Annotated in this window: 531 protein-coding genes, 15 tRNA genes and 12 pseudogenes (2 of these 558 running past the window's edge); 263 read left to right on the top strand and 295 right to left on the bottom strand. The window is 31.4% G+C overall.

Annotation, left to right across the window (positions count from 1 at the left end; genetic code table 11):
* The 14 genes in view from glgP to purH are tightly spaced (at most 31 nt apart) and all read left to right on the top strand, a layout consistent with a single transcriptional unit that may run on beyond the window.
* Window positions 1–294, top strand: the final stretch of a protein-coding gene (gene glgP / locus DZ64_RS0107955; RefSeq protein WP_024790134.1) for an alpha-glucan family phosphorylase. The gene continues 1,827 nt to the left of window position 1, outside the view; 294 of the gene's 2,121 nt are visible here — the last part of the coding sequence; its start codon lies beyond the left edge, outside the window; it ends in the stop codon at window positions 292–294.
* The gene (locus DZ64_RS0107950; protein ID WP_024788013.1) at window positions 266–538 is read left to right on the top strand and encodes an isoamylase early set domain-containing protein; all 273 of its coding nucleotides are present in this window, start codon (window positions 266–268) and stop codon (window positions 536–538) included. Before glgP ends, DZ64_RS0107950 begins: the two co-directional genes overlap by 29 nt.
* Window positions 539–554: 16 nt before the next feature.
* The gene (locus tag DZ64_RS0107945) at window positions 555–3,077 is read left to right on the top strand and encodes a sugar phosphate nucleotidyltransferase (RefSeq protein WP_024790133.1); all 2,523 of its coding nucleotides are present in this window, start codon (window positions 555–557) and stop codon (window positions 3,075–3,077) included.
* Window positions 3,065–4,831 (top strand): glycoside hydrolase family 57 protein, encoded by a 1,767-nt coding sequence (locus DZ64_RS0107940; RefSeq protein ID WP_024790132.1) that lies wholly within the window; start codon window positions 3,065–3,067, stop codon window positions 4,829–4,831. The genes DZ64_RS0107945 and DZ64_RS0107940 overlap by 13 nt, the downstream gene beginning before the upstream one ends.
* Window positions 4,831–5,451 carry a hypothetical protein gene (locus tag DZ64_RS11535; protein ID WP_051430018.1) on the top strand — a complete coding sequence of 207 codons (621 nt, stop codon included), beginning with the start codon at window positions 4,831–4,833 and terminating at the stop codon, window positions 5,449–5,451. The genes DZ64_RS0107940 and DZ64_RS11535 overlap by 1 nt, the downstream gene beginning before the upstream one ends.
* On the top strand, window positions 5,417–6,292 hold the full coding sequence (locus DZ64_RS13790; RefSeq protein ID WP_162147539.1) for an alpha-amylase/4-alpha-glucanotransferase domain-containing protein: 876 nt from the start codon (window positions 5,417–5,419) through the stop codon (window positions 6,290–6,292). The genes DZ64_RS11535 and DZ64_RS13790 overlap by 35 nt, the downstream gene beginning before the upstream one ends.
* A 31-nt stretch (window positions 6,293–6,323) precedes the next feature.
* Window positions 6,324–6,566, top strand: a complete 243-nt coding sequence (locus tag DZ64_RS13785; RefSeq protein WP_024790131.1) for a DUF1926 domain-containing protein — start codon at window positions 6,324–6,326, stop codon at window positions 6,564–6,566.
* A complete protein-coding gene (locus DZ64_RS0107925) occupies window positions 6,559–7,272 on the top strand; it encodes a hypothetical protein (RefSeq protein WP_162147538.1) in 714 nt (237 codons plus the stop codon). The genes DZ64_RS13785 and DZ64_RS0107925 overlap by 8 nt, the downstream gene beginning before the upstream one ends.
* Complete coding sequence (locus DZ64_RS0107920) at window positions 7,227–7,478, top strand: hypothetical protein (protein WP_024790129.1); 252 nt, start codon at window positions 7,227–7,229, stop codon at window positions 7,476–7,478. The genes DZ64_RS0107925 and DZ64_RS0107920 overlap by 46 nt, the downstream gene beginning before the upstream one ends.
* Window positions 7,462–8,178, top strand: coding sequence for an ROK family protein (locus DZ64_RS0107915; RefSeq protein WP_024790128.1), 717 nt, complete (start codon window positions 7,462–7,464; stop codon window positions 8,176–8,178). The genes DZ64_RS0107920 and DZ64_RS0107915 overlap by 17 nt, the downstream gene beginning before the upstream one ends.
* Window positions 8,175–9,608, top strand: a complete 1,434-nt coding sequence (locus tag DZ64_RS0107910) for a glycogen synthase (RefSeq protein ID WP_024790127.1) — start codon at window positions 8,175–8,177, stop codon at window positions 9,606–9,608. Before DZ64_RS0107915 ends, DZ64_RS0107910 begins: the two co-directional genes overlap by 4 nt.
* A complete protein-coding gene (gene glgB, locus DZ64_RS0107905) occupies window positions 9,605–11,413 on the top strand; it encodes a 1,4-alpha-glucan branching protein GlgB (RefSeq protein ID WP_024790126.1) in 1,809 nt (602 codons plus the stop codon). Before DZ64_RS0107910 ends, glgB begins: the two co-directional genes overlap by 4 nt.
* Window positions 11,414–11,444: 31 nt before the next feature.
* Window positions 11,445–12,812, top strand: coding sequence for a phosphomannomutase/phosphoglucomutase (locus DZ64_RS0107900; RefSeq protein ID WP_024790125.1), 1,368 nt, complete (start codon window positions 11,445–11,447; stop codon window positions 12,810–12,812).
* 30 nt (window positions 12,813–12,842) lie between these two features.
* Window positions 12,843–14,357, top strand: coding sequence for a bifunctional phosphoribosylaminoimidazolecarboxamide formyltransferase/IMP cyclohydrolase (gene purH, locus DZ64_RS0107895; RefSeq protein WP_024790124.1), 1,515 nt, complete (start codon window positions 12,843–12,845; stop codon window positions 14,355–14,357).
* Window positions 14,358–14,388: 31 nt separating this feature from the next.
* Here purH and DZ64_RS10955 read toward each other — a convergent pair whose 3' ends face one another.
* Window positions 14,389–15,348, bottom strand: a complete 960-nt coding sequence (locus tag DZ64_RS10955; RefSeq protein ID WP_051430016.1) for a YeiH family protein — start codon at window positions 15,346–15,348, stop codon at window positions 14,389–14,391.
* A 131-nt stretch (window positions 15,349–15,479) separates the two neighbouring features.
* On the opposite strand from DZ64_RS10955, the gene DZ64_RS13780 reads away from it, so the two are divergent.
* Both DZ64_RS13780 and DZ64_RS14180 read left to right on the top strand, forming a co-directional pair.
* Window positions 15,480–15,914: a transposase gene (locus tag DZ64_RS13780; RefSeq protein ID WP_084029367.1), complete on the top strand. Its 435-nt coding sequence runs from the start codon at window positions 15,480–15,482 to the stop codon at window positions 15,912–15,914.
* A pseudogene (locus DZ64_RS14180) lies at window positions 15,914–16,305 on the top strand (transposase). Before DZ64_RS13780 ends, DZ64_RS14180 begins: the two are co-directional and overlap by 1 nt.
* A 124-nt stretch (window positions 16,306–16,429) precedes the next feature.
* On the opposite strand, the gene DZ64_RS0107875 reads toward DZ64_RS14180, so the two are convergent.
* From DZ64_RS0107875 to DZ64_RS0107845, 5 genes are all read right to left on the bottom strand, one after another.
* On the bottom strand, window positions 16,430–17,026 hold the full coding sequence (locus DZ64_RS0107875; RefSeq protein ID WP_024788001.1) for a Fic family protein: 597 nt from the start codon (window positions 17,024–17,026) through the stop codon (window positions 16,430–16,432).
* A gap of 274 nt (window positions 17,027–17,300) precedes the next feature.
* Complete coding sequence (locus DZ64_RS0107865; protein ID WP_024790122.1) at window positions 17,301–17,801, bottom strand: prepilin-type N-terminal cleavage/methylation domain-containing protein; 501 nt, start codon at window positions 17,799–17,801, stop codon at window positions 17,301–17,303.
* A 60-nt stretch (window positions 17,802–17,861) separates the two neighbouring features.
* Entirely contained in the window at window positions 17,862–19,472 is a 1,611-nt protein-coding gene (locus tag DZ64_RS11940; RefSeq protein WP_084029365.1) for a sensor domain-containing diguanylate cyclase, read from the bottom strand.
* 97 nt (window positions 19,473–19,569) lie between these two features.
* Entirely contained in the window at window positions 19,570–20,091 is a 522-nt protein-coding gene (locus DZ64_RS0107850) for a YbhB/YbcL family Raf kinase inhibitor-like protein (RefSeq protein WP_051430015.1), read from the bottom strand.
* 2 nt (window positions 20,092–20,093) lie between these two features.
* The gene (locus DZ64_RS0107845) at window positions 20,094–20,498 is read right to left on the bottom strand and encodes a thioesterase family protein (RefSeq protein WP_024790120.1); all 405 of its coding nucleotides are present in this window, start codon (window positions 20,496–20,498) and stop codon (window positions 20,094–20,096) included.
* Between the two features lie 61 nt (window positions 20,499–20,559).
* Between DZ64_RS0107845 and glyS the strand changes: the two genes are divergently transcribed.
* Both glyS and thiS read left to right on the top strand, forming a co-directional pair.
* The gene (gene glyS / locus DZ64_RS0107840; protein WP_024790119.1) at window positions 20,560–22,533 is read left to right on the top strand and encodes a glycine--tRNA ligase subunit beta; all 1,974 of its coding nucleotides are present in this window, start codon (window positions 20,560–20,562) and stop codon (window positions 22,531–22,533) included.
* 6 nt (window positions 22,534–22,539) lie between these two features.
* Window positions 22,540–22,848 carry a sulfur carrier protein ThiS gene (thiS, locus tag DZ64_RS0107835; RefSeq protein WP_236618693.1) on the top strand — a complete coding sequence of 103 codons (309 nt, stop codon included), beginning with the start codon at window positions 22,540–22,542 and terminating at the stop codon, window positions 22,846–22,848.
* A 94-nt stretch (window positions 22,849–22,942) separates the two neighbouring features.
* Here thiS and DZ64_RS0107830 read toward each other — a convergent pair whose 3' ends face one another.
* The 9 genes from DZ64_RS0107830 to DZ64_RS10935 all read right to left on the bottom strand — a co-directional run bounded on the left by DZ64_RS0107830 (window position 22,943) and on the right by DZ64_RS10935 (window position 30,533).
* Window positions 22,943–23,449: a DUF302 domain-containing protein gene (locus DZ64_RS0107830; RefSeq protein WP_024790117.1), complete on the bottom strand. Its 507-nt coding sequence runs from the start codon at window positions 23,447–23,449 to the stop codon at window positions 22,943–22,945.
* The gene (locus tag DZ64_RS0107825) at window positions 23,450–24,403 is read right to left on the bottom strand and encodes an SLAC1 anion channel family protein (RefSeq protein WP_024790116.1); all 954 of its coding nucleotides are present in this window, start codon (window positions 24,401–24,403) and stop codon (window positions 23,450–23,452) included.
* Window positions 24,404–24,509: 106 nt separating this feature from the next.
* Window positions 24,510–25,406: a cation diffusion facilitator family transporter gene (locus tag DZ64_RS0107820; protein WP_024790115.1), complete on the bottom strand. Its 897-nt coding sequence runs from the start codon at window positions 25,404–25,406 to the stop codon at window positions 24,510–24,512.
* On the bottom strand, window positions 25,393–26,448 hold the full coding sequence (gene truD / locus DZ64_RS0107815; RefSeq protein ID WP_024790114.1) for a tRNA pseudouridine(13) synthase TruD: 1,056 nt from the start codon (window positions 26,446–26,448) through the stop codon (window positions 25,393–25,395). Before truD ends, DZ64_RS0107820 begins: the two co-directional genes overlap by 14 nt.
* 285 nt (window positions 26,449–26,733) lie before the next feature.
* Window positions 26,734–27,570, bottom strand: coding sequence for a thiamine-phosphate kinase (locus DZ64_RS0107805; RefSeq protein WP_024790112.1), 837 nt, complete (start codon window positions 27,568–27,570; stop codon window positions 26,734–26,736).
* Window positions 27,567–28,115, bottom strand: coding sequence for a PAS domain-containing protein (locus DZ64_RS0107800; protein ID WP_024790111.1), 549 nt, complete (start codon window positions 28,113–28,115; stop codon window positions 27,567–27,569). The genes DZ64_RS0107805 and DZ64_RS0107800 overlap by 4 nt, the downstream gene beginning before the upstream one ends.
* 76 nt (window positions 28,116–28,191) lie before the next feature.
* Window positions 28,192–28,740, bottom strand: coding sequence for an RIO1 family regulatory kinase/ATPase (locus DZ64_RS0107795; protein WP_024787988.1), 549 nt, complete (start codon window positions 28,738–28,740; stop codon window positions 28,192–28,194).
* A gap of 9 nt (window positions 28,741–28,749) precedes the next feature.
* Window positions 28,750–29,577 carry a CoB--CoM heterodisulfide reductase iron-sulfur subunit B family protein gene (locus tag DZ64_RS0107790; protein ID WP_024790110.1) on the bottom strand — a complete coding sequence of 276 codons (828 nt, stop codon included), beginning with the start codon at window positions 29,575–29,577 and terminating at the stop codon, window positions 28,750–28,752.
* Window positions 29,574–30,533 carry a succinate dehydrogenase/fumarate reductase iron-sulfur subunit gene (locus tag DZ64_RS10935; RefSeq protein WP_051430014.1) on the bottom strand — a complete coding sequence of 320 codons (960 nt, stop codon included), beginning with the start codon at window positions 30,531–30,533 and terminating at the stop codon, window positions 29,574–29,576. The genes DZ64_RS0107790 and DZ64_RS10935 overlap by 4 nt, the downstream gene beginning before the upstream one ends.
* A gap of 32 nt (window positions 30,534–30,565) precedes the next feature.
* Here DZ64_RS10935 and DZ64_RS0107780 point away from each other — a divergent pair.
* Window positions 30,566–30,642 (top strand) — tRNA-Arg (locus DZ64_RS0107780).
* A gap of 72 nt (window positions 30,643–30,714) precedes the next feature.
* Here DZ64_RS0107780 and DZ64_RS0107775 read toward each other — a convergent pair.
* The 11 genes from DZ64_RS0107775 to DZ64_RS0107730 form a co-directional block, all read right to left on the bottom strand.
* Window positions 30,715–32,421, bottom strand: a complete 1,707-nt coding sequence (locus tag DZ64_RS0107775) for an FAD-dependent oxidoreductase (protein WP_173391330.1) — start codon at window positions 32,419–32,421, stop codon at window positions 30,715–30,717.
* Window positions 32,422–32,461: 40 nt separating this feature from the next.
* Window positions 32,462–33,706: a TolC family protein gene (locus DZ64_RS0107770; protein WP_024790107.1), complete on the bottom strand. Its 1,245-nt coding sequence runs from the start codon at window positions 33,704–33,706 to the stop codon at window positions 32,462–32,464.
* Window positions 33,700–34,854, bottom strand: a complete 1,155-nt coding sequence (locus DZ64_RS10930; protein WP_035003202.1) for an aspartate aminotransferase family protein — start codon at window positions 34,852–34,854, stop codon at window positions 33,700–33,702. The genes DZ64_RS0107770 and DZ64_RS10930 overlap by 7 nt, the downstream gene beginning before the upstream one ends.
* A gap of 211 nt (window positions 34,855–35,065) precedes the next feature.
* Window positions 35,066–35,554: a hypothetical protein gene (locus DZ64_RS0107760; RefSeq protein WP_024790106.1), complete on the bottom strand. Its 489-nt coding sequence runs from the start codon at window positions 35,552–35,554 to the stop codon at window positions 35,066–35,068.
* A 265-nt stretch (window positions 35,555–35,819) separates the two neighbouring features.
* Window positions 35,820–37,298 carry a primosomal protein N' gene (gene priA, locus DZ64_RS10925; protein WP_236618742.1) on the bottom strand — a complete coding sequence of 493 codons (1,479 nt, stop codon included), beginning with the start codon at window positions 37,296–37,298 and terminating at the stop codon, window positions 35,820–35,822.
* A gap of 30 nt (window positions 37,299–37,328) precedes the next feature.
* Complete coding sequence (locus tag DZ64_RS13465) at window positions 37,329–37,592, bottom strand: hypothetical protein (protein WP_236618692.1); 264 nt, start codon at window positions 37,590–37,592, stop codon at window positions 37,329–37,331.
* Entirely contained in the window at window positions 37,582–37,710 is a 129-nt protein-coding gene (locus tag DZ64_RS13775) for a hypothetical protein (RefSeq protein ID WP_255327522.1), read from the bottom strand. The genes DZ64_RS13465 and DZ64_RS13775 overlap by 11 nt, the downstream gene beginning before the upstream one ends.
* Before the next feature lie 124 nt (window positions 37,711–37,834).
* Complete coding sequence (locus DZ64_RS12815) at window positions 37,835–38,005, bottom strand: type II secretion system protein (protein ID WP_084029363.1); 171 nt, start codon at window positions 38,003–38,005, stop codon at window positions 37,835–37,837.
* Between the two features lie 124 nt (window positions 38,006–38,129).
* Window positions 38,130–38,444: a type II secretion system protein gene (locus DZ64_RS12810; RefSeq protein ID WP_024790105.1), complete on the bottom strand. Its 315-nt coding sequence runs from the start codon at window positions 38,442–38,444 to the stop codon at window positions 38,130–38,132.
* 13 nt (window positions 38,445–38,457) lie between these two features.
* Entirely contained in the window at window positions 38,458–38,658 is a 201-nt protein-coding gene (locus DZ64_RS0107735; protein WP_024790104.1) for a hypothetical protein, read from the bottom strand.
* Window positions 38,655–38,876 (bottom strand): hypothetical protein, encoded by a 222-nt coding sequence (locus DZ64_RS0107730; RefSeq protein ID WP_024790103.1) that lies wholly within the window; start codon window positions 38,874–38,876, stop codon window positions 38,655–38,657. The genes DZ64_RS0107735 and DZ64_RS0107730 overlap by 4 nt, the downstream gene beginning before the upstream one ends.
* Before the next feature lie 49 nt (window positions 38,877–38,925).
* On the opposite strand from DZ64_RS0107730, the gene uvrB reads away from it, so the two are divergent.
* Genes uvrB through DZ64_RS0107715 form a run of 3 tightly spaced genes read left to right on the top strand, consistent with a single transcriptional unit; the run spans window position 38,926 to window position 43,751 of the window.
* On the top strand, window positions 38,926–40,953 hold the full coding sequence (gene uvrB, locus DZ64_RS0107725) for an excinuclease ABC subunit UvrB (RefSeq protein ID WP_024790102.1): 2,028 nt from the start codon (window positions 38,926–38,928) through the stop codon (window positions 40,951–40,953).
* Window positions 40,954–40,997: 44 nt separating this feature from the next.
* Window positions 40,998–41,543 (top strand): gamma carbonic anhydrase family protein, encoded by a 546-nt coding sequence (locus DZ64_RS0107720; protein WP_024790101.1) that lies wholly within the window; start codon window positions 40,998–41,000, stop codon window positions 41,541–41,543.
* A 39-nt stretch (window positions 41,544–41,582) separates the two neighbouring features.
* On the top strand, window positions 41,583–43,751 hold the full coding sequence (locus tag DZ64_RS0107715) for an endonuclease MutS2 (RefSeq protein ID WP_024790100.1): 2,169 nt from the start codon (window positions 41,583–41,585) through the stop codon (window positions 43,749–43,751).
* A gap of 21 nt (window positions 43,752–43,772) precedes the next feature.
* Here the strand turns inward: DZ64_RS0107715 and queA are convergent, their stop codons facing one another.
* The 3 genes from queA to gatC are packed head-to-tail and all read right to left on the bottom strand — an operon-like array spanning window position 43,773 to window position 46,149.
* The gene (queA, locus tag DZ64_RS0107710) at window positions 43,773–44,792 is read right to left on the bottom strand and encodes a tRNA preQ1(34) S-adenosylmethionine ribosyltransferase-isomerase QueA (RefSeq protein ID WP_024790099.1); all 1,020 of its coding nucleotides are present in this window, start codon (window positions 44,790–44,792) and stop codon (window positions 43,773–43,775) included.
* Window positions 44,792–45,859 carry a type IV pilus twitching motility protein PilT gene (locus DZ64_RS0107705; protein ID WP_024790098.1) on the bottom strand — a complete coding sequence of 356 codons (1,068 nt, stop codon included), beginning with the start codon at window positions 45,857–45,859 and terminating at the stop codon, window positions 44,792–44,794. Before DZ64_RS0107705 ends, queA begins: the two co-directional genes overlap by 1 nt.
* A gap of 8 nt (window positions 45,860–45,867) precedes the next feature.
* On the bottom strand, window positions 45,868–46,149 hold the full coding sequence (gene gatC / locus DZ64_RS0107700) for an Asp-tRNA(Asn)/Glu-tRNA(Gln) amidotransferase subunit GatC (protein ID WP_024790097.1): 282 nt from the start codon (window positions 46,147–46,149) through the stop codon (window positions 45,868–45,870).
* A gap of 45 nt (window positions 46,150–46,194) precedes the next feature.
* Here gatC and hemL point away from each other — a divergent pair, with 45 nt between their 5' ends.
* On the top strand, window positions 46,195–47,457 hold the full coding sequence (gene hemL / locus DZ64_RS0107695) for a glutamate-1-semialdehyde 2,1-aminomutase (protein ID WP_024790096.1): 1,263 nt from the start codon (window positions 46,195–46,197) through the stop codon (window positions 47,455–47,457).
* Window positions 47,457–47,768, top strand: a complete 312-nt coding sequence (locus tag DZ64_RS0107690) for an AtpZ/AtpI family protein (protein ID WP_024790095.1) — start codon at window positions 47,457–47,459, stop codon at window positions 47,766–47,768. Before hemL ends, DZ64_RS0107690 begins: the two co-directional genes overlap by 1 nt.
* Here DZ64_RS0107690 and DZ64_RS13460 read toward each other — a convergent pair whose 3' ends face one another.
* The 4 genes from DZ64_RS13460 to DZ64_RS0107675 all read right to left on the bottom strand — a co-directional run bounded on the left by DZ64_RS13460 (window position 47,769) and on the right by DZ64_RS0107675 (window position 50,989).
* Window positions 47,769–48,317 (bottom strand): type II secretion system F family protein, encoded by a 549-nt coding sequence (locus DZ64_RS13460; RefSeq protein WP_236618691.1) that lies wholly within the window; start codon window positions 48,315–48,317, stop codon window positions 47,769–47,771.
* A complete protein-coding gene (locus DZ64_RS13455; protein ID WP_236618690.1) occupies window positions 48,296–48,820 on the bottom strand; it encodes a type II secretion system F family protein in 525 nt (174 codons plus the stop codon). The genes DZ64_RS13460 and DZ64_RS13455 overlap by 22 nt, the downstream gene beginning before the upstream one ends.
* Window positions 48,821–48,914: 94 nt before the next feature.
* A complete protein-coding gene (locus tag DZ64_RS0107680) occupies window positions 48,915–50,567 on the bottom strand; it encodes a GspE/PulE family protein (protein WP_024790094.1) in 1,653 nt (550 codons plus the stop codon).
* Complete coding sequence (locus DZ64_RS0107675; protein ID WP_024790093.1) at window positions 50,561–50,989, bottom strand: hypothetical protein; 429 nt, start codon at window positions 50,987–50,989, stop codon at window positions 50,561–50,563. Before DZ64_RS0107675 ends, DZ64_RS0107680 begins: the two co-directional genes overlap by 7 nt.
* Before the next feature lie 163 nt (window positions 50,990–51,152).
* On the opposite strand from DZ64_RS0107675, the gene ilvC reads away from it, so the two are divergent.
* The 7 genes from ilvC to ruvX are packed head-to-tail and all read left to right on the top strand — an operon-like array spanning window position 51,153 to window position 55,900.
* A complete protein-coding gene (gene ilvC / locus DZ64_RS0107670) occupies window positions 51,153–52,172 on the top strand; it encodes a ketol-acid reductoisomerase (protein ID WP_024790092.1) in 1,020 nt (339 codons plus the stop codon).
* 24 nt (window positions 52,173–52,196) lie between these two features.
* Window positions 52,197–53,006 carry a septum site-determining protein MinD gene (minD, locus tag DZ64_RS0107665; protein WP_024790091.1) on the top strand — a complete coding sequence of 270 codons (810 nt, stop codon included), beginning with the start codon at window positions 52,197–52,199 and terminating at the stop codon, window positions 53,004–53,006.
* The gene (gene minE / locus DZ64_RS0107660) at window positions 53,003–53,236 is read left to right on the top strand and encodes a cell division topological specificity factor MinE (protein WP_024790090.1); all 234 of its coding nucleotides are present in this window, start codon (window positions 53,003–53,005) and stop codon (window positions 53,234–53,236) included. The genes minD and minE overlap by 4 nt, the downstream gene beginning before the upstream one ends.
* Entirely contained in the window at window positions 53,233–54,216 is a 984-nt protein-coding gene (locus DZ64_RS0107655) for a divergent polysaccharide deacetylase family protein (protein ID WP_024790089.1), read from the top strand. The genes minE and DZ64_RS0107655 overlap by 4 nt, the downstream gene beginning before the upstream one ends.
* 17 nt (window positions 54,217–54,233) lie before the next feature.
* Window positions 54,234–55,007 carry a DNA-processing protein DprA gene (locus DZ64_RS0107650; RefSeq protein ID WP_236618689.1) on the top strand — a complete coding sequence of 258 codons (774 nt, stop codon included), beginning with the start codon at window positions 54,234–54,236 and terminating at the stop codon, window positions 55,005–55,007.
* Window positions 55,008–55,013: 6 nt separating this feature from the next.
* Complete coding sequence (locus DZ64_RS0107645; RefSeq protein ID WP_024790087.1) at window positions 55,014–55,520, top strand: DNA-deoxyinosine glycosylase; 507 nt, start codon at window positions 55,014–55,016, stop codon at window positions 55,518–55,520.
* On the top strand, window positions 55,499–55,900 hold the full coding sequence (gene ruvX, locus DZ64_RS0107640) for a Holliday junction resolvase RuvX (RefSeq protein WP_024790086.1): 402 nt from the start codon (window positions 55,499–55,501) through the stop codon (window positions 55,898–55,900). The genes DZ64_RS0107645 and ruvX overlap by 22 nt, the downstream gene beginning before the upstream one ends.
* A gap of 4 nt (window positions 55,901–55,904) precedes the next feature.
* Here ruvX and DZ64_RS13450 read toward each other — a convergent pair whose 3' ends face one another.
* From DZ64_RS13450 to DZ64_RS0107605, 6 genes are all read right to left on the bottom strand, one after another.
* Entirely contained in the window at window positions 55,905–56,210 is a 306-nt protein-coding gene (locus DZ64_RS13450; protein WP_236618741.1) for a ketopantoate reductase family protein, read from the bottom strand.
* A 196-nt stretch (window positions 56,211–56,406) separates the two neighbouring features.
* Window positions 56,407–56,706 (bottom strand): ketopantoate reductase family protein, encoded by a 300-nt coding sequence (locus tag DZ64_RS13445; RefSeq protein WP_024790084.1) that lies wholly within the window; start codon window positions 56,704–56,706, stop codon window positions 56,407–56,409.
* Between the two features lie 125 nt (window positions 56,707–56,831).
* Entirely contained in the window at window positions 56,832–57,929 is a 1,098-nt protein-coding gene (trmA, locus tag DZ64_RS0107620; RefSeq protein WP_051430012.1) for a tRNA (uridine(54)-C5)-methyltransferase TrmA, read from the bottom strand.
* A gap of 104 nt (window positions 57,930–58,033) precedes the next feature.
* Window positions 58,034–58,762, bottom strand: a complete 729-nt coding sequence (fliP, locus tag DZ64_RS0107615) for a flagellar type III secretion system pore protein FliP (protein WP_024790082.1) — start codon at window positions 58,760–58,762, stop codon at window positions 58,034–58,036.
* Entirely contained in the window at window positions 58,759–59,535 is a 777-nt protein-coding gene (locus DZ64_RS0107610; RefSeq protein WP_024790081.1) for an OmpA family protein, read from the bottom strand. The genes fliP and DZ64_RS0107610 overlap by 4 nt, the downstream gene beginning before the upstream one ends.
* 9 nt (window positions 59,536–59,544) lie before the next feature.
* Window positions 59,545–60,312, bottom strand: coding sequence for a motility protein A (locus DZ64_RS0107605; protein WP_024790080.1), 768 nt, complete (start codon window positions 60,310–60,312; stop codon window positions 59,545–59,547).
* A 47-nt stretch (window positions 60,313–60,359) separates the two neighbouring features.
* On the opposite strand from DZ64_RS0107605, the gene glmU reads away from it, so the two are divergent.
* The 7 genes from glmU to truA are packed head-to-tail and all read left to right on the top strand — an operon-like array spanning window position 60,360 to window position 66,602.
* Window positions 60,360–61,661: a bifunctional UDP-N-acetylglucosamine diphosphorylase/glucosamine-1-phosphate N-acetyltransferase GlmU gene (glmU, locus tag DZ64_RS0107600; protein WP_024790079.1), complete on the top strand. Its 1,302-nt coding sequence runs from the start codon at window positions 60,360–60,362 to the stop codon at window positions 61,659–61,661.
* The gene (gene coaBC, locus DZ64_RS0107595) at window positions 61,658–62,800 is read left to right on the top strand and encodes a bifunctional phosphopantothenoylcysteine decarboxylase/phosphopantothenate--cysteine ligase CoaBC (RefSeq protein ID WP_024790078.1); all 1,143 of its coding nucleotides are present in this window, start codon (window positions 61,658–61,660) and stop codon (window positions 62,798–62,800) included. Before glmU ends, coaBC begins: the two co-directional genes overlap by 4 nt.
* Entirely contained in the window at window positions 62,781–63,458 is a 678-nt protein-coding gene (locus tag DZ64_RS0107590; protein WP_024790077.1) for a hypothetical protein, read from the top strand. The genes coaBC and DZ64_RS0107590 overlap by 20 nt, the downstream gene beginning before the upstream one ends.
* A gap of 3 nt (window positions 63,459–63,461) precedes the next feature.
* Entirely contained in the window at window positions 63,462–64,124 is a 663-nt protein-coding gene (locus tag DZ64_RS0107585; protein WP_024790076.1) for a di-trans,poly-cis-decaprenylcistransferase, read from the top strand.
* Window positions 64,125–64,175: 51 nt separating this feature from the next.
* On the top strand, window positions 64,176–64,925 hold the full coding sequence (locus DZ64_RS0107580) for an A24 family peptidase (RefSeq protein ID WP_035003198.1): 750 nt from the start codon (window positions 64,176–64,178) through the stop codon (window positions 64,923–64,925).
* The gene (locus DZ64_RS0107575) at window positions 64,918–65,889 is read left to right on the top strand and encodes an LptF/LptG family permease (RefSeq protein ID WP_024790074.1); all 972 of its coding nucleotides are present in this window, start codon (window positions 64,918–64,920) and stop codon (window positions 65,887–65,889) included. Before DZ64_RS0107580 ends, DZ64_RS0107575 begins: the two co-directional genes overlap by 8 nt.
* Window positions 65,883–66,602, top strand: coding sequence for a tRNA pseudouridine(38-40) synthase TruA (gene truA / locus DZ64_RS0107570; protein WP_024790073.1), 720 nt, complete (start codon window positions 65,883–65,885; stop codon window positions 66,600–66,602). Before DZ64_RS0107575 ends, truA begins: the two co-directional genes overlap by 7 nt.
* A 105-nt stretch (window positions 66,603–66,707) precedes the next feature.
* Here truA and DZ64_RS0107565 read toward each other — a convergent pair.
* The 9 genes from DZ64_RS0107565 to DZ64_RS0107530 all read right to left on the bottom strand — a co-directional run bounded on the left by DZ64_RS0107565 (window position 66,708) and on the right by DZ64_RS0107530 (window position 71,559).
* Window positions 66,708–66,784: transfer RNA gene (locus DZ64_RS0107565), tRNA-Met, on the bottom strand.
* 4 nt (window positions 66,785–66,788) lie between these two features.
* Window positions 66,789–66,863 (bottom strand) — tRNA-Gln (locus DZ64_RS0107560).
* Between the two features lie 70 nt (window positions 66,864–66,933).
* Window positions 66,934–67,446, bottom strand: coding sequence for a ThiF family adenylyltransferase (locus DZ64_RS10915; RefSeq protein ID WP_051430011.1), 513 nt, complete (start codon window positions 67,444–67,446; stop codon window positions 66,934–66,936).
* Window positions 67,425–67,559 (bottom strand): ThiF family adenylyltransferase, encoded by a 135-nt coding sequence (locus DZ64_RS13440; protein ID WP_236618688.1) that lies wholly within the window; start codon window positions 67,557–67,559, stop codon window positions 67,425–67,427. The genes DZ64_RS10915 and DZ64_RS13440 overlap by 22 nt, the downstream gene beginning before the upstream one ends.
* Window positions 67,552–68,712, bottom strand: coding sequence for a dihydropteroate synthase (gene folP / locus DZ64_RS0107550; RefSeq protein ID WP_024790072.1), 1,161 nt, complete (start codon window positions 68,710–68,712; stop codon window positions 67,552–67,554). Before folP ends, DZ64_RS13440 begins: the two co-directional genes overlap by 8 nt.
* Window positions 68,712–69,257: a DNA polymerase III subunit delta' gene (locus DZ64_RS0107545; protein ID WP_024790071.1), complete on the bottom strand. Its 546-nt coding sequence runs from the start codon at window positions 69,255–69,257 to the stop codon at window positions 68,712–68,714. Before DZ64_RS0107545 ends, folP begins: the two co-directional genes overlap by 1 nt.
* Window positions 69,254–69,787: a HobA family DNA replication regulator gene (locus DZ64_RS0107540; RefSeq protein ID WP_051430010.1), complete on the bottom strand. Its 534-nt coding sequence runs from the start codon at window positions 69,785–69,787 to the stop codon at window positions 69,254–69,256. Before DZ64_RS0107540 ends, DZ64_RS0107545 begins: the two co-directional genes overlap by 4 nt.
* A complete protein-coding gene (locus DZ64_RS0107535) occupies window positions 69,787–70,995 on the bottom strand; it encodes an aspartate kinase (protein WP_024790069.1) in 1,209 nt (402 codons plus the stop codon). Before DZ64_RS0107535 ends, DZ64_RS0107540 begins: the two co-directional genes overlap by 1 nt.
* Window positions 70,996–71,100: 105 nt before the next feature.
* Window positions 71,101–71,559 carry an RNA pyrophosphohydrolase gene (locus DZ64_RS0107530; RefSeq protein WP_024790068.1) on the bottom strand — a complete coding sequence of 153 codons (459 nt, stop codon included), beginning with the start codon at window positions 71,557–71,559 and terminating at the stop codon, window positions 71,101–71,103.
* Between the two features lie 230 nt (window positions 71,560–71,789).
* On the opposite strand from DZ64_RS0107530, the gene DZ64_RS13435 reads away from it, so the two are divergent.
* Both DZ64_RS13435 and DZ64_RS13430 read left to right on the top strand, forming a co-directional pair.
* Window positions 71,790–72,245 (top strand): radical SAM protein, encoded by a 456-nt coding sequence (locus DZ64_RS13435; RefSeq protein ID WP_236618687.1) that lies wholly within the window; start codon window positions 71,790–71,792, stop codon window positions 72,243–72,245.
* A 66-nt stretch (window positions 72,246–72,311) separates the two neighbouring features.
* Complete coding sequence (locus DZ64_RS13430) at window positions 72,312–72,527, top strand: hypothetical protein (protein WP_236618686.1); 216 nt, start codon at window positions 72,312–72,314, stop codon at window positions 72,525–72,527.
* 176 nt (window positions 72,528–72,703) lie between these two features.
* Here the strand turns inward: DZ64_RS13430 and DZ64_RS0107520 are convergent, their stop codons facing one another.
* The 6 genes from DZ64_RS0107520 to DZ64_RS0107495 are packed head-to-tail and all read right to left on the bottom strand — an operon-like array spanning window position 72,704 to window position 76,711.
* Window positions 72,704–73,414, bottom strand: coding sequence for a flagellar basal body L-ring protein FlgH (locus DZ64_RS0107520; protein WP_024787941.1), 711 nt, complete (start codon window positions 73,412–73,414; stop codon window positions 72,704–72,706).
* A gap of 20 nt (window positions 73,415–73,434) precedes the next feature.
* Complete coding sequence (gene trpC, locus DZ64_RS0107515) at window positions 73,435–74,208, bottom strand: indole-3-glycerol phosphate synthase TrpC (RefSeq protein WP_024790067.1); 774 nt, start codon at window positions 74,206–74,208, stop codon at window positions 73,435–73,437.
* Window positions 74,147–75,445: a lipopolysaccharide assembly protein LapB gene (locus DZ64_RS0107510; protein WP_024790066.1), complete on the bottom strand. Its 1,299-nt coding sequence runs from the start codon at window positions 75,443–75,445 to the stop codon at window positions 74,147–74,149. The genes trpC and DZ64_RS0107510 overlap by 62 nt, the downstream gene beginning before the upstream one ends.
* On the bottom strand, window positions 75,435–75,809 hold the full coding sequence (locus tag DZ64_RS0107505) for a YkgJ family cysteine cluster protein (RefSeq protein WP_236618685.1): 375 nt from the start codon (window positions 75,807–75,809) through the stop codon (window positions 75,435–75,437). Before DZ64_RS0107505 ends, DZ64_RS0107510 begins: the two co-directional genes overlap by 11 nt.
* 30 nt (window positions 75,810–75,839) lie before the next feature.
* Window positions 75,840–76,469: a tRNA1(Val) (adenine(37)-N6)-methyltransferase gene (locus tag DZ64_RS0107500; RefSeq protein WP_236618684.1), complete on the bottom strand. Its 630-nt coding sequence runs from the start codon at window positions 76,467–76,469 to the stop codon at window positions 75,840–75,842.
* Between the two features lie 50 nt (window positions 76,470–76,519).
* Entirely contained in the window at window positions 76,520–76,711 is a 192-nt protein-coding gene (locus DZ64_RS0107495; RefSeq protein ID WP_024790063.1) for a hypothetical protein, read from the bottom strand.
* Between the two features lie 43 nt (window positions 76,712–76,754).
* Here DZ64_RS0107495 and kdsB point away from each other — a divergent pair, with 43 nt between their 5' ends.
* From kdsB to DZ64_RS0107480, 3 genes are read left to right on the top strand one after another with little or no spacing between them, the layout of a single operon-like run.
* A complete protein-coding gene (gene kdsB / locus DZ64_RS10905) occupies window positions 76,755–77,501 on the top strand; it encodes a 3-deoxy-manno-octulosonate cytidylyltransferase (protein WP_035003195.1) in 747 nt (248 codons plus the stop codon).
* Window positions 77,455–78,354 carry a 4-hydroxythreonine-4-phosphate dehydrogenase gene (gene pdxA / locus DZ64_RS0107485; RefSeq protein ID WP_024790062.1) on the top strand — a complete coding sequence of 300 codons (900 nt, stop codon included), beginning with the start codon at window positions 77,455–77,457 and terminating at the stop codon, window positions 78,352–78,354. Before kdsB ends, pdxA begins: the two co-directional genes overlap by 47 nt.
* Window positions 78,355–78,411: 57 nt before the next feature.
* Window positions 78,412–79,245, top strand: coding sequence for a hypothetical protein (locus DZ64_RS0107480; protein ID WP_024790061.1), 834 nt, complete (start codon window positions 78,412–78,414; stop codon window positions 79,243–79,245).
* Between the two features lie 25 nt (window positions 79,246–79,270).
* On the opposite strand, the gene DZ64_RS0107475 is transcribed toward DZ64_RS0107480, so the two are convergent.
* From DZ64_RS0107475 to DZ64_RS0107460, 4 genes are read right to left on the bottom strand one after another with little or no spacing between them, the layout of a single operon-like run.
* Window positions 79,271–79,831 carry a 2-oxoacid:acceptor oxidoreductase family protein gene (locus DZ64_RS0107475; RefSeq protein ID WP_024787932.1) on the bottom strand — a complete coding sequence of 187 codons (561 nt, stop codon included), beginning with the start codon at window positions 79,829–79,831 and terminating at the stop codon, window positions 79,271–79,273.
* Window positions 79,831–80,661, bottom strand: a complete 831-nt coding sequence (locus DZ64_RS0107470; protein WP_024787931.1) for a 2-oxoglutarate ferredoxin oxidoreductase subunit beta — start codon at window positions 80,659–80,661, stop codon at window positions 79,831–79,833. The genes DZ64_RS0107475 and DZ64_RS0107470 overlap by 1 nt, the downstream gene beginning before the upstream one ends.
* Window positions 80,662–80,670: 9 nt before the next feature.
* On the bottom strand, window positions 80,671–81,807 hold the full coding sequence (locus DZ64_RS0107465; RefSeq protein ID WP_024790060.1) for a 2-oxoglutarate synthase subunit alpha: 1,137 nt from the start codon (window positions 81,805–81,807) through the stop codon (window positions 80,671–80,673).
* Complete coding sequence (locus tag DZ64_RS0107460; protein WP_024787929.1) at window positions 81,807–82,106, bottom strand: 4Fe-4S binding protein; 300 nt, start codon at window positions 82,104–82,106, stop codon at window positions 81,807–81,809. Before DZ64_RS0107460 ends, DZ64_RS0107465 begins: the two co-directional genes overlap by 1 nt.
* Before the next feature lie 210 nt (window positions 82,107–82,316).
* Between DZ64_RS0107460 and DZ64_RS0107455 the strand changes: the two genes are divergently transcribed.
* From DZ64_RS0107455 to DZ64_RS0107430, 6 genes are read left to right on the top strand one after another with little or no spacing between them, the layout of a single operon-like run.
* Entirely contained in the window at window positions 82,317–84,182 is a 1,866-nt protein-coding gene (locus DZ64_RS0107455; RefSeq protein ID WP_024790059.1) for a proton-conducting transporter membrane subunit, read from the top strand.
* Window positions 84,179–85,099: a respiratory chain complex I subunit 1 family protein gene (locus DZ64_RS0107450; protein WP_024790058.1), complete on the top strand. Its 921-nt coding sequence runs from the start codon at window positions 84,179–84,181 to the stop codon at window positions 85,097–85,099. The genes DZ64_RS0107455 and DZ64_RS0107450 overlap by 4 nt, the downstream gene beginning before the upstream one ends.
* 1 nt (window position 85,100) lies before the next feature.
* Entirely contained in the window at window positions 85,101–85,688 is a 588-nt protein-coding gene (locus DZ64_RS0107445) for a hydrogenase (RefSeq protein WP_024790057.1), read from the top strand.
* Window positions 85,689–87,062 (top strand): proton-conducting transporter membrane subunit, encoded by a 1,374-nt coding sequence (locus DZ64_RS0107440; protein ID WP_024790056.1) that lies wholly within the window; start codon window positions 85,689–85,691, stop codon window positions 87,060–87,062.
* The gene (locus tag DZ64_RS0107435) at window positions 87,059–88,426 is read left to right on the top strand and encodes an NADH-quinone oxidoreductase subunit C (RefSeq protein ID WP_024790055.1); all 1,368 of its coding nucleotides are present in this window, start codon (window positions 87,059–87,061) and stop codon (window positions 88,424–88,426) included. The genes DZ64_RS0107440 and DZ64_RS0107435 overlap by 4 nt, the downstream gene beginning before the upstream one ends.
* Before the next feature lie 22 nt (window positions 88,427–88,448).
* Window positions 88,449–88,964, top strand: a complete 516-nt coding sequence (locus DZ64_RS0107430; protein WP_024790054.1) for an NADH-quinone oxidoreductase subunit B family protein — start codon at window positions 88,449–88,451, stop codon at window positions 88,962–88,964.
* Between the two features lie 87 nt (window positions 88,965–89,051).
* Here DZ64_RS0107430 and sucD read toward each other — a convergent pair whose 3' ends face one another.
* The 7 genes from sucD to mltG form a co-directional block, all read right to left on the bottom strand.
* On the bottom strand, window positions 89,052–89,927 hold the full coding sequence (sucD, locus tag DZ64_RS0107425) for a succinate--CoA ligase subunit alpha (protein ID WP_024790053.1): 876 nt from the start codon (window positions 89,925–89,927) through the stop codon (window positions 89,052–89,054).
* Complete coding sequence (gene sucC / locus DZ64_RS0107420) at window positions 89,927–91,099, bottom strand: ADP-forming succinate--CoA ligase subunit beta (protein WP_024790052.1); 1,173 nt, start codon at window positions 91,097–91,099, stop codon at window positions 89,927–89,929. Before sucC ends, sucD begins: the two co-directional genes overlap by 1 nt.
* A gap of 31 nt (window positions 91,100–91,130) precedes the next feature.
* On the bottom strand, window positions 91,131–91,685 hold the full coding sequence (locus tag DZ64_RS0107415; protein ID WP_024790051.1) for a Fe-S-containing hydro-lyase: 555 nt from the start codon (window positions 91,683–91,685) through the stop codon (window positions 91,131–91,133).
* A 9-nt stretch (window positions 91,686–91,694) separates the two neighbouring features.
* Window positions 91,695–92,555 (bottom strand): fumarate hydratase, encoded by an 861-nt coding sequence (locus DZ64_RS0107410; protein WP_024790050.1) that lies wholly within the window; start codon window positions 92,553–92,555, stop codon window positions 91,695–91,697.
* The gene (locus DZ64_RS0107405) at window positions 92,552–93,502 is read right to left on the bottom strand and encodes a malate dehydrogenase (protein ID WP_024790049.1); all 951 of its coding nucleotides are present in this window, start codon (window positions 93,500–93,502) and stop codon (window positions 92,552–92,554) included. Before DZ64_RS0107405 ends, DZ64_RS0107410 begins: the two co-directional genes overlap by 4 nt.
* A 29-nt stretch (window positions 93,503–93,531) precedes the next feature.
* A complete protein-coding gene (locus DZ64_RS0107400) occupies window positions 93,532–95,748 on the bottom strand; it encodes an NADP-dependent isocitrate dehydrogenase (RefSeq protein WP_024790048.1) in 2,217 nt (738 codons plus the stop codon).
* A gap of 171 nt (window positions 95,749–95,919) precedes the next feature.
* Complete coding sequence (gene mltG, locus DZ64_RS0107395; protein WP_051430009.1) at window positions 95,920–96,843, bottom strand: endolytic transglycosylase MltG; 924 nt, start codon at window positions 96,841–96,843, stop codon at window positions 95,920–95,922.
* Window positions 96,844–96,898: 55 nt separating this feature from the next.
* On the opposite strand from mltG, the gene DZ64_RS0107390 reads away from it, so the two are divergent.
* Complete coding sequence (locus tag DZ64_RS0107390) at window positions 96,899–99,643, top strand: AsmA-like C-terminal domain-containing protein (RefSeq protein WP_162147537.1); 2,745 nt, start codon at window positions 96,899–96,901, stop codon at window positions 99,641–99,643.
* Here DZ64_RS0107390 and DZ64_RS0107385 read toward each other — a convergent pair.
* From DZ64_RS0107385 to mobB, 7 genes are all read right to left on the bottom strand, one after another.
* Window positions 99,640–100,005, bottom strand: coding sequence for a heat shock protein transcriptional repressor HspR (locus DZ64_RS0107385; protein ID WP_024787913.1), 366 nt, complete (start codon window positions 100,003–100,005; stop codon window positions 99,640–99,642). The two genes, DZ64_RS0107390 and DZ64_RS0107385, sit on opposite strands and share 4 nt — an antisense overlap.
* A gap of 13 nt (window positions 100,006–100,018) precedes the next feature.
* Window positions 100,019–100,861, bottom strand: a complete 843-nt coding sequence (locus tag DZ64_RS13905; protein WP_024790045.1) for a DnaJ family protein — start codon at window positions 100,859–100,861, stop codon at window positions 100,019–100,021.
* Window positions 100,862–101,042: 181 nt separating this feature from the next.
* Window positions 101,043–101,603 carry an NUDIX hydrolase gene (locus tag DZ64_RS0107375; protein ID WP_024790044.1) on the bottom strand — a complete coding sequence of 187 codons (561 nt, stop codon included), beginning with the start codon at window positions 101,601–101,603 and terminating at the stop codon, window positions 101,043–101,045.
* Complete coding sequence (locus DZ64_RS0107370) at window positions 101,596–102,477, bottom strand: hypothetical protein (protein WP_024790043.1); 882 nt, start codon at window positions 102,475–102,477, stop codon at window positions 101,596–101,598. The genes DZ64_RS0107375 and DZ64_RS0107370 overlap by 8 nt, the downstream gene beginning before the upstream one ends.
* Window positions 102,478–102,517: 40 nt before the next feature.
* Window positions 102,518–104,419: a methionine--tRNA ligase gene (metG, locus tag DZ64_RS0107365; RefSeq protein WP_024790042.1), complete on the bottom strand. Its 1,902-nt coding sequence runs from the start codon at window positions 104,417–104,419 to the stop codon at window positions 102,518–102,520.
* Entirely contained in the window at window positions 104,416–105,264 is an 849-nt protein-coding gene (locus DZ64_RS0107360; protein WP_024790041.1) for a class 1 fructose-bisphosphatase, read from the bottom strand. The genes metG and DZ64_RS0107360 overlap by 4 nt, the downstream gene beginning before the upstream one ends.
* Before the next feature lie 58 nt (window positions 105,265–105,322).
* The gene (gene mobB, locus DZ64_RS0107355) at window positions 105,323–105,808 is read right to left on the bottom strand and encodes a molybdopterin-guanine dinucleotide biosynthesis protein B (protein ID WP_024790040.1); all 486 of its coding nucleotides are present in this window, start codon (window positions 105,806–105,808) and stop codon (window positions 105,323–105,325) included.
* Window positions 105,809–105,870: 62 nt separating this feature from the next.
* Between mobB and DZ64_RS0107350 the strand changes: the two genes are divergently transcribed.
* The 9 genes from DZ64_RS0107350 (at window position 105,871) to DZ64_RS0107310 (ending at window position 112,237) form a co-directional block, all read left to right on the top strand.
* Window positions 105,871–107,112: an MgtC/SapB family protein gene (locus DZ64_RS0107350; RefSeq protein WP_024790039.1), complete on the top strand. Its 1,242-nt coding sequence runs from the start codon at window positions 105,871–105,873 to the stop codon at window positions 107,110–107,112.
* A gap of 38 nt (window positions 107,113–107,150) precedes the next feature.
* Window positions 107,151–107,657, top strand: a complete 507-nt coding sequence (locus DZ64_RS0107345) for a 3-isopropylmalate dehydratase small subunit (protein ID WP_024790038.1) — start codon at window positions 107,151–107,153, stop codon at window positions 107,655–107,657.
* Entirely contained in the window at window positions 107,644–108,708 is a 1,065-nt protein-coding gene (gene leuB, locus DZ64_RS0107340; RefSeq protein WP_024790037.1) for a 3-isopropylmalate dehydrogenase, read from the top strand. The genes DZ64_RS0107345 and leuB overlap by 14 nt, the downstream gene beginning before the upstream one ends.
* Entirely contained in the window at window positions 108,686–108,928 is a 243-nt protein-coding gene (locus DZ64_RS0107335; RefSeq protein WP_024787903.1) for a hypothetical protein, read from the top strand. Before leuB ends, DZ64_RS0107335 begins: the two co-directional genes overlap by 23 nt.
* 46 nt (window positions 108,929–108,974) lie before the next feature.
* Window positions 108,975–109,220 carry a hypothetical protein gene (locus DZ64_RS0107330; RefSeq protein ID WP_024787902.1) on the top strand — a complete coding sequence of 82 codons (246 nt, stop codon included), beginning with the start codon at window positions 108,975–108,977 and terminating at the stop codon, window positions 109,218–109,220.
* A gap of 22 nt (window positions 109,221–109,242) precedes the next feature.
* Window positions 109,243–110,307 carry a CCA tRNA nucleotidyltransferase gene (locus DZ64_RS0107325; protein WP_024790036.1) on the top strand — a complete coding sequence of 355 codons (1,065 nt, stop codon included), beginning with the start codon at window positions 109,243–109,245 and terminating at the stop codon, window positions 110,305–110,307.
* Window positions 110,308–110,309: 2 nt separating this feature from the next.
* Window positions 110,310–111,137 carry a formyltetrahydrofolate deformylase gene (gene purU, locus DZ64_RS0107320; protein WP_024790035.1) on the top strand — a complete coding sequence of 276 codons (828 nt, stop codon included), beginning with the start codon at window positions 110,310–110,312 and terminating at the stop codon, window positions 111,135–111,137.
* 201 nt (window positions 111,138–111,338) lie between these two features.
* Window positions 111,339–111,836 (top strand): tRNA (cytidine(34)-2'-O)-methyltransferase, encoded by a 498-nt coding sequence (locus tag DZ64_RS0107315; RefSeq protein ID WP_024790034.1) that lies wholly within the window; start codon window positions 111,339–111,341, stop codon window positions 111,834–111,836.
* A 38-nt stretch (window positions 111,837–111,874) separates the two neighbouring features.
* Window positions 111,875–112,237, top strand: a complete 363-nt coding sequence (locus tag DZ64_RS0107310) for a nitrous oxide-stimulated promoter family protein (RefSeq protein WP_024790033.1) — start codon at window positions 111,875–111,877, stop codon at window positions 112,235–112,237.
* On the opposite strand, the gene DZ64_RS0107305 is transcribed toward DZ64_RS0107310, so the two are convergent.
* Window positions 112,215–113,132, bottom strand: a complete 918-nt coding sequence (locus tag DZ64_RS0107305) for a DNA polymerase III subunit delta (RefSeq protein ID WP_024790032.1) — start codon at window positions 113,130–113,132, stop codon at window positions 112,215–112,217. The genes DZ64_RS0107310 and DZ64_RS0107305 overlap by 23 nt on opposite strands.
* 46 nt (window positions 113,133–113,178) lie before the next feature.
* On the opposite strand from DZ64_RS0107305, the gene DZ64_RS10900 reads away from it, so the two are divergent.
* The gene (locus DZ64_RS10900) at window positions 113,179–114,354 is read left to right on the top strand and encodes an OmpP1/FadL family transporter (RefSeq protein WP_236618683.1); all 1,176 of its coding nucleotides are present in this window, start codon (window positions 113,179–113,181) and stop codon (window positions 114,352–114,354) included.
* Window positions 114,355–114,412: 58 nt separating this feature from the next.
* On the opposite strand, the gene DZ64_RS13415 is transcribed toward DZ64_RS10900, so the two are convergent.
* The 14 genes from DZ64_RS13415 to rplI all read right to left on the bottom strand — a co-directional run bounded on the left by DZ64_RS13415 (window position 114,413) and on the right by rplI (window position 125,743).
* On the bottom strand, window positions 114,413–114,904 hold the full coding sequence (locus DZ64_RS13415; protein ID WP_024790031.1) for an RNB domain-containing ribonuclease: 492 nt from the start codon (window positions 114,902–114,904) through the stop codon (window positions 114,413–114,415).
* A 257-nt stretch (window positions 114,905–115,161) separates the two neighbouring features.
* Entirely contained in the window at window positions 115,162–115,842 is a 681-nt protein-coding gene (locus DZ64_RS13410; protein ID WP_024790030.1) for an RNB domain-containing ribonuclease, read from the bottom strand.
* Window positions 115,843–115,844: 2 nt separating this feature from the next.
* On the bottom strand, window positions 115,845–116,348 hold the full coding sequence (locus DZ64_RS13405; protein WP_024790029.1) for a hypothetical protein: 504 nt from the start codon (window positions 116,346–116,348) through the stop codon (window positions 115,845–115,847).
* On the bottom strand, window positions 116,345–117,142 hold the full coding sequence (locus DZ64_RS0107275) for an HDOD domain-containing protein (protein ID WP_024790028.1): 798 nt from the start codon (window positions 117,140–117,142) through the stop codon (window positions 116,345–116,347). Before DZ64_RS0107275 ends, DZ64_RS13405 begins: the two co-directional genes overlap by 4 nt.
* The gene (locus DZ64_RS0107270; protein ID WP_024790027.1) at window positions 117,135–117,902 is read right to left on the bottom strand and encodes a hypothetical protein; all 768 of its coding nucleotides are present in this window, start codon (window positions 117,900–117,902) and stop codon (window positions 117,135–117,137) included. Before DZ64_RS0107270 ends, DZ64_RS0107275 begins: the two co-directional genes overlap by 8 nt.
* Window positions 117,902–118,627, bottom strand: coding sequence for an ATPase, T2SS/T4P/T4SS family (locus DZ64_RS0107265; RefSeq protein WP_024790026.1), 726 nt, complete (start codon window positions 118,625–118,627; stop codon window positions 117,902–117,904). The genes DZ64_RS0107270 and DZ64_RS0107265 overlap by 1 nt, the downstream gene beginning before the upstream one ends.
* The gene (locus DZ64_RS0107260; protein WP_024790025.1) at window positions 118,611–119,963 is read right to left on the bottom strand and encodes a type II secretion system protein GspD; all 1,353 of its coding nucleotides are present in this window, start codon (window positions 119,961–119,963) and stop codon (window positions 118,611–118,613) included. Before DZ64_RS0107260 ends, DZ64_RS0107265 begins: the two co-directional genes overlap by 17 nt.
* Window positions 119,960–120,382, bottom strand: coding sequence for a hypothetical protein (locus DZ64_RS0107255; RefSeq protein ID WP_024790024.1), 423 nt, complete (start codon window positions 120,380–120,382; stop codon window positions 119,960–119,962). The genes DZ64_RS0107260 and DZ64_RS0107255 overlap by 4 nt, the downstream gene beginning before the upstream one ends.
* Window positions 120,379–120,993 carry a hypothetical protein gene (locus DZ64_RS0107250; protein ID WP_024790023.1) on the bottom strand — a complete coding sequence of 205 codons (615 nt, stop codon included), beginning with the start codon at window positions 120,991–120,993 and terminating at the stop codon, window positions 120,379–120,381. The genes DZ64_RS0107255 and DZ64_RS0107250 overlap by 4 nt, the downstream gene beginning before the upstream one ends.
* A complete protein-coding gene (locus DZ64_RS0107245) occupies window positions 120,990–122,555 on the bottom strand; it encodes a hypothetical protein (RefSeq protein ID WP_024790022.1) in 1,566 nt (521 codons plus the stop codon). Before DZ64_RS0107245 ends, DZ64_RS0107250 begins: the two co-directional genes overlap by 4 nt.
* Entirely contained in the window at window positions 122,552–123,433 is an 882-nt protein-coding gene (gene era / locus DZ64_RS0107240; RefSeq protein WP_024790021.1) for a GTPase Era, read from the bottom strand. Before era ends, DZ64_RS0107245 begins: the two co-directional genes overlap by 4 nt.
* Before the next feature lie 8 nt (window positions 123,434–123,441).
* On the bottom strand, window positions 123,442–124,755 hold the full coding sequence (gene hslU, locus DZ64_RS0107235) for an HslU--HslV peptidase ATPase subunit (protein ID WP_024790020.1): 1,314 nt from the start codon (window positions 124,753–124,755) through the stop codon (window positions 123,442–123,444).
* Window positions 124,752–125,303, bottom strand: coding sequence for an ATP-dependent protease subunit HslV (gene hslV / locus DZ64_RS0107230; RefSeq protein WP_024790019.1), 552 nt, complete (start codon window positions 125,301–125,303; stop codon window positions 124,752–124,754). The genes hslU and hslV overlap by 4 nt, the downstream gene beginning before the upstream one ends.
* Window positions 125,303–125,743 (bottom strand): 50S ribosomal protein L9, encoded by a 441-nt coding sequence (rplI, locus tag DZ64_RS0107225; RefSeq protein ID WP_024790018.1) that lies wholly within the window; start codon window positions 125,741–125,743, stop codon window positions 125,303–125,305. Before rplI ends, hslV begins: the two co-directional genes overlap by 1 nt.
* A gap of 76 nt (window positions 125,744–125,819) precedes the next feature.
* Between rplI and DZ64_RS0107220 the strand changes: the two genes are divergently transcribed.
* The 9 genes from DZ64_RS0107220 to DZ64_RS0107180 all read left to right on the top strand — a co-directional run bounded on the left by DZ64_RS0107220 (window position 125,820) and on the right by DZ64_RS0107180 (window position 130,935).
* Window positions 125,820–126,245: a PAS domain-containing protein gene (locus DZ64_RS0107220; RefSeq protein WP_035003191.1), complete on the top strand. Its 426-nt coding sequence runs from the start codon at window positions 125,820–125,822 to the stop codon at window positions 126,243–126,245.
* On the top strand, window positions 126,245–126,568 hold the full coding sequence (locus DZ64_RS0107215) for a hypothetical protein (protein WP_024790016.1): 324 nt from the start codon (window positions 126,245–126,247) through the stop codon (window positions 126,566–126,568). Before DZ64_RS0107220 ends, DZ64_RS0107215 begins: the two co-directional genes overlap by 1 nt.
* Before the next feature lie 94 nt (window positions 126,569–126,662).
* Window positions 126,663–127,166 carry an Hpt domain-containing protein gene (locus tag DZ64_RS0107210; RefSeq protein ID WP_024790015.1) on the top strand — a complete coding sequence of 168 codons (504 nt, stop codon included), beginning with the start codon at window positions 126,663–126,665 and terminating at the stop codon, window positions 127,164–127,166.
* Window positions 127,163–127,546 carry an SEL1-like repeat protein gene (locus tag DZ64_RS0107205; RefSeq protein ID WP_024790014.1) on the top strand — a complete coding sequence of 128 codons (384 nt, stop codon included), beginning with the start codon at window positions 127,163–127,165 and terminating at the stop codon, window positions 127,544–127,546. The genes DZ64_RS0107210 and DZ64_RS0107205 overlap by 4 nt, the downstream gene beginning before the upstream one ends.
* Window positions 127,543–128,298, top strand: a complete 756-nt coding sequence (locus tag DZ64_RS13400; protein ID WP_024790013.1) for a nitrate- and nitrite sensing domain-containing protein — start codon at window positions 127,543–127,545, stop codon at window positions 128,296–128,298. Before DZ64_RS0107205 ends, DZ64_RS13400 begins: the two co-directional genes overlap by 4 nt.
* A gap of 10 nt (window positions 128,299–128,308) precedes the next feature.
* The gene (locus DZ64_RS13395) at window positions 128,309–129,919 is read left to right on the top strand and encodes an ATP-binding protein (RefSeq protein ID WP_024790012.1); all 1,611 of its coding nucleotides are present in this window, start codon (window positions 128,309–128,311) and stop codon (window positions 129,917–129,919) included.
* Between the two features lie 22 nt (window positions 129,920–129,941).
* Window positions 129,942–130,253 (top strand): response regulator, encoded by a 312-nt coding sequence (locus DZ64_RS13390; protein ID WP_024790011.1) that lies wholly within the window; start codon window positions 129,942–129,944, stop codon window positions 130,251–130,253.
* A gap of 10 nt (window positions 130,254–130,263) precedes the next feature.
* The gene (locus DZ64_RS0107185) at window positions 130,264–130,458 is read left to right on the top strand and encodes a hypothetical protein (RefSeq protein WP_024790010.1); all 195 of its coding nucleotides are present in this window, start codon (window positions 130,264–130,266) and stop codon (window positions 130,456–130,458) included.
* A 120-nt stretch (window positions 130,459–130,578) separates the two neighbouring features.
* Entirely contained in the window at window positions 130,579–130,935 is a 357-nt protein-coding gene (locus DZ64_RS0107180; protein ID WP_024790009.1) for a response regulator, read from the top strand.
* On the opposite strand, the gene mqnE is transcribed toward DZ64_RS0107180, so the two are convergent.
* Window positions 130,926–131,990, bottom strand: coding sequence for an aminofutalosine synthase MqnE (gene mqnE, locus DZ64_RS0107175; RefSeq protein ID WP_024790008.1), 1,065 nt, complete (start codon window positions 131,988–131,990; stop codon window positions 130,926–130,928). The two genes, DZ64_RS0107180 and mqnE, sit on opposite strands and share 10 nt — an antisense overlap.
* A 45-nt stretch (window positions 131,991–132,035) precedes the next feature.
* On the opposite strand from mqnE, the gene DZ64_RS0107170 reads away from it, so the two are divergent.
* The 3 genes from DZ64_RS0107170 to DZ64_RS0107160 all read left to right on the top strand — a co-directional run bounded on the left by DZ64_RS0107170 (window position 132,036) and on the right by DZ64_RS0107160 (window position 135,984).
* Complete coding sequence (locus DZ64_RS0107170; protein WP_024790007.1) at window positions 132,036–134,468, top strand: HD domain-containing protein; 2,433 nt, start codon at window positions 132,036–132,038, stop codon at window positions 134,466–134,468.
* Complete coding sequence (locus DZ64_RS13385; protein ID WP_236618682.1) at window positions 134,465–134,638, top strand: hypothetical protein; 174 nt, start codon at window positions 134,465–134,467, stop codon at window positions 134,636–134,638. Before DZ64_RS0107170 ends, DZ64_RS13385 begins: the two co-directional genes overlap by 4 nt.
* A gap of 353 nt (window positions 134,639–134,991) precedes the next feature.
* The gene (locus tag DZ64_RS0107160) at window positions 134,992–135,984 is read left to right on the top strand and encodes a GGDEF domain-containing protein (protein ID WP_024790006.1); all 993 of its coding nucleotides are present in this window, start codon (window positions 134,992–134,994) and stop codon (window positions 135,982–135,984) included.
* Here DZ64_RS0107160 and DZ64_RS0107155 read toward each other — a convergent pair.
* On the bottom strand, window positions 135,974–136,726 hold the full coding sequence (locus DZ64_RS0107155; protein ID WP_035003190.1) for a 3'-5' exonuclease: 753 nt from the start codon (window positions 136,724–136,726) through the stop codon (window positions 135,974–135,976). The two genes, DZ64_RS0107160 and DZ64_RS0107155, sit on opposite strands and share 11 nt — an antisense overlap.
* A 143-nt stretch (window positions 136,727–136,869) precedes the next feature.
* Here DZ64_RS0107155 and aroF point away from each other — a divergent pair, with 143 nt between their 5' ends.
* Window positions 136,870–137,928 carry a 3-deoxy-7-phosphoheptulonate synthase gene (aroF, locus tag DZ64_RS0107150; protein ID WP_024790004.1) on the top strand — a complete coding sequence of 353 codons (1,059 nt, stop codon included), beginning with the start codon at window positions 136,870–136,872 and terminating at the stop codon, window positions 137,926–137,928.
* A gap of 209 nt (window positions 137,929–138,137) precedes the next feature.
* Window positions 138,138–139,520 (top strand): pyruvate kinase, encoded by a 1,383-nt coding sequence (pyk, locus tag DZ64_RS0107140; protein WP_024790003.1) that lies wholly within the window; start codon window positions 138,138–138,140, stop codon window positions 139,518–139,520.
* A 123-nt stretch (window positions 139,521–139,643) separates the two neighbouring features.
* Here pyk and DZ64_RS0107135 read toward each other — a convergent pair whose 3' ends face one another.
* The 4 genes from DZ64_RS0107135 to argF all read right to left on the bottom strand — a co-directional run bounded on the left by DZ64_RS0107135 (window position 139,644) and on the right by argF (window position 142,259).
* A complete protein-coding gene (locus DZ64_RS0107135; RefSeq protein WP_024787875.1) occupies window positions 139,644–140,051 on the bottom strand; it encodes a Fur family transcriptional regulator in 408 nt (135 codons plus the stop codon).
* A gap of 70 nt (window positions 140,052–140,121) precedes the next feature.
* Window positions 140,122–140,877 (bottom strand): peroxiredoxin, encoded by a 756-nt coding sequence (locus tag DZ64_RS0107130; protein WP_024790002.1) that lies wholly within the window; start codon window positions 140,875–140,877, stop codon window positions 140,122–140,124.
* A gap of 96 nt (window positions 140,878–140,973) precedes the next feature.
* Window positions 140,974–141,345: a DUF2603 domain-containing protein gene (locus DZ64_RS0107125; RefSeq protein WP_024787873.1), complete on the bottom strand. Its 372-nt coding sequence runs from the start codon at window positions 141,343–141,345 to the stop codon at window positions 140,974–140,976.
* A complete protein-coding gene (argF, locus tag DZ64_RS0107120) occupies window positions 141,330–142,259 on the bottom strand; it encodes an ornithine carbamoyltransferase (RefSeq protein WP_024790001.1) in 930 nt (309 codons plus the stop codon). The genes DZ64_RS0107125 and argF overlap by 16 nt, the downstream gene beginning before the upstream one ends.
* Before the next feature lie 52 nt (window positions 142,260–142,311).
* Between argF and ribA the strand changes: the two genes are divergently transcribed.
* Genes ribA through DZ64_RS0107085 form a run of 7 tightly spaced genes read left to right on the top strand, consistent with a single transcriptional unit; the run spans window position 142,312 to window position 147,019 of the window.
* The gene (gene ribA / locus DZ64_RS0107115; RefSeq protein WP_024790000.1) at window positions 142,312–142,869 is read left to right on the top strand and encodes a GTP cyclohydrolase II; all 558 of its coding nucleotides are present in this window, start codon (window positions 142,312–142,314) and stop codon (window positions 142,867–142,869) included.
* 53 nt (window positions 142,870–142,922) lie between these two features.
* On the top strand, window positions 142,923–143,459 hold the full coding sequence (rsmG, locus tag DZ64_RS0107110; protein ID WP_024789999.1) for a 16S rRNA (guanine(527)-N(7))-methyltransferase RsmG: 537 nt from the start codon (window positions 142,923–142,925) through the stop codon (window positions 143,457–143,459).
* On the top strand, window positions 143,447–143,644 hold the full coding sequence (locus tag DZ64_RS0107105) for a PP0621 family protein (protein WP_024789998.1): 198 nt from the start codon (window positions 143,447–143,449) through the stop codon (window positions 143,642–143,644). The genes rsmG and DZ64_RS0107105 overlap by 13 nt, the downstream gene beginning before the upstream one ends.
* Entirely contained in the window at window positions 143,631–144,008 is a 378-nt protein-coding gene (locus tag DZ64_RS0107100) for a hypothetical protein (RefSeq protein ID WP_024789997.1), read from the top strand. Before DZ64_RS0107105 ends, DZ64_RS0107100 begins: the two co-directional genes overlap by 14 nt.
* Window positions 144,005–144,538, top strand: a complete 534-nt coding sequence (locus tag DZ64_RS0107095; protein ID WP_024789996.1) for a PAS domain-containing protein — start codon at window positions 144,005–144,007, stop codon at window positions 144,536–144,538. Before DZ64_RS0107100 ends, DZ64_RS0107095 begins: the two co-directional genes overlap by 4 nt.
* Window positions 144,528–145,952: a methyl-accepting chemotaxis protein gene (locus DZ64_RS13900; protein WP_024789995.1), complete on the top strand. Its 1,425-nt coding sequence runs from the start codon at window positions 144,528–144,530 to the stop codon at window positions 145,950–145,952. The genes DZ64_RS0107095 and DZ64_RS13900 overlap by 11 nt, the downstream gene beginning before the upstream one ends.
* Window positions 145,940–147,019 carry an FtsW/RodA/SpoVE family cell cycle protein gene (locus DZ64_RS0107085; RefSeq protein WP_035003187.1) on the top strand — a complete coding sequence of 360 codons (1,080 nt, stop codon included), beginning with the start codon at window positions 145,940–145,942 and terminating at the stop codon, window positions 147,017–147,019. The genes DZ64_RS13900 and DZ64_RS0107085 overlap by 13 nt, the downstream gene beginning before the upstream one ends.
* A 175-nt stretch (window positions 147,020–147,194) precedes the next feature.
* On the opposite strand, the gene DZ64_RS0107080 is transcribed toward DZ64_RS0107085, so the two are convergent.
* Window positions 147,195–147,270 (bottom strand) — tRNA-Phe (locus DZ64_RS0107080).
* 3 nt (window positions 147,271–147,273) lie between these two features.
* Window positions 147,274–147,350 (bottom strand) — tRNA-Ile (locus DZ64_RS0107075).
* 77 nt (window positions 147,351–147,427) lie between these two features.
* Here DZ64_RS0107075 and DZ64_RS0107070 point away from each other — a divergent pair.
* Window positions 147,428–147,850, top strand: a complete 423-nt coding sequence (locus DZ64_RS0107070; RefSeq protein WP_024789993.1) for a phosphoribosyltransferase — start codon at window positions 147,428–147,430, stop codon at window positions 147,848–147,850.
* On the opposite strand, the gene DZ64_RS0107065 is transcribed toward DZ64_RS0107070, so the two are convergent.
* A complete protein-coding gene (locus tag DZ64_RS0107065; protein ID WP_024789992.1) occupies window positions 147,847–148,128 on the bottom strand; it encodes a DUF309 domain-containing protein in 282 nt (93 codons plus the stop codon). The two genes, DZ64_RS0107070 and DZ64_RS0107065, sit on opposite strands and share 4 nt — an antisense overlap.
* A gap of 25 nt (window positions 148,129–148,153) precedes the next feature.
* Here DZ64_RS0107065 and DZ64_RS0107060 point away from each other — a divergent pair, with 25 nt between their 5' ends.
* Entirely contained in the window at window positions 148,154–148,873 is a 720-nt protein-coding gene (locus tag DZ64_RS0107060) for a hypothetical protein (RefSeq protein WP_024789991.1), read from the top strand.
* On the opposite strand, the gene DZ64_RS0107055 is transcribed toward DZ64_RS0107060, so the two are convergent.
* Complete coding sequence (locus DZ64_RS0107055) at window positions 148,854–150,254, bottom strand: hypothetical protein (protein WP_024789990.1); 1,401 nt, start codon at window positions 150,252–150,254, stop codon at window positions 148,854–148,856. The genes DZ64_RS0107060 and DZ64_RS0107055 overlap by 20 nt on opposite strands.
* 552 nt (window positions 150,255–150,806) lie before the next feature.
* Here DZ64_RS0107055 and DZ64_RS0107050 point away from each other — a divergent pair.
* Window positions 150,807–151,730, top strand: coding sequence for a radical SAM protein (locus tag DZ64_RS0107050; protein ID WP_024789989.1), 924 nt, complete (start codon window positions 150,807–150,809; stop codon window positions 151,728–151,730).
* Window positions 151,731–151,734: 4 nt separating this feature from the next.
* Here DZ64_RS0107050 and murI read toward each other — a convergent pair whose 3' ends face one another.
* Complete coding sequence (gene murI / locus DZ64_RS0107045) at window positions 151,735–152,481, bottom strand: glutamate racemase (RefSeq protein ID WP_024789988.1); 747 nt, start codon at window positions 152,479–152,481, stop codon at window positions 151,735–151,737.
* Window positions 152,478–153,794, bottom strand: coding sequence for a transcription termination factor Rho (gene rho / locus DZ64_RS0107040; RefSeq protein WP_024789987.1), 1,317 nt, complete (start codon window positions 153,792–153,794; stop codon window positions 152,478–152,480). The genes murI and rho overlap by 4 nt, the downstream gene beginning before the upstream one ends.
* A gap of 97 nt (window positions 153,795–153,891) precedes the next feature.
* On the opposite strand from rho, the gene DZ64_RS0107035 reads away from it, so the two are divergent.
* The 12 genes from DZ64_RS0107035 (at window position 153,892) to DZ64_RS0106980 (ending at window position 166,413) form a co-directional block, all read left to right on the top strand.
* On the top strand, window positions 153,892–154,848 hold the full coding sequence (locus DZ64_RS0107035) for an RluA family pseudouridine synthase (protein ID WP_024789986.1): 957 nt from the start codon (window positions 153,892–153,894) through the stop codon (window positions 154,846–154,848).
* A complete protein-coding gene (locus tag DZ64_RS0107030) occupies window positions 154,787–155,974 on the top strand; it encodes a fibronectin type III domain-containing protein (RefSeq protein WP_024789985.1) in 1,188 nt (395 codons plus the stop codon). The genes DZ64_RS0107035 and DZ64_RS0107030 overlap by 62 nt, the downstream gene beginning before the upstream one ends.
* Entirely contained in the window at window positions 155,974–157,077 is a 1,104-nt protein-coding gene (trmB, locus tag DZ64_RS0107025) for a tRNA (guanosine(46)-N7)-methyltransferase TrmB (protein WP_024789984.1), read from the top strand. The genes DZ64_RS0107030 and trmB overlap by 1 nt, the downstream gene beginning before the upstream one ends.
* Window positions 157,070–157,735, top strand: a complete 666-nt coding sequence (locus tag DZ64_RS0107020) for a cell division ATP-binding protein FtsE (protein WP_024789983.1) — start codon at window positions 157,070–157,072, stop codon at window positions 157,733–157,735. The genes trmB and DZ64_RS0107020 overlap by 8 nt, the downstream gene beginning before the upstream one ends.
* On the top strand, window positions 157,722–158,507 hold the full coding sequence (locus DZ64_RS0107015; protein ID WP_024789982.1) for an FtsX-like permease family protein: 786 nt from the start codon (window positions 157,722–157,724) through the stop codon (window positions 158,505–158,507). The genes DZ64_RS0107020 and DZ64_RS0107015 overlap by 14 nt, the downstream gene beginning before the upstream one ends.
* Complete coding sequence (locus DZ64_RS0107010) at window positions 158,504–159,664, top strand: murein hydrolase activator EnvC (RefSeq protein ID WP_024789981.1); 1,161 nt, start codon at window positions 158,504–158,506, stop codon at window positions 159,662–159,664. The genes DZ64_RS0107015 and DZ64_RS0107010 overlap by 4 nt, the downstream gene beginning before the upstream one ends.
* Window positions 159,665–159,709: 45 nt before the next feature.
* Complete coding sequence (gene pyrH / locus DZ64_RS0107005; RefSeq protein ID WP_024789980.1) at window positions 159,710–160,432, top strand: UMP kinase; 723 nt, start codon at window positions 159,710–159,712, stop codon at window positions 160,430–160,432.
* 12 nt (window positions 160,433–160,444) lie between these two features.
* On the top strand, window positions 160,445–160,648 hold the full coding sequence (locus DZ64_RS0107000) for a DNA-directed RNA polymerase subunit omega (protein ID WP_024789979.1): 204 nt from the start codon (window positions 160,445–160,447) through the stop codon (window positions 160,646–160,648).
* Window positions 160,645–162,765, top strand: a complete 2,121-nt coding sequence (locus tag DZ64_RS0106995) for a bifunctional (p)ppGpp synthetase/guanosine-3',5'-bis(diphosphate) 3'-pyrophosphohydrolase (RefSeq protein ID WP_024789978.1) — start codon at window positions 160,645–160,647, stop codon at window positions 162,763–162,765. Before DZ64_RS0107000 ends, DZ64_RS0106995 begins: the two co-directional genes overlap by 4 nt.
* Before the next feature lie 89 nt (window positions 162,766–162,854).
* Window positions 162,855–164,060: a tyrosine--tRNA ligase gene (gene tyrS / locus DZ64_RS0106990; protein WP_035003184.1), complete on the top strand. Its 1,206-nt coding sequence runs from the start codon at window positions 162,855–162,857 to the stop codon at window positions 164,058–164,060.
* Window positions 164,057–165,148, top strand: a complete 1,092-nt coding sequence (locus DZ64_RS0106985; RefSeq protein ID WP_024789976.1) for a nitronate monooxygenase — start codon at window positions 164,057–164,059, stop codon at window positions 165,146–165,148. Before tyrS ends, DZ64_RS0106985 begins: the two co-directional genes overlap by 4 nt.
* Window positions 165,145–166,413, top strand: coding sequence for an N-acetylmuramoyl-L-alanine amidase (locus DZ64_RS0106980; protein WP_024789975.1), 1,269 nt, complete (start codon window positions 165,145–165,147; stop codon window positions 166,411–166,413). Before DZ64_RS0106985 ends, DZ64_RS0106980 begins: the two co-directional genes overlap by 4 nt.
* Here DZ64_RS0106980 and DZ64_RS0106975 read toward each other — a convergent pair.
* The 4 genes from DZ64_RS0106975 to DZ64_RS0106960 all read right to left on the bottom strand — a co-directional run bounded on the left by DZ64_RS0106975 (window position 166,410) and on the right by DZ64_RS0106960 (window position 170,326).
* Complete coding sequence (locus tag DZ64_RS0106975; protein WP_024789974.1) at window positions 166,410–167,033, bottom strand: carbonic anhydrase; 624 nt, start codon at window positions 167,031–167,033, stop codon at window positions 166,410–166,412. The genes DZ64_RS0106980 and DZ64_RS0106975 overlap by 4 nt on opposite strands.
* Before the next feature lie 20 nt (window positions 167,034–167,053).
* Window positions 167,054–168,685 (bottom strand): TrkA family potassium uptake protein, encoded by a 1,632-nt coding sequence (locus tag DZ64_RS0106970; protein ID WP_024789973.1) that lies wholly within the window; start codon window positions 168,683–168,685, stop codon window positions 167,054–167,056.
* 2 nt (window positions 168,686–168,687) lie between these two features.
* Window positions 168,688–169,068, bottom strand: coding sequence for a DUF6394 family protein (locus DZ64_RS0106965; protein ID WP_024789972.1), 381 nt, complete (start codon window positions 169,066–169,068; stop codon window positions 168,688–168,690).
* 73 nt (window positions 169,069–169,141) lie between these two features.
* The gene (locus DZ64_RS0106960; RefSeq protein ID WP_035003182.1) at window positions 169,142–170,326 is read right to left on the bottom strand and encodes a M20/M25/M40 family metallo-hydrolase; all 1,185 of its coding nucleotides are present in this window, start codon (window positions 170,324–170,326) and stop codon (window positions 169,142–169,144) included.
* 239 nt (window positions 170,327–170,565) lie between these two features.
* On the opposite strand from DZ64_RS0106960, the gene cmoB reads away from it, so the two are divergent.
* From cmoB to DZ64_RS11910, 4 genes are all read left to right on the top strand, one after another.
* The gene (gene cmoB / locus DZ64_RS0106955) at window positions 170,566–171,456 is read left to right on the top strand and encodes a tRNA 5-methoxyuridine(34)/uridine 5-oxyacetic acid(34) synthase CmoB (RefSeq protein WP_024789970.1); all 891 of its coding nucleotides are present in this window, start codon (window positions 170,566–170,568) and stop codon (window positions 171,454–171,456) included.
* A gap of 146 nt (window positions 171,457–171,602) precedes the next feature.
* Entirely contained in the window at window positions 171,603–172,475 is an 873-nt protein-coding gene (locus tag DZ64_RS0106945) for an aspartate carbamoyltransferase catalytic subunit (protein ID WP_024789969.1), read from the top strand.
* A gap of 7 nt (window positions 172,476–172,482) precedes the next feature.
* The gene (locus tag DZ64_RS13370; protein WP_051430008.1) at window positions 172,483–172,665 is read left to right on the top strand and encodes a hypothetical protein; all 183 of its coding nucleotides are present in this window, start codon (window positions 172,483–172,485) and stop codon (window positions 172,663–172,665) included.
* Entirely contained in the window at window positions 172,605–173,438 is an 834-nt protein-coding gene (locus DZ64_RS11910) for an aminodeoxychorismate synthase component I (RefSeq protein ID WP_369792120.1), read from the top strand. Before DZ64_RS13370 ends, DZ64_RS11910 begins: the two co-directional genes overlap by 61 nt.
* A 20-nt stretch (window positions 173,439–173,458) precedes the next feature.
* Here DZ64_RS11910 and glnA read toward each other — a convergent pair whose 3' ends face one another.
* Window positions 173,459–174,925 carry a type I glutamate--ammonia ligase gene (gene glnA, locus DZ64_RS0106935; RefSeq protein ID WP_024789968.1) on the bottom strand — a complete coding sequence of 489 codons (1,467 nt, stop codon included), beginning with the start codon at window positions 174,923–174,925 and terminating at the stop codon, window positions 173,459–173,461.
* Between the two features lie 89 nt (window positions 174,926–175,014).
* On the opposite strand from glnA, the gene DZ64_RS0106930 reads away from it, so the two are divergent.
* From DZ64_RS0106930 to DZ64_RS0106920, 3 genes are read left to right on the top strand one after another with little or no spacing between them, the layout of a single operon-like run.
* The gene (locus tag DZ64_RS0106930) at window positions 175,015–175,596 is read left to right on the top strand and encodes an aminotransferase class IV (protein ID WP_024789967.1); all 582 of its coding nucleotides are present in this window, start codon (window positions 175,015–175,017) and stop codon (window positions 175,594–175,596) included.
* A 12-nt stretch (window positions 175,597–175,608) separates the two neighbouring features.
* Window positions 175,609–177,330, top strand: coding sequence for a M3 family oligoendopeptidase (locus tag DZ64_RS0106925; RefSeq protein ID WP_024789966.1), 1,722 nt, complete (start codon window positions 175,609–175,611; stop codon window positions 177,328–177,330).
* The gene (locus DZ64_RS0106920) at window positions 177,320–177,736 is read left to right on the top strand and encodes a hypothetical protein (RefSeq protein ID WP_024789965.1); all 417 of its coding nucleotides are present in this window, start codon (window positions 177,320–177,322) and stop codon (window positions 177,734–177,736) included. Before DZ64_RS0106925 ends, DZ64_RS0106920 begins: the two co-directional genes overlap by 11 nt.
* Here DZ64_RS0106920 and DZ64_RS0106915 read toward each other — a convergent pair.
* Window positions 177,723–178,592 carry a LysR family transcriptional regulator gene (locus DZ64_RS0106915; RefSeq protein ID WP_024789964.1) on the bottom strand — a complete coding sequence of 290 codons (870 nt, stop codon included), beginning with the start codon at window positions 178,590–178,592 and terminating at the stop codon, window positions 177,723–177,725. The two genes, DZ64_RS0106920 and DZ64_RS0106915, sit on opposite strands and share 14 nt — an antisense overlap.
* Before the next feature lie 107 nt (window positions 178,593–178,699).
* Between DZ64_RS0106915 and DZ64_RS0106910 the strand changes: the two genes are divergently transcribed.
* The 4 genes and pseudogenes from DZ64_RS0106910 (at window position 178,700) to DZ64_RS0106895 (ending at window position 182,530) form a co-directional block, all read left to right on the top strand.
* The gene (locus DZ64_RS0106910) at window positions 178,700–180,691 is read left to right on the top strand and encodes a UvrD-helicase domain-containing protein (protein ID WP_035003181.1); all 1,992 of its coding nucleotides are present in this window, start codon (window positions 178,700–178,702) and stop codon (window positions 180,689–180,691) included.
* Between the two features lie 20 nt (window positions 180,692–180,711).
* Window positions 180,712–181,567, top strand: a pseudogene (gene truB / locus DZ64_RS14175) (tRNA pseudouridine(55) synthase TruB).
* Window positions 181,561–181,791: a carbon storage regulator CsrA gene (gene csrA, locus DZ64_RS0106900; RefSeq protein WP_024789962.1), complete on the top strand. Its 231-nt coding sequence runs from the start codon at window positions 181,561–181,563 to the stop codon at window positions 181,789–181,791. The pseudogene truB and the gene csrA overlap by 7 nt, the downstream one beginning before the upstream one ends.
* Window positions 181,781–182,530, top strand: a complete 750-nt coding sequence (locus tag DZ64_RS0106895; RefSeq protein WP_024789961.1) for a 4-(cytidine 5'-diphospho)-2-C-methyl-D-erythritol kinase — start codon at window positions 181,781–181,783, stop codon at window positions 182,528–182,530. Before csrA ends, DZ64_RS0106895 begins: the two co-directional genes overlap by 11 nt.
* On the opposite strand, the gene DZ64_RS0106890 is transcribed toward DZ64_RS0106895, so the two are convergent.
* Window positions 182,531–183,085, bottom strand: a complete 555-nt coding sequence (locus DZ64_RS0106890) for a rhodanese-like domain-containing protein (RefSeq protein WP_024789960.1) — start codon at window positions 183,083–183,085, stop codon at window positions 182,531–182,533.
* 79 nt (window positions 183,086–183,164) lie between these two features.
* Here DZ64_RS0106890 and DZ64_RS0106885 point away from each other — a divergent pair, with 79 nt between their 5' ends.
* Window positions 183,165–183,803 carry a Crp/Fnr family transcriptional regulator gene (locus DZ64_RS0106885; RefSeq protein ID WP_024789959.1) on the top strand — a complete coding sequence of 213 codons (639 nt, stop codon included), beginning with the start codon at window positions 183,165–183,167 and terminating at the stop codon, window positions 183,801–183,803.
* On the opposite strand, the gene DZ64_RS0106880 is transcribed toward DZ64_RS0106885, so the two are convergent.
* From DZ64_RS0106880 to DZ64_RS0106865, 4 genes are read right to left on the bottom strand one after another with little or no spacing between them, the layout of a single operon-like run.
* Window positions 183,793–184,044: a hypothetical protein gene (locus DZ64_RS0106880; protein WP_024789958.1), complete on the bottom strand. Its 252-nt coding sequence runs from the start codon at window positions 184,042–184,044 to the stop codon at window positions 183,793–183,795. The genes DZ64_RS0106885 and DZ64_RS0106880 overlap by 11 nt on opposite strands.
* A 39-nt stretch (window positions 184,045–184,083) precedes the next feature.
* Window positions 184,084–184,458 carry a flagellar export chaperone FliS gene (fliS, locus tag DZ64_RS0106875; RefSeq protein ID WP_024787827.1) on the bottom strand — a complete coding sequence of 125 codons (375 nt, stop codon included), beginning with the start codon at window positions 184,456–184,458 and terminating at the stop codon, window positions 184,084–184,086.
* A 10-nt stretch (window positions 184,459–184,468) separates the two neighbouring features.
* Complete coding sequence (gene fliD, locus DZ64_RS0106870) at window positions 184,469–186,172, bottom strand: flagellar filament capping protein FliD (protein ID WP_024789957.1); 1,704 nt, start codon at window positions 186,170–186,172, stop codon at window positions 184,469–184,471.
* A gap of 3 nt (window positions 186,173–186,175) precedes the next feature.
* Window positions 186,176–186,583, bottom strand: coding sequence for a flagellar protein FlaG (locus DZ64_RS0106865; RefSeq protein ID WP_024789956.1), 408 nt, complete (start codon window positions 186,581–186,583; stop codon window positions 186,176–186,178).
* 81 nt (window positions 186,584–186,664) lie between these two features.
* On the opposite strand from DZ64_RS0106865, the gene DZ64_RS0106860 reads away from it, so the two are divergent.
* The 3 genes from DZ64_RS0106860 to DZ64_RS0106850 are packed head-to-tail and all read left to right on the top strand — an operon-like array spanning window position 186,665 to window position 188,400.
* Window positions 186,665–186,961 (top strand): hypothetical protein, encoded by a 297-nt coding sequence (locus tag DZ64_RS0106860; RefSeq protein WP_024787824.1) that lies wholly within the window; start codon window positions 186,665–186,667, stop codon window positions 186,959–186,961.
* Window positions 186,948–187,535 (top strand): 16S rRNA (guanine(966)-N(2))-methyltransferase RsmD, encoded by a 588-nt coding sequence (gene rsmD, locus DZ64_RS0106855; protein ID WP_024789955.1) that lies wholly within the window; start codon window positions 186,948–186,950, stop codon window positions 187,533–187,535. Before DZ64_RS0106860 ends, rsmD begins: the two co-directional genes overlap by 14 nt.
* A 22-nt stretch (window positions 187,536–187,557) precedes the next feature.
* Complete coding sequence (locus tag DZ64_RS0106850) at window positions 187,558–188,400, top strand: hypothetical protein (protein WP_024789954.1); 843 nt, start codon at window positions 187,558–187,560, stop codon at window positions 188,398–188,400.
* Here DZ64_RS0106850 and tgt read toward each other — a convergent pair.
* Window positions 188,344–189,513, bottom strand: coding sequence for a tRNA guanosine(34) transglycosylase Tgt (gene tgt / locus DZ64_RS0106845; RefSeq protein ID WP_024789953.1), 1,170 nt, complete (start codon window positions 189,511–189,513; stop codon window positions 188,344–188,346). The two genes, DZ64_RS0106850 and tgt, sit on opposite strands and share 57 nt — an antisense overlap.
* An 82-nt stretch (window positions 189,514–189,595) precedes the next feature.
* On the opposite strand from tgt, the gene DZ64_RS0106840 reads away from it, so the two are divergent.
* The 10 genes from DZ64_RS0106840 to DZ64_RS0106795 all read left to right on the top strand — a co-directional run bounded on the left by DZ64_RS0106840 (window position 189,596) and on the right by DZ64_RS0106795 (window position 201,469).
* Window positions 189,596–190,981: a potassium transporter TrkA gene (locus DZ64_RS0106840; protein ID WP_024789952.1), complete on the top strand. Its 1,386-nt coding sequence runs from the start codon at window positions 189,596–189,598 to the stop codon at window positions 190,979–190,981.
* Window positions 190,982–190,989: 8 nt separating this feature from the next.
* Window positions 190,990–192,012 (top strand): 3-dehydroquinate synthase, encoded by a 1,023-nt coding sequence (aroB, locus tag DZ64_RS0106835; protein ID WP_024789951.1) that lies wholly within the window; start codon window positions 190,990–190,992, stop codon window positions 192,010–192,012.
* Window positions 192,009–193,502: a mechanosensitive ion channel family protein gene (locus DZ64_RS0106830; RefSeq protein WP_024789950.1), complete on the top strand. Its 1,494-nt coding sequence runs from the start codon at window positions 192,009–192,011 to the stop codon at window positions 193,500–193,502. Before aroB ends, DZ64_RS0106830 begins: the two co-directional genes overlap by 4 nt.
* Window positions 193,486–194,130, top strand: coding sequence for a uracil-DNA glycosylase family protein (locus DZ64_RS0106825; RefSeq protein WP_035003174.1), 645 nt, complete (start codon window positions 193,486–193,488; stop codon window positions 194,128–194,130). Before DZ64_RS0106830 ends, DZ64_RS0106825 begins: the two co-directional genes overlap by 17 nt.
* On the top strand, window positions 194,127–195,158 hold the full coding sequence (locus DZ64_RS0106820) for a hypothetical protein (protein ID WP_024789948.1): 1,032 nt from the start codon (window positions 194,127–194,129) through the stop codon (window positions 195,156–195,158). Before DZ64_RS0106825 ends, DZ64_RS0106820 begins: the two co-directional genes overlap by 4 nt.
* An 84-nt stretch (window positions 195,159–195,242) precedes the next feature.
* Window positions 195,243–197,483 (top strand): 5-methyltetrahydropteroyltriglutamate--homocysteine S-methyltransferase, encoded by a 2,241-nt coding sequence (gene metE / locus DZ64_RS0106815; RefSeq protein WP_024789947.1) that lies wholly within the window; start codon window positions 195,243–195,245, stop codon window positions 197,481–197,483.
* The gene (locus tag DZ64_RS0106810; protein WP_024789946.1) at window positions 197,483–197,728 is read left to right on the top strand and encodes a hypothetical protein; all 246 of its coding nucleotides are present in this window, start codon (window positions 197,483–197,485) and stop codon (window positions 197,726–197,728) included. Before metE ends, DZ64_RS0106810 begins: the two co-directional genes overlap by 1 nt.
* Before the next feature lie 163 nt (window positions 197,729–197,891).
* Window positions 197,892–199,040, top strand: a complete 1,149-nt coding sequence (metK, locus tag DZ64_RS0106805; protein ID WP_024789945.1) for a methionine adenosyltransferase — start codon at window positions 197,892–197,894, stop codon at window positions 199,038–199,040.
* Window positions 199,041–199,071: 31 nt separating this feature from the next.
* Window positions 199,072–200,283, top strand: coding sequence for a tryptophan synthase subunit beta (gene trpB, locus DZ64_RS0106800; protein WP_024789944.1), 1,212 nt, complete (start codon window positions 199,072–199,074; stop codon window positions 200,281–200,283).
* Between the two features lie 34 nt (window positions 200,284–200,317).
* Window positions 200,318–201,469, top strand: coding sequence for an MFS transporter (locus DZ64_RS0106795; protein ID WP_024789943.1), 1,152 nt, complete (start codon window positions 200,318–200,320; stop codon window positions 201,467–201,469).
* A gap of 200 nt (window positions 201,470–201,669) precedes the next feature.
* Here DZ64_RS0106795 and lepA read toward each other — a convergent pair whose 3' ends face one another.
* The 15 genes from lepA to DZ64_RS0106720 all read right to left on the bottom strand — a co-directional run bounded on the left by lepA (window position 201,670) and on the right by DZ64_RS0106720 (window position 216,401).
* Entirely contained in the window at window positions 201,670–203,451 is a 1,782-nt protein-coding gene (gene lepA / locus DZ64_RS0106790) for a translation elongation factor 4 (protein WP_024789942.1), read from the bottom strand.
* 13 nt (window positions 203,452–203,464) lie between these two features.
* Entirely contained in the window at window positions 203,465–204,238 is a 774-nt protein-coding gene (locus DZ64_RS0106785) for an ABC transporter permease (protein WP_024789941.1), read from the bottom strand.
* A gap of 8 nt (window positions 204,239–204,246) precedes the next feature.
* On the bottom strand, window positions 204,247–204,399 hold the full coding sequence (locus DZ64_RS12805) for a hypothetical protein (RefSeq protein WP_201768479.1): 153 nt from the start codon (window positions 204,397–204,399) through the stop codon (window positions 204,247–204,249).
* Between the two features lie 58 nt (window positions 204,400–204,457).
* The gene (locus DZ64_RS10880; RefSeq protein ID WP_201768478.1) at window positions 204,458–205,219 is read right to left on the bottom strand and encodes an ATP-binding cassette domain-containing protein; all 762 of its coding nucleotides are present in this window, start codon (window positions 205,217–205,219) and stop codon (window positions 204,458–204,460) included.
* A gap of 2 nt (window positions 205,220–205,221) precedes the next feature.
* On the bottom strand, window positions 205,222–205,407 hold the full coding sequence (locus DZ64_RS0106775; protein WP_024787808.1) for a hypothetical protein: 186 nt from the start codon (window positions 205,405–205,407) through the stop codon (window positions 205,222–205,224).
* Window positions 205,408–205,581: 174 nt separating this feature from the next.
* A complete protein-coding gene (locus DZ64_RS0106770) occupies window positions 205,582–206,640 on the bottom strand; it encodes an ABC transporter ATP-binding protein (protein WP_024789940.1) in 1,059 nt (352 codons plus the stop codon).
* Entirely contained in the window at window positions 206,624–207,418 is a 795-nt protein-coding gene (locus DZ64_RS0106765) for an ABC transporter permease (RefSeq protein ID WP_024789939.1), read from the bottom strand. Before DZ64_RS0106765 ends, DZ64_RS0106770 begins: the two co-directional genes overlap by 17 nt.
* Window positions 207,415–208,161: a molybdate ABC transporter substrate-binding protein gene (modA, locus tag DZ64_RS0106760; protein WP_024789938.1), complete on the bottom strand. Its 747-nt coding sequence runs from the start codon at window positions 208,159–208,161 to the stop codon at window positions 207,415–207,417. Before modA ends, DZ64_RS0106765 begins: the two co-directional genes overlap by 4 nt.
* Before the next feature lie 78 nt (window positions 208,162–208,239).
* Window positions 208,240–209,193, bottom strand: coding sequence for a tungstate ABC transporter substrate-binding protein WtpA (gene wtpA / locus DZ64_RS0106755; protein WP_024789937.1), 954 nt, complete (start codon window positions 209,191–209,193; stop codon window positions 208,240–208,242).
* 168 nt (window positions 209,194–209,361) lie between these two features.
* Window positions 209,362–210,303, bottom strand: a complete 942-nt coding sequence (locus DZ64_RS0106750) for a formate dehydrogenase subunit gamma (RefSeq protein ID WP_024789936.1) — start codon at window positions 210,301–210,303, stop codon at window positions 209,362–209,364.
* A 9-nt stretch (window positions 210,304–210,312) separates the two neighbouring features.
* Window positions 210,313–210,909, bottom strand: coding sequence for a formate dehydrogenase FDH3 subunit beta (fdh3B, locus tag DZ64_RS0106745; RefSeq protein WP_024789935.1), 597 nt, complete (start codon window positions 210,907–210,909; stop codon window positions 210,313–210,315).
* Between the two features lie 10 nt (window positions 210,910–210,919).
* Window positions 210,920–213,745 (bottom strand): formate dehydrogenase subunit alpha, encoded by a 2,826-nt coding sequence (locus DZ64_RS13765; RefSeq protein ID WP_255327520.1) that lies wholly within the window; start codon window positions 213,743–213,745, stop codon window positions 210,920–210,922.
* Window positions 213,746–213,754: 9 nt separating this feature from the next.
* Entirely contained in the window at window positions 213,755–213,952 is a 198-nt protein-coding gene (locus DZ64_RS0106730) for a twin-arginine translocation signal domain-containing protein (RefSeq protein WP_024787800.1), read from the bottom strand.
* A gap of 63 nt (window positions 213,953–214,015) precedes the next feature.
* Complete coding sequence (locus DZ64_RS0106725; RefSeq protein WP_024789933.1) at window positions 214,016–214,750, bottom strand: molecular chaperone; 735 nt, start codon at window positions 214,748–214,750, stop codon at window positions 214,016–214,018.
* Window positions 214,740–216,401, bottom strand: a complete 1,662-nt coding sequence (locus DZ64_RS0106720; RefSeq protein ID WP_024789932.1) for a 4Fe-4S binding protein — start codon at window positions 216,399–216,401, stop codon at window positions 214,740–214,742. Before DZ64_RS0106720 ends, DZ64_RS0106725 begins: the two co-directional genes overlap by 11 nt.
* An 89-nt stretch (window positions 216,402–216,490) precedes the next feature.
* Between DZ64_RS0106720 and DZ64_RS0106715 the strand changes: the two genes are divergently transcribed.
* From DZ64_RS0106715 to DZ64_RS0106705, 4 genes are read left to right on the top strand one after another with little or no spacing between them, the layout of a single operon-like run.
* Window positions 216,491–217,585: an ABC transporter substrate-binding protein gene (locus DZ64_RS0106715; protein WP_024789931.1), complete on the top strand. Its 1,095-nt coding sequence runs from the start codon at window positions 216,491–216,493 to the stop codon at window positions 217,583–217,585.
* Window positions 217,582–218,625 carry a hypothetical protein gene (locus DZ64_RS11505; protein WP_084029361.1) on the top strand — a complete coding sequence of 348 codons (1,044 nt, stop codon included), beginning with the start codon at window positions 217,582–217,584 and terminating at the stop codon, window positions 218,623–218,625. The genes DZ64_RS0106715 and DZ64_RS11505 overlap by 4 nt, the downstream gene beginning before the upstream one ends.
* Complete coding sequence (locus DZ64_RS11905) at window positions 218,621–219,004, top strand: HAMP domain-containing sensor histidine kinase (RefSeq protein ID WP_084029359.1); 384 nt, start codon at window positions 218,621–218,623, stop codon at window positions 219,002–219,004. The genes DZ64_RS11505 and DZ64_RS11905 overlap by 5 nt, the downstream gene beginning before the upstream one ends.
* A gap of 23 nt (window positions 219,005–219,027) precedes the next feature.
* Window positions 219,028–219,699 (top strand): response regulator, encoded by a 672-nt coding sequence (locus DZ64_RS0106705; protein ID WP_024789930.1) that lies wholly within the window; start codon window positions 219,028–219,030, stop codon window positions 219,697–219,699.
* Here DZ64_RS0106705 and DZ64_RS0106700 read toward each other — a convergent pair.
* The 14 genes from DZ64_RS0106700 to fdhF form a co-directional block, all read right to left on the bottom strand.
* Window positions 219,683–220,411, bottom strand: coding sequence for a winged helix-turn-helix domain-containing protein (locus DZ64_RS0106700; RefSeq protein WP_051430006.1), 729 nt, complete (start codon window positions 220,409–220,411; stop codon window positions 219,683–219,685). The two genes, DZ64_RS0106705 and DZ64_RS0106700, sit on opposite strands and share 17 nt — an antisense overlap.
* A 9-nt stretch (window positions 220,412–220,420) precedes the next feature.
* Window positions 220,421–221,209 (bottom strand): formate dehydrogenase accessory sulfurtransferase FdhD, encoded by a 789-nt coding sequence (fdhD, locus tag DZ64_RS0106695; protein ID WP_024789928.1) that lies wholly within the window; start codon window positions 221,207–221,209, stop codon window positions 220,421–220,423.
* 167 nt (window positions 221,210–221,376) lie between these two features.
* Window positions 221,377–222,255 (bottom strand): formate/nitrite transporter family protein, encoded by an 879-nt coding sequence (locus DZ64_RS0106690; RefSeq protein WP_024787792.1) that lies wholly within the window; start codon window positions 222,253–222,255, stop codon window positions 221,377–221,379.
* An 86-nt stretch (window positions 222,256–222,341) separates the two neighbouring features.
* Window positions 222,342–222,782, bottom strand: a complete 441-nt coding sequence (locus DZ64_RS0106685) for a hydrogenase maturation protease (RefSeq protein ID WP_024787791.1) — start codon at window positions 222,780–222,782, stop codon at window positions 222,342–222,344.
* Window positions 222,782–223,123, bottom strand: coding sequence for a formate hydrogenlyase maturation HycH family protein (locus DZ64_RS0106680; RefSeq protein ID WP_024787790.1), 342 nt, complete (start codon window positions 223,121–223,123; stop codon window positions 222,782–222,784). The genes DZ64_RS0106685 and DZ64_RS0106680 overlap by 1 nt, the downstream gene beginning before the upstream one ends.
* Window positions 223,120–223,950 (bottom strand): NADH-quinone oxidoreductase subunit B family protein, encoded by an 831-nt coding sequence (locus tag DZ64_RS0106675; protein ID WP_024789927.1) that lies wholly within the window; start codon window positions 223,948–223,950, stop codon window positions 223,120–223,122. Before DZ64_RS0106675 ends, DZ64_RS0106680 begins: the two co-directional genes overlap by 4 nt.
* Entirely contained in the window at window positions 223,947–224,480 is a 534-nt protein-coding gene (locus tag DZ64_RS0106670; protein ID WP_024789926.1) for a formate hydrogenlyase complex iron-sulfur subunit, read from the bottom strand. The genes DZ64_RS0106675 and DZ64_RS0106670 overlap by 4 nt, the downstream gene beginning before the upstream one ends.
* Before the next feature lie 9 nt (window positions 224,481–224,489).
* On the bottom strand, window positions 224,490–226,226 hold the full coding sequence (locus DZ64_RS0106665; RefSeq protein WP_024789925.1) for a hydrogenase large subunit: 1,737 nt from the start codon (window positions 226,224–226,226) through the stop codon (window positions 224,490–224,492).
* Between the two features lie 9 nt (window positions 226,227–226,235).
* The gene (locus DZ64_RS0106660; protein WP_084029357.1) at window positions 226,236–227,717 is read right to left on the bottom strand and encodes a hydrogenase 4 subunit F; all 1,482 of its coding nucleotides are present in this window, start codon (window positions 227,715–227,717) and stop codon (window positions 226,236–226,238) included.
* A 3-nt stretch (window positions 227,718–227,720) separates the two neighbouring features.
* A complete protein-coding gene (gene hyfE / locus DZ64_RS0106655) occupies window positions 227,721–228,365 on the bottom strand; it encodes a hydrogenase 4 membrane subunit (protein ID WP_024789923.1) in 645 nt (214 codons plus the stop codon).
* Between the two features lies 1 nt (window position 228,366).
* Window positions 228,367–229,293, bottom strand: a complete 927-nt coding sequence (locus DZ64_RS0106650; RefSeq protein ID WP_024789922.1) for a respiratory chain complex I subunit 1 family protein — start codon at window positions 229,291–229,293, stop codon at window positions 228,367–228,369.
* Between the two features lie 12 nt (window positions 229,294–229,305).
* Entirely contained in the window at window positions 229,306–231,276 is a 1,971-nt protein-coding gene (locus DZ64_RS0106645) for a proton-conducting transporter membrane subunit (protein ID WP_024789921.1), read from the bottom strand.
* Window positions 231,277–231,279: 3 nt separating this feature from the next.
* Entirely contained in the window at window positions 231,280–231,852 is a 573-nt protein-coding gene (locus DZ64_RS0106640; protein ID WP_024789920.1) for a 4Fe-4S dicluster domain-containing protein, read from the bottom strand.
* 1 nt (window position 231,853) lies between these two features.
* Window positions 231,854–234,085 (bottom strand): formate dehydrogenase subunit alpha, encoded by a 2,232-nt coding sequence (fdhF, locus tag DZ64_RS14170; RefSeq protein ID WP_084029355.1) that lies wholly within the window; start codon window positions 234,083–234,085, stop codon window positions 231,854–231,856.
* Between the two features lie 136 nt (window positions 234,086–234,221).
* Here fdhF and DZ64_RS0106625 point away from each other — a divergent pair, with 136 nt between their 5' ends.
* The 13 genes from DZ64_RS0106625 to selD all read left to right on the top strand — a co-directional run bounded on the left by DZ64_RS0106625 (window position 234,222) and on the right by selD (window position 243,897).
* On the top strand, window positions 234,222–234,863 hold the full coding sequence (locus tag DZ64_RS0106625) for a Crp/Fnr family transcriptional regulator (protein ID WP_024789917.1): 642 nt from the start codon (window positions 234,222–234,224) through the stop codon (window positions 234,861–234,863).
* Window positions 234,864–235,057: 194 nt separating this feature from the next.
* Entirely contained in the window at window positions 235,058–236,371 is a 1,314-nt protein-coding gene (locus tag DZ64_RS0106620) for a double-cubane-cluster-containing anaerobic reductase (RefSeq protein WP_024789916.1), read from the top strand.
* Complete coding sequence (locus DZ64_RS0106615) at window positions 236,371–237,138, top strand: acyl-CoA dehydratase activase (protein ID WP_024789915.1); 768 nt, start codon at window positions 236,371–236,373, stop codon at window positions 237,136–237,138. Before DZ64_RS0106620 ends, DZ64_RS0106615 begins: the two co-directional genes overlap by 1 nt.
* Window positions 237,131–237,721, top strand: a complete 591-nt coding sequence (gene yedF, locus DZ64_RS0106610; protein ID WP_024789914.1) for a sulfurtransferase-like selenium metabolism protein YedF — start codon at window positions 237,131–237,133, stop codon at window positions 237,719–237,721. Before DZ64_RS0106615 ends, yedF begins: the two co-directional genes overlap by 8 nt.
* Window positions 237,722–237,729: 8 nt before the next feature.
* Window positions 237,730–237,954 carry a hypothetical protein gene (locus DZ64_RS12795; protein ID WP_024789913.1) on the top strand — a complete coding sequence of 75 codons (225 nt, stop codon included), beginning with the start codon at window positions 237,730–237,732 and terminating at the stop codon, window positions 237,952–237,954.
* The gene (locus DZ64_RS12790; RefSeq protein ID WP_024789912.1) at window positions 237,938–238,612 is read left to right on the top strand and encodes a 4Fe-4S dicluster domain-containing protein; all 675 of its coding nucleotides are present in this window, start codon (window positions 237,938–237,940) and stop codon (window positions 238,610–238,612) included. The genes DZ64_RS12795 and DZ64_RS12790 overlap by 17 nt, the downstream gene beginning before the upstream one ends.
* A gap of 677 nt (window positions 238,613–239,289) precedes the next feature.
* Window positions 239,290–239,505 (top strand): hypothetical protein, encoded by a 216-nt coding sequence (locus tag DZ64_RS12785; protein ID WP_024789911.1) that lies wholly within the window; start codon window positions 239,290–239,292, stop codon window positions 239,503–239,505.
* 118 nt (window positions 239,506–239,623) lie between these two features.
* Complete coding sequence (locus DZ64_RS12780) at window positions 239,624–240,331, top strand: hypothetical protein (protein ID WP_201768477.1); 708 nt, start codon at window positions 239,624–239,626, stop codon at window positions 240,329–240,331.
* Between the two features lie 169 nt (window positions 240,332–240,500).
* Window positions 240,501–241,625 carry a transglutaminase domain-containing protein gene (locus tag DZ64_RS0106580; RefSeq protein ID WP_024789908.1) on the top strand — a complete coding sequence of 375 codons (1,125 nt, stop codon included), beginning with the start codon at window positions 240,501–240,503 and terminating at the stop codon, window positions 241,623–241,625.
* On the top strand, window positions 241,625–242,209 hold the full coding sequence (locus tag DZ64_RS0106575; RefSeq protein ID WP_024789907.1) for a mercuric transporter MerT family protein: 585 nt from the start codon (window positions 241,625–241,627) through the stop codon (window positions 242,207–242,209). The genes DZ64_RS0106580 and DZ64_RS0106575 overlap by 1 nt, the downstream gene beginning before the upstream one ends.
* On the top strand, window positions 242,210–242,491 hold the full coding sequence (locus DZ64_RS0106570; RefSeq protein ID WP_024789906.1) for a heavy-metal-associated domain-containing protein: 282 nt from the start codon (window positions 242,210–242,212) through the stop codon (window positions 242,489–242,491).
* Window positions 242,488–242,844 (top strand): DsrE/DsrF/TusD sulfur relay family protein, encoded by a 357-nt coding sequence (locus tag DZ64_RS0106565; protein WP_024789905.1) that lies wholly within the window; start codon window positions 242,488–242,490, stop codon window positions 242,842–242,844. Before DZ64_RS0106570 ends, DZ64_RS0106565 begins: the two co-directional genes overlap by 4 nt.
* Window positions 242,845–242,853: 9 nt before the next feature.
* Window positions 242,854–243,897 (top strand): selenide, water dikinase SelD, encoded by a 1,044-nt coding sequence (selD, locus tag DZ64_RS0106560; RefSeq protein ID WP_084029354.1) that lies wholly within the window; start codon window positions 242,854–242,856, stop codon window positions 243,895–243,897.
* A gap of 10 nt (window positions 243,898–243,907) precedes the next feature.
* Here selD and selB read toward each other — a convergent pair whose 3' ends face one another.
* Together selB and selA are read right to left on the bottom strand one after the other, a co-directional pair.
* Window positions 243,908–245,737, bottom strand: a complete 1,830-nt coding sequence (gene selB, locus DZ64_RS0106555; protein WP_024789903.1) for a selenocysteine-specific translation elongation factor — start codon at window positions 245,735–245,737, stop codon at window positions 243,908–243,910.
* Complete coding sequence (gene selA, locus DZ64_RS0106550; RefSeq protein ID WP_024789902.1) at window positions 245,734–247,083, bottom strand: L-seryl-tRNA(Sec) selenium transferase; 1,350 nt, start codon at window positions 247,081–247,083, stop codon at window positions 245,734–245,736. Before selA ends, selB begins: the two co-directional genes overlap by 4 nt.
* Window positions 247,084–247,145: 62 nt before the next feature.
* Between selA and DZ64_RS0106545 the strand changes: the two genes are divergently transcribed.
* The gene (locus DZ64_RS0106545) at window positions 247,146–247,454 is read left to right on the top strand and encodes a NifB/NifX family molybdenum-iron cluster-binding protein (protein ID WP_024787768.1); all 309 of its coding nucleotides are present in this window, start codon (window positions 247,146–247,148) and stop codon (window positions 247,452–247,454) included.
* Window positions 247,455–247,517: 63 nt separating this feature from the next.
* Entirely contained in the window at window positions 247,518–248,384 is an 867-nt protein-coding gene (locus DZ64_RS0106540) for a YfdX family protein (protein WP_024789901.1), read from the top strand.
* A 71-nt stretch (window positions 248,385–248,455) separates the two neighbouring features.
* Here DZ64_RS0106540 and DZ64_RS0106535 read toward each other — a convergent pair.
* Window positions 248,456–248,554: transfer RNA gene (locus DZ64_RS0106535), tRNA-Sec, on the bottom strand.
* 69 nt (window positions 248,555–248,623) lie between these two features.
* Window positions 248,624–248,968: a hypothetical protein gene (locus tag DZ64_RS0106530; RefSeq protein WP_024789900.1), complete on the bottom strand. Its 345-nt coding sequence runs from the start codon at window positions 248,966–248,968 to the stop codon at window positions 248,624–248,626.
* A 297-nt stretch (window positions 248,969–249,265) separates the two neighbouring features.
* Between DZ64_RS0106530 and DZ64_RS0106525 the strand changes: the two genes are divergently transcribed.
* The 4 genes from DZ64_RS0106525 to DZ64_RS0106510 all read left to right on the top strand — a co-directional run bounded on the left by DZ64_RS0106525 (window position 249,266) and on the right by DZ64_RS0106510 (window position 253,589).
* Window positions 249,266–249,568, top strand: coding sequence for a F0F1 ATP synthase subunit C (locus DZ64_RS0106525; protein ID WP_024789899.1), 303 nt, complete (start codon window positions 249,266–249,268; stop codon window positions 249,566–249,568).
* Between the two features lie 435 nt (window positions 249,569–250,003).
* On the top strand, window positions 250,004–251,839 hold the full coding sequence (gene thrS, locus DZ64_RS0106520) for a threonine--tRNA ligase (RefSeq protein ID WP_024789898.1): 1,836 nt from the start codon (window positions 250,004–250,006) through the stop codon (window positions 251,837–251,839).
* Window positions 251,836–252,366, top strand: a complete 531-nt coding sequence (gene infC / locus DZ64_RS0106515; RefSeq protein ID WP_024789897.1) for a translation initiation factor IF-3 — start codon at window positions 251,836–251,838, stop codon at window positions 252,364–252,366. Before thrS ends, infC begins: the two co-directional genes overlap by 4 nt.
* Window positions 252,366–253,589, top strand: a complete 1,224-nt coding sequence (locus DZ64_RS0106510; protein ID WP_024789896.1) for a molybdopterin molybdotransferase MoeA — start codon at window positions 252,366–252,368, stop codon at window positions 253,587–253,589. The genes infC and DZ64_RS0106510 overlap by 1 nt, the downstream gene beginning before the upstream one ends.
* Here DZ64_RS0106510 and DZ64_RS0106505 read toward each other — a convergent pair.
* The 7 genes from DZ64_RS0106505 to DZ64_RS0106485 all read right to left on the bottom strand — a co-directional run bounded on the left by DZ64_RS0106505 (window position 253,582) and on the right by DZ64_RS0106485 (window position 257,933).
* Window positions 253,582–253,899, bottom strand: a complete 318-nt coding sequence (locus tag DZ64_RS0106505; protein WP_024789895.1) for a hypothetical protein — start codon at window positions 253,897–253,899, stop codon at window positions 253,582–253,584. The genes DZ64_RS0106510 and DZ64_RS0106505 overlap by 8 nt on opposite strands.
* Before the next feature lie 11 nt (window positions 253,900–253,910).
* Window positions 253,911–254,321, bottom strand: a complete 411-nt coding sequence (locus DZ64_RS11500) for a hypothetical protein (protein ID WP_051430004.1) — start codon at window positions 254,319–254,321, stop codon at window positions 253,911–253,913.
* A complete protein-coding gene (locus DZ64_RS11495) occupies window positions 254,314–254,865 on the bottom strand; it encodes a rhodanese-like domain-containing protein (protein ID WP_051430003.1) in 552 nt (183 codons plus the stop codon). The genes DZ64_RS11500 and DZ64_RS11495 overlap by 8 nt, the downstream gene beginning before the upstream one ends.
* Window positions 254,855–255,211, bottom strand: coding sequence for a molybdopterin dinucleotide binding domain-containing protein (locus tag DZ64_RS13335; RefSeq protein ID WP_236618733.1), 357 nt, complete (start codon window positions 255,209–255,211; stop codon window positions 254,855–254,857). The genes DZ64_RS11495 and DZ64_RS13335 overlap by 11 nt, the downstream gene beginning before the upstream one ends.
* A gap of 163 nt (window positions 255,212–255,374) precedes the next feature.
* Window positions 255,375–256,895, bottom strand: coding sequence for a molybdopterin oxidoreductase family protein (locus tag DZ64_RS10865; protein ID WP_236618679.1), 1,521 nt, complete (start codon window positions 256,893–256,895; stop codon window positions 255,375–255,377).
* Window positions 256,896–257,097: 202 nt separating this feature from the next.
* Window positions 257,098–257,173 (bottom strand) — tRNA-Asn (locus DZ64_RS0106490).
* Between the two features lie 46 nt (window positions 257,174–257,219).
* Window positions 257,220–257,933, bottom strand: coding sequence for an SDR family oxidoreductase (locus DZ64_RS0106485; RefSeq protein WP_024789894.1), 714 nt, complete (start codon window positions 257,931–257,933; stop codon window positions 257,220–257,222).
* A gap of 13 nt (window positions 257,934–257,946) precedes the next feature.
* On the opposite strand from DZ64_RS0106485, the gene DZ64_RS0106480 reads away from it, so the two are divergent.
* Complete coding sequence (locus DZ64_RS0106480) at window positions 257,947–258,672, top strand: YdcF family protein (protein ID WP_024789893.1); 726 nt, start codon at window positions 257,947–257,949, stop codon at window positions 258,670–258,672.
* Here the strand turns inward: DZ64_RS0106480 and DZ64_RS0106475 are convergent.
* The 3 genes from DZ64_RS0106475 to fabG form a co-directional block, all read right to left on the bottom strand.
* Window positions 258,665–259,534: an AEC family transporter gene (locus tag DZ64_RS0106475; protein ID WP_024789892.1), complete on the bottom strand. Its 870-nt coding sequence runs from the start codon at window positions 259,532–259,534 to the stop codon at window positions 258,665–258,667. The two genes, DZ64_RS0106480 and DZ64_RS0106475, sit on opposite strands and share 8 nt — an antisense overlap.
* A complete protein-coding gene (gene thrC / locus DZ64_RS0106470) occupies window positions 259,531–261,045 on the bottom strand; it encodes a threonine synthase (RefSeq protein ID WP_024789891.1) in 1,515 nt (504 codons plus the stop codon). Before thrC ends, DZ64_RS0106475 begins: the two co-directional genes overlap by 4 nt.
* Window positions 261,046–261,193: 148 nt before the next feature.
* Window positions 261,194–261,937, bottom strand: a complete 744-nt coding sequence (fabG, locus tag DZ64_RS0106465) for a 3-oxoacyl-ACP reductase FabG (protein WP_024789890.1) — start codon at window positions 261,935–261,937, stop codon at window positions 261,194–261,196.
* Window positions 261,938–261,981: 44 nt separating this feature from the next.
* Here fabG and mraY point away from each other — a divergent pair, with 44 nt between their 5' ends.
* The 7 genes from mraY (at window position 261,982) to DZ64_RS13325 (ending at window position 266,315) form a co-directional block, all read left to right on the top strand.
* The gene (gene mraY, locus DZ64_RS0106460; protein WP_024789889.1) at window positions 261,982–263,037 is read left to right on the top strand and encodes a phospho-N-acetylmuramoyl-pentapeptide-transferase; all 1,056 of its coding nucleotides are present in this window, start codon (window positions 261,982–261,984) and stop codon (window positions 263,035–263,037) included.
* 50 nt (window positions 263,038–263,087) lie between these two features.
* The gene (gene sppA, locus DZ64_RS0106455) at window positions 263,088–263,852 is read left to right on the top strand and encodes a signal peptide peptidase SppA (RefSeq protein WP_024789888.1); all 765 of its coding nucleotides are present in this window, start codon (window positions 263,088–263,090) and stop codon (window positions 263,850–263,852) included.
* A gap of 39 nt (window positions 263,853–263,891) precedes the next feature.
* Window positions 263,892–265,064, top strand: a complete 1,173-nt coding sequence (gene murD / locus DZ64_RS0106450) for a UDP-N-acetylmuramoyl-L-alanine--D-glutamate ligase (RefSeq protein WP_024789887.1) — start codon at window positions 263,892–263,894, stop codon at window positions 265,062–265,064.
* A gap of 84 nt (window positions 265,065–265,148) precedes the next feature.
* Window positions 265,149–265,224 (top strand) — tRNA-Phe (locus DZ64_RS0106445).
* A 97-nt stretch (window positions 265,225–265,321) separates the two neighbouring features.
* Window positions 265,322–265,810, top strand: coding sequence for a thioredoxin family protein (locus DZ64_RS0106440; protein WP_024789886.1), 489 nt, complete (start codon window positions 265,322–265,324; stop codon window positions 265,808–265,810).
* Window positions 265,807–265,947, top strand: a complete 141-nt coding sequence (locus DZ64_RS13330) for a hypothetical protein (protein ID WP_236618678.1) — start codon at window positions 265,807–265,809, stop codon at window positions 265,945–265,947. The genes DZ64_RS0106440 and DZ64_RS13330 overlap by 4 nt, the downstream gene beginning before the upstream one ends.
* A gap of 74 nt (window positions 265,948–266,021) precedes the next feature.
* Entirely contained in the window at window positions 266,022–266,315 is a 294-nt protein-coding gene (locus tag DZ64_RS13325; RefSeq protein WP_236618677.1) for a formyltransferase family protein, read from the top strand.
* On the opposite strand, the gene DZ64_RS0106430 is transcribed toward DZ64_RS13325, so the two are convergent.
* The 8 genes from DZ64_RS0106430 to DZ64_RS0106395 all read right to left on the bottom strand — a co-directional run bounded on the left by DZ64_RS0106430 (window position 266,305) and on the right by DZ64_RS0106395 (window position 271,262).
* Window positions 266,305–266,595 (bottom strand): hypothetical protein, encoded by a 291-nt coding sequence (locus DZ64_RS0106430; RefSeq protein WP_024787750.1) that lies wholly within the window; start codon window positions 266,593–266,595, stop codon window positions 266,305–266,307. The two genes, DZ64_RS13325 and DZ64_RS0106430, sit on opposite strands and share 11 nt — an antisense overlap.
* Window positions 266,596–266,851: 256 nt before the next feature.
* A complete protein-coding gene (gene rplS, locus DZ64_RS0106425; RefSeq protein WP_024789885.1) occupies window positions 266,852–267,208 on the bottom strand; it encodes a 50S ribosomal protein L19 in 357 nt (118 codons plus the stop codon).
* A gap of 106 nt (window positions 267,209–267,314) precedes the next feature.
* A complete protein-coding gene (trmD, locus tag DZ64_RS0106420) occupies window positions 267,315–267,998 on the bottom strand; it encodes a tRNA (guanosine(37)-N1)-methyltransferase TrmD (RefSeq protein ID WP_024789884.1) in 684 nt (227 codons plus the stop codon).
* Window positions 267,995–268,546 carry a ribosome maturation factor RimM gene (rimM, locus tag DZ64_RS0106415; protein ID WP_024789883.1) on the bottom strand — a complete coding sequence of 184 codons (552 nt, stop codon included), beginning with the start codon at window positions 268,544–268,546 and terminating at the stop codon, window positions 267,995–267,997. Before rimM ends, trmD begins: the two co-directional genes overlap by 4 nt.
* Window positions 268,539–268,778, bottom strand: a complete 240-nt coding sequence (locus DZ64_RS0106410) for a KH domain-containing protein (RefSeq protein WP_024787746.1) — start codon at window positions 268,776–268,778, stop codon at window positions 268,539–268,541. Before DZ64_RS0106410 ends, rimM begins: the two co-directional genes overlap by 8 nt.
* Window positions 268,778–269,020, bottom strand: coding sequence for a 30S ribosomal protein S16 (rpsP, locus tag DZ64_RS0106405; RefSeq protein WP_024789882.1), 243 nt, complete (start codon window positions 269,018–269,020; stop codon window positions 268,778–268,780). Before rpsP ends, DZ64_RS0106410 begins: the two co-directional genes overlap by 1 nt.
* A gap of 79 nt (window positions 269,021–269,099) precedes the next feature.
* Complete coding sequence (ffh, locus tag DZ64_RS0106400; RefSeq protein WP_024789881.1) at window positions 269,100–270,449, bottom strand: signal recognition particle protein; 1,350 nt, start codon at window positions 270,447–270,449, stop codon at window positions 269,100–269,102.
* A 78-nt stretch (window positions 270,450–270,527) separates the two neighbouring features.
* On the bottom strand, window positions 270,528–271,262 hold the full coding sequence (locus tag DZ64_RS0106395; protein WP_024789880.1) for an RluA family pseudouridine synthase: 735 nt from the start codon (window positions 271,260–271,262) through the stop codon (window positions 270,528–270,530).
* A gap of 200 nt (window positions 271,263–271,462) precedes the next feature.
* On the opposite strand from DZ64_RS0106395, the gene DZ64_RS0106390 reads away from it, so the two are divergent.
* The 12 genes from DZ64_RS0106390 to purF all read left to right on the top strand — a co-directional run bounded on the left by DZ64_RS0106390 (window position 271,463) and on the right by purF (window position 284,011).
* Complete coding sequence (locus DZ64_RS0106390; protein WP_024787742.1) at window positions 271,463–271,801, top strand: hypothetical protein; 339 nt, start codon at window positions 271,463–271,465, stop codon at window positions 271,799–271,801.
* Between the two features lie 108 nt (window positions 271,802–271,909).
* The gene (locus DZ64_RS0106385; protein WP_024787741.1) at window positions 271,910–273,415 is read left to right on the top strand and encodes a DUF3373 family protein; all 1,506 of its coding nucleotides are present in this window, start codon (window positions 271,910–271,912) and stop codon (window positions 273,413–273,415) included.
* A gap of 98 nt (window positions 273,416–273,513) precedes the next feature.
* Entirely contained in the window at window positions 273,514–276,186 is a 2,673-nt protein-coding gene (locus tag DZ64_RS0106380) for a molybdopterin-dependent oxidoreductase (protein ID WP_024789879.1), read from the top strand.
* A gap of 3 nt (window positions 276,187–276,189) precedes the next feature.
* Window positions 276,190–276,858, top strand: a complete 669-nt coding sequence (locus DZ64_RS0106375; protein ID WP_024789878.1) for a 4Fe-4S dicluster domain-containing protein — start codon at window positions 276,190–276,192, stop codon at window positions 276,856–276,858.
* Window positions 276,859–276,867: 9 nt separating this feature from the next.
* Entirely contained in the window at window positions 276,868–278,172 is a 1,305-nt protein-coding gene (locus DZ64_RS0106370; protein ID WP_024789877.1) for a sulfide reductase, read from the top strand.
* A 248-nt stretch (window positions 278,173–278,420) separates the two neighbouring features.
* On the top strand, window positions 278,421–279,887 hold the full coding sequence (locus tag DZ64_RS0106365) for an NAD(P)/FAD-dependent oxidoreductase (RefSeq protein WP_024789876.1): 1,467 nt from the start codon (window positions 278,421–278,423) through the stop codon (window positions 279,885–279,887).
* 15 nt (window positions 279,888–279,902) lie between these two features.
* Window positions 279,903–280,091: a hypothetical protein gene (locus DZ64_RS0106360; RefSeq protein WP_024787736.1), complete on the top strand. Its 189-nt coding sequence runs from the start codon at window positions 279,903–279,905 to the stop codon at window positions 280,089–280,091.
* A 42-nt stretch (window positions 280,092–280,133) separates the two neighbouring features.
* Window positions 280,134–280,451, top strand: a complete 318-nt coding sequence (gene trxA / locus DZ64_RS0106355) for a thioredoxin (RefSeq protein ID WP_024789875.1) — start codon at window positions 280,134–280,136, stop codon at window positions 280,449–280,451.
* 48 nt (window positions 280,452–280,499) lie between these two features.
* Window positions 280,500–280,886, top strand: a complete 387-nt coding sequence (locus DZ64_RS0106350) for a hypothetical protein (RefSeq protein WP_024789874.1) — start codon at window positions 280,500–280,502, stop codon at window positions 280,884–280,886.
* A gap of 67 nt (window positions 280,887–280,953) precedes the next feature.
* Window positions 280,954–281,868, top strand: coding sequence for a thioredoxin-disulfide reductase (gene trxB, locus DZ64_RS0106345; protein WP_236618676.1), 915 nt, complete (start codon window positions 280,954–280,956; stop codon window positions 281,866–281,868).
* Complete coding sequence (gene dapB / locus DZ64_RS0106340; RefSeq protein WP_024789872.1) at window positions 281,865–282,632, top strand: 4-hydroxy-tetrahydrodipicolinate reductase; 768 nt, start codon at window positions 281,865–281,867, stop codon at window positions 282,630–282,632. The genes trxB and dapB overlap by 4 nt, the downstream gene beginning before the upstream one ends.
* Before the next feature lie 2 nt (window positions 282,633–282,634).
* The gene (purF, locus tag DZ64_RS0106335; RefSeq protein WP_051430001.1) at window positions 282,635–284,011 is read left to right on the top strand and encodes an amidophosphoribosyltransferase; all 1,377 of its coding nucleotides are present in this window, start codon (window positions 282,635–282,637) and stop codon (window positions 284,009–284,011) included.
* Window positions 284,012–284,081: 70 nt separating this feature from the next.
* Here purF and DZ64_RS13760 read toward each other — a convergent pair whose 3' ends face one another.
* The 5 genes from DZ64_RS13760 to DZ64_RS0106310 form a co-directional block, all read right to left on the bottom strand.
* Window positions 284,082–284,210, bottom strand: a complete 129-nt coding sequence (locus DZ64_RS13760; RefSeq protein ID WP_255327519.1) for a hypothetical protein — start codon at window positions 284,208–284,210, stop codon at window positions 284,082–284,084.
* Between the two features lie 51 nt (window positions 284,211–284,261).
* Window positions 284,262–284,390, bottom strand: a complete 129-nt coding sequence (locus DZ64_RS13755; protein WP_255327425.1) for a hypothetical protein — start codon at window positions 284,388–284,390, stop codon at window positions 284,262–284,264.
* Between the two features lie 17 nt (window positions 284,391–284,407).
* Window positions 284,408–284,620: a hypothetical protein gene (locus DZ64_RS0106320; RefSeq protein ID WP_024789870.1), complete on the bottom strand. Its 213-nt coding sequence runs from the start codon at window positions 284,618–284,620 to the stop codon at window positions 284,408–284,410.
* A 26-nt stretch (window positions 284,621–284,646) separates the two neighbouring features.
* A complete protein-coding gene (locus DZ64_RS0106315; RefSeq protein ID WP_024789869.1) occupies window positions 284,647–284,880 on the bottom strand; it encodes a hypothetical protein in 234 nt (77 codons plus the stop codon).
* Window positions 284,881–285,181: 301 nt separating this feature from the next.
* Window positions 285,182–285,502 (bottom strand): transcriptional repressor, encoded by a 321-nt coding sequence (locus DZ64_RS0106310; protein WP_024789868.1) that lies wholly within the window; start codon window positions 285,500–285,502, stop codon window positions 285,182–285,184.
* Between the two features lie 264 nt (window positions 285,503–285,766).
* On the opposite strand from DZ64_RS0106310, the gene DZ64_RS13750 reads away from it, so the two are divergent.
* The 6 genes from DZ64_RS13750 (at window position 285,767) to DZ64_RS0106280 (ending at window position 288,481) form a co-directional block, all read left to right on the top strand.
* Window positions 285,767–285,892, top strand: a complete 126-nt coding sequence (locus DZ64_RS13750) for a hypothetical protein (RefSeq protein WP_255327518.1) — start codon at window positions 285,767–285,769, stop codon at window positions 285,890–285,892.
* Between the two features lie 56 nt (window positions 285,893–285,948).
* On the top strand, window positions 285,949–286,143 hold the full coding sequence (locus DZ64_RS10855) for a FeoA family protein (protein WP_035003162.1): 195 nt from the start codon (window positions 285,949–285,951) through the stop codon (window positions 286,141–286,143).
* Window positions 286,124–286,570, top strand: coding sequence for a FeoB small GTPase domain-containing protein (locus DZ64_RS0106295; protein WP_035003160.1), 447 nt, complete (start codon window positions 286,124–286,126; stop codon window positions 286,568–286,570). Before DZ64_RS10855 ends, DZ64_RS0106295 begins: the two co-directional genes overlap by 20 nt.
* Window positions 286,571–286,588: 18 nt before the next feature.
* The gene (locus DZ64_RS12770; RefSeq protein WP_024789866.1) at window positions 286,589–287,095 is read left to right on the top strand and encodes a hypothetical protein; all 507 of its coding nucleotides are present in this window, start codon (window positions 286,589–286,591) and stop codon (window positions 287,093–287,095) included.
* Between the two features lie 255 nt (window positions 287,096–287,350).
* A complete protein-coding gene (locus DZ64_RS13745) occupies window positions 287,351–287,473 on the top strand; it encodes a hypothetical protein (protein ID WP_255327517.1) in 123 nt (40 codons plus the stop codon).
* Window positions 287,474–287,539: 66 nt separating this feature from the next.
* Window positions 287,540–288,481, top strand: coding sequence for a TIGR01212 family radical SAM protein (locus tag DZ64_RS0106280; RefSeq protein WP_024789865.1), 942 nt, complete (start codon window positions 287,540–287,542; stop codon window positions 288,479–288,481).
* Here the strand turns inward: DZ64_RS0106280 and DZ64_RS0106275 are convergent.
* From DZ64_RS0106275 to DZ64_RS0106265, 3 genes are all read right to left on the bottom strand, one after another.
* On the bottom strand, window positions 288,478–289,059 hold the full coding sequence (locus DZ64_RS0106275; protein ID WP_024789864.1) for an MBL fold metallo-hydrolase: 582 nt from the start codon (window positions 289,057–289,059) through the stop codon (window positions 288,478–288,480). The two genes, DZ64_RS0106280 and DZ64_RS0106275, sit on opposite strands and share 4 nt — an antisense overlap.
* A gap of 207 nt (window positions 289,060–289,266) precedes the next feature.
* Complete coding sequence (rny, locus tag DZ64_RS0106270; RefSeq protein WP_024789863.1) at window positions 289,267–290,826, bottom strand: ribonuclease Y; 1,560 nt, start codon at window positions 290,824–290,826, stop codon at window positions 289,267–289,269.
* On the bottom strand, window positions 290,753–291,346 hold the full coding sequence (locus DZ64_RS0106265) for a 5-formyltetrahydrofolate cyclo-ligase (protein WP_024789862.1): 594 nt from the start codon (window positions 291,344–291,346) through the stop codon (window positions 290,753–290,755). Before DZ64_RS0106265 ends, rny begins: the two co-directional genes overlap by 74 nt.
* A gap of 40 nt (window positions 291,347–291,386) precedes the next feature.
* Between DZ64_RS0106265 and DZ64_RS0106260 the strand changes: the two genes are divergently transcribed.
* From DZ64_RS0106260 to radA, 4 genes are read left to right on the top strand one after another with little or no spacing between them, the layout of a single operon-like run.
* Complete coding sequence (locus DZ64_RS0106260) at window positions 291,387–291,788, top strand: hypothetical protein (RefSeq protein ID WP_024789861.1); 402 nt, start codon at window positions 291,387–291,389, stop codon at window positions 291,786–291,788.
* On the top strand, window positions 291,789–292,661 hold the full coding sequence (gene ftsY, locus DZ64_RS0106255; protein WP_024789860.1) for a signal recognition particle-docking protein FtsY: 873 nt from the start codon (window positions 291,789–291,791) through the stop codon (window positions 292,659–292,661).
* Window positions 292,654–292,902 carry a hypothetical protein gene (locus DZ64_RS0106250; protein ID WP_024789859.1) on the top strand — a complete coding sequence of 83 codons (249 nt, stop codon included), beginning with the start codon at window positions 292,654–292,656 and terminating at the stop codon, window positions 292,900–292,902. The genes ftsY and DZ64_RS0106250 overlap by 8 nt, the downstream gene beginning before the upstream one ends.
* Window positions 292,889–294,187 (top strand): DNA repair protein RadA, encoded by a 1,299-nt coding sequence (gene radA / locus DZ64_RS0106245; protein WP_024789858.1) that lies wholly within the window; start codon window positions 292,889–292,891, stop codon window positions 294,185–294,187. Before DZ64_RS0106250 ends, radA begins: the two co-directional genes overlap by 14 nt.
* A gap of 18 nt (window positions 294,188–294,205) precedes the next feature.
* Here the strand turns inward: radA and DZ64_RS0106240 are convergent, their stop codons facing one another.
* The 27 genes and pseudogenes from DZ64_RS0106240 to DZ64_RS0106095 form a co-directional block, all read right to left on the bottom strand.
* Window positions 294,206–294,784 (bottom strand): V-type ATP synthase subunit D, encoded by a 579-nt coding sequence (locus DZ64_RS0106240; RefSeq protein WP_024787714.1) that lies wholly within the window; start codon window positions 294,782–294,784, stop codon window positions 294,206–294,208.
* The gene (locus DZ64_RS0106235; RefSeq protein WP_024789857.1) at window positions 294,777–296,102 is read right to left on the bottom strand and encodes a V-type ATP synthase subunit B; all 1,326 of its coding nucleotides are present in this window, start codon (window positions 296,100–296,102) and stop codon (window positions 294,777–294,779) included. The genes DZ64_RS0106240 and DZ64_RS0106235 overlap by 8 nt, the downstream gene beginning before the upstream one ends.
* 1 nt (window position 296,103) lies before the next feature.
* Window positions 296,104–297,753, bottom strand: a complete 1,650-nt coding sequence (locus DZ64_RS10850) for a V-type ATP synthase subunit A (protein WP_035003157.1) — start codon at window positions 297,751–297,753, stop codon at window positions 296,104–296,106.
* A gap of 16 nt (window positions 297,754–297,769) precedes the next feature.
* Window positions 297,770–298,189, bottom strand: a complete 420-nt coding sequence (locus tag DZ64_RS0106225; RefSeq protein ID WP_024789856.1) for a hypothetical protein — start codon at window positions 298,187–298,189, stop codon at window positions 297,770–297,772.
* Between the two features lie 317 nt (window positions 298,190–298,506).
* Complete coding sequence (locus tag DZ64_RS14165) at window positions 298,507–298,569, bottom strand: hypothetical protein (protein ID WP_369792119.1); 63 nt, start codon at window positions 298,567–298,569, stop codon at window positions 298,507–298,509.
* Between the two features lie 356 nt (window positions 298,570–298,925).
* The gene (locus tag DZ64_RS0106205; RefSeq protein WP_156922630.1) at window positions 298,926–299,162 is read right to left on the bottom strand and encodes a V-type ATPase 116kDa subunit family protein; all 237 of its coding nucleotides are present in this window, start codon (window positions 299,160–299,162) and stop codon (window positions 298,926–298,928) included.
* Window positions 299,163–299,672: 510 nt separating this feature from the next.
* Window positions 299,673–300,389 carry a V-type ATPase subunit gene (locus DZ64_RS0106190; protein ID WP_024789852.1) on the bottom strand — a complete coding sequence of 239 codons (717 nt, stop codon included), beginning with the start codon at window positions 300,387–300,389 and terminating at the stop codon, window positions 299,673–299,675.
* Window positions 300,390–300,437: 48 nt separating this feature from the next.
* Window positions 300,438–300,683 carry a hypothetical protein gene (locus tag DZ64_RS0106185; protein ID WP_024789851.1) on the bottom strand — a complete coding sequence of 82 codons (246 nt, stop codon included), beginning with the start codon at window positions 300,681–300,683 and terminating at the stop codon, window positions 300,438–300,440.
* Window positions 300,684–300,713: 30 nt separating this feature from the next.
* Complete coding sequence (locus tag DZ64_RS0106180; protein ID WP_024789850.1) at window positions 300,714–301,532, bottom strand: DnaJ domain-containing protein; 819 nt, start codon at window positions 301,530–301,532, stop codon at window positions 300,714–300,716.
* Entirely contained in the window at window positions 301,513–302,244 is a 732-nt protein-coding gene (locus DZ64_RS0106175; protein WP_024789849.1) for a class I SAM-dependent methyltransferase, read from the bottom strand. Before DZ64_RS0106175 ends, DZ64_RS0106180 begins: the two co-directional genes overlap by 20 nt.
* Window positions 302,245–302,364 (bottom strand): annotated as a pseudogene (locus tag DZ64_RS14160) (modification methylase); the annotation flags it as partial. It abuts the gene before it with no gap.
* A 17-nt stretch (window positions 302,365–302,381) separates the two neighbouring features.
* Window positions 302,382–303,218: a site-specific DNA-methyltransferase gene (locus DZ64_RS0106165; RefSeq protein WP_024789848.1), complete on the bottom strand. Its 837-nt coding sequence runs from the start codon at window positions 303,216–303,218 to the stop codon at window positions 302,382–302,384.
* Window positions 303,219–303,628: 410 nt separating this feature from the next.
* Entirely contained in the window at window positions 303,629–303,775 is a 147-nt protein-coding gene (locus DZ64_RS12345; RefSeq protein ID WP_156922628.1) for a hypothetical protein, read from the bottom strand.
* 102 nt (window positions 303,776–303,877) lie between these two features.
* Complete coding sequence (locus tag DZ64_RS0106150) at window positions 303,878–304,933, bottom strand: DNA adenine methylase (RefSeq protein ID WP_024789847.1); 1,056 nt, start codon at window positions 304,931–304,933, stop codon at window positions 303,878–303,880.
* On the bottom strand, window positions 304,930–305,097 hold the full coding sequence (locus DZ64_RS13320; RefSeq protein ID WP_236618675.1) for a hypothetical protein: 168 nt from the start codon (window positions 305,095–305,097) through the stop codon (window positions 304,930–304,932). Before DZ64_RS13320 ends, DZ64_RS0106150 begins: the two co-directional genes overlap by 4 nt.
* 13 nt (window positions 305,098–305,110) lie before the next feature.
* Window positions 305,111–305,872, bottom strand: a complete 762-nt coding sequence (gene ribD / locus DZ64_RS10840; RefSeq protein ID WP_236618731.1) for a bifunctional diaminohydroxyphosphoribosylaminopyrimidine deaminase/5-amino-6-(5-phosphoribosylamino)uracil reductase RibD — start codon at window positions 305,870–305,872, stop codon at window positions 305,111–305,113.
* A gap of 17 nt (window positions 305,873–305,889) precedes the next feature.
* The gene (gene rimP, locus DZ64_RS0106140) at window positions 305,890–306,330 is read right to left on the bottom strand and encodes a ribosome maturation factor RimP (RefSeq protein WP_024789846.1); all 441 of its coding nucleotides are present in this window, start codon (window positions 306,328–306,330) and stop codon (window positions 305,890–305,892) included.
* Window positions 306,323–306,676 (bottom strand): 30S ribosome-binding factor RbfA, encoded by a 354-nt coding sequence (rbfA, locus tag DZ64_RS0106135; RefSeq protein WP_024789845.1) that lies wholly within the window; start codon window positions 306,674–306,676, stop codon window positions 306,323–306,325. The genes rimP and rbfA overlap by 8 nt, the downstream gene beginning before the upstream one ends.
* A gap of 2 nt (window positions 306,677–306,678) precedes the next feature.
* Window positions 306,679–309,093, bottom strand: coding sequence for a translation initiation factor IF-2 (gene infB, locus DZ64_RS0106130; protein WP_369792118.1), 2,415 nt, complete (start codon window positions 309,091–309,093; stop codon window positions 306,679–306,681).
* A 48-nt stretch (window positions 309,094–309,141) separates the two neighbouring features.
* The gene (locus DZ64_RS0106125; protein WP_236618674.1) at window positions 309,142–309,414 is read right to left on the bottom strand and encodes a DUF448 domain-containing protein; all 273 of its coding nucleotides are present in this window, start codon (window positions 309,412–309,414) and stop codon (window positions 309,142–309,144) included.
* A gap of 25 nt (window positions 309,415–309,439) precedes the next feature.
* Window positions 309,440–310,321 (bottom strand): homoserine kinase, encoded by an 882-nt coding sequence (gene thrB, locus DZ64_RS0106120; RefSeq protein ID WP_024789842.1) that lies wholly within the window; start codon window positions 310,319–310,321, stop codon window positions 309,440–309,442.
* Window positions 310,322–310,330: 9 nt separating this feature from the next.
* Complete coding sequence (locus DZ64_RS0106115; protein WP_024789841.1) at window positions 310,331–310,786, bottom strand: hypothetical protein; 456 nt, start codon at window positions 310,784–310,786, stop codon at window positions 310,331–310,333.
* Window positions 310,767–311,642 carry a UDP-3-O-acyl-N-acetylglucosamine deacetylase gene (lpxC, locus tag DZ64_RS0106110; protein WP_024789840.1) on the bottom strand — a complete coding sequence of 292 codons (876 nt, stop codon included), beginning with the start codon at window positions 311,640–311,642 and terminating at the stop codon, window positions 310,767–310,769. Before lpxC ends, DZ64_RS0106115 begins: the two co-directional genes overlap by 20 nt.
* On the bottom strand, window positions 311,639–312,163 hold the full coding sequence (locus tag DZ64_RS0106105) for a septum site-determining protein MinC (RefSeq protein WP_024789839.1): 525 nt from the start codon (window positions 312,161–312,163) through the stop codon (window positions 311,639–311,641). Before DZ64_RS0106105 ends, lpxC begins: the two co-directional genes overlap by 4 nt.
* Complete coding sequence (locus DZ64_RS13315) at window positions 312,160–312,585, bottom strand: M23 family metallopeptidase (protein ID WP_236618673.1); 426 nt, start codon at window positions 312,583–312,585, stop codon at window positions 312,160–312,162. The genes DZ64_RS0106105 and DZ64_RS13315 overlap by 4 nt, the downstream gene beginning before the upstream one ends.
* On the bottom strand, window positions 312,512–313,450 hold the full coding sequence (locus tag DZ64_RS10835) for a hypothetical protein (RefSeq protein ID WP_051429999.1): 939 nt from the start codon (window positions 313,448–313,450) through the stop codon (window positions 312,512–312,514). The genes DZ64_RS13315 and DZ64_RS10835 overlap by 74 nt, the downstream gene beginning before the upstream one ends.
* Complete coding sequence (locus DZ64_RS0106095; protein ID WP_024789838.1) at window positions 313,447–314,391, bottom strand: bifunctional oligoribonuclease/PAP phosphatase NrnA; 945 nt, start codon at window positions 314,389–314,391, stop codon at window positions 313,447–313,449. The genes DZ64_RS10835 and DZ64_RS0106095 overlap by 4 nt, the downstream gene beginning before the upstream one ends.
* A 225-nt stretch (window positions 314,392–314,616) precedes the next feature.
* Here DZ64_RS0106095 and DZ64_RS0106090 point away from each other — a divergent pair, with 225 nt between their 5' ends.
* The 6 genes from DZ64_RS0106090 to DZ64_RS0106065 all read left to right on the top strand — a co-directional run bounded on the left by DZ64_RS0106090 (window position 314,617) and on the right by DZ64_RS0106065 (window position 317,805).
* Entirely contained in the window at window positions 314,617–314,889 is a 273-nt protein-coding gene (locus DZ64_RS0106090) for a 4Fe-4S dicluster domain-containing protein (protein ID WP_024789837.1), read from the top strand.
* 63 nt (window positions 314,890–314,952) lie between these two features.
* The gene (ndk, locus tag DZ64_RS0106085) at window positions 314,953–315,366 is read left to right on the top strand and encodes a nucleoside-diphosphate kinase (RefSeq protein WP_024789836.1); all 414 of its coding nucleotides are present in this window, start codon (window positions 314,953–314,955) and stop codon (window positions 315,364–315,366) included.
* A complete protein-coding gene (locus tag DZ64_RS0106080) occupies window positions 315,367–315,693 on the top strand; it encodes a DUF177 domain-containing protein (RefSeq protein ID WP_024789835.1) in 327 nt (108 codons plus the stop codon).
* Between the two features lie 9 nt (window positions 315,694–315,702).
* Window positions 315,703–315,852, top strand: coding sequence for a 50S ribosomal protein L32 (gene rpmF, locus DZ64_RS0106075; protein ID WP_024789834.1), 150 nt, complete (start codon window positions 315,703–315,705; stop codon window positions 315,850–315,852).
* Complete coding sequence (gene plsX / locus DZ64_RS0106070) at window positions 315,852–316,853, top strand: phosphate acyltransferase PlsX (protein ID WP_084029351.1); 1,002 nt, start codon at window positions 315,852–315,854, stop codon at window positions 316,851–316,853. Before rpmF ends, plsX begins: the two co-directional genes overlap by 1 nt.
* A complete protein-coding gene (locus DZ64_RS0106065) occupies window positions 316,837–317,805 on the top strand; it encodes a beta-ketoacyl-ACP synthase III (protein WP_024789832.1) in 969 nt (322 codons plus the stop codon). The genes plsX and DZ64_RS0106065 overlap by 17 nt, the downstream gene beginning before the upstream one ends.
* Here DZ64_RS0106065 and DZ64_RS0106060 read toward each other — a convergent pair.
* On the bottom strand, window positions 317,795–318,598 hold the full coding sequence (locus tag DZ64_RS0106060; RefSeq protein ID WP_024789831.1) for a diguanylate cyclase: 804 nt from the start codon (window positions 318,596–318,598) through the stop codon (window positions 317,795–317,797). The two genes, DZ64_RS0106065 and DZ64_RS0106060, sit on opposite strands and share 11 nt — an antisense overlap.
* 89 nt (window positions 318,599–318,687) lie before the next feature.
* Here DZ64_RS0106060 and rpmI point away from each other — a divergent pair, with 89 nt between their 5' ends.
* The 6 genes from rpmI (at window position 318,688) to DZ64_RS0106030 (ending at window position 322,945) form a co-directional block, all read left to right on the top strand.
* Complete coding sequence (gene rpmI / locus DZ64_RS0106055; protein WP_024789830.1) at window positions 318,688–318,882, top strand: 50S ribosomal protein L35; 195 nt, start codon at window positions 318,688–318,690, stop codon at window positions 318,880–318,882.
* Window positions 318,883–318,962: 80 nt separating this feature from the next.
* Window positions 318,963–319,316 carry a 50S ribosomal protein L20 gene (gene rplT, locus DZ64_RS0106050; RefSeq protein WP_024789829.1) on the top strand — a complete coding sequence of 118 codons (354 nt, stop codon included), beginning with the start codon at window positions 318,963–318,965 and terminating at the stop codon, window positions 319,314–319,316.
* A gap of 10 nt (window positions 319,317–319,326) precedes the next feature.
* Entirely contained in the window at window positions 319,327–319,527 is a 201-nt protein-coding gene (rpmE, locus tag DZ64_RS0106045; RefSeq protein ID WP_024789828.1) for a 50S ribosomal protein L31, read from the top strand.
* On the top strand, window positions 319,528–320,319 hold the full coding sequence (rsmI, locus tag DZ64_RS0106040; protein WP_024789827.1) for a 16S rRNA (cytidine(1402)-2'-O)-methyltransferase: 792 nt from the start codon (window positions 319,528–319,530) through the stop codon (window positions 320,317–320,319).
* 59 nt (window positions 320,320–320,378) lie between these two features.
* Window positions 320,379–321,923 carry a long-chain-fatty-acid--CoA ligase gene (locus DZ64_RS0106035; protein WP_024789826.1) on the top strand — a complete coding sequence of 515 codons (1,545 nt, stop codon included), beginning with the start codon at window positions 320,379–320,381 and terminating at the stop codon, window positions 321,921–321,923.
* A complete protein-coding gene (locus tag DZ64_RS0106030) occupies window positions 321,920–322,945 on the top strand; it encodes a PAS domain-containing sensor histidine kinase (RefSeq protein WP_024789825.1) in 1,026 nt (341 codons plus the stop codon). The genes DZ64_RS0106035 and DZ64_RS0106030 overlap by 4 nt, the downstream gene beginning before the upstream one ends.
* Here the strand turns inward: DZ64_RS0106030 and DZ64_RS0106025 are convergent.
* The 17 genes from DZ64_RS0106025 to prfB all read right to left on the bottom strand — a co-directional run bounded on the left by DZ64_RS0106025 (window position 322,861) and on the right by prfB (window position 335,767).
* The gene (locus DZ64_RS0106025) at window positions 322,861–323,169 is read right to left on the bottom strand and encodes a hypothetical protein (RefSeq protein ID WP_024789824.1); all 309 of its coding nucleotides are present in this window, start codon (window positions 323,167–323,169) and stop codon (window positions 322,861–322,863) included. The genes DZ64_RS0106030 and DZ64_RS0106025 overlap by 85 nt on opposite strands.
* Entirely contained in the window at window positions 323,123–323,350 is a 228-nt protein-coding gene (locus DZ64_RS14155) for a prepilin-type N-terminal cleavage/methylation domain-containing protein (RefSeq protein ID WP_084029347.1), read from the bottom strand. The genes DZ64_RS0106025 and DZ64_RS14155 overlap by 47 nt, the downstream gene beginning before the upstream one ends.
* A 3-nt stretch (window positions 323,351–323,353) precedes the next feature.
* Complete coding sequence (locus DZ64_RS13895) at window positions 323,354–323,821, bottom strand: type II secretion system protein (RefSeq protein WP_024789822.1); 468 nt, start codon at window positions 323,819–323,821, stop codon at window positions 323,354–323,356.
* Between the two features lie 185 nt (window positions 323,822–324,006).
* Window positions 324,007–325,227 (bottom strand): type II secretion system F family protein, encoded by a 1,221-nt coding sequence (locus tag DZ64_RS0106010; RefSeq protein WP_024789821.1) that lies wholly within the window; start codon window positions 325,225–325,227, stop codon window positions 324,007–324,009.
* On the bottom strand, window positions 325,217–326,890 hold the full coding sequence (locus DZ64_RS0106005) for a GspE/PulE family protein (RefSeq protein ID WP_024789820.1): 1,674 nt from the start codon (window positions 326,888–326,890) through the stop codon (window positions 325,217–325,219). Before DZ64_RS0106005 ends, DZ64_RS0106010 begins: the two co-directional genes overlap by 11 nt.
* Window positions 326,887–327,393, bottom strand: a complete 507-nt coding sequence (locus DZ64_RS0106000) for a hypothetical protein (protein WP_024789819.1) — start codon at window positions 327,391–327,393, stop codon at window positions 326,887–326,889. Before DZ64_RS0106000 ends, DZ64_RS0106005 begins: the two co-directional genes overlap by 4 nt.
* The gene (locus DZ64_RS11870; protein ID WP_236618730.1) at window positions 327,377–327,616 is read right to left on the bottom strand and encodes a CDC27 family protein; all 240 of its coding nucleotides are present in this window, start codon (window positions 327,614–327,616) and stop codon (window positions 327,377–327,379) included. The genes DZ64_RS0106000 and DZ64_RS11870 overlap by 17 nt, the downstream gene beginning before the upstream one ends.
* 238 nt (window positions 327,617–327,854) lie before the next feature.
* Window positions 327,855–328,532, bottom strand: coding sequence for an ATP-binding protein (locus tag DZ64_RS0105980; protein WP_024789818.1), 678 nt, complete (start codon window positions 328,530–328,532; stop codon window positions 327,855–327,857).
* Window positions 328,522–329,871: a type II secretion system protein GspD gene (locus DZ64_RS0105975; RefSeq protein WP_024789817.1), complete on the bottom strand. Its 1,350-nt coding sequence runs from the start codon at window positions 329,869–329,871 to the stop codon at window positions 328,522–328,524. Before DZ64_RS0105975 ends, DZ64_RS0105980 begins: the two co-directional genes overlap by 11 nt.
* Window positions 329,868–330,224, bottom strand: a complete 357-nt coding sequence (locus DZ64_RS0105970) for a hypothetical protein (RefSeq protein WP_024787670.1) — start codon at window positions 330,222–330,224, stop codon at window positions 329,868–329,870. Before DZ64_RS0105970 ends, DZ64_RS0105975 begins: the two co-directional genes overlap by 4 nt.
* A complete protein-coding gene (locus tag DZ64_RS0105965; protein ID WP_024787669.1) occupies window positions 330,221–330,805 on the bottom strand; it encodes a hypothetical protein in 585 nt (194 codons plus the stop codon). Before DZ64_RS0105965 ends, DZ64_RS0105970 begins: the two co-directional genes overlap by 4 nt.
* Window positions 330,798–332,234, bottom strand: coding sequence for a hypothetical protein (locus tag DZ64_RS0105960; protein ID WP_024789816.1), 1,437 nt, complete (start codon window positions 332,232–332,234; stop codon window positions 330,798–330,800). Before DZ64_RS0105960 ends, DZ64_RS0105965 begins: the two co-directional genes overlap by 8 nt.
* 3 nt (window positions 332,235–332,237) lie before the next feature.
* The gene (locus DZ64_RS0105955; protein ID WP_024789815.1) at window positions 332,238–332,678 is read right to left on the bottom strand and encodes a type II secretion system protein; all 441 of its coding nucleotides are present in this window, start codon (window positions 332,676–332,678) and stop codon (window positions 332,238–332,240) included.
* On the bottom strand, window positions 332,679–333,116 hold the full coding sequence (locus DZ64_RS0105950) for a hypothetical protein (RefSeq protein WP_024789814.1): 438 nt from the start codon (window positions 333,114–333,116) through the stop codon (window positions 332,679–332,681).
* Window positions 333,113–334,060 carry a type II secretion system protein gene (locus DZ64_RS0105945; protein WP_024789813.1) on the bottom strand — a complete coding sequence of 316 codons (948 nt, stop codon included), beginning with the start codon at window positions 334,058–334,060 and terminating at the stop codon, window positions 333,113–333,115. The genes DZ64_RS0105950 and DZ64_RS0105945 overlap by 4 nt, the downstream gene beginning before the upstream one ends.
* 142 nt (window positions 334,061–334,202) lie before the next feature.
* Complete coding sequence (locus DZ64_RS0105935) at window positions 334,203–334,631, bottom strand: hypothetical protein (protein ID WP_024789811.1); 429 nt, start codon at window positions 334,629–334,631, stop codon at window positions 334,203–334,205.
* Between the two features lie 35 nt (window positions 334,632–334,666).
* On the bottom strand, window positions 334,667–335,767 hold the full coding sequence (gene prfB, locus DZ64_RS0105930) for a peptide chain release factor 2 (RefSeq protein WP_024789810.1): 1,101 nt from the start codon (window positions 335,765–335,767) through the stop codon (window positions 334,667–334,669).
* Window positions 335,768–335,813: 46 nt separating this feature from the next.
* Here prfB and panC point away from each other — a divergent pair, with 46 nt between their 5' ends.
* Window positions 335,814–336,632 (top strand): pantoate--beta-alanine ligase, encoded by an 819-nt coding sequence (panC, locus tag DZ64_RS0105925; protein WP_024789809.1) that lies wholly within the window; start codon window positions 335,814–335,816, stop codon window positions 336,630–336,632.
* Here panC and DZ64_RS0105920 read toward each other — a convergent pair.
* On the bottom strand, window positions 336,625–338,604 hold the full coding sequence (locus DZ64_RS0105920) for a DUF6701 domain-containing protein (protein ID WP_024789808.1): 1,980 nt from the start codon (window positions 338,602–338,604) through the stop codon (window positions 336,625–336,627). The genes panC and DZ64_RS0105920 overlap by 8 nt on opposite strands.
* The gene (locus DZ64_RS0105915) at window positions 338,589–339,119 is read right to left on the bottom strand and encodes a hypothetical protein (RefSeq protein ID WP_024789807.1); all 531 of its coding nucleotides are present in this window, start codon (window positions 339,117–339,119) and stop codon (window positions 338,589–338,591) included. Before DZ64_RS0105915 ends, DZ64_RS0105920 begins: the two co-directional genes overlap by 16 nt.
* A 316-nt stretch (window positions 339,120–339,435) precedes the next feature.
* Here DZ64_RS0105915 and rimO point away from each other — a divergent pair, with 316 nt between their 5' ends.
* On the top strand, window positions 339,436–340,737 hold the full coding sequence (rimO, locus tag DZ64_RS0105905) for a 30S ribosomal protein S12 methylthiotransferase RimO (RefSeq protein WP_024789805.1): 1,302 nt from the start codon (window positions 339,436–339,438) through the stop codon (window positions 340,735–340,737).
* A complete protein-coding gene (gene tilS, locus DZ64_RS0105900; protein WP_024789804.1) occupies window positions 340,712–341,647 on the top strand; it encodes a tRNA lysidine(34) synthetase TilS in 936 nt (311 codons plus the stop codon). Before rimO ends, tilS begins: the two co-directional genes overlap by 26 nt.
* On the opposite strand, the gene DZ64_RS0105895 is transcribed toward tilS, so the two are convergent.
* From DZ64_RS0105895 to glmM, 4 genes are all read right to left on the bottom strand, one after another.
* A complete protein-coding gene (locus DZ64_RS0105895) occupies window positions 341,631–342,092 on the bottom strand; it encodes an HAD family hydrolase (RefSeq protein WP_024789803.1) in 462 nt (153 codons plus the stop codon). The genes tilS and DZ64_RS0105895 overlap by 17 nt on opposite strands.
* A gap of 78 nt (window positions 342,093–342,170) precedes the next feature.
* A tRNA-Val gene (locus tag DZ64_RS0105890) sits at window positions 342,171–342,246 on the bottom strand.
* Window positions 342,237–342,749, bottom strand: a complete 513-nt coding sequence (gene lspA / locus DZ64_RS11475) for a signal peptidase II (protein ID WP_024789802.1) — start codon at window positions 342,747–342,749, stop codon at window positions 342,237–342,239. The genes DZ64_RS0105890 and lspA overlap by 10 nt, the downstream gene beginning before the upstream one ends.
* A 21-nt stretch (window positions 342,750–342,770) precedes the next feature.
* Window positions 342,771–344,093 (bottom strand): phosphoglucosamine mutase, encoded by a 1,323-nt coding sequence (gene glmM / locus DZ64_RS0105880; RefSeq protein ID WP_024789801.1) that lies wholly within the window; start codon window positions 344,091–344,093, stop codon window positions 342,771–342,773.
* Window positions 344,094–344,172: 79 nt separating this feature from the next.
* On the opposite strand from glmM, the gene rpsT reads away from it, so the two are divergent.
* From rpsT to gap, 5 genes are all read left to right on the top strand, one after another.
* On the top strand, window positions 344,173–344,445 hold the full coding sequence (gene rpsT, locus DZ64_RS0105875; RefSeq protein ID WP_024789800.1) for a 30S ribosomal protein S20: 273 nt from the start codon (window positions 344,173–344,175) through the stop codon (window positions 344,443–344,445).
* A 105-nt stretch (window positions 344,446–344,550) separates the two neighbouring features.
* Window positions 344,551–345,618, top strand: a complete 1,068-nt coding sequence (gene prfA, locus DZ64_RS0105870; protein ID WP_024789799.1) for a peptide chain release factor 1 — start codon at window positions 344,551–344,553, stop codon at window positions 345,616–345,618.
* A 74-nt stretch (window positions 345,619–345,692) separates the two neighbouring features.
* The gene (locus DZ64_RS13740; protein WP_255327516.1) at window positions 345,693–345,824 is read left to right on the top strand and encodes a hypothetical protein; all 132 of its coding nucleotides are present in this window, start codon (window positions 345,693–345,695) and stop codon (window positions 345,822–345,824) included.
* Window positions 345,811–346,260: an NUDIX domain-containing protein gene (locus DZ64_RS0105860; protein ID WP_024789798.1), complete on the top strand. Its 450-nt coding sequence runs from the start codon at window positions 345,811–345,813 to the stop codon at window positions 346,258–346,260. Before DZ64_RS13740 ends, DZ64_RS0105860 begins: the two co-directional genes overlap by 14 nt.
* A 22-nt stretch (window positions 346,261–346,282) precedes the next feature.
* Window positions 346,283–347,299, top strand: a complete 1,017-nt coding sequence (gap, locus tag DZ64_RS0105855; RefSeq protein ID WP_024789797.1) for a type I glyceraldehyde-3-phosphate dehydrogenase — start codon at window positions 346,283–346,285, stop codon at window positions 347,297–347,299.
* Window positions 347,300–347,304: 5 nt separating this feature from the next.
* Here the strand turns inward: gap and DZ64_RS0105850 are convergent, their stop codons facing one another.
* Window positions 347,305–348,057, bottom strand: coding sequence for a transposase (locus tag DZ64_RS0105850; protein ID WP_024789796.1), 753 nt, complete (start codon window positions 348,055–348,057; stop codon window positions 347,305–347,307).
* 193 nt (window positions 348,058–348,250) lie between these two features.
* Between DZ64_RS0105850 and DZ64_RS0105845 the strand changes: the two genes are divergently transcribed.
* Genes DZ64_RS0105845 through DZ64_RS0105835 form a run of 3 tightly spaced genes read left to right on the top strand, consistent with a single transcriptional unit; the run spans window position 348,251 to window position 350,845 of the window.
* On the top strand, window positions 348,251–349,393 hold the full coding sequence (locus tag DZ64_RS0105845) for a SpoIIE family protein phosphatase (protein WP_024789795.1): 1,143 nt from the start codon (window positions 348,251–348,253) through the stop codon (window positions 349,391–349,393).
* On the top strand, window positions 349,390–349,671 hold the full coding sequence (locus DZ64_RS0105840) for a hypothetical protein (RefSeq protein WP_024789794.1): 282 nt from the start codon (window positions 349,390–349,392) through the stop codon (window positions 349,669–349,671). Before DZ64_RS0105845 ends, DZ64_RS0105840 begins: the two co-directional genes overlap by 4 nt.
* 1 nt (window position 349,672) lies before the next feature.
* Window positions 349,673–350,845 carry a methyl-accepting chemotaxis protein gene (locus DZ64_RS0105835; RefSeq protein ID WP_024789793.1) on the top strand — a complete coding sequence of 391 codons (1,173 nt, stop codon included), beginning with the start codon at window positions 349,673–349,675 and terminating at the stop codon, window positions 350,843–350,845.
* Window positions 350,846–350,849: 4 nt separating this feature from the next.
* On the opposite strand, the gene DZ64_RS0105830 is transcribed toward DZ64_RS0105835, so the two are convergent.
* Window positions 350,850–351,284 (bottom strand): glycine zipper 2TM domain-containing protein, encoded by a 435-nt coding sequence (locus tag DZ64_RS0105830; protein ID WP_024789792.1) that lies wholly within the window; start codon window positions 351,282–351,284, stop codon window positions 350,850–350,852.
* A gap of 61 nt (window positions 351,285–351,345) precedes the next feature.
* Here DZ64_RS0105830 and DZ64_RS0105825 point away from each other — a divergent pair, with 61 nt between their 5' ends.
* The 11 genes from DZ64_RS0105825 to DZ64_RS0105775 all read left to right on the top strand — a co-directional run bounded on the left by DZ64_RS0105825 (window position 351,346) and on the right by DZ64_RS0105775 (window position 357,814).
* Window positions 351,346–352,281: a MoxR family ATPase gene (locus tag DZ64_RS0105825; RefSeq protein ID WP_024789791.1), complete on the top strand. Its 936-nt coding sequence runs from the start codon at window positions 351,346–351,348 to the stop codon at window positions 352,279–352,281.
* The gene (locus tag DZ64_RS0105820) at window positions 352,278–353,063 is read left to right on the top strand and encodes a DUF58 domain-containing protein (RefSeq protein WP_024789790.1); all 786 of its coding nucleotides are present in this window, start codon (window positions 352,278–352,280) and stop codon (window positions 353,061–353,063) included. Before DZ64_RS0105825 ends, DZ64_RS0105820 begins: the two co-directional genes overlap by 4 nt.
* Complete coding sequence (locus DZ64_RS0105815) at window positions 353,060–353,422, top strand: hypothetical protein (protein WP_024789789.1); 363 nt, start codon at window positions 353,060–353,062, stop codon at window positions 353,420–353,422. Before DZ64_RS0105820 ends, DZ64_RS0105815 begins: the two co-directional genes overlap by 4 nt.
* Window positions 353,415–354,275: a VWA domain-containing protein gene (locus DZ64_RS0105810; RefSeq protein ID WP_024789788.1), complete on the top strand. Its 861-nt coding sequence runs from the start codon at window positions 353,415–353,417 to the stop codon at window positions 354,273–354,275. Before DZ64_RS0105815 ends, DZ64_RS0105810 begins: the two co-directional genes overlap by 8 nt.
* Window positions 354,263–355,066, top strand: a complete 804-nt coding sequence (locus tag DZ64_RS0105805) for a VWA domain-containing protein (RefSeq protein ID WP_024789787.1) — start codon at window positions 354,263–354,265, stop codon at window positions 355,064–355,066. Before DZ64_RS0105810 ends, DZ64_RS0105805 begins: the two co-directional genes overlap by 13 nt.
* On the top strand, window positions 355,063–355,782 hold the full coding sequence (locus DZ64_RS0105800; RefSeq protein WP_024789786.1) for a tol-pal system YbgF family protein: 720 nt from the start codon (window positions 355,063–355,065) through the stop codon (window positions 355,780–355,782). The genes DZ64_RS0105805 and DZ64_RS0105800 overlap by 4 nt, the downstream gene beginning before the upstream one ends.
* A 1-nt stretch (window position 355,783) precedes the next feature.
* Complete coding sequence (locus tag DZ64_RS0105795; protein ID WP_024789785.1) at window positions 355,784–357,199, top strand: BatD family protein; 1,416 nt, start codon at window positions 355,784–355,786, stop codon at window positions 357,197–357,199.
* Window positions 357,200–357,472: 273 nt separating this feature from the next.
* Window positions 357,473–357,548, top strand: a tRNA-Lys gene (locus DZ64_RS0105790).
* Window positions 357,549–357,552: 4 nt separating this feature from the next.
* A tRNA-Glu gene (locus DZ64_RS0105785) sits at window positions 357,553–357,628 on the top strand.
* A gap of 18 nt (window positions 357,629–357,646) precedes the next feature.
* Window positions 357,647–357,722: transfer RNA gene (locus tag DZ64_RS0105780), tRNA-Val, on the top strand.
* A gap of 15 nt (window positions 357,723–357,737) precedes the next feature.
* A tRNA-Asp gene (locus DZ64_RS0105775) sits at window positions 357,738–357,814 on the top strand.
* 180 nt (window positions 357,815–357,994) lie between these two features.
* Here the strand turns inward: DZ64_RS0105775 and DZ64_RS0105770 are convergent.
* Both DZ64_RS0105770 and DZ64_RS0105760 read right to left on the bottom strand, forming a co-directional pair.
* The gene (locus tag DZ64_RS0105770; RefSeq protein WP_024789784.1) at window positions 357,995–358,612 is read right to left on the bottom strand and encodes a hypothetical protein; all 618 of its coding nucleotides are present in this window, start codon (window positions 358,610–358,612) and stop codon (window positions 357,995–357,997) included.
* 101 nt (window positions 358,613–358,713) lie between these two features.
* Window positions 358,714–359,190 carry a hypothetical protein gene (locus tag DZ64_RS0105760; protein WP_236618672.1) on the bottom strand — a complete coding sequence of 159 codons (477 nt, stop codon included), beginning with the start codon at window positions 359,188–359,190 and terminating at the stop codon, window positions 358,714–358,716.
* Between the two features lie 44 nt (window positions 359,191–359,234).
* Between DZ64_RS0105760 and yajC the strand changes: the two genes are divergently transcribed.
* The 10 genes and pseudogenes from yajC to DZ64_RS14145 all read left to right on the top strand — a co-directional run.
* Window positions 359,235–359,540, top strand: coding sequence for a preprotein translocase subunit YajC (gene yajC / locus DZ64_RS10820; protein WP_024789782.1), 306 nt, complete (start codon window positions 359,235–359,237; stop codon window positions 359,538–359,540).
* Window positions 359,537–361,093, top strand: a complete 1,557-nt coding sequence (secD, locus tag DZ64_RS0105750) for a protein translocase subunit SecD (RefSeq protein WP_024789781.1) — start codon at window positions 359,537–359,539, stop codon at window positions 361,091–361,093. Before yajC ends, secD begins: the two co-directional genes overlap by 4 nt.
* 1 nt (window position 361,094) lies before the next feature.
* The gene (gene secF / locus DZ64_RS0105745) at window positions 361,095–362,066 is read left to right on the top strand and encodes a protein translocase subunit SecF (protein ID WP_024789780.1); all 972 of its coding nucleotides are present in this window, start codon (window positions 361,095–361,097) and stop codon (window positions 362,064–362,066) included.
* A gap of 111 nt (window positions 362,067–362,177) precedes the next feature.
* Window positions 362,178–362,522 carry a DUF6394 family protein gene (locus DZ64_RS0105740; protein ID WP_024787634.1) on the top strand — a complete coding sequence of 115 codons (345 nt, stop codon included), beginning with the start codon at window positions 362,178–362,180 and terminating at the stop codon, window positions 362,520–362,522.
* A 99-nt stretch (window positions 362,523–362,621) separates the two neighbouring features.
* A pseudogene (gene leuS / locus DZ64_RS10815) lies at window positions 362,622–365,077 on the top strand (leucine--tRNA ligase).
* A 130-nt stretch (window positions 365,078–365,207) separates the two neighbouring features.
* Entirely contained in the window at window positions 365,208–365,594 is a 387-nt protein-coding gene (lptE, locus tag DZ64_RS14150) for an LPS assembly lipoprotein LptE (RefSeq protein ID WP_369792117.1), read from the top strand.
* Window positions 365,584–367,122, top strand: a complete 1,539-nt coding sequence (locus tag DZ64_RS0105730) for a GGDEF domain-containing protein (protein WP_024789779.1) — start codon at window positions 365,584–365,586, stop codon at window positions 367,120–367,122. Before lptE ends, DZ64_RS0105730 begins: the two co-directional genes overlap by 11 nt.
* A 16-nt stretch (window positions 367,123–367,138) precedes the next feature.
* On the top strand, window positions 367,139–367,738 hold the full coding sequence (locus DZ64_RS12760) for a Mur ligase family protein (RefSeq protein ID WP_201768475.1): 600 nt from the start codon (window positions 367,139–367,141) through the stop codon (window positions 367,736–367,738).
* Entirely contained in the window at window positions 367,731–368,309 is a 579-nt protein-coding gene (locus DZ64_RS12755; RefSeq protein WP_201768474.1) for a hypothetical protein, read from the top strand. Before DZ64_RS12760 ends, DZ64_RS12755 begins: the two co-directional genes overlap by 8 nt.
* Window positions 368,290–368,823: pseudogene (locus DZ64_RS14145) on the top strand (transcription-repair coupling factor); the annotation flags it as partial. The gene DZ64_RS12755 and the pseudogene DZ64_RS14145, both read left to right, overlap by 20 nt.
* Before the next feature lie 191 nt (window positions 368,824–369,014).
* Here DZ64_RS14145 and DZ64_RS13295 read toward each other — a convergent pair.
* On the bottom strand, window positions 369,015–369,338 hold the full coding sequence (locus tag DZ64_RS13295; protein ID WP_236618670.1) for a hypothetical protein: 324 nt from the start codon (window positions 369,336–369,338) through the stop codon (window positions 369,015–369,017).
* 46 nt (window positions 369,339–369,384) lie between these two features.
* Between DZ64_RS13295 and DZ64_RS14140 the strand changes: the two are divergent.
* Window positions 369,385–369,444, top strand: a pseudogene (locus tag DZ64_RS14140) (hypothetical protein); the annotation flags it as partial.
* A 224-nt stretch (window positions 369,445–369,668) separates the two neighbouring features.
* Here the strand turns inward: DZ64_RS14140 and DZ64_RS13285 are convergent.
* The gene (locus DZ64_RS13285; protein ID WP_236618669.1) at window positions 369,669–369,842 is read right to left on the bottom strand and encodes a hypothetical protein; all 174 of its coding nucleotides are present in this window, start codon (window positions 369,840–369,842) and stop codon (window positions 369,669–369,671) included.
* On the opposite strand from DZ64_RS13285, the pseudogene DZ64_RS13280 reads away from it, so the two are divergent.
* The 3 genes and pseudogenes from DZ64_RS13280 to DZ64_RS0105700 all read left to right on the top strand — a co-directional run.
* Window positions 369,760–371,100, top strand: a pseudogene (locus tag DZ64_RS13280) (DEAD/DEAH box helicase); the annotation flags it as partial. The gene DZ64_RS13285 and the pseudogene DZ64_RS13280 sit on opposite strands and share 83 nt — an antisense overlap.
* A 159-nt stretch (window positions 371,101–371,259) precedes the next feature.
* Window positions 371,260–371,349, top strand: a tRNA-Ser gene (locus DZ64_RS0105705).
* A 115-nt stretch (window positions 371,350–371,464) separates the two neighbouring features.
* Entirely contained in the window at window positions 371,465–372,403 is a 939-nt protein-coding gene (locus DZ64_RS0105700; protein ID WP_024789776.1) for a ribonuclease Z, read from the top strand.
* Here DZ64_RS0105700 and DZ64_RS0105695 read toward each other — a convergent pair.
* From DZ64_RS0105695 to DZ64_RS0105685, 3 genes are all read right to left on the bottom strand, one after another.
* On the bottom strand, window positions 372,390–373,853 hold the full coding sequence (locus DZ64_RS0105695) for a DNA polymerase III subunit gamma/tau (RefSeq protein WP_024789775.1): 1,464 nt from the start codon (window positions 373,851–373,853) through the stop codon (window positions 372,390–372,392). The genes DZ64_RS0105700 and DZ64_RS0105695 overlap by 14 nt on opposite strands.
* Window positions 373,854–373,877: 24 nt before the next feature.
* Window positions 373,878–374,204, bottom strand: coding sequence for a hypothetical protein (locus tag DZ64_RS0105690; protein WP_156921107.1), 327 nt, complete (start codon window positions 374,202–374,204; stop codon window positions 373,878–373,880).
* A gap of 49 nt (window positions 374,205–374,253) precedes the next feature.
* A tRNA-Met gene (locus DZ64_RS0105685) sits at window positions 374,254–374,330 on the bottom strand.
* A gap of 150 nt (window positions 374,331–374,480) precedes the next feature.
* On the opposite strand from DZ64_RS0105685, the pseudogene DZ64_RS10805 reads away from it, so the two are divergent.
* From DZ64_RS10805 to DZ64_RS14135, 7 genes and pseudogenes are all read left to right on the top strand, one after another.
* Window positions 374,481–375,471 (top strand): annotated as a pseudogene (locus tag DZ64_RS10805) (TRAP transporter substrate-binding protein).
* Entirely contained in the window at window positions 375,468–376,034 is a 567-nt protein-coding gene (locus DZ64_RS0105675; protein ID WP_024789774.1) for a TRAP transporter small permease, read from the top strand. Before DZ64_RS10805 ends, DZ64_RS0105675 begins: the two are co-directional and overlap by 4 nt.
* Window positions 376,031–377,320, top strand: coding sequence for a TRAP transporter large permease (locus DZ64_RS0105670; protein ID WP_024789773.1), 1,290 nt, complete (start codon window positions 376,031–376,033; stop codon window positions 377,318–377,320). Before DZ64_RS0105675 ends, DZ64_RS0105670 begins: the two co-directional genes overlap by 4 nt.
* A 120-nt stretch (window positions 377,321–377,440) precedes the next feature.
* The gene (gene groES, locus DZ64_RS0105665) at window positions 377,441–377,713 is read left to right on the top strand and encodes a co-chaperone GroES (RefSeq protein ID WP_024789772.1); all 273 of its coding nucleotides are present in this window, start codon (window positions 377,441–377,443) and stop codon (window positions 377,711–377,713) included.
* 10 nt (window positions 377,714–377,723) lie between these two features.
* Window positions 377,724–379,355: a chaperonin GroEL gene (groL, locus tag DZ64_RS0105660; protein ID WP_024789771.1), complete on the top strand. Its 1,632-nt coding sequence runs from the start codon at window positions 377,724–377,726 to the stop codon at window positions 379,353–379,355.
* A gap of 259 nt (window positions 379,356–379,614) precedes the next feature.
* Window positions 379,615–379,857, top strand: a complete 243-nt coding sequence (locus DZ64_RS12750) for a hypothetical protein (RefSeq protein ID WP_024789770.1) — start codon at window positions 379,615–379,617, stop codon at window positions 379,855–379,857.
* Window positions 379,823–380,026: a DUF1731 domain-containing protein gene (locus DZ64_RS14135; protein ID WP_024789769.1), complete on the top strand. Its 204-nt coding sequence runs from the start codon at window positions 379,823–379,825 to the stop codon at window positions 380,024–380,026. The genes DZ64_RS12750 and DZ64_RS14135 overlap by 35 nt, the downstream gene beginning before the upstream one ends.
* On the opposite strand, the gene DZ64_RS0105645 is transcribed toward DZ64_RS14135, so the two are convergent.
* The 8 genes from DZ64_RS0105645 to recA are packed head-to-tail and all read right to left on the bottom strand — an operon-like array spanning window position 380,021 to window position 384,452.
* On the bottom strand, window positions 380,021–380,608 hold the full coding sequence (locus DZ64_RS0105645; protein WP_024789768.1) for a uracil-DNA glycosylase: 588 nt from the start codon (window positions 380,606–380,608) through the stop codon (window positions 380,021–380,023). The two genes, DZ64_RS14135 and DZ64_RS0105645, sit on opposite strands and share 6 nt — an antisense overlap.
* A gap of 18 nt (window positions 380,609–380,626) precedes the next feature.
* Entirely contained in the window at window positions 380,627–380,806 is a 180-nt protein-coding gene (locus DZ64_RS0105640; protein WP_024789767.1) for a hypothetical protein, read from the bottom strand.
* A complete protein-coding gene (locus DZ64_RS0105635; protein WP_024789766.1) occupies window positions 380,781–381,293 on the bottom strand; it encodes a shikimate kinase in 513 nt (170 codons plus the stop codon). The genes DZ64_RS0105640 and DZ64_RS0105635 overlap by 26 nt, the downstream gene beginning before the upstream one ends.
* On the bottom strand, window positions 381,280–381,489 hold the full coding sequence (locus tag DZ64_RS13270) for an AMIN domain-containing protein (RefSeq protein WP_236618666.1): 210 nt from the start codon (window positions 381,487–381,489) through the stop codon (window positions 381,280–381,282). The genes DZ64_RS0105635 and DZ64_RS13270 overlap by 14 nt, the downstream gene beginning before the upstream one ends.
* Before the next feature lie 26 nt (window positions 381,490–381,515).
* Complete coding sequence (locus DZ64_RS13265; RefSeq protein WP_035003151.1) at window positions 381,516–381,857, bottom strand: hypothetical protein; 342 nt, start codon at window positions 381,855–381,857, stop codon at window positions 381,516–381,518.
* A 36-nt stretch (window positions 381,858–381,893) separates the two neighbouring features.
* The gene (locus tag DZ64_RS0105625; protein WP_024789765.1) at window positions 381,894–382,139 is read right to left on the bottom strand and encodes a phosphopyruvate hydratase; all 246 of its coding nucleotides are present in this window, start codon (window positions 382,137–382,139) and stop codon (window positions 381,894–381,896) included.
* Window positions 382,136–383,407 carry a phosphopyruvate hydratase gene (eno, locus tag DZ64_RS0105620; RefSeq protein ID WP_024789764.1) on the bottom strand — a complete coding sequence of 424 codons (1,272 nt, stop codon included), beginning with the start codon at window positions 383,405–383,407 and terminating at the stop codon, window positions 382,136–382,138. The genes DZ64_RS0105625 and eno overlap by 4 nt, the downstream gene beginning before the upstream one ends.
* A gap of 1 nt (window position 383,408) precedes the next feature.
* Window positions 383,409–384,452, bottom strand: a complete 1,044-nt coding sequence (recA, locus tag DZ64_RS0105615) for a recombinase RecA (RefSeq protein ID WP_024789763.1) — start codon at window positions 384,450–384,452, stop codon at window positions 383,409–383,411.
* Window positions 384,453–384,568: 116 nt separating this feature from the next.
* On the opposite strand from recA, the pseudogene DZ64_RS14130 reads away from it, so the two are divergent.
* The 4 genes and pseudogenes from DZ64_RS14130 to DZ64_RS0105600 all read left to right on the top strand — a co-directional run.
* Window positions 384,569–385,404, top strand: a pseudogene (locus DZ64_RS14130) (menaquinone biosynthesis family protein); the annotation flags it as partial.
* Between the two features lie 45 nt (window positions 385,405–385,449).
* On the top strand, window positions 385,450–385,935 hold the full coding sequence (locus DZ64_RS14125) for a type II toxin-antitoxin system PemK/MazF family toxin (RefSeq protein WP_369792116.1): 486 nt from the start codon (window positions 385,450–385,452) through the stop codon (window positions 385,933–385,935).
* Window positions 385,922–386,191, top strand: coding sequence for a flagellar biosynthesis protein FliQ (gene fliQ, locus DZ64_RS0105605; RefSeq protein ID WP_024789762.1), 270 nt, complete (start codon window positions 385,922–385,924; stop codon window positions 386,189–386,191). The genes DZ64_RS14125 and fliQ overlap by 14 nt, the downstream gene beginning before the upstream one ends.
* Before the next feature lie 15 nt (window positions 386,192–386,206).
* A complete protein-coding gene (locus tag DZ64_RS0105600) occupies window positions 386,207–386,986 on the top strand; it encodes a UDP-N-acetylmuramate dehydrogenase (protein ID WP_051429998.1) in 780 nt (259 codons plus the stop codon).
* Here the strand turns inward: DZ64_RS0105600 and DZ64_RS0105595 are convergent.
* Both DZ64_RS0105595 and nusA read right to left on the bottom strand, forming a co-directional pair.
* Window positions 386,979–387,950 carry a DUF475 domain-containing protein gene (locus DZ64_RS0105595; RefSeq protein WP_024789760.1) on the bottom strand — a complete coding sequence of 324 codons (972 nt, stop codon included), beginning with the start codon at window positions 387,948–387,950 and terminating at the stop codon, window positions 386,979–386,981. The two genes, DZ64_RS0105600 and DZ64_RS0105595, sit on opposite strands and share 8 nt — an antisense overlap.
* A 69-nt stretch (window positions 387,951–388,019) precedes the next feature.
* A complete protein-coding gene (gene nusA / locus DZ64_RS0105590) occupies window positions 388,020–389,090 on the bottom strand; it encodes a transcription termination factor NusA (protein WP_024787610.1) in 1,071 nt (356 codons plus the stop codon).
* 107 nt (window positions 389,091–389,197) lie between these two features.
* Between nusA and DZ64_RS0105585 the strand changes: the two genes are divergently transcribed.
* The 9 genes from DZ64_RS0105585 (at window position 389,198) to DZ64_RS0105545 (ending at window position 394,552) form a co-directional block, all read left to right on the top strand.
* Window positions 389,198–389,428 (top strand): HP0268 family nuclease, encoded by a 231-nt coding sequence (locus tag DZ64_RS0105585; protein WP_024789759.1) that lies wholly within the window; start codon window positions 389,198–389,200, stop codon window positions 389,426–389,428.
* A gap of 34 nt (window positions 389,429–389,462) precedes the next feature.
* Window positions 389,463–390,731, top strand: a complete 1,269-nt coding sequence (gene miaB / locus DZ64_RS0105580) for a tRNA (N6-isopentenyl adenosine(37)-C2)-methylthiotransferase MiaB (RefSeq protein WP_024789758.1) — start codon at window positions 389,463–389,465, stop codon at window positions 390,729–390,731.
* A 131-nt stretch (window positions 390,732–390,862) separates the two neighbouring features.
* Window positions 390,863–391,204, top strand: coding sequence for a hypothetical protein (locus tag DZ64_RS10780; RefSeq protein WP_024789757.1), 342 nt, complete (start codon window positions 390,863–390,865; stop codon window positions 391,202–391,204).
* Window positions 391,155–391,964 carry a tyrosine-type recombinase/integrase gene (locus DZ64_RS10775; protein WP_035003150.1) on the top strand — a complete coding sequence of 270 codons (810 nt, stop codon included), beginning with the start codon at window positions 391,155–391,157 and terminating at the stop codon, window positions 391,962–391,964. The genes DZ64_RS10780 and DZ64_RS10775 overlap by 50 nt, the downstream gene beginning before the upstream one ends.
* Before the next feature lie 53 nt (window positions 391,965–392,017).
* Complete coding sequence (locus DZ64_RS0105565; RefSeq protein WP_236618664.1) at window positions 392,018–392,809, top strand: hypothetical protein; 792 nt, start codon at window positions 392,018–392,020, stop codon at window positions 392,807–392,809.
* Window positions 392,802–393,308: a hypothetical protein gene (locus DZ64_RS0105560; protein ID WP_024789755.1), complete on the top strand. Its 507-nt coding sequence runs from the start codon at window positions 392,802–392,804 to the stop codon at window positions 393,306–393,308. The genes DZ64_RS0105565 and DZ64_RS0105560 overlap by 8 nt, the downstream gene beginning before the upstream one ends.
* Entirely contained in the window at window positions 393,305–393,868 is a 564-nt protein-coding gene (locus tag DZ64_RS0105555) for a hypothetical protein (RefSeq protein ID WP_024789754.1), read from the top strand. The genes DZ64_RS0105560 and DZ64_RS0105555 overlap by 4 nt, the downstream gene beginning before the upstream one ends.
* Complete coding sequence (locus DZ64_RS0105550; protein WP_024789753.1) at window positions 393,865–394,242, top strand: thioesterase family protein; 378 nt, start codon at window positions 393,865–393,867, stop codon at window positions 394,240–394,242. Before DZ64_RS0105555 ends, DZ64_RS0105550 begins: the two co-directional genes overlap by 4 nt.
* On the top strand, window positions 394,226–394,552 hold the full coding sequence (locus DZ64_RS0105545; protein ID WP_035003149.1) for a YraN family protein: 327 nt from the start codon (window positions 394,226–394,228) through the stop codon (window positions 394,550–394,552). The genes DZ64_RS0105550 and DZ64_RS0105545 overlap by 17 nt, the downstream gene beginning before the upstream one ends.
* Before the next feature lie 136 nt (window positions 394,553–394,688).
* On the opposite strand, the gene DZ64_RS11450 is transcribed toward DZ64_RS0105545, so the two are convergent.
* The 7 genes from DZ64_RS11450 to DZ64_RS0105510 all read right to left on the bottom strand — a co-directional run bounded on the left by DZ64_RS11450 (window position 394,689) and on the right by DZ64_RS0105510 (window position 403,338).
* Window positions 394,689–396,716 carry an EAL domain-containing protein gene (locus DZ64_RS11450; RefSeq protein ID WP_024789752.1) on the bottom strand — a complete coding sequence of 676 codons (2,028 nt, stop codon included), beginning with the start codon at window positions 396,714–396,716 and terminating at the stop codon, window positions 394,689–394,691.
* Entirely contained in the window at window positions 396,713–397,633 is a 921-nt protein-coding gene (locus DZ64_RS0105535) for a cytochrome-c peroxidase (RefSeq protein WP_024789751.1), read from the bottom strand. Before DZ64_RS0105535 ends, DZ64_RS11450 begins: the two co-directional genes overlap by 4 nt.
* 62 nt (window positions 397,634–397,695) lie before the next feature.
* Window positions 397,696–398,400, bottom strand: a complete 705-nt coding sequence (locus DZ64_RS0105530) for a tRNA (5-methylaminomethyl-2-thiouridine)(34)-methyltransferase MnmD (RefSeq protein WP_236618663.1) — start codon at window positions 398,398–398,400, stop codon at window positions 397,696–397,698.
* Window positions 398,378–399,685 (bottom strand): APC family permease, encoded by a 1,308-nt coding sequence (locus tag DZ64_RS0105525; protein ID WP_024789749.1) that lies wholly within the window; start codon window positions 399,683–399,685, stop codon window positions 398,378–398,380. The genes DZ64_RS0105530 and DZ64_RS0105525 overlap by 23 nt, the downstream gene beginning before the upstream one ends.
* Complete coding sequence (locus tag DZ64_RS0105520; protein WP_024789748.1) at window positions 399,678–400,142, bottom strand: Crp/Fnr family transcriptional regulator; 465 nt, start codon at window positions 400,140–400,142, stop codon at window positions 399,678–399,680. Before DZ64_RS0105520 ends, DZ64_RS0105525 begins: the two co-directional genes overlap by 8 nt.
* Entirely contained in the window at window positions 400,139–401,641 is a 1,503-nt protein-coding gene (gene recJ / locus DZ64_RS0105515; RefSeq protein WP_236618729.1) for a single-stranded-DNA-specific exonuclease RecJ, read from the bottom strand. Before recJ ends, DZ64_RS0105520 begins: the two co-directional genes overlap by 4 nt.
* Window positions 401,642–401,697: 56 nt before the next feature.
* The gene (locus DZ64_RS0105510; RefSeq protein WP_024789746.1) at window positions 401,698–403,338 is read right to left on the bottom strand and encodes a CTP synthase; all 1,641 of its coding nucleotides are present in this window, start codon (window positions 403,336–403,338) and stop codon (window positions 401,698–401,700) included.
* A 280-nt stretch (window positions 403,339–403,618) separates the two neighbouring features.
* On the opposite strand from DZ64_RS0105510, the gene DZ64_RS0105505 reads away from it, so the two are divergent.
* Together DZ64_RS0105505 and rpsU are read left to right on the top strand one after the other, a co-directional pair.
* Window positions 403,619–404,491, top strand: coding sequence for an AEC family transporter (locus DZ64_RS0105505; protein WP_024789745.1), 873 nt, complete (start codon window positions 403,619–403,621; stop codon window positions 404,489–404,491).
* 41 nt (window positions 404,492–404,532) lie between these two features.
* The gene (gene rpsU / locus DZ64_RS0105500; RefSeq protein ID WP_024787592.1) at window positions 404,533–404,745 is read left to right on the top strand and encodes a 30S ribosomal protein S21; all 213 of its coding nucleotides are present in this window, start codon (window positions 404,533–404,535) and stop codon (window positions 404,743–404,745) included.
* A gap of 36 nt (window positions 404,746–404,781) precedes the next feature.
* Here the strand turns inward: rpsU and tsaD are convergent, their stop codons facing one another.
* A complete protein-coding gene (tsaD, locus tag DZ64_RS0105495) occupies window positions 404,782–405,762 on the bottom strand; it encodes a tRNA (adenosine(37)-N6)-threonylcarbamoyltransferase complex transferase subunit TsaD (RefSeq protein WP_024789744.1) in 981 nt (326 codons plus the stop codon).
* An 86-nt stretch (window positions 405,763–405,848) separates the two neighbouring features.
* Between tsaD and DZ64_RS0105490 the strand changes: the two genes are divergently transcribed.
* The 3 genes from DZ64_RS0105490 to DZ64_RS0105475 all read left to right on the top strand — a co-directional run bounded on the left by DZ64_RS0105490 (window position 405,849) and on the right by DZ64_RS0105475 (window position 408,735).
* On the top strand, window positions 405,849–406,517 hold the full coding sequence (locus tag DZ64_RS0105490; protein WP_024789743.1) for a response regulator transcription factor: 669 nt from the start codon (window positions 405,849–405,851) through the stop codon (window positions 406,515–406,517).
* The gene (locus DZ64_RS0105485) at window positions 406,510–407,658 is read left to right on the top strand and encodes a cell wall metabolism sensor histidine kinase WalK (RefSeq protein WP_024789742.1); all 1,149 of its coding nucleotides are present in this window, start codon (window positions 406,510–406,512) and stop codon (window positions 407,656–407,658) included. The genes DZ64_RS0105490 and DZ64_RS0105485 overlap by 8 nt, the downstream gene beginning before the upstream one ends.
* A gap of 144 nt (window positions 407,659–407,802) precedes the next feature.
* The gene (locus tag DZ64_RS0105475) at window positions 407,803–408,735 is read left to right on the top strand and encodes a magnesium transporter CorA family protein (RefSeq protein WP_024789741.1); all 933 of its coding nucleotides are present in this window, start codon (window positions 407,803–407,805) and stop codon (window positions 408,733–408,735) included.
* A 104-nt stretch (window positions 408,736–408,839) separates the two neighbouring features.
* Here the strand turns inward: DZ64_RS0105475 and DZ64_RS14120 are convergent.
* The 4 genes and pseudogenes from DZ64_RS14120 to DZ64_RS0105455 form a co-directional block, all read right to left on the bottom strand.
* Window positions 408,840–409,759, bottom strand: a pseudogene (locus DZ64_RS14120) (thiamine pyrophosphate-dependent enzyme).
* Window positions 409,760–409,768: 9 nt separating this feature from the next.
* Window positions 409,769–410,986 carry a 2-oxoacid:ferredoxin oxidoreductase subunit alpha gene (locus tag DZ64_RS0105465; protein WP_024789740.1) on the bottom strand — a complete coding sequence of 406 codons (1,218 nt, stop codon included), beginning with the start codon at window positions 410,984–410,986 and terminating at the stop codon, window positions 409,769–409,771.
* A 10-nt stretch (window positions 410,987–410,996) separates the two neighbouring features.
* Window positions 410,997–411,395 (bottom strand): 4Fe-4S dicluster-binding protein, encoded by a 399-nt coding sequence (locus DZ64_RS0105460; RefSeq protein WP_024789739.1) that lies wholly within the window; start codon window positions 411,393–411,395, stop codon window positions 410,997–410,999.
* A gap of 9 nt (window positions 411,396–411,404) precedes the next feature.
* Entirely contained in the window at window positions 411,405–411,962 is a 558-nt protein-coding gene (locus tag DZ64_RS0105455) for a pyruvate flavodoxin oxidoreductase subunit gamma (protein WP_024789738.1), read from the bottom strand.
* Window positions 411,963–412,139: 177 nt separating this feature from the next.
* Between DZ64_RS0105455 and DZ64_RS0105450 the strand changes: the two genes are divergently transcribed.
* Together DZ64_RS0105450 and DZ64_RS0105445 are read left to right on the top strand one after the other, a co-directional pair.
* A complete protein-coding gene (locus DZ64_RS0105450; protein ID WP_024789737.1) occupies window positions 412,140–413,426 on the top strand; it encodes an NAD-binding protein in 1,287 nt (428 codons plus the stop codon).
* Window positions 413,408–414,862, top strand: coding sequence for a TrkH family potassium uptake protein (locus DZ64_RS0105445; RefSeq protein WP_024789736.1), 1,455 nt, complete (start codon window positions 413,408–413,410; stop codon window positions 414,860–414,862). Before DZ64_RS0105450 ends, DZ64_RS0105445 begins: the two co-directional genes overlap by 19 nt.
* Here the strand turns inward: DZ64_RS0105445 and DZ64_RS0105440 are convergent.
* From DZ64_RS0105440 to DZ64_RS0105405, 8 genes and pseudogenes are all read right to left on the bottom strand, one after another.
* Window positions 414,859–415,485 (bottom strand): HAD family hydrolase, encoded by a 627-nt coding sequence (locus DZ64_RS0105440; protein ID WP_024789735.1) that lies wholly within the window; start codon window positions 415,483–415,485, stop codon window positions 414,859–414,861. The genes DZ64_RS0105445 and DZ64_RS0105440 overlap by 4 nt on opposite strands.
* Window positions 415,466–416,553, bottom strand: a pseudogene (gene dxr / locus DZ64_RS14115) (1-deoxy-D-xylulose-5-phosphate reductoisomerase). The gene DZ64_RS0105440 and the pseudogene dxr overlap by 20 nt, the downstream one beginning before the upstream one ends.
* Window positions 416,553–417,290 (bottom strand): phosphatidate cytidylyltransferase, encoded by a 738-nt coding sequence (locus DZ64_RS0105430; protein WP_024789734.1) that lies wholly within the window; start codon window positions 417,288–417,290, stop codon window positions 416,553–416,555. The pseudogene dxr and the gene DZ64_RS0105430 overlap by 1 nt, the downstream one beginning before the upstream one ends.
* 71 nt (window positions 417,291–417,361) lie before the next feature.
* Window positions 417,362–417,604, bottom strand: coding sequence for a hypothetical protein (locus DZ64_RS0105425; protein ID WP_024789733.1), 243 nt, complete (start codon window positions 417,602–417,604; stop codon window positions 417,362–417,364).
* A complete protein-coding gene (locus DZ64_RS0105420; protein WP_024789732.1) occupies window positions 417,601–418,896 on the bottom strand; it encodes an NFACT RNA binding domain-containing protein in 1,296 nt (431 codons plus the stop codon). Before DZ64_RS0105420 ends, DZ64_RS0105425 begins: the two co-directional genes overlap by 4 nt.
* Before the next feature lie 77 nt (window positions 418,897–418,973).
* Window positions 418,974–419,561, bottom strand: a complete 588-nt coding sequence (locus DZ64_RS0105415; protein ID WP_024789731.1) for a phosphoribosylanthranilate isomerase — start codon at window positions 419,559–419,561, stop codon at window positions 418,974–418,976.
* Window positions 419,562–420,203 carry a ribulose-phosphate 3-epimerase gene (gene rpe, locus DZ64_RS0105410; protein WP_024789730.1) on the bottom strand — a complete coding sequence of 214 codons (642 nt, stop codon included), beginning with the start codon at window positions 420,201–420,203 and terminating at the stop codon, window positions 419,562–419,564.
* Window positions 420,204–421,091, bottom strand: coding sequence for a carbon-nitrogen hydrolase (locus DZ64_RS0105405; protein WP_024789729.1), 888 nt, complete (start codon window positions 421,089–421,091; stop codon window positions 420,204–420,206).
* A 64-nt stretch (window positions 421,092–421,155) separates the two neighbouring features.
* Here DZ64_RS0105405 and DZ64_RS0105400 point away from each other — a divergent pair, with 64 nt between their 5' ends.
* The 5 genes and pseudogenes from DZ64_RS0105400 to DZ64_RS0105380 all read left to right on the top strand — a co-directional run bounded on the left by DZ64_RS0105400 (window position 421,156) and on the right by DZ64_RS0105380 (window position 425,701).
* A complete protein-coding gene (locus tag DZ64_RS0105400; protein ID WP_024789728.1) occupies window positions 421,156–422,391 on the top strand; it encodes a saccharopine dehydrogenase family protein in 1,236 nt (411 codons plus the stop codon).
* Window positions 422,392–422,442: 51 nt separating this feature from the next.
* Window positions 422,443–423,664: pseudogene (locus DZ64_RS10755) on the top strand (saccharopine dehydrogenase family protein).
* The gene (locus tag DZ64_RS0105390; RefSeq protein WP_024789727.1) at window positions 423,651–424,856 is read left to right on the top strand and encodes a glycosyltransferase family 39 protein; all 1,206 of its coding nucleotides are present in this window, start codon (window positions 423,651–423,653) and stop codon (window positions 424,854–424,856) included. Before DZ64_RS10755 ends, DZ64_RS0105390 begins: the two are co-directional and overlap by 14 nt.
* A 46-nt stretch (window positions 424,857–424,902) precedes the next feature.
* Entirely contained in the window at window positions 424,903–425,073 is a 171-nt protein-coding gene (locus tag DZ64_RS0105385; RefSeq protein WP_156922625.1) for a hypothetical protein, read from the top strand.
* Window positions 425,074–425,146: 73 nt separating this feature from the next.
* Window positions 425,147–425,701 carry an HdeD family acid-resistance protein gene (locus DZ64_RS0105380; RefSeq protein WP_024789725.1) on the top strand — a complete coding sequence of 185 codons (555 nt, stop codon included), beginning with the start codon at window positions 425,147–425,149 and terminating at the stop codon, window positions 425,699–425,701.
* 18 nt (window positions 425,702–425,719) lie between these two features.
* On the opposite strand, the gene ciaB is transcribed toward DZ64_RS0105380, so the two are convergent.
* The 3 genes from ciaB to DZ64_RS10745 are packed head-to-tail and all read right to left on the bottom strand — an operon-like array spanning window position 425,720 to window position 428,176.
* Entirely contained in the window at window positions 425,720–427,468 is a 1,749-nt protein-coding gene (gene ciaB, locus DZ64_RS0105375) for an invasion protein CiaB (RefSeq protein WP_024789724.1), read from the bottom strand.
* Window positions 427,469–427,482: 14 nt separating this feature from the next.
* Window positions 427,483–427,842: a rhodanese-like domain-containing protein gene (locus tag DZ64_RS10750; RefSeq protein ID WP_035003142.1), complete on the bottom strand. Its 360-nt coding sequence runs from the start codon at window positions 427,840–427,842 to the stop codon at window positions 427,483–427,485.
* Window positions 427,832–428,176 carry a ferredoxin-thioredoxin reductase catalytic domain-containing protein gene (locus DZ64_RS10745; protein WP_035003140.1) on the bottom strand — a complete coding sequence of 115 codons (345 nt, stop codon included), beginning with the start codon at window positions 428,174–428,176 and terminating at the stop codon, window positions 427,832–427,834. Before DZ64_RS10745 ends, DZ64_RS10750 begins: the two co-directional genes overlap by 11 nt.
* 172 nt (window positions 428,177–428,348) lie before the next feature.
* Here DZ64_RS10745 and DZ64_RS0105365 point away from each other — a divergent pair, with 172 nt between their 5' ends.
* The 6 genes from DZ64_RS0105365 (at window position 428,349) to DZ64_RS0105340 (ending at window position 433,063) form a co-directional block, all read left to right on the top strand.
* The gene (locus tag DZ64_RS0105365) at window positions 428,349–428,687 is read left to right on the top strand and encodes a P-II family nitrogen regulator (RefSeq protein ID WP_024789723.1); all 339 of its coding nucleotides are present in this window, start codon (window positions 428,349–428,351) and stop codon (window positions 428,685–428,687) included.
* Window positions 428,677–429,963, top strand: coding sequence for an ammonium transporter (locus DZ64_RS0105360; RefSeq protein ID WP_024789722.1), 1,287 nt, complete (start codon window positions 428,677–428,679; stop codon window positions 429,961–429,963). Before DZ64_RS0105365 ends, DZ64_RS0105360 begins: the two co-directional genes overlap by 11 nt.
* A 75-nt stretch (window positions 429,964–430,038) precedes the next feature.
* Window positions 430,039–430,875 carry a PDC sensor domain-containing protein gene (locus DZ64_RS0105355; RefSeq protein ID WP_024789721.1) on the top strand — a complete coding sequence of 279 codons (837 nt, stop codon included), beginning with the start codon at window positions 430,039–430,041 and terminating at the stop codon, window positions 430,873–430,875.
* A 20-nt stretch (window positions 430,876–430,895) separates the two neighbouring features.
* On the top strand, window positions 430,896–431,558 hold the full coding sequence (locus tag DZ64_RS0105350; RefSeq protein WP_024789720.1) for a Fis family transcriptional regulator: 663 nt from the start codon (window positions 430,896–430,898) through the stop codon (window positions 431,556–431,558).
* Window positions 431,551–432,204, top strand: a complete 654-nt coding sequence (locus DZ64_RS0105345; RefSeq protein WP_024789719.1) for a hypothetical protein — start codon at window positions 431,551–431,553, stop codon at window positions 432,202–432,204. The genes DZ64_RS0105350 and DZ64_RS0105345 overlap by 8 nt, the downstream gene beginning before the upstream one ends.
* A complete protein-coding gene (locus tag DZ64_RS0105340; RefSeq protein ID WP_024789718.1) occupies window positions 432,185–433,063 on the top strand; it encodes a 3'-5' exonuclease in 879 nt (292 codons plus the stop codon). The genes DZ64_RS0105345 and DZ64_RS0105340 overlap by 20 nt, the downstream gene beginning before the upstream one ends.
* On the opposite strand, the gene DZ64_RS0105335 is transcribed toward DZ64_RS0105340, so the two are convergent.
* The 9 genes from DZ64_RS0105335 to plsY form a co-directional block, all read right to left on the bottom strand.
* On the bottom strand, window positions 433,052–433,750 hold the full coding sequence (locus tag DZ64_RS0105335) for an ABC transporter ATP-binding protein (protein WP_024789717.1): 699 nt from the start codon (window positions 433,748–433,750) through the stop codon (window positions 433,052–433,054). The two genes, DZ64_RS0105340 and DZ64_RS0105335, sit on opposite strands and share 12 nt — an antisense overlap.
* Before the next feature lie 78 nt (window positions 433,751–433,828).
* Window positions 433,829–434,590 (bottom strand): ABC transporter ATP-binding protein, encoded by a 762-nt coding sequence (locus tag DZ64_RS0105330; RefSeq protein WP_024789716.1) that lies wholly within the window; start codon window positions 434,588–434,590, stop codon window positions 433,829–433,831.
* A gap of 86 nt (window positions 434,591–434,676) precedes the next feature.
* Entirely contained in the window at window positions 434,677–435,756 is a 1,080-nt protein-coding gene (locus tag DZ64_RS0105325) for an FAD-binding oxidoreductase (protein ID WP_024789715.1), read from the bottom strand.
* Window positions 435,740–436,210, bottom strand: coding sequence for a hypothetical protein (locus DZ64_RS0105320; RefSeq protein ID WP_024787560.1), 471 nt, complete (start codon window positions 436,208–436,210; stop codon window positions 435,740–435,742). Before DZ64_RS0105320 ends, DZ64_RS0105325 begins: the two co-directional genes overlap by 17 nt.
* Entirely contained in the window at window positions 436,207–437,667 is a 1,461-nt protein-coding gene (locus DZ64_RS0105315) for a Ppx/GppA phosphatase family protein (protein WP_024789714.1), read from the bottom strand. Before DZ64_RS0105315 ends, DZ64_RS0105320 begins: the two co-directional genes overlap by 4 nt.
* Entirely contained in the window at window positions 437,667–437,924 is a 258-nt protein-coding gene (locus tag DZ64_RS0105310) for a YfhL family 4Fe-4S dicluster ferredoxin (protein WP_024787559.1), read from the bottom strand. Before DZ64_RS0105310 ends, DZ64_RS0105315 begins: the two co-directional genes overlap by 1 nt.
* A 1-nt stretch (window position 437,925) precedes the next feature.
* On the bottom strand, window positions 437,926–438,594 hold the full coding sequence (gene hsrA / locus DZ64_RS0105305) for a homeostatic response regulator transcription factor HsrA (RefSeq protein ID WP_024789713.1): 669 nt from the start codon (window positions 438,592–438,594) through the stop codon (window positions 437,926–437,928).
* Between the two features lie 55 nt (window positions 438,595–438,649).
* Window positions 438,650–439,039 carry a dihydroneopterin aldolase gene (locus DZ64_RS0105300; protein WP_084029407.1) on the bottom strand — a complete coding sequence of 130 codons (390 nt, stop codon included), beginning with the start codon at window positions 439,037–439,039 and terminating at the stop codon, window positions 438,650–438,652.
* 118 nt (window positions 439,040–439,157) lie between these two features.
* On the bottom strand, window positions 439,158–439,766 hold the full coding sequence (plsY, locus tag DZ64_RS0105295; protein WP_024787556.1) for a glycerol-3-phosphate 1-O-acyltransferase PlsY: 609 nt from the start codon (window positions 439,764–439,766) through the stop codon (window positions 439,158–439,160).
* A gap of 116 nt (window positions 439,767–439,882) precedes the next feature.
* Between plsY and nadA the strand changes: the two genes are divergently transcribed.
* The 3 genes from nadA to DZ64_RS0105280 are packed head-to-tail and all read left to right on the top strand — an operon-like array spanning window position 439,883 to window position 442,545.
* On the top strand, window positions 439,883–440,854 hold the full coding sequence (gene nadA, locus DZ64_RS0105290) for a quinolinate synthase NadA (protein WP_024789711.1): 972 nt from the start codon (window positions 439,883–439,885) through the stop codon (window positions 440,852–440,854).
* A 5-nt stretch (window positions 440,855–440,859) separates the two neighbouring features.
* A complete protein-coding gene (gene nadC, locus DZ64_RS0105285; RefSeq protein WP_051430036.1) occupies window positions 440,860–441,678 on the top strand; it encodes a carboxylating nicotinate-nucleotide diphosphorylase in 819 nt (272 codons plus the stop codon).
* 48 nt (window positions 441,679–441,726) lie between these two features.
* Window positions 441,727–442,545, top strand: a complete 819-nt coding sequence (locus DZ64_RS0105280) for a PhoH family protein (RefSeq protein WP_024789709.1) — start codon at window positions 441,727–441,729, stop codon at window positions 442,543–442,545.
* A gap of 75 nt (window positions 442,546–442,620) precedes the next feature.
* On the opposite strand, the gene infA is transcribed toward DZ64_RS0105280, so the two are convergent.
* The 23 genes from infA to rpsJ all read right to left on the bottom strand — a co-directional run.
* The gene (infA, locus tag DZ64_RS0105275) at window positions 442,621–442,839 is read right to left on the bottom strand and encodes a translation initiation factor IF-1 (protein WP_024787552.1); all 219 of its coding nucleotides are present in this window, start codon (window positions 442,837–442,839) and stop codon (window positions 442,621–442,623) included.
* Window positions 442,839–443,597, bottom strand: a complete 759-nt coding sequence (gene map / locus DZ64_RS0105270; RefSeq protein WP_024789708.1) for a type I methionyl aminopeptidase — start codon at window positions 443,595–443,597, stop codon at window positions 442,839–442,841. The genes infA and map overlap by 1 nt, the downstream gene beginning before the upstream one ends.
* 115 nt (window positions 443,598–443,712) lie before the next feature.
* Window positions 443,713–444,972 (bottom strand): preprotein translocase subunit SecY, encoded by a 1,260-nt coding sequence (gene secY / locus DZ64_RS0105265; protein WP_024789707.1) that lies wholly within the window; start codon window positions 444,970–444,972, stop codon window positions 443,713–443,715.
* Between the two features lie 4 nt (window positions 444,973–444,976).
* Complete coding sequence (gene rplO, locus DZ64_RS0105260; protein ID WP_024789706.1) at window positions 444,977–445,369, bottom strand: 50S ribosomal protein L15; 393 nt, start codon at window positions 445,367–445,369, stop codon at window positions 444,977–444,979.
* A 2-nt stretch (window positions 445,370–445,371) separates the two neighbouring features.
* Window positions 445,372–445,848 (bottom strand): 30S ribosomal protein S5, encoded by a 477-nt coding sequence (gene rpsE / locus DZ64_RS0105255; protein WP_024789705.1) that lies wholly within the window; start codon window positions 445,846–445,848, stop codon window positions 445,372–445,374.
* 9 nt (window positions 445,849–445,857) lie between these two features.
* Entirely contained in the window at window positions 445,858–446,223 is a 366-nt protein-coding gene (gene rplR, locus DZ64_RS0105250) for a 50S ribosomal protein L18 (protein ID WP_024789704.1), read from the bottom strand.
* Between the two features lie 9 nt (window positions 446,224–446,232).
* Window positions 446,233–446,772, bottom strand: a complete 540-nt coding sequence (gene rplF, locus DZ64_RS0105245; RefSeq protein WP_024789703.1) for a 50S ribosomal protein L6 — start codon at window positions 446,770–446,772, stop codon at window positions 446,233–446,235.
* An 11-nt stretch (window positions 446,773–446,783) separates the two neighbouring features.
* Window positions 446,784–447,179 carry a 30S ribosomal protein S8 gene (rpsH, locus tag DZ64_RS0105240; protein ID WP_024787545.1) on the bottom strand — a complete coding sequence of 132 codons (396 nt, stop codon included), beginning with the start codon at window positions 447,177–447,179 and terminating at the stop codon, window positions 446,784–446,786.
* 12 nt (window positions 447,180–447,191) lie between these two features.
* Window positions 447,192–447,377, bottom strand: coding sequence for a type Z 30S ribosomal protein S14 (locus DZ64_RS0105235; protein ID WP_024787544.1), 186 nt, complete (start codon window positions 447,375–447,377; stop codon window positions 447,192–447,194).
* On the bottom strand, window positions 447,370–447,924 hold the full coding sequence (gene rplE, locus DZ64_RS0105230; protein ID WP_024789702.1) for a 50S ribosomal protein L5: 555 nt from the start codon (window positions 447,922–447,924) through the stop codon (window positions 447,370–447,372). The genes DZ64_RS0105235 and rplE overlap by 8 nt, the downstream gene beginning before the upstream one ends.
* 3 nt (window positions 447,925–447,927) lie before the next feature.
* Window positions 447,928–448,179, bottom strand: coding sequence for a 50S ribosomal protein L24 (gene rplX / locus DZ64_RS0105225; protein WP_024789701.1), 252 nt, complete (start codon window positions 448,177–448,179; stop codon window positions 447,928–447,930).
* Complete coding sequence (gene rplN, locus DZ64_RS0105220; RefSeq protein WP_024789700.1) at window positions 448,179–448,547, bottom strand: 50S ribosomal protein L14; 369 nt, start codon at window positions 448,545–448,547, stop codon at window positions 448,179–448,181. The genes rplX and rplN overlap by 1 nt, the downstream gene beginning before the upstream one ends.
* Before the next feature lie 2 nt (window positions 448,548–448,549).
* Complete coding sequence (gene rpsQ, locus DZ64_RS0105215) at window positions 448,550–448,795, bottom strand: 30S ribosomal protein S17 (protein ID WP_024789699.1); 246 nt, start codon at window positions 448,793–448,795, stop codon at window positions 448,550–448,552.
* Window positions 448,795–449,001, bottom strand: coding sequence for a 50S ribosomal protein L29 (rpmC, locus tag DZ64_RS0105210; protein ID WP_024787539.1), 207 nt, complete (start codon window positions 448,999–449,001; stop codon window positions 448,795–448,797). The genes rpsQ and rpmC overlap by 1 nt, the downstream gene beginning before the upstream one ends.
* The gene (rplP, locus tag DZ64_RS0105205; RefSeq protein ID WP_024787538.1) at window positions 448,988–449,413 is read right to left on the bottom strand and encodes a 50S ribosomal protein L16; all 426 of its coding nucleotides are present in this window, start codon (window positions 449,411–449,413) and stop codon (window positions 448,988–448,990) included. Before rplP ends, rpmC begins: the two co-directional genes overlap by 14 nt.
* Window positions 449,391–450,110, bottom strand: coding sequence for a 30S ribosomal protein S3 (rpsC, locus tag DZ64_RS0105200; protein WP_024789698.1), 720 nt, complete (start codon window positions 450,108–450,110; stop codon window positions 449,391–449,393). The genes rplP and rpsC overlap by 23 nt, the downstream gene beginning before the upstream one ends.
* The gene (gene rplV / locus DZ64_RS0105195) at window positions 450,110–450,430 is read right to left on the bottom strand and encodes a 50S ribosomal protein L22 (RefSeq protein WP_035003134.1); all 321 of its coding nucleotides are present in this window, start codon (window positions 450,428–450,430) and stop codon (window positions 450,110–450,112) included. The genes rpsC and rplV overlap by 1 nt, the downstream gene beginning before the upstream one ends.
* 9 nt (window positions 450,431–450,439) lie before the next feature.
* Window positions 450,440–450,721, bottom strand: coding sequence for a 30S ribosomal protein S19 (rpsS, locus tag DZ64_RS0105190; protein ID WP_024787535.1), 282 nt, complete (start codon window positions 450,719–450,721; stop codon window positions 450,440–450,442).
* Between the two features lie 9 nt (window positions 450,722–450,730).
* Window positions 450,731–451,555 carry a 50S ribosomal protein L2 gene (rplB, locus tag DZ64_RS0105185; RefSeq protein ID WP_024787534.1) on the bottom strand — a complete coding sequence of 275 codons (825 nt, stop codon included), beginning with the start codon at window positions 451,553–451,555 and terminating at the stop codon, window positions 450,731–450,733.
* A gap of 10 nt (window positions 451,556–451,565) precedes the next feature.
* Complete coding sequence (locus DZ64_RS0105180; protein WP_024789697.1) at window positions 451,566–451,847, bottom strand: 50S ribosomal protein L23; 282 nt, start codon at window positions 451,845–451,847, stop codon at window positions 451,566–451,568.
* 2 nt (window positions 451,848–451,849) lie between these two features.
* Entirely contained in the window at window positions 451,850–452,434 is a 585-nt protein-coding gene (gene rplD / locus DZ64_RS0105175; protein WP_024789696.1) for a 50S ribosomal protein L4, read from the bottom strand.
* On the bottom strand, window positions 452,431–453,006 hold the full coding sequence (gene rplC, locus DZ64_RS0105170; RefSeq protein WP_024789695.1) for a 50S ribosomal protein L3: 576 nt from the start codon (window positions 453,004–453,006) through the stop codon (window positions 452,431–452,433). The genes rplD and rplC overlap by 4 nt, the downstream gene beginning before the upstream one ends.
* Window positions 453,007–453,016: 10 nt before the next feature.
* Window positions 453,017–453,099, bottom strand: the end of a protein-coding gene (gene rpsJ / locus DZ64_RS0105165; protein WP_024787530.1) for a 30S ribosomal protein S10. Its footprint extends 226 nt past the window's final position; the window shows 83 of its 309 coding nt (coding positions 227–309); its start codon lies beyond the right edge, outside the window — the gene reads right to left on this strand; the stop codon is at window positions 453,017–453,019.

Raw genomic sequence — 453,099 nt, 5'->3', positions numbered from 1 at the left:
CCTGAGGGATACAACGGCAAAAACGGGTTTGTTATAGGGGGTGAGTCAAGCGATGATGTAAAAGATGCCGAAAGTATTTATGAAAATCTGGAAAAAATCGCCGAACTATATTATGACAGAGACGACAACGTATATTCAAAAAAATGGATTCAGATTCAAAAAGAGGCAATAAAATCAATTACACCCAAATTTTCCGCAAGACGTATGATGAAAGATTATTTAAACAAATTTTATTTGCCAATCTCAACAAATTTAAGGAGGGAAAATGATACAGATAAAAAAAAGAAAAAATAAAGCATGGGTCAGTTTTTATTTTAATAATGAAGCAAATGAGGTTTATATAATGGGAAGCTGGAATAAGTGGGAAAAAGAACCTATGAAAAGAAAAAAAGACGGAAGCTTTTATATAAGAAAATCGCTTCCTGTTAATCAGACTTATGAATTTGGATATTTGGCAGACGGAAAATGGCTGAATGACGAAAATTGTGAGAAAATAAATTCACCGTTCGGTTCTGAAAATTCTGTATTGAAATTATGAATTATAAGGAGAAAGAATGAGAGAATATACAGCGGTTATTATGGCGGGGGGTTTTGGTACAAGAATTCAACCTCTAACACATTCAACCCCAAAACCTATGCTGCCGGTAACAAATATTCCCATGATGGAGCATATTTTAGAAAAACTGGTGGATTTTGGGATGAAAGAAGTTGTGATTTTGCTTTATTATAAACCAGAAGTTATAAAAAATTATTTTGGTGACGGGAGTAGATGGGGCGTAAAAATCAATTATGTTTTGCCGGACAGTGATTATGGAACGGCCGGGGCTGTAAAAAAGGCTGAAGAATTTTTAAATAAACCGTTTTTAATTATAAGCGGGGATTTGGTTACGGATTTTGATTTGAAAAAAATATTTGCTTTTCATGAAGAAAAAAATTCAAAATTAACCATTACATTAACTACGGTAAATAATCCTTTGCAGTTTGGAATTGTAATAGTAAATGAAGATGGGGAGATTGAACAGTTTTTAGAAAAACCGAGCTGGGGAGAAGTTTTTAGTGATACAATCAATACTGGTATTTATATAATAGAACCTGAAATACTTGATTATATCCCTAAAAACACCCCTTTTGATTTTTCAAAAGATTTGTTTCCAAAACTCATGAATGAAGGAATAAAACTCTATGGATATACCGCGCAAGGTTATTGGAGGGATGTTGGGAATCCGGATTCATACAGAGATGTTCATATAGATATTTTTAACGGTAAAGTCAAATATAATTATCCTGGGCGCAGAATAAGATATCTTGATGGAATTTTGCATTTAATGGGTGAAGCTAAAATCGATAAAAGCGTAGAAATTGTAGGAGAAGTGGTGCTTGACGACGGGGTTGTTTTGGAAAAAGGAGTAAAACTTCAAAACTGCTCAATCGGTAAAAATACCAAAATAGGGATGAATTCCAAAATCAGGGATTCAATTGTTTGGGAAAATGTAACTATAGGTGAAAACTGTGTATTTGATTACAGTGTAATTTGTAAAAATACAATTATTGAAAACGATGTTATTGCTAAAAACGGATGTGTAATTGCTGAGAATGTAAAGGTTGGAAAATTAACAAGAATTGAAAAAGATGTGACGATATGGCCTGATAAAGAAATAGAACCCGCCTCTATTGTAACAAGCAATGTGGTTTTTGGGACCAAACTTAAAAATGCAATTTTTGAAAACGGAATTGCAAGCGGAAAAGTAAATACGGAAATAAGCTGTGATATGGCCTGCAGACTCGGAGAAGCGTTCGGCTCACTTTTTCCAAAAGGCGCTAAAATAATGGTGGGAAGAGATGAAACAAGAAATGCGAGAATGCTGAAAAGAGCGTTTGTGGGAGGGCTTCTTTCAACCGGAATCGATGTGATTGATTTAAAAGCCCTTCCGCCGACTGTTCTCAGATTTAATGTCAATGCTAACGATGAAATAGCAGGAGGTGCGTATTTCAGACTTGCTTTAAGCTCTCCTGGTGATATAGAAATTATTCTTTATAATGAATTTGGTCTTAGAATTAATTCCAGTATATCAAAAGCATTGGAGAAAAATTATTTTAATGAAAAATTCAGAAGGGTTGAATTCAGTGATGTAGGAATGATTCATGATTTTGATGTAAATATTTTTGAATATTGCAATAATTATGAAAATAAAATAAAAGAAATAATTGATCACCAGATAATCAAAGATAATGAGTTTAAAATCGTAATAGATTTAATGTTTGGAATAACAAAAGAAGTGTTTCCAAAATTATTGAATGAAATGAAAATAGAAAATATTATTTTAAATGCATATTCCGATGAAAACAGACTTTTAAATATTTATAATTATAAAGACAGGGCAAAAAAAGAAATAAGTAAAATTGTTACTTCACTTAAATTTGATATGGGTGCAATAATTTTCCCTCATGGCCAAAGACTTAACTTAATTACTGAAAAAGGAGAAGTGCTTGATAAAATAAAAGCATTAATTGCAGTTCTTAATTTACTCAATATTGATGCAAAAGCCGGGGATAAAAAATATAAAGTGTTTTTGCCTATGTGGGCCCCTGATTATATGGATGAAAATTTTAAATATTTAGAGATTTACAGGGGCAGATATTCAAACTTTGATTATAAAAAATTAAAAGAATATAATTTGATAGCAACAATTGACGGAAATTTTGCATTTACAGAATTTGCCCCTCACAGGGATGCTATGTTCAGTCTTTTAAAAATAATGGAACTTTTAACAAGACATGACTTAAAACTTGGTGAGATTACCGGTATTGAAACAAATTTCTATTATAAAAAAGAGAAAATAGAATGCCCTCAGTTTAAAAAAGGCAAAGTGATGAAAGAGTTTTTAAAAGTTGCCAAAAATAAAAAATATAAAAAAAACGGAGGAATTAAAGTTTATGAAGAAGATAATAACTGGGTCCTTTTGATTCCTGATGAAACAAGCGAACATATAAATATTTATATTCAGGCTGAAAATTCTGAAATAGGGGAAAAAATGTTTGAACATTATAAAGGTCTGATAAATAAATGGATAGCATAAGCATTCTTTGGCATATGCACCAGCCCTTTTATTATTATAAAAATAAAATTTACCTTCCTTGGGTTTTTTTGCATGCTATAAAAGATTATTACGATATGGCTAATATTGCCGGCAAATACAATGTAAATGTAACTTTTAATCTTACACCTTCACTTTTAGTTCAGTTAGATGAGATTAATGAAAGTAAAGATTATTTTATTTCTCTTTTGCTTAAAAGAAATTTGCAAGATTATGAAAAAAACTTTATTTTAAATATTATAAAAAGTGTTTATGTTGATACAATGGTAAAACCTTATAAAAGATTTTATGAGCTTTTTAATAAAAAAGATTTGAGTGATAGCGAATTTAATGATTTGCAGGTGTTTTATCTTTTATCATGGTGTGGGGAAGAGCTTAAAAGCAGAAAATTTATTCAAAATTATCTAAATAAAGAGAAATTTACTTTTGAAGAAAAAGAAGAACTTATTTTTTATCTTTTAGAATTTGTAAAAAAAATTATTCCTTTATATAAATCTTTGCAAGAGAAAGGGAAAATTCAAATTACTACAACACCTTTTTCACATCCAATTTTGCCTCTTTTATTTGATATGGAAAATGCAAAAAAAGCAAATCCAGATATAGTTTTGCCAAAAATATATTTTTCTCTCAAAGATGACGCTATTTTGCATATTAAAAAAGCAAAAGAGGTTTATAAAAATTTTTTTGGGTTTTTTCCAAAAGCATTTTGGCCGGCTGAGGGGTCTATAAGTGAAGAGGTTATAAAAGCTTTTAAGGAAGAGGGGGTTGAAATAACTTTCAGCGGTGATGACGTTTTAAAAAAAGTAGCTGATGATATTTATACCCCTTATGAATTTAATGGTATAAAACTTTTTTTTAGAGACAGATATTTAAGCGATTTGATAGGGTTTAATTATAAATATTTTGAAGTTGATGATGCCATTACTCATTTCAAAAGAGAAATAGAAAGCAGAAGTGGGAATAAAACTATTATTTTAGACGGTGAAAATGCATGGGAATATTACAAAAAACCGTATGAATTTTTGCATAAGTTTTATCAAATGCTTGAAAGTATTAATACAAAATTTTTTGATGAGGTAGATGGAGTTAAGAAACTTAATAAAATCATTCCCGGAAGTTGGATAAATGGAGATTTTAATACATGGGTTGGGGATGAAGAGAAAAATAGGGCTTGGGAGATGCTTTTTTTATCAAAAAAAGAAATTCCTGAAGATGAGAATTATTTATATGCCGAAGGGAGCGACTGGTTCTGGTGGTATGGGAAAGGGCATACATCTATTCAAAATGAAATTTATGATGAAATATTCAGAAATTATCTAATTGATATTTTTAAAAAACACAACAGGGAGATTCCCGCATATCTGCTTATTAAAAATTTCAATAAAAAACAGTATTTTAAACCCCAAAAGTTTTTATTAACTCCAAAAATAGATGGAAAAACCGATTTTTTTGAATGGGTTGGAAGCGGGGAGATTGAGGAAAATTTTGGCGCTTTGGCTTCAAATTTGCCTAAAATATATTATGGAATAGATGAAAATAATCTTTATCTGAGAATTGATGATACCAAATATGTTTTTGAAGGATTTAAAAATATAAAAGGAAAAATTATTGAAGCGGTTGGTGAAAAAAAAGAATTTTTAAAATTTATTTTAAAAAGTAAAAATTTTGAAATGATTCTTCCAAGTGAAATAATAAAACTTGATATAAATGAAATTTACAAAAACTGGTTTGTATAATGCTTTTTGGGGTACATTTACATCAGCCGGTTGATAATTTTGATAATGTTATAGAAAAAGCTGTAAATGAATGTTATGGCCCTTTTTTTGAGCTTCTTAGCAGATATCCCGAATTTAAATTTTCTTTTCATTCAAGCGGCTGGATTTTTGAAAAAATCAAAAATAATTATTCAGATGTATTTGAAAATATAAAAAAATGCAATATTGAATTTTTTACAGGCGGATTTTATGAGCCGATTTTAGTTTCAATTCCAAGTGAAGATAGAATTTATCAGATTCATAAATTGAATATATTTTTAAAAGAAAATTTTAATGCCACTCCTTCAGGACTTTGGTTAACTGAAAGGGTTTGGGATGATGAAATAGTGAGTGAACTTAAAAAATGCGGTATTGAATATGCAATTGTTGATGATTATCACTTTAAAGCCAGCGGATATAAAGAAATAAATGGATATTATTTAACAGGTATGTTTGAAAAACTTGCACTTTTTCCTATTTCAAAAGAACTCCGTTATGCAATGCCTTTTAAAGAGGTGAATGAAGCAGTTAATTTACTTAAAAATAATCTTGTAATGTTTGATGATATTGAAAAATTTGGTCTTTGGCCTTGGGACACATGAACTCGTTTACAGAAAAGGCTGGTTAAAAGAATTTATTGAAAAAACAATTGATGAGTCTTTGCATTTTAGCGAGTTTTATAAAAAAAATAAACCTATTGCCTATGCTTTTATTGAAAACCTATCATATGAAGAAATGAGTGAATGGGCATTAGATGCTGATGATATAATCGAGCTTAAAAACGAAAAAAAAGAGTGTCGTTTTGCAAAAGGGAGTATCTGGAAGAGATTTTTTTATAAATATAAAGAGAGCAATTATCTGCATAAAAGGATGCTTTGTGCAAATAAAAATGAGAGTTATTACAAGCTTCAGACAAACGATGTTTACTGGCACGGGATTTTTGGTGGAATTTATTTACCAAATCTAAGGGATAATGCTTATAGGTATTTAATAGAGTGCGATAATTTAGAAGATGAATTTAAAGATATAGATTTTGATGGAAATAAAGAGATAAAAAGAGTATTTGAAAATTCAATTTTTGCTTTTAATAATAAAGGTGAATTAATTGAATTTGATGATAGGAAAAATAAATTTAATTTTTTAAATACCATAAAAAGATATAAAGAGTTTTATCATCTAACAGATGAAGAAAAAAAAGATGATAATAAAAAAGTAAAAACAATTCATGAAATGGAAATTAAAAGACCTGAAAATATATATTTTGATGATTATTTCAGGTATTCTTTTATACTTAGAAAAAAAGAAGATGTAAATTTAGAGCAACTTATAAAAAACGAAATCCCATATTTAGAGTTAGAATATTATGTTAAGTTGGAAGACAACAATTTGTTTTTTATAATGAGAACACCCATATATAAGCAAAAAGTTTATTATTTCCGATAAAAAAATAGAATATGAAATTGAGGGGGAATGTATGCTCGAATTTAACTTTCATTTTGCCTCATATGGTATAAAAGAAGGAGAATTTGAAGGGAATGAATTTATTTATTTTGATGAATATGCAAAAAGAAATATAATAATAAAATTTAATAAATCAAAATATTTTGTTTATTTAATTAAAACTTATAATTTAACAGAAAATGGACTTAAAAAAACTGTGCAGGGTGTCAGTATTGTAATAGAAAATCCAGGTAAAGGGGAGATTGGTTTTGAATAGTTTAAGGTATGATTTGTTAAGGGATGAATATGTAATAATTGCTCCAAACAGGTTGCATAGGCCGGATATGGTATATGAAATAAATACAAAATATCCAAAAATCTGCCCGTTTTGTTCTGGTAATGAAGATATGAGCGAAAAGGATATTTTAAAATTTAGTAAAAATAATAAATGGGTTTTAAGGGTTGTGCCGAATAAATTCAGAAGCTTAGCAATTGAAAATCCGTATTATTTTAAAGAATATGAAGCCGGAAGCTATGGAGCTCATGAAATTATTATAGATACTAATAGGCATATTAAATTTTTTGAATTTGAAAAAGAAGAATTTATAAATTTATTTAAAGCAATAAAAGTTAGATATGTTGATTTAAAAAACGATAAAAAGCTAAAATATTTTACCTGTTTTAAAAATGAGGGAATTAAAGCAGGAGCTACTCAGCCTCATCCTCATACACAAATCTTAGCACTTCCACTTATTCCAATTAATAAAATAAATGAAATTGAAAGATATAAAAGATTTTTTGAAGAAAACGGAAAAACTATATTTGAAAGGTATTTGGAAATTGAAAATTTGGTAATTTTTGAAAATGATGAATTTACGGCAATATTACCAAAGGCAAGTAAATTTGCTTTTGAAATTAGAATTATAAAAAAAGAGGGATGGATTTTAATGAAGAGAAACTCTCAGAAGTTTATGAATATTTAAAAGTTATGCCAAAAATTATAGGAGAATTTGATTTCAATATAGTTTTTCATTTTCCACCTTTGCGAGAGGGTGGCGAGTGGTTTAATTTTAATATTGAGATACTTCCAAGACTTTTTAATATAGCAGGAGGGGAGTTAAGTGGGATTTATACAAATGTTGTGGCACCTGAAATTGCAAAAAAGGCTTTTGATGATTTTGGCAATTGATATAGGAGGGACATTTTTTAGGTATAAGTTTGGAGAAATTTTTGAGGTTAAAAATACAAAAGAGATTGATGTTTTAAAAGAGATTTTAAATTTAATTGAAAAATATAAACCTTCAAAACTTGGAATTTCTTTTGCAGGACAGGTAGATAATGGTAAAATCCTCTCATCTCCAAATATTGATATAAAAAGCATTGATTTAAAAGAATATATAAAAATTCCTTTTATTTTAGAAAATGATTTAAACTGTGCTGCAGTTGCTGAGAGTAGATATTGGAAAAGTAAATTTTTAGTTGCACTTTATTCAGGCACTGGGCTTGGGGCTGGAATAATTGAAAATGGCAAATTAGTCAGAGGATATATGAATTTAGCAGGAGAAATTGGACATATCCCATATAAAAAAACAGATCTTTTATGCGGATGCGGGAAGAATGACTGCTTGGAATTTTATGCAAGTTCTAAAATTGAAAAAATAGGTGGAAGTATTGAAGAATATAAAGAAGCTTTAAATAAAGCGGTGGGTATAGTTGCAAGTTTATTTAATCCGGAAATTATTGTTTTAGGAGGAGGATATTATTTGCATCATAAATTTGAAATAGATAAAAAATATATTCCAAATTTTGATAAAGTTGAAATAAAAACTACAAAATTAAAAGATGCTTCGTTAATTGGAGCAGAATTTTTAGCAAAGGAAGAGTTATGAATATAATGTTTGCAAGCTCTGAAGTGACACCATTTGCCAAAACAGGTGGTTTAGCAGATGTAAGTGCTGCTTTACCTAAGGCTTTAAGTAAGTTAGGGCATAATGTAAAAATAGTAATGCCAAGATATTATAGTATAAACCCAGCAAATTTAGAAAAACTTCCATTTAATATAGGAGTGCCGGTTGGAGGTCTTGGAACACTTTGGGCTGGGGTTTATAAAAGTTATTTGCCAAATACAAATGTGGAAGTTTATTTTATAGATTATGAGAAGTTTTTTGGAAGAAGCAGAATTTATGCAGATGAAAGTGGATATTCATATCTTGATAATGATAAAAGATTTATATTTTTTAGTATAGCTGTATTTGAACTTGCACTTGCTATTAAATTTGATGTTGATATTTTTCATTTTAACGACTGGCAAACAGCAAGTGGAACAGCTTTACTTAAATATAGATACAACTGGCTTTTTCCAAAAAGTAAAAGCGTTTTAACAATTCATAATCTTGAACATCAGGGGATTTTTGGCAAAGAAGCGTTTAATTACCTGATGATAGACTGGGAACATTTTAATTTGTATGAATTTGAAGCAATGGGTCTAACAAATTTATTAAAAGGAGGAATTGCAGCGGCCGATAAAATAACAACAGTTTCACCTACATATGCAAAAGAAATACAAACTCCTGAATTTGGTTTTGGTTTGCATGACCATATAAAGGCGCATTCTCATAAACTTGTAGGTATTTTAAACGGGGTTGATTATGATGAATGGAATCCAAAAACTGATAAATTAATTCCATTTAATTATGATGTTGAAAATATTGAAGTCAAGAAAAAAAATAAACTAGCTCTTCAAGAGAGAATGGGTTTAGAAAAAAGCGAAAAAAAGTGCTTAATAGGCTTAGTAAGCCGCTTTGCAAAACAAAAAGGAATAGAACTTATTGCACAAGCTATGGAGGGGCTTTTAGGATTGAGTGCAGATTTTGTTTTCCTTGGAAGTGGTGAGAAATGGGCTGAGGGATTTTTTAGCGATGTAAGCGCAAAATATCCAAATTTCAGGGTTTGGGTTGGATACAATAATGAACTTGCACATTTAATTGAAGCTGGGAGCGATTTGTTTTTAATGCCAAGTTTGTTTGAGCCTTGCGGACTTAATCAGATGTATTCTCTGCGTTATGGAACGCCCCCTATTGTAAGGGCTGTAGGTGGACTTAATGACACGGTTGAAAATTATAATCCTTTTACAAAAGAAGGTGATGGATTTAAATTTTGGGAGCCTTCAAAAGATGCTTTATACAATACTGTAAAATGGGCGGTTGATACTTATTACAGCGATGATTATAAAATTATTCAAAAAAGAGGAATGAAAAAAAGATTTTCTTGGGAGAGAAGTGCAAAAGAGTATGAAAAAATTTATAAAGAGGTATTATGAAAGAGCTTGATTTATATCTATTTAAAGAAGGAACACATAGATATCTTTATAAACATTTAGGAAATTTTATAAAGGAAAACGGAGTATTTTTTAGAGTTTGGGCTCCGCATGCCAAAAGTGTAAGTGTAATGGGAGATTTTAATAATTGGGATAAATTTGCTAATCCTTTGGTTAGAAACGGAGAATTTTGGGAAGGATTTATTGAAGGTGCAAAAAAAGGCGATAAATATAAATATTTTATAATAGGAGCTTATAATCAGCAATTAGAAAAAATAGACCCATTTGCTAAATATTTTGAAAAACCTCCAAAATCTGCAAGTATCATCTGGGAAGATAATTATAAATTTAATGATGAAAAATGGCTTAAAAAAAGAAATCAAAATTTTGATAAACCTTTTAGTATTTATGAAGTTCATCTAGGAAGCTGGAATAAAGAGTATGATAATTATGTAGATTTGGCAAATGCATTAAGCAAATATGTAAAAGAGATGGGCTATACTCATATTGAACTGATGCCAATAACTGAATATCCATTTGACGGGTCATGGGGTTATCAGGCTATCGGATATTTCGCACCTACCGCAAGACACGGCAGGCCTGATGAATTTAAAAAATTTGTGGATATTATGCATCAAAATGATATAGGTGTAATACTTGACTGGGTGCCAAGCCATTTTGCAGTTGATGGACATGGGCTTATTACATATGATGGAACTGCTTTATATGAACATCCATCGCCTCTTAAAGGTTATCATCCTGAATGGAAAAGCCATATTTTTGATTATGAAAAAGGGGAAGTTCGCTCTTTTTTAATAAGCTCAGCCATTTATTGGCTAAAAGAATTTCATATAGATGCTATTAGGGTTGATGCGGTTGCTTCAATGATATATCTTGATTATGCAAGGGATGAATGGATACCAAACAAATACGGCGGAAATGAAAATCTTGATGCAATACATTTTTTAAAAACCCTTAATAAATCATGTTATGAAGAAGTGCCAGGAATTACAATGATAGCAGAAGAATCAACAGCATTTCCTGCCGTTACAAAACCAGATGGGCTTGGTTTTGGATATAAATGGAATATGGGCTGGATGAATGATACTCTTAAATATTTTGAATATGAACCAATTTATAGGCAATATCATCATCACGAGCTTACTTTTTCTTTTGTTTATATGCATAGCGAAAATTACATATTGCCTCTTTCTCATGATGAAGTAGTGCACGGAAAAAAATCGCTTATCGGTAAAATGCCAGGAAGTTATGAAGAAAAATTTGCAAATTTAAGAGCACTTTTTGCATATATGTATGCACATCCCGGTAAAAAACTTCTTTTTATGGGCGGAGAAATTGCTCAATTTAAAGAGTGGGCTTATAAAGAAAGCATAGAGTGGTTTTTACTTAAATATGAAAAACATAAAGGCATTCAAAATTTAATAAAAGAGCTTAATAAAATTTACAAAAATGAAGAGGCTTTATGGCTTGATTGTAACCCATATGGGTTTGAGTGGATAAACGAACTTGATTATCAAAGAAATGTAATTTCATTTATCAGAAAAAATAAAAATGAACAGATGATAATAGTATGTAATTTCTCAGGCGCAAAATATGAAAATTATATAATAGGTGCTCCTAATGGGGAATATAAAGAAATTTTAAATTCAAATAGCAAAAAATTTGGCGGATGGATAGAAGATAAAGAAAGAATTTATAAAACTTTTAGTAAAGAGTGTTGTGGCAGAGAATATTCAATTGAGCTGGATTTAGAGCCATTTAATATAATCTATTTAAAGAAACAATGAATATTTTATTAAATAAGGAGAAAACTTGGGTATGAAATATATTTTTAGAGAATATGACATAAGAGGAATTTTTGAAAAAGATTTAAATGAAAAGGTTGTAAAGTTAATTGGATTTTATTTAGCAAAAAGAATTGAAGGTGAATATGTCTTAGTAAGTTATGATGCAAGGACACATTCTCCTACACTTAAAAATTGGTTAGTAAGTGGATTAAATAAAGCTGGTAAAAAGGTAATAAATGCAGGAATGCTTCCAACGGGAGTTAATTATTTTGGAAATTTTGTGCCTTTATGTTTAAATGGGGTTGGAAAAATTAATATAGGAGGAAGCATACAAATTACTGGCTCACATAATCCGCCTGAATATAACGGATTTAAAATAACAATTGATAAAAAACCTTTTTTTGGAAAAGATATTTATGAATTAGGTGATGAAATTATTAAAAATTTTGATTTAGATATAGAAGATAATTTTGAGGCAATTGAGTATGATTTAAAAAGTGATTATATAAATTATATTGCAAATCAATTTTCCCATTTAAAAGATTTAGGGTTAAATGCAGTGTTTGATTGTGGGAACGGTGTAGCAGGGGTTGTTTTAAGGGATATATTAGAAAAACTTAATATTAAAAATTATGAAATTTTATTTGAAGAACCGGATGGTACTTTTCCAAACCATCATCCAGATCCAACTATTGAAGAAAATTTAAAATGGGTAAAAGATGAAATTAAAAATGGAAAAGATTATGCATTTGCTTATGACGGGGATGCAGACAGGATTGCTTTTTTAGATAAAAAATATAACTATAAAGGAGATATTTTACTTTACTTTTTTGCAAAAAATATGAAAAATCCATGCGTTATAAGTGAAGTAAAAGCCTCTCAAATTGTATATGATGAGATTGATAAATTTGGTAAAACTATAATGTATAAAACTGGGCATAGTAATTTAAAAACTTTGCTTTATGAAAAAAACTGCGATATGGCAGCAGAAGTTAGCGGACATATTTTTTTTAACGATAGATATTTTGGTGTAGATGATGCTATTTATGTAACATTTAGAATTATGGAATTAATTGATAAGGGATTTGACTTTATAAGTGAATATGAAAAACTACCTCATGTTTACAATACAGATGAAATTAAAATAAAAACAACAGAGGATAAAAAATTTGAAATAATAGAAAAAATTAAAAAATATTTAAATGAAAATAAAGAAAAACTTAAAATTAAAAAAATTATTGATATTGACGGAGTAAGAGTTGTTTTTGATGATGGATGGGGACTTGTTAGGGCAAGTAATACGACACCAGTTCTTGTTACGAGATTTGAAGCTTCTTCACCTGATGTACTTGAGAGAATAGAAAAAACGATGAAAGAGATAATTAATAAGTTTTTATAATCGTTATAATTTCAATAAAAAAGGAAGTTAATGAGAGCATTGCTAAGCGTATCTGATAAAACTGGAATTGTAGAATTTGCCAAAAATTTAGAAAATCTTGGATTTGAAATTATTTCAACTGGCGGGACTAGAAAAGTTTTGGAAGAAAACGGAATTAAAGTTATTGATATTAGTGAAATTACAAAGTTTCCCGAATGTTTTGGAGGAAGGGTAAAAACACTTAATCCTTATGTTCACGGAGGAATACTTTATAGAAGCGGAATAGATGATGAAGAAGCCAAAAAACTTGGAATTGAGAGAATTGATTTAGTTTGTGTAAATTTATATCCTTTTAAAGAGACAACTCAAAGGACTGACGATTTTGATGAAATTATTGAAAATATCGATATTGGCGGTCCTACAATGGTTAGAAGCGCGGCTAAAAACTTTAAAGATGTAATTATTGTAACTGACCCAAATGATTATGAAAGAGTAATTGAAGCTCTTAAAAATAATCAAAACACGCTTGAATTTAGAAAAGATTTAATGATAAAAGCATTTGAACATACTGCGGCGTATGATTCAATGATAGCAAATTATATGAATGAAAGATTTAACAGCGGGTTTGGTGAAAAAAGATTTATTGTAGGAAATAAAGTATTTAATACAAGATACGGTGAAAATCCTCATCAAAGAGGGGCTTTGTATGAATTTGAAGATTTTTATAAAAATTTAAATATTTTAAAAGGTGAAATAAGCTTTAATAATCTAACTGACATAAACGGGGCGGTTAAAATTGCAGTCAGTTTAGGCGAGGGTGCAATAAGTATTATTAAACATGCAAATCCATGCGGGGCTGCAAGGAAAGAAGATTTAATAACAACCTGGCAAAAAGCATTAGAGTGCGACCCAATCAGTGCGTACGGAGGAGTTGTTGCCGTTAACGGGGTTGTTGATAAGGATTTGGCAGAAGAGATTAACAAAATTTTTGTTGAGGTGTTAATTGCCGGAAAAATTACAGACGAAGCGGTAAAAGTGTTTGAAAAGAAAAAAAGAATAAAACTGTTTGATTTAGGTCAGCCTCATTTGGAAATTGCCGGTGACAAATGGGATTTTAAACATATTGAAGGTGGATTTGTATTCCAGGATGCAGACAGGGTTAGTGATGATGAAGTGGCAAATGCCGAGTGTGTAACCGAAAAATATACAGATGATAAAAGAGATTTAGAAATAACCTGGAAAATTGCAGCTCTTACAAAATCAAACTGTGTTGTGTTTGTAAAAAATTCTCAAATGGTGGCAATTGGTATGGGAATGACAAGCAGGGTTGATGCTACAAGATGTGCGGTAGAAAAAGCTAAACAATTAGGACTTGATATAAAAGGCGCTTCTCTTGCAAGCGAAGCATTTTTTCCATTTAGAGACAGTGTGGATTATGCCGCAAGTGTCGGTGTAAAAGCCATAATTCAGCCGGGAGGTAGTATAAGGGACAATGAAGTAATTGAAGCTGCTAATGAACATGGAATAGCCATGTATTTTACAGGAAAAAGACACTTTTTACATTAAGACTTAAAGCAACAAAATTAAATTTGTTGCTTTAAAGATTTATACTGATTTTTGTTATAAAATATCCTCCAACAATCAGCCAGATAAATAAAATTCCAGCTAAATAAATAGGTTTAAGTCCCACGCCTTTAAATTTGTTTATATTTGTTTCCATTCCTAAAGCTGTCATGGCCATAGTCAAAGCAAATGTATCAAGCGTATTGACAGTATCTACTATTTTTAAAGGCAGTAAATTTAATGAATTAAATCCGGCTACTATAATAAACCATACTGCAAACCATGGAATTGCTATTTTTGTTTTTTCATTTTTAATTTTATTTTTTGCCGTTTTTGCAAGAAAAATTCCTAAAATTATTAAAAATGGGGAAATCAGCATTACCCTAATCATTTTTACAATTACGGCTTCTTTTGCCACTTCTGGTGAAATGGCGCTTCCTGCACCTACCACATGTGCTACCTCATGAATGGTTGAGCCGATATATATTCCCATCTCATTTGGTAACAGATGTAAAATTCCGCTTTTATAAGCAATAGGATATAAAAACATTGCAGTTGTTCCAAAAATTACAACAGTTGCAACAGCAATAGCACTTTTGTAAGGTTCCGCCTTTACAACCGGTTCGGTAGCCAAAACTGCGGCGGCCCCGCAGATTGAACTTCCGGCACTTGTCAGTATGGTAGTGTCTCTGTCAAGTTTTAAGATTTTAGTCCCTACAATATAACCGATAATAAATGTAAAAGTTACAATCATAGTAGATGCGAAAATTCCAGGAATTCCTACAGCCGCTATGTTTTGAAATGTTATTCTAAAACCGTAAAATATAATTGCAGCTCTTAAAAGTGTTTTAGTGGAAAAATTAATTCCAGGATTCCATTCCTCAGGCAAATGCATTCTTAATGTATTTGCATAAAAGTATTTTAAACATTGAAGAATATAAAAGAAGATTAAAATCAGGAAATCCAGTGACAATTGAAGAGCTTGAAAATGAATTAAAAAATTTAATCAAAGAGATGAAGAAACAGCAACCCAAAGTGAAATGACAAACCATTTAGGTTATGAGAAAAATGAAAAATCTGATAATAGCAATTACAGAAATGGATACCAAAGACTTTTAAAACTAAATAAATTCAACATTTGAGCCTAAAATTGTAAAAAAAAGACAAAGACTTTTAGATGGGACGGAAGATTTAATTTTATCTTTATATGCAAAAGGAATGAGTGTAAAAGATATTCAGCACCATCTTGATGATTTATACGGATATGAGCTTTCAACTGAAACCATATTAAATATTACTGAAAAAATCTTAGAAAAAGCTATTGAATGGCAGAATAGACCTTTGGAAAGTATTTATCCTATAATTTTTATGGATGCAACCGTATTAAAAATAAAGGTTGAGAGAAATATAAAAAATACAGCCTGTTATATAATGCTGGGAATCACTATAGAAGGTAAAAAAGATATTTTAGGTATATGGATAAGTGAAGAGAATGAAACTTCTAAATATTGGCTCTCAATACTTAATGAAATAAAAAACAGAGGTGTAGAAATGTTTTAATATTTTCAATAGACGGACTAAACGGTGTAGTTCATCAGATAAGAAACTCTTTAAAATTTGTCTCTTACAAAGACAGAAAAGAAATTGCAAAGGATTTAAAATCAGTATATCAAGCTGATACTGAGGATTTAGCCATTCAAAATCTTGAATCCCTCATATTTATGATTTATGGAAAAGAAACTGGGATGAGCTTGCTACTTTTTTTAAGTATCCAAAAGAACTTAGAAAGCTTATTTATACAACAAATCCAATTGAATCTTTAAATTCTATTATAAAAAGAAAAACAAAATCTAAAGGTTCATTACCTTCAAAAAAAGTGGTTTTTAAAGCCCTTTTTACTTCTATACAGGAGAAAAATGGAAAAGTAACAGAATCAGAAATTGGTTTGTAATTTATCCGCAACTTGTGATATATTTCTAGGAATTTTTAGTAAAATATCTTAAAGCTTTAGTATATGGGTTTTATTTACACAGTTAATTTGATGGGCTCAATAAATTAGAGGAAGGTAGAAGAATCTAAAATTTATTTATACTACTTTTTATTATTTCTTCAAAACAATCATAATTAGCATTTTGAACACACTCTATTGCACATTTTATATACTCTTCTTCAGTTATATTAGCATAATCAATTACATCATATCCAGCATTTATAGATAAAATATCAATAAAAAATCTAATAATTCTTCCGTTTAATTCTAAAAAAGGATGAATAGCTATTAACTCACATTTATAATAGGCTAATTTATGAGCAAAAGTTTCTTTGTCTAAATTTTTTAAATATTTATCTTTTTTCAACTTAGCAAAAATTTTTTTCATTTCTTGAGTTACATAGATTCCTCTACAAAAAAGAGTATCACCTTTTGCTATATCAACATCTCTATAAACACCTGCCCATTCATATAAATCTTGAAAAGTTTTTTTATGAAGATTTTTAAAAAAGTATTCATCTAATTCAACATCAAGTTTTTTTGCAAACTTTTCGTAAGATTCTAACAAAAGAAGATGCTCTATTTTTATTAATTCATTTTCATCTTTAATGTCAAGTTTATTTTTAGGAATAGAAGTGTTAGAATAATAAATATCACTAATTTTAAACGTGTACTTTGACATTATATTTAGATTTTATCTCTTTTAATTTTTTTTCCTCTAAATTAACTTTATACCCCTCTAGTCTCATAGAGTGATAAACAATTTTTTTTAATTTAGATTTTTTCATATTTTTCCTTTTACAAAAACTTTATATAATAATTATACCATAAAAATACTTTGTCAAATCCTTTGACAGAACCTAGGTAGGATTTTTAAGTAAGAGTTTTTTAGAGGTTTATTAAAAATAAAATATCTGAATATGACGAGCCTATTTATAAAAATTACTTAAAATTAATCAATATATAGCTCCCGAAGGTTCGATACTCAAATTTTCTTCTCCCTTAGAGTCGCTTAACGTAATTTTTTGAGGTGTTTTAATTAAATTTTGCATTGATAAATTATTTTCAAACAAATCTCCGTTTGGGGAAAAACATATTTTTGTAAATGTTGCGGAAATGTTGGATTGAAATTTTGTATTATTGATTTCTTTATTCTGATTGGTCGGGTCTTTTAAAAATTCCTTTGAATTATCCCATTTCTGAATATAGGCTGATACAGAATTATTAGAACTGTTTACTTCAAAACATACCGCAGCCACTTCAGGTTTTGAAGGGTCATATCCATCCCACTTTAGACCAATATTATTTGTATACATAAAATATTGTTTTATTCTGTCTTTTTCAAGTGCAAGGGTGTTCGGTTTTAAATTAAAGCTTACAGAAGATATTATAATTCCGATAATAATAATCACAATTAATAATTCTATTAAAGTAAATGCTTTTAAATTTTTTTTCATTTTAAATCTTTCATTATTTTTTTTAATATTTTATTAAAAATTTTAAAAAACAGGAAAACATTATAAATACTTGGCTATTAAATTAATCTGATAAACAACCGTGTTTTTACCCATTTTTTTAGCCTGATATAATTTATCGTCAACATCTTTTAAAAATTCATAAAGTCTTATATTTTCATCATTATACTCTGATATTCCGACACTTACTGTAACTTTTCTGTCAATTCCGAAATTATGACTTTCTATTTTCTTTCTTAGCCTCTGCGCTGTTTGTATACCTTCTTTCAAAAATGTGCTAGGACATATTATCATAAATTCCTCTCCTCCCCACCTGGATGCGATATCTGTTTTACGTATTGTTTGTGTAGTAATTTTTGCAATCTCTTTTAAGACTTTATCTCCCATATCATGCCCGTATGTATCATTAACCTGTTTAAAATTATCAATATCGAACATTATCAAACAAAAAGGATTATTATATCTTTTAAATCTTTCCATTTCTTTTTTAAGCTCTTCATTAAATTTATATCTGTTGTAAAGCCCTGTTAATTTATCCGTTAATGCCATTTTTTTTAACAATGCGTTTAATTCCTGCAATTCTTTATTTTTTTTATAAAGTGCGTTTTTTGTTAAATTTTCTATATTTTCTTTAATTTCGGCAAATTCTTTGAATGGATATTCCGCTTTTTTGATATTCTCAACGTTTCCGTTTACAATTTCTCTGACATTGGAGTGTAATATGTCAAGTGAACTTAATATTTCTTTATAAATGATACGGGTGTAAAATATACCCAATATTACAGAAATAATTGACACTATTAAAAATATAAAAATAATTTTTTTTATAATCGGCAATAAAACTGTATTTTTATCAATTACAGTAATAACTATCCATCCTAAATTTTTCAATTTGGTGAAATAAGCCAGAATTTTTACGTGATTTTTATAATATTCAAAAAAACCGTTTGATTTATTAAAAATTTTTCTCTCAACATTATATTCATCAATAAAATTTTTGTTTAAATTTAATTTATTATGACAGACAATGATTAATCCGTCGTCTCTTATAATAAAATTTGATAAATTCAAAAAACTTTTTTCATTTAATTTTTTAATAATCTTATTTATTGAAGTATCTATAGAAATCACCCCGGTTATTTTCCCCCTGTCATCAACCAAAGCTTTGGAAATAGACACCAGCCACTCTTTTGTTTTAATTTCCCTGTAAGGAATTCCCTGAGAAATATTGGGAAAAGATTTAATTGCCGCACGATACCAGGGTCTAATTGTCGGGTCAAAACCGGGAGGAGGTGTGTAGTTGTTTATAAGCAGCATTTTATTTTTATACCCGGAATATACGTAATTTATATCTTTATCAATTTCCTGAAACAATTTAAACGCATACAATGCCCTTTTACGCTCTTTTTCATTTAAAAAAGGCGCAAGTCTAACTTCTCTTAATCTGCTAAGATATTCAACTTCAATATAAAATTTTTTAAAATACGCCCTTATAAAATTACTTACATCACTATTTTTTGTTTTTAGTAAATTATATATATTTTTTATTCTGTATTGATAAAAAAACAGTGATGTCAATATTCCAAAAATTGATATCATTAACAATATTAAAATAATCGTTCTTTTAAAGATTTCTTTTTTTAAACTTTTCATTTTACCTCTGTTTTTATATTTTTTTATAATATAATAACATAAAATTGATATTTATTAAAATAATATTAATTAATGGGATAACAGCAGAAAAAAGAGGCTATTTCCAGCCTCTTGCATAAAGTCCTTTTATTGAAGCTTTGTCAATTGTATGCTCTTCTATAGCTTTTGCTAATATTTGAGGATTTATGTTTATATCAACATCAAACCCTTCAGCATCCAGGGCATAAACGGTAATAATATATCTGTGCGGCTTTCCGGGAGGTGGACACGGTCCCCCATATCCCACCTCTTTGTAATCATTTATGGTTTGTAATCCTAAATCAAAATACTCACTCTGCGGATTCCCCGCATTTCTTGGAAATTTATTGATGTCTGCGGGAATATTCACCACTATCCAGTGCCACCACCCGTGATCAGTCGGAGCATCCGGATCAAACATCGTAATGGCAAACGATTTTGTGTTTTTTGGAGCATTTTCCCATATAAGTTCGGGTGAAATATTTGCCCCGCCGCAGTCGGGATAAACCTGTTCAATTGAAATTTTTTCACCAAAATCCGGCGAAGTTAAAGTTAATGCATACATTATTACACCTCCTATTAATAATAAAAATTTTCTCATATTCAAACCTCAAAATATTTTTTTATTACCTCATCAGAAATTTTTTTTGGTCTGTGTGTTTTATAATCCACATATACCCACTCTGTCTCTCCAAAACAAATCAGTTTGTCATTTTTATAGATTTCATATTTTCTTTTTGATGTTATCTTTTTAACATCGTCAACCCATGTTTTTATAATTAATTCATCACCTTCAAATGCCGGAAGTTTATATTCTATATGATGTGATTTTGCAAACCATGTTGCACCTATTTTTTCATAGGTTTGGGGATTAAAGCCCAATTTTTCGGAGTGTTCGAGAGCACACTCTATCATCCATTCAAGATATTTCAAATTATTTACATGAGAGTTAAAATCTATATCTTTTTTTGAAACTGTAATCTTTTTTTTAAAGACATTTGGTTTCATGTCAACTCTTTTTTATTTATTATAGCACATTTTGATAAAATTACACAAAAAAAGGAAACTAATGTTAAAACCTCTTCTTATAGAAATAGGCGTTGAAGAACTGCCTGCGATTCCTTTATTAAAAGAACTTTCAAATATTGAAAAAAGCTGGTTAAATATTTTAGAAGAATATAATTTAAAAACAGATTTCAATTTTTATTATACGCCAAGAAGACTGACTCTCTGGCACAGAGAATTTCCTACAAAACAGGAAGATAAAACAGAAGAAATTTGGGGTGCGCCTAAAGCAATAGCCGAAAAAAACCCAAAAGCTGTAGAAGGGTTTGCCAAAAAATGTGGAATACTGCCAAATGAAGTGGAATATAAAACAAAAGGAGATCAAGAATTTTTATATTTTAAAAAAGAAGTAAAAGGAAAAGAAGCAAAAGAACTTCTGCCTGAAATGATAGAAAAATGGTTAAAAATCCTTAATTTTGGTAAAATTATGAAATGGGGAGAATGCGTTGAAGAATTTATCCGCCCAATAAGATGGATTTTAGCAATGATTGAAGATGAAGCCATTATTTTTAATAAATATTGCGTAACTTCAAGTAATTTCACATACGGCCATCGATTTTTTAAAGATAAAATCTTTATAGATTTTGTTGGAAAATACTTTTGCGAACTTGATAAAAAAGGAGTTATTTTATATCAAGATGAGAGAAGAAAAAAAATAATAAGTGATATCGAAAAAATAGAAAAAGATAATAGTGTCAAAGTTGAAATTGATAAAGATTTACTTGAAGAAATAGTAGCTATTACAGAATATCCGACCCCGCTTCTTGGAAAATTTGATGAAGAATTTTTAGTTCTACCTCCGGAAGTTATTATTACCTCTATGAAAGAGAATCAAAGATATTTTCCCGTGTTTAAAAATAATAAATTAACTAATGCATTTGTTGTGGTAAGCAATGCGTATACAAAAGATTTTTCTAAAATTATCAACGGAAATGAAAGGGTACTTAGAGCAAGGCTAAAAGATGCCCTGTTTTTCTATAAAAACGATTTGAAAAACGGATTGTCAATTGAAGGGCTTAAAGATATAGTTTATATGGACAATCTTGGAAGTCTTTATGACAAAGTTAAAAGAGAAGAAAAAATAGGGAAAATTCTGGCTGAAAAATTTAAAACAGATAAAGAAAAATTAAATACTGCCGTCAACCTGGCAAAAGCCGATTTACTGACCGAAATGGTATATGAATTTACAGAACTTCAGGGAATCATGGGATATTATTACGCAAAAGCCCAGGGAATTGATGAAGAAATTGCAACAGCTATAAAAGAGCAATACAGCAACAGCGCCAGCAATAAAATTTCGGCACTTCTAAATATTGCAAGGAATTTGGATACACTTGCCGGACTTTTTAGCATAGGTAAAATTCCAAAAGGAAATAAAGACCCGTTTGGATTAAGAAGAGCCGCAAATTATATTATAAAAATATCTCTGGAAAACAGTATACCGCTTGATTTTAAAGAAATTTTAGAAAAAATAAAACCGTTTTATAAAAATCTGGATACAGATAAGCTGCTTGAATTCATCTATGAAAGATTTTATAAATTTTATAATGTCAATCCGTCCGTTATCAGGGCTGTTCTTGCCACAGGTGAAAGTAATATACTCGAAATAGACAAAAAAATAAAATTAATGAATGAAATTGTTAAAAGCAGTGATTTTAAAGATTTATCCGTTACATTCAAAAGAGTCGGGAATATAGTAAAAGATTTTGATTTGAATACAATAAAAGTAGATGAAAAACTTTTTGAAAAAGAAGAAGAAAAAAAATTATGGAATGAATTCAAAAAAGTCAAAAATTATACTGATTTAGAAAAAAAACTTGATTTTCTAATTTCACTGAAACCTTTAATAGATAATTTTTTTGATAATGTAATGGTAAATGTGGAAGATGAAAAAACAAGACATAACAGAAAAAGTATGATTGCTTCAATTTACAAAGAATTTTTGGATATTGCGGATATCAAGGAAATCACTATTTAATGGAAAATGGAAAATGGAAAATGGAAAATGAGTGCAAATGAGCAAAGCGAATTAAACTCACCTGGCCGTTTGAAAAACGGCTATGGTGAAAAGTTAAAAAGGATGATAATGAAAATGAAAATAAAAATTAATGGAATTGAAAAAGAAATTCCCGAAAATACTACAATTTCAGAGCTTTTAAGCTCTCTTAATATCCTTGATAAAACAATGGCAGTTGCCGTAAATATGAAAATAGTTAAAAAAGATAACTGGAAAAATTATAAATTACAAGATGGTGATAAAATAGAAGCGCTTAATTTTGTAGGTGGAGGATAATTTTTATAATTAAAAATGGATAATGTAAAATGTAAAATGAATTAAAATAAAAAAAACTCATTGTGGCTGTTAAAATCAGCCACAATGAAAATAATTAGAAGATTGTATATCTGAAATGAACAAATGATAATATACTTTCTATATCTCTGACAACCAATTCCATAATTTTACCCTCTTTTGTACCGCTAAGCATTCTTGTTAACAGATATCCGTTCATTAAAGAAATAAAAACCTGACCTTTTGAATCTTCATATACAGCAATTGACAAAGGCATTTTTACGGCCATAAATTTTGTGTCATCATCGCTTAGCATTTTTCCTGCAAGCTTAGCATTACAAAATTTAACAATTGCAACCTTTCCCACATCAGGACCACCGTATTTTTTGATTTCTTCTTCCTGGTTGATAATTGTTACAATATGCCATCCGGGCTGATGTGATATTCTATTCGCTAATAATTTAACTGTTTTTTCAAAACTGTAAGGACTTTTTATTCTCTTAAAAAGCATATTCTCAGCCGATAATTTAAAAAACAAAGGTATTAAAAATACCGCTACAACAAAACCTATTATAAATCCGCCTATCAAACTTCTTTTATTCATTTATTCCTCCTCTGGTATACAAATTTTTTGTGCTTTTATTGCCAAATATGTTTTATATGCAACATAAAATACAACAACGGTAACTATTACTAACAGTAATAATGAAAACCAATACATTGAGCAGTTTCTAAAACTGCTGTAAATTAAAGTAGTGGCAATTGTAATTGCCGCAAGCGGGAATGTATATGCCCACCACGAAATAAAAAACGGTATTTGCGTATATAAGCTTTTTTTTGCAATTAAAAGTAAAAAAGTAAACAATCCGATTAAATATAATATCATACTAAATATATCGATACTTCCAAAAGTAATTCTAAAATAGCTGATAAATCCTACAGCAGGCGGTGCTATTAAAATAAAAAATGTAGGTATCAGTTTTTTAGGCAACGGATGATGGAAAATCATTCTGTATGTTACTATTGTAAATAAAACAATCCAATAAAAAATTCCCAAAGTAAAGAAAAACAGGTTAATGTATTCATTCACAACATCAACTCCTGCAACAGGCACCAATACATTGCCTACAATAGGAATAAACCATGCTGGACTTATCATTTTTACATCAAAACTGTGTCTTATCCAAAATTTAATTACGCTGAATGTAAAAAACAGATGAAGCCAAGCACCTATCCACCAAAATGTTACACTGATAGTAGGGGCATAATCCATATATGCAATGGAAATAAGCAAAAAGCTGATTGAAATGGCCGGAATAAAAGAACTTTTTACAGGATGATTAATCTCAGCCTTTATTGCATCCGGATATTTTATCCATTTAATCATATAAGTAATAAAAATACAAAAAAATGCCGCTGTATCTAAAATAAGCAATATAAAGTAGGGCCAATACGGCAAATGTAAAAAATGAAACGCTTTTGCATATGCAATGGTTAAACCTGAAAGACCCATTACAACCGCAAAAAGCTGAACTGGAAAATATTGTAAACTTCTCATTTATGCCTCCTCTTTTTGAGCAAATGTTCAAAACGAATTGTATATAAAAAAATTTTTAATTACAATAATTATAAGAAAAAATTATATGAAATATTAAAATTTCTTATTAATCGCACTCTTCCTGAAGTTTATTTATAAAAGAATCGTCATAAGGGTCGGCATGAATATTAATCACCCAAACTTTTTCAGGCTCTAATTTTCTGATTTTTTCTTCAACATTTTCTATTATTGTATGGGCAAGTTTCAGTTTCATATCAGGCGTCAATACTAAATGCACATCCACAAAATTTCTGTTTCCTGCTTTTCTGGTTCTTAAGCAGTGATAATCAAGTACAAGAGGTTCTTTTTTAATAATCTGCTTTATAGCTTCAACAGTTTTAAAATCAAGTGAAACATCTAAAAGTATTTCAAAACCCTCTTTTACAATTTCACTGGCTTCACGGATAATATAAACGCCTATTAAAACAGATAAAATATAATCAATATAAACAAATTTCGTAAACTTTACAATTATTAAAGATATTAAAACAGAGAGGTTTGTAATTAAATCTGTCTTATAATGTAGTAAATCTGATTTTATAACCAGATGATTTGTTTTTTTTACCACATAATATAAAAAACTGACAAGCAATCCTGTCAAAACAATGGAAAAAAGCATTACATAAATAGAAATATCAAGATGGGTTATAACCTCTTTGTGAATTGCTTTATTAACGGCTTCGTACATAATAAAAAGACCGCTTAATATAATGATTGTTCCTTCAAACAGAGCCGCCAACGCCTCGACTTTTCCTTTTCCGTAATTGAATTTTTCGCTAGGCCTTTCTTCACTGACCCTTATTGCAATATTATTAAATATGCTTACTGCCATATCCAAAACACTGTCCAGAGCACTTGCGATAACCGCAACACTTCCGCTCATAAAACCTACGGTTAATTTTGCAATTGCCAGAGTCAAAGCGGTAATTGTGGCAACAAAAGTTGCCTGTTTAGGCAAGTTCATTGATATTTCCTTTTAAAATATCAATTAAAACAGTTGCATAACTGCCTTTTGGCAAAATAAAGCTGAATTCATACCAGGCTTTTTCTTTAATATAATTTTTATCAATTATTTCAGGAAAAATCCAGGCAATTCTCCTGTCTCCGTTTGCCGGAATCAGTTCGTCGTATTTTTCTTCTATATGCCTGGCGAAATCTTTTGCCCTCATAGCTTTCTTGCCCGGCATAAGCCCTGTCGGGGAAATGTCTTTATTATAAAACCTTTTTGTATCTTTTTTATCTTCCAAATAAAAAAGCCTTCCGAGCGGATAATGGCTCATTACATCCCCGGGCAGAAGTTTAAAAGGATGCTCTTGAGATTTAACAAAATCAATCAGATTTTTTTCATATCCCAAATTTATAAGTTCATTTTTACTCAATTCAAAAATATTACTGAGTTTTATCCTATCCATCAGCCATTCGTTAAAAAGTTTTGACTGATAAGCACTTATCAAAAATTTCTCAAGCCTTCTGTTTTTTATAAATCTTTTACCTTCGATTATCTCTTTTGCTTGTGCGACGTTATTTTCCCTTCCAAATCTCTGATATCCGAAAAAATTCGGAATTCCGTTTTTCTTTATATCGATTAAAATTCTTTCTATTTTTTTTGCATCTACAGGAAGTACTTTTTTAAGCCTTACAAAAAATTTGTTTGCTTCCAAATGACCTATTTTAAGCTTGTTTCTGTGTAAATCCTGCTGTAAAATTTTTATTTTTTTATCTTCGAATCTGTTAATTTCATCTCTGTATTTACGTGGGACACTTATCCACTGGATTGTGAGTGCGTCTTTGTCTTTTAACCCCGCATAACCTATTTCATTTCTTTTTATTCCGGTTTTTTTTGAAATTATATCTATCATCTGGGGGGTTGTTAAATCTTTTTTTCTTATTTTAAGCATCAGCCAGTTACCGGTATGTTCAAACGAATAAAGCGGAATTTCCTCAACAAAAAAATTTTCGCTGTTTTTATTAAAATGAAAATTTACAGGGCTGTGTGAATATATCATCTGTTTCCTTTACATTGCTTCAGTACAAAATGTGCCATAATTATTAATTGAAAAGTATATCCAAAAATAGAAACAATGGGAATAAAATATATAAAATTACTTAAAAATATCAGTAATTTTTCTCCAAATGGAAGATATAAAATATATGAATTTATAAAAGTGTAAATCAAATTTTTAAATAAAAAAAACACTGTTCCCCAAAAAATTATAGAAAATATAAAAGGTAAAAGTGTATATTTTAAAATTTTCCAATCAAAAACTCTCTTAGCAAATTCATATAATTTCTTAAAAATGGTTTTCAGGACAGACACTTTTAAATCTGCCCCTTTTAGTCACGGCAAAAACAGTTATCGGGGTTCTTGTCAGTTTTGAAATGTTTTTTATGACAGAGAGATTTTTTTTTGGAAAAGTAAAAAGTATTTCATACTCTTCCCCACTGCATCCTATTCTTTTATTAAATTTTTTAAAAAATTCAAAATCAACATTTGAAATTTTACTGATTCGCTCAAGCTCTTTAAAAAGCCCGTCGCTTATATCGCATGCCGCTGTTATATATTTTGAAACCTTATAAAAAAATTTATCTCTTAAAAGGGGTTTTATAAATTTGGAATTTTTAGATATTTTTTCACCTCTAAGCAGTATCTGCAAATTTTTTTTTACACTTCCCAAATCCCCGGTAAAAGCCACATATTCATCAAGTTTGGCTTTTCTGAAAACGGGCCTATTACTTACTCCCATAAATGTCATCGATATGGCTATTTTATCGTTTCTTATGGTGTCTCCACCAATTATTTCGTAATTATACTCATCCGCTGCTTTTTTAAATCCGTTAGCAAGCAGTTCAATTTCTTTCAAACTCAAACTTTTAGGAAACCCTATATTTATTAAAGCATATTTTGGCTTGGCATTCATAACAATAATATCACTGATATTTACCAGACTTGCTTTATAACTTATTTCATCCAAACGAAACCATTTTCTTTTAAAATGAATATTCTCAAAAAAAGAATCACTCGCAACTATCCATTTTCCATTTTTCATTTTCCATTTTTCATTTATAATTGCCCCGTCATCCCCGATATATTTATTTTTAAACTGTTTTATAAAAAACTCTTCTTTCATTTATTAGCCAATAAATCTTCCGCATTTTTAGGTAATTTGTCGAGTTTTAACAAAAGTTCTCTTTCCCATTCTTTAAGGGCTTTTTTTTCTAAAAGTTCAGATTTCCTCAAAGCTTTATATAATTCATAAGCCTGCTGTATTTCATCTCTGCTGGGCTCTCTTCTGATAGCTAAATATCCGGCTATTTTATTTGGATCATGAACAATGCCGCCTTCTTTATCTATCGGATCGCAGTTTACTTCCACCCAGTAATGATTTGAATCTTTTCTTAAATTCATAACCATTCCGCTCCAGTGCTCACCTCTTTGAATTGTATCCCACATATCCTTAAAGGCGGCTTCAGGCATAAAAGGATGTCTTACAATTGAATGGGGAGAGCCCACTAAATCGCTTTTTGTAAATTTTGTCATCTGCCTGTAAGCATGGGAAGCAAAAGTAATAATACCTTTTAAATCGGTCATTGTTATAAGAGCCCTCGCATCAAGCCCCTCGTCTTTAAAAGTGATTTCTTTCCAAGATGGTGTGGTATAAGGTTTTGCAGCCATTTTATACTCCTTAAAATTTTATTAATATTATCTTACAAAAAAAATTTATTGTCAAATTTATATCACATTAAATATTTTAAAAAATTTCATCAATCATTTTAAGAGACAAATTCAAAGCTTTTAATTTATCTTTTTTGTATAAATCAATTATTTTATTTAACTTACTTTTATCAAATTTTTCATCCCTGTTTAAATAATATCCGATTATCTGCAAAAAATTACGGGAATTTTTAGTTAATTTTGCCCTCTCAAAATCCAAAAATTTAATATCTTTTTTTCTTTTAATTATATGATAATATCTTCCAAGCTGGGTATGGTATATATGTTTTTTATCAAGCTCGTATGCTCCAATTAAAGTTTCTTTTAAAGTTTCATAATATTGTTTTGTATTAATTAACTCTTTAAGAGGCTTTCCAACAACCAGTTCCATTATAAAATAATGTTTTCCGAGAAAAAGGGGTTTTGGTGCATAAAAACCGTCTAAAAGTCTTAAAAATCCATACTCTTTTTTGGCTAAATCGCTTTTAAGCCATTTAAGTGCCGCAGTTTCACCGTTTTCCAACTTAACTTTAAAAACTTCCCCCCTGTTTCCCTCACCTATTTTTTCAATTATTTCATAATTCATAAACAAAAGTTAAATTGAGAGTTTAACTTCTGTTTTATTAAGGTTTATACCTGTCTCATCCGGGCTCATTCCACAAGCTACATTTATAAGCTGGGTTACTTGCAATATCGGCTCTTCCTTCCCATCCATGGCTTTATGGCATAACGGACACGGTGTAGCCACAATATCAGCCCCAGCTTCTTTTGCCCCCTCAAGAGGTTTTATTGCAAGTCTTTCTTTTTGATTTTTATCTGTATAACTTGCATGATATCCGCAGCATGTATTTTCGTTTTTATAACCTTCAATTACCTCAACACCAAGCGGCTCAAGAATTTCTTTTAAAATGGTAGGATTATCCACATCATCAAGCGCCACTTCGTTTGGAGCAAGAACATGACACCCGTAATAAGGCGCTACTTTTACTCCGCTGATTTCTCTTTTTAGTCTTTTTTTATATTCGTCAAGCCCTATAAAATCCCTTATTAAATTTAATGTATGATAAATTTTAGCCTCACCTTTATACTCCAGCCCTTCATCAGAGAGTATTTTATTTACTTTTTCTTTAAGTTCAGGGTCACTGTCTAGTGCGAGTTTTGTTTTTGCAATGACCATATAGCAGGTATTGCAGGGAGTATATAAATCCACACCTTTTTCTTCTGCCAAAGCAATATTTCTGGCATTTAGCCCGTAAACAACCAATTTGTTAGTTTCATCAATAACACCTCCTCCACAACAGGCAGCCCTATCAAGTAATATCCCTTCAATTCCCATATTTTTAAGAAAACCGACGGTTATATCATAATTATGAACATCAGCCCCCTGAAAACAGCATCCAGGATAAATTCCTATTTTTTTCATTTAAGTTCCTTTTGCAGTTTTTTAATAAAGTTTTGAAAATCTTTAATACCCTTAAACGGTTTTGGCCCGAATTCTTCTTCCCTAAGTCCTCTTTCTCTAAATTCTTTTTCCAAATTTTGTTTTATTTCTTCCCCTTCATCCTCAAGAGCTACAACCGGCAGGTTAAATTTGTCAATCTGTCCTGTTTCATAAACAGTCTGAAACCAGAATCTTGCCCTTCTTATTGCAGGTGTATCTTCACCCACATCTTTTGCAATACGTCTTAGCTGAAGTATGTCTTCTGCCGGTTTAATTCCCTTAGGACATGCCGCAAGACACATCTGACACTGCACACATTCATATATTCCGCTTTCTTCTACCAATTTAACCCTTTCTTCAACATCCATTCCATCGCGGCTATCCATTATAAACCTAAACGCTTTTGTAAGCTGAAAGGGGCCAAGGTATTTTTCATCACCCTCAAGTGCATTGCATTGACCGTAACATGCCATACATAAAATACAGTCCGTCTGTTTATCATACATTGCAAATTCTTCAGGGCTAACCAAAGATTCGCTTTTTAGATTATCGGGTACTTTTTTTGGATCAGGTTCAAGATATGGTTTTATTTCTTTTAGTTTATCAAAAGCGGGTTCCTGGTCTACCACCAAATCTTTTATTACCGGCAAATGATGAAGCGGCTCAATTTTAATTACACCGTTTCTTATTTTATCTTTTGCCTGAACTTTACACGCAAGGGTGCTTCTGCCGTTAACAATCATTGCACAGCTGCCGCAGATTGCACTTCTACAAAACGCTCTGAATGTAAGGCTTGAATCAATTTTATCTTTTATATGCATTAATAATTCAAGCACAGTCAATGTATCTTCAACTTCGACTTCAAAATCTTGCCAGTAACTCTCATTTTTTTCAGGATTATATCTTTTTATTTTTGCAATATATTTTATTTTTTCCATTTTAAATCCTTTTTGGTATAATTACATTCCTTCTCCCGGTAGCTCAGTAGGATAGAGCGTCGGATTCCTAATCCGAAGGTCGTGGGTTCGAATCCCCCCCGGGAGACCAATTTAAGTTAACAAGTTCCAAATTGCCATGTTCTAAGTAATTACTTGTAACTTTGGAATTTAGAACTTACAACTAATATTTACGCTCAGCCGGTTCATATAAACTTATATCAACTTCACCTTTTTTATAATCAAAACTTCCGTCAGTATTTTTACTAACCATTGAATGGTATAAAAAGTTTTCATCGTCTCTTGTTGGATAATCATCCCTGTAAAAACTACCGCGTGATTCTTTTCTTTTAAGTGAAGCGTAGGCCAAAACATCGGCAATATCGAGTAAATTGAAAAATTCAAGTGTTGATTGCAAATCGAGATTAAACACTTTTGATTTATCTTCAACCCCTAGATTATTATTAGCTCTTTGCCTTAATTTTTTTAATTTATCATAACCTTCAAGCATTTCAGATTCATTTTTAAACACACCGAAATGTTTAAACATAATTTCGCCAAGTTCGCCTCTTAAATCTCCCAAAGTTTCTTTGCTTTCTTTATTCATAAGTTCGTTTATTTTTCTTTTTTCATCTTCTATCAAACTCTCACCGCCTTCTTCAAAATCCACCCCTTCAGCATATCTTACCGCCTCAAGTCCTGCAACATGGCCGAAAACCACTATATCAAGCAGGGAATTTCCCCCTAATCTGTTTGAGCCGTGAACACTGACACACTGAGCCTCTCCAGCTGCAAAAATCCCTTCAATCGGTGTTTCACATTTTACATTTGTATGAATACCTCCCATTGCGTAATGGGCTGTCGGTTTTATCGGAATAGGCTCTTTTATAGGGTCTATCCCTTCAAAATCGATTGCAAGTTCTCTTATTTGAGGAAGTCTTTCTTTTATTTTTTTTGCCCCCAAATGGGTCAAATCAAGATGGACATATTCCCTTCCCTCTTCGTCTTTAAATCCTCTGCCCTGTCTAATTTCCTGAACTATGCTTCTACTGACCAGATCCCTGGGTCCCAGTTCCATTTTTTCTGGGGCATATTTATTCATAAACCTTTCACCGAGGGAATTTTTCAGATGTCCTCCTTCTCCTCTTGCAGCTTCTGTAACCAAAATGGCAGATTTTCTAAGTCCTGTGGGGTGAAACTGCAAAAATTCCATATCTTTAAGAGGAAGCCCCGCTCTAAAAGCGGCGGCCGTACCGTCCCCCGTACAGCCGAGTGCGTTTGAGGTATATCCCCAGTAAATCCTGCTGTGACCGCCTGTTGCAAGAATAATGGCTTTTGTTTTAATAAATTTAATTTCTCCAGTTGCTATATTTATAGCGCTTATTCCCTGAACTCTCTTTCCGTTATGGGCTATATTTAATAAAAACCATTCATTTAAAAATTTAACATCATTTTTTATACACTGCTCAAATAATGTATGAAGCATTACATGACCCATTTTATCCGCACTGTAACATGTTCTGTCTTTACTTGCCCCTCCAAAAGGTCTTTGGGCTATTTTTCCGTTGTTAAGCCTGGAAAAAGGAACCCCCATATGCTCCATTTCCCGAATAATTCTCGGAGCTTCAAAACACATATATTTTACCGCCCTCTGGTCAGCTAAATAATCGCTACCTTTTATTGTATCGAATGTATGAAGCTTTTCATTGTCACTCGGGTCTACATTTGCAAGAGCCGCATTTATACCGCCCTGAGCCGCACCTGTGTGAGAACGGGTAGGATAAACTTTGCTCATTACCGCTACATTAAGCCCTTTTGCCTCTTTTGCGGCGCTCAAAGCAGCATAAAGCCCTGCCCCTCCGGCACCGATAATTAAAACATCTACTTTCATAATGCTCCTTTCAAATTTATTATTAAATTATAACTAAAAGTTATATTAATAAAAAGAGATTAATACTCCTATAATATTGAAAGTTACTAAAAGAAACAGAAAAATTAGAAATTGATAATTTATAAAAAAGTTCTAATAATATTTTTTGCTTTTGAAGATTTAGTATTTTTATGTTGAGTAAAGAGGTTTTTTGGGAATTTTCCATAATGTCCAAATCAAGCCCGGTTGCATCGCCTCCTTTTATAGCGTCTTTTGTTGAAGCTATAAGGGAATCATATATTTTTATATTTTCTTTATATATTTTGATTTTTTGGTCTATAATTTTTATCTCTTTCAACAAAACCGCATAATCTTTGCTTAATTCATTTTTTTTGTCGTTAAGCTCGATTCTTGATTTTAAATAATTTATTTTTGATTTTTGAATTTTATTTAATGCATTAAAATTAAACGGCCAATTCAGACTTATGCCGATATTATAATAATTATAAGTGCTTTCATCCAGAGTGGGCAGGTTTTCTTTATAAGAGTTTTTTACTATATTGTAATTTCCGTTTATATTCAAACTCAAAAGAGTGTTTCCGACATTCATTTTATACAAATCTTTTTGTATTTTTATATTATATCTCTCAGAACTTATTTCAAGATTTTTGTTTACATAATCATTTTTACAAATAAGTTTCAACTTTGGCAGATTTACTTTTGTAATATCAAGATTTGATATTTTTTCAAAATTTTTTTTAAGTTTAAAAAGCGCCAAATCAATATCTACCAAATTTAATTTTAAAGAATTAAGCTTTAAAACGGCATCGTTAAGAAGTGTGGAATCCCCCACCCCGTTTAAAAAAGCCTCTTTTTTTTTCTTTATGTCTATTTTTGTGTTTTTTATGTTAAGTTTTATAATATTTTTGTTTATCAAATTTATTTTATAATCAATTGCAAGCTCAAGCGCCTGTTTTACAAGTTCTCTTTTTTTAAGTTCAATATTAATTAAATTAAGATTTTTTAAATTTTTTGCATATTTTATGGAATAATAAATAGCCCCGCTTTTAAAAATAGGTTGATTAACGCTTATTGAAAAATTTTTACTAACACGCTTGGGATTTAAATTTGTTTTATTTATCGAATAGCTGAAATTGACAGGACTCATCCAGGATTTGCTTAAATCTTTTGAATTTTCGATAGAATAATTCTTTTCGTAATCAAACTCCCGGTTTTTTAAATTATTTAATAAATTATCATAAGAAAAAAGAGCAATAGGGGCTAAAAAAAGAAGTTTTTTCAGCATAAAGCGGCCTTTAATCTGTCAAAACCTTCGTCTGTTTCTTCCTTTGTAATGGTTAAAGGAGGCAAAAACCTAACAGAAACACTGCCCGCTTTTAAAACCAGAAGTTTTTTCTCAAAAGCTTTTTTTACCACCTCATCCCTTATTTCGGTGTTGTGGCATTTAAGTGCCCGCATAAGTCCGTATCCCGCCACATTATCAAATTTTTCGGGATATTCTTTTGCTATTTCAACCAGTTTGTCTTCAAAATAATTACACATTTCATCAAGTCTTCCGCTTTTTTTATATTCGTCCAAAATTTCAATCACCTCAATTCCGGCTCTTGTGGAAAGATAATTTCCCCCGAATGTGCTTCCGTGATCCCCCGGTTTTAACACATCCCTAAGCGTAGTGATAACAGCCCCTATCGGAACGCCTCCTCCAAGACCTTTCGCAAGGGTTATAATATCCGGTTTTATTCCGTAAAGTTCGCTTGCAAAAAATTCTCCCGTTCGATAAATTCCGGTCTGAACCTCATCCACAATTAACAAAACACCTTTATCTTTTAGCATTTTAGCCAAAGCTTTAATTTCGTTTTTATCAAAAGGATTGACCCCGCCTTCGCCCTGAATCAGTTCAATCATCACCCCAACCGTTTTATCGTCTATTTTATTTTCAATATCGGCTATATTTTTGGCATATGTAAATCCGTCAGGAAAAGGACCGAAATACTGGTGAAATTTAGGCTGTCCCGTTGCTTTGAGGGTGGAAATAGTCCTTCCGTGAAATGAATTTTCAAGTGTTATTATTTTATATTTTTTAATTTCTCCGTTTATTTCCCCGTATTTTCTTGCAATTTTAAGAGCTGTTTCATTTGCCTCCGCTCCGCTGTTGCAAAAAAAAACACCCGCATTTAAACCTGTTTTTTCAACAAGCATTTTTGCAAGAATTTCCTGAGGAGGTATTCTGTAAATATTTGAAATATGAATAATGTTTCTGGCCTGCTCACAGATTGCATTTACAAATCTTTCATTGCCGTGTCCCACGCTTACCACGCCTATACCAGCCGTGAAATCTATATATTCATTACTGTTTTTATCCCAAAGCGTAGCATTTTTCCCTTTTACAAATTCTACATCAAATCTGTTGTATGTATTTAAAAGATAATTCATTTTTTTTCCTTTCTATTAATGTTATATAAGCACTGACTAAATAAAGCGAAACAATTGCAAATTTTAGCGAAATAAAGACGTTAAAAAAAGTGCACTTAACCCGTAGGGCAGCGTAGATGCTTTTTAGTCTTTATGAAGCGTTAAAAAATTTGCACTTTGCCCAGCGTATTTAGTCAGTGCTAATATTTTAGGCTTTTTGTAAATAAAATAATCATATTCCGTAAAATTCTATATCAATCAATGGTGATTTTGAAAAAATTCCTATTTCTTTATCAAGCATTTTAACAAAACTCATCATATTTTCCATCTCTTCTTCTTCTGTTTCGCCTATAATAAAAGAAATTTTTTGGGCATTGTCTATTAAATACAAAAGCCCTGCTATCTCTTCAAGGGTTGTTGTGTGTTTTTGAATATTTTGTTTTACCCTTACCGATTTTAAGACTATTTCAACAAAATCTTCAAAATCGGCATCATCTTTTAATTTTTCATCATATATTTCAAATACATAGGCTAATCTGGCGAGCAAAAGAGGCAGTTTTTCACTTCTTTTTGGTATATCCACTCTTGAAAATTTGTCGCTTCCGCCTATAACCGCATAATTTTTAATTAATTTACTTGGTTTTTCACCCCAAAAAATCACTAAATCGCTTTTTTTCAAAAATTCTTCATCTTTGTTTGTATAATAATTTTGTAAATCCATCTGATACCTTTTTAGACAATTAATTTTACAAAATTATAACGCAAAAAATTAGAACTGAATAAATAACGAAAAAGTAAAAATATTACAGTGTTGCGAAATTTAGCAAAAATTTTATTTTTAAAAAATTGCACCTAATCCTTAGGCGTGCGAAGCTGTTTGCAATTTTTAGCAAAATTTGAGTGATGCTGTAGCAAAATGAAGCACTGAGCTGTAATATTTTTACTTTGTAGTTTTTTTATTATTTGCATATAAATAACGAAAAAATTTAAATAAAACTTACGGGGTCCATATCAACTTTTGCTTTTGCCAAATCAATACAGGGATAAATAATTTTATGAAGATTTTTACCTTTAAAAAGGGCAAAATAGCGGTATCTGTTTTTAAGCTTGAAAATCGGAGCTTCTCCAAAACCAATTAATTCCTCTTTATTTCCTATACATTTAATAAATTCTTTTAAATTTTTTTGTGCAACCTCTTTTTTCTTATCAGTAAATTCTACTTTTGCAAGTCTTGAAAAAGGGGGATACCCCAAATCTTTTCTGTATTCTATTTCCTCAGCAAAAAAATCTTCATAACTTTTATTAAAAAATTCTTTATTTTGGGTAATGACAATAACCTCTCCGTCTTCTTTTCTACCAGCTCTACCTTCAACCTGTCCGGCTAAGGAAAAAGCCCTCTCCCTCGCCCTGAAATCAGGCGTATTCAAAATAAAATCTATATCCGTTACTATACTCAAAGCAACATCCGGATAATCGTGCCCCTTACTTAGCATCTGAGTTCCAACCAGTATATCAATTTCACGGTTTTCAAATCTTTTTAACAGCTTGTCTATCCTGCTTTTGGAAGTTATTATGTCCCTGTCAAACTTTTCTATTTTAGCTTCAGGGAAAATTTGTTTTAATTCTTCTACAATCTCACTTGTTCCTTTTCTTTCATTTATAAATTCGTCTCCCCCGCACTTTGGGCATGTTTTTGGAATAGGGGAGATATATCCGCAGTAATGACATACAAGAGCCCTTTTATCTTTGTGAATACTCATGGCAATATCACAGTTTTTGCATTTTACGGCTTCGCCGCAGTTTTTACAAATCATAAATTTAAAATTAGCCCTCGTTGGGACAAAAATAATAATTTGTTTATTTTGATTTAATTTTTCAGATATTTTTTTTATGGTAAATTTATCAAAACTTTCCCTGAAATAACGTGTTTTACGGCTACCATAAAAAGTGCCTTTAAGTCTAAAATAAGGAAATTTGTATAAGTCGCTTACAAGCGGTGTTGCACTTCCCAAAACCACTTTTACCCCAAAAAATTTATTAAAAGCAACCGCCAAATCTTTTGCATTATATTTTGGAGTTTGTTCGGATTTATAACTATCATCATGCGCTTCGTCCACAATTATAAGCCCCAGGTTTTCAAAAGGCAGAAACAAAGCGCTTCTTGCGCCTACGATTACTTTTATATTATCCAGACTGTTTAGAATTTGCTGTTTTTTATTTTTAGTAATCTTACTGTGCCAGATTGCAAGTGTTTCGCCAAAATATTTTTTAAGCCTTTTTTCCATCTGGGAGGTAATTGCAATTTCCGGAAGTAAAAAAAGAGCTTTTTTACCCTGATTTATGGTTTCTTCAATAAGTTTAATATAAATTTCTGTTTTTCCGCTTCCGGTATCTCCAAAAAGAACAGAAACATTTTCTTTTTTTAAAAATTCAAGCGCTTCTTTCTGTTTTTCACTGAGTTTAATATCTACTTTTCACTTTTCACTTTACATTTTTCACTTTCCCGCCGCCTCTCCGACTCCGCAAAAATAATATTTACTTATAAATTCAATAATTTTCTGATATTTTTCATTAAAATAAAATTTTTTATCAATTATTTCTTTACATTCATAATCCGGTTTGCTTACTGTTTTTAAAACATACCCGTAAGTTATTCTGTTTTTGAGGGGAATTTCGACAATATCGCCTTTTTTATAAATTTTATCGGATTTGTAAGTAAAAATATTCGGGGTGTTAAGAATTGCTATTTCATAAAACATCATCTAAACAGATTACAGTTAAAATTCCGTTATCCGTATTTTTATCATAATAAAAATAAATCGTTTTACCCTGATATGTGACATTATAATCAGTTCCGTTCCCGTCCCATTTCAGCATATTGTCTGTTTTGGAAACAGGATAAGCAAAGATAGTTTCAAAAAAAGTAAGAAGAAATTGCGGCTCTTATTGTAGAAACTGGAGTGTTTTTTTGTATTAAATAAAGTTTGGTGACTGGTTCGCATTACCACAATTGTATATTTAACTTTCTATTTAATGTTCCTACAAACGTTTTTAAATTAGCTTCATGGGCCTGTTGTGCAACACCAAGAAATTTTGGAATTGCAACCGCTGCTAAAATACCTAAAATAACAATAACGAAAATAAGCTCAATCATAGTAAACGCTTTTTTCATTTTGACTCCTTAATTTTGTTTTAAAAATTATATCTCTACTGACTAAAGTTTTATTATCCTCAACTCTGATTAATCTAAAATATGGAGCACTTTTTGCGGTTCCGTCTTTACATTCAATTTTGTATCATTTTTGAGTTACACTTTCATTTGATTTAGCAATTACGTGATATTCGGTTGTTGAATTACAATCTTTCAGATCAATATCGCTGCCGTTAATTTCAGGAGGCAAAGTTATCCTATCTTTTATTGAATAAATATAGCTTATATCCCCGTGATGACCTTCACTTATACTTTTTGCCCACAAATCTTCACCAGTAGTTCTGTTTAATGTCCTTACAAACGAAATCAAATTTGCTTCATGAGCCTGTTGTCCGATTGTTGGAATTGCAACCGCTGCTAAAATACCTAAAATTACTAAAATAAAAATCATTTCAAGCATAGTGAAGGCTGTTTTATTCACCCTCTCTCCCAAATTTTTCAATTTTTTTTAGTATTTCATACTCTTTTTTGTTTTTCTCCAGTATCAACAACAGAAGCTCTTTTGGAGTTGGGTTTTGAAGTTTGATTAAATCTTCTTTTACATATTCAAAAAATTCATTCTCCAGATTTATTTCAAATTTTTCCCGCAGCACTTTTAAAGAAATTTTTTTCATTTAGCGAGTATTGCTTCAATTTTTCCGACAACTTCTTCAAGTTCAAGCTCTTTTAAAGCCATATTCTCCCTGCATTCAAGAAGCTCACTTTCAGTTTTTGTTAATTTTTCTTTTATATTATCAAGCTCTAATTTTAAATTTTCATTTTCTTTTGTAAGCTCTTCATATTTTTGCAAAAGTCCGTCAATTTTTTCGTTTAATTTTGTAAGTAAGTCCATAATATCCCTTTAATGTTGGTTTGGTATAATTATAATAAAAAGGAGAGATTTGTTCAAATTAAATTCAAAATTTGCTCCAACCGGCGACCAGCCAAAAGCAATAGGAAAAATAACCGGATGCATTAAAAAAGGAAGCAGGTACAACACATTAATAGGTGTAACTGGAAGCGGCAAAACATTCACAATGGCAAATATAATTAAAAATCTGCAAATTCCCACTTTAATACTTACACACAATAAAACACTCGCAGCCCAGCTGTACAGTGAATTTAAAGATTTTTTCCCGCAAAACCATGTGGAATATTTTATAAGCTATTATGATTATTACCAGCCGGAGGCATATCTGCCAAGACAGGATTTGTATATAGAAAAAGACAGCTCCATCAATGCCGAGCTTGAAAGGCTCAGGGTTTCAGCCACGGCAAGCTTATTGGAATATGATGATGTTATAGTGGTGGCAAGCGTATCCGCACTTTACGGCCTCGGTAACCCGATAGAATACAAAAAAATGGTAGCGAAAATCGCCGTTGGAGATGAAATAAACCAAAGAGACTTTATGCTTAGACTCCTTTCCATGGGATATACAAGAAACGACAAATATTTTGAAAGGGGAAATTTCAGGGTAAACGGGGAAGTTATCGATATTTTCCCTACATATTTTGAAGATGATGTTATAAGAATTGAATTTTTCGGAGATGAGATTGATAGAATTTATACAATAGATTATCTTACAAATGAAAAACTCGAAAACTTAAAAGAAATAACCGTTTATGCGGCCAACCAGTTTATCGTTGGGGCTAACAGGCTGGCCGAGGCTGTAAATTCCATTGAAAAAGAACTGCAGGAGAGACTAAAATTTTATGAAGAAAACGAAAGAATAATAGAATATCAAAGACTAAAACAAAGATGCGAATTTGACCTTGAAATGCTTGAAACTACGGGCACATGCAAGGGAATAGAAAATTATTCAAGGCATCTTACAGGTAAAAAACCGGGAGAAACGCCTTATTCGCTTTTGGATTATTTTGAAATAAAAGGTAAACCTTATTTGGTAATAGTGGATGAAAGCCATGTAAGCCTGCCTCAATTCAGGGGAATGTACAACGGGGACAGGGCAAGAAAGGAGGTATTGGTAGAACACGGCTTCAGACTTCCAAGCGCATTAGACAACAGACCTTATAAATTCGATGAATTTATAAATAAAGCGCCCCATTATCTTTTTGTTTCGGCTACCCCCAATGAATACGAATTAAATCTTTCAACCTGCGTTGCCGAACAGATAATAAGACCTACAGGTCTTTTGGACCCGGTAATTGAGCTGTATCCAAGCAACAATCAGGTGGCAACACTGCATGATAAAATAAAAGAAGCCACAGCAAAAAATGAAAGGGTTTTGGTTACAACTCTTACTAAAAAAATGGCGGAAGAGCTGCAGAAGTATTATCTGGAACTCGGAATAAAAGTAAAATATATGCATAGCGACATTGATGTGGTTGAAAGAAATGAGATAATTAGGGGACTTAGAAGCGGGGAATTTGATGTTTTAATAGGGATAAACCTGCTAAGAGAAGGGCTTGATTTGCCGGAAGTTGGCACAGTTGCAATACTTGATGCAGATAAAGAAGGTTTTTTAAGAAGTGAAACAAGCCTGATTCAGACAATGGGAAGGGCTGCAAGAAATGTAAACGGAAGAGTAATTATGTTTGCAAATAAAATTACTGAACCTATTATTTTAGATGATAATTTAGAAAAACTTGAAAAATTAAAAGACAAAATTACAAAATCTATGTACAATGCAATAAAAATAACGCTAAAAAGAAGAATCAAACAAAAAGAATATAATAAAATACATAAAATTACACCAAAAAGCACAATAAGAAAACTTGATGTAAGCTTAAAAGAGGAAGGCTACGAGGCAATAGCGAAAGAGCTTAAAAACAAAAATAAAATTCCGCCCCGTGAGAAAAAATCTATCATAGCCAAACTGAAAAAAGAGATGATTGAGGCGGCAAAACAGTTGGAATTCGAAAAAGCTGCAATGATTAGGGATAAAATAGAAGAAATTAAAAAAAGCTGATTTTAAAATAAATCTGATAATAAAACATTTAAAAAATAGAGACAATGATTTTAAGATATAAAGATTCTTTTCCAAAAATTGCCGATAGTGCATGGATAGCCCCAGGTGCGGATATAATCGGTGATGTGGAAATAGGAGATGATTCAAGCGTATGGTTTGGATGTGTAATTAGAGGCGATGTTCATTATATAAAAATAGGGAAAAGGGTCTCCATTCAGGATTTGTCAATGATACATGTTACACATTTTGAAAAAGAGAAAAAAATTGGTGACGGATTTCCTACAATAATCGGGGATGATGTAACAATAGCGCATAAAGTAATGCTGCACGGCTGTAAAATTGGGAATGCGTGTCTTATCGGAATGAGTGCCACAATACTTGACGGTGCTGAAATCGGGGATGAATCGATAGTTGGAGCCGGTGCGCTGGTCACAGGAGGCAAAAAATTCCCGCCAAGAAGTCTAATTCTCGGAAGTCCCGCCAAAGTTGCAAGAAGCTTGACAGACGGGGAAGTTGAAAAAATTTATCAAAATGCAAAAAATTATGTAAATTATAAAAATGAATATATAAATTTTATTAAAGAATATTAGCAATAACTAAATGGAAATAGAAGAAAGGATGAAATCTAAATGGTAAAAAAGCTCGATTTAAGTGATTATATAAACAGACTCTATTCACTTTTTGCAAGGGAAAAAGATTTTAAACTAAACGGCGATATTAATGTATTTTATAAATATCTTAAAAAACTCGAAAACAAAGATTTCAAAAGCCCGCCTGAGGTTAAAAATCTGGATAAAGAGCTGATTCATTTAAAAAAATACGGTGATTTAAGCCATTCTCAAATTTTTGAATTTGTAAAAATTATCAATTATTTTGACTATTTAAAATCAAGAAATTGGGAAGATTTAGCTGAGTGGTTCGATAAAATTGAAATTCCCTCTGAAATAAAAAAACTGACACTGCATTATAATAAAAAAGGCGAAGTATTCGGATTTATAGAACTTGACGAAATAAATGAAAAAATAAAAGAAGTAAAAACCCTGATACGTCAGGAACTTTACAAATATATAAATTCAAAAAAACTTGAGCCTTTTTTGGTAGATAAACAGATACATCTGCAAGGAGATGAAGAAACACTTCTTCTAAGAGGCGGCTTTAACAAAATAATCGATGCGGAAATCCTCGGCAGAAGCCAAAGCGGATTTTTTTACATTTTTCCAAGAAGTATAGGGAAACTTAAAAAAAGAATAGATGATTTATTGTCTTTAAAAGAAGAATTTTTAGAAAAAAAATCAAGGGAATTTAGCAGTATTTTTAGAAAATGGGTCAAATTTCTAAATTTTATTAATTCTGAGTTTGACAAATTCGACCATTTGCAGGCAAGAATATTTTTGGCAAAAAATGAATATCAGGATTTTATACTGCCTAAAAAAAGCAAAAAATTTTGTTTAAGGGATTTTTGCCATCCGGCTTTAAGCGGTTGCAAACCTGTAAACGTGCAATGGGATAAGCAGGTGTTGATTATCACCGGGGTTAACGCCGGCGGTAAAACAATGCTTCTAAAATCAATCCTCAGCTCCGCTTTTATGGCAAAACACCTTCTTCCGATGAAAACAAGGGAAACTTCAATTATTCCCGCATTTAAAGAGATAAAATCAATTATACAAGACCCCCAAAATGTAAAAAACGATATTTCTACGTTTGCGGGAAGAATAAAAGAATTTAAAGAAGTTTTTGGAAAAGAAGATTATTTAATAGGGGTGGATGAAATTGAACTAGGGACAGATGCCAACGAAGCAGCAACACTGTTTAAAGTAATTATTGAAGAAATTATGAAAAAAAACAGGATTGTAATTACTACACATCATAAAAGACTTGCCTCTTTACTTGCAAAACACGAAGATGTGGAATTATTAGCCGCTGTTTATGATGAAAAACAGCAAAAGCCCACATATGAATTTATAAAAGGAACTATCGGGAGAAGCTTTGCGTTTGAAACGGCAAAAAGATATGGAATTCCTTTAAATATAATAAATAAAGCCAAACAGGAATATTCCGAAGATTTGGAAAAACTTGACATATTGATAGAAAAGGCCGCAAATGCCCAATATGAATACAATAAAAAACTGAACGAATTAAATCAGGAACTTAAAAACACAAAAGAATTAAAAGAATCCCTTCTTTTGCAAAAAAAAGAATTTAACGAATCGTTAACAAAAGAAAAAAACAAACTTCTAAAAGAATTCAACAACGCAATAAAAGCGGCGAAAGAAGTCATAAAGGCAAAATCTACAGGCGATGCCCACAGAAAATTAAACGAGGCAAATCAAATATATAAAAAAATAAAAATCAAAAAAGAAGAAATTAATAAAGAATTTAAAGTGGGGGACAAGGTAAAATTCAAAAGTTCAGTGGGTGAAATATTGGAAATTAAAGGCAAAAACGCACTTGTAAATATTGAAGGCAAAAAACTTCTGATTCCAAAAAATCAGCTGGAATATTATAAAGCACCTATAAAAAAAGAAAAAATTAAAATTTCAAAACCAAAAGCTGTTAAGGCCGATATAAAACTTGATTTACACGGCTTGAGAATGGAAGAAGCAATTGAAAAAACAGAAGAATTTTTAAACAATGCCGCGCTTGCGGGACTTGAAGAAGTATGGATTTATCACGGTATGGGAAAAGGAATATTGGCAAAAGGAATAACCGAACTTCTTAAAAATCATCCTTTAGTAAAAAGTTTTACAGACGCACCCCCACATATGGGAGGATACGGAGCAAAAATAGTTAAATTATAAATTGAGTTTAATTAACTAAATTTATATGATAAGCATTGCATCACCGTAGCTGTAAAATCTGTATTTTTTTTCTATTGCCTCTTTGTAAATTTCAAGAGTTTTAATTCTGCCTATAAAACTTGCCACAAGCATTATAAGCGTTGATTTTGGAAGATGAAAATTTGTAAGCAGATGATTGACCCTAATGGGAGGATTTTGGGGATGCAAAAACAAATCGCATTCTCCGCTTAATTTTTTTTCTCTTGCATAATATTCCACTGTTCTTGTCACGGTTGTTCCTACTGCCACTATTTCTTTATTTGAATCTAAAATTTTAGCTGTACATTCAGGAATTTCGTAAAATTCACTGTGCATTTTATGCTTTCTTATATCTTTAACCTCAACAGGTTTAAATGTTCCGGCCCCTACGTGAAGCGTTAAAAAATATTTTTCTTTTATTTTTTTTAATAATTCATCCGTAAAATGAAGTGAAGCGGTAGGCGCTGCAACAGCCCCTTCTTTTTTGGCAAAAATACTCTGGTATTCCAATTCATCAATTTGTTCATCTTCCCTTTTAATATACGGAGGCAACGGAACATGCCCTATCTTTTCTAAAATATTAATTAATTCTAAAAAATCCAATGCTTTACACTTTTCACTTTCAACTTTTAACTTAAAACTAACTATTCTGCTTCCGTCTTCTAAAAGCTCTTTTACCTCAGCCATAAGCCCATTATCAAAATAAAGTTTGCTGCCTGCTTTTACTTTTCCCCTAATATAAACCAGATAACCGTTTTTATAAGGCCTGTTTAAAAGTAATTCTATTTTTCCACCGCTCTCTTTTTTTCCAAAGATTCTTGCTTTTATTACTTTAGTATTATTAAAAATAAAAGTACTCTCGCCCGTGAAATCTAAAATATTTTTAAAAACTGTATGAATTATTTTATCTTTTTTTCTGTCGTAGACCAAAAGTTTAGCTAAATCCCTGGGACTCGCAGGGTATTTGGCAATTAAACCTTCAGGTAATTTATAATCATAAGAAGAGACTAAAAAATTTTCCATTAAACACCTATTAATTTTCTGAGCTCTTCCGGTTTTGTGCTATAAGCCATGGCTGTATCTTTATCAATTATATGTCTCATTGCAAGTTCTGCCAACACCTGATTCATTGTTTGCATTCCTGTTACACCCTGATTAAGCTGCATTTGTGAATATATCTGGGCAATTTTATTTTCTCTGATTAAGTTTGCGATTGCTGGATTATTAATCATTATTTCATGAGCCGCAATTCTTCCTCCCCCTATTTTTGGTAAAAGAGCCTGAGAAATAACCGATAAAATAGCCATTGAAAGCTGGGTTCTTATCTGGTCCTGTTCTTCTGCGGGGAATACATTCACAATTCTGTTTATAGTCTGACTTGCCGAATTTGTATGAAGTGTTGCAAAAACCAAATGCCCTGTTTCTGCCGCTGTAATTGCGGCGCCTATTGTCTCTTTGTCTCTCATCTCACCGATTAATATAACATCCGGGTCTTCCCTCAGAGATGCCCTTAAAGCCCTGAGAAACGATTTTGTATCTCTGTTTACTTCTCTTTGGGAAATTAAGCATTTATTATGCTGATGAACAAATTCTATCGGATCTTCAATGGTAATAATATGCTTTCTGAAATTATCATTTATTTCTTTTATCATAGCGGCAAGAGTGGTTGATTTACCGCTTCCCGTAGGCCCTGTTACCAATACAAGACCTTTTTCATGCTTTACTAATTTTTTAAATACTTCGGGAGAATGTAATTCATCCAGACTAAAAGGTCTCTCAGGAATAATCCTGAATGCAGCTGCCAAAGATTCTCTTTCATAATAATAATTGGCCCTGAATCTTGCAATTTTTGGTATTTCAAAAGAAAAATCAAGTTCAAGTTCATCTTCTAATTTCGCTTTTTGTTTTTCTGATAAAACAGAATAACAAAGCGAAGAAACATCTTCTTTTGTAAGTTTTGGAAGATTCAAAGGTGTTAATTTTCCGTCAATCCTTAACATCGGCTCTGCATCAACATTTAAATGCAAATCACTTGCATTATAATCTTTAATACTTTTTAAAAGCTGTTCTAATGTAAAATTAAGTGCCATGATTTTCCCTATTCGATTATTTTAGGAACTATAAAATAATCATCTTTTGATTTTGGTGCATGCGAAAGAACATCTTTGATAACATCACTTTGTTTAACTTCGTCTTCCCTTAAAGGTGTAGGATTGTTTAATGTTGAAAAAGTAGCTTCTATTTTACTTGTGTCTATTTCATGTAGCATTTCAACAAATTCTACTATTTCTGCCAAATTTTCAGCCATTTTTTCTTTATCGGCTATCTCAAGCATAGAAAGATTTTCCAATTTTTCAACAAGTTTTGCATCGATTTTCATTGTATTCCCTTTTTAGTATAATTGTAACAAAAAAAAGGTAAAAAAATGAATCTATTTCAAGAAGCACAAAAATATATCGTGGGAGGAGTTAATTCACCTGTTAGGGCATTTAAAAGTGTCGGAGGGGAACCTCCTTTTATTGAAAAAGGGAAAGGGGCATATATATATGACACAAAAGGCAGAAAATATCTGGATTTTATACAAAGCTGGGGTCCGCTTATTTTCGGACACTGTGACAAGGAAATAGAAAATGCAATTATAAAAGCCGTAAAAAAAGGAACAAGTTTCGGAGCCCCTACAAAAGTTGAAATAGATTTGGCAAAAGAAGTATTGGAACTATTTCCGCATTTGGATTTAATAAGATTCGTAAGCTCAGGCACAGAAGCTACAATGAGCGCCATAAGACTGGCAAGGGGTGTCAGCGGAAAAGACGATATTATAAAATTTGAAGGGTGTTACCACGGACACAGCGATTCACTGTTGGTCAGTGCCGGCAGCGGCGCCGCTACATTCGGGACACCAAGTTCTCCAGGTGTTCCGACTGATTTTACAAAACATACACTTCTTGCGAAATATAATGATATTGAAAGTGTTAAAAAATGTTTTCAAAACGGTAATGTGGGATGTGTAATAATAGAACCGATTGCCGGAAATATGAGTTTGGTACCAGGTGACGCTGACTTTTTAGGTGAACTCAGAGAGATTTGCAATCATTACAGAGCAATTTTAATTTTTGACGAAGTAATGAGCGGATTTAGAGCATCTCTTAGAGGAAGTTTTGATATATACGGAATTGAAGCAGATATTGTAACTTTTGGTAAAGTAATAGGTGGAGGAATGCCAGTTGGGGCATTTGCAGGTAAAAAAGAAATAATGGAAAAACTAAGTCCGGTTGGCCCAATATATCAGGCAGGAACACTCTCAGGCAATCCAGTGGCTATGAGTGCAGGACTTGCTCAACTTAAAAAATTGAAATCTAATCCCGAAATTTATAAAGATTTAGAAAAAAAAGCGCAAAAATTAATGCAGGGATTTGCCGAAATTTCAAAAGAAAACAGAATTGAATTTACTTATAATGTAATGGGCAGTATGTTCGGATTCTTCTTTAATTCTAAAAATCCAAAAAATTTTGATGAGGTAAATGAAAGTGATACAAAAAGATACGCATTATTTCATAATAAAATGTTAAAAAACGGTTTTTATTTTGCACCAAGCGCATATGAAACAGGCTTTATCTGTGCTCCTATGAATGACGAAGATATACAAAACACAATAAAAACTTACAAACAAATTGCAAAAGAAATTTAATGCAAAAAAAAGGAAATCTGGGAAAAACCGTAAGAGGTGCCGAAAAGCTTTCTTTGGGCATTTCTATAGTTGTTGCGGTATTAATGGGAGTTGGGATAGGATTATGGCTTAAAAACACTTTCCATCAAATATGGCTATTGTGGTTTGGTGTTTTTTGGGGAATTGCAGCCGCAATTTTAAATATAAAAAAAGAATATGACAAATTAAAAAGAGAATGGGATAAAATAAAAAACGACCCGAGATATAAAAATTACAAAATAAATAAAAAAAAAGATGAAGAGGATGATTATTTGGAAAAATTTGAAAAATAATTACATTCCCTTTTTTGCCGCACTCGCCAAATCCCACATAGGCAAAAATATTCCAAGTGCCAGGAAAAGCACCATTGCACCTATTACGGCCAACATTATTGGCTCAATTAATGCCTGCATATTATCAACAATATCCTGGAATTTATCTGCATAATATTTTGCGGCACTTTCAAGCATATTATCAAGTTCTCCTGATTGTTCACCGGCACTTATCATCCTAAGAGCTACATAATTTACAAAATTGGTTTCACTTACCATTTCGGCAAAACTTCTTCCCTGATTAACACCTTTAATAATTTCTCTTAGTTTTTCTTTTATAATTTCATTTTCGACGATGCCTTCGGTAATTTTCAAAGCATCAACCAAAGGAATACCGCTTTTGATTAAAGACGACAAAGTATTAAGAACCCTTGTTAAAGTTGCATATTCAATAACATCTTTTATTAAATATGTTTTTAATAAAATTTTATCAACTTTATATTTATATTTAATTGATGTTTTATACAAAAATGAAATCAAAACCAGAATTAAGATAAATCCAAACAGCACATAAAAACCGTAATTTGATAAAACATGCTCCGCCCAAAGCAATATTCTGGTAGGCAAAGGGAAAATGTAAAAGCTGCTGCTATTGCAATAAGGGTAATAACAGGATAACGAAGGGCTTTTATCATTTTTCTTCTATTTTCATACATATTTTCATAAATTCCGGCCAAAGATTCAAGGGCAGCCACCAAATCTCCAGTCTGTTCACCGAGTCTTATCATAGCGACGGAAATTCCACCTACATAATTTTCATATTCTTCAAATACTTCTGAAAGCCCTTTACCGCTGTCTATGGCTTCTGCCGCTTTTGCAAAAATTTCAGAAATCAATGAATCTTTTGTATGGGAGGATATATCTTCAAGGGCATCTTTAAGGGAAATCCCTGCTTTTATCAATACAGAAAGTTGTCTTATTGAACCTATGTAAGCCGGATAATTTAATTTTCTTCTTAAAATTTTATTGAAAACAATATCTTTGAAGATTTTTATTTTTTCATCAAAAGGCATAGGAACTTCATAATTATAGCTTCCGCTTTGTTTAACGCTTTAAATATTAAATCTTCCTTTTCTCCTTTATACATATATCTCGCTTTAAAATATTTCATAATTTTGCCACCTTATAAATATCTTCTAATGTAGTAATTCCTTTTAGAGCTTTTACCAGTCCGTCATAAAACATGTTCTGGTAACCTTTGCTTCTTAAATAATTCATTATATCTATTTTTTCTTGTTCTTTACTTATTAAACTCTCCATCTTTTCATCATCTAAAAATACTTCGCTTATCAGTGTTCTGCCTCCATATCCTGTAAAATTGCAATGCTCACACCCCCTACCTTTATAAAAAACGGCATCTTTAGGAATTAAATTTTTAATTGGGTCTAAATAAATATCTTCCGGTTTATGTTTTGTTTTACAGTAAGGGCATATTGTTTTTACAAGCCTTTGAGCTTCGGCTCCGATTAAAGAAGCGGCAACCATAAAAGCATCCGCACCCATATCTATCATTCTCTGAATTGAACTTACTGCATCATTTGTATGAAGTGTCGAAAGAACCAAATGGCCCGTCAAAGCGGCCTTGATTGCGATTTCAAGTGTTTCTAAATCCCTGATTTCCCCTATCATTATAATATCCGGGTCTTGTCTTAATATGCTTCTTAGGGCATTTGCGAACGTCATATCAACCTTTGGATTCACCTGAACCTGTTGTATCCCGTGTAATTTATATTCTACCGGATCTTCAACAGTGATAACTTTTCTGTTTACTTTTGCTATTTCATGCAAAGCCGCATACAAAGTTGTTGTTTTTCCACTGCCTGTAGGCCCGGTTACAAGAAAAATACCGTTAGGTTGAGAAAGGGCTTTTTTTATAATTTCAAGATTTTTTGATGTAATTCCTATTTCATCTATTTTTTTAAGAATGCTCCTTTTATCAAGAATTCTTATAACGATACTCTCTCCCCAAATTGTGGGGAGGGTTGAAACCCTGAAATCAAATTTATTTTTACCTATTTCCATGGAAAAAGAACCGTCCTGCGGCTTCCTTTTTTCACTAACATCCATATTGGCGAGAATTTTAATTCTTGAATCAAGGGCGTTAAAAATATCCATATCAAAATCCAGCACTTCATATAAATCCCCAAGAACCCTGACTCTAACAACCCCTCCGTCTTCTTCAGCCTCAATATGAATATCACTTGCTTTTTTTTCAATAGAGGAGACAATAATATATTTAATAAGTCTCATAACCGCTGATTCCCCTCCGGTTATCTCAGCTCCTTTTAATTCTTTCTTTATATCATTTATAATCTCTTTTACTTTTTCTTTACTCTCAAGCAGTTTTAAAACTTTTAAAATATCTTCTTTTAACCCCAATATAAATTCAACTTCTTTATTTGGATAAAATCTCTTTAAAATTGCCTGTGCGTTCCAGTCAAGCGGGTCTGCAACGGCAATTTTTATCTTATCATATTTTTTTTCCACAGGAACGGCCATAGCCTGTCTTAAAATATTTACAGGAATATGAATGTCTTTTAATCTTATGGAACTTAAATCTGAAATATAGTTTATTGAATATTTTTTAGAAAGATATTTCAAATATACTTCTTTTGTAATATACCCGTTTTTAAATAAAAACGTTAACACATCTTCCTTAGGGTTTTTTTCTAATAATTCCTGAATTTTACTATATTGCTCTTGTGTTATTTCACTGTTTTTTAGCAAATTATCCAAAAAAATTTTATCTGTTTCTACCAAAAAATTTCCTTTTTTATAAGTTTATTGTTTAAATATTCTTTAATTACAATATTATAATTTTTATTTGGAAATACGATGTATTTTTTATTTCTATCAAAAATTATAATCTTACTTTTTTCTTTTTTTACTTTTTTTGTCTGTATATAATTAAACACAATTCCCAATAAATTGTCATTTATAAAAGGAAGTTTTATATTATTTAAATTTATATCGTCAAAAATATATTCGAGTATTAATCTTTTCATTAAAAAAAGAGTTGTTATATAAGTGGCATTTTTTCTTCCCATTGAGGTTGTTTTTAACACTTTTGCCAAATCAAGAGCAGGTGTTAGATATCTTTTTTTAAGACATGCATAAGCTACAAGAGAGAGTAAATCCTCCCTTTTATTCACATATTTATTGATATAATTCCATCTGTTCATACAAATTTGTGAATAGTATCCTTTTTTAAAATCAAAGGTGTTTCTGCATAAAACAAAGAAGTAAAAAAATCAGTATAACATTATTTTTCTCAAAAAGGCCCCTTCAAATAAATTACTAAATTATAACAAAATATTTGATATAATTCCAAAAAAAGGAGATAAAATGGCATTAAATATTTATTATGACAAAGACTGTGATTTGAGCATTATTCAAAACAAAAAAGTTGCGATGATAGGTTTTGGAAGTCAAGGTCATGCCCATGCACTTAATCTTAGAGATTCAGGGGTTAATGTAACAGTGGGTCTTAGAAAAGGTGGCAAATCATGGGAAAAAGCCAAAAATTACGGATTTGAAGTAAAAGAAGTGGGCGAAGCCGTAAAAGGTGCAGATGTAGTAATGATATTATTACCTGATGAAATTCAAAGAAGTGTTTATTATAAAGAAATAGAACCTAATTTAAAAGAAGGCGCTGCAATAGCATTTGGACACGGATTTAATATTCATTTCGGAAGAATAATTCCAAGAGCTGATTTAAAAGTAATTATGATAGCCCCTAAAGCCCCGGGGCATACTGTAAGAAGCGAATTTGTAAAAGGCGGAGGAATTCCGGATTTAATTGCTGTATATCAAGGCGGTGAGGAGGCAAAACAGTTAGCCCTCAGTTATGCAAGTGCAATCGGCGGAGGAAGAACTGCAATAATTGAAACAACATTCAAAGATGAAACAGAAACTGACTTGTTTGGCGAACAGGCAGTTTTATGCGGCGGTGTAACATCACTCGTTCAAGCCGGGTTTGACACATTGGTCGAAGCGGGTTACGCACCGGAAATGGCATATTTTGAATGCTTTCATGAATTAAAGCTCATAGTTGATTTGATGTTTGAAGGCGGTCTTGAAAATATGAGATATTCTATTTCAAACACTGCGGAATACGGGGATTATGTAAGCGGGCCAAAAGTAGTTAACGAAGAAAGCAGAAAAGCTATGAAACAGATTTTAAAAGAAATTCAAAACGGTAAATTCGCCAAAGATTTTATACTTGAAGGAATGGCCGGCTATCCAAGAATGACTGCTGAGAGAAATAATATGAAAGATTCTTTACTTGAGAAAACAGGACAAAAATTAAGAGCTATGATGCCTTGGATTACCCAAAACAAAATTGTAGATCCAAATAAAAATTAATCCCTTTTCGGGATAGGAGAAAAAATGGGAAAAGTTATTACTATTACCAGCGGCAAAGGCGGAGTCGGTAAATCAACCACAACCGCCAATATTGCCACGGCTTTGGCTAAAAACGGCAAAAAAGTTATTGCAATAGATTTTGATATAGGGCTTAGAAACCTTGATATGATATTGGGCCTTGAAAACAGAATTGTTTATGATGTCGTTGATGTAATGGAAAAAAGATGCAATTTAGCCCAGGCTATAATAAAAGACAAACGTACAAATAATTTGCATTTTCTGCCTGCAAGTCAGACAAAAGACAAAACGGTACTCGATAAAGATAAAGTTGAAAATTTAATCAACGAATTGAAAAAAGATTTTGATTATATATTAATCGATTCACCTGCAGGAATAGAAAGCGGATTCGAACATTCTATTTATCTTGCCGATATGACCTTAGTGGTCACAACCCCAGAAATTTCTTCTGTCAGGGACGCCGACAGGGTTATAGGCATAATAGATGCCAAAAGCAAAAAAGCTCAACTTGGAGAAGAAGTTGAAAAAAGAATTATAATAAACAGAATCAAACCCGAACTTGTCGAAAAAGGCGAAATGCTTTCAACCGAAGATGTTTTGCATATATTGGCACTTGAACTTATTGGAATAATTCCGGATGATGAGGAAATTGTACGTTCAACCAACATTGGTGAACCGATTGCACTTAATGAAAATTCATTGGTCGGGGAGACTTACAGAAGAATTGCAAAAAGAATAGAAAATGAAGAAATTGAATTTTTGGATTTAACCAAAAAAAAAGGTATTTTCTCTAAGCTTAAAGGATTATTCAAATGAGTTTTTTTGAGCTGTTTAAAAAGAAAAAATCAAAAGATATCGCAAAAGACAGACTTATGATGATGCTTGCATATGAAAGAGCAAATACAAAAATCAACAATTTGGATGAAATGAAACATGATTTAATCAACGTTGTAAAAAAATATGTGGATATTAAAGACATCGGTATTAAAACAAATTCAAACCAAAACATTGAAACATTAGAAATTGAGATAATTCTTAAAAAATGAAAAAAAAACGAAAAAATTCAAAAAAAAACAGTTTAAGATATATTGTTTATATACTTTTACTGGCAATTTTTTCTTTAAGTTTTTTTATTGCGGGTGTTTATATAGGAGAAAACACAAATAAAAAATCCCTGCAAAAAACACAAAATGTAATATCCATGCTTGAAAAAAAAATTAAAAATCTTTCAAATCAGCTGAATCAAAATAATAAAAAATCATATAATCTTCCTTCTGAAATAGAAGATTATGAAACAGCTCATAAACATTATAAAAAAACAAAACCCACTGTAGCGGTTACGGTTAAATTAAAGACCAAAAAACCGAAACTTGTAATTATTTTGGACGATGTTTCATTCGGATATCAGGTAAAAGCTATTAAACATCTGCCTTTTGAAGCGACACCTTCGTTTTTTCCACCCACAAAAATTCATCCCCACACCCCTGTTTATGCAAAAGAATTCAAAGATTACATGGTTCATGTACCTATGCAAGCACTTGCGTTTGCACATCCTGAACCGGACACAATAGATACAGACTGGTCTTATTCCCAAATAAAACAAAGAATTGATAAAATAAAAAAATGGTTTCCGAAAGCGGAGTTTATAAACAACCATACAGGAAGCAAATTTACTGCCGATAAAGTTGAAATGGAAAAACTTTTTAGAGTTTTAAAAGAAGACAATTTAGGATTTGTAGATTCAAGAACAACACCGTATTCAAAGGCAAGAGATGCAGAAAAAATTTATCATATTCCCTTTTTTGAAAGAAATATATTTTTAGATAACAAACCGGATATAAATTATATCCAAAACCAGCTTAAAAAAGCGGTTAAAATAGCCCGAAAAAGAGGATATGCCATTGCCATAGGGCATCCGCACAAAACAACCATTGAGGCTTTAAATGAATCACAGAATATTTTAAAAAATGTTGATGTAATAACAATAAATCAACTTTATGAATTAAAAACAAAAAATGAAAAGTGAGCGGTGAAAAATGGAGAATGGATAATGGAATGAGTGAAAATGAACAAATCGAATTAAACTCATATAGCTGTTTAAAAAGCAGCCAAGATGAAAAATTAAAATTTGATGAATTTGAATTGTTTTACAAAGGTAACATTGAACTGTTACAAAAAGAAAAAATTGCCATTGTAGGCAGCAGAAAAGCGAGCAAATACACAAAAGAAATCACATATCTTTTGGCAAAAAAACTTTCAAAAAAATTTGTAATAATTTCAGGCGGCGCTTTGGGGGTGGATACTCAGGCCCACAGAGGCTCTTTCCCAAACACTGTTTTTGTTTCCCCTTCCTCACTTGATATTATTTATCCAAAACAAAATGAAAATTTAATAAAATCCGTTTACAAAAAAGCTCTTGCCATCAGTGAGTATGAAAAAAATTACAAACCTTACAAACATACATTTCTTGAAAGAAACAGAATTATTGTAAAACTTTCAAAATTTGTAATAATTACCCAGGCATCATTAAAAAGCGGCAGCATGAGAAGCTTTGAATGGGCAAAAGAATATAATAAAAAAGTTTATGTTATTCCGCAGAGAATCGGTGAAAGCGCTGGCACCAACTATATTGCAAAAACAAATCAGGCGGAGGTTATTTGGGATATAGATGAATTTTGTAAAAATTTGGGAATCAGTTCTAATGAAAAAATTTTATCCTTAAATGAAGCCCTGAAACTTTACGGCTCAAGAATTTATGAAATGGAATTAAACTCTGAAGTTGAAATAAAAAATGGAAAAGTATATTTTAATGGATAATAAATAATGGAAAATGGAAGACTAATTCATCCATTTGAACCAATAATTTTTAAAACAAGTAAAATTTTAATTCTTGGAACTTTTCCGTCAATCAAATCTTTTGAAAACAGTTTTTATTATTCCCATCCCAAAAACCAGTTCTGGGATATATTGGCAATTATTTATAATGATAAAAAACCTTACGCCATCCAGGAAAAAATTTCTTTTTTAAAAAAACATAAAATTGCTTTGTGGGACAGTATATGTGAATGCAAAAGAAAAGACAAAAACAGCAGAGATGACAATTTGGAAATCATAAAAGCTTGTGATATTGAAAATTTACTTAAAAAATATCCAAATATAAAAAAATTAGCACTTACTTCAAGAACTGCTGAAAAAATTATAAAAAAACATTTCAAAAATTCTTCATTTTCCTTTTTACATTCTCCATTGTATCTGCCAAGTCCAAGTCCTTTAAATGCAAGAATGAATTTAGAACAAAAGGTAAAAATATGGAAAAAATTGTTACAATAGATGTAGGACTTAAAAGAATAGGTATAGCTTACACCCCTGATAAATCGGTTGTCATCCCCTTAAATGCCGTTATAAGAAAAAACAGAAACCAGGCCGCAAGGGAAGTAAGTAATTTACTTAAAGAGTATAAAACCGACATTTTAGTGGTGGGAATTCCTAAAACGAATGAAGAGATGCAAAGAAGAATAAAACATTTTGTATCTTTAATTAATTTTAACGGAAAAATAGAGTTTGTAGATGAGAGTTTTACAAGCAATTTAGTAGAAGTTGAGATAAAAGGAAAAATAAAATATAAAAGGGATGGAAGAATTGACAGTTTGGCTGCTAAAAAAATACTTGAGAGTTATTTAAATAAATTAAAAACGAAAAGTGAAAAATGAAAAATTATTGTTTTAACTTTTTATAGTATTTATTGATAAAATTACTCTTTTTAGCCAAAAAACCTGTTAAATTATCCACTTCTGTAATACTGCCATTTTCAAAATCAATCTGCATGCTCATTTTAGAATTATAAGGTATATTTAGCGCCTGTTTTATCACTCTTTCTTTTTCATCACTTAAATCAATTCCCTCTTCTTTTGCTATTTTTATAACTTCATCCAAAAATTTTTCCACCTCATCTCTTTTTTCTTCCATAATCCAGCCGGTCGGTTTTTGATAAAAACTTTGTAAAGTCGCAAAAGTAGAGATAAACAGATACTTTTTCCAAATATCTTTGTCAATATTATCACTGAATTTTATTTTTAAATCATTGCAGTTTTTAAAAACTTCTTTTAATTTTTCATTATCTTCAATACATAAATAAAAAAGAGATGTTTTTTTATGAATGATTCCGTTTTCTTTATTTGAAAGTATATAAATACAGGACTTTTTAAAATTAAAGTCTTTAAATTTTTCGAAATGCCCTATTCCGTTTAAAACAGGTACTACAATTGCATTTTTTAAAAATTTTTTGGATTGTTTCTATAACTTCATTTAAATGATAACTTTTTACAGTTACAAAAACCACATCATATTTTTCTATTAAAGGGTCAAATTCAACTTCCTGAGTTTTATCAACATCTTTTATTTTTAATTTTTTAACGCTTCCCCTGCTTCCTATAACACTTACATAATTAGAACATTTTTTTAATTTATAAGCCAGATACCCCCCAACTCCTCCAGGGCCTATTATTAAAACTTTCATTTTTTTCTCCTTATCTTATCAGCAATAATAACACCAATAGTTATTCCTAAAAACAATAAAATTAAAAAAATCTCTCCTGCTAAATCGTTAAAACCAATCATTTTTATCTACTCACCACTCACTTCTCACAACTCACTTTCTAATATCACTCCGCATTCCATATGATTGGTATATGGAAACTGGTCAAAAAATGCAAATGCTTTTATTTTTCTTTTTTTAGCCAGAGTTTCTAAATCCCTTTTTAAGGTTTCCGGATTGCATGATATATAAATAATATTTTCAAAACTGTTTACAAATTTTCTTGATTTGTCGTCTAGTCCGGCCCTTGGAGGGTCTATAAAAACATTTTTCAAATCGTATTTTGCAAGAAGAGGAGATTTTTCCTCTTTTAGTGAACTAAACTCAGCAGCACTCATAGCAAGAAAAGTTATATTTTTTCTATTGTTTATTTCGGCATTAAAAGTCGCTGCTTCAATACTTTCCTTATTAATTTCAGTTGCTATTACCTTATTGAATTTTTCGCTAAGCGGAATTGTAAAGTTTCCGTTTCCACAATATAATTCAACCAAATCCCCTTTTAAATCCGCATTTTTTAAAACCCACTCAATCATTTTTTTATTTATATTTCTGTTTGGCTGTGAAAATGTATTTTCAATTATTTTATATTTATATATATTGCCGTTAATATCAAGCTTATCAATCAAATAATTTTTATCAAAAACATATTTTCTGCCTTTTTTTCTAACAATAAAATCAATTTTTTTAAATTTTTCTTTTAATTTTTTAATATCTTCTGCAATACTTTCATCCACTTTTCTATGATAAATTAAAGTAACAATAAGCGCACCTAAAGAATTACTTAAAAAATCTATTTCATAAAGCCTGTTTTTTAAATTTTCACTTTTTTCTATCTCTTTTAGCAAATTAGGCATTACGTCATAAATCGCTTTATCCACTATTTTACACTCATCAATCGGGATTACACCCCTTCCCTCCTCTTTTCTTTTTCTCATCGCATAAAAAAGCTCACTTCCTTCATGCCAGATTCTAAATTCAGCCCTCGCCCTGAAATGCTCGTCTTTATCATTTATGACTTCAATTTCAGGTATATTAAAATCTTTAAACATCTCTTTTATCTTCTCTTTTTTCATTTCAAGCTGTTTAAGATATGGGATTTCCCATAATACACAGCTTCCGCATTTACCAAAACTGCTGCAAGTCATTTATTTCCTTTCATTTTTACTCTATCCTAAATCCTAAATCCTAAATCCTATATCCTATATCCTAAATCCTAAATCCTAAATCCTATATTCTATATCCTATATCCTTATTTAAAGCTCTGCACCAGTCCCATTACAACCAAATCCCATCCGTCAACTAAAATAAATATTAAAATTTTAAACGGTAAACTAATCATCACAGGAGGCAGCATCATCATCCCTAGGCTCATTAAAATACTGCTGACAACCATATCGATTACCAAAAAAGGTAAAAAAATTAAAAACCCTATTTCAAAAGCCGTTTTAAGCTCACTTAACATAAAAGCAGGGACTAAAATTGTTAAAGGCACATCGTTAACTGTTTTCGGATTTGGAAGATGTCTTATTCTGTAAAACAGAGCCAAATCTTTTTCACGTGTATTTTTTATCATAAACATTTTAAAAGGTTTGACACTTCTTTCATAAGCCTGTTCATATCCTATCTTTTCCTGCATATACGGTTTTATTCCGTTATTATAAGACTGCTTTGCATACGGCTCCATTATAAAAAACGTTAAAATAAGCGCAAATGAAACCAAAAGTGTCGTTGGAGGCGATTGAGGGGTTCCGAGAGCCTGGCGCAAAAAACCGAGCACCACAATTATTCTTATAAAAGATGTGGTTACAAGTACAATGCTCGGAGCCAGTACCAACAGAGTCATTAAGATGACTATATTTAACGTACTTACAAGCTGTTTAGGATTATCGGGGGCGCTTAATGACAAATTAACCGTTGGAATATGCACTGCCGCCGCAAAAATCAAAACAGGGAAAAAAATTAATAATATTTTTTTCATTTAGCTTTATCTAATACTGATTTTTGAACTTTGTTTTGAAGTTCTTTTTTCTTCGCAAAAAACCATATTTCAACTCTTCTGTTTTTTGTTCTTCCTTCAGGTGTGTCGTTACTTGCAATCGGATGATATTCGCCGTATGCCGCAGCACTCAGCTGTTTTGGATTGACTCCGTCTTTTATTAAAATTTTAAGCACGCTGAGTGCCCTTGCCGCACTTAATTCCCAGTTATCCGTATAAGGAGACGTTTGAGGTGGAGGGGTGTTATCTGTATATCCTTTTATCTGAATGTCAATATTTTTAGGAAGATATTCTTTTATAATCAGTGATATTCTTTTTAAAAAAAGCAATGCATCTTCATCTGTAATTTCAGCACTTCCCGGTTTAAATGTAATATCGGCGGGAAGCCTTATAAAAAAGCCCTCCTCGCCTTCTTCCAATGTAATTGAAGGACCTCTTGAACCCGATGTAAACTGTCTGAATTCCTGAATAGCTTTTGAAAGTTTGTTAACAGTTTGGGAAGTTTCCTGTTTTTCTTCAATAGGAGTGGCTATTTGGTTTCTGTTTTTACTAACCTCGGTTTTAGCTCCTCCTTCAAGCACACTAAGTGCACCTGCAAGAGAGCCTATGGCTTCTTGAACCTTTTTGGCGTTCATAGTGGACATTGAAAGAAGCAAAACAAAAAAACATAAAAGTAAACTCATTAAATCCCCGAATGTTCCCAACCAAGCCGGTAGACCCTCGGGACATTCGCATTTACACTTTTTTTTAGCCATTCATTTTTCCTATTCGAATTGAGATTTTCTTTTAGAAGGCGGCAAAAAGCTTAAAAGTTTTGCTTCAAGTGTTCTTGGATTATCACCCGCCTGAATAGACATAATACCTTCAAGTATCATTGTCTTTGCAAGCATTTCGTCATCATTTCTCAAAGAAAGTTTGCTGGCAATAGGATTTCCGAAAATATTACCTATCATAGCACCGTAAAGTGTGGTAAGTAATGCAACCGCCATAGCCGGACCGATTGATGAAGGGTCGGACATGTTAAGCAGCATGGCAACAAGCCCCACCAATGTTCCAAGCATACCGAAGCCTCCAGCGAGACCTGCCCATGTAGAAAAAATGGAAGCCATTTTTTTATGTCTTTCTTCCATCTGCTCCATTTCTATTTCCAAAAGTTCTCTGATTGTATCGGGCTCGTTTCCGTCTACCGCCATTGAAAGGCCTTTTTTTAAGAATTCGTCTTCTTCGTTATTGGCTGCGCTCTCAAGTGAAAGAATTCCGTCTCTTCTTGCCTGAGTTGCATAATCTACAAGTTTTTTAATAAGTTCTTCATAATTAGGCTGATAATTAGGTTTTATGGCTATCATGAAAACTTTTAAAAATTTTGTCATCATATCCATTTTATAACTAATCATAAGAGACATTATTGAACCGAGAATAACAATTAACACTGATTGAGGGTCAATATAAGCCCCCACACCCACACCGAGTGCCATAGCGGCAATAAGAAGACCGAGTGCGCCGACCAAACCAATGACAGTAGCCAAATCCATCAAAATAGCCTTTTTTGCTATAATTATAACAAAAAAAAGGTAAACATATGTCAAGTGTCATTATTTTGGCAGCGGGCAGGGGAACCCGTATGAAAAGTGCGATTCCAAAAGTACTTCATACATTATGCAACAAAGCAATGATTGAATTTGTAATTGAAGAATCTCTTAAAATATCGGAGAATGTAAATATAATACTTTATCATCAGTTTGAAAATGTTAAAAAAACAATAAAAAATTATCCGATTAATATAATAAAACAGGATTTAAAAAATTATCCAGGAACCGGAGGAGCGCTGTTTTCCTTAATGGATAATGGAAAATGTAAAATCGAAAATGACAAAATTTTTATTTTAAACGGTGATATGCCTTTAATTGAAGCAAATGAACTTAAAAAATTTGAGAGTATTGACGCCGATATTGTAATGAGCGTTATGAAATTAAATAATCCTTTTGGATACGGAAGGGTGTTGATAGAAAATTCAAATGTAAAAAAAATAATAGAAGAAAAAGACGCAAATGAAAACGAACTTAAAATCCCTTACGTAAATGCCGGAATTTATCTGATAAAAAAAGAAATTTTAGAAAAATATATTCTTAAATTAAACAATAAAAATGCACAAAATGAATATTATTTAACTGATATTATAGAAATGGCTGTAAAAGATGGATTAAATGTAAAAGCAATTGAAGTTAATGAAGAAGATTTTAAAGGCATTAATACAAAAAAAGATTTAGCTGAAGCTGAGAGAATAATTTGTAATAGAATAAAAAATTTTTGGATGAAAAACGGTGTTATTATGCATCTGCCTGAGACAATTTTTATAGATGCATATTCTTCTTTTGAAGGGGAATGTGAAATATGGCCAAATTGCGTTATAAAAGAGAGTGTAATAATTGAAAGTGAAATCCGTCCAGGCAGTGTTATTGAAGATGCTGTTATAAAAAATTCCGGTATCGGTCCGATGGCGAGAATAAGGCCTAAAAGCGAGCTTACTGATACCCACATAGGGAATTTCGTGGAAGTAAAAGCAAGTAAATTAAATAAAATAAAAGCCGGACATTTAAGCTATCTTGGGGACAGTGAAATAGAAGAAGGTACAAATATAGGAGCCGGAACAATTACCTGTAATTATGACGGGAAAAGAAAATATAAAACAAAAATTGGAAAAAATGTATTTGTTGGCAGTGATTCACAATTAATTGCTCCAGTAGTAATTGAAGACGATGTAATAATAGCAGCAGGAAGCACAGTAAACAAGGATATTCCAAAAGGAAGCCTTGTAATAAGCAGAACTCCTTTAAAAATAGTAAAAAATTTTTATTATAAATTTTTTGGGGAAAACAGATGAACGTATTGATAGGGGTTACAGGAAGCATTGCAATATATAAAACATGCGAGCTTATAAGGCTTTTTATAAAAAATAAAGATAATGTAAAAATTGTAATGACAGATGCCGCAGGTAAATTTGTAACTCCTCTTACATTTGAAACACTTACAAGAAACAGGGTTTTAACAAGCAAAAATGAAGACTGGGCAAATGATGTTAACCATATTGATTATGCAAAATGGGCTGACATATACATTATAGCCCCCGCCAGTGCAAATACAATAAATAAAGCGGCAAACGGCATCGCCGACAATCTGCTTTTACAGACGTACCTTGCCACAAAAGCCCCCACTCTTTTTGCACCAAGCGCAAATACAAACATGTATTTACATCCCACTACACAAAAAAATTTTAAAAAATTAAACATAATCGAAGCCAATTCCGGTCTTCTGGCCTGCGGAGACGAGGGAATAGGTAAGATGGCCGAACCGGAAGAGATATTTTTACGGGCACTGAGGGAAATAAACAAGCAAGAAATTTGGAAAAACAAAAAAGTTGTTGTAACCGCCGGAGGAAGTAGGGAAAAAATAGACGATGTAAGATTTATAAGTAATTTTTCAAGCGGGAAAATGGGGGAAGCCCTGGCAAAAGCATTTTATATAAAAGGCGCCGATGTAACACTGATTTCTAGTAAAGACCATAATCTTACCAAAGAAATTCAACAGATAAAAGTTGAGAGCGCAAAAGATTATTTAGAAGCAATCTTAAAGGAAAATCCTGATTATTTAATAATGGCAGCCGCAATAGTGGATTATATGCCGGTTTATAAAAAAGGAAAATTAAAAAAAGAGAAAATAGGTAATGAATTTCTTTTAAAATTACATAAAAACATTGATATCCTTGAATATTTAAAAGAAAAAAAATTTAAAAAAATAGGCTTTAAAGCCGAATTTGATGAAAAAAATGCCCTTGTTTACGCAAAAAACACTTTGAATAAAAAAAATTTAGATGCAATATGTCTGAATTTACTTTCAAAAAACAGTTTCGGAAGCGATGAAAACGAAATAATTTTTATCACAAAAGATAAAGAAATTTTATTTCCTCAGGAGAGTAAAGAGAATATTGCCTTAAAGCTTGTTGATGCCGTTAAATCTCTCTAAAATAGGTAAAATTTTAAAAACCGTAAACAGATTCGAAGGCATTAAAGAATTTAATGCTACTTTGCCGGTACAAATCGATATAAAAAAACAATTAAATCCCATAAAATATTTAATAAAATTAGGTAGCCGTGAAATTCAAACCAAAAGTTATATACCATTAAAAGTAGGTAATAAATATCTTGCAGAAATAAAAGAAGGCAGATATTCGATAAAAATAACTAACCTTAAAAAATATCCCGGAGTTTTAAATATTTTAAAAAAAATAAATTTTACAAAAAATTTTTTAGCCCCTGATAAAAAAAAAATAATCAGCCATTTGGCAAATGCGAATAATAAAAACGAATTTATATTCTGGATGAATATATTAATGGCTTTTAATCAAAAAATATATCATATAATTATAAATGATAAAAAAAAAGCCTTAATGCAGCTTAAATACAAAAAAAACACGTTAAAATTTTATGCTGTATTTGAACATCTGGGGGAAATAGAAGGGTTTTTATTTGAAAACAGCTTAAAACTTTTTTGTGAATTTGACTCAACAATAAATTTAATAAATTTATATAAAAAAGAGCTGCCTTTTTCGGTAGAAGTTGTTAAAAAAGAGATAAAACCGATATATGATTTTAGCGAAAATTTAATAAATTTAAAGGCTTAATATATGCACCTTGCAATAATAATGGACGGAAACGGGAGATGGGCAAAAAAAAGAGGCCTTAAAAGAGTTGAGGGTCATAAAAAAGGGGCAGAAGTTGTAAAGGAAATAACCACATACTGCGCAAACAATCCTGAAATTAGAATTTTAACACTTTATGCATTCTCCACGGAAAATTGGAAAAGACCAAAAATGGAAATTGAATTTTTAATGAAACTTCTTGAAAACTGGTTAAAAAAAGAACTTGAGACATATATAAAAAACGATGTAAAATTTGAAGTTATCGGCGATATTTCAAAATTTTCCCCTAAACTAAAAAAAAGAATAGAATACACAAAAGAAACTACCAAAAACAATAAAAAACTGACACAGGTTTTGGCCTTAAATTATGGAGGCAGAGACGAAATTACAAGGGCTGTTAAAAAAATAATTAAAAAAAACGAAGAAATCACCCAGGAAAATATCCAAAAAAACCTTGATATAAATGAAGATGTGGATTTATTAATAAGAACCAGTGGAGAAATCAGGGTCAGTAATTTTTTACTTTGGCAGATTGCCTACGCAGAAATGTTTTTTACCCCTACTTTGTGGCCTGATTTTACAAGCAAGGAATTAGAGCAAATTTTAAACAATTTTAAAAAAAGGAAAAGAAGGTTTGGGGGAATATAAAACAGTGGGTAGTGGGTAGTGAGTAGTGAAATATAAAATGGAGAATGAAACATGGATAATATTGTAATTTATATAATTTTGTTTTTAATTGGAATTAGCATTGGTAGTTTTTTAAATGTTGTTATTTACAGAGTCCCTAAAGGGAAAAACATCGCATATCCCCCAAGCCATTGCCCAAAATGCGGGGAAAAGCTTAAACCCTGGCATAATATACCTATTATCAGCTATTTTTTATTAAAAGGAAAATGTGCTTACTGCAGCGAAAAAATTTCCGCCCGTTATCCTATAATAGAATTAATGACGGGTATTTTGGCAATTATAATATATAAAAAAATGGGCTTGGATATTTATTCATTTATTATATTTATAATTTTCACTCTTTTTTTAGCTTTGAGCATGATTGATTTTGATTATAAAGCGGTACCGGACAGTTTAAATCTTTTGGTGCTAACATTTTCATTTTTCTCATCCCCAGATATTATTGAAAATTTTAAAAATGCTTTAATATTAATGGGCGGAATGAGTTTAATAAGATATTATGTCTCTTTTTTTATAAAAAAAGAGGCTATGGGCGAAGGGGATATAATTTTGGCGGGAAGTATGGGAGGGCTTCTGGGAATTAAACTTTCGCTTTTCGCAATATTTATAGCAGCATTAATTGCCATTTTTCCATCTCTTTACAACAGAATTTTCAAAAAAGATTTAGAGCTTCCTTTTATACCTTTTTTGGCACTTGGTACTTTTATCGTCTGGTATTTTAACGATTATTTTATAAATTTATGGAGTAGATTGTATGGATAAACTTCAAAAATATATATTAAAAAATTTTTTTAATATATTTATAAATATATTTTTGATTTTATTTCTGATTACTTCTATTATTGTAATAATCTCCATTTCAAACGTTACAGCCTCGATACATATAACATTTTTAGAACTTGCCAAAATGTATTTTTTATCTTTAACAAAAATATTGATTGTAACTTTATCTATTTCTTTTTTCATAGCTTCTGTAATGACATACTCCAATTTAAGTGATACTCAGGAACTTGTTGCGGTTTTTTCAACTGGTATATCCCCTAAAAAAATCCTTTTCCCCATTATGATAATATCTGTTTTAATTGCTGTTGTTAATTTTTTTATTCTTTTTATTTCTATCCCCTATTCCGATTTGGTTTATAAAAATTTCAAAAATGAAAAAAAACAAGAAGCCAAATTTAATATACAGACATCTCAAATTTCACAACAATTTGGAAAATGGAACGCATTTATAGAAAAAAAAGAAAAAAATTTTTATAAAAAAATATATATTTTCAACCCGAGTGAAAAAAAATTTATAACTTCAAACAGCGCCGCTATAATTAAAGATAAAAATTATTTGATTTTTCAGTTAAAAAACGGTTATATTTATGATATTGATAAAAATTTAACAATAAAATTTAAAACAATGAATATTAATCAAATAATCCCTTATATAAATTTCAATATCTTAGAATATAAAAAATATTTAAAAAAGAATAAAAAACTGTTTTTATTTTATATACCTTTTGCATTAATTCCTATAGCACTGATTTTTTATATACCGCTTTTTGGATTTTTTCATCCAAGATTGCATAAAAACCATTCACTTGTTTATTCTGTCTTATTGTTAGTAATATATTTGATTTTTACAAAAATCACAAATTCGTTTGTAATAAATTTATTAATAATATCGTTATTCTTTTTTTGCGGATTATTTTTTTATTTAAAGGATAAAAAATTCTAATTAAGGCGGTTATTACCTATGACGGCAGCGAATTTTACGGTATGCAGATTCAAAATAATAAAAAAACCGTTCAGGGTGAGATATCAAAAGCGTTGGAAAAATTAAACATAGACACTAAAATTTTTCATTCCGGCAGAACCGATAAGGGTGTTCATGCATTGAATCAGGTAATTTCCTTTGAAGCCCCTGATTTCTGGGACTTAAACAAACTGAAAAAATCTTTGAACAATATTTTGTATCCTTATATTTATTTTAAAAAAATTGAAACTGCACCTTTGGATTTTCATCCGAGATTCAGTGCAAAACAGCGAAGTTACAGATATTTAATTACAAAAAAATTTACACCTTTTAATGCAAAATATACACTGTTTTATAATAAGTCCGTAAATTTAAATAAAATAAACAAAGCTTTAAAACTTTTAATAGGCAGGCACGATTTTGAGTATTTTGCAAAAACCGGAAGCTGTGTTAATCATTATATAAGGGAAATTTATGAAGCAAAAGCATTTGAATATAAAAATTTATATGTATTCAATATTAGAGGAAACGGATTTTTAAGAGGACAAATCAGAATAATTATGGATTTTATCTTAAAAATTAACGAAGAAAAACTAAATATAAAAGATCTAAAAAAACAGTTAAACAAAGAAAAATTAATTTCCAAGCATTTGGCTAGTCCAACCGGCTTATATTTAGAAAGAATATGGTATTGATATAAATTAGAAACTAAAAATGTAAAATAAAAAGTAAAAAATATAAAAAAAAAAAGATTAATTAATTGCAATATTAGTGACAGACACTTTATAAGTTAAATTTTTTGGTTGCGGGGGGAGGATTTGAACCTCCGACCTTCGGGTTATGAGCCCGACGAGCTACCAGACTGCTCTACCCCGCGCCGTTGGCTGGGCTGGGAGGATTCGAACCTCCGAATGCAGGAGTCAAAGTCCTGTGCCTTACCGCTTGGCGACAGCCCATTATTTTTGGGTGATGAAATTATATATAAAAACTTTCTAAAAATCAAGGGTTTTAGGCAAATTTTAAATATTAAAATTTAAATTTTTTTATTTCCAAATCTTTACTGAAATCTATATAATATAAAATTTCTTCTTTAAGCTCGCCTATTAAATATTTTACACCAACCATCGCTTCTATACTGGCGGCTAAGCTTACCATTGGGGGAATTTGCCCTTTGGGAAAAAGTTTTTTTGTTGCAAAAGTGTTAAAATCTGTTTTTTTAAAAAAACCCACCTGGGCATAATATTCATCCACGCTCGTATATACCCATGGAATAGAGTTTTTTTTGGAAAATTTATCAATTTCCTCTCTGGCCTCAAAATTATCTGTTGCATCAAAAACCAAATCTACATCAAAATTCATATCGCTTGAAAATTTATTTTCTACAATTTCTATTTTGGTATCGCATCTTTTTATTTTTTCGCCCAAAACTCTGACTTTCTTTTTTCCCAAATCATTTTTTGTAAACTGAATCTGTCTGTGGATATTGTGAATTTCTATTTTGTCAAAATCAATAATTATTATCTTTTTAAACCAATACAACTTATTATTGTGGCCAAAGCATTTCCAAGCCCCCCTGCCCCGATTATTAAAATTTTTTTATTTTCAAGCAGTTTTTGTTTTTTTCCAAGTAATTCAATCTGCCTTCTAAACATCAAATCCCTTAACAGCCTCATAAACTTTTAAAGCCTGAAAATGCTCTTTTACATCATGACACCTGATAATGCTTGCCCCGTTTCTAAAGGCTTCTTGATGAATTGCCAAAGTACCGGGCAGTCTTTCAGAAGGAAAAGTGGATATCCCATATTTTTTCATAATCATATCTATCATAGATTTTCTGCTTGCCCCTATCAAAAGCTCGTATCCAAAATGCAAAAAATGCTCCAAATGCTTAATTAACGCAAGATTATCTTCAAGTCTTTTACCAAAGCCTATTCCAACATCCAAAATTACATTTTTTATTCCAAAATTTTTTGCTTTTGCAATTCTTTTTTCAAAAAATTCATCGATTTCCAAAATTACATTTTCATAAAATGGATTTTTTTGCATATCTTTTGGGATTCCTTTTTTATGCATAATAATAACATCGGCATTATATTTAGCTGCAACCTCGGCATATTCGTCGCTTTCAAGGCCGGTAATATCATTTGCTATTTTAAAACCGCGCTCAAGTGCATATTCCAAAACTTTGGATTCAAATGTATCTATACTGAAAACAGCTTTTTCATATAATTTATGTTTATAAATTTCATCAATTATAGGGGAGACCCTCTTTAATTCTTCTTCCACCCCGGGATAAACACTTCCGGGTCTGGATGAAACCCCGCCTAAGTCAATTATATCCGCACCTTCGTCAATCATTTTTTCAATCTGCTTAACGGCTTCATTTCCTTTGAATCTGCTGCCTTCAAAAAAAGAATCTTCATTCGCATTAATAACCCCCATAATTTTCAAAGGAAATTTAGGAAGATTTACAAAATTTTTAAGCTGTTTTGCCAAATCTTTCAACCCAAACGGCTGAGTAAGCTCTTTTTTGGAAAGTGTAATTAAATGTTTTTCATTACATAACAAAAGCGCATCAAAATATTTGTTTTTGCAGTTTGGAGCCCCTATGGGAACAGCAAGTTCGGCACCAATGCTTAAAGCGTCCTGTTTTAGAATATTTGCAGCGGCACAATTTATGTTTTTAATATAAAAAATATAAACAGAACGCTTTTTTTTCATTATTTCAATGCCTACTTTGTCCACTCCCATTTTTTGCATAACTTTAGCCAAATCAATTTCGCTGTTTAATTTATAAATTTTCATTATTTTCCTTTGAAATAAAGCATTATATAAGCCAAAACCGCTTTTTTTTCAATGTTCAATTCAAGCATTTTTATAGCATTGCTTAAAACATTCAGCTCTTTTTTTAAATTTTTTTTATTAATCAAATCATAACAAATTGCTTTAATTTCATCTTTATTTAAATCTTTTTGCAATAAATCGAAAATCAAATCATTATTTATTTTACTTAAATCAACATTTATATCTGTTACTTTTTTAAAAATTTTATATTCGATGGGAAGTCTTGATTTTATAGTCTCAAGCAATGAATATTTTGATGTCACGGCCAGTATAAAAGCAGTATTTGGAGGAGGTTCTTCAAGTATTTTCAAAAGAGCGTTTTGAGAAATTAGATTATATTTTTTTGCGGCAATTAAAATGGTTTTTTCATTTTTGCTTGTAAGATAGGAAATTTCTTTAAGCTCTTTTACATTTTCAACTTTAAATTCATCTGTTATAATCTTTTCATCATATTTAATTTCATTTATACATTTTTCCAAATCGTTTGTAACGATTATTTTATTCAAAGTTCAACCTCACCGAAAATAACCGCTTTTAAGGTTTCATTCAATAAATCCGTTAAATGTAAAAGTTTTAAATCAAGATTTTCATCGATAGATTTTAAAAAGAAGTTTTTATGCAAATCCATATCCATTATCCAGAAAAAAGAATTTTCTTTGCGCCTTGCAAATTTAAGCATAGGGGTTTCCACACCGATATACCAGAAAATATAATTTTCATTAAAAGTAATATTGAGCATATCTTCTATTAAATCAAAATGTTCGTTCGTTTTTGCATACTCTATTTGGGGCACAAAGGAAATCAGGTCAAAAAAAGGAATAAAAGACGGCTTAAAATCCTGAAAATTATTTATTTTCTGGAGAATATAATCTCTAAGCCATTTTCTTTTGTAATCGGTTATAATTAAAACACATTTTCCTTCAATCACCTGAGAAAGAAATTCACTGATTAAAGGAATCCATTCCAGCCTTTTCTCTTCCATCCATTTTAAGTTTTTTTCTCTTATATATTTTAAAGTAAACTCGTTTAAATCCATTATTTATCCAGATTATAAGCTTTGTGTAAACTTCTAACAGCCAGTTCCCCGTATTTTTCATTTATTATCATTGAAATTTTAATTTCACTCGTAGAAATCATTAATATATTTATATTTTCATCAGCCAAGGTTTTAAATGCTGTTGCCGCAACACCGCTGTGGGATTTCATACCGACCCCGACAATACTTACTTTGGCAATATCCCTGTCATATTCCATTGCTTCAGCTTTTTGCTCATATTCTTCCAATACTTTTTTGGTAAGCTCAAGTTCGGTTTCAGGTACTGTAAAAGTTAAATTTGCTTTATTGTCTTTTCCGACATTTTGAATAATCATATCCACATTTATATTTTTATCAGCTAATTTTGAAAATATTTCGGCACTGATGCCGGGTCTGTCCTCCACTCCAAAAATACTGACTCTCGCCTGATTTTTATCAAGCGCTATCCCACTTACCAAAACTTTTTCCATTTCAGGTGTCTCCTTTGTAATTAATGTTCCTTTAATTTCCGGATTGAAACTTGATTTAACTTCTATATCGACTCCTAATTTTTTTGCAAGTTCCACTGAACGTGACTGCATTACTTTAGCCCCCAAACTTGCAAGCTCAAGCATTTCGTCATAAGTTATCATATTTATTTTTTTAGCTTTTGGCTCTATTCTCGGATCAGTAGTATAAATACCGTCCACATCGGTGTAAATTTCACATTTATCCGCTTTTAGAGCCCCTGCAATTGCCACAGCCGTTAAATCGCTTCCCCCTCTTCCCAGGGTTGTAACATCACCTTCCTCGCTTATACCCTGAAAACCGGCTACAATTACTATTTTACCTTCTTTTAAATGTTTTTGCATTTTCCCTGGATTAATATCCATAATTCTGGCTTTTGTGTGGTCTTTTGTTGTTTTAATTCCGGCCTGCCTTCCTGTCAGGGCAATGGCATCCATTCCCATTGACTGCAATGCAATTGAAAGAAGTGCACTCGTAACCCTTTCTCCTGAGCTGACCAGTAAATCCATTTCTCTTTGAGGAGGCGTTTTGGAAAAATAAGAGGCATAATCAATTAATTTATTAGTTTCCCCTGCCATTGCAGAAACCACAACCACAACATCATTTCCCTCATTTTTTGTTTTTTTCACAATATTTGCAACATTTTTAATCCTGTCCAAATCTCCTACGCTTGTTCCGCCAAATTTCTGAACAATTAACATTAAACTCCTTTTTTACTAATTACATATAGCACTTGGTACTTGGGTTTTGGCAACTATTAACACTCACTACTCACTACTCACTATTAACACTCACTACTCACTATTTTATATATATCCCAGTTTTTTAAAAAAATTCAAAACTATTTTATAAACAGGCCTTTTAAAGGATTTAACATAATTAAAAATTTTATTTACAGGCACAAATTTATAATCTTCAAACTCCGGATGGGCTGTATTTAAATTAATTTTTGCACCTCTTTTAAGTTTTAGCAAAAAATATCTTTGTCTTTGCCCGTCATACGGATACATTTTTTTAGCAATAGTTTTGGGAAATTCATATGTATGCCATTCAGGCATTTTTGCAAGAATCTCTACTTCATTGGTTCCTATTTCCTCTTTTAGCTCCCTTAAAAGGGCTTCCTCTTCACTTTCGCCTTCATTAATACCACCCTGCGGAAACTGCCAGGCATCGACATCGTTTCTTTTGGCTATTAAAACTTCCACTTTTTCGGGATAATTCGGAGATAAAATTACTGCGGCGACATTTGGTCGGTATTTTTTCAATTTACAGCCTTTTTTTGTAAAATTATACTAAAAAAAGGCCCAAATGTTACTATATATTCACATACCTTTTTGCGACAGTAAATGTAATTACTGTGCATTTAACTCTTATACTAACATAAATCATCTAAAAAAAGATTATTTTAACGCTGTAAAAAAACAGTATTTTTTTGATATAGATTCAAACATTCAGTTTGAAACAGTTTTTCATAGGAGGAGGAACACCTTCTACTATGAAAGAGTCGTTTTATGAAAAACTATTTAAACTCATTGAAATGAATATAAAAAATATAAAAGAAATAACCATTGAATCAAATCCAAACGTTACATATGAATGGTTAAAAGAAATCAAAAATTTTGGAATAAACAGGATAAGTTTCGGGGTGCAGAGTTTTAATGAAAAAAAATTGAAATTTTTAAACAGAAACCATTCACCCATTCAGGCTGTAAAATCTATTGAAAACGCCAAAAAAGCGGGTTTTGAAAATATAAACCTGGATTTGATTTATGCAACTGCCCAAGACAATAAAAAACTGCTTGAAAATGATTTAAACACAGCTTTTAAACTGCCTCTCACACATATAAGCGCATATTCCCTGACGATAGAAGAAGGGACTAAATGGGAGGGAGATTATTCAAAAAGAAAAGAAGATGAAGAACTTGAAATATGGTTTATAAATAAAATATAAGCAAAGTTTTTTCAGTATGAAATTTCAAATTTTGGAAAAATATGCCTTCATAATTTAGGTTATTGGATGGGGAAAGAATATATAGGAATCGGTGCCGGGGCGGTGGGATTTAGAAAATGGAAAATGGATAATGGAAAAGTGAAAAGTTTTAGATACTATACGCAAACAAATGTAAAAGAATTTTTGAAAAACCCGACAAAATACTCTTACGAAGAATTAAGGGAGGCAAGAGATGAAATAAGTAAATATATTCCTGGGACTCCGCTCAATTATTGGTTTTGAAGAAAATATTTTAAATAAAGAAGAAAAAGAAAAAGTAAAAATTTTAATTAAAGAAAAAAAACTTTATAAAAAAGAAGATAAAATTTATTCAAATGACTTTTTACTGGCTGATGCCTTGACAAAATTTATCATATCCTAAACTTTTCATTTTTCACTTTTAACTATTAAATTATATATTACCATGGGGCAATAGCATCCCAGATTTTAGCAAACCAGTTTTTTTCTATATTTCTTTTTATATCACCCTGGGTAAAATATTTAATTTTGGCATCGGCTATATATTTTGAATCAATAGTATTATCCGCTGCAATATCCTGAGGTCTTATTACACCGCTTAAAGCGATTACCTGTTTTTGTCCATCCAAATAAACTTCTCTCGTGCCGTAAATAAAATAATTTCCGTTTTTTAATACTTTAATAATTCTGGCACTGATTGTTGTTTGAAAAAGTTCATTATGCTGCTGAGTTCCGCTTCCGTTAAAAGTTCTTGTAGAATTCATACTGGGCAGCCCCAGTGAAATACCGGTTTTCCCAATATGGGCGGTATGCCCGGCAACACTGACACCCCCGCTGATTCCCGCATCAAAAGTTCCGCCGTTATCTGAATTTGCTTCTGAAAGTTTTTTACTTGCCTGAGATGATTGTTTAACGGTTTCTGTAATTAAAACTGTTACAATATCATTTACTTTCATGGCTTTTGTATCAGAAAACAGATTATCCCCGTTTGTAAAAAGCGAGCCCGGATTTTTAGGATAATTAACATTTTTACTCGGCATTTCTTCCACATATTTAGGAGGTTTCATATTAATAGTAGGATCCATTGGATGCTCGGCACAACCAATAAAAAAAATTAAAAAAGTTAAATTTAAAAAATATTTTACATTCATAAAATTATTGCCTTTTTTAATTAACCAGCAAAATCTATTCCCTTTAATTTCAAAACATCTTTTTTTATATCATTTCCCCTCATAAAATGTTCACCCACCAAAAATGCGTCTACACCGTTTTTATGCAGCTTTTTTACAGTTTCAAAACTGTTTATTCCGCTTTCAGCCACGACAATTACATCTTTTGGCAAAAGCGGCATCAACTTTTCACTTAAATCCATATGCATTTCAAACGTTTTAAGGTCCCTATGATTAAATCCGATAATATCTGCTCCTACATCAAGAGCTTTTTTTAAATCTTCTTCATCGTGAATTTCAAATAAAACCTCTAAATTAACACTTTTAGCAAAATTATATAATTCTTTAAGTTTTTCAGTATCAAGCGCTTTTGCAATGAGTAAAATAAAATCGGCACCGGCATTGTAAGCCTCTGCTATTTGATAAATATCAATAATAAAATCTTTTCTAAGAAGCGGTATTTTAGAAAATTTACTTATTTCTCTAAGATATTCTAAACTTCCCTGAAAAAAGAAAGGCTCGGTTAAAATACTCATGGCGTCCGCAATTTCGTTATATATTTTGGCAATTTCAACCGGATTAAAATCTTCTCTTATAATTCCTTTACTAGGACTTGCTTTTTTAACCTCTGCAATAATTCTGTATGGGTTGCCCGAAGTTGATTTAAGGGCTTTTTTTACATTTTTAAAATTTCTTTTTATGTTTAACAGTTCATCAATGCTTTTTTCTTTTTTCAGATTTTTTTGAGTTTTTTGTATGATTTTTTGAAGTATCATAAAAGCACCTTTTTATAAGCTTTTTATGTTTACTGATTTCTTTATCGTCCGTATCTAAATTTTTATTAACATCCCATGCGGTTTTGCATTTTTTTAATTTATAATATCCCCAGGCAAGCGAATCTATATAAGCTGTATCGTCAGGCCTTATTTTAATAGCTTTTTTTACATATTTTAGCCCTTCTTTTGGATTAATATCGTATTCAATTAAAAGATAACCCAAAAAATTATTTATATAATCATTGTCAGGATAAAGTTTTGCTAAAAATTTAAGTTTCGGAATAACTTCCAAAGCAGCCTCTTTATTATTATATGCTTCGTATTCAAAAATACAGTATTTTAATAAAAAAGCCGGATTATTTGTTTTATTAAATAACTTGTAAGCAATATTCGCAGCACCTTTATATTTATTAAAGCTTTCAAAAAGAATCAGTTTATATTCGTCTCCAAGATTATATTTATCAATGAGTTTTAAAGCTTCGTTGAAATCTCCGTTATCTATATAAATTTTTAAGGCAAAAATAACATATTTTTTATCATATTTACCCATTAATGAATATATATAAGCCAAATTTTCAAAATCCTGGGTCTGGCGGTATATTTCGGCCAAACGTTCACAGACATCGGTTTCACAGCCGTATATTTTAAGATGTGTCCTGAGATATGCAAGCGCTTCATTATATTTTTTTAATTTTATTAATAAATCCGCTAACGCCAAAAGAGTATGTTTGTTATGATTAATAGCATATAATGATTTTATATAATCGGCAGCTTTATTATATTTTTTTTCTTTTATTAAAATATATGACATAAGTTCATAAAAGAGAGGCTCTTTCTTGTTAAAATACGTCAACAGCTCTTTTTTTGCCTCACTGCCTTTTTTAAGTTCAAGCAGAGAAAAAATTCTGTATTTAAATGTTTCTTTATCTAAATTTTTAATATTTTCGGTTAAATTTAAAACTTTTTTATATCTTTTGGCAAAAAACAAATCTTCTATTTCTTTTTTAAAATAAACATTTTTACCGGTTTTTTTATATAAAAAGTCATATATATCGGCGGCTTGGAGGAGCTTATTGTCATTTTCCAAAACCAGAGCTTTAATTATATAATTATCTTCCTGCTCAAATGCTTTTTTACCGATTTGGGGTTTTTTAACACTACACCCAGTAAAAATCAATAAAATTACCAACATAAATCTTAAATATTTCATTTTAATTATCCATTTTTCATTTTTCATTAAAAATAACTCCCGGGCATTCGTTTTTTAATTCTTCATAATATCTTTCATCTTTATACCTCTCCCAAAAAGGAAATGTTTTGCATTGATTGGGCCTTACAGGATAAATTTTACATCCGTTTTCAAAAAATATACATGCATATCCCTTTTTGTACGGTTTTTCTTTTATTGAATATTTATATCCAACTTTTATTAAAAATCTGTCGATAAAAATATTTTTGTCAATCCCCAAAAAATTGGCAATAGCTTCTATTTCTTTTGGATTTACCCAAATGTATCCGCTCTCGCCTATGCAGCAGTTTCCTTCGCATTTTTTGCAGGCATCGGGATTAAACTTAAAATCAAATCCGTCTTTACTTATCAATTTTTCACCTCTCACCACTCACTCTTTTCGCTATATTTTTACGCTTTTAGTATTAGCTTTTTTATATATTTCATATGCTTCATTTGAATAATTTTCCCCTTCAAACCCGATTAAAGGGGGATGAACATTTATCATTGATTTAGCGTGCCTTTTGGCTCTAATCAAAACCAACGATGCGTTTTTGCCAATCCTCGGATACATAAACCTCAAATCCGTAATTTTAAGGGGTTTGGGGATATTTGAAATTATATCATCTATTCTTTTTACATCATAACAGAAAATAAATTCCCCTCTTTCTTTTAATAGAGCGTTTACTTTTTTGAAAAAATCTTTCATAGGTAAAAATTCCTCATATCTTGCAATTTTAATTATTTCATTTTCACTTTTCAGTGTTCCTTTATAAAAAGGAGGGTTTGAAATAATATAATCAAATTTTTTATCAAATCCAAATTTTAAAAAATCATCATTGACAATGTCAGCTTTTAAATTGTTAACTTTTAGATTTTTTACAATTAATTCACTCATTATTTTTTGTTTTTCAATAATGGTTAAATTAATTTCAGGAAAATCCCTTTTAATTAAAAGCCCTAATACTCCGCATCCCCCGCCTACTTCTAAAACATCGCCTTTTATATTAAATTTGGTAATAAAATCATACAAAAAAAAGGTATCAGAATTATAACAGTAACCCTCTTTTGGCTGATACAGTATCAATCAGTAAGCCCCAGTTCATCTAAAATAGGTTTAATGTCTTCTTCATAATATTTCATTAACAAATTCGGTATCAGATTCATAGCGTCTTTATCGTGTTTCCATTCATCAATTTTTTCCAGAATTATGCTTTTTTTCTTTTCGTCTATATGTTTTGCGTTTTTTACTTTTTCTTTAATTTTATTAATCATTTTAAGCCTTTTTTTTGTAAAATTATACCTAAAAAGGAAACAGATGATTATAATTCCAGCAAGACTCTCTTCTTCAAGACTGCCAAACAAAGTTCTTCTAAGTATAAAAAACAAACCCGTTATAATATGGTGCGCCCAGAGCGCAAAAGAAGTTGATGATGTGGTCATTGCCACCGATTCAAAAGAAGTGATTGATGTTTGTAAAAAATACGGATTTGAAGCGGTGCTTACAGATAAAAACCACAAAAGCGGAAGCGACAGAATAAAAGAAGCAAGCGATATATTAAAACTCCCAGAAAATGAAATTGTTATAAATATGCAGGGCGACGAACCGTTTTTAGAACCGGTTATACTTCAAAAAGTTAAACAAAAACTGATTGATTTAAACAGAAACTTTAAAATGGTAAGCTGTTATAAAATAATAGACGAATTAAGCGCCCAAGACCCCAATTTAGTAAAAGTAGTAGTTGATAAAAATTCTGACGCTTTGTATTTTTCCCGCTCAAAAATTCCATACAACAGAGACAACCAGGCACACAGATACAAAGGACATCTCGGAATTTACGGTTTCGATAAAAAAAGCCTTGATAAATTTACAACAATGAAAGGCAGGCTTGAACACATTGAAAAACTTGAACAGTTAAGAGTACTTGAAAACGGCGAAAAAATAGCAATGATTGAGGTTGAATCTAAAAGTTTTGGGATTGATACAAAAGAGGATTTAATTAAAGCTAAAGAAATGGCTGAAAGTAGCAGTAAGTATAGGGGATTTAAACGGAATTGGGCTTGAAATTGCTCTAAAAAGTCATAATAAAATTAAAGAATGGGTAAAACCTGTATATTGTATAAATAAATCAATGCTAAATAAAGGTGCAAAACTATTAAATTATGAAATTCCTGATGATTTTGAAACAGTGGAAGTTAAAGGGGATTTTGAGATTAATCCGGGGGAAATAGACAAAAACAGTGCCGAATATTCATTTAAGAGTTTTTTAAGTGCTATTGAACTTGCAAAAGAAAAAAAAGTAGACGCAATATGCACCCTTCCAATAAACAAAGAAGCCTGGAGTAAAGCCGGAATTAAATATAAAGGCCATACGGAAGTTTTAAGAGATACTTTTAAAAAAGAAGCGATTATGATGCTTGGGTGTAAAAAGCTCTATGTTGCTTTATTTACAGAACATATTCCCCTAAAAGAAGTGCCGAAAAATATAAAAAAAGAAAAATTAATACAGTTCTTTATTGATTTTTACAGAAGCACCCATTTTGAAAAAATAGGCGTTTTGGCGCTTAACCCTCATGCGGGAGACGGAGGGGTTTTAGGAGATGAGGAAATAAAAGAGATATTTCCGGCTGTTATAGAAACAAACGAAATTTTAGAAAAAGAAATTTTTTACGGTCCGCTCGTTCCAGATATCGCCTTTAAAGAAAAAAAAGGAAATTTTATTGCAATGTACCACGACCAAGGACTTGCCCCTCTTAAAGCTTTGTATTTTGATGAAAGCATAAATGTAAGTTTAAACCTTCCAATACTCAGGACTTCAGTAGACCATGGAACAGCATTTGACATTGCTTATAAGGGAGTAGCCGATACAAAAAGTTATGAAAATGCCATTAAATACATTATTAAACATAAAAATTGATTTATATCAATAAAAAAATTTTTTCTTTTGATACAATTAATCAAAAAAGGAGAGGTAATGATTGATTATCAAAAATTAATAAGATTTTCTCATGAAAGTTTTATTAAATTTATTTATGCAAGTGTAATGGTAAAAGAAACCAATGCCAAAAAATTATTTGAAGATATAGCAATGTTTAAATACAGACATATGGTATGGGCGATGGCTGATGCAAAAGATGAAGATGTAAAATTTAATATGGATTTTAATACTGAGGAAATAAGAAAAATAGAAAAAAAATATGCATCCGATTTATTAGAGGAGCTTGTTAACGATTTAGAGGAGAATCTAAAGTTTTACCAGGATTATAACACGCCTACAATTGAAAGACTTAAAAATGATGACAGTTACTTTTTATCTCAAATTAAAAAACTTGATTTGGAATGCATTATCACAGCATTTAATGAGAATAAAGAGCTTCCTGGTGTTAAACTTGATGAAAATGCAAAAGCAGCACTTGTGTTTTTCTTAATGGAAGAAACATTCAAAGAATATGAACTCATTACAATTTATTCTTATTTAAAAACATTTTCAGATAATGAGGTTGCAAATTCCGCTTTTACAGATCTGGCATATGATTCAATCTATCATTTAAGAAGATTTGCACAGTTTGCAAGTGAAATGGGTGTTCTTACCCTTCCAAGATCAATACCTCACGGAAAATATGAAAATATTGGAATTTTGAAATTTTTAAAAGAAAATATTGAAGAAGAAATGGATGCTGAAAAACAATGCCTGATTTTGGCTGAAAAAATAGGAAATAAAGAACTAAGCGATTTTTTACTGTTTATTTCACGACAGGAATTATATCATGCGGAACTTCTAAAAAGAGCTTTGGATTCATTGAAATAAATTCAAAAGCAAAAGCTTTTGAATTTTATGAATTTTCTTTTTCTAAAGCAGCAACTGCGGCTTGGAAACCTAGTTCAAATGCTTTTTTGTTAATCTCAACCGCTTTAGGCGGAACTGTTTGAATCATAGTTTCATATACCATATCTTTGTCTATATCATTCATTTTTGTAGCAATTGCAAGAGCCACAACTGACTGGGTAATAACATTCCCGACTTTTTCTTTTGCAATATCAATAATATCTATAGCAAACATTTTCCATTTCGCTTTGTCATCATCACTCGGATAAACCAGATTCGGTTCATATACAATTATACCGCCTTCTTTTACACCTTCTTTAAACAACTGATAGGATTTATCTGCAACGCTAAGCATAAAATCAATTTCACCGTCAACCGCGTAAGGATAAAGAATAGGCTCATCATCTAAGATAATATCAACTTTTGTAGGGCCTCCCCTTACCTGAGAAGTATAAGTACCTACCTGAATTCCGTATTTACCAGCCCTGACATAAGCTCTTGCTAAAATTTCACCGGCAAGAAGGACACCTTGTCCTCCAACCCCTGTAAATCTTAATTGTTTTCTCATTATTTACCCCTTACTCTATCGATTAATTTATAATACTCTTCAGTGTATTCAGGTTCCTCCTGTTGATATAAAATTCCTCTTGGTTTTTTACCCTGTTGTTTTAATTCATATTTTTCTTCTTCGCTTAATTTATCCCATTTTGCTTTAGGAACTAAATTGCTTTCAATCCAGTCCATATTCTGTTTAGCCTGAGCCATTTTATTCTTTCTACCGAAATTAACATGACAGTTTGAATGGACATCAATAAAACTAAACCCTTTATGGCCAAAAGCTTTTATAAATATTCTTTCAAGTTTTTGAGCTTCGGCCACACTTTCTCTTGCTACAAAAGTCGCCCCTGCCCCTTTAGCTAATTCACAAGCATCAAAAGTCGGGTCGATATTTCCATACTGGGTAGTTACTGACCATGCTCCTTTTGGAGTTGTAGGAGAAACCTGGGAGTTTGTAAGCCCATAAATAAAATTATCTACTAAAATAAAATTTAAATCTATATTTCTTCTACATGCGTGAATAGTGTGGTTACCACCAATGGCAAGTCCGTCTCCGTCACCCGCTACAACAACAACATGTTTATCAGGATTGGCAAGTTTTACCCCTGTTGCATAAGCAAGTGTTCTTCCATGGGTAGTATGAACCGTGTTTGCGTCAATATAGCTTGAAAATCTTCCGCTGCATCCGATTCCGCTTACAACACAGACATCGTTTTTATCCCATCCGAGTTTTGCCATAGCTCTTATAACAGCTTTCATAATAATACCGTCACCGCATCCCCAACACCAAAGTGTCGGCATTTTTTCCGTTCTTAAATAATAATCATAATTAAACGCCATTGTTTCTCCTTATACCATTTCTTTTATTTTTGCTTTAAATTCAGCAGGGCTAATTGCTCTTCCGTTTGCCTTAAATAAAGTTTCAAATGTTTCGGCTTTTCTTCCGCTTGCTCTTTGAATTTCTTTAAAATATTGACCTTTATTCATTTCAGCCACCAATACTTTATCAAATTTTTTACATACTTCATCAATTTTTTCTTCCGGAGACGGCCAAAGTGTAATTGGTCTGAATAATCCCGCTTTAATACCCTCAGCCCTAAGTTGTCTGATTGCTTCTTTTGCCGCCAAGCTCACACTTCCATATGCAATAACTAAAATATCGGCATCATCAAGCATATATTCTTCATAACTTTCTATTTCGTCTTTATGGGCTAAAATTTTATTAAATAATCTGTCAATTAATTCCTGTGAAAGTTTTGCATCTTCTGTAGGGAAACCTGTAGGCCCGTGATGAAGCCCAGTAATATGATATCTGTATCCTTTAAAAAATGGATTTAAAATTGCAGGCTCATCTGCCGGAACATTATACGGTTCATATGTCGCAGGATCACCTTCATATACACGTCTATTGAAAATATTTTTTTCAACTTCATCTTTTGGAGGAAGTACTGCTTTTCCTATCATATGCCCAAGTGTTTCATCAAGTAACACAAATACAGGCGTCATAAATCTTTCAGCTAAATTAAACGCCCTGACTGTTTCAGTGTAACACTCATCCAAACTTCCCGGACACAGTGCAATTGACTGATAATCTCCATGAGTTGGTGCCTGGGCCTGTAAAATATCCTGTTGTGCAGGTCTTGTAGGAAGCCCGGTTGAAGGTCCCCCTCTCATTACATTTGTGATAACCAAAGGAACTTCTCCCATAAACGCAAGTCCTATTTGCTCCGCTTTTAGACTTATTCCAGGGCCTGAAGTATTTGTCATAGCCTTGGTTCCGCTCATACTGGCCCCAAGCGCAACTGAAATACCTGCGATTTCATCTTCCATTTGGATAAATACGCCGCCAACTTTTGGTAACAGTCTGCTCATTTCATGGGCAATTTCACTTGAAGGTGTAATCGGATATCCTCCGAAAAACCTGCATCCCGCATCAATGGCTGCAAGTGCCGCAAGCTTATTTCCTGTTGATACTACTTCTCTCATTACGCTTCTCCTTTTAACTTCTTAACTTCATTTAATTTTTTAAATTTATATTCGTCTCTTTCCGCTACAAAAATACAAAAATCAGGACATTCAAGCTCACATTCCCTGCATCCTATACAATATTCTGGATGGGCAACTTTAACCATCTGACCTAAAATATTATGAGGGTCAACGACCATTTCAAGAACCCCGGTAGGACAAAAATCTACGCAAAGTTCACAGCTTTTGCATTTATTTTCATCTACCCACACAGGTGTGTTTTCTGGAGCTTTTAATTTAAAATTTACATTTAACGCCATTTATTCTCCTTTTATTCTTTGTGTAAATATAATAGCATATAAAAAATGATTTAACTTAATCTGTTTTTCAAAGTTAAAAAAATAATATTATATTGTTACTTTTCGAAACTATAAAAAAATTAAAAATTAATGTAAATTTAATAACAAATAAAAAATATTGGTAGTATAATTTCACTGAAACTTTCCCAAATTATCTTAAAGGCGAAATAGATGTTTGAATTTAATTCTTTTTCTGTATTGTTTTTATTTTTAATTTTTTTAGGTGCGTTGCCCAATCTGTTTTATATGGCAGGATATTTAAACCATATTGAAAGAAAATTTCATTTTTTACTGCATTATTTTACATTTATTATTTCAATGATTGGCGTGGTATTAAGTAATAATATAGTTGTGTTTTTATTTTTCTGGGAACTTATGAGTTTGAGTTCCTGGCAGCTGATTTTAACCGAACCGGAGGAAAAAAATTTAAAAGCCGCGAGATTTTACTTTTTTATGACACATTTCGGTTTTGTGTTTATATTACTGTTCTTCCTGCTTGTTTCGCCGCAAAATTTATTTATGCCTTTTAGCTTTTTAAAATTAAATATGGCCAATTTCAAATATCCAACTCTTCTATTTATTTTAATGTCAATCGGATTTTTAAGTAAAGCCGGAGCAGTGCCTCTTCATGTATGGCTTCCGTATGCACATCCTGCGGCCCCTTCTCCCGTTTCAGCCTTAATGAGCGGAGTTATGCTTAAAGTTGCAATTTTTGCATTTTTAAAATTTTTATTTATGATTCCTTCATGGCCGATAGAATGGGGAATTATTATATTGATAATAGGGGCATTGAGTGCACTTATAGGTGTTTTATATGCTTTGAGCGAGCATGATATAAAAGCTCTGCTTGCAAACCATTCGGTAGAAAATATTGGAATAATATTAATAGGTATAGGCGTAGGTATGATATTTAATACTTTAAATATGCCCATTTTAAGTGCTTTTGCTTTTATTGCGGCAATTTACCATACATTTAACCATATGAGTTTTAAATCACTTCTTTTTATGAGTGCGGGAAGCGTATTATATGAAACTCATACAAAAAATCTTGAACAATACGGTGGACTTATTAAAAATATGCCGATAACCGCTTTTAGTTTTTTACTCGCCGCCGTTTCCATCTCAGCCCTTCCCCCTACAAACGGCTTTTTGAGTGAATGGATGACATTTCAAAGCATGTTAAGTTCCAGTGGAATGAGCAACATTGCTTTAAAACTTGCCTTTCCGTTTTCTATTTTTGCCCTTGCCCTTACCGGAGGTCTTGCAATTGCATGTTTTGTAAAAGCATTCGGCATTGCATTTTTAGGACTCTACAGAAGTGAAAACGCAAAAAACGCAAAAGAAGTAAATATTTTAATGCAAATAGGACAGATTTTAATGGGTATAGTTGTAATTTCTTTAATGCTTTTCGCCCCTTTTGTTATTAAATTTATAAATATTTCAACACCTGTTTTAAATATTTATAATAAAATCTTTCCGGATATCTGGATAATGCACAGTGTAAATTCCAACGGTGGAAGCGTATCTCCTCTGATACTCTTTTTTGCCCTAATAATTGTAACTGCAGTTATTTATTTAATATATAAATCATTAAATATAAAAACAAGAACATATCACACCTGGGGATGCGGCTACGAAGTCAATAAAACCAACCAGTATTCATCAGTAGGATTTGCCGGACCAATCAGAAAATTTTTTACATGGCTTTATAGACCGAAAGAACATAAAGTAAAAGAGTCTATTTTGGGACATAAAACAAAATTTACATATTCATTTTATGAAGTGCATGTAAAACCTCTGTTTGAAAAAAGTTTATATGACGGAAATGTAAAATTAGCCAATATTATCAGTTATTATGTATATAAAATTTCGCATTTCGAAAAAACAAAATATGTTGCTTTAATTTTTAATCTTTTGATTTTAGTTCTTTTTTCTTACAGGGTTTTTTATCATCAGGTTTCCTGGGGCGAAATATTGCTTGAAATAACCGTTATGGCTATTTTTATCAAAATATTACTTTTAGGAGAGAAAAAATGATTGATTATTTTTTGAGTATAATTTTTATAGCATTAATTTCCCCTTTTTTAACTGGTATGATTAAATCAATAAAAATGTTTCTTTTGTTTAAAAAGCCCCTTTCACCTTTTCAACCTTATATTGATATAGCCAAACTTTTTAAAAAAGAGGTAATATATTCAAAAGAAACAAGCCTTATTTCAAAAACGGCGCCTTTTTTAATAATTTCCCCTTTGATTATTGTTTTGTTTTTACTGCCCCCTATTTATAACAAAAGTTTTTATATTTCATTTATGGACGCATTTACAATCACAGGGCTTATGAGTTTATCTACATTCTTTCTTATGCTTTTAGGACTTGATAGTGCAAGCAGTTTTGGAGGAATTGGCTCAAGCAGGGAGGCTTTTATTTCAGCTATGGTTGAACCTGCAATGATTCTTACAATTTTTGCTGTTTCTTTAATGGCGGGAAATATTTCAATTTCAAAAGCGGCTGTATCTCTTTCAAATCATTTTCCTATTATTTACAGTGCCAGCTTTATACTTTCCGCAATAAGTTTTTTTATCTTGTTAATAGCTGAAAACGGCAGAATTCCGGTTGACAATCCTGAAACACATCTTGAGCTTACAATGGTTCACGAAGCCATGGTACTTGATGCAAGCGGGGCTAATTTGGCTTTAATAGAACTCGCGGGAAGTTTAAAATTCGGAATTTTTGCCTCGCTTTTTGCAACACTTTTTATGCCTTTTGGAAGCAGTTTATGCTGGTGTTTGGCTCTCGGTATTTTTATTATAAAACTTTTGTTAATTGTCATAATGGTGGCTTTAGTTGAAGTAAACACAGCAAAACTAAGGCTTTTTAAAGTCCCTAATTTACTTGCGGTAGCCATAATTTTCGGATTTTTGTCTTTAACAACTTATTATATTTTAGGAGCATAAAATGACAAACGTTTTAATAGGTTTTTTTATAGCTGTTTTAATTATAGAAGCTATTACTACAAGGCTTTATACACTGTTTTTATGGTATGGTTTAAATTCTTTATTCCTGGGACTTATTGCATTAAATATAGGTTTGGAAATAAATGACAAAGCCCTTTTGATTACAGGGACTCTTACTATTTTAATTAAATCGCTTTTCATTCCAATAATAATGAAATATCTTACCCAAAAATTTTCCATTCCTAGAAAAATTTATCCAAAAATTCCTATTTATTATCAAATAATTATTATTCCGCTTCTTTTGGTTTTTACATATTATTTAATTACACCTGTTATAAATAATTTTGAAATACATAAAAATTATATAGCAATATCAATAGCATCTCTTTTTATTGCAACACTTTTAATTATAGAACATAAAAATATCGCAGCAAAAATAATAGGATTTTTAAATGTAGAAAACGCCCTGTTTCTTTTAGGGGTTTCAGCCACCGAAGGAATGCCAATGCTTGTTGAACTTGGTATTTTTGTTGATTTATTAATGTTTATTATTATTATAAATTTACTTTTGAAATATCAAGGAGAATAAATGGAATTTATATTTTTACCGCCGATAGCAATCTTTATTTTAAGTTTTTTCAAAATAAACAGAATTGCTATGAGTCTGATAGCTTTAAGTATTATATTTCCTGCAGTTTATATTTTCAATAATCATTTTAGAAACACCCTGTTTTTTGTGGATAATTTAAACGCTTTTGTAATTTTAGTTTCATCAATAGTCTCTATAGGAATAAGCATAGGTGCCATTTCATTAAAAGAGAGAATAAATCTCAGTGAAGATGAATATAAAAAATTTTACAGATTTTACGGAATATTCTGGCTTGGGGTAATTATTTCAATTTTAGCAAACAATATGGGACTTTTTTGGATAGGACTTGAGTTTGCCACTCTTTCAACTGTTTATATGATAAAAATCATACCTTCAAAAGAAGCACATAATGAAGCCTGGAAATATTTGATTGTAGGTGCAATCGCCATTGCTTTAATATTATTCGGAATTATTTTGATATATGCATCCGGAAAAGCAAATTTAGGTGAAAACGCTATGAACTTTTATATTCTTGAAGCACACACCAAAAGCCTTAAACCGTTTCTTTTTGAACTCGGTTTTGCAATTGTGGCAACCGGAATGTTTATTAAAATGGGTTTTTTCCCTATGAATTTATGGCTTGCTGATATTGAAAGACAATCCATTTATCCGGTAGGGGCATTGTTCAGCGGAATACTTGAAAGTGCCATTATTTTAGGATTTTTCAGATTTTCTAAAATTGCGATGGAAGTTAATTATTCCCATTTAATCGCTTTTACATACATTTATGCCCTTTTTACTCTTTTTATAGTAAGTTTTTTAATTTACAGAAGCAAAGATTACATAAGGCTGTTTTCTCTTTCCGGTATAGAACATATGACTCTAATATCAATATTTTGGGTCAGCGGAGGATATTTTGCGGCACTTCTTCATTTTGCAGCTCATGCCTTTTTTAAACCTGCTCTGTTTTTAAGCGGCTCTGTAATAGAGCAAAACGGAAAATTCAGATTTAAAGGCAGCTTGAATATTCCTGTTATGGGGAAAATATTAATTTCTGCTTTACTGCTTGGAATTGTTTCCCTACCTCCAAGCCCTATGTTTTTCAGCGAAATTTTCGGATTTAAATCAATGATTGATTTGGCAAAAAATTCCGAATATTTTGGAGTAATGATATTTACCATTTTCCTAATTTTAGTGTTTTTAAGTGTTATTTTTTACAAATTTGTTAATATATTTCAAGAAGGAGTATACAGCTATGGTAAAAAAGGAGATGTTAAAAAAAGCGAATATTTAATGCTTATATGGTTTATAATCGCTTTATCTGTTTTAATTTTACCAAACACATTTAATTACCTTGAAGGAATTGTAAAATGAGACTGATAGCAAGATTTGCCAGGGAAAATAAAGATAATTTTGAAATTATTGATGTTTTTGAGCAGGAAATAAAAAAAACACAGATTGATAAAAAGAACCCGTCTGTAAAAACCATTACAGACATATATCCGGCAGCAATATGGATGGAAAGAAAAATAAAAGATGAATTTGGAATAAATTTTGAAGACAGTTTTGATGAAAGGCCTCTTATCAAACACGAAAAATTTCCAAAAAATATATATCCTATGAGAAAAAATTTTACACAAAAAAATATAGAATTCAGTGAATTTGAACCTTATCAATACGAAGAGGTAAAAGGTGAAGGCGTATTTTATGTACCTGTCGGTCCTATTCACGCAGGAATTATAGAACCGGGTCATTTTCAGTTTTCACAGGCAGGTGAGGATATGCTGCACATTGAAGTAAGACATTTTTATAAATACAGGGCAATTGAAAAAATGTGTGAAAACAAAACACCTCTTGAAATAAAAAAAATAGTTGAAAGAATAAGCGGTAATGAATCAATAGCTTATCAAATCTGTTTTTTTGATATTTTACATCAGGCGTCTGAAATTGAACAAAGCGAAACTTATAAAAGAAAAACGGCTATTTTATTAGAAATGGAAAGAATAATCAATCATTTAAACGATTTGGGTTTTATTCCAAACGATACAGGTTTTTCTCCGGCTTTAGCGTTTATGAGCCAATTAGCAGAAGACGCAAGAAGAGTTTTGGCAAAAGTTACAGGTCACAGATTCGGATTTGGTGCAATAAATGAAGAGATGAATTATGATTTTAAACCTGTATTTGAATTTTTAAATTATTTAGAAGAAAAAATGAACTTCTTTGAAAACTGGATAATTGACATTCCTTCTCTTTGGGACAGATTTGACACCACAGGAACCTTAACTAAAGAAAAAGCCGTAAAATACGGTGTTGTAGGGGTTGGGGCAAGAAGCAGCGGAATTAAAATAGATAGAAGAGATAACGAATGGTACAAATTACACGGCTTTGAAATTCAGCTTGGCAAAAAAGGTGAAGTCAGTGACAGGTTTTTACAAAGAATTAAAGAAATTAAAAATTCAATTGAAATAATAAGAAACTGTAAAATAAACAATGAAAATAAAAAAATAGAATTTAATTATTTTAAAGACGGTGAATATTACTCATTTACAGAAAGCAGCATAGGCGAGCTTTTTATGTATATAAATATTAAAAACGGTTTAATAGACAGATTTTATGTAAGAGATCCGTCTCATATAAACTGGCAGGCTTTTCATACCTGTATTTATAAAGATATTATTGCAGATTTTCCGCTTATTAATAAAAGTTTCGATTTAAGCTATGCTGGAAATGACCTTTGATTTAATTAATTATGAAAAATGAATGCTAAGGTTTTGGAAAGAGAGATTTAAAAGAGGTATAGTCACAGAAAATATCGAAATAGACAAAGAATTAGAAACCCTCAGGAAAAATTTGAAAGATAAAATAAAAAAACTGTTTGCAGGAAGCCTGGGAATAAGAATGGTTGACAGCGGAAGCTGCAATGCATGCGAAACCGAATGCAACGCCTTAAGCAATCCTTATTACGACCTTGAAAGACTTGGAATCCATTTTGTTGCAAGCCCGAGACATGCGGATGTTCTATTTGTAAGTGGTGTAATGACTATGAATATGTATCATCATGTATGGGATGCTTATAATCAGGTGCCAAATCCAAAATGGGTAATAACCCTGGGAGACTGTACAAAAGATTTGGGAATTTTTGAAAAAACATACGCTATAAAAGGAATTGATTTAAAAGTGGATTATCATATCCCCGGATGCCCTCCAACGCCAAAAGATATCATTAAAGGACTGATTGAATTTTTAGAAAAAATAGAAACAGAATCTAAAAATTAATTTTCTTTTTCTTATTTTTAACAAATAAGATAAAAAGTGTCAAACACTAAATTATAAAACAAAAAAGAAAGAAAAGAAAAAAAGTTATTATTTATTTTTTAAAGCTTTAGCTACGGTAACACCGATATCAGCAGGAGATTCAACCACATAAGCTCCGGCTTCTTTAAGCGCAGCCATTTTTTCTGCCGCAGTTCCTTTACTTCCGCTGATAATTGCACCGGCGTGCCCCATTCTTTTTCCCTTAGGAGCCGTTTGTCCGGCGATAAATGCAACTACAGGTTTTGTAATTTTTTCTTTAATAAGTTTTGCCGACTGAATTTCCAAATCCCCTCCAATCTCGCCAATCATTACAATAGCTTCAGTTTCAGGGTCTTCTTCAAACATCGGTAAAAGTTCTTTATAACTAAGCCCGATAATAGGGTCTCCCCCGATACCAATGGCGGTAGTTATTCCAAATCCGGCTTTTACAACCTGATTACTTGCTTCATAAGTTAGAGTACCTGATTTGGAAATAAGTCCTACATTTCCTTTTTTGAAAATACTTGCTGGCATAATACCTATTTTACATTCTTCCGCAGTCACAATTCCAGGACAGTTTGGCCCTATTGTTTTCATGCCTTTCTTAAGAGCATAATGTTTAGCCATCATCATGTCTTTTACAGGAGCACCTTCAGTAATAATAACAGCAAGTTCAATTCCTGCGTCAGCCGCTTCCATAACGGCATCAGCAACAAATGCTGGCGGAACAAAAATCATACTAACAGTAGCACCTGTAGCTTTTAGGGCATCTTCAACTGTATTAAATACGGGTTTTCCTAAATGAGTCATACCGCCTTTGTTTGGAGTAACCCCGCCAACTATTTTAGTTCCATATGCCATACATTGCTCTGAATGAAAAGTTCCTTCTTTTCCTGTAAAACCTTGAACAATTACTTTTGTATCTTTATTTACCAAAATACTCATTATAACTCTCCTTTCGCTAACTTCACGGCTTTTTTAGCTCCGTCTTTCAAATCAGTCGCAGTAATAATATTTTTGATATTTGCATTTTTAAGAATTTGGGCAGCTTCAGCGGCATTTGTTCCATCAAGCCTTACAACCAATGGCACATTCACTTCCACTTTTTCAGTAGCCTGTAAAATACCGTTAGCGATTCTGTCACATCTTACAATTCCACCGAAAATATTTACAAAAATACTTTTTACATTAGGGTCGCTTAAAATTATTTCAAATCCTTTTGCAACCGTATCAGGATTTGCTCCACCACCAACATCAAGGAAATTCGCAGGCTCCCCGCCTTCGTGTTTGATAATATCCATTGTAGCCATTGCAAGTCCTGCACCATTTACCATACATCCGACATTTCCGTCAAGTTTAATATAACTTAATCCGTATTTTTTGGCTTCAATTTCAGTCGGTTCTTCTTCGTCTAAATCTCTCATTTCGGCAATATCAGGGTGTCTGTATAGTGCGTTATCGTCAAATCCCATTTTTGCGTCAAGTGCTAAAAATTTATTATCTCCAGTTTTAATAAGAGGATTAATTTCAATCATTTCAGCATCATTATCCACATAAACATTATAAAGTGCTTTTGCAAATTTTATAAATTCTTTTTGTTCTTCTTTATTAAGACCAAGTCCGAAAGCTAATTTTCTTGCATGAAATCCCTGAAAACCGATTGTTGGGTCAATTGATACTTTTACAATCTTTTCAGGTGTTTTGGCTGCAACTTCTTCTATTTCCATACCGCCCTCTGTTGAAGCCATCATAACAGGCATTTCAAGAGCCCTATCAAGAACCATTCCAAGATAATATTCAGCCTTGATATCAGCGCCTTCTTCAATATAAACTTTTTTAACAACCTTTCCTTCAGGCCCTGTCTGATGGGTTACAAGTGTCATTCCAATCATCTCTTCAGCTAATTTTTCAACTTCATCAAGACTTTTTGCCAATTTCACACCACCGGCTTTTCCTCTTCCGCCTGCGTGAATCTGAGCTTTAACAACCCATAAATTTCCACCAAGTTCCTGAGCTACTTTTTTGGCTTCGGGACCGCTGAATGCAACTCCCCCTCTTGGGGTCGGAACACCGTATTTTTTAAATATTTCTTTTGCCTGATATTCATGAATATTCATTTATTCTCCTTTCAGTTATTTACTTTATTAATTATTTTTGCTCCCAAAGTTTTCTTCCTTCTTCATATAAATCATTTCCGTAAATATCATTTATAACAACCACAGGAAAATCTTCCACTTCTATTCTTCTTACGGCCTCAGGTCCAAGTTCAGGATAAGCGATGATTTCAGCTTTTTTAATGGCTTTTGCAATAAGTGCCGCCGCTCCTCCTGTAGCACCGAAATATACTGCTTTATATTTTTTACACGCATCTATTACATCTTTATTTCTTTTTCCTTTACCAATCATTCCCTTTAGACCGTGCTCTATTAAAGTAGGAGCATAAGGGTCCATTCTGTAACTTGTGGTTGGTCCTGCACTTCCAATAGGTTCACCCGGTTTTGGAGGGGTAGGCCCTACATAATAAATAACGGCACCTTTTAAATCAAACGGAGGTTCTTCCCCGTTTAAAATCAAATCTACAATTCTTTTGTGAGCCGCATCTCTTGCTGTATACATAGTTCCGCTTAAATAGACCAAATCGCCTGATTTTAATTTACTTACATCTTCATCAGTTAATGGGGTAGTCAATTTATATTCAGCCATTTTTTCTCCTTAAATAATTATATGAGCATGTCTTGATGAGTGACATTGAATATTTACAGCCACAGGAAGTGATGCAATATGACACATTCTGTTTTCATATGTTTCTATATGAACTGCAAGGACTGTTTCAGTTCCTCCCATACCCATAGCGCCAATTCCAAGTTTATTAAGTTCAACTTTAAGTTCTTTTTCAAGCTGATCTAATTCCGGGTCTGGATTTGGAGTTCCGATATTTCTAAATAACGCATGTTTACTCATTACCGCAGACATATCAAAACTTCCGCCTATTCCAACACCTACCACAAGCGGCGGACATGGATTAGGACCTGCATCGCTTACAACTTTTTTAACAAATTCTTTAATTCCTTCTTTTCCGGCAGCAGGTGCCAAAACAGTTGCGCGGCTTACATTTTCGCTTCCTCCGCCTTTTGCTGCAAATTCAATATCTATTTTATCGCCCGGGACAATATCAAGATAAATAATAGGAGGAAGGTTATAACCTACTGTATCTTTTAAATTAGCCCTTGTAAAACAATCACATGTACTGGCTCTTAAGTACCCTTCTTCATAACCTTTTTTAGTTCCCTCATAAATAGCTTCTCTTAATGTTCCGCCGTCAACCTTTACATCTTCGCCCACTTTTACAAAATAAATGGCAAGCCCTGTATCCTGACATAAAGGTTTTGTTTCATTTTTTGCAATTTCGGCATTTTCAAGTATCTGGGCAAGAACAGCCCTGCTTACTTCGCTCTTTTCTTCTTCATAAGCTTTTTTTAGGGCTTCAAGCATATCAGGTGCTAAATGTGTTGTGGAATATATTATTGTATCCCTTATTGATTTGACAATATCTTCATATTTTACTACTCTCATTTTTTCTCCTTAAAAAAATCTTTATCTAATATATCTATCATTTCTTTTACGGTATCGCTTGAACGTCTGAAAAGCTCTCTTTCACACGGATCAAGTGTAACTTCAATCACTTTCTCAGCCCCGTTGCTTCCAAGCATTACAGGCACTCCGTTAACAACACCGTTAACGTTGTATTCACCCTCCAGAAGAACCGCACACGGAAAAATCTGTTTGGAATCTTTAAGTATTGCCTCAACCATAATAGCCGTTGATTTTCCAGGGGCAAAGTATGCGCTTCCCGTTTTTAAATATCCCACTATTTCAGCTCCCGCTTTCTTTGTTTTTTCGACAACCTCATCAATTTCTTTTTGAGAGAGTAAATCACTGAGAGGGACACCTGCAACAGTGGAATATTTTGGAAGCGGAACCATAAAATCCCCGTGTCCGCCTATTACACTTGCCCTTATCTGTCCTGCACCGTAACCTAATTTTTCATAAATAAAATACGCCATTCTTGCACTGTCAAGTATTCCGGCCATTCCCAGTACCTGATTTCTTTTAAAATTACCTACTTTCAAGGCTGTATAAGTCATAGCGTCAAGAGGATTGGATACAACTATTATTATAGCATCCGGAGCAACACTTTTTAAATTATCGATAACATCTTTCATAATTTCCGCATTTTTTAAAAGCAAATCTTCCCTTGTCATTCCAGGCTTTCTCGGAAATCCGGCAGTTATTACAACAACTTTGCTTCCTTTTACATCTTCATAACTATCAGCCGCCCTCACAATGGAATGGCTTCTCACAGCGCTTGCAGCCTGGCTCATGTCAAGCGCCTTCCCTTTTGCCCTGTCGGTATCTCTGTCAACCAATATAACTTCATGAGCAAGCCCTTGCATTGCAAGGGAATATCCGACTATGCTTCCGACATTCCCGGCACCTACAATTGAGACTTTATTTGTCATTTTTTTCCTTTAAAAAATCCCAAAAGGGATTATCTGAGTGCATCTATAATTTTATTAAAAGTATTACTAGGTCTCATACAATTAGCTAATTTTTCTTCATTTGGATGATAATATCCGTCAATTTCACAAGAATTACCTTCATTTGCCGCAATTTCTGAAAGAATTTTCTCTTCATTTTTAGCCAATTCTTTCGCAACAGGTGCAAATTTTTCCTCTAAAATTTTATTACCGCAATTTGCAAGCTCTTCCGCCCAAAATTTAGCCAAAAAGAAATGACTTCCTTTGTTATCAAGCTCTCCGACTTTTCTTTTCGGTGTCCTGTCTTCGTCAAGATATTTTGCTACAGCCCTGTTTAAAGCGTCCGCAATTATTGTAATTTCTTCTTTTCCACCCTGTTTTTTTGCAAGTTTTAAACTCTCTGCCAAAGCCAAAAATTCACCAAGGCTGTCCCATCTTAAATGACCATGCCTGATAAACTGATCCACATGTTTAGGAGCACTTCCGCCTGCACCTGTTTCATAAAGCCCTCCACCTGCAAGCAACGGAACAATTGAAAGTGTTCTTGCACTCGTACCGACTTCAATAATAGGGAAAAGGTCTGTTAAATAATCTCTTAAAATATTTCCGGTTACTGAAATTGTATTTTCCCCCGCCCTGAATCTTCTTAATGTATATCTCATGGCTTTTTCAGGCGCCATTAAATAATATTCAACATCGCTTAAATCATATTTTGCCAATTCTTCAATAACTTTTTTAATTAAATTTGCTTCATGCGCCCTGTTGGAATCAAGCCAGAAAACAATAGGATATCCACTCTCTTTTGCCCTGTTTACAGCTAATTTTATCCAGTCTTTAACGGCATCGTCTTTTGCGCTGTATGCTCTCCAGATATCGCCTTTTTGGACTTTATGTTCCATTATTTTGTTGCCGCCTTCATCTTCTATATAAATTTTTCCGTCGTCAGGGGCAAAAAATGTTTTATCGTGACTTCCGTATTCTTCAGCTTTTTTTGCCATAAGACCGACATTTTGCACAGTTCCTACTTTTGTAGGGTCAAACTGCCCTTTTTCAACCAAATCTTTTACAACCTCTTTATACATTCTTGCATATGTTCTATCAGGTACTGTGATAACCAAATCTTTGGTTTCACCGTCAGGCCCCCATCCCTGAAGTCCGTTTTTTATAACCGCCGGAATGGAAGCGTCGATAATTACATCGTTTGGTTTGTGTAAATTTGTAATACCCTTATCTGAATCAACCATATATAGTTCCGGATTTTTTGCATAAATTTCGTTTATTTCTTTTTTTATGCTTTCCTGTTTATCGGCCGTAAGTTTATTTAATTTTGCTTCCAAATCACTTAATCCGTTATTTGGATTAAATCCGATTTCTTCTAAAGCTTCCCCAAATTTTTCAAAAAGTTCTTTATAATATACCCTGATTGCATCCCCGAACATAACAGGATCGCTTACTTTCATCATTGTCGCTTTCAAATGAAGTGAAAACAAAATATCTTTTTCTTTCGCCTCTTTCATAGTTTTGGCATAAAAATCTTTTAAAGAGTTTCTGTTTATAAAACTTGAACTTAAAATCTCATTTTTTTCAACGGCAAGTTCTTTTAATAATTTTTTATTTCCCTTTTTATCTTCAAAAATTATATTTACCGTTTGATTTTCAGGTGAAACAAAACTTTGCTCGTTTTGATAAAAATCATTATCATCCATATGGGTGACATAACTTTTGCAATTTTCACTCACATCCCTCATTCTGTGAGGATGATTTTTTGCATATTCTTTTACAGGTTCGGCCAGTCTTCTGTCGGAATTCCCCTGTCTTAATACCGGATTTACATTACTCCCTATACATTTAGCGTATTTGAGTTTAATTTTTTCCTCTTCTGCATTTTTAGGCTCTTCAGGATAATCAGGCAAAGGATAGCCTTGTGATTGAAGTTCTTTTACAGCATTTTTAAGCTGAACCACCGAAGCTGAAATATTAGGCAGTTTTATTACATTTGCTTCCGGTTTGTTTACAAGTTCTCCCAAATAAGCCAAATCGTTAGACTGCTTTAGGTTATCAGGTAAAATATCGGAAAACTCCGCTATTATCCTGCCAGCCAGTGATATATCTCTAAGCTCTATATTTACATCTGCATCTTTGGTAAATGCTTCAACAATAGGTAACAGGCTAAACGTGGCAAGATACGGGGCCTCGTCAACTTTTGTCCATACAATCGTAGGTTTCATATATTCTCCTTTTTTTTATTTTAAATTTTAACCAAGTTTATACGAAAAGTAACAGTTTTTATTCCGTTTTAAAAACCATTGTAACATTAAGTAACAATAAAAAGTGAAAACAGTGAAATCGTGAAAACAGTAAAATTTTTGTTAATTTTACATTTTGCAGTTTTTAATTTTTCATTTTTTTTTGCATTTTTTAATATTTCGCAAATGTGCTTTATAATTTGTGGCAAAAAGATGATGGTTTCCGCATTTTACAAAATAAAGATATTTCACATGTGCGGGAAAAATTGCGGCTATTATTGCATATTTTGAGGGAATACATACAGCTACTTTAGGAAGACCGTAAAATTTATAAGTATTAAATGAAGATTTGTCGTTTTTAATCATTTCAGGGGTAACTTTCATATGAGAATATTTTCCGTAATTTAATGCTCCGTCCATTTGAAGTTTCATATGTTTTAAAAGCCTGTTATATATTACAGAGGAAATATATTTCATTTCATTTGCATTTGCGGCTTCTTTTTGTATTATTGACGCAATAATTAAATATTTTTTATATTTGCTGTATTCAAATTTTCCAAAAATTTTATCTGAAATCTGTTTATGATAATTTAAAGAAACATTATATAAATAATCACAAACCTTTTTAGGACTCATACCAATAGGTAAAAAATAGGTATCAGGTTTTAAAAAGCCCTCGTCAATATTACAGTAAAAATTTTTTAAACGCAATTTGTTTTCTATCTGTTTGAATATAAAATAATTTGTTTCACCGGGAATAATTGTTATTTTTGCAAGAGCAGCTTTAGATGTCGTTAATTTATATAAAAAATCTAATTTACTCATTTTTGTTTTTTTTAAATCTATCCAGCCTGCTTGCGGTTTACCCAAAAGATAAAGTATAATTTTATCTATTATTCCGGTATTAAAATTATTTTTTTCTAAATAATCGATTGTATGATTTACACTGCCTTTTGGAATATATACAACTCTATCGGAATGTAAAGGCAGGCTCAGATAAAAAAGGGTAAATATAATGAATATTATCAAAACTTCAATCCAGGCTGCGATTCTTACAATTTTTTTATTTTTATTCATATTCTTCATATCCTTATTCAAAGGTATAACATTATATAATATTAATTTTCAAAACATGCATATTAAAAAAATTTTTTTTAAAATAGAACAAAACAGACTTCAAAGTAATATCGACATTTCATCTGTTCCTAAAAATGAAAAAATAAAATTATATAAAATTATCGGATTTGTAAAATTTTTAAAATATATAAAAAAACTGAAAATTTCCGCCCCTTATCTCAATATTGTATATAACAATCATTTTTTAAATATAAAATACAATAATTTAAACCTAAAAGCATATATAAAAAACATATTTCCAAAATCAAAAATTGTTGTTTATTCACTGAAATACAGCAATATTGAAATAAAAAACATAAACCTGAGTTTAAGAAACTATTTAAAATATTTTTATATAAAAGGTTTTTTTAATTATAAAAATTCATTAATCTATTTTAAAGGTAAACTTTACCCAGTATCAAACAGAATAAAACTTGTTTTAAATTCCGATAATTTATTAATAACACAAAAAAATTTTATTATCTCTTTAAATGATTTAAATTCCAAAATAAATATAAATTTAAATAAAAATAAAATTTTTTCCACAACCTATGTTAAAAATTCCAAAATAAAATATAACAATATATCAATAGATACCAATTCTTCAACAATATCACAAAATAATGAAAACTCCCAGATTTTCATAAAACAACTGCATATTAAAAAGTTTAAAACATTAAAAAATATTTATGCCTATAATATCGAAATAAACACAAACTTTCTAAATTATTATACACAGATAACATCCAAAGCTTTAAAAGCATATTATAAAAACTTATCAATAGTTTTAAAAAACATTAAAATAAAAATTCCTGATAAAACATCCGCTTTAATAAATATTCAAAAAGGAGATATTAGAAACAGCGTTTTTTCTTTTTTATTAAATAAAATATACATTATAAAAAACAACGATAAAATTTCTTATGATATAAATTCTACAAATTTTGTTTCAAAAAGAATAAAAGCGGTTTCTTCAAACATAAAAGGGGATAAAAAAACAGTTTTAAACAAAATAATTTCAGGTATAGCTGATAATTTTGACTTTAAAATAGAAAATAACAAATTCGATATTATAAATAAAACTTTCACTTCCGAAAAAATCGTTCTTAACGGAGTAAAAATTAATAATCTGAAAATAGATTTTAATAAGAAATATGCACTTTTCAGCTCTAAAGAATATTTCAATGAAAAGATAAACAATATTTTAAAAAAAGAATTAAATATATCTATTCCTCTAAAACAGACAGGAGGGGAAAACGATATAAGAGGAATTGTCAAGTTTGATAAAAACATTTCATTCAATATAGATGTAATTTCTAAAAATCCTATTTTAATGCTTGATTCGCTTCCACTTCAGACCCAAGAAGCCAATATAACCGTTACGCCGGATTATACCTCCTTTAAAATAAAAAAATCATTTTTGGAAATAGCAAGAGGGATTGATCTGTTTTTTACGGGTGTCGGCAAAGTCAGTTATGAACCTCTTATTTTAACATTAAAAGGTGTAATAGACAATTTTATTGTTTATCCTATTTTAGATGTTAAGAATTTCAAAGAAGAAGCAACAATGGATTTAAATACTCTTGAGCTGTTTTTAAAAAATTCTCATGTTTATATAAATTTGGATAAAGACAATATTATTATCAATAATTTAAAGCCGTTACTGCCTTACACCCCTTTTAAAGATATGATTGACAACGGTATATTATTTATCTATTTTGCAAAAAATATTAAAGCTTTAACCTATATAAAACCAAAACTTTCTATTCTTTACAGACACAGCAACCTACCTGTAGAAAGTAATTTATCAAAATTTGCTTTTAATAAAATCACGTTAAATCTTGAGCTTAACAAAAATAAAATTATACTTTATAATAATTTCATACAATTTTTTATGAATAATAACGACTTGTTTTTAAGTTTGAAAAATATAGATATAAATCTTTTCCCTCTGGAACAATTTTATTATAAAAATTTTAATCAAAAAAACACTGAAAACAAAAATATAATAATTAATTTGAAAAATTCCAATATTTTATATAAAACACATAAATTTCTCTCTCAAAAAGCATCATTAAAAGAGATTAACAATTCCGTTTCGCTTAATTCAACATATAAAAATTCAAAATTAACAGGCTATACAAAAAACGGTTATTTTTTATTGGAAGGTAAAAATTTTTCAAAAGAAGAATTCGGGGCGTTTTTACCTAAATTTAACTTTTTTAAAAAAATAAATCTTGATTTTACGCTAGTTAAATCCCCGGATGATTATTATATAGGAAATATTTATATAAACAGTGCAGTAATTACAAAATTAAGGGCACTAAACAATGTATTGGCTTTTTTAAACACAATTCCTTCAATACTTTCCCTTTCAAGTCCCGGTTTTTCTTCAAAAGGATATAAAATAAAAAAAGGAAATATCCAATATCTTCTTTTCAATAAAATTTTATATATTAAAAAATCAGATATTGAAGGAGAAAATATAGATTTTTTTTCAAAAGGATATATAGATTTCAATAAAAATTATATCAATTTAAAAACTGCGGCAAAATTAAAATTAAAACTTAAAAAAATACCTGTTATAGGAAAAGGTTTAAGTTATCTGCTACTTGGCAAAGACGGCAGTATAGAAGTTAAAATGATAATAAAAGGAGATTTAGACAATCCTAAAATCACAAAAGATATAGGAAAAGCACTTCTTCCAAATCCGTTTAATCTGTTTAAAAGAGTGTTAACCCTGCCGTTTAATATATTTTAAATCTCTTTATCAGGAACCAAAATAAGCTGATAAGTATCTTTTTTTATAACGACGCTTCTGTTTCTCGGAATCTGTCCCTGAGCTTTTTTTAATGCTTCCATTTCTTCTTGCAAGGCTTCTATCTCTTCTTTTAACTGAAGCACTATTTCAACACCGGCCAGATTAACCCCTAAATCCCTGACCAATGATAATATCAGTTTTAACCTGTCTATGTCTCTTTGAGAATAAAGTCTCATTTTACCTTCTGTTCTGTTAGGTTTAATTAAACCTTCCCTTTCATATTGTCTAAGGGTCTGCGGATGGATGTTTAACATTTTACTGACAACACTTATTAGATATACCGGTTCGTCATAACTGTGCATTTTACACCTCCTTTTATAATTTTTCCTGCATCATTTTAGCAAGTTCTGGGTCCAGTTCTTCAACTTTAGGCAGTTTTGGAATAAGTTCTATATATAAATTACCGTTATTCACACCATAACCTTTAACCCTTAATTTTTGACAGCATTTGGAATTTTCGGGAACTTTTACATTAATATGCCCTTTAAATGTATCTACACCTACTTTTCCGCCAAAAATCATAGTTTTTAAAGGGACCTGGACTTTTGTATATAAATCGTCACCTTTTCTTTCCCAGTTAGGATTTGGGGTAACTTCCACTTCTAAAATCAAATCACCTCTTTTACCCTGATGAGATTTACCCTTTCCCCTGATTCTTAGTTTTTGCCCGGATTTAAGTCCTGAGGGAATTTTTACTTTTATAGCCTCTCCATTGTAATTAATGGTATAAACACCACCTTTAATGGCTAAATCAAAAGGAATCTGAATTCTTGCATGAACATCCAAATCCGGCTCAAACCCGCCGAAACCTTCGAATCCAAAGCCGCCGAAGCCTCCAAAACCTCGACTTGCACCAAAACCGCCTCCGAAAATCTGTGAAAGAATTTCTTCCAAATCAACATCTTTATGCTGTCTGTAAAAATCCTGGAAGTTTTGACCGTTAAACATATTGTCGCCCATTGCATCATACTGCTTTCTTTTTTGGGAATCACCCAAAATTTCATAAGCTGTATTTATTTCTTTAAATTTTTCTTCACATTCGGGCTTTTTACAAATATCAGGATGATATTTTCGCGCCAATTTTCTATACGCTTTTTTAATTTCATCCTGAGAGGCGCTTTCAGAGACACCTAAAACTTCGTATAAACTTTTTGCCATATCCCCTCCTTTAAAAGTGAAAAATTAAAAGTTTAAAATTAAAAAAACAGTTTATTTTTATAATATTTTATAATAAATTTGAGTCAATGTCAATCAATTATTTTTAAAAAACCTAATATAATTTTTCATCATGGCCACTTTTGATAGCCAGATGAGCTTAATTCGCTTTGCTTATTTTCGCTCATTTTTCATTATTTTGAAGCCACCAAAGAAAGGCAAATTTAAGCCCAGGGGTTGTTGTAAATTTATCATTAAAAATTATTTTTTCAGCATCATCTACTTTTATAAAAACAGGCTCAATATCTTCATCATCTATTCCGCCGCCCTCACTTATTTTCATATTTTCGTCAATTACGGCATAATAAAGTATCTGTTTAGAGCCGCTGCTTCCCACACTGCTGTAAAATTCTGTAATTTTTTTAATATTTTTTATATCTACATCATATCCGCATTCTTCCAAAATCTCTTCTTTTGCAATTTCTACAGGGGATTTTTCTTTATCTATTAATCCAGCACAAAGTTCATAGGTACAACCGTCGCCGTTTTTTAAAAAAACCGGCATTCTAAACTGTTTGACTACTAAAAAAGAATCAAAACTTTTATGATACAAAAGTATTGCCACACTGTTATTTCCCACACAGACTTCCCAAAATCTGTCTCTGTTTTTATATTTAAAGAAAACTTTTTTCAAAGATAAAAACCTGCCGGAGCAGAGATTTTCTATTTTTTCTATTTCAATCAAAAAGTTTCCTTTCTTTTTCTTTTGTTTTCATTTCAATTTCCATATCCACCAGCATTGCAAAATTAAAATATCCGTTTAAAATTTTTTTATTATATTTACCTACAATTATAGTTTTGGCATATTTAGTGTTTTCTATTAAGTAATTTAGTTCATTAAAAAAATTTTCATCATTTTCAATACCTAAAATCAATACTTTATCACTTTGCCCATATTCTACTTTTTCTAAAAATTTATTTACAAAAACGGGTTTAAACCTCTCCAGTTCAAAATCAAGGGAATATTTTAAATTTTTATTTTCAAAAAACATAAGCGCTTTTGCAAAATTTTTTTTATATACAAAAGGCAGATTTATATCTATCTGATTATATCTGGATTTAAACAGAGAAATTTGTTCTAACTTAATATTTACAGGTTTTAATTCTTCAGAATTTATAAAAATTTTTTTAAATTCTGGATTAGAACTTATTAAAAAACTTTCATTTTTATTAAGTGCCGTTAAAAAAGATTTTTCATTTTCCAAAACAACAACTTTTTTATCTATATTCATTTTTTTTATAATATGGGCGGTAATTTTATCAGTAAAATAAATTTTAGTTTTTATATTTTCATATTTGAATATGTCAAAAACGGCCTTTTTTATAGAAGAGACTAAAATCCAGGCTATCTCTTTATCTATTATTTCAAATTCTTTTTCACTTATTATGGCATAAGCCCCGTTTTTAACAGCTTTTTTTATATCATCAAAATTATTCGAAAAAAAACAGCTTCCTCTCAAAACTTCTTTGGGATTTTCTGTAAAAGAAGTAACTTCACTGATAAAGGGACGGTTTAGAAGTTCCCCTTTTATTAAATTAACTAATGTTTCTATTTTCATTTATTTTTACTTTCACTACTCACCGTTTTCACTATTTTCACTATTTTATCTGCGTTCCGACTTTTTTAGGTTTTTCAGGTCTGATAAGGGAAAAACCGTTTTCATCTTTAGCCCCGAGAAGCATTCCCTCACTAATCATTCCCATAAGTTTAGCGGGTTTTAAATTACTTACAACACACACATAAGTATCAATCAGCTCTTCTGGCGTGTAATATTCTTTAATTCCGGCAATAATCTGACGAGGTTTACCTTCTCCCAAATCAACTTCCAGCCTAAGCAGTTTTTTGGATTTTTTAACCTCTTCAGCCTGAACAACTTTTCCAATTCTTAGCTCGGTTTTAAAAAATTCGTCTATTGTTACCAAATTTTGGGGTTTTTGCTTAATTTCAGATTTTTTCATTAAAGGTTTTTCTATTTTAGGAAAAAGTGGAGGAATTTTTTCTATAATAAAATCTCCAATCAATTTCCCGTCCATTATTTCTTTAAAACTTTTTTCATTTATTTCAAATCCGAGTGTTGAGGCAATTTTTTGAGTGGTTTTTGGCATAAATGCATGCAGATTTACCGCCACAAGCGCCAATAAATTGGCAATAAGCCCAAGAAGTGCGCCTGCTTTTTCATTTTCTCCCGTTTTCATCAAATCCCAAGGTTTGTATGTATCTATTGCTTTATTTCCGATACTTAAAACTTTCCATAACTCTTCTAAAAATTTATGTATCTGCATTTTCCACAAATATGTTTTTTCCAAATCTTTGAGTATATTTCTCGCTTCATTTAATTCCCCTGAAAAATATTTTTCGACATTTTGGGAAGTTATTTTCCCGTCAAAATATTTATATGCCATTCCTATAATTCTATTTAGCAAATTTCCGAGATCATTTCCGAGGTCGTTATTGATTCTGTCTATTAACGCTTTTTCACTAAAATCACCGTCTGCCCCGAACGGCACTTCTCTTAGCATAAAATATCTGAAATTTTCAATTCCGTATGCATCGGCGACTTCTTTGGGGTTAATTACATTTCCTTTACTTTTGCTCATTTTTTCTCCGTCTCTTGTCCACCATCCGTGAGCAGCTATTACTTTCGGAAGGGAGTATCCTATACTCATCAGAAACGCCGGCCAGTAAACAGCATGAAATTTAAGTATATCTTTCCCTACTATATGAAGCTTTGCAGGCCAGTATTTTTTCACCAAACTTTCATCCCCGCTGCCGTATCCAAGTGCCGTTAAATAATTAAACAATGCATCAAGCCATACATAAACAACATGTTTTGGGTCATTAACCTCTTTTGGAAGTTTAATGCCCCATTCAAAGGAAGTTCTTGTAATGGAAAGGTCTTTTAAACCGTCTTCGACAAACCTTATAATTTCATTCGCTTTTGCTTCAGGCAAAATAGGTTTTTTTGTTTTTAGCCACTCTAAAATTTTATCCTGATACTTAGAGAGCCTGAAAAAATAACTTTCTTCTTTTATAATTCTTGTAGGCCTGCCGCAATCCGGGCACAGTTCATCATTCACAAGCTGGCTAGGGGCCACAAAACTTTCACACCCCACACAATAATGCCCTTCATAATAATCTTTATAAATATCCCCGTTTTCATACATCGTTAAAAATGCTTTTTGAACACCTTTTATATGCCCAGGGTCTGTTGTACGAATAAATTTATCATAGCTTATTTCAAATTCATCCCACAACTCTTTAAATTTTGCACTTATTTCATCCGCATATTCTTTTGGACTCTTGCCTCTTTTTCTGGCTGCTTCCTCAATTTTTTGCCCATGCTCGTCAGTACCTGTTAAAAAAAAGGTGTCAATTCCCTTGAGCCTTGCATATCTTGCAATGGAATCAGCAATTATAGTCGTATACGCATGCCCAATGTGGGGCACATCGTTTACATAATAAATAGGCGTTGTTAAATAATATGTACTGCAGTCGCTCATTTTTTTCCTTTATAAGTATTTAAAACTTTTTCTATTTCATAATTACTTCCAAGAAAGCAAGGAGTGGTGTCATGATAATGCTCATACCCCAGAGTTAAAATATTATTTTCCCCGTCTGTCGCAAGACCTCCTGCACGCTCAAACACATATGCAAAAGGAAACACTTCAAAAAGTTTTCTGAGTTTGCCTTTCGGTTTATCGGTTGCGGCAGGATAAGCAAAAAGCCCCCCTCCTTTTAATAAAATCTGATGTAAATCCGGCACCATTCCTCCGGAATATCTGAGTCTGTAACCTTTTTTAAAACAATTATCAATCATTTTTTTATGATATGGATACCAGCATTTTTGAGTGCCCCCGGGCCCCAATATTTTTCCTTTTTCAGAAAGTCTTAATTCTTTTATATATTCAAATTCTTTTTTTTCTTCATTAAATCTGAAAAGTTCCACCGTGTCCCTGGCTACAACAAGCTCCAATCTCGGACCGTATACAATATATGCGGCAGCAACAATATTTTCCCCTGCATAATCCCCTTTATAAATTCCGAAAATACTTCCGACACTTAAATTGACGTCTATTAAACTGCTCCCGTCAAGCGGGTCATAAGCAACAAAATATTTACCGTTTTCATTTAAAGTAAGGGCGTCTTCTTTTTCTTCGCTTATTATCTGTGCCACACTTGAAGTGCAGCTTAAATGTTTTTCAACAATTTCATCGCTTATTACATCAAGTTTTGCCTGCACATCCCCGCTTATATTACATGTGTCCACTTTACCGGTATCCTGTGTTTTAATAGCACTGCTTATTTCAATGGCTATATTTTTTATTCTATCCATTATTTCGGTCATACCCGCTCCTTTTTATTATTTTCACTACTCACTACTCACCTTTCACTACTCACTATTTTTACACTTCTTTTGCATTATTCAATACCCATTCGATTATCTGATCCGTATCATTTAAATTCAGTATTTCTATATTTTGAGGTATTTTACTTTTATCCACACTCTCATCAATGGCCACGGCTTTTATATATCTGAAATAACTTTCATCAACATCACCCCTGAATATCCCAATTCTCGGAAGAGGCAAATATTTAAGCCCTTCAACAAGCAAAATATCAAAATCGTTTATCATATTTATAATTTCATCAAGTGATTTTTGTCTGTGAGAAAAATAAGTGGTTCTGGTGGGAGATGTTACAACAACCTCCGCTCCGGTTGAATAAAATCTGTAACTGTCTTTGCCGACTTTGTCAAATTTTGCCTTGTCGGCCGGATCATTTTTAATAATCGCTATTTTGTATGAGCCAATAAGCCTTTTGGCAATTTTTTCAATCAATGTTGTTTTTCCCGAATTACTCGGACCTGTAAATGCAACCGCTTTTCTCAAAATACGCCTTTTTTTTTATAATTTTAGCAAAATTTTAATATAATAATAAAAAAGGCTTAATTTTGGATTTGAAATTTTTAAAACTTTTATTAATTTCCATTATTATAGGTTTCAGTATAGGGCTTGAAAGAAGTATTAGATTTAATTCCAAAAACATAAATTCATTTGCAGGGAGCAGAACTTTTGCCCTTATTTCTCTTGCAGGATTTATAAGCGCATGGTTAAATGACAGATATCCTTATTTTTTATATATCAGTTTAATTATTATAGGAAGCCTCACTGTAAGTGCTTATTTATTAAAAGTTATTCATTATAAAAAACAGGGTTCAACCACACATTTTGCCGCCATTATTTCTTATTTTCTGGGAATTCTGGTTTATGCTGGAAAAGTGGAATACGCCATTTTTATAGGCGTTATAATAATTGTTGTTTTGTCTTTAAAACCAAAATTGGAAGAATTAGAGGCAAAAATTTCCGTAAATGACATCAATGCGGCGGTTTTACTTTTGGTTATGACATTTTTGATACTTCCCATACTGCCAAATAAAACAATAGACCCTTATAATTTATTCAATCCGTATAAAACCTGGCTTATGGCCGTATTAATATCTGCATTATCGTTTTTAGGCTATATTTCCCTTAAAATTTTAGGAAACAAAGGCATTTTAATAACAGCAACGGCGGGAGGCCTTTTCAGCTCAACCGCTGTTACTTTCACACTTAGCAGAATGTTTAGAGAAAATAAAAAAAACCATTATCTTTATGCGGCAGGTATTTCAATAGCAAATGCTATAATGTTTGCAAGGGTTTATATCGAAACATTAATTGTAAATCAGGATTTGTCAAAAAAAATCTTGATTCCCTATCTCCTTGCCACGCTTTTCGGACTTTCCTATTCATATAATTTATATAAAAAATCAATTTCTGAAAAACTGACAATGCAGCTGAAATCAAAAAATCCACTTGAAATTGACGAAGCTATTAAATTTGCAATTATTTTTGCGGTTATTTACGCAGCCGCAGAACTGGTCAATAATAGATACGGAAATATAGGAATTTATATTTTATCGTTTTTTTCCGGAATTACCGATGTAGATGCAATAACTCTTTCGTTAAGCTCTCTTGCCCATAATAAAATTTCTTCCATCAGTGCTCTAAACGGTATTATTATCGCAAGTATAACAAATTCTATTGTAAAATTTTTTATTGCCGTTTTTATAGCAAGAAAATTAACAAAGGAGCTTTTTTTCTTTTTTTTATTATCTTTTGCAGGGCTTGGAATAGGATATTTAATAGCAATTTAAACTGAGATTTGGTAAAATTTTGAAAAAAAGGGATTTTTATGAATGTAATAACTGGAAAAGTATGGAAATTCGGAGACAATATAGATACAGATTTGATTATTCCGGCAAGATATCTCAATACGTCAGACCCTCATGAACTTGCCAAACATGTAATGGAAGATGCTGACCCTGAATTTCCGGCTAAAGTAAGGCCGGGCGATATTATTGTGGCAGGATGGAATTTCGGAAGCGGAAGCAGCAGGGAACACGCCCCAATAGCATTAAAAGCAGCAGGAATTGCTGCAGTGATAGCCAAAAGTTTTGCAAGAATATTTTATAGAAACAGTTTTAATATGGGACTTCCTATTTTTGAACTGCTTGAAAGTGACGAAATAAACGAAGGCGATTTAATCAAAATAGAAATGGATAAGGGGATAATAAGCAACATTGATACAGGCAAAGTTTATAAATTTACGCCAATTCCTGATTTTATGCAAAATTTAATTGCCGCGGGGGGGCTTATCAATTATGCAAGGGAAATAAAGGAAAATAATGAAAACATATAATATTGCAGTTATCAAAGGCGACGGAATCGGCCCTGAAATAGTGAATGAAGCCATAAAAGTATTAAATGCGCTCGGTGAAGCGGAAAATATAAAATTTAATTATAAAGAATATCTGCTCGGCGGAAGTGCATATGACGCAACCGGGACTCCCTGCCCCGATGAAACAATAAAAGGAAGCCTTGAAAGCGACGCCGTCTTATTTGGTTCTATCGGAGGATATAAATGGGAAAATTTGCCAAAAGAAAAAAGACCGGAAAGCGGACTGCTAAGACTTAGAAAAGAACTGGGACTTTTTGCCAATATACGCCCTGCCATGATATTTGACGAACTGATAAATGCTTCAACCCTGAAAAGTGAAATTGTCAAAGGTGTGGATTTTGTAGTTGTAAGAGAACTCACCGGCGGAATTTATTTTGGCCAGCCGAGATATAAAGATAATGAAAAAGCCTATAATACAATGATTTATACAAAAAAAGAGGTTGAAAGAATAGCACACGTTGCATTTAAAGAAGCAATGAAAAGAAACAAAAGGGTAACCTCTATCGATAAAGCAAACGTCCTCGAAGTAAGCGAATTTTGGAGAGAAATAGTGGAAGAAATTGCAAAAGAATATCCTGAAGTCAGTTTAAACCATATGTATGTGGACAATGCGGCAATGCAGATTGTAAGAAACCCTAAACAGTTTGATATAATCTTAACAGGAAATATTTTCGGAGATATTTTAAGCGATGAATCAAGTATGATTATAGGAAGCATCGGACTTCTTCCAAGTGCAAGCATTGGAGGAAAAGTCGGACTTTTCGAACCTATACACGGAAGTGCCCCTGATATTGCGGGAAAAGGGATAGCAAATCCTATTGCTACAATTTTAAGTGCCGCTATGATGATGGAATATTTAAACGAATTAAATGCCGCCGGAAGAATTAAAAAAGCAATAAAAAAAGTATTGGCCTTAGGTTACAGAACACCGGATTTAGCCGAATTTGACGCAAAAGAAGTGGTAAATACATCAAAAATGGGGGATTTAATTGCCGAATACGTTAAAGATTAAAACAAAAACATATGCAAAAATACTTGAATCACAGGGTTTTAAAAAAGAAGCCCTGGAGATTTATGAAAGCTTAGAAAAAAAAGACCAGGAAATAATAGAAGCCATTAAAAGACTGAAAAAAAGAAAAAAATTTAAAGGTGTAAATATTTTGAAATTAAAAGAATTTAACGAAATAAATCAAAAAAACAGATTCGAATTTGAAAAATGGCTTATATTTTAATTTTAAATGTTAAATCTTGAATGTTGGATTAAACAAGGTAAAAAAAATGGATATAAAAGAAACAATACTTGAAACATTGCAGGAACTTGAAGAAAATTCAATAGTTGTGGAAGATAATGCAAATAAAAACAGTTGCGAAGATAAAAAATTTCTTTCGCACATTAAAGAAAGACTGCTTATTCTATTTGAAGGGCTTCAATCTCCAAACACCCAAAATCTTGATGTCAAACTTGATGTAACATTAAATTTTCTGGAATATTTATTGGTAAAAATCGATGAAAAACTGAAATAGTGAAAATAGTGAGCAGTAAGTAGTGAGGAGTGAAGATTTATATAAGGATTTAGAATTTTTAAAAAAATTTTTTGCACCTTACACTAAAAGAGTTTACATTGTAGGCGGCGCCGTAAGGGATGAGATTCTGGGCAAAGCTCCAAAAGAATTTGATTTAGAAGTTTATGATATAAAACCTCTTGAATTTGATAAATTAATGCAAAAACTCGGGGCAAAAGGAGTAGGTAAAAGTTTTTTTGTATACAAATGGAAAAATTTCGATATTGCCCTGCCCCGCATGGAAACGAAAACATCACCAGGCCACAGGGGTTTTGAAGTAAATTTAATCCAAAATGAAAAAGAAGCAAGTTCAAGACGCGATTTCACTATGAATGCATTGATGAAAAATATTTTCAGCGGAAAAATTTTGGATTTCTGGGGCGGAATTGAAGATATTAAAAACAAAACAATAAGACACATAAATAATGAAAAATTCAAAGAAGATTCCTTGAGGGTTTTAAGAGCCATGCAGTTTGCCTCAAGATTAAAATTTAAAGTGGCTTTTGAAACTGTAAAACTGTGTCAAGAAATAAAATTAAACGATTTGAGCAAAGAAAGAATATACAGAGAATTTGAAAAAATGTTTAATTCAAAATTTTTATACTACGGATTTTATTATTTTATAATATTAAAAATTGCAAAAAAATTATTTAATTTAGATTTTTCAAAAAAAGAATTTTTCCATTTGGCAAAAATTTATAAATCAAACCCCCTTGAAGGATATTTTTTGTATCATCTTCTTTATTACAAACATTTAAATAATAAATTTATAATAAAACAGCTAAATCCGCCAAATAAATTAAAAAGGGAAATAAAAATCAAAAAGTGTCCAAAAACCGTTACCAACAGGTTTTTATACGCCCTGGCTTTGAAATATCCGCTAAATACATTCAGCATATTAAACTTTAACTGCTGTGAAAAATGGTTGAAAAAAGAAAATTTATGGAATAAAAAATACAAACCAAAAAACATAAACCCGGACAATCCGAGATTTTCAATATTAAACGAAATAAGAAGTTATGATAAAATAATTATAAAAAAAGGTTAAAAATGCAATATACATTATTAATTGACTGTAATGATGAAAAAGGTCTTATTTATAAAATATCAAAAATTTTATATAAAAATGATTTCAATATCGAATCGCAACAGGAATTTGTGGATAAAGAAAACAACAAATTTTTCTTTAGGGCTGTAATAACCGGAAAAATAGACAAAGAAAATTTAAAAGAAGAAATTTTAAAAGAAGTTTCCTGTGCCAATGTCAGAATATATAAAAAAAGAAAAAAAAGAGTTTTCCTACTGGCTACTAAAGAGGCACATGCGTTGGGGGATATTTTAATAAAACAGTATTCAGGGGATTTGGATATAGAAATTATCGGGGTTATCGCAAACAGAAACAATTTAAAAGATTTGGTTGAAAAATTCAATATTCCTTTTTATTATGTACCTGCGGAAAATTTAAACAGAACCGAGCATGAAAATAAAATGCTTGAAATTATTATGCCAACAAATCCGGATTATATAATTTTGGCAAAATTTATGAGAATACTGACTCCAAATTTTGTTGAAAAATTTCCAAACAAAATAATAAACATTCACCATTCGTTTTTACCTGCATTTATAGGTGCAAACCCTTACAAACAGGCTTACGACAGAGGTGTGAAAATTATAGGGGCAACGGCACATTTCGTAAATAACAATCTTGACGACGGTCCGATAATAGAACAGGACATAATAAGGGTAGACCATGAAATGAGCTGGGAAGAGATGAGAATCCAGGGAAGAGATATTGAAAAAATAGTTCTCTCACGTGCAATAAAAAAAGCTATAGAAGATAGAATTTTTGTTTATGCAAACAAAACAATAATATTATAGTGAGTAGTGAGCTTGCCCGGCCGCTTGCAAAGCGGCGGGGTGGTGAGTTGTGAGTAGTCAAGTATCCAAGTTGCCAAGTTAGAAATAAAAATATAGAAGAAATCAAGACACAAATTATAAAAGAGAGGTTAAAAAACATTTTTTCAAAAAAACCAAAAGCTGTAGCAAAAATTTTAAGTTATTTAATCAAAAGGCAAAAAGATGTTTAATATTGTACTTTTTAACCCTCAAATTCCGCCCAATACGGGAAATATAGGAAGACTTTGTGTAAATGCCGGGGCAAAGCTTCATATAGTAAAACCTATTGGATTTGATATCGGGGAAAAAGCCGTAAAAAGAGCCGGGCTTGATTACTGGGACAAATTAGATTTAACCGTATGGGAAAACACAGATGATTTTTTAAAAAATATTGATATTGACAAATGCCATTTTGCCACTACTAAAACAGATAAACCATATTTTAAGGCAAAATTTAATATGGGAGATTATATCATTTTCGGAAGCGAGACAAAAGGAATTGATGAAAATATATTAAATAAATATAAAAACAGATGTATTACCATTCCAATGACAAAAGAAGGCAGAAGCCTAAATTTGGCCGTCAGCAGTGGAATTGTACTTTATGAAGCCATAAGGCAAAATTTTATTAATGGAAAATTGAGAATGGAAAATGGAAAATTGACTGGTATCAATGAATAAAACAGACTCTTTTTATATAATAAATAAAAAGGGTTCTTATGACTGAAGAAAAATTTAAAAATGAAGTCGAAACATTAAAAAAATTTTTTCCTATTTATTGTAATGATAAACATACTGGCCAGTTTATAAAAAAATATAATGTCAATTACAAAGATTTAGAATTAAATTTTGAAATAAATTTATGTGAAGAATGTCATAATCTGCTCTCTTATGCAATAGAAAGATTGACTGAATGCCCTAATAATCCAAAGCCAAGATGCAGAAAATGCCCCAATCCCTGCTATGAAAAAGAAAAATACAGACAAATGGCAAAAATGATGAGATATGCAGGAATGAAACTGGGGCTTACAAAAGCTGCTAAAAAATTTAAAAACATATTTAAAAAGAGTGGTAATTCTTAAGCCAAATCATTGCTTCCCAAAAAAGAGCTTCTTTTTCTTTATCAGAGTTTCTTATTGACAATTCTTTATTTAATAAATAATCAAGCAATTTTTTATAATCATTTTCTTTTAATTTAATTGCTATATTGACCCGATTCTTTTCAATATCAAAAGGGAGCTGATAACCCAAAAAGTTTTTCAGGTTTGAAGAGCCTGTTTTTTTTATATAAAGATTGTATTGATAAAGATTGGTGATATAGTTTACAAGAGCCGGTATTATTCTTTTAAAATCTGCGGTTTCCAATATGCTTTTCAAATCATCAAAAAAATCAGCTCCGCTCAAAATCTTTACAAACAAATCTTCAAAAGATTCCTCTTTGTATAAAAACACCAAATCAGTTACGTCATTTAAAGATATCTCATTTTTAAATGATGCTAGTTTTTTTATTTCCTGGGCTAAAAACAGAGGTTCAATACTTTTGGCCAAAAAATTTTTTGCTTCATTTGAAAGAAGAACATTTTCTTTTTTTGATAACAAATTAATATATTCTATAATTTCTTTATAAGAAGGTGAAAAAAACCTTACAAAGTCGTTTTTAGAGAGTTTTATTTTTTTATTTCCCGTATAAAAAATAAAACAGTAGTTGTTTTTTGAATACTTTTTAAGCTCTTCTATTTCTTTATTCCATTTATTTGTTTTTACAATCAAAATATTTTTACCGCCGAACAAAGAATTTTCCAATAAATGTGTTTTTGCAGTGTTTTTATCAAATTCATCAAAATAGAGTTTTAATATATTTTCATTTTTAAATTTTTCCTCCAACTTTTTTTGATACATTTCCAGATAAAATTCATTACCGTAAAACACAACAAAATTTGGAATCTCTTTTAATAAATCAAACTCTTTTTTATTCATTTAATCCTCTTTTTTAAAATTATACAATAACTCAAAAGGAGATTAAATGAAAAAAATTGTAGCATTCTCATTAATTTCATCTGTTTTACTTTTGGCAAACGGTTATAAAATACCGGAACAATCCATTGACGGTATGGCTTTAAGTGCTGCAAACGTGGCTGACGCAAACGGGGCTGATGCCAATTATTACAATCCTGCCAATATGGCATTTAATGACAATAAAAATCATTATGAATTTTTAATGAGTTATATTCATTTATACCAGATAGAATTTGACAACAATAACGGAGACGTTTATAAATCAAGAAAAGAAGATTATTTTATTCCTCTGTTTCATTTCAGCTCAAAAGATTATAACAGTTTCAGATGGGGTATTTCAATAACAACCCCGGCCGGACTTTCAAAAAAATGGGATGATACAGTTCCGGAATTAGGAGCAAAAGAATTTACACTGAAAACACTTGAAATTAATCCGAATATTGCCTATAAAATAAATAACAACCTGGCAGTTGCGTTTGGTGTAAGGGCACTCAGAAGTGAAGGGACGGCAAATGCTTTTAAAGCCGGATTATATTCCCAGTATTTAAACGGGGATTCTATGGATTTTGGATGGAACGCTGCTGCTTCTTATCAAAACGACAGCAGAGATATTAAACTTGCACTTACTTACCGCTCCAAAATAAACATGAGCCTAAACGGAGATGCAAGCGGGTATTACAGTAAATATTTATTAACACATAATCCCGCAGATTTATCAACATTAATTTCGTTCAATACAAATGGAAAAGTAAAGATTCCTTTGCCTGCAGCATTGAATTTAGCATTTGCAAAAACATTTAATAAAACTACATTGGAATTTGTACTTGAGAGAACATTTTGGTCTGATTATAAAGAACTTGATTTTAATTTTAATAATCCATATGTAGAAGCCATTTTCGGTACGCCAATTCCTAAAAATTGGAAGGATGCGAACACTTACAGAATAGGACTTACACATCAATGCACCGAAAAACTTACTGCAATGCTTGGATATACTTATGATGAAACTCCAGTACCTGATGATACCATAGATTTTTCACTGCCTGACAGTGATAAAAATATATTCTCAGGTGGTTTTAAATATAAAATGGATGATAGAATGAGTCTAGGATTTTCTGTACTTTATGCAAAACAAAAAGAAAGAAATGGTACTTTAAAAAATAATCAGACGGAACTATTGTAAATGGAACATTTAAAGACGGAGGAGCATTGTTGATGGCATTCGGATTAGATTATAGTTTCTAATCTTTTACTTTTCCTCTTATTTTTGCAGTTGCAATATTTGAATCAATTATTTCAATATCCACTTTTTCAAACAAATTAAATTGTTTTTTATCTTTTAAAAACACCCTGCTTCCAAGAAGTTTATCTTCCAAGATTTTTGCAATTGGCGGAATTTCAGTATCTTCAATTATGCCTTTATAAATCTGTCCAATATTCATTTTAGCAACTCTTGCATATTTTCTGTCATAAAAATCCCATTCTACTTTCATAGCTTCTCTCTCAAGCTCACTGATTTTAACAACCAGTGCTTCAATATTTCTTAAAATAAAATTTTTCATTTTTTCATCATTTTTTATAATTGATTTAAGCAATCTGTGCAGGGTTAAATCAGAATACCTTCTAATTGGTGAAGTAAAATGCGTATATTTATCAAATCCCAAAGCGTAATGTCCTAAATTTTCGGCATCGTAACTGGCCTGCTGCTGAGATTTGATTATTAATTTATCCATCTCTTTTTTTATTCTAAGTTTTTTTGCCTGTATTTGTAATATTTTTTACGTTTTTTACAAAATCTTCTTTTTCATTTATTTCAATTCCTAAGGGATAATAAATTATTATAAAGTTCATTTGATTGTAGTTGTTGATGGTTTTTCATGCACTCTGAAAATTCCGTAATCAATCATTTTAGCTGCAGCTTTATTTGCAAGACAGCATACAATCTTCTATTAATGAATGAGACGGTGTCTCTTCTTCTATTGTTACATCTTTAATCATTCCTATTTTCATCAAGACTCATTCTGATTTCATCGCTTTCAAAATCAAGACCCGTTTTTAATCTCTCATATCTTATATGTTTAATTTTCTTCCACAAAGGTAATAACCATGAAAGTATTTCTTCATCTGTTTTGTCAATATTTTCCAATTTTCCGGCTAAAAATTCATCTACTCTTTCATAAGAATATTTTCTTTTTGAATTTATAATTGCTTCAAATAATTCTTCTTTAATTACATTATTATTTTTATCTAAAACTATTTTAAAAGTAAACTTTATTCTATCTTCATTTTCTTTAAGTGAGCAAATGTTTTCACTAAGTGCACGAGGTAGCATAGGAACAGATTTATGCGGAAAATAAATACTAAACCCTCTTTCTTTTGCTTCTTTGTCTATATTTCCATTTAAATATACATATTCGCTCACATCTGCAATAGCAACATAAAGAGCATTTTCATCTTTATCAAAATAAATTGCATCGTCATGATCTTTTGCGCTCACAGGGTCTATGGTACAAAAATATTTTTCTGTTAAATCAATCCTTTGCGGATACATACTTTTATCTACAAAATCACCATAAGATTCAGCTTCAAGTATGGCAAATTTCGAAAACTCTTCTTTTTTATTATAAAGAGCAAGTGAAATTTTTTCATCAACCCATGGATCATCCAACACACCTAGAATTTCCTCGATTGTAGATGTATAATTTTAAACACCGCATTTGGAGGAAGTTTTTTTAGGGCTTTCTTAGTAACATTTACACAAATCGGCAGATTGGTTTTTATATTTCTAATTAATGGAATTTTTTTTCCGTTTTTAATTTCAAAAGTCAAATATCCGACAGTATAAGCAAAAGCTTTTTCAATAATATAAACAACTTTTGCTTTAGGCCTACCTTTTTTATTGAAAAGTTTTTCCGCAATTACTAAATCGCCTTTAGAGGCCGAATTTAAATGATAAGATTCTATTAATAAATCTTTTCCTTTTGAAAGGGGAATTAAAAAACCGTAACCTTTTTGTGTGATATCAACTTTGCCAGGTATATATTTGGACTTTAATTTTATTGTTTTTTTGTTTGTCACTATTTTTAAAGTTAGTAAATCATTAACTATATCTCTTTTATCCCTTGGAATATCTTTTCTGTCAATTCCTTTTATAAGTTTGTATATAAATTCCCTCAATCATTTCCTTTTAAAATTAAAGCAATAGCAACATTTAAAGAATCTGTATCTAAATTATATTTGTTGGCGATTTTTATCGCTTTTTTTTCATTTTCTTCATTAAATCCATTTAAGAGATTTATTAATGTTTTTAAGCTCAGGAGTGATGCACTTTCTTTTTCATAAGTACCGTTTGGAGCATCAATATTTTTCATAGAAAGGGTTAAATCTTCACTAAATCCCCAATGAGTAAAAATTTTTGCGTTTACTTCCGCTGTTGTCATTCCAACAAATTCTTTTTCTATTTCATTTCTGTTGTCAATAGTTAATTTTGATTTGAATTCATTATCTTTTCCAAGTTTTTTTAATACCAAAGATATAACAACGGCACCCAGGTCTATTAAAAATGAATTAGTAGCCAATATATCTAAATATTTTCTATTTTTTTTATACCAGTAAAGAACCAGGGCGTTTCTTTTTGTTGAAACATCATGAAATCTATTTTCATCCACTCCATATGCACTCAAATCAAATTTCAGTGTATTTTTTATTGCGAAAGAAACGGCGAAGCCTTTAACTGTTGCCATACCGAATAACGAAACAGCTTGATCAACACTTTTTATCTGTTTTGTAAATCCGTAAAGCGGGGAATTTGCGGCTTTAAGCAAATTTGCCGTAAGCATAGGGTCTTCTTTTACAACTTTTACCAAATCAGAAATTGAAGAATTTGCGTCATTTGTGATTCTCTGAATTTCCATTATACTTTTTGGCAAAGGCGGAAGTGATTTTATTTCTTTAAAAATATGTTCATTCATCAATACTCCTTAATAATTTTTCTATTTCATCATTATCCCCGTAATCATTTAAATATGTTTTTAACACTTCTTTTGCTTTTTGCTTTTGATTCTTCTTTAACAAAATAATAGCAAATATTTTCCAGCTTTCATATTTGGAAGGATTCAAATTATTTGCTTTCAATGCCCATAATTTAGCCAAATCCAACATATTTTTATTTAAATATAAATTCGAAATCTGAATTGCAATGTCATAATCCGGATTTTGATTATAAGATTTAATTAAATCGTTGATATTTGCTTTTTCTTCGATTATTAAAGGTTTTTCTTTTATTTTCGCTTTTATTTCATTTTTAAGTTTCTTTTTATCATTTTTTTTCACTTTTGATTCAGTTTTTTTTTGTTTTGTTGTAATATTGTTTTCATTAAGATTTACTTTTGGGACTATAAAAGAGAGAACTTCTTTTTTAGTATTGGTATTATTTGTTTTTAATGTTGTGTTTTTGTCTTTTTTTTCTTTCTTAAGAGTTAGATTCTTTTCATAAAAAACCGTTTTTTTATTAGTTAAATTTTTTTCTGTTATATTTTTCTGACCATAAGTATTGTTTTCTTCTTTTTTTAAAACATTTATATTAAACACGGGTGATTTTTCCGGTTTTTTATTTCTTTTTAGAAAAAATATTAAAATTAACAAAATAATTAATATAAATAAAAAAATAAAAAAAATTTTTACATATTTTTTTTTATAATATAATTTTTCCAGTCTTTCATATTTATGCATTAAATGCCTTTTAAATCCATATACGTTATTTCTATATATTTATTTATATTTTTAAAAATCTCATCATTATATTTATTATAAAAAAATTCCATTACATCAAATAATTTAAACATAAATTGATTAACACCTCTTAAAGAGCCTTTTGTATATTTATAAATCTTTTTATAATGTTTTGTATTAAATTTTTCAACAATCGGTATTAAATCCGCCTTTATTAATTTAGTATTAATAAAATATTCTATTTCAAACATATTAATTGGAACAGTTTTAAACAGATAATTAATTCTCGTTTTAAAATGTTTTTTTTGCAGTAGTTTATTCAAATCTGTATCGTGTGTGGCAAAAACAACTGTTAAATTGCCTTTATCAGTATAAATTCTTAAATTTTCCAATACAGAATCTTCCAATAACTGCGCTTCGTCTATAAACAAAAAATAATGTTCATTTATATCCAACGTTTTAAGGATATTTAAAATAGCATTTATTTCCAGATAAGGATTTGATATATAAAAAAGATTTTTATCATTTTTCAATTCTTCATATATCGATTTTAAGACCATACTCTTACCGCTGCCTGCCTGGCCTGAGATAAAAATCATCTTCTCTTTCTGATTAAGGGCATTCAATAAATCAATCTTTAATTTTTCGCTGCTTGCCAGAGGAATATAATTATTTACATCAACCACATCTCTAAATAATTCTTTTGCTTCACTTAATTTGACCAAAACCTAAATCCCTGAGCGTTTTTTTCTTACTAAAGTCAATTATATGTGGAGTTATTACAAATACAAGTTCTTTTCTGTTGGTAATTTTTTCTCTTGAAGAAAACAGATATTTAATTAAAGGTATTTCTTTTAAAACAGGTACCCCGTTTACACTTAATGTATCATCTTTTGTAATTAAACCTCCAAGAACCAATGTGTCATTATCTTTTAATTTTACAATGCTAAGCATTGTGTTGTCTCTTGTGTCCGGAGGCATGTCTCTGTTAGGATTAGTTAACTGATTAGGATTTTTAAAAGAGCTTATTCTCGGTGCAATACTGAGAATAATATCTCCGTTGTCATTAATCTGGGGTGTAATGTCAAGTACAACACCCACAAATTTAGAACCTATTGTATATTGTATTGAAGGCGCAGCATTAGGGCTGTTTACTACACTCGAAGCATATTTATAGTTTATTGTATCCCCTACACTGATAATAGCTTTTTGATTATTTAGTGTTACTATTTTAGGATTTGAGAGTGAATTTACGTTTCCGTTTTGAGCAAGGAAATTTAATAATCCATCTAAATTAAAAGTTGCAGAATTAAAAATAGATTCTTTTCCAACAAGTTGGCTAGCAAAATGATTCATAGGCACTGCTGCATTATTTAATGATATATTTAGTTTTGACCAATCAATACCAGTTTTATGAGAACGGGAAAGTTCAACAGTATAAATTTTTACATCTATTAAAACTTCTTTTGTAAGTCTGTTCATTAGATTATTAACATATTTGTCAATTTCTTTAATCTGTTTTTTTGTACCTGTTACAGTTATAAGACCTGCAGCTTTATCTATTACCGGAGGTTTAAAATCTATAGATGTATTTTTTAAAATTGTTTTTATGTTGTCTTCTATTTTGTCCCAGAAATCAAAACTGTATGTATTTTTTACCTTACTGTCTGTTGCGTCCAAATTAGATTCACCTGTTCTTGAAGATGTGAGAAAATCCAGTTTGTAAGTTTTTGTTTTATAAAAACTTATTTCCAATGTATCATTATCCATTGTATAAAACAGATCCCTTTTTGAAAGAAGCAAATCCAGTATTTGTTTTAATGTATAATGTTTTATTTTAACAAAAGGCATTTTCTCTGAAACAATTTTTTTGGCTTCCTCATCATCATACACAATATTTATACCGCATTTTTGGGTGACCAATAAATTTAAAAAATCTTTTATACTCATTCTTTCATTTTGATTAATGCTGTTTGAATATGAAAAAAATTTATTATTACATTCATTTGCATTTGCAAAAACACTTAAAGCAATAAACACTATAATTATTAATTTTTTCATTTTTCAATCCTTATTTTTAATGTTTTTTCATTTAGTCTTTTTACAAGTTTTTTATTGTTACAGTTTAAAATAATTTTATCACTGCAAATATTTTCCACATTACAGTTTTCAACTTTACTGTTTTTTTTCACCCATTTTTTATACTCTTTTATCTTTTCATCACCCATAAATTCTTCTATTTTTATAAATGCACTGTTATTCAGTAAAGAAAGCAAAGTAATATGCACTATTTTTTTAACATTTTTGTTTATTTTTTTATTCATAAACAATAACTTTTTAGGTTTAAAAAAAGGCGATTTTATTTTATCTATATTATTTAATTTAAAATTATAAGTGACCAGTTTATTTGTATATTCCAAATATTCCTGCTTTGAAGCAAACGCTAAAACCGCTATTGTCAATAATAATATCTTTTTCATTTTCCATATCCGTACAGTGTATATTTTATCATATATTCGCCTTTATCGGTTGCATTTAATTCATTAACCCTTAAAAGTTCTTTTGTATTTTCATATTTGTAAATATAGTAAATCAAATTTTTATATTCGCCTTTTACATTCACTATAATATCCATCTTTTTATTAATATAACTGTGTTTTGTGTCTTTATATAAACTATTTGCAAAATTCATCAGTTTAAGACCTTCATTTTTTGCATCATATACAATATTTCTGACATATTCTGCCCATTTGTATTTATTAAATTCTGCAAAATCCAGCAATGAAATTAAATCATCGAAAAAAGTCTTTTGTTTATGTAAAGAATTTTTGCTTAATTCCAGTTTTTTTATTGTTTTACGCAAATTTGCAATTTGGGTAATATAAACATTTTTTTGTATTTTTAAATGATTTAAAGTCTGGACGTTGTTTTGATGGTTTTTTTCCTCTTTTGTCTTAAAAGAAGAAGCCAACGGATAAATAAAATAATAAATTATAAATCCAAGCAAAAATATAGTAATTATATGAATATATAAAACATCTTTTTTTGTTTTGTTTTCAAAAAATTTGTCTAAAAAATTTTTATTTTTCATTCTTTTATCCTAATTTCAGAAATATATTTTTTATTTTTCAAAACAATACCCCCTGTATAAACATTAAATCCGTTGTTTGTCAAATCGTTTATCAAATTGGCAATATTGGAATCTTTATCGGCAAAAACGTTAAAAATAAATTCATTTTCTTTATATGATAAATTTTTTATATATACTTTATTTTTATTTATAAACAGTGTTATATCTGTTAATTCCTGAGATTTAGGAATATAGGAGTATTTGAATTTATAAACTTCGTTTATTAATTTTTTATCTTCTTTTATATCATGGCTTAATTTTTTTATTACGGTTTCAATGGATTTCTTTTTATTATCCAATCCGTTTTTTTGTATTATAAGGGCAGAAATTTCTTTATTTAATTTATTAATATGTGAATTTAACACATTGTTTTTATGATGATAAATCAGACCGTCGATATAAAGATATAACGGGGCGGCTGCAAAAATAACGGTAGCAACGCTTACACTCAATACGAATTGGCCGCTCGGTCTGTAAAAAAACGTTGGTTCTCTTAAGAATAAAGAAAAATTATACGTAAAAACATTATATTTATAAGCATAATGTGTTTCAAGCATTCCCAAAAATAAAAGCGGGTCAATTGGCAGTCTGTCCAGATTGTAATTTTCATAAAATTCAAAATCGAATGTATCTATATTTATATACTTATAAAAATATCTATTTAACCCTTCAACATTACCATATTTGGTAGTTATAAAAAGCCTATCTATATTATCTATATTATATATATCTATTAATTTTTTTATCTGATCCTCAATTATGCCTGCAAATATATTAAATTCTTTAATAAGCTCATTGTAAACAACAAATTCTTTTGGATTATATTTACTCTGATCGACTCCTTTTTGATGTAATAATTTTATAAAAATTTTCATATCAAAATTTGCAATATTTAATTTTGATATTTTTTCATATATTTTATTTAATCCGCCGGAAATTGTAACAATTTTTACAATTTTACCTTCCGAATAGAATGTAATAAATATTTTGTCATCAAGAATTACGACAAACATATCATTTGCCAATGTAAGAATTTTTTCCTCATATAAAGATTTATAGGAAAATGCAGGAAAAGAAACATAATCTATATAACCTACTTTATTTAAAATTGCTTTAAAATGATTTTCTATTAAAGTCTGCGAAACAATTATCGTTTCAACTATTACTTTTTTATCATCTTTTAACAAATCTACAATTTTATATTTAATTACATATTTTTCTGTTTCGTCAATACCTGTTTCTTCATATACTTTAGTTTCAATAAATTTATCCAGTTCTATTTTTTCCAAAATATTTTTATCAATTTCAAAATTATAAAATATGGCATTTTCAATCGGAATATATGTATTTAATAAAGGAGTGGATTTTAAGCTGTCTCTATATATTCTTAATAATTTTTTGTCTGCATATAATATATAAGCTTCTTCGTCTTTTATACCGACAACTTTATCAACATCATAATTGTATTTTTTTAAAAACTTAATATTAGATGTAAAATTTTTTATTTTTTCTTTTAATTTCATGTTTCTACCTCATATCCAAGTTCTTCAAGCATTTTTTTATTTTTACTCCATCCTCTCACAACTTTTACAAAAAGCTCTAAATAAATCTTCTTGGAGCTGAATTCTTCTAAAAGATTTCGGGCATAAATCCCAATTTCTTTTATTTTTTTGCCTTTTTTGCCAATAACCATTCCTTTTTGGGATTCTCTTTCAACAATAATTGTAGCATAAATTTTATCCAAATTTTCATATTCGTCTAATTTCTCTATTAAAATATCTGCTTCATAAGGAATTTCATCACCGAGTTTTTCAAAAAGCGCTTCTCTTATCAGTTCTTTATATATATCCCTGATATTTTCTGTTGAAATAATTTCCGGGTCGTAATAATAAGGATGTTCCGGTAAATATTCAACAATAGCGTCTAATAATTCCTCTCTTCCATTTCCAAGAGCGGCACTTACAGTGATAATTTTAAGAGCTTTTGAAATTTTTTCATAATCTTTTATTTTTTTTGCAATATCTTCTTTTGAAACTAAATCAGTTTTTGTAAGAACTAAAATATGCGGTATATTTTTTTTATTTAATTCCAAAAACCATTCATAACCTTTTATATCGTCTCTGATGTCGACTAAAAAAAGTATTAAATCACTGTCACTTAAAGCTTTAAGCGCTTCATTTAACATAAATTTATTAAGAAGTTTTTCTTTTTCATGAAGTCCGGGTGTATCAAGAAGAATTATCTGATTGTCTTTATACATAACAATTGCATTTACTCTTTTTCTCGAAGCATTGGCCTTAGGGGAAACCAAAGCTATTTTTTCTCCTAAAAGCCAATTAAGCAATGTTGATTTTCCGGCATTCGGTTTCCCTATAATACCTACGAAGCCGCTTTTTGGCATAAAATTCCTTATAATATATATTTTGTTATTTCTTCATTTTCTACTATATCGTCCAATTTACTTTTAACATAAGCTTCATCTACAATAAATTCCCTTCCTTTGTATTCATCGGCGCTGAAATTAATCTCTTCTAAAACTTTTTCCACTACAGTATGAAGTCTTCTGGCGCCTATGTCTTCCGTTTTTTCATTTGCCAAAAAGGCATATTTCGCAATTTCTCTTAAAGCACTTTCGTTAAATTTAAGTTCAACCCCTTCAACTTCAAGAAGTTTCTCATACTGCTTGATTAATGAATGTTTAGGTTTCATCAAAATCTGATACAAAGCTTCCTCATCAAGACTTTGAAGTTCAACCCTCAGAGGAAATCTTCCCTGAAGTTCCGGAATCAAATCACTAGGTTTGCTTACATGAAAAGCACCGGCTGCAATAAATAAAATATGGTCTGTTTTAACATATCCGTATTTTGTATTTACGGTTGAGCCTTCGACTATCGGGAGCAAATCCCTCTGGACACCTTCTTTGCTAGGATCCTGCCTCTGGTTCCCGGTGGCTGCTATTTTATCGATTTCATCTATAAAAATGATTCCGTTTTCCGCTCTTTTTAGAGCTTCTTTTTTAAGTTCTTCTTTACTTATTACTTTTTCGGCAGCCTCTTTTTTTAAAAGCTTTTTTGCCTCTTTAACCGTTACTTCCTTTTTTTCTTTATTCTTATTAAAAATCCCTATAATTTTAACAATGCTCTCCTGTGCCTTAACCATTTCTGGAGGTAAATTATCATCCCCGTCAATGCCTTCTTCAACCTCAATAGTTATTTTTAAATGATCGACATCACCGTTTTTTACTTTCTGTTTCATTTTTTCAAATGTGTTTTGATATTCCATCTGTTTGGATTCGGGCGCATTTTTGGGAAGAGGAGGCAAAAGTTTTTTTGTAATTTCCTCAATAATATTTTCTTCTATCAACTCCTTGGAAGCCTCCTGCATTTCCTCTCTTACCAAATTAAAAGAATTATTAACCAAATCCCTAATCATACTTTCAACATCACGCCCTACAAATCCGACTTCTGTGTATTTACTCGCTTCCACTTTTACAAACGGAAGTTTCATCATTTTTGCCATTCTTCTGGCTATTTCTGTTTTACCGACTCCTGTTGGACCTATCATCATTATATTTTTAGGCATAATATCATCCTGCCATTCTTTTGGAAGCTGTATTCTTCTGTATCTGTTTCTAAGAGCGATTGCTATTGTTTTTTTGGCATCTTTTTGTCCTACAATATATTCGTCAAGGTATTTTACTGTCTCTTTTGGTGTCAAATTCATTTTTGCCCTTCTATTTTTAATATTTTAATGTTATGGTTTGTATAAATACAAATGTCCGCTGCAATACTCAGAGATTCTTTTACAATCTCTTCAGGGGACAATTTTGAGTGTTTTGTTAGAGCCCTTGCAGCAGAGAGGGCGTAATTGCCCCCGCTTCCTATAGCTGCGAGTTCCCCGTCTTCAGGCTCAACCACGTCTCCATTTCCGCTTAAAATAAAAATATGTTCAGGGTTAAGCACTATCATCATTGCTTCGAGACGCCTTAGGTATTTATCTTTTCTCCAGGCTTTTCCAAAATCTATTACAGATTTTACCAAATCCCCTTTTCTGTTTTGAAGGTTGTTTTCAAACATATCAAATAAAATAAAAGCGTCAGCCGTACTTCCAGCAAAACCTGCCAGAATTTTACCGTTGTAAAGCGTTCTTATTTTTGTTGCATTTCCTTTTAATACCGTATGTCCGAATGTAACCTGTCCGTCCCCGCCTATTACGGCCACACCGTTTTTTTTGTACCCAAGTATTGTGGTAGCTTTTAAGTTTATTTCCATTATTCGCCTTCAACAATAAGTTTTAAATTGGCATTTATACCGTGCCCCAATTTTATTTTAACATTAAATTCCCCTGCACTTTTAATCTGTTTGGCTTCTATATCTTTTTTATCCACGTCTATTCCTTTTTCTTTTAAAACTTCAGAAATTTCTTTATTTGTTATAGCCCCGTAAAGCTGTCCGTTAGCACCTAATTTATGTTTAATAACAACAGGTGTGTTTTCTATTTTTTTCTTTAATTCTCTTAATTTTTCAAGCTCCTCTTTTAAAGCTTCTTCTTTTATTTTCTGTTCTTCTTCCCACTCTTTTATAACTTCAGGAGTCGCAAGTTTTGCAAAACCTTTTGGAATTAAAAAGTTTCTTGCATATCCGTCTTTAGCATTTTTAATTTCCCCCGCTTTTCCAAGTCCTTTTACATCTTTTATTAACAAAATTTTCATAAATTTTCCTTTTTTTATTGCTATTTTACTAAATTTTAGTTAAAATAGCAAAAATAAAATTAATAAAGGTTTAATAATGAAACCTACCCCAATCAATGAAGAAGTTACATTTGAAGATGTAGGAGTTTTAGGAAGACCCATAATAAGTAAAACAGATTTAAAAGGTATAATTACATATGCTAACACTCCTTTTTGTAAATTAGCAGGATATTCAAAACAGGAATTGATAGGCCAGCCCCACAACATTATAAGACATCCGGATATGCCAAAAGCCGTTTTTAAACAGATGTGGGATACAATTGAAAGAAATGAAAAATTCAGGGGATTTATTAAAAATTTGAGAAAAGACGGCAAATATTACTGGGTGGAAGCTTTTATTGAACCGGTATTTGATGAAAACGGTGTAAAAACGGGTTATATTGCCGCAAGAAGACCTGTTTCAAAAGAGGATAAAGAAAAATATGAAAAAATTTATAAAGAAATGAGAGAAAAGGAACAGTAATGCTAATTGTCTATGAAAACGGAAAAATAATTGCACTTGGCAAAAATTTGTTAAACACGTTAAATATAACTTTGGAAGAAATGTCACAGGTTATAACGCGACTCGAACTTGAAATGGCCGTTTTAAATAAAAAATCCATTCAGATAAAAAACAATATTTTCAAAATTACAAAAGAAAATCTGATAACATTAAAAAATTTGGATATATTTCAATTGGAAAAAAATGAAGAAAAAGAAATTTCCCCAAAAGAAGAAATAATGGAGGCTTTACAAACGCCGGAAGTAAACATTATCGAAGACAGAAGAAAAAGAGCAACCTATTGAACTTAATTTTGAAGACAACATAAGCGAATGTGAAAAAATATTTTCACAAAAAGATGATATTGATGAAATAATTGAAAAAGAATTAAATACCGCTATGGAAGATTTGGGCATAGACCAAAACATGACCGATGAACTATTTAACGATTTGTTAAAACAATATGAAGAAAAAAAAGACACTTTATATAAAGCTATTGAAAAACAAAATTACAAAGAAATACACGAAATAGCCCACTTTTTAAAAGGAGCCTCTTTAAATCTACGACTTTCAAATCTTGCTTTAATTTTTAAAACCATCGATGAAGAAGCCAAGAAAGAAACAGATATCAGTATTATTAAAAATCTTGCTGATAAATTTTATAATTTTATTTCACCCTTGATAAACGATAGAAATACAAAAAAAGAGAATCAAAAATCTGCAAATAAAAATATTGAAATAGACCCGAAAATTAAAAATATAGTCTTAAACACTATAAGAGTTTATCTGGAAACACAAGATGAACAAAAATTTCAAAAAGATAAAAAATTTATTGAAAAACTGCTAAATACAAAAATTAATTCATTAAATGATTTACAAAACATATTAAAGGAAAACAAATGAAAAAAGTCATTTTATTCTTCTTTGTAGTCACGTTTCTTTTATCCCAAAGTTTATATTTTAACGCATTTAAAGATATTCAAAAAGCAAAACGTCTGCTAAATTCAGACCCACAAAAAGCAAATGCTTTATTTATTGAAGCAGGCAGTTTTTTAAAACAAATAATTAATTCATCCATAAATTCTGACAAACCTTCCTCGCAGGCACTGAATTTACTCGGTGAACTATATTTGAACGGCTGGGGTGTTGAGAAAAACATAAAAAAAGCAAGACTTTTATTATGCGCTGCCAGAAATTTAGGTAACTTCAGAGCACAAATGCTAATTAAAAAAAACAGTTTAAAATGCCCTGCAAAAATTAATCTTAAGGAGTTAAAACAATGAAACTATCATTATCAAAACTATTGGCAATTGCAATATGGCTCCCATCTTTAATTTTAATAGGATGGAGTGGATTCAATCTTTATGAGCAATTTCAAACATATCAGTCCGAACAAAAAGTAGTTAAATATCTTAAATTGGGAAATAAACTGGAAAATTTACTCGTTTATTTAGGCCAGGAAAGAGGTATCAGCTCTATTTATTCTGTGTCAAAAGGTAATTATCCTAAATCAAAAGAACTTTTAATGCAAAAAAGAAAACTTTTTGATACGGCAATATATGATTTGAAGAAATTTTTAAATAAAAATCCCGAATTTTACAATATTACAAAACGTGTTTTAAACACATTAAACAAATTACCTCAAATTAGAAAAAAAATAGACAGCTTTGAAGAAGATTATGTTCATAAATATTTCTTTACATATTATACGGTTTTGGAAAATCAGATATTAAACACTGAAGCTAAAATATTTCAACATTTCCCTCAAACAGTAAAACCGAATTTTGCGTTAAAACTCGAACTCGATAAAATAATAGCTTATTCAGGTATTACAAGAGGATTTGTATCTTATTTTATTACCGCTGACTTACCTATGAGTCAAAAGGATTATGAATATGTATTAATGAAATACTATCACGATTCAAATATTTTAATTACCAGTTTGAGTAAAAATCTTCAGGCTAAAATATTTTTTGAAAATCCAAAATTTATAAAAATAGAAAATTCAATTAAAGATTCTAATTTTTTATATTGAACAGGCCAATATGGGTTATTACACAACCAAAAAATTTGAAGGTTATCCTATTGATGCTTTGGATTATTTTTCACTTTTCACAAAAAGAATTTCTTATTTTAAAAACAGTGCAAATATGATAAACAGTGACATTAATAAACAAATTGACAATCTGCTTTCAAATTCAATACAAAAAAGAAATATTGCAATAGTTATTTTTATTATTGCCATCCTGATTCTAATTTTAGGTTTTTATATTTATAAAACTATAAGGACACATATTAAAGAGTTATCAAACACATTAAATAAATTGGCACCGATTACAGGTGAAAATGTTCAAATAGACATCAACAGCCCTAAAGGTATGAATGAAGCTTTGAAAATTACAGAAGAAGCCATCGCAATTACACAAGAAGCTGTTAAAAAATCCGAAGAAGCTTCAAAAGCAAAATCCTTATTCCTTGCAAATATGTCTCATGAAATTAGAACGCCTCTTAACGGTATTTTGGGATTTTTGGAACTTCTTAAAACAACAGAAATCACACCCGAACAACAGGATTATATCAACACTATCGCTCAAAGCGCCGAAAACTTGTTACAAATAGTAAACAACATTCTGGATGTTTCAAAAATCGAAAGCAATAAATTAACCCTCGAAGAAATAGATTTTAAAATAGAAGACGAAATAGAAAATACATTGGAAGTATTTGCAACCCCTTGCGCACAAAAAGAAATCGAATATGTATCATATATTTCGCCTGACATTCCTTCCGTTGTAAGAGGAGACGTATTAAAAATAAAAGAAATTTTAACTAACTTAATAAACAACGCCATTAAATTTACACATAAAAACGGAACTATTGAAGTAAATGTCAAACTCCAAGAAATCAAAGAAAACAGGGCAAATATTTATTTTGAAGTAAAAGACACCGGTATAGGAATGAGCGAAGAGCAAAAAAACAAAATATTTGAGGCATTTGCCCAGGCTGACGAAAGCGTAACAAGAAAATACGGGGGAACGGGACTCGGTCTTACCATTGTTAAATCCTATATTGAAATGATGGGCGGAAATATTAAAGTTGAGAGTGAAATAAACAAAGGAAGTAAATTTTATTTTGATTTATGGTTTAATATTGTAGATGCAACACCTAAATACAGAAAAAATAGCTTCTCAAATTTAACATTTGCTATTCTTAACACTTTTAAAGACACAAAAAGAAAAGATTTAAGCCTTGAATATTTAAACTTCTTTGGAATAAATAAAATAGGTTTTAATGAAGCAAGTGAACTTAACAAATTATCAAAAAATGAAATTATAAATGGAGTAATCGTATTTTATGAAGAAAGTGAAAAAGATAAAATTAAAAATTTACAAAATATTGATTATCCAGTAATATTAATTTCTTCCCTGGTTTATAAAAAAGAAATAGATAATCTTGATTTTAAACAGTTTAATATTTATGACCCTAACGTTCCTTCAAAATTCTATAATGCCATACTGTTTACAAAAGAAGAAATAAAAAGGGAAGTAAAAAAAGCGGAACATAAAAAAGAAATTTATGAATTACATGCATTAATTGCAGAAGACAATCCGATAAATATGAAACTTTTAAAAACAACATTGAAAAATATGGGGAATTGAGGCCGATGAGGCCCATAACGGATTGGAAGCATTTAATAAATATTCTTCAAATCCTCAAAAATACGATGTAATTTTTATGGACGCACAAATGCCTGTAATGGACGGAATAGAAGCAACTCAGGAAATACTTGAATTTGAAGAGGAAGAAGGAATAAATCACATTCCGATTATTGTAGTTACCGCTAATGTTTTAAAAGGAGACAGGGAAAGATTTTTAGGTGCCGGTATGGATGATTATATTTCAAAACCAATTAAAAAAGAAGAGTTATTAAGAGTTCTTGAAAATATTTCTAAAAATAAATATTCCAAAATTTTGAAAAAGAAGAAAATTTAATTATAAAGGTTTGGAAACAGAAAAAACAAATGAAAAAAATATTGAGGAAAATCCACAAAACATTCAAAAAGAAGAAAATATTATAATTGCTTCGGATACAGATTTACTTGCCCAGTATTTAATAATTCCTGAAGCTAAAATTGCAAAAAGTATTAAAGAATTGTCAAATTTACTTAATTCAAATGATATTAAAAATTTAATATAAACGTTAAAAAACAATAATAGTAAAATCTATTGCATTAACAGATAAAAAGATAAAATCTGATATAATTTTAAACGATTTATTACCAGAAAATATTCTAAATTCTATAAAAAAGGTTAGATAATGCCAAAAAAAATTCTTATAGTGGATGATGACGCCACAAACAGAAAATTATTAGAAGCCATATTAAAAAAGGGCGATTATGAAGTAATTGAAGCTGAAAACGGTATTGACGCTTTGCATAAACTCACTTCCGATATTGATTTGATTCTTTTAGATTTAATTATGCCATTAATGGGTGGACTTGATTTTCTGGAAGTCCTCCCTTCCAAAAAACCGGAATGTATAAACATACCTGTGATAGTTTTAACTACAGACGATTCAAAAAGAGTTGAAGCGTTAAACAAAGGTGCAAAGGAAGTAATAATAAAACCTGTTAATCCTGCACTTCTTTTAGATAAAATCGCCTCTTATTTATAAATTTTCAATTCGTTATATAAACTATCCCTTTCTACAGGGATATATCCGCTGTCTTTTATAAGATGCACAAGTTCGTCAAGTTTCAAACCGTTTGCCGAATTAGCGCCGGCCGCTGAATTAATTGATTCTTTTTCAATCGTTCCGTCAATATCGTTTGCCCCGTAATTTTGCGCCACAAGAGACAAATTAAGTGTTGTAGTGACCCAATACGCTTTAATATTAGGAATATTTTCAAGTAAAATTCTGCTTATTGCCATAGTTTTTAAAATTTCCACCCCGCTTAAAAATTTTTTTACATTTAAATAATTATTTTTTCGCTGATAAACAAGAGGTATAAATGCGTTAAAACCGCCTGTTTTTTCCTGTAAATCCCTTATTCTTAATATATGATCAATCCTATGGGCTCTGTTTTCAATATGTCCGAACAACATGGTTGCATTTGATTTTTTTCCGCGTTTGTGCCAAAGTTCGTGAATTTTAAGCCAGTTTTCACTGCCCACTTTGTCTTTGCAGATTTTAGCCCTAATTTTTTCATCAAATATTTCAGCCCCGCCCCCGGGCATAGAATCCACACCGGCTTCAATCATATCATCAAGCACTTTTTCATAACTTTTTCCACTTAGTCCGCTAAAAAAATTAACCTCAGCGGCCGTAAACGCTTTTATATGAATATCTGGAAGTTCCCCTCTTATGGCTTTTACTATATTCATATAATACTCATACCCCACATACGGATTATGGGCTGAAACTATATGAACCTCTTTTGCCCCTTTGGCATAAGCGTTTTTAGCAATTTCAACACATTCTTCAATACTTAACGTATAGGGATTGGGATTTTTTCTATGGGCGGAAAAAGCACAGAATTTACAGACATCTTTACAAATATTGCTCGGATTTATATGCCTGTTGATATTAAAATATGTTTTTTTGCCAAATTTTTTTTCCCTTATTGTATTAGCCGTTTCCCCTAAGGTAAAAAGGTCCATATCATATAATTTAGCCGCTTCTTTTAAAGACAATTTTTCACGATTTTTCAATTTTTTCAAAATCAACACCAATCCTTTTTATTTTTTTGTTAAAATATCACAAAAAAGGCAAAAATGCAACTGGAAGAGCTGATTTATTCAAGTAACGATGATTTTGAAATATCAAAAATTTTAAAAAAAGAGATAAAAAATTATCTTCAAAATATAAAAATTGAAGGCGGGAAAGATTTCTTTGTAAAACACACAAAAAAAATGGATTATTATATCTCGCTGATTTATAAATATTTAATGAAAAAAACTTTCGATGATTATTCACCCCCTGTGAATTCAATTCCTATTACAATCATAGCGCTCGGAAGCTACGGAAGGGAACAGCTCTCCATTTATTCCGATATAGATATAATGATAGTTTATAAGAATATCAAAGGCTACAATATAAATTCTATAATAGAAAATTTCATTATAATGCTTTGGGATTTGGGGCTAAAAATAGGACACAGGGTTCATGAAATAAAAGATTTATTTCCTGCAAGCAACGAAGATATAACCATTAAAACCGCAATGCTTGAAAGCAGATTTATAACAGGGAGCAAATTTTTATGGGTTGAAACCCAAAATGAATTAAATAAAATAAAAAATTACAACAAAAAAGATTATATTCTGGCCAAATACGAGGAAATGCTGGAGCGCCATAAAAAATATCCGATTACGATGGAACCGAATATAAAAGACGGATTCGGTGGAATAAGGGATTCAAACACCCTTTTGTGGATAACCAAAGTACTTTTTAATTATCCCAATACATCATATTTAATACCGAAATATATTAATGAAAATGACTTCAAAGATTACAGAAGCTCGCTTGAATTTTTATTTAAAACAAGAGTATACCTTCATTTAACAGCCAAGAAAAAAACCGATAATGTTATTTTGGAATATCAAAGAGAAATAGCCCTGAATTTGGGATATACCGATTCCCCAAGGTTAAAAGCGGAAAGAAAATTTATAAAAGATTTGTTAAAAGCTTTATGGAAAATAAATCTTATTACCAACATAACAATAAAAAAACTTATAAAACCTTATTTATATAAATATCCTGTTTCGAAAATCAAAGAAACAAGAATTAAAAAAAATTTTTATTTATGTGAAGAAACCTTATATACAAGGTTTAATGTAAAAATAAAATTTAATGATTTAATGAAAACTCTGATTGATACAGATTTTAAAAAATGGGATATTTCGTTAATTTCACTTTTAAAAGAAACAAAATTTCAAAAAATAAATATAAAAAAACTTTTTTACAAAGAAAATTTATATCCGCTGTTTTTTGCACTTTATAAAGCGGAAAAACTGAGAAAAATTTTTCCGCCTTTTGAAAAAGTAAAATTTTTAGCACAGTTTGACGGATATCATCACTATCCTGTGGATATCCATTCATTATACACATTAAAAGAAATAGAATGTCTGGATGAATTTAAAAAGCTTTCAAGTAAAGACAGGGCAATTTTGAGATTCAGTGCATTTTTTCACGACCTAGGAAAAGGAAGAAGCGCAGACCACTCTATAACAGGTGCCAAAATAGCCAAAAATTTTGCCCAAAATATAGGATTTGAATCCGACACTGTTTCCAAACTTGTAAAATATCATACATTAATGTCAAACGTAGCCCAAAGAGAAGACATATATAACGACAAAGTAATCCTTTCTTTTGCCCAAACAATGGAAAACGAACGTTTTTTAAAACTTTTATATATTTTAACCGTTGCCGACATTAAGGCCGTGGGTAAAGATATATACACCCCTTTTAAAGCAAGCCTGCTTAAAAGCCTTTATGAAAATACATTAACTGCACTAAAGCATAAAGAATTAATTAATGAAATAGCCATAAGAAAAAGAAAAGAAAATATTCTTAAAAATAAAGAAGAATTTAAAAAACTCCCAAAATCTTTTCAAATTCAGCTTTTGACTTCCCCGTCTAATCAGCTATTTTTACAAAATGGCATTAATGAAATTTTATTAACAGCCCTGTGGCTCAAAGATACACAAAATTTTAAGTATAAAATCGAAAACAAAACACATTTGACAATTCATTTGGCAAAAGAAGACAAATTAAATTTTTCCATCGGGTGGTTTTTGGAAAAAATAAAACTGCCGCTTAATCACATGAGCATATATAAAATAGGAGAAATTAAATATTTCAAAATAGAATTTAACGATAATGTGGAAGATTTTGATATCCCTTTAATTGAAAATTACATAAAAAAAGCTTTTGAAGAAAATCAGCAAATTAAAACAAAAGTAAAATTTAAAAAAAGGGAAATAAAAATAGACTGCTTTCATTCCCCCAATTACGCCTCGATGAAAATAAAAACAGAAGATAAAAAAGGAATAGTCTCTACAATTTTACAGGTTTTGGACGATTTTAAAATAAGGGTGGAAGATCTTAAAATATCCACACAAAAGAATATAGCAAGAGATTTGTTTATAATTTCCAAAGAAAACGGCTTTTGCGAAAAAAAAGAAAATATATTAAAGGCGTTAACATGAAAAAAAGAATTTTACTTATTATTGCTTTAATTATGATTATTACCACCGCTTTAAGAACCATTGCGATTACTTACTCGTTTTTAAATTTTTCAAACACTGTTATTCAAAATGAAAATTCTTTTATTAAAAGTCTGTTTCTAAATTCAAAACCCCTTCTTACATTAAATTAAACAAAAAAAATATTATAAAAATTACATACGATGCAAAAGAAAATTATGAAAAATTATTTATTGCCTTAATTTCTTTAATAATTATAATTTTAATTGTTAATTATTATTTAAATCCGTATCTGGAAATTTTTGAAAATATAAATAAAAGCACAAAAGAAATTTTAAAAGGTAAATTTGACCAACAAATATCTACAAAATTAGGTGGAGAAGCAAAAGATTTTGTAAATTCTTATAATTATTTTTTAAATAAACTCAAAGAAAGTTTCGGCGTTATAGAAAACAAATATACAACACTAATAGAAAAAGAGAAAAGTTCCGACCCTTTAAACGACGCAAAAGAGACAATTGAACAGTTGAGTGAAATTTTTAAATTCAAAAGATTAATAGAAGAAGATTTAAATATCAAAAGTGTATTAAACAGATTAATTAATGTAATTAAAAATCACGGAATTAATAATTTTATCTTAATAGGAATAGACAATAATAAAAAAGAAATAATTTATTATAAAGCTGAAGGGGAAGAATGCTGTGATGTAGAAGAAAATTTTACTTTATGCAGAGCTTATAGAACAAAAAAAGAGATAAATTCCTTAACATATCCAAAGATCTGCCAAAGACATTTTTGTGAAAATGATTATATCTGCATCCCTTTTTCAAACAGCGGCAATTTTAACGGAATATTAAAAATAATGATAAATAATGAAAATGAAATAAAGAGCATAAAAAATATAATTCCTTTTATAAAAGCTTATTTAAACGAAATATCATCTATTATTGAATCAAAATATACATTAGAGCTTTTACATCAGCAAACTATAAAAGACCCATTAACAGGACTATTTAACAGAAGATATTTAGAAAATACGCTTCCTATTTTAATAGCTTCTGCAAACAGGGAAAATACAAAGCTTGGATTTTTAATGATAGACATAGATCATTTCAAACAGGTAAACGATACTTACGGACATAAATCAGGAGATATAACATTGAAAAAGTTATCAGAAATTTTAAAAAAATCAATAAGAAAAAGCGATATAGCCATTCGTTATGGAGGTGAAGAATTTTTAATTATTTTACAAAACATAAAATCTATCGATGATGCAAAAAAAATTGCCGAAAAAATAAAAAACACTATGGAAAAAACAGAAATTGAACTTGATAACGGAAAAAGTATCATAAAAACCGTAAGTATAGGAACCAGTATTTATCCTGACCAATGCAAACAAGGATGGGAATGTATAAAATTAGCCGACATTGCCCTTTATGAAGCCAAAAATACAGGACGAAACAAAGTTGTATTATTCAACAAAGAAATAAAAGAATATCAAAATTATATTAACTCTTAGATTTATTTTTATTTTTTCTTGGTTTTGCAAATTCAATCAAATCTTCCGCACTGAGTATCTCCTTTGGCAGATTTTCCAAACATTTTAAAAACACCCTCGCGGTTGTCCTGGCATCTCCAAGAGCCCTGTGGTGGGTTTCTTCAGGCAAATCAAGCTCTTCCATCAAATATTTAAGACCGTAACGGCTGGCTTTAATGGTTTTTTGAGACAAACTCAGCGTACATACACATCTATTAAGAAGTTTGCCTAAATTCTCTTTTTCAAATTGATAAACCAAAAAATTAAAATCGAAATCCGCAGGATGTGCAACAAAAACAGAATCTCCCAAAAAAAGTCTGAATTTTTTTAAAATTTCTTTTTGAGACATTTCATTTTCAAGCATTTTTTGGCTGATTCCCGTCACTCTTTCCACAAAAACAGGAACATCATCCGCATAAATTAAAAAATCAAAACTGTCGGTTATTTTTAAATTTTTAATTTTAACCGCTCCTATTTCAATAACCTGCCCTCTTTGGGGCTTTGAATTGTTTACTTCAATGTCAACAACCACATATTCAGTATCTTTAAAAGAAATTAAAGCAGTTTTTAAAAATATTTTTTCATCTATAATCGTTAAAGGTAGACCTTGAAATTTTAAAATATCAAACATACTCTCAAAATCAAACCCCGGATAATCTTCTTGAAAGATTCTCAAAAATTTTTCTTTACTCACTCCGTTTTTTAACAATTTAATTTTATCCATTTTTATCTTTTTTATGAAATTATATCAATTAAAACATTAAAATAATACTAATTTGGAAAAAAATTATTAATTAATAGTTTTTTTTATTGACAATACTGAAAAACTTCATTATAATTGCAAAAATTATTTTTAAAGGAATATTTATGGTATTGGTAATGAAGGTGGGAGCCAGTGAAGAAGAGATTAATAAAACAATTGAACAGATTAAAACCTGGGGTCATGAGGTAAGCGTAGCCCCTGGTGAAAAACAGGTGGTTATAGGAATTATAGGGGATAAGACAAATCTTTCCGGAAAACCTCTTAATACACTTCCGGGTGTTGCGAAAGTTTTGGAAGTATCGGCACCTTTTAAAAGGGCAAGCAGACAATTCCATCCTGAAGACAGTGTATTTGACATTGAAGGCGTAAAAGTCGGCGGAGGAAACAAAGTAATTATAGCCGGACCCTGCAGCGTTGATACGGTAGAAAATGTGGTATATTTAGCAAAAGTAGCAAAAGAAAACGGAGCACATATGCTAAGAGGAGGAGCATATAAACCGAGAACTTCTCCATATTCGTTCCAGGGACATGGGGTTGAGGGTCTTAAAATGCTTATGGAAGCAAAACAGCAGACAGGGCTTCCTATTGTAACTGAGCTTATGAGCATAGAAGATATAGATGTTGTATATAAATATGCAGATGTTATCCAAATAGGGGCTAGAAATATGCAAAATTTCCCGCTTCTTAAAGCAATTGGAAAGCTTGATAAACCTGTAATACTTAAAAACGGAATTGCTTCAACTCTAAAAGAACATTTAATGAGTGCTGAATATATTATGAGCGAGGGAAACGAAAAAGTAATTCTTTGCCTTAGAGGAACAAGAACATATGAAGGCAGTGTTAGAAACACTATTGATGTAACACTGGTTCCAATTATGCAAAAAATGACACATTTGCCTATAATAGTAGACCCGAGTCATGCGGCCGGAAAAAGGGAATTCGTAAGCGCACTTGCTTATGCGGGTATGGCTGTCGGAGCCGACGGACTTATTGTAGAGATGCACAACTGCCCGAAAGAAGCCTTAAGCGACGGAGACCAGGCTTTATTACCAAGGGATTTTGAATTTTTAATGAAAAAACTAAAAACCCTTATCCCTTGGAGCCAAAAAGAATGGTGGGAATTTGACGCCGAAAAAGAAACAGACTGCATAAAAGTTAAATAACTTTTTTTCTTCTTCTTTTTCATTAATTTTTTGATATCAATCTGTTAAAATTTTTTGTTATAATATCTGTTATGTAAAGGAGTCTGTGATGGAAAAGGAAATTTTAACAGATTCAATAATCACTGCAAAAGAAGCACTGAAAAAAGCTCCTGAACTAAAGAAATACTTCTTAAAGAAATTAAAGAATATCTACAAATGAAAGGTCTTTAATGAAAAAAGCGAAGATAGTAGCGACGCTCGGCCCTGCTTCGATAGATAAAATCGAAGATTTAATAAAAGCGGGCGTTGATGTTTTCAGACTTAATTTTTCCCACGCCGACCATAAAACCCATAAAAATTCCATTTTAAAAATAAGGGAAATTGCAAAAAAACTAAATTCTAAAACAGCCATACTTCAGGACATAAGCGGTCCCAAAATAAGAATTAGCGAAATAAACGGTTTGCTTGAACTTAAAAGAGGCGATAAAATAAGACTTGTCAAAAAAAACCCAAAAACAGTTTATGATTTAACAATCAGCTATCCTCAAATAATCGATGACGTAAAAACAGGAGAATATGTTTTTTTTGCAGACGGAAGCATACGTACAAAAGTAATAGACAAAGATAAAAATTACGTTACTCTGGAAGTAAAAAACGAAGGAGTACTTTCAAGCAGAAAAGGGGTTAATTTTCCTCATTCCGACCTTAAAATTTCTGCAATTACCGAAAAAGATAAAAAAGATTTGGTTTTTGGTGCCAGAAATAAAGTAGATATTGTTGCCATTTCATTTGTAAACTCTAAAGAAGATATATTAAAAGCAAAACAGATTTTAAAACAAAACAATGCCTCTCCTTGGGTTTTTGCAAAAATTGAAACAAAAAAAGGTGTTGAAAACATAGATGAAATAATCGAAGTCGCAGACGGAGTTATGGTGGCAAGAGGCGATTTGGGAATTGAAGTGGGACTTGAAAAAGTCCCCGTTATCCAAAAGAAAATAATAAGACGTGCAAATAAATTAAAAAAACCTGTAATAACGGCAACGCAAATGCTTTTATCGATGGTAAATTCCCCTTTTCCGACAAGAGCCGAGGTTAGTGATGTGGCAAATGCGGTAATGGACGGAAGCGATGCGGTAATGCTCAGTGATGAAACCACAGTCGGGAAATATCCTGTTAATGCGGTTGAAACATTGAAAAAAGTAATAATTGAAACCCAATATATTTATCCGTATAATAAAAGATACGAAATCCAAGACATCGACGCCATTGCGGCAAGTATTTCTGATTTAGACAAAGGTATAAACCCCAAGGCTATTGTATGTTTCACAAGTTCAGGAACAACTGTAAAAAGTATTGCAAAATACAGGCCGAAATCCCCTATTATCGCTGTAACGCACAGTAGAGTTACAAGCAGAAAATTAAAAGTTGTCTGGGGGGTTGAAAATATAATTGAAGTCCCTAAAATAAAAAATCCTGAAAGATTGATTGGTAAATTCCGTGAAATTGCCTTACAAGACAACATTCTAAAACCCAAAGACAAAATTATTGTCACAATGGGAAGTATTGTAGGAAAAGAAGGAACTACAAATATGATAAGGATTATTGAAATTTAAATAATTTCAATATCAAAATAAAATTCTATTTCCGGAAAATTTTTATATAAAAACTCTTCTATTGTTTTTCTGATTTCTCCGGCTAATTTTTCATTATGGGAAGCATAAACAATTGCAAAAGCTTTATTTATTTTTCATTTCTTTTTTGCATTCTTCACAAATACCGTAAATATAAAGCTCTTTTTGTGTATCAGGGAATTTTTCCTCTATATCGTTTATAATACTTTTATTCAAAGGCACATCTATAACTCTGCCGCAGTTTTTACATATAAAATGAGCATGGTCTTCTTTGCTTAATTCGTATTTTGGCTTTTGATGCAGACAAACTTCGCTTATAATACCCTCTTCTTTTAAAGAGGTAATATTTTTATAAATAGTTGCAAGAGAAATGCTTGGAAACATCTCTTTTATTTTTTCATAAATTTCCTCAATACTTGCATGTCCCTGATTTTCAAGTTCTTTTAAAATAGCGAGTCTTTGAGGTGTTGTCTTGAGAGTGGAATTATCAAGAATATTTTTTATATTTTTCATATTAACCTTTCTTTCTGTTTTTTAAAAAACATATAAAGAAATATTTTTTAAAAAACAGAAAAAGAAGAAATTAAGCGTTTTTAAACGTTTTTACCATTTCTTCCATTTCTTTTACATCATTTTCATCTATTAAATCTTCTAGTGTTACATAACCTCCGACATTTCCTGTCATTGGTTCTACATCAGTGTTAACAGGAAGTGTTTTTTTACCAGGTTTCCAGTTTGCAGGGCAAACTTCTCCAGTTTTATATGCATGCTGATGAGCAATAATTTGTCTTAAAAATTCTTTTACGCTTCTACCTACAGGTGGAGCTTGAACTTCTTCAGCTACAATTTGTCCATCTGGATTGATTAAGAATCTACCTCTAAGTGCAAGTCCCGCACCTTCAATCATTACACCGAATTTTCTTGTAATTTCACCAGTTGGGTCCTGAGCAATTGTAAGTTTAAGATCTTTTAATAGTGGTTCGGTTTCCACAAATCTTTTATGTGAAAATTTAGTATCTGTTGAAACAGCCAATACTTCTACCCCAAGTTCTTTTAAAAACGGAAGTGCCGCATTCATTGCCGCAATTTCAGTTGGGCATACAAATGTAAAATCTGCCGGATAAAAGCATGCTACTGTCCATTTTCCTTTATAATCTTCGCTGCTGACTTCTGTATAATGACCAGACTCCGCATTATAAGCTTCCGCTTTAAATTCAGGCATTTCTTTTAATACCAATACTCCACTTTGTGTTTGAACATTTTCCATATTTACCTCCTCTTTTTGTGTTTTATTTTCGGCTTCTTTAGCCAATTGTTTTGTATCTTTTTCGCATGCCATTTGGCACTCCTTTATTACTTTTTGTTACATTGCAATTATAATTAAAAAATATTTATTTGTCAAGGAAAAAATAAAAAAAAGGAAAAAATTTTTCTTTTAGAAGATATTATCTACATTTATATCATAAAACAGATTCGGGTGTTCTGTTTTTATTTTTCTAACAACATCATTAATATTTTTATCAGGATATTCCTTCATCTCTTCCAATACTACAGCTTTTACATCGTCATAATCAATCGGAAACTCGCTTAAAATGGCTTTTTCAAGTTTTAAATCAAAATTTTCTTTTAACAGTTTTTTCATCCCCTCTATTAATGATATATATTCTTCAAAATTCAGGGCCACTTTTATTTTATCGTCTATTTCTATAATCCAAAGAGAACTTTTTTTATCCCCTTCTTTTAATTCATAATCCATACATTTTATTATTGCCGGATTGGGAGAAATTTTTTTTATTTTTTCAACCATACCATTAAACCTTTTTGTGCATGAAGTCTGTTTTCCGCTTCAGCAAATATTGCCTCTTCATATTTTTCAAACACTTCTTCGCTCACTTCATATCCCCTGTATGCCGGAAGACAATGTAAAAATATTGCGTCTTTTTTAGCCATAGTCATTAATTTATTATTTACCTCATATCCTTTAAAATCTTTTATTCTTTTTTCTTTTTGCTGTTCCTGACCCATACTGACCCATGTATCGGTAGTAACAACATCTGCATTTTTTACGGCAAGTTTAGGGTCATTATAAAAATTAATCAAAGCACCGCTGACTTTGGCAAATTCAAGCGCTTTATTTTTAATAAAATTATCCACTTCATAGCCTTTTGGTGTCGCTATATTCAAATTAAATCCTAAAATACCCGCTAAAATTGCCCAGGAATGTGCCATATTGTTGCCGTCCCCCACATAAGAAACCAACGTTTTTTCAGGACTGCGAAAATCAAATTTTTTAAATTCAATCACAGTCATTAAATCAGCCAGCAGCTGCACAGGGTGACATAAGTCCGTAAGCCCGTTTATTACCGGCACACGTGAGTATTTTGCAAATTCGCTAAGCCTTTCCTGTCCGAATGTTCTAATCATCACCAAATCGACCATTCTCGAAATAACCCTTGCAGTATCTTTTATAGGCTCTCCCCGTCCAAGCTGAATATCGCGGCTGCTTAAAAAAAGGCCGTTTCCACCGAGCTGGTTTATTCCCGCTTCAAAAGAAACCCTCGTTCTTGTTGAACTTTTTTCAAAAATCATAGCAAGCTGGGTATTTTTTAAATAAGGTTTAAAAATTTTGGCTTTTGTCTCTTTTTTTATCTGAAACGCCAGTTTTATTATTTCTTCTATTTCCTCTTTTTTATAATCTATAAACCACAAAAAATGTCTCATTTCTATCCTTTATCTGAATTAAGATATAATTTTATCAAAAAAAGGAGTTTTTTTGAAAATTTCGCAAACAGCCAATCTCCCGACAAGATACGGAAAATTTAAAATACGCTCATTCATAGAAAACGATAAAGAACATCTGGTTATTTTCACAGAGAATTTACCCGAAACACCTATTGTAAGGATTCACAGCGAATGTTTAACAGGCGATGCGCTGGGAAGCCTTAAATGCGACTGCGGAGAACAGCTTGAAGAGGCTCTCAAAACAATAAATGAAAAAGGGGGAATGGTAATATACCTAAGACAGGAGGGAAGAGGAATAGGGTTATTTAACAAAGTAAACGCCTATGCCTTGCAGGATGCGGGACTTGATACCGTGGAAGCCAATCATCAGTTGGGATTTGAGGCGGATATGAGAGATTTTGGTATAGTGGAAAAAATCTTAAAAGATTTCGGTATTAATAAAATAAGGCTTTTAACAAACAATCCAAAAAAAGAATTCGCTTTTAAAGAAATAGAGGTGGTTGAAAGAATTCCTATAATTGTAAAACCAAACCCTTACAACGAATTTTATTTAAAAACAAAAAAAGAAAAACTCGGACACAAACTGTGAAATAGTGAGTGGTGATAATGGAAAATGAAAAATGAAAAAATGGAGAATAAAAAATGAATAAAAAATACGAAATATTTGCAAATGAGCTGTTAAAATGGAACAAAACACATAAATTTACCAATTACACCACAAAAGAAGAAATTTTTGCCCAAATCGAAGATTCCCTTTTTCCACTAGAATATATCAAAAATGCAAAAACCGCTGCTGATGTGGGCACGGGAGCCGGATTTCCCGGACTTGTCTTAGCAATTGCCTTGCCTCAAACAAAATGGTATTTAATTGAACCTTTAAAAAAAAGATACAGTTTTTTAAATTATATAAAAATACTCTTAGATTTAAACAACGTTGAAATAATTCCAAAAAGAGTGGAAAAATCGGATATCGGCAAAGCGGATTTAATCACAAGCCGGGCGGTTATGAAAACAGACGATTTTTTAAATTTGGTAAATCCTTTTTTAGATAAAAATGGTACAATACTTTTATATAAAGGTTCCAATGCTTTGGAAGAACTGGGGGGAATAAATGCTAAAATTATTAATAAAAAAAACAGAAATTATGTTTTTATAAAGGCAAAGCAATGGGAAAAATAATAATATTTTTAATTATAATAGGTGTAATTTATTATATGTTTAGACCAAATAAAAAAATTAAAAAAGACAATAATGATGAAAATGAATTTGTCCCGTGTGAAAAGTGTAAAACATTTGTATTAAAAAAAGACGCAAAATTTAAAAACGGAAAATATTACTGTAAGGAATGCGATGCTGATTCTTGAAAAACCGTTTAGCAATGAAAATTTTATAAAAGTAAACTCAATTGAAGAAATAAAAAACACTCCTTCAAACACAACAATAATTTTTCAATATAACGATAAATTAATTGACACATTTGTTTTTTGCAAAAATAATAATATTCCTTATGGCGTTATAATCAATTCGGTAAAAGAGCTGATTTTTATTACCAATTTAAATGCAAAATACGCATTTACAGACAGTTTACAAAAAGCTGAAATTTTTCAGAAAACCGCTGAAAATTATTTATTGGATACAAAGATAATTTTTTTGGCAGATTCTCTTGAAAAAATAGAAGTTTTGGTAAAATACCGAATAGACGGAATCAAAGTAAAGGATGAAAAATGAAAAAGCCAAGAATTACCCCTATAGAAAAAGAGTATATCTTAAAAGAAGAGGATTTTATTGTAAGTAAAACAGATTTAAAAAGCAGAATTTTATACGGTAATGAAATATTTATAAAACTGTCCGGATATGATGAAAGTGACATATTGGGCTCACCGCATAATATACTGAGACATCCGGATATGCCGAGATGTGCATTTAAAATTTTGTATGAGCATATTCAAAACGGAAAAGAATGGTTCGGATATGTTAAAAATCTAAGAAAAGACGGAGGATATTACTGGGTAATGGCAAATATTTCCCCGACATTTGACGATAACGGAAGCCATATAGGATATTATTCCGTAAGAAGAAAGCCAAGAGATGGATTTAAAAATATAATTGAGCCGCTGTATCAAAATCTGCTCTCCATAGAAGCTGCTTCCGGGATGGAAGCCGGAGTCGATGCCGTAAATGAACTTTTGAGCTCAAAAAATATGAATTTCAATGAATTAATGATAAAAATTCAAAAAGGAATAATAAATGAACTCTAAAATATTAAATTATCTGGCCGCATTGTTATTTTTGATAATGGGAATAATAGGATATGTTTATCATGACTACATAAACACTGGTATCGCCGTTGTGGGAATAATTATTGCAATTTACATTACAACCTTAAATAAAGAAAAAACCGACCCGTTAAAAGAAAAAATTAAATCAGTTTTGAAAGAAGCCGAAAACGGGAACTTTCAGCCGAGAATCACCAATATAAACAAAGAATCCGGTTTTTTTGAAGAGGCATGGGCACTAAACAATCTGCTTGACCAGCTTGAAGCTTTTGAAAAAGATCTTTCATATTCCATAGAAGCGGCGGAAAACGGAATAGATTACAGGGATATTCCGCTTGAAGGATATAAGGGAAAATTCAAATTTACCGTTGAAAAGGTAAATAAGGCAATTAAATCCATTTCAACGGCAATAAAAGAAACCAAAAGAAACGAACTAGCAATAGAACTTAACAATTTAGGGGGAGGAATCAATAAACAGTTAAATGAAATCAAACTCTCTCTTGATGAAAAACTGAAAGAATTTATGCAAAAAATAGATTCCCTTTCAACAGAAATTTATGAAGGAGCGGATAAATCCTCTCAAAAAACAATTAACCTTTCAAATGTATTAAATGAATTAATTGATTTTATTTCCCATACAAACGAAGCCATTAATATGCTTTATAACAGAACGGAAGAAATAGGCAAAATTGTTGAACTGATTACCGACATTGCCGACCAGACAAATTTACTTGCTCTCAATGCGGCAATAGAAGCGGCAAGAGCCGGTGAACACGGAAGAGGTTTTGCGGTAGTTGCCGACGAAGTCAGAAAACTAGCGGAAAGAACCCAAAAGGCGACAAGCGAAATATCAATAACAATCAAAACTCTTCAGCAGGAAACCAGCGAAATTCAGTCAAATTCCGAAAAAATAACATCTATGGCAATAGAGTCAAAAGACGATGTGGATGAAGTTTCCGCAATGATTGAAGGATTCAGGGACAAATCGCTTGAAAACAAAAAATATGTGGATTTGGCAAGTTTGAGATTATTGATGGATTTAGCCAAATTATCACATTTGATATATAAGTTAAATGCCCATGATTCAATTATAGAAGAGAAAGAGATTCCTTTAACAAAAGATAATGAATGTGAATTTGGAAGATGGCTGCTAATGCAAGGCACTGTAAACAAAATAGGCTGTTATCCTGAATATAAACAGATTAAAGACACACTGCATAAAAAAATCCACGATTTAACAAACAGAGCTTTGGAATGTATTCCTGAACACTCATGCATAAACCAAAAAGACAGAATTATAGAAATTTTCAAAGAAATAGAACATGCCTCCGAATCACTCGAAAAAACAATGGATATATTGTTTGAGAAATATTCCGAAAAACCATGCAATACTTAAAAAAATTCGATTTTTTTCTTCTTTTTTTAATACTGCCTTTTATAATAATAAGCCTCGTTTTAATAAACGAAATTTCGCATAAACTTTTTTATAAAGAGCTTATTTATATAGGAATAGGTTTTTTGGTGTTCGTAACGGTATATCTGATACCGATAAGAAAACTTTTATGGCTTATCCCGGTAATATACTGGCTGAATGTAGTGTTGCTTATTGCCGTTGATATTTTCGGCGTAAAAATTCTGGGAGCCAAAAGATGGCTGAGAATACCACTGGTAAATGCGACAATTCAACCCGCAGAATTTATGAAAACAACACTTTTGCTTATGCTGGGATACTTAATTTACAAATACCCGCCCAGGCCTCTTTATTCATTTAAAGAATTTTTAAGGCTGTCCGTTTACATAATAATACCTTTTATTTTAATTGTAAAAGAGCCTGATTTGGGAACCGCTCTTATTACTTTAATAATAGGTTTCGGTGTTCTTTTTATAATAGGGGTAGATAAAAAAGTGTGGCTCGGCATTGGAATTTTCAGCATTTTATTTGCACCTGTTTATTATAAGTTTTTTATGAAGGATTATCAAAAAGAAAGAATCGAACATTTTCTAAATAAACCCGGTTACCATGTAAAACAGTCGATTATTGCCATCGGAAGCGGAGGGCTTAAAGGCAAAAGCAAAAAAAACGCCTCGCAGGCAAATTTAAAATTCCTACCCATTGTAAGCAGCGATTTTATTTTTGCCTATCTTGTTGAAAGATTCGGATTTTTGGGCGCACTGTTTGTAATCGGCTTATATTTTTTACTTGTGGCTTATTTTATTGACAAAGCGGAAAAATTAAAAGACGATTATTTTGCAAAAGTGATGTACGGAGGGGTTGGAATAATGATTTTTACCTATGCTTTTATCAATATGGCAATGACTATGGACCTGGCTCCCGTGGTAGGGGTCCCTCTTCCGCTTATAAGTCACGGGGGAACAAGTTTTATTAATTTTATGATACTTTTTGCAATACTTGAAAATCTGGTCTCAAGAAAAGAATTTATTCACACATACGGGGTAAAATAGTGAATGGATTATCAATTATTCATTGATTATATAGTGCCAAACATTATATTGATACTAATTCGATTTATATTATTCATTTTCTATTATTAATTATTTATTATTTAATATATAGTGTCTGACACTATATTAAATAATAATTTTACATTTTTTTACTTTTCATTTTACATCATAATGGTGGTGCCCAGGGACGGAATCGAACCGCCGACACAGGGATTTTCAGTCCCTTGCTCTACCGACTGAGCTACCTGGGCAGGTGGTGGGCTCGGCAGGACTCGAACCTGCGACCAACCGGTTATGAGCCGGTTGCTCTAACCAACTGAGCTACGAGCCCAAACGGATTGAAATTATATCGATTTTTTTTTTTAAATGCAAGGGTAAAAATAGTATAATTTTAAAAAAAGGAAGTTTATGAAATTTTATTCTTATGAAGAGATGAAAATTGATTTGCAAAAAAATCAAATACCAAAACCGGATGCAATAGTGGCAATCATCAGGGGCGGAATGACTTTGGCTCATCATTTGGCTGAAATTTTCAATCTTAAAGAAGTTTTTACAATAAATGCAAGTTCTTACGATAAAACAACAAAACTCTCTATCCCGAAAGTCTGGAATATTCCAAATTTGGAAAATTACAAAAATATTTTAGTGGTGGACGACATAAGCGACAGCGGCGATACTTTTTTGGAAGTTATGAATAAATTAAAAACAAAATATCCCGATAAATTTTTCAAATCTGTTTCTATTTTTTATAAACCTGCATCAAAATTCAAACCTGACTTTTATTTTCATGAAACAAAAGAGTGGATAGAATTTTTCTGGGAAAAATATTAAGGCTTATATTTTCTGACAAATTCAGCAGTTTTTTTTATATTTTCATCTAAATCATAATATTTTTCATATTTTTCAAAATTTTTCCAAACCAGTTTATATCCGTCTCTTTTTCTTTTTTTAATCTCCATCGCCACGGCCGCATTTATAAGCCCTTTTAAAGCCCATTTTAAATCATTATCACTTTTTCTAATTTTATGCCACTCAGCTTCCAGTATTTCATGTGCTTCGAAATATTTTTCTTTAATTATCAGTTCTTTAAAAATTTCAAATTTTTCCATATAATTCCTTTAAAAAGGTTTTTTAATGCTCAACATCATAACCGCTCTTTACATAGAGGCAAAAGAGATTATAAAACATTTCAGTTTAAAGCCTGATTCCTCTTTGTTTCGAAACGGTTACATCAATCTTGCCGTCACAGGAAGCGGCAAAATAAATTCCGCTGTTTCCACAGCACTTGTTTTACAAAAAAATCGTTATCCAAGCATTAATTTCGGTATTGCGGGAAGCAATTGTTACGAAATAAACCGGGGTTTTTTTATTTATAAAATCAAAGATTTATGTTCTCAAAAAGAATATTATCCGGATTTCTTCTCAGAACCCTCCTCTGAAATAATATGTGTAGATAAAACAGGGGATTATTATAATCTTGTGGATATGGAAAGCAGCGGTTTTTTCGAAGCGGCTTACAAATTTTTAAATGTTGAGGAAATAATGCTTTACAAAATCGTAAGCGACACGCCGTTAAAAAAACCTGATGAAAAAGAAATACCGTCTTTAATAAAAAGCCATCTGATTACAATAGAAAAAATTCTTGATACGCTTCCCAAAAAAGAAAATTTTTTTAAAGATATTTATACAGCGCTCAGCGAAGCGGAAAAGAAAATGAAACTTACAAAATCACAAAAAGAAAAATTAAAACAAATTTTAACCTTTTATAAAATCAAAGAAAAAAATTTTCCAGATTTTCCGGTATTAAAAAACAAAAAAGAGGTTCAGGAATTTATTACCAGTTTAATTTTTTAACCTCTTTTTTAGAAACATTTTTCTCTGATGTGCCAACTTTTGAGGTTCTGTTTGACTCATTGAATTTATTTCCCACAGCATTGGAATTTACTCCTCCCCATCCGGTAGAATTAGTTAAAAAGTTAACTTTCATACAAGGATGTGTTAAGCAGTCTAAATTTGAAGAACTTGGATCTTTATACGGTTTGGCCAACGGATGATACCAAAGCCAGCTGTCAATTGATAAATGTATTTTAGCTCCATAAGGTAAAGAGTGAGTAGTTAAAAATGTTATGTTCTGCTCACCGTTTACAATATTATGTTCATTAGCAGAAATTTTAGAATCAGAGAGTTTTGTTGTATTTATATAACTTTTATCAAAATAAACTTTTCCAAAAGTTTCATTATGCTCTTTATTTTCAACCCATCCTTTATTTTCATTCCAATATTCATATTTAAAAGTTGTATTTATTTCTCTACCTATTCCTGTAGCATCATTAACTTTTATTCTTCCGTATAAAAATTTAATAGTTTTATTTATATCTTTTCCTATAAATTTATTTGTAGCTCCCGGATTATTCATCCAAGAAGTGGATGTGTTTATGTCATTTATTGTAATATTTATTTCATTCACAGGAATTTTATAATTTTTGTTTATATTAAAATATACCTTCGCATTACCCTCCCCGTTTTCAAAATTAGTTGCGCCAATCCACTCTTGTAATGAATTATTACCGTCTGTTAAATTAATTTTTTTATTAGGTGTCCATACAGCAGTGTCATAATTATCTGCTGTATAAGCTGAAATAGTCGCATCTTTTGTTATATTTAAATCGGCATCTAAAAATAAATCAAATGTTGTATTCAATTTTAAACCGTTTCTTCGTGGAGCGTGAGCTTCATCAACATCTGGGAAACATGTTTTTGTATAATTTTTAACAACATCACCGTTTTTATTTTCAGCTTTTATAATATATTTAATATAAGCTGCCATTTTCGGTATTTGGTAAGTAGTATTTGATTTATTTACTTCATTTGACATATAAACCCAATTATCCTGATTACTTGGAATTGTTAAATATTCCCCGTCAGTTACAAATTTATAAGGAATAAACATTAATAAATCTGTTTTATTTATATCATTTATATCGTAAATTGTTGTAGCAGATTTAATATATCTTTGATTATCTGGTGTATCTTTTTCATCTACTTTAGCAAATTCACTTCCCGGTTTTTCGCTTACATTAATTTCCAAAACACCTGTTTCAGAAAATTGAAGTGTTGCATTTACTTCACCATTATTAAATGATGGATTTCCTACAACACTAAATTTTCCTTTATCAGGACAATAAGCCACTCTGCTTCTATCTGTGTCATTTTTATCATTGACATCTATATTCATTTGGCGTATTTCTTCATCAGTAGGAACATAAAATTTAGAATTTATTTTTAAATCATTTAAAGAAACATTATAATCCTTAACTCCTTTAACATTATCAACTGTACCAGAATTAATAGAATTATAATTTTTATCAACCGCTTTTATTGTTATATTAAAATCTTCACCCGCTCTTTTATACTGGTTGTTTCCAAAAACTCTAAATGCATACGGACGAATAGCAAAATTGTCGCATTATATTTTCTGCAAATCTTTTCTATATCCATTTCTAAATTTAAAGACATTCAATTTCTTTTATATAAATATACCCTTATTCTTCAACTCTTAAATTTTTAGATGTGGATATGGTTATCATTGCTAATTTAAACAATTTAAGTTTACTTATTTGTTTTTCAATTTTTATTATTTTGAAAAGTCTTTTTGCTATAATTCTCTAGCTTTTAAAGTAACAGTATCATTTATTTTTAGTTAAAATAAACAATTCTTTTCATAACACACCCCTTTTAAGTTATGCTATTATTATAACATAAATTATTAATATATTTAAGGAAAAGGATGATTGTTTATCTTGAAAAAAGAGCGGAAAATTATGAAATAACGAAGCATATAATCAAAAAATACAATCCGAAAGTTATAACAATCACACATTATAAAGATATTTTCAACAGAAGCCGTCAGAATTTTAACTGGCAAAAATCCCAAAACAGGCTGATTCTGGCAGTAAAAGAGAATGTTTCCTTTTATAAAGGAAGCAAATTCTGCAATTCAAAAGGTTATGAAAATTTTTATTACTCCACCCAGATTCTCGGATGCGTTTATAACTGCGAATACTGCTATATAGGGGGGATGTATCCAAGCGGTTATCCTGTAATTTTTGTAAACGAAGAAGATTTTATAAAAGAAGCCGAAAAACTGAAAAACGCATTTATCCCCATAAGTTATGAAAGCGATTTGGCGGCGTTTGAAGGAATATATCCGTTTCATAAAAAATGGGTTGAACTTGCAGAAAAAAGAGACGATTTACTGATAGAAAGCCGCACAAAATCGGCAAATGTTTCAAAACTACCGGATAATCCGCCAAAAAATTTTATTTTGACGTTTTCACTTTCTCCTAATGAAATAACAAAATTTGAAAAAAGAGCACCGAATATTGAAAAAAGGATAAAAGCCCTGAATTTAGCCCTTAACAAAGGGTATAATGTGGAAATTGCAATAGACCCTGTTATAAAAACAGAAAACTTCAAAGAAATTTACAAAAATTTTATAAAATATTTAAACGAAAATATAAACTTAAATAAAATAAACAATATAGAAACAGGCGCTTTTAGGATGAATAAAGAATTTTTAAAACGTCTTAAAAAGATTCATTTAAGCGAGGTAACATGGTATCCGTATGAAATAAAAAACAATGAAGCAAGATACAAAGACGAAAAAGAGCTGGTTGAATATGTAAAAAACCTGATTTTATCATTTAATTAAATTTTTATCCATTAATTATATCAAGCCACTCTTTTGCCCTGATTCTCAGACCCTCCGGATCGTCGCTTGCAAGAAGGTTTATTGAAGTAGATTTTTTAGGGGTAAGATTGTATTCATTTTTTAAAAGCTCAACTATTGCCTGACCAGAGTGTATAAGTTTTGCATTAGGGAAATATTTTTGAAGAGAATGTGACAAAAATGGATAATGTGTGCATCCAAGGATTACAATATCTATTTTTTCCCTGTCGATATTTTTGAAATAGAGCTCAAACACATCATTTACTATTTTTCCATCCGTTATACCCTCTTCTACCAACGGCACAAAAAGTGGCGTTGCAATTGAAGTTATGTTTTTAAAACCTTTCTTTTTAAGCAGTTTTTCATATTTTCCGGAACTGACGGTTCTTTTTGTACCTATAAGCAGAATGTTTGAATTTTTGTTTTCATTCTCCAGAGCCTTTACACCGGCTTCTATTACACCCACCACAGGGAAAGAAGCCTCTTTTTTAAGCTCTTCCACAGCAGTAGCGCTTGCAGTATTACATGCCACAACTAAAAAATCAATATCAAAATTTTTAAGAAATTCCATGGCTTCAAGGGAATAGCGGATTATTGTAGATTCGTTTTTGTTTCCGTAAGGAACCCTTGCAGTATCACCATAATATATTATTTCATCGAAAAGTTTTGCTTTCAAAATAGAAGAGGCAACGCTTAAGCCACCTATTCCGCTGTCAAATATACCGCACTTCATTCATTAATTACGCTTAAGAATTCCCGATTGTTTTTAGTTTTTAACATTTTTGAATACATAAGCTTAAGCGCCTCAATCTCATCCATTTCGCTTATAATATTTCTTATAGCCCAGACTTTTGCAAGCTCTTCCGGAGTTAATAAAAGTTCTTCTTTTCTTGTTCCGGATTTAAGTAAATCAATTGCAGGATATATTCTTCTGTCTGCAATTCTACGGCTTAATACCGCTTCCATATTACCGGTACCTTTAAATTCTTCAAAAATAACCTCATCCATTTTACTTCCGGTATCAATTAAAGCAGTTGCAATTATTGTTAAACTTCCGCCCTCTTCTATGTTTCTTGCGGCTCCAAAAAATCTTTTTGGTTTATGAAGTGCATTTGCATCAACCCCTCCGCTTAATACTTTTCCACTTGCAGGTGTAACGGTATTATACGCTCTTGCAAGTCTTGTGATTGAATCGAGTAAAATTACAACATCTTTTCCCATCTCAACCATTCTTTTAGCTTTTTCAATCACAAGCTCAGCAACCCTTACATGATTTTGTGCTGGTTTATCAAATGTTGAGCTGAATACTTCGCCTTTTACACTTCTTTGCATATCTGTAACTTCTTCGGGTCTTTCGTCCACCAAAAGCACCATAAGAGTCACTTCGGGGTGGTTTTTTGTAATTCCGTGGGCAATTTCCTTTAAAAACACTGTTTTACCGCTTCTTGGAGGTGCCACTATAAGTCCCCTCTGACCTTTTCCAATAGGTGCAAACAAATCAAGCACTCTTCCTGTCAGTTTTGTGGGCTCATATTCGAGTTTTAGTTTTTCGTTTGGATAAAGAGGTGTTAAATTGTCAAAAAGAGGCCTTTTTTTTGCATCTTCCGGAGGCAAATAATTAATCGCCTCTATTTTTAAAAGGGCGTAATATTTTTCCTGATCTTTCGGAGGCCTTACCTGACCTGTTACAATATCCCCGGTTCTAAGCGCAAATCTTCTTATCTGAGTCTGGGAGACATACACATCGTTTACCGAATTTTCAAAATTTCCGCCTATACTTCTTAAAAAGCCGTATCCGTCGGGCATTACTTCCAAAATACCGGTAAAAAGCAGATATCCGCCTTTTGCAACCTGTGTTTTAAGTATTTCGAACATTAAATCCTGTCTTTTGAATTCCTGAGGATTTTCCACCTCCAAACCGTTTGCAATTTTTATAAGCTCGCTTGTAGGCATACTTCTAAGCTCTTCAATCGTATAACCTTCAACAGGTATATGGGTTCTTTGTTTATTACCGTTATGATTGGTAACATTGTTCTGATTGCTCATTAATATCCTTGCATGGTAGTAGTAATGTAGTTTTTCAGGATTTTAATTAAAATTAATTTTTTTGTCAAGTTTTGGTAAAATTAAAAAAAAGTGGGTAATGAAAATGGTAAGTAGTGAAAATGAAAAATTATTACATTTCACAGCAGATAAAATTGAAAGGCTTGATAAATTCTTAAGTGAAAAATTAGATGTTTCAAGAAACCAGGTTGAGGGTTTAATAAAAAAAGAACTTGTTAAAATAAATAAAAAAACAGCAAAAAAAGGCGGCATTAAATTAAAACAAAACGACAAAATAGAAGTAACTATTCCTAATTTAAAAGAAAAAAAAACAAAAAAAGCCGATTTTGACATACCGGTTCTTTATGAAGATGATGATTTGATTGTTATAAACAAGCCTCCGGGGATTGTAGTCCATACGGCACCCAGTGTAAAGGAGGCGACTCTTGTAGACTGGCTGAAACAAAACAATTATTCACTTTCAACCATAGCCGGGGAAGAGAGGTTCGGAATAGTCCACAGAATCGATAAAGAAACAAGCGGAGCTTTGGTAATAGCAAAAAACAATAAAACACACGCATTTTTAAGCGCCCAGTTAAAAGACAAATCAATGGGAAGATATTATCTTATGCTTCTAAACGCCCCTTTAAAAGAAGCAAAATGCATTGACGCCCCGATTGGAAGAAATCCAAAAAACAGAATAAAAATGGCTGTGGTAAACAACGGAAAAAACGCCAAAACGCTTTTTGTGCCTTTTTTTGAAAATTTAACCGCCGCAAAACTTTTTACGGGAAGGACACACCAGATAAGGGTTCATCTGAGCCGAATTGGACGATATATAATAGGAGACACGACATACGGCGCAAAAAATCAAAACTCAAGGGTTATGCTTCACGCATATGAATTATACCTGACTCATCCAAACGGTAAAAAACTTAGTATAATTGCACCTATATTTGATGATTTTAAACAAAACCTACCAAAAGGATTTAATTATGAAAAAATGGGCTCTGTTGCTGATATCTTTAATGATTATAACCGGATGTGCAGTAAATAAACCAGCACCAAAATCAAATCCTAATTTACCAAAAGTCACAAATTTCAAAGCTTATCCGGACAGAAACGCCATGGCTTTAAAATGGAATACGGTTAAAGGAATAAAAGGATATTTTTTACAAAAATTTAATTTCAAAACAAAAAAATGGGGAAAAATTATCACTGTAAAAGACCCTTATCAAACGCTGTATGTAGATACCAATTTAAAACCAAATACTCTTTATAGATACAGAATTGCAACATTTGACAAAAACAAAATTCCTTCTTTAGCAATAGAAACTGAACAAAAAACACTTCCGAGCGTAGCTCCTGTAATTCCTCTTGAAATCAGGCCTTTAACAAAAGGAGAAGTAAAAATCATATTCAGACCGCACCCTAATGAAAGAGTGAATTCTTATATAATACAGCGATTTAACGATACAAACGGAAAATGGGAAAATATCGCGACACTCAAACCGAGATATAATGTGGAATATATAGACAAAGGCCTAAAAGACGGTAAAATTTACAAATACAGAATTATTGCGGTTACTTTTGATGATTTAAAATCTTCTCCTTCAAAAGAGCTCATAATTTCAACATATCCCAAACCACCGGTTGTAATGAATGTAAAAGCAACAGTCGATTTACCTAAAAAAATTCAGCTTTCATGGTCACCGGTAAAAGGTGCGGCATATTATAAAATATATAAGAAAAAATTTTTAATTTTTGTGCCGATTGCAAAAACAAAAAATACTTTTTATATCGATAAAATCGATAAAGACGGAGATACGGAATATTATAAAGTAACGGCGCTAACCATTCATCAGACAGAATCACTGCTTAAAAAAACCCCGGAAGTTATGGGCCAAACCCTGGATATACCGGCAAAACCGCTTGTTTCGACAAATATTACAAACAGCGGGGTGGAATTTATTTTTAATTCACCCGACAACAGGGCGAAGAAATATCTGATAGTTAAAGAACTCGGAAATTTACTTAATAAAAAAGAAAAAAAATATCTTATAAACGGCAACAGATTTACAGACACCCAAACAGATAAAAACAAGACACTAACGTACTATATTTATGCAATAGACAAATACGGGCTTATTTCAAAACCGTCCAAAGTGGAGGTTTCTTTTTAATGCCCCATATCGTAGTTGATAATTTAAAAGAGATAAAATATCCGCAAAAAACCGGTGATACGGAATTTTTGTTTCAGGCTGAAAATTTAATAGGGGTAAAAACAAAAAATGCCCAGTTTTTGATAAAAATTTCAAAAAAAGAAAACGGCTTTTTAATAAAATACGATAAAATCACAAGACCTCTTATCAAAGAAATAAAAAAAGCGTATTTAGCATTTGTAAAATTACATAATTCAAATATAATTTTTGAAAATATAACAGGAATAAAAGAAAAACTGCCGGATATTAATCTTTTAAAAATTACGGATGATTTAAGCGGTATTGATATTGTGGAAGTGGGATTCGGAAGCGGCAGACACCTGCTTTATTTAGCAAAAGAAAATCCGGATAAAACAATTTTAGGAATAGAAATTCACAAACCCTCAATCGAGCAGGTTTTAAAAAGAGTGACGTTGGAAAATATACAAAATGTGAAAATTTTAAACCACGACGCAAGAATAATTCTTAGTAAAATCCCTTCAAACAGACTTGATGCAATATATGTCCATTTTCCTGTTCCGTGGGACAAAAAACCCCTTAGACGCTTAATAAACAAAAATTTTATAAACGAATCTGTAAGAACTCTAAAACCGCATGGATTTTTACATCTGAGAACAGACAGCGAAAATTATTTTAATTATTCTTTGAATGAATTTTTAAATTTTGAAAAAACCGAACTGAAAGTTAAAAAAAACATACCTTATTTCGTATCAAGCAAATATGAAGACAGGTGGATTAAACAGGGAAAAAATATTTATGATATTTATATGTATTCTTTGGAAAATTCCCCGAAGCTCAACGAAAATTTTGATTTCAGTTTCGAAAAAAAACTCAGAAATATCGATTTTACCCCAAAAATATACAATAATACAGTTATTCATATAGAAAAAGAATTTAAAATAGATAAAAATTCATCTCTGCTGAGGGCAACCATAGGAAATTTTGCTAGACCCGAACATTTATATATCCTGAATAAAGAAAAACCTGAGTATTTTAAACTTCCCGCCCCCATAAAAGACAATTATATCGCACATTTAAAATTAAAAAGGCTGTTTCATGGGTAAACTTGTTCTTGCAAAAAATCTTACTCTCGGATATAAAAACGAAATTGTTATAAAAAACGCCTCCTTTTCAATAAGAAGCGGAGAGTTTGTATTTTTAACGGGTGTTAGCGGAAGCGGAAAAAGTACTTTAATTAAATCAATGTACGGGGAAATTAAATCAGTAAGCGGATTTTTAAACATAGGGGGGTTTGAGCTTCATAAAATAAGAAAATCAAAACTCTCTCAGCTCAGAAGATATATAGGAGTTGTTTTTCAGGATTTCAGATTAATACCGGAATGGAATATCTTGAAAAATGTCTCCCTGCCCCTTTTGATAGCCGGTTTTTCAAAAGAAGACGCAGAAGAGAAAGCCATGCATCTGCTCTCAAAAGTAAAACTCTCCCACAAAGCCGACAGATATCCGCTTGAACTCAGCGGAGGTGAACAACAGCGTGCGGCAATTGCAAGGGCGATAATACACGAGCCTGTTATGATTCTGGCGGATGAGCCTATCTCTGGACTTGATGAATATTCGGCAAATTTAGTAATGGAACTTTTTATAATGGCAAACAAACTGGGAATTACCGTTATAATAGCATCCCATTCACTTCCCCAGACATTCAATATAGAATATAAACATATCCATTTGGAAAAAGGAAACGTTTATGAACTCTCTTAAAAGCCATATAAGCCTGATTTTAGCTTTAATTTCAATACTGCTGAGTATATTTTTTTATGTGACATTTTCCGAAATTTTAAAAAAATACCAAAAAAGCATAGTAAATAATTATTCCATTGCAATAGTGACAGACAGTCCCGTCGAGTCCTTAAAAATAAAAGAAATTGAGAAAATAGAGCCTATAAATATAAACTCCTATATTCAAAAACTTAAAAAAAATTTTACAAACATAGATTTTGACAGCATTAAATTCCCGTATTTTTATTCTCTGAAACTAAAAACGCTTCCAAGCCCTAAAAGGCTTGAGGAAATTGAAAATTATTTATCCCGCCAGCCATTTATAAAAAGAGTGCTGACATACCGTTCCGCCCAGACAAAAATATACAATCTTCTTTTTTTGTTAAAAATTGTTTCAAACGTTTTTTTGATAATAGTCGGTATTTTGGGATTTTTACTTATTATCAAGCAGCTTGAAGTATGGAAATTCGAGCACAGTGAGAGAATGTATATAATGGAGCTTTTCGGTGCGCCATTTTGGTTTAAAGGTGCGGCGCTTTTTAAAATAGCCTTTGTAGATTCGTTTATTTCATTTTTAATAAGCGCTGGAATAATTTATTATTTCACAAATTCGGCACTTTTTAATGAAATAATAAAAGATTTGTCCATAAATTACAATATTGGTTTTACAGATATTTTATTAAAGCTGTTTGCAGTGTCTTTATTAATTTCAGTTTTATCATCCATTATAGTGATTATCGGAAGGAAAAAATGAGATTTTTATTAATTTTTCTTTTTATATTTTTACAGGCAACAAATCTGAGCCAGACCAAAAAAGCCCTTAACCATACAAAATACACAATAAAAAAAATGAATCTCAAACTGGATTCACTCGCAAAGGCTATTATAAACACTCAGAAAAAACTAAACAGTATAAATAAAAAAATATCTTCTTTAAACATACAGATAGGAACTTTGCAAAATTCCCTTAAAAATTCCTCCAAAACTTTAAATGAACTTAATGACCTGAAAAAAGGGCTGTTGGAAAAACAGAAAAATATAAATAACGAAATAACCTCTTTTATAAGCCAGAATTATTATATAGATTCAAAAAAAATAAATACGCTAAACGATTTGATTTACACTTCGCTTACGTTAAAAATTCTGAAAAAATATTCAAAAAAAATTAATAACTTAATAAAAGAAAACAGAGACATCCAAAAAAACATCAATATGATTAATCAACAAATCAGTGACATTTCGGCAAAGAAAAAAGAGCTTGAACAAAAAAAGCAAAAACTGCTTGTTTTGAAAAAAACACAGTTAAAAATTCTTTTCTCTTTGAAAAAACAAAAAAAATTGTATTGGACAAAACTCCAGAATATGTTTAAAAAACAAAAATTTTTACAAAAAAAACTGGCCGAACTCAAAATTATAAAAAAACCGAGAATTATACCTGAAAAAATACCGCTAAACACCGGTATTGAAATTTCAAAACCTTTAAACGTTAAAAAAGTGGGAAGTGCCTATTTCAGGCCAAAACTTACAAGATACAGAGGTCCAAAAACAATACCCCCTGTAAAAGGCAGAATAATTAAAAAATTCGGTTCATACACAGACCCTATTTACAAAATAAAAATTTACAACGATTCAATAACCATAAAAACACAGCCAAATTCCCTTGTAAGGACTATTTTCCCGGGTAAAGTGATATATGTCGGGAAAGACGGCGACAAAAAAATAATTTTTATTAAGCACAAAGGAAATTTATTCAGTATTTACGCAAATTTAACAAAAATATCCCCGCTTATAAAAAAAGGGAGTTATGTGAAAAAAGGCGAAGTCATAGCAAGGGTCAAAAATTCACTTGAATTTGAAGTCACATACAAAGACAGGGCTATTAATCCTCTGCAGGTTATAAATTTAAGATAAAAAAATGTAAAATTATGATAAAATACACTTTTAAAAAGGCCCCCGATGAAAAGAATAACAAAAAGAATATTGATTAAATTTTCCGGTGAAGCATTGGCTGGAGTTGACGGCTTTGGTATAAACACAAAAATACTGAAATATCTTGCAGATGAAATAAAAAGCGTAATAAACGAAGGTTTTGAGGTTGCCATTGTTATAGGCGGAGGTAATTTTATACGAGGGGTAAGTGCGGCAAAAGACGGTATAATAAGAAGAACATCCGGCGATTATATGGGTATGCTTGCCACTGTAATTAATGCTGTTGCAATGCAGGAAGCCCTTGAAAACAACGGACTTGAAGTCAGGGTTCAAAGTGCCATTAAAATGGAGGAAATTGCAGAAAATTTCATAGTAAGACGCGCTATCAGACACCTTGAAAAAGGAAGAGTGGTAATTTTTGCCGCAGGTACGGGAAACCCCTTTTTCACCACAGACACGGCCGGAGTTTTAAGGGCAAGTGAAATAGGGGCAAGTGCAATTATAAAAGCCACAAAAGTTGACGGCATTTACGATAAAGACCCCAATAAATTTTCCGATGCTATACTTTTAAAAGAGATAAATTACGAAGATGCCCTAAAAGAAAACATCAGGGTAATGGACGATACGGCAATCGCCCTTGCAAGGGAAAACTCCCTTCCTATTATCGTATGCGATATGTTTAAAAAAGGAAATCTCTTAAAGATTTTAAAACATGATAATGACGCAAAATATTCTATAGTAAAACAGTAAAAGGAGAAAAAAATGAGAATAGAAAAAATAAACGCCGAGGCGCTTGAGAAAGTAAATTATGACAGATTTTTATTATCGCAGGCAATTGCAAAAAGGGTTAAAGAACTGATAAACGGTGCAAAACCGCTTGTAGATTTGCCTAAAAAAAATATGCAACACACAGAAATAGCCATACTTGAAATAGCCAAAGGTGCTTTAAAGGTTAAAGAAATTTGAAAGAAGATTTTTTAAACCTTGTTGAAAATGCAAAAAATATAAAAGATGTAAACAGAGCAAAAAAACTTTTATTATCAAAAAAAGACACACCGCTAATAAGAAAAGCCTTGGATTTTGCCATAAAAGCACATTCAGGGCAGAAAAGAAAAAGCGGTGAGGATTATGTTGTACACCCTATACTGGTGGCTACTTTGGTTGCTTACTTTATAAATGAAGAAGTGCCTATTATCGCTGCGATTTTACATGACGTTGTAGAAGATACAGATTATACTATATATTATATAAAAGATGAATTCGGTAACGAAATAGCAGAACTTGTGGAAGGATTAACCAAAATAGTTGAAATCAGGGGAAACTCCCTTGCCCCTTCCACTTCAAACGAAAAACTTGCAAAATCGGCCCTGACATTTAGAAAAATGATTTTAACTTCTGTTAACGATATCAGGGTTCTGATTATCAAACTCTGCGACAGGCTTCATAATATGCTCACCCTCTCGGCCCTGCCACACCATAAACAAAAAAGAATAGCAGAAGAAACACTCGTGGTTTATGCTCCGATTGCCCACAGACTTGGAATTGCCACTATTAAAAACCTCATAGAGGATTTGTCTTTTAAATATTTACTACCCGAAGAATATAATAAAATAGACGAATATATAAAGAAACACAAAGAAGAGTTTCACGAAAAACTTAACTCTTTTACATTTAAAATTAGAGAATTAATGTATAAAAAAGGGTTTTTAAAAACGGATTTCGAAATTAAAAGCAGAATAAAGCATTATTATTCAATATTTTTAAAAATGCAGAGAAAAGGCATTTCCATTGAAGAAGTTCTTGATTTACTTGCTGTGAGGGTTATTGTAAAAGAGCCTATTGAATGCTATGAGACACTCGGAATTATCCATCTTAATTTCAGACCTTTAATTTCAAGATTCAAAGATTATATTGCAATTCCAAAAGAAAACGGATACCAAACCCTTCATACCACCGTATATGACGGCACATCAATAATAGAAGTTCAAATTAGAACCCAAAAAATGGACAAAAAAGCGGAATTTGGGATTGCGGCACACTGGAAATATAAACTGAACACCGATTTGCCGAATGTAAAATGGCTTGAAAATTTGAAATTCAACGAAAACATAGAAGATTTTTACGAACTCGCAAAAAACGATTTATTCAGTGAAGACATTGTTGTTTATTCACCAAAATTTGACACATTTACCCTTCCAAGGGGGGCCACGGCACTTGATTTTGCGTATGCCGTACACACGGATATAGGCAACAGGGCTCTTGAAGCCTATATAAATAAAAAAAGGGTTTCTCTGTTAACAGAGCTTAAAACCGGCGACATTGTAAATATTAAAACAGCCGATAACCCAATTCCAAGATGCAGCTGGATAAATTCGCTTAAAACAAGCAAGGCAAAATACGAACAAAAAAGACTTTGCAATGCCAAAGAAAAAGAGATAGACAGAAAGCTTGCCATTGCCATGCTAAAAGGCATATTTGATTTAGATACTATTAAAATAAGGGCTTTGATAAAAGCAAACGGCTTATGTGAAAATATAGGAAAAATTGTAGATGACGAAAGTTTTTTAAAAGACGTAAGTAAAAAAATATATAAAACAATAAGAAAAAGAAATATGCTTTATTTTAAAAATATTACATTAAAAGAATATATTTTCGGCAATATACGTATTCTTTCAAACAAACATATAAACGAAATTTCTTTTAATTACTGCTGCCATCCGAAATACGGTGATAAAATTTTAGGCCTGCTTAACAGAAAAGAAGTTGAAATTCATCACAGATTTTGTAATAATGCCGAAAAAAAACTGGATAAAGCTGTTTTTGCGGAATGGATACAAAAAGAGCAAAACAGATATATTTTGGTTGTAAATTTACAAAATAAAAAAGGGGAACTTGCAAAATTTATAAATTTTTTAACAGGTTTCGGGATATTTATTCATTCCATCCATCTTGGAAATGAATCAAATAACTGTAAAGTTGAAATAGTGTTTGACGAAAAAAAATTTGATACAATAAAAGAAAAATTAAGCAAAAATTACAATATAATAGAATTTGTTTCAAAAAAGGATGCGTATAATAAATAGTGAAAAAAGTGAAAGCCTGCCCGGCCGGTTGCAAAGCGGCGGGGTGGTGAGCATGACAAATGTAAAGTGAAAAAAGGAGAGATTAAATAATGAATATTGATAAAAAAGTGGAAAAAGCACTTGCCGAAATACAAAGAGGAAGTGACGAAATAATAGGACTTGAAAGAATAAAAGAACTTCTTAAAAACTATTTTGAAAAAGGTGAAAATTACACCATAAAAGCCGGATTTGACCCGACTGCCCCGGATTTACATCTGGGACATACGGTACTCCTTCAAAAACTGAGAGTTTTTCAAAATTACGGCGCTATCGTTCAGTTTTTAATAGGTGATTTTACAGCCCAGATAGGAGACCCGAGCGGAAAAAACAAAACAAGAAAAATGCTAACTCCCGAAGAAGTTAAAAAAAATGCCGAAACCTACAAAGAACAGGTATTTAAAATTTTGGATAAAAACAAAACCAAAGTCGTATTTAACTCAGTTTGGCTCAACGGACTCGGTGCAAAAGGATTAGTTGAACTTACCACAATATACACGGTTGCAAGAATGCTTGAGCGTGATGATTTTGAAAAAAGATTTAAAAACAATACCCCTATCGCCATAAGCGAATTTATTTATCCTCTTCTTCAAGGATATGATAGCGTTGCACTTAAAAGTGATATTGAAATAGGCGGTACCGACCAGAAATTCAACCTTCTCATGGGAAGACAGCTTCAAAAAGTATACAATGTAGGCAAAGAGCAAAGCGTAATAATGATGCCTCTTTTGGTAGGGCTTGACGGAATTAATAAAATGAGTAAATCGCTTGGAAATTATATAGGAATAACCGAAGATGCAAATACAATTTTTGCAAAAGTTCTTTCAATAAGCGATGAGTTAATGTGGGATTGGTATGAGCTGTTAAGCGCTAAATCAATTGAAGAAATTAAAAACTTAAAAAACGAAGTGAAAAATGGAAGAAACCCAAAAGAAATTAAAGAAATGCTTGCAATTGAAATAGTTGACAGATTTCACGGAAACGGAGCCGGAATTAAAGCAAAAGAGCATTTTGACAAAGTTCACAAAAAAGGTGAATTTCCCGAAGATATACAAATATTTGAATTAGGGCCTACGGATGTGGTCAGTGCACTTACCCAAACAAAACTGGCCTCTTCAAAAAGTGAGGCGAGAAGACATATAAAAGGCGGTGGAGTCAGGGTAAATTCCGAAAAAATAAATGACAATATAAACTTACAAAATGGGGAATTTGTACTTCAGATAGGAAAAAGAAAATTTGCAAAAGTGAGAATCAAATGAAATTAAAGCCTCTTAAAATAGGTAAATGGGAAATAAAACACCCTATTATCCAAGGCGGTATGGGACTTGGTATCAGCTGGGACAAACTTGCCGGAAATGTAAGCAAAGAAGGTGCTCTTGGGGTTATAAGCACTGTCGGTACAGGATATTATGAAAACAAAAAATATGCAAAAGAACTGGTTGAAGGAAGACCTTTAAATGAAAAAAATTTTTATTCCAAAGAAGGTCTGATTAAAATTTTTGAAAATGCAAGAAAAATATGTGGGAGTAATCCGCTTGGGGCAAATGTGTTATATGCCATTAACGATTACGGAAGAGTTGTAACCGATTCATGCATTGCCGGGGCCAATATAATAATAACAGGAGCTGGACTTCCTACCGATATGCCGGAATTCACAAAAGATTTTCCGGATGTTGCGCTTGTGCCTATAGTTTCCACTGGAAGGGCATTCAGACTGATAGCCAAAAGATGGGAAAAAAGATATAAAAGAATCCCCGATGCGGTAATAGTGGAAGGGCCTCTGAGCGGAGGACACCAGGGATTCAAATATGAAGACTGTTTTAAAGAAGAATACCAGCTTGAAAATCTAGTTCCGGATGTTAGGGAAGAAGTCGACAAATGGGATAAAAATATTCCTATTATTGCAGCCGGCGGCATATGGGATAAAAAAGATATTGAAAAATTTTTAAATTTAGGTGCAAACGGCGTTCAGATGGGGACTAGATTTGCACTCACGTATGAATGTGACGCAAGTGAAAACTGGAAAAAAATACTTTTGAATGCAAAAAAAGAAGATATTGTTTTAATGAAATCACCTGTCGGATACCCGGCAAGGGGAATCAGAACAAAACTTATTGAACTGGTTGAAAAACAAAAAGGGCCAAAAATTAAATGTATATCAAACTGTGTTTTTCCGTGCCACAGAGGTGAAGAAGCAAAAAAAGTGGGCTACTGCATTGCAGACAGACTTGCGGACGGATACCTCGGTGATGAAAATTTAGGACTTTTTTTCAGCGGTGCTTACGCATATAAAACCGATAAATTAATTCATGTAAAAGATTTGATAAAAGAGCTCACAGAAGAATGAAATTTATTTTGATATTTCTTTTTTCTTTTCTTTTTGCCTGTAACACCTCTTCGGTTAACAACGCATACAAAGATTATTACAAATATCAGCAACTTTATATTTCCTCTATACTTGACAATAATAAAAAACAGGAAATCAAAGCCCTTAAAAACTTGATTGAATGCGGAAAATATCTGAATTTTGACGTAAAAGAATATGAAAACAAATATAAAAGACTCTATCAAAAGCCAAAAGTTATTAAAAAATCAAAAAAAGAAGATATTACACCAAATAACAGACCAAAAAAAAATTATATAAAAATTATATCTTCAAATCCTTTTATAATTACTTTACCGGCCAATAAGGTAAAACATTTTATTTTAAAAAAATATATTAATGTTTTCGATATCCCAAATGCTGTTATTTCAAAACCTTTTTCAAAAAAAATAAAAAATATCAAAATAAAAACAGCGCAGTTCAATAAAATTACGGTAAGAGTGGTCATTTATTCAAAAAAAATCAAATATAAAATAGAAAATAAAAAATTAATTATCTATTTAACAGACAATAAAAAGCAAAAAATGAAAACACTTGTTATGCCAAAAGTATTCAAACAAAAAATTATAGTAATTGACCCGGGACACGGGGGAAAAGACAGCGGGGGAATAGGAATCGGCCACAGAATGGAAAAAATTGCGGTTTTGAGAATAGCAAAGTATTTGTATAATGATTTAAAAAAAATGGGTTACATTGTATATCTGACCAGAAACGGAGATTATTTTATCCCTTTAAGAGACAGAACACATTTTGCAAACACCCATCACGCGGATTTATTTATTTCCATTCACTGTAATATTACGCCTGATCATTCTTTAAGCACAAAAGGGGTGACAACGTATTTTCTCTCCCCTACCCGTGACAAACGTTCTATTTCGGTGGCAAAAATAGAAAACAAAGGGGTAAAAGGTCTTAATTATCTTGACCAAAATGTAATTTTGGGGTTTTTAAATCATGACAGAATAATAGCGTCTCAAAAGTTTGCCATAGACGTTCAGGCGGGGGTTTTATATTCATTAAGAAAAAAATACAAAGACGTTATAGATAGAGGCGTAAGGCCTGCACCTTTTTGGGTGTTGGTCGGAACCCAAATGCCTGCTATTCTCATAGAAACAGGTTTTTTAACAAACCCCTTGGAAGCCAAAAGACTTTTTAATTCTTCTTATGAACAGTATCTTGCAAAAGGAATCGCAATAGGAATATATAACTATTTTAGAAAAAATCCTTAATTTATAAGCTCAAATTCCCTTGTTTCAAAATTATAATTATAAACTTCACCTGTTTCAATTATATAATACCAACCGAAAATATTTAATTTACCTTCTTTAAATCTCTCTTCAACAAACGGATATGTAGTTAAATTATCTATCTGTTTTAATATATTTAAATGCTCAATCTCCCATTCCCTAAATGCAACATCCTCAATATGGCCCACACTTTTTTTTACATCATCGAGCAGACTCAGCCATTTTTTAACAATAGGAAGTTTGTTTAATTTTTCCTCATCATAAAAAAGGGCTTTTAAACCTCCGCAGTTACTGTGCCCGCAAACCACAATATTTCTGACTTCCAGATACTCTACCGCATATTCAAGTGCACTTGCCGTACATTTGTAAGCAGTCTCACCGCTTGCCTTATAGGGAGGAATAACATTTGCAATATTTCTTACTACAAAAAGCTCACCAGGAAGCGTTTTAGTAATTACATTCGGCACTACCCTGCTGTCGCTGCAGCCTACGAAAAAAGTATGGGGATTCTGGCCTTTTTTTAATTCATTAAAAAGTTTTTTATGGGATTCAAAATCCTCTTTTTTAAACTCTTTTACCCCCTCAAAAAGTTTAGTTGCCATGTTTTCTCCTTTTTTTAATTTTATTCTCCGAGAACATATTCAAGCTCATAAATATTATTTATGATATATTCAAAATCTTCCAGATTTTCATTGTCGGAAGCAATCAGCAGTTTGTCGTTTTCCTGAATTTCTGTATCGGGGCCCGGCATAAGAATAATATTCTCACCCCTTTTCAAAAGCAGATAAACAATATGTAAAAGTTCATTTCTGTTTTCCCTTGATTTTCTAATATCGCCTAATGTAATTTTTCTTTTTTGAAGTTTTAACATAAGGGCGTATGCGTTTTCTTTATTTATTGTGATTTCGTAATAAAGAGGGTCGTCCCCCGCTATGTTTCTTAACATATTAATTATTACTTCGGCCCATTGATTCTCTTTTTTTCTTATTTCATTAATAAAAGAATCCACCAAAGGCCTGGAAATATTTGTAATTGTATATTCTGCCGTAATTTTTTCCAATACATAGATTCTGTCAATTTTAGCAGCCTGAAAAATGGTGATATCATCTAGGGAATTTTCCCTTGCAATAGTATATATGGACGGATTTAATTTTTTTGCTTTGTTAATAATAGTTAAATTCAATAAATCGTTATTGGTAGCGGCGATTATAGCCTGTGTATTTTTAATATCTAATTTTTCAAGTAATTTTCTGTCTTCTTCATCTCCGAAAATTACCGTTCCTTTTTCTTTTTCATAATCTTCTGTTTCTATTTTTAAAATATCAAACTGCATATTCGCTCTTTTTAATCCGTTTTCCAAAGCCTGTCCCATCCTTCCGTATCCGCAAATCAGATATTTGCCTTTGGGTAAAAAATCATTTTTTTCCAACATTAATTTATGCCCGAAAGCCCAAAGTTCCAAAAGCCATATATACGGTTTGGTGAGATTCAGAAAAATCCTTTCTGAAATTATTTTAAAAGGATTTTTAATATATTTAATCCCAAGTGATTTATAATAATTCTCCTGACTTTTTGAAGTGGCTTTTACAATTAAATCAACATTTGGATTTAATAGTTTACATATTGTGGCTATTTGCATATTTTTTGCATCATTTTCAAAAAGAGATATAACGCCCCTGCAGTATTTTGACTCTATTCCTGCATATTTTAAAATAATTTCATTTGTAGCGTCTCCGGCAATAGCAGGCACAATCGGATTGAAATTTTCCAAATTCAGTTCATCTGTTTTAACTTCACTTTTGTCTATAACAACAAATCTAAAATCTGAATTGTTTATAATCTCTTTTGTAATTCTGTTATATCCCAAAACAATAAAAAACTCTTCCCTTAAAGATTTTACCTGTTTAATAAATTTTCCTATATTAATAGCCTTTTTAAGTGATTCGTCCTGAATCAGCGCCACAATGGTTCCTATTGCATAAAACCATCCAATAACCGTTAAATATATTGAAAAAGTCACCCACAGTTTCTGAGGATATGTAAAAGCATACGGACCTTCCCCGAATCCTATGGTAGTAGCCATATAACTTACAAAATAAAACGCATCGAAAAAATTAAGATGATAAATATGCCCCTGATTATCCACCGCAGGAATTAACATAAGCCCTGTTATAGAAATGGAAAAGGTAAGCAGTAAAACCAGAAAAGGAGCCCTTAATTTTTTTAAAATAATCCAGATTGCCTGATTGTTCATTTTTATCTTTTTGACTTAATGGTATCCGCCATAAACAAAATAACAGAAACAATATTAGCTAAGAGTGCCCCTCCGGAAAGAGAAACAATGGTTACAGCTGTCGTGACATTGAAATTTTTAAAACCGTAAAGTGCTACAGCCCATACAATGGAAGAGAGTATAAGCTGTAAATCGGCAACAAGACTTGTGGCCAGTAAAACCGCACCGAGCTGTGTTTTATCACCCAGTTTCATTGTCGTGGCGACTAAATTTACAATAATTGCAAAAAAGAGCTCCCAGGCGCTGTGCTGCTCGATTACAGTGGGGTCACCGTAAAAAAACCCGAAATTAACGGTCATGGCAAGAATAAAGAAAAATCCGGAAATAATTTTATACATATTCATTTAAAGCCTTTTTTATTTTCTATTATTATCATACTCTTTCAGATAAAAAAGGTCGTTTTTTATTAATTTTTATTTAATTATTTGTAACTTTTTGTAACAGTTTTTCTACTATATCCACAGTTTTTTGAATTGATTTTATATTTACCCTTTCTCTTACTGAATGCGGATTTTCTATGACAGGACCGATTGATGCCATGGAAACATCTGGAAATTTATTTTTAAGCACCGCACATTCAAGCCCGGCGTGAATAACCTTAAAATCAAAATTTGTAAGTTCTTTTAACATTTCGGCAAGCTTGCTGATTTCGGGTTTCCACGCCGGATATTCTCCTTCAAATTTAACATCAGCCCCTGCTGCTTTGGATTTTAAATATTCTTTTACCTCATCTAAAGCTTCATTTGAATTTGCCCTAAGTGACATTATTATTTTTTCATTTTCCACTATTGCTAAATTAATTGATTTATTTACAACATTAAATTCAAAGTCATATTCTAAAACCCCGTGAGGTAGATTTCTTAAAAATTTTACATATTCCCCGTCAAAAACTTCTACTTCCATGCCGTAACTGTTTTCAAAAAACTCTTTTACACTCGCACTTTTGGCAATGGAGTTTCTTCTTTCACCCCCTCTAAATTCAGCCACTTCATTCACACAACTAATTAACTCTTTTATAGCATTTGGAATATTTTTGTGAATATCAACACCGCTGTGGCCACCAGGCAGATTATCTATTTTAATATTTGCAATAAAACCTTTTTTTTTAACTTTTTCTAAAGGATAATTTATAACAGCATCAACCCCTCCGGCACATCCTATATAAATATTTTCATCTTCGCTGTCAAGATTAAGAAGATATGGGGAATTTATTTTAAGTTCTAAATTAAAAGCCCCTATAAGTCCTATTTCTTCATCATTTGTAAAAAGATATTCAATATTTTTGTATTTTTTCATTAAATAAAGCATAATTGCCACACCTATTCCGTTATCAGCCCCGAGTGATGAATTTTTAGCCCACATCCACTCTCCGTCACTTTCAATTTCAATATTCGGAGCTTTTCCAACACATACCATATCTATATGGGACTGCAGACAAATTAAAGGCTTTTCGCTGAAAGCCAAAATATTTCCCGCTTTATCCACTTTTACATTAAAACCTTCATTTTTTGCAAAATCAACTATAAAATCCCTTATTTTTTCCGTATTTCCGCTGCAATGGGGAATTTTTGTTATTTTTTCAAATATTTTAAGCACTTCCATTTTTATCCTTTGGTATAATTTAAAAAAAGGTTTTTTTATGAAATATCTATTGATTATATTACCATTTTTTTTCCTTGGATGTGTAAATAAAGAGGGTGTTTCTTTGAATTATTATCCACAGTGTCACGAAAATTATGATTTATATGGAGTATATTATAAAAAATGCGATAACAATATATATAATTTCAAACATAAAAAGAAAAAAATATGTTTAAACTGCAATTAATGGAGAATGTATAATGGATAATAAATTAAATATTGAAGATATACTAAAAGAAAGGCAAAAATGGTTTGAATGGAAAAATATTAAACCGATTTATGAAAAAGTAGCCAAGTTCCAAGTTCCAAGTTCCAAGTATATATTAGATGATATAATTAAAATTGAAACTGAAAAAGATGATAAAGAAATTTTAGAAATTGCAAAAATGCTAAAGCCCTGGAGAAAAGGACCTTTTAAAATAAATGACATTTTTATAGACACCGAATGGAGAAGCTATATAAAATGGAATATTATTAAGCCTTTTTTAGATTTAGAAAATAAAGATATTTTAGATGTGGGAGGAAATAACGGATATTATGCTTTTAGAATGCTTGAAATGAATCCAAAAAACATAGAAATATTTGACCCAAGTGCTTTATTTAACCTTCAGTTCGACTTTATTAACAAATTTATAAAAAGCAATATTAAATACAAACTTCTTGGAGTTGAGCATATTCCTTATTACCCTAAAAAATTTGATTTAATTTTTTGCATGGGTGTTTTATACCATAGGCCAGACCCTATTACAATGCTAAAAGAGCTAAAAAAAGGTCTAAAGGAAAATGGCGAAGTTATACTTGATACATTAATTATTGAAGGAGAAGAAGAAATCGCCCTAACTCCCGTGAGATATGCAAAAATGAAAAATGTCTATTTTATACCTACTTTAAAAACCCTTTATAACTGGCTAAAAAAAGCTAAATTTAAAGACATTCAATTTTTAGGCAAAAAATACACAACTACCGAAGAGCAGCGAAAAACTGAATGGATTGAAGGTGAAAGTCTAAATCATTTTTTGAGTGTTGACCAAAGTAAAACAATAGAAGGGTATCCCCCTCCTCTTAGAGTATATTTAAAACTTAAAAATTAATTTTCTGGCGAACTTTTAAAAAGTAAAACATACATTATAACAACAAAAGCTAAAGCTGTAATAAATGCACTTGATAAAACTGTTCCAAAACCCATAACTTCTCCTTTTTTTAAAGATATAATATAATTATACAAAAAAGGAATTAAATGTCAAAACATTTAACCCATACAAAAGAATTAAAAAAACATGAAATATTACAAATATTCACATATGCTAAAAATTTTTTAGATGAAAAGAAAAGAGATGACTTAAAAGGAAAGCTAATTATAAATATTTTTTTTGAAAATTCCACCCGTACAAGAAGCAGCTTTGAAATTGCAGCAAAAAGATTAGGTGCTGATGTGGTTAACCTGGATGTGGCAAGAAGTTCAACCGCAAAAGGAGAAACTTTATACGATACCGCTGCAAACCTTGATGCTATGGGGCCTGATGCAATAGTGGTAAGACACAACCGCTCAGGCGTTCCAAAAATTCTCTCACGTTATGTTAAATGCTCCATTATCAATGCGGGCGACGGAGCCCACCAGCATCCCACCCAGGGGCTTCTTGATCTGTTTACACTGCTTCAAAGATGGAATTCACTTGAAGGCAAAACAATATCAATCGTAGGGGATATCAGAAATTCAAGGGTTGCAAATTCCGATATTGAACTCTTTAGTAGGTTTGGGGCAAATGTTATTTTAGTGGGTCCCCCTCAGTTTTTACCAAAAACACATTTAAAGACCACGTATAATTTAAAAAAGGCAATTGAAATCAGTGATGCGATAATCAGTCTTAGAACCCAGACTGAAAGACACCAAAACGCCACATTTGCTTCACTTGAAGATTACGCCCAGAATTTTAAAATTACCAAAAAATTAATTAAAGATAAAAATATCTTTATAATGCACCCGGGGCCTGTTCACAGAAACATAGATATTGATGATGAAGTGTTGAGAGATAAAAGATGTTTGGTGCTTGAGCAGGTAAAAAACGGAGTTGCGGTGAGAATGGGAATACTTAAATATTTGTTAAGTTAAATAAAAAATGAAATTTTTTTTAATAGATTTTGACGGAAATATTTTTATTGATGAAGTTAAAAATTTAAAAAATATCTATTTTACTTTTCCTAATTTTAAATTACTGCCTAAAAAACCTGAAAAAAAAGAATTAATCTTAAAAAACACCCTATTTCTTTTAAAAGATATCAAAAAGCTTTCAATGAAGTAATTGAAGAAATTAAAAAAGGAAACACATATTTATTAAATCTCACTTTTCCTACAAAAATAGAAACTAATTGGGATCTGCTTACCATTTTTTATTACTCAAAAGCCCCTTTTAAATTATATTTTAAAAATAAATTTGTATGTTTCTCTCCTGAAAGATTTATAAAAATAAAAAACAATAAAATATATACATACCCTATGAAAGGTACAATTGAAGCCCATATTCCAAACGCAAAAAAGCTGATTTTAAATAATATCAAAGAAATGGCCGAGCATACCATGGTTGTGGATTTATTAAGAAACGATTTGGGAATCGTCGGAAAAAATATAAAAGTAAATAAATTCCGTTTTATCGATAAAATAAAAGCCGGGAAAAAAGAACTCTTGCAGGTTAGCAGCGAAATCGAAGCGACATTAAATAACTGGCAGAAAAACTGGCTTGAGCTGATTTTAAAACTCTTACCAGCCGGCAGTATAAGCGGAACACCAAAGAAAAAAACCGTTGAAATTATTAAAAGGATTGAAGGTTACGAAAGAGGTTTTTATACCGGAATTTTTGGGATTACTGATGAAAAAACATTTCTTGAGAGCGCCGTAATAATTCGTTATATTGAAAAACCCAACTCACAACTCACTACTCACAACTCACAACTCACCACTCACTATTCACTACTCACTACTCACTATATATATAAAAGCGGCGGCGGAATAACAATTGACAGTGATGCTAAAAAAGAGTATGAAGAATTAGTCAATAAAATTTACATTCCACTTTAAAAAAGAAAAAAAGGAGGAAATTAGCATGAGTATGAAGTTATAAATTCATACGGATGCGGTCTTCCTTCTACTGGAATAATTTCTGTTTCGTATTTGTAATCAATATATGTTTTTATAAATTCGTCGCTGAATACCTGTGTTCCGTCTTTTAGTTTTGCTTTTAAAAAGCTATAGGGATTTTTAAGCTCGTCTTCAACGGCATAAATAGCTTCTCTTAAAGTCGCAGGAAGCGTTCTTATTCCCCTCTCTTTGATTTCATCAAGACTAAGTTCAAACAAATCTTCATTTAAAGGCTCTTTTGCCGCATCATAAATTTCAAGATTATTTTTAATTCCGTCAAGTCCGGCCAACATCATTACCGTAAATGCCAAATAAGGGTTTGAGGTACTGTCAGGGAATCTAAATTCTGTTCTTACAGATTTTTCACCTGCACCCCACGGAATTCTGCAGCTTGCACTTCTGTTTTTTGCACTGAAAGCCAAAATATTAGGCGCTTCAAATCCAGGCTGAAGTCTTTTGTATGAATTCATAGAAGCGTTTGTAAACGCAGCAACCGCATTCGCATGTTCAAACACACCCGCTATATATTTTTTAGCCACATCGCTTAAATGTGCATATCCGTTGGCGTCATAGAAAAGGTTTTTACCGTTTTTCCATAGAGACTGGTGCGTATGCATTCCGTTACCGTTATCCCCGTATAAAGGTTTTGGCATAAATGTGGCTGTTTTTCCGTTTAAATGGGCAACCATTTTTACAACATATTTAAGTTTTTGAACATTGTCCCCAGCTTCTACCAATGTTCCGAATTTAACACCTATTTCTCCCTGAACCTGTCCGACTTCATGGTGAACAACAAATGTTTCAAGTCCTACTTCTTTTAAAACTTTTACCATTTCAGCTCTTAAATCCATCATAGAATCAACCGGTGGCACCGGAAAGTATCCGCCTTTTGTTCTTGGTCTATGACCGATATTTAGTTCATCTCCAAAATCTGCATAATCATTCCATACACCTTCGCTTGAATCAACTTCGTAGCATTGAGAGTTGATTTCATCTCTGATAATTACGTTATCAAACACAAAAAATTCATTTTCAGGACCGAAATAGGCCGCATCCGCAATACCCTGCTCTTCCATATATTTTAATGCGTTTTTTGCAATGCTTCTAGGACATTTTTCATATGGAGTCCCATCTGTATTTAAAACATCACAAAAAACAACCATTGTAGGGTCAGCTGTGAAAGGGTCCACAAAATGTGTTCCTATTTCAAAATCCGGTTTTAAAATCATATCTGAATTGTTAATAGGCTGCCATGCCGGAATTGAACTTCCGTCAAAAGGAATACCGTGTGTCAACACTTCAGCATCAATGCTGTCTATATCATAAGCCACATGATGCAAAATCCCTTTTATGTCTGTAAATCTGAAATCGATAAATTCTATCTCTTTTTCTTTGCATTCAGTTAAAAATTTTTTTGCGTTTTCCATTTGCTCTCCTTTTTTGTTTTTAGTATTATACTTTAAATAAAATTTAAAGTGAAAAATTTTTTGTATAAATTTTAATCAATGGAGAAAAAATGGAATTTATTGAAACAGTTTTAGTTAAAAACGGAAAAATTCAAAATTTAAATTATCATCTAAAAAGAATGGAAAAAACACTTAAACATTTTTTTAATAGTGAAAAATTAAAAATTAAAAGTGAAAAGTTAAATTTTAATGATTTAGATAATGCAAGAGTAAGAATAACATATTCATATGATGGAATAAGAAATATTGAAGTTTTTCCAATAAAAAAAAGAAATTTTAGAAAATTTAAAATTGTAGAAATTGATTTCAATTATCCTTTTAAATATAAAAACAGAAAACAATTTTCCATTCTACATTCTACATTTTCCATTGATTTTGATGAATTTATTTTAGTAAAAAACTCTCTTATAACCGATACCACCATTTCAAATCTCGCTTTTTTTACGGGAAGTAAATGGATAACACCGAAATATCCTTTGCTAAAAGGCACAAAAAGGCAGGAGATGCTTGAAAAAGGATTAATAAAAAAAGAAAATATTCATATTTACGATTTGCCTTATTTTAAAAAAATGGCAATGATCAATGCAATTTTGGGATTTAAGGAAATAGAGGAATTTGATATAATTAGATAAAAAAGGATAAAAATGAACTGGGATTTAAGTGCACTATTTAATTCAATACCCGAAGCCGAAGAATTTTTAAAAGAAGCTTCTTTCAGGGCGGCGGATTTTGAAAAAAAATATAAAAACAGACTTTATACGATATCGGCCGATGAATTTATAGAGGTTTTAAAAGAATACGAAGATATTCTGGAAAATATAGGAAGAAGTTTAACTTATATATATCTTATGTTTGCAACCGATACATCAAAAGGCAATTTTTTATCAAAATTTCAGGAAATCGCCACAAAAGCACAGGAACACCTGGTTTTTTTTGAGCTTGAATTTATTCATCTCCCTATTGATAAACAGCAAAAATTTATTGATAATTCGGGAATTTACAAATATTATTTAATTCATTTGCAAGAAGAAAGTTATTATAAACTAAGTGAAAAAGAAGAAAAAATATTAATGAAAAAAGATTTGACAAGCTCTTCGGCGTTTTCCAGGCTATTTGATGAACATTTAAGCAAACTTAAATTCTTTTTTGAGGGCAAATATCTGAGCGAAGAAGAAATATTAAGCAAACTCTATTCACCTGAGAGAAATGAAAGAAAAAAGGCACAAATCGCCCTTACACTCGGACTCAAACCCCATCAGCATATTTTAGCCTATATTTACAATCAGATAAAAAAAGACTGGAAAATAGAATATATGGAAATCAGGGGATATGAAAACATCGAAGCTCCGAGACATTTAAGTAACAGAGTTTCTAAAAAAAGTGTTGACGCTTTGGTTAATACGGTTAATGAAAACACATGGATTGTGGAAAAATATTACAGTATTAAAAAACAGCTCCTCGGCTTAGATAAACTTTACGATTATGACAGATACGCCCCTTTGAATATCAAAGAAAAAGAAATTACTTTTGATGAAGCCAAAAATTTGGTACTTGAGAGCTTTAAAGATTTTTCGGACACTTTTTATGAAATTGCCAAAAAGGCGTTCGAAGAAAAATGGATTGATGTATATCCTAAAGAAGGCAAAAGAGGAGGTGCGTTTTCTCATTCGGCCACACCAAAAGCGCATCCGTATGTACTTCTTAATTTCACTTCCCAAAGAAGGGATGTATTTACGCTTGCTCACGAATTAGGCCATGCAATTCATCAATATCTCTCACGGGAAGTCGGATATATCAATCAGGACACACCCCTTACAACGGCGGAGACTGCAAGCATTTTTTCTGAAATGCTTTTATTTGAAAAAATTAAAAATTCACTCACTAAAGAAGAATTAATCGGGGTTTATGCAGGTAAACTCGAAGATATTTTTGCCACACTTTTTAGACAGATTGTATTTACAAATTTCGAAAGAAAAGTACATGAAGCCGATGAATTATCCGAAGAAGAGTATAATAAATTATGGATGGAAGAAAATAAAAAAATGTTTGGCAAAAGCGTAACACTTACCAAAAATTATGAAATCTGGTGGAGTTATATCCCTCATTTTATTCATTCACCATTTTACTGCTATGCTTATTCATATGCCCAGTTGCTTGTTCTTACACTGTTTAAATTATATAAAGAGGGATTTAATAATTTTGAAGAAAAATATATTAAATTCCTCTCCCAGGGAGGAAGCATACCTCCGAAAAAACAACTGGAAATGTTTGATCTGAATATAGAAGATGAAAGTTTCTGGCAAAACGGAATTGAATTCGTAAAAGAGATGTTAAACGAATTTGAAAGGCTTATAGATGATAATTGAAACACAGGAATTTAGAAATTTAAAAACAAAACAAGCAAAAGAAATTTTATCTCTTTTGCTTGAAATAAATATGCCTTTTAATATCTTATGCTCTCTAAACGGCATAAACTTTAATCCTGCCCTTCCGGAACATATCTCAAGTGCGTTTAAAGAGGTAATAATATTTACTTTGGCAAATTATACACTCGAAAGTTCATATATCGAAAATGAAAAATTAATTTTCGAAGCCGGATTTGGAGAAGAGAATTTCGGAAGTGTTGTAAGCGTTCCTGTTGAAAATATTATTCAAATAACTGAAGGGGAAACTCCTTTATTTATAAATATTGCTGCCACGCTTCCAAAACCGCAAAAGCCGAAAAATCCGTTTGCAATGAATCCGAGAAATAAAAAATTTATTGATGAATAAAATTTAAAATAGCTTCTATTTCTTTTGTTTTTTCCCTGTATGCAACATATGTTTTTCTTTTTAGATTCATATCTTTTATTTTTGAAGCAAACAATTTTTTATTTTTAAGCTCCCCTTTGATAACTGATTTCGAAATAATGGAAACTATCTGCTCGGATGAATTTAAAACCGTATATTTTAAAGCTGTGGAATTATGAACTACGCTTATAATATTTAACATATCGCACTCAAATTCCCTGGCTTCAAACATTTTTTTCACAAACTCCCTCGTAGAGGAATTTGGCTCCCTGCATATCATTTTATATTTTTTAAGTTCATCAATACTTATTTCGGGAGGAAGCGGTTTATTGGAAAAAACAACCAGTTCATCTTCTATCCATTCTTCATAAAAAAGAGAGTTTTTATTCTTTTTGGTAACAAACGCCAAATCCAGAGCTTTTTTTTCCACATCTTCCAATAATTCATTATTGCTTTTAATAATCAGATTAATATCTTTGTTTATTAAAGACTGAAAATATTTAATACATTCAGGCAGATTATAATTACCGACGGTAGGGGACGCACCTATCAAAAAAGGTGTATCCATTTTTTTGAATTCTTTAATTTTTTTTTCAAAATTATTTAAAAATTTTTCAAAATCCCTGGCATATTTTAAAAATTCCTGACCTTCTTTTGTAAGCAGAACGCCCGTTTTTTTTCTTTCAAAAAGACTCACACCCAAAAAATCTTCCAAAATTCTTATCTGCTGTGTAACCGCCGGCTGGGAAATCCCCAAAACCCTGCTTGCTTTTGAAAAAGAAGATTCTTTGTAAATAACCAAAAAAGTATATATTTTGTCTAAATATTTAATGCTCATACTTGTCCTTTAAATATAATAAAAAATTATAACATAATAAAAATTAAATTATAAATTAATTTTTTATTTTTTTATAAAAATTTGTTATAATTAATAAAAAAAGGTAAATTTTGTATTTTTTAGAAGAATTAAACGAAGAACAAAAAAAAGCCGCAACACATATCGACGGGGCGTTACTGATACTTGCGGGTGCCGGAAGCGGAAAAACAAAAACGCTTACAACGCGCCTTGCTTATCTGCTCTCTTTGGGAATAGACCCTGCAAACACACTCACACTTACTTTTACAAACAAAGCCGCCGCAGAAATGAGAGAGAGGGCTTTAAACATGGTTGGAGAAAACATAGCACATCCGCCGCTGCTCGTAACTTTTCATAAATTCGGACTGATGTTTTTAAGACTGTATATATATTTATTAAACAGAGACAATAATTTTGTAATAATAGACACAGACGACCAGAAAAAAATAATAAAATCCATCTCCAACGATCTGCCGGCAAATTTTATCAGTAAAGAAATAAGCAAATATAAAAATTCCTTTCTTAATCCGGATGAAGTTTTTTCGCTTGCAAACGACACCACTTATAAAAAACTCGCTTATATTTATGATAAATATCAAAAATATTTGCTTGAAAACAATCTGGTTGATTTTGACGATTTACTGCTTTTACCTTTTGACATTTTACATAACAATGAAGATTTATGCTCCGAAATTTCAGACAAATATCAGTATATAATGGTGGATGAATATCAGGATACAAATGAAATACAGCTTCTTTTATTAAAAAAACTCTGCATTAATCACAATAATATCTGCGTGGTTGGAGACGACGACCAGTCAATTTATGGATTCAGGGGGGCAAACCACAAAAATATTTTAAATTTCGAAAAAGACTTCAGGGCAAAAGTCGTCAAACTACAGATAAATTACCGCTCAACCAATCAAATACTCGAAGCAGCCAATAATTTAATAAGCTACAATAAACAAAGATACGGTAAAAAACTTATTTCGGCAAACGGAGACGGAGACGGTGTTGAAATAATTGCCAGCTACAATGAAATCGCCGAAGGAGAAGAAATAGCGAAAAGAATAAAAAAGTTGATTGAAAACGGGGTAAGCCCAAGGGAAATAGCCGTTCTTTACAGAATTAACGCACTTTCACGCTCAATTGAAGACGCTCTTAGAAGTTACGGCATAGTTTACAAACTTGTGGGAGGTATGAAATTTTATGAAAGAGAAGAAATAAAAGATTTAATAAGTTATCTAAGACTTATAGTAAATTCCCATGACGAATACTCTTTTAAAAGAGTGGTAAACAAGCCCAAAAGGGGTATAGGAAAAGCCACAATACTTAAAATTGAACAAAGAAAAGGCGATAAAAGCTATATTGAATTTATAAAAGAGGACAATCTGGAATTTTTGAGTAAAAAAACAGCCAAATCATTAAAAGATTTCGCATCTTTTCTTGAAATGCTTTCAAAACAAAATATTGATGAAATTCCTGAGATTCTGGAAGAAATTATTGGTTTTAGCAATTCTTACAAAGATGAAGACAAAAAAAGAAATGTTGAAGAATTTTACGGAACAATGAGGGATAAAAAAGATTTGAATATAAGAGAATTTTTAAACGAACTTTCCCTTGAAAGCGACCAGGACAAAATTACCAGTGAAATGATAAATGTAATGACTATCCATGCAAGTAAAGGATTGGAGTTTGACCATATTTTTGTTATAGGTTTGGAAGAAGGATTTTTCCCGCTTAGCGAAGCTGATATAGAAGAAGAAAGAAGACTTGCTTATGTAGCATTCACAAGAGCCAGAAAAAAACTGACATTATCTTACACCCAGAGCAGATATGTAAGAGGTTCAAGAAGCCATGTCCAAAAAAGCAGATTTTTAACTGAAGCAGGTTTGATTAAAGGCGAAAGGGTAAATTTAAAAGAAAGCAGCGGAATAAAAAACGGCACCCTTGTCAAACATAAAGTATTCGGAACAGGAAGAATCATAGGAATAAACAAAGCGGGAAACAAAACAAAACTTAAAATAGATTTTGGTGGAAGTGTCAGGGAAATATTAAGCGACTTTGTGGAAAAAGCGTAAAAAAATAGTGAGTGTTGAAAATGGTGAGTAGTGAGTGTAAAAATTTGTTGTTTGTGGCTAAAAAACCAAGTTTTATTAGTTCAAACAAATTTTTAAATCAATTAAAAAGAAAATACGGCATCAAAAAAATGGGATTTTCCGGAACGCTTGACCCGTTTGCATGCGGCAGCCTTATTATTGCCGCGGGTCAGTATACAAAACTGTTCAGATTTTTAAAAAAAACTCCAAAAACATATATTGCTTCGTTATTGCTCGGAGCCTATTCCCCCACCCTTGATATAGAAAAAATAGAAAAAATCCAAAAAACAGAAAAATTAGAAATTGAAAAAATAAAACAAGTTTTAAATTCGTTCAAAGGCAGGCAATTTCAATCTCCGCCCCGTTACTGCGCAAAAAAAATAAACGGGATTAGGGCATATAAAATAAGTAGCCAAGTTCCAAGTCCCAAGTGAAAAAAAAGAGTTTTTGGATAAAGAAATAGAAGTTGAAATTTTTGACATAGAGCTAATTAATTATTCACATCCGTTTATTACATTTAAAGCAAGTGTAAGTGAGGGGACGTATATCCGAACAATAGGATTTGACATTGCCGAAAAATTAGGAACTGTTGGGAGCTTAACATATCTTGAAAGAGTAAATGAAGGAAAATTTTTTTATGAATGCGAAAAAAAATTAAATCCTCTTGAATATTTAAATGTAGAAGAAAATTTTTATTTAAATGATATAAATAATTTGTTACTCGGTAAAAAATTAAATAAAAATGATTTTAAAATTCAAAAAAACGGTATTTATTTTGTGACATATGATAAATATTTTGCTATTATTGAAATTAACGAAGAAGTAAAATATATCTTAAACAGGATTGAATTATGTTAGTAATATCAAGAAAAGAAAATGAAAAAATAAAAATCGGAGACGATATTGAAATTGTAATAGTTTCAATAGATAAAAATCAGGTTAAAATAGGAATCCAGGCTCCGAGAAATAAAACTATTTTAAGAAGCGAACTGATAGAAGAGGTAAAAGAGCAGAATTTAAAAGCGGCAGGTAATAAATTAGAAGATATTAAAAATATTTCAAAGGTTATTAATGAAAATTAAAGCATATGCAAAAGTAAATATTTTTTTAAAAATAGTGGGATTTGACGGATATTATCATCTGTTAAAATCAAGATTTATGAGAGTAAAAAATCTATATGACGAAATAGAAATAGTTGAAGCTGATAAATTCGATATTGTGGGAAATATAAACTGCGTTTTAAGAGACAACAGTGTATTCAAAGCCTATGTTGAATTAACAAAAACCTATCCCGAGATTAAAAAAAACTTTATTGGAAAAGAGATCAGAATCCATAAAAAAATTCCAGAAATGGCCGGACTCGGAGGAGGCAGCAGCGACGCGGCCGCATTTTTACTTTTGGCAAACAAAGCTTTTAATTTAAACCTCTCCACCGACGAATTGGTTGAAATAGGTAAAAAAATAGGAAGCGATGTCGCTTTCTTTTTATATGATGTGGACACGGCAAATGTTTACGGAAGAGGCGAAATAGTTGAACCGATTGAAGAAAAAAGTTTTGACATAGAAGTTTTTACACCTCCCGTTGAATGTTCAACCCCAAAAGTCTATAAAACCTATAAAGAAAATTTTTTCAATCCAAAAGACAGCGACTTTGATAAAATTTCCACACAGAAATTATTATCATCAAAACACCCTGCTGAGCTTAATGATTTATTAATGCCTGCCCTTAGTCTTTATCCGGAGCTTAACAGATATAAAGATTTCGGTTTTTTTAGCGGAAGCGGCAGCAGTTTTTTTAAAATTCCCAGAGAAGGGAATTAATTAAAACTGGTCTAAAATAACAGGTTCTTTTACTTTTCCTGCTTTTTTCAAACCTTTGAATCCTCCAAACTCTGTAACTTTGTTAACAACTGAATATCCTGAATTAAGCCATCCGTTGATACCGCCTCTTAAAACATAAATATTCTTTTTAGGAAAATGGAACCATTTAACAAGTTCTGCTCCGGCCAATACCGCCCTGTGGCCTGTGGCACATACAAAAACATAAACATTATTTTTTTTCAAACCGCCCATTGCTGCATAAATAGCAACATCCCCTCTTGGATATTCGTCATAATCCGGCCAGTCTATTTCTCCGCCTTTCATTTCGTCAACGCTTCTTACATCAACAATTGTAAAATCTTTGTCTTCATCAATCCATTTTTTAAGCTCATCAGGCGTAATGTAATTTATATATTTTTCATAATAATGGCATTCAGCATTGAATTCTTTAACCATAGGGCCTGCACCTTTTATAGTGTCGGCAAGTTTAAAAGTGTGCGCAAACATAAAAGAAGCTGCAATTAATGATAATCCTAAAATTCTTCCAAGTTTCATTTTATTCTCCTTAATTTGATTTTTATTTCATAATGAATTATAATTCAAAAATGCAGAAGTCTGACAAAAAAGGAATTTTATGCCAAATTGCAGAATATTGATAGAATCAAAAGATATAGAAAAAATTTTGAAATCAGGCTATTTTGACAATATCCCCAAAAGATATCTGAAAAAAAATGAAATATGTTTTCCAAACAGCGAACGTATTTTAATTATTAAAAAAGGTAAAATCAAAGTAACTTATTATAATAATGAAAAAGAAATAACGCTATATTATCTATGCAAAAACAATATGGCCTACTGTAATCAAAACAATATAATAAAAGCAAAAGAAAACAGTGAATTTTATTTTTTAAAAGCAGATGAATATTATGAATTATTCAAAGACCCTAATTTTTGTAATTTATTATTAAATTCTTTAACCAAAAACATAAATATAGAAAGGGAGCTTATATTTGATTTGGCATTTAAAACCTGTTCCCAAAGGGCAATTGAATTTTTAACATCTGCCGCAATCGCCGCTGGAGAAAAAACACATAAAGGTTTAAAAATAAATTTAAACTGTACAATCGATGAATTTGCCACTTTCTTGGGAACTTCCAGACAGACATTATCAATGTTTTTAAATATGCTTATAAAAAACAATATCATGGAAAAAAAAGGTCAAAAAACATTTTTTATAAAAGATATAAAAGCTCTAAAAAATTTCAAATTTTAAAATTAAACAAATCGTTTTTCTTTTGAATATTAAATTTTTGAAGTTTTTTAATTTTTTGCATTTCATGTGAAAGTTTTTCTTTTTCTTTTTTCAGAATTTTTACCGCTTTTTTAATATATGCATTAATCTCTTTAGCCTCTTCAATGGAAGAAAATGTAATATCTTCTTTTACTAATTTTTTTAATTTATCAAAATCTTCATTAATTACAGCAATTTTCAGCTCATTCAAATAATTTTCCATCCACTCCCACTTTCACTACTCACTATTTTCACATTTTCACTAACTTATCCCAGTTTCTTCTTTCCAAGCTTCAATTAAACCTTTTAACACCCTTATTACGTCTTCAAGATATTTTTCGTCATTTTCCAAATTTGCTTTTGCCAATAACTCCAGCTGATATCCGTAAAGCCCGTTTAAATAATATGCGATATCTCCTCCGTTTTCATAGTCAAGAGAATTAATAAGTTCTATAAATATATTTGACACTTTTATAATATATTTAACTTTTTTCTCTATATCTCCCTCTTTTATGGCTTTTTTTGCAAAATTAACAAATCTTAATGCTCCTTCATAAAGCATAAGAACCAGTTTTTCAGGCTTGTCAATTTGAACATTCATTTGATTATAGCTTTCAAGGGCTTTATTATATGTCATTATCTATCCTTTATTTTTTTGCATTTATTGCCTGTTGAATCATCATTGTAAGACTCTGGCTTTTTGCATTAAATTCATTTATCATCTCATCATAGGCGGCAAACTGTTTAGACATTATTTCGTATTTTGTTTCAAGAAACTGATTCATGGCATCCATTCTTTGTTTGTAACTTTTTTCATCTGTTTTAAGTTCCTGGCTTAAAAGATTCAAAGAGCTGTTATCACCGGTGATTTTGGAATCAAAATCCACTTTAAGGTTTGTAAAAGCGGTAGTGGTAAATCTTTCAACCAGATCAGGATTTTTATTATAGGCCTCTTTAAATTTATCTGCATCAAAGCTTATCATGCCTGTTCTGTTGTAATCAAATCCCAAATCAGTGGCACTAAAAGTTATATCGGTTGTGTATTTGTTTCCGTTTCTGTCACTTGCCTCACCCTTATCGCTTAAAACCACACCGAAAATATCGGAATAAAAACTGCTCCCAAGAGAGGTAAATTCGCTTTCGCCCTGAAACAGCCCCACGTTACCGGTATCTTTATCAAATGCCGTAAGGCTTTGAAGATTTGAAATCATTTTATTGTAATCTGCTACAAATTTTTGAATAGATTTTGTAATTTCATCAATATTTGATGTTATATTAACCGTTGAATTTCCGGTCGAACTAAGATTTATTGTAACCCCCGGGATCAAATCGTCTATTTTATTGGAACTTCTGTTTATTTCCACACCATTATATGTAAAATCGGCATCTCCGGCTTTTTGTATCCTGTTTGAATTTGTAAAATCAGTGTTATTATTAAAATCGCTCAGTAAATTCGTATCATCTATGGAAATATCCCCAACAGCCTCCATTTTAAATTTTATCTGCCCGTTATCATAAGTCGCATTTATTCCTAAAGAATTCCCGCCAGTGTCTTTAAGTTCTCCGTTATTCAAAGCATTTATAAAATCGCTAACACTCTCCCCGTCAGCCACATTCATTGTATATTCATCCCCGTTAACGGTAATTTTAAATGTCTGGGCAGCCCCGCTGTTATTTATGCTGTCTGTATCTGAATTAAACGAAGCGGATGTATAATTTATGGCATTTAAGCCCAAATCTTCTATTCCTGAATAATTGAATTTAATAATATTGTCAGCTCCCGTATCATTGGCTTTTAAAATAAGTTTATAAGGATTATTGCCTATCCCCGTGTCTATAATAGAAGCAGTAATTCCGATATTTGCATTATTTATGGTGTCTTTTAAATCACTAAGCGTTGAGCCGGCTTTCAGGGTTATGGTGGAAGAAACACCTCCTACGCCTATATTTAAAACCTGGTCTTTTCCACTTGTGTTAATTACTTCGTCGCTTCCGCTAAAACCGCTTGATTCATATACATCGTTTTGAGCCAAATTATTGACATTTATATCAAAAGTTTGGGGTTTAACCCCGTCACTGGCGCTTACGCTGACACTGCTTCCGCTCACAGACGTATTTACTTTTGTAAAAACAGAGCCGCTTGCAAGGTCTATCATATCAGTTTTTACAATAGCACCAATTGCCTGAAATTCACTTAAAGCCTTTTCCCTTTTTTTCACCAGCTCAAGTTTGTTTTCAATCGGTTTAACCATTATTTCCTTATCTGCATTTTTTAATTTATCAATTACATTTGATGTTAAAACACCGCTTCCTATTCCAAGGGAGCTTAAACTTCCGAAATCACTGCCCATTTTTTATCCTTTTTTATCAAATAATATTCCAACCACTTCTTTCATTTTTTCCATAAGTCTCAATGCTTCGTCACTCGGGAATTTTCTTATTACATCGTTTTTTTTGGTATCAACAACTTCTACCGTTAAAAAATCAACTTTATCATTAAATTTAAATTTTAAAGAGGTATTTAAAGGACTTATAGCTCTGTTAAGCTCTTCTGTCAATTTTTGCAGCTCTTTTTTTAAATGCTCTTTATCCATTTTATTATCGGTTTGATTGGCTTTTTGGGTTAATGTTTTTTTATTTTCATAATCATTTGTCTGATTTAGTTTTTGCATTTCAATTTTATTCTGATTTATATTTTTATTTATATTGTCATAATTTTGTGTTTTTTGCATATTGTTTTTAACTGAAGAGAAAATATCCATATTTTACCCCTTTAAATTAACTGTAATTATATCGTCAAATTTTTAAAAAATTTTATGTTAAAATTATAAAAAAGGTTTTAATTGAAAGTAAAAGTCGAATGTGATTCTCCTCTTTTACAATATACGCTTGAATATTTTTTAAAAGATTACATAGATAACAGCGGTATTTTAATAACAGACAACCCCGAAAAAAACGGGATAACAATAGGAAAAGAGATAAAAAAGCCTTTTACAAAAACATCTCTTTTATTACAGTTGGAAAAAATTCTGAATATAAAAAACAATGAAGAAACAATAGAAGATAAAATAGAAAAAATTCTTGAAAATTGTAAAAAAGAACTTATAAAAACAATTAAGGAACATTATGGAAAAGAGTAATATAAAAATAATAGGCGGAAAATACAGAGGAAAAAAACTTTTTATGGGGAACAAGGAAACTACAAGGAGTACTAAAAACATACTTAAAGAGAGTGTTTTTAATACCCTTCAGTGGGAAGTGCCCGATTCAAACTGGGTGGAAGTATTCAGCGGTGTTGGAAGTATAGGCCTTGAAGCTGTAAGCAGAGATGCAAACAAAGCCTATTTTTTGGAAAAAGACCCCGAAGCCGCCAAAGTTTTAAAAAGAAACATTGATTCCCTAAAAGTTGAAGACGCATCAAAATGCTCGATTATTTTAGGAGACAGCTTTGAAACAATATGGGATGTTATAGAAGAGCTTAAAAACAATAAACAAAAAGCATTTTTCTATTTTGACCCGCCGTTCGCAATAAGAGAAGGTTTTGAGGATATTTATGATAAAGTACAGACATTAATTAAACAGCTTCCAAAAATAAATGTTGAAAAAATAATAATAGAACATCAAAGCAATTACGATTTTCCGGAGGCTCTTGGAAATTATAAAAAAATAAAAACAAAAAAATTCGGTAAAAGCGCAGTAACATATTATGAATAAAATGAAAAATTAAAAATTAAAAATGAAAAATTTTTTGAAAATTTTTATTATTATAATGCTGTTTTTTGCAGGGTGTACCCAAAATCAAATTCCGTTGCAAAAAGCAAATCCGAAAACAGATATAAAATTATTGAAAAAATACGGAGTAACGGAAAACAGCCTAATTTTTTATAAAGATTATTATTATTTTTCTAAAACGCAGCCAAACGGAATCAGTATAAATAAATTAGACAAAAATTACAATTTAATTACTAAAAAAATTATTAATTTATCAATTGACCCTAAAAAATATCTAATTAAAAACAATCATTTTTATATCTTAGGATATGACAACATCAAAGAAATGCCTGTAATTTTAACTTTTTCCTTAAAAACATTTAAATTGATAAGCATTGTTTATTTAGGGAAAAAATATGCCGCCCCCGCTGATTTTTTTATAAATAAAAACGACGTTTATACAGCTGTTAATGTTTATAACAATAAAACCCAATCAGATATTTATATCTATAAAAACGCCTCATTATATTCACAAATTGCATCTGTAAAAAAAGAAAATGCAAAATTTATAATTCCTTTTAATAAAGGAATGCTGGTTTTAGGGAGTATCACTTATACAAATGACGACATTTTAATCGTATATATATCAAACAAAAAAATTGTCTGGGCAAGAAGAATAGATTTAGGAATGGATGACTATCCAACTTCAATTTATATCAAAAATAACAACATTATTTTAAATGCAACTTCAACTGATGAAATGGGAGCTGAAGTAGATTACACATTTGAAATCGATAAAAACGGAAATATTTTAAAAAGCAGAAAAAATCTGGAATTTAAAGAACTGCCCGTAAAATTCAGGACATAAAATCGCAGAATAAAATTCTTTTTTAAATTCTTTAAATTTTTTATTTATGATAGCTTCTCTGGCTTTACTTACTAAATTCAAATAATAATGCAAATTATGAATTGTGGCAAGTCTGAAATAGGTAAGCTCTTTTGCCCTAAATAAATGATTTAAATACCCCCTTGAAAAATTTCTGCAGGTATAACAGTTGCATTTTTCATCAATCGGCCTACTATCCAATTTGTATTTTGCATTTTTGATTCTTAAAATTCCAAAAGAGGTAAACAGATAACCGTTTCTTGCATTGCGAGTTGGCATCACGCAATCAAACATATCAACTCCTCTCTCAATTGCTTCTATTATATCTTCCGGGGTTCCTACCCCCATTAAATATCTCGGTTTATTTTCTGGAAGAAACGGCACAGTATATTCTATTGTGTCATACATAACCCGATTCTCTTCCCCGACACTTAAACCCCCTATTGCAAATCCATCAAAACCTCTTCCCTCAATTTCGGTTTCCACAAGGCTTCCGGCACTAATTTTTCTAAACTCAAAATCCACTCCGCCCTGAACAATGGCAAAAAGATTGTTTTTTGCCCCTTTACTAATATGGTGAATCAGACTTCTTTTGGCCCACTGGGTTGTTCTTTCTATTGATTTTTTTATTCTCTCTTTTGTATTCGGAAGAGCTATCAAATCATCCAAAACCATCATAATGTCGCTGTTTAAATTATATTCTATATCAATAACTTTTTCTGGTGAAAAAAAATGGCTGCTTCCGTCAATATGACTTTTAAACCAGATACCCTCATCGCTAAATTTTACATTCTCTCCCAGAGAAAAAGCCTGAAATCCACCGCTGTCTGTCAGAAAACTTCTGTTATATCCGCTAAATCCGTGAAGACCTCCAAAACTCTTAACAGTCTCATCACCCGGCCTTAAATACAAATGATATGTATTAGCGAGAATTATTTTTGCATCCAAAATATTCATTAAATCAACAGCATCAAGGCTTTTCACAGCCGCCGCCGTACCCACGGGCATAAATACAGGGGTTTTAATTTTACTGTGGGGCGTTTTTATTGTAGCCGCCCTTGCATTTGAATCAATGGCATCAATTTTAAATTCCATAATTTACCTTTTTTATTTTTTACTACTCACTACTCACTAATTACATATGATATAATTACTGAAATTTTATCAAAGGTTTTATTTGAATAAAATAGTTTTGTTTGCCGGCGCAAAGGAATCCAAAATATTAATAGAAAAAATAGCCTCTTCTTATGTTCAAGAAGCCGAGTATTATATAATATATGAAAAAGAAGATGAAATAACAAAAATTGAAAAAGAAAATTTTTTTTATTATAAAATACCTTTTTTTGCATTCGAATTATACCGCCCGCTTTTTTTTAAAGATATAAATAAAATAATTGTTTATATAAAAAACAAAAAAACAGCTGAATTTGTAATAAATAAAATAAAAAATTACTCTTCAATCGTATTTGCGAAATTTTGGGAAAATATTGAAATTCCTTTACAAAACAATATTGAGATAATCGACAGCATTGAATTAATTACAAACAAAATTTTAGACCATCTTCCAGATGTGCCCCTTTTTGCAAGGGATATAGGCCTTGGAATCGGTGAAATACTCGAAGTGGAAATTCCTCCACATTCTGTTTTCGCTTACAAAAACCCTAATTTTATCCAAAGATGGAAAAATATAAAAATTGCCGTAATTTACAGAGAAAACAAATTCATTATTCCCAGCAGACACACACTGATTCTTCCCAATGATAAACTTTTACTTATAGGAGAGCCTGAGAAATTAAAATCCTTCTTTATAGAAAGCAAAAAAAACTTGGGGGCTTTTCCGGCTCCTTACGGAAGAAACATTTATCTTTTAATCGATATGCAAACGGATAAAAAAACTCTTTATAATCTTTTAAAATCAGCATTGTTTTTGCATAGAAAATTAAAAAATCAAAAATTAATTATTAAACTTATCAATCCTAAATTAAATTTTAAAATTTACAAACTTTATAAATTCAAAAACATAGACATATACACAGATTATTTTTCATCGGATTATGAAAAAACATTAAAAAATGATATAAATATATATAATATAGGATTGGTAATTACCAATAACGGATATTTTTATAAATATAAAAAAACTTTTTTCGACATTAAAATCCCTGTTTTTAAACAGGGGGACGAGTCAATTAAAAAATGTAAAGAATTTGTGGTTCTTTTGCAGGATAAAATGCTTGATCGGATTGCACCGAGTATTTTTGATTTGTCTTTTCAATTAAATTTGGGTATAAATTTTTTAGAGCCTTTTATAGAAGAAAAAGACCTGAAAGAATTAAAAGAATATCTGGAAAAATTTGCAAAAGTTTATAATTTTAAAAAAATTACATTTACCAAAACACAAAAAAATCCGATAATAAAATTAAAAACAAAAGAAAACATCTGTATTATTGAACCGTTTATTTCACCACCGGTTTTAAAAATTTTCCAAATTTTCAATCCGAAAATATACAATGCATATATAATGCTTGATAAATTTTCCCAGTTTTTAATCCCGGTAAAATAAGGAGAAAAATGAAAGTAAATATAAAAACACCAAACAAAACATACGACATAACGATTAAAAAACTTCCACAATTAACGCTAAATGCAAAAACGGCCGTAATCACAAACCCTACAGTTGCCGGATATCATTTAAATTATCTGTTAAATCATTTAAAAACAGATGAGCTTAAAATAATTACACTCCCGGACGGTGAAGAGTATAAAAATTTTGGGAGCATTGAATACGCACTTGAGAGACTATTTGATGCAAAATATGACAGAAACTCTGTAATTATAGCATTTGGGGGAGGAGTAATAGGAGATATGAGCGGATTTGCGGCTTCAATATTTCTTAGAGGCATTAAATTTATTCAAATTCCAACTACACTCCTTGCTATGGTTGACAGTTCTGTAGGAGGAAAAACAGGAATAAATACTAAATTTGGAAAAAACTTAATAGGAAGTTTTTATCAGCCGGAGGCTGTTTATATAGATACCCATTTCCTCTCGACCCTTCCAAAAAGGGAATTTGCGGCAGGAATGGCTGAGGTTATTAAAATGGCCGTAATGTTTGATAAGGAATTTTTTAAAAATTTAGAAAATGATAAATTAAGTATTGAAAAAATTATAAAAAGAAGCGTAGAAATAAAAGCAGATGTCGTAAACGAAGATGAAAAAGAAAAAGGAATAAGAAGTGTACTCAATTACGGCCATACATTCGGACACGTAATAGAAAACCTGACAAATTACAAAACATACCTCCACGGGGAAGCTGTGGCAATAGGAATGATAATGGCAAATGAATTATCAATTGAACTTGGATATTTAACAACTGAGGAAAATGAAAGAATTAAAAACTTACTGAAAAAATATGATTTACCTACAAGTTTTAAAATAAAAGACGAAGAAGAATTTTATGAGCATTTTTTTGCAGATAAAAAAACTATGAACAATAAAATTAAATTTATAATTCCGGAGCTTATCGGAAAATATAAAATAATTGAAAATATAGATAAAGAAACTGTTTTAAATGTTTTAAGGAAATTTAAGTGAAAATATTTTTTTTAATAATTTCTTTTATTTTTTTATATGCAAACGATAATAATTTAACTGAACTTAATCTGACTAAAGAAAAAATATTAAAATTAAATACCGAACTGTCAAAAAATTCTTTTTACTTAACATATAAAAACTATATAGATTACCAAAAATTACTCAATACATACAATAAATTAAAATATCTCTCTAAAAAAAATCCCAAATATAAAAAAAAGCTTTTGACTATACAGACACAGCTTGATTTGTTAAAAGAAAACGAAAATATTTTCAACACATTGATTAAATTAAAAAATATTCCAAAAGCACCACAGATAGAAAACCCGTTTGAAATATTTTCTGCAATTAATTATGAAAAGCAGATAAAAAATGTTCTTTTGCAGAACATTCAGACATATCAGCAGTTTAAAGAAACATTAAACAATTTAAAAAAATTATATAAATTAAAAAAAGAAGTAAAAATTAAAGATAACCAATTAGAAAATATGATAAATGATTTTGAATTAATTAATACCATTTATAAAAAAAAGCTTGAAACATTAAAAACATTTATTATAAACCAGCAAGAAAAAATTAAAAAAGAGATTAAAAACCAGCTAAATAAATTGGCCGTTTTAATTGCAATAATTATATTTTTAATTATTTTTTCGTTTATTTTAAAATTTATACTTAAAAAATACATTAAAGAAGAAAATTTATATATATCAAATAAAATTATCAATATTCTCACAATATTTATTATTGTTTTAACTTCCCTTCTTTTTTATATTAATAATGCGACATATATTATAACCATTTTGGGATTTATTTCAGCCGGTATCGCAATTGCCATGAAAGACTGGTTTATGAATATTTTCGGCTGGTTTGTTATTATGATTAACGGAAATATTAAAGTCGGGGACAGAATTAAAATGTATCTTCAAAACGGAAATGTTCAAATAGTCGGAGACGTTATCGATATAACCCTTACAAGAATAGTAATTTACGAAGATGTAACATATACAACATACCACAAAAACAGACGGGCCGGAAGAATAGTGTTTATTCCCAACAATGTTGTTTTTAACAACCCCATTTTTAATTACACACATAAAAGACTGGCAACCGTATGGGACGGAATAGATATAACGCTTACGTTTGATTCAAATTATAAAAAAGCCGTGGATATTATTAAAAACATTTTAACTAACCAGACAAAAAGACAATCCGCCGCCACAAAAACCAGAATGCAGAGGCTTAAAATTGAATATAATTTTAAATCATACAATTTAGAACCGCGTGTATTGACATTAATAGAAGAAAACGGAATTAGAATCAGCGCCTGGTATTTAGTTATTTCAACTTCCCCTCTTATTTACAGAAGCCAGATTTCTGGTGAAATATTGGATGCCCTTTTAAAAGAAAAAGACATAAAAATAACATATCCTACATATAAAATTAACGGTAATATTAACATTCAAAAGGAAAAAGTTGAAAAACCTTATTAAATTAAAATATCTCTATAAATTAAAAGAATCCGGAGAGCAATATTTCGAGGGTTTCAGTTCAAAAGAAAACAAACTCCCCATGCCGGACGAATTGGAAGAGCTTAAAAAAACATGTTTAAACTGCACCCTTTGCGATTTAAGTAAAACAAGAACAAATGTAGTGTTCGGAGAAGGAAACCCAAAAGCAAAGCTTATGTTTATAGGTGAAGGACCCGGAGCGGAAGAGGATAAAACAGGAAGGCCTTTTGTGGGGAGAGCCGGAAAACTGCTTACAAAAATAATTTTAAACGTTTTGGATATGACAAGGGAAGACGTATACATAGGAAATATTGTAAAATGCCGCCCGCCAAACAACAGGGTCCCAAGTATAGAAGAAGCCCAGACCTGTAAACCGTATCTTCTCAAACAAATTGATATAATAAATCCAAAAATACTGGTATGCCTCGGAAAAACGGCTTTTATGTATTTAATGGATATAGATTTGCCTATAAGCAGAGTCAGGGGGCAGATATTCGAATATAAGGAGAAAAAAGTGATACCGACATTCCATCCGAGCTATTTACTAAGAAATCCTTCCGCAAAAAAAGAAGCTTATAAAGATTTTCTTCTTATAAAGAGTCTGTTATGAAAAGAATAATTATCTTTTTTGCCGTATTGCTTTTTTCTCAGGAAACAATATTTCAAAATTCTTTTATGGATATAAACAGTACTGAAAACAATACCACTTCTTTAGAAATTAATTCCACTCAAACAATTGAAGAAAATTTTGATGAAAATTTTTGTGTACAAAATTCAAAAACCGATTTTGCAATTATTATAAACAAACAGAAATTTTTTAAGTTTCTTCCTTCTGTTTTAAACGCCATAAACGCTTATCTTATCCAAAAAGGGGTGGATTTTAATATAACACTTTATAACAATGATGTAAATATTTCAAATTTACCTCAGCATTATGTAATAGACATAGAAACCAACCGCTCAAAAATTTTGACTCTGTGGAATTATAATAAAACTTTTTTTGTACCAACTTTTAATAAAAACGATTTTAATGAAACATTTAAAAATATATATTTCGGAGGAATAAATTTCAAAAATCAAATACAAAAATTTACCGCATTTATCAATGACAAACTTTTTACAATTTCACAAAACACCCAAATATCAAATCAATTGCTTACATTTGAAAAAACAAATCCTTTTTTTGTAAAAAATTATAATTTTCCTGATATAAATTATGCTGATTTAAACAATTCTTTTATAATTTTAAATACCGATGTCTCAAAAAGTGCGGAAGTGCTTTCAAACATAACTTCAAAAGAAATTGAGCCGTTTTTAGTTTTTTCGCCCCAGTTATGTTATTCTCCCTCCATTATATTTTTAACCCAGCCAAACGATATAGATAAACTGATAATTGCAAATTCCATTATCCGTCCGCCTTTAATGATAAACGATTATGCCCTTCTCTTAAATTCGGATATCAGATACAACTGGTTAAATTACGCCGCAGATATTTTAGTGAATAAAATTTATAATATGCAAAACAATGAAGATATATTTTATATGAATGATTTTTATATTTATATATTTAACCATCAGATAAATTACAAAACAAAATTATATAAAATAATAAACAATTCTTTTAAAGAAGTGGAATAACGATTGTAAAAAACAAAAAATATAAAAATCGCAGGTAGAGAAAATTTATAAATTTGTTATAATTTCGCTAAAAAAAGGAAAAATATGGCGACTTATGTTATCGGGTTCCCGAGAATCGGGGAACAAAGAGAGCTTAAAAGAGCGTTGGAAAGTTATTGGGGAGGTAAAATTTCTCAAAATGAATTAAAACAAACAGCTGCTGATTTAATAAAAAGACATTTAATTTATCAAAAAAATGCCGGTATAGATATGATAAGTGTCAATGATTTCAGCTTTTATGACAATATGCTTGATACAACTGTTATATTAAATGCAGTGCCTCAAAGATATAAAGATATTGAAAACTGCATGGACAGATACTTTGCAATGGCAAGAGGTGATAAAAGCCATAAAGCCATGGAAATGACCAAATGGTTTAATACAAACTATCATTATATTGTGCCAGAACTTGATGAAAATATGGCTTTCAGAGCTGATACAACAAAAATTGAAAATGAAATTGCATTGGCAAAAGAAGTCGGAGTTACTCCAAAAATCAATTTAATAGGGCCTGTTACTTATGTAAAATTAAGCAAAGTTGAAGGTAGTGAAAACAATATTATTAAAAAATTAGTGCCTGTTTATAAAGAAATTTTAAATAAATTTAAAAATTATACTATCCAGATGGACGAACCTTATTTTGTAACAAATCCAACTGAAGAAGATTTAAAAGTATTAAAAGAAGTATATGACGAACTTGGAAACACTGCAAATATTTACGTTGCCACATATTTCGAGCATTCAAACGAGGCAAATGAAATTCTCGCCTCAACACCTGTAAAAGGAATGTTTTTAGATTTTGTTTTAGGAAGCGAAAATTCAATTAAAGCATTAGTTGATGCCGGTAAAGAAGTGGGGATTGGAATAGTCAACGGCAGAAATGTATGGGTAAATGATATCGAAAAATCAGCTGCATTTGTAAAAGGTTTAACAGAAGCAGTTGATAATGATAAAGTTCATATAGGAAGCAGCTGCTCTTTACTTCATGTTCCATATACATTAAAATATGAAACAAAAATGGATGAAGATATCAAATCCTGGATAAGCTACGCTCTTGAAAAACTTGATGAAATAAGAGTAATTGATAAACTTTTTAGAAACGAAACTTTAAACGAATATGAAAAAGAAGTGCTTGAAAGCAATAAAATCGCAATTGCAACAAGAAAAACCTCTCCTAAAATTCACGATACAATCGTTCAGGACAGAGTTTCAAACTTAGGTGAAAAAGATAAACACAGAAATGTACCGTTTGATGGAAGAATCAAACTTCAACATGAAAATTTAAAATATCCTGTTTTACCTACCACAACAATAGGTAGTTTTCCTCAAACACCTGAACTTAGAAAACTAAGACGTGATTATAAAAACGGTGCAATCAACGAAGAAGAATATAAAACAAAAATTAAAGATATGATTAAAGATTTGGTTAAATTCCAAGAAGAAATAGGACTTGATGTATTGGTTCACGGTGAATTTGAGAGAAACGACATGGTTGAATATTTCGGTGAACAGTTAAAAGGCGTTGCATTTTCCAGCAACGGTTGGGTTCAAAGTTACGGAAGTAGATGTGTGAAACCTCCTTTGATTTACGGAGATGTTTCTAGACCTAAAGATATGACGGTTGAATGGATTACATATGCCCAAAGTCTCACTAACAAACCAATGAAAGGTATGTTAACAGGCCCTGTTACGATGCTAAATTGGTCTTTTGTAAGAGACGATCAGCCAAAAAGAGACACAGCATACCAAATGGCCATTGCAATAAGAGACGAAGTAGAAGACCTTGAAGCTGCCGGGATTAAAGTAATTCAGGTTGACGAAGCAGCACTTAGAGAAGGATATCCTTTAAGAAACAGTAAAAGAAAAGAATATGAAGATTGGGCAATTACTGCATTTAGAATTACAACTTCTAGCGTAAAACCCCAAACTCAAATCCATACCCATATGTGCTATTCTGAATTCAGCGATATTATGGATGCAATTGAAGATATGGATGCTGATGTTATTTCTATCGAAAATGCAAGGAGTGACAATTCATTACTCAAAATCTTTAAAGAAAGAGGATATAAAGGCGAAATAGGTCCGGGAGTTTATGATATCCATTCTCCAAGAGTTCCAAGTAAAGTTGAAATGGTCAATCAAATTAAAGCGATTTTAGAAGTGTTGCCGGCTGGGAAAGTATGGATTAATCCGGACTGCGGACTCAAAACAAGAAAATGGGAAGAAGTAAAACCGAGTCTAAAAAATATGGTTGACGCAACATTAGAGGTCAGAAAAACTCTTTAATGAAAAAACTGCTCGTTTTTTTACCTCTTTTTCTTTTTTCTTATAATTATCCGTTTGATTATCAATTTAAATTTATTCATGCATGTATGCAAAACTCTTCTTTACCTAATAAATATAAATACTGCAGATGTGTTTTTGAAAAAATAAAATCAGCTTATCCGTATAATTATTTTATCTGGCACCAAACAGATAATGATATATTAAAATTCATTGCTAAAGCTTCAAAAGAGTGTTTGAATAAATAATATTAATTTCATTTTACATTTTACATTTTCAATTGTATAATTACATTTACATATTCTTGTCTTTTGAAAATGCTTTTTTAAGCACTTTCAAAATAGGAGTATGCGAATTAATGGTAAATGTAAAATGGAAAATGGACAATGGAAAATGTAATAAGGAGAATTTATGAGAGAATATTTATTTAGCAGTGAGAGTGTAACTGAGGGCCATCCTGATAAAATGGCTGACCAAATCAGTGACGCAATACTTGATTATATAATTGAAAGAGACAAAAATGCAAAAGTTGCCTGTGAAACACTTTTAAGCAACGGATTTTGTATTATTGCGGGAGAGCTTAAAACCATAACTTACGCCCCTATGCAGGAAATTGCAAGAGAGGTGGTAAGGGAAATCGGTTATACAGATGCAAGATTCGGATTCGATTACAGAACTGCTGGGGTATTAAACGGAGTAGGCGAACAAAGTCCGGATATCCGTCAGGGGGTTGAAAAAGGAGAAGAAATAGGAGCGGGTGATCAGGGCATGATGTTCGGATATGCATGCAGCGAAACCCCTGAACTTATGCCTCTTCCCATAATGCTTGCCCATAAACTTACAAAAAGACTGGCGATTGCAAGAAAAGAAGCAATAGTCCCATGGCTGAGACCGGACGGAAAAGCTCAGGTCAGTGTAAAATATGTAAACGGAAAACCCGTAAGTGTTGAAAAAGTCGTTGTATCCACCCAACACGAACCAGACGTTAACTATTCTGAAATAAAAGAAGCTGTAATTGAAGAAGTTATAAAAAAAGTAATTCCTGCAAGTATACTAAGCAAAAATGTTGAGTATTTCATAAACCCGACAGGAAAATTTGTAATAGGTGGTCCTCAGGGGGATGCGGGACTAACCGGGAGAAAAATAATTGTTGATACATACGGTGGTGCTGCTCCGCATGGCGGAGGAGCATTCAGCGGAAAAGATCCTACCAAGGTTGACAGAAGCGGGGCATATGCGGCGAGATATGTGGCTAAAAACCTTGTAGCTGCTGGTGCGGCTGAAAAAATAACTGTTCAGATTGCTTATGCCATAGGAGTTGTTGAACCTGTCAGTATTTATATTGATTCACACGGCACGGCAAAAGTAAATGAACAAAAAATTGAAGAAGCTGTTAGAAAAATATTCAATCTAACCCCCAAAGGAATAATTGAAACACTTGATTTACTTAAACCGATTTATAAAAATACAGCAGCTTACGGACATTTTGGAAGGGAAGAGTTTTCATGGGAAAAAACAGACAAAGTTGAAGAGATAAAAGAATTTTTAAATCTCCATTAATTTTTTTTTGAAATAAACAAAAAGGACTGTTATGAAAAAATCACATTTACAAAAATATCCTGACAGTGAAGGTTTTTTCGGTAGATTCGGTGGAGCTTATATTCCTGATATATTAAAAGATGAATTTGACAAAATCACAAAAGCTTATCTTAAACTTAAACACTCTCATGATTTTATAAGTGAACTCAGAAGAATTCAAAAGCATTTTCAAGGAAGACCAACGCCAGTGTATCATGCGAAAAGATTATCCGATGCCTTAGGAGGCGCACAGATATATTTAAAAAGGGAAGATTTAAACCATATGGGGGCACATAAACTAAACCACTGCATGGGAGAAGCCCTCTTGGCTAAATATTTAGGCAAGAAAAAACTGATTGCAGAAACCGGGGCCGGACAGCATGGGGTAGCACTGGCAACAGCGGCAGCATATTTCGGACTTGAATGTGAAATACATATGGGTGAAGTTGATATTGAAAAAGAACATCCTAATGTTGTAAGAATGAAAATATTAGGTGCCGAGGTAGTGCCTGCAACACACGGGTTAAAAACACTGAAAGAAGCGGTGGACAGTGCGTTTGAGAGTTATGTAAAACAGCTCGACACTTCTTTATATGCAATAGGAAGTGTTGTTGGTCCACATCCGTTTCCTATGATGGTTAGGGATTTTCAAAGTGTTGTGGGATTTGAGGCAAAAGAGCAGTTTTTGGAAATGCTTGGATTTTTACCCGATAATGTAGTTGCATGTGTAGGAGGCGGAAGCAATGCTATGGGAATATTCAGCGGATTTATTGATGATGAGGTTGAATTATATGCAGTCGAGCCTCTTGGAAAAGGTACAAAACTGGGAGAACATGCAGCCACATTAATGTATGGGGATGAAGGTGTGATTCACGGATTTAACACATTAATGCTAAAAGATGAAAACGGAAACCCGGCACCTGTTTATTCAATAGCAAGCGGACTTGATTATCCGGGAGTCGGACCGGAGCAGGCATTTTTAAAAGAAAGCGGCAGATTAAATATTGCAGCAATAACTGACGAAGAAACCGTTGATTCGTTTTACGCTTTAAGCCAATATGAAGGAATTATTCCGGCCCTTGAAAGTGCACATGCCGTTGCATATGCTATGAAATTAGCAAAAGAAAAACCAAACGATACAATTTTAGTCAATCTTTCAGGAAGAGGTGACAAGGATATAGATTTTGTAGTGGAAAATTACGGAATAAGAAATATCAAACTTTAACTTTCTGCTACAATTATGCCTAAAAAGGCAGTTTATGAAAAGTAAATTTAATGTTTTTCTTCTTTCTTTTGCCCATTTAACACACGATATATATACTTCTTTTTTAGCACCTGTTTTACCGCTTTTAATTCAAAAACTTGGAATCAGCGTTACTGAAGCATCACTGCTTGATGTTGTGAGAAGAATTCCAGCTTTATTTAATCCGTATCTTGGACTTATGGTTTCAAAAAAAGATTTAAGAATTTTTACAATTCTTACACCTGTTACTACAGCTGTTTTTATGAGTTTAATAGGAATAGCACCAAATTATATTATTTTACTGATTTTACTTTTTTTAGCCGGAATTTCGGCCCAGATTTTTCATATAGCAACTCCCGGAATTGTAAAAGAAGTGACCCCTAAAATGGGTTTTGGTATGAGTATGTTTATGGTCGGGGGAGAGCTTGCAAGAACCATAGCTCCCTTGATTGCAACAGCGGCAATAAGTATCTGGGGGCTTGAAGGACTGTTAAAAACTGTGTTTTTTGCTTTTTTTGCATCAGCTTTTTTATGGTGGAAATTAAAGGATATAAAAGGCAATTTCAAACCGAAAACAAAACAAAAAGCGGACTTTAAAATCTTTATAGAATATAAAAAATTTTTTCTGATAATTTCCGGTTTTATATTTTTCCAGAGTTTTGCAAAAATATTTTTCGCTTTTTATTTACCTTTATACTTAACTCATATAGGAGAGAGCTTAAATAAAGCCAATATTTCACTTGCCTTTTTTCAGTTTTTTGCCATAGTTGGTACTTTTCTTGCAGGAAATATAGGCGATAAATTCGGATATAAAAAAACTTTAATATTTTCCACTCTTATAGCGATTATTTCAATGCCTCTTTTTATTTATTTTAAACTAATTTACTTGCCTTTAGTTTTTCTTGGATTAAGTCTATTTTCAACCGGGCCTGTGATGCTTTCTATCATCCACCACCAAAAAAATTCAACCGCTCTAAATGGTGTTTATATGATGCTTGCATTCTTGATACCCGCGGTTGTTACATTTTTAATAGGTGTTTTCAGCGATTTAATAGGGCTTGAGAGAGTGGGAATTTTAAGTTTTATGTTTTTGATAATAAGTTTAATTTTTGCATATAAAATAAAAAGAAAATTTTTCACATTAAATAACGTAAAAGTAAAAATTTGACAGCGTAGCGGAATTTAGCAAAAATTTTACGTTAAAAAAATTGCACCGAGCCCTTAGGGCCTGCGTAGCTGTTTGCAATTTTTAGCAAAATTTGAGCGGTGCGTTAGCAAAATGGAGCTCTGAGCTGTAATATTTTTATCTTTGTAGTTATATTTTTATGTTATAACCATTTAATATCCATTATCCATTTTCCGTTTAATTTAATCAATTTTCAAAATACTTAAAAACGCCTCCTGCGGAATATTAACCTTTCCGATTGATTTCATTCTTTTTTTACCCTCTTTTTGTTTTTCAAGCAACTTTCTTTTTCTGCTTATATCCCCTCCGTAACATTTGGCGGTAACGTCTTTTCTTAATGCTTTTACAGTTTCACGGGCAATTATTTTATTTCCCACACTTGCCTGAATAGCCACTTCAAAAAGCTGTCTTGGAATAAGCTCTTTCATTACCTTGATAAGTTCCCTTCCTTTTCTTTCAGCCTTTTCTTTTGGAACAATAATACTAAGGGCATCCACAATTTCCCCAGCAACCCTTATATCCATTTTAACCAAATCGCCTTCTTTGTATCCAATTGGTTCATAATCAAAACTTGCATATCCGCGGGTGAGTGTTTTTAATTTATCGTAAAAATCCGTAACAATTTCATTCAAAGGAAGTTCATATTCCAAGAGTACCCTCTCGGGAGAGAGATAATCCATTTTAAGTTGAACCCCTCTTTTGTCATTTAAAAACTGGATTAAATTTCCTATATATTCACTTGGAGTTAAAATGGTGGCTTTTACATAGGGTTCGTAAATTTTTTCTATTTTATTTGGCGGAGGTAGGTCTGATGGGTTTGATATTTCTATTTCGCTTTTATCAGTCAGTTTTACTTTATATGTAACACTCGGGGCTGTTGCAATAAGCTCTATTCCAAATTCCCTCTCAAGCCTTTCTTTTACGACCTCCATATGAAGCAGACCCAAAAACCCTACCCTGAACCCAAAACCGAGTGCATGTGAAGTTTCCGGCTCGTAAGTAATAGACGAATCATTTAATTTTAATTTCTCAAGCGCGTCTCTAAGTTCATCATATTTATCGGTATCTATCGGATAAATCCCTGCGAACACAAAACTTTTCGGCTCTTCAAAAGGGGCAGCCGGCTCGCTTGCAGGATTTTTAGCATTTGTAATGGTGTCTCCTACCCTGATATCGGCGACATTTTTAAGCCCCATTACGACTACACCGACTTCTCCTGTTTTAATTTCATCGGTTTTAAGTTTTTTAAGCGGATGAGGATAAAAAAGGTCTAATACTTTGTGTTTTTTACCGGTACCCATTACCAAAACTTCATCACCTTTTTTAATAGACCCGTCAAAAACCCTCACTAAACAAATCGCCCCTAAATAATTATCAAACCAGCTGTCATAAATCAAGGCTTTTGCAGGGGCGTTTTTATCCCCTTTTGGAGAGGGAATTCTTTCTATTATTGCATCAAGAAGCTCTTCTATTCCTATTCCTGTTTTTGCGCTTACAAATATCGCCTCACTTGCGTCAATACCGATGGTCTGCTCTATCTCTTCCGCCACTCTTTCTGGTTCGGCACTCGGAAGGTCAATTTTATTAATTACAGGAATAATTTCGAGATTATTTTCAACAGCCATATATACATTTGCAAGCGTCTGGGCTTCAACCCCCTGTGTTGCATCCACCACCAAAAGGGCACCTTCGCTTGATTTTAAAGATTTACTCACTTCATAAGAAAAATCCACATGTCCGGGAGTGTCTATAAGATTTAAAATATACCCTTTATATTCAAGCCTTACACTCTGGGCTTTTATGGTAATTCCTCTTTCTTTTTCTATATCCATTGTATCAAGAAGCTGATCTTCTTTTTGCCTCTCATTAATTCCGCCCGTAAATTCTATAAGTCTGTCGGCCAGCGTGCTTTTTCCGTGGTCAATATGGGCTATAATAGAAAAGTTCCTAATAATATCTTGCATTAAATGCCTTTTTTTATGTAATTATAACATAAAAATATAACTTGTTATTCAGATATCTTATAACTGAAAAAATAACAATTGAAACTATAATCATTAATGCGGCAACAGGCGCTGAATAATTCAGTCCGAAATTTATAAACCTGTCATATATCAAAACAGGCGCCACCATCGGATGATATGCAATAATAACAACAGCACCGAATTCTCCAAGCCCCCTCGCCCACATCAAAAGCATTCCGTTAATTAAATCCTTTTTAGCCAGAGGCAAAACTATTTTATAAAATGTATAAAAAAAAGAGGCTCCAAGAGAGCGGGACACATTTTCTATTTTAGGGTCAATATTTTTAAACCCCTCTTTTGCAGAATTAATCAGATACGGTGATGATAAAAACATCATAGCGGCCATTATACCCGTAGTGGAATCGACAAAACCGAGCCCCAGTTTATCCAAAAAATTTTCAATATTTCTTGTCCCAAACGTCATAAGCAGTGCAATACCGGCAGCGGTATGCGGCACCATTGTCGGAATGTCTATAACACTCTCAAGCACACTTTTTCCAAAAAAACTGTTTCTTGCAATCAGATAAGCTAAAGGCACCCCTGTAAAAAACACAAAAAGTGTGGAAAAAAATGAAACTTTCATTGTTAAAAAAATAGAATTTATCACTTCTTTATCGTTAATTGTTTGAATATACCCGGCTAAAGAAATACCAAAGATTAATTTACATAAAGGAAGCGTTAAAAAGAGTAATATAATAAGACTTAAAAATATAAAAACTTTTTTCATCCACACTCCTAAATAAATACAATATCTTTTTTATCAAAACATAAAAATACCTGCTCTCCTTTTTTCAAATCAAGTTCTTTAAAATAATTTTTAGATATTTTTATAAAAAACATTTCCCCATTAACATTTACATAAATTTTATAATGGTCGGTAATACCCATAATTTCATCTATATATCCTTTAAAACAGTAATCATATTCTTTTTTTTCTCTTTGTTTATTAAATTAAATTAGGGTCAATCGAAAAATATTTATGAGAATTCTCAAAACCTAATAAAGACAGCTCAAAAATATTTTTAAATCCGAGAAATTTGGCAACTTCCAAAGAATCGGGAGAATTTAAAACTTTTTTACTCTCATCAAACTGCAAAAGTTTCCCTTTTAAAATTATTCCTATTTTATCGGCTAAATAAGAAGCTTCCCTGAAATTATGCGTTACATGAATTACAGAAATATTGTATCTATTTGGCAGCTGTTTTAAATTTTTCATTATTTCATTTCTTAAAGTCGGGTCAATCGCACTCAAAGGTTCGTCCAGAAGCAGTATTTTAGGCCTTGAATATATTGCCCTTGCAAGTGCAATTCTCTGTTTTTCACCTCCGCTTAAATTTACAATTTTTCTTTTTAAAAGGTGCTTTAAATTTAAAAAATTAATTAAATCATTAAACAGTTTATTGTCTTTTCCTTTAAATTTTTCAGAAAAACGGATATTTTTTTCAACATTTAAATTTTTAAAAAGCTGAAAATCCTGATATAAAAACCCGAAATTTCTTTTTTCAGGAGGAAAATTCGTAATATCCCTGCCTTCAAAATAAATTTTTCCCTCAATTCTGTGAAAACCGGCGATGGATTCAAGAAGCAGGGTTTTCCCGCTTCCTGTTTTTCCAAGCATAACAACATATTCTTTATTATTTACATCAAAAGAAACCTGATTTAAAATAAAATCGCCTTTTTTTAAAAAAAGATTTTCAACCTTAAGCATTCTTATCCTAAAAATTTATTTTTAATCCACTCTTTGGCTTCTCCCACATTTTTAAATCTGTGTGATTTTGCAATCTGCTCGTTTCCTTCATAAAATCTCACTCTTATTCCGTCCTGAACTTCATCTATTTTAATTCTTGATATCCTGTTTTTATTTATATAAACCCTGTCATTTAATTCTACAAACATTTCATCTCCTTTAATATTTTTTGATTAACCAAAAGCACATATAAAAACATATACTTCACAAATAAAACTATACCATAAACACCGGCCGTAATTTTTTTTTATTTTGAAAAATAAAAATATTATTTTTCATCGGTAACCTTTTTATATAGGCAGTTTTATAATTATACATTTTATTTAAAATATATGCACATTTGATGCTTTAAAAATTAAATATACGTTTGTTTTTTCTTGTAAATTCAATTTCTCATATGAATTTAATGTAATAAGCACAGCAAATTTTATATCATTTACATCAACTATTAAATCCACTAAAAAACCTTTTTTTTCTAACTTTTCAATAAATCCGTAAATACAGTTTTTTGCGGATTCTTTTTCACAGCCGGATTTGGATACTATGATATCTTCCGGACGAATAGAAATTTTTACATTTTCCCCTATATCTGCATCATCTATGGAATACAGCTTGAATCCGTCTATTTCTAATACGCTCAAATTATCTTCTTTATCAATAACTTTGGCATTTAAAATATTTGTTCCTACAAAATCGGCAACTTTTCTGTTTTTCGGTTTTGAAAACATTTCTTCGGGAGTACCAACCTGTAACACTTCTCCAAATCTCATCAATACCGTTTTATCAGCCAGTGTCCATACATCTTCAAAATCATGGGTTACATGCAATACGGTGGTATTATATTTTTTAGCCGCCTCTTTAAGCAACTGTCTCATTTCTTTTTTAATTTTATAATCGAGAGCGCTGAAAGCCTCATCCATTAAAAGAAGCTGTGGTTTTACTATTAAAGCTCTTGCTATACTTACCCTTTGCATCTCTCCCCCGCTAAGTGTTAAAGGTTTTCTTTTTAATAAATGGTCTATTTTTAAAATTTTGCTTATTTCATTAATATCTTTATCGTTTTGTGTTTTATTTTTATTGTGTTTTTTCAATCCGTACATTATATTTTCGTATACATTCATATGGGGAAAAAGAACATAATCCTGATAAACTATACTGATGTTTCTGGATTCAATCGGTTTATCCGTTATATCTTCATCATTCAAATATACTTTTCCGCTTTTAGGCTTATAAAATCCCGCAACTGTTTCAAGCAAAATGGATTTACCGCTTCCGCTTGGCCCTATTATTGTTACATATTCCCCTTTTTTTATGCCGAAATCAACGTTTGTTAAAGTAAATTTTCCTAAAGTTATATTTATATTTTCAATCTTTAAAAACATTTTCTTTTCCTTCCATATATTCAACGGACAATATTGCAACAAATGAAATAACAATAAGCACGATACCGCTGGTAATAGCCATTCCCATATTTCCATAAGAAATATTTAAAAACAGCGTTATAGGAAGTATTTCCGTTTTCATATAAGAACCCCCCGCTAAAATCAAAACCGCTCCAAATGCCCCCATTGATCTTGCAAAAGTTATAATTGCCGAAGCGTATATCCCGTTTCTTATCAAAGGGACCAATACATTTTTAAATGTTTCAAATTCACCATATCCCAGACTTCTTGAAACATATTCATATCTTTTGTTAACACTTTCAAACGATGAATAAATAATTCTGATTCCGTAAGGCAAAGCGGTAAAAAATTGCGCTACTACAATGCCCGCTTTTGTAAAAACAATCTGAATCCCCAATTCATCAAAAAAATCTCCGACAAACGTTTTGCTGAAAAGTAAAAGTAAAGAGAGTCCCAATACAAGTTCGGGGAAAGCCATCGGTAAATTTATTATTGTCTTTAAAATAGATTTGCCAAAAAAATCATATCTTGACAAAGCGTAAGCGATAGGAACAGAAAAAATCAAAACAAAAAAAGTTGATAAAAGAGACGTTATAAGAGATAATTTAATAGAATAAATCATTTCCCCAGAACGCAAAGCATTGATGATGTCTCCGATTTTAGGAACAAAAAACAGGCTCAAAACAGCAATCAAAAGCAAAAAAGTAATCAATAAAGACATACTTATGCTAATTGTTTTAAAACTGAATATTTTCATATTTCAAATCCCCATTTTTTCCAAATTTGTTTTGATTTACCAGAAGAGAGATAATTATTAAATTTATTGGCAAGTTTTTTATTTTTACAAATTGTTCCAACCGCAGTAGGTATTGTTTTAATTATATTTTCATTTTCAGGAATTTTAATAACTTCCAATTTCCCTTTCTGTTTTGCCCAGGAAACCATATCTTCCCACATTATTGCAGCGTCAGCCTGTCCCATTACCATATATATAAGCAATTGATTAACGGTCCCAGCATACATAGCAATATTTTTTTTGACATTTTTATAAAGATTATTCTTTTTTAAAATTTTTATACTGACTTTTCCTATAGCCGTAGCCCTCGGGTCACCTAAAATTATTTTAATATCAGGACGAGTTAAATCTTTAAGGGTATGAATATTTTTTGGATTTCCTTTTTGAACAACCAATACAGGAATATGTTTTGTTATTATTTTAATGCTTTTTTTATCAACTAAATTTTTATTTAAAGCTTCTTTTGTATAATAATAAGCGCCAGGAATAAACACATCGCAGCCGTTAGTCTGTAAAATTGAAAAAAGTTCTCCCGAACCTCCGTAATGAATATCTATTACTGCATTATTTTCATTTTCAAAATTTTTCATTATTTCATTTATCGGCTTTATAAGCCCCGCTCCCGCGCAAATTTTTATATGTTTAATATCAGCTGAAAATATTTCGGTTACTAAAACTAAAAATATAAATAAAATCTTTTTCATTTTTCCTCCCTTTTATGCATTATTTGCATATTTTTTGTTATAAAAAAAGAAAAAAGGGATTAACCCATAATTTATAAATTAATATTTTTTTAATATACTGTCATCGCCTTCAATTATCGGAGGATTTATTACACCCTGGCCGTTTTTTTTCATTATTGCCTGACCTTCGGGAGAAAGAACATATTTGACAAATAAAACAGCACCTTTTTCATGAGGAGGAAGTCCTTCTTTTTTATTTTCCACAACTGTTATTCCGTAAACCATAGGAGCGCCTTTTTTTACAATATAAGTTCCCGGTTTTTTACCTGTAACTTTAAAACTCGCTTTTTTATAAAAAGATGCATATTTTTTATCACCTAAATTAATTTGAGGAGGCAAAGTAATAAATTTTAAATGATGCTGCATTGCAACAGATTTATAAATAAACAGATAATCAAACGCTCCAGCTTCAAGCAAACCTAACAAATCTGTCTCTTTTGGTCTGACAATTACTTTATTTCTGTTTTCCTCACCGTTTTCATAACTGTCTCCATAACCGAATAACTTATCAAAAAATTTTGGTCTTTTATAGTAAATTCCGGCAAGTTTTGCTACAATCATTGCTCTATATCCACACGGGTCTAAATTAGGATTGGAATGCCCGACTTTTACTCCAGGTTTTAATAAAATATCCATCCAATTATTTGAATTTATTTTATCAGCATATTTTGAATGCGGCGTATAGGCTATAATCATCTCATTTGTTGCAAACAAAGCATTAAATTTTGTATATTTTGGTCTTAATAAATTATCTATCACTTTATAATCCGCACTCGCCATTACATCGGCTTTTTTATGTAAATCAGTAATTTTTCGGGCACACGCCCTGCTTCCGGCAGCTTCTCTAATTACATCATATTGAGGATATTTTTTCTCAAACTTTTGTTCAATCTGTGAAAACGGGACACTTAAACTTCCGGCATGGAATACAACTATTTTTTTACCAAAGGCAAATAAAACGATAACACTGAAAATTAAAGCAAATTTTTTCATTTTTTCTCCTTTTATTTATGGAAATTTTGCATATTTTACTATATAAAAAAAATAAAAATGTCTTTTATATGACAAAAATGCATATTTTTTTATGCATTTTTTGCATATTTTTTATGAGATAAATCCAAAAAAGTAATAAAAATAAACAGACTAAAAATTAGTCTGTTTTTAATCTTTGCATTTTTCGGCAAGTTCTTTGTCTTTGCCTTCTTTAACAATTTTTTTGTAATAAATAGAATGTAAATGTTTAAGCTCATCTTCACTTTTACAACCGTCTATCATACTCTCAATTGAACCTTTAATGGCAAAAAGAGACATATATAAATGAGTAAAAAAGAATGCAACAATAAATAATGCTAATGTTAAATGAATAATAACAGCTAATCTTAACAAATCTATCTGATATAAATTCAGTTTTCTAAGGAGGGCTATGTCGAAATCCTGAAAATACATCATTACACCTGTTATAATCATAACCATTCCGCCAAACATAGCAAGCCAATACCACATTTTTTGACCAGCATTAAATTTTGAAGCAGGGATTTCCTGTTTTCTTTTAACCAAATAACCTCCAAGTATCATCATCCATTTAATATCCCAAAGTCTCGGAAGCATTTCTTTAAACCACATTACAGTCATAGGAATTACAACCAGTGCAAATAAAAATGCCCCTATGTCATGCAGATATCTCATAAATCTAATAGGAGTACCTCCTCCAAAAAATTTAGCATAAATAATTAAAAAGCCTGAAGGGACCAATAAAATAAATGCCAAAGCAGCTATCCAATGTATAATTCTCTGCCATGTCGGAAAAATTAAAAATTTTCTTCCTTCATGGGAAAAAATTTTGGGGCCTACAATTAAATAATGAAGCAAAAAAACTGCAGGCACCGCTATTAAAACAACTAAAAATAAAATTTTACTCCAGTGTGTCTGTAAATATAAAAACAATTCTCCGTATTTATGCCAAGAAGGGATTGCTTCTATCAATTCAGGAGAAATTAACCTACTCCCAGGATGCTCGGGAGCCTGACTTGGCTCCACTAAAGGAACAACTCCAGCATATAAAGCACATAAACCTATTACGCTAAAAAGCGGTAATTTTTTCATAACAACTCCTTATTTATACGCCTGATCCCATCCATATGGAGTCATAGGCCCCTTACCTTTAGCTGCGTCTCTTTCTCTTTTTATTTTAGAAACGCTTTCAGCATCCCCAACAATTAATGCATTGGTTGAACATACCGCAGCACACATAGGTACTTTTCCTTCTGCAATTCTGTTTTGACCATATAATTGATACTCTTTTTCAGAAAAAGTAGGAGCAGGACCGCCTGCACACATTGTACATTTATCCATAACTCCCCTAATTCCGAATGCTCCGTCTCTTGGAAACTGAGGAGCTCCAAAAGGACAGGCGTATAAGCAGTATCCGCATCCTATACATTTATCTTTGTCATGATGTACTATTCCGTCTTCTCTGATATAAAAACAATCGACCGGACAAACTTGTGAACAAGGTGCGTCGGTACAGTGCATACAGGCTATGGATACTGAAAATTCTTTACCTTCAATTCCTTCATTTAATGTAACCACTTTTCTTCTGTGAATGCCTACAGGCAATTCATGTGCTTCCGCACAGGCTATTGTGCAGGCATTACATTCAATACATCTGTCTTCATCACAATAAAATTTCATTCTTGCATATTCATACATATCTTACTCCTTATGCTTTTTCAATGCGGACTAATCCCGCTTTTGTTTCAGGAATTTGGGTAACAATGTCGTATCCATAGTTAGTTACTGTATTTGCACTTTCGCCTATTGCATATGGTTTTGTACCTTCCGGATAATTTGCGCTCATATCAACACCTTGCATAATTCCTGCAAAATGATAAGGTAAGAAAATTCTGTCCGGTGCTACTGCATAAGTAAATCTTGCTTTAACTTTGATTTTTGTTCCCTCAGGTGAGTGAACCCAAATCATATCTCCGTCTTTAATTCCATATTTATAAGCAAGTTCTGGATTGATACTTGCAAACATTTCAGGAACAAGTTCAGTAAGATATTTACTGCTTCTTTCTATAAGTCCGGCACCGCTGTACATTACCAATCTTCCTGTTGTAAGAATAATTGGGAATTCTTTTGCCCAGTCGGTTTTTTGAATAGAAATATATTTAGTATCAACCCTGTAATGGTCTTTTTTATCAGGATATGTAGGATATTTTTTAGCCAAATCATATCTTGGTGTATGAAGCGGCTCTCTGTGCATTGGAATTTTATCAGGGAATGTCCATACATATGCTCTTGCTTTTGCGTTACCGTATGGTGCAACTCCGGCTTTAAGAGCATATTTTGCAATTAGTCCGCTTAAGTCGACTTTCCAGTTTTTACCCATAATAGCTTTTTCTCTCGGTGATAATCTGATACCGAGAACTTTTTCAATATTTTCTTTTGTAAGTTCAGGATATCCGCCTTTTACTTTTGCACCTTTTATAGTTGCATGATCTCCGGCCAATAAATTCTGACCTTTATATTCAGTTCCGAATCTTGCCCTGAATCCCATTCCGCCTTCCATTACAGGAATATCAATGTTATATAAAACTGGGCTTCCTGGATGGTATTCTGTCCAACAAGGCCATGGCAATCCGTAATATTCGCCTTTCATCGGACCAATACCTTTAAGAGTTACCTCATCAAACATATGCCAGTTTTGCTGATGTCTTTTAAGTCTCTCAGGTGTCCAACCGGTTAAACCGATAGTTTTAATGGTTCTTGCAATTTCTCTTGTTGCATCTTCTGGCCATTTGAATGAATTTTTAACTTTTACGGCTTTGCCGTTTTTTACACCCATCATCATACCGCGTACAAACTCATCATAGAAACCGAATTTTTTAGCAAATGTAAACATAATTTCTTCATCGGTTTTAGATTCATAAAGCGGATCTACTACTTTGCTTCTCCACTGAGCTGTTCTGTTTGTGGCGGTAACACTACCTTCACATTCAAACTGACTCGCTGTTGGTAAAATATAAACATTGTCTTTTTTGTTTGTAATTACAGCAGCCTCATTTGCAAAAGGTTCGGCCACAACCAATAAATCCAATTTATCAAGAGCTTGTTGTACTTTTGCTGTCTGGGCAATAGAAGTAATACCGTTACCCTGAACCCATAAAGCCCTGATTGGAGTTTTTTGATAAATTTTTTCTTCCTGTAATACACCTTGCCACCATTTAGCAAGAGTAAATCCTTTTGTATGCATCATTTTTGGAGTGTCAAATCTGCTTTGTAACCATTTAAAATCAACTCCCCAGTTATGTGCAAAATATTTCCAGCTTCCTTCACTTAATCCGTAATATCCCGGTAATGAATGTGACAAACAGCACATATCTGTTGCACCCTGAACATTATCGTGTCCTCTTAAAATGTTACATCCACCACCAAATTTACCCATATTACCTAAAGATAACTGTAAAATCGGAGCCATTCTTGTATTAGAAGAACCGATTGAATGCTGAGTTAGACCCATTGCCCAAATTAATGTTCCAGGCTTACTTGTAACGTACGCTCTTGTAATTTGAATTAATGTATCAACATCAACACCTGTTACATCGGCAGTTCTTTCAGGAGTCCATTTTTTTGCTTCTTCTATAACATGTTCCATTCCAAACACTCTGTCTTTAATAAATGATTCATCCTGCCAGCCGTGTTTAAATATTAAATGAAGCATTCCATACATAAACGGAATATCGGTTCCAGGTCTTACCCTTGCATATAAATCTGCTTTTGCGGCAGTTTTTGTATATCTTGGATCTATAACAATTAAAGTAGCATTATTTCTTTCTTTTGCTTTTAAAATATGTTTAAATCCTACAGGATGGTTTACTGCCGGGTTTGCACCAAATATAATAATAGCTTTAGAATTTTGAATATCTCCCAAATGGTTTGTCATAGCGCCATAACCCCATGTGTTCGCGACCCCCGCGACTGTTGCGCTGTGTCATATCCGCGCTTGGTGATCTATATTGTTGGTACCCCACATTGCGGCAAATTTTCTAAAATAATAAGCCTGCTCTGTGCCCATTTTTGCAGACCCTAAAAACATTGCCGCATCAGGACCACTCTCTTTTCTGATATTTAACATTTTTTCTGAAATTTCGTTAACAGCCTGATCCCAACTGATTCTTTGCCATTTTCCGTTAACTTTTTTTAACGGATGTTTAACTCTTTTTTCTGTTCTGATAACATCGATTGAATCAATACCTTTACAGCAGTGGCTTCCGTGACTGATCGGATGGTCTTGGGCAACTTCCTGTCTTACCCATACACCGTTTTTAACTTCTGCTATAATTCCGCACCCAACTGAACATGTAGTACATACAGTTTTTACTTTTTTACTACCTGGGTAAGGGCTTTTTAATTCTTCTTCGCTTGCATCTCTAAGAGCCGGTGCAGCGTTTAGCATTGTTGCACCCGCAACTCCAGAGAGTGCAGCCATTTTTAAAAACGCCCTTCTGCCCACTCTAACGTTTAATTTTTCTTGTGAGCTCATTTTCTCTCCTTATATTGCATTTTTGTAATAAATTTCCCAATTTTTGGTTTTTCTGTAGAGAATCTCTTTTTTAGGGGAATGTCCTTTTACAACCCCATTTCCAACATCTTCATCGTCGGCTTTGGCAAAAACCAACGTTGAAGAAGCCACGCTCAATGCACCGACACCAAGTGCACCTTTTAAAAAGCTTCTTCTTTTCATTTTCACTCCTTTTTTGGATTTATCTCATATAGAGATAACGGCAGGGCTCATAAAGCTCTGCAGATATCTCTATACATCATCTTCCACATCCCCGCCTTCTTCCAAATTACAAACAAGATTTTTTTCTTTTTTCTTTTTAGCTTTTCTTATTCTTGCCTCTTCATCCTGAACGGTTTTAATATCAATTTTTTTGGAAACTTTCTCAATAGTTGGTTTTGGTTTTTCAAGATACATTCTCTCTGTTTCTATAAAAGCTTTTAATACCACGGCAATATCTTTATAAAGGTCTGCGGCTGAGTGCATATAAACATTTTCTATAAAATCATCAATAAAAGTATTTAAAACATCAAATGTTTTTTCCTCAAGCCAAACCGCTTTTTCATCTCCGTTTATTTTTTCCAAAATCAAATAATGCATAAACGGCAAAATAAATCCAATATCATCTTCTGTATCAGTAAATTTTTCGTTTTTTCTGAATTTGGACGATAAAACAATATCAACCATTTTAACCCTCATTTTTCCATTTTCTATCTCTTCATCATAATAAGAGGCTGTAGTTGGCACAGGGTCGTTTGCCAAATCATAAAAAATATCATCATATTCCTGAACTAATTTATTTTCATCAAAATTTTCAATAAAATGTTTTAGTGCTTCTTTTGAATTCGGTTCAAGCGCATTTTGATATAAAATTTTTGCAGCTTCTTTCACTCCTTCAAATCTTTTTTCATCATCAAAAAATGTAAACAGTTTTGAAAAAAAACCGTAATAAAAGGCTCTGGCTTCTTCTAATTGTTTATTTTCCATTGGTTTTCCTTTCTATATATTCATTGAACAACAGTTTCGATTTGCATTCAGGGCAACAGTAAATAGATTTTTTCTTTAATTCATCTGTAAAAATAGGTAATAACTGTGCTGCAATTCTCTCAATTGCTTTTTTTGGAGCAAACGGTTTCCCGCACATTATGCAATAAAAAGGTTCGTCTTTTGCCATTGTTTTCTGTCCGAAAAAGTCTTTATTTAATTCAAGCTTATCAGAAATTACTTTAAGGCATTTTTCAGCACATGCAACCTCGCAGTAACCACAGGCAGTACACATAGAAGCATCAAATTTTAAAGTGCCGTCTTCATCATGAGCGGTTAATGCCCCGACATTACAGACGCTCACACATCCCATGCACAAAGTACATTTATTTTCATCAATTTCTACTTTTCCGTAATGGATGAAATTATTATCACTTAAATCAATCACACCTAAATCATCATTTTCAATTAAATGTGAAAGTCTGATTGAAAAAATCTCCCTTTTATTTAAGTTGTTTTCATTTATCATATATTTTGCTTCAGGTATTTTTTCTGCTTCATACAAAAGTATCTCAGCTTCTTCAGAATTATCGGTAAATAAAACGGCATTTTTTCCAAATTTTCTGTTTGAAATCTCATTTATTAATTTAACTGCCTCTTTTTCACCTTTTGAAAAATTATCGTTTAAAAACACTATTTGAGCCCCGCTGTCCTGAAACAGAGTCAATAAATGAACCTCATCCAAAAATTTTCTGCCTTCTATTACAAAAGGAATTACATTTTTAGGCAATTCAATTTCCAAATTTTCTACCATATCCTCCGGCACGATAAAAGGAATAAATCCGCTGAAAATTTTAGAAATTTCATAAAAAGAATCTCTTGGAATTGCACTGAAATCCAACGCACCGCTCGGACAAACACTTACACATCCGCCGCATCCGTCACAGTCAATATGCGAAAAAACAAGCTCTTTTGTTTCATCATCTTTTATAATAGCATTTGTAGGGCATACATTTGCACAGTTTCCGCATGTTTCTTTTAATACCCTGTGATGATACTGACATACATCTTTATTGTATGTAACATAATTTCTATATTCATAAATTCCTACTCTTTTTCTTATAATCTGTTTTGCTTTTTCCACTCCTATATCAGACGGATCAACTATTCCTCTTTGTTTAAATGCAATTTCAGGGGCGTTAAACCATATTGCCTGGTCCACTTCCAAATCAATTGATTCATTTCCTTTTTGAATTGTAAATTTCAAATTTCCTATTGTTCCACTGATATCTTTTATCCATTCAGGAAGGGAATAATATTTGTCAAATTCTTTTAAATCATCAAAATTCTCAGCTTCTTCTTTATTCCCTATAATTAAAAGCCTGTTTTTAACTTCTTTTTTATATTCGTTAAATTTCGCATAATCTAATTTTATCCCCCTGATCTCATAAAGTTTATTTATTACATCAATTTTTTCCAAAATATGTGCTTTTGAAGAATTGATATAAAAATTAATTTCAGGGGCATAAACTATCGGGTTTGTTTCTTTTGAATTTGATATAATTGTAGGAGTATTTGAATCGTTTATTACAATAATATTTTCACTTAATGGAAAATCCAAAGGTTCAGTTGTATAAAAAGCATATTCAATCATTTGCAGCCTTTTAATTTTTGATTAATGCTATTATAACACCAAAAAGCTTAAAGTTAGCTTAAAAAGTAAAAATTTTAAAAAGGTTTGTTTTGAAAAAAATTTTTTTAATTTTATTTTTGATAATTATTATTATTTCTTATATTCTTTTTTCAGCTCCAAAAAAATATATAATTTCATCTTCACTTCCTCTTAGCGGAATAATGAAAAACATGGGAGAAAGTATAAAATATGGAACATTAGCATATTATAATAATTTCAATATTCCCAATAAAGAAAAAATTAAATTTATTTTTAAAGATGATAAATACGAACCCGATTTAATGAAAACGAATATTATAAATTTTTATAATAACAATTCATTTCTGTTATACGGCCTCACAGGAACCCCTACGGTAAAAGCGGTTTTACCTTTTGTGAATGAACATTCAATTTTCGTTTTTGCCCCTTTCACAGGTGCAGAATTTTTAAGAAAAAATAAAAATGTAGTTAATTTTAGAGCATCTTACAAAGATGAAATTGAACACATTATAAATTATCTGTTAAAAAAACATATAAATAAAATTTCTCTTTTATATCAAAATGATGATTACGGTGATGAAATATATCTTCATTTATGTGATACGTTAAAAAAACACAAACTTTCATTATCAAGTGTGGGGACATATGAAAGAAACACATATTTGATTGATTCAGCCTTAAATTCAATCTCTTCTTCAAAACCGCAGGCTATTATTCTCGGTTCAACCGCGGAAATAGCGGCTTTGTTTATTAAAAATTATAGGAAAATAGATAAAAATGTTTTATTTATTACAATTTCTTTTGTTAATCCCGACAAACTTATATCTTTGATAAAAAATAAAAACAATATTATTTTTTCAGAAGTTGTTCCCTATTATAAGGCAAATATAACAGAAGCCAAAAATTATCTGACATCTCTACACAAATTAAATCCAAAAACAGAGCCGACATTTTACGGATTTGAATCATATCTTGCAACAAAAATTTTAATTAGCGCATTTAATCATTTAACATTTCCCTATACTCAGGAGCATTTAAAAAAAATTATAAAAAAAACACCCAAAAACATTTTTAAAGATATTCCGATTGAATATAAAAACAATCAGCTTTTAAATAAAACATATTTATATAAATATAAAAACAATGTTTTTAAAGAAATACAATGATAAAAAAATTTATAAAAACCGGTTTTTTAAATAAAACAAAACTTATTGTCTCAATAATTTCGATATTGCTTTTAAGTATTATTTTTATGTCCCAATATACTATATTTTCATTTAAAAACGATATTGACATACTTTTTCAGAAAAGGCTTGTTTCATCTGTAAAGCTTTCTCACATAAAAGATTTATACAAAATAAATATTTATGAAACCATAAATCAATATAAAAGAAAAGAAATCAGTTTTAAAGAAGCAAATAACGTTATAAAACTCGCAAATATTTTAATACAAAAAGAGTGGAATAACTACTTAGAAACAGAATCAATACCAAAAAACACATTTGAATATCTGATATTCAACAATATAAAAACACTGAAAAAAGAGATTGACAATAAATTAAACAAATTTTTAACAACAAGAGAAATCAACATTCAAAAACTATCTAATAATATAAATTTAATTAATATTTATTTATCAAACCTGATTAACATAAACCTCAAAAAAGCAATAATTCAAAAAAACAACACAGATAAAAAATTTTCTTTTGCCGTGAAAGCTTCAATTATAAGTATTATTATTGTATTTATCATTACAATTACATTAATATTTTTGATTATTGAAAAATTTAAAAATATCAATACATTACTTGAAAAAAAAGTTGAAGAAAAAACCAAAGAATTACAAATAATGAATAAAACACTTGAAAAAAGAATAGAAAAGAAAATTAATGAAATCAGGAAAAAAGATAAAATTATGTTCCAGCAAAGTAAATTAGCAGCAATGGGAGAAATGCTTCAAAATATTACACATCAGTGGAGACAGCCTCTTGCAAATTTATCCATGATTATCGAATCTTTTCAGATTAAAAACGAATTTGGAAAACTTGAGAGCAAATATATTGAAAACAAAACAAAAGAAGCATTGATTATTGCGGAAAATATGTCAAAAACAATAGAAGATTTCAGAAATTTTTTTATTCCTGATAAAATAAAAAAAAGATTTTCGATAAAAGAATGTTTATTAAAAACAAAAAAACAAAATTGACCTAAAAATAAATATAAAAAATGATATCCAAATTTTAGGTTATCCGAATGAGCTTTCGCATGTATGTATCAATTTTATAACAAACGCCATTGAAGCTTTGATAAATTCAGATATAAAAGAAAAAAAGATATTAATAACGGTAAAAGAAACAAAAAAAGATATAATTATAAGTATAATAGATAATGCGGGCGGAATAGATGAATCAATAATGGATAAAATTTTTGAGCCCTATTTTACCACTAAAACAAAACAGCAAGGAACGGGCATAGGGCTTTATATGGCAGAACAGATTATATCCTTTATGGGAGGAAAAATAAAGGCAAAAAATATAATTCATAGAATGGGTACAAAAAGAATATTAAAAATGTGCAATGTTTGAAATCATTTTGCCAAAGGCGAGTAATGAAAAATTATGATATTTTGAAAAATTTTAACATTTTATATATAGAAGATGATAAAAATTTATTAAACACTTTAGGTGAAATTCTTAAAGATTTTGTTAAAAAAATATATTTAGCAAGCAATACACAAGAAGCTTATAAAATATTAAAAGAAAACCATATAGATTTAATTATAAGCGACATTTTAATAGAAGATAAAAACGGAATTGAATTTATCTCTTTTTTAAAAAATCAGGGTTTTAAAATTCCTTTTATTTTAACAACCGCCTATACCGAAACAGATTATTTACTTGAGGCAATAAAAGAAAAAGTTTCAAATTACTTAGTAAAACCGATAAAAATAAAAGAATTATTAGACAGCATTTATGAAACACTGCTTCCTAAATACCAAAAAAAAGAATTGGAAAATTCTACTATTTTATTTAAATTAGCTTCTTTAGTGTGCGAAAGCAAACAATTGGAAGTTATTAAACTTATAGTAAATTCTTTGGATGATAATTACAATTTTTCACTTTTATATCCTGAAATAATGAAAAGAATTGATATCAGCAAACCTACCTTGATAAAACTGTTTAAAGATTTGCAGGATAAAAATATTATTACAAAACTGCCAAAGAGAAAATATAAATTAAATATTGATATAATTAATCATCTTTTTAATTCTTCTTCTTAGGGCCTTTTAATTTTTTTAAAAACAGCTCTTTAAACCTTTTATTGGCAAATTCCTGAATTTCACTTTCCAATTCTTTAAAAATTTCAATATACTCCTTTGCCTTGGGAGTTAAATATGTGCCGCCTTTTACACCTTTTTCTACGGTTACCAGTTCATCATCAAGGTTTTTCTGAAGTGTTTTGATATGCGACCAGGCTTTTTTATAATTAAGTCCCATTTTCTCAGCCGCTTTTGCAATCGAACCTTCTTTTTCTATCAACTCCAAAATTTCTGTTTTTCCTTTTCCAAACAGTAATTCACCTTTTTGATTTTCTATCCAGACTTTTGTTTTAATAAAAGCACGTGGACGTTTTTTTTCTTTAAAAACACCAAGTTCGCAGTATATTACCTCAAATCCGTTATCTTTTATTGCACTTCTTACTTTTTTTAGATTATATTTTTCGGCAAGTTTTCTTGCATCTTTGCAAAAAACCCTTTTTTTATCATCAGCTAATTTTTCAAGCTCATCAACAATTTCTTTTTCATAATTGTCCGTAAAATCAAGCCCTCCAAACTGTCCCAGACCGCAGTCAGTAATCCTAACACCCATTTCATCAGCCATCTTTCCTACAACGATAGGTTCAACCCCAGCTTTTTTAGCAACTACATAAGCTTTTGCACAAGTTAATTTATTTTCATCGTTTTTATATTTTTCTATTAATTCTTTTATCATATCTGCTCCTTAAACAACAATTCTGTAATCATGGGTATATACATTCATTTTATCTCCCCTTGCAAAACCCACAAGAGTTAAATTAAATTTTTCAGCTATTTTAAATCCGAGACAGGTGGTAGCCGTTCTTGAAATCAAAATTGGGATTTTATGCATAACCGCTTTTACAACCATTTCACTGCTGAGCCTTCCGCTTACCATCATAATTCCGTTTTGCGGATTAAATTCATTTAAAATAGCCTTTCCCACCGCTTTATCAATAGTAGAATGCTGGGCAATATCTTCTGCATCAAAATAGTTATTTTCATCAAAATAAATTCTTGCCGTATGCACACATCCGGTTTGTTCATACAGAGGACATGATTTATAAAATTCATCCATCTGCTTTGAAATTTCAGCGGCTCTAATCTTAAAATCACTCTCTATTTTAGCCGCATCAATTTTTTCAGGGTCAATATCTAAATTTGCGCTGATACTTTTTCCGCATCCGCTTACAATTATACCCTCTTCACTTAACTTTTTAGCTTTCTCTTTATTTATTTTCGCCTTTATATCAACAATCAATCCGTCTTTTTTTAATTTTAAATTTTCTATATCTTTAATATCTTTTATAATCCCCTCACTTATCAAATATCCTATCGCCAGCGCTTCCTGGTCAACAGGGGTAGCCATCATTGAAACAATTTTTTCATTGTTTACATAAATATCCAATCTGATTTCCCTGATTAGGGTATCATTGAATTTAAATTTTTTATCACCTTTAATTTTTGTAATTTCAAAATTATATGTAGCATCCATTTAAACTCCTTTAAAAGTATTATACAAAAAAATAAAATTAAATATGACCGGAAAAGAAGAAGGGCTTTTAGGAGGAATAAAATGAATGAAGCAATATCCTAAGGAGTTTTTATTTTTTTCCGGCCATGTTTAATTTTATATCCGTCAATAAGACGGATATAATTTAATTAATGATTATTACAACCGCTTTTTTCAATATCGGGTTTATGAGCCATAAGAGCCACAATTCCGACAAAAATAACTCCACCTACAATATTTCCCAATGTTACAGGTAATTCATTATCCAATAAAAAAGATTTTATATTTAAATGTTCTATCGCTTCAGCCGGAAGATGAAGGGCACTGGCAACTGCATGAATATCGCCGCCAAACTGAGCCATATAATGTGCTTTTGCTATTAGACCTTCTGAAATAATAAACATATTAGCAACACAGTGCTCATATCCACTGGCAACAAATGCCGCAATAATAAATGCGATACCCCAGACTTTACCTGCACCGTCTTTACATGCAACAGCAAGCCAGACAGCCATACAAACTAACACATTACAAAAAATACCTCTTATAAAGGCTTCTGTAAAAGTTAAAGATACTTTTGCTTCTCCTAAATGAACAAAATGTTTTAAAATAGCTTCATGATATTTTAAAGGAAGCCCTGATTTGTAATAAAGCCAGGCTGTAAAAGCGGCTCCCACAAAGTTAAAAATCCAAACAATTGTCCAATAACTTACAACTCCACCAAAAATTCCAACTTTTTTTTCACAACAGCTAACACCACTCAATACTGAACTTGTAAATAAATGTCCTCCGTAAAATACAACTAACATCAATCCTGCGGAGAATGCAAAACCTCCTATAAAATTAGCAATACCTGGTGCCAGTTTTGCACCAACACCCACTGTGGCATGAGCCCAGAAAATATCACCTATTGCAATGGCGCTTCCGGCCATAATAGCAAGAAGAATAACGCTTAAAATAGGCAGTTCCGCTTTATGTTTTGACATGTCAGATAAAGCAACTATTGTTTCATGAGGTGCTTTTACCATTTTTACTCCTTTTTAAAATTTAAATACATAAAAGTTTATAATGAATTAAAAAAGAATTGTGTCTTATAAAAGACGGTTAAAAAAATTTAATTAAATAAAGAGTTAAATTTTTTTATCTGTAAAAAAGCATTTAATGAGTTTTCTTTTGCTTCATCAGAAAGGTTCATATTAATTCCGCTTAAATTTTCCTTTTTTACATTTATTCCTAAAAAAAAGACTTTTTTGGCAAAATTTTCAAGCAGATTAATAAGAATATGAGTAGGAATATTATGGGTAGTAAAAATATATTCTGGAGATGATTTAACTTCTAAAAATTCACTTTTAGATTCAAGCCCTACAACCGAATCTGCAACAACCAGCAAATCGGGATTAAAATCCCTGATTTGATAAATTTTATCTTCAGGTGTATCATTACCGAAAAAAACTTTCCATTCAGGTAAATTTTTTTCAACCAGTTTTCCAAGATATAATGCAGCGCCGTCATCACCTCTTAAATCATTACCAATAACCAAAAGGGCTTTTTTCATTATTTCAGCCTTAATACAAAATATCCCTCTTTTAAGGATAAAAAAAGATTTTTTAATTCACATTCAGCCATTGAATCTTTTAATTTCTCAATATGTTCGGGAAAAATTTCTATTTCCCTGTATTTCAAAAGATTACCCAGTTTAAATTTGGCATAATCTTTTGAATTTTCCAAAATATTATTAAATTCTTCATCTTCAAGTTTCATAACACACTCGACAAAATCAATAGTACCCACCCCATGTCCTGTAAGAGTGGAAAATATTTTAATCTGCTCTAACTCTCTTGGCATTTTTTTAGGTTTGTCCACATGCCTTTTGGTTAATCTGTTTACCTCAATCATATTTTTTCCATAATATTATATTTATCTATATTTAAATAAAAATGTTTTTTTAAAAAAGGAAGATAAACTTCATTGAATAAAGTAACCATACATTCCCTGTATCTTGAATCTTGTTCATTTTTTATATTTTTTATAAAAGAATTTTTTGTAATTTCCGGATTTTTAGGATCTTTTGATTTTTTCATAATATCAATGAATTTATTGTAAAGTTTTTTACCAAACAAATATCCCATAAGCCTTTTAGATTCCATATAAACATCACGTTCAAAAAGAATATTGTCTAAAAGAGATTTCTCAATTTCAGGTGCATCCCCGCTATCTCCATCATGTTTTTTATATTCAAGACGCTGTTTTAAAATATCAAGCCCGACTGCAAGTCCGTAAATAATACTTGCCGGATGAGGTGGACAGCCCGGCACAAACACATCAACAGGCACTGTGCTTTTAATACCTCCCCAGACTGCATAAGAATCATAAAATATACCACCGCTGCATCCACAAGCCCCAACAGCAACCACAACTTTAGGGTCTGGGGTGGCTTCATAAGCCCTTAAAAGAGGATAATAAGTCTGCCTTGTAAGAGGCCCTGTACAAACAAGAATATCCGCATGTCTCGGACTTGCAACAAGTTTAAAGCCAAACCTCTCAGGGTCCCACATAGGAGTAATAGCAGCAAATATTTCTATTTCACAACCGTTGCAGGATCCACAGTCAATCCTAAAAACATTAAAGCTTCTTTTTATATTTTGTAAATGTTTAATTTTATCTTCCAGCTTATTTGCTTCAAATATTTCATTTGGCAATATTACTGTTGGTTTTTTACTCATTTTTTACCTCCAAAGTGCTCTTCTGATATAAATTTTTCAACGGCACCAGATTTTTTACATTCGGGACATGTATGCAAATAATCGATTTTTTCTTCATTAATTACCGCACCCGCAACCTCCATTCTTTCTATGGCATAATTGATAAGTCTTTTTGTTGTAAAAGCTTTACCGCATATTTTGCATTTTACAACTTCAAGTTCACTCTCTTCTTTTAGATTTTTATAATCAAATCTTACTGCCATTTCATATAAAGGTGAAAGAGCTATTGCTCCGGTAGGACAAACTTCTTCACATCTTCCACAAAAAATACATCTTCCGCAGTCAAAAGACCAGATTACTTTATTATTTTCTTTGTCATATTTTACATTTAAAGCATTAGGAGGGCACGCTATTGCACATGCACCGCATCCTATACATTTTTCATAATCATATTCAGGTTTTCCACGAAAACCTTCGGGAACTTCATATGGTTTAAACGGATAATCATATGTTATTATCCCGATTTCTTTTGATATATCTAAAAGTTTCATTTTTAACTCCTATTTCTTTAATGGAGAGTTTTTAAGTGTCTGCGCATATTTTTTTAACTCTTTTTGAGTCACTATTCTTGCTTTTTTGGTCTTTACATCAATAACTGTGACCCTTTCCGTACATGAATAACATGGGTCTAATGATGTAACAATTAAAGCTGCGTCGGAAATATCGTTACCCTGGAATTGATACCTGAGTGACGGCCAGTTATTATATGTAGCCGCCCTACATCTCCATCTGAATACTTTCTGAGCGTTTCCATGCATTACCCAGTGAATATTTTCCCCCCTTGGAGCTTCATCGTTTCCCAATGCAAAAGCTCCTGGTTTAATAATAGTATCTTGTGGCTTGATAAATATTGAAGTGTTCGGCATAAATTCAATACACTGTCTTATAATTTTAAGTGATTCCAGTACTTCTTTGTATCTTACGGTTTCCCTTGCCAAAACATCGCATCCGTTTTCTACTGCCACATCAAATTCCAATTTTTCAAAAATATCATACGGATGGTCGTATCTTGTATCTCTTTTAAATCCGCTCCCTCTGATATTCGGACCTACGGGTGAAAAATCCCTTGCAACTTTTCTATCAAGTATTCCAACACCTTTCCATCTTGCAATCTGAGCATCATCTTCCATAACTGCATCCCAGACTTCTCTTGTAAGAGAGTCTATTTTATCTACAAGCTCCAGCGCTTTTTTCATCTCTTCAGCCGTCATATCGCGCCTTACACCGCCAACCATTACGTTTCCATAAGTTTTTCTGCCTCCTGTAACTAATTCCGCAAGCTGCATCGTATATTCACGAACTCTAAATATATGCATAAAAGCTGTTACATTACCCGTAACTTCACAGGCAAGACCGATATTTAATAAATGTGAATGCAGTCTTTCAATTTCAAGACACATCGCCCTAATCGCTTGGGCACGCAAAGGAATGTTCATTCCGACAGCTCTTTCAGCCGCTTCTATACAGGCGATTGAATGTGCAAATCCGCAAATTCCACATACCCTTTCAGCCAAAAACCCCATCTGGTCATAATTCATTCTATTTTCGGCAAGCTTTTCCATACCTCTGTGCTGATAATATAACCTGTAATCCGCATCTATAATTGTTTCACCGTCGCAAAAAAGCCTGAAATGACCCGGTTCATCACTTGTAATATGCAAAGGCCCCCATGGAACATCAACGGTGCCTTCACCTTCCGGTGTTATAAATTCATAATCAGGCTCATCTTCTGGAGCGAGTGCGTCGGGCCTGTATCTGTAATCCATTGCATCTTTTCTTAAAGGATGAATCTCTTCTGGCCAGTCATCAGGAAGTACCAGTCTTCTTGGATCAGGCAAACCTTCTGCCACAATCCCAAACATATCATATGCTTCCCTTTCATACCAGACGGCTGCCGGAACTTTTTTTGTAACTGATGGATAAATGGGATTTGTAGAAGGCAAATAAGCTCTTACGGTAATCCAGCATTTGTCATTTTGACTTAATTCATCTTCAGGATTTATTTTACTTCCTTCCATTGATAAAATAAAATAAACCCCATAGCATCCGTTTATTTCCCTCTCATCGGTTGGAACCATACTTGAAAGCCATCCGCCCATATCATAATAAAGCATTCTCACAGCTTCAGGCAAATCGTTTCTATCGACTGTAATAACAATCTGATCTTCAGGATTTCTCACAATATCCTTAATTTTAATTTTTTGTTTTAATCTGTTTATAAATTTATCTCCAACCATAATTTCTCCTTAAATATGTAAAATATTTTTTACTGCATTATCAAGCAATAAATACCAGTCTTGAATATAAAAAACTCCAAAAGCTATTATCAAAGCCCCCAAAACTATTAAAGGCAAATGAGCATTTGCTCCGAGTGTTTGTGTTTTAACCTCTCCTCTTGGTTTTCCAAACACAACATGATTAAAGTGAGCCAAAACACCTATAACAATAATTCCAAGTCCGACAACAAATAAAAATACCGGCAAATACTGGGTAGTCATGATACTTGCTTTGACCATTAAAAACTCACTTACAAATACAGCAAGCAAAGGTGCGCCGATTAATGAAAATATTGCAATGGCAAAAAGCACCGCCGTTAAAGGGTTTATTTTCATAAGTCCTCCCATTTTGTCCATATCCCTTGTGCCATAAATTTTCATAATATTTCCGCTTACACAAAAAGCAAGCGCTTTTGAAAGAGAATGGGCCATTGTATGAAAAAGCCCTGCAAAAACGCCTAAAGGTCCGCCGATTCCAAATCCAAAAGCAATTATCCCAACGTGTTCTACTGAGTGGTATGCAAACATTCTTTTTATATCTTTTTGGCGAATTATAAACATTGCCGCAATAAATATTGAAAGCAGTGATACAACAAGTGTAAGTATTTGAACATACGTAAATCCTACGTTTTCTCCTATAACAGAATAATATCTGACTATCGCCAATATTGCACATTTTAATAAAACTGCGCTTAGAATAGCTGAAGTCGGAGAAGGACCTTCTGAGTGAACGTCAGGAAGCCATGTATGCATTGGTGCAAGACCTGCTTTTGTTCCAAATCCTATTAAAGCAAAAACAAAAATCAATTTTAATGCACTCGGGTCTAAAAGTTTTGCATTCGTATATAAAGATGTCCAAAGCATCGCACTTTCACCGTTTTTTAATGCATGATATCCTGCTCCATACATTAATACAGTTGCATAAAGTGCAAAAGCCAAACCGACACTACAAATAATTATATATTTCCATCCGCTCTCAGTAGCTCTTTTGTTTTTGTAAAGTGCCACCATAAATACAGATGAAAGAGTGGTTGCCTCAATTGCAGCCCACATTATTGCAATATTGTTTGCAACTACTGATGTAATCATTGTAAATATAAATAAATTCATTAATGAATAATATAATTTAACGTCTTTTATTTTTATTTTTCCCTCTTCCAAATCCCACTGCATATATTTCACTGCATAAAGATTAATTAAAAGTCCTGTCAAAGCAATAAGCGCTAAAAACACTCCTCCTACAGAATCTAAGAAAAAAAGTTCATCCCAAAGAAAATATATACCTCCGTGAATAACATTTGAAATAGCATAAAAAGCTATTATTGATGTGGCAAATGAGCCTATTACATGAAAAATTGAAAGTGTGGAAAAGTTGTTCGGTAAAAAATATATAATAATAGCCGTTGCTAACGGAGTTATCATTACAAGAGCTAATAATAAATGCATACTCATAATCTATCCTTTTAAAGTATTTGCTTTGGAAGTATCTAAAGAACCAAAAAATTTATAAAATCTTGTTGCTAAAATTGACATAATAATTACTGCAAAAATGGCATCTGTTAAAATTCCTATATCAACAATTTCAGGAGAATTATAAGCAACAAGCGCAAGTGTTAAATGTGTTCCGTTTTCAAAAAGACATAATGATAAAATCTGTTTAACGGCGTTTTTTCTTAAAATCAGTCCGAATATTCCCAATGAATAAATAGTTAAAGACGCTACTAAAGGTATATTTTCTTTAAGTAAAGCAAAACTCTTTAAAACAGGAAAAAGCATCATTGCAATGGCCAAAGAAAAACCGAGGGCAATAACCGGACTTACAAAAAACCCTTCTACCGGAGTTTCTTCAGATTTGACACCAAGTTTATTAATAAGTCTTAAAATAATGTAAGGAACAATTAAAACTTTTGTAAAAAAAGCAATAACCGCCCATCCGTAAAGTGAATTTACATGATATTTTCCTGCCAATGTAAAAAAAATACCTACTAACAGCAAAGTTTCTACTATATACGCATATGTTGCAAATTTAAGATTTCTAAGGGAAAACACCAAAAATGATGCAATTATCATCAAAATTGCCAAAAAACTTATCATATCCATTTTAAACTCCTACCACATAAAGTATTAATGCAACAAATGCAACTGAAAATGCAAAAGAGGCATTTTTTTTGAAACCTTTTAACAATTTATAACGAGGTCCCAAATTATCTATAAATGTTGCGCCTACATAAAAAATTCCAATTTCAATAATAAAAACTAATAATGCCAAAATAGGATTTGTAAAATTCCAAGGTTCAAATATAGATAAAAAAAGTCCTATCATTGCAACCTGTTTTATCATTAAAGCAACATCAACTATTGCCAAATCGCTTCCTGAATATTCTCCTGCAACTCCTTCTAAAACTTCCTGTTCAGCTTCGGCCAAATCATAAGGATTTCTTCCCGTTTCAACATAACTTGCCCAAAGAAAAGCAATTGATGCAACGGCAAACGCCGGGATTTGATATCCTACCACACCTTCCCTTACTAAATTTTGAATAACAACTAAATTTGATGTTTTGGCAAGAAGCATTATTACAATTAAACAGATAATCGCCACCGGCTCTACAAAAACAGCGAGCATCTGCTCCCTGCTCCCCCCTATTGCGGCAAATGGACTACCGCTGTCCATGGAAGCAACCCCGAAAATAAATCTTGCAAGAGCACCTAAGTAAATAATTACAAATATATCAGCGTATGCCCCAGCATTGATATTATCGCTGTAAGTAATAGGAAGTGCGGCTAAAATTGCCGCATTTGCAGCAAAAAGCATAAAAGGTGCATATCTGAAAAACCAGTGGGAATATTTAGGGGTTGTTTTTCCTCCTCTTTTCAATAATTTAAAAATATCCAGATATGTCTGAAAAACACTGTTAGGACCTTTTCTTGATTGCATTCTTGCCCTGACAATTCTTGCAATTCCGTCAAAAAAAGGCATAACCGCCACTATTGTGACAACTTGAATTACCATCCAAAATATACTGTTCATAGCTTTCTCCTTTTATAGCAAATATGCTATACCGACGAAAATAAATAACGTCAATAAAATATATAAAATGTAAATATTTGTATTACCGTTTTGCAAATATTTCATTTTTTCTGATAAATAGGTCGTAATTTTGATAAATGGAGAATAAAATAAATTCCACCATACATCCCTGGCATGATAAGTAAATTTTACAGGTTTAAAATATCCCTGGTCTTCTACTTTTGTATCTGATCTGTATAACCAGTTCATTAATCTTCTTAAACTTCCTGTAAACGGAGCGGCAGTCATCTGCATTCTTGGAGAATATTTAAATCCGCATGCCCAAGGGTCAGTTTCCCTGATAGTTACTTTTGTTTTTGAATTATTAATATATATAACTACAAAAATAAACGGCAGTGCCAAGAAAGAAATTAACATAATTGCTATAAACGGCGTTGAAACCATTGAACCTAAAGGTGAAACTAAATTTCCTCCTGCCGTCGCCTGATAGTTCCCCGCAAATGAAGAAACCACATTCATCAAATAATTAACTACCTTCGTTGCTCCAAGACCGAATGCGAAACATGCTATAACCAATAAATACATTCCTGTAAGCATTGAAAGAGGAACTTCTTTTGCTTTTTCATAAATTTTTCTGTTTCTCGGAACTCCGCCAAAAATTACACTGTATACTTTTACAAAACAAAATACTGCAAGTACACCTGTAAGTGCCAAAGCCACAATTGAGAGTGTAAAGGCAAATCTGTATAAAATTCCATCACCAAGCGCAGCCTGGAGCATAGACTGATAAGTTATCCATTCACTCACAAATCCATTCAATGGAGGCAATGCTGATATTGCCATAGAACCGATTAAAAACGCAAAAGCAGTTAGAGGCATTTTTTTTGCAAGACCTCCTAAAATTTCCATATCTTTAGTATGTGTAGTATATAATACACTTCCCGCACCCAAGAAAAGCAATCCTTTAAATGTTGCATGGTTTAATACGTGATATAAACCTGCTAAAAATCCAACTGCTGCAAGAACAGGTGAATGTATAGCCATACCATAAACTCCAACACCTATACCTAAAAGGATAATTCCTATATTTTCAACTGAATGGTAAGCCAAAAGTGCTTTGTAATCATGCTGCATTAAGGCATACAATACCCCTAAAAGTGCTGAAAGTGCACCTATAATTAATATTGTAATTCCCATCCATGAAGTTAGAGGCAGCCATAAACAGGTTTGAATCATTCCAAAAATTGCAACTTTAATCATAACCCCACTCATAAGGGCTGATACATTAGAAGGTGCAGCCGGGTGGGCCATAGGCAACCATACATGAAGCGGGAACATACCCGCTTTTGAGCCGAAACCGAAAAATGCAAATAAAAATATAATAGCTGCCATTACAGGTGAAAGAGAAAGATTATAAAAATGACTGAATTCCAAAGAACCCGCCTGATAAGAGAGTAACAATAAAGATATTAATATCATTACACCACCGAAATGGGCAATTCCCATATAAATAATAGTAGCTTTTAGAGATTTTTGAGAATCATTAAAACAAATTAAAAAATATGAAACCCATGTCATTAATTCCCAAAAAATCATAAACCAAAAAACATTTGCCGCTGAAATAACCAAAAGCATTGCAAGTATAAATGCACTGTAAAAAAACGCCATTACCCCAAGACTTCCAGCTTTTGAATATTCTTCGGCATAATTCATTGAATAAATTGAAGCAGCCAGTCCTATAAAAGAAATTACCAAAGAAAAAAAGTTTCTTAACGGGTCAAGCATAAAATGCGGATTAAAGATAAAATAATTTCCAAGAGATAAAGACTCAGTTGATGTCAGATGAATTAAAAAATAAAAAACAGCATAAGCCGAGGCCAATGCCGTTAAACCAAAGCCCACTTTCAGCGCTATTTTATTTTCTTTATATAAAACCAAAGAAGTAACAGCGGCTATTATATAAAGTGAATATACCACTCCCATTTTTTATCCTTTATGTTGATGAGAAGTTTCTACTGTTTTTTCCACTGCTTTTTCAGATTTTTCCAAAATCATGTTTTCTTGTTTATTAGGTTCCAAAAACATCAATGCCCCTGTAGGACATGCTTCAACACAAGCAGGCCCGCCTTCTCTTCCTTTGCATAAATCACATTTTACTGCAACCGTTTTTAATCCCGCAACAGATTCCAGTGTAAGCATAGCATCTGGTTCAAGGGCATAATCAACCGAAGGCATTGTTTCCGCTGCAGGTCTTATAGCCCCAAAAGGGCAGGCAATAGTACATAATTTACAACCAATACATATTTCTTCATGCAGTTCTATACAATCTTCTCCAAATGTAAGCGCACCCACAGGACAGACATTTGCACACGGCGCATCATCACACTGTCTACACTGATTAGGCATTACTCCGTTAAAAGTTCTTGTTACAATCAAGCGAGGGGTTGCAAGTTTTCCTCTTTCATATGCGGACTTGTAACAAGCCGCCATACAGGTAGCACATCCTATACATACTTCTGGATTGGCTATAACAAATTTATTTTTTCTTGTTGATTGCATTTTAACCCCTCCTTTCAATAATTTCAGGTTCTATTTCTCTAAGAATTTCTGTTCTTATTTTTAAAAATTCTTCTTCGGAAATTTTTTTAATATCCGCTATTGACATTTTAAGTGGCGGCATTCCTGATACCGGGTCTGATTCCTCTGCATTGGTAAGTTCGTTTCCGTCTGCTTCCGCATAATGAAATGTGGTAAATATAGTTCCGTATCTTAAGTCTTTATTTACCAATACTTTTGCAGCAATCTTTCCTCTTTTATTATAAACCACGGCATAGCATCCATTCTCCAAATTTCTTTCTCTTGCTATATCTTCGCTGACCTCAATAACAGGTCCCATAATATCTGCACCCATTTCAAGAGGTTTGCATTTTCTTGTCATTGTTCCTGTATGATAATGATAAACTTTCCTACCTGTTGTGTACATACAAGGATATTCTTCTGTAGGCTGTTCACTAGGACACCCAACGCCTACAGGATAATCATCAGGAATATTAAAAGTTTTTCTTAATTTATTTTCTAAAACAATTCTTTCATTTTTATCTAATGTATAACCAATAGGTACAAGTTTGAATTTTCCGTCAGGTAAAAAAGATTTGTTATCTTCATACAAATAAGGAGTTCCCTGATGATCTTCATCAGGACAAGGCCAGTTTATTCCGTTTAATTTAGCCATTCTTTCATAAGTAATCCCTTTAAATTTGAAAGGGTTTAATTTTCTGACTTCATTCCAAATTTCCTCAGCCGTATTGAAATTAAAGCCTTTTAACCCTACTCTGTTTGCTACATTACAGATTACTTTCCAGTCTGGATTTAAATTTGCAGGAGGCTCAACAGCTTTTCTTACCAATTGAACTTTTCTTGAAGTGTTACTAAATGTTCCGTCTTTTTCACCCCAGCACGCACTTGGCAATACAACATCCGCTTCCTGGGCTGTTTCTGTAAGAAAAATATCCTGAACAACTATAAAATCTGTTTTTTTCAAAGCGTGAATAAAATGTTCCGTCCACGGATCGCTCATTACAGGATTTTCTCCAAAAATATATAAAAATTTCACTTTTCCCTCATCAATTGCATGAGGTACTTGAGAAAGTTTTAAGCCTGGAATTGGATTTATTTTAAATCCCCAAATTTCCTCAGCTTTTTCACGGGCTTTTGGATCAGTCACTTTTCCATTTGGCAAATCACCAGGAAGAGCGCCCATATCACCTGCACCCTGAACATTGTTTTGGCCTCTTAGGGGATTGACACCTCCTCCTTTTTTACCTAAATTCCCAGTAACAATTGCAAGGTTTGAAACATCCATTACATTATATGTTCCGTCTATAAACTGGGTAATTCCCATTGTATAAAGTATTGCGGAAGGATTACCTTTTGCATATAATTCAGTAGCTTCAATCAAAAGTTCTTTTGACACACCTGTTTCTTTTTCCACTTTTTCAAATGTAAAATCTTTAACTGTTTCTTTTAACCATTCGAATCCGTTTGTATATTTCTCAACAAATTCTTTATCATATAAATTGTTTTGAATAATATAATTTATCATTGCATTAATTAAAGGTATATTATATCCGCTCGGTATCTGGATAAATACATCCGCTTTTTTTGCCATATCTGTTTTTTTAATGTCAATTACAACAAGCTTTGCACCTCTCTCAAGGCCTCTTAAAACCTGCATAGCGATTATAGGATGGCATTCACTTGTATTTGTACCTATTAATAAAAACACATCCGTATCTGTTGCAAATTCCGCCAAATCGTTTGTCATAGTCCCGCTTCCAAGTGTTTTAGCCAGACCGGCTACTGTAGGACCGTGTCAAAAACGAGCACAGTGGTCTACATTATTTGAACCAAGTGCCCTTATAAATTTTTGAAAAATATAATTTTCTTCATTTGTACATCTTGCTGATGAAAAACCTACAACGCTATCAGATGAATATTTTTCAACAGTTTCTTTTAATTTTGAAGCAACAAGAGCGTATGCTTCTTCCCATGAAGATTCTTCCAAACGTCCATCTCTTGAATATTTACCATATTTTTTTCTGATTAAAGGTTTGGTCAGTCTTTTTGGAGAATGTATATATTCCCATCCAAACATACCTTTTAAACACAATTCACCGTCATTTACAGGATGGTTTTTAGTGCCTTCCGCTTTAACGACTCTTCCGTTTTCAACAATCAAATCTATATTACAACCTGTCCCACAATAAGGACATGTGGTTTGTACTTTTGTCATTATTCCTCCTTTTGGGATTTTTATTCATCAAAATAATATATCTTTTTTATAAACAATCGTGTCATATAAAAGACGCTCTGATTATAAATGAATAATAATTCATTATTTGTTATAATTCCATATAAAAGGAGTTAAAATGAAATTTTGCAGAATTAAAATTGACAGTTTTGATATAGAAAAAATTTTGAGTAAAGAAGATTTATCAAAATTTGTAAAAATGCATTTTAAAAAAGGGGAAATATTTTATCCTGAAGAAAAAACAAAACTGTTAATTTTTAAAGAAGGTGAAGCAAAAGTTTCTTTTTTATATGAAGACAAAGAATTTATATTATATTTTTTATCGAAAAATAATATATATGTAATGCATCCGGAATCTATAATTGAATTTCTAAGCGACTCCGTTGTTTTATCTCTTGATGTTACAAAACATCCTGCCGTTTTCGATAATCCTATGTTTTGTAATTCTGTATTAAATTCATTCAGAAATATTATGATGGTTGAAAAAGATATTATTAAAGGCTTGGTTTTTGAAAACTGCAAAAGAAGAATAATTTCATTTCTTTTGGAAATTGCAAAAAAAAGCGGTAAAAAAACTGATGAAGGTATTGAAATAGACTTATCTTTAAGCATAAAAGATTTGGCAACTTTTATCGGTTCGCAAAGACAGACTACTTCCAAATTTTTTAATCAACTGATAAAAGAAAAAATTTTGAAAAAAATCGGCAAAGACAAATACATCATTATAGATATGAAAAAATTAAAAAATTATTTACAATAATTTAAACTTTAAGCAAACTTTAAGAAAAAAAGAGTTATAATTCTCTAATTAAGCTCCCAGGCTGGGAAACACATGAGGCATAAACTCCTAAAAGCTTCATGATGTACTTCTAAAACCTTCAAGATAAAATGTTGTTAAAAGGATAAGGCTTATCCTAAAAAAATAAAAATTAAAAAAATTAAAAAAGGATAAGTATGTCTAAAGATTACACACCTATGTATCAAGAACTTGGTATGGATATAGAAAAACACAATGAACTTTTGGCTGCTCTGGGTGAAATATATCCTGAATTTTTTTTAAAGCAGGAAAACAGACCAAAAGCAATGGAATATTTTGATTATGTAATGAGTGAAATACACGGTAAAAGAATAGAAGAAATTTTAGAAAAGAAAAAAGAAGGAAAACCTTTAGTTGGAACTTTTTGTATATTTGTCCCGGAAGAAATTGTTGTCGGGGCTGATGGAGTATGTTACGGATTATGCGGCGGGGCTGAATTTTCTATTGCAGATGCCGAAAGAGATTTGCCAAGAAATATATGCCCTTTAATTAAATCTGCGTATGGATTTAAAGTTCAAAAAACATGTCCGTATACACAGGCTTCAGATTTTATATACGGGGAAACAAGCTGCGAAGCTAAGAAAAAAACATGGGAAATTTTAAACGAATTGCACCCAACTCATGTAATGCATATTCCTCAAATGAAAAGAGAAAAAGAAAAAGAACTTTGGAAAAGTGAAGTTTATGATTTTAAAAAACACATTGAATCAATTATAGGAAAAGAACTTACATTTGAAGAGCTTAAAAAGGGAATTGAAATTATAAACAAAAAAAGAGAAGCCATGCAGCGTCTTGACAAATTAAGGGGCATGTATCCTGATGTTGTACCTATCAGCGGAAAAGACGGACTTTTAATTAACCAAATCTCTTTTTATGACGACCCTGAAAGATTTACACAAAAAGTAAATGAACTTTGCGACGAACTTGAAGAAAGAATTAAAAAATGCGTTTCTGTTGTAAAAAAAGATACTCCGAGAATTATGGTAATTGGAACACCTATGGCACCTCCAAACTGGAAGCTTCATCATATTGTTGAAACAACCGGTGGAGTAATAATAAACGAAGAAGCATGTATCGGACACAGATATTATAAAGACAATATTGAAACCCAAGGAGCTGAAACTATTGATGATTTAATGAATAATATGCTTGATAGATATATGAAAATAGACTGTGCATGCTTTACTCCAAATGATGATAGAATAGATAAAATAATCAAAATGTATAAAGAAAGAAAAGCTGACGGTATTATTTATTATTCACTCTCTTTTTGTCATACATACAACGTGGAATCAAAAAGAGTAATAGACAGACTTCAGGCTGAAAATATTCCTGTTTTAAGAATTGAATCTGATTATTCAATGGAAGATATGGGTCAGATTAAAACAAGAGTTGAAGCGTTTTTGGAAAGTATTTCATTTAAAAAGAACGTTAAATTTAAAGGATTTTAATGTATTACGGAGTTGACATAGGCTCAACCTATACAAAAATTGTTGGAATTGATGATAATAAAAACATAATTGACATTAAAGTATTAGATACCGTTATAAATCCCGACGAACAGGTAAAAGAATATTTAAAAGATAAACCTATTGAAACCCTGGTTGCAACAGGTTATGGAAGATATATGATGCAAGAAGCGTTTGACGTTCCTGTAATCAGCGAAATAAAAGCCCATGCAAAAGGGGCTTATTTTTTCTTTCCGGATGTAAGAACTGTTATTGATTTAGGAGGACAGGACAGCAAGGTAATAAAAGTAACCGAAGGCGGAAATTTTGATAATTTCAAAATGAACGACAAATGTGCGGCCGGAACCGGAAAATTTATAGAAATGGCGGCTGTAAAACTCCAGATTCCGCTTGATGAGTTTGGAGATTTTTGTAAAAAAGCTGACAAAACAATCCAGATATCTTCAATGTGTGCGGTATTTGCCGAATCAGAAGTAATTTCTCTTATGGCAAAAAAAGAAAAGCCTGAAAATATAGGATACGGAATTATTGATTCAATAGCATCAAGATTAGCCGGAATGGCCAAAAGCATTAGACCGGAAGACAAAATCGTTTTTACCGGGGGAGGAGCTAAAAATTCACTTCTTAGGGAATTGCTTTCAAAAAAATTAAAAAAAGAAGTATACACACCGGAATATCCTCAGATGATGGGGGCATTCGGAGCGGCTCTTGCCGGATACGAAACAACAAAAGGAGTAACAAATGAATAAAAAAATAGACTGCAGAAATGCGGCATGTCCAAAACCTGTGCTTGATACAAAAAAAGCACTTGAAGAGATGGACGAAGGAATTTTGGAGGTTTTGGTAAATTCTATTTCATCTGTTCAAAACGTTAAAAGATTTGCGGCAAACCAGGGACTGGTTGCAGAAGAAGAAAAACTGGATAATGGTGAAACCATAATCAGGATTGTAAAAGGTTATGAATGCAGTATTGCACCAAAAGAAGAAGATAATGATAAATTTTTAGATAAGGTGCTTTTTATAAAAGATGACAAAGTTGGAGAAGGCGAGCTTGGACACATATTAATAGAAGGATTTTTAAAAACAACACTTGAATTTAAAAAACTTCCTGAAATTATTGTATGTGTAAACAGAGGTGTATTTTTAACAACAAAAAATGAAAAAACAATAGAAATTTTAAAAGAATTTGAAAAAAGAGGCGTAAAAATTTATTCATGCGGCGTTTGTATGAATTTTTACAAAATTCCTCCAGAAGAGCTAAAAGTCGGAGAAATAGGAAACGCATACGACACAATGGACTTTCTACTTCACAAAAATACTATTAGCTTATAAGGAAAATAATGGAAAGAAGAGAGTTTTTAAAAATTGGAGCATTTAGTGTTTTAATCAGCACAACAACATTTAAATTTGCTAATGCTGAAGAAAATGAATTTATGCCTGTTTTAATATATGACCAAAGCAGATGTTTAGACTGCAAAAGCTGTATGGCAGCATGTCAACTTGAAAAAAATCTTCCTTATGATGTAGTGTTTTTCAAAATAAAAACTTTTGTGCCGAGCGTTTGAATATATTGCAATTTGTGCAAAAGATGGAGTTATATTAATAAATGAAGACAAATGTGATATCAATTGTGCCGAAAATAAACAAAGTTGTGCTAAAGCCTGTCCTTTTGACGCTATAGTTTTTGATAAAAAAGCAAAAAAATGCGATATGTGTTTTGACAGAATTATTCAAGGAGACATTCCAAGATGTGTCAGTATTTGCCCAGGCGGGGCTTTAGTTTATGGAAATCTTAAAAATCCTAAAGGACAATTAAAAGAACTTCTAGAAAACAATCCAACTTTAAAATATGCACTTTATCACCATTTAGCGACTTTTACTGATGTTACACCTATTTATAAAGAAAAATATGGATTTTATGAAACAAAAAAACCAAAAGCAGATAAAATAGTAAATACCGTCTGTTTAGCTTGTAATGCAAGATGCGGTTTAAGAATAGCCGTTAAAGACAACAAATGTGTACAAGTTGATGGAAATCCTTATCACCCATATAATAGAGATTTCAACCAAATTTCTTATTCAACAGATATAGAAAAAAGTTTTAAATATTCAGCATCAACGTGTGCAAAACCGCAAATGAATAATGAATATGTTTATAATCCTTACAGAATAACAAAACCTTTAAAAACGGTGAAAGAGGAAGCGGAAAATTCGAACCTATAGATTGGGATACTTTAATAAATGAAATAGCTTTCGGAGGTAAAAATTTTAAACATTTAGGGGATGAAACATATTATCCAGGCATAAAAGATATTTTATCTGAAAAGAAGCTGAAGAATTAGGTTCTAAAAGAAACCAATTTGTATGGTTTACAGGACGTTCCCAAGGAGGAAGAGTAGATTTTATAAAAAGATGGGTTTATAATTCTATCGGTTCAAAAAATTATATTGCACATACTGATATATGTGGTATCGGCTTTAGAATGGGTAATTACGCTTTTACAGACGGAAAAGAAGCTGAAATGAAGGCAGATTTTCAAAATTGTAAATATATGTTAATATTTGGTGCTAATATTTATTCGGAGTAAATACATCAGGAAGTATAATTGCAAAAAGAACTGCAAATAATGATTTAAAAATCGTATTAATTGATCCAAAAGCTCCAAAAGCAATTCTCTTAGAAAAAAACTTAGAAGAAGCTAAAAATAAAAAAAGATCAACATTTTCAAATGCTACACATTTAGTAATAATTGATAAAGAAAACAAAAATTATGGAAAATTTTTAAGAGGGTCAGATATTGGACTAAAAAATGATGATTTTATGGAAAATTGGAAAACTTATTCTAAAAATACAATATTAGAATATGAAGGTAAAATAAAGTAGTTACAGCATTTAAAATAATGAAAAACTCTGTTTTTGAACATTCAATTGATGATTATGCTAAAGAATGCGGAGTTAATAAAAAAAACATTGCCCCACACAGTGCAGCTTTTGCGTATCATGGAGGAGGAAACTATATAAACGGAACTTATGCAAGTTATGCAATTTCTATGTTAAATGCATTAATTGGAAATGTAAACAGAAAAGGAGGATATTTATTACTAAAGGAGGATTAAGTGTAGCCGCAATGAGCGGTATAGACCAAAAATATCCTGCCTGGAGGATACAGATTTGAATCTACGTTAAAAAATAAAACAAAAGTTCCTCTGTTTGTATCAATAGACACAACTATTAATGAAACAAATATCTATGCAGATTAAGACAGGACATTATGGCTTTTTAAATCCACATGCTCCTGGAGGTCATTTTACTGGTGTTAGAACACCTATAATAGAGCCTCTCACAAAAAATAATATTAATTTAGAAAAATTTTTGATTGACCTTTCTAAAAAATTAAAATTACCTGGTTATGGAGAAAAAGCTATAAACAATAAATTTTCTTTAAATACCCAAGAAGATTATTATCTAAGAGGTATTTACAATCTTGCACACAATGCAAAAATATCTAAGGCTGATAAAAAAACTATTGATTATGTAGAAAAAAATTATATTGTTACAAAACACAAACATATTTTACAATCAGAAGAATGGGAAAAAGTATGTAATGTTTTAGCAAAAGGAGGTGTATTTAAAGAGAACAATTGGTTTGATGAAAATGACAATTATATATTTGGTTTTGAAAAAATACATATATATAATGAAAAACTTGCAACTTCTACAAATACCATAATAGGAGAAAAAAATTTCTATTTAACATCATACAAATCGGCATTACATACACAATCAAGAACTATATGTTTAGATAAAGCCCTTTATTACGAACCAGATATTACATTAAAAATAAACCCAATTGATGCTAAAAAATTAGGATTAAAAGACTATGACAAAGTAAAAATAGTAAATGTTTTGTTGCCAAAGGATGCTGTGCTTATTTGTTACTAAAAATAATTACGTAATTCCTGATAAAAAAAGAGCAATGGGAATTTGTGTAAATAAAATTAGTAAATTAGACAAAAAATTTTATGATTTACCTTTGGTTGATCCGATCGGAGGTATACCAGATTTTAGTTCAACAAAAATAAAAATACAAAAAATTTAAAAGGAGTAAATAATGGAAAGAAGAGAGTTTTTAAAAACAGGTGCAGCCTTAGGTATGGCAGTTTCTATACCTGGTATTGTAAGTGCAAAAGATGAAAGCTATAGAAGATTCAAGGTTGAATATTATTTCAACATCAAATACGACGAGCCAGGTTTTCCTGCAAGATTATGGAACCCGCTTCCATATAATGCACCATATCAAAAAGTTAAATTTTTAAGATTTGGCGGAAATTATAACGATTATGATATTAACAATAAAAATGAATATGATGCAAATACTTTTTATGCATATTGGGAAAAATCAGCTATGCCTAAAATTTTGACAATGGAAATGGAAATTGAAACAAAAGATAGAAGTGTTCCATTAGAACTAATAAAAGAAGCCAGCAAAAAAAATCTGCCATATCCAAAAGAAGTGTTAAAATATCTTGAGCCTACTGCCCATATTCCTACTGACGGAATTGTAAAAGAAGTGGCAGAACTTATCACAAAAGGTAAAAAAGATAGGTTTGAAAAAGTAAAAGCAATTTATTTATGGTGTACAGCCCATACATTCAGAAATCCAAAAACTATTGGATGCGGAAAAGGTGAAGTTGGCAAAATGATGCAAGAGCAAAAAAAACCGACAGCTGAATATATTTATAAAAACGGATGGTTTGGAGGAAAATGTACAGATTTAAGCTCACTTTTTACCGCCCTAACAAGAGCGGCAGGTATTCCTGCAAGAGAGGTTTTTGGTATCAGACTTGGAAAAAGCCATTTTGACAAAGCTCTTGGAAAAAGTGATAGTAAAGGTTTTGCAAATATTACCACTTGGCAACACTGCAGGGCTGAATATTATATTCCAGGGGCTGGATGGATACCTACAGACCCTGCTGATGTTACAAAACTTGAATTAGTTGAAAAATATCCTTACAACCACCCAAAAGTTCAAAAATTAGTAAAAAAATATCTGCATTCATGGGAAATGAACTGGGTTGGATTTAACCATGCAAGAGATTTCATACTTTATCCAAAACCTGTTCAATACCCTCTAAATATGTTTGGTTATCCGTATGCCGAGGTAAATGATGATGTGTTAAATTATTATGTTCCAAAAAGTTTTGAATATAAAATTACTTCTCAGGAACTGTTTTAATGGTAAAAAAGCTGGATTTAAGAAATTTAGCTTGTCCAGAACCTGTTCTTAAAACAAAAGAGGCATTAGAAGAAATAGAAGAAGGAATTATTGAAATAAAACTTAATTCCTTCTCTTCTATTCAGAATGTAAAAAGATTTTTGCAAACGCAAGGAATTTATTTTAATGAAAAAAAAGAAGGAAAAGATACAATAATAAATGCTATAAAAGGTTACAGTTGCGAAATTCAAAATGAAAGTAAAAAATCAAAATCTTTTTGGGCTTTAATAGCAGGTGCGGCAATAACTGCAATTTTGGCAAGCACATGCTGTTTAGGGCCTTTGCTTTTTTTGATTTTTGGAGTAAGTGTCGGAAGTCTTTCATTTTTACATATTTTCGCACCATATAGAATTTATTTTACAATTGCAGCTGTTATAATTATTGTTTATTTGTGGATAAATTATTTCTTTAAACTTAGAAAAAGACCGGTTTGCAGTGGCAGTATTTGCAAAAATTATGTAAAATATTTAAGTATTGGTACTGTTTTTGTATTAATTATGCTAACTTACCCTTTTTGGGCTCAATATCTGTTTATGGGAGAGTAAATGAAAAAAATTATTTTAAATTTAGTATTATTTTGTTCACTTTTTGGAGCTGAAAAAGTGGCTATTATTAAAGTAAGTGGAATGACTTGTCCATTATGTACAATGGCTGTAAAAAGAAGTTTAAAAATGACACCGGGCGTTATAAAAGCAAAAGTACTACTAAACACTAAAATAGCAACGGTAATTTTTGACGATACAAAAACAACACCTCAAAAACTGTTACACGCAATAGAAATCGTAGGTTATAAAGGAAAAATAAAAGAAATTAAGGAGGTTAAATGAAAATTTTAATTATATTCAATCACGAACCATATGACGGAAGCGATGTAGCTTGGAACGGACTTAGACTTGCAAAAGTTTTGTTTGAAAAAGGAAACGATGTAAGAATTTTTTTAATGAATGATGCCGTGGATATGGCAAGGGATTGCAATAAAAAACCTGAAAATTATGACAACGACTTGGTTGCAATGCTTAAAGAAATGTATCAAAACGGTATAAAATTAAAAGTATGCGGCACTTGTCAGGCAAGATGCGGATTATTTAAAAACGAGCCATATTTTGCACCTGAAATCAAAGCTACAATGAAAGACTTGGCTGCCTGGGTTGAAGAAGCAGACAAAGTTATAACATTTTAAAGGATATATATGCTTAAATTAAATAACAACGCCAAACTTACAAAATATGTAAGAGCAGCCGGCTGAGCAGGGAAATTGGCTCCGGAGGAGCTAAACAAAGCTACAAAAGTTCTTGATGGAAAAAACGAAAATTTAATAGTCGGATTTGAAGGAAATGAGGATGCAAGTGTTTATAAATTAACAGATGATATAGCACTTGTACAAACAGCCGATTTTATTACACCTGTTGTTGACGACCCGTTTATTTACGGACAAATTGCAGCTGCAAATTCCCTAAGCGATGTGTTTGCAATGGGAGGAGATGTTAAAACTGCCCTTAATTTAGTCGGATTTGATAACTGTCATCACGGAAAAGATGTATTAAATGAAATTTTAAAAGGCGGTGAAAATAAAATAAAAGAGTGCGGCGGTGTATTAGCCGGAGGACATACAATAGAAACTCCGGAAATGATTTACGGACTTAGCGTTACAGGTACAATTCATCCTCAAAAAATTATAAGAAACAATACATTAAAAAAAGATGATGTAATTGTTTTAACAAAACCTCTTGGAATGGGAATTTTAACAACAGCAATAAAAGCGGATTTGATAGATAAAACAGTAGCCAGTGAAGTAGCTGAAATTTTAAGGACATTAAATTACAAACCAAGTCTTATCGCAAGGGAAATCGGTGTAAATGCAATGACAGATGTTACAGGATTTGGTCTTTTAGGACATTTGTATGAAATGAGCGCTAACAATTTCACTATAGAAATAGAATTTGAAAAAGTGCCTTTCTTAAAAGAAGCGATTAATCAGGCATCCATGGGAATAATTCCTGCCGGAAGTTACAATAACCAGCTATTTTTAGAAGGAAAAGTAAAATTTGAAAAAGAACTCAGTTTTGAAGAGCAGATGATACTATTTGATGCCCAGACAAGCGGAGGGCTTTTAATCAGCGCCTCTCAGGAAAAAGTTAATGAACTTTTAAAAAGAATGGAAAATGAAGGAGTGAGTGCTAAAGCAATAGCAACTGTTAAGGAATTCAAAGAGTTTCCTTTAGTTGTTAAATAATTTTTCCTTCTTATTTCTTCAAATACCTTTTATTATCTACTTTAACAATATCCCCCATATTGTCCAAATAATCAAGATAAGCCACAATATATTTTCTGCTCATAGGCATCTCTTCTTTAAATGTTTTAATATCAATATATCCTTTTTTCTCCATAATTTCCCGCATTTTTTTCATTGCATAATTTATATTTTTATCACTTACAAACAAATTATGGGCAAGCCTTACAACTTTTTTAGCCTTAGTCAGGTTCTTCATAGCCTGATCGCCCACTTTTCTGTCAATATTTAATTTTTCGTATATATTATAAGGTGCTTCGGGAGTTAATCCAGAATTATCCAAAAGCGAATAAAGCCTGTGCTCGACTGATTTTTCAATATTCACTTCACCAAGATCTTTTCTTTTATAAATATTGCCTTCTTTTATTAAAAATCCTTCTTCCACAAATTCATTTAAAACAGTTTCAATCAATTTTTCACTCGCCCATTTTAATCTGAGTTTCAGTGATGCAGGAGAAAGAAAGGCAAATTTGTTTTTTTCATAAGTTTCTTTTACCACATTTTCTATCTCTTTTTTTACATCCATTGAAAAAATATTATAATTTTCTTCATCTATAAAGACATTTTTTAATGTTTTTGCAATACCGAGAGCTTCATCGGGCGAAAAATTAAATCTCTGATAACTTTGAAGAAGTCCGAAACCTTTTTTGTGATTTTCAACCAAAATAGAAAATGCTTTTTGGAAATCCCTTTGTTTTAAAGCATTTAACAGCAATAATTTTTTATTTCTTTTAATAGGGTCGCTTATAGGATTTAAAATTTCGCCTCCTCCGATAACCCTTCCTTTATGAAGCACCACAAACGGATCTTCATAAACAAAAAATCCTTTTTCCTGCAACTTCATAGTTGCAAAACCTTCTTTTGCATTTGAATCAAACATCAAAATTTTCGCAGGTATTCTTTTTGCACCGCTTATAAATAAAACTCCCATATTATGCTTAATTTCTTTACCTTCGACCGGGGAAATATAAACATCAATTAATTTAAATCCTCTTAAGTATCCTTTTGTACTTAACAAATATCCTTTTTTAAGTTCATTGTGTGAAATATTGAGATTAATGGCAAGTCTTTGATGGGTATGGGCAACACTAACATTTTCACCATGAACCTGCAGGTTTTTAACCGTTGTAACAGTAGCCGTTTCATTAATATAAACTTTATCTTTAAGTCTGACTTTTCCGCTTAAAACAGTCCCTGTTACAACAGTTCCTATTCCTTTTAGGGAAAACACCCTGTCTATATAGTATCTGAAAAATTTGGAATGTGTAATATTTCTCGGAGGCAGGTTAAACAGATAATTCTTAAGATTTTCTATAGTCTCAGGCATTTTAGTGGAAGTCGGGATAATATCAAGAAGCTTTAAATTCTTAAATTTAGCTATTAATTCTTTTATCTCTTTTTTTCTTTTTTCAATAATTTCTTCACTTGCCAAATCTATTTTTGTCAAAGCCACAATGATATTTTTAACTTTTAAAATATCAAGTACTTCCAAATGCTCTATGGTCTGCGGCATAACACCTTCGTTTGCATCTATTGCAAAAAGCGTAGCGTCAAATCCAAACGCCCCGCTAATCATATTTTTTACAAGTTTTTCATGCCCCGGAACGTCTATAAATGCCACATTTACATCATCTCTTTTCATATTTGTAAAGCTTAAATCGATTGTAATTCCTCTCTCTTTTTCTTCTTTAAGCTCGTCCCCGTTATACCCGGTCATAGCCTCAATCAAAGATGTTTTTCCATGGTCTACATGCCCTGCGGTTCCAATAATAATATTTCTCATCTTTTCACCTCACAGCTTATTAATTTATTTATTATATTTGCAAGTTTTTCTATTTCATCATCCTGAATTGTTCTTACATCAAGCACAAAATGTTCATTTTCTATTCTACCGATAACAAGTTTTTCTCTAAATTTTTTCTCCCAATTCACAGCATTTCCTTCAATTTCAATTACCACGGTAGGAATGGCTTTATTTGGCATAGTCCCCCCGCCTACGTATGTTTTTGATTCTTTTATATTAGCCCTTAGGGCTGGTGTTAGGCTAAGTATTTTTTTTGCCCTGTTTTTGAGTTCATCAATAGATGCAAAAATCTGTCTGAGGGTTGGAATTTTTTCATATTCTTTTTTAATATATGCAAGAGTGGTTGCCTGAATAAGGGAGAGTGTAATTTTATCAACCCTGAACATCCTTAATATCTGATTTTTTTTAAGTTTATTAATAAGTTCTTTTTTACCAAGAATTATTCCCGCCTGAACTCCTCCAAAAAGTTTATCACCGCTAAAACTAATAAGTGAAGGTAAAAATTTCATTATATCATTAATTGAAGGCTCAGCGTTTGAAAGTCCGTAAGGAAGCTTTGGAATATATGCACTTCCCAAATCATAATAATCAAGCAGATTATGTTTACGGGAAAGATTGACAATTTCATCAATATAAACTTCTTCACTAAACCCTTCAATAGTATAATTTGATTTGTGAACTTTCATAAGCATTGCTGTATTTTCATTGATTGCCTCTTCATAATCTTTTGGTTTTGTTTTATTTGTAGTTCCGACTTCAACAAGTTTTACACCGCTTGCTTTCATAACTTCAGGCACTCTGAAACTTCCCCCTATTTCAACAAGTTCGCCTCTTGACACTATAACCTCTTTGTCTTTTGCAAATGTGTTTAAAATCAAAAATACAGCCGCCGCATTATTATTAACAACCAACGCATCTTCACACCCAAAAAGAAAACTCAAATGTTTCGCACTGTGATGATACCTGTCCCCCCTTTTTCCTTTATCCAAATCATATTCTAAATTACAGTAATGCGTACTGACTTTCTTTGCTTCATCAAAAATCTCTTCATCTATCAAACTTCTGCCGAGATTTGTATGGATTGTAACACCTGTGGCATTAATTACATTAATTAAAGAAGGGCTTAATATGCCGCAAGCTTTTTTTTCAATTTCATTTATTATTTTATTTTCATCTATTTTATCTATTTTATTATTTTTTATTTTTTCTCTGAGTTCATTCAAAACTGAATGTATGGAATAAAGCAAAACATTCTCTGGAATATCTTGAAGATTTTTATTTTTTAAAAGTTTATCCACTTTTGGAATTTGTCTAAACAGATTCATTTCTTTCCTTTGTAAAATACCGCCGGTATTTTTGTTAATATTTTATCAAAAAAAGGATTTTTATGAAAATAATTATAACAAGCGACGGAGAATGGATGACTTCAAAATTTTGTCCACATTTTGAAGAATGTAAATATTTAATTCTTTATGACACTAAAACAAAAGAATATTCTTCTATGAAATCACCTTCATATCAGACAAAAGACAAAACTAAACTAATTAATTTTTTAAAAGCCGTTTTTATGAAGCATATTATAACAGGTGAAAATATTGATGATAAATACTTCAAAGTTTATATACCTCAACAAAAAAAATCGACAGTCGAAGAAGTTATAATCGAGTATTTAAAAAATATAAATAAATATAAATAAAATTGTTGACAATAAACGACTAAAATTATATAATTCTAAAAAATAAAACTTTAGGAGGGAAAAATGAAAAGAATTTTAACATCAGTGGTATTGGCTTCCATTTTGGTATCATCTAGTTTAGCCGCAGATGCAAAAACCGCTCAGGTGAGTAAAAAAGCCGTAATCAAAGCGGAAAAAAAAGCCCAAAACACTGAACTTGCAAATGAAGCGGTAAAAGCTATCCAATATACCCAGGATACATTAATATATATAAGCGGAAAAAATACTAAAAAAGCAAAAGACTCAATAAAAAAAGCTATTGGGGAACTTAGCGATTTATTAAATAGACCTAATACACCTTATCTTTTACCTGTTGATGTTCAAATTAACGCATATCAATATCAAGGGGATGTAAAAGACGTAAAAAAACTTGTAAATGAAGTAAAAATACTTGTAGCAGAAAATAAATTACCTCAGGCAAGGGAAGTATTAAATTCTCTGAGAAGCGAAATTGTGATCAAAACAATCAATTTGCCTATTGCAACATATCCGGCGGCTCTTAATTTGGCGTTAAAATATATAAATGAAGGAAAAGCCAAAGAAGCAAAAGATGTTTTGTCAATGGCGCTTTCAACATTGGTAGAAACAGATACCGTTATTCCTATCCCGCTTATCAAAGCTCAAGCCCTTGTTAAAAATGCCAGTGAAAGTGTTAAAAAAGACAAAAACCAGGCTTTAAAATATTTAGATGAAGCAAAAAAACAGATATCTTTAGCTGAAATTTTAGGATATACAAGCACAAGCGATACAACATACAAAATGTTAAAAGAACAAATTACACAGCTTGAAAAAGAGATTAAAAACGGCAGTAAAACAGAAAATATATTTAAAAAACTTCTTCAAAAAATCGAAGAGTTCAAAGAAAAAGCAATTAAAACTTTTCACAAATAATTTTCTTTCTCTTTTTTCTTATTTTAATAGTGACAGACACTAATTATCTATAAATAAAATTTATAATTTTTTGGCGGAAGGGGGAAGGAATCGAACCTTCCGGGCAAACAGTCACCTGCCGCCCCACCGGGTTTGAAGCCCGGGGTGTCCACCAGGATCACATCCCCTCCATTGAAGAAAAAATTATATCAAAATATTTAAAAAAACGTAAGGCTTCACCGAAGCCCTGTTAAGCGTTATCAGCCAGCTGGAATTTTACCGTTAACCATTCCTACCAAAAAGTCTTTTAAATCGTTAAGTTTATGTTTTTTAACGATTTTTTCAATAGCTTTAGCAGCTTTTTTTTGACCTTTTTTTTCAAGTAGAGAAATTAACGGTTTTGCATTATTTTTAAGTAATGCATTAATGTCGTCAGGTGTTTTTGCACCTATGATTTTAAGGAATTCAGTACCTTTAACATGTGAAGCTCTTTTCACATATTTTTGGTAATACTTAAATCCTTTGTTGTAATCAGCAAATGCCATTGTTGCTGTGACACTTGCAAGTAGCGCTCCAGCTACCAACATTTTTGCTAAGCGTCTCATGTTTTCTCCTTTTAATTTTATGTGTGCATTCATTAACCTAATGAATACACATTCGGTGTAATTATACAGCCTAAAACTTAAATAAAGCTTAAGATAAGTAAAACTTATCTTATAATTATTATACCACAAATTAAAGAGAAAAACAATTTCTAAAAAATCTTTTACATTTAGTCAGTGCCTTATTTTTTATCTCTTGCAAAAAAATTAATTTTTATTTATAATTGCAATGCGCTGTGTGATAAGTAGGGATACGCAAGCCGAACGGGCATAGCGTAATAAAATATACAGGAGAAGAAAATGAAAAAAATCGCTCTTTTAATGGCAGGATTTTTGGCATTTGCATTTGCAGGTGATTCTACTATGATTCAAGCTTACAGCGTAGTAGCAGCCGTTGTAGGTTTAGGTTTGGCTGCACTTGGTGGTGCTATCGGAATGGGTCATACTGCTGCTGCCACTATTGCTGGTACTGCAAGAAACCCTCAGCTTGGTGGTAAATTAATGGGTACAATGTTCATCGCATTAGCGATGATCGAAGCACAAGTTATTTATGCACTTGTACTTGCTTTAATAGCACTTTATGCTAATCCATTCTTAGGATAATCCCTTTTTTTTGGGATTTTTCTTTTTAACACAAAAATTTCTCTGACACCTTATTCAATGTAAAATGTATAATTGGAAATAAAAAATAAATGTAAAAACATTTTATTAAAATTTTCTATTTATAATTTTTACTTTTCGTTTTTTAATTTTCCATTATTAATACCAATTATTATAAAAAAATTTACATTTATTTACCATTCACTACTCACTATTCACTCATTATCAAATTGTCAAAATAACCGTAGGGTTGGTATATTTCTCCATTCTCCATTATTTTTTGTTGACATTAAAAATTAATTAAGTTAAAATTCATACCAAAAAAGGGGTTAATTTAATTGAAAATCAAAAATGTAAAATGGAAAATTAATAAAGTAGGATTTTACATTTGATTATTATTTCTACTATTAAACCTTCAAAATACTTCAAAGGACAAAAATGCATAACGATATAATCGGTTATAAATATAATGATAAAATTATTGATATTCAAACAGCTCAGGAAATGGGTATTGAAAATTTAGAACCAATATTTTTCGATAACTCTTCTGAAGCACTCGAACTTATAAGACACTCAGCTGCCCACTTAATGGCACAGGCTGTAAAAGAGCTTTATCCCGATGCAAAATTTTATGTGGGCCCTACCATAGAAAACGGATTTTATTATGATTTAAAAACTCAAAAAAGCATTACCGATAAAGATTTAAAAAATATTGAAAAGAAAATGAAAGCCCTTGCTAAGAAAAAAATCCCTATTGAAAAATATTATATTTCAATGGATGAAGCAAGAAAAAAATTTAAAGATGATGAACTGAAACAGGCTGTTTTGGATATGATTGATGAAGACAAGGTTTCTATTTATAAACAGGGGGATTTTGAAGACCTATGCCGCGGACCTCACGTGCCAAACACAAAATACCTTCAAAACGTAAAACTTCAAAAAGTTGCCGGTGCCTATTTAGGAGGAGATAGTAAAAACGAGATGCTGACAAGAATTTACGGAACCGCTTTTGCAACAAAAGAGGCATTGCAAAAGTATCTTAAAATGCTTGAAGAGGCAAAAAAAAGAGACCACAGAAAACTTGGTACTGAGCTTGAACTTTGGATGTTTGATGAAGAAATCGGGGCAGGAATGCCGATTTGGCTGCCAAAAGGTGCACTTCTTAGAGGCAATCTTGAAAAACTTTTATATTCTGCCCATATAAGAAGAAATTACCTACCTGTAAAAGGGCCTGAGCTTCTAAGAAGCCATATGTGGAAAATTTCGGGGCATTATTATAACTACAAGGAAAATATGTATTTTACAGAAATTGAAAACGACGATCCTAATAAACCTGCAGAAGAATACGGTATTAAACCGATGAATTGCCTCTCTCATGTCAAAATTTTCGGGCATAAAGTAAGAAGTTATAAAGAACTGCCTCTTAGATTTTTTGAATTCGGAACAGTCCACAGACACGAAAAATCCGGAGTTTTACACGGACTTTTAAGAGTTAGGGAATTTACCCAGGATGACGCACATATATTCTGCAGGGACGATCAGATAGAAGATGAAGTAATAAAAGTACTCGAATTTGTAGATGCCATAATGCAAAGATTCGGCTTTGAGTATGAAATGGAAATTTCTACAAAACCTGAAAAATCAATAGGAAGCGATGAAATTTGGGAAAAAGCAACCAATGCCCTCAAAGGTGCATTAAACAGACTTAACAGAAATTATGGAATAGACGAAGGCGGAGGGGCATTTTACGGTCCGAAAATAGACATAAAAATTACTGATGCAATAGGGAGAAAATGGCAATGCGGAACAATTCAGGTGGATTTTAACCTGCCTGAAAGATTTGACATAAATTATATTGATGAAAACAACACCAAAAAACGTCCGGTAATGATTCACAGAGCGATTATTGGAAGTTTTGAAAGATTTATAGCAATCCTTACAGAACATTATGCAGGCGAATATCCTACTTTTATAGCTCCTGTTAAAGCGATTTTTGTTCCAATCAATGAAAATCATGTAAATTATGCAAAAGAAATTCAAAAAGAACTTCTTAATGACGATATTATTACCGAAATTTATGACAGCGGTGATTCACTCAATAAAAGAATAAGAAATGCTGAAAAACAAAGAGTCGGATATGTAGTAATTATAGGTGATGAAGAGGTGGAAAATGATTTGGTTGCCATAAGAGACAGAAAAAAAAGAGAACAATATAAATTAAGCAAAGGAGAATTTGTGGAAATGATCAAAAAATTATGCGAGGTTAAATTATGAGTAAAGACAAGGTTTTATTGAACGAAGAAGTAGTTGATTTTACAGACAGAGTAAGATTTGTAGATACCCAAGGTGAGCCTAAAATAGTAGATTCAGCAAAGGCGCTTGAAACAGCATATAATAAAGGTCTTGATTTGGTATGCGTAGCCCCAAATGCCAACCCTCCCGTTGCTAAAGCCATGGATTACGGAAAATACAGATATGAACAGGAAAGAAAGAAAAAAGAAGCAAAGAAAAAACAGGTTAAAATTGAAGTCAAAGAAGTAAAATTTACAAGTAAAATTCAAGACAACGATATAAATTATAAAGTTAAACATATAAAAGATTTTCTTGAAAAAGGAAAACATGTAAAACTAAGAGTTTTTTTAAGAGGAAGAGAACTTGCAACACCTGAGAAAGGTTTTGAAGTTATAAACAGGGTTTGGGAAATGATAAAAGATGTGGCTGAAAAACAAAACGAGCCTAAACTTGAAGGAAATTATATAAATTTACTGGTAACCCCTGTAAAAAAATCCAAGAAAAAATAATGTTAAATAATATTCCCTATAAAGAGGCTTTGGAAGTTTCTTTAAAAGAAAGTTTTTTATCAACTTCCAAAAATGTTTTTATAAATGAAGCCTTAGGTTATTTTTTAGCCGAAGATGTAAAAGCCGCTAAAAACAACCCTTCATTTGACAACTCCGCCATGGACGGATTTGGATTTAAACATTCAGACAAAAAAAAATTTAAAATTATAAAAACTATTTATGCCGGAGATAAATTTGATGATTTTGATATAAAAAACAATGAATGCGTTAAAATTATGACAGGGGCAAAAATCCCAAAAGATATAGATACTGTAATTCCGATTGAAAACTGCTTAAAAGTTACAGGTGAATATATTGAAATTCCAGAAATAAAAAAAGGCGCCAATGTAAGAAAAAAAGGCGAAGATATCCAAAAAGGAGAAATTTTAATAAAAAAAGGCGAAGAAATAACACCTGAAACAATAGCACTGCTTGCAAGCCAGGGAATTACAAATATAAAAGTATATAAAAAACCTTCTATTGCCATACTTTCAAGCGGAAATGAACTGAAAGAGCCTTATGAAAAAGCCGATGAAGATGAAATATATAACATCAATTCTTACTCAATTTATTCACTCTTAAAAAAATACAGTTTTAATGCCGATATTATCGGAATTGTAGCAGATACTTACGAAGAAACATTAAAAGAAATAAAAAATATACTAAATTTTTATGATGTAATCATAACAAGCGGCGGAATAAGTTTCGGGGAAAAAGATTTTATGTTTAATGTTTTTAAAACCTTGGGGTTAAAAGAATTTTTTCACGGAATAATGGTAAAACCCGGACGTCCTACCATGATAGGAAAAATAGGTAAAAAATTTATTTTTGCAATGCCCGGAAATCCTTTAAGCAGTTTTTTAAATATGTTTTGCATAGGAATACCAGTTTTAAGAAAAATGAGCGGTGCAGACAAATATTATCATGAGACTTATTTTGCAAAAAACAAAAACGATTTTAAAGTTAATTCAAAAAAAGACCATACGGCACTCGGATTTTATGAAAACGGAGAATGGGAAGTATATAACAGTTATAAATACGGTTCAGGAATGCTAAAACCCCTCCTTAAATCCAATTCGGTTGCAATTATTCAAAAAGGGAATGAAATAATTACAAAAGATACAATTTTAAAAATCATACCTTTTGTAAATCAGTTTAGCAATAAAAACAATATGTTCAATTAATACCTTTTATATAAAAAACATTTTCTTTTACTTCTTCTAAAATTACATTATATTTTTTAGCCCATTTTTCAATAATCTCTTTTGCTTCATTTAATAATTCCCCGCTATTTTCAATTTTGATTTTTAAATGCGGCACAGAATTTGAAAAAGCAATAAAACCGTTTAAATATTTTAATTTATCATTTAAAGAAACCAAATGATTTTTAATTTTCTTAAAATTTGGAGTATTTTCTTTTATTTTTTCCAATTCTTTAATATTATTCTCAGAATATCCAAGCTGTTTTAAAAGTCCTAAATCTTCTATTTTCATAAATCTCCTTTTTAAAAAATTTTAACAAATTTTTCTTTTATTTCTTTTAATTTTTTCAGTGTCGTTTCAATATCCGTATTTAAAATAAAACAATCTGATTCTTTTTTTTTATAAACTTTGTCATAATAATCCACAAGCAATATTTTTGCCACTCTTTCTAAATCACCTTTTTCAAAACTGCTGAATATTTCATTATAACTTTCATTTGATATATATTTTTTAATTTTATTTAAATTTTCGCTAAAAGCATTTTTATCGATATCTCCGTAATATTTCAAAATTCTTTTAATTCTGTCTTCCAAAGGGGCGTTTATTTCTATTTGAGAGGAAGTTTTTATTTTTTTTGTCAAATTCCCGGGAAGCAGTAAATTTCCGAGCCTGGAACTTTCGGCCTCTACAAAAATATAGTCGTTTTTATCCACTTTTCTTAAGAGACGGCTGTTTTCCTTTGGAACCGAAAGAACTTCCGTAATGATTGGCCAAACCTTCCAAATCAAGACTCGGGTTTAAATTTTGTAATAATTCACTTTTACCGCACCCACTCGGCCCCCTGAGCACCAAAAAATTATTCGGTATATTTTGTAAATATACGCTGACATATTTTCTATATGCTTTATAGCCTCTGTTTAGTTTATAAACATCAAATCCAAGCTGTCTTAAAATAACATAAAAAGATTCGGAGCGTTTTCCTCCCCTTGCACAGTAAATCAGAATTTTTTTATTTTCAAATTCATTATTTTCAAGATGCGAAGCAATATTTTTTAAAATATATATAACACCCTTTTTATTGGCGGCTTTTTTGGAAACCTGTTTATATAAATACCCTATTTCGTGATGTTCTTCATTATTTAATACATATAAATTTATACTTCCCGGAATATGGGATTCTTCAAATTCTCTGGGGCTTCTGGTATCTATAATCATATCAAAATCAGTTTTCAGATAATCATTCATATTAATCAACATTTATTATTTCCACCTCCACAGCTTTAAAATTTGGGGTTTTTACTTTATGGTCGTGTGTATCTCCAAAAAGATAATTTATTTTATTTTTTGCAAAATGAAAAGTTGCAAAAAGAGTATATGGTCTGAGGGAATTTGTAAATTTTACTTTCAAAGGCCCGCTCTCTCCGTAATGTGATTTTAATTTAACAGTATTGCTTATTTCGTTTTTATGAACAGGATTTACCAATAAAACATCATCATCATATTTTTTAGTTAATTTTTCCGAATATCTGGTTTGTGCGGCGTTATTATACTGTGCAAGAGCCCTTCCTGTATTTAACCACCATCTTTTTTTATTTTCAAATATATCTTTTACTTCACCTCTTAAATGGTATTTGTGATAATGAAAATGGCCTTTTCCATCAGGAGTTGAAAATTCTTTTATATGTAATATTGGAGAATCGCTTCCATCTTCTTTTATTGGCCATTGAAGCGGCTTTTTCTTTTAATCTTTCTATAAGTTGCACCTTTTAAATCTTTTTAACTTCCTTTTTCAATTCATTTAAAACTTCTTCACTTGTGGCAAAACTAAAATTTTCTCCGAGTCTATTTGAAATTTCATTTAATACTTCCCAGTCATCCGGCATATCTGATTCAATTAAAGGATTTGATAGATGAAGCCTTCTTTCAGCATTTATATAAATACCTGTTTTTTCATAAGTACTTTTAACTCCAAATACAATATCAGCTTTTTTAGTTATCTCATTTTTCATCACTTCTAAAATTATTAAAAAGTCCAAGTTTTCAAAAGCTTTATTTATTTTATTCTGATTGGGATGAATATGCAAAATATCTTCCCCCATATTTACAATAGCTTTTATTTTACCTTTTAACATCTCTTCTATTATATCCGGAGTCATCTCCCCTATTTTTTCAGGTATTGCATAATCAGGCCCGTAATAAGGCAAACACCCCACATCGCAGGCACCCTGCACGTTATTCTGACCCCTGAGAGGCAATACCCCTGCACCGATTTTGCCGATATTTCCTGTAAGCATTGCTAAATTACTTATAGCATTTACACTTTCTGTTCCATCAATATGTTCAGTAACTCCGAGTCCCCATGTAAAAATTGTTTTTTTGGTTATCAGTTTCGCAATTTCTTCGATTTGCTCTTTTACCTGCTCAAACCCTTTTAATTTTTTGAAAAAATGTTTATCATATTTATCATGTAATAAAAGTTCTTTGTATCCTTCGAATTTAGCACATCTTTTTTTTATAAAATCAATATCTGTTAAATTGTTTTCAATAAGTTCTTTTGCAATTGCATTTAAAAATAAAAGATTACTTTCAAGCGGTAAAATAACCTTAATATCGGCAAATTTCATAATAGGGATTTCCCTTACATCAACAACTATTATTTTAGCGCCTCTTTTTTTGGCTTTTATTATCCTGCTTGCGACCATCGGGTGTGCAACCGTTGTGTTAGAGCCGATTATAAAAATAACCTCGGTGTCAAAAATTGCATCATAATCCACACTGCTCGCCCCCTCCCCTATACTCATTTTAAGTCCGCTGAGGCTTGGAGCGTGGCAAACCCTTGCACAGTTATCAATATGCGGGGTTTTTATAACTTCCCTTGCAAACTTTTGAAACATCCAGGCACTTTCAACGCTTGTTCTGGCCCCACCTATACAGGCAATTGAATGGAAAGAAAAATTACTTATAATCTCTTTTAATTTCCAGGCGGTTATGTCAACAGCCAGACTAAAAGGGGATTCATAAAAATTTTCATCAAATTCTTTCAAATTTGCAAGCCTAACCTGAAGTTCAAACGGCATATTATTAGCATTTTTTTCAATAAATTTGTAACTTATCAGATGTTTGTTAAGTCTCTTGTTTAAAAATTCAAATCCGTATTTTCCTTTTATACAGAGCTCGCCGCCGCTTGAAATTCCGTCTTTAACAGGAGTTATTTTTACTATTTTATTATCCTGAATTTTGGCATCTATTTCACACCCTACACCGCAATATGTGCAAACAGATTTCATTAAAAGCCTTTTTTGGATTTAATATATCTTATTTTAAAGATTTTTGCAAGAAAAACACAAAATCAATTATTAAGAGCGTATAAAATTATAAATATAAATAATTCAATAATTATATTAATTCAAAATTTAACACCAATTATCCATGATTCTTTATTAGTGACAGACACCTTAAAATAAAATTTTACATTTTACATTGATTTTGTGGCTCCGGCGAGAGGACTCGAACCTCTGACCCGACGGTTAACAGCCGTCTGCTCTACCGACTGAGCTACGCCGGAATATTTGTGGATTGAAATTATACATAAAAAATTTTTTTAATGCAAGTTAATTTGCAAATTTTTGCAAAATTTTATCCTGAATATTTAAAGGCAATAAATTAAACATTTTCAAAATATAATAAAATCTTTTTGGAAAGGCATACTCTTTTTTTTCTTTTTCAATTGCATCAATAATTCTTTTAGCACCTTCATTTAAATCCATTAAAAATGGCATATAAAAATCGTTTTTTGCAATTAAATCGGTTTTAATGAATCCAGGCATTATATTTATAACTTTTATATTATATTTTGCTAACATATTTCTAAGACTCTGGGCATATGAATTAAGAGCCCTTTTTGATGCCGAATAAGGAAGAGAGGTTGGAGATGCAATAATTGATGCAAGAGAAGAAATAAATACAATTTTCCCTCTTTTTCTTTTTTGCATATCTGGCACTATGTTTTCTAAAAGTGCGTGAATGCTTAAAAAATTTATTTGAAAAAGTTTTTCAAACTCTTCATACGGAGTAAAATCTGGAGCATGTGGAAGTGAAATTCCGGCATTGCAAATAACTAAATCAATTTCATCAAATCTAAGTTTTCTAACTTCATTAATATTGCTTAAATCACAGACTATAGGAATTATATTTTCATTTTCTTTTTTTAGTTCATTTAACTTTTTTTCATCTCTTGCAATGGCAAAAACTTTATTCTTTTTTGCGTAATATCTGGCAAGTTTCCTGCCTATTCCCCTGCTCGCACCTGTTATAATTACATTCAAAAAAGGCTCCTTTATGTTTATAATTTCAAAGCTGTTTACTTATCTTTTCCTGCCGCCAGGAATTTTTATAATTATACTGATATTTGCCGGTATTTTTGCTAAAAAATTAAAATGGCTTTTTTATATATCTGCTTTAACTCTTTACTTACTATCAAATAAATTTGCTGCAAATTTACTTCTTTATCCGCTTGAACATAATTATAATAAAGATTATATCAAACCAAAAGCAATTGTTGTACTTGGTGGAGGAGTAAATCCAAACGATATATTAAAAGCATATCCCGATGCATTTAAAAGGGAAATTTACGGCTTACTTTTAGCCAAAAAATATAATCTTCCGTTTGTTTATACAGGAGGCGGGATTAAAATAAAAGAAGCCGATTTCATAAAAAAAGATGTTGGAAAATTTAAAAAAATATGTAATTGTAAAATTAAAGATTTTTATGAAAGAAATTCACTTGATACCTATGAAAATGCAAAATTTACTTCAAAAGTTTTTAAAAAATTACATCTAAAAAAAGAGATATTTTTAGTAACAAGTGCATTTCATATGAAAAGGGCTATAAAACTTTTTAAACATTTCGGATTTAAAATCATTCCAAAACCTGTGGGATTTTATTACAAACCTTATTATACAGTATGGGATATATTTCCAAAGGAAGATGCTTTTCATAAAAGTTATAAAGCAATTCATGAATATTTTGGACTTTTGAGTCTTACATTACGAGGAATTAAATAAATAAAAAAGATACAATCAAAAATAAAAAAGTAGTTAAAAGAATTAAAAATGCAACTTTTCTCGGATATAAATCAAAAAGACTTGCCAAATTTACATTTGTAATTGCCAAAGGTGTCATTACTTCCAATAAAATTGTTTTAAAAAAAATTTCGTTAAATCCAAAAATTTTTAAAATCAAAAAAGCGACAAAAGGGAAAACCACAAATTTATTAAAACTTGTTAAAAAAGCCAGTTTAAAACTGACCTCTTTTATTTTTATTTCAGCTATATAAATGCCAAAAATCAGTAATTGGGTAACTATGGAGGCAAAAGCACCCATTTGAAGTATTTTCATTGTTTCTTTATCGAATTTGACGTCAAAAAGGTTAAGCGATATTGCCAAAATCCCTATCCATATAACAGGAATTTTTATAATTTTTTTGAAAGCGTTTTTAAAATCAAATTTTGAGCTTGCATAAAAAAATATACCGAATGTATAAATAAAAAATATATTTGCAAGATTAATCAAAGTTGCAACACTAGCCCCAATTTCTCCAAAAAGTGCATAACTAAGAGGAATCCCCAAATTTCCTGTATTTCCGATTAAAGGAGTTAGAGTTGATATTATTTTTTCTTTTCTCTCAAGCCCTCTTGAAAAAGAATATGTAAAAATCAGCGCTGTAAAAACAGCCATCAGATAAATCAACGGTGCCAAAACAAGCTCTTTATTTAAAGGAATAAGCATTATGCCCCAAAGGGTAAGAAAAGGCTGGAGAAAATAGGTCGAAAGAATAACCAGGGTTTTTACCTCAATTTCTTTAAAACTTTTTTTAGACAAAAACCCCAGTAAAATAAATAGATATATTCCTAAAACAGTTTTCATTCAGCAATAAATTCTATAATTTTTTCTTTAATTTCTTTTTTATCGATTACAGTTTCTTTAATCTCTTTTTCAAAAAGCTCTCTGATTATTTCAGGGGCTGTTACATCTAAGCTGGCTTCAATATATGCAATTGCATCTTTATCGGAAATTGTTCTCTCTTCCAACTCGGCTATTTCCCTTTCAACATCCTCGCCTGTCAGGGCTTTATATATGCTTGGAGCGAATTTTGTCCATTCGGCTGTGGAATAAGCTACAACTTTATTATTAATCAAACTTTTGTTTTTTAAATATTCATAAGCCTTAACGGCTGTAGCGGTGTGTGGGTCCATTAAATAATTGTTTTTTGTATATTTGTTAATAATTTCTTCGCATTCTCCATCAGTTGCAAAATCAGCAATAAAATCTTCTTTTATTTTTTCGTGTTCTTTAAGAGTTAATTCAAAATACCCTTCTTTTTCAAGATTTTCCATCAATTCTATACATCTTTTTTCTCCAAATTTGTCGAATAAAAGTCTTTCGACATTTGATGATTTTAAAATATCCATGGCAGGTGATATTGTTTTAATTAAATTTTTATCTCTCAAATCATATTTTCCGTATGTGACAAATTCATATAAAACATTGTTTTTATTGCTTGCAATTACAATTTTTTCAATAGGCAAGCCCATTTTTTTAGCATAATATGCCCCGAGTGCGTTTCCGAAATTTCCGCTTGGAATAATAACATCTATTTTATCATTCATTTCTATTTCCATTCTTTCAACGAGCTTCAAATACGCCCAGAAATGATAAACTGTCTGAAAAATAATCCTTCCGAAATTTACACTGTTTGCAGCTGAAAGTTTAATATCGTTTGCTTTTAAAGTTTTTCTAAATTCTTTATCTTTTAAGAGATTTTTAAGTGCTGTTTGTGCATCGTCAAAATTACCCCTGATTCCAAGGACTTTTTCATTTTCAGCATCAGTTGTTACCATTTGAAGTTTTTGAACTTCGCTTGTCCCTTTATAAGGATAAAGGCATACAACTTTTATATTTTCTCTGTTCTCAAATGTTTTAAGGGTCGCAGGCCCGGTATCTCCGCTTGTTGCAGCTAAAATTAAATAATTTTCTTCTCTTTTTTTGGCAAGATTTGAGAGTATCACTCCAAATGGCTGAAGCGCCATATCCTTAAATGCACGGGTAGGACCGTGCCACAGCTCACCTATAAAAAGTTCCTCGTTTATTCTTACCACGGGCACGACTTCTTCATCGTCAAAATTTCTTAAATATGTAAATAGTGCTTTTTCTATTAATTTATTATCAATATCAACTTTAAATTGTTTTAAAATTCCTCTTGCTATATGTGTATAAGGTTTGTCTCCTTGCACATCATAATATTTTAAAAGCCATTTTTCATTAATTTTAGGCAATTTTTTAGGAACATACAACCCTCCGTTCGGTGCGGCAGGATCCAAGATAACTTCGCTGAATGTTTTTTCTTTATCTGTCCCACGGGTTCCAATGAATTTCATATCGCTCCTTTAATTTTTTTTCAATTCACAATTTCAAATTCAACATTCAAAATTCAACATTCATAACTCATAATTCTTAACTCAACATTCATAATTCATAACTCACCACCCCGCCGCTTTGCAAGCGGCCGGGCAAGCTCACTACTTATTACATATACATTCCGCCGTTTACTTTAAGGGTTTCCCCTGTTATATAACTTGCCCCGTCACTAAGTAAAAATGCAACCGCATTTGCCACCTCAGCAGGTTTAGCCATTCTTTTTAGAGGGATTTTATTTAAAATTTCTTCTTTTACTTTCCCTGGAAGTTTTTCTGTCATATCGGTTTTTATAAATCCGGGCGTAACAGAATTAAATCTTATGTTTCTGGCTGCCCCTTCAAGCGCAAATGTCTTGGTCATGGAAATAATTCCGCCTTTGCTTGCAACATAATTGGCCTGGCCCGCATTGCCAGACTCGGCAACAACGCTTGCAACATTTACAACAGCCCCGAATCTTTTTTTACCCATTACTTTAAGTGCTTCCCTGCATCCTATAAAGGTGGAAACCAAATTGGCATCAATTACTTTTTTAAAATCATCAACACTCATTCTCATTGCAAGCTTGTCGTTTGTAATTCCCGCATTGTTTACTAAATAACTGAGTTCGCCATCACTCTCAATTATAGTTTTTATTCCTTCAATAAAAGCTTTCTCATCACTTACATCAAACCCGATCACTCCTGCAATTCCTCCGTCGGATTCAATTTCTTCTTTTAACTTATCGGCTAAGTTTGCAGAGCTTTTGTAATTTATCCAGACTTTCAAGCCCTTTTTGGCTAAAACTCTTGCAATTTCAGCACCAATTCCCCTGCTGGCTCCGGTTATTAATACATTTTTACCGCTAAAAGTCATTTTAACCCTTTTTTTGATACAATTTTACCTAAAAAAGGGATTTTATGCTATATTTTTTATATGAGCATTTTCATATACACCTTTTTCATTATCTTTCATTCAGGGCAATGTTTGCTTTCTTTACAGCTTTTTTTCTGGCAATATTAACATATCCAATGTTTATAAAATGGGCAAAAAACAAAGCGACTCAGCCTATTTACGAACTAGCTCCCCAAACTCATAAAAGCAAATCCTCAACCCCTACAATGGGAGGAGTTGTTTTTATGATTTCATCCTTAATAGCCATTCTTTTAAGCGCCAAACTCAATAATTTTGTTTTGATTACAATTTTTACAGCCGTTTTTTTTATGCTTATAGGAATAATAGACGACTGGGGCAAAATAAAAGCTTCTTCCAATCATGCGGGTCTCACACCGAAACAAAAATTTATTTTTCAATGGATAGGCGGGTTTATAGTTGCCTTTTTATTATATAAAAACGGATTTGACACAAAACTTTATATTCCTTTTTATAAACATCCTCTTTTTGATATGGGCGGTTTTTCTATAATTTTTTGGGCATTTGTAATTGTGGGAATGAGTAATGCCGTAAATTTAACGGACGGACTTGACGGACTTGCCACCATACCGAGCATATTTGCCCTGCTTACACTTGCAATATTTTCATATATTTTAGGCAATGCAATTTATTCTCATTATCTTTTTTATCCTTTTGAAAAAGGTGTGGGAGAACTCAGCATAATAGCATTTGGTTTAATAGGCTCGCTCCTTGGATTTTTATGGTACAATGCAAATCCTGCAGAAGTTTTTATGGGTGACAGCGGGAGTTTAAGCATAGGAGCCGTTATAGGAATATTGAGTATTTTTACAAAAAACGAAATACTTCTTATTTTTATAGGATTTGTTTTTATAATTGAAACTATATCGGTAATTTTACAGGTTGGAAGCTATAAAACAAGAAAAAAAAGAATTTTTAAAATGGCCCCCATTCATCATCATTTTGAAAAATCAGGATGGATGGAAAATAAAATCACCATACGATTTTGGATAATTGCACTTATCACAAATATTATTGCTATACTTTCAATAAAGATAAGGTAAAATAGTGAATAGTGAGTGGTGAATGGCCAAATTACAAGTAAAGGAAAAATATGGAAGAAAAGTTAAAGGCGGAACTTAAAATTTATAAATTAAAAGCATTAAAAGAAAAAATTGTTTTAATTGGAGTTATTTTAATTTTACTTGCAGAAGTGTTTGTGTTATTTTTATTTTTAAAAAAAAGTTTTTCATTCAATAAACCAATTACAGAACCTTACGTGGCTGAGATTAATATTAATAAAACAATAACAATAAAATATATAAATTCATTGATGGATAAAATGAATAAACTTAAAGAAGATAAAAACCTAAAGGCATTTTTATTAATTTTCAATACTCCCGGCGGAAGCCCAAGCGGCAGCGATGAATTTAATGCTTATCTAAAAGTATATGCATATGTTGAAAGTATGGCAGCAAGCGGAGGATATTATATTATAAGCGCCGTTAAACCGATTGTTGCAAACAAAAACGCAATTGTTGGAAGTATAGGCGTTATTATGCCACATTACGTAATAGCCAAACTTGCCAAAAAACTTGGTGTTGAAGAAGACACCATTACAGTCGGAAAATACAAAGAACCGATAAGCTGGTTTAAAAAAGCAACACCTGAGCAAAAAGAGTATCTGCTTAAACATCTTCTGCTTCCTACTTACAATAATTTTCTTGACACAGTGGCAAAAGAGAGAAATATTTCAATTGATAAACTTAAAAAATATGCAGATGGAAAAATATATATAGCAAGCAGTGTAAAAGGAATTTTGGTTGATCAAACTTCAAGCCTTACGGCATTTAAAGAAAAAATTAAATATAAAACTTAATACCGATTTGGATAATCTGCTGAGAGGATATCTTAATAAATGAAATCTCTGTTCGGATACGGATTAACCACAAAATCCATTGCAAAAAGCGGGGGCTGGGAAATATATGACGACAGATTTAAAAAAATAGAGTTTGATAAATACGGCAATATTCTTTTGCCCCCTTTTCTTTTTAAAGCGAAAAAAAGCCATCTTGAAATAACGTCTCCCGGTATTCCCCCTTATAATTCGTTAATAAAAAAAGCCAAAAATTTAATTAGTGAATTTGATTATTTTAATGAAGCTCCTTTTCAGATATGGGTAACAGGTACAAACGGAAAAACAACAACTACCGAGATGATACATTATCTATTACAAAATTCTGATATTGGGGGAAATATAGGTATTCCACTTGCTGATATGGATAAAAACAAACAATTTTGGGTGATAGAAGCCAGCAGTTTTCAGCTCCATTATACAAAATTTGCGAAACCGAATATTTTTATAATTTTACCTATAAAAGAAGACCATATTTCCTGGCATGGAAGTTTTGAAAATTATGTAAAAGCAAAACTTTCGCCTCTTAAAAGAATGAGTGAAAGAGACGTGGTAATAATGCCAAAAATACTTAATTCACCAACAAAAGCTTTTAAAATCCTTTACAAAAATGAAGAGGATTTACTACATTATTTCGGATTTAAAGAATTTGAATTTAAACCTCCGTTTTTACTTGATGAAATACTGGCAAAAGCTGTTTATTATATTTTGTATTTTAAAGAAAAAAGTTTAAAAAATTTTAAAATAGACCCACATAAATTAGAAGAAATAAAAGATAGTAAAAACAGAATTTGGGTAGATGACTCAAAAGCTACAAATATAGATGCTACCATAAATGCCCTAAAAAGATATAAAAATAAAAAAATTTATTTAATTATTGGAGGAGATGATAAAGGACAAAATTTCGAAGAACTATTTAAATATATGAAAAACCTGAATATCGAACTGTTTATAATCGGAGAAAAAAGGGAGCTTTTTATAAATTTGGCAAAAGAAAATCACATACCTTTTAATGATGCAAAAACACTGCAAAACGCCGTTAATTTAATTGATAAAAAACACAATAAAGATTCACTCGCCCTGCTTAGTCCTGCCTGTGCAAGTTTCGACCAGTTTAAAAGTTATAAAGACAGAGGAAATATTTTTAAAAAATTAATTATGAATTTTGAATTATAAATGTTGAATTTAAGATTAAATTAAGTTTAATTAAATATAATTCCGTTCAACATTTATAATTCAGCATTCAAAATGAGAAAATTTGCCCAGGTAGCTCAGTCGGTAGAGCAAGGGACTGAAAATCCCTGTGTCGGCGGTTCGATTCCGTCCCTGGGCACCATTTAATCAAATGTATAATTGAAAATGTAAAATGCATAATTAAATAATAATATTTTTAATCTAAATTATAAGTGTTTGACACTTATTTAAGGATAAATATGAAAAAGTTTTTGTTTCCCTTTATTTTATTAATAAATCTGTTTGCATTTAACTGGTACGGAAACATTCACTGGGTTAAATCTTATGACAAGGCAAAAATATTGGCTAAAAAAGAGCATAAACTTATTTTGACGGAAATAGCTGGTATTAAATGCCCACCTTCAAAATATTTTTCAAAATATGTATATTCAGATAAGAAAGTTTCTGATTTTATAAACAAAAATTTTATTCCTGTTTTTTATTTTATTCAACAAAATTCCATTCCCAAAACAATAAAAAAACATTTTAAAGGTGTTACCCCTACATTGATTTTTTCTAAACCTAACGGAAAAATTTTTTATATTTTAACAGGCGCAAGAAACAAACCGGAATTTTTAAGGGTATTAAAAGCCTTAATCAAACAATATCATCAAAAATTTAAAAAAGCTTCCATCAACTCTCCAAAACCGGTATGGCTGCAAATTCCCAAAAATAAAAAGAATAAATGAAAAGAGTAGTTGTATTTTTTGGAAAAGGCGGAAGCAATTTTTTAAATTTAATAAAAAAAGAAAATAATTATAAAATAATTGCAGGCATTACAAACAGAGCCGATTCTGATGCTTTAAAAGTTTACCTCCTATTTTAATAAGCAGTGATTTTAATGAAATTTTAGGACACCTTAAAAATTTAAATCCCGATTTAATAGTGCTTGCCGGATTTATGAAAATTGTACCTTCTTTTATAATCAATGAATTCAAGGACAAAATAATAAATTTACATCCAAGCATTTTACCGAATTTCAAAGGTTTAAATGCAGAAAAACTCTCCTTCGAGGCAAAAAAAGCATGCGGTATAACAATACATTTTGCATCAGAAGAGCTTGACAGCGGCGATATTATTTTACAATATCACATAAATCCTTATAAATTTAAAACTTACGAAGAATATCATAAAGAATTAAAAAAAGCCGAATGGACTTTTTTACCTGATGTTGTTGAGAGAATCAATCTTTAAGTTTTATTAGAGTCCCCATTGAATAATAATCAAGTACATCTATTCCCTCTTTATTTTTAGAAGGAGTGATGGTGACAGTAATATTTTTTACCCCGTCAGCTTCCATTTCTTTAGCCTGTTCCTGAAGCATTATAATAACCTGTTTAAAAGCATCGGTAGGCAATACATCATCATACATTCTTGCCTGCTCCACCCTTACGCTTCCGTATGCAATTGTAATACATTCATGAGGCTCTTGAATTTCCCCAAAACTTAAAATCTGTTCATTATAATCTCTCATCCTCTGCCTTTTTTTAAAAATTATATCAAAATATATTTTTTTTATTATTTTAATAAAACAAAGTGTTAAAAAAGTGCCCGTATAAAAATTATGAATTATGAATGTTGAATTATAAATGTTGAATGTTGAATTATAAATGTTGAATTAAATATTAAATTAAAAAAATATTCAAAAATCTCTAATTCAGAACTCAACATTCACAATTTAACATTATTAACAGTGTCTGTCACTATATTTATTACAAAAAAGAAAGAGATTAATCTCTTCTTTCTTTAATTCTAGCTTGTTTACCAGTTTTTTCTCTTAAATAATAAAGTTTTGCCCTTCTGACTCTACCTTTTCTTACCACTTCGATACCGGCAATACTTTCGCTGTAAAATGGAAAAATTCTTTCCACTCCGATATTGTTTGCACCGATTTTTCTCACGGTAAATGTTTTGCCTGCCCCGGTGCCTTTAATTGCAATTACCACACCTTCAAAATTTTGAATTCTTTTTTTATCGCCTTCTTTAATTTCAACCGCAACCCTTACAGTGTCTCCGGGTCTGAATTCAGGAACATTTTTTCCTTCAATTTGTTTAGCTTCAAAAGCCTCGATGTATCTGTTTCTCATTATTTTCTCCTTTGTGCCATTGGCCGCTTAGGGCATCCACACTTATTTTGAAGCGTAATTATATCAAAAATTAACAAAAAAACAAATTAAATTCTAAACATTAATTTTACATTTTCAATTTTTCATTATTTATTTGAAATAAGTCCGGTCTGTGAAATTTAGTTTTAAAAAGCGATGTTTTTTCTTTCCACTCTTTTATTTTTTTATGATTTCCACTTTTTAAAATTTCCGGAATTTTACCTGTTTTTGAAAATTGGGGGGCTTCAAGCAGATTATTATTAAAACTCTCTTCAACTAAACTTTCACTGTTTCCTAAAACTCCCTTAATATTTCTTAAAACACTGTCCGCTATTATCAGAGCACCAAGTTCTCCTCCTGTTAATATAAAATCACCAACACTTATTACCTCATCCGCAAAATCTTCAATAAGCCTTTCATCAAATCCCTCATATCTTCCGGAAACCAATATTAAAACATTCTCATAACTGAAACGCTTAGCATCTTTTTGATTATAGACTTTTCCAACGGGAGTTAAAAAAATAGTTTTTGCATTTTGGTATTTATTTTTTAAAAAATTTAAACATCCCCTTAGGGCAATATTATCAATAACCATTCCGGCCCCACCACCTGCCGGAGGAGTGTCTATATGCATATGTATGTTTTCGGCAAATTCTCTGAAATTTACAAATTCTATTTCAAAAATAGATTTTTCTAATGCTTTTTTTAAAATAGAATCTTCAAAATAAGGTTTTATTAAATCGGGGAAAAGAGTAACAAAAACAATTTTCATTTAAGACTTTCAAGAATATCTATTGCACCTTTAGCATAAATTTTTTTATTTTCAACATCCACATTTTCCACATTTCTTTTAAAATCAATTAAAAATCTTTTTGGATAACCTTTATTTACCAGAGATTCATCGGTTTTAATTATTAAATAATCTACATCTACCCTTTCTATTTCAACCACTTTTCCTAAAACTTGGAACTTGGAACTTCCAACTTGGAGATTCTCAATATTTTCCATTACTTCACATCCAATAATTTCAAACCAGAAATATTCGTTTTCTTTTAATTTTATTTCTTCTTTTGTTTTTTCAGAAGTGGTATAAAGGACTCTGTTAATAAGTTTCTTGGCTTCTTCGGGTGTATTTATGCCTTTAAATTTAACCAGATTTCTTTTTATATCTATTTTTTCTATGGTTAAATCAATTCTGTCGGATTCAAATGTAGCATTAGGTTTGAACTGCTCCGGAAAGTCGGTTAGGAGGTGAAGTTTCTGCCATCCCTTCACCCCGTAAGTTTTTCCAATTTTTGCAATTGGAATTTTTTTATTCATATGCTTTTAGTGTAATTTTATAATTTTTATCTTCTTTTGCCCTGCAGCCGCTTATAACGGTTTTTATAGCTTTTACCATTGCCCCGTCTTTACCTATTATTCTGCCCACATCGGCTTTTTTTGCATAAATTATAATTTCATCAAAATCACTATGCGGCACAATTTCACTTTTAATTACATCAGGTTCAAATGCCAAAAGTTTGGCATATTCCCTTACAAAAGATTCAACCATTAAGCGTTTTCTTCAGCTATTTTTTTTAGTTTAGCAACTCTTTCACTCATTTTAGCACCTACACCAATCCAATAATTTACCCTCTCTAAATCCATTTTTACTGTTGCTGGTTCAGTTAAAGGATTATAATATCCTACTGATTCTATCCATCCTGAATCTCTTCTTTTTTTTGAATCTGTTACAACTATTCTGTAAAAAGGTCTTTTTTTTCTACCAAATCTTGCAAGTCTGATTTTTACCACGTGTATCTCCTTAGTTTATTTATTTATTTTTTATCCCGCCCAAACCGACCCATTAAAAATAATGTGAAATTTTAATACATTATTTTGGAAAATTCAAGCCTTTTGTCATATTCATAAGCTCATTCATATTTGGAATTTTCTTACCGGCAAATTTTTTTGCCATTTTTGCCGCATTCTGAAACTGTTTATTGATTCTGTTTACTTCCTGTACGCTAAGTCCTGCTCCGCTCGCAATCCTTCTTCTTCTGCTTGCACTCTCTTTTAGTAATTTCGGATTGGTTCTCTCTTTTGGGGTCATGGAATTTACCATGGCTTTTATTTTTTTAATTTCATCAGAATTTTCAAGGTCAATTTCTCCTAACTGTTTTAACATTCCGCCCATTCCGGGAATCATTGAAAGCAGGTTTTTCATACTCCCGAGCTTTTTAATCTGTTCAAGCTGCTTTATAAAATCTTCGTAATTAAATTCGCCTTTTTTAATTTTTTTGGATATTTTTTTGGCTTCTTTTTCATCCATTATAGCGGCCGTTTTTTCAACAAGCCCTTCTATATCCCCGGCTCCTAATAACCTGTTTACAATCCTCTCGGGCATAAACACTTCCAAATCCGCTATTTTTTCCCCGGTTCCCAAAAATCTTAGAGGTTTATGGACCTGATGGGCAATACTTAGTGCGACACCGCCTTTGCTGTCACCATCGTATTTGGTTAAAATTACCCCTGTTATATCAAGTTTTTCATCAAAAGTTTTGGCGGTATTTATTGCATCTTTACCCGTGAGCGAATCGGCTACGTAAAAAATTTCATCCGGATTAACCTCTTTTTTCATTTTAACAAGTTCGCTCATAAGCTCTTCATCAATAGCAAGCCGTCCTGCCGTATCTATAAGCACAACATCATAATATTTACTTTTAGCAAATTCAACGCCTTTTTTTGCAACTTCTACAGCGTCTTTTGCACTTTCGTCATAATAAATATCGAGCCCGTTTGCCTCGGCTAACTGCTTAAGCTGTTCAACCGCTGCAAGTCTTTGTAAATCGGCCGCAACCATTAACACTTTTTTCTTTTTAAATGTTTTAAGATAATATGCTAATTTTGCGGTTGTGGTTGTTTTACCGCTACCCTGAAGTCCTGTCATCATTACAACAGTAGGAGGTTTGGGGGAAAATACAAATCCGAAATTTCCCGGGGCTTTTAAAATTTCACTTAACGAATTTTCAAGCGCCATTAAAAAATTGGCTTTTCCTATACCTTTTCTTTTAGTTTCAATTTCCACTTTTTTAATTAAGTCTTTTACCGTTTTAAAATGAACATCCGCTTTTAACAGGTTTTTTTTAAGTTCATCTAATGCTCTTTTTAAAGATTTCTCATCATCTTTAAGCTTGATTTTATTAATTGCATTTCTAAAACCTTCACTTATTTTACCAAACATTATTCTCCTTTATATTTTATTGAGTTGTAAAAAAATAGTAACAATAAAACTAATTTTTAATTTTCCATTTTCAATTGATTACTTTTCTTCCTGCATTTTAAAATCATCTGGCTCTGGTGAAATAAATTCATAATCAAACAGTTTAAATTTATGGTGGTGAAGCATTACTCTGGTATATTCTTTTCCCCCGTATTTCACATCTCCTATAATAGGATGTTCAATCGCTTTTAAATGAGCCCTTATCTGATGTGTTCTTCCTGTATGGATAACGGCTTTTATTTTAGACTTTGTCCTGAATGCCAGAATCGGCTCAATTTGGGTAACCGCCTCTTCACCTTCCCTTGAAATTTTAGCAAAAGACGCCGATTTTGTCTTAATAATTTCAATAGGAAGATTTATAATGTCATTTTGGGCGATTATACCTTCCACCCATGCGATATATTCTTTATAAACATTTTTATTTCTAAATTCTTCAATGGCCCGTTTTCTAAACTCTTTATTTTTTACCATTACAAGAATACCGCTTGTTTGCTTATCAAGCCTGTGCAAAAGCGGCTGTTTGAATTTTTGAGAAATTTCTTCGCTCGTAATAAACGGGGGTTTGTCAACTACCACTATATTTTTATCCTCATAAATTTTTCTTATATCAGGAATATTGATAATTTTAAATTTTATATTTGTAGGCACCAGCCCTCTTGCTATCTTTATTTTTTTTTCTCTTGCATAAACCAAACCCCTGTCAATCAGCTCTTTGGCCTTTCTATTTGATATGTTTTCCTGTTTTGCCAAGAGTATATACGCTTTTTCTTTCAATAACTGCCTTTTTTATAAAATTATATCATATTCTAATATTAATAAAAGGATTGAAAAATCATACAAAAATCTCCAAATTTCATTTATTTAGCAAAAATTTGTTAAATTTGTTATAAATTTTTTTTATTTTAAGCAAACTTTAAGGAAAAATGATGTATCATTCTACTTGCAAATGAACATTTATTCATTAAAGGCGGATTATGAAATTTTCTAAAATTTTAGTCAGTGCAATTATGCTTGTATCTTTTGCTTATGCAATCAACGCTTATACAGCGGGTTACAGAGCATACATAAGATACATCAAACATTCGGGCGGCCATACATTAAAAGCGCCGGAGCTGTTAAAAAAATTAAATGTTGTCACACCAGATCAGTTAAATGAATTGTTTGCCGATAACGCAAAACCTTTTTTAGAAAAGCTAAAAACATTGAACCCAAAAGCTGCTAAAGGAATGCAAAAGATAATTGAAAAAGGCAAACTCCCTTATTTAAAAGTATTCTTCACCCAAATACTGCAGGGAAGAATACCTCCCGGATGACTTTAAAAAAAATACCTCCGGGAGAGGTAGACAATTACATTAAATTTGTTATAATTTGCACTGACTAAAAAAATGCGAAATTAAATTAAAAAATCAAAGGAGAAAAAAATGAAAAAATTTTTACTTTCAGCTTCAGTTGTAGCAGGACTTTTCGCACAGCCTACGGTTGAGCAGTTACAAAAACAAATTGAGCTTTTACAGCAACAATTAAATCAGTTAAAAACCAGCCAGCAAAAAGTTGAAAAAAAAGTTGACGAACAAAACAGCAGATACTATAAAAAAGTATCGCCTGTGGTAGCAAACTCTCATCTATTCTGGGGATTCGATTTAAGAACGGCATTCGATTATCTTAACAAACAAACAACAGCCGGATTAACATATAATGTTGGACCAGATATGACAGGACAAAGCGGACATCAATTTGCTGGTGTAGTTACAGGACAAACTGACAAAAAAGATCATATTGGTCAGGTTTTACAAAACAGAATTATCCTAACAGGTGTATACAAACCCGCAGATAATTTAAAAGCAACTGTAAGAGTCGAAGCCAATAAAGTATTTGGTATGACTTCAATTAACAGCATGAATCAACCTTTCCAAAATGTTGACTGGGTAGTAAATGAAACACCTGACGATGCAAATATCAGAATCAAAGAAGCTTTCTTTAATTACTGGTTTGGTCCGGATAACGGATTAATGTTCAGTGCGGGTAGAAGACCGGCGACTCAGGGATTTCCAGCTAATTTAGTTGACGAAGACAATGCAAACAGTCCGCTTGGACATTTAATCAATATGGAATTTGACGGATTCAGTTTTGAAGTTGGAAACTCATTATTCTCTAAACTATCAGATAAATTTGCTGATTGGGGAACATGGATTAAATTCTGTTTGGGAAGAGGTTATACCGCTTCTAACGGAAAATGGTCATTAAACAACACTCAACCTGATTATACAAAAGGTAATGCTCATCATGCAGATTTTGGAGGATTTTTATTAATTCCTTATGACGACGGACAATATTCATTAAAAACAGAAACAGTCTGGGCGTTTAACCTTCAAGGTTTTAAAATGGCTTTCACAGGTCCTAGTACATTTGTTGCTGACATGGCAACATTAGGAAATTATTTCGGTGAAAACGCCGTATTTGCGGCTCAAGGAATCGGTGACGGGATAAGCGATTTTCTTGACAACACTACAGCATTTGTTTCTTGGGCATTTTCAGAAACAAGACCTAAATCCGGACAAACTATGCTTGGTTCAGATAAAAAAAGAACAGGTCACAGTATCTGGGTAGGTGCTGATATGCCGGGATTTGCAGATAACGACAGATTCGGTCTATCTTATGTAAACGGAAGCAAATACTGGAGAAGCTTTACTTACGGAGAAGATACATTAGCCGGAAGCATTGCAGCAGTTAGAGGACACGCTTTTGATGTATATTACAATCATCAGATTATTCCTCATCTAACAGCACAGTTAAGATATACATACATTAAATACAATCATCCTGGAAGTGATGCATTCTTTGGTGATATGGGTAACCCAGATAACACAATGTTCAGTTATGTTAAAAAAGCTAAAGACATAAGAGCTTATATCAGATATAACTTTTAATTAAATTAAGATAATTTTCTCTTATATCCCTCTTCGGGATATATATTTTTTTCAATACTATGCTACAATTACTACGTAAATTTCTAAAAGGAGAATCAATGTCTGAAATTGTTGATTTAAAAAGAAGGAGCTTCCTGAAAGGTTCAGCAGCTGCGGCAGCAGGTGTAGCGGTAACCGGCTCATCAGCATTTGCTTTTGGACCTTATGAAGAAGGTTTAAACGAAAAAGAAAAGAAAGAAGAAGATATTAAAAACGCAAAATTTACCCCCAATGTTTGCGGTATGTGCGTAAACATGTGCGGGGTAATTGTTAGAAACGTTGATGGGAAGGTAACAAAAATAGACCCGAATCCGCTTTATCCAAAAAGCAGAAATTTTATGTGTGCAAGGGGTAATGCGGGAATTGCGGAAGAATACGACCCGGATAGAATTACAACACCTTTAATCAGGGTTGGGAAAAGAGGTGAAGGTAAATTTAGAAAAGCCTCTTGGGATGAAGCGCTTGATTATATTGCTAAAAAAATGATTAAAATACTTGATGAGGAAAAAGATAACAGAAGCACATTCCTTTTCGGTGTCGGTGCAACATCAGGGGTAGTTGATGAACCAATTATAATGAACTTGGTAAACGGAATCGGTACTGCCAATTTTATTGACCACTTTTCAACATGTTTTGCGCCTTCATTTATAGCAAACAGCTTAACATTTGGAAGTTGGGGACAGGGAGATTTCAGAAACACAAAATATCTTTTGAACTTAGGAGCAAACAGGGCTGAGGGAATTGTAACCCCGGATACTCTTGATATGTTTAAAAGAACACACAAAAGAGGAATTGAAAAAATCGTGTATGTTGATGTAAGATACACTAATACAGCTGCCCAGGCTGATGAATTTATTCCTATCAAACCTGGAACCGACGGTGCTTTAATCCTTGCAATGATTCATGAAAGCATTAATAAAGGTTTTCATAAAACTCCTTATAAGGCTGATTATATTAAAAAATATGTTACCGGAGTTGAAGAACTTGAAAAATTCTTTACAACGGGTGAAGGTGCCAAATATACTCCTGAATGGGCTGAAAAAATAACTGAAATTCCTGCTTCTACAATCAGAAGAATTACAAAAGAATTTTCAGATGCGGCTGAAAAATATAAAGGTGCCGCAAACTGCTACAGAAGCAGAAAATCTACCTGGTATTATCAGGATTTTGATTTTAGACGTGCTCAGGCGATTTTCAATTCAATTCACGGATGCGTTAACAGACCGGGCGGAATTATTCTTGGAAGAGGATTAAAATTTGAAAGCTATGAATATGAGGATTTTCCTATTTATGATAACGCAAAAACAAGAATTGATATTGCCTGCTTAAAACCAAACACATATCCATTGGGCAACCCTCAAAAAGGTAGCTGGCCTATCATTAGAGACACTATTTTGGAAGTTAATACAAAATGGAAAAAAGGCGAAAAATTAGCTGATAATGAATATCCTGTAAGAGCGGCATTCCATTATAAACAAAATCCGCTTCAATCGGTTCCTGATTATGAAAAAACCGCCAAAATGTATGAAACAATGGATTTGGTGGTTGTAATTGACATTCAGGGAACCGATACAGCTCTTTATGCAGACGTAATCTTGCCGGATACCGTTTATGTAGAAAGAGAATCCCCTTTAAAAATGTTTAATACAATAGAACCTTACATTACCTGGAGAAGCCAGGGAGTCGAACCTAGAGGATACGCTCAGGATATATATTTTATGTGCAAAGAACTTTCAAAAAGAATAGAAAAGCCTTTTGCGGCAATTACATTTAAATATACCTGGGACGAAGGCGGTTTTGGAGTAAAACTTCCAAAAAACTTTGATTTAACCAAATATTTAACAGATGATTTTAAAATAGATAAAACAAAATTAAAAGCAGATATTAAAGATGAAAAACTTCTAAAAGCGATTTTAGAGCATGCGAGCGATGATGATTTGGGAATTGAAACATTCAGATTAACAGCGGCTTATGATAAAACTGTTTCTGAGTATAACGAAGAAACAATGAAGGAACTATACGGAGAAGAAGCCGCCAAAATAGCAAAAGAATGGGGGGTTTACTGGCCTGGAATAGAAAATGCAGTTAAATCAGGTATTTTGGATGAACATTTAAAAGCATTCAAAAAAGATACTCAAAATAAAAATGAATTAGCTGAAACTGTTTATCAAAAATTTACCACTCTTCCGAAAGATTATTATATTGTCCCTAAAAAAGGAAAATATATTAAAGTAGCCTTAAAAGGATTGGAAGGTAAAAAATTCACAAATCCTATAAACGGTAAAATAGAAACTTTAAGAATGTTTCCTATGTGGAGAGACAGCTTATATAAAGCTCCAAACACCAATGAAAAAGAAGTGAGGGTGGTAGTCGGAAGACACGCATATTTTACTCAAAGTTTTCATTCAAACAACTATTTACTGCTTGATTTAATGAATTATAATTATATGTGGATAAATGATGAACTTGCAAAAGAAATGGGGCTTAAATTCAAGGATGAAGTGGAACTTACAAGCGAACAGGGTAAAAAAGTAAGAGCCAAAGTTTATCCTACAAAAAGAATCAGAAAAGATACGGCGTTTATCGCAACAGGGTTTGGATCTCAGTCTCCAATGATGACACTTGGATACAAAAACGGTATATCCCAGGCTATGATTTGTGAAAACGCAATTGATCCAATTCTTGGTTCCGCAAGTATGAACGAAACTCTTGTAAAAATAAGAAAGGTGTAAGCCATGGCAAATTATGCAATTGCACTTGAATATCAAAACTGTATAGACTGTAGAGCATGTGAAGTGGCATGTAAAGACGAAAACGGAGTAATGTTAGGAGCTGATAAACAAAGAATATGGGTTGGTATTGTAGAAGGCGGAAAAACACTCGCTGACGCGTTTTTAAATTTTTATCCGTCTCAATGTAATCACTGTATTGACGCACCATGTGTAACTGTATGTCCTACAGGGGCAAGCCATTATGCAGAAGGGGGACTTGTTAAAGTAGACCCTTCCATGTGTATTTTATGTAAAGGTTGTATGGAAGCCTGCCCTTACGGCGCAAGATTTGTGGATGAGACAAAACACGCAGTTGACAAATGTACATTCTGCGACGGAAGAATCCAGGAATACGGAACAACCGCCTGTAGTGCGACATGTCCTACCAAAGTTAGAACATTCGGTGATTTGGAAGATGAAGATTCCGATTTGGTAAAACTTTTAAAACAAAGAGAATTTTTCTTCTTAAAAGAAGAAGAAGGCACGCTTCCTAAATTATTTTATCTTGTACCGGAAAATAAAGAATACGCAAAAAGAACATTGGGTGATGTTAAAACACACACATGGGATGAAATTAAACCGTTATATGAAGCTGCAACTCAGGCTAAAAAACCTGAGTGGAAAAAAGCGTAAGGAGCTGCTATGAAAAATTATATTAATTGTTGCGGATTAAATATAAATAGAGTCAGTTTTACAGAATTATTTTTTAACAAAGTAATGCTTATTGCATATGTTTTAATAGCGATAGGTTTGGTAGGCTGGTATGAACTGTTTCATTTAAGATATTTTCACGATTTTATTTCCCAGGCAGGAATGGTGGCAGCCGGAGGTGACCCGGAAGCACTGAAACATGCCGCTATTGCTTTGAAAGAGCAGATTTTTAATCTACCGGAAATAGAAGAAGTAAACAAAGCGGAACCTTGGGGCGTATTTGTAACTCAGTATGTTTATCTGCTTTACGGCGGAAGCGCCTTGATTTTCTTAACTGCATTGGGAGAACTTTTCCATGTAAAAGTTGCTCCAAAAGTAGCAGCCGCTATGATGACTTTCGGTATTTCAATGGTTTTTGGCGGATTAATTTCTATCGCAAGCGACTTAGGTAACTTATTACATATTTACTGGATGGTTTTAAATCCTCAGCCTCAGGCGGGTATGTGGTTAATGCTGCCTTTATACAGTATTTATATACCGTTTACATTTATTGAAATTTATTTCTTAATTACATCCAAAAGAGATTTGGCGAAAAAACTTGCGTTAATTTTGGTTATATTAAGTTTATGTATTGACTTGGGAGAATTTTATATCCAAGGTTTATTATTTAACCAAAACACACCAAGACATTTATGGACTGATATTCCTCAGCTTTGGATTTATTTCCTAATTACAGGTGGAATCACAGGAATAGGCGGAGCAATTATTTTTGCATTTTTAGGATTAAGAGAAAAACCTTATTTTGACGACTTTATTAAAATTGCAGCAAAAACAGGGATTGTTTTAACAGTTTTGGCCGCTATTTATGAAATAACAGATTTTATGTTGGTAGATCCTAAATGGGTAAATTTAATGATTAAAGGCAGCCCTATCAGCTGGATGTATTGGGGATGGCTGATTTTAGGTATTGTAATTCCTTTTATCCTGTTTTTTTCAAAGAGTAAAGGTGCTGTATTAATAGGCGGCATTTCTGCAGTTATAGGCGCATTTTTAATGAGACAGGCATTTATTTTCGGCGGTAATATTGTTCCTATGAGTGCAAGGGTTGACGGACTCGGATATCAGGCAAACAGTGTTTACCAGTTAGACGCAATTACCCCATATGCATATATTGCCCCTCATTCAATGGAATGGATGATAATTATAGGATGTCTCGGTATAGGCATAGCAATTTTTGCATTGCTTGATAAAATATTCGATATAAGAAACGTAACAGATTCTTACGAACATCATTAACTCCCTGCCCTTTTGGGCAAAACCTAATATAATTATAAATGTTAAATTTCAAATGTTAAATTAATTTTTATTTTTTTAATTTATAATTTAACATTTATAATTTCTAATTAAAAGTTGTGCCTGTCACCTTTATAGTCAATAATTTCAGATTATAGTTTTTAATAACTTTTAATTAAATAAAGATAAAAATTATCTTAAATTAGATATTTGAGTTATAATTAAGCATAAAAAAATAAAAAAGGTTAAAAATGAAACCAAAAATAGTTATTTTAGGGGCAGGTATTTCAGGGCATACGACAGTTTTAAATTTAAAAAGAAAACTGAAAAACAAAGCTGAAATTATAGTAATTTCCCCGAATTCAAAATACCAGTGGGTTCCTTCAAATATCTGGGTCGGAATAGGTGCTATGAAACCTGAACAGGTATATTTTGAATTAAAACCTGTTTATGACAGATTTGGGGTAGATTTTAAACAGGCAAAAGCACTTACTATTCATCCTGAAGGTGATGCTGGAGAAAACAAACCCTATGTAACAATTGAATATGTAAGTGGGATTAGAGCTGGAGAAAAAGAAAAAGTTTATTATGACTATTTAATTAACGCTACAGGTCCAAAATTAAATTTTTCAGCCACTCCCGGGCTTGGGCCGGATACAGGAAACACTACATCTATATGCAGCTTCGACCACGCGGCTCACGCTTGGAAAGAGCTTCAAAAAGTTATAGAAAAAGCAAAAAAAGGACAAAAACAAAAAGTATTAATTGGTTTAGGACATGGTGGCTGTACTTGTCAGGGGGCAGCGGTTGAATATACAATGAATGTGGCATCCTTAATATATGATTTGGATTTAATGGATTATATAGATGTTACTTATATTACTAATGAAATGGATTTAGGTGATTTGGGCCTTGGCGGCGCATATGTTAAAAATAATGGTTATATCACACATACAAATAACATAATTCGTTCTATGTTTAGTGAATATGGGGTTGACTGGATTAAAAGAGCAAGTGTTTATAAGATAGAGAGAGGCAAAGTATATTATGAGACATATGAAGGTGAAGAAAAAACAGTCGAATATGATTTTGCAATGCTTATTCCTCCGTTTAGCGGTGTAGGAATTACAGCTGTTGGTCCAAACGAGGAAGATTATACAGATAAACTATTTAAACCAAACGGATTAATGATAGTAGATGCAGATTATTCAAGCGGGCAAAAACCGTATCATGAATGGAGTGGTGAAGACTGGCCAAAAAAACTTCAAAATCCGACATATGAAAACATATTTGCAGTAGGTATTGCATTCGCTCCTCCTCATCCAATTTCAATGCCAAATAAAACTAAATCAGGCCGTCCGTTGACACCAGCACCTCCAAGAACAGGTATGCCAAGCGCTGTTATGGCCCACGCAACAGCTCTTAATATAGCAGAATGGATTCTCGAAGGAAAACCAAGTTTCAGACATAAAGCAAGTATGGCAGAACTTGCAAGTATATGCGTCGTTTCCATAAATTACGGATTTAGGGGAATTGCAGGAAGTATGTCTGTTTATCCTACAATACCAGATTTCAAAAAATATCCGGATTTTGGAAGAGATATTAAATATACAATAGGTGAAGTAGGAAGTGCCGGTCACTGGTTTAAGTGGCTCATGCATTATCTGTTTTTATACAAAGCGAAAGCAAAACCTTTTTGGTATTTGATTCCAGATTAAAATTAAGGAGAAAAAATGGCAATTAGAAGTCCTCAAATAGGATTAAAAATAAAAGAATGGGAAAAAAGAGCATATGATGAAACTAAATTTGGAATGTATCCGACGCCTTTTGAGAGATGGAAAAGAAAATGTATAATTTGGCAGTTTGTAAGATTTGTTATTTTATCGTTAAAATTTAAAAAAACAGCCTCTGTTAATGGGTAATTAATAAAATTTTGGGTATAATTCAATAAAAAAAGGATTAAAATGGCATTAGAAATTACTAAAGAAAATTTTGAAGAAACTGTAAAAAACAATAAATTAGTTGTAGTAGATTTTTGGGCGCCTTGGTGCGGACCTTGTAGAATGGTTGCTCCTATTATTGAAGAATTAAGCGAAGAATATAAAGACAAAGGCGTAGCAGTAGGTAAAATCAATACAGATGAACAACAAGAACTTGCTATTCAATTTGGAATCAGAAGTATTCCAACAGTTTTATTTATAAAAAACGGTGAAGTTGTCGATGCAATGATAGGTGCTGCACCAAAAGCTATGTACGAAGAAAAAATTAATTCGCTTCTTTAATTGAAAAGTAAATTCTTCTATACATTCAGCTCCTTTTTCGGAGCATTAATGGTAGCTGCTTTTTTTTTCTACTATAAATATAAATTCAGTGAATATAAATTTGTTAATTTTGAAAATATTATACTTTATACCAAAAATGATATTTTTATACCCAAAAAAAACGAATATACTTTGCTTATTTTCAGCTCACGTATGAACAATCTCAAAAATTTAATAAAACACATAAAAACACATTACCCTATTTTAGTAGTAGATATTTATCAAAAACGCAAAAATTATCCAAATATTATCTATACAACAGCCGGAATAAATACTATAATTAAACTTATACAATATCTTAACATTTATGAAGTGCCTGTTGCTGTAAATATAAAAAGATATCATAAATTATTATACAAGCAGGACAGCCCTTTAAAAAAAGTGAGTAGTGAATAGTGAGTTGTGAGTTGTTATAAGTAGCCAAGTTGCCAAGAAGTTAAGTAGCTGAGTTGAAAAGTTAAAAATGGAGGAAAAAATGGAATATGATGTAATTATAATCGGAGGTGGACCTGCAGGACTAAGTGCAGGAATATATGCAAGCAGACTCGGAGCAAAAACTCTAATTCTTGAAAAACTAAATCCCGGAGGACAGATAACTTTGAGCAGTGAAATAGAAAATTACCCAGGAGTGTGTGAAGTTAAAAGCGGACTTGAAATGATGATGTGCTGGCCTGAGCAGGCAAAAAAATTCGGATGCGAGATAAAAAGTGAGGAAGCATTACAATTAATAATGGAAAATGGAAAATGGAAAATAAAAACGCATAAGAATGAATATACGGCAAAAGCTGTAATTTTGGCAACCGGTGCCACACCAAGAAAAGCAGGATTTGAGGGCGAAAGAGAATATACCGGAAAAGGCGTCAGTTATTGCGCAGTGTGTGACGGGTTTTTCTATAAAGACAGAATCGTAGCCGTAATAGGAGGGGGAGATACAGCTTTGGAAGAAGCCCTCTATCTAAGCAAAATTGCAAAAAAAGTATATTTAATCCACAGACGCTCTGAATTCCGCGCAGCCCCGTCAACTCAAAAAAAAGTCTTTAATACAGAAAATATTGAAATAATTTATAACGAAACCGTCAAAAAAGTATATGGAAATGAGTTTGTAGAAGGTATAATTTTATCTTCAAACGAAAAAATTAACGTCGAGGGAATATTTGTATTTGTAGGTATGAATGTAAATAATGAGCTGGTAAAGGATTTAGCCGAACTTAACGAATTTGGAGAAGTAAAAGTAAATTTAAAAATGCAAACCAGTTTAAAAGGGCTATATGCGGCTGGAGACGTAAGGGAATCAAGCATCAAACAGGTTGTTGCGGCAGCGGGAGATGGAGCAACAGCGGCTATTAATGCTATAAAATACCTAAAGGAGAATAAATGAAATACGGAATTGTTGGTGCAACCGGAAGAGTGGGTCAGCTTTTAGTAAATATTATTAAAAATTCGGATGACATTCTTTCAGCTGTAATGTTTACAGGCAAACAGAGTGTTGAATTTCCTGAAAAAACTATAATAACAAATGATGCAAAAACACTTCTTGAAAATTCTGATGTAGCAATTGATTTCTCAGCACCGATTGCAACTCAAAAACTTCTTGAGGCAGCTCTTGAAAATCCAAAACCCCTTGTTATCGCTACTACAGGTCTTAATGACCACCAAAAAAATCTGATGATTGAGGCAAGCCAAAAAGCACCTATTTTATATGCTACAAATATGAGCTTAGGTGTTGCTATTTTAAACAAACTTGTGGCAATGGTCAGCGAAAAACTTAAAGATTTTGATATTGAAATAGTAGAACAGCATCACAGATATAAAGTCGACGCTCCAAGCGGTACCGCATTAACATTAGCCAAAACATGTGCAAATGCCAGGGGACTTGAGCTTAAAGATGTAATGATTACCGGAAGAAGCGGCCATGTGGGGGCTAGAACAAAAAATGAAATAGGTGTTTTTGCCTTGCGTGGCGGAGACGTAGTGGGAAGACATACTGTAGGATTTTATAATGACGGGGAATTCTTAGAACTTAATCATACAGCTACAAACAGGGAAACCTTTGCAAGAGGCGCCATTAAAGTTTCAAAATGGCTTATAAATCAAAAACCGGGGCTTTATTCAATTAATGATGCATTGGGATTAAGGAAGTAAAAATGTGCTCAGTAGTAGGTATTTACGGTAATGAAAATGCAAGCAAACTTGCATTTTACTCTCTTTTTTCAATGCAGCACCGCGGTCAGGAGGCGGCAGGAATCAGCAGCAGTTTTAAAGGTCACATCAAAACAGTTAAAAACAGGGGACTTGTAACACAGATTTTTAAAGAAGAAGATTTTAAAATTTTAAAAGGCGATATGGCAATAGGCCATACGAGATATTCCACCGCAGGAGACGATTCCATACTTGATGCCCAGCCTATATTTGCAAGATACGGACTTGGGGAAATTTCAATAGTACATAACGGAAATTTGGTAAATGCAAAAGAAATAAGAAAAGAACTTATAAAAAAAGGGGCTATTTTCCAAAGTAATATGGACACAGAAAATTTAATTCATCTTATAGCCAAAGATTATCAGAAAAACACTCTCAAAGAAAGAATAACAGATGCCGTTAAAAAAGTAAAAGGGGCTTTTTCACTGGTTATTCTTTCCCGTCATAAAATGTTTGCCTTGAGGGATCCGTTTGGATTCAGGCCTCTTTCTATCGGGAAAATCCGCTCAGGCGGTTATATTGTAGCCAGCGAGACATGCGCATTTGAGCTGGTAGATGCCGAATTTATAAGAGATATTAAACCCGGAGAAATGATTATTTTTGAAGATAATGAAATTAAAAGCGAAATGGTTTTCAAGCCTTCGCCAAAGCAGTGTATTTTTGAATATATCTATTTTGCAAGACCCGACAGTGATGTTTTTGGAAAAAATGTTTATCTTGCAAGAAAACAGATGGGAAGAGAATTAGCAAAAGAACTTCCGGTTGTTGCCGATATGGTTGTTCCTGTACCAGACAGCGGGGTTGCAGCGGCTCTGGGGTATTCAGAAGAAAGCGGCATTCCGTTTGAAATGGGAATTATGAGAAACCATTACGTGGGAAGAACATTTATAGAACCAACTCAGGAAATAAGAAATTTAAAAGTTAAAATGAAACTCTCTCCAATTATTGAAAAAATAAAAGGTAAAAGACTTGTTGTAATTGACGATTCAATCGTCAGGGGGACAACATCCAAAAGAATAGTCAGAATGCTAAGAGATGCGGGTGCAAAAGAAGTTCATATGAGAATAGCGGCTCCGGCAACCATAGCACCTTGTTATTATGGTGTAGACACTCCTACAAAAGAAGAGCTTATTGCAAGCAAAATGAGTGTGGAAGAAATTAGAAAATATATAGAGGCCGACAGCCTGGCCTATCTTACAATTGAAAGCATAATAAAAGCAATAAATGATAAAAGGGAAAATTACTGTTTTGCCTGCTTTGACGGCAATTATCCCGTTTATGATTTTTTCTCTTTTTCCTGCCCGTATAACTGCAAAATATGATTAGTCAGTTTAAATCTTCTTTTGCTATTTTTTCTTGATTTTGGTATTTCAAATTTTTATTATTTTTTTATTACAAGATAAAAAGATTTTTATAAAGCGTAGAAAATATAATTTCCCTTTGTTTTGTAAATTTAAGCCCCGCTTTTTTGAGGATATTTTTAAATTCATCCAGGAGTTTATTGTAATCGAAATTTTTCATTTATCTTCCTTTTTTGATAATGATAATCATATTATAACACAAAAAATATTTTTAAATTAATTCCAACATTCCAAAATCAATTTTCTCTAATATATTAAAAACAGCAGTATAAATTATAACAGAAGAAAATATTGCCAAAAATAAAACAATACCCTGAATTAAATATTTTTTTATTTTCATTCTATCCACCTTTTTTTTTAAAGACACAAAAAAGTGTTTTTAAATTTATCATCATTAATCTTGTCATCAACATCTGAATAAATTACATCCAAGCTCAAATTGTCATTAAACGCATAACTTGCATCAAATTCTGTGCTTTTTGTATCATCTTTATCATGCAAAGTCACATATCCGGTATTTAAACTAAGACCTTTTATAACATCACTTGCGTCCCATTCTCCGTTTACCAATACTGCGCTTTTATTATAAGCAACACCTAATGTAAAACCTTATAATGCTGATTTGCATATTGAACGCCTAAGCTATAAGAAAAATCATCCTTTTCACCCTCATAATTTGCATCTGTATAAAAAATCCTGTCTATATCAAAGCCGATAAAGCAAGATTTTCTATACCGAATCATTCCGTTATCGTCTGTATCTGCAAAAGGTGTGTCAAGTTCCTGTCTACCTATTTTAATAGTTGTATTTTTAAATTTTCCAAGTAGCACTTATTCCACTAAAAGATTTAGTTTCAGCATGCAATTTACCGCCTATTGCCAAATCAGTTTTTGAATCTTTATCATGTGTTGATAACCAAGCCTAACATAACCATCTACTTTTTTTAAAAGATCTGATTTTACAATATTATTGTTTTCCCACTGCGCTAAGTGTTATTTTTTTCATTTATACTCCTTGTAAATTTATTTGATGTAAAAGAGTAAAAAACTCAAAGGAGAAAGGGTAGCAACGGGTTCAACCCCCTCCTGTGAATTTTTTACTGCATATTTCACAAGTTTTATGAATGGTTAATTATATTATATCTTTAAAAATTTCACTACATTTTTCTAACTCTATATCAATATTAGTTTTTATAACTCCTTTTAAACAGTAAAATGCTTTTTTATCGTCATTTTGAACGACTACTAATAAACCGTTTGCTTCAAAAAAATCAAGGTGCCTGTAAATTGTATTGAGTGAAACATTTCTGTTATATTTCATTAATAATTGTTTTTTTATACCTATAACACAAAAACATCTGTCTTTATTCTCTGAGAATATACGGTATATTGCCTCTCTCGACCATGAATAATTTATTTTTTTATTTTTGACTTTTTCATAAAAACCATTCATAAAAACCCCTTTAAAATAATTATGATAATAATTATCATTTCTGTAAAAGAATAATACTCGCATTTTATTAAACAAATATTAAGTTGATAATAGGAATGATTGTCAATTTTATAAGATAAAAAGATTTTTATGCTACTATTTCTTTGATAGTAATTATCAAAATTACTAAAAGGAGTTGACAATGCCTACTTTTGAAAACTTGCTTGGATTTAAGATGAAGGGTCTACTATTATAATAAATACCCATTTTCAATCTAAACTTTAAATGTTGAATATAAGAGACAGACTTATAGGATTTGAATCGGCAAGAGCTGTTATTATGGAAAACGGAAAAAGACTGGCTGAGTTAAGTCCGGGGGAGCTGTTAAAGAAACAGGCAAAAAACATGTGATAGGTGAAGGACTTGCAGATAAGATTTTCGTTGAATATATTAAATAAGGAATTAATATGCCTCTAAGTATGGCTAATGTAGGCAGCAGATTAAAAATTATAAGACATCTGCGGAAAGAAAAGACAATGGAGAGGTTACTTGCTATGGGAATTTCAACCGGCATTGAAATTACACTTTTAAAAAATGACGGAGGACCTTTGCTTATAAAAGCAGGAGAATCCAGAATCGCCCTTGGATTTGGTTGGAAATAAATTAATAAAAAGAAAATTAAGAGATATGGGAATTATCAGAGGAGAAAAAATTAAAGTTGAAAAAATGGCTCCTCTTGGAGACCCGATTAATACTATTGCAGGTGCAAATTTAAAAGTCGGGAACTGGCCGGGGGTAACGGTTGAAAAAAAAGAAGCAGACCTTGTAAGCAAAGATATGACTTTAAAACTTATCGACCTTCCGGGAACATACAGTTTAAGCCCTTATTCCATAGAAGAGAGAATTACCAGAAAATTTCTTCTTGAGGAAAAACCGGATAGTGTTGTTAATGTGGTGGATTCTACCAACCTGCAGCGCAATCTTTATCTTACAGTCCAATTGATGGAATTGGAAATTCCAATGGTTACGGCTTTAAATATGTGGGATGATTTTGAAGAAAAAGGATATCAGTTTGATATACAAAAATAACTTACAGGAATTAAAGCAGTGCCTACTATTGCAAAAGAAAAACTTTTAGATAAATTAGAAAGGCCAAAAACCCCTAAATATTCAGACGATACCGAAGAATTTATAACAAGGGCTATGAAATTAATCCCTTCAGATTTTTCATATCCTAAAAGATGGGAAAAAGAAATTATTCAAAAGCTGCCTGATTCTGAAAAATGTATGGATTTACACAATGAATTTGAAGCATTTTTTGATAAGAAAAAAGATTTAACAGTCTTTAGTTGTGGACGGAATTATCGGAGGGGTATTGAGTTTAGTGACTTTAATTATATTTTTTTATGGCTCTTTTGGAAGAGAGCGGATATATGGCAAGAGCGAAAACTGACAGCACTGCTTGTGCCTTTTATGTCCTGCGGCGCGAGACTGCCTATTTATGCGCTTTTTACAGCCGTATTTTTTAAAGCGCATCAGGCAAGTGTTGTTCAGCAATTGCGCCTATCTTTAAACCTGCGGGATTTGACGACTGGAGACCTGTTGCTGCATTGATTCCTAGTACTATAGCAAAAGAAGCGGTTATCGGTTCTTTATCTCAGGTATATAATGTTCAGAGAAGATAAACCAACACCTTTGCCAAAGTATTTTGTTTACTATGGATTCCGTGTATTGTTACATTAGGGGCGGGGTGCAGTTGCACTTACAACAATAGACAGTGTAAAGGATGCTCCCATTTTAATTCATGCACTTTAAAACATTAAGGGGAAATATTTTTCTCCTGTTTTTTAAAATAATTAAAGGGAAAGGATGGAAAATACAAAAATAAGAAAAAGAAATTTAAACAAATTAAATTTTATGGATTTAAAAATAGAGTTAAAAAATAAACTGATAGCTGAACTTAACTTTCCTTTTTTTTTCAAATTTAATTAAGAATAGAAAAAATTTGTAAATAGACTTTTCCTCTCTTTTTTGTTATAAAAAGTAAAAAGAAGGTTTATGGATAAATTATATACATTTGGAAAATATTTAAAACAAAAATTTGATAAAAGAATAAAAAAAGTTCCTATTTCCGTACCTGGTTTCACATGCCCTAATATTGACGGGACAAAAGCCAGGGGAGGGTGTGTGTTTTGTGAAAATGAAAGCTTTTCCCCCAATTTTAAAAAAGAAAAATTTACTTTAACCCCTTTAAAAAAAGAAAACCCTCTTTTAAAAAAACAGTTAAAAGAACTGCATTCCCAATATAATGAAACCGTAAAACTTTATAAAGATTTGTATAAAAGTGAAAAATTTTTAGTCTATTTCCAAAGTTTCACAAACACTTACGCCCCTTTTTCAACTCTGAAAACACTTTATCAAAAAGCTTTGAATTTGCCCGACGCAATTGGTCTTAGCATCGGCACAAGAGCCGACAGTATAGATGAAAATACTTTGAATTACTTAAAAGAACTCAGTAAAAATTATGAAATATGGATAGAATACGGAGTTCAGAGTTCTAACAATAAAACACTTGCCAAAATAAATAGGGCCGAATTTTTTGAAGACATTGCAAAAACCATAAAAAAAACAAAAGAAATGGGGATAAATGTATGTGCTCATATAATTTTCGGACTTCCGGGGGAAACCCAAAAAGATATGCTAAAATCCGTAGAAGATGTAATCAATCTCGGAGTGGATTCAGTTAAATTTCATCCGTTGTATGTAACACAAAACACACTTCTGGCACTTGAATATAAAAAAGGAAATTTTGAACCGATAGACGAAGAACTTTATATCGATACATTAATTAAAGCCATTAAAATGCTGCCGCAAAACGTATCAATACAAAGAATGACGGCAGGAACTGAAAACCTGCTTGCCCCAAAGTGGTGTAAAAACAAATCTATTCAAATGAGCCATATCCATAAAGCCCTGTTAAAAGAGGGAATAAAGTTTTAAAGATATTCAAGCCACATTGGAAGAAATTTCTGAGCCTTTTTTATTGTTGTGGCAAATCCGTGTCCCGGATACATTTTTTTATCATAAGGAATTTTTAAAAATTTTTTGATTGATTTTTTCATATCCTCAGGATTTGAATAAGGAAAATCAACCCTTCCTATGCTTCCGTCAAATATAAAATCCCCGCTAAATAAAAATTTGCTTGTTTCAACAGTGATACTGCCCGGTGTATGCCCTGGAAAATGACGGATTAAAATATAAAAATCCCCTATTTTATAATTACCTTCATTAAGTAAAAAATCCGGTTTTACTTTTGGAGGGTTAAAACCAAACTGGTCGTTTTCCAAGAAAAACGCATCATTTTTATGAATGTAAATTGGAATATTAAAATATTCTTTTACTTTCTTATCATCCCAGATATGGTCAAAATGACCATGGGTGTTGATTATTGCAACAGGGTCTTTTACATTCTCTCTTATCCACTCAAACGCACCAATGCCCGGGTCAATAATAATTTTTTTATCAACTATATAACAGTTTGTTTGAAATTCCCCAAAAGGTCTTGCTAAAACTTCCATTATTTACCTTAATTTTACATTTTTCACCATGGCCGCTTTTCAAGCAGCCAGGTGAGCAAGCTCACTTTTCACTTGGAACTTGGCTACTTGGTGGAACTTGACTACTTTTAATTCAAAATTCATCACTCACAACTCATAACCCCGCCGCTTTGCAAGCGGCCGGGCAGGCTCACCACTCACTTCTCACTACTCACCATTTTCACTATTTTATGCCGCCGCAAAAGATATGGCCCTTTTTTCCCTGATAACGGTTACTTTAATCTCACCCGGAAAACTAACCTCATTCTCAATTCTTTTTGCAATTTCGCGGCTAAGTAGAACCGCTTCATCATCATTTACCAAATCGGCTTCAACTATTACCCTAACTTCCCTTCCCGCATTAAGAGCGTAAGCATTTATAACCTCAGGATAAGAAGTGGCGATATTTTCTATCGATTCAACTCTTTTCAAAAATGCTTCAAGAACTTCTCTTCTTGCTCCCGGCCTTGCGGCAGAAAGGGCATCTGCCGCACAGACAGCTGCAGCTTCAATACTTTTAGCTTCTTCATGTCCGTGATGTGCTTTTATTGCATTAAGCACAACTTCCGGTTCTTTATATCTTTTACATAAATCATATCCTAACGTTACATGGTCCCCTCCAAAATCATGAGTCAGAGCTTTACCTATATCATGTAAAAGACCTGCCCTTTTTGCCAAAAGTTCGTCTCCTCCTATTTCAGCAGCCATAATTCCTGCCAAATGCGCAACTTCCAAAGAATGTGCAAGTGCATTTTGTCCGTAACTTGCACGGTATTTAAGCCTTCCTATTAATTTGACAATTTCGGGATGTATTTTGGCACTTGCAAGCCCCAAATCTATTATTATATCTTCACCCTCTTTTAAAACTTTTTCTTCAAATTCATCTGTAACTTTTTTATAAATATCTTCGATTCTGGCAGGCTGGATTCTTCCGTCTTCCACCAACCTTTTTATGGTTTCAACTGCAATTTGACGTCTGTAAATATTGAAACTGCTGACAGTTATGGCTTCCGGGGTATCGTCTATTATAATATCGCAGCCTGTCACCATTTCAAGTGTTTTTATGTTTTTACCCTCTTTTCCTATAATTCTGCCTTTCATTTCATCATCTCCTATTGGAACAACATTTATAAGCCTCTCACCTGCAAAATCTCCTGCATATCTCGTAGTTGCCTGTGCTATTATAAACTGCGCTTCTTTTTTTGCGTTATTTTCAGCTTCTTTGATAATTTTTCTAGTAAGATGTGCCACATCATCTTTTAAATCCTCTTTTAAGGAATTTAATAAAATTTCTTTTGCTTCATCTTTTGTAAGACCTGCCGCATTTTCAAGTTTTTCCTGAAGTATTTTTATTTTTTGGTTAAAAGTGTTTTTTAATTTTTCAAAAACTTTTCTTTCTTTTTCAAATAAATTCTTTTCCCGTTCAAGTTTTTGTGCATCCTGCATTTGCTGCTCAACCAATTCTTCAATTTCTTCTTCTTTTTTCAAAATTTCATTTAATTTGTTTTCATACTCTTTTTGAAGCTCAATTTTTTGTTTTTCCAAAGAATTTTTAGCTTCAAGTTCCATCTCTTTTGCTTTTGATTTTGTATTTTCAAGCAAAATTTCAGCTTCATGTTCAATAGCTTTTGCTTTGGCTTTGGCTTCTGAAAGATAAATATCATATTTTGCCACATCAATTTTTCTGGCTATAAAGTATCCCGCTAGAGCGGATAATATCGAAACGGCTAAAATTATTAAAACGTTCATTTTTTCTCCTTATATTAAAACTTATATATTCATCCGCCTTAATATCAAACTTATCTGCCACATTTAATTTTGTGGCGCAAGGCGTTAACTGCAAGAAAACAATTTTTGGCTTATATTTGAGATTGGCGAAAAATCTGTCATACATTCCCCTGCCAAACCCTATTCTTTGAAAATTTTGTGTTATTCCCACAACAGGCACTATTGCAAGATCTATTTTTTGTAAAGTTTTTTGTTTGTTTACAGGCTCGAAAATTGAGAATTTTTTCTTTTTTATCGGCAATTGATATTTTACCATCTTAAAGCTTAAATCTTGCATAAACGGGACGAAAATATTCTTTTTTTTTCTTCTTAAAGCGTTAATCACCCCTTTTATATCAGGTTCATTTTTCAAAGGGATAAAAAAAAGTATATTTTTATAATTTTTCGCCAGATTATATATTTCTTTTGATATTTTCTTTGAAAGCAAATATCTGTTATAAATTTTTTTATCCAAACATTTTTTTCTAAACTTGTTTTTCATTTTTATACCTTTTTGATAAAATTACATAAAAAGGATTGGTTTGAAATATTTTTTTTTAATAATTCTTATATTTTTAGGCTGCAATAATTATCATACAAAAAATAACAATAATTTGCAAAAATCTAAAACAAAAATCACTAAAAAAACCATGGAATCAAACATTACAGTTATTAGGTTAAACGATATAAATTTAACATTCAAAAATAAAAAACTGCTTTATCCGAAAGAAAAAACTTATCTTCTTTTTTATAATAATTCAAATTATTCAAAAATGCAAGAAGATGTCTTAAATTACCTGAAAATCAAATATATAAAAACAGACAATAAATTTTTACAGGATTATTTTAAAATAAAAATCTATCCTACCACTGTTATTTTAGATAAAAACAAAACCGTAAAATTAGAAAATTTCACACCTATTGAAATATTAAAAGGATTTTAAATGTTCAAAATTTTAAAAAAAAGTTTAAATAAAACAAAAGAAGCAATTAAGCAGATTGTGGGAGTAGAAAAAAAAGAAAAAATTCCAAAAGATTTGCTTGAAGAAGCTTTAATTGAAGCGGACATAGATTATGATTTGGTAGAAAAACTTCTAAACAAACTTCCAAATGAGGTAACCAGAGAAAGACTTAAAAAAGAATTGGATAAAATTTTTAATCTGCCTGAAAACAAAATTGAAATAAACGATAAACCGTATGTGTTTTTAATCATCGGTGTAAACGGAGCTGGAAAAACAACAACAATTGCCAAATTAGCATACAAATTCAAAAATGACGGTTATTCTGTAATCTTAGGGGCTGCTGACACTTTCAGGGCTGCTGCAATTGAACAGCTTAGCCGATGGGCTGAAATTTTAGATGTTCCTATTATAAAAACCCGTCAGGGACATGACCCGGCAGCGGTAACTTACGACACTATCAGCTCGGCTAAAGCAAAAGGATTTGATATAGCACTTATTGATACTGCAGGAAGGCTTCATAACAAAAAAAATCTTCAAAATGAACTTAAAAAAATAGTAAATGTCTCAAAAAAAGCATATCCTAACGCGCCTCAAAAAAAACTTTTGGTAATTGACGCAACACAGGGAAGCAGCGCAATAAACCAGGCGAAAATATTTAACGAAGTTGTAGGAATCGACGGAATAATTGTCACAAAACTGGACGGAACCGCCAAAGGAGGAAGTTTATTCAGCATAATAAATGAGCTTAAAATCCCTATATATTTTGTAGGGGTCGGTGAAAAAAAAGAAAATTTGGTTGAATTTGATAAAAATGAATTTATAGAAGGAATGTTAGAGGGCCTTTACAGTGAATAACATAGTTTTTTATTTTGGAAGCATTATTATAATAGTTTTTTTTATAGGCCTTGCTGTTAAAAGATTTAAAGAAGACAATGAAATTGATTTAGAAAAACACAAATGGATTGTGGCAATATATATTATATTACTTGTAATTGCCATAATCTCCTGGAGAATTTTAGATTTGATGGTTGAGGCAAAAATGATGCAGATAAATAAATATAATAAAACGATAGAAGAATTCAATGGCAAAAATTAAAACAGCTTACGAATGCACCGAGTGCGGTTACAAAAGCGCAAAATGGATGGGAAAATGCCCTGCATGCGGAGCGTGGGACAGCTTTGTTGAAGTAAGTGAAACAAAAAAAAGCAAAACATCTTCAAAACCTTCAAAAATTATAAAATTCGAAAATATTGAAAAAGAGGAAATTGAGCGTTTTTCATCTTTAGACAGTGAACTCGATTTGGTATTGGGCGGCGGCATAGTGCCGGGCAGTTTAGTATTAATAGGCGGAAGCCCGGGAGTTGGAAAATCAACATTAATGCTGAAACTTGCGGGAAAACTTAATAAAAAAGTTTTATATGTGGCAGGGGAAGAAAGCCCAGGGCAAATAAAACTGAGGGCTGAAAGGCTCGGCATTAAAAATAAAAATCTTTTTATTATGCCCGAAATTGTAATTGAAAACATACTTGAAGAAATAAAAAATTATGATTTGGTAATAATAGATTCCATTCAGACAATCTATTCAGAAAACCTTTCATCAGCCCCCGGAAGTGTTTCGCAGGTCAGGGAAGCTACATTTGAGCTTATGAGGGTGGCAAAAGAGACTAAAATCCCTGTTTTTATAATAGGCCACATCACAAAAGAAGGCTCAATTGCCGGGCCAAGGGTGCTTGAGCATATGGTAGACACGGTTTTATATTTTGAAGGGGATGCAAGCCGGGAACTTAGGATTCTCAGGGCATTTAAAAACAGATTCGGTTCAACCAGCGAAATAGGTATTTTTGAAATGACAAAACAGGGACTTGTAAGTGCAAAAAACAGAAGCTTCTTTTCAAAAAAAGCTCTTCCCGGAAGTGCAATTACCGTTATACTTGAAGGCACTAGACCAATAGTTTTAGAAGTTCAGGCATTGGTCAGTGAAAGTTACGGAGTTCCAAAAAGAAGCGCCACAGGGTTTGACTTGCCAAGACTCAATATGATTTTAGCTTTGCTTGAAAAAAAACTAAATCTCCCTTTTAATCAATACGATGTTTTCGTAAATGTAACAGGTGGAATAAAAATAAACGAAACGGCAGCGGATTTAGCCGTTATTGCCGCAATAGTAAGTTCATTCAGAAACAGACCCATCAGTAAAGAAACAGTTTTTATCGGGGAGGTAAGCCTTGTTGGAGACATAAGGGAAATCCCAGGGCTTGACATAAGGGTAAAAGAAGCGGCAAATTTAGGCTTTAAAAAAGCCATTGTGCCAACTTTACCTATTGAAAAACCCCTAAAATGCTACGAAGTAAAAGAAGTAGAAAAACTGATTGAGTGGATGTAATACTAATTGAAAATTAAATTAATAATTTTTTAATTTTTTAATAATACTAATAAATTCTCTTTCATTCTCTTCTAAATGATTTTTAATTTCTTTTATTTCTTTTTCATATTTTGGTGTATAATAAAATTTAAGGGCATTTACTCTAATCATTGTTTTTTTAAGTTCTTCTGAAAGTTTCCATATTTTAATCTCCATTTCGCTGAGTTCTAAAATCATTTTTAATGCTTCAAAAAAATTTTCCCTTGCTAAATCTGTGAAAATATTCGAATCTATTTTTATATTAGGTTTTGATGATATTTTAAAATCAATTTTTGGTACAACAAGACCTAAAAATGTTTTTTCAACTACTTTTAATTCAGTTTTAACAAAGCCTTCTTTTTCAATTTTTCCACTGTTTTCCATAAAAGCTTTTATCAAAACATTATAACAGCTCCTCATATGCTCGTTAAGTTTTTTTCTTCTTGTATCAACAATATCAACTATTTTCATTATTTCTTTAATAAGTGCGTCTCTTTTTTGTTCAAGTACATTTTCTCCTTCTTTTATTATTTCAAGTTCGGTTTTTAATTCCAATAAGGTGGTTTTATTCTTAACCATTTATATACTTTTTAATCTCTTCGTCAGTAAGACGTATAAGTTCACTTTCAGGAAGTATTTTTAATAATTCCCAGCCTTTGTTAAATGTTTCTTCAAAAGTTCTGCCAATATCCTGATTTATAAATTCTTTTTCAAATTTTTTTGAAAAAAGAAGATATTTTTTTTCTGTTTCGCTTAACTCCTCTTCTCCTATAATTGAGGCAAACATTTCTATTTTTTTTGCTTTGGCATATGAAGAATAAAGCTGTGAAGCAAACCGTTTATGTGTTTTATCTATTGCTGAATTCATAAGTCTTGAAAGAGAGGTTAACACATTTACAGGCGGAAAAATACCTTTTTTGTATAAATTTCTATCCATCGTTATTTGACCTTCAGTAATATAACCTGTCAAATCCGGAATCGGATGCGTTATGTCATCATCGGGAAGTGTCAGTATTGGAATTTGCGTAATAGAACCTTCTTTTCCTTTTAAAATACCGGCCCTTTCATAAATACTTGCCAAATCACTGTACATATAACCTGGATATCCTTTTTTACCCGGAATTTCTTCTTTTTTAGCGGAAATTTCCCTTAAAGCATTTGCATAATTTGTCATATCATAAAGAATCACTATTACATTTTTACCTTTTTCAAAAGCCATATATTCTGCAAATGTCAACGCACTTCTTGGCAAAACAAGTGAATTTACGGCAGGTTCATTAGCAAGATTCAAAAACACCGTTACATTTTGATTATTTTTTACAATATTGTTAATTAAAAATTCGGCTCTTTCATGCCTCAGTCCTATTGCCCCAAGAATTACAACAGAATTTTCAATTTCTATCTGGGTGGCCAGTTTAGCGACAAATTCATCATTAGGAAGACCGCTTAATGCAAAAATGGGAAGTTTTTGCCCTTTTATAAGGGTATTTAATGCATCAATTGAGCTAAACCCTGTTTTTACAATATCCTTAGGATAAAGTCTTTTTGCAGGGTTATATGCCCCTACATTGATATTTTGATATTTTTCTATGTTTACTATACTGTTATCTAAAATTTCTCCAAAAGAATTTAACACTTTTCCGTTCATCTCTTCACTAAGAGGTATTTGTACAGGTTTGTATTTGAATTCAACCTTTATATTTTGTAAATCAAGTTCATAAACTTCACCTAAAATTTCTATAACAGTAATTTTTTCATTTATAGAAGAGACAATTCCTTTTAAAATCTTTTCATTTGAACGGATAGTAACCTCTTCGTTTAATCCCACATTTTCTATTGTTTCAAAAAAAAGCAGATTTCCTTTTATTTCAAGCGCACCCTCATATTCTATTCTCATGTTATTCTCCGTAATTTTTTATAAAATCTTCATAATACTGCTTTGTTTTATCCCTTAAATCTTTATATTTTCCATATTCTTCATTTTTTATAAAATATTTACTCTGTATAAATTCGTTTATTATTTTTTGATTTTTTAATATTTCTACAGGAATTTTCTGAACCATCCCCTGCTTGAAAATATTATAAATTAACAAAATGGTTTTTGCAATTTCCATCTGTTTTTCAGCCGAACAGAACGCATCCACCTCATCAAAGGCATTTTGCTGTAAAAAAGCCTCTTTTATAATTTCTGCAATATAAACGGTTAACTTTTCTTCTTCAGGTAAAGCCTGAATCCCTAAAAGTTTAACAATTTTTTGAAGCTGCTCGTCTTTTGAAAGAATATTATTAAACTCCTGTCTGATTTCACTCCAATTTCCTATTTTTTCCCACCACTGTTTTAAATTTTCAATATAGTTGGAATAACTGTTCAAGTAATTGATTGCAGGATAAAATCTTGCATTAGCAAGTGTCTTATCAAGAGCCCAGAAAACGCTTGTAAATCTTTTGGTATGTATAGTAATCGGTTCTGAAAAATCCCCTCCTGCAGGAGAAACCGCACCTATTAAGCTTAAAGAACCGGCTTCTTTATTTACCGTTTCAATTTTTCCGGCCCTTTCATAAATAGAAGCGATTTTTGACGAAACATCTGCAGGATAGCCCTCTTCCATCGGAAGCTCACCCATTCTGCTGGAAAGTTCTCTCATAGCTTCAGCCCATCTTGAGGTAGAATCTGCCATTAAAGCCACACTATATCCCATATCCCTAAAATATTCACCTATGGTAATGCCAAGATAAATGGATGATTCTCTTGCGGAAACGGGCATATCTGACGTATTGGCTATTAAAACGGTTCTGTTCATTAAAGGCTGTTTGGTTCTTGGATCAATTAATTTGGGAAATTCTTCTAAAATTTCAGTCATTTCATTGCCTCTCTCACCGCATCCGATATAAATTATCACATCCGCATTACAATATTTTGCCAGTGTTTGTTGCAAAACGGTTTTTCCTGTTCCAAAACCCCCGGGAATTGAAGCACTTCCGCCTTTACTTATAGGAAACATAAAATCGATAATTCTCTGCCCTGTAATTAATGGCTCATTTAACGGCACCCTTTTTATTTTATTTGTAATCCTTAGAGGTCTTTTTATGAGCATTCGAACACTGTTTTCTCTAATTTTTGCAATTGTTTCTTTTATATTAAACTCCGCTTCTTTTAAACCCTTTATTTTTCCTTCAAATTCACTTAAAATTTTATATATAAAATTATTATCCTCCACCAATCCTATAATCTGCCCTCTTTTTATATATTCCCCGTTTTTTACAGAAGGTTTGAAATAATATTTCTTTTCCATATCCAAAGGAAAAGATTTTGCCCCTTTTACAATTCTTTCTTCCAAATTAAACAAATTCCTTTGAATTCCATCATAAACACTTCCTAAAATTCCTGGGGCCAGATATGCACTTAAAAGAGAAGAAGTCAGTTTTACATTTTCTTTAAGTTTAAGAGATGTGGTATCTTCATACACCTGGATTGTAATTTCTTCTTTTGTAACCCTTATAATTTCACCTATTAATTCATTCTCCCCTACATAAACACACTCGTTCATTAAGGGATTTTTATTTTTATATCTTGCATTTACCTATAATTTCATTAAAATCCAAAACAATGTTTTTTCTTTTATTTTTAAAAATAACTTCAAAATATTCTTTTTCGAGTTTTTTAATAAAACAGTTTATTAGATAATCTTTTTCTTTTTCAATTTTTTCCATAATCAAACTTTTCATAACATCATATTTTTTCTTAAAAAAATTATTATATAAATCAATATAATGCTTGGTAATTTGAAGTTTTTTTATTTTTATAAGCTTTTCATATTTTTCTTTTAATAATTTTCTTTCTGTTGAAATATCAAGCTGCTTTAAATATTCTTCTTTTTCTTTTTTGATTTTTATTTTAGCCTCATTTATCTTTTTGTTTCTCTCTTCAATGGCTTCTTTTAAAGCTTCATCTTCTAAAAACTTAAAGTCTGATTCCAAGAACATTTGAAAGATACCTTTTTATATTTTCGTTTAAATATGTTTTTTCAAAAGAAGGGACAAACAGCAATAGAAGGCACGGCTTTTTTTTTGATAAAATGGGAAAAATTTTCTTTAAAAATTTCATAATACCCTGTCTGCAATAATAATTAAACCCACATCTTTATCTTTAATTACTTCTTTGAAATCTTTTTTAAAATCGCCGACTTCCAGCGTGCCTATCCCACACAGAGAAAAACCGATACACTCTTCTTTTAATTCCTACAAAAACTATTTTCATATTTTCCCTAAAATCATAATTGAAACAATAAGACCGTATATTGCTATACAGCTTTAGTTGAAATTTCAGGTTTTTCCCCTATTGTACCCATAGCAGCCGCACCCACAAGCCCTACAGCAATACCTGCTGCGCATTATCATCTGCAAACATTAAAACAGGCAACAAAAACAAAATAACTTTAACTCCCAAACGGTTTGTATTCATATCCTCCTCCTTCATAAAATCTTTTAAAAAATTATCATAAAGCTTACTATTCCGTTTTCACCCCAAATTAATTTTTTTTAATTATTTTTTTTATTATATTTAATAAACATTAAAATAAAAAAACCGAAACTAATAATAAAAACACCTGCTACAATACTGATAACAATCAAAGAATTTATATTTTCCAAAGGGGAAAAGGTATGAAAAATTTCAAATCCGAAACAATGCCCGTATATAACACTTGAATGAAACTCCACTTCAAAAAAGAATATTTCCAAATAATGATTTTTTAGACAAAACATATCCTAAAATTGCCAAAATCAACCCCTGTCCCATATCCCCGAACATTAAACCGAACAAAAACAAAAACACAATGGCAAATGCAACTGTCGGATTTATTTCATAAGGTTTCGGAAGGGAATAATTTTTTACCAAAAGTTCAAACGGTTTAAAAATTTTAGGAGTATTCAAAAGAGTAGGCGTTTTTTTTGAAATTAAAGCTTTTTGGAATCCAGCCCTCTAAAATATAAAAACCGTCCTTTTGCTGTAAAAAACTTTTTACATCATAAATCTGATACAAATATTTTAAATGGGAATAGACTTTCATAAGTTTTTTCTTTTTCTTTTTGTTAATACCTTTTTTTCTTTTGCGATATCTTCTTTTTTTAATATAAATAAATCTTTTTTTATCGTAATGTAAAATTTCACAAATTTTATTGTAATTACACATTAAAAACTTTGTTTCTTCATAATCTTCAACCGGTATAAATTTAAAAAGTTCAAATAAAAAAGTGTTTAATTTATTTAAGTTTTCCTCTTTTCTTAAGATTTCTTTTTTTAATACACATTAAAAATTTTTAACAGGAGGAACTTGAGAAATTGAAATATATTTTTTTGCAATTGCAAGTAAATTTTTTACTTTATAAAACTCTTCTTTGAAAAGTCTATTTTCTTCTTTTTTTATATGTAAAATCTTTTTTTTAATTAAAAAATCCAAAAAATCATCTATCTTATCTTGTCTAGGGAATATTTCAATCCTATGACAAAAGAAGAAATATTTTTAATTTCTTTTTGTTTAATCTGCAAGAACACAAAAGGCACTGAAAGCTTAAAAGGATATCCATACCACACTTGTTTTAAAGAATCATAATAATTATTAAAGATAGCTTTTTTAACTAAAGAATAATCATTTACATTTAATCCCAGCTTACTTGAAAAATCATATAAATTTTCTGATGATGCTATTTCTTTAAGTTCTGATAATGATTTGTTTCCGTATGGAATAAGATATGCGAAAAATTTTTCTATTTTAAGAGAATATATTATTTTATATTTTAAAATAGTAATTAAATTAAGGACATCAACATAATTTTTTATTATTTTTTCTATATCTTTTTTATCATTTTTTGAAATTTTAAAAACAGCTTTTTTTAAATCATCAATATTCGGATTTTTTTCAAAAAAAAAGAGAGTAAATAAATGTTTTTCATTTTTATTTAGATTTTTTGTTATTTTAAAAAATAAATTTAGATAATAATTTTCTAATGAACTCAATAAATCATCGCTTTTTGGAGAAATTAAAAAATTTTTATAAACAGTTGTTTGAAGCAATGAATATAAATCAGAAAGATTATTACACTCAAAAAGTTTTTCTTTTAAAATTTCTTTTGTTTTAAAACTTCTTACTAAAGCATTCACATATGCATATTTTAATGCAGACATAATTCTTCTTTTATGCTTTCAAAAATTTTATTAATCTGTTTGTTTTCATCAAAATTTAAAAGAATATAAATTTTCTTCATATTTTTTAATTATTTCTTTTTGATAATTTTCTATTTCTTTTTTCATCTGCTCTTGTAAAATATTTTCATATTTTTTAATATCTGCCTGAAAAGATTTAAGAATTTCCCTTTTTTCTTTTTTCCACTCTTCATACATATCAGAAATTTCATCGTTTGCATCGGCAATTATTTTCAAAGCTTTTTGGTCTAATTTTGCAATATTTTCAATATTCATATAAAACCTTTTTTTTATTATATCGAAAATTTAACGCTTTGCTTTATTATTATAATATTCCTCTAAAAGCTCATAACTCTCTTTTACCTTTCTGAATTTTTTATCATATATTTTTCTGATTAATTCTGGTTTAGTCCTATGCAAATCGGGATGATATTTTTTAGCAAGTCTTCTATACTCTTTTTTTATTTTATCCCATTCATATATATTACTCACACCAAAAAGTTCAAGCGCGTTTTTTATTTTAGTTAAATATTCTTTAATAGAACCTTCTACACTAAAACTTTTAATATTTTCAAAATCCTCTTTTTTTACCCTAAATTCAACCTTATATCCCATAATGGAATGCTTTGAAATAAGGGCACTTACCAATCTTTTACTCTCCCCGTTCAACGAAACGATAATTTTATCTTCAAAAATATCCAAAATATCAAATAGAAAAATCCCTTTTATATAATTAAAAACTTTTTCTTTCGGATTTGCAAAAAGAATTTCAAACTCTTTGGAAGAAATTTTTCTAACAGTAATATAAACTGCTTTTTCATCAAATAAAACCTGATATTTTTTTATTTTTACAATACAGTCTTTTTTAAAATTTAAAATAAGTTTTTTATATGTGGCTTTATTAAAATCTTTTCTCTTTTTATACATATTGCCAATGGCGTTTATCAACAATTTGTGTTTTTCAATATTATTTTTGTCAAAATAAATTTTATAAATATTCTCTTTTATTTCAAGTTTATTGAAAGAAAGTCTGATAAATTCTATAAAACCCTTTATATTAAATCTTGAATCTATAACAACTTCAATATTGTCATTAATTTTTATTTCAAATATCCTGTCGTCCATTTTTCTTTGCTATTATTAATGTCGCAACGGGAAAAATAAGTTTTTCTTTCATTACTATTTCATAACCTTTTAAATTTTTTAAAATATCATCTTCATTCAATGAATTTATACTTTTTCCCAGCAACTTATATTCCTCTTTCATTCCAAGCAGTATCCCGGCAATTAAAGGCACTATTTTATTCATGTACCACATAATTAATTTAGCCATTAATGAATCGTTTTTTACCATTTCAACAATAGCAAAATATCCGCCTGATTTTAAATGTTTATTCAAATTCTGCATACCTTTTTCTAAATTATCAAAATTTCTAAGTCCCATAAATGAAGTTATTAAATCCGCTTTTTCATCTATTTTAAAATTTTCGGCGCTGTCTTGAATAATTATATATTCTTTATTTTCTTTTTTAAGCTTAATATATGGCTTTTCTTGAAACTGCACTTCAAATTTTTCTTCTTTAAATCCGGCACTCTTAAATTTTTCTACCATTATTTTTACCATTTCAGAGCTTGGTTCTATAAAATAAATCTTATCAAAACCTGTTTTTGCCATTTCGCCCGTAGCACTTGCCGCGTCAATCATCACCCCGTTTTTTATAAATTTTTTTATTTTTCTGATAAACAACCATCTCCAAACTTCTTCTATCCCAAAACTGACTATTTTAGTGGCCAAATCATAACGGCGGGCAAGTTTATCGTATATTTTTACATCCATTTACTTCCTTAAAATATGTAAATATTCATAAGTTTTATCTGCTTTATGATTTCTATTACTATCAGCTTTAAATCTTTGATATTCTTTTTTTACTAATTCATATTTACCATATTTAAACATAATTTCTTTCTCTTTCATTAATTTACAAAATCAAAAAGAGTTTTTTCTTTTCTTTTATCAGTAATATTATCTATATAAAACTCCCCTAATCTTTTTAAAATAGCCTTATAATATTTTTTTTCTTTTTCAATAGCAATGAATTTTCTATTATATTTTTTTGCAACATATGGTGTTGTTCCACTTCCAGCAAATGGATCAAACACAATATCACCTTCATTTGAAAAACCTAAAATTATTCTTTTTAATAACTCTTCTGGTTTTTGAGTAGGATGAAGAGCTTTACCATTTTCATCTTTTAATCTCTCTTTCCCCTGACATAAAGGTATCTGCCAAACATCTCTAAGCTGCTTTTTCCTACCATCCTTTGTTCTTTCCGGATTTAATTCTTTTAAAATTTCATAATTAAAAATCCAATTTTTACCTTTAACAGCCCAAATAATAAATTCAGTTGAATGAGTTAAAACTCTTCTTGTCAAATTTGGCATTGCATTAGTTTTTTGCCAAGTAATTATATTATTTATCTTAAATCCATTTTCTTTAAGCCCCATAGTGCATTCACCAATATTGTGATAACTACAACAAATAAAAATACTTCCATTTTCTTTTAATATTCTCTTACAAGCTTTTATCCACTTATTTGTAAAGTCTTTATACTCTTCAAAACTCATCTTATCCCATGCTTCATTTACCATAAAATAATCTCCACCTGTCTTATTACCAACGAGTTTTAATCCATTACCACTTAAATTATAAGGAGGATCTGCAAAAATGAGTTGAATTGAATTATCTTCTATTTTATTTTTATCGTTTAAAACATTAAGACAATTATCATAATATATTTTATTTAACTGCATAAATTTTCCTTTAAAAATGACTAAAACATTAGGGTCTAAATAAGGAGCTATAAAAACACCAAATGCTTTTTTTTGAAAATTATGTCTTCCAATATGTCTAATAACATCTATTACATGAAAGTTAAATTCTTCTCTTTTTTTTTTTTTTTCATCAAATATTTTTTGTTTATTATCTTCTAAATTAACTTTTTTTAGAAATGTTAAATAAATAAAGAATTTTCTTCTTTTGAATTATTAAAAGTTTTCAATTCATTAAAAACTTCTAAAAACAATATGTAAATGTTTTTTTTCTTTTAGTTTATTTGCTAAATATTTCTGTTTTAAAAATTTTTCTAAATCAAAAATTTTGATAAGTATATATATTAATGACAAAAAATATCTTTATATAGAATTTATCTTTCAAATTTGCTTCAAAAATATAAAAAAAATAAATTATTTATAATATTTCTCAAAATATTATCAACTAATCCCAAATCTACCAATGGAGATGTTTTTTGTCTTGCATCTTTTGCTTTATTTTTTGAAGTTTCTTTTGCTAATCCTTCTTCTAATAACATCAAAATAAATTTCTTGTAAATCTTTCCAATTTTTATCAGGATAAATATTTCTTAATTCTTTTAATCTAATAAGTTGTCTTTCTATTTTATATTTTAATTCACTTACTCTAAAAGAAGTAGTTCCATAACTCCAACTATATGTTTGACCTCCACAAAAAACACTCTTTCTTTATGATTATTTATCTCACTCTTCCCACTTCTAAAATCCCTATACTCTTTTTCAAAAACTTCCACTTTTCCTTTTTGTTTTAGTATTCTAAAAATGTCTTCATCACTAATTCTTGCATTACTTCTGCTATGGCCTTTATCTTTCATATTATTATAACTAAAAAGAATATATTTAGCTTTGGCATTTTTTATCAAGTCTTCAAAAAATTTAACAGCTTCTTTTTGATTATATCCGCTTTTTAAACGCCTTGTATCAAACTTTCCAGCAACTCCTTTAACTTCTGGTTTTTGCCATAAAGCTAAATTTTCTAAAAGATGATACATATTTGAATATTGCCTTGAATTATAAGGAGGATCAATGTATAATATATCACACTCAATTTCTCTAATTAAAGTATTTGCATCCATATTATAAATCTCATTATTTTTATTTCTTTTCAAATCAATATCAGGCATTTTTAATTTAAATTCTTTTTCTTTTATCTCTTTTTTTATATACGCATCATAATGTCCAACTGTATTTGCTATTTTATCAATCGCATAAATTAAAGAAGTTAAAAGAATATTTTTCTCCTTAACATTTATTTTACTTTCCAAAAACCAATTATTTATTTTTTTTCTAATAGCCCCTATTTTAATAGCATTTTTTTTACAAAAATATTTATCTCCAAAATTTATAGAAAAATAATTTTCTTCAAATACACTTAGATTATTTAGTTCATCTATTAATTTCAATATCTTTTTCTCATCAAATTTTTCATCGCTCAAAAAAGCTCTCAAAGACACATAATTATGATATAAAAAATCATTAACAATTATCTTTTTATTTTCTTCATTAAAAAAAGCTCCTACGCTTCCAGTCCCGGCAAATATATCACAAAAAGAATAAAAATTTTTTACATTTTCATCTATTACTTGTTTTATTAAATCTAAAACTTTTGTTTTATTTCCTAAATATCTTCTTTGATTAATTTTAAATAAATCTATCACCTGCTCCACACTATCAAATCATCTCTTTTTTCTATATGTAAAATCTCAATTTCATCATTTGTTTTATAATTTATTCTATCAAAAATCTTAGGAGTTATTATAAATACTTTCCAATCCACAAAATCTTTAAAAATGTTATAAAGTCTCTCTCCTCCTTCAACCATAATAAACTTATAATCATTTATTTTTTTCTAAATTATCCTCTATAAAAACTTTTCTTCCGCTTATATTAAACAAAGGAATAGTTTTATCAAATTCTTTTTGTTTTGAATAAATAAGCACATCAGGGGCTTTTCCGTTTACTCTTCTGCTGTCAAGTGTAGGTCTGTCAATTCTAACGGTATTCCCGCCTATTACTAATAAATCAATTTTATCTCTTATCTGATGCACCCACTTTAAAGAGCTTTCAGAACTTATATATCCGCCTGTAATTACCCCGTTTAGACTCTGGGCTAACTTAAAAAATATAAATTTATCTTTATTCCATTTGATAAAAGGTTCAATTAAATCAAAACATCTTTTATCATTAACAACTCTCACTTCAATTCCTCTATTCTTAAGCATTTCCGCCCCACCACTGTGTTCAATAATTGGGTCTAGCCAGCCAATTGTTACTTTTTTTGGTTTTAAAATTGAAATTAAATTAGCGCAGGATGGAGTTTTTCCTATGTGAGAGCAAGGCTCAAGCGTTACATAAATCTGGGCATCATTAAAAAAATTGTTATGATTTTTTATCAAAAATTCATGGATTTCTTTTGCAGTTTTTAGTTTCGGGGTTTTTTGAAAAAAAGAAAAGGCTTTAAAAAGAGCATTTACTTCGGCATGGGGTTCTCCCGCTTTTTTATGGACATCTGTAAAAATTTGATTTTTTATCAAAACAGCACATCCGACAGCCGGATTCGGATAGGTTAGAAGCTGATATTTCCAGGCTTCATTAATGGCAAGTTCTAAGGCTTTTATTTTAAGCCTTTATAATTATTCCAATCAACATATGTTTTTGCTTTTTTTATATCTTCAAACTTTACTTTTTCATCGCCGATTTCTGCAACATCTCCGTCAAAACTTTTTAAAATTCCTTTTATTTTTTTACCTTCGGCTGTTTTAACTTTTACCCTCTCGCCTATACTTTTTTCAAAATGCTCTTTTTTGGTAAGTTTTCTCTCAAGCCCCGGTGAGCTTACCTCAAGAAAATATCTCTCTTTTATAGGCTCTTCCACATCAAATATAGGAGAGAGCATATTGTTTATGGCTTCGCAGTCGTTTAAATTAACGCCGCCCGGTTTTGTTATATAAATTCTGAAATATTTGTGTCCGCCCTCTTCTGTAATTTCAACATCATAAAGGTCACAGCCGTAATTTTTAACTGTTTTTTCAATAATTTCTTTTAAATTATTCACCTTTTGCCTTTATTTTTTCAAACAATTCTTCCATTTTATTTTCTTTTTCAAGAAGTTCGTCAAATGTAAAAGTTAAATTTGGGACTTTAAACCAGCCGGTTGATTTTAGGCAGTAATTTTGAATATATCCTCTTGCCTGTTTAAGCTGTTTTAAGGCCTCGCGTTGTTCTTTTTCATTTAAATAACTTTTTTCTAAATATACTTTTGCATCACTTCCATCGCGGGAACAAACAACATCAACAACCCCAAGGCCTCTGATTCTGCTGTCATTCATCTGAGCAAGCACTTCAGGAATAATTTCTTTAAGCAGGGATTCTTTTCTTTGGACTTTTATACTTTTACCCATTATTATCCTTCAAAAGAGGCTTTTTCTTCAATTTTTTTATAAGTTTCGAGTATATCTCCCACTTTAATATCGTTAAATCCTTCAATCATAATACCACATTCAAAACCTTTTCCCACCTCTTTTACATCCTCTTTAAATCTTTTAAGAGATGCAAGTTTACTGTCGTAAATAACAACGCCGTCTCTTATAACCCTTACAAAATCGCCCCTGTGAACCATACCGTCTATTACATAACATCCAGCAACGGTTCCGACTTTAGGTACGTTAAACGTGTCCCTGACCTCAATAGTTGCTGTTACTTCTTCTTTTATTTTAGGAGTCATCAAACCGCTTAAAAGTTCTTTTATATCATCAATTAAATCATAAATAATAGAATATGTCCTTATCTCTATTCCTTCTTGTTTAGCTTTGTTTTTAGCCCCGTTTGTAGGTCTTACATTAAATCCTAAAATAATAGCTTTAGGCTCGCTTGCTTTTGCCAAAATTACGTCATTTTCCGTTATAGCCCCTACATCGGAATGAATAACATCCACTTTTACTTCCTCGTTTTTAAGTTTAGCTAAACTTCCTTTAATAGCTTCAACACTTCCTTGGGTATCCGCTTTTACAATTACAGGAAGTTTTTTAAGTTCACCCTCAAGTATCATTTTTTGTAAATCTTCAAGCGTTGCTTTTGTTGACTTGCTTCTTTCTTTGGCTTCAAGATAATTTTTCCATTTTTCGGCAGTTTCTTTTGCCTCTTTATCACTCTCTACAACCACTAAATTATCCCCTGCGATAGGAGCTTCGTCAAATCCTGTAATTTCCGCAGGCTCACCCGGTTTTACCTCTTTTTTCTGTTTTCCCAAATCATCTATAATTAATCTTACCCTTCCATGGGTTATTCCGCATACAAAACTGTCCTGTTTTTTAAGTGTTCCGTTTTTAACTATAACTGTTCCTACCGGACCTTTTCCTTTTTCTATTCTGCTTTCGATTACAATGGCTTTTGCAGGGCATTTTGGGTTGGCTTTAATTTCCATAATTTCAGACTGCATCAAAATTGTTTCAAGCAAATCGTCTATGCCTTCGCCCGTTTTTGCCGAAACTCCTACGAATTCATATTCTCCTCCCCATTCAACAGGGGTTATTCCCATTTCAGCAAGCTGTGATTTAACCAAATCAGGATTGGCCTGAGGTTTGTCTATTTTATTTACCGCCACTATAAAAGGTACCTCGGCGGCCTGGGCATGGGCAATAGCTTCTCTGGTTTGAGGCATAACACCGTCATCAGCAGCGACTACAATAATTGCAATATCTGTAACCTGTGCGCCTCTTGCCCTCATTTCTGTAAACGCTTCATGCCCCGGTGTATCGATAAATGTAATTTTTTTACCGTCTTTTTCCACCATATAAGCACCGATATGCTGGGTAATTCCTCCGGCTTCTTTTGCAGTAATTCTTGAATTTCTTATTTTATCCAAAAGACTTGTTTTTCCATGGTCGACATGCCCCATAATAGTCACAATAGGAGGTCTTTGTTGCAAATTATCTGAATCTTTGCATTTTTCATCATATTTTTTTATATAATCAAATTCCGCAAGAGGGTCATATATTTCTATGTTTGAGCCAAATTCCTCTGCAAGGGTTTCGATATATTCTTCACCCAAAAAGTCGTTTTTATCCCTCTCTTCCCCAAGAGCTCTTAATGCTTCAATCACATCCTCTATAGGTTTTTTGATTAAAGTTGCAAATTCATGGACTCTTACTTCTTTTGGAATTCTTATAATCTCGATTTTGACTTCTTTTTTCTTTTTTCTTTTTCTCTTAAGCCCTTCTTTTATTAATCCGCCTTCGCTTACTTTTTTTCTTTTAACAGTTTTAACCGCTTTTTTTTCTTGTTTTTTATCTTCTGTTTTTAAAGTTTTTTTTGTTTTTACTTTTTCACTTATTTCTTCGTCTTTTAATGAAACATCATTAAAATAGAGATCCAAAAGCTCAACCTGGTTTTCTTCTATAACGTCCATATCTGCCAAATCCACATTAATAGTTAATTCTTTTTCCTGAATTTTTTTAGGTCTAGCAGGCGCCTTTTTAACTGTTTTTTTAACAGCTTTGGTATTTTGTTCTTCTTTAATTTCCGTTTTTGGTTTTTCTTCCTTAGGCTCTTCTTTTCTTTTAACGAGAGTGATACCCTGTTTTGTTTTTTTAACCAAATCGTTAAATGTTTTTCTTCTGCGTCTGGCAGGTTTTTTTTCTTCTTCTTTTTTTACTTCCTGTTTTTTTTCTTTTTTTACCTCTTCTTTAGGTTCTTTTCCTTTATTTAAAAAATATTCCTGAATTTTAGCCGCTTCAAGGGGTGTAATTTCACCTCTTGCTTTAGCTTCTATCCCGATTTCTTTTGCAAGTTCAACCAGTTCTTTTGCTTTAAGACCCATTTCTCTTGCAACTATTGATACCTTTATCTTCAAACAAACTCCTTTTCTTTAATGTAAAATGGAAAATGAAAAAGTTAAAATTTTCTGTTTTGCTTCATCTTTATTAAAATGACATAATTTTGAAATATATCTTACAAATTTTTTTGAATTTATGCATTTTTCACATACATAAAAACTTCTGCCATTTCCTGTGAATTTAATTAATTCATTATTAATGCACTGTAATCTGTACAAATTACTTTGCTTTTCCCTTTTTCTGCAGGCAACGCACATTCTAATCTGTTTTTCATTTCCTATTTCACATTTATTTTTACTATTCACTGTTCACTCTTCTCTAATTTCACCGCTAATTATATACTTTAACTCCCAAATTGTCAAAATTCAATATTTTAACACTAAAATCTTTAAAATTATCTTTTAAAGCGGCATAAATACTATATGCATCATCTTTATACGCCATATTAAAAAACGTTGAACCGCTTCCGCTGAGTGTGGACATTAAAGCGCCTTCCCTCAAGGCTATTTCCCTTACCTTAAACAGTTCAGGAACCAGCCTCATCCTGTTTTCCTGATGAATTCTGTCCTCTACAATATATTTTAAAATATCAAATTTTTCAGAAAAAAATGCAGCGGTAATCATCGAGGAAGATGAAATATTACTAACCACATCTTTTAGAGAATAATATTTTTTTAACGCTTCTCTGCTTCTCTGGGTTGAAATAGGTCTGTTTGGAATTACAATAACAGCCCTTAGGTAAGTTGGAATAAATTTTTTAAGAAAATAAACCCTGTTTTTTCTCAGTTTTGCAACACAAAATCCCCCAAGTGTCGCAGGGGTGATATTATCGGGATGCGGTTCGTAATTTAGTGCCAAATTTATAATTCTGTCTTTTTTATACGGGACCTGAGCCATTTCATATGCAGCCGTAATCGCGGCTATTATTACAGCCGAACTGCTTCCAAGCCCGCGCGAGAGAGGTATTTTATTATTAAATTTAAATTTAAATTTTACTTCTTTATCTGTCAAATATTTATAATGTTCACTAAATATATCCACAAAATAATTTCTCGGAAGTTTTCTTAAAAAATCGGCATTTTCGCCGTATATCTCTATTTCTGTTGTTTCACTGGGTAAAATTTCTATTTCATTTCTCAAATTAAGCGCCAAACCTAATGTGTCAAACCCCGCACCTAAATTTGCGCTTGTAGCCGGAACCGTTATAATCATAAAAACCTTTCAAACTGCTTTTAACACATAAAGAGGCGAATTATCCGCAGAAAAATCATCTTTATTTAAAATTTCCGGTAAAAAAAATTCGCCTTCTTCTAAATTTTTTTTAAGTGTAATTATACCCTCTTTTTTTACAAAATAACTCTTCCCGACAGCTTTTATGGGTCTATTGTTATTAAAATAAAATCCGTCGGCTGCAAATAATTTAATATTTTTTGCTGTTTCAAGGGTTTTAAAAAACACAAAAGCTAATTTTATGGACATAAAACTTCCCGGCCCTTTGGAATAGAAAATGGAATTGACTTTATATTTTTTTAAAATTTCATCGAATATTTCAGGCAAAACATCACTTGTTAAACCTTCTTTTTGTACAGTTTTTATTAATCTGTTATTCTTATAGATTCCAACTTTTACGGGCTTTGAAATTACAACTGCTACAACATCAACCAAAGGCTTTGACAAGTGAAAACTCCTCTTTTGAAAAAGTTACTGTTTCATAGGCTTTTTGTTCAAACAGTTTTATTGTTAATAAATGATTCAAATGATGCCCGCTGGCAAAAGCTTCGTATCTGCCTATAAAATTTCCGCCAAGCAGACTCATATCTCCTATTGCGTCAAGAATTTTATGTCTTACAAATTCATCATCAAACCTAAGGGTGTCATTCAAAATCCCTTTGTCATCAAGAACTATGGCATTATCCAGGCTTCCACCGAGTGCAAGACCCATGCTTCTTAAATACTGAACTTCTTTTAAAAATCCGAAAGTCCTCGCCCTGGCTATCTCTTCAATATAATTTCTGGTGGAAAAAACAAATTCTCTTTTTTCTTTTCCTATTACAGGATGGGAAAAATTTATTTCAAAATCAAATGAAATTTTTTCATCGGGTTTAAGCCTTGCAAATTTTTCGCCTTCTTTTATTTCAACTTCTTTAGTAATTCTTATAAATTTTTTTGGGGCTTCAAGCTCTTTTATACCGGCTTCTTGCAGGAGCATTACAAAACTTATCGCACTTCCGTCCATAATGGGAACTTCATCATTATCCAAGACTATTCTTAAATTATCTACTCCAAAAGAGTAAACGGCACTCATCAAATGTTCTATTGTGGAAATTACCACGTCGTTTTTGCCTATTACAGTGGCCATTTTGGTATCCACGACATTTTGAGGTTTTAATTCAATACTTACACCTTTATCGCTTCTGTAAAATATTATTCCACTGTTTTCTCCCAAAGGTTCAAGCCTTAATTTTACAGGCACCCCTTTATGAAGGCCTATGCCTACCGCTTCCACTGCTTTTTTAATTGTTCTTTGTTTCACTCCAGTTCCCTTTTTCCGTCTTTTGTAAATACGGTTAATTTTTCTACTGTTCCGATATTTTCGCCTTTATAAAAAATCGTCCCTTTTTTATTTTTTTTTACTATCAAATATTCGCCCTCACAAACAATATTACCTTCGCATTCCCCGAATATTTCAACATTTCCGGAAGTTTTTATTTTAGCTCCTGCATTAATTCTGTTTAAAAATATCAAATTTTCATCACTGTCTATTTCAACTCCCGCTCTTATAATTTTATCATAAATTTTTGTATTAACACGTTTTTCTATAATTTTTTCTTTTTCAATAATCTTAACTTCTTTCGTTTTTTCCTTTTCAGAAGTAAAAATATTGTTTTCAACAATATAGTTTAATTTTTTTTCTTTTAAAAAATTTTCTATTGCCTCATTATTTTCTTTCAAAAAAAAATAGTAATTTTTAACCAGAGCATATTTTGATTCTACAACATTTTTTAATTTTTCATAATCTTCCACTATAAAAGCCCTTATGGTTTTTTGCCTCATTTACCTATAAGCCTTTTTGATGAATTGATTATATTTATAATGTTTACTCTTATCCAATTGCTATCCATCCATTCATAAGGATTCACGGCAATTCCCTGGATATAAACACCAAAATGCAAATGATCTCCTATAGCACCTCCTGTATTACCGGTTCCAGGCACATCAAATTCCGACGTATGGGCATATAATGAATAAAGTCCCAATTTATGATAAATAATTAATGTATTTCCGTAAATTCCTATCCATTTTTCTGCTACCACTTTTCCATAATTACTTGCAAATATTTTTGCTCTTTTAATCTTAGCAAGATCTATTCCTTCATGTATTGAATATAAAATGAGTTTATTTTTATATAAATAATGTCTTTTTATCTCCCAAATCTGCTTCTTTTGCGCTTCTCGGAAGCGGATTAAATCTTGCAATGGAAAAATTATTTATCCTATTTTCATATACATCGCTTGTCAATTTTGAAATTTCTTCATTATTCAGTTTTCTGACATATTCGTTTTCTTTTTTAAATATACTGACAGAGTCGCTTGGAATGCTTACCTTCATTTTTTGTAAAATCGGTATGGCTTTATTTTTTATATAATTATCGGTAATTACAACTTTTTTAGAAATGTATTTATATTTTTTCCAATATAGAGGAATATGAGCTGTTGATTTATTGCCTGCATAATCCATTGCAACCAGATTTGCATCAAATGTCTTTTCTTTCACCGGCCATGCAATTAGCGCCGCATAATAGTTTTTTTTATAAAAAGGTGTAAGTTTAAATTTATATTTGTTATCGACCAATATATATGCATTTTTTAAATTGTCATCTGCCACTTTTACAACGACCGCTGCACTCCCGCCGTTTCCTATGGCATAGGAATTATTTACAATCTCGGCATCAGGGGCAGTTGTATCAACTTTTAGGGTTACCTCTTTTTTTGCTTCGTTTCCGGCAAACCAGTTCCATTTTGAAGTATCCACGGCACTGATTACAAGTTTTATTTTTTTAGAAGAAACAGGCGGAAGTTTTATTTCAAGTTTTATGTTTTTTCCGAAATTCCCGCTTTTTTTAACAAGCTCTTTTGCATTGGAATCCGTAATCAATGTCACATTATAGGATTTTATACCGTTGTTATCGCTCAAATCTATTTCCACAGGGTTTTTTAAATTTGTAAAACCATTTGTTTTAACCTTAATTTCAGGAGGAATTCTTTCAAACATAGGGGAAAACCAGACAAATCCTCCTGCAGCTATTATTAAGACTAATATAAAAATCCATAATTTTTTCATAAAATTTCCTTTATATCATTTTTAAGCATTTCTTTTATTTTTTTAAAATCAAATTCTTTAATTGTAGCCCCGGCTGCCCTTATATGCCCGCCTCCGCCGTATTTAACAGCAATTTTACTTACATCGGCGTAATCCTTGCTTCTAAGGGAAATTTTTATTCCCTCATCTTCTTCCCTGAGTAGACATGCTACTTCAACTGTTGCAATAGCTCTTACACTGTTTACTATAGTATCTGTATCTTCTTTTATCGCCCCGGTAATTTCCATCATCTCTTTTGTAACTTCAACAAAAGCGGCTTTTCCATCACAACATAATTCTATTGTATCGTAAGCTTTTGCAAGTAATCTGAGGCGTGATAGCCTGTCCCTTTGAAAGAGCATTTTAGCTACATAATTTGGCTCTACCCCGCATTTTACAAGTTCTGCCGCCATTTCGAACACTTTGTCGTTTACACTTTCATACTGAAAACTTCCTGTATCGGTTACAAGTGCCGTATACATACATATTGCGCTATCTTTATCAATTTCAACATTGTTAGCTTTTAACATATTAAATATAACATGTGAAGTAGATGCCGCATTTGGTTCTATAAGGTTAATATCGCCATAATTTGTATTTGAAATATGATGGTCTATATTTATAAGAAAAGAGGGTTTGCCTTCAAGTCCCAGTCTGTCAAAACTGCCGCAGTCAAATGAAATGATTAAATCTATTTTTTTAGGCAATCTGTCTGTTATTTTATTAAAATTAGGTAAAAAATCCAAATACTGCGGCAGAGGTTTTGTAATATTAAAAACAGTCACTTTTTTATTCATTTTTTTTAAAATAGGATATAAGCTCAATGAACTTCCAAGAGCATCTCCGTCGGGATTTACATGGGCTATCAATAAAATATTGTCTGAATTTATTATTTTTTCCCAAACCTGTTTATATAAATTCATATATTAGCCTTTTTTATGGAATTATAACAAATAATAAAATAGTGAGTTGTGAGTAGTGAGTTGTGAGTGGTGAATTAAAAAATTCCTATAACTACTAACTACTCACCATTCACTACTCACTTTTATATTACAAAACGTAACAAAAAAATTTTAAAAAATAACATTTAAGCAAAACTTAAGGTTTGTGTGTTATATTTCTATTACAAAAAAAATAAAGGAGTTAAAATGGCAGTAAAAATTACTGATATTTGCATTAATTGCGGGGCTTGCATAGACGAATGTCCTGTAGAAGCAATTGTAGATGACAGCGAAAACCCAACAGGAGAAGAAACATATTATGTATATCCTGACAAATGCGTAGAATGTGTTGGATATTATGATTCTCCGGCATGTGCTGAAGCTTGCCCTACTGAGGGATGCATAGTTTGGGACGAATGCAAAGAAGGCCAAACCTGCAGAGAAGACAGAGGAGAACCTGGTACTCCTGTAATCGAATAATCCCCTCTTCTTTTTTTCTTCATTTTTTTGTATAATTCCTCTCTAAAAAGCTAAGGAGAGATAATGGAACAGACACTTTCAATAATTAAACCTGACGCTGTAGCTAAAAATGTTATTGGAAAAATACTAAATAGATTTGAAAATAAGGGATTTAGAATTGCAGCTATGAAAAAAATTAAATTAAGCAAAGACGACGCTGCAAAATTTTATGAAGTACATAAAGAAAGACCGTTTTTTAATGATTTATGTGAATATATGAGCAGTGGACCTGTTGTAGTTATGGTTCTTGAAGGTGAAAATGCGGTAGCTAAAAACAGGGAACTTATGGGAGCCACCAATCCTAAAGAAGCGGCAGAGGGCACAATTAGAGCTGATTTTGCTGAGAGTATTGAAGCAAATGCAGTTCACGGCAGTGATTCCCTTGAAAATGCAAAAAAAGAAATCGCATTTTTCTTTGCAGGCAGGGAGATTTTGTAATTGAATATTCAAAAAAAAATTAATAATATTCAATTTATCGGCAATAGTGAAAAAAAAGGTGATTTTTATTTAGTAAAAGGAAAAATCACCGGTACATTAGAAGTGGAATGCGTTAAATGTTTAAATACTTTTGAAAGAAAAGTTGACGAAGAGGTTAAATATAAAATTGTAAAACCTACTTATCACGGTTTTGATGATGAGTATGATATAATTGAACAAGAAAAATTTGATTTAGATGAAATACTAAAAAGTGAAATAGAGAGTTTAAAACTTGATTATAATATATGCGAAAAATGTAAAAACAAAGAATTTAACAAAGAATTTTAAGGAGAAACAATGGCAGTTCCAAAAAGAAGAAACTCTAAAACAAGAGGAGCTAAAAGAAGAACACATTATAAAATCAGATTATCCAGTGTTGTAAAATGTTCAAACTGCGGGGCTTACAAAAGACCTCACAGAGCATGCCCAAGCTGCGGTGAGTATTAATGAAAATAGCGATTGATGCAATGGGAGGGGACTTCGGTCCCGGGCCTATTATCGAAGGTGTTGTTGAAGCACTGAAAAAGAAAGATTTTACCGCTTATTTGGTGGGAGATGAAAAGAAAATAAAACCTTTAATTCCAAAAAATTTACAAGAGAGAGTTAGGTTTATAAATAGTGAAGATGTTATAAGTATGAGTGACAGTGCTACAGATGCTGTAAGAAGAAAAGAATCCACTATTTATAAATCTATTGAATTACTTAAACAAAAACAGGTTGACGCAGTTGTTTCAGCCGGTCACAGCGGAGCCACAATGAGCCTTGCAACACTCAGACTCGGCAGAATAAAGGGAATAAAAAGACCTGCTATTGTAACTTTTATGCCGAATATCAAAAAATCATATACACTTGTGCTTGATGTAGGTGCAAATGTTGACTGTGATGCAAATAATTTATATCAGTTTGCTTTAATGGGTGAAGAATATGCAAAAGTGGTTTTAAATAAAAACACTCCAAGTATCGGGCTTTTAAGCAACGGTGAAGAAGAAAGCAAAGGAAACTCCGTTACCAAAGAAACTTTTAAAATATTAAAAGAAAACTGCAAAGCTTTTATCGGAAATGTAGAAGGCTCTGACATATTTAAAGGCGGAGTGGATGTTGTTGTATGCGACGGTTTTATAGGAAATATTGTTTTAAAAACAAGCGAAGGTGCGGCAGAAGCCATATCAACTTTAATAAAACAGGAAATTTATGCCTCAGGGCTTCTTCAGAAAATAGGTGCACTTTTATTAAAGCCCGTATTCAAAGGTCTAAAAAAAGCAACAGATTATGCAGAATACGGAGGTGCACCTCTTCTTGGAATAAACGGATGTGTTATTATAAGCCATGGGAAAAGTAATTCCAAAGCCATAAAAAATGCAATCTTCCAAGCCGTAAAATATATCGAAAACGATGTAACACAAAAAATAGAAAATTCCCTAAAGGTTCATAATGTATGCAAGTTTTAAAAGTATAGGGGCATATGTTCCTCCTAAAATTTTAACAAATAAAGATTTGGAAAAAATAGTAGATACTACAGATGAATGGATAACAAAAAGAACAGGTATAAAAACAAGACATATCGCTGAAAATGAGGTAACAAGTGATTTGGCGTATAAAGCTTCGGTTGATGCACTTAATAATGCCAAAATGAAACCCGAAGATATTGATATGATTATTTTAGCCACAATAACACCTGATTATTTCACAATGCCCTCAACCGCATGTTTAGTAGCTGAAAAACTGGGGATTACAGCGCCTGCAGTGGATATCAGCGCCGCTTGTACCGGCTTTATCTATGCCCTTGCCCAGGCAAAGGCTTTTATTGAAAGCGGGGTATATAAAAACATATTGATAATCGGTGCAGAGACACTCAGTAAAATAGTAAACTGGAAAGACAGAACCACCTGTGTTTTGTTTGGTGACGGGGCGGGAGCCGCAATTATAAGTGCAACAGAGAAAAAAGAAGAAGCCATAACAGATATAGATATAAACGCCGACGGTAAATATAAAGATTTTTTAATAACACCCGGCAGAGGTGTAAAATATGGATGTGAAAGCGATAGAATCTGGCTCGAAATGAAAGGTAACGAAACATTTAAAGTCGCCGTTAAAACATTGTCCCAGTCTGTAACCGATATATTAAAAAGAAACAGTATGACAAGCAGAGAAATAGACTGGTTTATTCCTCATCAAGCAAATTACAGAATAATTGATGCTGTTGCAAGAACCATTAAAATGCCAAAAGAAAAATCTGTTTTAACCGTTCATAAATATGGAAACACTTCTTCTGCTTCAATACCTATGGCAATAAATGATTTATATAAAATTGGAAAAATTAAAAAAGGCGATATTATGCTTCTTGACGCTTTCGGAGGCGGATTTACATGGGGAAGTGCGATAGTCCCTTTTAATCTATAAGATTTCTTTCCAAATCATCAAGAGCCAATAACACATTACCTTCAAGTTCGGGAATATGGGAAAAAGATAAAGAATATGCAATTTTAATTCCGTCTACTTCAAAATTATCTAATGATTTTCTTATTCTGTTTATTATTTTTTCCGTTACATCAAGAGGAGAAAATGTTATTATTTTAAATCTAAAATCGTTTCTGAAAATAAAATCTATATCTCTCAGCATATTTTTTAATTTATCGGCAATTGCTTTTAATATTTCATTTACTTTTTCTCTTCCGTATAATCCCTCAATTACCCCTGTGTTTTTAATATCTATATAAATAATTCCGAGAGGTTTGTCGAAATCCTTGTATTCTTCAATCAACACTTCAAAATATTTTTCGTTATAAACACCTGTAAGAGGATCTTTTATTACAATATCAGCAATTCGTGCACTTATCATTTTAAAACTAACTTCACCGATAAGCTCGTTGTTTTTAATTACAGCTACTTTTTTTAAATTGTTTGAACGCATATAATAATACGCATCTATAATATTTGTATCATAATTTAAAACATTTATTTTTTTAGGATGTTTTTTGATATACTCCAAAACATTTACATCCAATTCATTACTCAAAAGCACATCTAAAAAATCAATATGTTCAAACATAAAAACAGGATATTTATTTTTTGTCAGATAAATTGAATCCGTTTTATATTTATTTGATAAAACAATTAATTCTTTAATTGTCATATCTTTTACTTCATTACACTCTTTATAATAAACGTCTTCGACATATTTTTCTATAATCATTTTTTAATCCTTACATAAGGTATCATTATTGTAGCATAAAATCAAACTTTATGGTATAATTTCATCTCAATTTGAGTAAGGAGCTTAAAATGCCTAAAATGAAAACAAACAGAGGGGCGGCTAAAAGATTCAAAGTTAAAAAAAGCGGTAAAATCAAAAGAGGAAGCGCTTTTAGAAGCCATATTTTAACTAAAAAATCACAAAAAAGAAAAAGAAATTTTAGAGCCCCTAAATATGTTGCAAAAGTAAACTACAAAGAAGTAAGAGAACTTTTAGGAGTTTAGTGTAGAAGTGGCCAAGTGGGTAAAAGACCCCGCCTAAAAGGCTAAGTTGCGAAAGTTTGCACGCCAAAAAACAAGGAGAAATAATGAGAGTAAAAACAGGAACGGTAAGAAGAAAAAGACATAAAAAAATATTAAAAATGGCTAAAGGCTTCTATTCTGGCAGAAGAAAACATTTTAGAAAAGCCAAAGAACAGATTGAAAGAAGTCTTGTATACGCTTTTAGAGACAGGAAACAGAAAAAAAGAGATTTCAGAAAATTATGGATTGTAAGAATTAATGCCGCATGCAGATTAAACGATATTAGTTATTCAAGATTTATAAACGGGCTTAAAAAAGCCGGCATCGAACTTGATAGAAAAATACTTGCCGATTTAGCTATGAACGAACCTGAAGTTTTTGCTGCGGTTGTTCAAAAAGCTAAAGAGGCACTATAAGGAGAGATAAATGAAAAAAGGTATACATCCCAAATATTTGACTTGTCAGGTTACATGCACATGCGGTCACACTTTTGAAATACTTTCAAATCAACCTACACTCAGAATTGAAGTATGCGATAAATGTCATCCTTTCTATACAGGACAGGAAAGAAACTTAGACAGAGGCGGAAAAGTAGAGAAATTTAAGAAAAAATACGGCTTAAAATAATTGATATATTTTGTTCCAACACCAATTGGAAATTTAGCCGATATTACAAAAAGGGCTCTTTTAGCCCTTGAAAATTCCGAAATTATATTTTGCGAAGACACAAGGGTAACAAAAAAACTTCTGAATCTGTTAAACATCCCACTAAATAAATTTTTTATTTCGATGCATTCACATAATGAATCAAAAATAATTAACAGCCTGGATATAAATCTTTTGAAAACTAAAGAATGCTCTTACGTCAGTGATGCCGGAATGCCAGGAATAAGTGACCCAGGTAGTAAATTAATTCGGTTTTGTCAGAAAAACAATATACCCTATACTGTTTTACCGGGACCAAGCGCTTTTGTAACAGCTTTTGTTGCAAGCGGATTTGAAGGTGAATTTTGTTTTTATATGTTTTTACCAAATAAAGGAAAAGAAAGAACCGATAAATTATATGAAATTATGCAAACAGGCAAAATTTCTATTCTTTACGAAGCTCCTCACAGAATTGAAAAACTGATTAAAGAAATTCAAAAAATAGATGAAAACAGAGAAATTTTTCTAATAAAAGAAATATCAAAAATTCATGAAAAATTTATAAAAGCAAAAGCAAAAGATATAAAGTTAGATAATACTAAAGGCGAATGGGTTGTTGTAATAAACAAAGCCGAAAAAACAAAAACACTAAATCTGACTTATGAAGACATATTAAACCTTAACCTTCCCATAAAAGAAAAATCAAAACTTCTTGCTAAAATAAGTGAAAAATCACAAAAAGAGATATACAATTCACTGTTAAATAATGGATAATTGAGAATATAAAATGGAAAATTAATAATTTGATATAATAATGATAAAAAGGTAATTTTATGAATTATCAATATAATAACTTCTATGAAATACTTGAAAAAAATGCAAAAAATTTAAAAAACAAACCTGCCTATTTTCTAAATAACAGAAAAATTTCCTGGGAGAGAGTCAAAAAAAAAGTTGACACATTTGCCAGGGCTTTGGAAATAATAGGTGTTAAAAAAGGTGATTTAGTTCCTGTTTTAGTTGGAAATTCAATAGAATTTATTGTTGCAATTCTTGCCATACAAAAACTCTCTGCCGTTGCCGTACCGGTTAATACGTTTTTAAAAGAAGAAGAAATTACTTTTATTTTAAATGACACTGAAGCTGAAATTTTAATAGCTTCAAGCAAATTTAAAAACAATCTAAAAAATATAAGAAACAATACAAATATTAAAAAAATTATTTGGGAAGGTGAAGTTGAAAATATAGATGAAAATAATATCTCTTTTTCTGAAATACTCTCAAACTTTGAATCTCATGAAGTAAAAGAACTTCCTAAAAGAAATGATTTGGCGGTAATTATTTATACATCCGGAACTACCGGAAAACCAAAAGGGGCAATGCTTACATACAAAAATTTTTTCTCAAACATCTACGGGATAAATGAGCTTATTAAACTTACAAATAAAGACAGATTTATAGCATATCTTCCTATGTTTCACTCATTCACCCTGACTGTTAATATTTTACTTCCAATGTTTTACGGTTCCCCTGTTGTAATAATACGCTCAATTATGCCTTTTAGTAAAATTATTAAAGAGACTCTACTAAAAAGAGTTACAATTTTCACAGGTGTTCCGGATGTTTATTCAGCACTCTCAAGGGCAAAACTTCCTTTTTATTTTCATTGGTTTAATAAAATAAGGTTTTTTGTTTCAGGAGCCGCACCTCTCGCCGGGGAAGTGCTGGAGAGATTTTCAAAAAAATTCAAAAGGGCAAAACTGCTTGAAGGTTACGGACTTAGCGAATGCTCCCCTGTAGTGGCGGTCAACAGAGCCGAGCTTCAAAAACCTTCTTCAGTCGGCCCCGCAATTCCGGGAGTTGAAGTAAAAATAGTAAATGATGAATTAATTGAAGTGCCGAAAGGAGTTGCCGGTGAAATTATCGTAAAAGGCGATAATGTCATGAAAGGCTACTATAAAAGGGAAGACGCCACTCAACAAACCATTATTAATGGATGGCTGCTTACGGGAGATATTGGAAAAATAGATGAAGACGGGTATATTTATATACTTGATAGAAAAAAAGATTTGATTATTTCTAAAGGCGTAAATATTTATCCAAGAGAAATAGAAGAAATCTGCCTGAAATTTCCGGGAATTAAAGAGTGTGCGGTAATTGGAAAAAAAGAAAATAATGATGAAATTCCTGTTGCATTTATTGAGCTTGAAGACAATGCAGAATTTAATGAAATAGAATTTAAAAAATACTTAAAAAAACATCTTGCAAATTATAAAATCCCAAAAGCTTTTTATGTAATAGATGAACTTCCAAAAAATGCCACCGGAAAAGTTTTAAAAAGAAAATTAAGAGAAAATATTGAGGAATATATGAAATGAATATTTCAAAAGAAAATGAAGAGCTGATAAAAAATCTTGAAACATTAATTGAGAGGACTTATGAAGTAGAAAACGAATTTATTGAATTAAAAAACATATTAAATGGGGTTATTGAATTTTTACCACATGCTCTATGGGTTATAGATGAAAATGAGGAAATTATTGCCGAGAATTCTAAAACCAATGAGTTTAATTTTATTCCAAATGAAGGGGAAATAGAGATAAATGATAAAGTCTATTTAATCAGAAGCTCAAAAATTGAAAACAAAAAAATAATAAGCGCAACAGATATAACTGAACAAAAAAGAAATGAAAGATTAATCTCAATGGGTCAGATGGCAGCACATTTAGCACATGAAATAAGAAACCCAATAGGTTCTATTTCCATACTTTTGTCTTTATTAAAAAAAGAATGTCCAAACAATGAATTAATTAATGAAGCAAAAAGCTCAATTTTCAGGATTGAAAGAATAATTAAATCGACTCTTCTTTTTTCAAAAGGCTTAAAACTTAATAAAAGAATCTTTTTTTTAAGCGAATTACAAAAAGATTTGGAAGAGATTATAAAATATTATTCATATTCTAAAAACATAGAATTTATATTCTTTTTACCTGACATTGAAATAAATGCCGATTATGATTTAATATTACTCGTTCTTCAAAATATGTTAATAAATGCGATTGATGCAATAGAAGAAGATGAAAATGAAGAAGGATTAATTGAAATTTTATACGATAAAAAAGATAATTATCATATTATTAATATTTATGATTCCGGAAAAGAAATAGAAGATAAAAATATACTTTTTACACCTTTTAAATCCACAAAAACAAAAGGTAACGGTCTTGGACTTGCTTTAAGTAAGGAAATTATAGAAGCTCATAAAGGAAAGATAGAATTAGCTAAAGAAAAAAAAGGATTTAGGATTTATCTTGCCTATTTAAATAATAGATTTTCACATTCCTCTTTACTTACTCCATCTCCGTCATCACATACAATTAATCCGCTTGAGCTGTCATAATGAAATTTTAAATCTTTTGAAGAATTGTATTTATATTCGTATTTATTATCATCATACTCTTCAAAACAGCCTGAATTTTTATTCCCGCAACTTAAAACAGGCACTTTTAAAACATAAGAAAAAAGTTTGTTTGTATTTTTACCCTCATCTAATTTTTTAGGATAACCTGTATTATTGTCAAAATCGGTCAATTCCGTCAGCCCCGATCCATTTAAAATCATCATTTACAACCCACTGAGAATGAATATTGTCAATTGAAGACTGGACAGAAGTAATTATTGATTTAAGCGCGGAATTTTTTGCATTTGTTGTAAGATTGGTAAACTTAGGTATGGCCACAGAGGCCAGAAGACCTATGAGAACAATTACAAAAATAATTTCTATTAATGTAAATGCTCTTCCCATTAATTATTTTTGTGTTGCTAAATTTATAGTATAGGAAGTTCCAGTTGGTGAACAATCTAAACCATGAGCTTTTAAATAACCTTCAGCTGCTTTTCCTTGATCTGATGTGGTATCACAATAATTTGTTACAGTTGCTGTACCATTATTGTTATAAGAAATAGTGGCATTTAAATCAGTATATCCGCTTCTATATGTAGCAGTTTTATTGTCAGTTGATACTGTCCAATAACCGCCTTGAAATTTATAGAAATTAGTTATATTTAACTCATTATCTTTAATTCCTCTCAATTCTGATGCATTCAGATAAGCACTTGCTCCACCACTTCCGTTTAAATCATTTATTGCCTCTAACAATGGCGCTGCCTCTGCATTTTGTTTTAGATTTAAAAATTTAGGAACTGCAACTGCTGCTAAAAGACCGATAATTACAATAACAAAAATTAATTCAATTAACGTAAAACCTTTTCTCATTTCTACTCCTTTTTAAATTTTAATAATTATACTACATTTTTTTTTAAAATCAAGTGAATTAATAAATATTTCATTATTTTTTTATATATTCGAAATTTTATATATTATCCATAAAGCAAAAGCCAAAATAATCGTACTAATTATCGCTATAACTATACTACCAGTTTCTATTCCCATAATTTCCCCTATTGCATTGCTTCTGTAAGATTCCACATCGGCAAAAATATTCCAAGTGCCAGTGTAAATACAAATCCCGCTATTGCAGCTATTAAAACAGGTTCAATCAGCGCTGCAATATTATCAACAATATACCTGTATTTACTCAGATAATAATTGCTTGCCTTTTGAAGCATAAGTACAAGCGAGCCCGATTCTTCCCCAGCCGCTATCATTTGAATTATCATATTTTCAAACAGTCCGCTCTCAACAAAGCCCTGCTTTACAGTCCCACCCATCTGAATGGAATTTTTAATCAGTATCAGTCTTTTGTAGATAAATCTGTTATCAACAATATTTAAAGCAATTTCCACTGCATTAATTATAGGAATCCCCGCATCAATAAGTCTTTGCATTACAAAAATAAACCTGCCAATCATAGCCAACTTTATAACGGGACCCACTATATAAATTTTAAGCATAAATTTATCCATTTTAAGTCTTGCTTTTTCACTGGTATTATAAATATATGTTAATATTCCAAAAATTATTACAGCACCTGCTAATACATAAAGTCCATATTGTTCAAATGCATATTCTATCCATAATAAAAACCTTGTAGGAAGCGGCAATTCGGTATGAAGAGAGGCAAAAAGGGATTTAAATGGAGGAATTACAAATAAAATCACCACTACAAATGCAATCATCATTGCAAATATAATAAAAACAGGATAACGGGTTGCTTTTTTAAGTCTTTTTCTGTTTTCCAAAATTTCACTTAAAATTTGAGAGAGATCATGCATCGCCCTTGCCAGATCCCCTGTTTCTTCACCCAAAGAAACCATTGCTGTACTTAATGTGCCCAAATCTTTTTCAAACTTTTTAACACTATCGCTCAGTGAAAGACCGGCTCTAATATCATTTGCAAGTGAAAAAAATATTTTTTTTAATTTTTTATTTTTTATATTTTCTTTTATATTATCTATTACTGTATCTATACCAAGTCCGGCATCAAGCATTACATATAATTGATCAATAACGCTTATATATTCTTCAAAATCGATTTTTGCCAAATCAAGTTTTGTTAAAAATTCGTCTATTAAAGATTCTTTTTCAATTTTTTTTATATCTCTGATTATTGCCCTGTTATCTCTTTTTTTTAATAATTTTACAGCTTCGTTAATGCTTTTTGCTTTAAGTGTTTTTGAATATAATTTTCCGTTTTTTATATAATCTATTTTAAACCACATCTACTTTTACAACCCTCAAGATTTCTTCTAATGTAGTAATACCTGATTTTACTTTATTTATGCCGTCATCTATCATACTTACAAACCCAAGTTCTTTTGCAATTTCGAGAATTTCAACCTTGTCTTTGCTGTTCGCTATCAAATGGGCCAGTTTATCATTAATAATTAATACTTCGCTTATCATTTCACGCCCCAAATATCCGGTAAAATTACATTCCTTACATCCTTTGCCTTTGTAAAAGGTAATATTTTCTTTTAAATACGGTTTTATTAATTCCAGTTCCTGCTTGCTTGGATGAAAAACTTCTTTGCAGTAAGGACAAATTTTTCTTACAAGTCTTTGGGCAACCACTCCGATCAAAGCGTCGGCCACCAGATAATTTTCCGCCCCCATCTGAACCATTCTTGTAATTGCACTTGGTGCATCGTTTGTATGAAGCGTAGCAAGCACCAAATGTCCGGTAAGTGCCGCCTGAATAGAAGCGGTAAGTGTTTCAGTGTCTCTGACTTCACCTATCATTATAATATCAGGGTCCTGCCTTAAAATACTTCTTAAAGCCACGGCAAATGTTACACCTATTTTATAATTAACAGGAATTTGTTGAATCAGAGGAATTTCATATTCCACAGGATCTTCTACGGTAATAATTTTTTTATCAACTCCTTTTAATTCATTCAGTGCAGCATATAAAGTGGTTGTTTTACCGCTTCCTGTAGGACCTGTTACAAACACTATTCCATAAGGGGTGTGGATAAGTTTTTCAAATCTTTTTAAATTATATTCGCTCATTCCAAGTTCGGTAAGTCTAAGAAGAATTTTTTGCTGATCAAGTACCCTTAAAACTACGCTTTCTCCATGAAGAGTTGGTGTGGTGGAAACCCTGAAATCATAAATACGGTTATTATAATTTTTTGTAAATCTTCCATCCTGCGGTCTTCTTTTTTCACTGATATCCATATTTGAGAGTAATTTAATTTTGGAAATCAAAGGAAAATATATATCTTTATCGAAAGAAAAAAGCTCTCTTAAAACCCCGTCTATTCTGCTTCTTACCGAAAAATTGTATCTTCCCGGTTCTATATGAATATCGGTTGAACGCTGTTTTATCGCATTTTGAATTATTACATCCAAAAGCTCATCTATTGCGGCTATATTTTCCCCACCTCCTTTTTGAAGTTCAATTTTTACCTTTTTAATCAATTCGTTGGTTGAAATGGTAACTTTTAACCTCTCAAGTATGGCATTTATATCTTTGCTTAAAGCTATATATATTTGAAGAGGTTTTGGAGAAAATTTTTCAACCGTTTCCACCGCTTCATAATCAAGAGGGTCTGAAGTGGCAACATAAATATATTCGTCATCTTTTCTAAAAGGCAGAATCTTATGTCTTTCGAGCAAAGCAATTGGAAATGAGCTCATCAAATCATAATCTACTTTTTCACCAAATAAATCTACAAAAGGATATCCAAGCTGACGAGAAAGTGTTTCAAGTATCTCTTTTTCCGTTGCAAAACCGAGTTCAATTAATATTTCGCCAAGTTTTTTATAAACCCCCTCTTTTTTTAATTCTTTTTGTTTTTCAAGAGCATTGTTTAATTCTTCTTCGTTAATTATTTTATTTTGTATTAATAAATCCCCTAATCTTACATTTTTTCTAATCATCTGAACCAATACCTTTTTATTTTTTTACCTTTAATCTTTTCTATTATCATTTTATCATTTTCTTTATACATTTTTATGGTTATATCGTTTTTTTTGATTAAATAAACCTCACCCGTTTTTTTATACTTCTTATTTTTAACAGCATTAAAAACTGTAGATAAAATATGCCCGGTTTTTGGAAAATTAAAATCGCTGACATTAAAATTATCAAACAAAAATGAATAAAGAAGTTTTTTTTCATTAAATATTACAAGAAAATAAATAGCGTTTTTTCTGCCGACTGTTGTATGCTTTAAATAATTAATAATATATGGAAGCAAATATAAACTGTTTATTTTTACACAGGATACACCTATAACTGAGAGAATTTTTTCATTTTTTTTATATTTCATTATATTTTTATAACTGCATATTTTATTATAATTTTTATTTTTATATTCATCAATTATTGAAGCATTTAAAAAAACTGTCAATAAAATAAAAACGCTAAAAAGTTTCCCCATTTTTCATCCTTTCTATAATATTTAAAATATCTTTATTTTTAGTATAATCATAATAAATTTTTAAAATTTTAATCGCTTTTTGTTTTTGATTTAATTTATAAAGACTTTTGGCCACAATAATCCAGCTTTCAGGTTTATTTTTATTTTGCAAATTGGCATTTTTTGCCCATTTTAAAGCATTTTCATAATCACCGTTTTTATAATAATTTTTGGCAAGTGTTATACATGTTTCATACGAAGGCAGGGTTGAAATATTTAATAATTCTTTTTTGGATTTAATAATTTTTGTAAATTGCTGTTTATTTGATTATTTTAATTTTTTTTTTTAATTTTTTTCTTTTTTGTTTTTTTAATATCTTTTTATTTTTTTATAAAGAAAAATATTAAAAAAATTAAAAAAAACAAAAATAAAAAACGGTTTCTTTTCCTTTTTTTACACTCTTTTTCCAATTCGTAAAAAGTCATTTTAATTCCAGTTTTATAGCGCTCATTGTTAAAATACAATTATCTATTTTCCTGTATTTTAACGAATTTTTCAAAGAAAAGTTTAATAAATCCAAAGCTGTAAAAACAATTTTTTTACAAAGTCTAAAATTACCTCCGGAAAGGTTATAAATTTTTTTAAGTATTTTTTCATCTATAAGTTCAGGTTTATTGTTTTTTATAAATTTTGACATTGTGTATTTTTGAAATTCTTCAAAATTCAACGGTTTTAAATAAATTTTCTCATTGTATCTTGAAAAAAACTGTGGAAGTTTTGCAATTTTTTCCCCTTCAATTTTGTGCATCGCAAAAACGACCTGATTTCCTTTATCGCTAAGTGTTCTTAAAAATTCAAGTATTTTAATATCCAAAAGCTGCGCTTCATCAATTAACAATCTTTTATTTTCAATATTTCCGGCAAGTTTAAAAAATTCTTCTTTACTTTCAAATGCTTCATTAATTAAAATATAATCATTGAAATTTTTATAAAGATAATTTAATAAAAAACTTTTTCCGCTTCCAGGCTCTCCCAAAAGAAAAATAATATTTGATTTTGAAAAAAGCACCGATTCTTTAATTATTTCAAAATTTACATAAGAAAAATAATCTTTCAAATTTATTTTATCCTCAAATTCATTTATTAAATTACTTAACATCCAAATCCTCTAAATTAGGAAGCTTTTTATATCCATAACTTTCAAGCGTTTTTTTGGTATTCAAATCGATAATATGCGGGGTTATAACAAATACAAGTTCTTTTCTTGAACTTATTTCCTCTTTTGAAGAAAAAAGATATTTAATTAATGGAATTTCTTTCAGAACAGGAACTCCATTAACATTTATATTTGAATCGTTTGTTATCAAACCTCCAAGAACCAATGTTTGGTTATTTTTCATTCTAACAACGCTAATTAATGAATTATCTTTTGTATCAGGCGGCATTTCCCTTTTTGTATCATTTAGCTGGGTAATATCTTTAAAAGAGCTAATTCTTGGACTTATACTAAGAATTATTACTCCATTATCACTAATTTGAGGTGTAATATCTAATATGACTCCTACAAATGTAGAATTAATCTCATATGAAGCTGTTGGATTTCCGTTTGAATCAGTTGTAATTTCATTTGCATATTTATAATAAATTGTATCCCCTACCCTGATTAAGGCTTTTTGATTATTAAGTGTTACTATTTTAGGATTTGATATTGAATTTACATTTCCGTTTTGAGCTAAAAAATTTAAAAATCCGCTTATATTAAACGTTGCCGAATTGAAAACAGATTCACTGCCTCCAATATATGCCGCCCTGAGAGGAATATTCGAAGCATCCATTGCAATATTGAGTTTTGACCAGTCTATACCAGTCTGATGTGATTTTGAGAGTTCCACACTGTAAATTTTAACATCAATTAACACTTCTTTATGAAGCCTGTCACTTAAATCATTGAAATATTTTTTTATTTGATCCATTTGCGGTTTATTCGCAGTTACTGTTATCAGCCCTGCATTTTTATCTATTACAGGTTTTTTATAATCCCCGTTTATATTTGAAAGAATATTTATCAAATTATTTCTGAGGTTCTGCCAAAAATCAAAACTGTAATCGGTTTTTACCGTATTGTCGGTTGTATCCATATTTGAAACACCGGTTATGGAATTTGGTACAAAATCGAGCTTAAATGTCTTTGTTTTATAATAAGATATATATATATTATTGTTTTCTATTTTATAAAAAAGATTTTTAACATCAAAAAGGGTGTTTAAAAAATCCTTTAATGAGACATTGTCAATATTTATATAATTTATATCGGTATTTAAAATATCCTTTGCTTTTTTATCAATAATTACCACATTTAAATTACATTCGCTTGATATGTCTGAAATAATGTTACTGAATTTTACAGGGCTTTTTAGATGCAGGGTAAAGAGTTTTTTATTACAATCTGTGGCAAAAAGAGTTATTGCAATAATTAAAAACAGAAATATTTTTTTCATTTTTTAACCTTTAAAATATTACTTTCAAATTTTAAAACAACATATTTGTTGTTTTTTTTCAAAATCACTTTTTTTGGAAACACTTTTATTATTTTATAACCTTTTACACTGTTTCCAGCCCTCACCCATTTATGGTTAATAAGAGCTTTTTTATTAAAAATCGCTTCCAGTTTTAAATTCAAATTACTAACAGTATTGTTTAATACAGTTTTTTTTCCTTTTAAAGTACATGCTGGTAAAAATATTTTTTTAAAACGAGGTTTAAAATTTTCTATTTTTACTATTTCCATTAAAGCATTGCTAATACCCGCATATAAAAAAATCCCTGCTAATAAAAATAAAAATTTTTTCATTTAAGTCCCCAGACATTATATTTTATGTAAAAATTTGATCTGTTTTCATCAATATAACAACTCTCTACACTGTTTACATATTTTTGGGATTCCAAAAATTTAATAAGATTGAATAAATTTCTTTCATTGCAATACCCTAAAGTCCCGTTTATTTCTATATTGTAAATTTTAAAATTATTATTGTTTTTACTAATATAGAAATTAGGGTTTAAATTTAAAACCGAACTTTTATACAAAATATTTTCAAGCAGGGAGTAGAAATTTTTATCATTTATATTCAAAATACTTAAATCAATTTTTTTATTTAAATAATCCAGATCCTGAAGCTTTGAATATTCTTTTATTTTTAAATTTCTATATTCTTTTTTCAGTTTTGCCAGTTTTGTATTGTATTTTTTTAATGAAACATTTGCTTTATTTTCCAAATCACCAATCAATCGGCTGTTTTCATCAATTTTTGAACTTAAAACATTATAATTAAAATTGTAATAAATAATAATTCCGATTATAAATACAGATAAATAAAGTAATAATAAATTTTTTTTATCAAGATTTTGTAAAAATTCTTCCAATCTATTCATCATTATACTTTATTACAGTGATATATCTGTTTTTTTTATTGGTAATTTTATTGGAGAAAACATTTTTATATCCCAAATCTATAAGTTTTTTTACAAATTTTGCAATTAAATCTGAATTGTCAATATTGCTTTTTATCATTAAGTTTATTTTATTTTTGTTTTTTTCAAATTTTATAATTTGTAAATTATGTTTAACCGCAAAATCAACTGCATCGGCTATTTCATTGAAAAGGGGTTTTTTAACTTTTAAACCATATAAATAATCTATTTTTGATGAAATGTCTTCTGTTTGGGTGTCAATATTTGCAGTATTTTCTTTTTCTTTGTTAATTTTTTCTTTATATTTTTTTATGTAAAGTTTAACCAGTTTTATTTCTTTTTCTTTTTTTTGAAAAAAATTTTGCAATCTTGAAATCTGTTTTTGTTGATTGTTTATCAAATAATATTTGTATATTCCGTCAATTAATAAAAACATTAAAATAATAAAAGAAAATACCACAAATTTACCGCTTTTTGTTTTATAAAATTTCGGAGGTCTTAAAAAAATACTGAAATTGACTTCTTCATTATTATAATTTTTAGCATTATATACAGTTGCACAATATTCAAACGGGTCATATTCGCTCTCAATTTCAAATTTTTTAAATTCAATACCGCTTAAATGCCAAAAATTTTCATACGTTTCAATTAAAGCGTTTATTTTTATATCTGAATAAAAAAATATCCTGTTAATTTCATCCATATGGTAAAAATTTTTGGAATAATTAATCAAATTATTCACTTTCATAAAAAACTGTGAAAAAAAACTTTCTATTTTATTAAAAAATTCATCATTTTCATAAGATGTTTTATTTAAGCCTTTTTCTTTTAAAAGAGTGATAAGGGCGTCTTCTTTAAGATTTGTAATTGCAGCCAATTTGGAAAATTTATCCAGACTTTTGACAAAAACAAATTTTTTATCTTTAAATCCCACCAAAAATGCGTCTTTTGGAGTAAAAAATATAAATATATCGTTTTTGGGAATTATATTTGCAATATTATAATATTCTTCGAAAACAAAAGGGGCGGCCCCGACAAAATCGATATATTTAAATTTTTTAATAATATCGGAAAATTCTTCTTTTAACCTGTCAGCCTCAGCTATAAAAGCATCCACCAAATAATAATCATCAAATTTTTGAAATTTATAATTAATTTTATATTCTTTACTCAAATCAAGCGTGGCTTCGTTAAAAACCGTTTTTTCAGCTTCTATAACCAATTCGTCTTTATTTAAATCCGCAGGGAGTTTAAATGTGTTATTAAAAATATCTTTAAAATAAATTATAGAGGTATATATTCCTTTTTCTTTTTTAAGTTCTTTTTTTACAACTCTTCCGTCAACATATTCATACATATAATCTTTAGTTAAAAAATAGACATTTTCCATTAATTACCTTACATATCCACTTATTGGATAGAGTGTTAAATTTTTTTCTTTATTTTTATAACTTAATGTTATTGTAACAAAATTTTTAAGCAAATTTGTAAGCTTTTGATTTACTACCCCATCATAAGGCCTTCCCATATAATCAAAACAGAGTAAATTTCCACTTAAACCCCTTACCTGAATATCTGATTTAAAATAATATTTAACTCTTGATGCGTTTTCTTCTTTGTTAATATCATTTTTTGTAAGTTTTATACACGTTTCGTTGTTTTCACCAAAAACTTTATATCCAAGAGCATTTGTTTTTTTTGTAAGAATTAATTTTTTTAAAATTTCAAAATCACTTAAAGGCGTTTCATTAGGAATAAACTGCATACCAACAAAAGCAAGTATTCCCATAATTACTAAAATAAAAATAAGTTCTATCAAACTAAATGCTCTCATTCACGGCCTTTGAAGTGTTACTTTTTCAAGCACTATTTTTTTATTGTCATTTTTTGCACTGTTTAAGCTTACTACTTTTACATCCATTAACACATATCCGTTTGAAAAACCTGTTTTTATAGGAACACATATATTACAGTTATTTGGGCATTTATTATAAATATAATATCTTAAAATTGTAATATTTGCTTCAAATCTGCCATCTTCATCTGTAAAATGAATTGTTTTAAGGCAATTTCCACCGCTTCTATCATATCCTTCAATTGCAAGAAGAGCATTTTCAATTGCACTTTGCATAAAAAGCTGTGCCCTCTCAATCATATAAGTATCGCTTGTATGTTTAACACTGAAAAATGCTATTTTTGTTACAGCAGTCATTAATGAAGCTATTAAAAGCAAAATAATAATAGCCCATATAAGCCCAATTCCTTTTCTCAAAATACCACCTTCTGTTTGGAAACGGAGATATTAATATCACCCCTGCTTTTAAAAAATGTAAAAAACATTTCAAGATGTGAATTTACTTTTTTAAATTTAAATCCTTTTACATTTTGAGCCAATACTGTAACGTTTCCTTCCGGATTTCCGTTATTATCTGCACAAAAAGTATCACCCTTCCATGGTCTGTAATTATAAAACAAAAAAAGAGTATTATCTATTTCATTATCTGGTATATGAAGATTTGTTATACACGCAGCGTTTTTATTTATATCTTTTCCAAGCGCCAGTGCATAGGCACTGTCGGCCAAATAAAATTTTGCATAAATTTTTTTAGAGTCTGTATTGTTTAAACTTAAAAAGCAGTTATTTCCGTTTTGAGAATAATTTGATATTGTAAAAACATAGTTATGATTATTTCCATGCCAACCAAAAGAGTTATTATAATCACTCAAAACCTCCTGTGCTCCTATATCAAACGTCCCGGCAAAAATTAAAGCTGTTAAACTATCTAAATTGTCTGAAGTATTGTATTTGTTATGCAAAACATCATTAATAAAAGAAGAATTAAAATCAAGTGCTTTTAACGTAGGCTTACTGCTGTCATACAAATCGGCAAAACCGCTTAAATTCTTACCTACTTTTGCTTCGCTTAATTCACTCATCCACTCCATTATCGGATAATTGTCATTTTCATCAATATAACCTATATATTTAAAATTATTTCCGTTATAACCAATTACACTCAAAGGAATTCTGTTATATAAAAAAATTGATAATTGATCGCTCAGCTGCTGGGAAAAATATTCAAAATCACTCGACGTTTTTGCAATGTAGTTTCTTTTATATAATTTTGAAATTAAATTAAAACTTCCAATTGCAATAAAAGCCAAAATAACAATTACAAAAATCATTTCAATTAAAGTAAAAGATTTTTTTACCATAACACACTTCCAATTTTTATATGCCCTATATTTGCAGAATAATATTTAACAGAAGAGATTATATTATTTCCTTTATAGACAATGATTTTTATTCTTTTTATATTAGTTTTTGTATTATCGCTTTTATTGGTAAAATGAAAGTTTAAAGTATCATTATTATAACCGTTTTCCATTCATCTGTATAACCAACAGTTACATTTATATCATAAGTTGTATGTCCATAAGTTAATGTTTCATGAAAACCGTTATAATCATCCACATCATCATAAGGGGGCTCATTTGAATCAACACCTATACCACTCTCTTCAATATGGTTTATACAGTTTCTGCTTCCCACAAATCCGCCAACTCTATAGTTTGTTGTTGTATTACATTCCAGAATATTTTGATTTCCTGTTAATAAAATATCATCATAATTGGTATTTTGTTCATCATATTCTTTTAAAGAAATATCCATAGCTTTACTTATCATATTAAAAAGCGCATCCTCTTTTTTTGAAAATTCCAAAGATTTATTTGAAATTTGAATAATTTTTGGAATTACAGTAAATGTAAAAGCAATTATCACCATGGTAAAAATAAGTTCTATTAAAGTTAGCGCTTTTTTCAGCTTTTTTCCTTTTCACTAATTAATACATCTTCTATAATTTCCTGCAAATCCCCATCAAGTATATCGTCTACTTTTGAATATGACTTATTGCTTCTGTTATCTTTTACCTGCTGATACGGAAATAACACATAGCTTCTAATTTGATGTCCCCAGCCCATTTCATCTTTTGGTTTTCCATCTTCTTCTGCTCTTCTTTTTTCAGCTTCAAATTCATAAAGTTTTGATTTTAGCATTTTAAATGCCATTTCTTTATTTTTATGCTGACTTCTATCCTGCTGGCAAGAAACTACAATTCCTGTTGGAATATGAGTAATTCTAACAGCACTTTCCGTTTTATTTACATGCTGTCCTCCAGCACCACTTGCCCTAAAAACATCTATTCTTACATCTTTTTCATCAATTTCAATTTCTATATCATCATCAATCTCAGGAGAAACCTGAACAGATGCAAAAGAGGTATGGCGTCTGCCCCCACTGTCAAACGGAGACACTCTTACCAGTCTGTGAATTCCGTTTTCAGCTTTTAAATACCCGTAGGCGTTATCACCTTCTATCAAAATAGCCGCATCTTTTATCCCGGCCTCATCTCCAGCCTGATAATCAAGTACTTTTACCTTCCAGCCTTTTCTTTCAGCAAATCTTAAATACATTCTATAAAGCATACTTGCCCAGTCATGACTTTCAGTCCCTCCGGCTCCTGGGTGAATTGTAATAATTGCATTTTTTGAATCATTTTCACCGCTTAGCATAACTTCAATTTCAAGCTCTCTTATTTTATCTTTTAATTTACTAGCTTCATTAAAAACTTCTTCCAGTGTTTCTTCGTCTTCTTCGGCACTGGCCAGCTCATACATATCGTTGTTATCCATAAGTTCTTTTTCAACTTCAAGATATTTATTTAGTTTTTTTAATAAAATATTTTTTTCTTTTTGAATTTTTGCGCTTTTTTTAGGATCATTCCAAAATTCAGGCTCGTTTTCCATTTGTTCAATTTCAGAGAGTCTTTTTTTAATAACATCTGGTTTTAAAATAGCTTTTATGTTATTAAGTTTATTTTCGAGTTCTTTACTTAATTCAGAATATTCAAATGCGTCCATCACATTCCTTGTTTTTTTTATATAATTCTACCAAAAAAGGCTGGTTATGAAAATTTTAAGCTCACCCGAAGAGGCCATTGAATACACAAAAAGCTTAAAAGGCAATATCGGTTTTGTACCAACAATGGGTGCTTTACATGAAGGACATTTAAGTTTAATTAAAAAAGCAAGAAATGAAAATGATTTTGTAATAGTATCAATTTTTGTAAATCCAACCCAATTTTTGCCGGGGGAAGATTTTAATAAATATCCAAGAAGAATGAAAGCTGATTTTGAAATATGTAGACGAGCAGGAGTAGATGCAGTGTTTACTCCAACACCTGAGAATATGTATAATGAAGATGAAATTTTAATAAAAGCTCCAAAAGTTAAAGGTTATATACTTGAAGGTTTTTTTAGACCAGGACATTTTGATGGAGTATTACAGGTAGTAAATAAACTTTTTAATATAATCCGCCCAAACCGCGCATATTTTGGTAAAAAAGATGCCCAGCAGCTATATCTAATAAAACAGATGGTAAAAAATTTCTTTTTTGATATTGAAATAGTTGAATGTAATACAGTAAGAGAAAAAGATGGCTTAGCACTTTCAAGCAGAAATATCTATTTAAGCGAAGATGAAAGAAAAAGAGCTTTAAGTATTTCAAAATCACTAAAAAGAGCTGCAAAACTTTCAGCTACTATTAAAGATACTCAAAAAATTAAAGAAGAGATGCTAAAAATTTTAGATGTAAACGAACTTCAGTATATTGCTTTTGTAGACAGGGATTTTAATTATATAAAAGAAATTATTCCAGGAAACACAATAATTTTAATTGCTGCAAAAGTTGGAGAAACAAGGCTTATTGATAATATTTTTATCTAAATATTTTAACCCCCCTTTTTGTTTCATTTACTTTTGTAGTATTTGCCTCGGTTCCTTTTATTTCTCCGCTTTTAATAACCCCTTTTTCTCCGTTTTCCCATGTTATGCTAAAACAGAAATGATTTAAACAGGTAGAGTTAGGTGAAATGTTGTAATCATTTCCATATTTTGAATACCAAAGCCATTTTAGATTTGGTTCAAGCAAATGCACAACCGCAAAATTAATAGACGAATTAGTTCTTTTAATATGAAAAGTAACTTTTCCATTTTGAATAGAATTCACACTTACCTCAACACCATTTATTTTATTAGAAGCGTTATAATCACTTGAGACAATAATATTATCGTTGCTTATATTTCCATCTTTTGAAGAATGGTAATTATTTACATACCAATCAGGCAGTATTTCATTATTTGAAGGTAGTTTATTATCACTTTCATTTTTGTCATAAACTATAAAATAATCTTTTTTTGTATTAAATTCATCACTTTGAGCCTTTTCGTCAAAAAGCACAACATTTCCATAATAATAAAGAACTTTTCCTATATTTGTGATATTTCCATCAGCCACACCATCACTTACATTTATTTCACTTATATTCATATCAAACGGATTTATTGGTTTTGAAGAGTTTCTATCAAAATTAATAAAAAGTGTTATTTTAGTTGAACCATTATTATCTGTTGTAAAATTTGTATCATTATAATCAATTTGAAGGTTTTTGTTAATATCCGGAGAAGAAATATTTGATTTATTATCTTTTGCATCAATGTAATAATATTTCATTTTATCCAATTTAGGCATAGGAGATAAAATTTTAGAAACATTTATATCAATATCTTTTGCATAACAATCTTTATTATAATTCGTTGTGGTTTTATTGTTTTTATTTTTTGCAGTAATATTAATATCCAAAATTGAATATAAATTTAAATCATTATCTAAATAGGTAAATTTATTATCATAATTTTGAATAGTTGCATTTACTTCAAAATGATGAGGAGAAACTGAAATTTTAGCTTCTGCAGGCACTATTAGCCTATCATTATCAGAAGTGTCATCATTATCAGCAATTGAAAATTCACTGCCATTTACTTCTTTAAGCGTCAAATTAACACCACTAACTAATTCTAAATTTCCGTTATCACAATTATTTTTTGAAATATTGTATTCCAAATCGGGACTAGCTCCATTAATATTTACGCTTTCATTATAATCTTTTGAAGGATTACCGTTAACATCTAAAGCTTTTAGGGTTAAATTAAACTCATCCCCGGCTTTAATATTTGAAGGAATATTTGTTATTTCAAACTTACAAGGCCTAATTGAAAAATTATCGGTTGAATTACTCTCTTGAATCGGATTAATAGGATTTGTAACGTTTCCCTCAATATAGACTTTTATACATTTTACAGCTTTATTTATTTTAACATCAGAAATACCCAGACAGCCGGTAGGAGAAGTTTGGCCACAGTTAGTACAAATATTTTCTTGAATTATATTCATAAAAATCAACTTTTGTAATATTTGCTTCAATTTGAAATCTTTATCTTTTGCCAGTATTGTTAAATTAAAATCACTATTTACAATTTTTGTAGTTATATTTCTATCCCAATTATTTATAGCATTACAATCACCTAAAAAATAATCAACTGCATTAAAAGTTCCGTTTGTTTCCTGAGTGCCTTCGCATGTAGGGCATTTTCTTTCACTTCCATCATAATTTTTTCCACTCTTTTCATTTTTATAAATAAATCTAATACTTCTTTTTCTTAATGTGGTATTGTATATTTCAAATTCATCCACATCAGTTCCGATTGACTGACCGTTTGGCTCATTGTCTGTATTGCTTCCATAATCACTGTTAAATATAAGCCCTAAATATCCTGTATTAGGATGAGTATTAAATTTATCATAATATTTCCCATCCAAATAAAACTTCGTATTTTTGTTAGTTATTTTAAATGCCATCCATTAAGATTTTGAGGATTGAAGTCCCCGCCATTATCATCATCTACATTTAAAGTCCACGAATCTGAAAACCAGCTTTTTTCTTCAGTAAAATAGATAAAATCATATTTACTTCCAACCCTGTCTGCAATAATATTATATTCTAAACAAATCCCAAAAAAATAATTTGTACATACTTCAAAATCTTTATGCCCCTGCGTATTCAAAGGAAATTTAATCCATACATTAAGTGTGTATTTTTTAGGCAGTTTATAATTATTTTTTAATAAAACTGCTTTATCTTCTGTTGAAGTTGAATTTATATCACCGCCTCTGCAAATTTTTCCTTCAGTTGTATTTGCGCCATTTAAAGCTGTGGCATTATATGTATTCCCTGAATTACCACTATTGTTTATTTCATATGTATTTGGATTATTATCCCATTTACATTCATCCATTCTTAAATCTATTACTGGTTGAGATATTGCATATAAAAAACTAAAAAACAAACCGAATAAAACAATCAATTTACGCAAGCTTAACTCCTATAAACAAAATTATTATTCCAATAAAAGCGGCATTAAACTTTAAAAATACCTCTTAATTTTTTATAAAAAATCCACAAAACCCATAAAATTAATACATTAAAAGCTAAAAAAAAGACATATCTACCAAACCATTTGCTTTGATTTAGCTCAAACGATAGCAAAATATTGTTATCAATATAATACATTCCTATAATTGACAAAATCAAACCGACAAATAGTCCCAACTTTTCCTCTTTTCATCTTTTATTAATTTTTATTGATTTAATTATATCACTTTGATAAAATTAATGAAAAAAGGAAACAATTGAAAAAATTATACTTAGCATCTCTTGGCTGTGTAAAAAATTTAATAGATTCAGAAGTAATGCTTGGCAAACTTAAAAACTATTCATTAACACAAAACCCGAATGAAGCGGATGTAATAATTGTTAATACCTGCGGATTTATAGAAGCAGCAAAAGAAGAGAGTATTGAAACTATTTTAACTCTTGCAAATGAAAAAAAAGAAAATGCCCTTTTAGTAGTTACAGGATGTCTTAGTGAAAGGTATAAAAATATTTTGCCAAGAGAGATTCCAGAAGTTGATATTTGGAGTGGGGTTGGGGATTTTAATAAAATTGATGAATTGATTGAAAATAAAAAGTCTCAGTTTACTCCAAACGTATATTTAATTCATAATGAAGATAGGGTTATTACAGGTAGCAGTTACCATGCTTATATAAAACTTAGCGAAGGATGCAATCAAAAGTGTGCTTTTTGTGCTATTCCAAACTTTAAAGGAAAATTAAATTCCCGTCCTATTGAAGAAATAGTTGATGAAATAAAAAGACTAAAATCGCAAGGCTTTAGAGATTTTTCACTTGCCTCTCAAGATAGTAGCTCATATCTAAGGGATTATGGAATTAGAGATGGACTTGAGAGATTAATAGATGAAATAGATAAAATTAAAGGTATAACAGTTAGGATTTTATACCTTTACCCTGCCACCACAACTAAAAAACTGATTAGTAGGATATTTGATTCAAGCGTAGTGGAAAATTACTTTGATATGCCAATACAACATATTAGTGAAAAAATGCTTAAAATTATGAAAAGAAATTCAAGTGTTAAAAAATTAAAATCACTTCTTGAAGAGATGAGAAAAGAATTTTCATTTGTTAGAACTTCCGTTATTGTAGGCCATCCGGGAGAAAGTGAAGAAGATTTTAACGAGCTTAAAAAATTTTTAAAAGAGTATCAGTTTGATAGGGTAAATGTTTTTGCATATTCAGACGAAGAAGATACGGCCGCTTTTAAAAGAAAAGATAAAATATCTCAACAAATTATTGAAAAAAGACTCTTTGAAATAGAAGAAGTTGTAAAAGAAACCACAATAAACTCTCTTAAAAAATATATTGGAAAAACCTGTAAATGTTATTTTGACGGCTTAACGGAAGATAACCTTTTTTACAGTGTCCGCCCTAAACTCTGGGCACCTGATGTTGATGGAGATGTTTTAATAAACGAAAGCGAAGTTGAAAATCTTGAAGTTGGTAATTTATACAATGTAGAAATACAAGAATTAGCAGGAGATGAATTAATTGGAAAAATTACAAAATCAAAATAACCTTTTAGCTTTTTCAGCCGGAGTTGATTCTACAGCTCTGTTTTTTTATCTTCTTGAGAGAAATATTCCATTTGATATGGCTACTGTAAATTATCACACAAGAAAAGAGAGTGATGAAGAGGTTGCATATGCCAAAGAACTTGCTGAAAAATATAATAAAAAAATATATATAAAAGACTGTTTTTTAGAAAAATTCAGCGAAAAAGAGGCAAGAAAGTGCAGATATAAATTTTTTGAAGAAATTATAAAAAAATTTAATTATAATACACTTATTTTAGCACACCAGTTAAATGACAGGTTTGAATGGTTTTTAATGCAGTTTGGCAAAGGTGCGGGACTTAATGAATTAATAGCAATGGATAAAACGGAGGAGAGAGATTTTTATAAAATATATAGACCTTTTTATAATATATCTCGTGATGAAATATTAACATACTTAAATGAATCAGGTGTTAAATATTTTTACGATAAAAGCAATGACGACATAAAATTTGTAAGAAATTTAATCAGACACAGATTTTCAAATGAATTTATTAAACAATTTAGAGAAGGGGTTAAAAAAAGTTTTGAATATTTAGAGAAGGATAAAAAACTTTTATTTGATAAACCTATTCAAAGAAAAAAAGAACTATTTTATTTTGAAAAATCAAACCCTAAAATTGATATAAGAATAGCAGATAAAATTATTAAAAAATTAGGGGCTCTTTTAACATCCAAACAAAGGGAAGAAATATTAAAAACAAACTTTAACTGCGTAATTCAAGGAAAAATTGCTATAGATAATAATGAAAAATTTATTTATATATCACCTTATATTAAAACTTCAATGCCAAAAGAATTTAAAGAAAAAATGAGAAAAGAAAAAATTCCTCCAAAAATCAGGGGATATATTTTTACATTCTTAAAGTAGCAACAATCCTTTTTGAATTTTCCAAAAGCCCTAATGCATCAATTATGGTTTTACAGACAATATCAGAATTTACAATCGATTTAGAACTTGCCCCTTCTTCATTTATTACACATACTCCAATATCCGCAGCTTTAAGCATCAAGGAGTCATTATTTCCGTTTCCTATAGCAAATGTGTTTTTTAAATTTTTTACAAATTCCTCTTTTTCTTTTGTGTGATTGTTTGTTTTTAATATTGTAAGTTTAACCGGCAGATTTTGGAGCTCTTTAGTGGCATTTCCGTGTGTATCTGATGTTATAACATAAATATTAAAATTTTCTGAAATCCTTTTATAATAGACTTTCATTTCTTCAAAAATTTTTCCGTCTCTTGCAATAGTTCCGTTAAAATCCAGAACTACATTTTTTATTTCTATAACACCAATATTTTGAATTTCAAGTTTCATTTTACATCCTTAGTGAGTAGTGAGGTAGTATAGAGATTTTTACAACTCACTATTCACAATTTATCACTTACTAATTAATGGTGGTCGCAACAGGGCTCGAACCTGTGACCCCTACCACGTCAAGATAGTGCTCTACCAACTGAGCTATGCGACCGTGGATGAAATTTTATCATTTTTTTTAAAAAAATAAAAGTAAGCAAAAAGTATTATACTTAAATCTATCATTGTGTCAGCAAAATTAAAAATAGCAAAATTAAATCCGCAGTGCCAGTAAACATAATCCACAACCCCTCCTCTTATAAACCTGTCAGACAAATTAGATAAAGCCGCCCCAAACAAAATACCACTAAGTATTGGATATTTATTTATAATTTTTTCTTTTATAAAATAAAATCCCAATAAAACAATCAAAATTAACTGAATGTATTTTAAATAATTTCCCAAAAAACTGAACATAGAAAAAGCAACGCCTTTATTTATTGCAAGTGTTAAAGATATACATCTGTTATTCCATTCAAATCCGTTTAAAAATAAAACTTTTATAGCTTGGTCTATTACAAAAATAATTAAAAAAGAAAAAATAAATTTTAATTTTCCATCATGGCCGTTTTTCAAACGGCCAGATGAGTTTAATTCGCTTAGCTCATTTACACTCATTTTCCATTATCCATTTTCCATTTATGAAAGTTTACTTTTAAAAAATTCCGTCAGTTTATTTAAAAGCTCTTTTGCTCTTTTTTCGTTTTCCCCTTCTATTAAAAGTCTTAATTTATTTTCCGTTCCGGAATATCTTATTAAATGTCTGAATCCGTTTTTTTCAATTTCTTCGAAAAGTGCTTTTGCCCCGTCTATTTTTTGAAGGGGAATTTTTTCCACCACATTTATATTTGCCTGAATCTGGGGAAACAGTTCAAACAGATTAAACGCCTCACTCGCTTTTTTAGACGATTCCAACAAATATGCACATACCTGAAGCGCACTTACAAGCCCGTCGCCCGTTTTTGCATAATCGCTGAAAATTATATGGCCCGACTGTTCTCCTCCGAAATTTATATTTTCTTTTTTCATAAGTTCCAATACGTTTTTATCGCCCACATTGCTTCTTAATACTTCAATGCCGAATTTATTTAAAAATTTATCAAGTGCGGAATTGCTCATAACGGTAACCACTGTTTTATTGGTGGAAAGTTTATTTTTTTTATGTAAATAGTATGCCAAAGCACCGAGTAATTTATCGCCGTCTATAACTTCGCCTTTTTCATCAACCACCACAAGCCTGTCGGCGTCTCCGTCAAATGCAAAACCCACATCGGCCCTGTACTCTTTTACTTTTTCCGCCAAAATTTCAGGATGCATGGCTCCCGAATTTGAATTTATGTTAAATCCGTTGGGATTATTGTTTATTGTAATTACATCGGCTCCCAATTCTTCAAAAATAGTGGGGGCCACTTTGTAAGCCGCCCCGTTTGCCGTATCGATTACGATTCTAAATCCGTTTAAATTAAGATTTTTAGGAAAAGAAGATTTGATATGAACTATATATCTGCCTATAACGTCGTCTATTCTTTTGCTTTTCCCTATTTCTTTTCCTGTTTTTAAGGAAAAATCATTTTTAAAATATCTCTCTTCTATTTTTACTTCTATCTTTTCATCAAGTTTATTTCCCGTTGCATCAAAAAATTTTATTCCGTTATCATAAAAAGGATTATGACTGGCACTTATCATTATTCCGCCGTCGCATCTCATATCTTCCGTTAAAAAAGCAATCGCAGGTGTCGGCATAGGGCCTATCTGGATAACGTTGTATCCTATGGCCGTAAGCCCGGAAACAATTCCGTTTTCTATCATATAACCGCTTCTTCTCGTATCTTTGCCGACCAGTATTTTTCCGGTTTTTTTCTCTATTGTCTCCCCGAAAGCCATTGCTATTTTTGTAGCCAAAAAGGGTGTGATTTTTTCTCCCGCTTTACCTCTTATCCCGTCTGTGCCGAATAATTTCATTCTTTTCCTTTGTGGAGTGAAAAATTAATTTGCAAATTTTACCAAATTTTTATAAAATACGCTTCAAAAAAGGATATAAATGGCAAATAACAAATCAGCTCTAAAAAGAATTAGACAAACAAAAAAAAGAACTGAAAGAAACAGATATTTTAAAACAAGAGTAAAAACAATTACTAAAAAAATAGAAAACGCAGTGGCTGAGGGAAATTATGAGGAAGCTTTTAATGCGTTCAAAGTTGCAAACAAAAAATTCCAGGGTTATACAAATAAAGGTATTTTAAAGAAAAATACAGCAAAAAGAAAAATAAGCAGACTCCATCATTTAGTAAAATCAATAGAACCAAGCGCATAATTTTCTCCCTTCTTTTTTTATTTTAATTTACTTTAGGTTAAAAATGAAAGGTGAAATTCTATTTTTCGCTTTTCACTTTTAACTTTTAACTCTTAAGGAATAAAAATGCTGCTTGATAAACTTAAACCGTTTGTTGATAAATACAATGAAATAAATAAAAAATTAAGCTCGCCCGAAATAACAAAAGATATCAAAAAAATGACAAAACTTTCACGCGAAGCAAAACATCTTGAAAAAATTACCCAAAAAGCAAAAGAATATGAAAAAACCATAAATACTATTGAAGAGGCAAAATCAATGCTTGATGATCCTGAAATGGCGGAACTTGCAAAGGAAGAGTTAAAAGAAGCTGAAGAAAAATTACCAAAACTTGAAGAAGAGATAAAAATTCTTTTACTTCCAAAAGACCCAAATGACGATAAAAATATTTTCCTTGAAATAAGAGCAGGAACCGGAGGGGATGAAGCGGCCCTGTTTGTGGGAGATTTATTAAAAGCATACCTCAGGTATGCTGAGAATAAAGGCTGGAAGGCAGAAATTGTAAGTGAAAGCAAAAACGACATGGGAGGCTTCAAAGAGATTATTGTATTAATAAAAGGTGAAAATGCTTATTCACGCCTTAAATATGAAGGCGGAACCCACAGGGTTCAAAGAATTCCCGAAACCGAATCTCAGGGAAGAATTCATACCTCAGCCGTAACGGTTGCCATTATGCCGGAAATTGACGATGTGGATTTGGAAATTGATCAAAAAGATTTGAGAATTGATGTAATGAGAGCCGGAGGAGCCGGAGGACAGCATGTAAACAAAACGGAAAGTGCCGTCAGAATCACCCACATCCCCACAGGAATAACAGTATCTATGCAGGATGAAAGAAGCCAGCAGAGAAACAAAGATAAAGCCATGCAGATACTTAAAGCAAGGGTTTACGAATATTATGAAGAAAAAAGAGCGGCCGAAACTAAAGAAAACAGGAAAAGTCAGGTTGGAAGCGGGGATCGGAGCGAAAGAATAAGAACATACAACTATCCTCAAAACAGAATAACCGACCACAGAATCGGACTTACATTATATAGATTAGAGCAAATTATGAACGAGGGGCTTTTTGATGAAATAATCGACCCGCTTATAACCCATTATCAGGCAGAAGCATTAAAAGAGGCGGGGCTGTAATATAGTGAGTTGTGAGTAGTGAATAGTGAGTGGTGAGCTTGCCGGCCGCTTGAAAAGCGGCGGGGTGGTGAGTTGTGAATAGTGAGTTGCCAAGTGCCAAAAAAATAAGTTTAGGAAAATGGAAAATGAGCGAAAATGAGCAAAGCGAATTACGCTCACCTGGCCGTTTGAAAAACGGACACGGTGGAAAAGTTGAAAATTTGTGAAGAAGCGAAAAAATTAAATATTCCACATTGGGTTAGACCAACCCCTTTTTTAACGGTTGACGGGATTATTAAAATTTTTAATCCGGAATTTAGCGGGATTGTGTTAATTAAAAGAAAAAACCCTCCTCTTGGATATGCTCTCCCCGGTGGTTTTGTAGATTACGGGGAAAGTGTAGAAGATGCCCTAAAGCGTGAAATGAAAGAAGAGACTTCTTTAGATATAAAAAGAAAAAAACTTCTTGGAGTTTACTCTAACCCAAATAGAGATCCAAGAATGCATACTGCAAGTTGCGTATTTGTTTGTGAAGCAAACTCTCTTCCAAAAGCCGGGGATGACGCAAAAGAATGTAAAATTTTTAAACTTGAGAAAATTCCTTTTGAAAATTTGGTATTTGACCATTCAAAAATCTTAAAAAATTTTTTAAATATGATATAATTAATAAAAAAAAGGATGAATTATGGCATTAAAAGTAGCAATAAACGGACTTGGAAGAATCGGGAAAATGGTTCTTTGGCATTACGTTACAAATAAACCAAAAAATGTCGAAATAGTTGCGGCAAACGGGGGAAGCGGAACAGCGGAAGATTTGGCGTATATGCTAAAGTATGATTCAGTACATGGTAAATTTCCGGCTAATATCAGCTATACTGAAGACACATTAAAAGTTGGGGATACAGAAATTAAATTGGTTACAGGAAGAGACCCCGAAAAACTTCCATGGAAGGAACTTGGAATTGATATTGTTTTAGAATGTACAGGCCATTTTACAAAAAGGGACGATGCTGCAAGACATTTAAAGGCCGGAGCAAAAAAGGTGCTTATATCAGCCCCGAGTAAAGATGCTGAACTTACAGTAGTTCTTGGTGTAAATCAGGACTGGTTCGACCCGGCCAAACATGACGTAATTTCAAATGCAAGCTGCACAACAAACTCACTCGCACCGGCAATCAAAGTACTTAATGACAGTTTCGGAATTGAAAGTGCACTTGTTACAACTGTTCATTCATATACTTCATCTCAGGCTATAGTTGACAGAAAAAATCCAGGAAAACATAGACGTGGACGTGCTGCTGCTGCAAACATTATTCCTACAACAACAGGAGCGGCTATTGCTACAACAAAAGTTATTCCAGAACTACAAGGCAAAATGAATGCATTAGCTCTTAGAGTTCCAACTCCTGATGTTGCAATTACAGATATTTCTGCAACACTTAAAAAAAACGTAACAAAAGAAGGAGTAAATAAAGCTTTTGAAGAAGCTATGAATTCATACTTAAAAGGAATTTTAGAAATCACTTATGATGAAGTGGTTTCAACTGATATTATCAATAATCCTCATTCAAGCATTATTGACGGACTTTCAACAATGGTAGTTGACGGTAATAAAGTAAAAGTATTTGCTTGGTATGATAATGAATTTGGATATTCTGGAAGACTTTTAGAATTAGCTGATTTCGTAGCTTCAAAACTTTAAGAGGATTAACCCTCTTTATTTTTTAAAATTTTTTGAATATATGCATTATTAACACCTAAATATCTTGCAATTTCTGTATATTTGTATCCTGCTTTTTTGGCTTCTCTTACGGCTTTTGCTTTATCTTTATATTCATTAAAAAAATCACCTATTTTTTTTCTGATTACTTTGAGGCTGCCGTCTTCTGTTTTAACAATTTTAGGCTCATTATAAATTTCCTCAAGTTCAAATTTTTCGAGAGGTTTATTTAGCCATTTTATATATTCGTCAACAGGTTTTGTTAATATTTTACTTCCCTCAATAATTTCATTGAATTTTGTTTTATGCTCTCTTAAATACAAAGACTGATATTTCCATTTTTCAATATCATCCACAAGTCCCAATACAAAAGCATTTCTTTCTATATATTTTACAATCTTCCAAAAATGCTCTTTATTAAAAAGCATAAAACTGTCAAACCTTCCTTTCCACAAATGCCCGATTCTGTTGCTTTTATAGTTATACCATGCGGCATATGCACTGTTTAAAAGCCTCATGGCTTCGCTTAAATTTGCTTTGTGCGTTTGCACTAACAAATGATAATGATTTGGCAAAATTGTAAAAGCATGAAATGTAATGTCATAATCATATTTTGTTTTTAACATCAGTGATAAAAATTTATAAAAATCTTCTTTTTCATTAAAAATTTCCGCCCCGTTTACACCTCTGTTGACGATATGATAAAATCCAGGGTCATTTACTCTCGGTTTTCTTGCCATTTTACTCCTTTAAGATGGTAAAAACATGAAAAATGGTGAGTAGTAAATTGTTAATATTGTTAATTATGAATGTTGAGTTATAAATTGCACTTTAATTTTTACTACTCACTACTCACTTAATATTGTGTCTGTCACTAATGAAAGTATAACATAATTTGTTATTATTTTAAATCTAAAAACTAAAAGGGATTTTATGCTGCTTGATTATAGAAAAAAACAGGAAGAAAACGCATTAAAAAAACAGTTAAAACTCACAGAAAACGAACTTGAAATGTTTTTTAAAAAAGATATACTTTTTGATGTATATTTTAAACCGAAAGACACATTAAACGGAGATATGATATATTCTAAGATTATAAAAGAAAATGAATATTTATGTGTTATGGTTGATGCAATGGGAAAAGGAATTTCAGCCGCCCTAAGCGCAATTAATTCAATAAGTTTTGTCAGACATTCTTTAAAGAAAGCGTTGGAATACAATGATTTTAATTTTGAAAAACTTTTAAGAGATTTTATAAATTATGTAAAATCAATTTTAATAGACAATGAAACATTATGTGCAAAATTTATTTATATAAAAAACAACAAAGTATTATATGCCAATTTTGGACAGCCGCCTATTTTTACAGAAAAAGGGAAAATGAAAGCAAATAATTTACCTATCAGGGAGGAAACAAAAAATTTTAATGTTGATGTTTTTAAATGCCCCCAAAAAATGGTTTCAACAAGCGACGGACTGATTGAATCAATATTGAAAAACAAAAGCGGTGTTTATTATTCCCAATTTTTAAAAAGTTTTGATAATGCCGTTTTTTTAAAAGACATAATCAGAGATTTTAATGAAAAGGCTGTTCAGACAGATGATATCAGTATTTTTATGATGAGAAAAGATGATTTTATAATGGATAAAATTTTTGAAAAAGAGATTTTAATTTCACAGCAAAATTTAGATAATACACTAAAAGAAATAGAGCTTGGTTCTTTACCTCAAAAAGAAAAAATAATTTTTATTTTACATGAAATTTTTATGAATATAGTAGAACATTCCGTTTTAAAAATAAATACAAAAAAACAAAAAGAAAATGCCCTACTAAAAAATTTCCCCAAATTCAAAAATATAAACAATAAAATCAGAATAAAACTTTATAAAAATAAATTTATGTTAAAATTACTTTACGAAGACGACACAGAGGGATTTGAAAGAAAAAATCTTTCAAACGCCCTGCATTTGAAACATCACGGAAAAGGTTTTAAGATTATCAGAAATTTAAGCGACGGAGTTTTTTTAAATGAAAAAGGCAATAAAATAAAAATTTTTTTAAAGGAAACAAAATGAATTTGAGTATAAACAACAATATTTTAACAATAGAAGGGAATATCACAACCATCAAAGATGCGGAAAAAATAATTAACGCTCTTTATTCTTTGAGCGATAAAGACAGTATTATTATTAAAATAAAAAACAGCTTTTCTCTGCCTTCGAGTATTATAGGAGAACTTTTAAAACTTACGGATATGGGCAAAAAAGTTATTCTTGAAGTAAAAGACCCTGTTCTTTACGAAATGCTTGATGATTTAAATCTTACAAAAACTTTTAATGTCAAAAGGATATAAAATGCATTCCATTATTAAAGATTTCAATATAAAACTTCTTATTATCAATATACTGACAAGCGCCGTTCTTTTGATATATACATATATGGTTGATTATGCCCATTTTTGGGAGACAGCCGGGGAACATCTTATAATAGCCGTTGTTATCCAGATAGCGGCTTATTATTTATTGGAAATATATGTTGTAAAACCTGTAAGGGAATATATCAGCGTATCAAAAGAATTAAGCGAGGGGGAAGGCGATTTAACAAAACAGATTATTATAAAACAGCAAAACGAAATAAAACTTGCAGCTGATTATATAAATAAATTTATTAATAATGTAAAAAATGTTATAACAGATATTAAAACAATAAGTTCCACAATAAGAACCAATACAAATCAGCTAGAAAAAGTTACGGCCAAGCTTAAAGAAACAATTGCCCAAACAGACAAAGAGGCCAAAGACATAGCAGACATTTCAAATAAACTCGGAGAGCATCTGGATAAAACGGAAGAGTCTGTCTCTTTTACAACGGAAACATTGATAAAAACAGCGGATTTTCTGGAAAATTTCGCAATTTCTCTTGAAGGTGAAATAAACGAAATATTGGAAGTAAACACAAAAGAAATAGAATTAAATGATTTATTAACCAATCTGAATTCCCAAACGGATGAAATAAAAAATGTATTAAAAATAATAAACGAAATAACAGAACAAACAGAATTACTTGCCCTCAATGCGGCAATAGAAGCGGCAAGGGCAGGTGAGCACGGGAGAGGATTCGCTGTTGTTGCAGATGAGGTTAGAAAACTTGCAGAAAAAAGCACAGAAAGTTTAAGGGATATAGAAAATATTGTAAAAACGATTACTTCCACAATAGAAAAAACATCCGGCGAGATTAATAACAATTCTAAAAAAATGAACAAAGTTGCAGATGAAACAACAAAAATAAAAGAAGAATTGACTCAAATATTGGATATAAACAAAGAAAATATAAACTATGCAAAAGAAGCCACCAAAAACGTAACAATAATGTCCCATTATTCAAAACAGCTTCTAAACAACACCGACACATTAACAAAAATTTCCGATACAAACCTTAAAATATCCCAAACAATTTCATCTGTTACAAATTCATTAAAATCCGCCCTTCAGAAATTATTGAAAGAACTGTCAAAATTTAAAATATAGAGCGTTAGTAACAACGCTCTACCCTTAAAATTCTGTTCCCGTTAAATACCACTCTTACGCATTCCCCTTTACCAAAAGCAACACCTTTTACTATCGTCACAATATCCCTTCCGTCGTTCAAATGGATATAAAGCTCTTCACCGTTTGCCTTATCCGCCTGCGTTCCCACATATGCACCGCTGAGTCCTCCCGCAAGGGTTGTAAGGGCATTTCCTTTGCCGTGTCCAAACATACTCCCAAGTACCGTTCCGACCAGTGCTCCAATCATTGTTCCGCTTCCGTTGTCTCTTATTGTAACCAGTCTGACATCCGTTATGCGCCCTTTTTCATAAGTATAAATCCCGTTTGTCTGCTGCAGATCTACTTCGTTTGAATTATACATTTGCGTACATCCGCTAAACATAAACAGTGCGATTACCGCAAAAATTAATTTTTTCATTTCCACTCCTTAATTTGTTTTTAATTAATTTGATTTAAAATTATAATAAAAAAGGCCGCTAATGGAGATTATACAGAAAATAAAAGAAGAAATCCAAAAAATTGTTGTAGGCCATGAAAAACTTATAGACTCAATGCTTTTGGCGTTAATCACAGACTCCCACCTTTTAATAGAAGGCGTACCCGGTATTGCAAAAACGACAAGTGTAAACACACTCTCCAAAACAGTGAATCTGGATTTTAAAAGGATACAGTTTACCCCGGATTTACTTCCAAGCGACATTACAGGAATAGAAATTTTTAATCCCAAAACACATGAATTTGAAACAAAAAAAGGACCGGCATTTACAAATTTACTGCTTGCAGATGAAATAAACCGTGCACCCGCCAAAGTTCAAAGCGCCCTTTTGGAGGTTATGCAGGAACGCCAGGTAACAATAGGGAACAATACATATAAAATAGATGAGCCTTTTTTGGTAATTGCCACTCAAAACCCGATCGAAGAAGAAGGGACTTACCCTCTTCCGGCGGCACAGCTTGATCGGTTTTTAATGAAAATAGTTATAGGATACAACAGTTTCGAAGAAGAAATGGAAATTATCAAAAGACTCGATTTAAAAAAAGAAGTTAAAAAAGTGGCGGACAAAGAAGACATTTTAGCCCTCAGGGATAAAATAAAAGAAATTCATATGGATGAAGAAGTTTTAAAATATATTGTTAAAATTGTAGATGCGACAAGAAACCCTGAAAAATATAATATAAATATCGAAGAATACATTGATTACGGGGCTTCTCCGAGAGCCACTATTTCACTTTTTAACGCCGCAAGGGCTTATGCCTTGATACAAAATAAAGATTATGTAACACCGCTCGATATTGCAAAATTAGCCCCCGATATTTTAAGACACAGGCTTGTTTTAAGCTATAAAGCAGAAATCGATGAAATAAACGAAGATAAAATCATAGGAAAAATACTAAAGAGTATTCCTTTGCCATGATTAAATTTAAAACAAAAAAAAGGATTTTTTCCCTTCTTCAGGGCCGCAATTTAAGCCGCTTTAAAGGTGAAGGCCTTGATTTCAGGGAATTCAGGGAATACGGATTCAATGAAGATGCAAAAAAAATAGACTGGAAAATTTCCGCCAAAATAAATAAGCCGCTTGTAAAAGAATATGATGAAGAAAGGGAACTTAGAATTATAATCGCCGTTTTTCCCACACCGAGTCTGCATTTTGGAATAAAAACATTAAAAAGCGAATATCTCCGAGGCTTAATTGAATTTTTGGGTATAGAGGCAATAAAAGAAGATAACAGGGTTGAAATAATTCTCTTAGAAAAAAACCCTGTTGTCTTCAAACCTACAAAAAATATAAAAACCCATATTGCATATATCCAAACAATAAAAAATATCGACTTTTTAAACACCCGTCCCGGGGATTTGAAAATTCTAAACAAATTTAAAAAATCGCTTCTTATTTTAATGGGAGATTTTTTTGAAAAAATTGATTTAAGTTATTTAAAGCATGAAACATTCGTCATCGTATTAAGAGATATTGCGGAAGAAAATCCCCCTTTCAGAGGAGATATAACACTGTTTGACCCTGTAAAGAAAGAAGATGTCAATGTCAATTTTACAAATAGGGATGCAAAAAAAATAAATATGTATATTCAAAAAGTTGATAAACAGAATTTTCTGCATTTTAAAAAACTGAAAATTCCATTTGTCAAAATTTATACAGATGAAAATCCCATTCCTAAACTGATAAGGCTTTTTAAATGATTCCGATTCGTGATATAAAACCGAATGTTACAATAATAGATTGGGAATTTATCGCTTTTTTAATTATTGTTTTACTGATTTTAATTTTTACAACCATTTTTTTAGTTAAAAAGCTGAAAAAGAAAAATCCTAAAAAAGAAATATTAAAAAAACTTCAAAACATAGATTTTAACGATTCAAAAAAAGCCGCTTATGAATTCAGCGCACTTGCAAGGTTTTTTATAAATGAAGAAAACAAAGGAAAATATGAAAAAATTGTAAATTCGCTTGAAAAATACAAATACAAAAAAGAAGTCCCGCCTTTAAGCAATGAAGATAAACAAAATTTAAAAAATTTTATAAAGGAAATTCATGTTTGAATATCCTTTGTTTTTAATAATTCCTCTGATTTATATATTCTGCCGTTTAAAATGCCCTTTGAGAAATGATAAAATAATTTTTCCAAATGCTTTTGTTTTAAAAAACAGAAAATTTATCAATATATGGGAATTTTTGAGCATACTTTTTTTAAGCATTGCACTTGCCAGCCCCGTAAAAACAAAAATAATCACCAACATTCAAAAGAAAGGTTACGACATTGTAATTGATTTGGATACAAGCGGGTCTATGGCTCAGTTTAACAAAATAAACATTGCAAAAAATGTAATAAGAGCTTTTATAAAAAAAAGAAAAAACGACAGAGTCGGTCTTGTTATTTTTGGAAATATTGCATATATTGCTTCACCACTGACCCCGGACAAAAAAGCATTAAATGAAATATTAAAAAGAATATATCCCGGAATCGCAGGAGAAAAAACAGCTATTTACGACGCCCTGTTTCTCTCAAACAATCTTTTTAAACATTCACATGCAAAAAACAAGATAATAATACTTGTAACAGACGGGATGGACAACGCCTCAATAACACCTATAGACGTAACGATAAAAAAACTTAAAAAAGAGAAAATCAGGGTTTACACTGTAGGTATAGGAAACGAAATAGACCCTGTAACATTAAGGTTGATAGCCAATAAAACCGGAGGGAAATTTTTTGACGTATTTTCAAAAGATGAACTGAAACAGGTTTATGAAACAATAAACAGGCTCGAAAAAAGCAAAATAAGCTCAAAAACGATAATAAATAAAATTTATTATTTCAAATACCCTCTCTTTTTGGGAATTTTATTTTTATTAATAACGGTTTACAAAAGGCAGCTTAAATGGAAATTTTAAACCCGTGGGCATTAATACTGTTAATTTTTATTCCTCTTTTTTTTAAACACAGAAAATTAAACACACTTAAAAAAATTACCATCTATTCCCAAAAAAATTATTTCTTTTTAATTGCCTTTTTATTGTTGGTTACAGCACTTTGCCGTCCTGTGATAAACAACGGCTATATAAATGTCAAACTTCCGAAAACAAATATAATAATAGGGCTGGACATAAGCAAAAATATGCAAAAACATGATTTTTATCCCGATAATTTGGAATTTGCAAAAAACAAATTTTCAAAATTTGTAAAATATCTGAATTACGAGCCAGTCTCGCTTCTTTTATTTGATAAAGATGTTTATCTGCTTTCCCCTTTAAGCACTGATTATAATTCGGTTGTTTATCTTCTAATACATATTCCTAAAATACAAACCTCTTTTTACCCAGACTTTTATAATCTGATAAAAAAAACAAACCAGTTTAAAAATCCCAAAGTTCTGGTGATTTTCACTAACAGCACGGCTTCGAAAAAAGCTTTGGAGAAAGCAAAAAACAAAAACCTTAAGGTTTTTATATATTTTATAGGCAAACAGCAAAACAAAACAATGGAAAATTTTGCCAGAATTACAGACGGAGGGATAGTATACGCAGGTTATTCGAACACTGATATTAAAAATCTATCCAGTATGATAAATTCAATAAATAAAAAAAGAGTGATAAAAATAAAAGACAAAAAAGAGCTGTTTTATTATCCTTTGTTTTTGGGAATTTTATTCATATTTTTAGCTCTTTTTAAAGGCAGAAAATGAGAATAATTATATTTTTAATTATGTTTAAATTTTTATTTGCATTTGATTTTTTTCATATTCTTAAGGCAAATAATTATTTTAAAAACAAAGAATATATAAAAGCGGCTAAAGAATATGAAAAAATCCATTCCGATAAAGCCCTTTTAGATGCGGCAAACAGTTATTACAAAGAGAAAAATTATAAAAAAGCATTGACACTCTATTCAAAAATAAAAGATAAAAATTTACTTTTTGATAGATATTACAATTCAGGAAACGCATATGTCAGATTAAAAGAATTAAATAAAGCTGTTGAAATGTATAAAAAAGCCATTAATTTAAAAAAAGACAAAGATGCCGAATATAATCTGAAACTGATTGAAAAACTGCTTAAAAAAAGAAAAAATAAATCAAAAAACAACAATTCAAACAATAAAAATTCTCAAAAAAAACACAATTCCCAAAATAAAGACCTTAATAAAAACAAAAAAAACACTGCCGGTAAAAAACAAAACAAATCCGAACATAAACAAACAAAAAACAAAAAACAAACAAAAAACAAAAATTCGTTACAAAAAAAGCAGCAAAAAACTGATTTAGAAAAAAATTCATTAAAAAATGCTAAAATGAAAACACAAAAAAAAGAAAACAATACAACAGATTTAAGAATGAAATTTTATGAAAAAACATTAAAAAATTTAAATTTCAATTCTTTAATAATACCCCTAAAGGATTAAGATGAAAAAATTTATTTTATTAATAGCGGTTTTGCTTTTTGCAAATGTAAACGTAAACGTAAGCGTAAACAAAACTGACATATCCGAAGGCAATGAAGTAATTTTCACAATCACAGCGGAAGGTAAAAATGTAAAAATGCCGGATATTGCGCAAATAGGGCCATACCAAGTGCAGGGAAGCGCAAAGAGTGAAAATGTGACTATTATAAACGGAAAAATGAACACACAAATTTCCAGAAGTTATATTTTTTATCCTTTAAAAAATATAACAATACCTTCTTTTAAAGTTATTGTAGACGGCAAAACCTTTTATACAAAGCCGATAAAAATTACCGTTCATAAATTGGAAAAAACAAATGATAAAAATTATGATTTGACCCTCAGTTTAGACAAAAATGAAAGTTTCTTAGGGGAAGGAAAGATATTAACCATTAAATTTTCCCAAAATATTGATGCAAATCCACAGAGTATTCAAATTCAAAGACCTGCACTTCAGGATTTTTTAATAAATCAAATTTCCAGCAAAACTTTTATTAAAAACAATTATAAAATAACCAAATATAAATTTTTGATAATACCTCAAAAAAGCGGAATTTTTGAAATAGGGCCTATTCTGGCCAATATCGGAATTTTGCAAAAAGAAAACCCGTTTGATGACCCTTTCTTTTCAGCCGCTTTTATCAGATATAAAAGAATAGTATCAAATGAAGTAAAATTAAAAGTAAAACCGATTCCCCAAAACAGTATCTGGGGCGATTTTAACATAACATTAAGTGCTGACAAAAAAAAAGCGCTTGCAAACACGCCTGTTCATATAACATTGAAAATAAGCGGATGCGGAGATTTTTATGATATGAAAAATTTCAAATTAAATATAAAAAACGCCACAATATATGAAAAAAAACCTATATTGAAAACAAAAATTCTAAATAACATACTTTGCGGCGTTTATCAAAAAGAATTTACCGTATTAAGTCCAAAAGATATTAATCTCTCACCCGTTTCATTACTGGAATTTAACCGAAAATTAAAAGAAGTAAAAAGCAACCCTTTATATATAAAAATAGAAAATTCTATGATAAATCTGCCAAAAACAGAAAATTTCACCCATCCTGTAAAAATTAAAACAAAAATTGTATATAAAACAAATTATATTTTAATATTAATCGCTTTTGTTTTAGGGGTTTTAATTACACTGCTGTTAAGTTTAAGTTTATATAAAATAAAATTTCCAAAAAAAGATATTTATGAACAAATCAAAAAAGCAGATAATAAAGAACTTTTTCAATTATTGCTTCCTTTTGCTGGAAACAAAAAAATAGACGAAATATTAAAAAAACTTGAAGCAAATATTTATAAAGGTGAAAAAAATAAAATAGACAAAAAAGAGATTATAGAAATAATCAAATCTCTTTAATTTTATTTTACCCGTATTATTTATAGAAATATAACTACAAAGCTTCAGAGCTTCATTTTGCTAATGCACCGCTCAAATTTTGCTAAAAATTGCAAACAGGAGAGCCGTTAATAAAACGACAACTGCTTGTCGTTTTTAGGCTCGCACGGCGATGAATTTGTGCAAACTTGCACTTCATACGCCTGCAGCCCTAAGGGCTCGGTGCAATTTTTTATTTCCTTTTTTCTTGACAAGCAAATATTTTTTTCTTATAATTTCACTCCACAAATGATTGACCCGTTAGCTCAGTCGGTAGAGCATCTGCCTTTTAAGCAGAGGGCCGTTGGTTCGAATCCAACACGGGTCACCACTTGGTCCCCATCGTCTAGAGGTCTAGGACACCGCCCTTTCACGGCGGCGACACGAGTTCGAATCTCGTTGGGGACGCCAATCTCCAAAAAACTTTACGGTCGCTTAGCTCAGTTGGGAGAGCACCAGCCTTACAAGCTGGGGGTCGCAGGTTCGAGCCCTGCAGCGACCACCATATATTTTATCATACGGAGCCGTAGTTTAGCTGGTTAGAATGCCGGCCTGTCACGCCGGAGGTCGCGGGTTCGAGTCCCGTCGGCTCCGCCATAAAATGTAAACATTTTTAATAATTAATTTATTATATTAGTCTATTATCTTAATATTTCTTTTCAATTAGTTATATCAATTCTCAATTAGTTACTTTAAAAAATATAAAACTTTTATTGTTTCAACATTTTAATTATTTTCCATTTTCAATTGGTATATAACTATTACTTCATTTTCCATTCATTTTATTGTTTGACTTTTAAACCCGTTTATGGAATGAAAAACCATCTTTTTATACTTTTTTGCATAAATTTTTATAAGCATTTCCTGAATACTCGGCATAATTGAAGGGTTAAACCATGCAAGATTGCTCATTCCTATCACATAATTCGGTTTTAATTTATACAAATCTTCACTGGTAAGTTCATAACATATGGCATTAATAAATTTGTAATTTTTAATTTTAAATTCTCCAAATTTCTTACTCACGGAAAAATCGCTGCTGTCAGCAAAAAACAGATGGTTGATTTCTTTTTCAAAAAAAGGAAGGGGGATATATTCTCCAAAAGGAACCAGAAGATGCTTATCCAGAATAGTAACTTTACCGTTTTCAAAAACATATGTTGAATTGAAAAACTTACGGTTTTTATAATGAAGCGCGCCTGTTATTATTACAATTTTTTGAGACAAAATTTTTAATTTCTGCATTAAATCCTGATGTAGATTCAAAAACAGAGGGAATGCGCTCTCTGGCAAAACAATCGCTTCATAATTATCTGTAATGGCTTTATTAATTATATTAAAGTTATTTTTTATTTCAACAGGAATATAAAACTTTTTCCATTTTAAATTCTGCATAAGTACTGGCCAGATAAATTTTAATTTTTGGCATTTTCGGAACATCATAATTTATAAAAAACAGAGGAATAATAAGTAAAAGTAAAAATTTTTTATCTATTTCATAAAACAAAATACCAAAAAACACAATCAGCAAAGTTAATTTTATCAACACCGTAAAAACTGTTTACAAATAATATTTCTGGTTTCAGCCAGTCAAACGTAAAAGGGGCTAAATAATCAAAAGCAAAAGTAAATATTAAAATATAGTAAATTTTTTTCATATAACTGTTTTTTATAAAATTTTCTGTTTTTTTTATAATCCAAAAAACAGCCCCGTAAAAAACACCTATTGCAAAAATCACCAAAGGGATTAAAAAACTTAAATTATAATACCTAAAACTAAGACTAATCCAATAAAACCAAAAAACTCCTATAAAAAATCCTGTTTGGAAAAAAGAGTGTTTGATATAAAAAAAAGAAATAAAAGCCAAAAGCAAAATAAATGTAAAAATAAATTTTGTAAAAAAATTATCATTAATTCCAAATTTAAGCATAAAAAAGTTTAAATAAACAGGTAAAGATATTAGAGTTGCCACAATCAAAGAATTTGTGTTAAAATATCGCTTAAAAAAGGATACACATGAATTTTCTATATGCAGCAGCACCGGCAGCAGGCCAACCGAGTTTAGTCGCATCGCTTTTACCTCTTATTATTTTATTCGCAATTTTTTATTTGCTTGTAATTTTACCACAACAAAGACAGGCAAAAAAGCATAAAGCAATGGTGGCGGAACTGAAAAAAGGTGACAAAATTGTCACAACAGGCGGTATTATCGCAGAAGTGGTAAAAAACGAAGAAGGCTTTATCAAAGCCAAAATAGCCGATGGTGTTGAAGTAAAAATAGACAAAGCAGCAGTTGCTAGAAAACTTGAAGAAGAAAAATGAAAAAACTTAATTACAGACTGGTTATATTTATATTAGCCGCCCTTTTTGGAGTGGCATTTACCGTTCCCTCATTTATAGGAAAAAATCCTAAAGTCAATCTGGGACTCGATTTACAGGGAGGAATGTATTTGGTTTTGGGTGTAAAGGGTGATGAAGCTGTTAAAAACAAAATTAAAACATTTGCATCCACAATCAAATATATAACAAATAAAAAAGAAATATTTATAGACAGTTTGAAAGTTAAAAAAGACGCTTTAAGTTTTGAACTTATAGACAAAGATGACGAAGCTAAAATGGATAAAATTTTAAAAAAGTTAAAAGGTGTTCAAATAATTAAAAAGCCTCAAAAAGAGAGTGTTTTATATACTATTAAACTAACTCCGGCTGAAATTCAAAAAACAAAAGAGGATGCCGTAAATCAAGCAATTCAGACAATAAGAAGCAGGCTTGATGCATTCGGTTTAGCTGAACCGAGTGTTACAAAACAGGGAATTGATAAAATTGTGGTGGAACTTCCGGGAATAAAAACTGAAAAAGAAAAAGATTCCGTCAGAAAACTGATTTCCACTTCGGCCCATTTGGAGCTGTATGCCGTTGATGACGAGCATAAAGCCATAACTAAAAAAGACGCTGCAAAATACGGAGATATACTGCTTCCGAGCAAAGATAACCCTGATAGAAAATATCTTTTAAAAACCCCACCGGTACTTGACGGAAGTATGATTACGGACGCAACCGTTGGATTTACACAAAAAACAAACCAGCCCGCCATTTTCTTTACCCTAAATTCACAGGGCGCCCAGATTTTTGGAGATTTTACAGGCAAAAATGTAGGAAAAAGGCTTGCAATTGTAGTGGATAACAAAGTCTATTCAGCACCTGTCATACAGGAGAGAATAGGAGGAGGAAGCGGTCAGATAACCGTAGGTACTCCTGAAGAAGCCCATGTTCTTGCCATAGCTCTAAGAAGCGGCTCTCTTCCGGCACCGGTGGTACTGCTTGAGCAAAGAAGCGTAGGTGCAAGTCTCGGGGCAGACAGTATTAAAAAATCAATGATAGCACTGATAAGCGGATTTGTAATAGTTGTTATATTTATGGCATGGTATTATAACCTCGCAGGTATTATTGCAGACATCGCACTTATTGTAAACCTGTTTTTAATTATTGCCGTAATGGCGCTTTTTGGCGCAACGCTTACGCTTCCTGGAATGGCCGGTATTGTATTAACAGTCGGTATGTCGGTGGATGCAAATGTAATTATAAATGAAAGGATAAGAGAATTAATCCGTGAAGGCAAACATATAAAAACAGCAATTGAAGGAGGATATAAAAATGCAATGAGCGCCATTGTTGATGCAAATATCACAACTTTGATTGCGGCGATTGCCCTTTTTGCATACGGAACCGGAACAATTAAAGGTTTTGCAATTACCATGGCTTTGGGGATAATGGCCAGTATGCTCACAGCTATTCTTGGAACACACGGCATTTGGGGATACATACTTGCCGGTGGTAAAAAAATTACTCCAAAACACTTTGGAATGAAGGCTTAAAATGGAACTTTTTAAAAGTGATAAAACATATAATTTTATGAGCAAAAGAAACCTGTTTGTTTCCATTTCTCTTATATTGATTGTACTTAGTCTGTTTTCTATTTTTACAAAAGGGTTTAACTGGGGGATAGACTTTAAAGGCGGAATTGAAATTCAGGTAAAATTCGATAAACCGGTAAAATTAAGTAAAATAAGAAAAATAGTTTCTAAAAAATTTACTTCTCCAAGCATTACAACATTCGGCAGCAATAAAGAAATTCTAATAAGACTTAATGTTAACTCTGTTTCCGGGGATGTTCAAAAATCACTCGGAAAAGAGATAAAAAACCTTTTAAAACCCATAGGAAATGTTGATGTAAGAAGGGTGGACATAGTAGGAGCTAAAGTAGGAAACGAATTGAAAGAAAAAGGATTAAGTGCATTTATTCTTTCTGTAATAGGTATATTAATATATGTTGCGTTCAGGTTTGAATGGCGTTTTGCCCTGGCCAGTGTATTGGCACTTTTTCATGACACAATAATTTCACTCGGTGCTGTTAGTTTTTTTGGCATTGAAACAAATCTTGATGTATTGGCGGCCATTTTAACACTTATGGGATATTCCCTTAACGATACGATAGTGGTATTCGACAGAATCAGAGAGCAGGTCAGAGACTCAAAAGTAAACGATTTGGCGGCGCTTATTAACGAAGCCGTTTCTAAAACGCTCTCAAGAACTGTTTTAACCTCACTCACGACTTTCTTTGTTGTGCTTACACTCTTCTTATTCGGAGGAGAAATTATAAGACCTTTTAGTTTCACTCTTTTAGTGGGAATTATAGTAGGTACATACAGTTCTATTTTTATAGCCTCTCCGCTTCTTATCTGGCTCGGATTTAAAATTGACGATTACAGAAAAAGACTTGCCGAAATTGAAAAAAGAAAAAGAGAAAAAGAAAAAATGCGCCAGATGTATCAGGGCGGAGTGGTATAAAAAAAGTGAGTGGTGAATGGTAAGTAGTGAGAAATATAAAATGAGCTTGCTCATCTGGCTGTTTAAAAAACGGCCATGATTGATAATTGATAATTAATATAAAGGGCAATAATGGACTGGGGAAAAGTAATATATGTGTTTTTTCAATTAATGAGTCTTACAAGTGTTGCCGGTTTTTTATATGACCATAATAAAGTGGCCCTTTTTATAGCTCTGAGTTTAAACCTGATATCGACTATTTTGAAAATAGGTGTAAAAAACATAGTTGCAGCAGAACTGTTTGCGGCAAGTTTAGTAGCGGATTTACATTTGATTCCAGCTTTTATTTATCTTGAAATAAAAAATGATTTAGATGCCGCTTACGCAATGGCAATAGGGGCATTAATAGCCAATATTGTAACGATAATTCTAAGTTTTATAGAAATAGCCAAAACAAAAAATATAGACTGGGAATAAATGGGGAGTTATGAGTTATAAGTTATGAATTATGAATTATGAGTTATGGATTGTGAGTGGTGAATTGTAAATAGTAAAAAAGTATTAAAAGGAGAATTGATGCAATATAATCCAGCTGTTATTGAAAAAAAATGGCAAAAAATCTGGAATGATGAAAAAGCATTCGAGCCAAAAGAAGATAAAACTCTTCCTAAAAAATATATTTTAAGTATGTTCCCGTACCCAAGCGGAAGAATACATATGGGACATGTAAGAAACTACACCATAGGCGACGCACTGGCCAGATACTACAGAAAATCCGGATTTAACGTACTTCATCCGATAGGATGGGACAGTTTTGGAATGCCGGCTGAAAATGCGGCCATTAAACATAAAGTCCATCCTAAAAAATGGACATATGAAAATATTGATTATATGAGAAAAGAATTAGCTTCTTTAGGTCTTTCTTTTTCAAAAACAAGGGAATTTGCCACAAGTGACCCGGAATATACAAGGTGGGAGCAGGAATTTATTATTAAATTTTATGAAAACGGCCTGCTTGAAAGACGTACACAAAAGGTAAACTGGTGCGAAACGTGCCATACAGTATTGGCAAATGAGCAGGTGATTGACGGATGCTGCTGGAGATGCGACAATCCAATAGAAATAAAAGAACTTCCGGGATGGTATATCAAAATTACAAAATATGCCGAAGAACTGCTAAACGATATGGAAAAAATAAAAGACGGCTGGCCTGAAAGAGTTCTCACCATGCAGAAAAACTGGATTGGAAAATCCACAGGGCTTGAATTTAAATTTAACCTGACGCAAAACAGCAAAGAAAAACTTAACAATAAATTTGACGGATACGAAGTTTTTACAACAAGACCCGATACAATTTACGGAATAACCTACTCTGCCCTAGCCCCTGAACATCCTATAATTGATTATATGCTCGAAAACGGATTGTTGGATGAAAAAACAGAAAAAAAGGTAAGGGAAATAAGAAGCATTCTACCTAAAGAGAGACAGTCTATGCAAAAAGACGGATGTTATCTCGGAATTGACGTGCTTCATCCGCTAACCGGCGAAAAAATACCGGTATGGATGGCGAATTTTGTTTTGGTTGAATACGGAAGCGGTGCTGTAATGGCGGTTCCTGCCCATGATGAAAGGGATTTTGAATTTGCCACAAAATTTAATCTTCCGATTAAATGGGTTATTAAACCTCTAAACGGGGAACTTGATAAAAGCAAAGCCTATACAGGTGAGGGAATTTTAATAAACAGCGGCGAATTTAGCGGAATGTTAAACACCAAAGCGAAAGAGGCTATTATTAAAAAATTCGAAGAGCTTAGAATCGGTAAAAAAGTTACAAATTACCGCCTTAGAGACTGGGGAATAAGCCGCCAAAGATACTGGGGTGCCCCTCTTCCGTTTGTAAAATGTCCAAAATGCGGGATAGTTCCTGAAAAAATAGAAAACCTTCCGATTACATTGCCTGAGGATGTGGAAATCACAGGAAGCGGCAATCCTCTTGAAACACACCCTACCTGGAAATATACAAAGTGTCCTAAATGCGGAGGCGAGGCAATACGTGAAACAGACACAATGGATACATTTGTTGAGAGCAGCTGGTATCAGTTTAGATATGTAAGTGATTTTAGAAAATTCAAAGATGTTCCTTTCAGGAAAGAAGACGAAAACTACTGGATGCCGGTAGACCAGTATATCGGGGGGATAGAACATGCCATTTTACACTTACTTTATGCAAGGTTTTTTACAAAAGCTCTCAGGGATTTAGGATACGTAAGTGTAGACGAGCCTTTTGCAAGACTATTAACTCAGGGAATGGTATTAAAAGACGGTTCTAAAATGTCTAAATCAAAAGGCAATGTGGTAGACCCTGATGATATTATTAAAAAATACGGAGCCGACACTGCAAGGCTTTTTATTCTTTTTGCCGCTCCGCCTGAGCAGGAGTTGGAATGGAGCGACAGCGGGGTTGAGGGTGCATACAGATTTTTAAACAGGGTATATTTAAATTCCCAAAAATGCAAAAAAACCGACACAATCCCTAAAATTGACACAAATAAACTGACAAAAGAGGAAAAAGAAGCAAGAAGAAAAGTATATGAAACATTAAAAAAAGCAAAAGAAACATACAAAAAAACATTCGCTTTTAATACATTAATCGCAAGCGCAATGGAAAGTTTAAACGCATTAAATAAAATAGAGAACATTGATGTTTATACGGAAGGTTACTGGATATTAATGAATGTATTGGAACCTATTGTTCCTCACATAGTCCAGTGAAATCAGCCAAAATTTATTCAACAGAAACAATTTTAAAGAAATTAAAATTGACGAAAATGCTTTAATTAAAGATGAAATACATTATCCGGTAAGTGTAAACGGTAAGAAAAGAGCCGAAATTACCGTAAATACAGATGCAAACAAAGAAGAAATTCTAAACACAGCCCAAAAATGCGGTTAAAAAATATATAGAAGGAAAAGAAATTATTAAAGAAATTTTTGTGCCAAAAAGAATGATAAATTTTGTAATAAAAGGATAAGCAATCAAAAAATATTTATTTTACATTTTTCATTTTACATTTTTCATTTTTTTAATAGGTTGCGGATACAAACCGAGCAGCGTTTATCAAAAAAATATTATAGGAAAAAACCNTTAATGCTGTTGTAGATATTGACGTTAAGCAGCCGCAGGAAAACGTTTTTTTAAAAGACGCCCTGAATGAAGCCGTTTATACACTTTTTGGTTCAAACATAACCAATCAAAATTCAAATACGACAATTACTCTTTCAATTGTTTCGTCTTCTCTTGACCCTCTGGATTATGACAAAAACGGTTATCCGATTCTTTACAGAAGTTCGGTAACACTTCAGGCAGATATAACCGACAAAAACAATAAAAAAAGAACTTACAGCGTAAACGGGACTTATGACTTTGCCACATCGCCCAACAGCGTTATAAACGACCAGATTAAATTAAACGCTTTTAAAAAAGCCTCTATTAATGCATTAAATAAACTGATTGCCCTGATAACAAAGGACGGAATCAATGAACATTAACGAAATAGCAAAAGAAGCCCTTTTAAAATTTAAATCAAAAGGTTATGTTTTTACCCCAAGCGAATATGAAGAAGAATTTTGCAAAGCGGCCAAAAAGCACAAGGTTATTATTGAAGAGTGTAATAAAATTTCAAAATATATAGCAAAACTGGATAAAAAATATCAGGTTATAGCCAAAAATTACAATATCAGAAATTTAGATGAACTTATTTTATTTTTAATAAATTATCTCAACAGAATAAATCCCCAAAAAGAAAAACAGAGCCTCGAAGAACTTTTTTTATATACCAAAAGGGTTCTTGATGTTATTGTTGTTTTACCTTTTGCCAAAAGCAGACATATTGCCATAAAACATCTCGATTTTTTAAATCCTTATTTAACAAAAAAAGAGTTTTCAAATCTACGGGAAGAATGGATCGATTTTTTGGATAAATTTGATAACATGGTTATTCAAAAAGCCAAACATATAACAGGCGTTGAAAGTGAAGACTGTATAGAAATTACAGAGGCTCTGTTAGAAAAGCTTGAGGAAATGCCAAAACTTGATTTTTTGGTTGATTCCATAATTTATACACTCTCGCCAAGTTATGCCCCTTTTATGAATGATGAAATTGCAATGATTAAAAGACAGTTAAAAAACGATTCGTCTTTTATTTATACAAAAGCGTTTGCCGAAGATTTAAAAATTCTTACGAATAAAAGAATAAAACTTGACAAAGAAGAGTTAAAAAGAAAAATTAAAGATTTGGATAAAATTGCTGAAAGACTGTCCATTAAAATATTAAAAATACTTAAAAAAACAGATGATTCTTCAAATGAAATAAAAAATATTACAGTGGAAATTCAAAACTGGAGACATGATGCGGAAAATTTTGAGAGCATTAAACAAAAACTGATAAATATAGCAAAATCCATTGACGGTGAACTTAACAATTTTCACTGTGAAATTAAAAAAGAGGATGAAGAAATTAAAAAATTAAAAGAAAAAATTCACTTTCTTGAAGGAAAACTTAAAAAACTCGCCACCGAAATAAAAACCGATTATCTGACAAACATCGCCAACAAAAAAGCCATAGAAGACGAGCTTAAAAAAAATGAATCGGCCTATAACAGATATAACACCAATTATTCTGTTGTTTTTTTTGATATAGACCATTTTAAAAATGTAAACGATACATACGGCCATGATGCCGGAGATATGATTTTAAAATCGCTCGGACTGCTGTTTAAAAGATATGCGAGAGATATAGATATGATAGGGAGATTCGGAGGGGAAGAATTTGTTGCAATACTGCCTAACACGAATAAAAACGGGGCTTATAAATTTGCCAAAAAGTTAAGAGAAATTGTACAAAAAACAAAATTTATGTATAAAAACACAAGAATTCCTGTAACAATTTCGGGAGGAGTTGCTGAGAGAAAAGAGGTTAATTCAAAAGAAGAAGTGTTAAAAAAAGCAGATGAAAGACTTTACTTGGCAAAAAACAGCGGAAGAAACAGAATCTGTGCAGAGGATAAATGCAAATAATAGTGAGTGGTGAGTAGTGAATAGTGAAAAGTTAAATGAATTCTTAAATAAAAAACCTCTTTTTTATAAAGAAATAGATCTAAAAAGAATGCCAAAAGCTTTTAATTTAATAAAAAATAATATCAATTTAAAACCTGTAATTCATATAATAGGGACAAACGGAAAAGGCTCAACAGGCAGATTTTTGGCCCATACCCTTTTAAAAAAAGGTTACAGCGTAGGACATTATACATCTCCTCATATTTTAAAATTTAATGAGAGAATTTGGATAAATGGAAAAGATATTGATGATGAAGATCTCGAAACCGCCCACTCACGCCTTCAAAAACTGTTGCCTGAGAAAGTCAGCGAATCTCTAAGTTATTTTGAGTATACCACTCTTTTAGCGGCCATAGCCTTTGAAGGACTTGATTTTGTAATAATGGAAGCAGGCCTTGGGGGAGAATTTGATGCAACAGCAGTTTTTGATAAAAAAATAACATTAATTACTCCAATTGATTATGACCATCAAAATTTTTTGGGAAATTCAATTAAAGAAATAGCAACCACAAAACTGAATGCAATTGAAAAAGAGGCGATAATCGGGAAACAGATTAATAAAATTGAAAATGGATAATGGAAAATGGAGTATTTTGGAGTTTGCAAAAGAGTTAAAACCAAATGCCAAAATATATGATTATTTGGAGTTTTTCGAAAAAGATGAAATAAATGAAATAAAAAAAGATTTTAAATTTGCTGAATTTCTTTTTGATAATTATCTGCTTGCTATAAGTTTTTTAAAAAAAGAAAACATACCTTTTAGCATCAATGATATAAATGATTTAATACTTCCTGGCAGAATGCAGGAAATTGAAAAAAATTTGTTTATAGATGTGGGGCATAATCCTCTTGCGGCAAAAGCTATTGTAAATACTCTGACTAAAAAAGTAAATTTGGTTTATAATACATATAAAGACAAAGATTATAAAAAGATTTTAACAATTTTAAAACCCAAAATAAATAAACTTTATTTAATTGATGTAAAAAATGAAAGAATTGAGGATAAAGAGAAAATAAAAAAAGTTGCAAATAATCTGGGCATTGAAATAGAAGATTTTAAACAGATACAAAAACCCATGCTGGTATTCGGAAGTTTTTCGGTAGTGGAAAAGTTTTTAAGGAGATATTTTGCAGGCAAAAGTTTATGAATTTTTACAAAAAAATAAAAAAAATATAATCACAGGAAATTTAAAAGAAGCACTCTTAATAGGTGAAGTTTTTAAATATTTGAATATCCCCTATTCTGTTTTTCCGGATTTCAGAGCCGGTTTTGGGGGCGATTTAAGAAGTTTCAGAAATGAAATATTTGAACTTAATAATGCATTGTTTAAATATTATAATGAAAATGCCTATTTTATCTCACCCTATTCCACTATTTTAAAAAAACTCCCTCTTAAAAAATATTATAAATCAATAACCCTTGAATTTGGGGATGAAATAGAATTTGAAAAATTAAAAGAAAAAATCATTTATTGGGGATATGAGAGAGTAGATATAGTAAGCGAAAAAGGTGAAGCCAGTTTTAGGGGTGATATTTTTGACATTTGGCCGATAAACAGTGAAAAGCCGATAAGAATTTCCCTTTTTGACACCCAAATAGAAAGTATACGAACATTTGATGAAATTACCCAAAAAAGCATTGAAGAGATTGAAAAGTTTTCAATTATCCCAGCAATCGCCGCACTTGATGAAAAAGAATATAATGAAATTTTGCAAAAGTGTCAAAAAAGTGAGTTTTCAACATTTTATAAAGATTTTTATTCCCTCGGATTTTGGTATTTAGATAGAGAATTTTTAGATGATTTTGTTTTATTAAAAGATTTGACCCAGGAGATTGAAGAATATAAAGAGTTTTACAAAGAAATAAATCCGGCAATATTTAAAACTGAAATTATCCCAAACGGAAAATGCATTGATATAAATGAAAAATTAAAAATGGAAAATGGAAAATTACAGTTATATAATGAAAAAATACCTTTAGAAATAATTGCTAAAAATGAAGTTTTTTTAAAAGAAAACAATCTATATGATTTCGTAAGATTAAAAGCACCTGTTGTAAGATGGATAAAAAGCAACGCCGTAATTAATATAATCTGTCCTGATAAAATAATAATTTCTCTTAATCCTCCTGAATTTGAAAAGAAAAAAAGAATCACCCTTGCTTTGGACGAACTCAAAATTGGCGATTTTGTCGTTCACGAAAACCACGGTATCGGCAAATTTATGGGACTTAGAAAAATGGAAGTTTTAGGAAAAGTCAGTGAATTTGCCCAAATTCTTTATGCAAATGACGATAAACTACTTTTGCCTGTGGAAAACTTGGATTTATTAGAAAAATATATCGCTCCTGGCGGTGTTATGCCTCAGCTCGATAAACTTGGAAAAAGCTCTTTTTCTAAAAAAAGAGAAAAAATTAAAGAAAAAATATTTTCAATGGCTGCTGATATTATTAAAATTTCGGCCAAAAGGCATCTCTTAAGCCCTATGCCGCTCGATTTCAAAGGAGTTTATGAATTTATAACAAAAGCACCTTTTATCCATACACCTGACCAGAAAAAAGCTATTGAAGAAATTATAAATGATTTTAAAACCAAAATAATGGATAGATTATTAAGCGGCGATGTGGGATTTGGTAAAACGGAAGTCGCAATGGTTGCAAGTTTTATTATTGCAAAAAACAAATTCCAAGTAGCTGTAATTTCCCCTACTACAATTTTAACAAACCAGCATTTTGAAAGTTTTAAAGAAAGATTTGTTGACTATCCGGAAATAAAAATAGCAAAACTCGACAGATTTACTTCAGCAAAAGAAAAAAAAGAAATTTTGGAGAGTGTCAAAAAAGGCGAAATTGATATTTTAATTTCAACCCATGCCGGGTTAAATGTGGAATATAAAAACCTGGGCCTTGTAATTATTGACGAAGAGCATAAATTCGGCGTAAAACAAAAAGAAAAATTAAAAGCTTTTGCTGAAAATATTCATACGCTTTATATGTCGGCAACCCCAATTCCCAGAAGCCTTAATATGGCACTGAGTAAAGTAAAAGATTTAAGCACATTAGAAACCGCTCCAAAGGGAAAACAAAATACAAAAACATTTGTAAAAGAGTGGGATGAAAATGTTATAAAAGAAGCGATTCTAAGAGAAATAAGACGTGGAGGACAGATTTTTTATATATATAATAATATTGTCTATATTGAACACAAAAAAGAAGAAATTCAAAATATTCTGCCAAATTTAAGAATTTTAACACTTCATGCCAAACTGACCCCAAACCAGATAGAAAAAGGACTTATTAATTTTATAAATAAAAAATATGATCTGGCCCTAACCACCACAATAGTTGAAAGCGGAATTCACATTCCTAATGTGAACACTGTAATTGTAGAAAATGCAGACAGATTTGGAATAGCGGATTTGCATCAGATAAGAGGAAGAGTCGGCAGAGGAAAGCATGAAGGATACGCATATTTTCTTGTAAAAAACAAAGAGGAATTAAGTGAAGATGCCAAAAAAAGGCTCATTGCCCTTGAAGAGAATTCATTTCTCGGAAGCGGAAGTATTTTAGCTTTGAGAGACTTAGAAATAAGAGGAGGAGGAAACATTTTAGGAGCTGAACAGTCCGGACAGATAAAAGGCATCGGATATGCTATGTATATTAAAATGCTGGAAAATACTTTAAAAGAATTAAACGGGGAAATAAAAGAACAAAATGAAACAGAAATAAAACTGAGTATCAATGCGTATCTAAGCCCGGAAATTATTAAAGAAGACAGACTAAGACTTGAATTATACAGAAGACTTTCTCTTGCAAAAACATTAAAAGAAGTGTATGAAATAGAAAAAGAGATAATTGACAGATTCGGAAAAACAGACAAACCAACACAAAACTTTTTAGAAAAAATTAAAATAAAAATAATGGCCAACGAAAAAAACATAAAATCTATTTCTAACTATAATGAAAATATATCAATTATTTATAATAACGAAAAAAAAGAAATCATTAAAGCGCCTTCAAAAGATGACGAAATAATACTTGAAACAATATTAAATAAATTAAAAATGAAAAATGAAAAATTTGATATAATTTTATTCCTTGGAGAGTTGGCCGAGTGGTTGAAGGCGCACGCCTGGAACGCGTGTGTGGGTTAACGCCCACCGTGGGTTCGAATCCCACACTCTCCGCCACTGCTTTAAAACTTCACATAAACTCATAAATATGATAATTTTTTTATTTAACTCACATAAATTGTTTTGAAAAATTCTAAAATTTGATTAAAATCATTATAAAAAAAGGAAAACATTGAAATTTTTATTTTTTGGAACAAGTGCGGGAAGACCTACAAAAATAAGAAATGTTACAGCTTTAGCAATGGAATTTGAAAATGATAATAAATGGTATCTGTTTGACTGTGGGGAAGCTACGCAGCATCAGATATTAAAATCAAGACTCAGCAGTGCAAAGCTTGATACAATTTTTATAACCCATTTACACGGAGACCATGTTTACGGACTTTTTGGTCTTATAACTTCAAGGATGCTTGATAAAATCACTAAACCGCTTACAATTTACGGACCTAAAGGGCTTAAAGAGTTAATTTCATCTGTGGTAAATATAAGTTATGAACATTTAGGATATGAGCTTAATATTAATGAAATATACGCCGGGGCTGAAATGGTTTTTGATAAATTTAAGCTAAAGGTTTTACCTTTAATGCATTCTGTTGAATGTTTTGCCTATTACATAAAAGAAAATGATAAATCAAATAAAATCAATCAGGAAAAACTTATAAATGATGGATTAAAACCGTGTGCTTTATATGGAGAGATTAAAAAAGGAAAAGATGTTGAATTTGATGGTAAATTATTTAAAGCTGAAAATTATCTTCTTGAGCCTGTTTTAGGACAAAAAATAATTATTGCAGGAGATAATGTCCAGCCCGAAATACTCTGCCCTTATCTTGAAAATCTTGATTTACTGATTCATGAAAGCACATATACACAGGCAGTTTTTGATAAAATACAAACACAATATATGCATACAATTGCCAAATATTTAGCCAACACAGCTCAAAAATATAATGTAAAAAACCTCATAGCTACGCATATATCTCCGCGATATCAGACAAATGAACCGATTTTAAATGAACTTAAAAAATATTACAATGCTAACGCCTTTGTAGCAAACGATTTTAATGAATTTGAATTAAAAGAAGGTAAATTAAAACTTATTGATGATTGATTTTCGTTATTTCGACATCACTTCCGAATATTTCTCTCACTTTATTTATAACATCATCTGTTTTTGAAAAAATATTTTTAACTTCTTTTGGCTTTTTTACATGATTTATTTCATTTTTTATTTCATTTTTTTTTTCGCATCTAATTGGCTCTATTTTTACCCCAATACCAAAAATCTCGTTTATTAAAGGCCTGATAACAGGTGAAAAAAATCTTTTAAACATATTCTTACAATTTTCATCCGGACAGCTCTCCCAGGTAATTACACCGTTTTTAAAAGAGATAAACCTTACACTTGTTTCAAAACAGACCCCCAAATCAATATCTCTTTCTTTTATTTTTTTAATTAAAGTTTTAAATAAATCTTCTTTTTGTTCGATTTTCGGTTCATATGCGTTAACATCTATTTTTTGTTCTAAATTTTGTATTAAATCATCTATTTTATGAGGCTTAATTGCTTCTATCATTCTAAAAAACATTAAAAGCAATACAAATTCGTTATCGGTATTGTATTTTATAAGTTCCCTCGCATCCGAAATAATATTTAAGAATCTGCCTGCGGTTACAAGAGGAAGAGTTGAATTAAACACCGCATCTTTTACATATAAAATAACCTCATCCAAAATGGCTTCTATATCATAATCTTTTACAACATCAACCAGTTTTTTTACTTCCTTTTTGTCTTCTTTTAATACGCTTTCAAATATTTTTGAAATAATTTCCGGATTTATAACCCCAAGCATTTCCACAACGCTTTGGGTATCTATTTTACCTTTTGCATATGCAATGGCCTGATCAAGCAGGGTCAGTGAATCCCTGATGGAACCTTTTGCGGATTTTATAAGAAGCCTCAAAGCTTCATTTTCAAATTCGACATTTTCAAAGCTTAAAATTATAATCAAATAATTTTCTATAAGTTTTTCGTTTATTTTATTAAATCTAAAATGCTGAACCCTACTTAAAATTGTAGCGGGAAGTTTTAAAGGGTCTGTGGTCGCCATAATAAATTTTACATATTCAGGCGGTTCCTCAAGGGTTTTAAGTAGAGCGTTAAAAGCTTCGTTTGTAAGCATATGAATTTCATCAATTATAAAAATTTTATATTTTCCGTAAGTCGGTTTATATTTTGTATGTTCAATAAGTTCCCTGATATCTTCTATTTTTCTGTTGCTTGCTGCATCCATTTCAATAATGTCGATATGTCTGTTTTCATTGGCCATTACACAGTTTTCGCATATTTCGCAAGGGTTAGACGTAGGACCTTTATCGCATTCAAGCGCTTTTGCAAAAATCCTAGCAGTCGATGTTTTTCCTGTTCCTCTCAGTCCAGAAAACAGATATGCGTGGGCTAATCTTTTTTTATCGAGAGAATTTACAAGAGTTTTTATTATGGCATCCTGACCCACCACTTCTTCAAATCTTTTGGGCCTGTATTTTAAAGCTAAAACCACAAATCGCCTTTTTTTAAAATTATATCAAAAAGCAAGTTTAATGAGTTGTTCGTTTAATTCGTAAGCTAATCTTTCTTTTAATTTATTAAAATCTTCGGTTATATCGATATTGGGGGAAAATTTAAATGTGTTTTGGGAATTTACAAACCTTTGAAGTTCGGAATGAGATGAAGTTTTAATAAAATCATAAACCAGTTTTTTTATATCATCCGGATAATCATACCTGTCCAATAATTTCAGGGTATAATTTGTTTCTTTATTTTTTATTTTATTAATAAAAGGCATTTTTTTGATATTAAACACAACACCTCTTTTTTTAATAATTATAATACTAAATTTAACATATGTCAATTGATTTTTTATATTTTTTATCGAAACATCGTATTTTCGGGGATTTCAATGGTAGTGAGGGAGAGACTTGAACTCTCGACCTCCGGCTTATGAGACCGGCGCTCTGACCAGCTGAGCTACCTCACCTTCTGCAGGAGTGAAATTATAAAAAAATAAATAAAGTTTGTCAATATAAAAATAAATCTTGTTACACATAGTAACAATACATTAATTTTATTTTAATAAAAACATTTGATAAACTTATAAGTGATATAATACTAAAAAAAGGAGAAAAAAATGAAATTACTAAAAGGATTATTAAGTGCAGCGTTAATAGCAAGTTTTTCATTTGCGGCAGATTATGTTATTAAGTTTTCACATGTTGTATCACCGGATACCCCTAAAGGAAAAGCGGCCAATTATTTTGCAAAAAGGGTTGAGGCGTTAAGTCACGGAAAAATAAAAGTTGAAGTTTATCCAAACGCACAGTTGTGCGGCGATAAAGTTGTTCTTAGAAAAATGAAATTTAATGCCGTACAAATGGCGGCTCCGAGCTTTTCAAAATTTACAGGGCTGGTTCCTCAGCTTGCTTTATTTGATTTACCGTTTCTATTTAAAAATGACAACCATTTACATAAAGTTCTTGACGGAGAAGTAGGACAAAAACTTTTGAATATGGTCACAAAAAAAGGATATGTAGCCCTTGGTTACTGGGATAACGGATTCAAACAGATAAGTGATTCAAAAAGGCCTTTAATAAAACCTGAAGACTGCAAAGGGTTAAAATTCAGGGTTATGAGTTCAAAAGTGTTAATTGGACAATTCAAAGCCGTAGGAGCGATTCCGGTAGTACTTCCTTTCAGTGAAGTATATTCAGCTCTTCAACAGGGAGTGGTTGACGGACAGGAAAATACAATTTCAAATATATATACAAAAAAATTTTATGAGGTTCAAAAATATATGACTTTATCTAATCACGGATATTTGGGATATATGGTAGTAATGAGCAAAGCATTCTGGAAAAAACTGCCTGATAATTTAAAAGCTGTTGTAAAAGAAGCGTTCAAAGAAGCCACTGCAAAAGAAAGAATCTGGGCAAAACAGCTTAATGATTCACAACTTGCAAAGATTCAAGAATATGCAAAAAAAAACAGGTAAACTTGAAATTTATACTTTAACACCTCAAGAGAGAAAATTATGGGAAACTAAATTAAGAGCCATTTATCCTAAATTTTACGGAACTATCGGAAAAGATTTAATTGAAAAAACGATTAAAGCGGGTGAATGAAATTCTTAAAATGGATTGATATTACTGTAGGATTAACAAATGAATTTATTGCTTCGTTTGGAATTTCGGCAGGTGTTTTTTTAGCTTTTATAAATGTAATTGCAAGGTTTATATTTCATCAGGGAATAGACTGGGCGTTTGAACTGACCAACTATCTTTTTATATGGTCTGCCCTTTTTGGGGCGGCATACGGTTTTAGAAAAGAAATTCATATTAAAGTTACATTATTAGTAGACGTTCTGCCTTCCATCTTAGCCAAATATACAATTATTTTGGCAAAATTAATTACTCTTATTTATTTACTGGCTGTGGCTTATTTTGGTTATTTGTTTATTTTTGACCCGGATTTCGGATTAAAAGCCAGCGGCGAAATCAGCGTTGATTTAAATATCCCTATGTGGATACCTTATATTGCCCTGCCTCTTGCTTTTTTAAGTGCATCAATAAGAGTTTCACAAAAAATAATTAAACTTATTAAAACCCCTCCTAATGAAATTCAACAGGTTAGTGAGCATGAAATGATTATAGAAGAGACAAAATTAAATCTTGGAGAAAATATATGAGCGTAGCGTTGACTCTTTTTGGGATATTTTTTGTATTCCTTATTTTAAGCACCCCTGTTGCGGTGGCACTCGGAGCCTCCACTTTTATAACTTCATATATTTTTGAAGGAAAAGAATCTTTAATAGACCTTGCCAGTGCACTGTTTTCAAAGCTGGATAAATACGCCCTTATGGCTATTCCCATGTTTATTTTGGCCGGAAATATATTAAGTAAAGGCGGAAGCGCAAAAAGAATAGTGGATTTTGCAAAAGCTTTTGTAGGTCATCTTCCAGGAGGACTTCCTATTGCAGCAATTTTTTCAAGCATTATTTTTGCGGCTGTTTCAGGCTCATCCCCTGCCACTGTCGCAGCAATAGGTTCTATAATGTTCGGTGCGATAACAGCCGCCGGTTATCCCAAATCTTACGCCGTGGGAACAATTACGGCAAGCGGGTCTCTTGGAATTTTAATACCGCCGAGTATCGTTATGATTATTTACGGGGTAACTGCGGAACAAAGCATTGGAAAACTCTTTATTGCCGGAATAATTCCAGGTCTTTTAATAGGTTTTATGTTAATAGCCGTTACATATTTCGGGGCGAAAAGGCTTGGATTTAAAAAAACCGCCCCTGCAAGCTGGAGGGAAAGATGGAAAAAATTTAAAGAAGCTTTTTGGGCTTTAATGACTATTGTCATAATTATAGGAGGGATTTACGGCGGAATATTTACTCCTACAGAAGCCGCTGCCGTTTCGGCTGTCTGGGCACTTTTTATAGCGATTTTTATTTATAAAGACATTAATATTAAAGAATTAAAAACCGTATTTTTAGACAGTGCCGCAACAAGTGCTATGATTATGTTTATTATTGCAAATGCCTCTGTATTTGCATATTTTCTGACTCTCGAAAATATTCCGCAAATGTTAAGTAACTGGGTAGTAAGTATGCATCTTGGAAAAATAGGGTTTTTAATTGCCGTAAATATATTATTGCTTATAGCGGGTAATTTCATGGAACCGAGTTCTATTATTATGATAATGGTTCCTCTGCTTTTACCGGTTGCAAAACTGCTTGGAATCAACCCTATTCATTTTGGTGTAATAATTACCATAAATATGGAACTTGGAATGCTGACACCTCCTGTAGGGCTTAATCTGTTTGTAGCAAGCGGGATTACTGGGCTTCCGATAAAAGAAGTGGTTAAGTCTGTAATTCCTTGGTTTATAGTTATATTAATTGGACTGATATTAATTACATATATTCCTCAAATTTCACTGTTTTTACCTAATTTAATGATTTCTTCATAAAATACCTTAGTCTAATTAACTAAACATTTCTTAAAAATTTAAATAATTTTCTTGACTTTTTCTTTCTTTTTTTATATAATTTCGTCAGTTAAACAAAATAACTGCTAAAAGGAGGCGGAAATGTTTAGACCTATAGGCTTAAGAGTTCTAATTGAAAGAGTTGAAGAAGAATCAAAAACAGCAAGCGGAATTATTATTCCGGACAATGCAAAAGAAAAACCACTTGAAGGAAAAGTAGTTGCTGTTTCCAAAGAAGTGGAAGAAGATGAAAACCTGCCAATAAACGTAGGTGATACAGTAGTATTTGCAAAATATGCAGGTACTGAAATTACAATTGACGGAAAAGAATATTTGGTATTAAATACCGATGATATTCTTGGAAAAATAGAATAAGGAGGGGAGCATGGCAAAAAATATAATATATTCAGATGCAGCAAGAAACGAGTTATTAAAAGGCGTTGAAAAACTGGCAGATGCAGTTAGAGTTACAATGGGTCCAAAAGGAAGAAATGTATTGCTTCAAAGAAGTTTCGGAGCACCACATATCACAAAAGACGGTGTAAGTGTAGCTAAAGAAGTAGAACTAAAAGATCCAGTGGAAAACATGGGAGCTCAGCTTGTAAAAGAAGTTGCAAGCAAAACTGCCGATGAAGCGGGTGACGGTACAACAACAGCAACGGTTTTGGCGCATGCAATCTTTAAAGAAGGTTTAAAATACATAACTGCCGGCGCTAACCCGATAGCAGTTAAAAGAGGAATGGATAAAGCTGTTGAAGCTATTATCGCCGAACTTAAAAAAATGAGCAAACCTGTAGAAAATAAAGAACAAATTGCTCAAGTCGCAACAATTTCAGCAAACAATGATAAAAAAATAGGTGAGCTTATTGCAGAAGCCATGGATAAAGTCGGAAAAGACGGTGTTATCACTGTTGAAGAAGGAAAATCACTTCAAGATGAACTTGAAGTGGTTGAAGGTATGCAGTTTGACAGAGGTTATTTAAGCCCTTATTTTGTAACAAATGCCGATAAAATGGTAGCTGAATATGAAGATGCGTATATTTTATTATATGACAAAAAAATTTCCAATATGAAAGATTTATTGCCATTACTTGAAAAATTAGTTCAAGCTGGGAATAAACCATTATTAATTATTGCCGAAGACATCGAAGGTGAAGCATTAGCAACACTCGTTGTTAACAAATTAAGAGGAGTGTTAAATGTAGTTGCTGTAAAAGCTCCTGGATTTGGTGACAGAAGAAAAGCTATGCTTCAAGATATTGCAATTCTAACAGGCGGACAGGTAATCAGCGAAGAGCTTGGTAGAACACTTGAAGGTGCAACCCTACAAGATTTAGGACAGGCTGGAAGAATTGTAGTAGATAAAGAAAACACAACAATCGTAGACGGAAAAGGCGACAAAGCTTCAATTGAAGCAAGAATTAACCAAATTAAAAAAGAAATCGAAGAAACAACAAGTGATTATGACAGAGAAAAATTACAAGAAAGACTTGCAAAACTCAGCGGCGGAGTTGCAGTAATTAAAGTCGGTGCCGCAACTGAAACTGAAATGAAAGAGAAAAAAGACAGAGTTGATGACGCATTAAGTGCAACAAAAGCAGCTGTAGAAGAAGGAACAGTAATCGGTGGTGGCGCTGCCATACTTAAAGCAGCCAAAAAAGCCGAAGTTGAAAGTGTAGACCCTGATGAACAAATAGGAATAGATATAATTAAAAAAGCAGTAAAAGCACCTATTAAACAAATAGCTTTAAATGCCGGATTTGAAGCCGGTGTAGTTGCTCTGACAGTTGAAGAGGCCGACGATGAAACTGGATTTAATGCAAGCAGTGGAGAATATGTAAATATGTTTGAAGCCGGAATTATCGACCCAGCCAAAGTTGAAAGAATTGCTCTTCAAAACGCAACAAGCGTTGGTGGATTATTACTAACAACAGAAGCTGCTGTAACAGAAGAACCAAAAGAAGAAAAAGCGGCTCCAGCAATGCCTGACATGGGAGGAATGGGAGGAATGATGTAATTCCTCTTTTTTTCTTTTTTTATAACAATTATAAGTGTCTGTCACTATACTTATTTATATATTTAACATATTGATTTTATTAATTATATTATATACAAATTTCTAAATTAGGATTAAAAAATTCTTTAAAAATAAAATATAATTTATTATTGCATAATTTTAAGGACAAATATGAAAAGAACTTGCTGAAAAAATAAAATACAGCTTTTCATTATTTCAACTTCTGCAATCGGAATCTATCCGGAAAATACTCCGTGTGATGAATATCTGTAACATTACTGCAGATGATTTTTTGGGAAATTTGGCAAAAGAATGGGAAAACGAAGCAAATAAATGCAACAAACCTACAACTACAATAAGACTCAGTGTTGTTTTAGGAAAAGGCGGTGCTCTTAAAGAAATGCTTTTACCGTTTAAAATAGGTCTTGGAGGAATTATTGGAAATGGCGAAATGAAAATGTCCTGGATTGATATCGAGGATTTTTGGAAAAGTTTTACATAAACCTACAATTTTTAGAATTCCAAAATTTATACTTTATTTACTATACGGTGAAGGGAGCGGCGTTTTAACAAATTCTAAAGAAGTCTATCCAAAAAGATTACTGGAAAAAGGATTTAAATTCAAATATCCCACAATTGAAAAATCTTTAAAACATATTTTAAAATCATAAATAATTTTTTAAATTTTTAAAAAATTTTTCTAAATCGTTTCTTATATCAATTCTGTTAAATGCAAGAGGCGAAGGATGAAAACAAACCCCGATTTTAAATCCGTTTATTTCATAAATGCCGCATTTTTTTAAATTTTTAACATCTTTAAATTTATCTATATAAGAAAATGCTTTAATTGCAGAATTTCCAAGAAGCAAAATAATAGAAGGTTTTACAATATTTATTTCTTTTTCAAGTAGTTCAGCACCAATTTTAAGTTCATTTGCTTTTGGAGTTCTGTTTTTATTATCTTCAAATGTTCTAAACGGAAAGGCGTTGGTTATTAAAAAATCCCTGCACCTATCAAGTCCGCTTAAATTTATAAGATAATTCAGATTTTCCCCTGCCTTTCCTACAAAAGGCGAATGCATTTCAACCTCTTTTTTACCAGGGGCCTCACCTATAATCATTATGGGATTATCCCTTTTTTTATCAATACAAGGGTCAGTTACCTCTGTAAAATCAATATTTTCATTTAAATATTTTTGAATATATTTTTTTCTTTTTTGATAAAAATCAGTTAACTCTTTTTTCCAACTCACAACTCACAACTCACTTTTTCACACTTTAATATTTAAGTTATTTCCTTTTCCGGTGGCTTTTGCGGCTTCTTCTATGGCCTTTGTGTTTTCAAAAGTTTTTTCAAGAATATTTCCCAAAACATTTTTTACAACATCCTGTGCTTTTTTCTGAACATCAATTTGAATAATTTGATTAATGTTTTGATTTGAAATTCTCATAATATTCCTTTATTTTATTCACGCTGTTTTGTAAATCTTGGTTTTCAACAGTTAAATCGGCCAGTTTTTCATATATTTTAGTCCTTGAATAATAAAGTTCCTCAGCTTTTGATCTGTCTTTAAAAAGAGGCCTTTTTTCAATTTCTTTTTTATCCATTCTTTTTAGTATATCTTCAAAATCCACTTTTAGATAGACCACAATGCCAGCTTCTTTAATCTCAGGAATAAATACCGGAAACCCTCCCCCTACTGAAATAACAGTGTTAAAAACATTTTTTTTAATCCATTCGAAGCAGTATTTCTCCTTTTGGCGAAATATTTTTTCTCCATGGGTTTTAAAAATTTCACTGATAGTTTTATTTTCAAAATTTTCGATGAGTAAATCCGTATCAAGAAAAAAAGTTTTCATCTCTTTAGCTAAAATTCTGCCTATTGTAGATTTCCCACTTCCCATAAAACCTGTTAAAAGCAGGTTATTTGAGCTCAATTTTAATCCCCTCGTCTGTTTTTGTGAGTTTATATGAATAATTCGTATCAAAATATATAACAATCCGGTAATATCCTTCATGATTACCTACAACAATTTTTTTTACGAAAGAATTTTTTATATTTCTTTTCATCGTTAAAAAATCTGCGTTTTTTTGAAAATCCAGAACAAGCCTGAAGGGTTTAATTAAAAACATATTTCTTATCAGTTTATCTTTTGTTTCTAAGTAAAAAGTTTTTTATTTTTGATAAAAAGTGTAAAAAGAGAATCAAATTTATATTCTTTAATTCCGAAAGTTTTAGGTTTATGGGTAATAACTACGGGAGAGTGAAAATCAATATTTTTGTTTATTAAAATTTCTTTATTTTTAATATCTCCGCTGGAATTTTGATAAACAAAAATAATTTTTTTTAAAATTCTTGCGTCATTTGGCAAATAAACTTTTTTTTCTTTAAAAAATTCGGGTTTAATAATTATTTTATTTTGGGGATTAATTACAGGTTCAAACGGATTTATCCTTGCAAATAACAAAACATTCATTATAATCAGTATTAATATTCTCATTAATTTTCCATTTTACATTTTACATTTTTCATTAAATTATTTTCCTTCAAGCTCTTTAAGTTCAAAATACTCTTTTTGAAGCGTTGTATTTTCTTTTTTCAAATCTTTTACTTTTTTATTTAAAATTTTATCTTCTTTTTGCAAATCCAACATTCTACTGAAAGATTTTTCACCAAAAAGTAAATTAAAAATATAAATGCAAAAAAGAAAAGAGAGTAAAATAACTAAAATTATTTTTAAATCCACTTTTCTTTTAGCTCTTATGTCGTCAAATTCTATCATTTAAAAATTTCTGCCCCTGTAAATTCGGTTCCCTCCACACTTCTTTCAATTTCAAGAAGTCTATTATATTTAGCGGTTCTTTCACCTCTTGCAGGCGCTCCTGTTTTAATTTGGCCGCAGTTCATCGCCACTGCAAAATCCGCAATAAACGCATCTTCGGTTTCACCGCTTCTGTGACTTACCACACACGTATAATTGTTTCTATATGCAAGTCTCATAGTCTGCATTGTTTCTGTAACTGTTCCTATTTGATTTAATTTAATAAGTATTGAATTTGCAATACCTTCTTCAATTCCTTCTTTTAACAGTTTTTTATTTGTCACGAAAACATCGTCACCCACAAGCTGAATTTTATTTCCAAGTTTTTGAGTTAACAGCTTCCATCCTTCATAATCGTTTTCAGCCATACCGTCTTCTATGGAAACAATAGGGTATTTTTCAACCAAAGCCGCATAATAATTCACCATTTCTTCGGCACTTAATTCTTTTTCTTCACCGGCTAAAACATATTTTCCGTTTTTATAAAATTCGCTGCTTGCCGGGTCCATTGCAATTGCAATTTCTTCTCCTGGTTTATAACCTGCTTCTTTTATCGCTTTTACCAAATATTCAATAGGCTCTTCGTTATTTTTAAAATTAGGCGCAAATCCCCCTTCATCACCAAGAGCAGTAGGATGACCGTCTTTTTTAAGAAGATTTTTAAGAGTATGATATGTTTCTGCTGCCGCCCTTAAGGCCCTTTCAAAAGAATTAAAACCGACTGGCATAATCATATACTCCTGAAAATCAACATCATTATCCGCATGAACACCGCCGTTGATAACATTTAACATAGGTGCGGGCATTACAAGTGCATTGCTTCCCCCCAAATATCTGTAAAGCGGAAGTGAGAGTGAAGATGCCGCAGCCCTTGCTACAGCCATACTTACACCGAGAATTGCATTAGCCCCAAGGCGGCTTTTATTTTCTGTCCCGTCAAGCTCCATCATTGTGTTATCAATTTCAGCCTGATCAAACGGACTCATACCGATTAATTCATTTGCAATGATTGAATTTACATTTTCACACGCTTTGAACACGCCTTTTCCACCGTATCTTTTTTCATCACCGTCTCTAAGCTCAAGTGCTTCCTTTTCACCTGTACTCGCACCGCTTGGAACATTTGCACTTGCTACAACACCGTCGCTTAATTCAACCGTTACTCTGACAGTCGGATTACCTCTGGAATCTAAAATTTCATCTGCAAATATATTTTCAATGTAAATCATTTTATTCTCCTTTTTCTTCAGTTTCTTTTTCTAATGCCTCAATCATATTTGAAAGTTCAACACCCATGGCTTCTTTAATTTTTTGCTCAATTTCCTGGGCTACTTCAGGATGCGTTTTTAAATATTCTTTCGCATTTTCCTTACCCTGGCCGAGCCTTGTGGCGCCGTAGCTAAACCACGCTCCGCTTTTATCAACAATATCCAGTTTTACACCGTAATCAAGAATTTCGCCTTCCCTGCTTATTCCTTTTCCAAACATTATGTCAAATTCCGCTATTCTGAAAGGCGGTGCCACTTTGTTTTTTACTACTTTTACTTTTGTTCTGTTACCTACTTCTTTATCCGCCTGTTTCAGTGTTGCTATTCTTCTGACATCAAGCCTTACGGAAGAATAGAATTTTAAAGCGTTACCGCCGGTTGTTGTTTCAGGGTTACCATATCCCATCATTCCGATTTTCATTCTGATTTGGTTGATAAATACAACTGTTGTATTCATCTTGTGAATTGCGGCGGTCAGCTTTCTAAGGGCCTGAGACATAAGTCTTGCCTGCACACCCACCTGTGCATCCCCCATATTTCCTTCTATCTCCGCTTTGGGGGTAAGGGCGGCCACTGAATCTATTACAATAATGTCAACCGCACCACTTCTGGCAAGTGTTTCAACTATTTCAAGAGCCTGCTCCCCATAATCGGGCTGTGACACCAATAAATTATCCACATCCACGCCTATATGTTTCGCATAAATTACATCAAGGGCATGCTCGGCGTCTATAAATGCTGCCACACCTCCCTGTTTTTGAGCCTCGGCTATAATTGAAAGCGCTAACGTTGTTTTACCACTGCTTTCAGGACCGTATATTTCGGTAATTCTTCCTTTTGGGATACCCCCTATACCCAGAGCCATATCAAGACCAAAACTTCCTGTGGGAATTGCCTCAATAGGTTCTATATCCTGATCGCTCAGCTTTACCAAAGCTCCTTTTCCAAACTGCTTGTCAATCTGTTTAATTGCAAGATCCAAAGCTTTTTGTTTTTTATCATTCATTAAAGACCTTTTTTTGTTACAATTATAACAAAAAAGGTTATTAAAAATTTAATTTTTAAAGGACTAAATTGAAAACATATAATTTGGCGCATTCTCCGGATGCAGACGATATATTTATGTACTACGCCATTAAGTTCGGATGGATTTCTACTAAATTGTAAAGTGTAAAGTGAAAAGTGAACAATTTAATTATAAATTTATCAATATAGCTGAGGATATAGAGACACTAAATCAAAAAACCCTTCAAAATATTTATGACATAAGTGCCATAAGTTTCGGTGCTTATCCGTTTTTAAAAGATGAGTATGCCCTGCTTAGATGTGCGGTTAGTTTCGGATACGGATACGGGCCAAAACTTGTTAAATTAAAAGGCAAAAAGTTAAAACCGAATTTCAAAGTAGCTTTAAGCGGAAAATATACAACTAATGCCCTGCTTTTTAAAATTTACTATCCAAAAGCAAGAATTGTATATAAAAATTTCCTTGAAATTGAAGATGCTGTTTTAAGCGGTGAGGTTGATGCCGGGGTTTTAATACATGAAAGTATTTTAAATTTCAATGAAAAACTCGAAGTGGAAAAAGAACTGTGGGATATATGGAAAGAACTTGCCGGAAATATTCCCCTGCCTCTCGGGGGAATGGCTTTGAGGCGCTCTATCCCATTACTTGATGCCATAAATATAGAAAATATATTGACAAAAGCCGTTGATATTGCAAATAGGCATAAAAACATACTCTCAAAAATGCTTCTTGAAAGAAATTTGGTAAGGGTTGATAATGAAACACTGGATAAATATTTAGACCTTTACGCCAACAATAAATCTGTTGAAATGGACGAAGAACAATTAAACGCACTAAATAAACTCTTTGAGCTTGGATATAAAAACAATTTAATCCCACATATGGAAGATGTAAGAAATTATTTAATTCCAAAAGAGTATAAAAACTTAAGATGTGAAAGCGGTGAAAACCTGCCCGGCCGGTTGAAAAGCGGCGGGGTGGTGAGTAGTGAAAATGAATTTCAAAAATGGTATGAAAGAAATGAATTAGCGCTAAAATGTAAACCGAGAACTCAAAGGGCAAGTTTTATAGAGTTTTTGGAAGGGGAATTTAAAGGTGAACCCCCTGTTAATTTTAAAAGAGGTGAAATATATTTTGCAAAACTGACCGATTCTGCAAAAACAAGGCCGTTTTTAATTTATCAAAATAATTTTTTAAACGAAGCCTGTTTTAAAGGGCTATACCATACGGTAATAGTCTTACCCCTTTCCGGACAGATTCTCGGGGGAGATTACAGAATATTCATAAAAAAAAGAGATTTAATGAGTAAAGACAGTGAAATAGTTGCAAACGCAATAGGAATAATTTCAACAGGAAAAATAATATTTTCAAAAGGAATTGTTACAAAATTAAGCGATGAAGAAATGAAAAAAGTTGACATTGCCGTAAAAAAAGCCACAGGAATGGAAAATGAATCAGTCTGAAGTTATCGCTTTAGCGGTACAAACACTCAAACTCGCTCTTTTACTCTCACTTCCGGCACTGTTAGTAGGTATGGTGGTGGGACTTATAATTTCCATTTTTCAGGCAACAACCCAGATTAATGAAATGACGCTGAGTTTTGTTCCGAAAATTATAGCTATTGCGGTGATTTTAATTTTTACAATGCCGTGGATGATGAATGAAATGATAGATTTTACAACATATGTTTTTAAACTGATACCGACGTTTTTGAGATAGTGAAAAAAGTGAGTGGTGAGTGGTGAAAAGTTTATAATTATAAATTTTTCTAAATTTTCTTCCATAAAAATAGGGCCAAAAATTAAAGTTAAAATAATTGACGAAAGTAATTACAATAATGAATTTTTAATAGGACGGGCCACAAACACGCTAATTTCTTCAAATGCGAAAAATTTAGGAATTCTATCTGATAAATACAAATTTATCGAATATAAAAACGGTTACCTAAAAGTTGGAGGTAAAGTTAAAAACAGGGTTATTTATAATTTTTGCAAAAGAAAAAATATCGGAGGATTTGAATTTCTCTCACATTTGCCGGGGAGTATAGGCGGCAGTATTAAAATGAATGCCGGAGTGAAAAATGAAGAAATTTCAAATAATTTAATTGCCATAAAAACACTTAACGGTTGGATAGAAAAAAAAGATATTTTATTTAATTACAGGTATTCAAACATAAATGCTCCGATTTTTGAAGCCCTTTTTGAAATAAAAAGAAATTATGACCCCTTTTTGGATAAATATTTAGAAAATCTGAGATTTAATCAGCCAAAAGAACCAAGCCTCGGAAGTGTATTTAAAAACCCGAAAGGTGATTTTGCCGGAAGAGTGATTGAAAAAGCAGGCCTTAAAGGAATGAAAAAAGGGGATATTCAAATTTCAAGGATTCATGCCAATTTTTTTGTAAATTTAGGAGAAGGTAAATTTGAAGATATGATTTATTTAATCAATTTAGCAAAAAAAAGGGTTTATGAAAATTTCGGAATAAAATTAACTGAAGAAATAAAAATCATTTAATTTTACATTTTTTAAGTTCCATTTTGGAATGAACAAACGCCGCTATCAGTAAAATAAGCCCGAGAGTCCCTGTAACGGCTTCCGGAATTTCTATAAAAATTTTTAAAAACATAATAAAAGCCAAAATTCCAATTGCATAATGGGCACCGTGTTCAAGATATTTGTATTCATCAAGCAATTCCTTCTCAACCATCCAGATGGTAAGACTTCTGACAAACATTGCGCCAATTCCAAGCCCAAGCATTATTAAAATAATATTTGAGGTAATTGCAAAAGCCCCAATTACCCCGTCAAAAGAAAAAGAGGCATCTAAAATTTCAAGATAAACAAGTCCCATAAGCCCATTTTTTACATTTTCGGTGGAAAAATATTCATCCAGCGCTTTTAAAAGGGAATAAGACAAAATACCTAAAAAATAAGCTATTGCTACTGTATGACTTTTGGCGTCATAAACTATTATAATTCCGATTAAAATCGCAATCATTAAAGAAATATTATTAACCCTTCCAAATTTTTCGGCTGTTTTTTCTATTGGTTTTATCCATTTTATTTCTTTTTTTTCAAACATAAAATCGCTAAAAACCATCCATAAAAAAGCACCGCCAAACGCATATATGAGATTTTCGGTGTTTGATAAAATACTTTCATATTTATCAGGCTCAAACAAAGCAATATTAACAGTTTCCATTATTCCCATATCTGCGGCAACAGCCACTATTAAAATAGGGATTATAAGTCTCATTCCGAAAACCGCTATTATAAGTCCCCAGGTTAAAAATCTTCTTTGCCAGATTTTATCCATTGTTTTTAAAATTTTTGCATTTACCACTGCATTGTCAAAGGAGAGGGAAATTTCCAAAACAGCCAAAATTGCCGTTAAATAAACAGCTTCAAATCTCCCGACAAAAAAAGCAAGCCCCAAACCGACAACAGCAATAATAAAGGAAAAATAAAAATATTTCACAATTTATCCTTATTATTAACCATTTTCACTACTCACCATTTTCACTACTCACTATTTTCACCATTTTCACTATATCTTAAATAGACTCTCAAGCTTTGAGGTGTCTTTTGTTTTCTCTTTAGCATCTTCTAACACAATTTTATATTTTGTAAGCATACCAGCAAGTGTTATATTTACTCCGTTTTTACCTATTGCTTTAGCTTTTTGCTCAGGGTCCACCTCCACAATCGCAACTCCGTCTTTTTCATTTATTTTTACGCTTTTTATAATTGCGGGCGAAAGAGCCCTTGCTATGTAAATTTCAGGTTTATTGGAATATTCGATTACATCAATATTTTCACCGTTTAATTCATTGCTTACGGCATTTATTCTGACTCCGTTTTTACCTATTATTGTTCCTATAGGCTCAATTCTCGGATTTATACTGCTTACCGCAACCTTGCTTCTAATACCTGGTATTCTTGCACTTGCATGAATTTTGATAATTCCATCTCTTACCTCGGGAACCGCTTTTTCAATTAATTTCTCCAAAAATTTCGGGCTTGTCCGGCTAAGTTCTATAACAATTCCTCTTTTATCGTCAAAATGGACAAACTTCAAAAGGGCTTTTAACACATCCCCCACTTCAAATTTTTCACCTTTTATTCTGTTTCTCATAGGAAGAACACCTTTTACGCCGTTTAAATCAACCCATGTGTTTTCTTCACTGTCAACTTTTATAACTTCACCTGTTACAATAGTGTTTAATTTTGAAATAAGTTTTCTATAAATTTCATTTTCAAGCAGTCTTGTAACTTCCTTTTCAAATTCTCTTTGCAAGCTGTTAGCGCCGCTTCTTCCGAGTTTTGACAAATCAAGTTCCACTTTTAATTTATCCCCTAACTGAATATCAGGCTCAAAATCTCTCGCCTCATCGAGGTATAAATATTTTTCGCTGTTTTCAAGTGCTCTGTCGTCATTTACAACTTCAAAAATCTGATAAATTCCCATTTTATTTTCTAAATCAATTTCAACATCAATGTCACCTATATATTTTTTAGCGGTTTTAATAATTGAGCGTTTAAAAGCTTCTTTTACTTCTTCTTTATCAAGTCCTTTTTCATGCGCCACCAATGATAATAAATCTTCTATTTTTTCCACTTATAACCCTTTTTTCAATGATTTTTTTTATTTAAGAAGAAACGGGGAGTTTTCTTAGGTATAATTTTACAAAAAATTTTGATAAAATAATAGTAAAAAGGATAAAAATGACATTAAAATTAATAGAAAATGAACATAAAACAAAAGAAGTAAATATGGAAGATTTTCTTAAAAGTGTTAAATCCAACTCATTTTATTATTTTCACAAAGACACAAGTTATAAAAATCTTAAAGATTTGATAGATAAATTAAGCGAAATGGGATTTTCGGTATATTTCAGAGAAGTAAAATACGGGCTTGACGAGGGGGCGTATATGTATGAAATGCATATATTATAGTGAGTAGTGAAAATGGTGAGTGGTGAGTTGTGAAATGAAAAAACTCTATATTGAAACTTTCGGCTGTCAGATGAATGTAAAAGACAGCGAGCATATTGTCGCAGAGCTTTCAAATGAATATCAAACCACGCAAAATCCGGATGAAGCGGATTTAATTATTCTCAACACCTGCTCAGTAAGAGAAAAACCGGTTAACAAACTCTTCTCCGAACTCGGGAAACTGAAAAAAATAAATCCAAATGCAAAATTCGGTGTTTGCGGATGCACTGCAAGCCATATGGGAGAGGAAATTATAAAAAAAGCTCCTTTTGTCAGCTTTGTGCTTGGAGCCAGAAATGTAAGTAAAATAAATGAGGCCGTAAACAAAGAAAAATATATTTTTACCGATATAAATTATGATGACACAACATATATGTTTAAAAACACAAGAAAAAATCCGTATAAAGATTTTGTAAATATAATGGTCGGCTGCGACAAAAAATGCACTTTTTGCATAGTGCCGAAAACGCGTGGAAAAGAAATATCCATTCCTATGGATTTAATTTTAAAAGAAGTTGAAAAATTGGCAGATGAAGGCGTAAAAGAAATAACGCTTCTTGGACAAAATGTTAATAATTACGGAAAAAGATTCAGTGTTGCCCATCCCAAAGTAGATTTTACAGACCTTTTAAGGGAAGTCAGTAAAATTGACGGAATTGAAATTATAAGATTCACTTCCCCCCACCCTCTTCATGCAGACGACAAATTTTTGGATGAATTTGCAAACAATCCTAAAATAGCAAAACACATTCATTTTCCTCTTCAAAGCGGAAGCACTAAAATACTTAAAGCCATGAAAAGGGGATATTCTAAAGAATGGTTTCTAAACAGATGCGAAATTTTGCGTCAAATCCCAGAGGTTTCAATAACCACCGATATAATCGTCGGTTTTCCGGGAGAAAGTGAAGAGGATTTTAATGAAACGCTTGATGTGGTAGAAAAAGTAAGATTCGAACAGATGTTCAGTTTTGTATATTCTCCAAGACCTCTAACAGAGGCTGCAAATATGGCCAATCAAATAGACAAACAGACAGCAAAAAAAAGACTGCATAAACTTCAAAACATGCACAAAGCCATCCAAGATGAAATATATCAAAATAAACTTGGTAAAATTTACAAAGCTTTGATTGAAGAAGAGACACTCGCCAGAAGCAATAATAATTTCACCATTAAGATTGCCCCTGATAACAAAAATCTGGGAAAAATTTTAAACGTAAAAATAAAAGAAGTAATTAACCATAATCTGATAGGAGAAGTAATATAAAAAAAATTCTTGTTTTTCTTGGTATAATTATTTTAGGAGTTTTTATTTATTATATATTAAACGATTCATACAGGCTTTCATTTGAAGCTAAATATTTTTTTGAAATCGGCGATTATAAAAAAGCCGAGCTTTTGGCAAAAAAAGCATATATCTTAGAACCATATAACAGAATGGCGTTTACAGTTTACACACAGTCCAAAATTGCAAACGAATGGCAAAATTATATAAATGACGCAGTTAATTATTTTAAAAGAATAGAAGAAATTGCAAACAAAAAAAATATTACAAAACAGGACAGGGAAAAAGTAAAAATAATGCTTGAAATTATAATAGACGAATATAAAACATTGACACCATCGCTTCTTTTACCAGAAAGTTTAAAAAAAAAGGCACAAAAGATGTACAGGAAGGGGAAAAAATTGTATGAAAACGTTTTTGCAAAAACAATCCAAAAAATTTTTAAAATATATTGAAAAAACAAAATCAAAAGAGACTTTAAGGACATATGAAAGCACACTCAAAGAGGCAATTAATTTTATTGAAATAATTAACAATGAAATAGATATAACGCCATACAGATTGCATATTGCCTCTTTAAATAAAAAAACCATAGCAAAAAAAATATCCGCCATCAGAAGTTTTTTTGAATTTTTACAAAGTGAAGGGTTTAAATACAAACTTATAGGGGATGAGCACATAAAAGTGCCAAAAACCCTTCCCAAACCCGTTAGCATCGAAAAAATAAAAGAGGTTTTAAAAATAGCCGATATGGAAGAATATTTAGCAATTATCGTAATTTTCTCCCTGGGGCTCAGGATAAGCGAAGCTGCGAATATAAAATTAAACGATATAAAAGGGGAATGGATAGAAATAAAAGGCAAGGGGAATAAAACAAGAATACTTCCGCTTCATCCAAAACTTAAAGATTTTATCAATAAATTCTTAAAAATAAATCCGAAAAAAGAATATCTTTTTGAAAAAAATTCCGTTCCCTTAGGGGAAAGCAAATTACGATATATTATTCAAAAAGCTTTTAAAAAAACAGGCATTCATGTAACGCCTCATCAGCTAAGACATTCGTTTGCCACTTATTTATTAAATAAAGGTGCCAGAATAAACGATGTAAGCGAACTGCTGGGGCATGAATTTATTTCAACCACCCAGATTTATACAAAATTAAGTTCAAATTTGAAATTAAAAAATTACATAAAAGCGCATCCGTTATGTTCTTAAAAAGATTTATAAAAAAACAGTATATTTCTTTTTATTTTGATGAAAATTATAAAATGTTAAATGAAATATATAAAAACAATAAATTATTGGAAGAAAACAGATTTGAATTCGAAAATAAAAAAGATTTAATAAATAAAATGAAAGAATTATCCCAGGATATTCCCCAAACATATCTCTCTTCCGTGATACAGACTATAAACCAGGGCGTTATTCCCACATGCGAAAAAAAAGAATTTTCCAAATTCGGCATAGAAACCGAAAATATTAAATATATCTGTATAAACAATAAATTTGCCGTATATGCTTCTATTTTTGATTTAATGGAATTAAAAAGATTCAATCTCGATTTTATTTATTCAATTTTTTCACTTATTGATTATAAAGCCGCAAAAAAAACAAACACTTTATATGTAATTATTACAAAAGAAAAATTTTATGTATTGATTTATCATAAAAATATTCCTGTTTATTCCGATATTTACGAAAAAATAGAAGAGATGTTCGAAGAAAACAATGAAAATACAGACGACGAAATAATAGAAGAAATAGACGATGATGATGGTATGGTAGAAGATTTAGATAAAATAGAAGACATTCCTGAAGTTGAAGAAAAAGAAATTAAAACAGGAATTGAAATGGATGTTGTCAATTTTATAAAATCATCGCTTGAAGAATATTATAACAATTATTCTGAAGATTTTATTGAAAACATTGTTATATTAGACAGCGGTATTTTAAACGATGATGTTACACAAATAATAAAAGATATGCTTTTAATTGAAGCTGAAAAAGAAAATTTCGATATATTAAAAACAATAAACGAAATAAGCAGGAAAAATGTATAGTTTTACAAAACCGAAACAAAAACCGCTCTTGTTGGAAGATACAAAATTATGGCTTGTTTTTATTTTTATTTCCCTGAGTCTTTATATATTGTTTGGAGTGTTTTTAAGCCTGAAAGCATATATTTTTAAAAAAGACACCGATACATTTCAAAAAGAAATTATAAATTTAAACGCTAAATTAACAAATATTCAAAAACAAAAAACATTTATTTTAAAAGAAAAAACGTTGTATGAAGACATTATGGTTAAAAACTCACTTTTAAAACAAAGCATTAATAACCTGCTTGATTTAATACCCGACCCGATTACCCTTAGTTCATGCGAATTTGACAAAAACAGGCTTGTACTTTATGGAATAACCCCGAGTAAAGACATATATAATATTTTAATGCTTCCGCCTCTTGAATCTATTTTTAATGAAACAAAAACCTACTTTTACCAGATGCCAAACGGCTGGTACAGATTCAAATCCGAAAATTATTTAAAGAGTAAACAATGAAATTACCAAAAATAAACTCTTTTAAAATACCGAAAATAAAAATATACGGAATAGATGTTATAAAAAATTTTCTTTTTTTTGCATCATTTATTGTTTTAACATTATTTAGTATCGGCTTAATTATAGCCCCGTCTATTAGAATTTTCAAAAAAAACCAAAACGAATATTATAAAACAAAAACTGAATTTGAACATTTAAAAAACCGTTATTTAAAAAAATCATTGACACTTAAAAAACTGCAAAAAGAAAACAAAAAAGTAATTTTAGCCCTGAAAAGAGATTTTAATAAAAAAAATTTTAAATCATTTGCTTCAAAATATATGAATATATTAAATATTAAAGAAATCAACTCCTCCGCTTACCAAAACGTTTTTTTGAAAACATCTTACATGGTTGACGCCGTTATAAAAAGCCCCAAAAATTTTTATGACTTTTTAGACGCCCTGAAAGATTATAAATATGTGATAAGAGCATATTTTCCTGTAAATTTTGAAAAAAAAGAAGAAAGTATTGCACTTACTTTTAAAATAGAGCAATATAAAATTAAAAAACAAAAATGAAATATAAAAAAAGAATTTATTATTCCCATACCGATGCAGGCGGAATTGTATATCATACAAATTATATAACGTTCTGTGAAGAGGCAAGAAGTGAAATTTTCTTCCAAAAAGGCATTTTTTTTGAAAAAGAGGAAGGTTATGTGGTAAAGGATATAAACGCCGTTTTTCTCTCAAGTGCCAAACTCGGAGACATAATAGAAATAAAAACCGAAATTTTAGAAATAGGAAAAGTAAAATTAAAAGTTATGCATTCAATATTTAAAGAAAATAAAAAAATTTTTGAAATGTTTGTTACACTCGCATATATTAAAAATTCAAAACCCTCACGCATTCCGCAAAACCATCTGGAAATACTGCATGAATACAAAAACTAAAGGAAATATTGCCGAACAAAAAGCCGCCCAATTTTTAAAAAACAACAATTTTAAAATAATTGAGAGAAACTTTTACACAAAATTCGGAGAAATAGATATCATCGCTTTTAAAAACAGTGTTTTTCATTTTATAGAAGTAAAGAGCGGTAAAAATTTTGAGCCTGTTTACAATATAACGCCCGCCAAACTTCAAAGAATTATAAAATCTGCATATGTATATTTAAAAAAGCACAATATAAACTCCGCTTTTTGTATAGATGCAATTATTATAAAAAACGATATTGAATTTATTCAAAACATTACATTTTAAGCTCCCAAAAGGGAGCAACCTTTTAATTAAAAAAGGAGAAAGGATGAAAAAGGGGGGATTAGAATTATAATTAAAAAAGATTAATTTTTTATTAAGTTTATAAAATTTATGTCAAATATGTAAAATTTATGTCAAATTATATAGGCTCAGGTAAAGGCTCATACAAATAATAGCCCTGGACATAGTCAATACCTAAATTTTTGACAATTTCAAAAACTTCTTTATTATGAACAAATTCCGCAATCGTTTTTATGTTTTCCCTCTTTGCAAAAAGACCCACCAATTCCACCACAGTTTTGGAAACACTGTCTTTATCGATATTTTTAATCAGACTCCCGTCTATTTTTATAAAGTCTATATCTAAATTAATAATATGTGCAAAGTTTGAATATCCGCTTCCAAAATCGTCTATTGCAAAAGAGATGTTTTTCATTTTCATTAATTTAATAAATTTCTCAACCTGTTTATAATCTTTGACTGCCTCACTTTCAAGAATTTCAAAAGTCAGATACTTTTCAATTCCTTTAAATTCTCTGAATTTTTTTCTTAAAAACCAGATAATTTCGGCGTCTAAAATATCCTCAATGGATAAATTGACAGAAAAATATATATTTTTATTATAAAGCATTTCAAAGGCTTTGGAAATTATAATTTTGGTTATTTCCCTGTACATTCTGTTTTCTTTTGCTATTTCAAGATAAGGAAAAATTGATTCTATTTTTCCGTTATTATCAATTCTGGCTAAAACTTCATATTTTATAATTTTATCTGTTTTAACATCCACGATTGGCTGAAAATACGGAATAATCCTGTTATTGTTAATGGCATTGGACAAAATGGTGGATTTTTTTATATTTCTTTTAATTTTTTCAGAATTATCTAAATTATCATTATATTCAATAAATTTTAACCTTTTGTTTTGTTTAATATAATGAAGGGCAATTTCAGCTGTTTTTAAAAGCGGTTTTTTTTCACTTATTGCAGCGCTGAGTGAAATTTGAAAATCAAGTTTTTCATCCACAGAATAATTTACATACTCAAATGTATTCATTATAGTTTTAACATAGGTTTCAACTAAATTTTTATCTTTTGAGAGAATTGCAAAATTATCTGCAACTATTCTATAAACATTTTTATCCAATTTTTTTAAAAAATCCGCAACTTCCATTAATATTTTATCACCTCTCTCCCTTCCGTATAAATCATTTATATTTTTAAAGCCGTCTATATTTAAAAGAAGAATCGCATTAAATTTATTCTGGTCTTCCAAATATTTGTTTCTGTTATAAATATTTGTAACATTATCAATATATGCAAGTTCGTATAAAAGGTCTTTATCTTTTTCTACCATTCCTATTAAAATTATCAATGCCACAAATAAGGCAAACAATATAAAAATTCCAAAATATCCTATAATTGTGAAACTGTTGATTTGTATATTTGAAATTATTAAAAACTTTTGTTTTAACTTATGCAGTTTTTCAATACTGTCTGAATTCAGGATTTTATTTAAATAGATATTATATTTACTCAAATTATTTAAAATTACATTTATATGTAAGATTAAAGATTGGTTAAAAAGATTAGCTTTTTTATTGTTAAATTTTATTTTTTTAAAATAATTTATATTAATATTTTTTATTAAAGACATATCATTTGTAAACTTAGCCAAATATACAGATGAAACAGCATAAACCACTTTTTTTCTATAATTTACAGGAACATTTAATTCGGGAAGTGTTGAAAGAAGTGTATCCAAAAAAATAGTTGAATTTTTAATAGGCGCGTTAACTTTTTGAAATTCATATACATAATATACCTTTTTGTTAAATGCTTTTTTATATTCAAACAGATATTTTAATATAAAAGATTCATTCATTTTTAATAAATTATCTTTTAAAACATTTATTTTGTTTTTTATTTCTTTTATAGAATAAACATTTTCATCAAAACTTGAATATAAAAACAAAGAATTTTTAAGTATATAATAATTTAATCTATACTCTTCTTTTTCAATATTCAACAAAATATTGTTTATTTTATTTATTTTTAACAAATAATTTTTTGCGTAATTATTAAAAGCATATATTATTAAGATTACAGCTAAACCGATTATTCCCACATATACTTGCGCTGATATGAATTTAAATCTTTTAAAATTCATTTCTCATCCAATATTTTTGGTTTTTTACCCGTTAGGGTTTTTAAAAAAGCAACAATTTTATCTATTTCATTATTATTAAGTTTAATACCCAAATTATAATAAGCCATCAATTTAACCGCCTTTTTTAGGGTTTTAACGCTTCCGTCGTGAAAATACGGATATGTAAGGGCTATATTTCTAAGAGTAGGGACTTTATAAACATATTTATCATCTGGATTATGGGTTACATAAAATCTATCTAAACCTCTCGGTATTTTATAAACTTTCACAACCACCCCTATTTTTTGATAAGAATTTCCTCCAAAATTAATTCCGTTATGACATGTTATACATCCGTATCGTTTAAAAAGCATAAACCCTTCTTTTTCTTTTTTATTTAGTTTTACTTTTCCTTTTAAATATAAATCAAATTTAGAGTTAGAAGTAATCAGTGCTTTTTCAAATTCCGCTATGGCATCAAAAACTAAATCATAGTTTATATAATCAACCCCGTATACTTTTTTAAATAATTTTTTATATTCACTAATTTTATTTAACTTTTTCTCTAAAAGTTCCCTGTTCATTCCCATTTCTAACAGATCTTGATTAGCCTCTTCGGCCTGAGCCTTTAAGGTTGGTGCCCTTCCGTTCCAAAAAAACGCTATATTAAACACTGCATTAAAAACAGTAGGGGAATTCATTGGTTTATCTATTTGATGATGTACACCTATACTAAACTGTCTGTTGTCATCCCCTCCTTTAAAAACATTATGACAGCTTGCGCAAGAAATGGTATTGTCTATTGAAAGACGGGGGTCAAAAAAAAGTTTTTTGCCAAGCAGGGCTTTTTGTTTATTATATTCAATATGTTCAGGTATCGGTTTTAGAAGCTGGGCATTAACAAAAACAATTACAAAAAATATTAAAATTTTTCTCATTTATCCTCTTTAAGAGTTTTTTATACAATTATATCACCCCCCCCCGTAAAATCAAGGCTTTTTTAATCAGTATAATAATAACAATTTACTCTTTTTAATTTCTCTTCAAAATCCACTCTTTCAAAAGGCAGATCAACTAAAGCCGCAATTGTGCCTTTTCTTATTTCATCTGTATTATGTGTATATAATTTAAATCCGAGTTTATACAGTGCACACCTCACGGGTGTTGCAACGCTATACGAAGTTATTATACCAAATTTATTTAATATATTCTTAATCTGTGTAAAATATTCTATACTCCACAGCTCTTTATTTACTTTTGGAGAAAAGGCATCCTGAAAAACAATATCAATACTACTTAATTTTTTAATATATTCCCTTGCATCTCCTATAAACACTTCAATTTTTACAAATTCGTCTTCATAATAAAAATTATCGCTTATTTTATTTATAATGTGTCTTATGCTGTCAAACTCTTTAGGATATGGAAAATCTTTTAAATTCTTAATTAAATCTTCATCCATTTCTGGGGAGAAAATATTTAATTTTGAATGTTGGGGTCTGTTTAAAACACTTAAAAATGTGTTATATCCAAGTCCAAAACAGATATCTAATATATTAATTTCTTTTTTTTGAATAACATTGAAAGCCGGATATATGTGTTTATAAAGGCTTTCTTTAACAGCCCCCTCACTTGAATGATAGCATTCGTTAAATTTATCGTTTTTTAATGTAAAAGTTCCGTCAGCTGTTTTTATCTTTTTCAACCTTTTTCCTTGCATAAAAAAATGCCAAAATTCCTATAATTACATATAAAGAAAATACAAAAACAAGCTCTATTTTATTTATTTTATATTCATAATAAAATATAAAAACACCGCCTATAAATAAACCGGCCATCGAAATTAACGTAATAATGAGCGATGAATTTGTCTTATCCTTTATTTTAAAATTAGCCAGAGACATTAAAAAAGAGACTAATAAAAATGTAATACTTCCAAATTCCAATATTAATCTTAAATTTCCTATAATAATGAGTAAACTCGCAACAAATGCCATAGTAAAAATAGAATAACTTGGAATTGTGCCTTTCCTGAAACTTAAAATCTTTGGCATATATCCATCGTCCGCAATTCTTGCAAGCTGACGGGAAGAGCCGAAAAGAGTGGAATTAATGGCACTTGTTGTAGCCAAAATTGCGCTAAAAATAACTAGAGCCCCTCCCCATTCACCTACAATCGATTTCATTCCCACAGCCAGAGCCGCTTCTTTATTTCTTATTAATTCATTCTTATCAATTGATAAAACACTGGCAAGTGCAATAATAAAATAAATCAGACTTACTATAAAAATTGCCGAATATATCGCCCTTGGAATATTTTTGTCCGGGTCTTCCATATCTTTTACACCGTTGATTATAAGCTGAAAACCTTCATATGCCACAAATGTAACGGATGAGACCATTAATATATTCAAAAACGGGGTGTTTTTAAAATCACTGCTTAAAACTCTTATAAACGAATGGAAATCATATTTTGAAAAATAAAAAAGAATAAGTGAAATAATAAATAAAATAAACAGCTTTAAATACACAATAACATCTTCAACCTCCCCCATTCCCCTGACACTCCAGAGATTAATTGCGGCAAAAGTCCATACTATTAAAATAGCAATTATTTTTCTGATTATTTCATTTTCTCCGAAACTCATTAGACTTATCGAATATGAAGAAAATGTATAAGCATATAAAGCAATGGTTGAAATATATCCAAAAACCGTATACCAACCTATTATTGCCGCCGCAAAATGCGAATTTGCAAATGTTCTTTTAAAAAAAGCGTATGTTGCACCTTCATCCTTATAATAAACTCCAAGTTTTACATATGCATATCCGGCAAAAAAAGCCAAAACACCTCCAAGAGCTATTGAAAAAGGAGCTAAAAATCCTGCAATTGATACAGAAATTCCAAGGATAGTAAATATACCGCCCCCTATCATTCCTCCTATTCCGATTGCTAAAAGTTCTTTAAATCCCAGAGCTTTTTTAGTCATTTTCCACCACTTCCACAAAAGCATTATATAAAGTTACAATATCCCTGTCCGCCTTTCTTAAATGTTTTGCCAGGTTATATGAAATTATCCAAAGCATTTTTACCCCGATTGTAGGATATGTATCAATTATTTCTATAAAATCGTTATGCTCTATTTCAAAAACCAAAATATCGGTTTTTGCTTTTATAGTTGAGCTCACAAATCCCCTGTCTATTAAATTGACCTCTCCAAAAAATTCTTCCCCTCCTGCCTTTATATCCGTAATAATATAATCATTTTTATAAATACTCTCTTTTATTACACTGACTTCGCCCTCTTTTAGAATAAAGGCTTTACCTGAATATTCGCCCTCTTTTACAAGGATTTCATCCTTTTTATATCTTTTTTCCTTAAAAAAATTTTTTATCTTTTCATATTCTTCATTATTCAGCGTTTTAAATATCGGATGGTTTTTCATAATATCTCCTCAATTATCAGCTGGACTTCCCTGCCGTAATAATTATTTTCACTTAAATTGAATTTAAATGTTATATTGTCATCAAATTCTCCGTCAAATCTAAAAATAATTGCAGGCAGATAAATACCATTTTGATTTAAAATCAGTTTATAATGATTATCTTTTAAATTTTGAATATGTTCAATTTTGGCCTGAGAGATAAATTTAGGTTTCGGATTGGCTTCCCCGAAAGGTTCGTAACCTTTTATAATATCCAGTAGCTCCAAATCTATTTCACAAAAAGGAAGTTCACCCAAAACAAAGTCTTCTATAAAAAAATCATCCTTACTGTATTTTTTTATTTTTTCATTTAAGGTTTTTTTTAACTTTTCAAAATTTTCTTTTCTTATTGTAAGCCCGCAGGCCATTTTATGCCCCCCAAAGCCATCTAAAATTTCAGAACATTCATTAACCAATTCAAAAATATCGATATTTCCGAGACTTCTTCCGCTGCCTTTAAGAAATTTACCCTTTTTTGAAAAAACAATTGCAGGTTTTTTATGCTTTTGAACAAGTCTGCTTGCAATAATCCCCACAACGCCTTCATGAAAATCACCGAAAGAGAGAATAAAATCTTCATCTTCCACTTCAATAGATTCAATAATTTCTTTTTCCGTTTCTTTTCTTAAATTGTTAAGTCTGTCAAGTTCAAGATAATATCTAAAAGCTTCCTCTTCGCTTTTACTCACCAAAAAATTATATGCCGCATATGCACTCTCCATCCTGCCGGCCGCATTAATTCTCGGGGCTATCTGAAAGGCAATAGTTTCAGAGTTTATTTCTTTAAATTCACGCACCAAAATTCTACTAAACGGCCTTAATGCCATATTCAGCCTTTTTAAGCCCATATTCACAAGTGTTCTGTTCATATGTGTTAAAGGCATTACATCGGCAATTATTGCAATAGAGAGAATATCCAGAAACTCCCTTAAATCTATTTTTAAATTCATTCTCTGTTTTATAGAGGCGCACAGATACCATGCAACCTCAGCCCCGCATATTTCTTTAAAAGGAAAATCAGGTGAAATTTTCGGATTAATTACAGCATAAGCCTCCGGTAATTTAAATTCACCATTTTCACCACTTTCACCGCTTTCACCATTAATTATTGGCGTGTGGTGGTCCGTAATTATTAAATCAATTCCAACCTCTTTACAGATTTTGGCTGCTTCAAATGAGGTTATCCCGTTATCTACTGTAATTATCAAATCGGCTTTTATTTCTTTTAGAATTTTTGGGCTCAGTCCGTATCCGTGAACAAATCTGTTTGGAATAATTATTTCTACATCAACCCCGATTTTTTCAAAAAAAAGTTTCATTATTGCCGAACTGCTTGTCCCGTCAACATCGTAATCACCTACAACTACAATTTTTTCTTGTGTTTGAATTGCTTTTACTATTCTTTCATCTGCTTTATAGATATCTGATAAAAGGGAAAAATGGGGAATATTATTTTTTATCAGCTCTTTAATTCTCCATCATAGCCGCTTTTCAGGCAGCCAGATTTTTTAACTTTTCATTTTTCATTTACATTGCATTTGTATGCATTCTCAACAAAGCTCATAATTACTTTATTCGGAGATTTTAATTTATTTGTAAATTCCGGATGAAACTGAACTCCTACAAACCAGGGGTGATTTTTAAGCTCAACCGCTTCGATAAGCCCTTCTTTACTTTTACCGCTTACAATCATTCCGTTATCTTCCAATGCTTTTTCATAAGCATTGTTTACTTCATATCTGTGACGGTGTCTTTCAATCACTTTATCCACTTTGTAGGCTTCATAAAGCTTTGTATCTTTTTTTATAAGACATTCATATCCTCCAAGTCTCATAGTTCCGCCCAAAGGGGATTTGTGTGTTCTTATTTGTTTTTGTCCGTTTGCATCTATAAATTCATCTATAAGATAAACAACCGGCTCGCTTGTATCCGGTTCGAATTCCTGAGAATTGGCGTATTTTAAACCTAAAACGTTTCTTGCAAATTCTATTACAGCAAGCTGCATCCCTAAACATATCCCGAGATAAGGAATTTTATTAACTCTGGCATATTTTATGGCTATCAGTTTACCTTCAACCCCTCTTTCACCAAAACCTCCCGGGACTAAAATTCCACTTACTTCCGCAAAAATATTTTCAAGTTCTTCATCACTGATTTTTTCAAGATTTTCACTGTCTATCCATTCAATTTCCACTCTCATATCAAGATGGGCGCCGCTGTGAATTAAGGCTTCTATTAACGATTTGTAGCTCTCTTTTAATTTAAGGTATTTTCCGACAAAAGCTATTTTTACCGACTTTTGAGGAGAAATAATTTTTTTAACAAGATAATTCCATTCACTCATATCCGGGTGCAGTTCACCAAGATCGAGCTGTTCTGAAATCGGCTTTAAAATATCCTGATTAAAAAAATTCAGAGGGACCTGATAAATGGTAGGAGCATCCACCGCTTCAATAACGGCTTCCCTGTCTATGTCGGTGGAAGTGGCAAGTTTGTCTTTAAGACTTTTAGGAAGAGGCTTTTCTGTCCTGCAGACTATCATATGAGGCGTAATACCTATACGTCTTAGTTCCTGCACACTGTGCTGGGTCGGTTTTGTTTTAAGCTCGCCCGCAGCCTTCATATAGGGAATCAGAGTAACATGCACAAACATAGCATTATTTTTACCAACTTCCTGTTTAAGTTGCCTTACCGCCTCTAAAAAAGGAAGTCCTTCAATATCCCCGACTGTTCCTCCGAGTTCTACCACAACAATGTCGGCATCGTTACTGACGTCTTTTATTCTTTTTTTTATTTCATCCGTAATATGTGGAATAATCTGAACCGTTTTCCCCAGATAATCCCCTCTTCTTTCCTTTTTTATTACGCTTAAATAAACTTGCCCTGTTGTAAAATTATTTTTTTTACCTAAATTTATATTTAAAAATCTTTCATAATTTCCCACATCCAAATCCGTTTCGGCTCCGTCTTCGGTTACAAAAACCTCTCCGTGCTCAAACGGGCTCATTGTTCCCGGGTCAACATTAATATAAGGGTCTATTTTTACCATAGTGACTTTCAATCCGCTGTGTTGAAGAAGCGTCGCAATGGAAGCTGATGTAATACCTTTTCCGAGAGAACTGAGCACTCCTCCGGTTACAAAAATAAATTTAGCCATAAAGTCCCTTTTTTATGAAATTATATCATTTTTAAATAAGATATAATTTCATAAAAATACTGACTAAATAACGAAAAAGTAAAAATATTACAGCGTTGCGGAATTTAACAAAAATTTTGCGTTAAAAAATTGCATCTAACCCGTTAGGGCTGCGTAGCTGTTTGCAATTTTTAGCAAAATTTGAGTGATACTTTAGTAAAATGAAGCACTGAGCTGTAATATTTTTATCTTTGTAGTTTTTTAATTATCCATATTTAATCAGTACTAAAAAAGGTTATGATTGATAATATCAATATTAATTATATTTATTGCGGGATATCTTTTTAAAATATTTAAAAACGACTATTCCAAACCTTTGATAGATATTGTTATTTTTATCTCTTTTCCGGCACTTGTTATTTATAAAATTTATTATTTAAAATATTCGAATGAAATTTTAGAAATTTTTTTTATTTCATTTATCAGTCTTTTATTTGGCATGACATTCGGATTTATAATTTCAAAACTAATGAAATTTGACCAAAAAACATCTGCCGCCGTCCTTTTAACCACGACTCTCGGAAACACATCTTTTTTGGGCTTTCCGATGGTGGTAAGCCTGTTTGGGGAAAAAAATCTAATCTGGGCTATTTTTTTTGATCAGATAATGTTTTTCGGTTTAATTGTTTTTGGAAGTCTGTTTGTGGCATATGGAAGCGAAAAAAAAATAGATATAAAAAGCATGGTAATAGACACATTTAAATTTCCTCCTTTTTTGGCTCTTTTATCAGCTCTGTTTTTAAGAAACTTTCATTTAAATTTAGAATTTTTAAAACCCGTCGGAAATTCTTTAATCTTTTTGGTAATATTGGCAATAGGAATGAGATTCAGCTTTTCGGATGTTAAAAAAAATATAAAACTGGCTTCATTGGTTCTTTTTATAAAAATGTTTTTAGTTCCTCTCAGTGTCTATTTTAGTGTTTATTTCTTTTTTGATATCAAAAATCCCGCATTTCAGGTAGCCTTTATAGAAAGTGCAATGCCTCCTATGGTTATGGCTTCCGTTTTGGCAATAGAGGCAAAACTCAGGGAAGATTTGGCAATTTCCGCCGTGGGGCTCGGAATTTTACTGGCGTTTGTTTTACTGCCTCTTTATAAATATTTATTATTTTGATATAATTGCGTCCTAAAAACAAACGAAAGGTGGTGAGAGCAGTGCCAGGAATCGTAGTACACCCAGGAGAAGATTTCGAATCTGCTTACAGAAAATTCAAAAGACAAGTTGATCGTAACTTGATTGTTGTGGAGCTCAGAAAAAGAAGATTTTACGAACCTCCTAGTGAAGCTCGCAAAAAAGAAAAAATTGCGACTCGTAAAAAAATTCTTAGAAAACTATGGATGCTCAGACGTTACGAATCAAGATTATAATCTTGATTCATTTTTTATATCTCTTACATCCAGCATTTAGCATTTCTTAAACCCTGTCCTTGGCAAAATTTTAATATCTTTATAATCACTGAATTTATTATTTTTATATAATTCAACTGCAGCCCTTGCAATCATCGCCGCATTATCAGAAGTATATTTCATATCCGGATAAAAAAGTTTGAAATTATATATAAGTGAGAGTTTTTCAAATTCTTTCCTTAAAGACTGATTGGCACTAGCCCCTCCCACAATTGCAAAATTTTTAGGCCTTTGTTTTTTAATTGCTCTTTTTGCCATAAAAACCAGATGCTCTATTGCTTTTGCCTGAAAAGAGGCGGCAATATCCTCTTTTTTATATTTATTTGATTCAATAACCAAACGGACGGCATTTTTAAGACCGGAATAACTGAATTCTATTTTTGAAGAATTTTTAAGGGGAAGAGGTAAATCTATGCAAACCTTTCCTTTTTTTGCAATTTTTTCTATTTCAGGCCCTCCCGGATAAGGTAGTCTTAACATTTTTGCACATTTATCAAAACTTTCCCCAAAACTGTCGTCCAAAGTTGTGCCTATTTCACAAATATCATCAATCCCGTTGAAATTAATTATTTTTGTGTGACCGCCGCTTACCAGTAAAACCATCATGGGCTTAACTTCTTCTTTTTCAATAAATATAGAATATATATGACCTATTAAATGATTAACGGGAATTATCGGTAAATCAAGAGCAATAGAAAGCGCTTTGGCCATCATTACCCCTTCTTGAAGCGTGACACTGAGCCCCGGCGCATTTGTTACCGCCACGGCTTTAAGTTTTGGAAAAAATTTTTTACATTCATTTAAAATTTTAGGAAGGGCCTCGGCATGAAGTCTGCTTGCAAGTTCGGGTACAACGCCGCCATAAACAGAATGCTCAAGTTCCTGTGATATTTTTTTATGAAACAGAAGTTTTTTACTTTCTATTTCAACAACAGCTATGCTGCTGTCGTCACAGCTGCTTTCAATTGCTAAAATCATATTTTTTCCTTCAAATATTAAAAAACTTAAAGATTTTTTAAACAAAATAATGTATAATTGTATCATATCAAATAAGGAGGTAAAAAATGAAGATACTGTTAATTGAAGACGATGAAAAAATAGGGGAAAACATAAAAGAATATTTAAAAAAAGAAAATTTCAGGGTAGATTGGGCAAAAGACGGAGAAGAAGGTTATTACCTTGCACAAAACAATAAATATGATGTTTTAATTGTTGACTGGATGCTGCCTAAAATGAGTGGGATTGAGCTTATAAAAAAACTGAGGGAAAAAGACATTTTAACGCCGGCGCTAATTCTTACTGCAAAAAGTGATTTGGAGGATAAACTCGAAGGTCTCAGTGTGGCAGATGATTATTTGACAAAACCTTTTGATTTTGAAGAACTTGTTGCAAGAATTAAAGCGCTTTTCAGAAGAAGCAAAAATATAAAAGAAAATATTTTAAAAGTGGATGATCTGGAACTGAACCCCGACACAAAAGAAGTAAGAAGAGGAGGGAAAAACATAGAACTTACCGCAAAACAGTTTGAGCTTTTAAAATATTTAATGATAAACAAGGGAAAAATTGTAACTCCTGAAATGATTGCCAACAATTTGTGGGAAATGGATGAAGAGATTAATTCAAATGTTATTAATGTCTATATTTCGCATTTAAGGAAAAAAATAGACAAAGACCATGAAAAAAAACTTATAAAAACATACAGGGGAATGGGATTTAAATTAAGTGATGAATAATCTCAGAAACGATCTGTTTATAAAATTTGCAGCAGTTGTTTTAATAATAATAGCCCTTTTTGAGGGGGCTTTAATTTTTGCACTTACCAAATCATTTAATATGCATTTAAAAGACAGGCTTGTTATAATAGCCAGTGAAATTGCAAATTCTAAAAAATATAATATAAATAATTTAATAGAACTTCAACACAAATACAAAATTTATCCGCTGTTTGTAAAAATAACGACACTTTCCAAATCCGCCGAAAATTTAAAAAAATACGAAGGTTTTGAAGTAAAAACAATAAAAACACCGAGCGGAATAGAAAAAATGCTTATTTTTAATTATGTTAAAAACAATAAAATAATAAGCGTTAAAACAATTATTTCAGGAAACAGCGACAAAATAGAAATAGTAAGAACGATATCTCTTGCAATATCATTTTTTATTTATCTTATAGTTTTGCTCGTAGGATATAAATTTATAGATGCCATTGCAAAAAATATTGAAAACACAATCAAAAGATTAAAATTTTTCAATTCAAACGTTTCACATGAGCTAAAAACACCTCTGACTATTATGAAAGGGGAAATTGAACTTGCTTTAAAAAAGGAAGAATGCAGCGAAAAACTTTTAAAATCTATATTAAATGAAATTAATTATATAAATGACATAACTGAAAAACTGCTGTTTTTAACCAAAAAAGATTTCACAAAAAAAGATTTCAAACAAACAGATTTGGAAGATATTATATTGGAACTATATGAAAAATATTCAAAAAGAATTGCTATAAATCTGGAAATAAGCGAAGACGATTTTCTTATAAACGGGGATAAAACACTTCTTAAAATGGCAATTTCCAATTTAATTGAAAATTCCATAAAATATCATGCAAAACATATAAATTTAAAATTAAAGAAAACAAAAAACAAAATAAAACTCATTATAGAAGACGACGGAATAGGTATACCAAAAGAAAAGATACCGTTTATTTTTGATGAATTTTACAGGGTGGATGAAAGCAGAAACAAAAAAATCAAAGGATTTGGACTTGGTCTTGCCATTGTAAAATCAATATTAAACCTGCACAGTGCAAAAATAAATGTTGAATCTGATATAAACAAAGGAGTAAAAATTACAATAGAATTTAACTCCATTTAAAAAAATATTGGTATAATATCAGTTAAAGAAGGAAAATGTAACCGTTCATTTCAAAATGAAACAAAGGCTATAGATGGAATATAATCATTACATTTTCCGCTGTTTATATTTATATTCCATCTGCAGCCTCCCAAAGGAGAGGCCATGTATATCTACACAGAAAAACTCCTTAAAATGGATGATATTGTCATAACAAACGATGTACAAATTATTTTTTCCACCATTGACAATGAAAAAATATTAAATTGGCTTTTAGAAAACCATTTTCCCAACAGTTTTATCGAAGATATGCAAAACGAAGACCAGTCAATAACCTATGAAGAGACAGAAAAATTTAAACTTATAATTATGAAATATATCAGATTCGATGAAGAAGAAAATTTACTCTACGATGATTCGAATGTGGTAATAATAAAAACAAAAAATAAGCTTTTTATTTTAGCACAGGAAAAAGAAATAGTTACGGAACTTGCAAAAAAATTTGAAAAAAAATATAAAAAATCTAATTCTTTTGAATATTTAATTTATATTACTATAGATATTTTGATAGACAACACAATTTTATTGGTTGACGTAATAGACGAAACACTGGAAGATTTGGAAGATTCTATTTTTCATGAAGAAGTTGAAGAAGACGAACTCCAAAAAGACGTTTATTATGCAAGAAGGACTCTAAACAGAATTACAAAAGTTTCCATTCACGAAAGAGACATTATAAATAAAATTCACAATAAACTCGATGAAACTCATAAGCATATGCTTAAATATGAATTTATAGACCTAACGGAACATTTAAAATATTTAATCAACGAATCAAAAACCCTGCTTGATAGGACCGGCTATCTCCTTAACCTTCATATGGGTATTCTCTCAACCCGTATGAACAAAGCCATGCAACGCCTTGCCGCCATATCACTTATATTTTTACCGTTAACTTTTATTGTTGGAAATTACGGAATGAATTTTAAATATATGCCGGAACTTAACTGGAAATACGGATATTTTGCCACATGGATTATAAATATAAGCATTGCTGTCGGGATTTATATCTGGCTTAAAAGAAAAAAATGGATTTGATTTTAATAAAAATTAAATATTAAATAAAACATTTTTATATATACATTGTGCCTGTCACTTTTTATAAAAAAAGAGAAGAAAAAAGAAAAAATTTTGTTTTTAACTTAAACTCCGGATTCTTCTCTTCTTTGTAAATAATCCCAATAGTGATCTACATTTTTTTGAATTTCTTCAATAACCCACCTGTTTTCAGGTTTGAATAGATGGGCGAATCTTCCCTGTTTGCCCAAATATTCTTCAACAGGAAGTTTTTGTTTTGGTCTGTAAGTAATTTTTAACCTGTATCCATCTTCAATTTCATACAAAGGAAAAGCACAGGTTTCAACAGCCAAATCTGCAATTTCCACCGTGTCTTCTGGTTTAAATTTCCATTCAGTCGTACATGGGCTAAGCGCATTTATAAATGTAGGCCCCACAGTAGCAAGGGCTTTGGCGGCTTTGTTAGCCAAATCTTTCCAATGTTTGCTTCCGGGAACAGCAGTTGCAACATAAGGACAGCCGTGTGCGGCCATTATCATTGTTAAATCCCTTTAGGGGTTGTTGAAGTATGTGCCCCGAGCGGAGTGGATGAACTTCTCTGTCCACCTGTGTTTGCATAATTTTCATTATCCAAACATACATAAAGGAAATCATGGCCTCTCTCAGTAGCACCGCTTAATGACTGAAATCCTATATCATATGTCCCGCCGTCTCCTCCAAAAGCAACAAATTTTACGTTTCTGTCAGGATTATATACTCTGTTTTTTTTGCTGAGAGCTTTATACATAGCTTCTGCCCCGCTTATTCCGGCAGCCGCATTTTCAAAACCAATATGAAGCCAGGAAACATCCCATGATGTATACGGATAAATCGCACTGCACACTTCAAGACATCCTGTGGCGGTTGAAACAACCAAATCATCATCAGTCGCATTAACCACTTCTCTCACTATCATACTGTGGGCACATCCGGGACATAATCTGTGCCCGCCTTGAAATCTGTCAGGAGTACAAGCAAACTCTTTTAAATTACCAATATTTTTCATAAAAACTCCTTAATTAAAACTAAGCTTAGGACCTCTAAGGTTAATGAAACCTTGTAAGTCTGTAACTCTTTTTCCAGCTTTTGCGTTTTTATCAGTTTCTCTAATTACTTCTAAAATATGCTGAGCAGTAGTATCTCTTCCGCCAAGACCGTAAATATAATTGGTCATAACTGCATTTACTCCGTTTGCATTGAGCGCACCGGCCACTTCATTAAACAAAGCCCCCATCGCTCCCATAGGACAGTTTCTATCAAGTGCAGCAACAGCTTTTACATTTTTTAATTTTTGGGCAATTTCATTATAAGGAAATGGTCTGAAGGTTCTTGGCATAACAAGTCCCGCTTTAATGCCCTCTTCCCTGGCCATGTCCACAGCAACCACTGCTGTTTCATAAGCGCTTCCCATAACTACAAGCGCCACTTCCGCATCTTCAATTTTATAACTTTCAACTCTTTGGTATTTTCTTCCTGTTAATTTTTCAAATTCTGCAAATACTTCATCAATTACAGCAGGTGATTCCATTAATGCTTTATGTTGAGAGGCTTTAAATTCAAAATGCCACTCTTCTTCCGTCTGTGCACCGTGTGTTACAGGATTTTTTGTATCAAGCATTGGATTTACACAAACATAATCACCTATAAAATTATAAGCAACTTCGTCTTGAAGCGGTTCAACCACCTGAGCGGTATGTGAAACCAAAAATCCGTCCTGATTTGTTGTAACAGGAAGTCTCACTCTTTTATCTTCAGCTATTTTAAAAGCGCATAAAGTCATATCATAGGCTTCCTGAGGATTATTGGCAATCAGATGAATCCAGCCGGCATCTCTACCTAAATACAAATCCCCGTGGTCACCATGAATATTAAGAGGAGATGCAAGGGCTCTATTTACAACCGTCATAACAATAGGAAGTCTCATACCGCTTGCCTGGTATAATACTTCTGTCATTAAAGCATAACCCTGGCTTGAAGTAGCAGTAGCAACTCTTCCACCGGCAGCCGCGGCACCAACACATGCACTCATTGCCGAATGCTCACTTTCAACTTTTACAAATTCACCGTCTACATATCCGTCTGCCAAAAAACTTCCGTAATTTTGAACAATCGGAGTTGAAGGGGTAATCGGATAGGCTGCTACAACATCGACCTGAGCCTGTCTTAGGGCATGGCTTGCAGCAGTATTTCCATCCCATACTTCTTTTGATTTTAATTCATATTTTTCTGCCATAATTATTCCTTTAATCTTTTTTAGGCCACTCTTGAAGAGCTTCGTCATTATCCGTAAATTCAGGAAACATTAAAAGAGATTTTATAGGAGTGGGACACACATCCACACAAACTCCGCATCCTTTGCATAAATTATAATTAATTCCAACAATTTTAGCCTGTTTTTTCCCTCTTTTACTAACCACTTCTTCTACCTGAAAGCAGCTGTCCGGGCAGCTTACCCAGCAAAAATCACAATCTATACATAAATTTCTGTTAAATACCGGTTTTTCAACCCTCCAGTCAGCCACTTTATAATTATATGAATTAAATTTACTTCTTATTTTCTTTTGCGGATCTTCAAAACTAGGTAAAACAGCCCCAGGCTGAATCTTATCCCAGGTAGTCATCATTTCTTTTGGTGTTGCCATAATTTCTCCTTATTTTACTTCTTCGGCGGCTCTTTTCATAGCCTTTAAGTTGCCGTCTATTATTTTTTGAGGGAATTTAGAAAGAATATCTTTCATTGAACTTAAAAAATCTTCAAACCCGATAATACCGCTGATTTTAATAAAAGCACCGAGCATAGGTGTATTTGGAATTGCTCTTCCTATCTCTTCTTGTGAAATTTTAATTGCGTCCACTGTATAAACTTTTTTACCCTGAAGATGTTTTGCAATATTTAATAAATCATCTTTATCCATATGGGTAGTAACAATAAAAACAGTATCATCTTTTGTGTTTTCCACAATTTCTTTTTGAAAGGCCAAAGACGGGTCTATCACCAAAACATAATCAGGAACAATCATTTTTGAATGGTCTAAAATAGGTGTGTCTGAAATTTTATCATATGCGCTCATAGGTGCCCCTCTTTTTTCCGCACCGTAAACAGAATAAGCCTGAACATATTTACCTGTTCTTGCCATCACATCCGCAAGAGCCTTTGCTCCCGTTACCGCACCTTGTCCCGCACGTGAGTGCCATCTGATTTGTAGCATTGTTATCCTTTTTGTTTGTATTTTATACAATTTTTCTTAAAGTATTCTTAATATAGCATAAAATCTATTTTTTTTTACGTAATAAAATTTAAACATTTAGCAAATTTACAATTATGTTACTTTTTGTAATAATTTATTGTATAATAAATTTTTAGAAACCTCATATCAAGGAAAAGTATGAATATTTTAATTGCCGGAGCGGGAAAAGTCGGCTACAATTTAGCAAAAATACTTTCAACAAACCATAATATAATTATAGTTGATAAAAACGAAAAAGCTCTCAATTCAATAAAAGAGTCTATTGACGTTATGACCATTCAGGGAGACATGAGAGAAGCAAACACTTTTTTACATATAGAAGACAAAATGGATTTTTATATAGCCGTAACAAACAATGATGAAATAAACTTAATTTCAACAATAGTGGTCACAGATATCTTAGAAACAGAAAACATTATTGTAAGACTTACAAACACTTCTTATATTGCAACAAATTTTCAAAAAAAACTTGATATAAACAGGGTGGTTTTCCCTTATAAACTTTCAGCCGCGGCGGTTGCAAAACTGCTTGAATTTCCAAAAGCAAACAATATAAAAGAATTTCCGTTCAGCCAATGCGTACTTATTTCTGTTAGCGTAAAGAACCCTCAAATAACAAAAATCAGTGAAATAGGAGAGGATAACGTTAAAATAATAGGCGCAGAAAGAAATAATGAATTTATTTTTTTAGACGAAAATGATGAAATTCAGGAAAATGATTTATTATATGTCTTCGGAAATAAAGAAAAAATTAAAAAATACTTAAATTTAATTGACACCGTTTCTCCTGAAAATATTCAAAATACATTAATATACGGGGCAAATGAACTGGGAATAGAAATAGCGAAAATACTTTCAAATTTTGAAATGAATATAAAAATCTTGGAAAAAGACGAAGAACTGGCCCTAAAAGCCTCTGAAATTTTGGGAGAAAAAGTTAGTATAATAAATTCATCTTACGAAGATGAGGAAATGCTTTTAAACGAAGGGGTTCAATACAGCGATATTGCCATAACGGCTTCCGTGAAAGACGAATCAAATATTATAAAATCCCTTCAGGCAAGAAAACTCGGAATTAAAAAAATAATAACCATAAATAATAATTTAAATTATTACTCATTAATGCACTCTCTCAGGCTCTCAACCATAAGAGGGCCTAAAATAGCTGCCTTTTATGCTATTTTGGAAGAAATAGATTCAAGGCTGCTGGTTTATGAAAGATTTTTCCTGGGTGCAAAAGGAAAAATTTTCATTAAACAGATTTATAACGAAAAAATTATTACACCCCCTAAAGAAAAAGCAAAAATTTTAATAATAAGAGAAGAGAAAATTTATATATTAAAAGATAGTTTTGAAATAAAATCAGGCGATATTGTAATGGAATTTAATTTTTCAGGAAACAAAAAATGGATAGAAACTCTTTAAAAAATATTCTCAAATTCCTCTCTCTTGTAGGAATGATAGTCATCGTATTTTTTTTAATACCATTGATTACAGGTTTTATATATCATGAGCATAATAAAAAATTTTTAATTTTTTTATTTTTATCTTTTGTAATTTTCGGAGCTATTTTATATTTCTTAAGAAATCATAAAATGAAGATGAAAATCAAAGAAGCAATATTAAGTGTAAATTTAGTTTGGCTAATGCTTGGCATCCTGGGGGCAATACCGTTAATGATTGGGACACACGTCAGTTTTATAGACGGATTTTTTGAGGCAATAAGCGGTTTTACAACAACAGGGGCCACAATATATTCAAATATAGAGGCATTGCCAAAATATATATTAATGTTAAGAAGCACTATGCATTGGATAGGCGGTATGGGTATTATTGTTTTGGGCGTCGGACTGCTTTCTTTTATAAATCCTACCGGTTCACTTACTCTTTTTCAATCCGAATCCACCGGCATAACGGCAGAAAAAATTACACCAAAGCTAAAACACACCGCTTTAAAATTATGGGGCGTTTACGCGCTTTTAACACTGCTTGATATGATTTTACTTAAAATAGAGGGAATGAGTTTTTTTGATGCCATAAACCACGCATTCGCCACGCTTTCAACAGGCGGATTTTCAACCAAAAATGCATCTTTGGGATATTGGGACAACAATTATTTTATTTTGTGGACTACGACATTTTTTATGTTTTTTTCCGGAATGAACTTTTTAGCCCATATAAAACTGCTTAATAAAGATTTTTCAGGTTATAAATCCGAAGAGGTAATGTGGTATACGCTGATATTTTTTGTATTGGCAACAGTATTAACATTGGTTCATTATTTCACATCACACGATTCATTTTTCTTCTCCCTTACCCATTCTTTTTTTACCATTTCATCCATTCTTACAACCACAGGTTTTGCAACACTGGATTATTCCACATGGGGGCAGACGGCAATAGCAATTGTGTTTCTTGCAATGTTAATCGGGGGAAACACGGGCTCAACCGCCGGGGGCATTAAAACAATACGATTTGTTGTTATGTTTAAAAACTTAAAATATCAAATAAGAAAAATACTTCATCCAAATGTTGTATGCTCTGTAAAAATAGACAATAACAAACTCTCCTGTAACACAGTAAACAACGTCAGTGCATTTATATTTTTATATATTCTTACGGTAGCGGTAATTACTTTATATTTATTTGCAAACGGATATGACACAATGACTTCTTTAAGCGCCACGATAGCATGTGTCGGTAATATAGGCCCCGGGTTCGGACATGTGGGGCCGGCGGATAATTTTGCGTTTTTTACACAGCCTCAAAAATTTATTTTGGCAATAGGCATGATTATAGGAAGATTGGAATTTTTTACTGTTTTAATGCTTCTAAGCAGAGAATTTTGGAAAAAATTTTAAAATTTTTCTATAAATTCCACAGCTTCCAAAACATTTTCTTTTATAATTTCGGCGCAGTTTTTCAAATTTTCTTCATATTCCCATTTTACAGCAACAGCTTTAATCCCGGCTTCTTTGGCGCTTAAAATATCCATACAGGTATCGCCTATCATCCAAGCGTTTTCTTTATGGACATTCATTAAATAAAGTGCTTTTAATATGGGTTCCGGATGAGGTTTTGGATTAATTACATCCTCTCTTCCGATTAATACTTCAAAAAATTTTGTAAGATTAAAATAATCCAGCAGTTCTTTTGAATATTTTGCAGTTTTTGTAGTTACAATTCCAAGTCTTGCAAATTCTTTTGCCTTGTTTAGAGCTTCTTTTGTAAACGGTAAAAGTTTTGTTTTTTTAGTAGAAATTTTTCTGTAATGCATTTTATATGTATTTACATATTCCTCCACATTTACATCTATTCCGAGTTTAAAAAACATAATCTCAAGCGGAAGGCCTATAAGTTTTTTTACATTTTCATCCCCCGGATAAGGCTTGTTGTATTTTTCAAAAGTAACCTTAAATCCTTCCAAAATGGCCTCTGTTGAATTTATAAGCGTCCCGTCCAAATCAAAAAGAATTACTCTCACACCACTTTTTTACCTCTTTTTTAATTTCAAATATTTCATCAATATTATTTGTTTTTATATTTTCAAATTTTTCAATTGCTTTTAAAATAATTTTACTGATACCCAAAAAGCCTATCTCTTCTCTTAAAAATCTATCTATTGCAAATTCGTTTGCCGTATTTATAACGATTCCCAAATCTGAATTATTCAGCAAAATTTCTTTAATTTCCCAGACAGGATAACGGCCGGCATCTATTTTTCTAAATTCCAAATTTCCGGCATCCAACAAATTTACATGCTTTAAAATTTCTTCTTTTACCTCATTTAAGATGGCAAAAGAGATGGGAAGCTTCATATCTGTTTTTGAAATATGGGCGGTTGTACTTCCATCCATCCATTCCACCAATGCATGAATAACAGATTTTGTTTCTATAAAAGCGTCAATATTACAGGTATTAAAAAGCCATTTGGCTTCAAGAAGTTCAAAAAGTTTGTTTACCATTGTGGCAGAATCAATAGTAATTTTAACACCCATAGACCAGTTTGGATGTTTTAACACATCTTTAAGTTTTGCTTCTTTTATTTTCTCTACCGGCCAATCCCTTAGTGCACCACCGCTTGCCGTAATATATAATTTCCTAAATTTTTCACTTTACACTTTCCATTCAATAAATACCAAATCCCGAAATGTTCACTGTCAATAGGTGTTATCTTATTTATGTCTATAAATTTACCGGCAATTACAAGCGATTCTTTATTGGCTAAAGCAATTTTTTTATTTAACTCCCCCGCTTTTAAAGTGGGCTTAAGCCCGGATTCACCAACAATAGCGTTTACAACCAAATTACTTTTACATTTTTCAAGCATATCCAAAATGGCATTTTCACCGTATAAAATATTTTTAAAATCTACTTTTTCAGCCGTCTTTTTATCTTTTACAACCACATATTTAGGCTTAAATTTTTTAATCTGTTTGTTTAAAAGTTTATAATTATTTCCTGCAACCAGCATTTCAACAGGAATATTAAATCTTTCGGCAACTTTTAATGTATTTACGCCGATACTCCCAGTTGAACCCAAAACTATCATTATATTCCCAGCATTACAAGCATCACAGGGGCGGCAAAAAGATAACTGTCTATTCTGTCAAGCACACCTCCGTGGCCCGGCAGTATATTTCCGCTGTCTTTTACCCCCGCCCTTCTTTTTAGATAACTTTCAAACAAATCTCCAAATACACTTACAATACTGACAACAAAAGAAACCCCAAAAGATATTAAAATAGGATAATAAAAACCTCCGAATATTCCACCTGCCAGAGCACCTCCGATAACTCCGCCTATTACACCCTCCCAGGATTTATTGGGTGATGTATGGCAAAATCCGTTTTTAAAAAATTTTTTTGCAAAATTTTTACCCACAAAATATGCAAAACTGTCCGTCAGTGCCACAATTACTATAAGCCATATAACTGTATTCATTCCGTATCTGAAATAAAGAGAGTAAAAAAACATTAAAGGCAAAAACGGATAAACAAAAGGCGCCACCAGATTAATTTCTTTTTGTAAATATGCCACATAAGAAGCTATTATAATAACACCGAAAATTCCTGCAAAAAAAGGATTTATAAAAGAAAAAAGAAGCGATATTCCAAGTATCAAATAAATTTTTTCATCTAAATCAACATTAAATAACCTGCTTGCTTCATAAAATCCTATTATTGTAATAACTGCAAATAAAAACCCAGTTAAATAATAATTATCAATAACCACCGCTATTGCTAAAACCGCTAAAATTGCAACCGCCGTTATAATTCTTTTTTTCAATCTATTCCTTTCATTTAATTCTCCATTTTCACAACTCATCACTCACTACTCACCATTTTCACTATTTTCACCTATGCTTTTATATCAATATGCCTTGCGGCTTCTTTTTTAACCTCTTCTTTTTCGCCTCTATCCGGCACTATTTTTTCAATTTCTTCCACAGGTCTTACTTCTTCAACTTTTCTCTCTTTTTCCGCAGAGGCCAATTTTTGCAACTCTTTAGAAACAACTTCTCTTGCCATTATATCAGATGCGATGATTGAAGGAACATGCTGGTTTTGATTAATTAATGTAATCTGGCCAATTAAACTCATAATTTCACCTTTACACTGGAATATTTTCCATATTCAACATTTGCCTTGTCTTTAATTTTTACAAATTTCCTTTTAGTATAATCGACAATTCCCTCTTCTTTATTAGAAAAAGCCACAGCAAGTTTTGCTCCTTCATTTAATATTTCTTCCTCAATTTTTAATTTATTGTTTTTAATTATCACATGGGCACCCGGATAGTTTTTTATATGCATCCAGATATCGTTTGCATTAGAAATTTTAAGAAGTTTAATATTGCCTTTTTCATTTTTACCAACCATTATCAGATAATCATCAAACATAAATTTTGCTATGTTTTCGTCCTCTTTTTTTTCTTTTCTGTTAGGCTGGTATTTTTTCAGTGAGCTTAAATCTTTTGCATTTTCCACAAGTTTTTTATAATTTTGCAAAAATTGAAGCTGTGAAGTTAAAAAACCTTTTTCTATATCAATATTTTCAGCCTTTTTTTTAGCTTTTTTCGAAAGTCTGTAATAATAATTTCCTATCTGATTTATATTTTTAAGCTCCGGCAGTGGCACAGTTATTTCATTTCCTTCAAAATCATACGTTTTAAATTCTTTTTCAAAAGGTTTAATCAAGTGTAAATTTGCCATGGCGATATCCGCATATTTTCTATAGGTTTGGCTTTTTTTATCCAGTTCTTCAATATCCGGCAGTTTTTTTATTTTTTTTTCAATCTCTTTTATCTTTTTATTAATTCTATTTAATATGACTTTTTTGGTTTCATTCACTTTTTTTTCATATTTTTTAGCAAAAAGCTCTTTTGTATAATTTTCCAAATCATCAATTTTAAACTCTTTTTCTTTTATCTCCCTCGATGGCAATTCTTCGAGTTTAACCCCGGGTTTTACAATTCTGCTTGATTGACTTTCGCTGATATGCCTCAGTGATTCTATAACAATATCATTTTCATTTAAAATTATCGCATTTGTATAACGGCCTGTAAATTCAAACCTTATTTTTACAATCTCTTTTTTAAAATTATTATTATTTTTTGCTGTAACTGTTAATATTCTCTCATTACATTCTACACCAAGTATTTTGGCTTTTGTAAATTTTTTTTCCAAAACTATGTCAAAGGGCGCTTTAAACTTTTTAACCAGAGGATAATCAATATTTATATAAATATCGCTGTTTCCTTTTGTCAAATCAAAATAGTATCTATCCTCGTCAAACTGCATTAAAATAAGATTTTCATCAATCCTGAAAGCTTTTTTTATAAACTTATAATTTTTAAGTTTCTCGGCAATTTTTTTTAAAACAAACGCTTTCAATTATTTTCCTTCACTTTATACTTTACATCATGGCCGCTTTTCAAGCAGCCAGATGAGCAAAGCTCATTTTGAACTTTTCACTTTTTGACTGTTTCTATAAATTTCATAACTTTTCTTTTATCTTTTTTTCCGGGTACACTTTCAACCCCGCTGCTGACATCCACCCCGTAAAATCTGTAACTTCCTATTTCAAAAACATTCTCAGGAGTAAGACCCCCGGCTAAAATTATTTTTGAATTGTCCCTCTCTTCAAACCATTCAAGCGCCAATCTTTTTCCGCTTCCCCCATATTCAGGCACATATGCATCCACAATTCTGTATTCACCGGCATATTTATCAATATCTTTTTTTTCTTTTGCCCTCACAACCTTTAAATATTTACAGTTCAGTTTTTCAAAAAAACTTTCGTCAGCCTCAAAATGAATCTGGGCAATATCAGCTTTTGTATAAGCCATTACCTCATTTACAAATTCCGGCGCCGCCTTTACAAACAAAACTGTTTTTACCACAAAAGGGGGCAGTTTTTTAATAATTTTTTTTATCTCAACAGGGCTTGTAAACCTCGGGGATTTTTCATATGTTACAAATCCAAGGGCATCGGCACCGGCATCACAGGAAATTTTAGCATCTTCCCAGTTTGTAATGCCGCAGATTTTTACCTTCATTTAAACCCTTAAACTTTCAATCGCTTTTTTGTAATCACCGCTTTTAAAAACATAACTTCCCGCCACCAAAATATCGGCACCCGCTTCAAGAAGCGCTTTTGCGTTTTTATCGTTTACCCCTCCGTCAATTTCTATCAAAAGAGACGGATTTCTTTTTTCGGCAAGTTCTCTTAATTCCTCTGTTTTTCTTAAAGTGGACGTAATAAACTTCTGCCCTCCGAATCCCGGATTTACACTCATTAAAAGCACCATGTCCACATCTTCAATTATATAATCAAGCAAACAAACAGGCGTTGCCGGATTAAGTACAACTGCCGGACGGATATTTTCTTTTCTTATTTTTTGAATAACCCTGTTTATATGTTTTTCTTCTTCTACATGAAAACTTATAAATTCCGGTTCTAAATGTTTATACATATCTACAAAAAAAGGAATATTTTCAACCATAAAATGTATATCAAGTGGCACGCTCGCAATCTTTTTTACCGCTTCAATTATCATAGGCCCCATCGTCATATTCGGTACAAAATGCCCGTCCATTATATCACAGTGAATATAATCCGCTCCCGCTTCGCATACCGCCTTTACCTCATCAGCTAATCTACCGAAATCTGCACTTAAAATACTTGGAGATATTTTCATTTAACAATATCTATTTTTCAAACAATCATAAAGTTCAATTCTTCTGTCTCTGAAAAACGGCCAAATTTTTCTAACTTCACGTGCAGCCTTTAAATCAATTTCAGATTCAATTATCTCTTCACTTAATCCGCCTCTTACAATTTCTTCACCTTGAGGTCCGAAAACAAAACTGTTTCCCCAAAATTCTATTCCACCAAGCACACCTGAATTATCTTTTTCCTCTCCTACCCTGTTTACCGCAGCCACATAAACCCCGTTTGCCACAGCATGCCCTCTTTGCACACTTATCCATGCATTTAGCATTTTTTCTTTTTCTTCTTTTGTATTTTCATTTTCACAAAGCTCATCTACTCTATCTTCCGGACACATAAGATAACCTATTGCCGTTGGATATATTAATATTTCAGCACCTTTTAATGCCATAATCCTGGCAGCTTCCGGATACCACTGATCCCAGCAAACCAAAACCCCAAGTTTTCCTATACTTGTATCAATCGGCTCTATCTTTTCACCCGGAGTAAAATAAAATTTTTCATAAAATCCAGGGTCGTCAGGAATATGTGTTTTTCTGTATTTTCCTGCAATTTTTCCTTTATCAAATACTATAGCCGTATTATAATAAATTCCATCCATTACTTTTTCAAAAAGGCTTGTAACTAATACTCTTTCTTCTTTTTTACTCACTTCGGCCCAGAATTTAATATCTTTTTCAAAACTCTCAGCATACTTAAAATATTTAGTATCTTCACTTTTACAAAAATATTCACTTTGATGAAGTTCCGGCAAAATAACAAGCTCTCCGTTTGATTTTTTTATCATTTCAACAGTATGATTTATTGTAGCTTCTTTACTTCCTTTGAAGGAGTGCTGAATAAGAGAGATTTTCATAAAAAGCCTTTAATTATAACAAAATGTTATTTGAAAAATGATATAATTTGAAAAAAGGAGGATAATGGCAAACCTTTTAATAATCGGAGCCGGCGGAGTTGGAAGGGTCTCGGCATTTAAAGCGGCAAAAAACAAAAACACTTTTGAAAATATAGTATTAGCAAGCAGAACAAAAATCAAATGCGACATTATTGCTAAAGATATAAAAGAAAAACTTGGAATAAATATTAAAACATATACTCTTGATGCAAACAAAAAAGAAAATGTAATTGAATTAATAAAAAAAGAAAATATTGATATTGTCTGCCATGTGGCTCTTCCTTATCAAAATCTGCCAATTATGCATGCATGTATTGAAACAGGTGCGGCTTATCTCGATACAGCCTTAGCTGAGAGTGAAGATAACCCTGATACTTATTATGATTTACAATGGGCAAAAGATAAAGATTTCAAAAAAGCTCATACAATGGCACTGCTTGGATGCGGGTTTGATCCGGGTGTTACTTCTATAATGGTAAAATACGCAGCCGATTACCTGCTGGATGAATTGAAAGAAATTGAAATATATGACTGTAATTTTGGACGTCATGGAAGGACATTTGCTACAAATTTTGACCCTGAAATTAACCTTAGAGAACTCAATCTACCTGGAAAATACTGGGAAAATGGAGAGTGGCATACAACAAAACCGTTTGAAATTCAAACTAAACACAACTACCCTAAATGCGGGAAAGCTACAAGTATTTTAATATGGCATGAAGAGCTTGAAAGTATTGTAAAACATTTTCCTAACTTAAAAAAAGCTAAATTTTATATGTGTTTTAGCGACCGGTATTTATATCATTTTAATGCTTTAAAAAATATAGGGATGTTCAGTATTGAACCTATTAAAATTTGTGAAGACTGCACTATTTCTCCACTTCAATTTTTAGCAAAAGTATTACCTGACCCACAAGAATTGGTAAAAAATTATAAAGGTAAAACAAATATCGGAGTAATTGTAAGAGGAAAAAAAGATGGGAAAAATAAAGAATATTATATTTATAACATTTGCGACCATGAAAAAGCAATCGAAGAAACGGGAGCTCATTGTGTAAGTTATACAACGGGGGTGCCTGCAATTATAGGCTGTAAATTGATGGCTAAAAAAATCTGGTGGGCTGAAGGGGTACACAATGTAGAAGAATTTGATGCTAAACCTTTTTTTGAAGAGATGGAACGGGAGGGACTTCAAATTGGAGGATATGTAATGATTTATGTAATTAGAAGAAAAACTTTTTTTAATAGAAAAAATTTTTAAATTCTTTTGAAGAAGCTGAGATTTTAAAAATAAAAAAATAAAGGAGATAAAATGAGTAATTTACTAATAATTGGAGCTGGTGGAGTTGGAAGGGTTGCCACTTTTAAAGCTGCTATGAATAACCATGTATTTAAAAATATTGTGCTTGCCAGCCGCACAAAATCTAAATGCGATAAAATAGCAAAAGATATTAAAAATCGCCTTGGAGTTGAAGTTAAAACAGCTGAAATTGATGCAATGGATGTGGAAGCTACTGCAAAACTAATAAAAGAAACAAACAGTGATATTGTCTTAAATGTAGCACTTCCTTATCAGGATTTAGCAATAATGGATGCCTGTTTAAAAGCTGGCGCTCATTATGTAGATACTGCAAATTATGAACATCCTGATGAAGCTAAATTTGAATACAAACTTCAGTGGGCAAAAGATGAAGAGTTTAAAAAAGCAGGACTTAATGGCACTTCTTGGCAGCGGATTTGACCCGGGAGTTACAAATGTATTTACAGCATTTTCAACGCAGGAGCTTTTAGACGAAATAGAATATCTTGATATTCTTGATTGTAATGCAGGAGATCATGGATATCCTTTTGCTACAAATTTCAACCCTGAAATAAATATCCGCGAAATAACACAAAAAGGAAAATATTACGAAAATGGAGAGTGGAGAGAAATTGAACCAATGAGTATTAGCTTTAAATGGAATTATAGAGGAGTTGGAGAATATCCAAGTTATCTTTTATACCATGAAGAGCTTGAAAGTCTAACAAAAAACTTTCCATCAATTAAAAGAGCAAGATTTTTTATGACATTTTCTGATAAATACCTATGGCATTTAAGAGCTCTTCAAAATGTAGGAATGACAAGTATTGAGCCTATTGAAGTTTGTAAAGGCTGTGAAATTTCCCCAATGGAATTTCTAAAAAAAGTACTTCCAGACCCAGCAAGCCTGGGCCCAAGAACAAAAGGTCAGACTCATATAGGAGTTGTCGTAACAGGATATAAAGACGGTAAAAAGAAAAGATACTATATCTACAATATCTGTGACCATCAATGCGCTTACAGAGAAGTTGGAGCTCAGTGTGTAAGCTATACTACAGGTGTTCCAGCAATGATTGGGGCTAAAATGATAGCTACAAAAGAGTGGTTTAGTGAGGGAGTTAAAAATATGGAAGAGTTTCCAGCAAGACCATTTATGTATGAACTAAATAAAAACGGACTCCCTTGGTTTATAGAAGAACTCCCGACAGAAGGACTGCCAATTGACGAAATATAATTTTAAAAACTTTTTTCTTTTTGCCCTTTTACTAACACTTTACAGACTTTTTGTTTTATATCATGTAAATATTGATTTACATGTGGATGAAGCATATTACTGGGGATGGTCAAAGCATCTTTCTTTTGGATACTATTCAAAACCCCCTATGATTGCATGGGTTATTCATTTAGCTTCCATGATTTGCGGAGATAATGAAATATGCATAAAACTACCTTCTTTAATTTTGTATTTACTAACTTCAATTAATATTTTTTTTATTGCAAAAAATCTTTTTAATGAAAAAACGGCCTTTTTTTCCGCACTTACTTTTATTACAACACCTTTGGTTTCTTTTTATTCCATGGCAATTACAACAGACAGCGTACTTTTATTTTTTTATTCATTAACTTTATATTTTTTTATAAAAGCTATAAAAGAAGATAAACTGTTTTATTGGATAATTGCGGGAATTGCCGGAGGTTTAGGGCTTCTCAGCAAATATAATATGATTTTATTTATACTAAGTGTTGTAATATATATCTTTTTGTGCAAAAAGAAAGAATTTAAAAAGAAAAATTTATATATAGCAATGATTATTGCGGCAGCCATTTATCTTCCAAATTTAATATGGAATTATCATCATAATTTTATAACATTTGATCATATAGAAGATATAAGCGAAATAGACAGAAAACTTTTTCATCCAAAACATCTGTTAAATTTTATTTTAACTCAGTTTGGTGTTTTTGGTCCAGTATTTTTTGGAGTTTTACTTTATCTCTTAATAAAACCATATTTTAAAAACTGCAAATATAAACTTTTATACTCTTTTGCATTTGTATTTTTAGGAGTGATTTCCCTGCAGGCATTCTTAACAAGGGCTTTTGCAAACTGGGCAAGCGCTACATATATTGCCGGCACTGTTTTAGTAATAGCTTATTTAATTGAAAAAAATAAAATAAATCTTATAAAAACAGGAATTGCCATAAATTTATTAGCTGCTATTTTATTTTATCATTATCATGATATTACAAAAGCTTTACATATTACACTTACTTCAAAAACCGACCCTTTTAAAAGAGTTTTGGGATGGAGGGAGGTTGCTGATAGATTAAAACCGATAATCCAAAAATATCATTATCCCCTTATGTTTGATGACAGGGTGATTATGGCTGAAATGATTTATATATTTAAAGCCAAATGCGTTTAACTCTGTAATGTTTAATCCTTCACATAAAATCGAAAATCAATATGATATGGATACAAAACTAAAAACAGGGAAAAACTATATTTATGTTACAAAAGAAAATCATGCTAAAAAATATTTTAAAAACTCAAAATTAATTGCTATAATAAACGCGCCTTTATATAAAGACTTTAACAGGACATATAAAGTATTTTTTATGAAGAATTTTAAAGGATATTGAGCTATTTATACTAAAAGTTATTGACTTATCTTAAAATAAGTTATATAATTATAAAAATTTTAAGGAGGGAGAAATGTTTTTAAACAGAATTGACAAAGAAAATCTTAAAGAGTTTAGTACTCTTTCAATTATCTCAGGTATTTTAATGGTAATTGCGGGCATTCTTGCAATAGCAAAACCGGTTGCCGGAAGTCTGGCTTTTGTAATATTCTTAGGGGCTTTGTTTTTAGCCGCGGGACTGGTTCAGTTATATACCACATTTAAGGCTCATACAAAAAGTTTAAGTGCTTGGTTTAAAGCTTTGATGCTTTTAATTACGGGTATTTTACTTTTAATCTGGCCTGGAAGCGGTGTAGCAGCAGTGGCAATACTTTTTGCAGCATATTTTTTCTTTGATGCTTTTGCAAGTTTTGGTATTGCACTTGATTTAAAACCTTTAAGTGGTTGGTGGCTCTCTTTGCTAAACGGGGCGCTAAGTTTCATTTTGGGAATCATTTTAGTAATTGGTTGGCCTTTTAGTTCATTTTTTACAGTGGGGATAATCGTTGGGGTCAGTTTTTTAATGGATGGGATTGTTCTCATATATCTCGGATGGCTGGCTAAAAAAGGGGCTTATGACGAAAAATAATTCGTCTTTGCCCAAAATTTAATCTTTATAGATTCTTTCTCCGATTTCCCTGTATCTTTGATAATAATATTTTACAAATTCATCCGCTTTTTTATTTATCGGATAATAATTTTTATCTTTATAAACAATTTTATCCAAAAATTCTTTTGCATCTTTTTTTTCAATATAATGATTTGCCAAATCCAGATAGGTATCTTTATACCAAACTTTAAGTTTTTCATAATTTTCATAATTATATTCCAGATTCTTACCGTTAAATTTAATTACTTCATTTTCAAAAAGCCCGGTTAAATGAATAAGCCCTTCAATATAATAAGGCAGTACGTCGTCAACTTCCATCCAGGAAATTAATCCAACAGCCCTTTTTATTGTATCTTCCAATACGGATTCAATCAATTCCTTTTCTTCATTTTCAAAAAACGCCATCAGTCCGCCTGTTGTTGCTTTAAATTCCTCTACATTTTTAAACATGCCGCTTTTATTCATTTTAGCTTCGCTCTCTTCATCCACCCATAAAATATGCCCGAACTCATGGCCTATTGTTGTAATGTCATAAACTTTTACAAATTTTTCTTTATCTTCTAAGTTTTTATAAAACTTATCCATAAATTCTTTACCTAAAATTTCATAACTGAGAAGCATTTTTGGTCTTGCTTTTATATCTTCATAAACCTTATCTACAAAAGCAAATATTTTTTTGCCTTTTTCACGACTTACACCCTCATCATTTGGTACAACCTGGGCTGAAAAAAGTCCGTTAAACTCAGCTCCGTAAAAAAGAGCGGGTGTTGAAATGAAAAGCTTAGTTCTTTCAATATTTTTTATGGCATTTTCTAAAAGATTTTCATCAGTGCACTGTTTTTTATACATTTTAACAATATTTTCTTTTACATAACTTTTAACATTCGGGTTTTGAATCCTTACATCAAGCTCAAGCGCCACGGCTTTACGGAATTTATCCTCATAATATTCAAGCGGATGACCTACCTGAATCGGGGAATCTATATCCATCCAGATTCTGTCCACATTTGCCCATCTTTTAATAAGTTCTTTTCTATTTTTTTCGAGAAGCGCCGTTTTCAGGGCGTTAAAATACAAAATCCATTCGGCTTTTTTTTCATTTTCCAGCTTTTCAAGAGCTAAAATAAGTCCGTCTATCGCCTTAACAGCTTCATTTACTTCCTCTTCAAAAACCTCTGCGTATGTTTTGACCACATATCCGTTTTTGGTTTTTACCAAAACACTGTAACTTCTGTCTGCCGTTTTTTTATCTAGTAAATCATTTTCAATTAAATAATCCATCACTTTTGCCTCGTCGCCCGCAAATTCCAAAGACAGCTCTTCATTAACTGTATGAATAATATGTTTTGTCCATTTTGGCTGCCATGCAGAAAAAGCAATCCCTATTTTATGCACACCTTTTAAAAGCTCAGTATAAAAAGGCCCTATAAAAGGTGAAAGTTCGTTTATAAGTTTTTCATGCTCTTTTATCCAGAAATTTTTGGTAAGTTCGTATAAATCAAGCTGAATTTCCTTTATTTCCGATTCATTCAATTTTGCTTTTTTTAAAAGATTTATAAGAGAATCTTCCCTTAAATGAAAAAATCTTTTTTTAAGGGCGGTTAAATTGTCTTCATTTATTTCCAGGTTCAGTGTTTTTAATATCTCTTCAAACAATGCCCTTATATCATCCGGGCATTTTTTAAAATATTTATTTATTCTTTCATCTCTTTTTCTTACAATTTCATATACTTCTTCCAAAAACATTTCATTCCTTTTAATTATTTGTCCTTTTCAATAATTCCAGGGTAATTGATAATACCCTGTGCTAAATGGGGAACACCTATATTAAATTTTTGTTTTAAATAATTTTGAAGATAAGAAGTTCTGTTCCCGCTTCTGCAATAAATTATAAAATCTTTTTTATTTTTTATTAAATCATTCCATATTTTCATATCATTTTGAAAATTTGTAATAGGAAGCAGTCTGTCAACACCTTTTATTTTTGCCTCTTTATATTCAAACGGCTCTCTTATATCAATAAGTTCAAAATCTATTAATTTCTTTTTTCTGGCGTTTAACAGTTCGACCAGTTCATCTCCCAAAATCTGAGTTTTTTTTAAAATATTTTTATTTTTCATCCATCCCCTTTTTAATTTCTTCACATTTTTCCGGATTGCAATAAATTCCGCAGTGACAGCACCCTTCCACTACCTCGTGGTCAATTGCCGGTTTACAAGGACAGATTCTGTCTTCTTTATCACCCATCGGGATAAAACAAGGACAGTATCTCTTTCCAAACATCAGTTTATTTCTTGTAAGACCCATAACAATGGCATCATAAACTTCTTTATCTGGAGTTATACACCATCCGAACTGTTTTACAACTTTTTCAACAAATTTTTTTGTTTTTTCTTCTTCAGTTTTAAATTCTTCGCTGTTCATATCAACATTATCTCTTTTTGGTTTAAGCATAAACCCTCCTTTTTTGCTTGATTTTATCAAATTAAAAAAAAATGTCAAAAAATATAATTCATCTTAATTTAATATTTTCTTTACACCAATTGATTAAAATTTAATCAGTTTAAAGAATAAACTATTATAAAAAAATTGTTACACTTTCAATGTAAAAAATAAAGGAGGAGCTATGAAAAAAATTGAAGCAATTGTAAAGCCTTTTAAATTAGATGAAATTAAAGAGGCTTTGGTTGAGGCTGAAATTACAGGTATAACTGTAAGTGAAGTAAAGGGTCACGGTAGACAGCACGGCCATACTGAATTATACAGAGGTGCGGAATATGTTGTCGATTTTTTACCTAAAATAAAACTTGAAATTTTTGTAAATGACGATTTTGTTGAAAAAACGGTTGAAATTATTCAAACCCATGCAAGAACAGGAAAAATCGGGGATGGAAAAATATTTATCCTGCCTGTGGAAGATGCTATAAGAATAAGAACAGGAGAAAGGGGAAGCGATGCTGTTTAGAATATTATCTATTTTGGGACTGGCAAGCTTGGCTTTTGCGGGTGAGCCTACACTTGATACTGGTAATACATCCTGGATGATGACGGCGACTGCGCTTGTTATGCTTATGACACCGGCAGGACTTGCACTGTTTTATGCCGGCATGACAAGAACTAAAAACGCATTAAATACAACAATGATGGTCTTTGCAGCTTATGCCCTAGCAACGGTAGTCTGGGTGTTTTGGGGATATTCTCTGGCTTTTGGAGACGATGTCGCAGGAATTATCGGTAGTCTAAAACATATATTCCTTAACGGTATAGAATATAGCGATTTGGAAAGCAGCGGTTATCCAAGTTATGTGTTTGTTGCATTCCAGGGAACTTTTGCAGCTATTACAGTGGCAATTGCAAGCGGTAGTATAATTGAAAGAACTAAATTTTCAACATGGTTAGTGTTTGTAATTCTTTGGGGAACATTTGTTTATGCTCCAATAGCACATATGGTATGGGGAGGAGGATTTTTATATAACGCAGGCGCACTTGATTTTGCCGGTGGTACAGTTGTTCATATGAACGGAGGTCTTGCAGGACTTGTTGCGGCTTTAATGATTGGTAAAAGAAAAGGTTATCCTAAAACTCAAATGATGCCAAGCAGTATTATTTTAACAGCACTCGGTGCAGCTCTTTTATGGTTCGGATGGTTCGGATTCAATGCCGGAAGTGAATTCGCAGCCGACGGTGTTGCAGGAAGCGCATTTTTAATGACAAACTTTGCAGCGGCAACAGCAGCAGTTACATGGATTATTTTGGATTACATCAAATTTGGTAAACCTACACTTTTAGGCACGGCTTCCGGTGCAGTAGCAGGACTTGTTGCAATTACACCGGCTGCCGGATTTGTTGGTGTGATAGGTGCTTTAATTATAGGTATAGGCGGAAGCGTATTTGGATTTTTCGGTGTAACAGTACTTAAAAAAATATTTAAATACGATGATTCACTTGATGCATTCGGTGTTCACTTTATCGCAGGTCTTTGGGGTGCACTTGCAACAGGACTGTTTGCTCTTAAAGATTTGGCATGGGCAGGAAGTCCTTTGCATGATCACGGAGACAGATTGGGACAGATGATAGTACAATTGGAATCAGTTGCTGTAACTATTATTTTCACAGCCATAATGACAGCAATTGTTTTAAAAGTATCAAGTCTTCTTACAGGGGGAGCCAGAGTCAGTGAAGAAGCAGAAGTTGAAGGTCTTGACGCTACAATCCACGGAGAAAAAGGTTTTAACTTATAATTAACCCCAAAAAACCTATCGGTTTTTCGGGGACCCCTGTATTTATCTATCTTTTATTTTGTAAAAAGGCAACTTATGAATGAGTTAATTGAAATTTACAACAATAATAAAGAAAACATAAAATCATTTTTGAAAAACACTGTCGAAAATTTCAATTCCTTGATAAAATTCGAAAAAGATAATTTCGAAGAACTGTTTGATTTATTTAAATCTTTGGAATTGGTTTATGTTGTCGATACAAGCAATAAAATTCAAATTTCACCAAATTATTACAGAAACAGAACTGACAATTCTCAAAAAAACATAAAAAGAGATTACCTTTTGGAAAAATTTGAAAATACCGATTTTGCCATTTCTGAAGCCTATAAAAGTTCTGCAAGCGGAAATTTATGCGTAACATTAGTAAAAAAAGAAAACGATAAATTCATTTTTTTGGATTTTAATGTCAAAAAACTGCTTGAGAGATTCAAACTGCTTGAAATTCACCCTTTTTTTGACAGGCTTACATCGTCTTTTTATTTTTTAAGCGGTATTTTAATGGCACTGTTTGCTTTTTTGATGCTCGGTTTTTCTTTATTTAAAGTACTTACCCATATACACAACCTTGAAATTATGGATTTTTTTAAACCTATTATTTATATTACAATCGCTGTGGCTATTTTCGATTTGGCGAAAACGCTTCTTGAGGGGGTACTTTTTAAAAGTTATAAAAGGGAAGAAACGGAATTTAAAACATTTATAAAATTTATTCTTTCCATTATGATAGCCCTCTGTATTGAAGTATTGATGCTTGTATTTAAAATTTCTCTTAATTATCCTGAAAAAATGATTAACGCTCTGTATCTGTTTGTAGGAATTTCTTTAATGATGGGGAGTGTTGCTTTTTTTGTAAAAAGAAAGAATTTGATATAATACTTTTCAAAAAGGTGTAAATGTTTTTAGCCAACTCTGAATATTTAACAAAAATAAAAAATCTGGCTGATATGTCAAGGGAGCTTAATTTAAGCGTATATATTTGGGGAGAAAAAGGTGTCGGAAAAACAACCCTTGCCAAATATATTTCACCCAATGCAATTATCAATAATATAAATACAAATTATCCCTGCATTATTGAAAATTTTGATAAAAACCCCATGCTTTATGAAAATATTCCCATATTAATTGCCACAGGCGAAAAGCCTATGGACAAAGCAATATTAAAAAAATATTTTGCTTTTGAAATTGAATTGAAGCCCTTAACTGAGCATCCTGAAGATATAGAATTTTTTATGGAATATTTTATACAAAAGGCAAAGGAAGAGCTTAAAATTGATAAAAAAATTAAAATTCAAAATCCGGATATCAGTGAAAATTTAAATTCACTTAAAAAACAGGTTTATAAAGAGCTCCTTAAACCCAGCATGGAAGAAATTTACAAAATTTTAAAAGAATATTTAAAAGAAAAACATTCGACATATGAAGAAGAAATAAACAGATTTGAAAAAATACTTTTTAGCGCTATGAAAGAAAAATACCATTCCAAACTTCAAATTTCTGAAAGATTAAAAATCAACAGAGTCACACTTACAAAAAAAATGAAGGCTCTAAATGTTTAAATTCTGGTGTGAATATGATATAAACCCTTTGATAATATTTGATTACAAATCAAATATTGTTTACTGTAATCAAGAAGCTGAAATATTTCTTTCTTATATAAATAAAAAAGAAGTATTTGAATTTGCGCTGAAAAATGCCCCGAAAGATGGTATAAAAACAGAGTTTAAATTGGTAAAATTTGACAAGTTTGAATTTAATGGTTATTCAATCGGTTTTTATGAAGAAAAACTCGGTATCAGGTTTTTTATAAATACAGATAAAAAAAACATAACACTGAATAATCTTGAAAAAGTAAAATTTTCAATGCTTCTTGAATTTGTAAAAGATTATATGGAATTAAAGAATGTTCAAATTACCACTTTTTACGACCCTTCAATTCCTGAAATTTATTTAAACAAAAAAGAGCTGATAAATATCATTTTTGAAATGCTGGAAAACTCTAAAAAAGCTAAAATAACCTCAAAAATACTTGTGGGGGAATATATAAAAATAGATACTAAAAAATATCCTCTTGCCCAAATTGACATAGTTACGCCCCCTTTCAAAAGAATAAAATCAAATTTTTTTGAAATTGAAAATCATGAAGAGGGATATTCCATAAAAATACCGTTAATTAAGGAACTGGATGAAAATAATAATACTTGATACGGAAACAACAGGAAACAGGGAAGAAGACAAAATAATTCAGCTGAGTTTTCTTGTAATGAACAGAAATCTTGAAATAGAAGAAATTCACGACACCCTTGCAAATCCCGGGATACCTATTTCTTTTGAGGCAATGGCTGTTCATCATATTACAAATGAAATGATAGAAGATAAACCCAAATTAAAATTTACAGATGTATATAAAAGATTAAAAGAACTAAATTCTCCTGAAAATGTAGTTGTTATTCATAATGCCGAATTTGATTTGGAAATGCTTAAAAAAGAAGGGTTTAACCCGTTTTTTCAGGTAATAGACACATTCAGAATTTTAAAACATCTGATAAAAGAAAGTAAATATTCACTTCAATACAACAGATATGCCCTTGGACTTTACAAAAAAGAAAAAGATATATGCGAAAAATACGATATTAAAATCAATGCCCATGATGCATTAGGAGATGTTGTTGTTTTAGGTTTACTGCTGCAGTATTTAGTAAAAGAATTTGATAAAACAGTTGATGAATTAATAGAACTTACAAAAAAACCGGTTTTATATGACAAATTTTACCAGGGAAAATATAAATATGAAAATATAAGGGACATATTGATAAAAGACCCTGATTATATAGAATATATGCTGAGTCTTACAGACCTTGATCCGGATGTAAAATATTCCATAGAACACCATTTGGAAAATCTGGATATTGAGCCGGAATACAGATTCGGGGTCGGTAAATATAAAGGTATGTTAATTCAAGATGTGGCAGAAATTGATATTCAGTATCTTTCATGGGCATATCATAATATGAAAATGAGCAAGGGAATGAGGAAAAAAATAGGGGAAATACTATCCTCCTAAATATTTTTTCTTAATTTCATCACTTTGAAGTAAATTGTCTGCCTCATCTTCCATAACCAAAAGGCCGTTTTCCATTACATATCCGCGGTTTGCAATTCTAAGTGCGGCACCGGCGTTTTGCTCAACCAGAAGAATTGTCACATCTTCTTCTTTATTTAATCTAAGTAATATTTCAAACACATCTTTTACAATAATAGGGGCAAGCCCGAGGCTCGGTTCATCCAACACCAGCATTTTAGGTTCACTCATCAATGCCCTGGCGATTGCAAGCATCTGCTGCTCACCTCCGCTCAGGCTTCCCCCGTAATTATTTCTTTTTTCTTTAAGTCTCGGGAAAAGTCTATACATATCGTCCCTCAGCCTTTCAAAATTCTCATCATTTAAAAAGGCGCCGATTTTTAAATTTTCTTCAACCGTTAAATTGATAAATATTTTCCTGCCCTCGGGTACTAAGGCAAGTCCCCTTTTTACAATCTGATGTGTCGGTATTTTTGAGATGTCACCTTCAACAAACTGAATATTTCCCTCTTTTTTTACTAAATTAAAAACAGCATTAAGCGTGGATGTTTTTCCTGCCCCGTTTGCACCTATTATAGTAACAATTTCTCCGGCTTTTACATTAAAATCAATTCCTCTCACAGCTTCAATTACTCCGTATTTTACTTTTAAATTTTTAACATTCAGCATCTCAATCCTTTATCATTTTATCTTCTTACCACCCCGCCGCTTTACAAGCGGCCGGGCAGGCTTTCACCACTCACTGTTTCATACTTCAATATTTCCGAGATATGCTTTAACAACCTGCTCATCTTTCATCATATCGGCAGGCTTTCCTTCAAAAATTGTTTTTCCATAATCCAAAACCATTACCCTGTCGGCTATTTTTTGGACAAATTTCATATCATGTTCGATAAAAAGAATTGTTTTTTCTTTAATTTCTCTCAGTTTAAAAACGGTTTCGGCAAGTTCGTCTGTCTCTTTTGGATTCATTCCCGCCGCAGGCTCGTCAAGAAGTAGTAAATCAGGCTCTGTTGCCAGTGCCCTTGCTATCTCTACTTTTCTTTGATTACCGTAACTTAAGGCTTTTGCATTTACATAGGCATATTTTTCAATTCCTAAAAATTCAAGAATCTCCATAGCCAATTCTTTATGAACTTTTTCCTGTTTAAAAAATTTGGGAGATCTGAAAATTGCTTCAAAAAAATTATATTCAATATGATTATGAAAGCCTATTAAAACATTTTCCAAAACATTCATGGAATTAAAAAGTCTTATATTTTGAAAAGTTCTTGCAATTCCTCTTTTAACAATTTCATTTGGTTTTAAGCCTGTTATCTCTTCGTCTTTAAAAAACACCCTGCCGCTTGTAGGGGAAAAAGCACCGGTTATTATATTAAAAAGCGTTGTTTTACCCGCTCCGTTAGGACCGACCAATGCAAAAATTTCTGTCGGTTTTACATGAAAAGTTACATCTTTTATAGCAACGACCCCGCCAAACTGTTTTGTAACTTTATCTACTTTTAACATTTCTTTCCTTTATTTCATTATCATTTTTCACTTCCATTTTCCATTATACATTTATAACTTTCCACTTGACACTCACCACTCAACATTCATAACTTACAATTCAAATACCTCTCCCCCTCTTTTCTCGCCCATTTAACAAAAAGTCTTTTGGTATCCATAAAGCTTTCTTTATTTTCAAAAATAATTTCTTTCAATATTCTTGAAGTACTAACGGCATTGGAAAAGCCTCTTCCACCCATTCCGTTTACAATATAAAGACCTTTTTTGTAAAAAATTTCTTTTGGAATGGAGCCTTTTACAATATGTTTATCATTTAAAAGAGTTTTATCTACATCTATAATTTTACCAACTATAGGAAAATAATCAATACTTGCGGCCCTTTGCCCACCTTTAATTGAAACTGTTTCTCCTTCGATTTCCATTATTTCATTTGCTTTTTTTATTAATTCATTAGCTTCTTCTAAATTTTCTTTGCATTCCAGACAGTTTCTTTTATGGGTTGCCCCGATTCTGAATTTTCCATTTACATAAGCCAAAGAGCAGTTCTTATGATAATAAATATCCAGCTTTTCATTTTTCACTTTACATTTTTCACTTAACTCTATCCTCTCCCCCCAAACAGGCCTAATTTTTATATAAGGAATATCAATTAAATTTTCATATCCGGTGGAAAGAATAATATTTTTAGTTTTTATTGCATCATTAATTACCCAAACACTGTTTCGAAATTCTATTTTTTTAGTTTCAAACTGCTTAAAATTTACATTTATTTTTTTCCTGACATCATCAACTTCAACCAGACTGCCTATGTCAAAAAAAAAGCCGTTATCGATTTTTCTGAATGGAAGTTTTATCTCTTTTTCATAAGTTTTAAATTTTTCTATATCTTTTCTGTCTCTCGGAAGAAGTAAAACACCTTTTGTATGGGTATTAATTCCCTTTTTTTTATAAAATTCGATTGCTTCAATTATTGAATCGTTAATAAATCTTGTATAAGGGCTGTCAATTCCTATTTTAGGAAATAAAAAAGCGCCCGCTGCAGAGCTTGCGCCTTCTAATATTCCTTTTTTATCTATAAGAAGCGTATTATATTCTTTTAATCTGTAGGCACTGAGTACTCCGGCGATTCCGGCTCCTATTACGACAAAATCAAAAACTTTCTTCATATGCCGTTTCTAATACTTTTTTATCGTATCCCCTAAGCAGGGAAAACAGAAAATTTTTAAACTGTTCTTTATCAATATCCACTTTTACATACAAAATCTGGGTTTTTTTATCATACCAGTTTCCTTCATTTACAGCATTTGTTATTACAAAGGCTTTTACTTTATCCAAAATATTTTTTGCAGTATTTAACCTTCTTAAAAAATCTTTTGTTTTAGTCAAAATTTTTTCGCTTAATGATTTAATCCCGATAGAATAAGCCTCCTGCTGAGAGAGTCTTGAAACTTCTTTTGTATGGATTTTTCCCACACTCATAAATGAGTTTTCATAACAGACCCAAAAAGGGGCGGGAAGCTTATGAATATAACATTTTGTAAATTCTTTTATTTTTGTAGGCGCATTACTGACACTGCATCCCAAAAATACTAAGGGCAAAACCAATAATATTTTTTTCATTTCTCTCCTTTGTTTAAAATTTCCAGATTAAAAAAAAGTTTTCTTGTTTTAAGTTTTTCCCCTGCAAGATATAAATTTTCGCCTTCTATTACTATTTTTTTGTCACTTTTTTTAATTGTCACTTTTGGCATGGAAAGATTTTGATTAACTATTTTTGCAACCCAGAAAATATTGCAAAGCTTTTCTATAACATCTTTTTGAGGCAGTAAAAATTTATATTTTTCTACCTCTTTTTTTTTGATTTTTTTTCTTTTATAAAATCTTATTATTTTTGAGATTAAAAGTCTGTCATTATGGGAAAAACCGTAATGCAGGGAATTTAAGATAATATAATCGGTATGTTTGTGGGCTTCGTAAAAATCTATAAGCTCTCCCGCACGGGAAAGTTTTATTGCAAAGCTCAGATGTCTTTTATATTTTTCGTCTAAATTAAATTCATCTTTCAATAAATCAAACAAATCAAGGGCTATTTTTGTTTCGTAAGAAGCTGTTTTTGTATTTATGTTATAAACATCTATTATAGTCCTGACGGACGGATTAAAATTACTTGGGAAAATCAGATTGTCATTTCTAAGTAAATCGCTTAAAAACACCCCCTCTCTCACGCCTACACCGCTTGTTATTATGTTTTTTGCTTTTAAATATTTTAATACTTCACAAAAAACCAAAAGCCCGGGTCTTATTACATCAAGTCTTTCGGGTTTGATTCCTATTTTTAACAATTCTTCATCACTTCTTTTGATTAAACTTTCCAAAAATTCAATCTCTTTTATTTCATAGGAAAAACCGTGCAGTATATCCAATGGATACTCATTTTTTTTCATTATAACCTGGGCAATGGCCCTTGCTGTTCCTCCAATACTGAAAACAGTTTCATCTTTGAAATTTCTATCCAGTTTTTTTAATTCGTTTTTTATATATTCCTTTGCACCCTTAATATCGCTTTTATCAAAAAAAAGCTCTTTAAGCCTGACAGTGCCTAATTGCAAAGTTGCCGTTTTTTCCACTCTTGCATTTTTTATTAAAGAGAGTTCACAGCTTCCCCCTCCGATATCCACACTCACCCCGTTTTTTTTATAAAGAAGATTGGCAACCGCAATACCGCCGAAAAACGCCTCTTTTTCCCCGTCAATAACTTTCAAATTTATTCCTAATTTTTTTACTTCGCTCAAAAATTCAGCTTTATTTGGGGCATCTCTGAGTGCTGAAGTTGCAACGGCCAATATCTTGCGCGTTTTTAAAGATTTTGCTATTAAAAGAAATTCCTTTAAGGCGTTAATTGCTCTTTTAATAGCAAAATCTTGTAAATTTCCGCCGTTTTCATAAGCACCTTCACTTATTCTGACTCTACTTTTTTCTTCCCTTAAGAGATAAAAGCCAAAACGGCTGGTTTTCCTAAAAACAGCCATTCTGGCCGAATTGGAACCTATATCAATAACGGCTGTAATTTTGGCCATTATTCCTCTTCAACTTTATGTATTAATTCTGATTTTAATTTAAGTTCTTTTGCACTTTCCACATTATCCGGATCAGGCACAATTGCATCCACTGGACATACCTGCACACACTGAGGCTCACCCCCATATTCTATACATTCCGTACAAAGGTCCGGATCTATTTCATAAATAGGCTCACCCGCCTCAATTGCACCGTTTGGGCATTCATCAACACATGCGTCGCACGCAATGCACTCATCTGTTATTTTCAATGACATATTACTCCTTTGGATAACAAAATTTATAGCCTCTGCGGCGAATGGTCTTTATTGTATCAATTTTAAAAACTTTGTCAACCTTTTGACGTATCTGATTTATTGCAACTTCTATAACATTTGGTGTCACCAGTTCAGGCTCTTCCCAAATTGCATCCAAAAGCTGCTCTTTTGAAATAACCTGGTTGGGATATCTTGCTAAATGCATAAACACTTCAAAAGATTTTCTTTTAAAAGATGTTTCTTTGCCTTTATATATTATTTTTTCTTCATCTTTTAAAATAATCAAATCTTTTATTTTAATCTGAGATTCCCTGCCGGCCCTCAGGGCAACATTTATTCTTGTTATAAGCAAATCAAAATTGATTGGTTTTCTTATATAATCATCCGCCCCCATTTTTAAGCACTTAATTTCCGTGTCCATAGACATATCATTGGATAAAATTATTATTTTAATCAGGGGATATAAATCTTTTGCAAAATTTATAAATTTAAACACCTCGCTGAATGTAAAATCTGTATCCACTATCACCATATTATAATGTCTGACATCCAAAAAATATTTGGCATCCTTAATGGTATATGCCGAGTCTGTTTTATATCCGGATTCATTAAGAGCTTTTACAATCAGATGATTAAGCGTTTCATCTTTAAGAGTTACAAGTATCCTCACTTCTTCTCCTTCATTAAAAAAACATATTCAATAAATAAAAAAATTATATCAAAAATTAATATTTTCTTAAAATTTCCACTCCGACTAAAGCATTCTTTAAAATTTCCGGTTTTTTAACTTGTAAAAAAAGTTTTTTTATTTGCGGATATTTCTCTAATAATTTTTTTTCTATATGAACCAAAGCATCCTCAAGCAGTTCAAACTGATGTTTAACAATTGAATTTTGAATTAAATCGCATACATCCGCATAATTAATAAAATTTTCTTTATTTTCATAATCTATTTTGCAGTTAACAACAACCAGCTGTTCTTCGGTTCTTTCCTCTTCCAAAATACCGATAATAGCCTTAAAAGTCAGCTCTTCTATTATTATTGTAAATTCTCCATCATAGCCGCTTTTCAGGCAGCCAGATAAATTTAATTCGCTTTGCTCATTTTCGCTCATTTTCCCATTCCTCAATTTTTCACTTTTCACCATAGCCGTTTTTCAAACGGCCAGGTGAGCGTAATTCGCTTCACAGTCACAACTCACAACTCACAGCTCACAACTCACTACTCACTTTCTAAACCACTCTTTTTTCCTGACCGGTAATAAGCCTGTATATATTTGTTTTATGTTTATAAATTATTATAAAAGCAATTATCCATAAAGGGGAATAGGAGCGGATAGATAAATCCGGATACAAAATATAACAGCTAAAAATTCCCGCCAATATACCGGTTAAAGAACTAAGAGAAGATATTTTCACTGTTTTCGCCATAATAAACCAGACAATTAATCCCACCAATACAGCTTTTGGAACCAAAACAAGCAAAGCGCCGGCGGTAGTCGCAACCCCTTTACCCCCTTCAAATTTTAAATAAGGGGAAAAACAGTGTCCTATTACGACAATTACGGCTATTGCCCAAAGTGTGGCGTCACAAACCCCTGAAAATTTAGCCAGAAGTATTACAAACACACCCTTAAAAGCATCTAAAAACAGCGTCAAACCCGCAAGTTTTTTGGCTTTATTCGGATCAACCTCTTTCAAAACCCTCAAAACATTGGTAGCCCCTATATTTCCACTACCATGCTCTTTTATATTAATACCCGCAAAATATTTAGCTATTAAATATCCAAAAGGAACACCTCCAATTAAATATGCCGCTAAATACCATAATAAATTATGCATTTTTTTCCTTTTTACTTAAAACTTGGCAACTCATTACTCACTCTCACCACTCACTATTTTTATGCAATTATACTAAAATAAACTTTTTTTGATAAAATAATACAAAAAGGGATTTAATGGTTGAAGAAATTAAAAAATTAAAAGAAAAACATAATATTACTATTGCCGCCCATTTTTATGAAAAAAAAGAAATTTTTGAACTGGCCGATTTAACGGGTGACAGTTTAGCCCTTGCTAAAAAAACAGCCAATATTAAAAACCCGCTTGTTTTTTGCGGGGTAAAATTTATGGGGGAAAGTGCAAAAATACTAAACCCCGATATTGATGTATATATGCCAAAACTTGCTGACTGCTCCATGGCAAGAATGGCCGAGGAGGGCGTTGTGGAAAACAATATGAAAATGTTAAAAGAAAACGAAATTGATTTTATTCCCATCACTTATATAAATTCCACGGCAAAAACAAAAGCCATTGTTGCAAGAGAAGGCGGACTAACCTGTACAAGCTCAAACAGTCAAAAAATTATAAAATGGGCATTAAGTAAAAACAAAAAAATTTTCTTTCTGCCGGATAAAAATCTTGGAACAAACACAGCCAAAAAATTAAACAAAACAGCAAAAACAATAGGTGAAAAAAACTGGCAGGAAGCAGATATAATATGTTTTAACGGACACTGCTCCGTTCATCAGCTTTTTATGCCCGAACATATTGAATTTTTTAAAGAAAAATATCCCGATATTAAAATAGCAGTTCATCCTGAATGCCAGCCGGAAGTGGTAAAAATGGCCGATTTCGCCGGAAGCACCTCCCAGATTTTAGAATATGTCAAAGCCCATTCCACCGAAAAAATAGCAATAGGTACAGAAGCAAATTTTGTAAACTGGCTTAAAAAAAACATAAACCCAAATATATATATATTAAGTTCTACAAAACCGGAATGTCCGAGCATGAACGAAACCACAATCGAGAGTTTATATAATTTATTAAAAGCAATTGATGAAGGCAGAGGATATAATAAAATTGAAGTCGAAGAAAATATAGCAAAAGATGCAAAAAAAGCACTTGAAAGAATGATGGAGCTGTCATGAATTTAATGAAACATCAAATAATCGATTTTTTAAAAAGCTCTCTCAATGAAGATATAGGAAGGGGGGATTTGGCAAGAAGTTTAATTAGTGGAGTTGCAAATGCTTTTGTTAAATCAAAAAGCGAAGGGGTTATTGCCGGACTTGAATATATAAAATATTTTAGTGAAATTGCTGATGTAAAATTTAATTTTTTCTATGAAGACGGAGATTTTTATAAAAACAAGGATATTATTTTTGAAGTTTACGGAAATGCAAAAGATGTGCTCTCAATTGAAAGGACAATGCTGAATATTCTCCAACACGCCAGCGGAATAGCAAGCAATGCCTATGAATTTGCAAAAAAAACAGATAACAAAGTAAAAATACTCGACACAAGAAAAACAAGACCTAACTTAAGAATTTTTGAAAAATATGCAGCCAGCTGTGGAGGGATTACAAACCATAGACTCGGACTTGATGACTGCCTGATGCTAAAAGACACACATTTAGCCCTTTTTTCATCCATTAAAGAAGCAATTGACAAAGCAAAAAACATAATACCTTTTACAACAAAAATAGAAGTCGAATGCGCATCTGTTAAAATGGCAAAAGAAGCGATGGAGGCTAAAGCCGATATTGTAATGTGCGACAATATGAAATATGAGGAAATAAAAGAGGTTGTATTATTCAGAAATAAAAATTTCCCACTTGTTTTAATAGAAGTGAGCGGAAATGTAACGCTTGAAAACATTGATAAATTTATTGAAACGGGGGTTGACGCCATAAGCAGCGGGGCTGTAATTCATCATGCGGTGTTTAAAGATTTCTCTATGAAAATAAGATAAGGAGAGAATATTTTAATAGAAGATAAAAATTTTGAATTTGGACATTTTTTGGGAGTTAAAGAACCCGATGAATTTAAAAAATATATTAAAGAAAAATTTAATTATGAATTAAAACCCTGGGATTTTGTAATTACAAACGATAAAATAAGGGATTTGGCATACTGTTATAATCCAAATAAAGGAATCGAAAGAATAGATAACATTCCTGAAACCAGTAAAATAAGAATTAAAAACGCCGGTATAATCGAGCCGAAAGATATTTATCAAAAATGTGCGGCATATGCCATGAAAGAAAGTGATGCTTCTTTAATCACAGGCAGGTTCGGAAGCGGAAAAACTCTGATTGCAACTGCAATGGCTTTAAACCAAAGTAAACGAAAAATATTCATAACCCGCCCTCCTATAGGAATCAGTTCTGCTTATGACATAGGTTTTCTACCAGGAAGCAAAGATGAAAAAATGCTTGAATGGGCAGGGGGGTTTTTAAGTGCCTTGAATTATATCTATAAAGATGCAAAAGGCTTAAATTATGATTCCATTAAAACCCAGCTTTTTTTTGAAAAATTTGAAATAATTCCTCTTAATATGATACAGGGAATATCTATCTTGGAGAATGAAATTTTAATAGTGGATGAGGTGCAGCTTATTACAAGAGAATATATGAGTATGATTTTAAGCAGAATGAGCGAAGGAAGCAAACTTTTTTTACTCGGGGACATTTATCAGACATATTCCACTATCTCAAAACAGGACAGCGGCTTATACAGGCTTCAACAATTACTTCCCCACGAAGCATTGGCCTGGGTGGAACTTAAAAATATATACAGAAACAAGCTTACAGAATTGGCTATGAAACTTACAGAATAAGTGAAAAGTGTAAAGTTAAAAATGAAAAATTAATCTATTTCTTAAACTTTACACTTTACATTTTTAACTTTTAACTTATTTGTATCTATAAGTAATTCTCCCCTTATCAAGACTGTACGGGTTAATTTCGACTTTTACTTTATCCCCCGGGACAATTTTTATATAATTCATTCTTATTTTTCCGCTGATATGGCATAAAACTTCTTTTTTTAATCCTTCAAGTTCAACTTTAAACATTGCGTTAGGAAGTGCTTCTTTAACTATACCGTCGACTTCTAAAACATCTTTTCCCATCAATTCTCCTCCGTTAATATTATTGCTTTGTTATCAACTATTGCAACCTGATGTTCATAATGAACCCCTACTTCCATATCTTCACAGTATACATCCCATCCGTTTTCCGCCAAAACCGGCTCTGCGGCTTTATGACAAAGCATTGGCTCAAGACAGAACACATGTCCGTTTTTTACTTTTTCACCCTGATTCGGTTTACCTTCCACATAATTTAGTATCTGCGGCTCTTCATGAGGTTTTCTACCTATTCCGTGACCGCTGTAACCTTTTAGGGGAACATATCCGTGAGATGTTATATAATCTTCTAAAAGTTTACTTATCTGTTTATATCTCATACCCGGTTTTATATTTTCAATTGCATGATAGAGTGCACCTTTTGCAACATCTATCATTCTTTGATATTCTTCTTTTATTTTTCCTATTCCCACTGTTATTGCAGCATCTCCGTACCATCCGTTAAGTTCGGCCCCGACATCAAAACCAACCACATCACCTTCTTTTAAAGGTTCATTATCCGGTATTCCGTGAATTACAACACCGTTTCTGGAAATACACACGGCATTTGGAAAATCATATAAACCTTTAAAAGCAGGTCTTGCGTTTTTGCTTCTGATAAAATCTTCCGCCATTTTATCAAGTTCGAGAGGGGTAATTCCCGGTTTTGCATTTTCCCTTAAAAGTTTTAAAGTCTGCCCTACAATTTTAGCAGGTTTTTTAATCTCTTCTATTTCTTTTGGTTTTTTAATAATAACTGCCATTATCTCCTCTTTTAAATTTTAAATGTTGAATTTTGAATGTTAAAAAAAGAATGTTGAATGTTGAACTAATTTATAATCCAACATCCAACATCTAAAATTCATAATTTCCATATAATTATAGTCCTGTAACTGAAAGAGTGTCATATTTTTGCATAGTAAGCTGGGCCTGTATTTTTCTCATAGTGTCTATTGCCACCTGAACAACAATCAATACGGCTGTCCCTCCAAAATAGAAATTGACGCCCATTAATTTTACAAGAAGCCAAGGCAGTATGGTAATAACACCTAAATACATTGAACCCCAGAACGTTAGTTTATTAGCAACACTGTTTAAAAATTTAGCCGTGCTTTCTCCAGGTCTGATTCCAGGTATAAAGCCGCCCTGTTTTTTAAGGTTTTCCGAAATATCTTTTGCATTAAACACAATTGACGCGTAAAAATATGCAAAAAATATAACCAGTAAAAATTCAATAACATGAAACAAATACCCGTTTGGATTTAATGAATCCCTGATTGATACCAAAATAGGATTATTAACTCCGCTTAAAACGGTTAAAGGAAACATTAAAATCGCACTCGCAAAGATAGGAGGAATAACACCACTTAAATTTACTTTAATAGGTATATAATTCATAACCCTTTTAAATCTGTTTTGCATCAACACTTTTTTCTGATAAGAAATAGGAACCCTTCTTTCCCCAAGTTCCACATAAATAATAAACGCCACAGTGGCCACTACTATTATTAGAACAAAAATAAGTCCTATTACGCTAAGCTCTCCGACATCTACCAAATTAAGCGTTCCCATTATCGCTGAAGGAATTCTGCTTACAATTCCAGCAAAAATTATTAAACTTATACCGTTTCCGATACCTTTATCGGTAATCTGCTCACCAATCCATACTAAAAACATAGTACCGCCGAGCATGGAAAATGCAGTTAACAATACAAAAGAGCTCATATCTATCATAACAGCGCTTTCTCCGCCTCTACCGGTTAAATGAGAAAGTCCTATTGCAATACCGATTGCCTGAATAAATGCAATTGCAACGGTTGAATATTTTATAATTTTCATATATTTTTGAAAACCTGTACTGTCTTTTTTAAGTTCTCCCAAACTAGGAAAAGTTGCTGCAAGAAGTTCCATAATAATTGAAGCGGTAATATACGGCATTACACCGAGGGCAATAATACTCATTCTGCTGACAGCGTTACCGCTGAACATATTAAGCAGCCCCAATGCGTCATGCTGGTGACCTGCAAAAAAATCTTTTACTACATCCAAATTTACCCCTGGAACCGGCACATATGCCAAAATTCTGTAAACAAGAAGGAAGCCAAGGGTTATAAGTATTTTTTTAGCTATAGGATTCATACCCTTACTTTCCAGAAGTAGTAATATTACTATCTTTTATTTTATCTTTAAGTTCTTTTGCTTTTATACCTATCAATTTTACTTTTTCAGCTCTTATTTTTACAACTTTAGCCAAGCTCTCCATTGTAATTTCGTCTAATTGTAAAACAGCGCTGAATTTATCTACATTAATAGCCTGAGGTTTTACAACTCTACTTTTAAAGCCTATTTTAGGGAGTCTCCTTTGAATCGGCTGTTGACCGCCTTCAAAACCTCTTTTTTGATTATAACCTGTTCTAGATTTTTGACCTTTTTGTCCTCTTGTTGATGTTTTTCCGTATCCGCTGGCAGGGCCGCGTCCAACTCTTTTTGTTTTATGTGTTGACCCGCATGCAGGTTTTAAGTTATTTAGAGCCATCTTTACGCCTTTTTACTTTTAATCTCTTTAAGAGCTTCAAGAGTAGCCCTTACAAGATTGTGAGCATTGTTTGATCCGAGTGATTTAGAAAGAATATCTTTAATCCCCACTAATTCAAGTACAGGTCTTACAGCACCACCGGCAATCAGTCCTGTACCTTCACTTGCAGGTTTTAATAAAATTTTTGATGAATTGAATTTTATTTCCACTTCATGATTAATGGTATTGCCGTGAATACCTTCAATTTTTACCAAGTTTTTGAAAGCGTCTTCAATTGCTTTTTTAATAGCATCAGGAACTTCCTTGGCTTTACCGTTTCCGACCCCTACAATTCCTTTTTTATTTCCAACGACTACCAAAGCGTTAAATCTGAATCTTCTACCACCTTTAACAACTTTAGTAATTCTTCCAACGTTAACAACTACTTCTTCAAATTCTTCTTTATTATAATCTTTAATTACTTCTTTTAATTTAGCCATTTGCCGCCTTTATACTTTTATTCCATTTTCTCTTAGAGTATCTGCAAATGCTGCAACTACACCATGATATTTATATCCGTTTCTATCAAAAGCAACTTTGTCGATTCCGGCATCTTTTAACTTTTGGGCAAAAATTTTTGCCGCTTCTTTAGCTCCGTTAATATTAGCCGGAAGTTTATTTTCCAAATGTGCTGTATTTAAAAATACAAGAGTTTTGCCTTCAGCATCATTAATAGCCTGAACTATTATATATTTGTTTGATCTGAAAAAAGTGACTCTTGGCAATTCAGCAGTTCCGCTTATTCTACCTCTGATTTTTCTTTTTCTTTTAAGTCTTCTTAAATCTCTTCTTGCTAATTCTTTACTTCTTCTCATCTCTCACCCTTATTTTTTAGCTGTCTTACCAGCTTTTCTGATAATAACTTCATCAACATATTTAACACCTTTACCTTTATACGGTTCAGGTTTTCTGAAGCTTCTGATTTCAGCTGCTACTTGACCGACTTCTTGTTTATCTGTGCCTTTTACAGTAATTATATTTTTTTCAACCGTAATTGTGATTCCGTCAGGAATTTCATAATTAATAGGGTGTGAATATCCAAGTTGTAATTCTAAAATGTTTCCTTTAACTGCAGCTCTGTATCCAACTCCGTTAATTTCAAGTTTTTTTTCAAACCCTTTGGTTAATCCTACAACGGCATTATTAGTTAACGCTCTTACTGTTCCCCACATTGCTTTAGCAAATTTGTCATTTTCGCTAGCAGGTTCAACTGTTATAGTATCACCGTCAATATTAACTTTTACAACACCTTTTGTGTCTATAACTTTTTCATCTTGGCCTTTTTTAATAATTAATTTATTCCCTTCAAGCTTAGCTTCAAGGCCAGAAGCTAACTTTACGGGCAATTTACCTATTCTACTCATAAATTTTCTCCTTACCAGATACTACAGATTACTTCGCCGCCCACTTTTAATTTGTAGGCTTCATCATTTGCTAAAACACCTTTATTGGTAGAAACAACAAGTGTTCCGAATCCGTTTTTAAATCTTTTAATGTCTTCATAACCTTTATACACCCTTCTTCCGGGTTTGGATATTTTTTTAAGTTCATTAATAACGGAATTACCATTTTCATCATATTTAAGTGTAACATTTATAAATTTTTTATTACCGTCTTCCACTACTTTAAAACTTTCTATATAGCCTTTTTCCTGAAAAACTTTTAAAACATCTTCCATAAGGCGCGAATAGTTAAGCTTTGTAACTTCCATGCCCCTCATGGCGGCATTTCTGATTCTTGTTAATCCGTCTGCAATAATATCACTCATCATCTTGGCATCCTTTTACCAACTAGCTTTTTTAACACCAGGGAGTAACCCCTCATTTGCCATTTTTCTAAGACAAATTCTGCAAATTCCGAAATCTTTGTAAACTGAATGTACTCTACCGCAAATTGAGCATCTTGTATATGCCCTGACTTTGAATTTTGGTTTTCTTTTAGCTTTAGCTATCATACTCTTTTTAGCCATTTGCTTTTCCTTTTGTAAATGGGAATCCGATAAGTTCAAGCATTCTAAGTGCAAGTTTATCATCTTCTGTTGTTGTTGAAATATTAATATTCATACCGTGTACTTTTATAATACTATCATAATTTACTTCTGTGAATACCAATTGTTCGTTAAGTCCAAAGTTAAAGTTTCCTCTTCCGTCAAACCCGTCTCTTTTTACACCTTTAAAGTCTCTAACTCTTGGAAGTGCAACAGAGATTAGTTTTTGAAGAAAACTCCACATCATTTCACCTCTAAGTGTAACCTTAACACCAACAGGCATACCTTCTCTTACCTTGAATCCCGCTACTGATTTTTTAGCAGGGGTAATTACAGCTTTTTGTCCGGTAATTATTGTAAGCGTATCCGCTACGCTTTCAAGAAATTTTTTATCTTTGGCACCTTCGCCCACACCGGCACTAACCACTATTTTTTCAATATTAGGTATAAGCATTGGATTTTTAATATCAAACTCTTGAGCCAATTTATCTCTAACTTCTTTTAAATATTTTTCTTGTACTTCAAACATCTCTTAGCCTTCTACTTTTTTTACGTTTGAAATGTGAATAGGTTTTTCAATATATTCAAACCCACCTTTTGGGTTAGCTTCAGTCGGCTTAACAGCCTTTTTAACAATATTCACACCTTTAACTATTACTTTAGCCTCTTTTGGAATAACTTTTAAAACTTCACCCGTTTTACCTCTGTCATCTCCGGCGATTACTTTTACGCTGTCGCCTTTTTTAATTTTAAATTTAGGAGGTAAGTTTTTTCTAGCAGCCATTATAGCACCTCCGGAGCAAGTGATGTAATTTTTTGGAAACCTTCATATCTGACTTCCCTGGCAATAGGACCAAAAATTCTTGTACCAACCGGCTCTTTTTTATCATCTATAACAACAGCAGCGTTATCGTCAAATCTGATTAATGAGCCGTTTTCTCTTTGAACTTCTTTATTAGTTCTTACAATTACTGCTTTTACAACCTGACCTTTTTTAACTTTTCCGTTCGGAATGGCTTTTTTTACAGAAGCTATGATAATATCGCCTACTGAGGCATATCTTCTTTTTGAGCCACCCAAAACCTTGATACACATAATTTCCTTAGCACCGCTGTTATCGGCAACTTTTAGTCTTGTAAATGGTTGAATCATTCTTATTCTCCTCTTTCAAGAATCTCTTTTAATACAAAAGATTTTCTTTTGGAAATTGGTCTGTGTTCAATTGCACTAACAACATCACCAACATTTGCTTGGTTATTTTCATCATGAACAAGATATTTTTTAAATTTTTTAACAATTTTATGATATTTTGGATGTAAAACTTTTCTTTCCACTAAAACATTTATAGTTTTATCACCAGTTTTTTTAATAACTTTTCCAGTAATAATTCTTTTAGGCATTAGTTACCCCTTTTTTGTCTCATCGCAGTTTTAATTCTTGCGATATCTTTTCTGATTTTAGAAACAAGTGATGTGTCCTGCAATTGCATAGTTTTTAATTTCATTCTTGTCTCAAACAGTTCCATTTTTTTATTTTTTAGAAGCTCCTGTAATTCCGCTTCACTCTTTGCAAGCAAATCCGCTACATTCAATTTAGTATAGCTCATTTTCATTCTCCATTGAAATAATTTTTGTTTTAAAAGGTAATTTTGCAGCTGCAAGAGTTAACGCCCTAACGGCAGTTTCATTATCAACACCGGTAAGTTCGAAAATAATTCTTCCGGGTTTAATATTCATAACCCACTCTTCCACGCTACCTTTACCTTTACCCATCCTAACCCCAACAGGTTTAGAAGTTAAAGGTTTGTCAGGAAATACTCTAATCCAAACTTTACCTGTTCTTTTCATTGTTCTGGTAAGTGCAACCCTTCCGGCTTCAATTTGTCTTGAATTAATTCTTCCAAGCTCAGTTGCTTTTAACCCATATGTACCAAATGCAAGAGAACTTCCTCTATAGGCTTTTCCTTTGTTTCTACCTTTTTGTTGTTTTCTGTATTTAGTTCTTTTTGGCATTAACATGTCTTCGTCCTTTTCTTCTTCTTTGAGGCTTTCTTTCCTCTATAGAAGCTGCTTCTTGGTTTCTTCTTTGTAAAACTTCACCTTTGAATATCCAGACTTTAACGCCAATAATTCCGTATGTAGTTAAAGCCTCGGCAAAACCGTAATCAATTTTCGCTCTTAATGTATGAAGAGGAACCCTGCCTTCAAGATACCATTCGGTTCTTGCCATTTCGGCTCCGTTTAATCTTCCGGCAACCTGAACTTTAATTCCTTTTGCGCCAGATTTTAAAGCGTTTTGAATAGCTTTTTTCATAGCTCTTCTGAATGCCACCCTTCTTTCTATCTGAGTAGCAATATTTTCAGCCGCCAACTGCGCACTGATTTGAGGTTTTCTTTCTTCTTTAATGTTTAAAATAAGTTCTTTATCACCTATTTTATTTTGAAGTTCTTTTTTTAAGGCTTCAATTTCGCTTCCGCCTTTGCCGATAATTATTCCTGGTTTTGCGGCAAAAATAGTAATTCTTATTTTTTTGGCTGTTCTTTCGATAATAATATCACTAATTCCGGCATAATAAAGTTTTTTCTTTAGAAATTTTCTAAGTTCATAATCACTTAATACATTCTCAGGCATAGTGTTATAGTTAATAAACCATCTACTTCTCCAGTTCCTGTTTATTCCAAGTCTTAGTCCTATAGGATTTGTTTTTTGACCCATTAGCTTTCCTTTTCAACTTCTACGTAAATATGAGCTGTTGGTTTTTGAATTTTACTTGCCATACCTCTAGCTCTTGGTCTGAATCTTTTTAGATAAGGACCTCTGTCAACTCTGCATGAAGTAATTTTAACTTCGTTTGCGTCATATCCACCGTTTGCAACAGCACTTGCAACAACTTTTGCAATTACTCTTGCAGCTTTGTTTGGCATAAATTCTAATTTTGCAAGTGCCTCTTCAGCATTTAATCCCTGAATTTCTTTTGCTATTAATCTTGCTTTAGTTGGTGAAAGTCTTATAAATTTTAATACTGCTTTACTCATCACCTATCCTTACTTACCTATTTTCTTTTGAACAGAACCTTTGTGCCCTCTGAAAGTTCTGGTCGGCGCAAACTCACCAAGTTTAAAACCGATATGTCTTTCAGTAACATAAACAGGGACAAAGTCTCTACCATTGTGTACATTGATTGTAAGTCCAATCATTTCCGGAACAATTGTACTTCTTCTTGACCAGGTTTTAATTGGTTTTGGATTTTTTTCTTCTTTTGCTTTTAAAACTTTTTTCATTAAATGTTCATCAACAAAAGGACCTTTTTTAGTGCTTCTTGCCATCGTTTATCCTTATTTCTTTCTTCTTGAAATGATGTATTTGTCACTTTGTTTTTTCTTTCTTGTTTTGAAACCTTTAGTAGGCATTCCCCAAGGTGTTACAGGATGGTTACCTTTGCTTCTACCTTCACCACCACCGTGTGGATGATCAACCGGGTTCATGGCAATACCTCTTGTTTGAGGTCTGATACCTTTGTGTCTGCTTCTACCTGCTTTACCTACAGTGATATTTTGATAATCGGCATTTCCGACAACACCGATAGTTGCCATACATTCTCCTAAAATTTTTCTCATTTCGCCGCTAGGTAATCTCACAATTACATATTTTTCTTCCCTACCCATAATTTGGCAGCTGTTTCCTGCGGCTCTTGCAATTTGACCGCCTTTTCCGGGTTTAAGTTCTATATTGTGAACCACAGTACCCACCGGAATGTTTTTAAGCTTCATTGCATTTCCTGGCAATATATCAAGTCCTGCTTCCGCAGCAATTACAGTATCTCCGATTTTTAGCCCTTCAGGTTGAATAATATATCTTTTATCCCCGTCAGCATAAGTGATTAAGCAGATTCTACAATTTCTGTACGGATCGTATTCAATTGTTGTAACTTTTCCAGGAACTCCGAATTTATTTCTTTTGAAATCGATAATTCTATATAGTTTTTTAGCTCCTGCCTGTCTGTGTCTTGATGTAATTCTACCTTGATTGTTTCTCCCGGCTTTGGCCGGCAATTTAATTAGTAATTTTTTTACCGTTGGTTTAGAAGTTATGTCGCTGTTATCAAGCGAACTCATAAATCTTCTTGACGGTGTATACGGTTTGTATGTTTTAATTCCCATAGTATTTCCTTTATACACTTAGGCTTTCAAGTTTTGCATCTTCAGGTAATTTTACATAGAATTTTTTGAAATCCGATTTTTTACCTGTTATCCCTTTAAATCTCTTAACTTTACCTTTTTGTCTAAGTGAATTCACTTTTAACGGTGTTACACCGAAATATTCTTTAAAAATAGTTTTTAATTGGTTTTTAGTTACTTTTGGTGTAGTTTGAACTACTAAAACACCATCTTCTTGCAAGTTTAGTGCTTTTTCAGTATAAACTATTGATTTAATATCTGTAATATCAGCCATCTTTAGCCCTTTATAACTTTTTCGTAAGCCGCTTTATCAAAAATAATTGATTTAAAAACGCTTGCATAATATGCATTTAATTCTTCTGGTGTAATAATATATACGTTTGGAATGTTTCTGAATGCTAAAAATGTATTTTCATCCATTTCGTCAACTACTATTAAATAGTCTCTTTCATTTAAATTACTTAGCCATTTTACAGCATCTTTTGTTTTTCCTGACTCAATTTTAATCGAATCAACAACATAAAGTTTTTCCTCATTTGCTTTTTCATTTAAAGCATATTTAAGAGCCACTCTTTTTTGTTTTTTATTTAATTTTTGTGACCAGTCTCTTTCGTTTCTTGGTCCGTGAGCCACACCGCCGCCTGTAAATTGAGGTGCTCTGATACTTCCCTGTCTGGCTCTGCCTAAACCTTTTTGTCTAAACGGTTTTTTACCGCCGCCGCTAACTTCTCCTCTTGTTTTTGTATGAGCAGTACCTGCCCTTTGATTGGCAAGGTATGCTTTTACATATAAATAAAGGTTATGCGGATTGATACCTTTAAAATCTTCCGGTAAATTTGTTATTTTTGTAATTTCACTCATTTCACAATCCTTACTTTTCCTAAACTTCCATTGGCCCCTGGAACACTTCCTTTAATAACAAGTACGCCCATATTTTCATCAAATTCAACTACTTCAGCGTTAACTGTTACGTTTTTGTTTCCGTAATGTCCCGGCATTTTTTGTCCCGGCTGAACACGTCCAGGCCATTCACAGTTACCGATTGAACCCGGAGCTCTGTGGAATCTACTTCCGTGTCCTCCCGGACCTCCTGCAAATCCGTGTCTTTTAATTACACCGGCAAATCCCCTACCTTTACTTTTAAAAGTAAGTTTTACTTTTTTAGCTTCTTTTAAAGGATCTATTGTTAAATCCCCAGGCTCTGTATTTGCAACTTTAAGTTCTGCAAATCTGTTAAATTCTTTTGAAAGTCCATATTTTTTCTGCATACCTTCAAGTGCTTTATTTATTTTTTTTCCATTAGCATAAGCAACCAATGCTTTGTCTTCTTTTATTTCACAAACCTTAGCTGGAACAATTTTTAATAAAGTAACCGGAATACTCGGGATTGATACTGTCCTACTCATTCCTATTTTTTCAACTATAAATTCCATTCAATTCTCCTTAACTTAATGCCCTAACTTCTACATCAACCTCTGGCGCCAATTCTAATTTCATTAATTGGTCTACAGTTTCAGGCGATGCGT

The organism is Lebetimonas sp. JH292 (assembly GCF_000523275.1).
Classification (GTDB): Bacteria; Campylobacterota; Campylobacteria; order Campylobacterales; family Nautiliaceae; genus Lebetimonas.
Note: the sequence above shows the minus strand (reverse complement) of the source record. Positions and strands in the feature narration are given on the sequence as shown.

What these genes read in the sequence shown, in the direction of transcription:
- DZ64_RS0107950 (WP_024788013.1), top strand. Translation starts at nt 266, where the DNA reads ATGATACAGATAAAAAAAAGAAAAAATAAAGCATGGGTCAGTTTTTAT.
- DZ64_RS0107945 (WP_024790133.1), top strand. Translation starts at nt 555, where the DNA reads ATGAGAGAATATACAGCGGTTATTATGGCGGGGGGTTTTGGTACAAGA.
- DZ64_RS0107940 (WP_024790132.1), top strand. Translation starts at nt 3,065, where the DNA reads ATGGATAGCATAAGCATTCTTTGGCATATGCACCAGCCCTTTTATTAT.
- DZ64_RS11535 (WP_051430018.1), top strand. Translation starts at nt 4,831, where the DNA reads ATGCTTTTTGGGGTACATTTACATCAGCCGGTTGATAATTTTGATAAT.
- DZ64_RS13785 (WP_024790131.1), top strand. Translation starts at nt 6,324, where the DNA reads ATGCTCGAATTTAACTTTCATTTTGCCTCATATGGTATAAAAGAAGGA.
- DZ64_RS0107920 (WP_024790129.1), top strand. Translation starts at nt 7,227, where the DNA reads ATGGATTTTAATGAAGAGAAACTCTCAGAAGTTTATGAATATTTAAAA.
- DZ64_RS0107915 (WP_024790128.1), top strand. Translation starts at nt 7,462, where the DNA reads ATGATTTTGGCAATTGATATAGGAGGGACATTTTTTAGGTATAAGTTT.
- DZ64_RS0107910 (WP_024790127.1), top strand. Translation starts at nt 8,175, where the DNA reads ATGAATATAATGTTTGCAAGCTCTGAAGTGACACCATTTGCCAAAACA.
- glgB (WP_024790126.1), top strand. Translation starts at nt 9,605, where the DNA reads ATGAAAGAGCTTGATTTATATCTATTTAAAGAAGGAACACATAGATAT.
- DZ64_RS0107900 (WP_024790125.1), top strand. Translation starts at nt 11,445, where the DNA reads ATGAAATATATTTTTAGAGAATATGACATAAGAGGAATTTTTGAAAAA.
- purH (WP_024790124.1), top strand. Translation starts at nt 12,843, where the DNA reads ATGAGAGCATTGCTAAGCGTATCTGATAAAACTGGAATTGTAGAATTT.
- DZ64_RS0107875 (WP_024788001.1), bottom strand. Translation starts at nt 17,026, where the DNA reads ATGTCAAAGTACACGTTTAAAATTAGTGATATTTATTATTCTAACACT.
- DZ64_RS0107865 (WP_024790122.1), bottom strand. Translation starts at nt 17,801, where the DNA reads ATGAAAAAAAATTTAAAAGCATTTACTTTAATAGAATTATTAATTGTG.
- DZ64_RS11940 (WP_084029365.1), bottom strand. Translation starts at nt 19,472, where the DNA reads ATGAAAAGTTTAAAAAAAGAAATCTTTAAAAGAACGATTATTTTAATA.
- DZ64_RS0107850 (WP_051430015.1), bottom strand. Translation starts at nt 20,091, where the DNA reads ATGAGAAAATTTTTATTATTAATAGGAGGTGTAATAATGTATGCATTA.
- DZ64_RS0107845 (WP_024790120.1), bottom strand. Translation starts at nt 20,498, where the DNA reads ATGAAACCAAATGTCTTTAAAAAAAAGATTACAGTTTCAAAAAAAGAT.
- glyS (WP_024790119.1), top strand. Translation starts at nt 20,560, where the DNA reads ATGTTAAAACCTCTTCTTATAGAAATAGGCGTTGAAGAACTGCCTGCG.
- thiS (WP_236618693.1), top strand. Translation starts at nt 22,540, where the DNA reads ATGGAAAATGGAAAATGGAAAATGAGTGCAAATGAGCAAAGCGAATTA.
- DZ64_RS0107830 (WP_024790117.1), bottom strand. Translation starts at nt 23,449, where the DNA reads ATGAATAAAAGAAGTTTGATAGGCGGATTTATAATAGGTTTTGTTGTA.
- DZ64_RS0107825 (WP_024790116.1), bottom strand. Translation starts at nt 24,403, where the DNA reads ATGAGAAGTTTACAATATTTTCCAGTTCAGCTTTTTGCGGTTGTAATG.
- DZ64_RS0107820 (WP_024790115.1), bottom strand. Translation starts at nt 25,406, where the DNA reads ATGAACTTGCCTAAACAGGCAACTTTTGTTGCCACAATTACCGCTTTG.
- truD (WP_024790114.1), bottom strand. Translation starts at nt 26,448, where the DNA reads ATGATATATTCACACAGCCCTGTAAATTTTCATTTTAATAAAAACAGC.
- DZ64_RS0107805 (WP_024790112.1), bottom strand. Translation starts at nt 27,570, where the DNA reads ATGAAAGAAGAGTTTTTTATAAAACAGTTTAAAAATAAATATATCGGG.
- DZ64_RS0107800 (WP_024790111.1), bottom strand. Translation starts at nt 28,115, where the DNA reads ATGGCTGCAAAACCTTATACCACACCATCTTGGAAAGAAATCACTTTT.
- DZ64_RS0107795 (WP_024787988.1), bottom strand. Translation starts at nt 28,740, where the DNA reads ATGAATTATGAAATAATTGAAAAAATAGGTGAGGGAAACAGGGGGGAA.
- DZ64_RS0107790 (WP_024790110.1), bottom strand. Translation starts at nt 29,577, where the DNA reads ATGAAAAAAATAGGAATTTATCCTGGATGCTGTTTTCAGGGGGCTGAT.
- DZ64_RS10935 (WP_051430014.1), bottom strand. Translation starts at nt 30,533, where the DNA reads ATGGAAAAAATAAAATATATTGCAAAAATAAAAAGATATAATCCTGAA.
- DZ64_RS0107775 (WP_173391330.1), bottom strand. Translation starts at nt 32,421, where the DNA reads ATGAAAGTAGATGTTTTAATTATCGGTGCCGGAGGGGCAGGGCTTTAT.
- DZ64_RS0107770 (WP_024790107.1), bottom strand. Translation starts at nt 33,706, where the DNA reads ATGCTGAAAAAACTTCTTTTTTTAGCCCCTATTGCTCTTTTTTCTTAT.
- DZ64_RS10930 (WP_035003202.1), bottom strand. Translation starts at nt 34,854, where the DNA reads ATGAATTATCTTTTAAATACATACAACAGATTTGATGTAGAATTTGTA.
- DZ64_RS0107760 (WP_024790106.1), bottom strand. Translation starts at nt 35,554, where the DNA reads ATGGATTTACAAAATTATTATACAAACAAAGATGAAGAATTTTTGAAA.
- DZ64_RS13465 (WP_236618692.1), bottom strand. Translation starts at nt 37,592, where the DNA reads ATGTTTTATGAAATAGCAATTCTTAACACCCCGAATATTTTTACTTAC.
- DZ64_RS13775 (WP_255327522.1), bottom strand. Translation starts at nt 37,710, where the DNA reads ATGCTGAAATGGGACGGGAACGGAACTGATTATAATGTCACATATCAG.
- DZ64_RS12815 (WP_084029363.1), bottom strand. Translation starts at nt 38,005, where the DNA reads ATGAAAAAAGCGTTTACTATGATTGAGCTTATTTTCGTTATTGTTATT.
- DZ64_RS12810 (WP_024790105.1), bottom strand. Translation starts at nt 38,444, where the DNA reads ATGCTTGAAATGATTTTTATTTTAGTAATTTTAGGTATTTTAGCAGCG.
- DZ64_RS0107735 (WP_024790104.1), bottom strand. Translation starts at nt 38,658, where the DNA reads ATGAAAAAAATTTCTTTAAAAGTGCTGCGGGAAAAATTTGAAATAAAT.
- DZ64_RS0107730 (WP_024790103.1), bottom strand. Translation starts at nt 38,876, where the DNA reads ATGGACTTACTTACAAAATTAAACGAAAAAATTGACGGACTTTTGCAA.
- DZ64_RS0107720 (WP_024790101.1), top strand. Translation starts at nt 40,998, where the DNA reads ATGATTTTAAGATATAAAGATTCTTTTCCAAAAATTGCCGATAGTGCA.
- DZ64_RS0107715 (WP_024790100.1), top strand. Translation starts at nt 41,583, where the DNA reads ATGGTAAAAAAGCTCGATTTAAGTGATTATATAAACAGACTCTATTCA.
- queA (WP_024790099.1), bottom strand. Translation starts at nt 44,792, where the DNA reads ATGGAAAATTTTTTAGTCTCTTCTTATGATTATAAATTACCTGAAGGT.
- DZ64_RS0107705 (WP_024790098.1), bottom strand. Translation starts at nt 45,859, where the DNA reads ATGGCACTTAATTTTACATTAGAACAGCTTTTAAAAAGTATTAAAGAT.
- gatC (WP_024790097.1), bottom strand. Translation starts at nt 46,149, where the DNA reads ATGAAAATCGATGCAAAACTTGTTGAAAAATTGGAAAATCTTTCTATG.
- hemL (WP_024790096.1), top strand. Translation starts at nt 46,195, where the DNA reads ATGAATCTATTTCAAGAAGCACAAAAATATATCGTGGGAGGAGTTAAT.
- DZ64_RS0107690 (WP_024790095.1), top strand. Translation starts at nt 47,457, where the DNA reads ATGCAAAAAAAAGGAAATCTGGGAAAAACCGTAAGAGGTGCCGAAAAG.
- DZ64_RS13455 (WP_236618690.1), bottom strand. Translation starts at nt 48,820, where the DNA reads ATGCCTTTTGATGAAAAAATAAAAATCTTCAAAGATATTGTTTTCAAT.
- DZ64_RS0107675 (WP_024790093.1), bottom strand. Translation starts at nt 50,989, where the DNA reads ATGAACAGATGGAATTATATCAATAAATATGTGAATAAAAGGGAGGAT.
- ilvC (WP_024790092.1), top strand. Translation starts at nt 51,153, where the DNA reads ATGGCATTAAATATTTATTATGACAAAGACTGTGATTTGAGCATTATT.
- minD (WP_024790091.1), top strand. Translation starts at nt 52,197, where the DNA reads ATGGGAAAAGTTATTACTATTACCAGCGGCAAAGGCGGAGTCGGTAAA.
- minE (WP_024790090.1), top strand. Translation starts at nt 53,003, where the DNA reads ATGAGTTTTTTTGAGCTGTTTAAAAAGAAAAAATCAAAAGATATCGCA.
- DZ64_RS0107655 (WP_024790089.1), top strand. Translation starts at nt 53,233, where the DNA reads ATGAAAAAAAAACGAAAAAATTCAAAAAAAAACAGTTTAAGATATATT.
- DZ64_RS0107650 (WP_236618689.1), top strand. Translation starts at nt 54,234, where the DNA reads ATGGATAATGGAATGAGTGAAAATGAACAAATCGAATTAAACTCATAT.
- DZ64_RS0107645 (WP_024790087.1), top strand. Translation starts at nt 55,014, where the DNA reads ATGGAAAATGGAAGACTAATTCATCCATTTGAACCAATAATTTTTAAA.
- ruvX (WP_024790086.1), top strand. Translation starts at nt 55,499, where the DNA reads ATGGAAAAAATTGTTACAATAGATGTAGGACTTAAAAGAATAGGTATA.
- DZ64_RS13445 (WP_024790084.1), bottom strand. Translation starts at nt 56,706, where the DNA reads ATGAAAGTTTTAATAATAGGCCCTGGAGGAGTTGGGGGGTATCTGGCT.
- trmA (WP_051430012.1), bottom strand. Translation starts at nt 57,929, where the DNA reads ATGACTTGCAGCAGTTTTGGTAAATGCGGAAGCTGTGTATTATGGGAA.
- fliP (WP_024790082.1), bottom strand. Translation starts at nt 58,762, where the DNA reads ATGAAAAAAATATTATTAATTTTTTTCCCTGTTTTGATTTTTGCGGCG.
- DZ64_RS0107610 (WP_024790081.1), bottom strand. Translation starts at nt 59,535, where the DNA reads ATGGCTAAAAAAAAGTGTAAATGCGAATGTCCCGAGGGTCTACCGGCT.
- DZ64_RS0107605 (WP_024790080.1), bottom strand. Translation starts at nt 60,312, where the DNA reads ATGGATTTGGCTACTGTCATTGGTTTGGTCGGCGCACTCGGTCTTCTT.
- glmU (WP_024790079.1), top strand. Translation starts at nt 60,360, where the DNA reads ATGTCAAGTGTCATTATTTTGGCAGCGGGCAGGGGAACCCGTATGAAA.
- coaBC (WP_024790078.1), top strand. Translation starts at nt 61,658, where the DNA reads ATGAACGTATTGATAGGGGTTACAGGAAGCATTGCAATATATAAAACA.
- DZ64_RS0107590 (WP_024790077.1), top strand. Translation starts at nt 62,781, where the DNA reads ATGCCGTTAAATCTCTCTAAAATAGGTAAAATTTTAAAAACCGTAAAC.
- DZ64_RS0107585 (WP_024790076.1), top strand. Translation starts at nt 63,462, where the DNA reads ATGCACCTTGCAATAATAATGGACGGAAACGGGAGATGGGCAAAAAAA.
- DZ64_RS0107580 (WP_035003198.1), top strand. Translation starts at nt 64,176, where the DNA reads ATGGATAATATTGTAATTTATATAATTTTGTTTTTAATTGGAATTAGC.
- DZ64_RS0107575 (WP_024790074.1), top strand. Translation starts at nt 64,918, where the DNA reads ATGGATAAACTTCAAAAATATATATTAAAAAATTTTTTTAATATATTT.
- DZ64_RS13440 (WP_236618688.1), bottom strand. Translation starts at nt 67,559, where the DNA reads ATGTTTAGAAGGCAGATTGAATTACTTGGAAAAAAACAAAAACTGCTT.
- folP (WP_024790072.1), bottom strand. Translation starts at nt 68,712, where the DNA reads ATGAAAATTTATAAATTAAACAGCGAAATTGATTTGGCTAAAGTTATG.
- DZ64_RS0107540 (WP_051430010.1), bottom strand. Translation starts at nt 69,787, where the DNA reads ATGGATTTAAACGAGTTTACTTTAAAATATATAAGAGAAAAAAACTTA.
- DZ64_RS0107535 (WP_024790069.1), bottom strand. Translation starts at nt 70,995, where the DNA reads ATGTTAATTGTTCAGAAATTTGGCGGAACAAGCGTAGGAGATTTGGAC.
- DZ64_RS13435 (WP_236618687.1), top strand. Translation starts at nt 71,790, where the DNA reads ATGAAAGAGTCGTTTTATGAAAAACTATTTAAACTCATTGAAATGAAT.
- DZ64_RS13430 (WP_236618686.1), top strand. Translation starts at nt 72,312, where the DNA reads ATGGGGAAAGAATATATAGGAATCGGTGCCGGGGCGGTGGGATTTAGA.
- DZ64_RS0107520 (WP_024787941.1), bottom strand. Translation starts at nt 73,414, where the DNA reads ATGAATGTAAAATATTTTTTAAATTTAACTTTTTTAATTTTTTTTATT.
- trpC (WP_024790067.1), bottom strand. Translation starts at nt 74,208, where the DNA reads ATGATACTTCAAAAAATCATACAAAAAACTCAAAAAAATCTGAAAAAA.
- DZ64_RS0107510 (WP_024790066.1), bottom strand. Translation starts at nt 75,445, where the DNA reads ATGAAAAATGAAAAATGGATAATTAAAATGAAATATTTAAGATTTATG.
- DZ64_RS0107495 (WP_024790063.1), bottom strand. Translation starts at nt 76,711, where the DNA reads ATGATTAATAAAATTAAAGAAAAAGTAAAAAACGCAAAACATATAGAC.
- kdsB (WP_035003195.1), top strand. Translation starts at nt 76,755, where the DNA reads ATGATTATAATTCCAGCAAGACTCTCTTCTTCAAGACTGCCAAACAAA.
- DZ64_RS0107480 (WP_024790061.1), top strand. Translation starts at nt 78,412, where the DNA reads ATGATTGATTATCAAAAATTAATAAGATTTTCTCATGAAAGTTTTATT.
- DZ64_RS0107475 (WP_024787932.1), bottom strand. Translation starts at nt 79,831, where the DNA reads ATGAGAAAACAATTAAGATTTACAGGGGTTGGAGGACAAGGTGTCCTT.
- DZ64_RS0107470 (WP_024787931.1), bottom strand. Translation starts at nt 80,661, where the DNA reads ATGGCGTTTAATTATGATTATTATTTAAGAACGGAAAAAATGCCGACA.
- DZ64_RS0107465 (WP_024790060.1), bottom strand. Translation starts at nt 81,807, where the DNA reads ATGAGAGAAGTAGTATCAACAGGAAATAAGCTTGCGGCACTTGCAGCC.
- DZ64_RS0107460 (WP_024787929.1), bottom strand. Translation starts at nt 82,106, where the DNA reads ATGGCGTTAAATGTAAATTTTAAATTAAAAGCTCCAGAAAACACACCT.
- DZ64_RS0107455 (WP_024790059.1), top strand. Translation starts at nt 82,317, where the DNA reads ATGTTTGAATTTAATTCTTTTTCTGTATTGTTTTTATTTTTAATTTTT.
- DZ64_RS0107450 (WP_024790058.1), top strand. Translation starts at nt 84,179, where the DNA reads ATGATTGATTATTTTTTGAGTATAATTTTTATAGCATTAATTTCCCCT.
- DZ64_RS0107445 (WP_024790057.1), top strand. Translation starts at nt 85,101, where the DNA reads ATGACAAACGTTTTAATAGGTTTTTTTATAGCTGTTTTAATTATAGAA.
- DZ64_RS0107440 (WP_024790056.1), top strand. Translation starts at nt 85,689, where the DNA reads ATGGAATTTATATTTTTACCGCCGATAGCAATCTTTATTTTAAGTTTT.
- DZ64_RS0107435 (WP_024790055.1), top strand. Translation starts at nt 87,059, where the DNA reads ATGAGACTGATAGCAAGATTTGCCAGGGAAAATAAAGATAATTTTGAA.
- DZ64_RS0107430 (WP_024790054.1), top strand. Translation starts at nt 88,449, where the DNA reads ATGCTAAGGTTTTGGAAAGAGAGATTTAAAAGAGGTATAGTCACAGAA.
- sucD (WP_024790053.1), bottom strand. Translation starts at nt 89,927, where the DNA reads ATGAGTATTTTGGTAAATAAAGATACAAAAGTAATTGTTCAAGGTTTT.
- sucC (WP_024790052.1), bottom strand. Translation starts at nt 91,099, where the DNA reads ATGAATATTCATGAATATCAGGCAAAAGAAATATTTAAAAAATACGGT.
- DZ64_RS0107415 (WP_024790051.1), bottom strand. Translation starts at nt 91,685, where the DNA reads ATGGCTGAATATAAATTGACTACCCCATTAACTGATGAAGATGTAAGT.
- DZ64_RS0107410 (WP_024790050.1), bottom strand. Translation starts at nt 92,555, where the DNA reads ATGAGAGTAGTAAAATATGAAGATATTGTCAAATCAATAAGGGATACA.
- DZ64_RS0107405 (WP_024790049.1), bottom strand. Translation starts at nt 93,502, where the DNA reads ATGACAAATAAAGTCTCAATTGTAGGTGCCGGGAATGTCGGAAGCATA.
- DZ64_RS0107400 (WP_024790048.1), bottom strand. Translation starts at nt 95,748, where the DNA reads ATGAAACCTACGATTGTATGGACAAAAGTTGACGAGGCCCCGTATCTT.
- mltG (WP_051430009.1), bottom strand. Translation starts at nt 96,843, where the DNA reads ATGAATAAAAATAAAAAAATTGTAAGAATCGCAGCCTGGATTGAAGTT.
- DZ64_RS0107390 (WP_162147537.1), top strand. Translation starts at nt 96,899, where the DNA reads ATGCATATTAAAAAAATTTTTTTTAAAATAGAACAAAACAGACTTCAA.
- DZ64_RS0107385 (WP_024787913.1), bottom strand. Translation starts at nt 100,005, where the DNA reads ATGCACAGTTATGACGAACCGGTATATCTAATAAGTGTTGTCAGTAAA.
- DZ64_RS13905 (WP_024790045.1), bottom strand. Translation starts at nt 100,861, where the DNA reads ATGGCAAAAAGTTTATACGAAGTTTTAGGTGTCTCTGAAAGCGCCTCT.
- DZ64_RS0107370 (WP_024790043.1), bottom strand. Translation starts at nt 102,477, where the DNA reads ATGAAAATAGAAACATTAGTTAATTTAATAAAAGGGGAACTTCTAAAC.
- metG (WP_024790042.1), bottom strand. Translation starts at nt 104,419, where the DNA reads ATGAGCGACTGCAGTACATATTATTTAACAACGCCTATTTATTATGTA.
- DZ64_RS0107360 (WP_024790041.1), bottom strand. Translation starts at nt 105,264, where the DNA reads ATGACCGAAATAATGGATAGAATAAAAAATATAGCCATTGAAATAAGC.
- DZ64_RS0107345 (WP_024790038.1), top strand. Translation starts at nt 107,151, where the DNA reads ATGAATGTAATAACTGGAAAAGTATGGAAATTCGGAGACAATATAGAT.
- leuB (WP_024790037.1), top strand. Translation starts at nt 107,644, where the DNA reads ATGAAAACATATAATATTGCAGTTATCAAAGGCGACGGAATCGGCCCT.
- DZ64_RS0107330 (WP_024787902.1), top strand. Translation starts at nt 108,975, where the DNA reads ATGGATATAAAAGAAACAATACTTGAAACATTGCAGGAACTTGAAGAA.
- purU (WP_024790035.1), top strand. Translation starts at nt 110,310, where the DNA reads ATGCAATATACATTATTAATTGACTGTAATGATGAAAAAGGTCTTATT.
- DZ64_RS0107315 (WP_024790034.1), top strand. Translation starts at nt 111,339, where the DNA reads ATGTTTAATATTGTACTTTTTAACCCTCAAATTCCGCCCAATACGGGA.
- DZ64_RS0107310 (WP_024790033.1), top strand. Translation starts at nt 111,875, where the DNA reads ATGACTGAAGAAAAATTTAAAAATGAAGTCGAAACATTAAAAAAATTT.
- DZ64_RS0107305 (WP_024790032.1), bottom strand. Translation starts at nt 113,132, where the DNA reads ATGAATAAAAAAGAGTTTGATTTATTAAAAGAGATTCCAAATTTTGTT.
- DZ64_RS10900 (WP_236618683.1), top strand. Translation starts at nt 113,179, where the DNA reads ATGAAAAAAATTGTAGCATTCTCATTAATTTCATCTGTTTTACTTTTG.
- DZ64_RS13415 (WP_024790031.1), bottom strand. Translation starts at nt 114,904, where the DNA reads ATGGATAAATTAATAATCAAATCTCAGCAGCAGGCCAGTTACGATGCC.
- DZ64_RS0107275 (WP_024790028.1), bottom strand. Translation starts at nt 117,142, where the DNA reads ATGAATGAACATATTTTTAAAGAAATAAAATCACTTCCGCCTTTGCCA.
- DZ64_RS0107270 (WP_024790027.1), bottom strand. Translation starts at nt 117,902, where the DNA reads ATGCATAAATATGAAAGACTGGAAAAATTATATTATAAAAAAAAATAT.
- DZ64_RS0107260 (WP_024790025.1), bottom strand. Translation starts at nt 119,963, where the DNA reads ATGAAAAAATTAATAATTATAGTGTTTATTGCTTTAAGTGTTTTTGCA.
- DZ64_RS0107255 (WP_024790024.1), bottom strand. Translation starts at nt 120,382, where the DNA reads ATGAAAAAGATATTATTATTGACAATAGCGGTTTTAGCGTTTGCTTCA.
- DZ64_RS0107250 (WP_024790023.1), bottom strand. Translation starts at nt 120,993, where the DNA reads ATGAAAAATAAAAATTTTTTAGACAAATTTTTTGAAAACAAAACAAAA.
- DZ64_RS0107245 (WP_024790022.1), bottom strand. Translation starts at nt 122,555, where the DNA reads ATGAAATTAAAAGAAAAAATAAAAAATTTTACATCTAATATTAAGTTT.
- era (WP_024790021.1), bottom strand. Translation starts at nt 123,433, where the DNA reads ATGCCAAAAAGCGGCTTCGTAGGTATTATAGGGAAACCGAATGCCGGA.
- hslU (WP_024790020.1), bottom strand. Translation starts at nt 124,755, where the DNA reads ATGAATTTGACACCAAAAGAGACAGTAAAATACCTTGACGAATATATT.
- hslV (WP_024790019.1), bottom strand. Translation starts at nt 125,303, where the DNA reads ATGGAAATAAACTTAAAAGCTACCACAATACTTGGGTACAAAAAAAAC.
- rplI (WP_024790018.1), bottom strand. Translation starts at nt 125,743, where the DNA reads ATGAAAATTTTGTTAATAAAAGATGTAAAAGGACTTGGAAAAGCGGGG.
- DZ64_RS0107220 (WP_035003191.1), top strand. Translation starts at nt 125,820, where the DNA reads ATGAAACCTACCCCAATCAATGAAGAAGTTACATTTGAAGATGTAGGA.
- DZ64_RS0107215 (WP_024790016.1), top strand. Translation starts at nt 126,245, where the DNA reads ATGCTAATTGTCTATGAAAACGGAAAAATAATTGCACTTGGCAAAAAT.
- DZ64_RS0107210 (WP_024790015.1), top strand. Translation starts at nt 126,663, where the DNA reads ATGGAAGATTTGGGCATAGACCAAAACATGACCGATGAACTATTTAAC.
- DZ64_RS0107205 (WP_024790014.1), top strand. Translation starts at nt 127,163, where the DNA reads ATGAAAAAAGTCATTTTATTCTTCTTTGTAGTCACGTTTCTTTTATCC.
- DZ64_RS13400 (WP_024790013.1), top strand. Translation starts at nt 127,543, where the DNA reads ATGAAACTATCATTATCAAAACTATTGGCAATTGCAATATGGCTCCCA.
- DZ64_RS13395 (WP_024790012.1), top strand. Translation starts at nt 128,309, where the DNA reads ATGGGTTATTACACAACCAAAAAATTTGAAGGTTATCCTATTGATGCT.
- DZ64_RS0107180 (WP_024790009.1), top strand. Translation starts at nt 130,579, where the DNA reads ATGCCAAAAAAAATTCTTATAGTGGATGATGACGCCACAAACAGAAAA.
- DZ64_RS0107170 (WP_024790007.1), top strand. Translation starts at nt 132,036, where the DNA reads ATGCAACTGGAAGAGCTGATTTATTCAAGTAACGATGATTTTGAAATA.
- DZ64_RS13385 (WP_236618682.1), top strand. Translation starts at nt 134,465, where the DNA reads ATGAAAAAAAGAATTTTACTTATTATTGCTTTAATTATGATTATTACC.
- DZ64_RS0107155 (WP_035003190.1), bottom strand. Translation starts at nt 136,726, where the DNA reads ATGGATAAAATTAAATTGTTAAAAAACGGAGTGAGTAAAGAAAAATTT.
- aroF (WP_024790004.1), top strand. Translation starts at nt 136,870, where the DNA reads ATGGTATTGGTAATGAAGGTGGGAGCCAGTGAAGAAGAGATTAATAAA.
- pyk (WP_024790003.1), top strand. Translation starts at nt 138,138, where the DNA reads ATGAAAAAAGCGAAGATAGTAGCGACGCTCGGCCCTGCTTCGATAGAT.
- DZ64_RS0107135 (WP_024787875.1), bottom strand. Translation starts at nt 140,051, where the DNA reads ATGAAAAATATAAAAAATATTCTTGATAATTCCACTCTCAAGACAACA.
- DZ64_RS0107130 (WP_024790002.1), bottom strand. Translation starts at nt 140,877, where the DNA reads ATGGCATGCGAAAAAGATACAAAACAATTGGCTAAAGAAGCCGAAAAT.
- DZ64_RS0107125 (WP_024787873.1), bottom strand. Translation starts at nt 141,345, where the DNA reads ATGGTTGAAAAAATAAAAAAAATTTCTCCCAATCCGGCAATAATAAAA.
- argF (WP_024790001.1), bottom strand. Translation starts at nt 142,259, where the DNA reads ATGAGACATTTTTTGTGGTTTATAGATTATAAAAAAGAGGAAATAGAA.
- rsmG (WP_024789999.1), top strand. Translation starts at nt 142,923, where the DNA reads ATGAATAAAAAATACGAAATATTTGCAAATGAGCTGTTAAAATGGAAC.
- DZ64_RS0107105 (WP_024789998.1), top strand. Translation starts at nt 143,447, where the DNA reads ATGGGAAAAATAATAATATTTTTAATTATAATAGGTGTAATTTATTAT.
- DZ64_RS0107100 (WP_024789997.1), top strand. Translation starts at nt 143,631, where the DNA reads ATGCTGATTCTTGAAAAACCGTTTAGCAATGAAAATTTTATAAAAGTA.
- DZ64_RS0107095 (WP_024789996.1), top strand. Translation starts at nt 144,005, where the DNA reads ATGAAAAAGCCAAGAATTACCCCTATAGAAAAAGAGTATATCTTAAAA.
- DZ64_RS13900 (WP_024789995.1), top strand. Translation starts at nt 144,528, where the DNA reads ATGAACTCTAAAATATTAAATTATCTGGCCGCATTGTTATTTTTGATA.
- DZ64_RS0107085 (WP_035003187.1), top strand. Translation starts at nt 145,940, where the DNA reads ATGCAATACTTAAAAAAATTCGATTTTTTTCTTCTTTTTTTAATACTG.
- DZ64_RS0107070 (WP_024789993.1), top strand. Translation starts at nt 147,428, where the DNA reads ATGAAATTTTATTCTTATGAAGAGATGAAAATTGATTTGCAAAAAAAT.
- DZ64_RS0107065 (WP_024789992.1), bottom strand. Translation starts at nt 148,128, where the DNA reads ATGGAAAAATTTGAAATTTTTAAAGAACTGATAATTAAAGAAAAATAT.
- DZ64_RS0107060 (WP_024789991.1), top strand. Translation starts at nt 148,154, where the DNA reads ATGCTCAACATCATAACCGCTCTTTACATAGAGGCAAAAGAGATTATA.
- DZ64_RS0107055 (WP_024789990.1), bottom strand. Translation starts at nt 150,254, where the DNA reads ATGAATATAGATGTCAATGATAAAAATGACACAGATAGAAGCAGAGTG.
- DZ64_RS0107050 (WP_024789989.1), top strand. Translation starts at nt 150,807, where the DNA reads ATGATTGTTTATCTTGAAAAAAGAGCGGAAAATTATGAAATAACGAAG.
- murI (WP_024789988.1), bottom strand. Translation starts at nt 152,481, where the DNA reads ATGAAGTGCGGTATATTTGACAGCGGAATAGGTGGCTTAAGCGTTGCC.
- rho (WP_024789987.1), bottom strand. Translation starts at nt 153,794, where the DNA reads ATGAGCAATCAGAACAATGTTACCAATCATAACGGTAATAAACAAAGA.
- DZ64_RS0107035 (WP_024789986.1), top strand. Translation starts at nt 153,892, where the DNA reads ATGAAAATGGTAAGTAGTGAAAATGAAAAATTATTACATTTCACAGCA.
- DZ64_RS0107030 (WP_024789985.1), top strand. Translation starts at nt 154,787, where the DNA reads ATGAAAAAATGGGCTCTGTTGCTGATATCTTTAATGATTATAACCGGA.
- trmB (WP_024789984.1), top strand. Translation starts at nt 155,974, where the DNA reads ATGCCCCATATCGTAGTTGATAATTTAAAAGAGATAAAATATCCGCAA.
- DZ64_RS0107020 (WP_024789983.1), top strand. Translation starts at nt 157,070, where the DNA reads ATGGGTAAACTTGTTCTTGCAAAAAATCTTACTCTCGGATATAAAAAC.
- DZ64_RS0107015 (WP_024789982.1), top strand. Translation starts at nt 157,722, where the DNA reads ATGAACTCTCTTAAAAGCCATATAAGCCTGATTTTAGCTTTAATTTCA.
- DZ64_RS0107010 (WP_024789981.1), top strand. Translation starts at nt 158,504, where the DNA reads ATGAGATTTTTATTAATTTTTCTTTTTATATTTTTACAGGCAACAAAT.
- pyrH (WP_024789980.1), top strand. Translation starts at nt 159,710, where the DNA reads ATGAAAAGAATAACAAAAAGAATATTGATTAAATTTTCCGGTGAAGCA.
- DZ64_RS0107000 (WP_024789979.1), top strand. Translation starts at nt 160,445, where the DNA reads ATGAGAATAGAAAAAATAAACGCCGAGGCGCTTGAGAAAGTAAATTAT.
- tyrS (WP_035003184.1), top strand. Translation starts at nt 162,855, where the DNA reads ATGAATATTGATAAAAAAGTGGAAAAAGCACTTGCCGAAATACAAAGA.
- DZ64_RS0106985 (WP_024789976.1), top strand. Translation starts at nt 164,057, where the DNA reads ATGAAATTAAAGCCTCTTAAAATAGGTAAATGGGAAATAAAACACCCT.
- DZ64_RS0106980 (WP_024789975.1), top strand. Translation starts at nt 165,145, where the DNA reads ATGAAATTTATTTTGATATTTCTTTTTTCTTTTCTTTTTGCCTGTAAC.
- DZ64_RS0106975 (WP_024789974.1), bottom strand. Translation starts at nt 167,033, where the DNA reads ATGGCAACTAAACTTTTTGAGGGGGTAAAAGAGTTTAAAAAAGAGGAT.
- DZ64_RS0106970 (WP_024789973.1), bottom strand. Translation starts at nt 168,685, where the DNA reads ATGAACAATCAGGCAATCTGGATTATTTTAAAAAAATTAAGGGCTCCT.
- DZ64_RS0106965 (WP_024789972.1), bottom strand. Translation starts at nt 169,068, where the DNA reads ATGAATATGTATAAAATTATTTCCGGATTTTTCTTTATTCTTGCCATG.
- DZ64_RS0106960 (WP_035003182.1), bottom strand. Translation starts at nt 170,326, where the DNA reads ATGGAAGTGCTTAAAATATTTGAAAAAATAACAAAAATTCCCCATTGC.
- cmoB (WP_024789970.1), top strand. Translation starts at nt 170,566, where the DNA reads ATGGATAATAAATTAAATATTGAAGATATACTAAAAGAAAGGCAAAAA.
- DZ64_RS0106945 (WP_024789969.1), top strand. Translation starts at nt 171,603, where the DNA reads ATGTCAAAACATTTAACCCATACAAAAGAATTAAAAAAACATGAAATA.
- DZ64_RS13370 (WP_051430008.1), top strand. Translation starts at nt 172,483, where the DNA reads ATGAAATTTTTTTTAATAGATTTTGACGGAAATATTTTTATTGATGAA.
- glnA (WP_024789968.1), bottom strand. Translation starts at nt 174,925, where the DNA reads ATGGAAAACGCAAAAAAATTTTTAACTGAATGCAAAGAAAAAGAGATA.
- DZ64_RS0106930 (WP_024789967.1), top strand. Translation starts at nt 175,015, where the DNA reads ATGGAATTTATTGAAACAGTTTTAGTTAAAAACGGAAAAATTCAAAAT.
- DZ64_RS0106925 (WP_024789966.1), top strand. Translation starts at nt 175,609, where the DNA reads ATGAACTGGGATTTAAGTGCACTATTTAATTCAATACCCGAAGCCGAA.
- DZ64_RS0106920 (WP_024789965.1), top strand. Translation starts at nt 177,320, where the DNA reads ATGATAATTGAAACACAGGAATTTAGAAATTTAAAAACAAAACAAGCA.
- DZ64_RS0106915 (WP_024789964.1), bottom strand. Translation starts at nt 178,592, where the DNA reads ATGAGCATTAAATATTTAGACAAAATATATACTTTTTTGGTTATTTAC.
- csrA (WP_024789962.1), top strand. Translation starts at nt 181,561, where the DNA reads ATGTTAGTAATATCAAGAAAAGAAAATGAAAAAATAAAAATCGGAGAC.
- DZ64_RS0106895 (WP_024789961.1), top strand. Translation starts at nt 181,781, where the DNA reads ATGAAAATTAAAGCATATGCAAAAGTAAATATTTTTTTAAAAATAGTG.
- DZ64_RS0106890 (WP_024789960.1), bottom strand. Translation starts at nt 183,085, where the DNA reads ATGAAACTTGGAAGAATTTTAGGATTATCATTAATTGCAGCTTCTTTT.
- DZ64_RS0106885 (WP_024789959.1), top strand. Translation starts at nt 183,165, where the DNA reads ATGCCAAATTGCAGAATATTGATAGAATCAAAAGATATAGAAAAAATT.
- DZ64_RS0106880 (WP_024789958.1), bottom strand. Translation starts at nt 184,044, where the DNA reads ATGGAAAATTATTTGAATGAGCTGAAAATTGCTGTAATTAATGAAGAT.
- fliS (WP_024787827.1), bottom strand. Translation starts at nt 184,458, where the DNA reads ATGACATATAATAAAGCCCTTGAAAGCTATAATCAAATGAATGTTCAA.
- fliD (WP_024789957.1), bottom strand. Translation starts at nt 186,172, where the DNA reads ATGGGCAGTGATTTCGGAAGTTTAAGCTCCCTTGGAATAGGAAGCGGT.
- DZ64_RS0106865 (WP_024789956.1), bottom strand. Translation starts at nt 186,583, where the DNA reads ATGGATATTTTCTCTTCAGTTAAAAACAATATGCAAAAAACACAAAAT.
- rsmD (WP_024789955.1), top strand. Translation starts at nt 186,948, where the DNA reads ATGGAAAAGAGTAATATAAAAATAATAGGCGGAAAATACAGAGGAAAA.
- DZ64_RS0106850 (WP_024789954.1), top strand. Translation starts at nt 187,558, where the DNA reads ATGAAAAATTTTTTGAAAATTTTTATTATTATAATGCTGTTTTTTGCA.
- tgt (WP_024789953.1), bottom strand. Translation starts at nt 189,513, where the DNA reads ATGGAATTTAAAATTGATGCCATTGATTCAAATGCAAGGGCGGCTACA.
- aroB (WP_024789951.1), top strand. Translation starts at nt 190,990, where the DNA reads ATGAAAGTAAATATAAAAACACCAAACAAAACATACGACATAACGATT.
- DZ64_RS0106820 (WP_024789948.1), top strand. Translation starts at nt 194,127, where the DNA reads ATGAAAAGAATAATTATCTTTTTTGCCGTATTGCTTTTTTCTCAGGAA.
- metE (WP_024789947.1), top strand. Translation starts at nt 195,243, where the DNA reads ATGGCGACTTATGTTATCGGGTTCCCGAGAATCGGGGAACAAAGAGAG.
- DZ64_RS0106810 (WP_024789946.1), top strand. Translation starts at nt 197,483, where the DNA reads ATGAAAAAACTGCTCGTTTTTTTACCTCTTTTTCTTTTTTCTTATAAT.
- metK (WP_024789945.1), top strand. Translation starts at nt 197,892, where the DNA reads ATGAGAGAATATTTATTTAGCAGTGAGAGTGTAACTGAGGGCCATCCT.
- trpB (WP_024789944.1), top strand. Translation starts at nt 199,072, where the DNA reads ATGAAAAAATCACATTTACAAAAATATCCTGACAGTGAAGGTTTTTTC.
- DZ64_RS0106795 (WP_024789943.1), top strand. Translation starts at nt 200,318, where the DNA reads ATGAAAAGTAAATTTAATGTTTTTCTTCTTTCTTTTGCCCATTTAACA.
- lepA (WP_024789942.1), bottom strand. Translation starts at nt 203,451, where the DNA reads ATGCAAGATATTATTAGGAACTTTTCTATTATAGCCCATATTGACCAC.
- DZ64_RS0106785 (WP_024789941.1), bottom strand. Translation starts at nt 204,238, where the DNA reads ATGAAAAAAGTTTTTATATTTTTAAGTCTTATTATATTACTCTTTTTA.
- DZ64_RS12805 (WP_201768479.1), bottom strand. Translation starts at nt 204,399, where the DNA reads ATGGGTATTACCGACCATTATAAAATTTATGTAAATGTTAATGGGGAA.
- DZ64_RS10880 (WP_201768478.1), bottom strand. Translation starts at nt 205,219, where the DNA reads ATGCTTAAGGTTGAAAATCTTTTTTTAAAAAAAGGCGATTTTATTTTA.
- DZ64_RS0106775 (WP_024787808.1), bottom strand. Translation starts at nt 205,407, where the DNA reads ATGTTTGTAGAATTAAATGACAGGGTTTATATAAATAAAAACAGGATA.
- DZ64_RS0106770 (WP_024789940.1), bottom strand. Translation starts at nt 206,640, where the DNA reads ATGTTTTTAAAGATTGAAAATATAAATATAACTTTAGGAAAATTTACT.
- DZ64_RS0106765 (WP_024789939.1), bottom strand. Translation starts at nt 207,418, where the DNA reads ATGAAAATATTCAGTTTTAAAACAATTAGCATAAGTATGTCTTTATTG.
- modA (WP_024789938.1), bottom strand. Translation starts at nt 208,161, where the DNA reads ATGAAAAAGATTTTATTTATATTTTTAGTTTTAGTAACCGAAATATTT.
- wtpA (WP_024789937.1), bottom strand. Translation starts at nt 209,193, where the DNA reads ATGAAAAAATTTGCTTTAATTTTCAGTGTTATCGTTTTATTTGCCTTT.
- DZ64_RS0106750 (WP_024789936.1), bottom strand. Translation starts at nt 210,303, where the DNA reads ATGAAAAAATTACCGCTTTTTAGCGTAATAGGTTTATGTGCTTTATAT.
- fdh3B (WP_024789935.1), bottom strand. Translation starts at nt 210,909, where the DNA reads ATGTATGAATATGCAAGAATGAAATTTTATTGTGATGAAGACAGATGT.
- DZ64_RS0106725 (WP_024789933.1), bottom strand. Translation starts at nt 214,750, where the DNA reads ATGGAAAATAAACAATTAGAAGAAGCCAGAGCCTTTTATTACGGTTTT.
- DZ64_RS0106720 (WP_024789932.1), bottom strand. Translation starts at nt 216,401, where the DNA reads ATGATTGAATATGCTTTTTATACAACTGAACCTTTGGATTTTCCATTA.
- DZ64_RS11505 (WP_084029361.1), top strand. Translation starts at nt 217,582, where the DNA reads ATGATAAAAAAATTTATAAAAACCGGTTTTTTAAATAAAACAAAACTT.
- DZ64_RS0106705 (WP_024789930.1), top strand. Translation starts at nt 219,028, where the DNA reads ATGAAAAATTATGATATTTTGAAAAATTTTAACATTTTATATATAGAA.
- DZ64_RS0106700 (WP_051430006.1), bottom strand. Translation starts at nt 220,411, where the DNA reads ATGATAAAAGAATTAATAGAAAAATATAAAAACGATGAAAATAAATTA.
- fdhD (WP_024789928.1), bottom strand. Translation starts at nt 221,209, where the DNA reads ATGGATGCTACATATAATTTTGAAATTACAAAAATTAAAGGTGATAAA.
- DZ64_RS0106690 (WP_024787792.1), bottom strand. Translation starts at nt 222,255, where the DNA reads ATGGTAAAAGCACCTCATGAAACAATAGTTGCTTTATCTGACATGTCA.
- DZ64_RS0106685 (WP_024787791.1), bottom strand. Translation starts at nt 222,782, where the DNA reads ATGAAAAAAGCCCTTTTGGTTATTGGTAATGATTTAAGAGGTGATGAC.
- DZ64_RS0106680 (WP_024787790.1), bottom strand. Translation starts at nt 223,123, where the DNA reads ATGATTGAGGTAAACAGATTAACCAAAAGGCATGTGGACAAACCTAAA.
- DZ64_RS0106675 (WP_024789927.1), bottom strand. Translation starts at nt 223,950, where the DNA reads ATGAGTAAAAAACCAACAGTAATATTGCCAAATGAAATATTTGAAGCA.
- DZ64_RS0106670 (WP_024789926.1), bottom strand. Translation starts at nt 224,480, where the DNA reads ATGAAACTTTTAGATATATCAAAAGAAATCGGGATAATAACATATGAT.
- DZ64_RS0106665 (WP_024789925.1), bottom strand. Translation starts at nt 226,226, where the DNA reads ATGGTTGGAGATAAATTTATAAACAGATTAAAACAAAAAATTAAAATT.
- DZ64_RS0106660 (WP_084029357.1), bottom strand. Translation starts at nt 227,717, where the DNA reads ATGAGTATGCATTTATTATTAGCTCTTGTAATGATAACTCCGTTAGCA.
- hyfE (WP_024789923.1), bottom strand. Translation starts at nt 228,365, where the DNA reads ATGGATATGATAAGTTTTTTGGCAATTTTGATGATAATTGCATCATTT.
- DZ64_RS0106650 (WP_024789922.1), bottom strand. Translation starts at nt 229,293, where the DNA reads ATGAACAGTATATTTTGGATGGTAATTCAAGTTGTCACAATAGTGGCG.
- DZ64_RS0106645 (WP_024789921.1), bottom strand. Translation starts at nt 231,276, where the DNA reads ATGGGAGTGGTATATTCACTTTATATAATAGCCGCTGTTACTTCTTTG.
- DZ64_RS0106640 (WP_024789920.1), bottom strand. Translation starts at nt 231,852, where the DNA reads ATGCAATCAACAAGAAAAAATAAATTTGTTATAGCCAATCCAGAAGTA.
- DZ64_RS0106625 (WP_024789917.1), top strand. Translation starts at nt 234,222, where the DNA reads ATGAAATTTTGCAGAATTAAAATTGACAGTTTTGATATAGAAAAAATT.
- DZ64_RS0106620 (WP_024789916.1), top strand. Translation starts at nt 235,058, where the DNA reads ATGTCTAAAGATTACACACCTATGTATCAAGAACTTGGTATGGATATA.
- DZ64_RS0106615 (WP_024789915.1), top strand. Translation starts at nt 236,371, where the DNA reads ATGTATTACGGAGTTGACATAGGCTCAACCTATACAAAAATTGTTGGA.
- yedF (WP_024789914.1), top strand. Translation starts at nt 237,131, where the DNA reads ATGAATAAAAAAATAGACTGCAGAAATGCGGCATGTCCAAAACCTGTG.
- DZ64_RS12795 (WP_024789913.1), top strand. Translation starts at nt 237,730, where the DNA reads ATGGAAAGAAGAGAGTTTTTAAAAATTGGAGCATTTAGTGTTTTAATC.
- DZ64_RS12785 (WP_024789911.1), top strand. Translation starts at nt 239,290, where the DNA reads ATGAAAAACTCTGTTTTTGAACATTCAATTGATGATTATGCTAAAGAA.
- DZ64_RS12780 (WP_201768477.1), top strand. Translation starts at nt 239,624, where the DNA reads ATGAAACAAATATCTATGCAGATTAAGACAGGACATTATGGCTTTTTA.
- DZ64_RS0106580 (WP_024789908.1), top strand. Translation starts at nt 240,501, where the DNA reads ATGGAAAGAAGAGAGTTTTTAAAAACAGGTGCAGCCTTAGGTATGGCA.
- DZ64_RS0106575 (WP_024789907.1), top strand. Translation starts at nt 241,625, where the DNA reads ATGGTAAAAAAGCTGGATTTAAGAAATTTAGCTTGTCCAGAACCTGTT.
- DZ64_RS0106570 (WP_024789906.1), top strand. Translation starts at nt 242,210, where the DNA reads ATGAAAAAAATTATTTTAAATTTAGTATTATTTTGTTCACTTTTTGGA.
- DZ64_RS0106565 (WP_024789905.1), top strand. Translation starts at nt 242,488, where the DNA reads ATGAAAATTTTAATTATATTCAATCACGAACCATATGACGGAAGCGAT.
- selB (WP_024789903.1), bottom strand. Translation starts at nt 245,737, where the DNA reads ATGAGAAATATTATTATTGGAACCGCAGGGCATGTAGACCATGGAAAA.
- selA (WP_024789902.1), bottom strand. Translation starts at nt 247,083, where the DNA reads ATGAATCTGTTTAGACAAATTCCAAAAGTGGATAAACTTTTAAAAAAT.
- DZ64_RS0106545 (WP_024787768.1), top strand. Translation starts at nt 247,146, where the DNA reads ATGAAAATAATTATAACAAGCGACGGAGAATGGATGACTTCAAAATTT.
- DZ64_RS0106540 (WP_024789901.1), top strand. Translation starts at nt 247,518, where the DNA reads ATGAAAAGAATTTTAACATCAGTGGTATTGGCTTCCATTTTGGTATCA.
- DZ64_RS0106530 (WP_024789900.1), bottom strand. Translation starts at nt 248,968, where the DNA reads ATGAGACGCTTAGCAAAAATGTTGGTAGCTGGAGCGCTACTTGCAAGT.
- DZ64_RS0106525 (WP_024789899.1), top strand. Translation starts at nt 249,266, where the DNA reads ATGAAAAAAATCGCTCTTTTAATGGCAGGATTTTTGGCATTTGCATTT.
- thrS (WP_024789898.1), top strand. Translation starts at nt 250,004, where the DNA reads ATGCATAACGATATAATCGGTTATAAATATAATGATAAAATTATTGAT.
- infC (WP_024789897.1), top strand. Translation starts at nt 251,836, where the DNA reads ATGAGTAAAGACAAGGTTTTATTGAACGAAGAAGTAGTTGATTTTACA.
- DZ64_RS0106510 (WP_024789896.1), top strand. Translation starts at nt 252,366, where the DNA reads ATGTTAAATAATATTCCCTATAAAGAGGCTTTGGAAGTTTCTTTAAAA.
- DZ64_RS0106505 (WP_024789895.1), bottom strand. Translation starts at nt 253,899, where the DNA reads ATGAAAATAGAAGATTTAGGACTTTTAAAACAGCTTGGATATTCTGAG.
- DZ64_RS11495 (WP_051430003.1), bottom strand. Translation starts at nt 254,865, where the DNA reads ATGTTGATTAATATGAATGATTATCTGAAAACTGATTTTGATATGATT.
- DZ64_RS10865 (WP_236618679.1), bottom strand. Translation starts at nt 256,895, where the DNA reads ATGAAATCTGTTTGCACATATTGCGGTGTAGGGTGTGAAATAGATGCC.
- DZ64_RS0106480 (WP_024789893.1), top strand. Translation starts at nt 257,947, where the DNA reads ATGTTTATAATTTCAAAGCTGTTTACTTATCTTTTCCTGCCGCCAGGA.
- DZ64_RS0106475 (WP_024789892.1), bottom strand. Translation starts at nt 259,534, where the DNA reads ATGAAAACTGTTTTAGGAATATATCTATTTATTTTACTGGGGTTTTTG.
- thrC (WP_024789891.1), bottom strand. Translation starts at nt 261,045, where the DNA reads ATGAAATTCATTGGAACCCGTGGGACAGATAAAGAAAAAACATTCAGC.
- fabG (WP_024789890.1), bottom strand. Translation starts at nt 261,937, where the DNA reads ATGACTTTTAGCGGTAAAAATGTATTAATAACCGGAGCCAGCAGGGGA.
- mraY (WP_024789889.1), top strand. Translation starts at nt 261,982, where the DNA reads ATGCTATATTTTTTATATGAGCATTTTCATATACACCTTTTTCATTAT.
- sppA (WP_024789888.1), top strand. Translation starts at nt 263,088, where the DNA reads ATGGAAGAAAAGTTAAAGGCGGAACTTAAAATTTATAAATTAAAAGCA.
- murD (WP_024789887.1), top strand. Translation starts at nt 263,892, where the DNA reads ATGAAATCTCTGTTCGGATACGGATTAACCACAAAATCCATTGCAAAA.
- DZ64_RS0106440 (WP_024789886.1), top strand. Translation starts at nt 265,322, where the DNA reads ATGAAAAAGTTTTTGTTTCCCTTTATTTTATTAATAAATCTGTTTGCA.
- DZ64_RS13330 (WP_236618678.1), top strand. Translation starts at nt 265,807, where the DNA reads ATGAAAAGAGTAGTTGTATTTTTTGGAAAAGGCGGAAGCAATTTTTTA.
- DZ64_RS13325 (WP_236618677.1), top strand. Translation starts at nt 266,022, where the DNA reads ATGAAAATTGTACCTTCTTTTATAATCAATGAATTCAAGGACAAAATA.
- DZ64_RS0106430 (WP_024787750.1), bottom strand. Translation starts at nt 266,595, where the DNA reads ATGAGAGATTATAATGAACAGATTTTAAGTTTTGGGGAAATTCAAGAG.
- rplS (WP_024789885.1), bottom strand. Translation starts at nt 267,208, where the DNA reads ATGAGAAACAGATACATCGAGGCTTTTGAAGCTAAACAAATTGAAGGA.
- trmD (WP_024789884.1), bottom strand. Translation starts at nt 267,998, where the DNA reads ATGAAAATTGTTTTTGTTACTCTTTTCCCCGATTTAATAAAACCTTAT.
- rimM (WP_024789883.1), bottom strand. Translation starts at nt 268,546, where the DNA reads ATGAATAAAAAAATTCCAATTGCAAAAATTGGAAAAACTTACGGGGTG.
- DZ64_RS0106410 (WP_024787746.1), bottom strand. Translation starts at nt 268,778, where the DNA reads ATGGTTGAATCTTTTGTAAGGGAATATGCCAAACTTTTGGCATTTGAA.
- ffh (WP_024789881.1), bottom strand. Translation starts at nt 270,449, where the DNA reads ATGTTTGGTAAAATAAGTGAAGGTTTTAGAAATGCAATTAATAAAATC.
- DZ64_RS0106390 (WP_024787742.1), top strand. Translation starts at nt 271,463, where the DNA reads ATGAAATTTTCTAAAATTTTAGTCAGTGCAATTATGCTTGTATCTTTT.
- DZ64_RS0106385 (WP_024787741.1), top strand. Translation starts at nt 271,910, where the DNA reads ATGAAAAAATTTTTACTTTCAGCTTCAGTTGTAGCAGGACTTTTCGCA.
- DZ64_RS0106380 (WP_024789879.1), top strand. Translation starts at nt 273,514, where the DNA reads ATGTCTGAAATTGTTGATTTAAAAAGAAGGAGCTTCCTGAAAGGTTCA.
- DZ64_RS0106375 (WP_024789878.1), top strand. Translation starts at nt 276,190, where the DNA reads ATGGCAAATTATGCAATTGCACTTGAATATCAAAACTGTATAGACTGT.
- DZ64_RS0106370 (WP_024789877.1), top strand. Translation starts at nt 276,868, where the DNA reads ATGAAAAATTATATTAATTGTTGCGGATTAAATATAAATAGAGTCAGT.
- DZ64_RS0106365 (WP_024789876.1), top strand. Translation starts at nt 278,421, where the DNA reads ATGAAACCAAAAATAGTTATTTTAGGGGCAGGTATTTCAGGGCATACG.
- DZ64_RS0106360 (WP_024787736.1), top strand. Translation starts at nt 279,903, where the DNA reads ATGGCAATTAGAAGTCCTCAAATAGGATTAAAAATAAAAGAATGGGAA.
- trxA (WP_024789875.1), top strand. Translation starts at nt 280,134, where the DNA reads ATGGCATTAGAAATTACTAAAGAAAATTTTGAAGAAACTGTAAAAAAC.
- DZ64_RS0106350 (WP_024789874.1), top strand. Translation starts at nt 280,500, where the DNA reads ATGGTAGCTGCTTTTTTTTTCTACTATAAATATAAATTCAGTGAATAT.
- trxB (WP_236618676.1), top strand. Translation starts at nt 280,954, where the DNA reads ATGGAGGAAAAAATGGAATATGATGTAATTATAATCGGAGGTGGACCT.
- dapB (WP_024789872.1), top strand. Translation starts at nt 281,865, where the DNA reads ATGAAATACGGAATTGTTGGTGCAACCGGAAGAGTGGGTCAGCTTTTA.
- purF (WP_051430001.1), top strand. Translation starts at nt 282,635, where the DNA reads ATGTGCTCAGTAGTAGGTATTTACGGTAATGAAAATGCAAGCAAACTT.
- DZ64_RS13760 (WP_255327519.1), bottom strand. Translation starts at nt 284,210, where the DNA reads ATGAAAAATTTCGATTACAATAAACTCCTGGATGAATTTAAAAATATC.
- DZ64_RS13755 (WP_255327425.1), bottom strand. Translation starts at nt 284,390, where the DNA reads ATGAAAATAAAAAAATATTTAATTCAGGGTATTGTTTTATTTTTGGCA.
- DZ64_RS0106310 (WP_024789868.1), bottom strand. Translation starts at nt 285,502, where the DNA reads ATGAATGGTTTTTATGAAAAAGTCAAAAATAAAAAAATAAATTATTCA.
- DZ64_RS13750 (WP_255327518.1), top strand. Translation starts at nt 285,767, where the DNA reads ATGTTGAATATAAGAGACAGACTTATAGGATTTGAATCGGCAAGAGCT.
- DZ64_RS10855 (WP_035003162.1), top strand. Translation starts at nt 285,949, where the DNA reads ATGCCTCTAAGTATGGCTAATGTAGGCAGCAGATTAAAAATTATAAGA.
- DZ64_RS13745 (WP_255327517.1), top strand. Translation starts at nt 287,351, where the DNA reads ATGGAAAATACAAAAATAAGAAAAAGAAATTTAAACAAATTAAATTTT.
- DZ64_RS0106280 (WP_024789865.1), top strand. Translation starts at nt 287,540, where the DNA reads ATGGATAAATTATATACATTTGGAAAATATTTAAAACAAAAATTTGAT.
- DZ64_RS0106275 (WP_024789864.1), bottom strand. Translation starts at nt 289,059, where the DNA reads ATGGAAGTTTTAGCAAGACCTTTTGGGGAATTTCAAACAAACTGTTAT.
- rny (WP_024789863.1), bottom strand. Translation starts at nt 290,826, where the DNA reads ATGAACGTTTTAATAATTTTAGCCGTTTCGATATTATCCGCTCTAGCG.
- DZ64_RS0106265 (WP_024789862.1), bottom strand. Translation starts at nt 291,346, where the DNA reads ATGAAAAACAAGTTTAGAAAAAAATGTTTGGATAAAAAAATTTATAAC.
- ftsY (WP_024789860.1), top strand. Translation starts at nt 291,789, where the DNA reads ATGTTCAAAATTTTAAAAAAAAGTTTAAATAAAACAAAAGAAGCAATT.
- radA (WP_024789858.1), top strand. Translation starts at nt 292,889, where the DNA reads ATGGCAAAAATTAAAACAGCTTACGAATGCACCGAGTGCGGTTACAAA.
- DZ64_RS0106240 (WP_024787714.1), bottom strand. Translation starts at nt 294,784, where the DNA reads ATGGTTAAGAATAAAACCACCTTATTGGAATTAAAAACCGAACTTGAA.
- DZ64_RS0106235 (WP_024789857.1), bottom strand. Translation starts at nt 296,102, where the DNA reads ATGAGAATAGAATATGAGGGTGCGCTTGAAATAAAAGGAAATCTGCTT.
- DZ64_RS10850 (WP_035003157.1), bottom strand. Translation starts at nt 297,753, where the DNA reads ATGAACGAGTGTGTTTATGTAGGGGAGAATGAATTAATAGGTGAAATT.
- DZ64_RS0106225 (WP_024789856.1), bottom strand. Translation starts at nt 298,189, where the DNA reads ATGTTCTTGGAATCAGACTTTAAGTTTTTAGAAGATGAAGCTTTAAAA.
- DZ64_RS0106190 (WP_024789852.1), bottom strand. Translation starts at nt 300,389, where the DNA reads ATGTCTGCATTAAAATATGCATATGTGAATGCTTTAGTAAGAAGTTTT.
- DZ64_RS0106185 (WP_024789851.1), bottom strand. Translation starts at nt 300,683, where the DNA reads ATGAATATTGAAAATATTGCAAAATTAGACCAAAAAGCTTTGAAAATA.
- DZ64_RS0106180 (WP_024789850.1), bottom strand. Translation starts at nt 301,532, where the DNA reads ATGGACGACAGGATATTTGAAATAAAAATTAATGACAATATTGAAGTT.
- DZ64_RS0106175 (WP_024789849.1), bottom strand. Translation starts at nt 302,244, where the DNA reads ATGGATGTAAAAATATACGATAAACTTGCCCGCCGTTATGATTTGGCC.
- DZ64_RS0106165 (WP_024789848.1), bottom strand. Translation starts at nt 303,218, where the DNA reads ATGCAGTTAAATAAAATATATTATGATAATTGTCTTAATGTTTTAAAC.
- DZ64_RS12345 (WP_156922628.1), bottom strand. Translation starts at nt 303,775, where the DNA reads ATGTTATTAGAAGAAGGATTAGCAAAAGAAACTTCAAAAAATAAAGCA.
- DZ64_RS13320 (WP_236618675.1), bottom strand. Translation starts at nt 305,097, where the DNA reads ATGGTTGAAGGAGGAGAGAGACTTTATAACATTTTTAAAGATTTTGTG.
- rbfA (WP_024789845.1), bottom strand. Translation starts at nt 306,676, where the DNA reads ATGGGTAAAAGTATAAAAGTCCAAAGAAAAGAATCCCTGCTTAAAGAA.
- infB (WP_369792118.1), bottom strand. Translation starts at nt 309,093, where the DNA reads ATGGGTCTTAAAGCAAAAGAACTGGTTGAACTTGCAAAAGAAATCGGG.
- thrB (WP_024789842.1), bottom strand. Translation starts at nt 310,321, where the DNA reads ATGATTATAACGGTTCCGGCTACAAGCGCAAATTTAGGTGCGGGGTTT.
- DZ64_RS0106105 (WP_024789839.1), bottom strand. Translation starts at nt 312,163, where the DNA reads ATGAGGCAAAAAACCATAAGGGCTTTTATAGTGGAAGATTATGAAAAA.
- DZ64_RS10835 (WP_051429999.1), bottom strand. Translation starts at nt 313,450, where the DNA reads ATGAAAAAATTATGGATTTTTATATTAGTCTTAATAATAGCTGCAGGA.
- DZ64_RS0106095 (WP_024789838.1), bottom strand. Translation starts at nt 314,391, where the DNA reads ATGAATTTATATAAACAGGTTTGGGAAAAAATAATAAATTCAGACAAT.
- DZ64_RS0106090 (WP_024789837.1), top strand. Translation starts at nt 314,617, where the DNA reads ATGGCAGTAAAAATTACTGATATTTGCATTAATTGCGGGGCTTGCATA.
- ndk (WP_024789836.1), top strand. Translation starts at nt 314,953, where the DNA reads ATGGAACAGACACTTTCAATAATTAAACCTGACGCTGTAGCTAAAAAT.
- rpmF (WP_024789834.1), top strand. Translation starts at nt 315,703, where the DNA reads ATGGCAGTTCCAAAAAGAAGAAACTCTAAAACAAGAGGAGCTAAAAGA.
- plsX (WP_084029351.1), top strand. Translation starts at nt 315,852, where the DNA reads ATGAAAATAGCGATTGATGCAATGGGAGGGGACTTCGGTCCCGGGCCT.
- DZ64_RS0106065 (WP_024789832.1), top strand. Translation starts at nt 316,837, where the DNA reads ATGTATGCAAGTTTTAAAAGTATAGGGGCATATGTTCCTCCTAAAATT.
- DZ64_RS0106060 (WP_024789831.1), bottom strand. Translation starts at nt 318,598, where the DNA reads ATGATTATAGAAAAATATGTCGAAGACGTTTATTATAAAGAGTGTAAT.
- rpmI (WP_024789830.1), top strand. Translation starts at nt 318,688, where the DNA reads ATGCCTAAAATGAAAACAAACAGAGGGGCGGCTAAAAGATTCAAAGTT.
- rpmE (WP_024789828.1), top strand. Translation starts at nt 319,327, where the DNA reads ATGAAAAAAGGTATACATCCCAAATATTTGACTTGTCAGGTTACATGC.
- DZ64_RS0106035 (WP_024789826.1), top strand. Translation starts at nt 320,379, where the DNA reads ATGAATTATCAATATAATAACTTCTATGAAATACTTGAAAAAAATGCA.
- DZ64_RS0106030 (WP_024789825.1), top strand. Translation starts at nt 321,920, where the DNA reads ATGAATATTTCAAAAGAAAATGAAGAGCTGATAAAAAATCTTGAAACA.
- DZ64_RS0106025 (WP_024789824.1), bottom strand. Translation starts at nt 323,169, where the DNA reads ATGATGATTTTAAATGGATCGGGGCTGACGGAATTGACCGATTTTGAC.
- DZ64_RS14155 (WP_084029347.1), bottom strand. Translation starts at nt 323,350, where the DNA reads ATGGGAAGAGCATTTACATTAATAGAAATTATTTTTGTAATTGTTCTC.
- DZ64_RS13895 (WP_024789822.1), bottom strand. Translation starts at nt 323,821, where the DNA reads ATGAGAAAAGGTTTTACGTTAATTGAATTAATTTTTGTTATTGTAATT.
- DZ64_RS0106010 (WP_024789821.1), bottom strand. Translation starts at nt 325,227, where the DNA reads ATGTGGTTTAAAATAGATTATATAAAAAACGGAAAATTATATTCAAAA.
- DZ64_RS0106005 (WP_024789820.1), bottom strand. Translation starts at nt 326,890, where the DNA reads ATGATTAGAAAAAATGTAAGATTAGGGGATTTATTAATACAAAATAAA.
- DZ64_RS0106000 (WP_024789819.1), bottom strand. Translation starts at nt 327,393, where the DNA reads ATGGGGAAACTTTTTAGCGTTTTTATTTTATTGACAGTTTTTTTAAAT.
- DZ64_RS0105980 (WP_024789818.1), bottom strand. Translation starts at nt 328,532, where the DNA reads ATGTTAAGTAATTTAATAAATGAATTTGAGGATAAAATAAATTTGAAA.
- DZ64_RS0105975 (WP_024789817.1), bottom strand. Translation starts at nt 329,871, where the DNA reads ATGAAAAAAATATTTCTGTTTTTAATTATTGCAATAACTCTTTTTGCC.
- DZ64_RS0105970 (WP_024787670.1), bottom strand. Translation starts at nt 330,224, where the DNA reads ATGAAAAAATTTTTATTTTTATTAGCAGGGATTTTTTTATATGCGGGT.
- DZ64_RS0105965 (WP_024787669.1), bottom strand. Translation starts at nt 330,805, where the DNA reads ATGAATAGATTGGAAGAATTTTTACAAAATCTTGATAAAAAAAATTTA.
- DZ64_RS0105960 (WP_024789816.1), bottom strand. Translation starts at nt 332,234, where the DNA reads ATGGAAAATGTCTATTTTTTAACTAAAGATTATATGTATGAATATGTT.
- DZ64_RS0105955 (WP_024789815.1), bottom strand. Translation starts at nt 332,678, where the DNA reads ATGAGAGCATTTAGTTTGATAGAACTTATTTTTATTTTAGTAATTATG.
- DZ64_RS0105945 (WP_024789813.1), bottom strand. Translation starts at nt 334,060, where the DNA reads ATGGTAAAAAAATCTTTTACTTTAATTGAAATGATTTTTGTAATTGTT.
- DZ64_RS0105935 (WP_024789811.1), bottom strand. Translation starts at nt 334,631, where the DNA reads ATGGTGATAATTGCTTTTACATTTACTGTAATTCCAAAAATTATTCAA.
- prfB (WP_024789810.1), bottom strand. Translation starts at nt 335,767, where the DNA reads ATGGACGCATTTGAATATTCTGAATTAAGTAAAGAACTCGAAAATAAA.
- panC (WP_024789809.1), top strand. Translation starts at nt 335,814, where the DNA reads ATGAAAATTTTAAGCTCACCCGAAGAGGCCATTGAATACACAAAAAGC.
- DZ64_RS0105920 (WP_024789808.1), bottom strand. Translation starts at nt 338,604, where the DNA reads ATGGCATTTAAAATAACTAACAAAAATACGAAGTTTTATTTGGATGGG.
- DZ64_RS0105895 (WP_024789803.1), bottom strand. Translation starts at nt 342,092, where the DNA reads ATGAAACTTGAAATTCAAAATATTGGTGTTATAGAAATAAAAAATGTA.
- lspA (WP_024789802.1), bottom strand. Translation starts at nt 342,749, where the DNA reads ATGAGTGTAAATGAGCTAAGCGAATTAAACTCATCTGGCCGTTTGAAA.
- glmM (WP_024789801.1), bottom strand. Translation starts at nt 344,093, where the DNA reads ATGAAATTATTCGGCACAGACGGGATAAGAGGTAAAGCGGGAGAAAAA.
- rpsT (WP_024789800.1), top strand. Translation starts at nt 344,173, where the DNA reads ATGGCAAATAACAAATCAGCTCTAAAAAGAATTAGACAAACAAAAAAA.
- prfA (WP_024789799.1), top strand. Translation starts at nt 344,551, where the DNA reads ATGCTGCTTGATAAACTTAAACCGTTTGTTGATAAATACAATGAAATA.
- gap (WP_024789797.1), top strand. Translation starts at nt 346,283, where the DNA reads ATGGCATTAAAAGTAGCAATAAACGGACTTGGAAGAATCGGGAAAATG.
- DZ64_RS0105850 (WP_024789796.1), bottom strand. Translation starts at nt 348,057, where the DNA reads ATGGCAAGAAAACCGAGAGTAAATGACCCTGGATTTTATCATATCGTC.
- DZ64_RS0105845 (WP_024789795.1), top strand. Translation starts at nt 348,251, where the DNA reads ATGCTGCTTGATTATAGAAAAAAACAGGAAGAAAACGCATTAAAAAAA.
- DZ64_RS0105840 (WP_024789794.1), top strand. Translation starts at nt 349,390, where the DNA reads ATGAATTTGAGTATAAACAACAATATTTTAACAATAGAAGGGAATATC.
- DZ64_RS0105835 (WP_024789793.1), top strand. Translation starts at nt 349,673, where the DNA reads ATGCATTCCATTATTAAAGATTTCAATATAAAACTTCTTATTATCAAT.
- DZ64_RS0105830 (WP_024789792.1), bottom strand. Translation starts at nt 351,284, where the DNA reads ATGAAAAAATTAATTTTTGCGGTAATCGCACTGTTTATGTTTAGCGGA.
- DZ64_RS0105825 (WP_024789791.1), top strand. Translation starts at nt 351,346, where the DNA reads ATGGAGATTATACAGAAAATAAAAGAAGAAATCCAAAAAATTGTTGTA.
- DZ64_RS0105820 (WP_024789790.1), top strand. Translation starts at nt 352,278, where the DNA reads ATGATTAAATTTAAAACAAAAAAAAGGATTTTTTCCCTTCTTCAGGGC.
- DZ64_RS0105815 (WP_024789789.1), top strand. Translation starts at nt 353,060, where the DNA reads ATGATTCCGATTCGTGATATAAAACCGAATGTTACAATAATAGATTGG.
- DZ64_RS0105810 (WP_024789788.1), top strand. Translation starts at nt 353,415, where the DNA reads ATGTTTGAATATCCTTTGTTTTTAATAATTCCTCTGATTTATATATTC.
- DZ64_RS0105805 (WP_024789787.1), top strand. Translation starts at nt 354,263, where the DNA reads ATGGAAATTTTAAACCCGTGGGCATTAATACTGTTAATTTTTATTCCT.
- DZ64_RS0105800 (WP_024789786.1), top strand. Translation starts at nt 355,063, where the DNA reads ATGAGAATAATTATATTTTTAATTATGTTTAAATTTTTATTTGCATTT.
- DZ64_RS0105795 (WP_024789785.1), top strand. Translation starts at nt 355,784, where the DNA reads ATGAAAAAATTTATTTTATTAATAGCGGTTTTGCTTTTTGCAAATGTA.
- DZ64_RS0105770 (WP_024789784.1), bottom strand. Translation starts at nt 358,612, where the DNA reads ATGCAGAATTTAAAATGGAAAAAGTTTTATATTCCTGTTGAAATAAAA.
- yajC (WP_024789782.1), top strand. Translation starts at nt 359,235, where the DNA reads ATGAATTTTCTATATGCAGCAGCACCGGCAGCAGGCCAACCGAGTTTA.
- secD (WP_024789781.1), top strand. Translation starts at nt 359,537, where the DNA reads ATGAAAAAACTTAATTACAGACTGGTTATATTTATATTAGCCGCCCTT.
- secF (WP_024789780.1), top strand. Translation starts at nt 361,095, where the DNA reads ATGGAACTTTTTAAAAGTGATAAAACATATAATTTTATGAGCAAAAGA.
- DZ64_RS0105740 (WP_024787634.1), top strand. Translation starts at nt 362,178, where the DNA reads ATGGACTGGGGAAAAGTAATATATGTGTTTTTTCAATTAATGAGTCTT.
- DZ64_RS0105730 (WP_024789779.1), top strand. Translation starts at nt 365,584, where the DNA reads ATGAACATTAACGAAATAGCAAAAGAAGCCCTTTTAAAATTTAAATCA.
- DZ64_RS12755 (WP_201768474.1), top strand. Translation starts at nt 367,731, where the DNA reads ATGGATAATGGAAAATGGAGTATTTTGGAGTTTGCAAAAGAGTTAAAA.
- DZ64_RS0105675 (WP_024789774.1), top strand. Translation starts at nt 375,468, where the DNA reads ATGAAATTCTTAAAATGGATTGATATTACTGTAGGATTAACAAATGAA.
- DZ64_RS0105670 (WP_024789773.1), top strand. Translation starts at nt 376,031, where the DNA reads ATGAGCGTAGCGTTGACTCTTTTTGGGATATTTTTTGTATTCCTTATT.
- groES (WP_024789772.1), top strand. Translation starts at nt 377,441, where the DNA reads ATGTTTAGACCTATAGGCTTAAGAGTTCTAATTGAAAGAGTTGAAGAA.
- groL (WP_024789771.1), top strand. Translation starts at nt 377,724, where the DNA reads ATGGCAAAAAATATAATATATTCAGATGCAGCAAGAAACGAGTTATTA.
- DZ64_RS12750 (WP_024789770.1), top strand. Translation starts at nt 379,615, where the DNA reads ATGAATATCTGTAACATTACTGCAGATGATTTTTTGGGAAATTTGGCA.
- DZ64_RS0105640 (WP_024789767.1), bottom strand. Translation starts at nt 380,806, where the DNA reads ATGAGAATTTCAAATCAAAACATTAATCAAATTATTCAAATTGATGTT.
- DZ64_RS13270 (WP_236618666.1), bottom strand. Translation starts at nt 381,489, where the DNA reads ATGTTTTTAATTAAACCCTTCAGGCTTGTTCTGGATTTTCAAAAAAAC.
- DZ64_RS13265 (WP_035003151.1), bottom strand. Translation starts at nt 381,857, where the DNA reads ATGAGAATATTAATACTGATTATAATGAATGTTTTGTTATTTGCAAGG.
- DZ64_RS0105625 (WP_024789765.1), bottom strand. Translation starts at nt 382,139, where the DNA reads ATGATAGAATTTGACGACATAAGAGCTAAAAGAAAAGTGGATTTAAAA.
- eno (WP_024789764.1), bottom strand. Translation starts at nt 383,407, where the DNA reads ATGATTTACATTGAAAATATATTTGCAGATGAAATTTTAGATTCCAGA.
- recA (WP_024789763.1), bottom strand. Translation starts at nt 384,452, where the DNA reads ATGAATGATAAAAAACAAAAAGCTTTGGATCTTGCAATTAAACAGATT.
- fliQ (WP_024789762.1), top strand. Translation starts at nt 385,922, where the DNA reads ATGAATCAGTCTGAAGTTATCGCTTTAGCGGTACAAACACTCAAACTC.
- DZ64_RS0105585 (WP_024789759.1), top strand. Translation starts at nt 389,198, where the DNA reads ATGACATTAAAATTAATAGAAAATGAACATAAAACAAAAGAAGTAAAT.
- miaB (WP_024789758.1), top strand. Translation starts at nt 389,463, where the DNA reads ATGAAAAAACTCTATATTGAAACTTTCGGCTGTCAGATGAATGTAAAA.
- DZ64_RS10775 (WP_035003150.1), top strand. Translation starts at nt 391,155, where the DNA reads ATGAAAACGTTTTTGCAAAAACAATCCAAAAAATTTTTAAAATATATT.
- DZ64_RS0105565 (WP_236618664.1), top strand. Translation starts at nt 392,018, where the DNA reads ATGTTAAATGAAATATATAAAAACAATAAATTATTGGAAGAAAACAGA.
- DZ64_RS0105560 (WP_024789755.1), top strand. Translation starts at nt 392,802, where the DNA reads ATGTATAGTTTTACAAAACCGAAACAAAAACCGCTCTTGTTGGAAGAT.
- DZ64_RS0105555 (WP_024789754.1), top strand. Translation starts at nt 393,305, where the DNA reads ATGAAATTACCAAAAATAAACTCTTTTAAAATACCGAAAATAAAAATA.
- DZ64_RS0105550 (WP_024789753.1), top strand. Translation starts at nt 393,865, where the DNA reads ATGAAATATAAAAAAAGAATTTATTATTCCCATACCGATGCAGGCGGA.
- DZ64_RS0105545 (WP_035003149.1), top strand. Translation starts at nt 394,226, where the DNA reads ATGAATACAAAAACTAAAGGAAATATTGCCGAACAAAAAGCCGCCCAA.
- DZ64_RS11450 (WP_024789752.1), bottom strand. Translation starts at nt 396,716, where the DNA reads ATGAATTTTAAAAGATTTAAATTCATATCAGCGCAAGTATATGTGGGA.
- DZ64_RS0105535 (WP_024789751.1), bottom strand. Translation starts at nt 397,633, where the DNA reads ATGAGAAAAATTTTAATATTTTTTGTAATTGTTTTTGTTAATGCCCAG.
- DZ64_RS0105525 (WP_024789749.1), bottom strand. Translation starts at nt 399,685, where the DNA reads ATGACTAAAAAAGCTCTGGGATTTAAAGAACTTTTAGCAATCGGAATA.
- DZ64_RS0105520 (WP_024789748.1), bottom strand. Translation starts at nt 400,142, where the DNA reads ATGAAAAACCATCCGATATTTAAAACGCTGAATAATGAAGAATATGAA.
- DZ64_RS0105510 (WP_024789746.1), bottom strand. Translation starts at nt 403,338, where the DNA reads ATGGCTAAATTTATTTTTGTAACCGGAGGAGTGCTCAGTTCTCTCGGA.
- tsaD (WP_024789744.1), bottom strand. Translation starts at nt 405,762, where the DNA reads ATGATTTTAGCAATTGAAAGCAGCTGTGACGACAGCAGCATAGCTGTT.
- DZ64_RS0105490 (WP_024789743.1), top strand. Translation starts at nt 405,849, where the DNA reads ATGAAGATACTGTTAATTGAAGACGATGAAAAAATAGGGGAAAACATA.
- DZ64_RS0105485 (WP_024789742.1), top strand. Translation starts at nt 406,510, where the DNA reads ATGAATAATCTCAGAAACGATCTGTTTATAAAATTTGCAGCAGTTGTT.
- DZ64_RS0105475 (WP_024789741.1), top strand. Translation starts at nt 407,803, where the DNA reads ATGTATATCTACACAGAAAAACTCCTTAAAATGGATGATATTGTCATA.
- DZ64_RS0105465 (WP_024789740.1), bottom strand. Translation starts at nt 410,986, where the DNA reads ATGGCAGAAAAATATGAATTAAAATCAAAAGAAGTATGGGATGGAAAT.
- DZ64_RS0105460 (WP_024789739.1), bottom strand. Translation starts at nt 411,395, where the DNA reads ATGGCAACACCAAAAGAAATGATGACTACCTGGGATAAGATTCAGCCT.
- DZ64_RS0105455 (WP_024789738.1), bottom strand. Translation starts at nt 411,962, where the DNA reads ATGCTACAAATCAGATGGCACTCACGTGCGGGACAAGGTGCGGTAACG.
- DZ64_RS0105450 (WP_024789737.1), top strand. Translation starts at nt 412,140, where the DNA reads ATGAATATTTTAATTGCCGGAGCGGGAAAAGTCGGCTACAATTTAGCA.
- DZ64_RS0105445 (WP_024789736.1), top strand. Translation starts at nt 413,408, where the DNA reads ATGGATAGAAACTCTTTAAAAAATATTCTCAAATTCCTCTCTCTTGTA.
- DZ64_RS0105425 (WP_024789733.1), bottom strand. Translation starts at nt 417,604, where the DNA reads ATGAGTTTAATTGGCCAGATTACATTAATTAATCAAAACCAGCATGTT.
- DZ64_RS0105415 (WP_024789731.1), bottom strand. Translation starts at nt 419,561, where the DNA reads ATGAAGGTAAAAATCTGCGGCATTACAAACTGGGAAGATGCTAAAATT.
- rpe (WP_024789730.1), bottom strand. Translation starts at nt 420,203, where the DNA reads ATGAAAATATCTCCAAGTATTTTAAGTGCAGATTTCGGTAGATTAGCT.
- DZ64_RS0105405 (WP_024789729.1), bottom strand. Translation starts at nt 421,091, where the DNA reads ATGAAAATCTCTCTTATTCAGCACTCCTTCAAAGGAAGTAAAGAAGCT.
- DZ64_RS0105400 (WP_024789728.1), top strand. Translation starts at nt 421,156, where the DNA reads ATGGCAAACCTTTTAATAATCGGAGCCGGCGGAGTTGGAAGGGTCTCG.
- DZ64_RS0105385 (WP_156922625.1), top strand. Translation starts at nt 424,903, where the DNA reads ATGGATACAAAACTAAAAACAGGGAAAAACTATATTTATGTTACAAAA.
- DZ64_RS0105380 (WP_024789725.1), top strand. Translation starts at nt 425,147, where the DNA reads ATGTTTTTAAACAGAATTGACAAAGAAAATCTTAAAGAGTTTAGTACT.
- ciaB (WP_024789724.1), bottom strand. Translation starts at nt 427,468, where the DNA reads ATGTTTTTGGAAGAAGTATATGAAATTGTAAGAAAAAGAGATGAAAGA.
- DZ64_RS10750 (WP_035003142.1), bottom strand. Translation starts at nt 427,842, where the DNA reads ATGAAAAATAAAAATATTTTAAAAAAAACTCAGATTTTGGGAGATGAA.
- DZ64_RS10745 (WP_035003140.1), bottom strand. Translation starts at nt 428,176, where the DNA reads ATGCTTAAACCAAAAAGAGATAATGTTGATATGAACAGCGAAGAATTT.
- DZ64_RS0105365 (WP_024789723.1), top strand. Translation starts at nt 428,349, where the DNA reads ATGAAAAAAATTGAAGCAATTGTAAAGCCTTTTAAATTAGATGAAATT.
- DZ64_RS0105360 (WP_024789722.1), top strand. Translation starts at nt 428,677, where the DNA reads ATGCTGTTTAGAATATTATCTATTTTGGGACTGGCAAGCTTGGCTTTT.
- DZ64_RS0105355 (WP_024789721.1), top strand. Translation starts at nt 430,039, where the DNA reads ATGAATGAGTTAATTGAAATTTACAACAATAATAAAGAAAACATAAAA.
- DZ64_RS0105350 (WP_024789720.1), top strand. Translation starts at nt 430,896, where the DNA reads ATGTTTTTAGCCAACTCTGAATATTTAACAAAAATAAAAAATCTGGCT.
- DZ64_RS0105345 (WP_024789719.1), top strand. Translation starts at nt 431,551, where the DNA reads ATGTTTAAATTCTGGTGTGAATATGATATAAACCCTTTGATAATATTT.
- DZ64_RS0105340 (WP_024789718.1), top strand. Translation starts at nt 432,185, where the DNA reads ATGAAAATAATAATACTTGATACGGAAACAACAGGAAACAGGGAAGAA.
- DZ64_RS0105335 (WP_024789717.1), bottom strand. Translation starts at nt 433,750, where the DNA reads ATGCTGAATGTTAAAAATTTAAAAGTAAAATACGGAGTAATTGAAGCT.
- DZ64_RS0105330 (WP_024789716.1), bottom strand. Translation starts at nt 434,590, where the DNA reads ATGTTAAAAGTAGATAAAGTTACAAAACAGTTTGGCGGGGTCGTTGCT.
- DZ64_RS0105325 (WP_024789715.1), bottom strand. Translation starts at nt 435,756, where the DNA reads ATGAAGAAAGTTTTTGATTTTGTCGTAATAGGAGCCGGAATCGCCGGA.
- DZ64_RS0105320 (WP_024787560.1), bottom strand. Translation starts at nt 436,210, where the DNA reads ATGAAAAAAATATTATTGGTTTTGCCCTTAGTATTTTTGGGATGCAGT.
- DZ64_RS0105315 (WP_024789714.1), bottom strand. Translation starts at nt 437,667, where the DNA reads ATGGCCAAAATTACAGCCGTTATTGATATAGGTTCCAATTCGGCCAGA.
- DZ64_RS0105310 (WP_024787559.1), bottom strand. Translation starts at nt 437,924, where the DNA reads ATGTCATTGAAAATAACAGATGAGTGCATTGCGTGCGACGCATGTGTT.
- DZ64_RS0105300 (WP_084029407.1), bottom strand. Translation starts at nt 439,039, where the DNA reads ATGAGCGAAAATGAGCAAAGCGAATTAAATTTATCTGGCTGCCTGAAA.
- plsY (WP_024787556.1), bottom strand. Translation starts at nt 439,766, where the DNA reads ATGCATAATTTATTATGGTATTTAGCGGCATATTTAATTGGAGGTGTT.
- nadA (WP_024789711.1), top strand. Translation starts at nt 439,883, where the DNA reads ATGGTTGAAGAAATTAAAAAATTAAAAGAAAAACATAATATTACTATT.
- nadC (WP_051430036.1), top strand. Translation starts at nt 440,860, where the DNA reads ATGAAACATCAAATAATCGATTTTTTAAAAAGCTCTCTCAATGAAGAT.
- infA (WP_024787552.1), bottom strand. Translation starts at nt 442,839, where the DNA reads ATGGGAAAAGATGTTTTAGAAGTCGACGGTATAGTTAAAGAAGCACTT.
- map (WP_024789708.1), bottom strand. Translation starts at nt 443,597, where the DNA reads ATGGCAGTTATTATTAAAAAACCAAAAGAAATAGAAGAGATTAAAAAA.
- secY (WP_024789707.1), bottom strand. Translation starts at nt 444,972, where the DNA reads ATGAATCCTATAGCTAAAAAAATACTTATAACCCTTGGCTTCCTTCTT.
- rplO (WP_024789706.1), bottom strand. Translation starts at nt 445,369, where the DNA reads ATGGCTCTAAATAACTTAAAACCTGCATGCGGGTCAACACATAAAACA.
- rpsE (WP_024789705.1), bottom strand. Translation starts at nt 445,848, where the DNA reads ATGGCTAAATTAAAAGAAGTAATTAAAGATTATAATAAAGAAGAATTT.
- rplR (WP_024789704.1), bottom strand. Translation starts at nt 446,223, where the DNA reads ATGAGAAGAAGTAAAGAATTAGCAAGAAGAGATTTAAGAAGACTTAAA.
- rplF (WP_024789703.1), bottom strand. Translation starts at nt 446,772, where the DNA reads ATGAGTAGAATAGGTAAATTGCCCGTAAAGTTAGCTTCTGGCCTTGAA.
- rpsH (WP_024787545.1), bottom strand. Translation starts at nt 447,179, where the DNA reads ATGATGAGTGATATTATTGCAGACGGATTAACAAGAATCAGAAATGCC.
- DZ64_RS0105235 (WP_024787544.1), bottom strand. Translation starts at nt 447,377, where the DNA reads ATGGCTAAAAAGAGTATGATAGCTAAAGCTAAAAGAAAACCAAAATTC.
- rplE (WP_024789702.1), bottom strand. Translation starts at nt 447,924, where the DNA reads ATGTTTGAAGTACAAGAAAAATATTTAAAAGAAGTTAGAGATAAATTG.
- rplX (WP_024789701.1), bottom strand. Translation starts at nt 448,179, where the DNA reads ATGGCTGCTAGAAAAAACTTACCTCCTAAATTTAAAATTAAAAAAGGC.
- rplN (WP_024789700.1), bottom strand. Translation starts at nt 448,547, where the DNA reads ATGATTCAACCATTTACAAGACTAAAAGTTGCCGATAACAGCGGTGCT.
- rpsQ (WP_024789699.1), bottom strand. Translation starts at nt 448,795, where the DNA reads ATGCCTAAAAGAATTATTACTGGAAAAGTTATTAAAAAAACTGGTGAT.
- rpmC (WP_024787539.1), bottom strand. Translation starts at nt 449,001, where the DNA reads ATGAGCTATACTAAATTGAATGTAGCGGATTTGCTTGCAAAGAGTGAA.
- rplP (WP_024787538.1), bottom strand. Translation starts at nt 449,413, where the DNA reads ATGTTAATGCCAAAAAGAACTAAATACAGAAAACAACAAAAAGGTAGA.
- rpsC (WP_024789698.1), bottom strand. Translation starts at nt 450,110, where the DNA reads ATGGGTCAAAAAACAAATCCTATAGGACTAAGACTTGGAATAAACAGG.
- rplV (WP_035003134.1), bottom strand. Translation starts at nt 450,430, where the DNA reads ATGAGTAAAGCAGTATTAAAATTTATAAGACTTTCACCAACTAAAGCA.
- rpsS (WP_024787535.1), bottom strand. Translation starts at nt 450,721, where the DNA reads ATGGCAAGAAGCACTAAAAAAGGTCCTTTTGTTGATGAACATTTAATG.
- rplB (WP_024787534.1), bottom strand. Translation starts at nt 451,555, where the DNA reads ATGGGAATTAAAACATACAAACCGTATACACCGTCAAGAAGATTTATG.
- DZ64_RS0105180 (WP_024789697.1), bottom strand. Translation starts at nt 451,847, where the DNA reads ATGGCTGATATTACAGATATTAAATCAATAGTTTATACTGAAAAAGCA.
- rplD (WP_024789696.1), bottom strand. Translation starts at nt 452,434, where the DNA reads ATGAGTGAAATTACAAAAATAACAAATTTACCGGAAGATTTTAAAGGT.
- rplC (WP_024789695.1), bottom strand. Translation starts at nt 453,006, where the DNA reads ATGGAATTTATAGTTGAAAAAATAGGAATGAGTAGGACAGTATCAATC.